Genomic DNA, 447,403 nt, shown 5'->3' with positions numbered 1-447,403 from the left:
GAATGATTTCGATGCTTCAGCAGGCGTTTCCGAACGGCGAAATCCACATCGAGGAGATGATCGCGGAAGGAGATTTGGTCGTCTTCCGCGGACGGGAAAGCGGTACCCACGAAGGGGAGTTCATGGGTCACGAGCCGACGGGAGAGACGTTCGAAATCACCGGCCTCGCGATGCACCGCGTCGAGGATGGCGTCATCAAAGAAACGTGGGCGAACTGGGACATGCTTGGAATGCTCCAGCAACTCGGTATCGTGCCGATGCCGGACGAACTGACCGAGATGGGGGAGTGAAGAGTTCGGGGAACACAGTCGAAATCGGCGCAGTGGATGAGGCCGAATGGCTTCGTCTATATCAGAAAAATCGACGGACTGACCAGTATAGTCCGGTAAACATATTTCGAATACCGGCAATCGGAGTAAAACCCGAATCGGGATTGTCTGCACGCACGAACTCGGCGTCGAGGGTGTGCGGAGAAACGTGGTGTAGTTCCCCGGTTGCGACCCGTCTTCCGTCACCGTCGGTAACACGGAGAAGCGTTATTTCGTTCGGTGCTCCGACGACGCGGTAGACGCCGGGAGTGCGCGTATCGTCCGTTGGACGGTAATGTTCGAGAAGTTCGGCCATAGAGTCACTTCCGTAATCGACAGTCGAGCGTTCGGTGTGGTATCATCCCTGATGAAGACCAGTGACTTGAACGTGCGGGATAGTGTCAAAAAAGACAGGTAGTGTCCAGTCCACGACCACTGTCGGTTGGCCGCAAAACACTGCTTGCTCCCCGTCGTCACTCGGATGGAATGGGAGAGATACCACGGCGAGGGCTACTGCGGGGAACCGCCGGACTCGCGATGGCGTTCGCGGGGCGGGACGTTTTCCGAGGTGCCGAAGGAAACACGCAAACGGGCCGTCTCGCCGACGCCGTCGTCTCGACGGCGTCGGCACTCGAATCCACGTTTGCCGAGCTTTCAGGAGGCGAAACGGTCGTCATCACGGGCGAAAACGCCCCCTACCGAACGACGCGCTGGCTCGACATCGACGTGGACGGCGTCACCGTCATCGGGCCGGATATTCCGACACTTATCAAACCCGAAAACGGGGCGAACGTCGGCGGGTTTCGAATCGGCCACAACGACCACTGCGAGAACGTCACCATTCGCGGCGTGGGCTTCGACGGCAATCCCGAAAATCAGAAGAAGAACGCGAAGCGATGTCACGGAATCGTCGTGCAGGACGCAGAAAACGTCACCCTGTCCGGAAACTACCTGACGCGAACCCATCCGTATCACGAGCACAACACGGGTGGTAGCGGAATCAGCGTGGAAGGTGACGCCAGAAACGTCCGCATTCTCGGCAACCGAATCCACGACATCGGCGACCGGGGGATTCAGGTCGGCGGCGCGCAGGTCGTCGTCTCGGGCAACGTCGTCACCGACGGTCTCGACCGGTCGATTTCCTGTGACGTGTGGCGAGAGTACGACCATACCCAAGCGAGAAACGTCGCCATCGTGGGGAACGTACTGGGGAACAACAGCGAGGGGAGTCTGACCGGAATCGGCGGCAACGACCTACAAGCCGGGGGGTACATCCTCATCTCGAACAACGTCGGATTCGGCGCTCACAAATCCTTCTGTCACATCGGATTCGACGGCAGGGCGCGAAACGTCCGAATCGACGGCAACGTGAGCGTCAAGGAAAAAGAAACCAGAACCGACGACTTTGCCGGAGTCTCACTGAATATCGAGCAGGCAAGCAGTATCACGGTGGTCAACAACGACCTGTACGATTACGGCGGCGCAGGCGTCAACGTCGAACGCGGAATCTCGGATTTCGTCGTCACCGGAAACACCCTCCGCGACACCGGAAGCGACGGGATTCGAATCGTCGGCGCGAACGACGGTGTCGTCGCTCGAAACACGGTTTTCAACGCCGGACGGGCCGGAATCTTGCTCGACGGTGCGACGTTCGTCGGCGTCGAAAACAATCACATCCGAGGAACCCACCGGTCGGGAATCGTTTCCCGCGGTGGAAATAGAACGTATCACGAGATAGCCGACAACCGCGTTCGAGAGTACGGAAAAGCGGACGGCTACTTCCAAGGGGTTTTGCTCCGAACGAAAAAGAACGTGATCTGTGACAACAGAATCCACCAGAGCGGCGGCGGCCTCGCAATCGTCGAGGCAGGAGGTGGCGGCGATAACTGCTACAGCGGAAATTGGGCGAACGGGAGCACTGCGTGGAAAATCGAAAACCCGACTTCGTTCGTCCGCAATCACGTCCCGGCGTTCGACGTACATCGCGGACTCACGGCAGACGAATCCGGGAACGTCCGGATTCGGTTCGACAAACCCTACGCTCTCCGGCCGAAACTGACCTTCGGCCGAATCGCCGGCGGCGTCGAGTCGGTGTCCTACACCGAAACGAACGGCGCGTTCGACGGCGCAAGACTCGTGGTTCGGTCGTCGGGGAAACCAATCGACGTGTTCGTCGAGGCCGTCTAACTCGCCATCGAACTCGTTGGGGGAAATTCTTTTCAACTAACCAGTCCATAAGCTGTCGGGGGGAATGAAAATGAGACAGACACGACGACAAGTGCTTCGACTCGTCGGTGCGAGTGGAGTAGCAGTTCTCGGCGGGGTTTCGAGCGCACAAGACACGACCACGACAGAGGGAGGTGGTGGCGATAGGGAGGCCGCCCGAGTGCGAATCGTTCACGCAATTCCGGGCGCACCGAACGTGGACGTGTTCGTGGACGGAGATCGCGTGCTACAGGACGTCGCCTACACGGACGTGAGCGATTACCTCGAACTCCAACCCGGCGAGTACACCTTCGCAGTCGCGCCTACGGGCGAGGGACAAGGAAATGCGATTATCGAACAGCAAGCGACCCTCGAAGCGGGCACCGCCTACACGGTGGCCGCGGGCGGAACGCCCGACGATGCGCAGGCGTTCCTGTTCCAAGACCAAAACGAACCACCGACAGGAGATCAGGTTCGCCTGCGAGCAGTTCACCTCTCGCCAGATGCACCAGCAGTCGATATTGCAGCGGACGGTGACGTACTCGTCGAAGGTCTCGAATTCGGGAACGCCAGCGACTACGTCGAAGTGCCTGCCGGGCCGTACACCATCGAGGTTCGACCTGCCGGGGAGAACGACGCCGTCGCGACCTTCGACGTGATGCTTGAGGGTGGCATGGCCGTGTCGGCGTTCGCCATCGGCTTGCTAGAAACCGACGACCAAAACCTGTCGTTCGACCTCCTCACTACGGTCGACGCCGGCGGCGAAGAAACGACGACCACGGAAACGACGACGGAGACAACAAGCTAAGCGAACGGCGAGCGAAGCGATCGAACTGAGCGGAAAACAGGCCGAAGCGAGCGACGGTCGTGCCGCCTGCATCGACAGCCAATTTCGGTCTATTTTATTGTAGTTGGATTATACAATTCTCAGTTCATCGCGTTCGTTGCCGTATTCGTGCCAATCTGAGAACACGAGAGAGAAACCGACATGATTTAAGTACCGGGTCGATGTTGAATGTGTCATGGTAAGCCATGGGGAGTGTCAAACAGAGTCGTTGAAAACCGGGACGGATTCGCAACCTTCGACTGGCGGGACGACTCCACCGGTTCACCGATACGGATGCCGACTGAGTTGGCAACTCGGTGACCGCCTCCGACGACTCGACACTGTCACACTCGCCTCGGAACTGGCCGATTCGCGGTCGAAACGAACGCTTTCGGTGTACGACCCCGACGGCGACACGTATCTCGTTCGGCTTCGAACTGCTGTCGGCCGGGAGAAGTATCGCGAGATTCCGAAGACGGAGTTCGACCCGGTTCTCGATACGCTCTCCCGGGAAGGGCGCTGGAACTTCGTCGCGTCTGCGCGACGAAGTTCCAACTAAAAACCCGATTCGAAGTAGGAACACGACCGGTTCTGAGCCGACTGGCAACTGCATCGCTGTATAATCGGTACTACCGACAGCAAATGACCCAGAGTGACCACTGTTTTCGAGTGTAGATATTCGATACTTCGAACCCGACAAAATACAACCGAACCGAAATCGGAGAGATATATAACTCACCTGTGATAACGATTTTATTCGTCCTCGCCGATGGTGTGAGTGATGTCTGTTCACAATCTACACGACTACGATGAAAAACGCGAAACGTTCGATTGGGACGAAATTTTCGGCGACGCGGACTGGGACGCACCGGAGAACCTGAACATCGCACACGAAGTTTGTGACCGACATGCAGACGACCGGGGAAAAGTCGCGCTCTACTACGCCGGGACGAACGGCGAACGCGAGACACTCACGTTCTGGGAACTCTCAGAACAGTCGAATCAGTTTGCGAACGTTCTTTCCGACCTCGTAGACTCAGGCGACCGCGTGTTCTCCTACATGCCGCGGATTCCGGAACATTACGTCGCACTCATCGGGACGCTCAAAGCGGGCGGCGTTTGGGGCGGCGTGAACGAGCGATTCGGACCGGACGGAATCGCGTACCGACTGGACGACTGCGATGCGAAGGTCGTCGTCACCACGCCGAAAAACCGCGGAACGGTCGAAGATGCGCTGGCAGATGCACCCTCGGTCGAACACGTCATCGTGGTCAGCGACGACGTTGTCGAGAACGACTCGACAGCCAGCCGGACTTCGTCCGGCGACGGAACGGGAATCAAACAGGGCGACGTTAGCTATCACGCCGCGATGGAGGAGGCGAGTACGGAGTTCGAAACGGCGGAAACGAGCGGCGAAGACAACGCCCTACTGTACTACACCAGCGGAACGACTGGACTGGCAAAAGGCGTCCTGCACAAACATCGCTGGGTCGCTGGCGTCGCCGCGACCCAAAGATTCGCGGTGGATTTGCAACCCGGCGATTTGTACTGGTCAACTGGTGACCTCGGATGGCTGACCGGGCCAATCAACACCCTCGGAGCGTGGTTCTGGGGGACGAGTCTGTTCACCTACGAAGGCGAGTTCGACCCCGAAACGTGGGCCGATTTGCTCGCCGAATTTCCCATTTCCGTCCTGTTCAGCGTTCCGACGGCTTACCGGATGCTCCGCGAAAACGAGCACGTACTGGAAGATGCGAATCTCGACCTGCGACACGCGCTTTCCATCGGCGAACCGCTTTCGGCAGGCGTGGTGGAGTGGGGCGAAGACACCCTCGGCGTCACCATCCACGACACCTACGGCCAAACCGAGACCGGCAACATGATAATCAACAACTACCCGACGATGGAGATTCGCCCCGGAAGCATGGGCAAACCACTGCCGGGCATCGAGGCCGCGGTGGTTGACCCGGAAACCGGCGAACAGTTAGAACCGGGCGAGACGGGCGAAATCGCCCAACGAGGCGACTATCCCTGCTTCTTCGCGGAATACTGGCAAAAACCAGAAAAGACCGACTCCTGCTTCGTGAACGATTGGTACCTCTCGGGCGATTTGGGTCATCTGGACGAAGACGGCTACTTCTGGTTCGAAGGGCGCGCGGACGACGTTATCATCAGTGCTGGCTACCGAATCGGCCCGTTCGAGGTCGAGAGTTCGCTCGGTGAACACCCCGCCGTCGCGGAATCCGCCGTCGTGCCGAAATCTCACCGGGAACGTGGCAACATCGTGAAAGCTTACGTCGTTCTGAGCGAGAGCGCGGAAGCGAGTTCCGACCTCGCCGAAGACATCAAAACCCACGTCAAAGAAGAGTTGTCCGCCCACGAATATCCCCGCGAAGTCGAGTTCGTGGACGAACTACCGAAAACGGTCACCGGGAAGATTCGTCGAACCGAACTGCGCGACCAGACCGAAGACTGAGTAGCAATCACCAAATTTTTGGCACGAGTCGATACGGCGTTTCTGTGGCGTACTCGCGATAGTCGTTGCCGAGTTCCCCTCGGAGCGCGCGCTCTTCGACGGAAATCCGGTAGCCGTAGCCCACGATACCGGCCAGCAGGATGATGAGAAAACTCAGCCAGTTTCCTACCGCGATACCCAGACCGACCAGCGACAGCAGTCCACCCGTGTAGGATGGATGGCGTACCCACCGATACGGCCCGACATCGACTACGTCGTCCGTGGACTTGACCGTCACAGTAATCGAAAAATATCGTCCGAGCGTCCACACGGCGTAGCGCCGAATCGCAACCCCGAGTAGAACGGTGGTGATTCCGAGCCAGAACACGAGGTGTGGATACGGCATGCGAGCGGTTGGAACGAGTTCCACCGCGAGGCTTGCGAACACGATTCCAACGACAGTTGCACCCGCGAGAATCCACTTTGAACCGTGGTCTTGGATGCTGTCTGAATCCGGGTCGTGTCGAAAACCGATGAGGAAGTCGGAAATGACCCAGACTGCGATGGTGGCGAAAAAGACGGACAGATGAGGTTGCTGAGAAATGACAGTGGGAGAAACAGTGGAGTCAAATAGTTGGGATTTTATAATTATTTCTCTGTTGTCACAGTGACGACACCCTACTGGCGACGAGAACGTCCGAACAGGCGCAAAACGCCTGTTCGGACGTGTGTTCGTTCTCCGTCGAAAACCAAATCCACAATCAGGCCCGGAACGTTTCGTCACGAACTTCGATTCCGACCTGTTCGCGCGCAGCGTCGAAGTCGCTGGTAGACACGACTGTCCCGAGTGCCGCCTCGTACTGATTCACGGAGAGGACGAACTCGTCGGGCATAACGTCCGGATTGTCGGCGGGTGGGCCGTAGTCCGGCATCGGAAGCAGTGTCCCATCGCCGAGGTCGAGGAGGTCGATTTGGTCGAACGGAGCGTCGTCGTGAAACAGTCGATATTTCGCCCGTCGGAGGATGTCACCCGAAGACCTGTCGTTCCACGGGGCGGGCGCGGGCGACCACTCGCCGATTCGTTCCACCGTGATGCCACGGGTCGGATAGGTGAACGAATCGGGTGCACCGTCCGTCTGCCAGTCACTCGGGTTCGAGTCGAGCACCGCCTGCTTGAGGTCGGTGTTACTCATAACTGTTCGTTCCGTCACCGGTAGGAAATAACTATTTGCCGCCGAATTATGTATTTACTTTCGGTGCTTTCAGATGCAAGGTTGGCTGGTGATACCCCCGCGATTCTCGACCCGTCCCCATCGCCGGTAGTTTGATAGCCGAATCGGTTGTTGGTTAGTTCTCATTTCCGACCATGCCACAGAACCGACGCCCCATCTACATCGGCACCGACACCGAAGACGCGGTTTGTGAGCGACACGGCGCGATGAACGAGAAAACGCCGGTCGTCACCTTCGACGGGCACGTCCACGCGCTCAAGGAACCAGTGTCGGTTCGCAGTTGTCCCGATTGCTGTCTCGAACTGGCCCGCGAAAGCGGCGGGCCGACTGCGAGCGAAGAGGACGCTTTCGAAGCCTGTTGGCGGCAGTTAGTCGACGAGGGCTGGCGCAACGGGTTGGAGCGACTGTTCACCGACCTCGGACGCGGCGCGGTCGATGACGGGACGATTTACCTCCACGAAACGGTCGATTCCACCGCAGTGCCAACGTATCTACGGGAAGCCGACGATTGGAACGTCCGACTGCGGGAAAACTGACGGCTACAGTGTCGCTTCGACGTTCCAGTTGGATTTTCAAAACACGATGATACTGTCTCAATTTTGTAGACTTTCCAACATTCTAAAGCATATCGCCGTCCATACCGACTAGAGAGGGTGTGGCAGGGGTGCATCGTTCCGACGACTGACGATTGCAGACAGAGCACGTCCTGAGCGCTACAGCATCAAAACACACCGCATCACGCAGGAAGTCGATTCACATGCCGAACTCGCTACGGTTCCTCTCCACGGTCATTCAGCAACTCCCAGTTCCCGACGCTCGGGTACTGCTATCGACGTTTCTACTCGTGGTTCTCGTCTTCGTCACGTGGATTCTCTGGAAAGTCGCGCCGCGGTTGAAGCGTCGGATGAATCCCCGTCTCGTAGACGTTCTCTTGCTCACCACGAGTGGACTCGCCGCGATTTTCATCGGACAGTACACCCTCGCGCTCTGGACGGACGACGCCGCACCTGCCCCGCAAGTCGATTTGTTCTCACAACTCACCTCGGCGGGCGTCCGACTGGCGATTACCTTCGGCGTCCTCGCGGCGGCCTACGTCGGCGCGGGGATGTTCGTCCGCGTCATCGACCGATTCATCACGCAAAGCGAGCAGATAACCGGTCACCAAGGGGAGGTCATCGCCCGAGTCGGGGAGGTTTGTGTCTACCTCCTCGCCGGACTGCTCCTGTTGGGCGTGTGGCGGGTCGATGTCCGAGCGTTTCTCATCGGGGCCGGATTCCTCGGCATCATCATCGGTTTGGCGGCGAACGAAACTTTGAGTTCGTTGATTGCCGGATTCACGCTCATGTTCTCGCGGCCGTTCGAAATCGGCGACTGGATACGGATTCCAATCGAGGGAAACGAGGACGACGAAGGAATCGTCACGGACATCACGCTGTTTACCACGCGAATCGAGACGTTCTCGGGAGAGTACGTCATCATCCCGAACGACGTGGTTGGCTCTTCCACCATCACGAACTACGGGCGAAAGGGCCGACTTCGACTCGAAGTCGAAGTCGGCATCGACTACTCGACAGACCCCTATCGGGCGATTTCGGTCGCCGAGCGAACGATGACGGACGTTGCGGCCATTCTGGAAGTTCCACGGCCTCGCGCGGTTTTGACGGGGTTCGGCGACTCCGCCATCCTTCTCGAACTCCGATTTTGGATAGACCGACCGAGCAGTCGCCGGAAGTGGCGCGCAATCACCGCGGTCGTCGCCGACGTGAAAACCGCCTACGAGCGGGACGGAATCGAGATTCCCTTCCCACAGCGGGCACTCTCCGCGCGCGAAGAGACTGGTTTTCGCGTCGTAGATGGACGAGAGACGGAGCGAGAGCAAGAACGGCGAGAACACGGGAGAGAGCGACGAATCGAGTAGCACAAGAATAGTGATTCGAGCGAGCGCAGTCAGACAGGAGAATCTGAGATTCGAATAGGCAAATAGTCTCCCTCAGGCGACACCACGATAGTTCGCTTGCCGAATTACGATAGCGACGGAACTCATTCCTCTCCAGCGACGCTGACAGTTAGGACGGATCTACGAAGCCCAAATCGAGCGCGAAGGGAACTAAGCGCTCGAACAGTCATCTGATTCTTTCGAGACAGTTGCCGCAGTAGTCGGCGTAGCTTGGGTTTTCCGCGTCACAGGTTCGACACCGAAGCGAGGTACCGGGGCGATTCGCGGTCAGTGGGTCACGACTGGCTTTCGAAGAACCGGGCAGGCCGGGACGGAGCAAGGAGTTCGGCACCGAACCGAACTCGCCGTTCATGGTGCGATTGACAAGGTCGTCGTCACGGAGGGCCATCAGCCCTCGCCACAATCCGAGGAACAACAACGTCGGCGCAACGGTGAGCACTCCAGCGACGAGTACTCGAAAGAGCGTCTCGGATTTCACGGTATGTCATAGCAACCCAATCAGCTTAATAGTTGAAGTGAACAGTCGCAGCAGTCACACGTCGTTGCTGTTACCTATCCGCCATCACAGAACCTATCCGCTATTCGTCCGGATTCGTCACCGGATTCCGCGTCTCGCAGTACGGACACCGGTTCCGGAACCGCTCCAAATTCGTCCCGCAGTATCGACACACGTATCCTCCCTCGGGCGGTTCTGTGGTCGTTGCGGACGAAGACCCGTTTCTGGAAAACATGCCCGCTCGATACGCGAGAACGCCGCCGATGACGAGGACGCCGACGCCGACACCGACGAGAATCGCGCTGTCGATGCCGGTTCCACCGAGCGGCCCGCCTCGGTCGCCGAAGAACAGTCGTCGTCCGAGCGAGAGGATTAGCAACAACACGAAGATACGGAAAATCCGCCCGCCGCCGAACCTCATCCCCCTCATCGTTCCATCTCTCCGTTCATACATCATCTCAGGAACGAGTCGGTATAAGCACTCGGTGCGCCGATGTTGGCGGAAAACTCACTCGTCGCCGAACAGAACTGGTTCGCTGTCGGCGGTTTGTTCGTCGAGGATGAGCGGAACCGGCGGCCCCCAGAGATACCGATGCTGACCGCCGCAGTGCGAACAGTCGTAGGTCGCGATTCCCTCGCCGTCGTCCACGTCCGAATCCCACTCGTCGGGGTCGGTTTCCTCGGTCGCCAGCAGTTCCATCGTCTCCGGACACCGAATCTCGATGTTGTGGTCGCTCTCTGTCTGCGATTTTTTCTTCGCGTTACTTCGGCTGAAGGGATTGAGTCGGTTGAGCATGGTTACCGTAAGTCCGCGTATCCGGCAACGCTGGTATGTGCTGACCGAACACTAATCCGTCGGTGCAGGTCGAGATATGTCACACGAAACGCGCCTTCGAAACCACGGAGAATATTATCCGTGCTGAGGCTTGAAAATATTGGCGATTCGTCCGACGAACGAGTTGCGTGCTTCTGTCCCCTCCACGATTTCGTACTCGCGTCGGAGCGTATCGTTTCTCGTCAGTCGGAGGACGGACACCCCTTCCTCGGCAACCATCTCGGAGACCTCGTTGCCGACGATTTCACCGGACGTGGTGACGAGCGTCGCGCGGGCGTTCGCGTCGGCCGCCACGGATTGTAGTTCTCGAACGTCCGCTTCGTCCGGTCGCTCGTGGATTGCGCCGATAACGCGGTCGTCGAGCAGGTCGTCGTGCGCGAAGACGTGCACCGGAACCGTCTCCCCCGAGCGGTTTTCGACCGTCGTGTCGATTTCCGTTTCGAGCGTTCGCGTTTCCAGAATCTCGACCAGCAGTTGTCGCGCGGTCAACTGCTTTTCCACCCAGTTCGCACCCTCCTCGCTGATGTAGTAGCGATACAGGATTCGCTCGATGGTTTGGAGTGGTTGTGAGACGAGGAAGCATTCACGACAGCGAAGTCGATGCGCGGGTCTTTCGAACGCCGTTTCGCAGTCCTCGCAGATGTGAACCGCTTCGGATTCGAGTTGGGAGAGCGATTCCACCGTCGTCTCACACTCTGGGCAGGTCACCCCATCCTCGCCGACGAACTGCTCGCGCAGTCCGTCGTAGCCACAGTCGGAGTGGACGTATCGTTCGGTGCGAATCGTCTGCGGCGATTCGCACGTCGGACACGCTGTGGTGTACTGCATCCCCTTCGCCTCACAGCGCGGGCAGATGTACTGTTTTTCCTGAAATTCGCGGTAGAGGAGGTCGCGTTCCGCCAGTGTTTCCAACACGTCGAACGTCTCCCCGTCGCGGTCGTCCAACTGCTGTGTCGCGTCGGGATAGGTGACTTCCCCCGTATCCACGTCCAGCGTCGGTCGAACCTCGTCCAGCGACCCCTCCCAAAGAGCGGTCAACAGCCGTACCGTTCCCGGCGAAGCCATGTTCAATCGAGACGGGAAATGGTTATTTAGTAATGAGTCGGCTACTCGTCGGCGTGTTCGAACTGTGAGCCGTATTTTGTGGTCGGTCGCGCAAACGGTCTTTCGTTGGTTTTTGTCGGGGTTTCGTCGAGGTTGCGGTTCGGGCAGACCGCGCTGTCGATTCGCAGGGAGTGGTTACGGATGCTGTGGGGTAGTTCAGGCATCGGCTGAATTGTCTCGCAAAGTCGTGATTCGTACTGCTGGTTCGAATGTTTTTCAGGGATAGCAAGCTCGAACTACTACGTCACTACATCTCCCTTTTCGTCTGTTTGCCAGAAGCAAGTCACGACTCCAATCAAACCGCTACCACACTCACCCACACCCTCCCCAACCGACTCCCGCACTCGCTTTCGCTCGTTTTGGTCGTCCCTCGCGCGGGCGAACCTCCGCCAGAGGTTCGCCTTCGCGCGCCACCGAACAAATTCGGATTGTACGAATTTTCACAGACTCTCCGGCGCGTGCGCCAGCAGGCCCGAGGATTTCATATCCGAGGGCCTGGTGGCGCACGCGCGAGGGGCGACTGAAACGAGCGAAAGCGAGTTGAAGGAGTCGGTTGGGGAGGCGTGTGGGAAATGAGGTCGCGGAGCGACCTCGACTGCGAGCGGTGGAACCGCGAGCGCGGTGGCGGTTGCGGTTTCAGTGGAGTCGGCAATTGCTGACAACACCACGTGAGGGACAGAATCACAGACCCGCAAGGAAACGCATTGACGCCACACCGAACCAGATTCGGCGCTATCCTGCAAACAAACCATCTTCACCCAAGCGATGTATCTGATTCCGTAGTTTCTTGCCCCTCCTAATTGAACGAACCGACATGTCACGAGCTGTCGTCGTCGGGGCAGGGATGACGGATTTCGGCCCACACGACCAACCGATAGAGGAACTGTTCGCGGATGCCGCGTTCGCGTCTATCGACGACGCTGGCGTCTCGCTGGGCGAAATCGACGCCTTCTATTTCGGCAACGCGCTGGGCGGCCAAGCCGAATCCGACACCCACCTCGCACCGAAACTGGCGACTCACATCGGCCTGCAAGGCATCCCCTGCCAACGATTCGAGGACGCCTGTGCAACCTCCTCGAACGCGTTCAAACACGCCGTGCAGGCAGTCGAAGCAGGCATCCACGACGTTGCACTGGTCGGCGGCGCGGAACGATGTACCCCCGAAACCGGCCTCGGAACCGGCGAGATGACGAAAATCTTCGCCAGCGCGGCCCACCGGCAGTACGAACAACCTGCAGGCTTGACCTTCCCGGGAGTGTTCGCACTGCTCACGAAACGCCACATGCACGAGTACGGGACGACCGAGGCGCAACTCGCCGAGGTCGCCGTGAAGAATCACCACCACGGGCAGTTCAACCCGCACGCCCATTTCGGCAAGGACACGACCGTCGAGGCGGTTCTCGACAGTCCAATCGTCGCAGACCCCTTCCACCTGATGGACTGCTGCCCGTTTTCGGACGGCGCGTCCGCGGTGGTCGTCGTCTCCTCCGACCTCGCGGACAACTTTGCGGGCGAACCGGTTGACGTGACCGGCGTCGGCCACCGAACCGACGCGATTCCGCTGGCGGACAAGACATCGCTTTCCGCAACGCAGTCCGCGCGCAACGCCGCGCAGGAAGCATACGAGCAAGCCGGAATCCGGGCAGAAAACGTCGATTTCGCGGAAGTCCACGACTGCTTCACCGGCGCGGAGGTGCTGGCAATCGAAGCACTGGGGCTGTTCGAAGACGGGAGCGGCGGAGCGGCGACCGCCGAGGGTCGAACCTACATCGACGGGGAACTCCCCGTGAATCCGAGCGGCGGCTTGAAATCGAAGGGCCATCCAATCGGCGCGACCGGAACCGCTCAAATCGTAGAGTTGACGAAGCAACTCCGCGGAACCGCCGACGAGCGGCAAGTCGAGGGTGCGAAAACGGGAATCGCGCACAACCTCGGCGGCGACGCTGGAACTACCGTCGTCACCGTCATGGAGGAACGAGCATGACGAGCGAACGTTCGGACGGCAGAGTCGATTCGGAAGTCGGCCTGACCTACGCGGAGTGGCGAAAGCATCTCGAATCGGGGAACCTCGTCGGCCTCGAATGTTCCTCGTGTGGCCACGTCAGCGCGACCCCAAAGCGGGCGTGTGGCGAGTGCGGCGACCGGAATCTCGAACCGCGCGACCTTCCCGAGACTGGAGAGGTTCACAGCGAAACCACGATTACTGTGCCTCCGGTGGGCGTCGAAGGCCCCTATCAGGTCGCAATCGTTGATTTGGGCGATGCACAGCTTCTCGGCCGAATCGAGGGGAGCGTCGAAATCGCGGACGAGGTGACGTTCACCACGACAATCGAAATCGAGGGGATGCCTGCGCCGGTGTTCTCGCCGCTCGACTGAGTGGTTCGACAATAATCGAGTTGCTCGTCGTCCGAACTATCCACAACAATTTTACGGCAGCAATCTGCGATTATACCAATGTCTGCTGAACGACTATCGACTGGCATCCGTGGCCTCGACACCGTTTTCAATGGTGGATTCACCACAGAACGGTCGTACGTCCTTCGCGGCGACGCTGGTGCGGGAAAGACACTCGTCGGACTTCGTTTTCTCGAAGCGGGCGTCGAGCGAGACGAAACATCCCTGTTCGTTCACTGCTCGCAAACAATGGACGAGCTCCGAGAGAAAGCCGACTCGGTCGGTATCGACACCGACGACATCTCGTTTCTGGATGTGCGTGCCGAAACGAACCCCACCGACGAGCCGCGTGAAACGTTCGTCGCGGACGTTTCCGATGCCGACCTCGTCGGTCGTATCGCCGAGCGCATCTCCGAACTCGACCCCGACCGCGTCGTCGTTGACCCGGTGACGAGGCTTCGTCACCTCTTTTCCGATTCGGAACGGTATCGGGAGGAACTCGTCGGTCTGGCGCGACATCTCAAAGAGCGCGGCGCGACGGTCGTCTTCACGTGTCGTACCGACCGATACAGAGAGGTACTGTCGTTCGTTGACGACGGACGACTCGAACTCCGTCGAGACGAGCGTGCTCGAACGCTCACCGTCCCGAAAGCCCCGAAAAGCGCCCGAGAGGGGGTACACGGCATGCGTATTTCCGACGACGGCATCGCGGTCTTTCCCGCACTCGACCCCGAAGTGCACGAACGGGATTTCCAGCCTGAGAGCCTCTCGTCGGGCATTCCGCAGGTTGACCAACTGCTCGACGGCGGTATCGAGCGCGGAACCACGACCGTAATCAGCGGGGCGACCGGCGTCGGAAAAACCACGTTCGCAACGCAGTTCATGAAAGAGGCCGCGGGTCGCGGTGAACGCTCGGTCATCTACATGTTCGAAGAGAGCACGGAAACGTTCTACGAGCGGAGCGAAGCCATCAACGTGCCGGTAAAACGAATGGTCGATTCCGATTCGCTCCAACTGGAGGAGATAGAACCCGTAAAGCGCTCGTCGGTCGAATTTTCGAACATGGTTCGGCGCGAAGTCGAAACCCACGAGACGGATATCGTGATGATAGACGGTATCGAGGGGTACAACCTCTCGCTCCGCGACGACCGACTGAACCTCGTCGAGACGATGCAGGCACTCTGCCGATATCTCAAAAGTATGGGCGTCACGGTCATTCTCATCACCGAGCACGATTCGATGACCGGACAGGTCAAGGCGACCGGCGAGGGAATCAGCTATCTTGCCGACAATATCATCCTCTTACAGCATCTCGAACTGGAAGGTGAACTGCGCAAGGCAATCGGCGTCCTCAAAAAGCGAACCAGCGATTACGAGCGCTTCCTTCGGGAGTTCAGCATCACGAAAAACGGAATCAAGGTCGGAGAGCCGATGGATAACCTACAAGGAATACTCACTGGAATGCCTCGAATCGACGACGAGGCCGAATAATCCGAACAGGGCGTAGACGCATCGAACACCACGAAGTGTAAATAGATAGGGTAGAGCTTCGACATACAACCGACATTGTTATATGTTACCAGAGTCAGTTTGCACCTAACGGGAGCATGGGAATAACACTCACACTCGCATCATTCTGGGAAACGATTCGCTGGCTTGGGACGACAGTCCCGTTTTTCTCGATACTGCCGACGTTCATCGGGATACTCGTCGTCATGAAGATGTTCATGGCCGACCTTTCGTTCGAACTGCCGGTTCCAGCGCCCCACGACGGCGAATACCAGTTCGACCCGGACGATTTTGAATAACCTCGGCTTGCACTGTCGGGCACAACCGGTTTTACACTCCCATCCGAAGCCCAATCTGAAACGACCGGACGAACATCCCGACACCTCAGCGGCAACTGACGCAATGACAAACTCAGCACTCGACGAACGAACCGGTGACGACGAACCGGAAATCGTCTTCGCAATCGACGAAACGCCTGACGAGCGATGTCCCGACCGGGCGATTATCGCGGACATTACCCGGGACGACGTGTGGCTTGCGGTAGACCTGCCGAACGCACTGACGCTTGCAGACTGGTGGTAGTCGGGAACCGAACGGTCTGCGACCCGGTGCAGCGGGTTGCATCACATTTTGTGAGGTCGCACCACAACGGTTAGGACGAATAGAGTGGTATACGTTCACATGGGTGGGGAACGAATAGCGACGCCAAACCGCGTGCGGTTGCTCTTTTTGCTGACCGCCGTACTGCTCGGATTGGGGTACGTCGCCATAAAGGTCGGACTGTCGTACATTCCGCCACTGCTGTTCGCGGCGTTTCGAATCGACATCGCGGCGATTCTGCTGTTGGCCTACGTGATGCTACGGACGGACGACTGGCGACCGCGCACCCGACAGGACGTGATTGGAATACTGGCGGGCGGGGTGTTTTTCACGTTCGGTAGCTTGGCGTTTCTCTTCATCGGATTACAGGGGACGACCAGCGGCGTGGCGGCCATCATCTACAGTTTAGACCCGGTGCTGACGATTGCGCTCGCGGCGTTCCTCCTCGCGGACGAACGACTCTCCCGATTCGGTCTGGTCGGCGTCCTCGTCGCGCTGGTCGGTGTCGGCATCGTCGTCCAACCGAATCCCAGTCACTTCGTCTCCGGAAACCTACTCGGAGAGGAGTACATCCTCCTCGGCGTCGTGAGCCTCGCCATCGGCGGAATCCTCATTCGCTGGTCGAACCACGAACTCGCAGAGTTAGCAGTGGCCGCGTGGTCGATGGTCGTCGCCGCACCTGCGATGCACATCGTGAGTATCGGAACCGGCGAATCACTGGCGTCGGTCGAACCGACGCTGACCGCCCTCGTCGCCCTCCTGTACGTTGGCGTGTTCATGACCGCCGTCGGATACAGCACGTACTTCATGCTCATCGAGGACATCGGCGCGGTTCGCGCCAGTTTCGTCCAGTATCTCATCCCGGTCGTCGCGTCGGTCGCCGGGTGGTTCGTGCTGAGCGAACGACTGCCGCCCGAGGCGCTTTTTGGCTATCTGGTTATTTTCGTTGGCTTCCTGCTGTTGAATTTCGAAGCTGTAAAAACGGCCGTCGGACGCGTTCGACGGACGGTCGAACCGGCAGAGACGCAGTGAAGATTCGGTAGACCGCATGTAGGTTCGAATCCAGTTCGACGCTACATCAACGTTCGTGTGAGCTAATTTGCCACGCCAAATGGTACAACCCTTACAAAGGTGCACATATCACGAAAGAGTACTGTACAACTGGGAAAAGACAAATCTGTTAGCTTGAAATAACTTTAACACCCTCCTGTGAGTGGCGGGAAACGATGTCTGGAATCAGAAAATCTCCTGAGATTCCCCAATCGGTTCCCAAACTAGAAGCCGAACTCATCCGCGATGCGTATGAGACGGCACAGCGCGGTCGCCGCCCGGGCGACGACCGCGCTGAAGACGGCACAGCTATCGACCTCTCGGATGCAGAGCAGCAGGACTTTTACCGACGAATGCTCGATATTGGCGTCTCGAAGGAGACACTTTCCGAACTCGGTTTCGACAACGCAGAGTAAGTACAGCAGTCTCTATTTCGTACCATATTTTTCCGATTCGAGAGCGACTGGTTTGCATCGACCCGAACGATTAACCCTCGTTCATCCGGGATTCACGCATGGACGTTTCGTTCGAAGACCTCGAAGCATTGGTCGAGACGCCCGGCGCACCCGGAAACGAGTACGCCGTTGCCGACAGATTCGCCGAACTAATCGAACCCCACGTAGACGACGTTTCGTTCGACGCGATGGGCAACGTCACCGCGACGAGCGACGGGAACGAGGACACCGACTTCGAAATCATGCTCGCGGCCCACACCGACGAACTGGGCTTTCTCGTAGACCGGGTGGACCAAAACGGCTTTCTCACGTTCCGAATGCTGGGCGGCCACTACAAAGGAAATTTGTCCGGCCAGCGAGTCCGCGTCGGCCCCGACGGCGTACCCGGCGTCATCGGCCCGCGCTGTCGCCACTACATGAGCAACGAGGAAAAAGAATCACTTCCCGAAAACCTTCGCATCGACATCGGCGCGACGTCACCCGAAGACGTGGCCGAACTCGGCGTCGAACCCGGCGACTACGCGGTATGGGACTGCGGCGTCACCCGACTCGGAAACGACCGAATTGCGGGCCGAGCGCTGGACGACCGAATCGCGCTTGCAATTTTGCTCGCGCTCGCCCGCGAGGAGGACGTGGACGCGACGGTTCACTACGTCGCCACCGTGCAGGAGGAAGTCGGCCTCCGCGGTGCACGCGCGGCGGGATACACTCTCGACCCGGACGTCGGCATCGCGCTCGAAATCTTCCCGGTGGACGACTACCCCGCCGGGAGAACCGACGGCGCGAAATCGACGCTGGACGGCGGCCCGGTGGTGGAATTTGGGGATGGAACGTCGGAATACCTCTTCGGCGGCGTCATCGTTGACCGCCAGACCAGAACGTGGCTACAGGAGGCCGCGAAGGAGGCAGGCGTCGAAATCCAACACGACTTGATGCTGACCGGTTCGACCGACGCGACCGAACTCCAGCAGGTTCGCGGTGGCCGCCACGCCGGAGCAATCGCGGTTCCCTGCCGGTACTCCCATTCACCGGTCGAAACACTCTCGATGGCGGACGCGGCGGAAACTGCCGAGGTTCTGCTGTCTGCACTGAACCGCGAGTTCCCGAGTCGAGACGAGATTCGCAGGCCGCGCTGAACTGAGTTACCAGCAACCGAGAGGGGTTCCCGTAACGTTCACGTCCCTGCTCACCAACCACCGAACATGCGTCTCCGAGGGCCACAGCGCGGGTGGGAGAAGATTACGCTCGGCGTCTCGTTGCTGTTCGCAGTCGTCGTTTTCGTCGCGCTTTCGCTCGCGGGACAACCGTTTCGCGGCGCGGCGGGCGGCGTGCTCGTCATCGTCGCGGGCATCTGGGAGTGGCGACGAAAAGTGAAAGACCAGATTCGCGCCGAGCGATTAGAATCCGAGGCCGAAGAAAGCCAGCGAAAGCGGCGCGGGTAGTCGGTTGGCGGGAGTCGTTCGAAATTTCTACATCCGGATTAGTCGCGCTCCATCGCCCGCTCCAGTTTCGTTATCAGTTCCTCGTTCGAACCCTTTGAATCAGTCGTCGCTCCATCGGATTCACCCGCTGCGCTCGGTTCCGCCGATTCGTCTTCCCGTTCGGATTTGCGTAGGCGGGCACGAACTTCGTCCAACAGCAGTCGAAATCCGTACTCAGCAAGGTGTTCGACTAGACCGCCAACGAGACGTCCGACGAACGCACCCACCCGTGCTCCGACACGTCCGCGGCCGTTTCTCGGAGTCGATTCTCGTACGCCTCGGAGTCGAGAGCCGGATTCCTCGGCGTTCGAATCCCCGGTTTTCGACACGCCGAGTTCTATCGCATCCAAGCCGAGCGTCAATCCGTCGATATCAGCTTCGACGCCGGAAAGGTCGAGCGACAGGCCGCCGAGACGAAAGCGATAGCTGTCCTCAGTGGTGTGGTCTGTGTTTTCGCTCCCGGTGGCTTCAGTACCATCGCCTGTTCCTGCTTCGCCGTTTTTCCCGCCATCTGAAATCAACCGAGCGTCATTGTTGCCGAACATACTGCATCAGTCGGGAGCCTCTCCGACCCTACTCGGCACGACAGCGATGCTACTGTACTCTTCGGCCGAACGCGATATCAGCAACAAAAAGGAACTAACCGTTCAGTCGGCGTCCGCGGACGACTCCGCGACGGTGCCGTGGTCGTCCGGTCTGGTTTCCCCGATTTCGGCGTAGGGGTCGTAGCCCTCCGCGCTCTCATAGAGGTGGCAGGCGACTTCCCGCTCTCCCTCGATGTCGGTTTTTTGTTCGAGCGGTGGGGAAACCTTGTCGCAGACACCGCCGATGTACTTCTCGCACCGGTTTTTGAACCGACAGCCGGTCGGCACGTTAATCGCGTCGCCGACTTCGCCTTCCAGTTCGACTCGTTCCCGACCCGCCGTCGGGTCGGGAACCGGCACTGCGTCGATGAGTGCTCTCGTGTAGGGGTGTTTCGGATTCGTGATTATCTCCTCCGTCGGCCCCTGTTCCACGATTTTCCCCATGTACATGATAGCGAGTCGGTCGCACATGTGGCGCAGGAGCGAGAGGTCGTGGCTGATGTACACCACGGACAGTCCGAACTCGTCCGTCATGCGCTCCAACAGGGAGAGGACGCCCGCCCGAAGGCTCACGTCCAGCATCGACACCGGTTCGTCGGCGACGATGAAATCCGGGTCGATGACCAACGCCCGAGCGATAGCGAGGCGCTGGCGCTGGCCGCCCGACAGTTCGTGCGGATAGCGGTCGAAGTACGACTCCGCCGGTTCGAGTTCGGCGAACTCAAGCGCCCGCTGAACCCGCGACCGCTGGTTCGGAACGTCGTGGATGCGAAGCGGTTCGACCACGGTGTCGTACACCGTCATCCGGGGATTCAGACTCTCGAACGGGTCTTGGAAAATCATCTGGGCGTTCTGCCGGAAGTTCGAGAGGTCGGAACCGCTCTTGTCCGCGATATCCTCGCCGTCGTAGTAGATGCTGCCGCCCGTCGGGTCGTACAGTTTCGTCAGGCACATCCCTGTGGTGGTTTTGCCACAGCCGGATTCGCCCGCAATGCCGAACGTTTCGCCTTCGTGCAGGTCGAAGTCGATACCGTCGATGGCGTGCACCGCGTCCGGTTCCTCGCCGCGGACGGATTTCATGAAACTGCTCACGAGGCCGGTTCCGACCGGGAAGTGTTTTTCCAGCCCTTCGACGCGGACGAGCGTGTCGTCGTCCGCGGGGGAATTCGCGTCAGTCATCGCTCACCCCCATGGACGCCTCGTTTTCCCACGTCTTCGCTTGGCTCGCAACCGGGCGCAACTGCGTGTCGATTTTGTCCGCGTGGTGGCAGTACGACCGCAGTTCGCCGTGTATCACTTCGGGCGGGTCTTCGGTGGTACATTTCTCGGTTGCCAACGGACAGCGTTCCGCGAACCGGCAACCGCTCGGCGGATTGCTCAAATCCGGCGGGTGGCCGCCGATGCTCACGAGGTCTTGACTCGATTGGCGGATGTCCGGAAACGCGCTTTTCAGCCCGAGCGTGTAGGGATGGTACGGTTCGCCGAAGATGAACTCGGCGGGGCCTTCCTCCGCGACTTCCCCAGCGTACATGACGACGACGCGGTCACAGGTTTCCGCGACGACCGCCACGTCGTGCGTGATGACCATCATCGCGGTGGCGCTCTCGCGCTGAATCCCGTTGATTCGCTTGAGAATCTGGTCTTGCATGATAACGTCCAGCGCCGTCGTCGGTTCGTCCGCGAGGATGAGCGACGGTTCCAGCACGAGCGACATGGCAATCATGGCGCGTTGGCGCATCCCGCCGGAGAACTGGTGGGGATAGTCAGTCTGGCGGTCGCGGTCGAGTCCGACGAGGTCGAACGCCTCGTCGATTCGCTCTTGGGCCTCGGTGCGCCCCATCTTCGGGTAGTGGGCGTCGATGGCCTCTATGATCTGCTCGCGGATGGTGTAGACGGGGTCGAGCGCGTTCATCGCGGATTGGGCGATGAGCGAAATCTCGTCCCAGCGCAGTTCGCGGCGGCGCTTTTCGGGCATCTCGGTCAGGTCTTCGCCCTTGAACCGGATGCTCCCGCCGTTGATGTAGCCGTTTTTCGGCAGGATGCCGATGAGTGCCTTTGCGAGTGTACTCTTGCCACAGCCGGATTCCCCGACGATACCGATGGTTTCCCCCGCTTCGATTTCGAAGCTGACGCCGTCAACTGCTTTCACGGGGCCGTCTTCGCTGTCGTAGTACACTTCGAGGTCTTCGACTTCGAGGAGAGCCATGTCAGTGGCCCTCCTCGATTGTGCGTCTGCGATTCGATTGGAGTTGGATACGTAGATTCATCCTTCGACCTGTAGTTCCGGATTGACGATTTCTTCGTAGCCACGGCCAATGAGGAAGCCGCTGATGACCACGAGCGCGATACAGACCCCCGGCGGCACGAACCACCACCACGCGCCTTCAGTCATTGCACTGTAGACGCGCGCACTCTGGAGCATCACACCCCACGAGACGCTTTCCGGGTCGCCGAGTCCGAGGAACGACACCCCGGCCTCGGTGAGGATTGCCCACGCGATGGCGAACGCGCCGTACAGGAACGCCATCGGAAGGACGTTCGGCGCGATGTGGCGCGAGATGATTCGCCAGTTGCTCGCGCCGGACACCTTCGCCGCCTTGACGAACGAGCGTTCGCGGAGCGATAGCACGAGCGCGCGGATGACACGCGCCGAGGTTCGCCACTGAAGCAGGACGAACGCGAGGATGATGTTCTCCAGTCCCGGCCCGAGCACCGTCACGAGGACGATGACCGTAGGCAGGAGCGGAAGTCCGTAGACAAAGTCCACGAGGCGCATCAGCACGTCGTCAACGTAGCCGCCGTAATATCCGGCAGTCAGGCCGACGAGCGTGCCGAGTCCGACCGTCATGAACGCGGCAACCAGTCCGACCATCAGGGCCGGACGCGCGCCGTAGACGAGTTGGCTGAAGATGTCGTACCCCTGCGCGGTCGTCCCCAGAATGAACCCGCCCTCTCCGCCGAGGAACGAGGGCTTTACCCATTTCGCGATGAGCGCGCCGCTGGTGAACACGCGCTCGGTCGGCGGATACTGCGCAATCCACGGCGCGATGACGGCGATGAGACCGAAAAACGCGAGCGTCAGCATGGCGAGGACAACCATCGGGTCTTCTATCAACATCCGGAACTGCTCCGAGATGGTTTCCTTCCAAAGCCGCAGATTTCTCTGCCACGTGCTGAACTGCTCGTCTTCGTCCGTCTCGATATCTTCGAATATCGACCGTTCGTGTTCTTGGCTCATTGATTCAGTCATACGTCACCCGTGGGTCGAGAACGCCGTACAGCAGGTCAGCGACGAAGTTCATCACGATAACCGACATCGCGAGGACGAGGAACGTCCCCTGCGCAACCGGGAAGTCACGCCGGAGGACGGCCCGAATCATCTCCCTGCCGATTCCCGGCCAACCGAACACTGTCTCGATGAGGACGCTCCCGCCGACTGCGTAGCCGACTGCGATTGCCGCCGCGGTCAGCACGGGAAGCAAGGCGTTCCGGGCCGCGTGATTGAACATTATCTTTCGCTCGGTGAGTCCCTTCGCCCGACAGAGGTCGATGAAATCCTCCGAGAGCGTTTCGAGCATGCTGTTGCGCATGATGAGCAGGGGATAGCCCATGTAGTAGAACGCCAGCACGACGACTGGCGCGAGGAGGTGTTTCAGGAAGTCGAGTGAAAACACCATTCCCCAGAAGCTCTGTGGGCCGGAACCGAGGCTCGTCATTCCGCTCATCGGAATCAGGTTCAGTTTTGCACCGAATATCCAGAGGACGAGGATGCCCATCCAGAAACTCGGGATGCTCCGCCCGACGAGTGCGGTCACGACGGCGGTTTTCTCGAACCTGCTTCCGCGATACCAACCGGTGAGGACGCCGAGCGAAATACCGATGATGTACGCGACGACGAACGCGGTCAGCATCAGGACGAGCGTGTTCGGAAGGTACGTCACGAGTACGTCCACGACGCGCTCGTTCGTTTTGAACGAGCGCCCGAGGTCGAGCGTGAGCAGGTTTTCGATGTAGCGAACGTACTGCACCCATAACGGGTCGTTCAACCCGTAGCTCTCAACGAGACGTTGACGCACTTCCGGCGTCATCCCCGGTGAGATGATGTATGAGGTCGGGTCACCCGGCATGAGTCGGAACAGCATGAACAGCGCGGTCGCAACTGCCCACAGCGTCAACCCCAGTTGGAGCGTGCGTCTGACGAAGAAATCTAATTTACCCATTTAATTATTAAAATATTTGTGTTTCCGCTACTCCGACGACCCTTTGGCCTGCACTTTTCCGCCTTCGATGGAGTATCCGGCGTCCTCAAGGACTTTCTGTCCGGCGGCGATGCCGTCCTTTTCCTGGTATTTCTTCACGTCCGGGTTGCTGAATTTCCCGAAGGACTCGCCGATGAGGTTCCAGCCTTCCGTCGCGAAGCCGTACAGGATTTGTTTGTTGATGGCTTCCTTCGGAAGCGCGTGAACGGCGGCCTGTCTGACAGCTTTGTCGTCTAGCCCTTCCTTGCGGGTGTTCTGGCTGAAATGCCACCAGCCGTCACCAGGCGCGGATTTCACGCCGATGTTGCTCTCGCCCTGATTGTCGTTGAGTTGCTTGCCGATACGGGTGTACGGCAGGTAGTTCAAGTCGCCCTTCTTCAACAGCGACCAAACGGTCGAACTCTCCGGGATGATACGCCAGATTCTGCGGTTGAACTTGACGGGACGCCAGTGGCTCTCGTACTTTTTCAACGCGAGTTCGCTTCCCTTTTCCCAGTAATCGAACTGGAGCGGACCGCTTCCGACGGGTTCGTTGACCGACGCTTTTGCCGGGTTGCTCCTGCTTTCCCATTTGTGCTGTGGAATAATCGGAATCTGGTTGGAGAACACCTTGTGAACCGGGCCGACCGGTTCGGCAAAGTTCACCGTAACCCACTGGCCATCCACGGAAACCGAGTCGTACAGTTCCCACTGCGTCGAGTACAGCGGAATCTTGTTTTCTTTGATGTAGTCAAGCGTGAACTTCACGTCCTCGGGCGTCAGGTCTTCGCCGTCGTGCCATTTGTGACCTTCACGAAGTTTGTACCGAACCGTCGTGTCGTCGGGACGTTCCCAGTCCGTCGCCAGACTGAGTTTCGGGTCGGGTTCCAGCTTGGAGTTGATGCGCACGAGTTTGTCGTACAGCATCTCGAACTGGTGGATAAGCTTCGTCTCATTGTTGTAGCCGAGGACGCTCAGCGTTCCGAGCGTTTCGGCCCACGAACCGCGAAGTTCCTTCTTGCTGTTGTTCACCTCGACGTTGGTCATCGGCTCGAAGTGGTAGTACCCCGCGATGTGGTCGGTCCACCCGCTGACCTGCTGATTGTTGAACGCGACGATGTTGGGCATCTGAACGATGGGATGCATCGGCACGTCCTCGTTGATGGTCGCTTGAATCTCGTGGAGCATGTCGATACGCTTCTGCTCGTCGGATTCCTGCAACTGCGCCATCAGCGTCGGGTCGAGGTCTTTGTTGGTGTAGCCGGTGAAATTACCGCCGCCTTTGCCCGTGTTCGACGAGTGGAACTGCTCGGGCATTCTGCGTCCAGGGTCGATACCCAAGCCACGCGACCACGTCGCAAAGGAGTAGTTGAACTCCTCGGTGATTTTGGTGTACAAGGTACCCCATTCGAACACCTGAACCTTCGTGTTGAGTCCGAGGTTGTTGAGTTGGTCACCGATGAGGTTTATCGCGTCGTGGCGAGCGGGGTTGTAGTTCGCAGGATTGTTCAAGTACGAGTACTGTGGAAGCTCGTTTCCACCGCCCGAACCGCCACCGTTGCCATCTCCGTCGGAACCGCTACAACCAGCAAGAGCAGTCATACCACCGACACCAGCAATAGTTGAATATTTTAGAAAGTCACGTCGTCCGACATCCTTGTTATCGTTTACCATTTGCCATTAGTCACCAAGGAGGACTACTATATAAGCAAAATTGAACAGATTTTATAGGATTGTGTGGGAATATAGACAAGTACAAAAGAAAACATTAACCAAAAACACGGCTTTTGGTTACAATTTCTACCAATCCCCTTATCCACTGTCGGGCTTCTACTTGCGTGTTCGTCAGTCGATTCGAACGTGGGCCGTGAACCGAATCGCGGGGGCGGTAACTGCGTAAGGCAACATCGAACGATGCTTCGAACAGGTTCCGGTCACCGTCTCGCGTTGGACGCCGATGCCGGAGATAGAGGGAATATCGGCGAGGGAAACGAACACCGTTCCGTCGGTCAGCAAATCCTCTCTCGTTCCGCCTGCAATCGCGTTCCCGATTCGAATCGGGAACGCGATACGCTGTTCTGCCGCCTCGTCTTCGAAGTCCTGTGGGGTCGCTTCCGCAATATCCTTCGCGTACAGGACGCTCGGCGGCATGGAACTCGCGCGTTTCGTTCTGGTCGCTTCGTTTTCGATTCGCGGCGGTTCGACCGATTGGACGAACAAGTCGGCACCATCCAAGAGGGACGACTCACTCGCGTCACCTGCAGCAACGTCGAGATGACGACTGTGAATCCGGGGTGGGCGTTCGTACCCGATGCTCGGAACGACCGATCCCGCCGGAGTCGCTTCTTCCTCGATGGCTGACACCATGTCGTGAAGCTGGTTTCTCACGATTCCGTCCGAAACCAGCGTGACCGGCGACGTGGGACGACCTTCCGCGTCGTAGGCTAGTCCCGCCCACGACCCAGCGCGAACCGTATCCTCGATTGTGAGGTCGTCTGAGCCGATTCGGTCGCCGACGGAAAACGGACTCGACCCGAAGTAGGCACAGTCGATTTCGAGGTAATGCGAGAGCTGGTGGAACAGTTCGGCGGACGCTCGCGGCCCGAATACGATTTCAGTTTCGTCGCCGAACTCCGCGGACGATTCGACCGCGGTCGAATCGTCCGCCGCCGAACTGTCGTCGTCCATCGAATCGGCCGTCCCTGAGTCGGTTTTCTCCGTGCGCGACCCCCACTCGACAACCTCCCGAACGTCGGTCGCAAATTCCTCGAACCGGCCGGGAAGCGAATCCAAAAACGACGCTCCCGCGGTGCTTCCGAAATGACGCTGGTGTTTCGGCGCGTCGGACGGGGCGAAAAAGACGGTTACTGACGCGCGTTCGAGAGTCGTTCGAACCGTCGTGTCCGTCGTCGTCAACACGACACCGTGGATTCGGTTATCACGGTAGGACGCGGTTGCTCTGTCGAACTCCAATCCACCGACCGACTCGGAAAGCGCGGTTTTCACCAGTTCGAGTTTTTCCTCGGCGTCGAAATCGGAGAGCGACCCACCGACGGCCCATCCGGGATGAACTGCTTGATGAATCGTCCCGCGGTCGTAGCTTGCGGGGAGTCGTTGGTCGAGAACCTTCGCCGACCGAATCGACCGCTCGATGAGATTGTCCAGATGGTCTTCTTCGAAGGCGGTCGTAAATCGGTAGTCCGCGCTCCCCTCCGCGAACAGCCGCCACCAGACGCCGACCTGTGAGAGGTCGGTCGCCGACCGAATTTTCTCGGGGGTCGCCGACCCGTCGGTGCTTTCTCTGCCGACACATCCGACTTCCGCGTAGGCAACGTCCTCCTCGGATTCGAGTCGTGACAACACCCACTCGGCGGTTTCGATTCCTTGCGTCAGTTGCTCCATGGTGTTCGTTCGTCGCGGAGTGGTAAAATTTGTCCCACAATTGCGCGGATTTCTCCCATCCAAACCTACATTGCACCCGACTCCATCTGTATTTCCTACCACGCACAATGAACACAGTACCCACGACAGTCGTTGGCGATGCCTACACGAGTTCTCACCACTGGAATCTCCTTTGCAACCTCGTCGATTTGGACAATCGGATGGCCGGACAGGAGGGTGAAGCAATCGGGGCAGAGTTGGTCAAAGAAGCGTTCGAAAAACACGGCCTTCGTGACGCCTCGATAACCGAGTTCGAAATCCCCGGCTGGTGGCGCGAGTCGAGTTCCTTAACCGTCGAACACGACCGAACGCACGAGTTCGACGCCCAGCACGAAACCGTCTCTTTGCCGGGAACACCGAGCGGCGACGTGAGCGCCGAACTGGTCGATGTCGGTGACGGCCTCCCCGAGGATTTCGAAGAACACGACGTGGAGGGCAAACTCGTGATGGCGTCCAGTCTCACGCCGGACGAGTACGGCCGCTGGATTCACCGCGCGGAGAAATACGGCGCGGCGGTTCGCGGCGGCGCGGTCGGGTTTCTCTTCCGGAACCACTTGGACGGCAACCTCCCGCCGACGGGGAGCATCGGCAACGAAAACGGGCCGGGCGACATTCCCGCGGTCGGCGTCTCGAAGGAGGTCGGACATCGACTCGTTCGCTATTGCGAAGATGGCGAAACGACCGCCAGACTGACCGTTGACTGCCGGAACGAACCGACGAACTCCCGAAACATCGAGGCGGTTATCGGCCCGGACACGGACGAAGAAGTACTCGTCACGGCCCACGTCGATGCACACGACGTGGGCGAAGGCGCGAACGACAACGGCGTCGGAACCGTTCTCGTCGCGGAAATTGGACGATTACTGACCGAAATGGAAGACGAACTGGAAACCAAAGTTCGCTGTCTCGTCTTCGGCGCGGAGGAAGTCGGCCTGTTCGGCGCGTACCACTGGGCCGAAACTCGCGACACGGATTCTGTGAAATGCATCTTCAATATGGACGGCGCGGGCTACTCCCGAACCGCCGACGTCCACACCCACGGATTCGAACCCATCGGCGAGGCGTTCAAAGAAGTGCGAGACGAACTCGGCGTGCCAGTCGAAATCAACACCGGCATCCGCCCGCACAGCGACCACTGGCCGTTCGTTCAGAAGGGTGTCGCGGGCGCACAAGCACGCTCGATTGCCAAGGACAGCGGGCGCGGTTGGGGCCACACCCACGGCGATACGCTCGACAAACTCGACCGCCGTGACCTCCGTGACCTCGCCGTCGTCTTCACCGCCGGAGTCGTCAAACTCGCGGAAGAGAGCCGCGAAATCGAGCCAAAATCGGTCGCCGAAATCCGTGAGGCGACCGTCGAACAGGGCTTCGAGGAGGGGATGCGAAACTCCGGCAGTTGGCCGTTCGATGATGGAGAAATCGACGCAACCCCTGAGGCAACCGCGGAGGGCGACCGATGACGGTTCGACTCGATTACGATTCGTTCGACCTCGGCGGGATGACGTGGGAGGACGCGGAGGAGGCAATTCCGAACGCCGACTTCCTCGTCCTGCCTACCGGGAGCGTCGAACAGCACTCCATCCACCTGCCCGTCACGGTCGATACGCTCCGGGCTGAAGCCCTCTCGCGCGAACTCGTGGAATCCGCGTCGGAACACGACCTGTCGATGGTTCGACTGCCGACGCTTCCCTACGGCTACTCCGAACACCACATGAACTACGCCGGGACGATTACCCTCTCCGCGGAGACGTACATGCACGTCGTCGAGGAAATCGCCCAGTCGATGGCAAAACACGGCGCGAAACGACTCGTTCTGCTCAACTGCCACGGAGGGAATCGCTCCCCGCTGAAACTCGCTGGCGACCGCATCCAGCGCGACCACGGCGTCAAGGTGTTTTTCGTCCACTGGACGGATTTCGCCCGCGACAAGTTGAAAGAGCGATTCGGCGAGGAGTGGGGCCACGCAGGCGACCACGAAACGAGCGTCATCGAACTGTTCTACCCCGACCTCGTGAAATCGGACAAGAAGGAATCACAGACCCGAAAAGCGCGGTTCGAGGCCCGACAGTACACCTACTTCGACGACATCACGGAACAGGGCGGACTCGGCGACCCGACGGAGTCGGACGCCGAGTTCTTGGAGGAAATCGTAGCGGAGACGACCGAAAAGATCCTCTCGGCGCTGAGTGAGGATATGGAACAGGAAGGGTAATTCCCGACGACTACTCCATATTCCAGCGAACGACCTGCTCCGCTCCGGAGTCGGTGTAGGATAGCTGTACCGACGTGCCGAACGACGAAACGACTGCTTCCGGAACTTCGAACGCAACCGTGGTAGTAGCCGACCCGCCGGAGTTCACGGACGACGAGACGAACTGCTGCCAGTTTTCGGCGGCGGCTTCGGCCACGTCGTACTGCTCGCCGTTCGCCTGTACCGACGCCATCGCTCCCTCGGGAAGCGATTTGGCCTCCTGTGCCGTGTTCGTCGTTTCGAACGTCACGAGCAAGAACGTGTTTCCGTCGCTGGATTCTGCGGTCGTTCCGCCGTGGTCGTAGGAATCTGACGCGTCGGCCTCCGTGACGGCAACGTCGAGTCCGTCGGAGACGGACGCAGATTCACCGAATGCAACAGTTCGCGTCTCGCCGGTCGTCGTGGACGAATCCGACGTGGTCGTCTCGTCTGTCGTTTCGTCTGCCGTCGTTTCGCCAGTCGTCGCGTCTCCCGTCGTGGTATCTGTTTGGGTCGTTCCGGTCATCTCACCCGAATTTTGTGTCGTGGTTGATTGCTCCGTTCCGGTCGTGGTCGAACCAGTGTCGTCCCCGTCGGAGGAACACCCCGCGAGAAGAACCGCGCTTGTCGTAGCGATAAACGTGCGACGGTTCATGTCGCTTCGGCGGTTTCCGTTCGAAGTATAATGCACTATTGGCCGCAGGAATAGCATCAATTGTCGATGTGTTTCTAAGAATAAATGTAATTGTTTGGAGCAATTATAGATTTAATCAGACGACAGATATGACAACGTTGTCCGTCGCCACCGAACCCGCGTCGTCGGTCACGCGAAGCGTGACTCGGAACTCCCCGCACTCGGTCGGGGCGAGTTCGGTGGACTCTCCGTCGGTTTCGAACGCGCCATCGCCGTCGGTGTCCCACGCGTATTCCACGATTTCGCCGTCGCCGTCTTCGGATGCGGAGGCGTCGAGCGTCACCGTCTCACCTCGTTCTATCGAACGTCCACCGGCGTCGCTCTGAATCTGCGCGACCGGTGGTTCGTTCTGTTCGTCGCTGCCGTCGTCGCCTTCGTCACCATTTCCGCCGTCCTCGTCGTCTCCGCCGCTTTCATCGTCTTCGCCATCTTCGTCGCCGTCGTTGCCATCTCCCCCCGTAGTCAGCAGTTCCTCTTCCACGAGTTGCTGGACGAGTTTGGTGTGCCACTGCACTCGTTTGCCGATTTCCGTATCCTTGGAGGTGACCTCCACGAGGAACGCGTCGGCACCCGCGTCGCGCGCGGCCTTGTGGCTGAACAGTCCGCTTGGTTCGTTCGACGGTGAGGAGAATGCGCCGACCGAGAACGCGTAGTCGTCGCGCGAGACGTAGTTTCGGTTCAGGTATTGGGCGGCCGCCGCGGCGTCGTCGGACGCCGATTCGTCCCACGAGGTGAAGATGACCTGTCCGACGCCGCCGACCAAGTCACCGTCGTAGATGCCGATGGATTCGTGCAAGTCGATGACCACGTCCGGGTCGTACTCCTCGACGACGCCCCAGATGGCGCGAGCGAGTTCTGTCTCGCGTTCCGAACCCGACGGGAACTGTCGGTTGAGGTCGCTTTCGCCGCTCGCGGTGCGCGCGTCTGCCGCGACCGCTTCCGCGTTTGCCCGTGGAATCGTCACCAACGTTCCGCGTTCGATGTTCCACTGGGCGATTTTCTCGGCGGCTAGATAGCCCGCATTTTCGTTGCCGTGCATCCCACCGACGACCAGTGCGGTCGGGCCGGATTCACTCGCGGTCGTCACGTGTACCTCGGTTGCGTCGGCAGTGCCGCTCATGAGCGTGAACGAATCGCGCGCGAGGTCGTCTTCGCTTTGGCCGTTCGTCTGTGCCACACCGAGTCCGAGGAGTCCTGTGCATCCGACGGCAGTCAGAAACGTGCGTCGTGTCGTGGTCATGTATGCTCACCCCGGATGTAGAAAGCCTATGTTATCTTTTTTGGGGTTTGTTCAAAATTATGTGGAGAAGATGTACAATTAGCAAATAGTAATCCGAATACAGAAACTATTCAGTTATACTATGCAAAAATTCATAATGAACTATCCTGTTGATATTCTCCATCTTCGGCGGTATTTACACTCCTTTGTCACCGAAATTCGTTCGAGAACCTGCGGATAGCTGATTCGATTTCTCACGACAAAAAGTAGGCCGAAAATGCGGAGTCGAGGACAGTTCCACCACCGCACCAAAGAAGCATATTTCCGTTCCCGGCGGCGTTCCCGACGAGTGCGCCGAGCAGGGAACCCATCGAGGCAAATCCAATCGTCGCGGCGTCTCGTGCGTCGATTCTCATCGTCACCGGCCGAATCGGTTTTTCGGTACTGCGGGGTTCGTTCGAATTTCGAATCGTGCGCCACCGGTTTCGCTACCCGCTACCGAAATCGACCATCCATGCGAGTCGATGAGACTCTCGACGATGGCCAACCCGAATCCCGTCCCGTTCTTCTGGGTCGTGTGTCCCATCTCGAACACTTTGCCGCGCATTTCCGCCGGAATACCGGTTCCGTCGTCCTCGACGTGAAATCCGTTCTTCGTCGCACCGACGGTGATGGTTTCCGCCTCGCCGTGTTCGATGGCGTTTCGAAACAGATTCTCGAAGACGTGTGCCAGCAAATCCGGATAGCCGTCGAGGATGCGGTCGTCGGTTCGCGTGAGTTTCACCGACTCGGTTTCGACGTTCGACCACGCGCTTTCGGTCAGGTTGCTTAGACGAACCGGTTCTTTGTCCCGTCCCTCGGTGCCGTACTGCATCAAAGTGAGCGCGTCGTCGATGATAGCCTCCATTCGCAAAAGCGAAGAGAGGATGTCGTCGAGATAATCGTCGTCGGTGTCCATCGCCAGCATCTTCGCCGACCCTTGTGCCACAGCGAGCGGATTGCGAAGGTCGTGGGAGAGCAGTCTGGCGAACTCCTGTAGTTCCTCGGTTCGTTGTTCGGCCTTCAGTTCCGCAACCTTTCTCTGCGTGATGTTCTCGTGTGCGACGACGAGGTAGTCGTTGCCGCGCGTTTCGAATCGACTCGCGTGCATCAGAAACCAACGCTTCACTTCGGGCGAATGGCACGGATATTCGAACGAAAACGATTCCCGTTCTTCGCCGAGTATTTCTCGAAGCCCCGCAATCGCGGTTCGAGCGTACTCGTCGTCCGCTCCCGCACAGATGTCGATGTAGTTGTCACCGACCGTGTCGGCAGGCGGTCGAATATCGTTGGCTCGGCCGAACTCCTGCCACGCCCGGTTCGAAGCGAGTATCGTCGCGTCCGAATCGAGGATGGCGACGTTGAGCGTGAGGGAGTCGAGCGCCGGGCCGAGAAGATTTCCCGGAATCTGCATCTGTTCTTTGGTCACAGTTGTGGTACGTATAGCTTTGCCCTTCAGAAGAAAGCAGTCGCGAACTTAGAACCAGCTAAGAACCTAACTGGTCGTTCAATCCCCACTCCTCGGCGCGACGTTGGGCCTCCTCGCGCGCCTGTTCTCGAATCGCGTCGATTTTTTCGTCGTTTTCGAGAAACGCTTCCACTGCGCTAGGCGGGTCGTCTGTCTCCCTATCCGAAGTGAGACACTTTCGTTCCGGCGGTGCTCGCTCTCGCGTCCGGTCGGCTAATTCCGAGTCACCAGCCAACCGCTTGGCAGGCATTCCCGGCGGAATTTTCCAGTCGTTCGCATTGTTCCCCGTTTCTCCGCCTTCGACCGAAGCGAGTTCGTCAGCGGATACGCGAAACAGGTCGATGCTGTACGGCCCGGGCATGGCGAGGTCAGCGAGTGCGACCGAACCGCCACGGTTCGTTCCCGTGTGATAGACGAGGGTCGGAATACCAGCCTCGAAAGTGATGATACCGTGACCCTCGGCGTCCAACAGGAGCGAATCCTGCGGTTCGAAGACAGCGTATCCGGTCAGTTCGCGCTCCAGCACGGTTTCCAGCATCGCCGCCGGATGGCTGACGACGCGGGAGCGAACGAGTTCGCCGCGCGGGAGATTCATGGCGAGTCGGAGATGACGGCACTCCGGAAGCGTTCCGCGACGCCCGCGGAGTCACCCGAGCGAACGTCGAGGGTGCTGGCCGCGTTCTTGTACGCCCGTGCCGCCGGACTGTCGGGCGCGTGTGCGAGTAGTGGTTTTCCGGCTTGTCGTGCCGCGCGCGCGGCATCGTCGTTGGGAACTGTGGCAAGCGTCGGCCCGCCGAAATAGCGTTCGCTCTTGTCAGCAATCGCGGCCACGTTCTCGTCCTCGTGGACTTTGTTGAACAACACGCCTGCGGTTCCGGTGCCGTAGGAGCGAGCGTACTCCTGAACCTTCAGGCCGTCGCTCAGCGACGGAATCGTCGGTTGGAGGACGACGACGATTCGGTCGGCGAGAACGATGGGGAGAATCGCGTTTTTACTTCCGAGAGCCGCAGGTGAGTCGAGCAGAAGAACGTCCGTTTCGGCAGCGAGCGTGGCCACCACGTCCTGTAATCGATCAGGGTCGGCGCGCTCGAACGCGGAGAGGCTCGTTCCACAAGGAACGACGCGCATCCCGAATCGTTCGTACACGGCATCCTCGACGGATGCGTCGGCATCCTCAACGAGAAGGTCGTGAAGCGTCGTCTCCACGTCGGTTAGTCCCGCGTGAAACAATAGGTTCGCCATTCCCGTATCGGCGTCTACGACCGTCACGTCGTACTCTTCCGACAAGGCCATTCCGAGCGAGAGCGTACTCGTAGTCTTCCCAGTTCCTCCTTTGCCGCTCGCGACCGCAAACGCCTCGACCATTGTTCCATACTCGGTTCGTCATCAGTTAAAAAATCATCCACTTCGATGGCGGGCAAATCGTTGGTTTGGATGTGGGGGGCCAGTAGTGTATCAATCGAATCTGAAACGCGCAGATGACACACCGACCGTCAGCGGGGAAAATTAGAGGGAGGGCGTCGTCGGTACTGGTATCAGTAGCGATACGGTAGGGATGCACGAGCAAGCGACCGACGGCGACGCGAGTGGGGGTGTCGCAGAGTGCATCGAGGTGCTCCTACACTGGTTGAGTGGCGGTGACCAGTTGTGGAGTCGTGCGTTGGAATCGGTCGTTTGTCCGTTTCTCGTCCATCCCAACTTCTTCTACAACCTCCTCTGTCTAAAAATTTACCTTCTAGTTGGACATATGTTAAGATGATTTGCATCCAGGCGAATTTCGATACAGTTTTGAAACGAACATGTAGTAGCATACCATATGAGTCCTCCAAAAGCCGACCTTGCCACGCCGCCTCTCGCGCAGGTGTTCGTCTATCCTGCGCGCGTGAAGTTTCTCGCGGTGCTCGCGGACAATCCCGACGAGAGCTTTAGCGCGACCGAACTGGCGGAGCACGCTGGAACCGCCGCCAGCACGTGGACGAATCACCGGGACGACCTCCTCGAACTCGAACTGGTGGACGAAATCGACACGGACGGGGCGTATCCCGAATATTCGCTCGCTTCGACGGCCCACGCACAGCTTCTCCGCCAACTGTCCGAGGACATCGACGCCGTCCTCTACGAACTCAACGACCCACTTTCTGATGCAATCGGCGGTTTCGCCCAGTGAGACGGCCGAATACGAATTGATGCTATTTTGTAAATACTTACAATAATTAATCTTAATTCTGTATTATTAAAAAAATTATAAGAAAGTGGGGCCACATGTCTTAGTTGCAATGGCGACAAAAAACGCGATTGGGGAATTCGTTGCACAGCATCCACGACTACTTGGCGTCCTGTTCGCACTCAGTACATTGTTGGTGCAGGCAGGAAGCGTGATTGCGGATGGGGCAAATAGCGGCCCGTAGTTAGTTAATATCAGAAATTTGCAATTCGTCACTCCAGTACAATTGGTCCCCAACTTCAATAGGCCTGATTTCGCACGAAATCCACGAGTCGAGTTCGTTTTTAGACAAAGTTACCGTTGTCAGTGGTGCAGAAGCAATATACCGCTCCTGTGACCAATCAGGATGGAAATTGACGTGTGTTCCAAACCCGTGAATATCGTTTGGGAAAGTGTTAACAATCACTTCGAACCGGTCATCGTCACTTCGTGTAATATTGAGATGGAATGGAACCCCGCTCTCACTCTGCACGAGCGATAATCCACCATCTCCGAGCACGGTGTACTGATAGCCGTAGACAGATTGGTGGCGCGCAATCGACAGCGCGGCACGAAGGGGAAACCCACAGTTCAGCAGTCGCGCCAGTATTTTGCCCAGTTTGGTCGCCGACGGATTGCCGATGGGGGAAAGCGTGGCGACACCGCCGCGACTTCCCTTTTTGATGAGTTCGTACCCCTGCTGGTAGGACTCACAGGCGTTCAGGAGGAATGCGGTGGCGTTGACCTCCGTGAGAGTATGCGCGTCGAGCGACCCGTCGGCGCAGAGAAACCCGCGGTCGTCGATGTGGCCGATGTAGTGGACGAAATCGGACTGCTGAGCGAGTAGTTCCCGGAGTTCGTCCTGCGTGAGGTCGTAGTGGGCGGTCACGTCGAAATCGAGGAACTCCCGAACGCCGTACAGTTCCTTCACCACGTCCTCGTCCAGCATTTTGTCGTCGTTACAGACGACGTGAATGTCGATGGTGTCCAAGGTCGGAACGCGGTCGACTCGTCGCTCAAGTGCGGACAAATCGAGTTTGTTGACTTTGAGGGGAAATCCCGGCCCGGCCCACGCTTGTTCGATGACGTTCGGCATAGAATCGACCTGAAACACGTCCCGGTCGTCCACCGCGTCCCAGCCGTCCGACCCGCGAGCTAGCACGCCGGACGGCGGCGCGCGGAAGAACTCGCTCTGGGCGTCCGACATGGGTTTGACCGAGTTGGGATTCGGGCTGTCGGGAATCCGAGTGAGCGCGAGGTTGTCCGCGAGGTACGGCAGGTATTCCGCGTTTTCGACCGTTGGCGTGAGATCAACACCGAGTCGCCAATTCGGGATGTACGGCTCCAGCGTTTCGAACGGAACCGACAGATACGCGGCGAGTTGCTCCGTCAGCGGCGCGTCGTACAGTGCTGAAAAGTCGAGGTCAACGAGCGGTTCGACCTGCTTGCGTTCGTGCAAGTCAACTTGATAGTAGCCCTCGGTTCGAGTGAGACAGTCGAGGAAAAACGTCTGGCGAAGGACGCGGTTGACGGCTTCTTCGTAGCTCTCGGCACCCGTGAGTTCGTGTTCGAACTCGCCCGCGACCAATCGCGGGCGAGTTCCCGTGCCTGAAACGACCGCCGCCCCGAGATAATATGCGAGCGAAGCCAGCGGAAAGACATGTTTTCTGTCGGGTGGAACGACCAATGAAACAGCCGTATCGGGTCGAACCAGCCCATCTGGCGCGTCAAACTTCTCTCCACGCTTGATAAGTGGCGGATGCCCCCGCAGGGTCGGAAACGAGCGCTCCGGACTCGTCGTTTTCAGCGCCGACCCGGAGAGAGAAAGCGCGCGCATCACGTCCTCTACATCGTCGGTAACGGTTATCGTCCCCGCCGGTCGGTCGTGGTAGGAGCGCGCACCGACGCGGACGGACGTTTCTGCTCCGAAGTCGAGGACGACCGCGCCATCGCGCTGTTCGAGACGGAATCCGCTTTCGACGGCGAGATATAATTTCATCGGGGCCGTACTGAGTTCGATGAGATAGGTTCCGGGTTCGACACTCCGATTGTTGCCGTCGGAGGTTTCGGCCACCATTTCCCCGTTCTGCGTTCGAATCGTGACGGGAAGCAGTTTCGGTACGTAAAGCGTCACGGTTTCGACGGCAACCGCCGCATCGACCGGAAAATAGAACTGTTCGGTCGAAACTGCCGTCGGCTGCACGGAACCGGAGGTATAGAGCGCGAATCGGACGTTTTCGATAGGATCGTAGATGTCGAGCCCGTCGCAGTCAGGATGCCGCCGAAACTCCATAGCAAAGGAATATGAGTCGGTTATGATAGTTTTACCCAGTGGGTCGTCTCACCGAGGTCGGGGACGTGCCAGCGCTGTTCTGCCAGACCGGGTCGCTTGCGTAGTTCGATACGGGCGTCGAACAGCGGCGACAGTTCTTCCACGAGCGGGTCGTCGTCTGCCACTCGAAGGTGATAGTGCGCCATGCCGTGGACACCGCGGACGATGGCGGTGAGTCCGCGAAGGAACTGAGAGAAGGAGACGATGCCGTCTCCGCCGGACAGCACTTCGACCGAATCGATACCGAGACGAAGTTCGGCGGGCGAAAAGCCATCGTTTTGATCGTCGTACTGACTGATGACGGAAATCAGCTCGGAACGAAGGGTTTCCCGTGAGACGCCCTGTGCAGAGTCGGTTTTTTCGTCGCTCTTCGTGGCGCGATATTCGGTTCGTCGGTCGATGATTCGGGTGTCCGGGGAGTTCGGTTCGACCGGAAGGTGTGAGTCTGCACCGAGTGCGGTGGGGTTGGTGAGCGCGAGTACGCGCGTTCGTTGTCCCTGTCCGAAGAGCGTCCGACTGAATTCGGCACTCGTTTCTTTCGGCACGTCGCCGGTTACGAGGAGATTGCTGCCACTCGTTTTCAGTCGCGCAAGCCACTCAGTGAACTGCACGTTCTGCGTCGAACCCTCGCCCGACCCGCTTCGAAATTCGAGACGAGAACTCATTAGTGAGGCGAATGTTCCACGCAAAAATAAGGGTTCGGGATAGTGGCTGGCGAACCGCGAAGCGACTTTTTGTCGAGTACCTAATCGACCTCGTTACGAATAGCGTCGTGACCGTGAACCACACGAAGAAACGATGGCTTACCAGAACGCGATAGATGGTCTACCACAGCGCGGCAGATGCTTACCACGTGATGACGTTGCTTTCCAAATCGCGCGGGAAGTAGGTTAGCATTTCCGTGCCGTTCTCCGTGACCGCAACCGTGTCCGAATGGCGATAGCCGTAGGTGTCAGTGTACAGTCCCGGTTCGATAGTGTAGACGTGGCCGGGTTCCATTTCGGCGTCACCGTCGTCCACGTGGTCATCCCACCCGCGGTCGATGTACGGCGGTTCGTGGCCCCCCATGCCGATGTTGTGGCCGACGTGGTGTTGCGCGAGGTCGGTGACACCCTGTTCCTCGAAGTAGTTCCACACCTGTTGGTCAACGTAAGACAGGGAAACACCCGGACCGAGGGCGTCGATTGCGATGGTTTGAGATTCCAGCATCACCTCGAAGTAATGTTCTTGTTCGTCCGTCGGTTCGCCGACGAACATCGTCCGCTCCAGTTCGGAGTGATAGCCATCGACGTTCGCGGCAGCACCCGTGACCAGCACGTCGCCCTCCTCGATTCGGCGGTTCGCGGTGTGGCCGTGCGGAAGGGCAGTCTGTGACCCGGTGATGTATCCCGCGTGTGCAGGCCCACTCCCTCGTGTGCGTGGGACGTACTCGTCGCCGAGAGTATCGAGCATCGCTCGGGAAGCGTCCATTGACGCCCGTTGGCTGACGGTCGCCGGATGTGCGCCGGGTTCCGTGTAATCCGCGAGATACTGGTGTGCGAGATTCCCCCACTTGGCCGATTCGCGGATGAGGTCGATTTCGGCGTCGGTTTTCGCCCATCGCATTCTGTTCACCCAGCTCTGTGATTCGACGTCGACGAACTTCGAGAGTGCCGGACCATCGTAGCCCATCACGCCCGGTGCGCCGTCCGAATCCGCGACAACAGTCTCCGCGCCGAGTCCAGAGAGCATTTCGACAGCAACCTGAATCGGTTTACCACCGGGATAGTCGAAGTAGTGATGCACGGCGTCGATTCGCGGGTTCGGTTCGACGCGCTCTACTTCGAGACGCGGTACCGTGATTTCGATTCGTTCGTCGGTGACGGCGAGAGCGACCGGTCGTTCGGTCTGAATGTGGTCAAAGCCAGTGAGATACTCGATGCTCGTCGCGCCGAACCAGACACCTGCGTCGGCACCCTGTTCGCGTATCTTTTCTCGCACTGCTTCGAGACGATGGTCGAACTCCGAATCCGGAAGACGTGTAGCCATGCCATATCGTCCACTGGTGCGAACTAAAACCTTCACGTGACGGAAACCTACTCCAAATCGCTGTTACTGTCGAAAGGCGTCATTGCTCGTCGGGGATGGCGAGGCTACTCTCGTTTGGGAGCGTACTCTTTACTGCCCGGGTAACGTTGTCCGTTCGAATGCTCGTTCCCGACCTCGCGATGCAAACCGGGTCGGCGGTTCCGGAACTGACGGTGGAGATGGTCGTCGTGTTTGCCATCGCAGCGGCGGCCTTCGTGCTGTTCGCTACGGAAGCCTTTCCGCCGGACATTACCGCTCTCATCGTCATGGTCGTGCTTATCATCCTCGGGCCATGGACGGGAATCTCGCCCGAAGAAGGCATTTCGGGGTTTGCAAACGACGCGACGATTACCGTGCTGGCGATGCTCGTCTTGAGCGCGGGTGTCAGCCAAACCGGCGCGGTACAGCAACTCGGCGAACGGATGGCGTCGTTCGCGGGCGACGACGAGCGAAAGCAACTCGCGGCGACGTTGGCCTTCGCGGGGATTCCCTCGGGCGTTCTCAACAACACGCCAATCGTCGCCATGCTCATCCCTGTCGTCTCCGACCTCGCAAACCGGGGCAACACGTCGCCCTCGAAACTGCTGATTCCGTTGTCTTACGCCTCGATGGTCGGCGGGATGCTCACCCTTATCGGCACCTCGACCAACCTCATCGCCAGCAGTGTCACCGCTCAACTCGCGGGACAGTATCCTTCCCTCCATCGGTTTTCCATGTTCGAGTTCACCGGACTCGGCGTCATCGTCTTCGTCGTCGGCACCGCGTACATCATGACGATTGGACGGCGACTCATTCCGGAACGACTCAGTCCGGAGGAGGATATCCTCGAAGAGTACGAGTTGACGCCGTATCTGACCGAAGTCATCGTGGACGCGGATTCGACGTTCGTCGGTCAGACAGTCGAGGAAGCCTTAGAAGAAACCGACCTCGATGTGGACGTCGTTCAACTGGTACGAGAGGAAGGGACGTTCATGGAACCCCTTGCAGGAAACCGGATCCGACCGGGCGACATCCTCGTGGTTCGCGCTGATTTCGGCACGCTCCGCGAACTAATGTTAACCGAAGGGCTATCGCTCGTCGCGTTTTCGCAGGTGACCGAGGAAGAACTCGGCCCGGAACAAGAAGGCCAGAACCTCGTTGAACTCGTCATTCCCTCGTGGTCGTCGCTGGTCACCGAAACGCTGGAGAGCACGACCTTCCGCGAACGGTACGATGCGAACGTGCTCGCTATCCGCCGCGGGTCGGAGCTCGTGCGCGAACGAATGGATAGGACACAGATTCGTCGAGGAGACACTTTGCTCGTGCAGGCGACGCAGAACAGCATCAACCGACTGACGATGGATAGAGATTTCATCGTCGCACAACTGGCAACCGAACCGGACTACCGCCGCGCGAAAATCCCGCTCGCCATCGCCATCATCCTCGGCGTCGTCGGACTGGCCGCGCTGGGAATCTTCGACATTCTCACCACCGCGCTCGCGGGCGTCGTGGCGATGATTCTGACGGGCATCGTGAAACCGAACGAACTGTACGACTCGGTCGAATGGGACGTCATCTTCCTCCTCGCCGGACTCATCCCCCTCGGTATCGCGTTCGAGGGAACCGGCGCAGCGAACCTCGTCGGGGCGGTGGTCGCATCGAGCGCCGACTTTCTGCCCGCAATCGGCGTCCTCTGGGTGTTTTACGTCATCACGACGCTCGTCACTGCGGTGGTCAGTAACAGCGCGAGCGTTATCCTCATGATTCCCGTCGCCGTGGAGGCGGCGACCCGCGTCGGAGGCGACCCCTTCGCGTTCGTCCTCGCGGTGACCTTCGCTTCCAGCGCGGACTTCATGACGCCAATCGGCTACCAGACGAACCTCCTCGTGTACGGACCGGGTGGATACAAATTCACGGACTACTTTCGCGTCGGTGCGCCACTGCAGTTAGTGTTGTCAATAGCGACTGTTTTCGGAATTGCCGTCATTTGGGGCGTCTAAAATCGTAATACAACCGGTGTCAGTGCAACTACTTGGTTTCACTCGAGCTGGATTGGAGCACCCTAACCATCGAAAGCTAGTGTTTACGAACGAAGTGTCCTCGCTCTCGCATTGTTCGTAGCAAAAATCTGCCCTCCCCGATTTGAACAGAGTCGGACATTCCGGGTATGTGGCCTTCGGCCATTCCGGGCGTGCGGCTGACGAGCTCAAATCTGTTCGGTCGGATTTTCGCAGTAAAAGTCCGCCCTCCCCGATTTGAACGGGGGACAAGTCGATCTACAGTCGACTGCTCTACCAGTCTGAGCTAAGGGCGGGCACGCACTTTCACCTAATCCCGTCCCGGACTTAAGAATTATTATTCGAGACGGCGTGGTGGACACACGGAAAGGTTCAAGTATGATAGGTTGTGTGTATCGGGGTAGAGACAAGATCAGGTGGTCGACATGAGCAAAATCACATTCCGCGCGGACGACGACCTCGTCAAGCGACTCGAACCGCTCGACGCCTCGAAGAGCGAGGTCATGCGCGAAGCACTCCGCGGCTATCTCGACGGCCACGGCGAATCAGCAGAGCAAACAGACGGCAGTCTCGATGCTGTCGTCGCAGAGCGCGTGGACGACCTCATCGACCAGCGACTCAGCCCTCGTGCGAGCGAGAGCGCGCGCGACATCAACGTAAACGTCACCGTCGAAGGTGCTGGCGAGATTCGGGCAACGGAACAAACCCCGGCATCGGGTGAAACGACGAATCGTCCGCGTCGGACAGCCGACGACACGGGTCAGACCGAGAACACCTGCGGTCAGTGCGGAGAGTCGCTCGATTCGGGCCACGTGTACTGTCCGAACTGCGGTGAGAAGGCGACACACCGTGTGTTCTGTGACTGCGGCGACGAGCTTCGGTCGGACTGGGCGTTTTGCCCCGGATGTGGGCGAAGAACGCCGTCAGCGGACGTTTTGGATTCGTCGTAAAACGATTGTTTTACAACCGCCGTTAATTATATATACTGCGGCTTTGTGGATACTTCCACGTAAGACGATTGTCTTACGCCGACTTCGAATCGGCCAAAATATCGCGTGTTGGCCGCTAATACGGCGTAAGACGGGAATTGGAAGCGTACCGCGTGTCGTCTTACCATACAAGGGGAATCCACTATGGAGCGCGTGACACTACGAATACCAAAACAGCAAATCGAAGAAGTCGAACAGATGGTCGAAACCGGCGAGTTCCCGAACCGAAGCGAAGCGATTCGGGCCGCAGTCCGAGATATGCTCAACGAGCACGACGGAAACGGAACCGAGACCACGAACAAGCGCACTTGGGCGAAGGTGTGAACGATGCAGGACATCGTTCAAGAAGCACTGGAAAACGCCGAAAGCGAGCAGCGCGAGATGGACGCCGTTACGACTGGCGACGAGTTCGGTGACCCGCGAATCGTCATCGTCGGCTGTGGTGGTGCCGGAAACAACACCATCAACCGCCTGTACAACATCGGCGTCGATGGCGCAGACACCGTCGCCATCAACACCGACAAACAGCACCTGAAGATGATCGAAGCCGACACGAAAATTCTCGTCGGCAAATCCCTCACCTCGGGTCTCGGCGCTGGCGGCGACCCCTCGATGGGCGAGCGCGCCACCGAGATGGCACAGGGAACGGTCAAAGAGGTTCTCGGCGATGCCGACCTCGTCTTCGTGACTGCAGGCATGGGCGGCGGAACCGGAACCGGTGCCGCACCCGTCGTCTCGAAAATCGCCAAAGAGCAGGGCGCAATCGTCGTCGGCATGGTTTCGACGCCGTTCAACGTCGAACGTGCCCGCACGGTGAAAGCCGAGGAAGGGCTGGAAAAGCTTCGCAACGAAGCGGACTCCATCATCGTCCTCGACAACAACCGCCTGCTCGATTACGTCCCGAACCTCCCGATTGGCAAGGCGTTCTCGGTGATGGACCAAATCATCGCCGAAACGGTGAAAGGTATCTCGGAAACCATCACTCAGCCGAGCCTCATCAATCTCGACTACGCCGACATGACCTCAATCATGAATCAGGGCGGCGTCGCAGTGATGCTCGTCGGGGAGACACAAGACAAGAACAAGACCGAAGAAGTGGTGCGCGATGCGATGAACCACCCACTGCTCGACGTGGACTACCGCGGCGCGTCCGGCGGCCTCGTCCACATTACAGGTGGCCCAGACCTCACACTCAAAGAGGCGGAAGGCATTGCGGCCAACATCACGGAACGCCTCGAAGCGAGCGCTAACGTCATCTGGGGTGCACGCATTCAGGAGAACTACAAGAGCAAAGTCCGAGTCATGGCGATCATGACTGGCGTCAAAAGCGCACAAGTGCTCGGCCCATCGACGCAGAAACAGGCCGACCGCTCCCGACAGAAGATGCGCGACGTGGACGCACAGTCCTACGACGCCAGCAGCAACGTCGAAAAATCTAAAGCTGGCACCTTCGGCACGCAGAGCGACGGCGGCCGGGACGAAGTGGAGCAGAACAACGGTCTCGACGTTATCCGGTAATTCGCTTTTTCTCTCCCTTCTCTTTCGCAAACAGCGGATTATTATTCTTCACTTACCGCTAGTGGCAGAAACCAACAAACTTCGATTACACCGCGTGAATCGACTCCACCAACGCACATTTCCGGCAGATGTCGCCCGTCGTGGAGGCACCGCACCGCTCACACTCGTTGATTTCGCGTTTGCCGTCTCCGATGCCGAATTCGTCCGCAGCGACCGCGGCGAGTTCTTCGTACCCGGCCATAATCGAGTGGCGGGTTCCGGGATGGTTCTCTTCAAGCGAGAGCATCAACTGCTGGATTTCGGCGCGATACGCCTCGCTTGAGTGCGGGCATTCGGTGATGTGTGCCGGGAGATTTTCGAGGTGGGCGTACAGCGCGACCTCCTTTTCCGGAACGTCGCGAAGCGGTTTCGCTCGGGGGACGAACGAATTTTGGTCGTTTCTGGTTCGCGGGCTGTCGTCGTTTTCGTCGTCTTCGTCGCTCTCTGTGGAAGAGACGCCAGAAGGCGTCTCTTCCGCGAACTTCCCGAGGCTGGCGTCGAAATGCTTGGCGATTTGAGCGACATCGCCTTCGAGGAAGTTCATCAGCGCGGTTTCGGCCTCGTCGTCCAGATTGTGTCCCGTGAGCAGTTTGTCGGCCCCGTACTCCTCGGCGTATTTCGAAAGCAAGTCCCTGCGGAACACGCCGCAGTAGGCACAGGCAGCCATGCTCTCGGGGTCTTTTTCGACTACGTCGTCCATTCGCACGTCGAACTCCTCCTCGTAGGTGACGACCTCGTGGCGAATGTCCAACTCGTCGGTGAGTTCGAGACAGGCGTCCAAACTCTTGTCGCGGTAGCCTTCGATACCCTCGTGAATCGTCAGCGCGACGAGTTCGACACGCGGGTCGTTTGCAAACGTGTCGTGGAGAATCTGTGTGAGAACGACGCTGTCTTTCCCGCCGGAAAGGCCGATGAGCCACGTTTGTGGCTCGTCGGGCGTAGCGGATGCGGGAAGGAGGTTGTCGTCGCGAACCCGTCGTCGAAGGCGCTTTTCGACCGACCGACAGAAATGGTCTTCACAGAGATGAAGCCCCGAATAAGCCGCGTGCATCACCGCCTCCCGTTCGCACTTATCGCAGTCCATTACGTGTGGCTTTCGTCGCGGGCCGTTTCACGGTTTCGCTCCGCAGTAAATCGAATATCGCTATACTAAATTCCGATGAGATAATTTTATTTATTATTATGGAAATGTCGAAATCATCCCCCACTTCTGGACCTGAGCGAATAATAGTCGTTTCGTAGTTGAATTTCTTATAATAATTTCTAGATGGCGGTTTCGCCGACACCGATGGTTGAATTGACGATGCGCTGTCGGTTGAAGTGAAAGAATATGGGCAGTAGCGGAATTTTAACGCCAAAATAGGAATCGGTTACTGTTGGCCGGTATCTGCTACTGAACTGCCAGTAGACACCGATTGCAGCCGGTTTAAGGGACGAATAATAAACGTTATACTTCCCGTTCGTTGATTTCATGGTTCGACCCTCCGATGAAACACGGCGAACTTTTCTCAAACTGACCGGCGTCGCGCTCGGCACGGCGGGGCTTTCGGGGACAGTCACGTCCGACGCGCAGAGTTCGGCCCAACAGGACTGGCCGACGTTCCAGTACGACGCCGGAAATACGGGCTACAATCCTGTTGGAGGTGACCCGGGTTCCGGGGCGTGGATAGCGTGGAGCGAACACGTGTGCGACCGACGCCTGTTCGCGCCAACCGTCGTCGATGGAACGGCCTACGTCGTGGACACCTCGGGGGTGCTGACCGCATTCGACACGGAAACGCGGGAAACGCGCTGGACGGCGAACGTCCGCGGATTGGACTACGCACCGACTGTCCTCGGGGACACGGTCTACGTGGCCGGAACCGACATACTCGCGCTCTCAACGAGCAACGGAAGCAAACGGTGGCGATTCGAAATCGGCGTTACGGAAAGCTCTCCGATAACGACCGCCGACGGGACGCTCTTTTTCAAAACCAGCGATGCAAACGGACAGGGTATTTGCTGGGCGATAGACGCGGAGACGGGAACCGAACGCTGGCGAATCCGCATTCCGAGCGGCAAGGAGGGCGAAGTTCCGAGCGCCGAAAACGTCCCGCCAGCGGTCGTGGACGGCGTCGCGTACTTCGTCGATAAATCGGACGTGTACGCCTTCGAGGCCGAAACCGGAAATCCCCGATGGCAGACCAGCGTCGATGGGGCCATCAACCATGCACCGACGGTGGCCAACGGAACCGTCTACGTCTGCGGGGAACGCGTGTTCGCCCTCTCGGCGGACGATGGAGCCACAGACTGGGAAACGAGTGTCGCGGAGTCAGCACTCCTCGCACAGTCTCCTGCGATTCTGGACGATTCGGTCATCATCACGGACGGTCGGGAGGCGCGTGCGTGGTCGCTCCACTGCGAAAACGGGGCGAAACAGTGGTCGTTCGAAGACGGAGGCGACTCCGCCGGGACGCCGGTAATCGCTGACGGAACCGTTTACATCCCAATCTCCGGTGACGACGCACTGGTCGCGGTTGACGTGGCGACCGGTGAACAACGCTGGCGCGTCCCGATTCGAAACCTCGGCAATTCGTGGCTTCCCGCCGCAGTCGGCGACGACATCTACGTTACCGACCGTGAAGGATTCCTATACGCGATACGCGACTCGGCGCGACTCGATTGGCGTGCAGACCGAACCGGAACTCTCGCGGTCGGTGAAAACGTCTATCTCGCGAACGACGAACTGGTCGCCTTCGACTCCGAAACCGGCGAAACACGATGGACGGTAGACGACGGAAGCGCACCGACCGCAGAAAACGAACTGCTGTACGTTGCAGACGGGGAGAACGTCGTCGCGTACACCGCGGACGGAAGCCAACAGTGGCGTGCCGAATGCGACGGGGAAATCGCTACCGAGCTAGCAGTCACGGACGAAGCGGTGTTCGTCGGGGGCGACGGCTGGATTGATGCCTTCGACGCAAAAACTGGTGCAGTGCAGTGGCGGTACAGAGGTGACTGTGGAAACCTCGGTTCCGTTACGCACGTCACGGCGCGCGAAAATCGTGCTTTCGCCGTCATGGATGGCCGGGTCCTCGCGCTCGAATCGGGTGGCGTGCGGTGGGTTGCTGGTGAGAACGTCTGTGTAATCGCATCTGGTGACGCGGTGTACACCGGAACCGACGAAAACGAAGTCGTCGCATACGATTTCGACGGCAACGAACTGTGGCGAGTGACCCCGGAAAACGGGGAGTCTATCAGTCATCTCGTTACGGGCGAAGCACACGAAGATGGCGTCTACGCCGTCACGACCAGCGTGACGAGCATAGGAACCGACAGCAGAGAGTGGCTCACCGCACTCCACGACGGCGAAGAACGATGGTCGTTCCACCCGAAATTCCTCCCGTTCGGGTCGCTCTGTGAACCAGTCGTCGCGGACGACACCGTCTACGTCGGTGCCAGCGACCGACGAGTGTACGCGCTATCGGCGGCAGATGGAAGCGAACTCCGGCGGTTCGAAACCGGCGGTGAAGTTCGAAGCGTTGCGGTTGATGCGGACGAGGCTGGTGACAGGGTGTACGCCGCCAGCGACTTCGTGTATGCGTTCGAATAGCTGACATCGTTTCGCTATTCGATTCTCGCAGACACTCGTCCGACCCACGGCCCGGTGACGTAGATATTGTACTCGTCGGCGATAATTCCCGAACCGACGTCGGAGCGTGGCGACCATCCACACTGGTTTTCGACGTTACTTTCCGCGACGTAGTACCGATGTGTCGTTTCTCCGGTCGCTGTATCGAGGCGATGGACGGTTCCGCGCTGGTCGAGAATCCAAACATCAGTACTGACATCTATAGCCGCAACTGCTTCTTCGGCGGTGTACTGCCACTGTTCGGTTCCGTCCGATTTGGCAACCGCAGTGACTGCCCCCGTCCGGTCGCCAACCAATAACGAATCTCCGGTATCGACGACATCCACGATGGCTCCCGATGCATCGACTTGCCATTCTTTCTGGGCGGATTCAGCGTCGAGTGAAACGATTGCACCCTCCAACGTCGTTACGTACACGACGCCATTTCCAACGATGGGCGTGCTTCGAACCTCGCCGGGGATGGAAGTAGACCAGAGCGATTCACCAGTCACTGCGTCGAACCGATATACGTGTCCGGATTCGGTTCCGGCGACGACCGACGTGCCGAAACGAGCAGGGCCAGCGAATGACGTCCCTGAAACCCGATTTGCCCATCGTTCGGTTCCGTCGCTTGTATCCAAGGCCACGACGCGGTGCGTGTACGTGCTGCTGTCCGTCACATCCGGGGTGGACAGTTCAGAGTGAGAAATACCGACGAAAACCGAGTCGTCGATAACGGCGGGTTGACCCCACGCACCGCCGCCGAATTCTTCGAGGCCACCCGCGTCGTAGTCCCACTTTCGATGGCCGGTTTCGAAATCGAGAGCGTACACGTGGTCGGTGCCCGTGCCGACGTAGACCGTATCGTCGTGGACAAGCGGAATCCCCGCACCGGAGCCTTTGACGGTGTAGACCCACTGTTCTTGTCCATCGTAGCTATCGGCGCAGATGATTCTAGAAAGAATCCTATCGCCCATCCCAGTGTAATGTTCAGAGGCAAGGATTTTACCCCCGTGTTTTACCGGTGGCGACCAATACCGTCCATCTATCGTCCACAGCGACTCGTCCAGAGTCGGACATCCGTCATCGGAGAGAAACCTGTACCCTGCAAACGTCGTAAAACCGGCGGTTCCCGCCGTGAGGAGGGCGCGACGGCGAGTCATCCGAGACATAGCTATTTCCTTTTCTGTTCTCGACAAGAATGTTATTATTTTGGTATGACTCTGCTTGGTCGGTAGAACTCCAAAGTCCACCGCTATCGGGTCGCGCTGTAGACCAAAAATGTGAGTGTGCGGGTCGTGGAGCGTCAGTTACGGCGTTTCGCTTCCGCGACGGCGTCCGGCGCGTAGATGACTCCCGCCCCGATGTCGGCATCGCTCTTGCCGTTGCTGTACCGAGCAGTGTTCTCGATAATGCTTTGAACCTGTTTTGCGCTCATATCGGGGTTGACCTCGCGGATGAGTGCAACGAGTCCAGCAACCTGCGGGGCCGCCATCGACGTTCCCGCGTACCACGCGTATGCGGTGCCGTCGTTCAAATCCGGCGGAACGGTCGAGTAAACCAGGTTAAGTGGATACGGCCATTCCGTGTCGCTTGCGAGCGTCTTTTCGAGCGTTTCGTAGCCGCCGCCGGGGGCGCCGACATCGATGTCGCTGGTGCCGTAGTTCGAGTAGAACGCGAGTCCGTTGTCTGGCCCTGTCGCAGAAACGCTGATGGAACCCGGAACGCTGTTCGGGAGGGTGTAGTAGCCTTCGTGCTGGAGGTCCGAACTGGCGTTTCCGGCACTGGTCGTCACGACGGTTCCGCGCTGAACGGCGGATTGGATGACCTTTTGGTAGGCGACGTGTTCGCCGTTTTTGTGCGCACTGCCTTTGATGACGCCACCGCCGAGACTCATGTTTGCGGAATCCGCGCCGATGTTCGCCGCGTAATCGATTGCGCTCAAAATGTCGAAATCTGTCGTCCAGAGCGTCGTCACGGTGACGCTCTCGTCCTCGCCGTCGCCGTCAACGTCGTACTGGTAGTCGTCCAGTCGTTTCCAGTAGAACACGCGCAGTGGAACAACGTCAGCGTCCGGGGCCATTCCTGCGATACCGAAATCCTCGCCGACGGAGGTGTCGTCGTGTTTCGCCGTTGCGATACCGGCGCAGTGAGTTCCGTGAGAATCGACGTCGTCCGCGGCCATCTGAGAGCGCCTTTCCGGAGCACCGAGATAGGTGTAGGATTCAATTTCCTCGTCGCCCGGCGGCAATCTCGCCTCGATGGTAGTGTCGCCATCGACGGTGGGACTGCCATCCGGACTCGACACCCCGTCGGCCCGGAAGAGTTGCCCTCGTTCGACCCGGTTTCGGAGGTCGGGATGGAACGTATCGATTCCCGTGTCGATGATGGCGACGGTTCGTCCGTCACCCGTCGAACTATCGTGGGCCTCGAACGCACCGGTCGTATCGGCTTGCTTGTCCCACTGAATATCCGCGTACTGTTCGTCGAGGGATTCTTCCGTCGATTGCAGTTTGGGGCCAACCGCGCGATAGCCGATATTCGGTTCGACGTGCTTGACGCCGTTGACTTCTTGAATCGTGGCTTTCGACTCGGCGGCAACGAGCAGGACGCGGCCATCGGCGACACTGCCTTGCACATCCACGCCCGACTGTTCGAGTTTCTTTCGACCGCCCTTTCCCCCGACGGTGACGACGAACTGTGTTCGTCCGTCTGACGCACTCGTGACGCCCATCGCCGTTAGTGCGACGGCCCCGGCACCGACGCTTTTTACGAAACTTCTTCTGTTAAGTTTTGCCATAGCAAACTATGCACTCCATCCTTCACTATATGTTTTATCTATGATTTTAGAATATATCAATTTAATTTATAACGGATTATTATTCTATCTGTCATGGTAACTGATACAACAACCGCGGTATGACATTGAGAACAAACAAGCGGCAATCGACTGGGAACAGCGAATAGGCTATTCGTTCGGCATGAAAGGGTTCGGCTATCCACGACAGATTTGCCCATCGCCGAGCCGAGAGTGTCGTCACGAAGGCGGTACCAATCGTTTGATGTGTAACGACAGATAGTCCCATTTTCTTCCAAGATATCTTCAAAAGAACTGAAATACCGATTCTGCTACCGTCATCTCGGTGAACATCTCTCTTTCTGGTTCTGGGTCGAACACCCAATACAGTCGTTCTTCGTACTTTTCACACGAATGTATTCATCGTAATTTATAATATAGTAGTCTATTGTGAGTGTTTATTGTACTGCATCCCTTCGTAAGATAATACAGTCGGTCAGCAGTTGCCCGGTTGAGGTATCTTCAACAGTGACAACTATGAACTATGACAATGACAACCCGCTGACGCGCAGAGGGATGATGAAAGGTATCGGCGGCCTCGCCGCACTCTCGATGTCCAACGCAACCATCGGAGACGCACAGGCCGCGTTGAACGACCCACTTCCGAGCGACCCACACACGGCGGATACGTATCGGTCAATCGTGGATGCAATCGTCCCCCGAACGCCGGAACTAGAGGACGAACTCGGCCCGGAACACGTTCCCGGTGGACTCGATGCCGAGTTGGAGAAGTTCCTCATCTGGGATTTCAACCACTTCCAAGAGATTCGTACAGAGATGGTCACCGAAAAGACGGATTCTCTCTTGGGCCTCGAAATGCCCGTGACCATGTTCGAAACGGTTCTCGACACGACCGGACTTGGTTCCCCGCTCGATGCGTTACTCGACCTCGCAGACCTCAGTCTGCTCGACCTCCTCGACCTCGATTTGGACGGAGATGCACTCGAAGAACATCTCACGTTCGGTGCCGTGGAACGATTCGAAACCGGTTTCGTAAATCTCGACACGACAGCAGAAGGGGTTGCCGAGTTCGAAATCCGCGTGGAAACTTCGGACGAGGTGTACCACCAAGTGCTTCAAAACTACCCGTATGCACCAGCGTTCACGCTCGTTTTCGACGTGGTCGCGGCGGAGTTCCTCACCAAGGGGAAAAATCAGGAACCCGCGAGTTTCAACGAGAAGTTTCCGGCAGGTGGGACGTTCACCAAACTCGCCCCACGCGACCGACTCCGCTGTCTCTGGACCATCGTGGAAGACGGCGTGATAGACGATTTGGACGAGTTGCTGTCCCCCTTGGTACCCGACGTGGGTATCCTGAAATACGTCGTGATGGCCGTCAACGGACTCCATGGCTTCGGCTACTACACGGAATGGTCTGGCTACGGAAGTACGAGCACCAACACGCCGAACGAGCGGGAGTTGCAGAAACCCGCTGGCGAGGTGCAGAGTCGCAAACAGAGTGACTATCCGGGGCCTGCGCCCGGTTACGCGGCGAACTGGCGACACGCCGTCGATGGCGGGTTTACCGACCCAGATGCGGACGACCTGAACCTTCCGGATGACCTAACCGGCGATGATGTTCTCGACGGAATCGGAGGTGACACCTGATGCAAGACCCTGATGTCGTTATCGTCGGCGCGGGTGCCGACGGCCCGGCCACTGCGTGGAAACTCGCCAACGACCACGGCTTGGACGTTCTCCTGTTGGAGGGCGGGCCGTGGCACGGAAACAAGAAATGGCCGAAACCGCACGCCGACGCGGGGGGAACGGTGAGTACCGACCCGGACGACCTCGACGGAAAACTGCTCGACGAACAGTTTACACACCGCGAAGCCGACGCGAACGACCCGACGTGGGGCTACCTCCGAGTCGGCCCTGCCGACCACTCACGCGCCCCGTGGTTTCGAAATCTCCACCAGAACGCGTTCATCTGGCAGGTCGGGGCGGTCGGTGGCACTTCACTCCACTACTTCGCAAACCATCCGCGAGCCTATCCGCACGCCATCGACGAGCAACCACACTGGCCCATCGACTACGAGGAACTCGTTCCCTACTACCAACTCAACGAGGAGTTGACGAGTACCCAGCAAGCCCCGATGACCGGCAAGGAAGAGGTGTTCATCGAAGGGGCGACGAACGCCGGCTATCCCCTCATCGAAAGCAAGAACGTCACCGAAACCGGGTGGCGGCCACAGGCCAACGCCGTCGAAGTTCCCGGTCGAGAAACCTCGACTGGGGAACCGCTCGATTCCGATTACAGCGGGTCGTTCAGCTACGACGACGGCTTCCGCGGCGACACCCTCGTCGGCGACCATTTTCAGGGGTCGTCAACGCCCGTGGATGCACCAGTGCGCGACAAGGCCCGGAAATCCAGCAACGTGGGCTACGTCCCGCGTGCGCTCGATACAAATACCGACCCCGAAAAGGGGAACGTTGCCCTTCGTCCAAACGCCTACGTCACCGACATCGAGACAGTGGAGGGTGCGGGCAGTCTCGAAGCGACCGGCGTTACCTTCCGCGACAGCTGGTCCGGGCAGACACAGACGGTGAGCGCGGACACCGTCGTTCTCGCCGCAGGCTGTATCGAAACTCCACGGCTCTGGCTCAACTCCGGCCTTCCGGACGACGGATGGGTCGGCAAGGGACTGACGACTCATTGGTTCGACTGGGTCGTCGGCGTGTACGACGACGAGACGGTTGCGGACATCAATCCGGAATCACAGCACATGGATCCGTACATCGGGCAGAACTCCGCCGTCCGCTTCGACAAACCCGGCGTCGGCGGAATGGAGGATATCGGAATGTCCCCCGGTCTCGTCTCCTACGCGGACTATCTGTTCAGCCAAGCAGGATACAGCTTCGACACACCGGTTGACCCCGACGAACCGTGGGATACCCGTGGCTACGTCGTCGGGAAGGAACTCAAGCGCAGGATGTCGGACTACAGGCAGACGAAGGCACTGCTGATACTCACTGATGACCTGCCGCGCCAGAACAACGGTGTGTCGCTCGACACCACGTTCAGCGACGAACACGGTGCGGTTCCGAACGTCAAGTGGGAGCCACATCCGGACGACGACGCGAAGCGCGACGAACTCTCCCGAATCGCGGCCCGAATCCACAAACAGGCCGGGGCCGAACACGTTCATCGGTGCGACTGGCCGCCGCTCCTCCTTCACATGCAGTCGTCGATGCGCATGGGCAAAGTCCTCGATTCGAACGCCGAGGCGAAGAACGTGAATCGCCTCTTCGTCGCCGACCACTCGGCGCTGGCGAACGGTCTCGGCGGCCCGAACCCGACGAACAGCGGGCAGGCACTCGCACTGCGAACTGCCGACAAAATCGCGGACATCTACTTCTAACGGGCGGATTTTTGCGTTTTTGCATTCACGCCCTCGAACCGACTTATTCGTCGTCGAGTCGTTTCTGCCACTCTTGCACTTTCGACATCAACTCGATTGGCGACACGTCGGCGACTTCGACGCCCGACAGTTCCGACAGCACTGCCTCGGTTTCGGGGTTGATTTTCTGCTCGTCGTCCGGTTGGTCACCCTGTTCGTTTTCTTCACCACTCTGCTGGAACTCACCGCTTCCGAGGTCGAAAACGGCCTGCACGGGTTCGCTTGACGCGCCGCCTTTTGCCTCGATTGCCTTCTCCTGTCGGAGTTTGTCCAGCACGTCGCGGGAGCGTTCGACCACCGGAACCGGCACGCCAGCGAGATCTGCAACGTGAATTCCGTAACTGCGGTTGGTCGGGCCGTCGCGGACGGTTCTGAGGAAGGTTACGTCGCCATCTCGCTCATCTGCCGCGACGTGGACGTTGGCAACCCTCGGGAGGTGGTCTGCCAACGTCGTCAGTTCGTGGTAGTGAGTCGCAAAGAGCGTCTTCGCGCGAACCTCGTTGTGCAGATACTCCGTCGCGGCCCACGCAATCGAAATTCCGTCGTAGGTTGCGGTTCCGCGCCCGACTTCGTCAAGAATGACGAGCGAATCTTCGCTCGCGGAGTGGAGGATGTTCGAGAGTTCCTGCATCTCCACCATGAAGGTCGAACGTCCTTGGGCCAACTCGTCCAGCGCGCCGACGCGGGTGAAGATGCCATCGACCAGTCCCACGCGGGCCTCACGCGCTGGGACGAAACTCCCGACTTGCGAGAGGAGGGTAATCAGCGCGACTTGGCGCATGTACGTCGATTTTCCGGACATGTTCGGCCCGGTGACGATGAGGAACTCGCGCTCGTCGTCCATCCGAAGGTCGTTGGGGACGAACTCGGTGGTCTGTTCGACGACGGGGTGGCGACCCTGCTCGATGTCGAATCCCGAATCGGCGAGTTCTGGACGAACCCACCCGTTTTCGACGGCGTGAACCGCGAGGCTTGCGAGAGTGTCGAGTTCGGCTAGCGTGCGCCCCACGTCCTGCATGAGTTCCGCGTGGTCTGCGATTCGCGCTCTGAGTTGCCCGAACAGTTCGTACTCCAATTCGCCGCGGCGTTCTTCGAGACGCAGTATTTCACGCTCTCGCTCCCGCAGTTCGTCGGTGACGTATCGCTCGGAGTTTTTCAGCGTCTTGACCGCTTCGTACTCCTCTGGAACCTTGTCTGTGTCCGACTTGCCGACTTGGAGGTAGTAGCCGTCCGTCTTGTTGCGGTCTACCTGCAAATGCGAGATGCCAGTTCGCGATTTCTCCCGACTCGCGAGGGTGTCGAACCACTCCAAATTCTCCTCGTGCTGGTCGATGATGTCGTCCAGTTCGTCGTCGTAGCCGCGGCGGAACAGGCCGCCCTGCGTGACGGTTTTCGGGGGGTCGTCAGCCAGCGCCTCGGCCAACTCCTCGCGCAGGCGTTCTGCCTGCGCTCGGTCGGCACGAGCCACGAGTTCCGCGAGTGGCGAACTCGATAAGGACGGCGCGTTGGCAATCGAATCCGCGACGGCCGGGAGAACCGCGAGGCTGTCCCGAATCCGAAGCAAATCGTTCGCGTCGGCGCTCCCCGAGACGGCTTTGCTCGCCAACCGTTCGAGGTCGTATGTGTCCCCGAGCGTTTCCCGAATCTCCTCGCGGGCCAGAGCCGATTCGGCAAACGCCGACACGTTTGACTGTCGTTCGCGGAGCAAATCGAGCGAACGACGAGGGCGCTGAAGCCACTCTTTCAACAGGCGACGGCCCGCGCTGGTTTTCGTGTGGTCTACCGTGTCGAACAGCGACCCGTTTCGGTCGCCGTGCATGGTTTCTGTGAGTTCGAGGTTGCGCTGGGTCGTCGCGTCCAGTTCGACGTGGTCGTCTGCGTGATACGACTGGAGGCGCGTCATCGAACCGAGGACACCCGCACCCGTTTCCTCGACGTAGGAGAGAACGGCTCCCGCCGCGCGTACTTCCGCGTTCGGCGCGTTTCCGTCCGAATCCAAGCCGATGCTGGAGAGCGCCTCAGTTCCGAACTGCTCGCGGGTGACGTGTTTCGCCTTTCCGGGCGCGAAAGCGTTCGCGTCGTGAAGCGAGAGGGAGGCGTTTGTTCGTTCGCGCACCGCTTCGAGGAACGAATCGTCGTTTCGAATTTCAGGGCCGGGAAGCACTTCGGCGGGGTCGAATCGGTACAATTCCGTCAGCGCCTTCGAATCGGCGTCCGGGCCAGACACCGAACTGACCAGAAACCGTCCCGTCGTCACGTCCGCGAAGGCCAATCCGTAGCCGTCGTCCACGCGAACGATTCCGGCGAGATACTGGGCGTCGTCGTCGGTCGTTTCGAGCAGCGTCCCCGGCGTCACGACCCGTGAAATCTCGCGGGCGTGACCGTTTGCTGTCTCGTATTGGTCGGCGATTGCGACCCGGTAGCCGCGTTCGACCAGTTGTTTCATGTACGGCGTGAGTTCCGAGAGCGGAACGCCAGCCATCGGATAACTGCTTCCGTGACTCGACTTCTGGGAGACGTTCAAATCCAGCACGTCGCCGACCAGTTCCGCGTCGTCGGCGAAAAATTCGTAGAAGTCGCCGACCTGCATCGTCAGCACGTCCGCGTCTGCCTCCTCTTTCAGCGAGAAAAACTCCCCGACGATGCCGCCCTCGCTCACGGCGGACACCCCCGGAGACGGGCAACCGAAATCATATCCGGAGTGAGTCGGGGCGCGAATAAAACGATGTGGTTTCTTCGCCGGAATCGAGTCCGCTGTGATGATTGTGGTGGGTCACTCGGCCATCAACGCGTCGAGTTCCTCGACGCTCGCCCGCACCGATTCGACTTCGGCGTCGAACTTATCGAGAAACGGCTCCGTTCGGTCGGTCGTCACCGCACCGTCGCCTGTCGGCTGTATCAAACCTTCGTTTTCGAGCATCTGGAACGACGTTCTGACCCGGTGCTCCGGAAGGCCGGTAACCGTGGACGCATGCCGAAGGCCAACCGGCTCTTCCGCACGGATACGCTGGAGAATTTCGACGGTTCGAGCAACGAGTTCGACTTCGTCTTGGAGGGATTCGAGCACTGTCGAAGAAGAGCGGTACGTCAGCTAAAGCGTTACCTCATCGTATCGCTGTGAGATTGAGAGTCATATTATTTTTCGCAAACCAGTCGAAGGCCAGCACGATTTTGATACTCCGCCGCATCTAACAGTACTCGCGTGGTTTCCGTGACTCCCCGTTCGGGTCGCCGACTCGGTGCCGGACTAATGGCCGTTTCCCTCGTCAGCTTCGCGCTCGTGCTGGTCGTGAGCGCCGCCGTCGCGCCGCCGATTTCGAAGACGACGACGAACAACGCCGAAAAAACCGTCGTCGGCGTACAATCAACGGCCACCGAGGGTCGGGTCGTCGTCCTCGACGCCGCGGGCGAACAGGTCTGGGATTTCGGCCACGCCGCTAGCTACCACGACGTGTCCCGTCTCCAGAACGGGTCGATTCTCGCGTCGTTCATGGCGCGGGGCTACGACGACTGTGGTTCCTACGAATCTCCCTGCGCGCACACCGGGGTCAGAATCATCGACCCGGAGCCGAATCCCCGAATCGTCTACGAGTGGTCGTTTCCGGTTCGAACCAGCGGAGACAGCGAGGTTCACGACGCCGAGTTTCTCCCCACCGGAGAACTGCTAATCGCGGATATGGACAGAGAGCGCGTGTTCACCCTCGCGCCGAACGGGACGAAAACGTGGCAGTGGAACGCGAGCGAGTTCTACGATTCGCCACCCGACCCGACCAGAACTGACTGGCTCCACATCAACGACGTGGACAGAATCGGTGAGGACAGATACCTCGTCTCGGTTCGCAACGCACACCAGCTGCTCGTCGTAGAGCGCGGGGAGGGCGTCGTCGAAGTGGTGAACGAAAACCGCGACACGAGCGTTTTGAACTACCAGCACAACCCACAGTGGCTTTCCGAGAACGCGATTCTCGTCGCTGACTCGGAAAACGACCGCATCGTAGAACTCCATCGAAACGAATCCACGGGGCAGTGGGAACCCGCGTGGCAGGTACACGATGCGGGGGGAATCAACTTCGATTGGCCCCGCGACGCCGACCGCCTTCCGAATGGGAACACTCTCGTCACCGACAGTCGGAACAACCGCATCGTGGAACTGAACGAATCCGGAGAGATGGTGTGGAGCGCGCGGGTTCCGACGGTTCCTTACGAAGCCGACCGCGACCCCGGCGAGTATCCTGCTGGAGAGCCTGCCGATTCGGAAGGTGTCGTTGGCAGTGGAACGACGAAACTGCCCGTGTTCAGTTATCTACTCGACAGCGCCCGCCACGTCGTTGCCCTGCCGTACTGGCTAGCGGGATGGCATCTCGCGGTCGGGTTCGTGGCGTTCGTGACGTTCGTCGTCGGATTCTGGCTGGTCGTTCGGGGTCGGAAAAGACAGTGAATGAACGATGTTCGTCACGAACGACCCCGACCAACCGAAAGCGGGCGCACGAGGCGGGAAGCGATTCATTCCCATCGAGACGCTGACGACCGACCGGGAAACGTTTCGGTGTTACAACTGGATGGGAGAAGAGTAAGGAACCTATAACGACGAAAGCACCGCGAACGTCCGGCGTTGCAGTTCCTCCGTGTCCTCCGCGAGGATCTTTACGATGGCCTCCTTACCGACTTCGCCGCGGTCGATGACGGCGACGGGCGTCTCGTCTGCCGACTCGAACGCCCGTCTCGCACCCCACTGCATCGTACTGCCTTCCTGCGTTTTCACGTCTTCCGGTTCGGCTGCGCGGTCGAACTCTGCAACCGCACCGCTGAGCGTCGAGAGCGCGGATTCGACGTCGGCATCGAATCGGCAGTTGACGGCGAAGCGCAAGTCTGGGTCGAACTCCCGCGCCGAGAGCAGAAATCTAGCGACGTGACTCGACGCGCCGAATCGCACGCCGCGATTCGGCTTCACGCCCGCAATCGTTCGCGTGATTCGGCCCTCGACGGCGGCGGTTTCGCCGACCGTCTCGGCGTAGGGGGTCGCACCGACGACGTTCATGCCGACTTCCGGCACGAGGTCGCTCACGTCTCGTTCGACGAACGACTGAACGACGCGCTCCACTGCCTCCGCGGTCGAATCGCGCGCCGCGTCGTTTCGCAGTTCGGCGAGATGGTGAACCGACCCCGGCCCTTCCCCGACGTTCAGATGATAGCGCACGGCGCGTTCCATGAATTCTGTCGCGCCTGCAACCGACTCGCGCAGGCTTTCGCCCTGCGCGAGTCGGGCGGCGATGGCACTGGCGAGCGTGCATCCGGAACCGTGCGTTGCGTCCGTCTCGATTCTATCGTGGGTGAAAATTTCGGCACCGTCTTCGGTCACCAGCACGTCTCGAACCTGCTCGCCCGGAACGTGGCCACCCTTGATGAGCACTGCATCTGCACCCAATTCCAGTAGTTTCTCGCCCGCCGATTTCGCGCTTTCGTCGTCCTCGGGTTTCACGCCGGTCAACACCTCGGCTTCGTCGGCGTTCGGCGTCACGAGCGTCGCGTGTTGGATGAGTTCCTCGTAGGCCGATTCGCCATCCGAATCGAGCAGTCGGTCGCCGGAGGTGGCGACCATCACGGGGTCGATAACGACTGGAACGTCTATCTCCGCCACTTCCTCTGCGACGTTACATACGACCGGCGCTTCCGCGAGCATCCCGGTTTTGACCGCCCGAACGTCGAAATCCGAGAAGACGGCGGAACACTGTTCCTCGATTGCTTCGACCGGAAGCGTGAACGCTCCCTCGACGCCCTGCGTGTTCTGGGCCGTGACGCTCGTGATGACGCTGGTTCCGAACACGCCGTGGGCCTCCATCGTCTTCAAATCGGCCTGAATGCCCGCGCCGCCGCCGGAGTCGCTTCCGGCGATTGTCAGCGCGACCGGCGGTTCGACGGGGGCCGGAATCCGGGTCATTCCAATCGCCCCATGAACTCCTCGAAGGCACCCCAGAACGGGTCAACTTCGGGATGAGAGATTCGTTCGCCATCTATCACGACACCGTCACCTTCGCGGACTTCACCGATTTCGGCGGCGAGAATGTCGGCCTCGTCCAGCGCGGCGAGGACGCTGACGGCGTTCTCGGGCGCGACCGAGAGGAGGAGCGTTCCTTCGCTAATCGATTCCCACGGGTCGATGTCGAAGAAGTCGCACGCCTCCAACACGCCCGGCAGAATCGGAATCGAATCCCGATTCACGTCGAGACGAACCCCGCTCGCGCGAGCCATCTCGACTAGTGCCCCGTGGACGCCGCCCTCGGTCGCATCGTGCATCGCGGTGACGTTCCCCGCCTCCGCGGAAACCAGCGCATCTTCGACCGGACTCATATCGTAAAACCGGTCTTTTGCATCTTCGACCGTATCTTCCCGCAGTTCGTCTTCCATCATCTCCTCGAATTGGATAGAGAGTAAGCCCGTGGCTTCGACCGCTGGCCCTTTCGTGAGCAGGACGCGGTCGCCCGGATTCGCGCCGTTTGGGCGAACGATGTCGTCCGGGTCGCCGACAGCCATCGCGTTCGCGCCGCCGACCATCGGGTAGTTGCATCCTGCGTAGCGCGCGGTGTGGCCCGTGACGACGCTGACGCCCAATTTCTTCGCCTCCCGGTCGAACGTTTTCCAAATCGTCTCGAACTCCTCGTCCGTGATTTCCGGCGGCAGATTGAAATCCACCGCGAGGTGTGTCGGCGTGAGTCCGCTCACCGCCACGTCGCTCATGATGATGTGGAAGGCGAACCACGCCGCGCGCTCGAATCCGAGCGAGGGCATGATAAAAATCGGGTCTGTCGCGGTTGCGACCGCTTTTCCGCCGACCTCGAAGACGCCGAAATCCACGCCGTGCTGTGGTGAGAGTGTCACATCGTCACGCTCCGCACCGAGATGCGGGTAAATGTACTCCTCGAAAAACGCCCTGTCTACTTTGCCGAGGTTGTCCATATGCAGGTGTTATTACTAGGTGGTATTTACCAGTGATGCTTGCTGGCATCCACGATTTCGTTCACTCCCGGTCTGCGTACTCGGCGAACACCTGCCACGAGGGGTCTACGTCGGGATGTTCGATTCGACTGCCATCGACGTACACTCCATCGCCCTCACGCACTGTACCCATTTCGGCCGCCGGAATCCCGGCGTCGGAGAGCGCGGAAAGCACGGCCTCCGTGCTTTTCGGCGCGACGGTCAGGACGAGCGTTCCCTCGGTCGTCGACTCCCACGGATTTACTTCGAAAAAGTCGCAGGCTTCCAGCACGCCCGGCAAAATCGGCACGTCTTCGTGGCTCACGTCGAATCGGACGTTGCCTGCCCGGGCCATCTCGACCAACGCGCCGTGAATCCCGCATTCGGTCGCGTCGTGCATCGCGGTGACGTTGCCTGCATCTGCCGCAACGAGGGCGTCCTCCACGGGACTCATGTCGTAGAATCGTTCTTTTGCCTGCTCGATGGTTTCTTCGGGGAGGTCGATATGTTCCTCGAACAGCGTCACCAGAAAGCCCGCCGTCTCGACGCCCGGCCCTTTCGTGACGAGGACGCTGTCCCCCGGTTTTGCCCCATCCGGTCGCACGAGGTTCTCTTTCTTTCCGACTGCCAGCGTCGTTGCTCCGCCGACCCACGGATATTGGCAACCCGAATATCGCGCGGTGTGGCCCGTGACGACGCTGACGCCCAATTTCTTCGCTTCCCGGTCGAACGTTTTCCAGACGGTTGCGAACTCCTCGTCGGTGATTTCCGGCGGCAGGTTGAAATCCACCGCGAGATGGGTTGGTTTGAGTCCGCTGACCGCCACGTCGCTCATCACGACGTGGAAGGCGAACCACCCGGCACGCTCGAACCCCAGTTCGGGCAGAATCGAAATCGGGTCGGTGGCGAGGGCAACGACCTGTTCGTCAAGTTCGATGACTCCGAAATCGACGCCGTGTCTCGGCCCGAGCAGTTCGTCGTCTCGCTCCGCGCCGAGATAGGGGTAGACGTGTTCGTCGAAGAAGTCGCGGTCTATCTTCCCGAGGTCGGTCATACCGGGAATATCTCCCAGTGGCACAAATCGGTAGTGATTCCGCGGGGTAGTACTGTGCGTCCCGGTATTCGACTGGCCGGGAGTTATACGTCCCATCGTGCCTATCTCGCCGACATGACACGAATCGCAGTGACGGGCGCGGCGGGGAACGTCGGACGCGAAACGCTCGCCGCCCTCGAAGAGTACGACGTAACCCCCATCACGCACAGCGAACACGACGACATCGAAAGCCAAGTGTGCGACGTGACCGACGACCAGCGGGTTTCGGAAGTCCTCGCTGGCCACGACGCAGTGGTTCACCTCGCCGCGAACCCCTCGCCGGAAGCCGATTGGCGGAGCACCGTGGACGTGAACATCGAAGGGACGCGCAACGTCTTCGAGGCCGCCCGCGAACACGACATCGACCGCGTCGTCTTCGCCTCTTCGAACCACGCCGTCGGGATGTACAACGCGGACGACCCGGCGGGGACGGAAACGATGGTTACCGGTCACGCCCATCCCGTCTACCCCGACGACCTGCCACGTCCGGACTCCTACTACGGTGTGAGTAAAGTCACCGGAGAAGCCCTCGGAACGTACTTCGCAGACCGCCACGGCATCGAAGTGGTCAACCTCAGAATCGGCTGGCTTCTCTCGGAAGACGAACTTCGAGAGACGCAAACCGAATCGGACGAACACGCCCGATTCTCGCGTGCGATGTGGCTGAGTCCCCGAGATTGCCGCAACGTGATGCACGCTTCAGTCACCGCGGAACTTCCCGAATCGACGGTTATCGCCCACGCCACATCGCGCAACGACGACCGATTCCTTTCGCTGCTCGAAACCGAGCGCGCGCTCGGCTACCGCCCCCGTGACAACGCCTCGGAAGTGCTGGACTGATTCGCAACGACCCTATCTCTCGCATACCTTTTTATTCGATGACGCGACCACTGCGGGCTACCCGTGGGACACAGAGCACTCGTCGCCTACGAGCGACCGGATGGCAGATACGACCGCCACTACGCACACTGGGGCGCGACCTCTCTCGCGCTTCGACACAAAATCACGGCGAAGACGCCGTTTGCAGGGGAAGGTAAATCCGGAATCCGGTGGAAACCCGCCATTGAGCCGACTCCCCAAGACACTGCACTCTCCTGCGAAGAGACGGCCAAATTCGATTTCCAACAGATAGAGGCGTTCTACGTCGTCTCGCTCGCGTGGGTCGTCACGACGTACATCCCGCTCTGGTTCGGCCCCACGGAGCGCGCCGACCGTCGGGTCGGCGCGCTCGTCGCGGTCTGTGACGACCACGACGCGGTTCACGTTAGAGAGTGGTTTCGGGCGACGCGGGCAGTCGTCCGAGATATGGTCGGTCGCGGTGTGCTCGGAGAGCACGAAGCGACGAACTACCTCGCCAGCAGAACTACCGAGTGGGCGGGGGAGCATCGAGAGGTGATTACGGTGGTTTAACTGAACGCTTCGTTTCGCCTCGATACGCGACAGCGATGCGACGATGGCGGTCGGTTTTTATCCGACCGCCATCTACTCCCAGACAGTGACAACCGAGGGCGAGCGGAGAGGAGAACCCACGACGGTACAGGCACCGACGCACCGCGAGGCACTGCTAGCGGTCGAATCGGCAGTCGAGCAGGGCGACCTCCTCACCCTGTTCGGGCGCTGTACCGTCGAGTATGACGGACGTGCGGAGAGCTATCTGGGTTCGGGCGACCGACTCGTCGTCCTCAAACCCGACGGCACCGCGCTCGTTCACACTGAAGAGGGACAAAAACCGGTCAACTGGCAACCGCCGGGCGGAACCTTCGAGTCCGAACTGGCCGACGAGCGACTGCTGGTGAGAAGCAGACGACCGAACCCGGACGAAACGCTCTCGGTCCACTTCGAATTCGTTACCCAACTCTCGGCGTTCGACGTGACCGATGCGAAAGAAATCTCGCTCGAAGGGAGTGAAGAAGACCTCCGACAGCGTATTTTGGCTGACCCCGACCTCGTGGAGGAGGGCTTTACGCCGTTGGCGACCGAGCGCCAGACCGCCGCCGGAGCCATCGACATCTACGGCAAAGACGCGGACGGAACCACGATGGTCGTCGAACTCAAGCGGCGGCGCGTCGGCCCTGACGCGGTCGGACAACTCCGGAGATACATCGACGCGCTCCGGCGTGACCTCCACGCCGGAGCGGAAGTTAGGGGGGTGCTGGTTGCCCCATCGGTCACGGAACGCGCCCGTAACATGCTGGCGGAAAGCGGATTGGAGTTCGTCTCGTTGGAACCCTAATCCAACTGCCCTTTCAGCCTATCGAGCAGTTGCAGTGCTTCGAGTGGCGTCGTATCCGCGACATTCGTCCGCTTGAGTTCCGCGAGAACGTCCGCTGAAACGGTATCGGTTGACATGGGATTTTCGCTCGTCTCTCTCACGTCCATTTTCTCCGCCTCGCTACCATCACAGTCACCACTGGCCTTTAGCAGTTTCTTCGACCGCCTGATAACCGAATCCGGAACGCCCGCAACCTGTGCGACTTCGATGCCGTAGGATGCCATCGTCGCCCCCGGTGAGATGTCGTGTTCGAATACGACCTCGTCATCGTGTTCGGTCGCACCGAAATGGAGGTTGACGGCGTTCGGCAGTTCGTCGGCGACAGCAGTGAGGTCGTGGTGGTGGGTCGCAAACAGGGTCTTCGCGCCGATTTCGTCGTGGATGTGTTCCGTCACCGACCGCGCGATAGCGAACCCGTCTGTCGTGCTGGTTCCGCGGCCAACTTCGTCTAGCAAGATGAGCGATTTCGGAGTCGCATTCCGGAGGATGTCGGCGACCTCCGTCATCTCGACCATGAACGTCGAGCGCCCGCCCGCGATGTCGTCGCTCGCACCGACACGGGTGAAGATTCGGTCTACCAGTTCGAGACGCGCTTCGTCCGCCGGGACGAAACTCCCGACCTGTGCAAGGAGGGTAATCAGCGCGACTTGGCGCATGTACGTCGATTTTCCGGACATGTTCGGCCCGGTGATGACGGCCGTGGTATCGCGGTCGAGGTTCGTATCGTTCGGGACGAACGAGGTTTCGGTACGCTCGACGACTGGGTGACGACCGTTTCGAATCTCGATTCCCTCGCCGCCGATTTCCGGGCGGGAGTAGCCGTGTTTCGCCGCGACTTCCGCCAGCGAAACGAGAACGTCCAATTCGGCCAGCGTGTCGGCGAGCGCCTGTACTCGCTCGGATTCCCCAGCAATTCGACTTCGAACCTCGCAGAACAAGTCGTACTCTAAATCGTCGGCACGCCCCTCTGCGCGGATGATTTCGTCCTCGCGCTGTTTGAGTTCGGGCGTGTAGAATCGTTCCGAATTTTTCAGGGTTTGTCGGCGGTTGTAATCGTCGGGCACTTTGTCGAGGTTAGGGTTCGTCACTTCGATGTAGTAGCCGTGAACCTGATTGAAGCCGACTTTGAGCGACCCGATGCCGGTTCGCTCGCGCTCGGTTTTTTCGAGGTCGTCTATCCATTCTTTGCCCGACCGCTCCGTCTCTCGTAGTTGGGCGAGTTCGTCGTCGTAGCCGGATTTGATGACGCCGCCCTCCGTGATTTCGATTGGCGGTTCCTCGGTGATTGCGCGACCGATTCGGTCGCGAACGTCGGCCATCTCGTCGAGATTTCCGTGGAGGGTTCGTAGCGTTTCGGATTCGACACCTTCCATCGCGTCTGCTACCTTCGGCACCACGTCCAACGTGGATTTCAGCGAGCGCAGGTCGCGGGCGTTGGCACGCCCGCGAGCGACTCGGGAGATGAGGCGTTCGATGTCGTACACGTCCCGCAGGAGGTCGTGGACTTCCTCGCGCTGTTGCACCCGAGTTGTCAACTCCTCGACTGCGTCGAGTCGTTTTTCGATTCGTTCTTGGTCAAGGAGCGGCCTACGAAGCCAATCCTTCAACCGTCTGCTCCCGAGCGCACAGGCAGTTTCGTCCAGAATCCCGACGAGCGTGGCATCGCTTTTTCCGTGAACCGCCCGCGATTCGAACAGTTCGAGGCTCGAAAGTGCGACGGCGTCCACAAGCATGTACGACCGTGGGTCGTACCGCGTGAGGTGGTTCAGGTAATCGAGATGAGCGGTTTCGGCCTCCTCTTCACTTCCTTCGTCCATCGCACGCTCTCCGCCGCGGACGTACTCCGCGTAGGCGAGAAGTGCACCGCAGGCACGGATTTCGGCGTCAGTCGCAAGCAGGCGCTCCGGCGGGCCGAAATACTCCGTAACGAGTTCGCTCGCGGATTCGATGTCGAAGGCTGATTCTTCGTACCCCGTGACCATGCAGTCGGCGTCGAATGGCGTTTCGGGTGCCTCGGGGGCGACGATTGCCTCCGCAGGTGCGAATCGACTGATTTCGTCCGTCGCCGCGGATTCAGTTTCGACCGTCGTCGCGTAGAAATCGCCCGTCGAAACGTCGAGGACGGCCAATCCGTAGTCGCCGTTTCCGTGGTTGCCCTCTCGGGTGAGACACGCGACGAAATTGTTGTCGGCGCCGTGGAGCAGTTCGTCCTCGGTGAGCGTTCCCGGCGTGACGACCCGCGTGACCGCGCGTTCGACCACGCCGGAGGCATCCGCCGGGTCTTGGACTTGGTCGGCGACGGCGACACGATAGCCTGCCTCCAGAAGCGTCTCGATGTACGGTTCGGCGTTGTCGATGGGAATGCCCGCCATCGGGTACGTTCCCGTGTTGTCCTCGCGTTGCGTCAGCGTGATTTCGAGTATCCGGGCACTTCGTTCCGCGGCCTCGCAGAACGTCTCGTAGAAATCGCCCACCTGAAACAGCACTAACGAGTCCTCATACTGCCCGCACAGGTCGAAGTACTGGCGCATCATCGGCGTCAGTTCCTCGCTGTGTTCGGCCATCTGTTCCGGTGGTCCCAGCGCCGCGTCCATGCGAGAAACCCAATGCCTGCATGCAGATAAGCGTCCGGAATCGAGTGGAATTTTGGGTGGACGAAAGTGTTTCAGTAGAATTAAGTGCAGTCGAAAACTCGGAAATGAAGGTTACCGATGGACATCAGGACTGGACTCTCGTATGGCGATGTGCTGTTACTTCCGCAACGCTCCCCGGTCGATAGCCGGAGCGACGTTTCCCTTTCCACGAATCTCACGCGGAACCTCGAACTCGACGCACCGCTCGTCAGTGCGGCTATGGACACCGTCACCGAGGCGGAGGCCGCAATCGCGCTCTCCGAGATGGGCGGAATCGGAACGCTCCACCGGTTCATGAGCATCGAAGAACAGGCAGAACAAGTTCGCACTGTCAAGGATGCTGGCGAACTCGTCGCTGTCGCGGTCGGCATCAACGAAGAGTTCGAAGACCGCGTCGAGGCCACACTCGAAGCGGGCGCGGACTGCATCATGTTCGACGTCGCCCACGGCCACATGGAACGCTGTCTGGACGCCGTTTCGCGCATCGACGACGAGTTCCCCGACGCGGAACTCGTCGCAGGCAACGTCGTGACGCCCGAGGCAGTCTCCGACCTCTACTCCGCGGGCGCAGACGCAGTAAAAGTCGGCGTTGGCCCCGGGTCGCACTGCACGACCCGAGAAGTGACCGGCGCGGGTTCACCGCAGTTGACCGCAGTCGATGACTGTGCAGAGAAGGCTCACGACCTCGGCATCCACATCGTCGCGGACGGCGGCATCCGAACCTCAGGCGACGCCGTCAAGGCGCTGATGGCCGGGGCGGACACCGTGATGATGGGCAGTTTCTTCGCCGGAACCGAGGAAGCGCCCGGTGAGACGGTTACTATCGACGGCCAGAAGTTCAAACGTTCCCGCGGAATGGCGTCAACCGCGGCGAACGAAAACCGTACCGACAAGGAACTCACGCCCGACGCGGACGAAGGCATCGCAGGGCTGACCGAGTACAAAGGTTCGCTCGCGGAGGAAGTCGAACCGTTCCTCGCCGGAATCCGCTCCGGTCTGAGTTACTGCGGCGGCCACGACATTGCCGCGGCCCGCGAAAACGCCGAGTTCATTCAGGTCGCCCCGAGCGCTCGTGAGCGCGAGGGCGCTCATTCGGTGTTTGCGGGCGTGGAACCGGAAGTCGAAAAGGAACTGACTCCGTTGCAGTAGCGTCCAAATCGGACCTCGTTTTCGATACGAACTACACTCCTTCCATCAACCGCTCCAACTGCTCCGGCGGAACCGCACCACGCGCGGCGTATCCCTCGTATGTGAACGTCGGGACGCCCGTGATTCCTCGCTGTTGTGCCTCCCCGAATTTTTCGTGAACGCGCTCTCGCAGGTCGTCGTCTTCGATTGCTGCTCGAATTTCGTCGCCGTCGAGTTCCTCGTCGTCCGCGATTTTCGCCAGCACGACAGGGTCGCCGATGTCGTCTCCTTCCTGCCAAAGCGCGTCCAAAATGGACTCGTCGAAGTCTCGCCACTGGTCGGGATATTCCTCTTGGACGTAGAAGGAGGCGACCTGTGCGTTCAACGAGTCGATGTCGGTGGCGATTTCCAGTTCCATCTCCACACCGTACTTTTCCTGCAAGCGCCGGACGTTCTCCCGCGCTTGCTCGTAGTAGGCGTCGTCTTTCCCGTCGTCGGCGCCGTGGTCGATACTGCCGTCGGGGTTTCTCTTTCCGCTTCTGAGGTCGAATGGATGCCAGTCGAGGGCAACTTTCTCGCCCCTTTGCTCCTCGTAGCGTTCGAGCGACTTGCGCCCGAGGTAGCAGAACGGACAGACGTAATCAGAGTACACCGTGAGTCGGTCGTCTCTTTGTGAGTCGGCCATGCCGAACCGTTGTGGAGTCGGCCTGTAAAGGGAGAGGAATCGGGAGGGAATTGCCGGATGTGTCGCGAGTCGTCTGAAACGAACTGGTCGAAACCGAACGCCTGACGTAGCTTCGCTCCTAACTAGAGCCGAATGGTTTCCGCGTTCCACCCGCTTCACTCGCTCGCCGGAAGCGGCGAACTGATGCTTCCGACCGTCCTCGCGCTCTCGGCGGTGGGGTCGGTGTTCGTTCTCGCGCTGGCGCTGCTCGCGTTCCGCCAGCGACGGACGCTCCCCTATCTGCTGGTGGCGCTGGCGTTCGGCGCGCTCGCGGGACAGACGCTTATGGGTGGCCTCACGACGGTCAACTACGTGGCCGAGGGGACACATCACCTCGTGGAGCACATCCTCGACGTGGTGATCATCGTCCTTCTTGTCGGTGCGGTGTACTACGCACGCTCGGTGGAAACGAAACAATCGAACCAACGGTGACAGAAACACGCAATGACTGAAACACGAACACAGATAGCGCGATACGTCGAATCACGTCCCGGCGTCCACTTCAACGACCTCGTCCGAGGGTCGGGACTCGCGCCCGGACAGGTGCAGTACCATCTCCGTGAGTTGCTCGGCAAAGAGCAACTCACCAGCGAGCAGTTGTACGGCAAAACGCACTACTATCCGCCGGAGTACGACGAGTGGGAGCGTTCCGCGCTCGCCCTGCTCCGCCGAGAGACGGCCCGAGACGTGCTCGTAACTCTGCTCGAACAAGAAACGGCCCGACCCGCGAGCCTTGCGGACGACCTCGGCATCGCCCGAAGCACCCTCGAATGGCACGTCAACCATCTCGTGGAACAAAATTTGGTCGAAAAGCAACGTGACGCGAGAAATCGGGTAACGCTCGTTCCGGCGCGACCGGAGGAAACTGGAAAACTGCTGGCGACTGTCACGCCATCGTTCCCGGAGCGAATGGTGGACAGGTTTACGCGCCTCGTGGACGATTTGTTGGCGGAATAAGAGCGATTTGTTCGAACGGTTCGTAGTCTGCATCAGTTGTCGAGACGGTACAGTTCGTCACCGGCGGCGACGCTCTGCGTGAATTTTCTCCGACGCATCAGAAATATTACTAATACGATATTTATAGTATGGTTACTGTCGAACGTGAGCTTCGGATGGTTTTCGGCGGTTGATAACAGAAATCCGACTGCGATTGCTACTCGTTCTGCATCCCGAAATACGCCAGATTCCCGGCCAACAGCGCGACGCTGAAGACGAAAAACAGCGCGCCGATTGGCGAGGCGAGGTCAACGAACAGCCAGTAGAGGGGTGCCGCCGCAGATGGGCCGACCGAAACTACGGCGAGTTCCGAGATGAGTGGCCCACAGCAACAGAAAGCAGCGGGAACCGCGACCGTCGCCGTACCGGAGGTGATTTCGCGCGAATCCGTTTTTGTCGCGCCTTGCCAGTGGAACGCGATGACCGCGGCGTTCAGGCCGACGAGGATTGCGACCGTTCCGATTTGAATCACCATTCCGAGCGAGAGCACGCCGGAGAGCGGCACTGACGGGAAGTTGAACTCCACGGCAGTCCAGTACACCAGCGGGTTGGCGACTGGAATGGTCGTAACGAACGCCCCGTCCGGTACCCCGATTCCGTGCTCCGGAATGAAAGAGAGCATCCCCATCGAGAAGGCGAAGAAGAGTCCTGCGAGGACACCATTACCGACGCCGAACCAGCGAGCGGGTCGGTCGCGGAGTGCCAACGAGAGGGACTCACGCGCGTCACGCCAGATGATGTAGCCGAGGGCGACCGGAAGTGCGAAGACGAGGGCGTAGCCGAGCGGGTGCGTTCGCGTGCCGAACGCACCCATCACCGCAGGGTAAGCGACCCACGCGCCGAGCAGGAGTCCGAGTCCGGCGTAGCGCGGTCGGTTAGGCCATTTGATTCGCCCGGCGAGGACGCTTCCGACCGCGATAATCGTCCCGGCGGCGAGCGTCAGCGGGAGATACCATTCCTGCGCGAGCGGGGCTTGCGCTGCACGAACTGTTTCGATTACCGAGAACTGTACCAGTCCGACTGCCCCGACGACGCTGACGAACAATCCGGCGAAAACGCCCCAGAGCGCGACGGTTCGCTGGTGGTTCCACGCAGTGCGCCCGAAGAAAACACTGGTAGCGACGATGCCGATGCCCCCGAACAGGACGACCAGCGGGAGCCACTGCGGATACGCTGGTGTGTGTTCGCCTCCATGAGCAGAAGCGATGGGAAGCGCTCCGAGGGCCGCCAGCACGACGAGTGCTCGAACGCCCCACGCTTCCACCTTCGAGTCCATATTCAAGGCTAACGGCTGCGTTCTCATGTAGGCACTGGATTCGTTTTCGAAGAAATCGGCAGGCAGCGATGTCAATCGGAGTTGGATACGTACTCGTAGAACTCGTCGGCGATTCGCGGGAACATGCCGATGGCAATCGCAGCGAACAGGAACGTGAACAACACGGAAACTACCGGGAGCGAGAGCGTCACGGCTATCGCCCCGCCACCGTATGCAGCGACCGCCAGTACGAGATTGTAGTAACCGAGGCGCAACAGTATCAGCGACGGCGAAAGCGACACCCACCCCGGAACGTCCGTTCCGAGTGGCGTCACCCACCCGCCGCGAATCGCCGCGGCGACGACGACCATCGTCACCCACGCTATCATCGCGGAGTTTTTCACGCCGAAGTGGGTGACGTTCGCGGTTATCGCCACGAAGGCGAGAAGCGGCATGGTGACGAGGGAGACGTCCGCGAAGGTGTAGACGGCGTCGTCGATGAATCGACCGACGCCGTCCTTCTCGACAGTCGTCGTCTGGCCGTGTCCGTACCACGTGCCGCGCCGACTGCTCCGAGCCTTCTTCGTGTCCCTCGCGGGGTGTCGGGACATTGCGGGAGACTACTGGCTACAGTCAAATAGTCATTTGGGACGGAAATCGGTCGAAAGGTTGCTCAATCGGCCTGTACCGCGCAGGATTCGTCGGTGTACTCTACCTCTCCAATCGACTCGATTCCTTCCTCTCCGCACACCGGGCAATCGGGGTTTTTGCGATATTCGACTTCCTCGAAGGACATGTCCATGGCGTCGTAAAACACCATTCGACCTTCCAGTAGTTCGCCCACGCCGATGAGTTGTTTCACCGTTTCGGTGGCCTGCATACAGCCGACGGTTCCGGGGAGCACGCCGAGGACGCCCGTCGTCGCGCAGTCCGCGACCATCCCGTCCGGCGGCGCTTCGGGGAACAGACAGCGATAGCATGGCCCGTCGGTCGTGAACGTCGTCACTTGGCCTTCGAATTTGTAAATCGCGCCGTGGGAGAACGGGATTTCGGCGAGTGTACACACGTCGTTGACGAGGTAGCGCGTCCGAAAATTGTCGGTCGCGTCCACGACGAAATCGTAGCCGGCGACGAGTTCCTCGGCATTTTCCGGTTCAACGCGAACGTGGTGCGTTTCGACGGTCACGTCGGGGTTCAGATTCGTCACGAAATCCTCCGCACTCTCGGCTTTCGGGCGTCCAACGTCGTCGTCGCCGTGGACGACTTGTCGCTGCAGGTTGCTTCGTTCCACCACGTCGTCGTCCGCGATGCCGAGCGTGCCGACGCCCGCGGCGGCGAGATATTCGATGACGGGCGCGCCGAGGCCGCCTGCACCGATGACGAGGACGGCGGCGTCGAGGAGGGCCTGCTGGCCCTCCGGTCCCACTTCGTCCATGATGATGTGTCGGGAGTAGCGGTCGAGTTGTGTCGCACCGAGCGAAAGGCCGCTCATGCTTCCGGATTGGTCGTATCGGCGTATAAACCCGTGGTTCGGCGACATTCGAACCGGCCTGCGTCGGCCGATGCAGGTCGGCGTTGGTCAACGCAGGCTGGCGCGGTCGATTTTACGTACAGTTGGGGCATCGCAAAATCCAATGGGAATAGTTTTTCGCCCTCCACTGCGCGCACTGCGATATGCAAACCACCGTCTCCGGAGAGAAACGGACGAAACGCCGTTCGTTTTTGAAAGGGGTGGTCGCGACGTTCCTGCTCGGCGTTCCGGGAATTGCGGCGGTCGGACTCTCCTCGATAGAGACGCTTCGACAGCTTCCGGAACTCGCCGACCTCCCGGCAGTGACGTTGTTTTTCGTGGCAATCAGCCAACCGCTCGTGCTACTCGCGATTGCCTGTCTCGTCGGCACCACCCTCGCTCCGCGCGTCGATTTACAGTCGCGGCTGTTGGCCCGACTTACCGGTCGGATTCAACCGCCGAGTCTGTTCGCAGAAGAGGTACCAATCGGAATCGGCGTCGGCGTTGCGGCATCGTTTCTCATCCTCGCGCTCGACTTCGCGTTCGCACCGTTTCTCCCGCCGGAACTCTCGGCATACACCGTACTGAACACGAACAGCGCCTCTATCTTCGGCGTCCTCGCGAGCATCCCCGTACGATTTCTGTACGGTGGAATCACCGAAGAGCTACTGCTTCGATACGGATTCATGACACTCGTCGTATGGGCGGTTTGGAAACTGGCCGGAGGTGAACGCCCGTCCGACCGACTGATGTGGTCTGCAATCCTCGTTTCTGCCGTCGTTTTCGGTCTGGGCCACCTTCCCGCGATGTCCATAGACGTTCCGTTGACGCCAATCGTGGTCGTTCGAACGGTTCTTCTCAACGCGATTGCCGGGGTCGGATTCGGCTGGCTCTACTGGCGACAGAGCCTCGAAACCGCGATGGTCGGCCACGCCTCGTTCCACGTGGTTCTCGTTATCGTCTCCCTCCTTCTCGTTCTATAAGCGGCAAAGGCGGCTTCTGCCGAAGTGTTGTTTTGTCTTCCCGTCGTTCGTCCAGCCATGGCAACCAACCGGAAGTACCTCCTTTCACAGCGTCCAGACGGCACGCCGAACCGCGAAACGTTCGAACTGGTCGAAGAAGACGTTCCGGAACCGGGGGCGGGCGAGGCACTCGTCCGAACCCTCTACCTCTCGGTTGACCCGTACATGCGCGGGCGAATGCGCGACGCGGAATCCTACGCCGAACCGTGGGACGTCGGCGACCCGCTTCAGGCCGCCGTGGTCGGCGAAGTCGTGGAATCCAACGGCGCGGGATTCGAAGTGGGGCAACTCGTCGCCGGGAACTTAGAATGGGCGGATTACGCGACTGCCTCCGGCAGTGCGCTCCAGCCCGTCAACCCCGACCACGCCCCGATTTCGACGGCCCTCGGCGTCCTCGGAATGCCCGGGCGAACCGCCTACTTCGGAACGAGAGAAGTGGCCGAACCCAAAGCAGGCGACACCTTCGTCGTCTCCGGGGCGGCGGGCGCGGTCGGTTCCGTCGCGGGTCAGATTGCGAAGCAATCTGGCGCTCGCGTCGTCGGTTTCGCCGGTTCCGACGAGAAAGTCGAATTTCTCGAAGACGAATGTGGTTTCGACGTTGGCATCAACTACAAAGACACGGACGACTACGGCGCGGCGCTCGACAGCGCCGCGCCTGACGGAGTAGACGTGTACTTCGACAACGTCGGCGGCGAGATTACCGACGCCGTCTTTTCGAAACTGAACGTGGACGCGCGAGTCGCCGTGTGCGGGCAGATCGCGCTCTACAACGAAGAATCGGTTCCGATGGGGCCGCGGAAACTCGGGAAACTCATCGAAAGTCGTGCGCAAGTACAGGGCTTCCTCGTCAGCGACTTCTCTCCGCGATTCGAACAGGCAACCCGACAGTTGGCGAAATGGGTTTCGACGGGCGAACTCGCGTATCGAGAGACGGTAACCGAGGGCTTGGAAAACGCTCCCGACGCCTTCTTGGGACTGTTCGAGGGCGAAAACATCGGCAAACAGTTGGTGAAAGTCGGCGAACGAAGCGAGTAAGCAAACGTCGTCAGCGGCACGAAGAAATTTCTGCGTGGCGGGCGTACCTCCGTCGTCTCTATGAAAGTACAGGTGGGGGAAGAAACAGTAAACGAAATGCTGTGGCGAATCGACGCGAAACTGGCCGAGTTCGAACTGGAATGGGGCCCATTCGAAGCCGAAGTCGAACTAGGGGGCGATGTGGCGGTCAGGATGGAGTTGAAATCGGAAGACGAGTGACCCCCTCTTCGCCGGAGTAACTGACGGATGAGATAGCAACACGCTTCAGCGAACGTTTTACAGTACCGCTCCACGGAAGCAGTCGAACTCCACGAATCCTTTTGCACACGTGTCACGAAAGAGAGGAAAATGCCCCGCAAAACGATTCCCAAAATCGGTGTCGGAACCTACGAAAACACCGACCCAGAAGTTTGCAAAGCGAGCGTCGAAACCGCACTGAACCTCGGCTATCGTCACGTCGATACCGCCGAGATGTACGAAAACGAAGCCGCGGTCGGCGAGGGAATCGCTGCGACTGACTGCGACCGGGACGACGTGTTCATTTCGACGAAGATTCACTCGGCTAATCTCGGGTACGAGGACGTGTTGACGCACGCTCGGGAGAGTTGCGACAGATTAGGCGTGGACGTTCTCGACCTGCTGTACGTCCACTGGCCGATACGTGCATACGACCCCGAGGAGACGCTTTCGGCGTTCGACGAACTGTACGACCGCGGCCTGATTCGTCACGTCGGACTCTCGAATTTCACGCCCGCACTGCTCGAAACCGCGCTCGAAGCGTTGGATGCGCCACTGCTTGCACATCAGGTCGAATGTCACCCTCTACTCCAGCAGAAAGAACTGCGAAAATTCGCCCGCGAACACGGCCATCGGTTTGTCGCGTACTCTCCGCTGGCAAAGGGTTCGGTAACCGAAATGCCGGAATTGGTCGATATTGCGGACAAGCACGGAGCGACCCCGGCGCAAGTCAGTCTCGCGTGGTTGTTGTCGAAGGAGTGCGTCGTCATTCCGAAATCGTCCTCGGAATCACACCTCCGCGAGAATTTCGAGGCACGACGAATCTCGCTGGACAAAACAGACATCGAACGAATCGACGGTATCGACCGAACGACCCGACAGGTCGATTTCGAGGCGGCACCGTGGAGCTGATTGTATGTTGATGGGTAGTTTCCGCGTTTGATTTCTCAGAATTTCCCTTTGACGATGTCGCTCACTCTCTGTCGGTCGAACAGTTGCTGGCCGCCGAACTCGTCGGGATAGAGTCCCTGCGCGGTTCGTTCGAGCTGAAATAGGTGAATAATCGGGCCTTGATAGGTCAAGCCGCCGTAGACGATGCGGTCGTTCTGAACCGCCTGAAGGTTGCTTGCGACGTTGTGGCTCTTCAGATGCGACGTGATTTCTCGGTCGATGTACTCCTGTGTAATCTCGCCTTGCAACCGAATCGCGATGACTTCCGGGTCGATTTCCAACAGTGATTCGTAGTCGATGGTTCCACCGCCCGCTTGCGCGTCCGAAATGCCGTGTTGAGCCAGTGCATCCTCCACGTTCAAATCTGCCCAATGTTTGGACTGGGTTCCGGAACCGATGAGATACGGATAGAACGATTCCGGCGGGATGTCGGCGGGATACAGCACCGCGACGGTCGGCGTCTCGTCGGGAAGTCGGGACTGAACGTCGGACAGAATCTCGTCGTGATACTTTTTGAACACCTCGTATCGTTGGCGTTCCTGAAACACCTCGGCGATTTTCTCGAACGCTTCGTACATCGAATAGTCGGCGTACTCGTGCCAGTCGTACACTCTCGTGAATATCGTGTTGCCGAAAAACGGGCCGACGTTGTTCCCGATTTCATCGACGTCGCGCTGGCTCCACTGAAGGCGGTTTATCATGAAATTGGGGTCGATGACGTGAACGTCCGCGTCGAGTTCGTAGAACAGTTCCTTGCCGGTGCCGTCCTGCCACAGTTCCGTGAGGTCGTCTTTGTTGACGGCAACATCCGGCAGTTCCTCGTACAGATGCGAGCCGAAACGGGCGCGAACGCCGATAGCCGAAAGTCCGTCGCTTTGACCGAGTGCAACGCCCATATCGGCGTAGTCACCCGTGTACGGAACCCACGTTTGCGGAGCCTCCTCGAACTCGACGGTTCCCACCGGTTCCATCGTCACCGAATAGGAGCCGTCGTCGCTGGTGCCGGAATCAGTGTCGGTACTCGTGGATGGTTCCCCTGTCGTCTCTTCGGACGATGAGCTATCGTCGGTACAACCGGCAAGCAGCCCACCACCGATGACCGCACCGCCGTACTTCACGTAATCGCGTCGAGTCGGTGCCTGCAAACCATTTGTCTCTTCTGCCATGGTTTTAGGCTCGCCTAAAAAGGCAAAATCGTTTCGATTTTTTGGCTAGCCTAAATCTCGGAGGTTCGACATCGCACAAACACACTCTCGCGTGCAGGTGAACATGTATACGTCAATTCTGATTCGTCTCCACTGACTCCGTTCAACGGATGACAGCATCACCAGACTTACACTGGAAACGGATCATCGCGGGGGGAATCGCACCGCACGCGATTTCGGTCGTGGGAATCATCGTGGCAATCGTTGGGTACACCGTTCTCGTCGCGTTCGGAACCGGCAGCGAACCTGATGCCGGGTCGTTACAACAGTTCAACACGGTTATCTCGATGCAGATTTTCCCGGTTGCGACGATTTTGCTAACCGTCGTAGTTTCGGCGTGGGTCGTCCGTCGGGTCGATTCCGACACGGCGCTACTGCACGGTTTCATCGTCGGCGTGTTTGCAGGACTCCTCGGCGGTGCGTTCGGCGCACTCGACGCGATGATGGCGGTTCGCTTCACTGCAACCGTGCTCGCAGGAGTCCTCGGCGCGAAACTCGAACCGGTACTGTTCGACAAATAACTGTTCTCGGATTTTTTGTACTTACGACCAGCGACAGCTGTCGCTGGCCGTTGTGGCATCGAATTCACTCAGCAATACGACGTCGAATCCACTCATCAGTACGATGTCAACCCCTCGCGTCAACATGTTCATCTGAATACTGATGCGAAAACGAAGCCAGCTATTCGATGATGAAAGAACGCATAAACGGTAGTGACGAACCCGCGACGAAGCGAAAGGCGCTGATAATCGGCTGCGGCGTTGCTGGCCCGGTTCTCGCAATGTACTTGCAACGAACAGGTATCACTCCAGTTATCTACGAGGGACAACCGGAGCCACGTGACGACGCGGGATTTTTCCTCAATTTGGCCGCGAACGGAACGGACGTACTCGATACGCTCGGAATCGGAGACGAGGTGCTGGAACACGGCCACCGAACGAAAAATCTGGTTTTTCAAAACCACAGGCAGAAGCAACTCGGGGAGAACCCACAGGAGACGGTACTCATCAAACGAGGGCGTCTCACCGAGGGACTTCGGGAGGCGGCACTCGACCGTGGCATCGAAGTGAACTTCGGAAAACGACTGACAGACGTACAGATTCCGCACGACGAGATGGCAATCGCGTACTTCGACGACGGCACGGAAGCCCACGGCGATTTCCTCGTCGGGTGTGACGGAATCCACTCGCAGACCCGACGCTCGATTCTACCGAACACACCCGAACCGGAGTACACGGGTATCATCGACTCCGGCGCGTTCGCGCGAACCGAGTCGATTCCGCCGTCAGATGGCGTCATGCGGATGACGTTCGGCGTGGACGGCTTTTTCGGCTATCAGAAAGTTCCGACCGGGGAGATTTACTGGTTCGAAAACCACGAGCGGGCGACGGCACCCGAGCGAACGGAACTGGACGCGATTTCGACCCCGGAGTGGAAGGAAAAACTGCTCCGGCGCCATCGAGATGACCACGACGAAATCACCGAAATAATCCGCTCGACCGAGGGGGAAATCGGCAAATGGCCGGTGTACGACCTGCCGTCGCTCCCGACGTGGTATCGAGAGAGCGTCTGTCTAATCGGCGATGCCGCGCACGCGACATCCCCGCACGTCGGGCAGGGAGCGTCACTTGCGATGGAAGACGCAATCGTGCTGGCGAAATGCGTCCGTGACAGCGAGCACGTTTCTGACGCGTTCGAAACCTTCGAAACCCTGCGGCGGGAGCGAGTCAAGGACATCGTGAAAAAGTCGCGGGAGACGGGCAATCAGAAAGCACCCTCCAACGTCGTGACGCGAAAAATGCGTGACATCGTCCTCCCGTTTTTCCTCAAACGAGGCATGAAAAACTTCGAGCAAATATATTCGTATCGCGTGAACTGGAACGAGTCAGTGTAATCTGTATCGGAAAATCGGGGAGATCGGCCGTATCTATTCGGATTCGTCTACCACGACGGCCCCCTTCATTCCCGACGATTCGTGGGGTTCACAGACGTATTTGTAGATTCCACTATTTTCGAGCGTGTACTCGAACGTATGTCCCTCAGAACCGGTGAACTCCGATTTGAACGTTCCGCCTCGTGCGGCAACGTTGTGTGAACTACCTCGTCCAGTCCATTCCCAGACGATGGTCGTTCCGGAGGATACCATCACACTCGCGGGGGCGAACGCCATGCCGCGACTCCCCGCTCCGACCTGCACAGTTACTTCGTCCTGTTCACGCCTATCGACGGTGCCGTTGTAGTTGTTGGCTCCTTCGAACCACCCGCCGTAGTCCGGTTCGTCTTCCACGTAGGACTCGTCCGGGTCTTTCGTTCCGCCACCATTCGTACCTGTTCCGCCGATACAACCCGCCAGCCCGACGGTTGCGGCCATCGTTCCGACCGTTCGAACGACGGTGCGCCGGGAGTAATTCGTTGCTTTCTCAGTCATTGTTCGATTGCCGACCGCGATTTTTCATAGCCGTTTCGAGTTTCGTCGTTCGTTTTTGTCTTGGTATTGTCATTGTGTGAGACTCGTCAGGGAACCTACTTCGCCCCAGTCCATCGCCATGCGCGCTGTATCGTGACTGTTGACAGCCAGAATATCAACACTGCGTTCACGGGGTGGACTGCTCCCACCAGCGACCCAAATCGGTGCGCAGTGCTGAACTGGACGAAAAACAGGACGAAGATGAGGACGGGAAGTCCCTTGTGGGTTCGTGAAAGCCGACCGAGGAAGGCAAGCACGAACAACAGCGCGAGGAACACCGGGAGAACGTTTCCGAACGCGACGTGTGAACTCCACCGTGCTGGGTCGATGAACACCGCCATTCCCGCGATGTATATCTGAATGAGCACCGCGAGGGTGAGGAGAACTGCCGTTCCGAGGTAGCAGTATCTCGCCCACCGAACTCGTGTCGTCGTGCTTTCGCTTTCGGTCGTCTTCTCCACACGTTCTGAATACGCCACATAGAGAGGATTTGCGGAGATATGAAAGAAAATTTTCGTGAACATGTTGCCCCACGACGGAAGCGAAGCAATCTCGGACTTGTCGATGACGATCCACAGAAAGCCGACACCGAACCAGACGAACACGTAAACATGTTCACCTCCATCTCCATTAGCATTCGATTCCAAGGACTCCCATGCCACGAGTACGTCTCAAAGTCGGCCCGATGCCGGATATGAAAGCCGTGGCGGAACAATTTCCGGACACGATTATCCGATTTTTGGCGAATTACCCGACCGACGAGGGAGTCTGTAGCGTGCTGGAAATTCGGACCGACGACCCAGAGCGATTCGTTCGAGACGCACTGGAGCAATGGGACATGGGGACTGTAGAAGTGTTACACACGGACGACAGCACGGTCGTCGTAACGACAGAGGGTCAACCGCCGGAGGGGTATTTTGTCTCCGAAGACATCGAATATCATCCGACCACTCCTGTCGTCGCTCGGGATGGCTATCTCTTCATCGAATTTGTAATGCCGGAATCGAAGATGGCAGCGATGTGGAAGTCACTCGACGAACGAAACGTCGAGTATCACGTCCAATCCATCACGGACGGATACGATGTCACCGATTCGCTCACTGCTCGCCAACGGGAAATTCTTACAGTCGCTATCGAACGCGGATACTACGACAATCCACGAACGTGCTCGCTTACGACCCTCGCCGAGGAACTCGATGTGAACAAATCGGTGATAAGCGGCGTTCTCCACCGGGCGGAAGGAGAAATCATAAAAGATGCTCTCGGTGACCCGAGGGAGAACAAAATGACGGAAACGCAGTAACGGACGAGTACATCGCCACATCGTATCATTCTCGAAATAGTAGTTTCATATTGCGGAATGTAGTTTATCGGACTGAATCTGCGACTGCAGACTACACAGCGAAAACAGCGACACACTCTCAGAGCACCCCGAAAACGGCCATATTGAGTATCATCGCTAAAAACCAGTCGCTAAGCAATCGCATCGAGTCAAATAAAACCGACGAGGAACTGCGACCGGCGTTACTTACCGCGGCCTTTGCCTTTCGAGTTGCTCGGACGGGTGTGTTCGGTACCCTTTCCGCGCTGTTGCAGGCCACGGTTGCTCTGGCCTGCGCTCGTGAGGCCACGCTGTGCGCGGCCACGGTGCGAATCGTCGCAAATCCAGTTCAGGTCGTCGTCGTTCTGGATGGCGGGGTGTTCGGGGTCAACGAGAATCACTTCGTGCCATTTCTGGCTCCCGTCTTCACCGACCCAGTAGGAGTTGAGCACACGAAGGTTCGGGTGCTTCTTGCTCACGCGCTCCTCGGCGATGCGCTGGATGTTCTTGCGCCGACCGAGGCGATTGACACCCTGCCGTTTGGAACGGCGGCCTGCTTTGTGGCGCTGTTTGCGTGCGCCACCTTTGCGGACGCTTGCGCGCACGACGACGATGCCCTGCTTGGCTTTGTAGCCGAGCGAGCGGGCACGGTCGAGTCGAGTTGGGCGCTCGATGCGCTCGATTGCGCCTTGTTTACGCCAGTCCTGTTTTCGCTGCCACTGGAGTTCGGCGAGCTTGCCGTCGTCCGGGTCTTTCCATGCGTCTCGGATGTGGGAATAGAAACTTTTTGCCATGGTCTATCACCACGGGCGTTGAGTGGTTCAGCGAGCGGGATTCGCAGAATCCCGCTCGCCACATTCCGTCCTGCGATTGCAGGTGCCCACTGGTGCCCGTTGACCAGCGAGTTACTGGAGATTCCCTATTCGCGGGTTTAAGGCCTTCGTCTTTCGCGCGGTTTTACATCCTGAGTCAGCATGTGGCCACAAACCGTATCTGCACCTTGCTATTTCAGCCCACACCGGAAAGCCACTGGGAGGCGTTACTTCACACATGAGCTTCGTGCTCCGATACGAATCCAGTGAGGTGGTGCACTGATGGCAATCCTCGAACTCGCAATCGCCTTTTTCGTCCTCGCAATCGTCGCGGGGGTGATGGGCGCGGGCGGAGTCGCCGGGCTGTCGATGGACATTGCGAAATGGTTGGTCATCATCTTCCTTGTGTTGGCGATAGTTTCGTTCGTGCTGTGACCGCCACTCCGTTTTTTTAGAACACAGAACACCCAGCAGTTGCGACGCTACTGTTCGTCGTCCGAATGGTCGCGCACCGATTCGAACTCACTATCGATAATTGCTTCAGCAACGCTCGGAACGTCCACCTCGCCGATGATTTGAGGGTATTTCCGCCGGAAATACCCGACGACGTTTCGCACGTCGCGCTCCAAGAACTCCGGCGCGTTCTGGTGGTCGGTCGGCACGGCCTGCGGCCAGTCGAACACCGTGACGCCTTCGCTATTGACGAACACGTTGTACTCGCTCATGTCCGCGTGGACGTATCCGCGGTCGTAGGCCTCGGCCATCTCCCCCAGAATGAGGTCTAACACCGGCACGACCTGCGGGTCTTCGAATTTCGCACGAGCGAGTTCGACGCCATCGACTTTCTCCATCACGATTGCGTGGCGGTTGTGGTCGATTGGCCGAGGAACGTTCACGTCCGGGTAGAGCGCTTCGAGGATGTCGTGCTCCCGTTCGGCGGCTTTCCGCGCCGTGTAGAGCCACGAAACGTGCTCTCGGTCGGAGGTGTAATCGCGCTCTTTCATCACTTCGCGGAAGTTCGTGTACCCCTCGCGGTGGTATTTCAGCGCGAGCGGGCGGAACGACTGGACTTCGTACACGTCGCTTTCCTTGCCGACGCCGAGCGGCGAGCCGACGCCCTGAATCGTATCGCGTTGCGAAAACGTTCGGAGCGCCAGCGCGTCGTATCCCTCGAAGGTGAGCGTGTAGCCTTCGTACTGAATCGTTTTGCGCTGGAGCAGTTCGCGGTCGAGACAGCGGTCGATTCGGTAGTCCACTTCCTCGGCGGTCAACCGCGAGAAGTTCGGGATTTTCTCCTTTTGAACCCACTCGCTAAAGCGCATCCCCTGCTCGACGCCGGAGAGCAAGTAGAAATCCGCTTGCTCCAACTCGGCCATCTCTGGCGCGACGTTCCGAACCATCGACTTCGTCTACTCGTCCGTAGCGTAAGGGGCTTGCGCCACGGCTTTCAGTTCGTGATTGGATGTGGTGTGTAGCGCATGTCCACGCCAAATAAACCAAATACTGCGATATGAAATCCGGATACTGCGACAACGGACTGTCAGGTGCGGCCAGATTCTTGTATCTCCCACTCACAGAACGTTCATGGACGCGAAACGGGAACTACTGTCGCTCCTGCTGTCGAACGCCCGCGAGGACACTGCTGACCTCGCGCGTCAAACTGGCCTTTCGGAATCGGAAATCGAATCGCGGATTGCAGCCCTCGAATCCGAGGGCGCCGTCCGAGGTTATCAGGCAGTCGTGGACTGGAGCAACGTCGCTGACGAACACGTTGAGGCGAAAGTCGAGTTGAACGTGGAACTCGACCGCGAAACCGGCTACGAGCAAATCGCACGCCGAATTGCGAAGTTTCCGGAGGTCGCATCGCTGCGGTTGGTTAGCGGAAACTACGATTTCGCCCTCGACGTAGAAGGCGAGTCGATGCACGACGTGTCGAACTTCGTCGCGGAGCAAATCGCGCCGATTCCGGAAGTGACCCAAACGGTCACGCATTTCGTGATGGAGACGTACAAGAAACGCGGCATCGAGTTCGACGACCGCGACGAAGACGACCGCCTGTCCGTCTCACCATGAAACCGGCAGACCGCGTCGAACGGGTTCCGCCGTCGGGGATTCGTCGCTTTTTCGAACTCGCGGAAGAGCGCGACGACATCATCTCGCTGGGCGTCGGCGAACCGGACTTCTCCGCACCGTGGTCGGCGCGCACCGCCGCAATCGACGCACTGGAACGCGGGAAAACGTCCTACACGGCCAACCGCGGGCGAAATGATTTGCGGGAAGCGATTGCTGACCACGTCCAGCGATACGATTTGAACTACGAACCGAACGAGGAAATTCTGGTAACTGCGGGAGCCAGCGAAGCAATAGACCTCGCGATGCGGGCGTTGGTCAATCCCGGCGACGGGGTTGCGATTCCGCAACCGTCGTACATCTCCTACGTCCCCGGCGTCACCTTCGCTGGCGGCGACCCAATTTCGGTACCGACCACCGCGGACGACGAGTTCGTGCTGACCCGCGAAGCTCTCGAAAAAGCAGGTGCAAAAGAGGCCGAAGCACTCGTCCTCTGCTATCCAAACAATCCCACTGGCGCGACGATGAGCCAGGACGAACTCGCGGAGGTGGCGGATTTTGTGCGGGAAAACGACCTGTTCGTCCTCTCGGACGAGATTTACGCCGCACTGACCTACGCCGGGGAACACACGTCGATTGCGACCCTGCCGGGGATGCGCGAACGAACTATCGTCTTCAACGGATTTTCGAAGGCCTACGCGATGACTGGCTTGCGGTTGGGCTACGCCCTCGGCCCCGAAGATGCAATCAACGCGATGAACCGCATCCACCAGTATTCGATGCTGTCGGCACCCGTGACCGCCCAGTACGCCGCGCTAGAAGCACTCCGGAATTGTGAGGACGAAGTCATCGAGATGCGCGACGAGTACAATCGCCGCCGGAGATTCGTCCTCTCGCGGTTCGACGAGATGGGTCTGGACTGCTTCGACGCGAGTGGCGCGTTTTACGCCTTTCCGGCCTGTGACGGCGATGACGAAGCATTCGCTGAAGACCTCCTCCGCGAGCAAGGCGTTGCCGTCGTCCCGGGAAGCGCCTTCGGAAAAGGTGGCAACGGCCACCTTCGCGTCTCCTACGCGACCGGAATGGCTGACCTTCGGGAGGCCATGAACAGAATCGAGACGTTCGTTCGAGAACAGTAGGCGCTATCAGCGCCCACCGTTCCGTCCAATTTGCTGACTTTTCGGCGCGATGAGTTCAACTTTCATTCTTTCGGGGTCTTCGAAATACACCGCGTAGTGGTCCTCCCCACCCGCGAACGGATGGTCATCTTCGTACAGAATCGGCACGTCGCGCTCCCGGAGCTTCGCGGTCAGTTCGTCTACTTGTTCGCGCGATTCCGCGTGAAACGCGAGATGGTTCAGGCCGGGGCGACAGCGATGGTATGGTTCGTCCAGATATTTCTCGTTGGCTTGCACGAGAACGATGTAGGTCGGGCCGCGTTTCCACGACCGACCGCCATCCCAGTCCTGATAGACGGAATAGTCGAGGTCGCCGAGTAGCCACCCCCAAAACGTAGCCGAGGGTTCGAAATCGGAGGCGTACAGTTCGACGTGGTGGAGGAGTCCGGACTGGGAGTCGTTCATAACGGGACACTCTCACGATGCCGAGATACCGCTATCGAATCGTCGGGAACGTGATGTCTTCCGAGAAATCCATCTTACGTGGTCGAAGTCAACCGTCGTGTTCGACCGTAATTTCAAAATCAAAATTATATGTTAATTATAATTTCAGATAAATTATATACTCTGAGATCATATATGGGGCATGCGTCTCGTTCAGGTGCTCATTCCGGAAGGACGCCGGTCTGACGTACTCTCGGTACTCGACGAGGAGGGAATAGATTACGCAGTCTGGGAGGAAACGGGTCGCGGTGACTTCGAGGCACTGGTTTCGTTCCCGGTACCCGAAACCGGCGTCGAACCCGTACTCGACCAGTTGTACGCGGCTGGCATCAAAGAAGACTCCTACACCATCGTCATGTCGACGGAGACGGTCGTCTCCGAGAAACTCGGGAGTTTGAAAGAGAGATACAGCGGCTATCGCATCTCGCGTGACGAACTCATCGCACGGTCCGAAGACCTCGCGCCCGCCGCCTCGACGTTCTTCATCTTCCTCATCGTGAGTACGCTCATTGCGACGACAGGCCTGTTGCTCGATTCGGCGGCAACCATCATCGGTGCGATGGTCATCGCGCCGCTGATGGGGCCCGCCATCTCGGCCAGTGTCGGGGCGGTTCTCGCCGACCGCGAGATGACTTCTCGCGGTGTGACACTACAGGTGACCGGTCTCCTTGCAGCAATCGCCGCCGCCGCTGTGTTCGGACTGTTCCTGAAAGATACCGTCTTTTTACCACCGGTCGATATTCGAACGATTCCACAGGTGCTAGAGCGAACCTCACCGAATTTTCTCTCGCTCTTTCTGGCATTGGGTTCGGGTATCGCCGGTGCCGTGAGCATCATCCGTGGAACCGGGTCGGCACTCGTCGGCGTCGCCATCGCGGTTGCACTCATCCCACCTGCGGCTACCGCAGGACTCGGCCTCGCGTGGGGGTACTCCGGCGTCGTCCTCACTGCGGGCGTCCTCGTGCTAGTGAACCTGCTCGCTATCAACCTCTCGGCGCTCATTTTGTTGTGGATTGCTGGCTACCGGCCCGAAGAAAGCGAGCAGGCAACACAGGCCCGCAGGGCAGTCCGCATTCGCATTGCGACAATCGCCCTCAGTCTCGTGTTCCTCTCAATCGTTCTCGGCACCATTTCGGCGGCGTCCTTCGCAGTCGGAAGCGTCGAAACCGATGCGAACAACGAAATCGAAGCGATGTTCGACAGCGGTCAATTCGGCGATATGGAAGTCGAATCGGTCAGCGTCGACTACGACATCGACGACGTGCTTCTCAACGACCCGGCAGAGGTGACAGTTATCGTGACGCATGGCCCGAACGAGCAACTGCCACCGGACATGGCACAGCGCATTGATAACCGTCTAACACAATCGACGGGACAGGTCAGCGCCGGTCCCTTTCACATTGACCAAGACATCGTCGTTGACGTGGTCTTCGTTCGGGGACAGACGACACGGTAATCGCTCGTCCGCAATCGCTTTGCCCGACCCCTTCTAATCCTCCAGCATGACGCTGGCGGAGAGGGACTGGCGGTTGATTCGAGAGGAGTCGTGGGACGGCCCGCTGAACATGGCGCTGGACGAAATTGCGGCCGAAACCGCGGCAGAAGGCGGCCCGCGAACCCTGCGCGTGTATCGCTGGAAGCCGAGTACGCTGTCGCTGGGCTATCGACAAGACCCAGAAACGGTCGATTGGGAGTTCTGCGAAAACGAGAACATCACCGTCACGCGGCGACCAACCGGCGGCGGCGGCATCTATCACGACAACTACGGCGAGATCTCCTACTCCATCATCGCGCCCGCGGAGGAACTGCCGGGGAATCTGATGGAAACCTACGAACTGCTCTGTGAACCCATCTTCGACGCCTTCGAGCGCATGGGCGTGAACGCGAAGTTCACCGAGGAGAAACTGCCGGTCATCCACCAACCTGCGTGCTACCTGCGCGAACTGCATCCCGCGCACGACGTGGTAGCGGGAGGGCGGAAAATCAGCGGCAACGCCCAGTACCGGCGGAAAGACGCCGTCATCCAACACGGGTCGTTGAAGTTCGCCCTCGACGCAGAACGCCATCTTTCGACGTTTTCGAATCCCGAGACGACACCCGAGACGTTCCACGAGCGCGTGACGACGATAAACGAGCAGGTCAGCATCGACCGCGCTGATGCTGTCAGCGCGGTCGAATCCGCGCTTCAGGAGTGGGGAGACGCGGAGGAAGACGAATGGATGGAGGATGAGTTGGTTCGTGCGCGCGAGCACGCACGAACCAAGTTCGGGAGTGAGTCGTGGACGAAACGCCGCAACGACCCAACTGCGTGAATCGACCCGTTCCGCCTTCCGAATCGAAGGGTTCTGAACCGAACGTATCTCCGATTGCTTCGTGGATTTCCGACAGCGGAGGCGTGTCCATCGTCGGGTCGATAGGATGGTTGCCGACCCAAACGTACCGAATCGTGGGGTCTTGGTCGATGAGGAAGCAGGAGCGTTTCGCGCGGTTGACGACCCTGAACGTGCGGTATTTTACGCCGAACGAGTCGGCGACTTCGAGGTTTTCGTCGGTGTAAAGCGGACACTGCAGACCGAGATGGTCGATGAATCGGCGGTGAGTTTTCGGGCGCGATTTGCTGATACCGACGACTTGCACGTGGTCGCCGCTGGCGAACCAGTCGTAATCGCGGGACGAACACTACTCTTCGATACAGTCGGGGGTGAAATCGTTCGTATAAAACGAAAGCAATACCGGCCCGTCTGTGAGGAGCGAAGAGAGCGACGTGTCTTCTACTTCCCCATCGTTGGTGACGAGTGGCGCGCTAAATTCGGGAGCCTCATCTCCGACCGACAAGTCACTGGAATCAGACATACGCGACAGACATACGCGAGCATCTCGTGCAGTCGATGTAAGCATTCGGAGACGGTTCGAAGTGCATTTGACCCCCGGATTACTAGTCGGAGAATATGCGAGTCGGAGCACACGTTTCCATTTCGAGTTCGAAGGTTTCGAGCGACGAGTCGAAACCGCCACACGACAACATCGCCAACGCGGTTTGCCGACAGGAGACATTCGGCGGCAACTGCGGGCAGATATTCACGACATCCCCGCAAGTGTGGAAAGACCCGGACATTAGCGAGGAAGAAGCGGAACTGTTCAAGCGAGAAACCGAGGAAAAATTGGATGGCCCGTGGGTCATCCACTCCTCGTATCTCGTCAACCTCTGTACGCCGAAAGACGACCTCCGCGAGAAGGCAATCGACAGCATGCAGAAAGAAGTCGATGCGGCGGACAAACTCGGCGTCGAGTACGTGAACGTCCACCTTGGGGCACACACCGGGGCAGGCGTCGAAGGCGGACTCGAAAACGCCGCCAGCGCGCTGGACGAGTTGGACATTCCAGACGGCGTCACGGTTCTCATTGAGAGCGACGCTGGGAGCGGAACGAAACTCGGCGGTGATTTCGAACATCTCGCAGAGGTACTTTCCGCATCCGACCAAGACCTCGATGTCTGTATCGACACGGCTCACGCTTTTGCGGCAGGGTACGACCTCTCCACCCGCGAGGGAGTAGAAGAAACCATCGAGGAGTTCGACGAAGTCGTCGGGCTGGAACACCTGCAGTGTATCCACCTGAACGACTCGAAACACGAGTGCGGCACGAACAAGGACGAACACGCTCACATCGGCAAGGGCCTCATCGGCGACGAAGGGATGAAGACGCTCATCAACCACCCCGAACTCGAAGACGTGCCGCTCGTCCTCGAAACGCCGACGGAAAACGGCAAAGGCTTCGCGTGGAACATAGAGCGCGTCAAAGAACTGCGCGAAGAGTAGGGGACAGTCCCGACAGTCGCAAGCACGGGGTACCCTGACCAATATTTTTGTACCTACGCTAACAACAATCGGCTATGCGCTCGCAGTCAAAAGCCCTCCAACTCGTCGGTTTGCTGGCGTTCGTCGTCGGTTTCGTCGGCTACACTGTCTTCGACTGGCGATTCGACTCGGCGGGAAATCCTATCATCACGGTGGTCGCCGTCGTCTGTGTCGTCGTCGCAATCGTCGTGACGATTCGGCGCTCACTGCAAAGCCAGTAGAGAAAAGTTCGAATCCATTTTTCACGCGAACAGGAAACTCAACAGCCACAGCGCGCCCATTCCGGCGACCAGCGTGGCCAGAATGTCCTCGGTTTTCCACGCGACGAGAACCGCCAATCCGCCCGCGAACAGTCGCAGATTGTCCGGCGAGAGCGCGATTGAACCGTCAGCGTAGACGAACTGCGGAACGACCAGCGCGGAGAGCACCGCCGCGGGAACGAATCTGAGCGCCTGCTCTACTCGCTCCGGAATGTCGTCCAGTCGCCCGAAGAAGGCGATGAACGACAGACGAATCAGGTAGGTTCCGAGACCCGCCACGATGATGATGAGCCACAGCATCTCCGACCCGAAATTCGTCTGTGGCATTCAGGCCACCTCCTCTACCAGCAGGCCAGCGACGATGCCGACGACTGCGGCCGTCACGAGGCCGAGGTTGAACGGCAGTCCGTTCGCGGCGACGGCAGTCACCCCGCCGACGACCGCCGCGACCGTGGTCGCGCGGTCGGTGACGCTCGGGACGAGCACCGCGAGGAAGACGAGGGGCACCGCGAAATCGAGGTGCCACCCCGAGGGGACGCTCGCGCCGAGGAGAATTCCGGCGACGGTGGCGATTTGCCACGTCACCCAGAGCGAGACACCGACGCCGAGGTAGTACCAGCGCCGATTCGTCTCCTCGTCCTGTTCGAACTTCATCAACGAAACCGCGTAGGCTTGGTCGGTGAGGAAGTACGACAACCCCGCCTTCCATCGGGCGGATTGACGTTTGAAATACGGCGCGATTGAGGCGCTGTACATCATCATTCGAAGATTGATGATGAGGACGGTCAGCACGACGACGACGGCGGGCGCACTCCGTCCGATGAGGTCTGCCGCGGCGAGTTGCGACGCTCCAGCGAAGACGAAGACGGACATGGCGAGCGCCAGCGGAGCGGAAAGACCGGCGCTCACCGCGGCGACACCGGCGACCATCCCGAACGGCAGGACGCCTAGCACGATTGGAAGAGAGACTCGGACTCCGGAGAGGAAATCAGCACGTGATGACGACACTACTTCATCGTAGGCCAGTGAGGAGGTATCAACCTTGGTATGGCGGTAAGTGAATTGGTATGGAAGAAGTGAAACGAAACAGTTTCGGACTGCACCCAGACCGTCCCGCTTTTCCCTTCTCTCTCCGAAATCCAAGCGAGGAATTAGCTATGCGAGAGTTCTCCGCCGACTATCTGGAACGAACGCGAGAGGGGATGTGGGAGTCCCGTGAGGCGCTTTCCGACCTCGAACTGGACTCCCGAAAACGCGTGCTCGATGTCGGCTGTGGAACGGGCGAACTCTCCCGCGTTCTGGCCGAAGAAACGGCGGGCGAAGTGGTCGGGACGGACGCAGACCCGCGACTGCTGGCGGTCGCAGGGGAACACGTCCCGGTCGTTGCGGGCGATGCTCATCGACTGCCGTTTCCGGACGACAGTTTCGACCTCGTGGTCTGTCAGGCGTTACTCATCAATCTCCCCGACCCGGAGCGCGCAGTCCGGGAGTTTGCCCGCATTTCGTCCGACCTCGTGGCCGCAGTCGAACCGGACAACTCGGCCGTCTCGGTCGAATCGACCGTTTCCGCGGAGGGCGACCTGTCCCACCGCGCCCGCGAAGCATACGTAGACGGCGTCGATACGAACGTCGCACTCGGCGGAGAAGGAACGCGAAACGCGTTTTCGAACGTCGGTATTTCCGACGTTTCGACCCGGAAGCATCACCACTCGAAGACGGTCGCGCCGCCGTACTCGGCGCGCGACCTCGAAGCCGCGAAAAAGAAAGCGACTGCGGACGCGCTCCGCGAACGACAGGAAACGTTGACCGGTTCGCTCACGGCCGACGAGTACGAGCGATTGCGCGCGGAGTGGCGGGAGATGGGGCGGTCGGTCATCGAGCAGATGCAGAAAAACGAGTATCGGCGGGCAGAGGTCGTTCCGTTTTACGTCACGACAGGGCGGGTGTGAGTGAAGATGGCCCGAATATAATCCGAAAATTGTTATCACGGCGACGGTTCACGCTACGGTATGGACCCACGAATCAGCGAACACGCGGAGATTATCGTTGACCATTCGGTGAGCATCGAAAAAGGGGACTCTGTCCGGGTTGCCGCCCCAACAGTGGCAGAAGACCTCGCCGTCGCCATCTACGAAAAATTGGGCGAGCGAGGTGCAAAGCCGTCGCTCGCCATGCGAAGTTCGCGGGCCGAGCGAGCATTTCATCGGGCATGCGACGAAAACGATTTCGAACTTCCCGAGCAGTCGCTCGCGGAGATGGAGGAAACGGACGCCGTCATCATCATCAAGGGAGCCGAAAACACGGCGGAGATGAGCGACGTTCCGGCTGAGAAAGTCGCGGCCTACAGAACTGCTATCGCGCCCGTGCAACAGGAACGGATGGGCAAGCGATGGGTTGGAACGCAGTTTCCTGCACCCGGCGAGGCACAACTGGCCGAAATGAGTACCGAAGAGTACGAGAAATTCGTCTACGGCGCGGTGAACAAAGATTGGGACGAACAGCGCGAGTTCCAACAGAACATGGTCGAAATCTTAGACCCCGCGGACGAGGTTCGTATCGTCTCGGGAGACACTACCGACATCCGAATGAACGTCGAAGGGATGAAGACGGTCAACGATTACGGTGAGAAAAATCTCCCCGGCGGCGAGGTGTTCACCGCACCAGTACCGGATTCCGTGGACGGCGAAGTGCTGTTCGACAAGCCGCTCATCCGTCAGGGCCGGGAAATCGAAGGCGCATGGCTGAAATTCGAAGACGGCGAAGTAGTCGAGCACAGCGCCGAGAAGAACGAGGAAGTGCTCGCAGGCGTCCTCAACACGGACGAGGGTGCGCGCCGGCTCGGCGAACTCGGCATCGGGATGAACCGCGACATCGACCGATTCACTTATAACATGCTCTTCGACGAGAAGATGGGCGATACCATCCATCTTGCAATCGGAAAGGCCATCCAGCAGACCGTCCCAGAGGGTCAACCGTACAACGAGAGTGCGACCCACCTCGACATGATTGTCGATATGAGCGAGGATTCGTTCATCGAAATTGACGGTGAAATCGTCCAACGGAACGGGACGTTCCGTTTCGAAGATGGATTCGAAGGATGAGTTAGTGAACAAGGTTGTTGCGAGATTTTAAGTACTAAACCGAAGCCAACCCCGACGTGACCTGAAACCGGTCGCGTGGGTGGCCGAGGACGTTGTGTGGCAAAACCCCCGCGCGAACGAAGCGTGCCGCCTGTTCGCCACTCGCTCGCCGAGATTCCAGCGACGATTACACCACGTCACCGCGAACCGTCGCACCATCCTGCCGGCGTCGGTAGGATTCGACCGCTTCGGCGGCCGAATCCGTCTTCTCTTCTTCCATTCCGAGCATCTCCAACGCCGCCGGGAGCGTCGGAAACGCGAACTCACTTTCGCGCAACTTCCGGAACGCTTCCGTGCTCCGCTGGCCATCGACCCACAGACAGACGCCTCTCGGGTCGAGAATCTGTTCGTAGGCATCGCGAGCCATCGCACCCCGCAAACGTTGGGTAACGTTGTCCTCGAAACTCGAATTGCAGACTTCGAGGTGAACCGGTTCGTTCTCGGGCAGGAGGTGCGCCGCCAGACATTTTTCGGGTGCCGCATAGCCGTTGTCATTCGCCCGGATTAGGTCGGGATGGTCGTCCGCCCACTCCGCGCGAACCGTCTTCCCGATACCCTTCACGCCGTGGGTGTCCACGAAGTCGTCTTCGCGGTCGGCGTCGTCACCTCGGAGCAGGATGTCCTTCGTCACGTACACATCGAGTCGGTCGATAGGGTCAAGACCGAGTGCCACGTCGCCGTACACCCAGATTTCGCGGACGGGGACTGGCATGGTGTCGTTCTCGACCGTCTCGACGAGTTCTTCGACGCGCTGGATTGCCACGCTTCGCTCCATCGGGTTCGGATTCGGGTTTGGCGTGGATAAGTCCGCTGGAACGACGAGCAGCGCGTAATCGGCAACGGATTCATGACCGTGCCGACCCTCTCTGCGCGTAGCCACTACTAATGACGAGGGGCACAAACCGACATGATTTCGTTTCCCGATAAACAGACATCGCTCGATGGCGGCGGATTCGGTGCTGTCGCGTCGTGGTTGTGTGACGGAGAGGGTTCGTCTTCCCCACTGTTTTCAGCGATAGACGAAGCACTGTGTGCGTTTGCGTTCAGACGCGACGAACCGCTCACGTGGTGGTCGAATCGCCTGACCGACCTGACCGGGCGCTCCGATTCCAACCTCGTCGAACTATGTGCGTCCGACCTCGTCGTTGCGTCCGACCGAGAGCGGTTCGAAACCGGCGTCCAGACCGCCCTCGACGAAGGAGAGGCATCTTTCGTCGCAGCATTCGATACGGCGGAGCGACACGTCCGATTCGGCGACTGTCGAATCGTTCGGCTCCCGGAGAACGACCTCTATTTCGCCGTCGTCACCGAAACGAGTGAGTTGACAGACCATCGGAAAACGCTGAACCGCGTCGATACCATAATCTACGCGCTCGACACCGAACTACGGTTCGTCTACGTAAACGACCCGTGGTACGAATCGGCGGCCGAGTGGGGCCACGACGGAAGTTCGGTGCTCGGGGAGCACATCTGGACGCTGTTTCCGGCCGCCACCGAAACCCGATTGTACGACGAAATCGACACCGCACTGGAGACACAGCAACCGAACAGGTTCGAAGAATATCTGCCAGAAACAGAGATGTGGATGGAGACGCAGGTCTATCCGTCTGCAGATGGCGTGACGGTGTTTGCGAGGGATATTACCGACGAAAAGAATCGGCAACGGGAACTCGAACGCTACGAAACCATCGTGGAAACGGTCGATGACGGAATTTATGCCTCGGACGATTCGCTCAGATTCCGCTCGGTCAACGAGGCGATGGAGGAGTTGACGGGGTACTGCTGGGACGAACTCGTCGGCGAACACGTATCGTTCATCGCGGACGACGAAGCGGTTGCAGAAGCGATTCGCCAACGAGAACGGCTTCTCGCCGGTGAAATCGACGTTGGAAAGTACGAAATACCGATCAGAACTGCCGACGGCGAAGAAGTTCCGGTCGAAATCAGATTTACCGCATTGCGGGTCGAGGACGGCGAGTTCGAGGGTACTGTTGGCGTCATGCGCGACATTTCGGAACGAGTCGAACGCGACCGGCGACTTCAAATCGAACGTGACCGAGTGACGGCGATGTTCGAAAATTCGGGGGATGCCATCGCGTACTGCGAGTACGACGGCGAAACGCCCATGATTCGGGCGGTAAACGCCGCGTTCGAGGAGAGTTTCGGCGTCTCCGAGGAGGTGGTCGGCAGAGCAATCGACGAGGTGGTCGTCCCATCCGAGTTCCAACCAGAAGCAACCGACATCAACCATCGGACGAAGAGGGGAGAGTATATCGAACGGGAGGTCAGGCGCGAAACGACCGATGGCGTTCGAGATTTCTTCCTGCGGTCGATTCCGATACGCCCGGGTGAGTCGGGCGAGCGGTCGTATGGCGTCTATACGGATATTACCGAGCAAAAAGAGCGGGAACGGGAACTCGAACGCTACGAAACCATCGTGGAAACGGTCAGCGATGGCATCTACACGACCGACGAGCAATTTCGATTTACGTCAGCCAACGATGCGCTCGTTTCGATGACTGGGTACAGCCGTGACGAACTGCTGGGAAGCACGCCGGAACTGATAACGAGCGAAGAAACGCTCGCGGAAACGACGCGGTTGCGCGAACGAATACTGTCCGGGGAAACCGAGACGGAAACGACGACGATAAACTTGCGTTCCGTAGATGGGGACGAGATTCCGGTAGAACTCCGTTTCAGGCCGCTTCCGAGCGACGATGCGTCGGAGGGGAAAGGAACCGTCGGTGTCATCCGCGACATCACGAAGCGAGTCGAGCGCGAGCGGGCGCTTCGCGAGAACGAAGAGCGACTTCGAACCGTAGTCGAGAACGTTCCGGTTATTCTGTTCGCCATAGACGTCGATGGGACGTTTACGCTCTCCGAGGGACGTGGACTGTCGACATTCAATGCGGATTCGGAGGATGCTGTAGGCAACTCCGTTTTCGACTGGTTGGCCGACTATCCCGCCGTCATTGACGACATCGAACGGGCGCTGTCGGGCGAACCGGTCGATACGATTCACGAGATACGCGACGGATATTTCGAAACGTGGTATCAACCGATTTGGGATGGTAACGAGATGACCGGCGTCATCGGCGTTTCGATGGATGTCACTGCACGTATGCGTCATGAACAGGCGCTTACGGCGCTCCATACGGCGACACAGGAGATGCTCGAAGCTGATTCGGCGGAGGCGATCGCCAAAATCGCAGCGGAGGTCGGAGCGTCGGTTCTCGACCTCCCCGGCGTGGCCGTTTTCCTGTTCGACGAGGAGACGAGCGTGCTGCGGCCAGTGGCACACTCCGACGACGTGCCGGAGCTCGTAGGCGAACCTACGTCGTTCGAAGCGGGTGAAAGCATCACGTGGCAGGTGTTCGTCACTGGGGAGACACAGGTGTTCGACGACGTGCGTGAATCAGAACACGTCTACAACCCGGACACGCGTCTCCGAAGCGGTTTGTACGTTCCGCTCGGAAATCACGGCGTGTTCGTTTCGGTTGATGACCGAGCGGCAACCTTCGAAGCGGACGCCATCGAACTGGCGACGATTTTCGCCGCAACGACCCAAGCCGCACTCGACCGCGTGAGTCGGGAGTCAGCCCTCCGCGAGCGAGAACAAGAACTCGAACAGCAGACGGAACGACTCGAACGACTGCACGAAACGACGGAACTGCTTCGCGACATCGAGCATCTGCTCGTCCTCTCGGACTCGCGTTCCAACATGGTCAGCGAGGTGTGTGAACGCCTCGCCGAAACCGACCGATTTGCGATGTCGTGGATCGGACGCCCCGACGAAACCGCATCACAGGTGATTCCAGAAGCGTGGGCCGGAACCGAACGCGGATATTTAGATAGCGTCTCGCTCACGCTGGATGGCGACTCGGAGACGGAGGATAAAGGCGAACCTGCCGCGATGGCAATCCAAAGCGGCGATTTGACCGCCATCGAAAACGTGGCGGACGTCGCCGGTGTCACAGCAGGACTCCAAAGCGATGACTGGCGGCCCGAGGCGCTCATGCGTGGCTATCAGTCAGTCGTCGCCATTCCGCTCGTCTATCGAGACTACTCGTATGGCGTGCTGGCTGTGTACGCAAATCGCCCCGATGCCTTCGATGCACTGTCTCGGGAGGTGTTTGCCGAGCTCGGCGAAACCATCGCCTACGCCATCAACGCTATCGAAACGAAGCGTGGATTACTGACCGACCAAACTGTCGAACTCGACTTGCGCGTCCACGACTCCGACGATTTACTCCAACGACTTGCGGGCAATCTCGACTGTCAGGTCGCGTATGAGGGCGTCGTGGCAGGCAACGAGGATGAAGACCATCTGTTCATCACGGCGTCGATGACGGACATCGAAGCAGTGCAGTCGTATCTCAACGGCGTCGTCGGGGTAACAAACAGTCGGCTCGTCAGCGAACGCGACGAGAACGCGCTGTTCGAGGTGACAGTCACCGAACCGCTGTTTGCCTCGGCGCTAGTCGAACGAGGGGCCGTCCCGGAGTCGATTACGGCGAGCGAAGAGTCGATTCGAGCAGTCGTCAACGTCCCGCACACGACGGAAGTGAGGGAGTTCGTAGAGACACTACGAGCGCGCTATCCGGGACTCGAACTCGCCGCCCGGAGGAACAGAGAACGTCCAGTGCAGACGGTGCAGACGTGCCGTGCCGCGTTCGAGGAGCGATTGACCGACCGACAGCAACAGGTGTTAGAAACTGCGTATCTAAGCGGTTTTTTCGACTCGCCACGGAGTACGACGGGGCAGGAGGTTGCCGCCTCACTCGACATCACGCAACCGACGTTCATCAACCACCTCAGGTCGGCACAGCGGAAACTGTTCGACCAACTGTACGAAGTGGATGTACTAGATAGCTAGCCGTGGGTATTCCATGCTACTGCATAGCTAGCTGGAACCGCTTTGCCGATACTGCACGTGGCCAATGTCGTAGAACGCATGAACGAACGAGCAAACACCGTTACAACGCCGATTACGAACGGCCACGTCAGTGAAGCTGTCGTACAGGCCATCTCGCAGGTAAACGGCGTTGACCCACTCGAACTCGATTCTCCGCTGTACGATACCATCGACCCAGATGCACTCGACCGACTATTTCAGCCGACGCCGACGACCGACCGAGACATCGAATCGAAGATTAGTTTCACCATTGCGGGATGTGAAGTGACCATCACCGATAATCGAGTTGTGGCCGCAAAGCGTTTGTCGCCAGTCGATACATGAACGAGGATACGGACGACAGAGAATCAGAAGACAGCACCACTGCCGCGTCCCCGATGGGAACGCCGGTCTGTTCTCACTGCGGGTCACCCATCGAGACCACGGACTGGTTTCCTATCGTCACGGAAACCACCGAAAACGGATCGGTCGTCCTCCACTCGTTCTGCGACGAGGCGTGTCAAGACGCCTGGAACCGACAGCAATCGGACGAACAACAGCAATCTGAAAGACGGCAATCCGAGAGCAGACAAGAGACGAATGTCGAGTAACTACCGCAGTCCCACCACAGAACCCCACGAGCATTCAACCTAAATGTCTACTGAGCAAGAGAACCAACCAGCAGACGTACAACAGACCGAATACACCGACGGCGCAGGCCGCGTCGTCATGCTGTACGACCCCGACAACGCGGATGCGTGGATTCGCTCCTGCGTGACCTATCCGGTCGAGCCGTAACCGAATCGGATTTTGTGGGAAGCCAGCGTGATGACGAGCGCTACCGCGTAATTTCGATACCGTCGGCTTCCCCCGCGACCACCCAGTCGTCGTCGCCGAGGCTATAGTGGCGAACCTCGGGCGTCTCCCACTTCCCATCGACGCATTCCGAACTGACCTCGCACCGCCGGATTCCCTCGTGTCGTGGTTCGATTTCGAGTCGGAAGCGGTCGTCGGGCATGTAATCGATTGGACTCGCAGGCCCTTCGTAGGCGGTTCCGTCCACGAGTTCGATGCGAACGTGGTTGCCTAATGTAACGATTTCTAACGTTTCGGTGAACGTCTGCATGTCGGTCAGTAACACGCTGCGAACCTGAGTAAGCGTTACGACTTGTATCATTATTTTGAATTTTAATGGTTTGGATACACTTTTCAACCGTATTAAAATTTAGTTGTAAAACCGGTGACAGTGGTCCCCAACTCCGCGCAAACCGCATCTACCAGTATTCAGATTTGACTTCGAACTGCGACACGTGCAGTCAAACATCTCAAGCTTGAAGACGCCTGAACGGAACGGTATCAAAAATGAGCGACGGGGAGCTAACGATTCGAGCGCTGGATGAAAAAACGGTTCAGCGAATCGCGGCGGGAGAGGTCGTAGAGCGACCCGCCTCCGTGGTGAAGGAACTGGTCGAAAACAGCCTCGACGCAGACGCCGGACGGATTTCGGTGCGAATCGACGGCGGCGGAACCGAGAAAATCGTCATCGAGGACGACGGCATCGGCATGAGCGAGGACGACGTACAACTCGCCGTCGAGGAACACACGACGAGCAAGATTCGAGATATAGACGATTTGGAATCCGGAGTCGCCACCCTCGGCTTCCGTGGGGAAGCCCTCTACACCATCGGCGCGGTGGCCCGACTCACAATCAGAACGAAAGCGAGGGGCGGCGAGGCGGGGACGGAACTCCGACTCGTGGGAGGCGACGTAGAGGAAATCAAGCCCGCCGGACGACCGGCAGGGACGACGGTGGAGGTCACCGACCTGTTTTTCAACACTCCGGCGCGGGAGAAGTACCTGAAAACCGACTCGACCGAGTTCTCGCACGTCAATCGAGTCGTCACGCAGTACGCGTTGGCGAATCCCGACGTGGCGTTCTCGCTGGAACACGACGGGCGCGAGGTGTTTTCGACAACAGGGCAGGGCGACCTCCAATCCGCAATTTTGTCCGTCTACGGTCGGGAAGTCGCCACCGCGATGATTGCCGTTGGAGACGAGCGCAGCGAGGGGGACGACGAACGGGACACGGAAGACGCGGAGCGTACCGAACTCGCCGTTTCGGGCTACGTCAGCCACCCCGAAACCACCCGGAGCACGCGAGAGTACGTCGCAACCTACGTCAACGGGCGCTACGTTCGCTCGTCGGTCGTTCGGGAGGCCGTCCTCGACGCCTACGGAAACCAACTCGCACCCGACCGCTATCCGTTCGCCGTCCTCTTCCTCTCCGTGCCGGGCGATTCCGTGGACGTGAACGTCCACCCGCGAAAGATGGAAGTTCGGTTCGGCGACGAGGGGACGGTTCGGAAGGCCGTACGCGATTCGATAGAAAACGCGCTTCTCGACGACGGACTGATTCGGTCGGCCGCACCCCGTGGACGTTCCGCGCCCGACGAAACCGACGTGACACCCGAGGTGCAGTCGGAACTGGGAGCGACCACGGACGAACGCGATTTTGCGGCGGCCGTGGACAAATCGACCGACGAATCGAAATCCGTGAACGCGGAGCCGTCATCAACCAGCAGGACGGTTGCAGAATCGCGCGAACGCGATTCTGCAACTGCAAATACTGCAAATGGTCGGAAGACGACTGCGGAGAACGAAACCGCGGACGCGAACGCATCCGATACGAACACTGACGAACCGGTCGTGGATGCCAACAGAACCGACACGGATGCAAACTCGTCGGCAACTGACGACGAACCCCGAAAATCACGAAACGAATCACGAGACGAACCATCGCAGAGCAAGTCGAATCGAAACACCGCGGAACAGATGAATCGAAACCCGGAACGAAAGTTCCGCGCGACGACCGAAACAGAGACGCTGACCGATGCGCCCGACACGTCCAAACCGGCGGAACGGGAGTTCGACCGACTGCCACGGATGCGCGTCCTCGGGCAACTGCACGACACCTACGTCGTCGCCGAAACGCCGGACGGACTGGTGCTCATCGACCAGCACGCCGCCGACGAGCGCGTGAACTACGAACGACTGCGCGAGAAGTTTGCAGGCGACACGACGACGCAGGTGCTCGCCTCGCCGGTCGAACTCGAATTGACGGCGGCGGAGGCCGCACTGTTCAGTGAGTACGACGAGGCGCTGGCACGGTTGGGGTTCCACGCGGCGCTCACGGGGGAGCGAACGGTCGAAGTGACGACGGTTCCCGCGGTTCTCAGCGAGACGCTGTCTCCGGAACTCCTTCGGGACGTGCTCTCCGAGTTCGTCTCGGCCGACTCGGACGAACACGACCGAAATTCCGCGGCGGCGGTCGCCGACGCGCTCATCTCCGATTTGGCGTGCTATCCCTCGATTACCGGCAATACGTCGCTGCACGAAGGTGACGTGGTGAGTCTGCTGTCCGCGCTGGACGACTGTGACAATCCCTACGCCTGTCCGCACGGGCGGCCGGTCGTCATCGAACTTGGCGAGGCGGAAATCGAAAATCGGTTCGAGCGCGACTATCCGGGCCACGCCGGGCGGCGGGCGGAGTAGTTTAGTCCGATTTCCGACCGTTTCCCCGACCGGTAAGGAGAACCTCATATCGGCTGGCCGAATCAAATTCCGGTATGTCACGCGGGACGAGTCAGGGAGGACTTCTCGATGCGATACGGTACGACTTACACCAGTTACACACCGGATGGATGTCACTGTTCTTTCCACGACAGCGACAGCAGTCCCACTCGGTGCTCGGGCAGTGGACGCCACAGAGTACGGCGGGGAAAGTAGCCTATCGGATATGGGGCGTGGTCGGTACGCTCGTCGTTGCTCTCCTGTACCCGTTCGTCCTGTTCGGCTTTGCGACGCGCTACTACACGAGTCGCATCGACCGAACCGCGGCGAGTCTCGGCGTACTGGGCGTCGTCCTGCTCTCGGTGCTCATCTGGGGCGGACTGGCGGCACTGGCCAGAGTGCGCTTTTCCACTGAAGGATTCTACGCTGTCACCGCCGCGGGAGGCGTCGCGACAGTTGCCGCAGTGCTCGCGTACCTCTCCAGTCGATACGGTGGTCGGATTACAACCGTTCTGTTCGCCTATCCGTTCGGCATGACGGCGCTGTTCCTGCCGCCTGTGGTCGCCGCGCTGTACTCGCCGACGCTCTCGGAGGTCATCTTCCCGAACAGCGAGACGCTGGCGGTGTGGTTGCTGGACAACGTCCTCGATTACCGCGGAATCAACGAGATTCTCCGCGCGCGCTTCGACCTCGAAGGGTTCGCCTACGTCGGTATGTGGTTCGGCATCGCGGTACCGTTGGGTTGGTGTATGGGATTCTTGGTTACGCTGGCGAATCTCATGCGGCCAAAATCGGAGTAACGCTTTTCCTTTGTTCGGCTAACTGTCCGATATGGAGTTCAATTTACCCGTGACCGCCGGAGCACTGCTAGCAATCGTCGCCGTCGGTACGGCGGGCCTCATCGGGATGGATGTCATGGCGATGGGGACAGTACTGATGATGGTGGCCCCTTCGATGCTGGTTTTCGGCCTGATAGCGCTCTTCCTCGGCATCAAACACGGCGAGTATCGCGCGACGAGATAGAACAAAACGGCTCGGCTTTACTCGACTCGCCCGACAGCCAGAATGTGGTTCGACAAATCCGCAATCGTCGGGTCTTCGCGTAGTTTTCGAACGACTTCGGCGACGTTTTCCTGTGCATCTGCATCGATTTCTTCCAGCGCGGTTCCGAAGTTCGAGGCCGGGCCTTCGAGTCCGGCGACGATTTCGAGCGCGAAACCGTGATTTTCCAGCAGGTCGCGCAGTTCCGGGGCGCGGAAGAAGTGGCACTCTACGAACGACGGGTCATCGCCTTCGTATTTTTCCGCGAGTTCGGCCGAATACGTTGCAGTCTCCACGAGGTCCGGAAGTTGGCGAACGCCAGTCTCAAAATGCGGTGCGCTCTTTACGAGGTTCTGGACGACAGCGACGAACCCCATCACGGAGACGAAGATAGGGGCATCCGAGGTGGTCACGCGATGGAGTTCGCAGACTGCTTTGTTCCGTTGGTCGTCCACAACGACGTGCGAGAGTGGCCCGCCGAGACACAGAGTTGCATCGAACTGGTCGGCAGAAAACGGCAGGTCACGGATGTCGCCCTGCTGAACCGTAACCTGCGATTCGAGGTCGCGTTTCGATATGCGCTCTTTGGCGATGGCGACCTGCTCCGCAGACAGGTCGAGCAAAGTTACGTCGTAACCCTGTTCAGCCAACCAAATCGAATACCTCCCGGCGGCCCCGCCAGCGTCGAGGATGTGGCCCGACTTGGGCAAATACTGGTCGAGATAGTCCGTCGTGTTCTCGAACTCCAGTGAGTTTTTGAACGATTCTTCGAGGCGTTCCCACTCGCCCTCGCCGAGGTCGTCGTAATAGTTTGCCGGGTCGATTTTGGCAAGTGGGTCGTCGTCTGCCATCGTGACACGTCTGTTTCAGGAGTTGACCCATAGTTCTTTCTTGTGAAAATTTGGCATGGGGACAATTGGACACAGTTCGGACACTGACCAGCGACCGAGTGAAACGAGGGAGCAATAGGCAATCGACACAACCACCGAAATTCGAGAATTTTCACTGGGAACGAGGTCAGCAGTCGTCACGATCACCGAGGGTTAGTAAGTGTCACAACCACCAAAAATCAGCAACCGCCACCGCCGCCGGAGGGCTAGCTCACTCTCCGGAAAATCTCCGATTTTCCGGGCCGACGACTGAATGGAGCACGGAAGAGCGAAGCTCTTCCAGTGCGAAATGAGGGAGGAGTGCTTTTGGTGAAGCTTTTACAGGGAGACGGTCAGCGGTCGCGCGCTACGGCACGCGACTGCTGACTTTCGACCGTCGTAAAAGGTTCTACATGTAGCCGAGGTCGCGCAGACGCTCCATCAGGTCTTCTTTGTCTTGGGCGCGGCCTGCACGCTCGGTCGTGTTCTCCATGTCCTGCAACCATGCTGGTTCCTGGTCGCTCTTCTGCGTGCTGACTTCGCTGCCGAGCGAGCGGAACCCTTCGAAGTACTTCGGCGAGACGGGGATATCGTCCTGCTCAACGCCCTCCGGCAGGTCGTCGAATCCTTGCGGGACGTAGCCGTCGTCGGGGTACGCCTCAACGGTGTCCGGGACGACGAAGTACCAGAAGGCGTCCCAAACGGCCGGTTCGTCGAAGTGGAGGATGGGCTGAATGCGGTCGTGCGGTGGGTAGATTTCGGGGTCGTGACGCGGGCTGAAGAACGTCTCGTCGGCGCGGGCTTCCTGTTCGTCCCAACGGACGCCGGAGATGACGCCATCAACGTCGTACTGCTCAAGCGCGTCGTTCAGCGCAACGGTCTTCAGCAGGTGGTTGCCGACGTAGGTGTCGAGCAGGAACGGGAAGGTGTCCTCCTCGTATTCCAGCAGGTCGTGAACGTGGTGCTGGTTGTGGTCGGAGAGTTCACCGATTTCGATGTCGTCGCCGGGTTCGAGGCCGTGTTCGTCAACGTAGTCGCCAACGTCCTCGTTGCGGGCGTAAATGACTTCCAAATCCCATTCGTCGGCCCAATGCTCGACGAAGTCGTGAATGTCTTGGAAGTGCTGGAAGTGGTCGATGAAGACCGCCGGTGGAACCTCCAAATCGTAGCGCTCCGCCACTTCTTTGATGAAGTAGAGCGTGAGCGTGGAATCTTTGCCACCCGTCCACATCACGGCGGGGTTTTCGTACTCTTCGAGACCTTTCTTCGTGACCTCGATGGCTTTCTCTACTTTGTGTTCGAGCGAGGGGTAATCCTCGGGGTTTTCGCCTTCACCATCGCCGTAGTCTACGTCGAGATAGTCTGGAAACTCGTCTGCCATGACTCGTAATTAGATATAATTACCTGTCTAAAGTGCTTTTCGGCTCCGCATGAAGAACCATTTAGGTTAGTAAAAGATTGGATTCGAATTTTAATACAAAAGAGAAAACGATAGCACTACCGCTCACCGCTTTCGACCGAATACGAACCCAGAACCGCGCGATTACGAGATGAACTTGTTGTCGCGCCAGTTCACGCCGCTGGACGACGAGCTTTCGTTGCTTGGGCCTTCCACCACTTCGATGGAGGCCGGTCGGTCGTCGCCGTCCACGATGCGGGTCGCTTCCAAATCACCATCGACTTCCGAAATCGCGGTGAGCGTTCCCTTTTCGGCCTGTCGGGCGAGGGTGCATAGCACCTGGAACATCGGATACTGAACCGCGCTGTTCTGAAGCACGGTTTCCCGGTCGCCTTTGAACGCGGCCATCTCGATGAGTTCGCCCGTTGGCTCTTCTTCCTCTTCGTCTTCTGCGTCCGTACCCCACCGCGGCGCGTTGCGTCGTGCCTCCTCCTCTTCGGTGAAGACCCGTGTTTCCGAGACGCTGGCTTTCAGTTGCGCCGTCGGCGTGTATTTGCTGATGGATTCGTCCGTCGAGACAGCACTGATGATAAGCGTGTTGTTCCGGCGGGTGATATCGACGCTGTCGATTCCATCCGGTAGTGGGGGTTCGCTTTCAAAGTGGTCGTAGACGGTTTCAAGCGGCAGTTCGAGCGTCGAATGTAGTCGGTATACCTGGCTCATTTGTAGTCGTGAGTTCCGTCTCCCGTCGGCTGTACGTTTGTCACTACGTGCCCCGAACTTATAGGGGCTACCCTTTCGGTTGCGTATGCAACCATCGAAATGACGTTAGTTGGTTCGAAGCGTTTCGCCGAGTTCGCCTCGTTCTTCCATCTCTGCGAGGATGTCGCTGCCGCCGATGAACTCGCCATCGACGAACGTCTGTGGAATCGTCTCCCAGCCGCTGTGTTCGGACAGTTCTTCGCGGTAGGCGTCTAAGTTGTCGAGCACGTCTACCGTCTCGAACTCGTCGCCACGGTGTTTTCCGATGAGTTCGAGCGCGCGCTGTGAGAAGCCACATTGCGGCATCATCCGCGTTCCCTTCATGAACAGGACGACCTCCTCGTTTTCGAGCGTCGAATCGACCCGTTCTTCCACCTCTTCGGCGGAAAGCTGTTCTCCGGGTGTGAACGTCATACCGTTGCGTAGGCACCCCCGGCGCAAAGAAGTTGCGACCGAGTTATCGTGTGCGCATCACTCGTCGCTTCCAACGCCGATGACCTGCACGAGCGAGTAGACCGGGACGCCGTTCAGTTCCTCGATACCCTGCTTGTCCGCGAGGACGATGCAGGCGACCGGTTCGCCGCCGCGGTCTTCGATGGCCTCGATGGTTTCTCCCATCGTGGTTCCGCTGGTGATGGTGTCGTCCACGATGTAGCACTCGCGGTCGCGAATCTGCGCGAAGTTGCGCGAGAAACTGCCGCCGTACTCGTCGATGTCGCCCTCCTCCCACTGGTGTTTGCGGGGAGCGTAGGTACCGAGGTCGGTGTCGAGTTCGCGCGCGACCACGGTCGCGAGGGGCGCGCCAGCCTTCTCGATGCCGATGGTCAAATCGACCTCTTCGCCGTGTTTCGACAGTAAATCGGCCATCGCCGCGCCGATATGGGTGAGTCGGGCGCTGTCGCGACCGATTGCGCTCCAATCGACGTGGATGTCCTGCGTGCCGCCTTTCGGTTCGGGGCTCGGCGTGCTGCCACTGCGCTCGACCAACCAACTGGCAGTCTCGCGCGACACGTTCAGTTCGTCAGCGATTTCGCCCTTCGAAAGGCCACGTTCCGCCAGCTCCGCCGCACTCTCTATCAAGTCGTCTACGTTCTTCATTGGCTATCAAATTTAACCGCGGTCTTTATTGTCGTTTCGTCGTCCGCAAATGCCGACTCGAAATTCGAGACGTCATAGACGCCTGTCACGAGGTCGTCCAACAGCCACTCGGGCATGTCCGCGAGTGTCTCGACTGCGGATTCGAAATGCCGGTAGTTGGAGTTGACGCTTCCGACGAGCGCCTTGTTGTTCATCACGAGTTCTCGGTGGAGTTTCCCGCCGTCGATTTCGAACGACCACGAATCCGGCACACCGAGCAGTGCCGCCACGCCATTCGGAGCGAGGGCCTCGACGGATTCGAACGCGTGTTTCGCGTAGCCGGTCGCCTCGTAGATGAAGTCCATGGGTTCGTGCGCGTCGGGAATCTGGTCAACCGGCGTCACGCGCGAATCGACATACGCCGCGCCCAACTCTTCGATGACGTCGATTGTCGGGTCTGGTCTATCGCGCCTGCCGAGGCAGTAGACTCGGTCGAACTCCGAATCGAGCATCGCCACGGTGAGCAGTCCGAGACTGCCGTTTCCGAGGACGAGCGCGCTTTCCGGTCGCCAATCGAACGCCGACCGAGAGGCGCGGGCGTGTTCGATTGCTTTTTCGGAGATGCTGATGGGTTCGACCAGAAACCCCCAGTCGGCCAGTTCGTCGGGAACCGGAACGAGGTTCTCTGCGGGACTGGTGAAATACTCACTCATGAAGCCGTGTTCGCCGGAAATACCGCGTTCGGTCGTTTCGTCCGGCGGTGCCATGTCGGGTTCGCCGCGCTCGAAGTACTCCGTCGGGCCGTCGGGAAGCGGTCTTCGGACGGTCGGGACGACGACGTCCCCTTCCGCAAATGCGGTTCCGTTCGGGTCGTCTACGACGCCGACCGCTTCGTGACCGAGGACGAGGTGGTCGTCGTCCGCTGGAAACCCGCCGTGGTGTCCGGCGAGGATTTCGTGGTCGGTGCCATCGACGCCGACCCTGAGGGTTCGCACTAGCGCCTCACCCGGTTCGGGTTCCGGTCGCGGTTTCTCGATGAGTTCGGGGCTGGTTTCCCCGCGTCGGAGTGCGACTGCGTGCATACGTGTCTCTTGTTCCCACGCACTCAAAAGATTTATTCTTTACCGAGTAAATTTGTCTAGAGAAGGTGGGCGCTATCGCCGCGGTGAGAACCACTATCCGATATGCAGTCACTGCATCCGAACACCTGTCGAACGTGCGATACCGGCCGCCTCTTCTGACCAGACACGCGAGCACGAACCAGACCTCGTGCATAACTCCTCGTTCACAACTGATTCGCCACAACGCCTGTGTTCTTTCAGGTCGTCAACGGTTCCATGCAAGCCGCGCGACTGCACGAATACACCGACGAGATGGCCGATGCGCTCTCGATAGACGAGGTAGACCGACCGGAGGTAATCGAGGGTAATCACGTCGTCGTGGAAATCGAAGGCGCTGGCTGGTGTCAAACCGATAACCACGTCATCGAAGGCATGTGGGAAGAACAGATGGGGCAATCACTTCCCATGACGCTCGGCCACGAAAACGCCGGAACCGTGGCCGAGGTGGGCGAAGACGTAACGCTCGTTTCGGAGGGCGACGCCGTGGTTTGCCACCCGGCGCGAACCTGCGGCATCTGTCGCGCCTGTCGACTCGGGCAGGACATGCACTGCGACAATCTCGTCTTTCCCGGCCTCTCCACAGACGGCGGATTCGCGGACTACTTGCTGACGAGTGAACGCGCCGTGATTCCGCTTCCGGACGGCGTCGACCCGGCGGAAATCGCGCCCCACGCGGACGCCGGAATCACGGCCTACCACGCGGTGAAAAAGGCAGTCTGCGAACTGAATCCCGGCGAACACGCCGTTGTCGTTGGCGTCGGCGGACTAGGCCACATCGGCCTGCAAGCACTGCGAACTATGAGCGCAGCGGAGATTACCGCCGTCGAAGTGAAAGACGAGGCGCTCTCGCTCGCGGACGATTTAGGAGCAGACTACACCATCAACTCGCGGGATTCGAACGTTGCGGACGAGATGAACGCGATTACCGACGGCGAGGGCGTCCAGCAAATCCTCGATTTCGTCGGCGACGACGAAACGCTCGATTATGCCCCCTCCCTGCTCTCCGGGGGCGGCGACCACCACGTCGTCGGCTACGGCGGCCACGTCCACGAACCTGCTCAGACACTCGTAAACGGCGATTTCGGCTACCGAGGAACCCTCGTCGGAACCTACCCCGAACTGCAGGAACTCATGGCGCTCGTCGCCCGAGGAGACGTGGAACTGCGAACCTCACGGTACGATTTAGCCGAAATCAACGACGTGGCCGAGAAGCTGGAACACGGCGAAATAGAAGGGCGAGCGGTCATCACGCCGTAATCGGGATTCGCTCGTCGATTTTCGCCGACTCGTAAATCGCCTCGATGGTTCGCATGTCCACCAGCGCGTGCTGGCCGTCCGGTTCCGGGTCGCGCCCCGAGAGCAGACAGTCCGCGAAGTAGTCGAACTCCTCTACCTCTTCGTTTACCGGTTCGACCAAAAAATCGGCTTTCGCCCCGTTTCGCTCCGCCGTCAACTGCGCTTCGCCGAAAAAGGCCGGTTCGAGGGTCAGTCGGCCCTCGGTGCCGATAACTGAGAACTGACTCCGCTGTTGGGCGTACTGACTCGCGACGCAGGCCGCCGTGACGCCGGTTTCGAACTCGACTTCGAACGAAACGTGCTGGTCAACCTCCGAGAAGTGTTCGTGCGGGCTTTTCGTCGTCCCCTGCGCACTCACGGGATTCGAGTCCAGCACGAACCGGGCGGTGTTGAGTGGGTAGATTCCAAGGTCGATGAGCGCCGACCCGCCTGCGAGGTCGGCGTCGAGTCGCCACTGATTCGGGTCTGGCGAAATCATCTCGAAGACGTTCTGGCACATCGCCCCCTCGACGAGTGCGGGGTCGCCAACGAAGCCCTCGCGGACGAGTTCGCGCATCCGCCGAACCGCCGGATTGGTGTGCATCCGATAGCCGACCATCAGCGTTATTCCGGCGTTTTCACAGGTTCGAACGACTTTCTCGGCGCGCGCCGTCGTCGCCTCCAACGGTTTTTCACAGAGGACGGCCTTGCCGAAGTCGGCTGCGCTCTCCACGAAATCGAGGTGTGTCGCGTTCGGTGTAGCGATGTACACCGCGTCGTAGCGCTCGTTTGCTTCCCCGGCGTGGAACTCGTCGTAGCCGAGTCGGTACTCCGCGCCCGCCTCGTCGCCGACTCTGTCAGCTTTTTCAGAGCTGCCGCTAACAACCGTGCTGACCTCACAGAGGTCGCTTTCCGCGATGGCCGGGATGACCCGCTCCGTCGTGAACCAGCCGAGTCCAATCAGTGCAAATCGGATTCGCTCGTCCGGGTCGGAGACGGTCTGCCAGTCGCGCCGGGTGAACTCTGCGAGGTGGTCTGTGAGTTGCATTTGGATATCTGATGACGGGGATTTGGTTATCGTTTTGGGCCTTGAAGACGGCGAGTTGTGAGGTGTTTACTCGGAGTTCGATTTGAGAAAGTAGTTTCAAATCGGGAATGGCGTCGGGAATTTGTGAGTTTGTGGACAAACAAAAAGGTTGTAGGTTTGTCGCTAGGTAGTCACGACTCCAATGAAACAGCAACCGCACTGCCTGCTCGCGGTTGCACCGCTCGCCAGCGAGATTTCTGCGAAATCTCGTTCGCCACACGCCTCCCCAACCGATTCACTCGTTTCACTCGGTCATCCCTCGCACGCTTTCGCTCGCCTTCTCGGAGGTAAACTCCTCGAAGTCTTACAAGCGCGCGCCATGTCGCTTGATTACCCAGCCGAAAGGATGCGCCAGCGCGTTCGCACGAGCGGGACGAGGCGACTTCGTCGCCTCGCTGGCGAACGGCGAAGCCGTGAGCGCCGAACGAAGTGAGGCGCGAGTGCAATCCCGCGCTGGCGGGGAGGAGTGGGGAAACTGCGGTTGCGGTGGCTGACCTCGGCGGATGAAGGGTGAGTGAGCGACGCAGGAGCGAACGAGGGCTTCGTTTGTTGTCGTGATTTGCAAACAAAGCAGTAGAACCATGCTCGACTACTGAGGATATTGAGAATCAGTTCAGTCACAGAACGCCAGAATATCAAATACAGAATCATCGTCGTCGTCCGTCAACTCTTAAGAGTCGCCCCCACGACTGTCAAGACAATGTTCGACGCGGACGACCTCGAAGAAATCCGCCGGGGGAAAGACGACTGGGAAGAAGAGACGCTCTCCCCGACGCTCGACCGATTCGGGGAGCGACAGGAGGAGTTCACGACCGATACGGACGGGCAGTCGGTAGACCGCCTCTACACGCCGAACGACGTAGCCGGGACGGACTACGACGACGACCTCGGTTACCCGGGCGAAGACCCCTACACGCGCGGAGTGTACCCCACGATGTACCGCGGGCGACTGTGGACGATGCGCCAGTACGCCGGGTTCGGGACGGCGGACGAGACCAACGAACGCTATCACTACCTGCTGGACAACGGCCAGAGCGGCCTGTCCATGGCGTTCGACCTGCCGACCCAGATGGGCTACACCTCCGACGACGAAATGTCGGCGGGCGAAGTCGGGAAATCGGGCGTGGCCATCGACACGCTGGCCGACATGGAAACCGTCTTCGACGGGATTCCGCTGGACGAAGTGAGCACGTCGATGACCATCAACGCGCCCGCCTCCGTCCTGCTGGCGATGTACATCGCAGTCGGCGACGAGCAGGGCGTTTCCCGCGAGCAACTCCGGGGAACCATCCAGAACGACCTGCTGAAGGAGTACATCGCACGAAACACGTACATCTACCCGCCGGAGCCGTCGATGCGGGTGATTACGGACATCTTCGAATTCTGTGCGGAAGAGACGCCGAAGTTCAACACCATCTCGATTTCGGGCTATCACGTTCGCGAGGCGGGCGCGACGGCGGCACAGGAACTCGCATTCACGCTCGGCGACGGCATCGCCTACGTCGAGGCCGCACTCGACGCCGGACTGGACGTGGACGAGTTCGCGCCACAACTCTCCTTCTTCTTCAACGCGCACAACAACATTCTGGAGGAGGTTGCCAAATTCCGCGCGGCCCGGCGAATGTGGGCGACCATCATGGAAGAGCGATTCGGCGCGGAGAACCCGAAATCGAAACAGCTCAAGTTCCACACGCAGACCGCAGGTTCCACCCTGACCGCCCAGCAAATCGACAACAACGTCGTTCGGGTGGCGTATCAGGCCCTCGCCGCGGTTCTCGGCGGCACCCAGAGTCTTCACACGAACGGGAAGGACGAGGCGCTCGCGCTTCCGACCGAAAAGAGCGTGCGAACCGCGCTCCGAACTCAGCAAATCCTCGCCCACGAGAGCGGAGCGGCGGACACCATCGACCCTCTCGCGGGGAGTTACTACGTCGAAGCACTCACGGACGATTTGGAGGAAGAAGCGTTCGACCTGCTCGACACCATCGACGAGAAGGGCGGGATGCCCTCGGCAATCGAGAGTCAGTGGGTACAGCGCCAGATTCAGGACGTGGCATACGATCGCCAGCAGGAAGTCGAGGCAGGCGAGCGAACCATCGTCGGCGTCAACGAGTTCGAAGTTGATGAGGAACCCGAAATGGACATCCAAGAGGTTACGGAAGAAGACGAACGCCGCCAAATCGAGAGCCTGAACGAAGTTCGAGAAGAGCGCGACGACGAGGAAGTCGAGGAGACACTCGCCGCTCTCCGCGAGGCCGCAGAGGGCGACGACAACCTGATGCCGTACATCATCGACGCGGTGAAAGCCTACGCCACGGTCGGCGAAATCTGTAACATCCTTCGAGACGTGTTCGGCGAGTACCGCCCCGGAACCGCGGTCTGAGGTTGCGACTGCTCTCCGGACTCGTTTCTCCCGGCGAAAAGCCTCTCCCGTCTCCAGTGTGACGGTTAGGTAATGACCGCTCTCTCCCCCTCCCGCCACGGATTCGTTCCGTTCTATCGGCGGTACACGAAAACGTGGATACACGCGCTGGCGACGGCGGGATTGACCGCGTTCGGAATGCTCACTTTCGTCCATCGCGGTTTCGCCATCGTCGCGGTTGCTGTCTACGTTCTCCCGCCAATCGTCCTCTATTTCCGCGGGACAGACGTGCAACCCGTAGAATCGAGTTCCGATGAGAGTGCGAATCAGGCCGCGTCTGGCGATGCAACCGACGCGGAAAGTTCGCACGAACCGACCAAAGCGACCGAAGCGAGTGAGTCAGCCGAATCGACAGAACCGACAGAATCGAATCACGCGAAAAAGCCACAGTGGACGACAGCCGAAACGCCCACCGAAGACACGCTGTTCGACGCCGTCGTCACAAAAAGCGGTGCCTACGCCGTCGGCGAGGATGGCGTCGTTCTCGCGTGCGGCGAAACGACCGATTCTGAGTGGCAGGTTCGCCTCTCGGACGGGCCGGGTGCAGACGGACGAACACTCCGCGGCGCAGACACGACGGAAGGCGGGGAGAGCGTCTGGTTCGCTGGCGACGGCGGCTCCCTCGGACGTCTCGATACGGAGATGGGCCGACACGTAGATTACTCTGCCCCCTCGGGAATCACCGACAACTGGACTGACATTGCTGTTTCGGGAACGAGCGACAGCACGACGATACTGCTCGTCAACGGCTCGGGGCAGGTGCTCCGCGGCAAGTATCGGGACGGCGACCTCGCGTGGGACGACCCGACCAAACCCGGAAGCGGGTCGAGTCTCTGCGCGGTAACGCTCGTCGATGGGTCGGTCGGCTACTGCTGTGACACGAACGACTCTGTGTTCGAAACGACGGATGGCGGAGAATCGTTTCGGAAGATCGGCGTCGATGGCGTGGACGGGACGTTTACTGCTATTTCAGCGACTGCGCAGGGTGACTGTGCGGTGACTACCGACGATGGTGTCCTGCACCGCTACGCCGATGGAAACTGGACGCCGGAGCGACTGGGCGAGGGGGAACTTCGAGCGCTTGCGCTGGGTCGAGATTTCTCCGTCGTCTGTGGCGAAGGCGGAATCATCTACGAGCGCGCAGGTGAGGATTCGACGACCGACTGGGAACGAATTGTGACCAGTGCGGATGAACTCAGAGGAGCCGCAGTCAGTTCCAATCGCGGGGTTGCCGTCGGGGATGGCGGTTCGATGGTCGAACGTGACCGGCCGTAATTGGGGGAGGAACCAATCGAGGGCGGAGTCACCGCTGTTATATTTCCCCCGGGTGAGTTTCGACCATGCACGTAGATCATCTCGGCATCGCAACCGACGACGCGGGTGAACTGGCGGAACTGTACGCCGACCTCTTCGACGCACCAATCGCCCACGAAGAGGAGTTTGACGGCCTGCGGGTCATTTTCCTCGAACTTGGCGACAGCTACTTCGAACTGCTGGAACCCATCGAAGAGGGAACCATCTCCCGCTATCTGGACAGTCGCGGGTCGGGAATCCACCACGTCGCGCTCGAAACCGACGACGTTGAGGGCGCGCTCGAAACCGCTCGTGGGCACGGCGTCGAGTTGATTGACGACGAACCGCGACCCGGCGCGTGGGGTCACGACGTTGCCTTTTTACATCCAAAATCGACGGGCGGCGTGCTCATCGAGTTCGTGGAACACTAAAACCAGTCTTCTGCGCGCAGTTCGTTCGCCGGCATCATCCGTTCAGGCGGTTCCGCAAACCACGCCGCACCGTTCAGTTCGCCGCCCTGAATCGCAACCGTGCCGCCTCGATACTCGGCGTCGAAAAAGACGTACAGGAGGTGAATTCGCTGGTCGTGATTTCCTTCGGAGATAACTGTCGCCTTTCGAAGTAAAAACGGTTCCGTGAGCGAACAGCGAACGTTGGTCTCTTCTTTTACTTCCCGAATCGCGGTTTCTTCGAACGTCTCACCGTCTTCCCGTCCGCCACCGGCCAGCCCCCATGCATTCATCCCGCGGCCGAGAGCCATCAGCACCCGCGGATGGTCGTCGCTGGCGCTCTCCGGCATCGAGTCGGTCAGCGACGGTGCGTTTTCCTGATTCCGAACGACCCACGCGTAGGCACCACCGAGATAGCCGTCCCGAGCGGAACCGAGAAGTTCCTCGAACGCTTGGGGCGAACGCTCCCACCTTTTGTCTTCAATTGGTACGTCTCCGTACTCGTTTTGGAGTCGCTCCATCCGGTCTTCGATTTCTGTGTGATTTACTTCGGTGGACATAGGTTCCATTCGAACAACACAAAACAGATAAGTTAACCGAAATTAACTCGCTTGACTCTCTTGTGACTTCCTACAAAAGACGGATTGAAGCAGTGGAAACGGCCTCCCTCTTCATAGATATGAAACAGGCGAGCGAGGCGCGTCAGCGCCGAGCGAGCGCGCTCACTTGAAGCGGAACGTTTCCAAATTCTTCGGCGCGAAGGTTCGGATGTTGAACTCGTGGTAGAGCGACGAAGAGAGGTCTTGGGTCGAACTCTCGTCACCGTGAACACAGAGCACCTTCTCGGGACGCGGGTTCATCGTTTTGACGAAGTTCATCAGTCCGGCACGGTCTGCGTGGCCGGAGAACCCGTCCACCGTCTCTACGTCCATTTTCAGGCTGAGCGTCTTGCTCCGATTGCCGCGTCCGTTGAGCGGAATCTCGTCCCATCCGGTCTGGATGCGTCGTCCGAGCGTTCCCTGCGCCTGATAGCCGACGAAGACCATCGTGTTGTCCGGGTCGCCGCCGAGGTGTTCGAGCCACGACATGATTGGGCCACCGGTGACCATCCCTGAAGTCGAGAGGATGATGGCCGGGTCGCCGTCGGCGACGTCCTGTCGTTCGTCCTCGCCGCCGTCGATGTGGTTGAACTGCGGCGCGAGGAACGGATTCTCGTCGTCGTGGAAGATTCTATCCCTGAGGTCGTCACGAAGGTATTCGGGGTACGTAGTGTGGATAGCCGTCGCTTCCCAAATCATCCCGTCGAGGTGAACCGGCATAGTCGGAATGTCGCCGTTTCGCATCGCCTCTTCGATGACGAGCATCATCTCCTGTGAGCGACCCACGGCGAATGCTGGGATGACGACTTTGCCACCCTTGTCATACGTTTCGTTGATGACCTCTTTGAGTCGCTCCTCCGAGTCGGCTTGGTCGGTCTGGTAGTCGTTTCGACCGCCGTAGGTGGATTCGAGAACCAGCGTTTCAACGCGTGGGAAGTCGTTGACTGCGCCGTTGAACAGGCGGGTGTCCTCGTAGTGAATGTCGCCCGAGAATGCGACGTTGTAGAGGCCGTCGCCGATGTGGAAGTGAGAGACGGAAGAACCGAGGATGTGCCCTGCGTTGTGGAACGTGAGTTTCACGTCGGGCGCGATGTCGGTTACGTCGCCGTATTCGAGCGGAATGGTGTGTTTGATCGCTTCTCGTACCATCTCGCTCTCGTATGGTGGGACGCGGCCTTCCTTCGCGGCCACGTCGAGGTAGTCCAGTTGGAGCAGTCCCATCAAATCCCTGCTCGGTTCCGTCGTGTAAATCGGGCCGTCGTAACCGTATTTGAACAGCAACGGAACGAGCGCGCTGTGGTCTAAGTGAGCGTGGGTCAGCACCACTGCGTCGATTGTGCTCGCGCCCGCGCCGAGCGCCTCCTCCACTTGGAGGTACGGCACGTCCTCGGAACCGGGTTTGTCGCCGCAGTCGATGAGAATCCGGGTTTCCGGTGTTGCGAGGATGAAACTCGCGCGACCGACTTCGCGGCAACAGCCGAGTGTGGTGATGCGAACCCACTCTTCGTTGCTCATCTCCTCACGGTGAATCTGCCGACCGACCTTTTCTAAAATATCGCGTCTGTCTTCGCGTTCCTGTTTCAAGAAGTTCCGAACGTTCGACACCGTCGAAGATTCGATTGGCGGCGTGCGAACGACTTCCGGCGTCCAGCCGACTTCCTGCGTAATCTGTCGGAGCGTACTCCCGTGCTTGCCGATAACCATTCCGGGCTTTTCGGCTTCGATGACGACTTCCCCGGTATCGACGTGGAAATCGAGGTCGGTAACGCCCGCTTCGTCCGGAATGACTTCGAGGATGTCCTTTCGCGCCCTATCCGGCCGCGAGAGGACATCTGGGTCGGGACGAACCGTGATTCGCTTTCGAAGTTGACTCGCCAGTTTTCGAATCAGGTCGCCGTTCTGCGCGAACTTCTTTGGGTCGCGCGTGTAGACGACGAGTTCCGGGCCTTCGTATTTGACGTCAGACACCGAAATGTCGCTCGGCAGTTCGCTCGTAATCGTTGCTTTGAGGTCTTCGAGTTGTTGCTCTACTTTACTCATGGTGAAAACAGTCTGCTTCGTCCGTCGAGAGAGCAAATGCTGGTTGTCCGATGTCTCGAATGATGTCGCAAATGGTGTGTTCGAACACCGTAATCACTACGACTTAGACAGCACAGCATAGATTGTCTCGCTTATTTTTTGCGGGATTGTAATGTCGCGCACTGATGCGCATAGTGTGGTCCCGGCCTCCGAAAGCCAACTGCTCATGGGGGACACAGGAAAACCCGCTTATCACATAGTAAATCGCGAGGTTATAAAAGCCTTCTCAATATTCGCGAACTCGTCACATCACCGCCATAGCAGTCCGCTCGAAGGAAAATTACACATCCGACGGTACAACTAAACCGGTTCTCGACAAGATGTGCTCATGCATCTCTCCCCCTCCCGCGTCGCCGCCGAACACGAATGGGTGCGCGACCGAACCGAAGTCGTTGCGCTCATCAACCGCGTCCGCGCCGAACTCGGTGACGCCTTCGAGACGACAGTTGCAGAAATCACGGAATCGGAGTACCGAACCGAAGTGGACGCCGTGTTCGCCGACGGCGACCTCGCGGTGAACGTCGCCGGACTGGTCGCCATTCTTCGCGAGTTGGACGTGGACGGCGACTACCCCGGATTCGTCGTTGACGAACTCCTCGGCCGGGAACTCGCCGGAATGATTGCGGGCAATCAACCGCTTCGACTGCTCGGCGAGGCGACCTTCCACTACACGGACGTACTGCACCACGAGGACGACAAGGCGGCAGGGGTGGACGATTTGGAGGCCGCACTCGCCGCCGGATTTCAGACGCGACTGCCGGGGTGGAAGTGGACGGAATCGGAAAGTCCGTTTTCGGTGGAGTGAGTTACACAAACGGAATCAGGCGTCGAGGTCAATGTTGAAGTGACGCCCGTCGCGCGCGATGTCGAACCCAATGAATCCAATCGAGAGCGCGCCGATGACCGTGATGGCGACCCACCCAATTCCGTCGAAGGCGGGAACGTTGGCGAACAGGTACGACGACGCGAGACAGAGGTAGCCAACGCCCGCCAGTCGGTGTGGCTCGACGTTCCACGGAAGGTCAACGGTCGCACCGATGAGAAGTAGACCGCCGAGGACGCCGAGAGCGACCTGTACGAACCGACTCGGGTCGGTTAGCACGTCGAAGCCAAAGACGAACAGTAAGGCGAGATTGAGGAGGAGGATGAACACTCCGAGCACTCTGAGTCCTCGGCGACCCATTCCGCCGGTCGGTGCCGAGATGGTCGGCGCTTTCATACGTATTTGTTGCCAGACTAACCATAAAAATCTTGTCTCAAAGCTGCGTGCACCGTCACCAACATCGGAACGCTGATACGAAATACACGGAAGCATATCGATATGCAACCCGCGACACTCTGCTATCCTATCCGGAACGAGCGCGTCCTGCTCATCCGCAAGAAACGCGGCCTCGGCGAGGGGAAATACGTCGGGCCCGGTGGGAAGATTGAGGATGGAGAAACACCCCAAGAAACGGTCATTCGGGAGGTCGAAGAGGAGATTCACGTGACGGTGGCCGCCCCGACCAAAGTCGGCGAGTTCGAGTTCGTGTTCGGAAACGAGCCGAAGATGTTCGTCCACGTCTTCCGCGCCGAGGAGTTTTCTGGGGTGCCACAGGAGACGCCGGAAGCCGACCCGCGATGGTTCGACTTCAAAAACGTCCCCTACGACGAGATGTGGGAGGACGACCGCCTTTGGATGCCGCACCTCTTTTCCGGCGTGACGTTTTCAGGTTGTTTCCAATTCGATTCCGAGGGCGAACAGATGGTGGAGCACGAGTTGGTGACCGGCGTGGACTTTTGAGGGTTTTCGTCGTTGTTCACCGTTTACCACTTTGGCGCTAGCTATTTCCGACTCCAATCAAACCGCGCCACATTCTCACCCAGCCGACTTCTTCGCTCTTGTGTCGCTCAGTCGTCCCTCGCGCGTTACTCGCGCGCCATTGACGATTGACCGGTCGAAAACCGCGAAGAATCGACGAGCGACGAACACCGCGGGTTTATTATTCTCGTGGCTGACCTCCGAGTATGAGCAACGACCAGGAACTCGGTATCACCGAGTCGAAATCCCACAGCCCCGGCGACTGGTACGCCGAAGTGGTTCTGAAGGCAGGACTCGCGGATTACGCCCCCATGGGCGGATTCATCGTCACGCGTCCACGCGGCTACGCCCTCTGGGAGGGCCTGCAAAATCATCTCGATTCGTGGTTCAAAGACACAGGCGCACAGAACGCCTACTTCCCCGCGCTCATCCCCGAAAGCTATCTCGAACGGGAAAGCGACATCGTGGAAGGCTTCGACCCGGAAGTTGCGTGGGTCACCCACGGCGGGCACGACGAACTGGAAGAGCGACTCGCCTTCCGTCCGACGAGCGAGAGCATCATCACGCCGTTCATGAGCCAGTGGGTGCGAAGCCACCGCGACCTACCCCTGCGACTCAACCAGTGGTGTAGCGTGATTCGGTGGGAAGCGACCGACACGAAGCCGTTCTTCCGAACCAAGGAGTTCCTCTGGCAGGAGGGCCACACCGCTCACGAAACCGAGGACGAGGCGTGGGACGAGACGATGACTCGCCTCTCGCAGTACGAACGACTGTACGAGGACGTGCTGGGCATTCCGGTCATGCGCGGCCGAAAACCGGAACACGACAAGTTCCCCGGCGCGCACACGACGACCACTGTCGAGGCACTGATGCCCGACGGAAAATCGGTACAGGGTGGCACGAGCCACTATCTCGGGCAGGGCTTCGCGGAGGCCTACGACCTCTTTTTCACCGACGAGAACGAGGACGAGCGCCCGGCACATACGACTTCGTGGGGCCTCTCGTGGCGTGCAATCGGCGCGCTCATCATGACTCACAGCGACGAACAGGGATTCGTCTGCCCACCCGAACTCGCCCCCGAACAGGTCGTCATCGTTCCGATTTGGCAGGAGGAGAACCGCGAAGAGGTTCTTTCCTACGCCGAGGGCATCGCGAACGACCTCGAAGCCGAGGGCGTTCGCGTCGAACTGGACGACCGCGACGAGCGCAACCCTGGTTTCAAATTCAATGAGTGGGAACTGAAAGGCGTCCCCGTCAGATTCGAAATCGGCCCGCACGAGGTCGAAGACGACGAAATCACCGTCGTCCATCGACCCGACGGCGAATCGGTCGTGGAAGACCGCGCCGGAATCGCCGACGCGATGGAAGACCACTTCGATGTCGTGTACGACAAGATGTACGAGGCGGCGGCAGATACCCTCGAAAACAACGTCCGCGAGGCGGATTCGCGCGATGAAATCCTCGGTACCATTGGCCAGCACGGCGGCTACGTGAAAGCGCCGTGGTGTGGCGACGAAGCGTGTGAAGAGGAAATCAAGGAGCCGATTTCGGCGGAAATCGTGATGGTACCCCTCGACCGCGACGAGGAACCGTGCGGCGACGAGTGTGCGATGTGTGGCGACGAGGCCGAGGAGACGGCGTACTTCGCCAAATCGTACTAAGCCGAATTTCTTCTTTTACCGTGTCACACCGAAGTGAATAGCTGTGTGCCGATATTTCGGATATGTTCGTCTCTATATCACTCACCTGCAATACTGACAGAAATTATAAATATTTTATAGCACTCCCCGACTTTCCTGCACCAACGAAGCCGCGTATCCCGCGATAGACGGCTTCAGGACGAACAATGGATTCGAATCCGACATTTGCCGATGGGGTGTCACACCGACGCATCGACGCTGACGAGTGGGAGGACATCTACGTCGTCGGCGACGTTCACGGCTGTTTGACCGAACTCGAATCGCTTCTCGAAACGCTCGCCGTGAGCGACGACGACCTCGTGGTGTTCGTCGGCGACCTGATTCGAAAAGGGCCGGACAGCCTCGGTGTCCTCGAACTGGTGCAGGCCAATGACAACCTTCTCTCGGTTCGAGGGAACAACGAAGAAAAATTGCTCCGCGGAGACGCTGTCCTTTGCGATTTCGGCCCAGCAGAACGAGAGTATGTGGCGTCCCTCCCGGTTGCGATTTCGTGGAAGAACACACTCGTCGTTCACGGCGGTGTTGACCCCCGGAAACCACTATCAGAGCACTCGGTTGACGACCTCCAGACGACGCGCTCCCTGCAACCGGAGGGAAGCTACGACCGTCCGTTCTGGTTCGAGCAGTACGACGAATCTCGTCGGGTGTTCTTCGGTCACACGGTACTCGACCATCCCGTCGAACGGAAGTCAGCAGTCGGTCTGGACACCGGCTGTGTCTACGGCGGAGCGTTGACTGCCTACGACTATCGACGGGACGAGTTCGTGGTTCAGCCCTCGTTCGGCACGGGAAAGGAACGAAGCGACGATTCCATCGTGACGCCCCACTCCTCGTGAGTTCGCCCTTCCAAAGGAACCATGTCAGAGCACGATTTGCCAACAGACGACGAGCATAGCGAGAGTCAACAGGAACGCGACGACGAGAAGCGAACTGCGAACAACGAGAAGCGAACTGCGGACAACGAGAAGGAAACGAAGCCGAAACCCGAGGTTGACCTCTCCGACCCGGAGTACTATCTCAACCGGGAACTCAGCCAACTGGAGTTTCAAAAACGGGTGCTGCACGAGGCACTCGACGAGCGAAATCCGCTGTTGGAACGCGTAAAGTTCCTCTCCATCTTCACGACGAACATGGACGAGTTCTTCCGCAAGCGCGTCGGGGGCCTGAAACAGCAGATGGCCGCGAACGTGACCGAGCGGACGCCGGACGGCAGAACTCCGACCGAACAGTGGGACGCGATTCTCGACACCGCCCGCGAGATGTTCGACCAGCAGTCGGCGTGTTACCACGACGTGATTCACGATGCGCTCGCCGATGCTGGTATTCACATCGTCTCGTACGACGACTGCTCTCCATCGGAACAGCAGGAGCTACGGGAATACTTTCAAGGTTCCATTTTGCCGACGCTTACGCCACTCACGTTCGACCCGGCCCATCCGTTTCCGTTCATTTCCAACCTGAGTCTGTCGCTCGCGGTGTTGACGCGGGAAAACGAGGACGAAGAGCCAACTTTCTCGCGGGTGAAGATTCCTGGCAATCGGCCACGACTGATACAGGTCGAAGACGATTCGACCTTCGTTCTGCTGGAGGACGTCGTCGCGGCAAACCTCGACTTGCTCTTTCCGAACACCGAGATAGTCGATTGTTCGACGTTCCGAGTCACCCGGAACGCGGAAGTCGGGAAAAACGAGGAGGTCGCAGAAGATCTCATCGACATGATAGAGGAAGTGCTTCGCGAGCGTCGGTTCGCCACGGTCGTCCGCCTCGAAGTCGAGGCGGACATGCCCGAGACGGTTCGAAACCTGCTGATTGAACAACTCGGTATCGAGGAGCGGGAGGTGTTCGAGCGACGGGCACCGCTCGATTTCCGCGATTTCATGGATTTAGTCAAGTTGGACTCCCCCGAGTTGAAACTCGATTCGTGGACGCCACAACCGCATCCGCGGTTGACATCGACCGAAGACCACGACATGTTCGAGGAAATTCGTTCACAGGACGCACTCGTCCACCTTCCCTACCACTCCTTCGACGGAACCGTCCAGCAGTTCCTCGACCAAGCCGCAACCGACCCGGACGTGCTGGCGATTAAGCTCTCGCTCTACCGAACCGCGAGCGACTCGAAAGTCGTCCAGAGCCTCATCGAAGCGGCGCGAAACGGCAAGCAGGTCGCCGTGATGGTCGAACTGAAAGCGCGATTCGACGAGCAGAACAACTTGGATTGGGGCAAGCGCCTCGAAGAGGAGGGGATTCACGTCGCCTATGGAACTATCGGCTACAAAACACACAGCAAGACGGCACTCGTCGTCCGCGAAGAGGACGACGGCGTTCGTCTGTACTCGCACATCGCAACCGGAAACTACCACTCCGAAACCGCGAAAACGTACACCGACCTCGGCCTGCTCACCGCAGATCGGGAAATCGGGCAGGATTTGACCGAACTGTTCAACTTCTTCACCGGCCACACGCACCACGAGGAGTACCGAAAACTCCTCATCGCGCCCGGAAACATGCGCGAGCGGTTCACGGAAATGATTCGCACGGAAGCGGAACTCGCTCGCGAGGGAAGAGACGCGAAAATCGTCGCGAAGATGAACGCGCTCGAAGACCCGAAAATGGTCGAAGAACTGTACCGGGCGTCGATGGCTGGCGTCGAAGTCGACCTCATCATACGCGACATCTGCCGACTTCGCCCCGGATTGGAGGGCATAAGCGAAACCGTGACCGTCTACAGCATCGTCGGTCGGTTTCTCGAACATTCGCGTATCTACTACTTCGAAAACGACGGCGACCCACGATATTTCATCGGCTCCGCAGATTGGATGACGCGTAACTTGGACGAGCGCGTCGAAACGGTTGCTCCGGTCACCAGTCCGGAACTACAGTCGGAACTTCGAACGATTTTGGACGTGATGCGGGACGACAACCGGAAGTGTTGGGAGATGAACGCCGACGGGAGCTACCAGCAACGGACACCCGGTGACGAGGACTGTCGGAACACGCATCACGTTCTCATGGAACGTACTCAGCATTTGATTGACGAATAGTCGAACGAGAGTCCGAATCGTCCGACGCCAGTGCTTCCGATAGAATTGAAAAATAAAGATATAAGCCATTCTGTGTATAATTTTCAAACGTATTTGTGGGACAGTTTCGAACAATCTGTTGCTCCGACAGATGTTGAAATCTATAGAGTCCAAATTTATCCAAGCCACGAATTCTTAGCAAAGTTTTAGAAACCCGACTACGATTGGTTAGATATGGCCGACGTCAATCTCGACGAAAAGGACTTCAAAATCCTTCGCTGGCTCGACCGGGAGGGTGACATCGATGTGGACGAGGTAAGCGACGAACTCGGAATCAGCACCTCGACCGTCTACTACCGACTCGACAAGTATCGAAAACAAGGCATTCTTTCGGGAACCGTCTCGAAATTGGACGCCAAAAAGCTCGGACTCGAACTCACCGCGATAACGCAGATCCGAAGCGATTACGGACCGGGATACGAGGAAATCGGCGACGACCTTCGGGACATTTCCGGCGTCCAGACCGTTTACTTCATGTTGGGGGACAAGTCGTTCACCATAATCGCTCATCTGCGCGACCACGACCACCTACAGGAGTACATCGACAACATCATCCACACCGAGGGAGTCGAACATTCCTCGACGCAGGTCGTGTTGGAGACGTTCAAGGACGAATCGAGGCTGTTGATAAATTACGACGACGACGATTTGCAGGAACTCATCGAAGGCGAGTAACGAAGACAGCTATCAGTGCGTGGAACGAACGATATAGAGTGGCCGTTCGTTCGCATTTTTCGTTGATTCGAGAATATACGTTGGATAGCACTCTATTTGAGTCAGTAATATCGAATTATACTCGTAGGAATGCGTTATTCGACCACAATATAAGGCCCATATATTGACAATGATGTACCCTTAGTCTTTCAGGGGAACCCTCTTATGCGTCTTTGCCATGCGGTCGCATATGACGACGCACCTCGCCGACCCAACCGACCAACGGTCGAACTGTGGTGTCGGGGTTGTTCAGAACCTCGACGCCGACGCCAGTGCCGACCACGAAACCGTCTCCGACGGGCTTTCGCTCCTCGCAAACCTCGAACACCGCGGGACGACGGGTGCGGAACCGAACACCGGGGACGGGGCCGGAATCCTCGTCCAGCGACCGGACGATTTTTTCGCGTCGGAACTCGACCGCGAACTCCCCGAATCCTACGCAGTCGGCCAGTTGTTCCTGCCGCAAAACGACGACGCGCGCCACGCGCTCGAAGAACAGGTCGAAACCGTCCTCGAATCGGAAGGGCTGTCCGTGTTCCACTGGCGTGCGGTTCCCACCGACAACGGCGACCTCGGCAAAACCGCGCTCGATTCGGAACCCGCCGTGGTGCAGTGTTTCGTGGAACCGGCTACCGACGAATCGCAGGCGGCGTTCGACCGTACCCTCTACGTTGCTCGGCGCGTTCTCGAACGGGAAATCGGGAGTCCGAAAACCGACGACGGCGAACGATTCTACGTCTGCTCGCTCGACCGCAAAACGCTCGTCTACAAGGGGCTGCTGACAGGCGAACAACTTTCTGCCTACTACCCCGACCTCTCCGACGACCGATTCAAATCGTCCGTCGCGATGGTTCACGCGCGATTCTCGACCAACACGCTCGGTGCGTGGCACCTCGCGCATCCGTACCGAAGAACCATCCACAACGGTGAAATCAACACCATCCAAGGCAACGTCAACTGGATGGCCGCCCGCGAAACCGACCTCGTAAGCGAGCGATTCGGGGGGGATATCTCACAAATCACGCCCGTTACTCGGGCCGACCAGAGCGATACGGCCAGCCTCGACAACGTCCTCGAACTACTCCTGCAGGATGGCCGAAGCCTGCCACACGCCCTCAGAATGCTCGTTCCCGAGGCATGGCGGTCGAGAACCGAGGGTGACCGACAGGCGTGGTACGACTTCCATGCTTCGCTGGTCGAACCGTGGGATGGCCCCGCGCTCGTCGCCGCGACCGACGGGGAGCGCGTCGGCGCGGTGCTCGACCGAAACGGACTGCGACCGTGTCGCTACGACGTGACTGAAGACGGCCGCCTCATCATGGCCAGCGAAGCGGGCGCGCTGGACACGCCAGAATCGAAAATCGTCGAACGCGGCAGACTCCAACCCGGACAGTTGTTCCTCGCCGACCCGGAGGCTGGCGGCGTCGTCTCCGACGAGGAGGTCTTCGAAGATCTGACCGACGAAAAGTACGGCGAGTGGGTCGAAAAAGAGCAAATCCGACTGGCAGACGCCGGTTTCGCGGAAGCCGACTCTACGGAGTCGGCTTCCGCCGATTTAGGGGAGGACACCACCGCACCGCTTCGCGCACAACAGGCGGTCTGGGGATACACCGACGACGAACTGACCGAACTCATCGAACCGATGGCGCGACAGGGGAAAGACCCGGTCGGGTCGATGGGCGACGACACGCCGCTTTCGGTGCTGTCCGATTTCGACCGGCCGCTGTTCTCGTACTTCAAGCAGTTGTTCGCGCAGGTGACGAATCCGCCGATAGATTACATCCGCGAGGAACTGGTGACGAGTCTGGAAACCCGACTCGGTCGCCAGCGAAACCTCCTCGGGGAGTCGCCGGGCCACGCCCGGCAACTCGTTCTCGATTCGCCCGTGTTGACCGATTCGGAACTGTCGGCGGTGACGGAAACCGACCTCGAAACGGAAGTAGTTGACATCACGTTCGACTCCGAAGGCGACCTCCAATCGGCCATCGAGCGCGTGCGTACAGAAGCAGAAGGCGCGGTCGAGTCGGGTGCGGAAATCGTCGTCCTCTCGGACCGCGAAACCGGCGAAAACCGGGTTCCGATTCCGTCGCTGCTGGCGACTGGCGGGGTTCACCACCATCTCGTCCGCGAGGGACTGCGAACCCGAACCGGCCTCGTGGTCGAATCCGGCGACCCACGAACGGTTCACCATCTCGCGACGCTCGTGGGCTACGGCGCGGGCGCGGTCAACCCGTACCTCGCCTACGAGACTATCGCGGAGTTGGTGGCAGGGCCGGAAGGTGCGGACGAATCCGAAGCCATCGATGCTTACGTCTCCGCGCTGGAAACCGGCCTGCTGAAGACGATGGCGAAGATGGGAATCTCCACTGTCGAGAGCTACCGCGGTGCCCAGATTTTCGAAGCCGTCGGCCTGAACGGCGATGTCGTGGACGAATACTTCACGGGAACCGAAAACCGTACCGAGGGAATCGGCATCGAGGAAATCGAGGCCGACATGCTCGAACGCCACGAGACGGCGTTCGAAGGAGACGACGACGCGAAACTCACCCGACAAGGCGAGTACGAACATCGCTCGAACGGGATTCACCACCAGTGGAATCCCAAGAGCGTCGGCGCGCTTCAGCGCGCCGTCAGGCAGGGGGACGAAGCGGAGTACGAAACATTCGCCACCGAAATCAACGACCAGAGCGAACGACTCCAGACGCTTCGCGGCTTGCTCGATTTCGACACAGATGAACGTGAGTCGATTCCAATCGAGGAAGTCGAACCCGTCTCGAAAATCGTGGAGCGATTTTCGACCGCCGCGATGAGTCTCGGGTCGCTGTCCCCCGAAGCGCACGAAAACAACGCGATTGCGATGAACCGAATCGGCGGGAAGTCGAACACAGGCGAAGGCGGCGAACCGCCGGAGCGGTTCGACACGGAACGCGAATGTTCAATCAAGCAGGTCGCAAGCGGTCGGTTCGGCGTGACGAGCAGGTACCTCCAGTCCGCCGACGAACTGCAAATAAAGATGGCACAGGGGTCGAAACCCGGCGAGGGCGGCCACCTCCCCGGCGGCAAGGTGAACGAAGCGATAGCGCACGTTCGCCACGCCACGCCCGGCGTCGGCCTCATCTCGCCCCCACCACAGCACGACATCTACAGCATCGAGGATTTGAAACAGCTAATCTACGACCTGAAGACGGCCAGCGGCGGGTCGGACATCAACGTGAAATTGGTGTCTGAAGCCGGAATCGGAACGATTGCCGCAGGGGTCGCCAAAGCGAATGCCGACGTGGTTCACATTTCCGGGCACTCCGGTGGAACCGGCGCGAGTCCGCGAACGTCAATCAAAAACGCCGGACTGCCGTGGGAACTCGGACTGGCCGAGGCGAACCAGATGCTTCGCCAGACGGGCCTTCGCTCCCGCATCAAAGTCACCGTCGATGGCGGGATGAAAACGGGCCGCGACGTTGCCGTCGCGGCCCTGCTGGGTGCAGAGGAGTTCTCCTTCGGAACCGCCAGTCTCGTCACCAGTGGCTGTGTGATGGCCCGGCAGTGTCACAAGAACACCTGCCCGGTCGGCATCGCCACGCAGGACGAAGACCTCCGCGCGCGCTTCCCTGGCGAACCCGACCACGTAATCAACTACATGACGTTCATCGCCGCGGAACTGCGCGAAATCATGGCCGAACTCGGCGTGAGAACAGTCGGGGAGATGGTCGGGCGCGTCGAACTGCTCCAGCAACGCGAAACGACCCATCCGAAAGCCCGCCGTCTCGACCTTGCTTCCGTGCTTGCCGAACCGGTCGATGGCGGCGAGGACGACGACAACCGAACGAAGACCCGAGAGCAAGACCACGAACTGGACGACCACATAGACCACATCCTGTTGACCGCCGCCCAACCCGCAATCGAGGGCGACGATTCGGTCGAAATCGAAGGTACGATTTCGAATCAAGACCGGGCGGTCGGCGCGATGCTCTCCGGCCGAGTGTCGGCGATTCACGGCGAATCCGGTCTGCCAGACGGAACGATTACATGCAGATTCGAAGGAACCGCTGGGCAGAGTTTCGGCGCGTTCGCTCAATCCGGCGTCGATTTGTTCCTGACCGGGGCCGCGAACGACTACCTGGGCAAGGGACTTTCCGGCGGTCGAATCGCCGTGCAAACCCCTGACGATGCCGGATACGACGCCGAAAACGTCGTCGTCGGAAACGTCGCCCTCTACGGTGCGACGGAGGGCGAAGCCTACGTCAACGGCGTCGCTGGCGAGCGATTCGGCGTCCGCAACAGCGGCGCGAAAGCCGTCGTCGAAGGCGTCGGCGACCATGGCTGTGAGTACATGACCGGCGGCGTCGTGGCGGTGCTGGGCGATGTCGGCGAGAACTTCGCCGCCGGGATGACGGGCGGCGTGGCCTACGTGCACGAGGGAAGCAACCTTTCGAACCGGGTCAACGGCGGCACGGTGTCGCTTTCGACCGAACTGGAAGCCTGCGACGAGGCAGTGCTTCGTCGCTTGGTCGAAAATCACGCCACGGCGACCGACAGCGAGGCGGCGCGGGAATTGCTCGAAGAATGGGAGTCTGCGAAAGAGAACTTCGTGAAGGTCATGCCCGACGCCTACCAGCAGGCCATCGAGGCCGGGCAGGAAGACGTTCGAACGACACCGCCCAGTGCGGTTCCGACGCCCGGAGGGTCGTCGCGGGTGGAAGTCGTTTCGGACGACTAATCACCGATTTTGTATCGGGGGCGATTTGTTTCCAAGATGACCGTCTTCACGGAGCAGTAACTGGCATTACCCTCGGCTGAGACGACTGTTCTATCGGTGAACGAAGGTGGTCGTTTTAGTCATCGTCGGTCTACTTCGTTCGAGTATGACCAGACCAACGCGACGCGATTTTGTGAGTGCTATCGGACTCTTTGGTCTTACCGGAACGACTGCCGCCGCTGGCGCGCAACAGGGTGACGACGGACGAAATCTCATCGTCCTCGGTGGTGAGACAGAGGGTTGGCTTGGTCGTTCACCCCCCCGATATTCGCGGTGAAAGAAATCCCACTATTGAGATGCGAGCAGGCGACCGCTACGAACTAGTGTGGATTAATCGTGACGGGCGAGAGCACGAACTCATTATCGCGGACGAGGCCGGTGAGGACCTCGTCGAAACGCGGGAGGCCGAACGAACCGGGGCCGCCGTTCGAACGACGTTTCGGGCGACGAACGGATGACCGAGTACTACTGTTTCTACCATCCTCAATCCATGCGGGGGGCTGTCGAAATCATGGGGTGACGACTGCTATGACTACTGGATTGACTCGAATCTCGTCAATTCGGTCGGGATTGAACCAAGTTGAGACGGAATCGAGCGATTCCTACGAAACCGCGCTTAGAGATACGCCGCGTCCCACCGCGCCGCCTTCCGCTTGTTGTCGCAGCCGTTGCACTGGATCCGTTCCATGCTGTCCATCGAGTTGTCGAACGATTCGCAGTTCGAACAGAAGTAGCCGTAGCGGTTTTCGGCGTCTTCGTCGGTGAAAACGGCGAAGAACGGCGCTTTCGACCCGCGACTGCTCTCGGCGCGATTGATGTATAGCGTTTCCCCCTCGTACTCTCTAGGCTCCAGTACCACTTGCTCGGTTTCAGCGTACACGTTCTCGGTGTACGTCTGGTCGCCGATTTCTGCGGTGCGTTCGCTAACCTTCGTAAAGCCGTGGTCTTCGTAGAACTGATTTCCTTCCTCGTTGTCGGCGAGCACTAACCCTATCTGGGACTCGACGCCTTTCTCCCTAAGTTCCTCCTGCGTTCTGCCGAAGAGTGCCGTTCCGACGCCCTCTCCACGGTAGTCTGGGTGGACGTGCAACCAGAGGATGTTCCCCTCGGGCACGTCGGGGAGCATATCGCTCTGAGAGAACCCGACTACGTCGCCGCCTTCGAGCGCGACGAGGAACAGCATGCCGCGACTCTGAAACTCGGTTTCGAGAGTTTCGTCGGAGTACCACTCCGAAACCGCGTGTTCGATTGCCTCTTCGTCCACAAAATGCGAGTAGGAGGCTGAAAGCGATCGCTCGGCAACGTCTTGCATTCCGGCGATGTCCTCCGTTCTGGCTTCGCGTACCTGCATACTTGGACTACTGTGGCATGAGAGATAAACATTCTACCGGCCAGCGCAATTTCTTCGTCGGTGAATCCGTGATGATAACCACAGTTCACCGCCTTCGGTAGCGTTTTGCGCCACCACTCGAAACCTCCCCGGCATGGATAGCGCACTCGTCATCGGCGGCACCCGATTCATCGGGCGCCACCTCGTGAACGATTTGCTCGACAACGACTACGACGTGACGATTTTCAACCGTGGCAACCACGACAACCCCTTCTCGGACACCGAGGGCGTCACCCACTTCGAAGGCGACCGAACGAACGATTCCGCGCTCGATGCGGCCAAGGCGGAAGTTTCCCCGGACATCGTCATCGACTGCGTAGCCTACAAACCCCGTGAGGTTCGCGCGGCGACGGAGATCTTCGCGGATGTCGATGGCTACGTCTACATCTCCAGTGGAAGCGCCTACGGCGAGGAAGTCATCCCCAAGCGCGAAAATGAAACCGAACTGTGTGACTGCACGCCCGAGCAGGCCACCGACGACTCCCATGACTCCTACGGCCCGCGGAAAGCGGAGGGCGACCGCGCCATCTTCGAGGCCGCCGAACGCGGCGTGAACGCGATGAGTCTCCGGCCTTGCATCGTCTACGGCCCGCACGACTACACCGAGCGCCTCGATTTTTGGCTCGACCGGGTGAACCACTACGACCGACTGCTCGTGCCGGGCGACGGCCAGAATCTCTGGCACCGCGCCTACGTGGAGGACGTGGCCAGCGCCCTGCGAATCGTGGCCGAGGAGGGCGAACCGGGCGAGTCGTACAACGTCGGCGACGAGCAACTCGTCACGATGGACGAGATGCTGGGGTGTATCGCGGACGCCTTCGAAACCGACGTGGAACTCGTCCACGCCAGCGACCGCGAACTCTCGACCGGCGGCCTCTCGGTGGACGACTACATCCTCTACCGGGAGTACCCGCACATCCTCGATACGAACAAACTCGCACGCCTCGGCTGGGAATCGACGCCCGTGGAAGAGGCCATGGAACGGACGGTTGCGGAACATCTGGAGAGTGAACGGGATGGCAGTGAGTACGACCCCGGTCGTGAGAACGAGGAGAAGGTTCTGGGCGTTCTGGATACGATATAAGCGACGAGACGTGATTTTGGTTTGATTGGCTCAAAACAGATTTTTTGGTTATTTTTCATTCTTTGTCCTAATCGAGTTGGGATAGATTTGCCGTTAGCAACTGCCGATTCCAATGAAACCGCATCCGCCCACACGCCTCCCCAACCGACGCTTGCACTCACTTCGTTCGCGCAAGCGTCCCTCGCGCGGGCGAACCTGTCGGTTCGCCTTCGCGCGCCATCTGACAAAATCGTAGTTCGTGAATTGTCACAAACCACAGTGGCGCGTGCGTCGGCAGACCCGAGGAGAACGTGGTTTCGCAGAAACCGCGACTGCGAGCGGTGCAACCGCGAGCAACCGCCGAGGGTCTGCCCGAGTTTGCGCGAGGGACGACTGAACGAAGTGAAGGAGTCGGTTGGGGAGGGTGTGGCGGACGAGGTCACACCGTGACCTCGATTTCGAGCGGCGGAGCCGCGAGCGCGGGGCGGTTGCGGTTTGATTGGAGTCGTGATTTGCTGACGACATCCATCGAAGATTTGAGAGTGTGCAGTCCGACTTTCGCCGTTGCGATTGAGATGCGTCCAAAAACGTCCGTTCCTGCATCCGCGTCTACGTTCCACGAGAGAGTAAACTGTTTCACAGTCCCATCACGAATGGGTTGTATGTTCGATAAATCGACGTGGATTCGCCTGCCCCGGAACGTGGTGGTAGGCCACGGCGTCCTCTCCGAGACGGTGGACGCCATTTCTGAACTCCACCTCCACGGGGTACCGCTAATCGTCACGAGTCCGACGCCGAACGACGTGGCGGGCAAACGGGTCGTCGCGCAGTTCGAGGAGGAAGGAATCGCCGTCGAAACGGTGGTCATCGAGGAGGCGAGTTTCGCCTCCGTCCAGCACGTCATCGAAATCGCGCGCGAAGTCGATGCGGGCTACCTCGTTGGCGTCGGCGGCGGCAAAGCCATCGACATCGCCAAAATGGCGAGCGACGAAATCAAGCGTGGCTTCGTCTCGATTCCAACGGCGGCGAGTCACGACGGCATCGTCAGCGGGCGAGGGTCGGTTCCCGAGAAGGACACTCGACACAGCGTGGCCGCGGAACCACCACTGGCAGTCGTTGCGGACACGGAAATCCTCGCGGACGCGCCGTGGCAACTCACGACGGCGGGGTGTGCGGACATCATCAGCAACTATACGGCGGTCAAGGATTGGCGGCTGGCTAACCGCCTCCAGAACGTCGAATATTCGGGCTACTCGGCCGCGCTGGCGGAGATGACCGCGGAGATGCTAGTGGACAACGCGGAGTCCATCAAACCCGGCTTGGAGGAATCGGCGTGGGTCGTCACCAAAGCACTGGTTTCCTCCGGCGTGGCGATGAGTATCGCCGGGTCGTCGCGCCCGGCCAGTGGCGCGGAGCATCTCTTTTCGCACCAACTCGACCGCATCGTTCCGGGGGCGGCCCTCCACGGTCATCAGGTCGGCGTCGGTTCCATCATCACCGAATACCTCCACGGCGGAAATTGGCAGGGAATCAGAGACGCGCTGGCGACTATCGGCGCGCCGACAACTGCAGACGACCTCGGAATCGACGGCGAAACGGTCGTCGAAGCACTCACCATGGCCCACGAAATCCGCGACAGATACACGATTCTCGGCAACGGGATGAACGAAGCCGCAGCCATCGAAGCGGTGACTGCGACGAACGTCATATAATATATCATAACTTTACCGCGGCAACAACTTTCAAGGCACTCCCGCGTAAGTGTCCGGATGTGGCGCTAATTATATGAGTACCATCGTGGAGATTTCGATACCCGCCGACGAGTTCGCGCTCGGTCGCGCACTGCAATCCGATTCGCAGTTGCAAATCGAACTGGAGCGCATCGTTCCGACGGGGACTGCCGTGTTTCCCTTCTTCTGGGCGTGGGGAGATACGGTCGGGGAGTTCGAGGCCGCGGTGCGCGCCGAACCAGCGATACAAGACCTCACGAAGCTCGATTCCTTTTCGGATGGGACGTTGTTCCGAGCGGTTTGGAACGAAGAGATTACCGGGTTCGTGCGAGGAATCGAAGAAGCCAACGTGATGGTAATGGAGGCAAACGGCACGGCGGATGGTTGGACGTTCCACCTTCGATTCCCGGCACAAGAGCAGATGTCCGAATTTCAATCTTTCTGCCAGCAGGAGGGCATAACCGTGGAGGTTCATCGCGTCTACTCCTTGCAGGAGATGACGGCCCAGCAGTTGGGAACGCTCACACCTGCACAGCAGGAAACGCTCGTCACCGCCTACGAGGAAGGTTATTTCGAGCGCCCGCGAAACATCACGCTGGAAGAGTTGGCCGACAAACTGAAAATCTCGCCGCAGGCGGTCGGCGGTCGGTTACGGCGCGGCTACGCAAACCTCATCGCGGGGTCGTTTCGTTCAGTTGAATAGTAAACGAATAAATATAAATGTTGAGTAGTACTTAAGCGTGTTTCGTGGGAAACATGTGGCCTCAACTGGTTTCGCCCAGTATCTTTTGTCGTGACTCCCTAGGCGGAGATGGGTGCGCTCCATCCAGTTTCCAAGTGGACATTGTCTCTTTGCTGTGACCGAACGCCTCGTCTTCCGCTCTGAATACGCCCCGACCTGCAAAATCAGCCAACCCAAACCGATGGATACACAACCGACTCAGCGAGGGTACCGCTCGCACGAATACAAATCAACGACCGCCAGACGACAGTCCGGCGGTTGGAGCGTGGTTTCGTGACCGACTACACCGTTCTCGTCGCCGACGATGAGCGTTCGATTGCAGATCTGTACACCCGATGGCTCGGTGAGGAGTACGACGTGTACACCGCATACGACGGCGCAGAAGCGATAGAGTATGCGGACGACAGCATCGACATCGCGCTCCTCGACCGGGACATGCCGCGAGCGAGCGGTGACGACGTTCTTGAGACGATTCGTGAGCGACAACTGGACTGCCGCGTCGGCATGATTACCGCAGCGGAACCCGACTTCGACGTACTCGAACTCGGCTACGACGATTACATCGTCAAACCGATTCGCTCCCCGGAGCAGTTACACAACATCGTTACGACGCTGACACAGCGCGCAACGTACTCCGCCGATATTCAGCGACTACTCACACTGTCTTCGAAGCAGGCCGCACTCGAAACCCGAATGAGTCCGGGCGAACTCGAAAGTCGCGACGAGTATCAGGAACTTATCGAGGAGGTTCAGTCGCTGAAAGCGTCGCTTTCGGACACGTTGGACGGATTAGGAGACGATGATTTGCAAGGGGAACTGATGCAGAGCCACGTCGCTTCGGAATAACCCGGAAGCTCTTTTTGTAGAAATCGCTCAGTAGAGGTCTATGCTCCGGAATCGAAGGTATCCGAGCGTGACGGGGACGACGAGCCAAATTGCGAGAACGACGAATGGGAACCAGCCTTCCAGATAGAACGGTGTCTTCCCCGCGACGAGGGAGGCGTAGATGGTCTGTTCGTTGGGATGCAGAATGTACCTCGCTCCGATTTTATACGCTTCGACCGGATTGAGCACCCACGTGAAAAAGTACCACTTCGGAAACGGTTCCGACGGCATGCTCCCTTCGAGCAGATAGTAACCGGTCAGTGGAATCAGTTTCCACCCGAGTTGGAAGAAGAAAAACAGGCCGAACGCACCGCCGACTGCGCGTGGACGACTCGCGGTTACCGACGAGAAACCGAGGGCGATGCTTACGAAGACGAGCGCAAAGAGGAGTGCGAGTGCTGACTGCGCGAGGAACTCGCCCGCCGGGAACGACCCATAGTACACGAGCAAGACGAGTCCGGACGCGCCGAACGCGGCGATGGTTGCAACCGCGACGACGCCCGACCGTCCCACGAACTTTCCGAACACTACGTCACCGCGACTGTGAGGAAGGCCGAGCAGGAGTTTGATACTTCCTGAATCACGCTCACCGACGATGGCGAGATATGCGATGACGAGTGCGGTGAGAGGAATGACGCTGGTGGACGACCAACTCATGTTGCTCATCGCGGCTTGTGGCGTATAGCTCCCGTCTATCCACCGATGGAGGAAGATGAAACCAGCGGTGACGAACACGAAGAGCGCCGTAATTGCCCACAGCATCTTCGAGCGAATCGCATCTTGGAAATCCTTGCGCGCGACGACGACCCAACTCACGTCAGAATCACCCGGAACCACGCGATAGCTGTCGGGGAATCATTCATACAGGGTGGTTGAACAATATTCTATTTAGTATCTGTTACTGAAACCGATCAAAAATCGCAGGACGTGCGAAATAGCAGTACGTGATTATCCCAAGTCGGCGCGCTCGAACGAGAGATAGCCAATCGCCAGCGGGACGACGAACCACACGGCAAGGATGACCACCGCGAACCACCCTTCGAGGTAGAACGGTGCATCGCCCGCAACCATGGTTTGGTATATCGTCTGCCCGTCCGGATTCGTCAGGAAGTCAGCCACGATTGCGTATGCATTCACTGGGTTGAGCAGTTGGAGCAGGAAGTACCACGCTGGAAGCCCTTCTGCTGGGTTTGGAATACCGCCTTCAAGCAGATAGTAGGCACCCAATGGAACGGCGCTCCAGACGAGTTGGAAGAGGAAATACAGACCAATTGCCCCCGCCATCGCCCGCGACCGCGTGGCGGTCATGGACGAAAAGCCGACGGCGATACCCACGAACACCAGTCCGAAGAGGAGCGTCACGACTCCCTGCACGAGGAACTCGGTTATCGGGAACGAACCGTACTGGACGGCGAGGACGATTGCGCCCGCGATAAACGCGACAACGGTCGCAACCGAAACGACGGCGGTTCGTCCGAGCAGTTTGCCGAACAGGACATCTCGGCGACTGTGAGGCAGGCCGAGCAGGAGTTTGATGCTTCCCGATTCACGTTCTCCCGCGATAGCGAGATACGCGACGACGAGCGCCGCAAGTGGCACGATGAGGGTCGCTGGAGTGCTAAGGAATGCGACTGTCTGATTTGCGGTGAAATCATCGTTGAACGAACCTATTGCGTACATTCCACCGGCAGTCGCCAACACGAACAGGGCCGTGATGGCCCAAAGCATCTTCGAGCGCGCGGCATCTTCGAAGTCCTTCCGGGCGACGACGGTGACACTCATGCTTCCACCTCCGATTCGACTCCGCGGTCATCCGAATCCGTCGTGTATGCTGTGAAGAGGTCTTCGAGCGACGATTCTTTCGTCGCAATGTCGGTGACGGTCGCACCCGCCTCTTCGACCGCGTTGATGACTTTCGCCTTCGCACTCGGTTCGGTGTAGGTCACCGTGATTTTGCTGCCATCGACCGTGGCGTCCGTAACGCCCGCTATCGTCGTCAGGTCAACGTCCGGGATGATGTTGACCGACAGTTCCATCGTCGAACCGGTGTCGCTCGTCTCCCGCAGTCCTTCGATGGTGTCTACGGTGACGAGTTCGCCTTGGTTCATGATGGCGACACGGTCACAGATTGCTTCGACTTGGTCGAGGATATGACTGGAGAAGAACACGGCCGTCCCGCGGTCTGCCTCCGCACGGATGATTTCGCGCATTTCGCGGACGCCGTGGGGGTCGAGTCCGGAGGAGGGTTCGTCCAGAATGAGCAGGTCGGGGTCGCCCACGAGCGCCATTCCGAGGGTAACGCGCTGGCGCATTCCCTTCGAGTAATCGCCCGCGGGGCGGTCCGCGTCCTCTTGGGAGAGTCCGACTCGTTCGAGGATGTCGTCTGCATCTTCGCCGGTTTTCTTCGAGTCGATGGCGAACTGGATGTGCTTTCGACCCGAGAGTCGTCCGTAGAGGTCGAACGCGTCGGGGAGGATGCCGATTTGCTCGTGAATCGTCTGGGTGTCTTCTTGTGCGTCGTAACCGAGGACGTTCGCCGACCCCGTGGTCGGACGAATGTAGTCCATTAGCATGTTGATGGTCGTAGATTTACCCGAACCGTTCGGGCCGAGGAAGCCGAAGATTTCGCCTTCTTCGACAGTCAAGTCGAGGTTGGAAACCGCGACAACCTCGCCGAACTGTTTCGTGAGACCGTTTGTCTGAATGGCGGCCATAGCTAGCGATTGATTTACTGTCCATTTAAACCTTCACTAGCATGATAAATCAAGACACGGGATACCGAGTTTACCGCTCGATTCGTCGAAATCTATTCGTACGCTCGCTTATCCCAAGTCGGCGCGCTCGAAGGCAAGGTAGCCGATTGCCAGTGGCGCGACGAGCCACGCGCCGAGGATGACGAGCATGAACCACTCCTCCAAGTAGAACGGGATGTTCATCTGGGGGGTGATGTACCGAGGGAAGTAGATGCTCTGCTCGGTGAAGACGAGTCCGGCGGCGCGCTGGAACGCGTAGGGCGGACTGATGAGGAAGACGAATTCGTAGATTTCCGGGCCGAGCGTCATTCCGAGTTTGTCGTCCGCGACGTACCGGAGTGCTGCGGCGGGCGAAATCGTCGGAACCGTCCAGAGGACGTTGAACACGAAGAACACGCCGACGGAACTCGCCATCGCCCGCGAACGCGAGACACAGAGCGCCGACAGGCCAACCGCGATGCCGATGTACGTCAGGGTAAAGAACAGCATCAACAGGAAGAACTTCGCGAACACGGCGAAGTCGACGCTGTCGAGCATGACGACTCCCAACGCGCCAGCAACGCCGAATGCCAACAGCAGACCGACCGTGATAACCATCGAGCGACCGACGAACTTCCCGACGACGAGGTCGAACCGCGTGTTCGGCAGCCCGAGCAGATATTTGATGCTCCCCGATTCGCGCTCGCCAGCGATGGAGAGGTAGGCGACGATGAGCGCGCTGAGCGGGATGATGAAGATGCCGACGAGCGACATCAGCGCGAGCACGTCCGTCATCGCGCTCTGGGGGCTGTCGCCCGCGAAGTAGACGATGAGCGCCAACAGCAGGACGTACAGCGAGATGAGGCCCAACAACCCTTTCGAGCGTCGAGAGTCGATGAAGTCCTTTTTCGCCACGGAAAGCCAGCTCATGCCGACACCTCCGCGGGGGGTTCAGCTTTCTGCTCGGTCGATTCCTCGCCCCTCGTGTAGCTGTCGAACAGTTCTTCGAGCGAGGCCTGTTCGGATTCGATGTCCGTAATGTTCGTCGCGGCGTCCACGCGCTTTACCACCTGCGCCTTCTTCCCGGGGTCGGAGAAAGACACGCGAAGCGTGGAGTCATCGGCGGAAACACCGGAGACGCCGTCGATGCTCGACAAGTCGAGTTCGGTCGGGACGCGCGACACTTTGAGAATCAACTGCGAACTCGCACCGGTCAGTTCGCGGAGGCCCTCGACGGTATTTTCAGCGACGAGTTGTCCGTCGTTCATGATTCCGACGCGGTCACAGGCCGCCTCGACTTCCGACAGGATGTGGCTGGAGAAAAACACGGACGTGCCGCGGTCTGCCTCCGCGCGGATGAGTTCGCGCATTTCTCGGATTCCGTGGGGGTCGAGTCCGGAGGAGGGTTCGTCCAGAATGAGTAGGTCGGGGTCGCCGACCAGCGCGGAGGCCAGCGCGAGTCGCTGGGCCATCCCTTTCGAGTAGCCACCGACCTTTCGGTCAGCGTCCTCTTGGGAGAGGCCGACTCGGTCGATGAGTTCCGACGGACTTTCGTTCGCGTTTTTCGCGTCGATGGCGAAGTCGAGATGTTCCCGCGCGGTAAGTCGGTCGTAGAGGTCGTAGCCCTCCGGGAGGATACCGATTCGATTGCGGATGGCTCGCGGTTCGTTCTGTGCGTCGTGTCCAAGAACCTCTGCGGTGCCCTCGCTCGGGCGCATGAAATCCAACAGCATGTTGATCGTCGTGGATTTCCCTGCCCCGTTGGGACCGAGGAAGCCGAAGATTTCGCCCTCTTCGACCGTGAGGTTCACATCGCGGACTGCGACGACGTCGCCGAACCGCTTCGTGAGGGAGTTCGTTCTGATGGCGGCCATGTCGGGGGTTTCACAGGCGACCTACATGTGCTTTCTGCTCATTGACACGTCGTACCAATGTCATAGTTCGAGCAATACTTTTGACAGCACGCCACGAGAACCCTGCATGACTAGCTTTGCTGTCCGACCTGCGGAGTCGGACGACGCACCCGCCATCCGACGCGTCGCCCGAGAGTCGTGGCACGCCGCCTACGACGACATCATCGGGGCCGACACGGTGGACGAAACCATCGACCAGTGGTACGACACTGAACACCTCCGCGAAAGCGCGACCAACCCCGACCACGAATTTTTCGTCGCGGAGCGCGAGGAAATCGTCGGAATCGTTCATGCCGCACCGAGTTCGGACGAAAATGGGGTCTTCCGACTGCTTCGGATTTACGTCGTTTCCGACGAGTGGGGGTTGGGGTTGGGAAGTCGGTTGCTAAGTCGTGTGGAAGAACGACTGCGTGAGCGCGATAGTGAGACGCTTCGATTGACCGTCTTGGCGGACAACGATGTTGGTGTCGGATTCTACGAATCGCGCGATTTCGAGCGCGTGGAAGAGGGTGAGGCGGAGGGATTCGGTGCTGGCGAATACGTGTACGAGAAGACGTTGTAGTGAGGATATGATTGTGACAAATCGGGATAAACGGTTTTGTGAGAGTTCTTTATTGGGTTCTGTCAGCAGGTTACGCCAACATTGAAACCGCACTGACGAACGCAGGACTGCACGGCTTTACTGCTTGGATAAATGACGTTGGCAAGTCACGACACCAATGAAACCGCAACAGCCTCCGCAGGCCACACCCTCCCCAATCGATTTCTCGCCACTCGCTGCGCTCGTTCTGGTCATCCCTCGCGCGAACCCGGACAGACCCTCGGCGGCAAGCGCCTCGGGGCTGTCGGCGCACGCGCCACGGTGGTTCGTGAAAACTTTCGAAATATGGATTTTCACATGGTGCGCGGAGGCGGTCATGTGTTTCGTGACTGTCTGACGACAAATTCGAATTGACCGATACTACAAAAATTCGAACAACAGACTACTCGTGTCATGGCGTCTGTTGAGTGAAACCGAAATCACCGCGTTACACGTATTTTTCCAAGAACTCCGCAGTCTTCGCGTACGCCTCGATTCGGTTCTCCAGTTTCGAGAAGCCGTGCCCTTCGTCGGGGAAAATCAGTTTTTCGACTGGAACACCCTGCGCGCTCGCCTCCTCGACGATTTGTTCGGCTTCGCCCACCGGCACGCGCGGGTCGTTCGCGCCGTGAAGGACGAGCAGTGGGGCTTCGATGTTCCGGATGTTGTTGATGGGGCTGATGGATTCCAAAAATTCCCGGTCGTTTTCGAGCGACCCGTACTCGGCTTCCCGCAGTTCTCGCCGCCAGTCGCCCGTGTTTTCGAGGAACGTGACGAAGTTGGCGATGCCGACGATGTCCACCCCGGCGGCCCAGAGGTCGGGGTACTCCGTCAGCGCGGCGAGTACCATGAACCCGCCGTAAGAACCCCCCATGGCGACGATTCGGTCGGGGTCAACGACGCGCTGGTCGTGGAGCCATTCGACAGCGGATTCGATGTCCGCGACGGAATCCATCCGGTTTTCCACGTCGTCCAGATGGGTGTACTCCTTGCCGTAGCCCGACGACCCGCGGACGTTCGGTTCGAGGTAGGCGTAGCCGCGATTCAGGAAGTACTGCTTCGTCGGACTGAACGAGGGTCGTCGTTGGGATTCCGGCCCGCCGTGGATGTCCACGATAACTGGGGTGTCGCCGTCTTCCGCACCCTTGGGAACCGAGAAGAAGGCCGGAATCTTTCTGCCATCGAAGCTCTCGAAGTGGACGAGTTTCGGCGGAACGAACGTCTCCGGCGGGATTCCGGCGGTGGACGCTTTCGTCCAGCGTTCCGCTTCGCCCGTCTCGGTTTCCACGACGTAGACGTTCGTGTTGTCCGTGCTTTCCGTGACGGTCAGGACGAACCGCTCCGCGTCGGGGTCGAAACTGACGCCGCCTGCGACTCCCCGGGGAAGGTTCGGTGTCGGGAACTCGCGGATGGTCGTCTCATCGGTCAGCCTGCCGACCGTGAGTTCGGTGTAACCGTCCTCGTTGCGCGAGTAGACGAGTCGGCCCGACTCCTCGTCGAGGGCGACGCCATCCACGTTCCAGTCGCCGCCTTCCTCCACGACTTCGAGCTCGACCGAATCGAGGTCGAGACGCGCGAGATACATCGTGTCGCTCCCCTCGTCCGTGACGAAATAGAGCGCGTCGCCGTCCGGGCCCCAGTTGATGCTCCGGTAGCGAACGTGGCCCTCATGTGGCGTTACGTGTTCCAGTTCGCCGGATTCGATGTCGAGGACGTGGAGGTCCTGGTCGAACGAGGAGTGGGCTTCGACGACGACCAATCGGTCGTCGTCGGGACTCCATCCGGCGAGCGACAGCCAGCCATCGCCTTCGTACACCAGTTCGGCATCCTCGCCGACCGCGTCGCGGTCTTGGACGTACACGTCGAAAACGGCGTTTTCACGCCGGTTCGACGTGAACGCGAACTGCGACCCGTCGGAGTTCCACCCGCCCCAGCGGTGCTTCGCGTCCGGCATGTCCGTGAGTGGGGAGATGGTTTCGCCGGTTCCGTCGAGTCGAAACAACTGTTCGCGCTCGTTTCCGCCGTCGTCCATGCCGAAAATCAGCTCGTCGCGTTCGGGCGACCACGAGGCGAACGAAATCGGTTCGTCGTCGAACGTGATCTGTTCGGGCCACGTACCTGGTTCGTCCAGCCGCCATACTTGCGGGACACCCGTCGTGTTCAGCAGAAAGCTCAGTCGTTCGCCGTTCGGGCCGAAGGATGCACTATGTGCGCTTCGAACGTTCAGATACCGCTCGAAATCATACGTCGTCATTGATACTTCGTTTCGATACGGGTGACAAAGTAGTTTGGCAAGCGGTAGCTATTGTGAGACGGTGTTAACATCGGCCGTCGGAAAATGACTCGGTGGAGACTAGTCTAATTCATTACCTCTCACTATACTTAAAGAATGGAGATACAAAGGCACAGATTTTGTAGAATCGGTAGCTTGATTTGATATACGATAAGTGATATAATATGGAGGCGATATCTACGGACGCAGGCAATAACACTGATTTGATACATCAGTTTTCGTTCAACGAGGACGAAACTGATAGTATCGTCGTCACCGTCAGCAAGGCAGTTTCACAGGTGACTGACACACCAATCGAGGAGATGCCACCCCTGCAGGAGACGGTAGATTGCGACGCACTCGAAGTCCTCTTCACATCATTCAGCATCGAAGACGACCCCGGCGTCGGGCAGGTACAGTTCCCGTTCTACGATTGTACGATTCGAATCGACACCACCGGGACGGTACAGGTGTACGACGACGGACAACGATTTTCCCCCGATGACTCTGGGTGCTAGCCAAGTGACTGGTGACGTAGAACTGCTCTCGTTGGACGATTTCGAACAGCAGTTAGGGGAACTGGTCGAGGTCAGCGCGCAAAACGGAATCGGGTTCGACCGCTCGTGGACGTTCCGCAGACAAGAGGAGGACGTTCCGGACGTGATGGTCGAAATCACTCGTTTACAGAAGGGCGACGGGGACGCCGAGAAACGGTAACGACAGCGTTCGGATTCTATCGTCCCGTTACCGGAGCATATCCGGCACATAACAAAAACCCCTGCGTGTGACGGCCAGTCGCCATGCAGGTCACAAAATGCACACGGCGAGCAATCGTGGTCGCCTTCGTCTGCTTGCTCGTCGCCGGAAGCGGCGTCGGTACCGGCGCACAAACCGACACGAACAGCGTCAGCGGAGATTCGAAGACTGCAACCGCGGACACCGCGGCGAACGGCCTCCACGTCGAGTTCGTCAACTGCTCCGCCGTTCGGGTCAACGGGTCGGCGGACCGTGTCGCCGTCGGAACGACGTGGTACGCCCCAGACGGCGTTGCGACATCGTACTTCGAGTACGGCCCGGTCAACGACACGACACTCGTTACGCCACCGAATCAGGGTGAAACCGGAACGGCAGTTGCCTACGTTACGGTGTACGACGACGAGCGGGCCACTCCGGTTTTGACTCGTCAGCACCCCGCTACGACATCCTGTGAAGACCACATCGACCCCGACGACGCGAGTACTGACCAAACGAACACGAGCGACTGATTTCAATCGGTATGAACGGTAGAGTCGGCACGATAACGCCGACGTTTTTCGTCGCGGTGGAGATAGTAATCGGTGGTTGAATCGCCAGGGCAGGCCGTCCTATCGCGTCATCGTCGTATCCTCACGCCGAGGATGTAATTCACGATTTGCCAGTTACGGAATCGTTCACGTGAAACGGACATCGCGGGATACGAACTGAACGGAGTCGCTGATTTATGCGGTTCGTTGGCGTGTGCAGAGTACTACGGGGGAGGTATGACTACGACACGAACCCGAGAGCGAACCGACCGGACACAGTCGGCCACGTTCTCAGAGCAGGAGGTGTACGACGCAGTAAAAAATCTTCGGCGGCGGTACGTGCTGTACTATCTCAATCGGGAGCGAAAGCCGGTCGAATTGGGAGAACTCGCGGAACAAATCGCGGCGTGGGAGAACAACATCGACGTGGAGATGGTGTCGCCCGAGCAGAGGAAATCGGTGTACAGCGCGTTGTATCAGACCCATCTGCCAAAACTGGAAACCATCGGAATCGTCACCTACGACCGTAATTCCAAGCGAGTCTCGTTTACCGAGGGTGCGCAGAATTTCGAACTGTATCTGGCGACTGATTCGCAGACGACGATTCCGTGGCACAAACTGTACATGTCCCTCTCGGGAATCAGTACAGTGTTGGTCGTCTTCGGGTGGATGGGTTTCATCTCGTTTTCCGGGTTTCAACTCGCGGCGTTCGTGCTGTTTCTGTTCGGAATGACCGCCATCGGCCATTTTTACGACCGACACGTCTGGCAACAGCGGTTTCAGGGCACGACGCCCGACCTCGCGTTGGAGTTCGACGAAAACCGTTGGTTCCAGTGAGCGGGTTTCAATGAAAGAAGACTTTTACTTTCTCGTTTCGTGGCCGCAGGTATGCGAGTCGCGTTCGTCGCCGAAGTGACGGCCCAACACGAAGAAACGGGTGCAACCCGTCGGCTTCGTCGCACTGCGGAACTCCTCGCTAGCCGCGGTCACGAAATCACCGTTTTCTGCGCCCAGTGGTGGGACGGGAACCACGAGTCGTTCGAACAAGAAAGCGTGACGTATCACGCTGTGACGACCGAACCACCCGGAGAGACGCCGTCGCGCAGATTTGGCCTCTCGCTTCCCGGCGCGCTCCGGCGCGCGAAACCGGACGTGATTCACGCGACTGCGGTTCCAAAGCACGTTTTGGCCGCGAAAACGGCGAGCAAATTCGCCCGCGCACCGCTCGTCGTAGATTGGTACGAAGCACCGCCCGCCGGGACGGGAACGGCGTCGAAATCGCTTCGGATGGCCGCTCGGGCGCCGGACGAGGTTATCACGCCGTCCGAGACGGTCAAAACGCGCGTTCGAGGACTCGGCGCAAACAGCGACGACGTGCGCGTCGTCCCGAACAGCATCGATATGGACGCCATCCGCGAGGCGCAGGTGGTCGATGGTGCGGACATCGTCTACTCACGGCGACTAGACGAGGACGCGAATCTGGAAAGTCTCCTGCTCGCGCTGGCCGAACTGCGGGACAAGGGCTGGCACGCGGTGGTCATCGGCGACGGCCCCGCCCGCAGACAGTACGAACGACAGACCGCAGACCTCAGAATCGACGACCGAATCGAATTCACGGGGGCACAACCGGCAGAAAAACGGATTCCCGTGTTTCGCGGCGCAAACGTCTACGTCCAGACCGCCAGAAAGGAAGCCTTCCCGACCGACCTCTTGCGTGCACTTGCCTGCGGGTGCGCTGGAGTGGTGGAGTATCACGTCGAATCGAGCGCGCACGAACTGGTCGAACGCGAGGAACGCACGTTCAGAACCACGAGTGAGCAGGAACTCACCGACGCACTTCGGGAGGCCGCAACCCTGCCGGAGATGACGGAAAACGACGCGTTCGAAAAATACGACCACCGACCCGTGTTGGAGCAGTATCTCGATTGCTACCGCGACGTGCAGGATTCGTTCGGATTTTTCTAACGGCGATTTCCCCGTTTTCAGACGCTTCAGTGCCTGAGAGTAGCAGTCAGCGCATATTTATATAGTCATCCTGCGTATAAATTGTATGGTTGCCATTGAGCTAAACAGTGTAACGAAACAGTACGGAGACGTAACGGCGCTCCGTGATGTCAACCTCACCGTGGAGGAGGGCGAAATTTTCGGCTTCCTCGGGCCAAACGGCGCGGGGAAATCCACGACCATCGACATCCTGCTCGATTTCGTTCGACCGACATCGGGGACTGCGACTGTCCTCGGGTTCGACGCCCAGCGCGAGAGTTTCGAGGTTCACAAGCGCGTCGGTGTGCTACCGGATGGCTACCATCTGTACGACCGACTGACGGGCAGACAGCACATGGAGTTCGCCATTCGCTCGAAAGGCGCGGACGACGACCCGGATGCGATTCTGGAACGCGTCGGAATCGCGGACGCTGCCGACCGAAAAACCGGCGGCTACTCCAAAGGAATGAAACAACGACTCGTCCTCGGGATGGCGCTCGTCGGAAAACCGGAGTTGCTCATCTTGGACGAACCCTCGACGGGACTCGACCCGAAGGGTGCCCGCGAAATGCGTACCATTATCGAAGAAGAACGCGCTCGCGGCGCGACCGTGTTCTTCTCCAGCCACATCTTAGAACAGGTCGAGGCGGTCTGTGACCGGGTTGGCATTCTGATGGGCGGCGAGCTGGTCGCCGTCGATACCATCGAGGGACTGCGAAGCGCGGTCAGCACCGAGCAGACGCTCTCGATTACGACCGACCGCCCGGTTGACGAACCGACGCTAAATGCGATTCGAACAGTCGAAGGCGTCTCGCAGGCGACTGCCGCGGAGACGGCAGTCGCCGTGACGTTGGAATCCCGCTCGAAATCGGCAGTGTTGAACGCGCTCGAAGAACGAGGTGTAGTAGTCGAGGATTTCAGCACGGAAGAAGCCTCGCTGGAAGAACTGTTCATGGCCTACACGGCAGATAGCACGCCCGCCGGGACGGAGGTGTCAGCATGAGTTGGGCCGTCGTCGCGCGAAAGGATTTCCAAGACGCACGCCTCTCGAAGACGCTCTGGGCGCTCTCCGCGCTGTTCGTCCTCTTCGCGGCAGGAATGGCGTACATCTACGCCGAACTGCCCGCACTCGGGGGCGAGGCCGGAGAACTCTCGGCGCTCGGATTGATGTTCTTCCTCGCCGCACCCGCGACCCTGTTCGTCTCCATCACGGCGGTCGTCGTCGCGGCGAAGTCCCTCGCTGGCGAACGCGAAAGTGGAAGTATGAAACTCCTGCTCTCGTATCCGCACACCCGCCGAGATGTGGTTCTCGGGAAAGTCGCCGGTCGTGCCGCCGTTCTCGCGCTTCCCATCATCGTCGGCTTTGCCGTGGCGGCAATCGTAGTGCTTGCGAAGTACGCGACCTTCACGCCGGTCGATTACGTGGTCTTCGTCCTGCTGACGGTGCTGTACGCGTTCGCATACATCAGCCTCGTCGTCGGACTTTCGGCGACGACCGGGTCGGGTGCCCGCGCAACCGCGATGGCAATCGGGCTGTTCGTCGTGCTGGAACTCCTCTGGGATGTCGTTCCGCTCGGCGCGCTGTACCTGCTCGAAGGTCGTCTCGTTCCGATTCAGGAGTACCCGAACTGGGCGTTGTTCCTGTCGGGACTGACGCCGAGCGCCGCCTACACCACCGCGATGGGTGCCGTTTTGCCGGAGTCGCCGAACGCCGTCCTCGGCATCGGGTCTGGCGACGTTCCATTCTACCTCGCGGACTGGTTCGGCCTCGTCCTGCTGGTGGCGTGGGCAGTCGTTCCAGTCAGTCTCGGATACCTCAGGTTCCGTGGTGCGGATCTCTAACTGAGCTGTTTTGATTATATTATTTCGATTATTTTTTCTATATTGCAACTATTTATCAGTACTAGAAAAATTTTTTAACAACCGATTCCTTCAGTAAGTTGCGTTCATAAATGACTAAGAAAAACACGCGGCGAAACTTCCTTCGAACCGTCGGAGCGACTGCACTCACGATTCCAGCACTCTCCGCAACTGCGAGCGCGGCATCCGACCAGTTCTACTGGCCAACCACGGGCCAAGTCACGTCCGGGTACTACGACGACCGCGACGGTGGAACGCGAACCCACCGCGGCGTGGACATCGACTGGGAAACCGGCCAGCCGATTTACGCGGCCCAGTCCGGGACGGTCACGGCATCCGGGTACAACGGCGGATACGGCTATCGGGTGAACATCGAACACGACGGCGGCTACCGAACCCGATACGCGCACTGTCAGTCAGACCTCAGAGTGGATGTCGGTGATTACGTCAGTCGCGGTCAGCACATCGCTGACCTCGGTGGCAGCGGCGGCTACGAACCGCACCTTCACTTCGACATCAAACGAAACGGAAGCTACGTCTACGTCCCCGGAAGTCCCGGCGACTGGGTGGACAAGAGCAACCCGATTCCGGAAGACTACCCCGGTCTGGGCGACGGCGGTAGCGGTGGGTACAGTTGGCCGGTGTACTCGCGCGGCGACAACGGCGAAGCAGTGTACTCGATTCAGTTCCTGCTCGAACACCACGGCTACAACCTCGCCCACGACGGAAGCTACGGCCCGGAAACCGAAAGTACGGTCGAGAGCTTCCAGTCCGCACAAGGACTCACCGTTGACGGCGTCGTCGGCCCGAACACGTGGAGCAATCTCATCGTGAACGTCACGAGTTCGAGCAACGACCCGTATTGGCCGACCTACGCCGTTCAGCACCAACTGCGCTACGACGAGGGCTACAGCATCTCCGTGGACGGCTACTACGGCCCAGAGACGGAGGGGGCAATCGAAAGCTTCCAGTCCAGTGCCGGACTCACCGTGGACGGCATGGCTGGCCCGAACACGTGGCAGGCGCTCGTCGACATCGGAACGTAAACGCAGAACGGCCTCCCGGCGTGCGGTCTTTTTATCGTGCTAGCGGTCGAAAGCAATTAGATTCTCGGCGGGTTCTACCCGTGGCAACAGGTCGTATCGCGTAGATTCGCGTGGGTCGCGTCGAATCACCGCTACGAGTCGTCTAGCGTTCTCGACGCTTCCACGGCTTCGACGGCGCGAACCGCGGCGACGTTCGCCTCCACGTCGTGAACGCGGACGATGTCGGCCCCGCGCTCCGCGGCGATGGTCGTTCCGGCAACCGTCGCCGGGCCGCGCTCGCCCGCCTCGCTTCCGATGTGGCCGAACATGGATTTGTGCGAATGGCCGATGAGGACGGGACAGTCGAGTCCGTGGAACTCCCCGGTTCGACCGAGCAGTTCGAAGTTTTCGGCGGCTCGTTTGCCGAAGCCGAGGCCGGGGTCAACGATGATTTTGTTCCGGTCGAGTCCGGCCTTTTCCGCGAGCAGGACGCGCTCTTCCAGTTCCGCGATAACGTCCTCGACCACGTCGTCGTACTCGACGACGTGGTCTGGCACCACGGGTGCGTCGAGGCTATGCATCACCACGAGCGGCGCGTCGTACTCCGCAGCGACGAACCGCATTTCGGGGTCTGACAGTCCGGAAACGTCGTTTACAATGTCCGCGCCTGCGTCGAGCGCGGCGCGGGCGACGTCGGCCTTTCGCGTATCTACGGAAATCATCGCGTCCAAATCGCTGATTTCCTCGATAACCGGAACGATTCGTTCGATTTCCTCCGCGTTCGAGATTTCGTCCGCCCCCGGTCTGGTGCTTTCGCCGCCGACGTCGATGATGTCGGCACCTGATTCGACCATCTCCTTCGCGCGCTCGATTGCGTCCTCGCGTGCTTCGTACTGCCCACCGTCGTGGAAACTGTCCGGCGTAACGTTGAGGATACCCATCACCGCAGTTCTTCCTTCCCACGGGTAGCCGTGTCCGCTCTCCGCTCGCTGAATTCCCAGCGTATTCCGGAGTTCGTCGGCGAACACCGACAGACCGTAGGGTTGTCCGTCCAACTTCTCCGCGAGTCGTTTGTACTGCGCCAAGGTTCCCATCAACAGCACGTCGATGTTCTCGTCGTCGCGGTCGTTCAACCCCGATTGGGCGCATTCGCCGCCGAGACTCAGCATCTCCTCTTTGATATACTGGGCTTGCCGAACCTGCACGCGCGTTTTCAGCACGCGATGAACTGCTTTTCCTCGCATTCTCCAGACTCCGGGTTCCGTGACGTGGGTTCCTTCTAGCGCTTCGCGCGCCTCCTCCAGATTTCCGATTCGTTTCGGAATCTCGGCCCGCGTCCAGCGGGTTCGCGCTTCCGCCACCGCGAACAACGACCCCGTGACGAGGACGAAGTCGTCCTCCTCTGCCGAATCGAGCGCGTTTTCCAACGCGCTCTCGACCGAACTCACTCGCTCTACGTCGCTCGCACCGCGTTCTTCGAACGCGCGTGCGAGCACTTCTTCGTCCTCCGCACGGTCGATGTTCGGATGGCAGGCGACGGCGCGGTCGGGCGTCGGCAGTGCCTCGGTCATCGACTGAATGTCCTTGTCGTGCATCGCGCCGAACACGAGGTGGAACTCGTCATAGTCGAACTCCGAAATCGTTTCCGCGAGTGCTTCGCAAGCCCCGGGGTTGTGTGCTCCATCGAGCACGACCAGCGGGTCCGTTCCCATCACTTCGAACCGACCGGGCCAGAATCCTTTCCGGAGGCCGTTTGCGAGTTCGTCTTCGCTCACGCCAGCGACCTGCCGGGCCAGTACCGCCGCGATTCCGGCGTTTTGGGCCTGATACTCGCCGATCAGTGGTATCGAAGTTTCGACTTTCCAGTCGGAACCGGACAACGAAATCGCGGCCTCGGTGTGATTCGTCCGGCCTTCGTAGGTGGCCTGTACGTCTGCATCGGGCGTCTCGCCGACCAACACGACATCGCCCGCCTGTTCCCGAATCGCGTCGAGGGCGTCCCCGGTCGCACCAGTGACTAACGGCGCGTCGTCAGGCGCGACGTGTGCTTTGTCGGTGGCGATTTCCTCGACCGTCTCTCCGATGATACCCGTGTGTTCGAGCGTCACGCTCGTCACCGCAGAAGCAATCGGGGAGACGACGCTCGTCGCGTCGTAGCGCCCGCCGATGCCGACTTCGAGGATTGCGACATCGACCTCCTCGCGGCCGAAATACCAGAGCGCCATCGCGGTCATCGTCTCGAAGAACGTCGGCGATTCGCCGTCCACCGCCCGGTCGGTGATGTATTCGTGGGCATCGTCCACGAACGTCCCCATCGCGGCTTTCGTGATTTTCCGGCCGTCAACCGTGATTCGCTCGCGCACGTCGTCGAAATGCGGCGACGTGTACAGTCCGACAGTGAGGCCCGATTCGCGGAGCATCTGCTCCGTCATCCGGGCCGTGCTTCCCTTGCCGTTCGACCCCGCTACCTGCACGAACTGCACGCCGTCATGGGGGTCGCCGAGGTGTGCGAGAAGGTCTGCGGTGGAATCCGTCCCCGGTTTGGGGCGGAACCGCCGCAGGTCGAAAAGAAAGTTCGCCGCCTCGTGGTAGTCCATAGCTGAGACGACAGAAGCAGTCCGCTTTAGATTGTCGAAGTCGGAAAACCAGCGATTGCTGTCTTTCAGTACTCGTACTCGCGTTCGGTTCGCCTGCGCTCGCGTCTTACTTCCTCGTCGCTCACGTCGTCGTCCACGAGCCGTTTCATCCGCCGCTCGAACTCGGCTTCGCCGATTTCTCCCGCCACGTACTGTTCTTTCAATTCGTCCATCCTGTCCTGCGTCGTCGGTTCGACGCGCTCCGACAGGCCGAGCGAACTGGCGTGTGGATGCAGTCGCTCCGCCCGTCGGACGAGTCCCGCGAGGCGGTCGTTTCGCGGCATGGACGCATTTCGGACTGCGGCGACGACCAACCCGACGAACAGCAGTCCCGCAAACAGCGCGTCGAGCAGAAACGCCACGATGTAGACGGCGGCGGCGTCGAGGAAGATGATGAGGAGGGGCGTGTTGGCGTACTCCGGATTGCCGAGTGCCGACAGCGCGGCTAACAGTCCGAGTGCGGCGATGCCGACGAGCAGGACTAACGAGAGGATGAACCCGGCAAGCAGGGCCTTGACCTTGGAGTTTCCGAGTAGTCCCATCGTCCGGATGTTGGTCGGGGTCGTACTTTAAGCCATTCTCTGTGTGACCGATTCCACGCAAAGTTACTTGGCCGCGATAGCTTTGCCCGTGCGAGTTGAGTGAGGTTCCGATGCCCGACGAACAGTGCAACGGAGCAACGCTCTATTTCGAAGAACAGGGGGAGGGAACGACAATCGTCTTGCTTCCGGGGGTCACGACCGGGATTCGATTTTTCGTGCCACAGATGGCCAACCTTTCAGACGACTTCCAGACGATTGCGCTCGACTACCGGGGCCACGGTCGGTCGGAGAAGACGGAGACGGGACACACGGTTCCGCAGTACGCCCGCGATTTGCGGGCGTTCCTCGACCAGCGAGAACTGGATGACGTGGTTCTCGTCGGCTGGTCGATGGGCGCGCTGGTTGCGTGGGAGTATATCGACCAGTTCGGGACGGATGGGATTCGCGGCCTCGTCGTCGTGGACATGTCCGCCTCGCCGTTCCAGTGGGACGATTTCGAACACGGAAACACCGACCTCGACAGACTGACCGAGACGCTCGAACTGGTGCAAACCAACCACTTGGCCCTCGTTGATGGCCTCATCCAGCAGACGTTCAAGAAACCGCCGTCGGAAGACGTTCGGCGGTTGGTTTTCGACGAAGTTTCGCGCTCACCCCCGCCGGTCAAGAGCGCGATTCTGTTCGATTACGCGATGCGCGACTACCGAAACGTCCTTCCTGACATCGACGTACCCACCCTCGTCTGCGCTGGCGCAGACGAGAAATGGCGAACCGTCGCCGCCGTGGAGGACGTGGCAGGCCGCATTCCGAACACTGAGTTCGAACTGTTCGAAGAGAGCGGCCACGTTCCCACGTTGGAGCAACCGGACGAGTTCAATCGCGCAGTTGGGGAGTTCGTGGATGGATTGTAGAGGAGAGGACGAAAATCCGTTGTGTCGAACTGCTCATTCCTTTCAATCGGCAACAAAGATTAACCACACTTCGGCCGACGATTGGAACGTAATGCCGGAGTACACGCTACACGTTCCCTCGATTCGCGGTGCGACGAAGGAATCGCCAGACACGCCCTATAGCGAGGGAGATTTCCCGATGGACGACATGGCGGACATTGACGACTACTTCCTCCTCTCGACGTCCGAAATTCCGCCGGAGTCGTTCGAGGACCTCTATCTTCCTGTCGCCCACTTAGACCAGCGACTGAGTCTTCCACTACTTCAGGACGCGTTAGACGAAATCAAAACGCTGGACGACTTGGACGACGAGACGAAGGCCGAAACTATCGACATGATTCACGACCTCGGGGAGTGTTTCCCGAACGACGGTCTCGACAGCTGAAACGTTCCGTTAGCTGGTTTCGAGTTTTTGGGTTCCGATTCGGTACTGACACGAGAAGGCGAGCGAAGCGAGTCTTCGACGTTCCACGACTTCCTCACTAGCGTTCAGTCCTGTCTAAAACCGGGCGAGACGGTCGCCCCCCGGGCGCTGCGACTCGCTGGATTCAGGCACAATTTCACTCCGTTCAATCGTGCCTGAAACACCGACTCCCCGTGAACACCATCGCCATACCGTGTTCGTTAGCGGCCTCGATTACGTCGTCGTCGTTGACCGAGCCGCCGGGTTGGATGACGGCCTCAATTCCGGCCTCCGCGGCCTCCTCGATAGCGTCCGGGAACGGGAAGAATGCATCACTCGCCATCACGGCACCCTCGGCGTCCTTGCCCTCCGCATCGCGCTCGGCTTTCATCTTCGCGATTTCGACTGCATCCACGCGGCTGACTTGTCCTGCACCGACGCCGACGGTTTCCGTGCCCTCGGCGAACAGAATAGCGTTGGATTTGACGTGCTTGATGGTCTGCCACGCAAAGAGCATGGAGTCGAGTTGTTCGTCCGTGGGTTCGCGGTCGGTGACGATTTCGAGGTCGTCCCGAGTTGGGTTCTGCATGTCTCGCTCCTGCACGAGTCGGCCACCGACGAGGTCTTTTTCGGTGTGGGTTTCGGAGATAGTTCCGAGGTCGCCGACTTCGAGGACTCGCAAGTTCTTTTTCTCGCAGAGCGTTTCCAACGCGTCGTCGGTGTAGCCCGGTGCGACGACGACTTCCTTGAACGAGTCCACGATTTGTGTCGCCGTTTCGTCGTCACACTCTCGATTGAGGGCGACGATGCCGCCGAAGGCGCTCTTCGCGTCGGTTCGGAGCGCGCGGTCGTAGGCCTCTGCGAGCGAGTCGGCGGTTGCACAGCCTGCGGGATTGGTGTGTTTGATGACCGCACAGGCGGGGCGGTCGAACTCCTTTACGAGGTTCAGCGCGCCGTCGGCGTCGTTGTAGTTGTTGTACGAAAGCGCCTTCGCGCCCTCGTTCAACTGGTCTGCGTGAACGACGCTGGCCTCCTCGCAGGTCGTGTCGGCGTACAGCGCGGCGTCCTGATGCGGATTTTCTCCGTATCGCAAGTCGGCGGCGCGGTCTGCGGTGTCCACTTTCCGAGCTGGAAGCGCGTCGTCCTCGTCGCCTTCGACGTGAACCGTGTTGGCAGCAAAATCGACTTCCGCATTTCCTTCGGCGAACCAGCGCACTGCGCGGGGGTAGGCTTTGAACTCGCCCTGATAGAGGACGCGCTCTTTCAGTGATTCCTTCGTATCTCCCTCATAAACCGGAATCGGTTCCTGCGTGACGATTGGGCCGCTATCGACCCTTTTCGGGTCTACTTTGCCCTCCTCGTCGGCCGCCTCGGTGACGACGTGAACCGTGCATCCGGTGAGGCTCACGCCCGCGTCGAGGGCGTCTCCCCACGCGTCCATGCCGGGGAAGGAGGGAAGCAAGGATGGATGGACGTTGAGCGTCGTCGGGGTTTCGTCTAAAAACTCCCCGGTCAGGATTCGCATGTAGCCGTCGAGACAGACGAGGTCGAACTCGTAGTCGGTCAGTGCGTCGAGCACTCTCTTCTCGTGTGCTTCGCGGGATTCGCCCTCGTCCAGTTCGACGACCTCTGTCGGGATACCGCGTTTCTCGGCTGCTTCCAAAACCGGCGCGTCCGCGCTGTCGGTCAGCACGACCGCCAGTTCCGCCCCACCCGGTGCGAGGTCGGCGATGTGCAGCAGGTTTCGACCACGGTTCCCGGCCATACCCGCAATCTGTGTCATGGTGGGAAGACCGACCGGTGTGGGCAAAGTAGTTGCGGTCTATTGCCGAAATGTATGCGAGTTTGTGGATATTTTCGGTGCGAAAAATGCGATTACCCCTCGTTGTATGCACATCTGTGTGCCACCGTACCGACACGCTTTTGCCGAACGCCCCGGCAGGCACAGGTATGGATTCCCTGTACGCCGTTTCGCCGTTGGACGGGCGATACGCCGGTCGAACCGCACCGCTCCGCGAGTACGCGAGCGAGGCCGCGCTCATGCGCGCCCGTGTGCAAGTCGAAGTCGAGTATCTCATCGCGCTGGCCGACTTAGAGGCGACGCCGTTCGAAATCGCGGCCGACGACCGCGATTTCCTCCGCGGCCTGTACGAGGACTTCGATGAGGAAGACGCAGGAATCGTCAAAGCCCTCGAAACCGAGGGATACGCCGGATACTCCGCGACCAGACACGACGTGAAGGCGGTCGAGTATTTCGTTCGTCACTCACTTCCCGACGACTTGTCGGGCCTCTCCTCGTGGATTCACTTCGCCCTGACCAGCGAGGACGTGAACAACCTCGCCCACCGCTTGCTGGTCAAACCCGCAGTCGAGGACATTCTCCTCCCGGAACTCGCCACCGTCCGCGACGAACTCTCGGAGATGGCCCGCGAGCATCGGGACGTCCCGATGCTCGCTCGAACTCACGGTCAACCCGCGACTCCGACCACGTTCGGCAAGGAGATGGCCGTCTACGCGGCCCGCCTCGGTCGAGCGATGGGACGAATCGAGGGTGCGACCGACTCGATTTCGGGCAAACTCGCGGGGGCCAGTGGCACCTACGCCGCCCACGTTTCCGCCTATCCCGACGTGGAGTGGCGCGAGTTTTCCCGTGAGTTCGTGGGGAACCTCGGACTCGAACACACCGCACTCGCCACGCAGGTCAACCCCTGCGACGACCTCGCGGAACTGTTCGACGCGCTCCGCGGGGCGAACAACGTCCTGCTCGATTTAGACCGCGACGCGTGGCTCTACGTCAGCGACCGATATCTGGGACAGGTCGCAACCGAGGGCGAAACCGGCAGTTCGACCATGCCGCACAAGGTGAACCCAATCGACTTCGAAAACAGCGAAGGCAACCTCTCGAAGGCCAACTCCGATTTGACCTTCTTGGGCGACTACATCACCACCTCGCGCCTCCAGCGTGACCTCTCGGATTCGACCGTCAAGCGAAACATCGGGGCCTCGTTTGCCTACTGCCTCCTCGGTTACACGAAGGCGCAGGACGGCCTCGACAAGGTCGTCCCCAACGAGGAGGTCATGCGCGAAGAACTCGAATCGACGCCGGAAATTATCGGCGAGGCAGTCCAGACGATTCTGCGCCGGGAGGGCCACGAGGACGCCTACGAGCGCGTCAAAGCCCTGACCCGCGGAAAACGCGTCACGTTGGCCGATTTCCGTGATTTGTTCGACGAGTTAGACGTGAACGAAGATGTGCGAAAGGAACTGCACGCCCTGACGCCAGCAGGCTACACAGGAATCGCCGACGAACTCGTTGACGACCTCGACTGAGCCTGCACCTATCGTTAAGTCGTTTCGTGGCGTGTTCGGTTTCTATGCCGAAGCGAATCCGTCGCCGAATTCTTGCGGCGAGCGCGGCACCCGCCGCGCTCGCGTACTGGTTCCTCGTCCGTCCGTGGCACCTCCGCTGGGGAGCGACCGACGAAGAAGCGGAAGGGCCACTTCCGGGTGACGGAATCATTCGCTCGCCCCGAGTGGAGGCGACCCACGCCATCACCATCGGCGCGTCGGTCGAGGACGTGTGGCCGTGGCTGGTGCAACTCGGACAGGGACGCGGCGGGTTCTACAGCTACGACTGGTTGGAGAACCTCGTCGGAGCGGACATCCACAACGCTGACCGGATTTTGCCCGAACAGCAGACCCTCGAAGTCGGGGATACCGTTCGACTCGCCCCGGAGGAGTACGCGGTACAGTCCCCCAATTCAGTCCCCGAAGTCGCGGTTCTCGACCCCGGTCGGGCAATCGTGCTGTGTCCGCCGACCACCCCGCCGCGATGGACGTGGGCGTTCGTCCTCCATCCTGTTGACGAGACGACGACGCGGTTCGTCGTTCGAATGCGCTCCGGCGAGCGAACCCTCGGCGGCGCGGTGGTTGACCACCTGTTCTGGGAACCGGCACATTTCGTGATGGAGCGAAAGATGCTCTTAGGAGTCAAAGAACGGGCCGAACAATCGAGTTCGTGAAAATTCGAGATTTTCAGCGGTAGTAGTCGCGCTTGCTGTAGACGTAGGCCAGTAGGAGGCCGCTGACCACAATTCCGAAGATGGCTCCGAAGTTTCCGAGGAGCAGGTTGAGACAGGCGACCAGCAGGTCAATGCCGAACACTATCAGCGTCAGCGTCCACGCCCACGGTTTCAGCGTCAAGAGTCCCCACGCAACCACGAGTTGTGCGACCGAAAGGAGAATACTAAACGGACCGAAGATGATTCCGAATGGCGAACTGGCCATCGTCCCGAAACCGCCGAGGATGCCGAAAACCGCAAAAATAGCGGCGAGGATAGCGAGAATTTTGATGCCGAGCGGGGCGGACTGTTTGCGTGAGTAGGAGGAACTCATATCGCCCAGTTCGAAGCGAGCCGTAATAAATCTCGCCCACATGTCGAACACGAAGTATTTACCACTGCGTCACACAGGGCCACATCATGAACCCTGATGACTCCTCCGGATGCCCGAAATGCGGCCACACAGACGCCTCCACGGACTCGATTTCGACGACAGGTGGCGGATTAAGCAAGATGTTCGACATTCAGACGAAAAAGTTCAGCGTCGTTTCCTGCGAAAACTGCGGCTACTCCGAACTGTACAAGAACGTTCGAGATCGCGGAAGCGACGTCGTTGACGTGTTCTTCGGGTGATGACGGAATCAAGTCGGCGCGCGTTTCTCGCCGTCTGCGGTGCGACGGCGTTCACCGGATGTGCCTCGCTCGGCAGTCAGTCGCTTTCGACCCAGAGCGACAGCGCCGACTGGCCACTGTTTGCGCACGATTCGAAGAACACGGGGTACAATTCCCATGCGTCGGGGCCGAAATCGTCACCTACGGAACGCTGGCGGGTTCGCACCCACGACCTCCGAGAGGAGTTTAGAGGCTACGCGCTAACGCCATCTCCCGCCATCATTGGCGACCGTGTGTACGTGGGCGGCGAAACGTTTTCGGCCCACGACCTCAGCGACGGCTCCGTCGTTTGGGAGTCGGTGGGTGAAGATGCCTACTACGGTACCGGATTCGCCGACGAAACCCTGTTCGTCGCAACGTGGGACAAATCGTCCGAGACGAGTTCAATTTCGGCGTTCGATACGGACGGAAATCGGAAATGGAAACAGAAAACGGGAAGCAGACGCGGTCTTGCGCCGACAATCGGCGGTTCGACCGTGTACGCGCCGAGTGACCCAAAACTGGTCGCGCTCGACAGACAGAACGGAAACCGACAGTGGGAGACGAAAACGGTTCAGCCGTATCCCACGCAACCCTCCGTCGCGGATGCAGTCTACATCCCAACGGGTTGGGACGGTTGTATCGCCCGGAGCCGCAAGCAAGACCCGCTTGCATCCGTCTTGAGCCATCCGCCGAAAAAACAGTGGACACACGACCCGGATGGAATCATTAGAACGCCGCCAGCAGTCGGTTCGCGGTACGTGTACGCCGCCATGTCCGGGGAATGGCACCCGGATGTGAATCCAAAGCAACCGCGACTGTTCGCACTCACTTCGGGCGGGAAGGTGGCTTGGTCGCGGCCTGCTGGAACTATCTCCACGACGCCGGTGGTCGGCGATGGTGTCGTCTTCGAGAAAACGGGCGTCTTCGTCGAGAAGGTTCGGGAGGCCGGATACGTCCGTGGTCGGTTCGACGCGAAAATCACCGCCCACGACGCCGAGGACGGAGAAGTTCGCTGGCAGAGAACCGTGGATGGATTCGGCAGTTGGCATATTCAGCCGGTACTCGCTGATAAGGTGCTGTACGTGCCCCTTCACGAGGAAATCGGGAGAGAAAGTAGACTCCTCGCGCTGGATGCAAAGACGGGCGAAACGCTGTGGAATCACATGCTGGACGCCCCGACAACACATCTGGCCGTTGCCGAGTCCACGCTGTACGTCACATCATACGACGGAATTTTGCACGCCTTCGAGTAATCAACCCGTTCAACTCAATTCGTGAATTGGCCACTGGCGATTGCAACCGCCAGGGAGGGGACCTGATTCCAATCAGTCACTTTCATCGGTATTTATCTCCCCTGCCACCCAACAGACAATGTATGGAAAATGATAATACGATGGTCAACGCGCTCATCGGCGCAGTCGTAACCCTCGTCACTTCCTTCATTCCGTTTTCGCCGATTCTCGGCGGGGCCGCCGCGGCCTATCTAAGCGAGGCGGACGCCGATTCCAGCGTCAGAATCGGGGCGATTTCCGGCGTCATCGCGACGATTCCGATGGCACTGTTCGGATTCTTCGTCATGAGCATCCTCTTCCTCGGAAGCGCACCCGGCGGATTCGTGGTGTTCCTCCTACTGTTTGGCGTGCTGTCGCTCGTCTACACGGCCGGACTGAGCGCACTGGGCGGCTTCCTCGTCGTGTACATGACGAATACTAATCGAGGAATCGACGTAACGTCTCAGTGACGGCGTCTTCCGCCGCCGTCACCTCGTTTTCGTTCACGTACTCTCGCGGGCCGTGTGCGACTGCACCCTCGCCGTCCGAGAGGACGCCCGGCCCGAACACGACTGTTGGTGCAATCTGTGCAAAATAGGATGCCTCCGTCGCCGCACCGAACGGCCGCACCTCGCCACCGCTCGCTTTCCGTAGTGTTTCCACGAGGTCGGAATCCGCGGGCGTAGAGAACGCTTCCAGAAACGGCGTGTCTCGCTCCGCGAGCGAAACGTCAACCTCGATTCCCTCAGGCGCAGAATTTCGCAGATGAGTTTCGAGCAACGCTCGAAACTCATCCGCACCTTCCGGGGGAACGCTCCGTCGGTCGATGACGAACGAGGATTCGGCGGGAATCTGATTGGTCGCAGTTCCGCCTTCTATCGTCGTCGGGGTGAGCGTCGGCAGTCCGAGTTCCGGATGCGGGTCGCGCGTGTCGAACGTCGAAAGCGCGGCCAGCACGGGCGACAGGCCTGCGATAGCATTGACACCCGCCTCGGGATGTGCGGCGTGAGCGTTTTCGCCGTGAAGCGTCACCGTGCCCTGAAATCGTCCTCTCCCGGCGTTGCACACGTCGAGTCCGGTCGGTTCGCCGACGATGACGGCATCGGCGTCGATGGAAAGCGCCGCCGCGCCCGCGGAGTCGGTTTCCTCGTCGGGCGTGATTGCGAGAGTTAGTTTTCCGCGGTCGGGTTCCACGGCGAGGAAAGCCGCGAGAAACGCCGCGAGCGGCCCTTTCGCGTCGCAGGAACCGCGACCCAAAATTCGGTCGCCGTCGCGGGAAAATGGGACGTGCGGCGGAACCGTGTCGATGTGCGTATTTAACACGACGTGCGGGCCGCCATTTTCACCACCTTGCTCCGCGAGAACGTTTCCCGCGTCGTCCACGGAGGCCGCCACGCCTGCCGATTCGAGCGTCTTCACGAGCAAGTCGCGCATTTCTCCGACCGATTCGTGCGACGGGGTCTGCACTGCGCGTTCCAGAAACGCGATTGGGTCGAACTCGCTCATGCTTCCAAATCGAGTCGGCCCGCCGTGGAGATTCGAACCCGTCCCTCGAACTCGGTTTCGACCGGGCCGGACAGCGTGGCGTATCGTTCGCCGAGCGCGACTTCGAGGTCACCGCCGGGTGGCGACACCGAAATCAGTTCCTCGTCAGTCATCCCGAGTCGCCGGGCAACCGCCGCGATTGCAACCGCGCCGGTTCCACAGGATTGGGTTTCGCCTTCGACGCCGCGCTCGAAGGTTCGCTGGTCGAATCCGCCCTCGCGGGGGGATGCGAAGGTGACGTTCGCGCCCTCCGGGAACAGTTCGTGGTGGCGAATCGGCGGTGCATCCCGGTCGATGTCGACCGAATCCACGTCGTCCACGAAGACGACGGCGTGGGGGACGCCCGTGTTTACGGCCGTCACGTCGTAGCCGCCGATTTCCGCCTGCACGAGCGGTTCGTCCTGCGCGAGCGAAACGCCATCCGGCGAGAAGTCGGGCGCGCCCATCTCGATGGTCGCCCCGTCGTCGTGGACGCTCGCGTATCGCGTTCCGGCGAGGGTGTCTATCATAACCTCGTCGGCGTCCGCCCGTTCCGCGGCCCACATCGCGGCACAGCGAGCGCCGTTGCCGCACATCTCCGCGGTGCTTCCGTCGGGTTGTACGAGCGTCATGATGACCCTCGGCGGCCGGTAGTTTGGTTCGAGGGCGAGGAAGAGAACGCCGTCTGCACCGATTCCCTCGGCCCGGTCGCAGGCTTCGCGCGCGAAGCCTGCGCGGTCGGGAACGCAGACGCTCGCGTCTACGATGACGAAGTCGTTGCCGGTTCCGTGGTACTTCTCGAACGACACGTTCATCGCCAGTTTACCTCCTGTTCGGTCGCGAGTACATCACTCAGCGTTTCGCGTCGATGCGCGACCGCACTGCGGTCGCCATCGACCACGACGACTGCGGGCCGTGGACGAGAGTTGTACTGGCTCGCCATTTCGTAGCCGTATGCTCCGGCGTTGCCGATTGCCAGCAGGTCGTCGCGTTCCGGGTCGGCAACCGTGTGTTCGCCGAAGGTGTCCGAACTTTCGCAAATCGGCCCGGCGATGGTCGTTTCGATTTCAGGGGCGTCCGAAGAAAGATTCCGGACGTGGTGATAGGCGTCGTACAGTGCAGGCCGGGCGAGCGTCGTCATTCCAGCATCGACGCCGAGAACAGTGATTTCCGGCGTTTCTTTGACCGTGTTGATCCGGGTCAACAGGACACCAGCATCGGCAACGAGATACCGACCGGGTTCCACGACGAGCGTCGCGTCGATGTTCCCGAGTGCATCCCGAGTCGCCGCCGCGACCGAATCGAGGTCGAGCGGCGATTCGTCGGGGCGGTACGGAACGCCGAATCCACCGCCGACATCGACAAATTCGAGTGGGATGTCGAGACTTCGCGCCAGTTCGCCCATCCGCGAGACGAGTTCCCGATGGTTGCTCAAATCATCGCCCGAGATTCCACTTCCCGCGTGGGCGTGAATCCCGACGACATCGAAGTCGTTCGCGGCGGATTCGAGCAGTTCCGCGGCGCGCTTGTAGGGCACACCGAATTTCGCGTCCGCGCCGGTTCGCACCTTCTCGTGGTGTCCGGCACCGACGCCGGGGTTGACCCGAAGACAGAGCCGTCCGTCGTAGCCGCGTTCCGCGAGTCGGTCGATGGTGTCTGCCGCGCCGACGGTAATCGTCAGGCCGGGATGTTCGTCGGCGAGTTCGACCGCCCTATCGAGGTCTTCCGCGGGCGGATTGACCGCCGTGTAGTGAACGCGCTCACCCTCAAATCCCGCGGCAACGGCGCGCTCGGCTTCGCCCGCCGAGGCACATTCGACGCTCGAATCCTCTGCTTCCAGCGTTCTGAGAACCGCCCGTGAGGTGTTCGCTTTCGCGGCGTAGTGAACGTCCGCGTTCGGAAACGCGGCGGAGAATCGTCGGTAGTTCTCGCGCACGCGCCCGAGGTCGGTGACGTACAGCGGCGTTCCATATTCCTGGGCGAGCGATTCGAGTCGCCCTTCAGACCAGTCCGACAATCGCCGTACATCGGGATTGTCAGTGTCGCTTTCAGCCATCATCGCAGGGCCTCCTCCCGTTCGACTTGTTCCAGCGTGTCGTCTTCCACGTCGAGGGCGACGACGGCGGGCTTGAACGCCCCGCCGTCGAACAGGTCGTGGTCGCCGATTCCGGATTCCACGAATCGGGTGAATGCACGCCGGTTTTCGGGAAGGTGACCGTACAGGATTTCTTCGTCCACGAGGTCGTAGACGGGGATTCGCGGCGTGAGAAGCGTGTTCTCGCCGACGATGCTTCCCTCGCCGACGACGAATCCCGAGGTAACTCGACAGCCAGCGCCGAGGGTTACGTCGTCCTCCACGATGACGGGCGTGCTTTCGACGGGTTCGAGGACGCCGCCGATGAGGGTGTTCGCGCCCAACTTCACGTTCGCGCCGATTTGGGCGCAGGAGCCGACCGTGTTGCAGGAATCGACCAGCGTCCCGTCGCCCACGGACGCGCCGATGTTGACGAAACTCGGACTCATCATGATACAACTCGACCCGATATGCGCGCCACGACGGAGCACGGTTCCGTCGGGCGTGTTGCGGGTTCCGCGCTCCGGAAGGTCGTCGGTTTCCTGCAGTGGAAGCACGTCGTAGTAGGTCACGTCGCCGTACTCTCTGCCCTCGGTGTTTCGAAGGCCGAAGTTCAGCAGAATGCCCTGCTTCACCCACTCGTTCGCTTCCCACGCGCCGTCGCGCTTTTCGGCGGCGCGAATCTCGCCCGCCTCCAGCGCGTCGAGGAACGTTTCGAGAGTTTCGTACTCGTCCTCTCCGGCGCTTTCTGCATTCAATTCGTCCGATTCGTACCGCCGCCACAGCTCTCCTATGTCGTTTCTCATTCTGCTACTACCTCGCTGAAATCGTACCGTCCTGCACCTCGTCCGGCAAGCCACACCGCCGCGTCGAGTGCCCCGTCGGCGAACACTGCCCTGCTTCCTGCGCGATGGGTCAGTCGCAGTTCCTCGTGCTCGTTCGCCAGCAGGAGTTCGTGCTCGCCTCTGATTCCGCCTGCACGCCGCGCGTGGACGCCGATTTCGCCCGACTCGCGCAGGGATTCTCCCTCGCGGCCATGCACTCGTCCACCGAACTCCCCTGCGGATTCGATTCGGTCGAGAATCGCGTTCGCGGTTCCGCTCGGCGCATCGCGCTTGTGTCGGTGATGAGACTCCGTAATTTCCACGTCGTATCCGGGTAAATCGCGGACTGCACCCTCGACTGCGCGAAGCAACGCCTGAATCCCCCGCGAGAAGTTGCTCGCGTGGAGGACGGGCACCTGTTCGCTCGCTTCGCGGAGGGCGGCCTCGCCGCCCTCCGCGAACTCGTCTTCTGCAAATTCGTCTGCCTCAAATCCGGTCGTTCCCACGACGCAGGCGACGTTCGCTTCGGCGCAGTCGGCAACGAACTCCCGACTGGCTTCGGGAACCGAAAAATCAACCAGTACATCGGGGTCGTACTCGGCGAGTACGACCCCGAACTCCCCGGCCGGTTCGACGGGGATTCCGGAAATTTCTCCCGACAGGTCACGGCTTACGCCCGCGACGACGCGAACGTCGTCGCGGGCGGCCGCCTCCTCGATGACGCGGCGTCCCATTCGGCCGGTCGCGCCGGAGACGAGGACGCGCGTTTCGGGGGCCGAAACGCGCGTCATGCTGGTTCCTCCAGTCGATTCAGAACCTCGGCTAGCTCTTCACGGTTTTCCTCGGAGAGGGCCGAGAGGGGCGGGCGCAGTTCGCTCGGGCCGTACTCCCGAATCTCCATCGCCGTCTTGACCGGAATCGGATTCGTCTCGGAAAACAGCGTGCGGAACAGCGGCCCGAGTTCGTGCTGGAGTTCCTGCGCGCTGCCGTAATCGCCATCGAGCGCCGATTCGACCAACTCGCATGTTCGCTCCGGTTCGACGTTCGCGGACACGCTGATGGTGCCAGTCGCGCCGAGCGACAGCATCGGAAGCGTCAGCGCGTCGTCGCCCGAAAGTACGGAGAACTCCTCATCGCGGGTTCGCTCGATGATTTCGCCGATTTGCCCGAGGTCGCCGCTCGCGGCCTTGTAGCCCGCGATGTTTTCGTGTTCCGCCAGCGAAACCGTCGTCTCTACGTCGATGTTTCGGCCCGTCCGAGACGGGACGTTGTAGACGATTTGTGGCAGATCCACCTCGTCGGCGATGGTTCGGAAATGGCGCTCCATGCCCGCCGGTTCGGGCTTGTTGTAGTACGGCGAGATGAGAAGGAGTCCGTCGGCCCCGGCGTCTTCTGCTCGCCGGGAGAGTTCGAGTGCTTCGTGCGTAGCGTTGCTTCCGGTTCCGGCGATAACTGGAATATCGACGGCCTCCACCACTGCCTCCACGACTTCCGCGTGTTCGTCGTGGGTCAGGGTCGCGCTCTCGCCGGTCGAACCGACGGGGACGAGGCCGTGGACGCCAGCGCGTTCGAGGCGTTGGGCGTCGCTACGGAGTTGGTCGTAATCGATGCGGTCGTGGTCGCCCGCGAAGGGCGTGGTCATCGCGGGGTAGACCCCGCGGAACGGTGTGTTCGTCATTGTTTTGAGTCGGAAATCGGTGGTCGCGCGGTGCAAAACGAAGGTGGCAAACGACGGGTGTGCCAATCCCGCCGAGAACCGTTCAGTTCACGCGTTTTTTGCGTTTTCCGACTGTGCCGTCGCTTGTCCCATACGCGAACAGGGAGTGAGCGACAGCACATGGCATATACAACAGGGCTGTTTCCGTGGGAACTTATGCCTTACGCCGCAGGCAGATATGTGGTCGCCACTGTTGACAATCAGCCTTTTAAACAAAATCAAAAATCGGAAAATCGGAATGGGAAAATCGAACCCCGAACTCCGATGCTCGGAGTTCGGTGTCAGTCGTCAGCAGGTCTTCTTCGTCGTCTCCGTCGTCGCTTCCATCGTTGTTTCCGTCGTCGGAATCACCGTCGTCGCCGCCACTGTCGTCGTCCGAGTCATCTTCGTCGTCATCGCCACCGCCATTTTCGTCGCGGTCTTTCTCCCTGTCGCCGTCATCCGCGTTTCCGTCGTCACCGTCCGAATCGTCGCCGTCACCGGGATCGCCATCCGAATCATCACCGTTGTCCGAATCCTCTTTTCCGACCGTCAGTGACCCGTCGGTTACTCCGCTCACGTCGTAACTGTCGCCGTCTTCGTCGCCGAGCGCGTTCACCGAGAGCGTCAGGTAGCTCGCGCCGGCGACGTGACCACGGATGGTGACGGTGAGCACCGTGACGCTTCCCGAATCCGCCGTGTCCGCGGTTGCGACCATCGAGCAGCGTCACCGAAACAGGCGTTTCGGCGGCCTGCCACCCGCGACTAGTTCGCCGGAAGATGGTTCCGCCGTTGCCGCCGGCCAGCCCTTCCGAACCCTTGCGGTCGATACCGTAGAGCGAATTGCCGCCCGCGTAGTTTTTCGTCACACCGCGATTATAATCGCAAGCATATACATAGAACAAAAAATAATATACTCGACAGATGCTGTTTCTTTCACTTTTGTATCTATCGACGCCGCTAGACTGTTTCAGCGTCAGTAAAAATAAATCACCCATCTCGGTACGAAGATATATTTATTCACCAGTTAATCAAATAGCAGGACATGAATTGGAACCTCATCGGTCGGTGTGGTGTTCGATATACACTCGTCTACGCCGGTTTGACAGTGGCCCTCACCTACGTCATAACTCAGTCCGGAATGGTTCTCCTCTGTCTGTTCGGCCTCGGATTGGTGGCACTGCTGTTCGCGCTCGGCGGAACCGGAACCGTCCGAATGGGTACTGCGATGACCAACGCCGATTCGATGGGAATTTCGAGTACAATCGTTGACCCCGCCGATACGCAAGCGAAAGCGATGGACGGAGACATCAAAGTCCTGTTTTATGGAATCGGGCTGCTGGCGTTCGCCGCCGTCGCACTCGTTCTTTCCGGGTGAACTGAATCCGGCGGTATTATCATGTCTCCGGAAAAAATCACTGTCGATGCTCGTCCTCGGAGATGCTCACGCCGCCACCCCGGAAAAACGGCGCGCGCTCTTTGCGGCCTACCGCGAAGCGAACCAAGACGTCACTCTGCAACTCGGCGACTTGATGTACTACGACTTGCCGAAACCGACGTGGTTCATCGCGGGCAACAACGAGGACTTCGATACGATTTCTGCGCTCCGGAACGGACTGGTTTCCAACTCGGACGTGCGGAACGCAACCCTGTTGGCCAGCAGCATGGTCGAACTGAATGGGCTTCGAATCGCCGGACTGTCGGGGAATTACGCGCCGACCCAGTACGACCGACCACGGGCGAACCTCGTCGGTGAGCGAAGACGGCATTTCACGCACGAAGACGTGGAGCGCGCAATGGCGCTAGAATCGGTTGACGTGCTGATGACGCACGAAGCACCGCACGGACTGCCCGTGTCCGAGGAGTACGAAGTCGGCTGTCCGTACATCGACGATTTGCTTTCCGCACTCGACCCAGACCTCTGTCTCATCGGCCACCATCACCAGCACACGGAGACGGCCATAGACGGAACTCGTGTCGTTAGCGTGGCACCAACGTGGGAGCGATATTACATACTCGACCCCGACACCCTCTCGCTTACGTGGCACGAAACCCCAGAAAGCTGATGGGGATAAAGCAGGAACCTCTTTATGCGAGTAGTTATCACACCAAAGTATGACCGAGATTCATCCGGCCCAGCGCGTCACGGTGTTGGCCGACGCGCAAAACCTCTACCATACGGCTCAAAGTGTTTACAGCCGGAACATCGACTACTCATCTCTCCTCTCGAAGGCGACGCAGGAACGCGATTTGACACGCGCAATTGCATATGTCATTCAGGCCGATAGCCCCGACGAAGACCGCTTTTTCGATGCTCTCACCGACATTGGATTCGAGACGAAAATAAAGGCGATAAAGACGTTCGGCGACGGGTCGAAGAAGGCCGACTGGGACGTCGGCATCTGTCTCGACGCGATTACCCTCGCGCCGAAAGTGGACACTGTCGTCCTCTGTACCGGAGACGGAGATTTCGCTCGACTCGCAACACACCTTCGCCACGAAGGGGTGCGCGTGGAAGTAATGGGGTTCCAAGAATCATCCGCGGAAGAACTCATCGACGCCGCCGACACGTTCGTCGATTTGAGCGAACGAACCGATACGTTTCTGCTTTAAACCGGGCGACCGTCTTCTGCCGTTCCGTACATCAGCGCGCCCGCCGCGAGCGCAACCGTGGCGATACCGGCGAGGACGTTACCGACGAGCGACCCAGCCATCGACGTAATGGCGAAAATCACGACGCTTCCGATGAAGAGAAGCGCGATTCCCAGCAGTTCTTTCGAGTTCATACGCGCCTTTCGGACTCATTCCTAATAAATCACTCTCAAACCGATAGACTGCTCCATGGTTCCAAACAACAATGATATGCCATGACATGCCAATCAAATTCAATCAGTGGGATGTCGAAGGGCTTTCACCCCGCCACAACAAAGCCGGGGCAATGACCGAAACCGACCCCGAGAGCGCGGAAATCGAGCGAACGGCCGTCACCGAAACCTCAGAAGAAGACGAGAGTAGTGAGGCCGACGACCTACCGTCCCTTCGCATCACGGCGGATTACCAGTTCGGGGCCGGTGCTGGCACCGCGTTGTTCCCGCGGGACGAGGAGTTAGAAATCCGCCGGTCGTCCTCCGGACGCCCACAGCAGGTTCACGCGGATGGAACCAGACTGGTCACCTACGCGACCGACGGTCGGTTTACGCTCGGACTCGCGGGCGGCGCTCGACTGGCGGACGTCCTCGACTCCCCCGCGGGTAGGGTCGTTGTCGGCGACGAAAGCGAACCGTTCGTCCGCGACGGGAAGAACGTCTTCGCGAAGTTCGTGGACGAGGCCGACGGCGACATTCGCGCTGGCGACGAAGTCCTCGTGACCCACGAAAACGGCGACCTGCTCGCGGTCGGCCGCGCCGAACTCGACGCGGACGCCATCCTCGATTTCACGACCGGAATGGCGGTCAAAGTGCGGGACAGCGCGAGCGAGTAGATTCGGCGAGGTCACCCGAATGAAGAAAACGGTCGATTCTGCGCCGCGTTTGCGTCACGTTTTTTGCCCTCCGTTCCGACGATTCGGGTATGTTTGGAGGAGGCGGCGGTGGACTCAACCCCCGAAAGATGCAACAGATGATGAAGCAAATGGGTATCGACGTAGACGACGTCGATGCCGAAGAAGTGGTCATCCGCACCGCTGACGGCGAGGAACTCGTCTTCAGCGACCCGGAAGTCACCCGGATGGATGCCCGCGGTCAGCAGACCTATCAAATCGTCGGCGACGCCGAGTCGCGCGAAGCGACCGGCGGCGCAAGCGGTGCGGTCGAGTCGGGCGATGCAGATTCGTCCGCGGGCGCAATACCGGACGCAGACGTTGAAATCGTCGCCCAGCGAACGGGTGCAAGCGAGGACAAAGCCCGTGAGGCGCTCGAAGCGGTCGATGGCGACCTCGCGGCGGCGGTCGAGCGACTGGAGTGACGATACTGCTCACGCACGGCGACCGGGAATATCTGCGCGACCCCGGCGAGGAGCTACAAACAGACCTCGGTGTCCTCACGGTTCCGGAAGACGTGGAACCGGGAGACACCCTGTTCACGCACTTGGACGAGGAGTTTACAGTTCGCAGACTCCGCGGCCCCGACCTGTTTCACCATTTCGAACGAACCGGCGCGCCAATGCTCCCGCGCGACATCGGCCTCGTCGTCGGCGAAACGGGCGTGTCGGCGGGTGACCGAGTGCTCGACGCCGGAACCGGAACCGGCGTCCTCGCGGGCTATCTCGGTCGAATCGGTGCGGATGTCGTCACGTTCGAGCGCAAAGCCGACTTCGCGGAAGTCGCCCGCGAAAATATCGAGATGGCCGACGTGGCCGACCGAGTCGATGTCAGAACCGGCGACATAACCGAGGAGGTGGACGAACTCGGCGAGTTCGACGTGCTCACGCTGGACACGCCGGACGCCGCAGAAGTCGTCGCGCACACACCGGAGTTGCTCGCAGACGGCGGGTCGCTCGGCGTGTACGCCCCGTTCGTGGAGAGTGCCCGCGATGTCGAGATGGCTGCGAGAGAGGCCAATCTGGATAACATTCGAACCATGGAAACCATCCAGCGCGAGATGGATTTCGACGACAGAGGCACGCGCCCGACGACGACGGGTGTGGGACACACCGGCTATCTGACGTTCGCGCGAAACGTCTAATTCTTCGGTTTCGATTTCTGTTACAGTTTCTCAGCCAGCGAGCGCAGTGAGCGAAGGCAGACGACGCAACCGCGAAAGTCAGCAATCTACACCACCGCCAGTTTCGTGGATATTCACAACCGCCAGAAACAGCAACCTGCACATCCACTAGCGGCCAGCACACTCTCCGCGAACGAGGAGCGCCAGCGACGAGTGAGCGGGCCGACGACTGAGCGGAGTGAAACGAAGCGAAGAAGGAGTGCTTTTGGTCGAGCTTTTACAGGGAGACGGACAGAGCCAGCGCGAATCGCGCTGGCTCTGTCTTTCGACCGTCGTAAAAGGTCGTGGTTAATGATCGTCTTCGCGCCACTTGTGTTCGCACTCGGTACAGACGAAGAATCGGGTTTCGCTCTCGTCGGCGGAGCGAATCTGTTGCATGTACCAGTAGGCTTCGTCGTTATCACAGTTCGGACACTGTGCGCTGGTGGTCGGCAGGCCGTTGGTGCCGCCGCCGCTCTCGATTATCTCGCTAACCTCTTGGTCTTCGGTGATGGTGTAGTCGCTGGCGTCGCCTTTGGGCTTTTCGTAGCCACAGCTTCCGCAGACCCAAAGACCGTCGTCGGCTTTCATCATGGAACCGCACTCGTCACAGAACTCCATTGTTGTCCCGGGATAGCCGACGCGCCCATTTAAACGGCGTGCTTCTTAGCCCTCGCCTTCCGACTGGTACGGTTCGCCCACTGCTTCCCGTGGCAGGACGTTGTTGATTTCTGCATCGATATCTTCTACAGAATCGTACTCCTCTTGCTCCGTCTGTGAAACGAGTTTACCGAGGTTCTCCTCCCCCTCCGCGAACAGAACGGTTACGTCGTCCAGTTTCTCTGTGGCCTCCTCACGCGACACCGGATAGGACAGCCGTTGGAGTTCGGACTCCAGATGACTGAACTTGACGCTACGTGCCATGTGAACAGTGAACAACGTGGACTGTCTTAGCTGTTATTACGGCTACTGTCGGAAACCACGGCCACCACCACAATCGTCTTGCGTGCAGGCCCGGTATTTCGAACCGAATGTTTGGTACCGACAGACGAGTGTTAGCGCTGGCGCTGGCGCGGATGGCGGATGCAGTCGGCAACTCCTTCCTTATCGTCGTCCTCCCGGTGTACATCGCAAGTGGAACCGTCTCCGGTAGTACGTTCGGCCTTGCAGAAGCGATGGTGACGGGCATCGTTCTCTCGCTGTTCGGCTTTCTCAACAGCTTCACGCAACCCTTCGCCGGGCGAATCTCCGACCGAACCGGGAAACGCAAGCTGTTTATTCTGCTCGGACTGGCGATTCTAACGGCAACGAATATCGCCTACGCGTTCGCCGGAAGCTACCTGTCGCTTGTCGCAATTCGGGCACTTCAGGGCGTTGGTGTCGCGTTCACGATACCGTGCACCATCGCGTTGGTCAACGAACTCGCCACGTCCGACAACCGTGGCGGAAACATGGGTATCTTCAACACCTTCCGACTGCTGGGATTCGGTCTCGGCCCGATTGCGGCCGGGTCGGTCGTCGATGGCGGCCCGTACACCCTCGCAGGAATCCAACTGAGCGGCTTCGACGCGGCGTTCTACTTCGCGGCAGTCGGCGCGTTCGTCAGCTATCTGCTCGTCACCCTGCTGGTGAGCGACCCGGAACAAACCCAAGCGAGTGCTGGCGAAGAGTTCGACCTCTCGCTCCGCGATTCGGAGGGTGGCCTCGACCCCGTGTTCACGCTCGGCCTCACGACGCTGTTTTTGGCCATCAGCATCGCGCTGTTGGCGACCATCGAACCGACAATCAACGACCGATTGGACCAAGGAAAAACGTGGTTCGGTCTCCAGTTCGCGGCGTTCGTTCTCGCGCAGGTCGCGCTTCAGGCTCCGGTCGGCCGCGCGAGCGACCGATTCGGACGACGCCCGTTCATCATCGTCGGAATGGTGATTTTAGTTCCGGCAACGTTCGTGCAGGGATTCGTCGATACCTCCATCCAAATGCTCGTCGCCCGCCTTTTGCAGGGTGTCGCAGGCGCGCTGGTGTTCGCGCCCGCGCTGGCACTCGCGGGCGACCTCGCACGGGAAGGTCAGTCCGGAACCCAACTGTCGATTTTGACAATGGCGTTCGGACTGGGAACCGCAATCGGCCCGCTGGCGTCCGGATTTTTGGTTCGATACGGCTTCGAAATGCCGTTCGAGTTCGGGGCGACACTGGCCGCCCTCGGCGCGGTGCTGGTCTATACGCAGGTTGAAGAAACGGTGGCGGTCGGTGCTGACGGAGAGGCGGAAACCGATTCGCGCCTGACGCCCCAGGATTAGTTTTTCTACTCGAAATCCGGTTCTCGGTCATCCAAGAATGCAGACATCCCTTCGCGCTGGTCGTGCGTGCCGAACAGCGAACTCCAGAGGCGGCGCTCGTAGCGCAGGCCTGCGGATTGGGTTCCCTCGTGTGCCTGATTCAGCGCCTCTTTCGCGGCTTGAAGGGCGAAGGCCGGGCGTTCTGCGAGGTCTGCCGCCATCTCCGAAGCGTGGGAGTCGATTTGGTCGTGGGCGACGACTTCGCCGACCAGTCCGATTTCGTGGGCGTCCTGCGCGTCGATTCGCTCGCCGAAGTAGATGAGTCGGCGGGCCAGTTCGTCGCCGACCAATCGGGTGAGTCGCTGGGTGCCGCCCCACCCCGGAATAATGCCGAGGTCGATTTCGGTTTGGCCGATGACTGCGTCCTCGCTGGCGACGCGGAAGTCACAGGCGAGGGCGAGTTCGCATCCGCCGCCGAAGGTGTAGCCGTTCATCGCCGCGATGACGGGCGCGGGGAATAACTCCAGCATGTCCGCGATTTCGTGGCCCAGTTCGGCGTACTCCTGCGCTTCGGCCACCGAGAGGTCTTGCATGTGGCTGATGTCGGCTCCGGCGATGAACGCCTTCTCGCCAGCGCCCGTGAGGACGAGCACGCGGGCGTCCTCAGATTCGGCCTCGGAAATCGCCTCCCGCAGTGCGTGCAGTGTCTCGACGTTCAGGGCGTTGAGTCGGTCGGGGCGGTTAACCGTCAGCGTGGCTACGTCGTCATCGAAGTCGAGTCGTACCGTATCCCATTCAGGCATGCGTGGGATGTCTCGCGGAACTCGGTTAATCGTTCCGGAGATGTGAGGTTTGTGGACAGTGGTCGGATTGATGTCCGGGCACTGTGAACTGCTGGAACGGGGCGAAGTACGTTTTCAGGACAGCCGAAACCGCAGGGCGGGCAGGCCGATGGCCTGCCCAACACAAACTCGACCGGCCAATTTCGGGACGAAAACCCGTCCTGCCGTCACACGATAGCAGTCACGTCCAATCGTTTAGCGAGCGAGTGCGTCGCACTCGCCCGCCCTGCGGTTTTGGCTGGGAACGGGCGAACGACAGCGGGAGCGAATGGCGAAGCCATGAGCGACTGATGGAGTTAGGGCGTCCATTGCGCCTAGCAACCGCAAACACCACACCCGCACAAGCGAGTTCGTCGCACCCGGAATGTCTCCTCGGCGTTCTTCGAAATCTTGTGTCTCCACCGTGATACACCCGACACCATACTCATCGTCTTCGCCGAAACTGCTCCGGAACTGGGAAATAACACGCCCGCATAGCCTCTCCACAATGACGCTGTCCGAGGACGCCCGCGAGCGACTCGCCGACTTGGTCGAACTGCAACCGACGAAAAACAGTGAATTACAGGACAGGTGGGGGCTGGAAAGCGGGAGCGAAGTCCACCAGTATTTGGAAAACGAACTAAAAGAGTACTATTACCGCGACGAAAACAGCTACATCTGCGCGACGACTGAGGCGAACGACCTCGTGGATGTGGAACCCGGAATGGTCGCCGACGAGGACGGCGACACACCGAGCGTGGTTCGCGTACCGAAACTCCAGCAACAGGCATTTTCCGTTCTTCCCGGGCCTGACGAGCGTTCAGAGAGTGTCGTCTCGGTGCTCCACAACCTCCGCGAAGAGTTCGACATCGACCCGGACGTTGACGACGTGCGCTCCGCCCTCCAAAGCCTCAAACGGAAAGGCGTGGTCGAAGTCGTCTACCGAACCGTCCCGACGTTCAAACTCGCCGTTTCGCGCGAGGACATTACGGTCGAAGCGTCCGGCTGAGGACTGCGAAACAGTCAGTCAGGTCGAAATCGCTCCCGACGGGAGTCGAGCAGTCGCTGAATCGCCTTTCCGGGGCCACCCTCGATTGGCCACTCCTTCTGTCGCCACGTGGGAGGTTCGGGTTCGAAGTCGGAACAGCGCCCGGAACATTTGCTCGCGGTTTGTGAACACGATTTCGCCGAGCAGTGCGGAAGCAGCATCTCGTTTTCGTGTCGAAGTTCGAAATATCGGCAGTCAGGCCGCATGGTTCGGGTGTACGACCGCCACCCGCGTTCGTATGCCCGTTCCGCGATTTCCAGTCGCTTTTTCCGTTTTTTCGCTGGTTCGACGTACTCGAATGTGGCGGCAGACTGGTCGTACTTTCCGCCGCTCGGACGCTCCACGATTCGGGTTCCAGGGGCGTCAACGTCGAGCGTTCGGGGGAACCACGCGACGTTCGTTTGGTTTTCGTCGAATCCGCCGTAATCGTCGTTTTCGTCGCCCGAAAACGTCAGAATCCCCGCTTCAACCGGTAGGGATTCGAGCAGTGCGGGTTCGACTCTATCACCTGTTGCGCGTGTTGCAACCCACACCTCGTCGGCCAGTGCGAGGGCAACGTCGCGCTCTATCTGCGGGCGCAGGTTTCGCGCCGCGCTGGCATCCAAATCGGGTTTGTTCTCGATGGCAACGATGCGCCGAACCCAGTCGGGATACTCCCAACGGCGTCTGATTTCGAGCTTTCGTCCACGTTTTCGAACGTCCAAAACTCTCCGGTCGTCCGCCTCGTGAATCGTTTCTCGCACATAGCGCCATGGATAGCCGGGGTCGGGGAGAGCGTCCTGATACCACTCCCACACCTCCGGTGCGTTTCGAACGACGTGCAACAGATTGCCGTCGAGTCGTTTCCGTCCGAACTGGGCGCGTCGGGCGAACGCATCGGCGTCCACCTCCACCACGACCGTATCCCATCGCCTGCGTTTCGTCCCCAATTGTCGAGAGACGAGCACCGGCCGTTCACGACCCTCGGGCGGCCAGCATCGCTCTGCCCACCGACAGGTTCGCAGTTCGAACGTGAACTCCGGTTCGGCCATACGTATCCATCGACCCCCGTGCTGGTAAGCGATTCGACCGACGTATTACGGAAAATATTTGTCTAATGATGTGAAATTTCAAGCACCGCTCGTTACGCGACGGGCAAACGCGGTTTTACCGCAATACTACTTCAGCTATGAACATCCGACACGCTCTGACCTCCTTGGTGGTCGTCTCGCTCCTCGCAGGAACCGCCGTCGCAGGCACTGCCGGAACCGCGACGAACACCGACCAGAATCCCGCAGTACAGTCCCCTCTTTCCCTCCAACAGGAAGGAGATGGTAACGGAACAGTCTCGCTCAATCGCTCCATGTACAGCGTACAACAGGGCGAAACCGCCACGATGAACTTCAGCCTGAGCAACCTCGACGGAATGACCGTCCAACTCGGCGGCGGCCAAGCCGACTACAAACTGAACGCGACCGTCACCGACGGTAACGGCGACGGGAACGTTGTTCTGCTGTTCGACACCTCGGCAGCAGGAAGCGGCGATGGGTCGGCGCTGACGACGCAGTCCGACGCCGACAACCTCTCCGTCAAAAACGAGACGGAGATGGACTCGCTGGAACCCGGAATGTACGGCATCACGGTTTACTCGGGCACTGACGAGAACGTCCCGAAAATCGCCTACGGTGGCGTCAACGTCCAAGGTGACGAAACGACCGAGACGACGGACGGCAACGAAACTGAAGACGGCGATTCGTCCGGCGAAACCACGACGACTGAAGACGGAACCACGGAAGACACCGAATCCGGCGGTCAACCCGGCTTCGGCATCGGTCTTGCACTGACTGCGCTCGCGGGAATCGCACTGCTGGCGCGGCGTCGATAAGTCTGAAAAATCGGTTTCGTTTCCCGTTTTTAGCTGTCCTCGGAATCGTCGAGGAACTCGTGTGCATCTCGAAGGATGTCCCGTGGCCCGTCCTGCGTGATGGTGTTTATCGCCTGTTCGTAATCACGCCATTGCAAGTCGCGGTGTTCGTTCGAGAGTTCCGCGCTGGCCTCGTACGATTTGGCGATGAACAGATGCACCGTCTTGTGAATCGTGGTTCCGTTCGCTTCGAAGACGTAACTGTAGTCGTCGCGAAACCCGTCGAGGAGCCGAAAATCTTCGATTCCAGCCTCCTCTTCCACTTCTCTTATTGCTGTTTGCTGTAGCTCTTCGTCGCCCTCCACGCCGCCCTTGGGGAACTCCCAATCGCCGGGACGGCTTTTAAGGAGGAGGTATTCCCTTCGACCGCGGGTATCCCGAAATAGGATGGCACCCGCGCTCGTAGCTTTGACTGCCATTGTGCCATCGTATGCGGTTGGCCATTAAAGGAATGTCGAACCAACACAGTCGTTTTCGGCCATTTCCCGTTCGGTACGCCAAAGAGGAAGATATATGAGAACTCTGAATAGACAGAACAAACACAGATAGTCGCTACGAAGCAGAAGCAGGAATTTTACGTACTGTGAATCTCTATACTCTACAGAGCCAGCCATGACCTTCATCACAAAAATACTTCTCCAGAGCGGGAACCGGCCTGTACTGGACAAAGTCGTGTCGGAAATTCGCTCGACAGCGGAGCGAAAAGGAGCAGACCTTCGCGGCCCGCACTCCGAACCGCCGGAACGGATTCGGGTACCGCAGTACAAAACGCTCTCCGGCGACGAGGGCCAACAGTTCCGGAGTTGGGATTACACGGTGTACACGCGGAAGATAGAAATCGTCGGCCACAACGGTGTCTCGCGACAGGTTGCCGAGATGGATTTCCCACCCGGAATCCGCGTCGAGGTCGAACTCGAACAGGTTCAGGGCATGGGGAAAGCATAACGTCTTTTTTTCTCTCCGCAACTGATTTCCCGAAAGAGAACGCACGCCTCGAACCTAGTTACTGCCGACGTGACTGATTTCGTAGACCGAGCGCGAGCGCGAAAAATAACTATGACGGACTCAGAACGTCTCGCCGTCTATCGCTTCGACGAACGTCGCTTCCCCGACGTGGTCGTTCACGTCGAACTCATCGACGCGGAGTCGGACGCGCGTATCGAGCGCGTCTGGCGGAGCATCTTCGACGTGGATGATAGTGTCACCGACGCGAGCACGCGCGGTGCCGTTGTTGTAGCCCGTCAGATACACTTCGATTTCTTGGCCGACGTCGAACTCCGGCCTGTTCGTCCGGAACGTCCAGCCTGCGAGATATTTGTCCAAGAGGCTCATACTCGTGCCACCTCCTCGGCTTTGCGGTCGGAAACGTATTCCAGTCCGAACCCGGTCAGCGCGGAGAGGAGGAATACGCCGAACAGGAACCAGCCGTGGAAGACGAACGGCCAGACTTCGGCGGGGTTGACCAGCATCGACTGCGTGAACCAGTCGAACTGGTCAACCAGTCCGACCATCGTCGCATAGCCGACCAGCACGCCGCCGCCCCACGGGAAGATGTAGCCCATCGCGGAGGAGTTCGCGTCGAGGATATTCGCACGGCGGTAGCCGTTGATGTTGAACTTCTGGCCGATGCGGGCGACGTATGGTGCGATTGCGATTTCCGCGGCGGTGTTGATGGTAATCATCGCGTTGACGCCAGCGGTTCCCATGACCATCGTCGTCTCTGCACGGCGGACGCTCGTAGCCACGCGGTTCAGCAACCAGTTCTGAAGCGCTTCGAAGCCGCCCCCGCGAATCATGATTTGCGCACCCGCGACGATGAGCAGAGTCAGCACGATGAGCGGGAAAAAGCCCAGTGCGCCGTTGTACAGGCTACCACTCACCGTCCCGGCGGTCTCGGCGTCCGGCGCAACGACCTGAACCATCGGCAGGAAGGCCAAATCCTGCGCGAACGGCCCGTTTTCCGGCGCGTAGAAGACCAGCATCTGCTGGAGTTGAGCCAGTCCGAACGCCAAGTTCGCGCCGATTGCGAAGATGAGGCCCCACGAGATTGCCTCGACGATGTGTCGCCCCGAAATTGCCGTGACGATGACGATGAGCATCGAAACGAGGTGGATGAGACCAATCGGATTTCCTTCGAAGGCGGCTTGCCCGGAAACGGTTATTCCATCCATCATCGACCCGGCGACGACGTAGCCGGCGAGGGCGAACACCGCCGCGAAGATGGCGTATTTGAATCGTGAGGCGACGACGCCGCCGATGTCGGAATCCTGCGTCACCGCGCTCACGATTGTCGTGTCGCTGACCGGCGCGAGATTGTCGCCGAACACAGCGCCCGAAAGGATTGCGCCGAACATCAACACCGGATTCGCACCGATGAGGATTCCTGCCGGGAAGAACAGCCCGGTAAACGCAATCGTCGTTCCGTAGCCGGTTCCGATACCGGTTGCGAGCAGTGCGGCGAGGACGAACGTCGCTGCGGGAAACAGCGCTGCGCCGATGCTCAATGCCTCTGCGGCCCAAACGAGCCCCTCGACGAAGCCGCCGTCTTGGAGCACCTGCGCGAACATGCCCGCCCAGAGCCACGCAACGATGGCCGTCGCGGCCACGCGCTGTGTCATCCCTTCGAAGATGGTGTTCGCGTAGGTTTTCCAATCGCCTTTGGCGAACAGCATTCCGACGATGAGCGAAACGAGCATCCCGATAACGAGTCCCGTCGTGTCCCCGATTCCGAGGAGTCCACTCTGGAACACTGCCCAGACGATGAACAGCGCGATGGGAATCGTGCTCATCCACTTCCCGCCGTAGAACTCGATTCGCGGCTCGCTCCGCGCCCGCTCCGCTTCCATCAGTTCTTCTTCTACTTCGTCTCCCGGTTCATCCTGCCTATCGCCTGAAGAACCCATCTAACTCACCTCTGTCGTCCTGTGGCAAGACGGCCCGGAATTATAAATTATAGTTAATACAGAATGATACGTTGGCGAAATATGCAACACAGTGTACAAAATATCCGAATGGTTTCGGCATCCGCGACACGATTATTCGATTCCCACTGGAATTACCCGGTTTCCACTGGAAGATGCAACGCCTGCCCACTCGTGAGGGTTTAAGCCCGCACCGGCCGTCAGCCCTGCCATGAGTCAACAGACCCACCGCGACCGATTGGTCGAACTGCGACGGGAACTACACCAGTATCCGGAACCCGCGTGGCGCGAGTTCTACACCACCTCCCGAATCGTGGACGAACTCGAAACCATCGGGGTAGACGAACTGTACGTTGGCCCGGAAGTCCTCGCGGAAGAAGAACGAATGTCAGTTCCCGACGACGACGAACTGGGTCGTTGGTACGAACAGGCCCGGCAGGAGGGTGCTCGCGAGGACATCCTCGAACGGTTGGAGGGCGGCAGAACCGGCGCGATTGCCGTCATCGAACGCGGCGAGGGGCCGACGGTTGCCCTGCGCGTGGACATCGACGGCTTGCTCCGCGAGGAATCCATCGACGACGACCACGTTCCGGCGACGGAAGGGTTCCGCTCCGAGCACGCGGGCGCGATGCACGCCTGCGGGCACGACGCCCACGCGACCATCGGAATCGGCGTGCTGGAAGCCATCAAGGACAGCGACTTCGAGGGCACCCTGAAAGTCCTCTTCCAACCCGGCGAGGAGATGGTCGCCGGAGGAAAGCCGATGGCAAAGAGCGGACATCTGGACGACGTAGACTACCTCCTCGCGGTTCACATCGGACTCGACCACCCGACCGGCGAAGTCGTCGCGGGCGTCGATGGCTTCCTCGCAGTGAGCCATTTCCTCGCCGAGTTCACGGGCGAACCGGCCCACGCGGGCGGGAAACCAAATGCTGGAGAAAACGCAGTGCAGGCGATGGCGACTGCGATTCAGAACCTCTACGCGATTCCACGCCACGAGGACGGCGCAACGCGAATCAACGCCGGGGACGTCGGCGGCGGGTCGGCCACGAACATCATCCCCGAACAGGCCTACATCGAGGGTGAAGTTCGCGGCGAAACGACCCACCTCAAGGATTACATGCAGGAGCGCGCAGACCGCGTTCTCGAAAGCGCCGCGGCCATGCACGGGTGTTCGGTCGAACAGAGCAAAGAGGGCGAAGCCCCGAGTGCAGAAAGCGACGAGGGATTGGTCGAAATCGTTCACGACGTTTCGACGGACACCCGTGGCGTCGAAAATCCGATTCGCAGGGACAGCCTCGGCGGAAGCGAGGACGCGACGTATCTCATGCAGGAAGTTCAGCAAAACGGCGGCCTCGCCGCCTACGTCGGCGTCGGCACCGACCACCCCGGCGGACACCACACCTCGACGTTCGATGTGGACGAAGACAGTCTCCCGATTGCGGTCGATTTGTTGTCCTCCTCGATTCGGGAGATTGCGAGCAAGCGTCCTTGAAGGTGTTTCGAGTATCGTGAGACTGTAATTTGACTGATTTTTCGAGTGAATGGAAGAGGTTGAGACGGTCGGTTGTGGTATTGTTGGTGTAGCGGAGTCGCTTGCAAATCACGCCTGCAAATACGCCCTCGCTCATCATTCGCTCCTTGCAGTCGCTCACTCTTCGCTCGCCCCAAAATCCACCAGGCCGCCGGGGCCGGGCGCGCTCGCGCGCCCGGCCAACCCAAATTTAACAAGCCGTTTTCTCCCAAATTCGGCTTCGGGCGCGTGACGGCAGGCCAACCGGCCACTTGGCGGGCGAGTGCGCCGCACTCGCTCGCCTGCGGCTCCTGGTGGGTTTCGGGCGAGCGAGAAACGAGCGGCGAAGCCACGAGTGACTGCGGGAGCGGGCACGAGTGTAAGTCGTGATTTGCGACGTTCGCACATCACGGATTGTCCCAGTGAAACCAACCATCAGTCAGTTTTCTCGCGACAACGGCCACAACAAATTCACACTCGACAACCCACAACTCTCACAGGCGTAATTGCCTTTGTGGAGAATCCCGACTAGTCCACTATGGGGGGAACTGAAACGACACGGCGGGGGTTCCTTCGGGGACTCTCGGGGGGAACGGTAGTTGCGTCCACGGCGGGGGCGGCGTCTGCACAGGAGCAACAAACGGTCGAGATGACGGATAGTCTCGTGTTCGAACCGGAGTCGGTGACGGTCGCACCGGGGACGACGGTTGTCTGGGACAACGTGGGGTCGGTCGGCCACTCGGTCACGGCCTACGAGGACGAGATTCCGGAAGAAGCGGAGTATTTCGCAAGTGGCGACTTCGACAGTGAACAGGCGGCACGAGACGCCTACCCCGAGGGCGACATCGGCGGGGGAGAACAGTACGAACACACCTTCGACGTGGAAGGCACCTACGAGTATTTCTGCATTCCACACGAGTCGGCCGGGATGGTCGGAACCGTCGAAGTCGGTGCAGGCGGCGGAGGCGGGGGTGGCGGTGGAGGCGGCGGTGCCCTCCCATCGGTTCCGAGCAGCGCGATGACGCTCGGGGTTGCGACGGTGTCCGCGATGGTCACGGTGTTGGTTCTGTCGTACTTTTTCCTGAAGTACGGAGGCGACTACGGTTTGGACTGACTCTCGAACGTCTCCGGGAACAAATGTTGAGAACATAACTATTTCAAAGATAGACGGCAATTTTTATTAGTCTCTATCGCAAGGCTCTGCATACACCGAACAGTATTGCAGTCTCCGAGGTCAACAACATGAACGAGAACATTAACCAGAGTGACGACGGCGGCATTATCGCAAGCACAGCACCGAACAACCAGCACACGTGTTACACGGAGGACGAAAAACTCAGTACCGCAGTAGTGATGGCACTCGCCGAAGTGGCAGGGGACGACCCCGCGGAAATCGGCGTCCCGCTATACGACGCCATCGACCCGGATGCACTAGACAATCTATTTAGCGACAAACACGACGGTTCACCTCGAATGGGTGGCAAAGTTGTTTTCGACATTCTCGACTATCGCGTGACTGTGCACAGTTACGGTCAGATTGTCGTGAAAGAACTCGGTTGACGAAGTTACACGCGAGCGGTTCGCGCTGTTTTTCCATTTTCACGTCGTTTTCTAGTCAGCAAACCCTCATTTTGTAAAACAACACATACCACATAGCAGCGTTTCAAAATTGTCTTGGTTGTACAATACTGTACGATACTACACAAAAGAGAACGAACCCACCGAACTCAGTATTTCGGCGACGCGCCGGTCGTCTCGTACACGCTGTCCATGAGGTCGTCACGTACCTCCTGCCACGCCGGAAGCCCTCGCGGGTCGGTCGGGTAGTGGTCGTAGTGGTCGATGATGTCGTCGGCCAACTTCTTCGTTTTGTACAGGTCGTAGATGAGTCGCCAGTGGTCGCGGGCGTCGATGGCGGTTTGGAACTTGAGTTTCCATCCAATGTTCGCACTGCCCGAGTAGAGCGCCTCGGAGAGCTTTTCGGTCGGGAGCGCGCCGAGCATCCCCATCAGGTCGTCCACTTCCACGGCGGTCGTGAAGATGTTGTAGATATCCAGTCCCGCGTAACGCGCGCCGAAGTGGTCCATGACGCGCTGGTTGTACTGCCATAGGGCTTGCTCGCTCACGTCGCTGGATTCGAAGGCTTCGATGGCCTGCTCACCCGCGTACTTGCCCGCGTAGGCCGCGCCCGCGATGCCGCCGCCGGTCGTCGGGTTGACGTGCCCCGCGGCGTCGCCGACCGCGATGAACCCGGAGGCGACGGCGGAATCGTAGGGTCTGCGGGTCGGCAGGGCCGCGCCGAGTTTGTCCTCGACGGTCGCACCCTTGAACTCGGGTCGGTTGCGCAAGTCCACTTTCAAGTCCTCGACCAACTTCATCGGTTCCTCGTTCATTTGGAAGCCGAGTCCGGCGTTGATTTCCGTGCTGGTGCGCGGGAAGTACCAGAGGTAGCCCGCGGCGCGGTCGGTCGGTTTGAACACCAGCGCGTCGTCCCACTCGACCGGTTCATCGACGTGAATCACTTCGCGGTAGGCCGAACAAAACTGCGAATAAGTGACGTTCGTGTCGAACGTCGCGTTCGAGAAGTCCGTTTTGTCCTGTAGAAGCGAGAGTGCTCCCGCGGCGTCGATGAGCAGTTCGGATTCGTACTCCACGACCTCTCCATTGTGTTTGCCGCGGACGCCCGTGACGCGCCCGCCGTCGTCCTGCGTCACGTCCTGAACGACGGTATCGTAGTGGAATTCGGCTCCGGCGTCTTTCGCGCCTTGGATGATTCGTCGTCCGTACTCCCAGCGGTCGATGACGGCGAGTTCGCCGGGAACCGGGATTTCGAGGACGGTGTCCTCTTTCGGAATCTCGAACCGGCCGTGGTCTACGTCCGTGTTGGTGAACGCTGGCTGAATCTTCTCCTTCGGAATCGCTTCTGGGAAGGCGTCTGCGCCTTTCAGTGCGTCCCCGCAAGCGATGTGTCCCGCTTCTTCCTCCGTCTTCCGCTCCACGATGACGACGTCGTAGCCTTCGCGTGCGACAGTCGCCGCGGCGTAACACCCCGAGGTTCCTGCGCCAACGACGACCATATCGTACTGCTCGGTCATGCGTTTCGCTACGAGAGGGAAGCGAGAAAACTCTTTATCCCCTAATGTGTCGTTTCGGAGACGACAGTAATTCGGAGTGGCGACCTGCGTGGATAAAGAGTTTTGTCAGGGAGTTTCGTATCTCCGGAGTATGACCGATTACACCGTCGAGTTCGTCGGAACCGGAGAGGAAATCGAGGTTTCCGACAAGCAGACCATCCTCAAGGCGTGTATCGAGGAGGGTATCGCACAGGAGTACTCGTGCCGAGTCGGCATGTGTCTCGCGTGCTCCGCCGAAATCGTGGAGGGCGAGGTCACACAACCGGCGGCCCGCGGATTCACCGAAGAAGAAGCCGAAAACTACGCGCTCACCTGCATGGCGCGCCCGCAGAGCGACCTGAAACTCGACCGGGGAAAATATCCGCCGAGCATCGAAGCCGACGCGGAAGCGATGGATTCCGACGCCGCAACCGCGGACGACGACTAACACGACGAATCGGCACGACGAATCGAGGCGACGACTACCGTAACGACTAGCGATTTTCGCTGAACCAGTCGCTGGCGAAATCGACCAGTTCACGCTGGCGCATCGCAACCGTATCAGCGTTCCCGACCGAACCACGAGCGACTGCTTCCGGACGTTCCGTTTCGAAGACCTCACCCACCTGTTCGAAATCGTCGTCCGAAAGTGCCAGTTCCGTCAGTCGAATCCATTCGCGCTCGCCGTCTTCCAACACCGGTGCACCGCCGCTTTCGGTTTCCTTCTGAAATTCGCCGCGGTGTTCCGCGAGGTGGATCGAGGTGTTCGAGTCGTAGCCAGCACCTAGCAGAAGAACCGTTCCATCCCTGTCGTACACGTCTGCGAGCGGGGAGTTCTCACCGAGTCCAAAGTCGTACTCGTGGTCTGCGACGATGGATTCTGCGTCCGTTCCCCACGCCGAGAACGAAACCTGCGGATGTTTGCTTCGAACCACGTCGGGATAGCTTCGGAACGTCTCCGGAATCGCGCCCATCCCGCGCGTCGGCGTCACTTCGGGTCGGTAGGGCGACATCGTCGCCCGAATCGTCTCCTCCCAGTCGTCCGGCACTGGCGGGTTCTGCCACCCGTCCGGGTCGGAAAGTCCGGTGTGGGTCGGCATCACGAGTGTCCCGTCGGTAGTGACGACGGAACGCAAGGCGTCCACGACGGCAGGCGCACCGCCACTGACCCATCCGAGGGCGGAAAGCGACGAGTGAACGAGAAGGGTGTCACCCGCCGAAATTCCGAGGGTTCGCAGGTCGTCCGCGATTCGCTCGCCGGTAATCGGTTCGTCGCTCTGCTCGATGATGTCCTGTTCGCTCATGGAGGGCGCTCCAACGAAAATCGGTCGTCCGTCGTCGCATATAAGCTTCCTGAAAGGCGACCGACAGCATCGATTTTCTCTACGTCCAGTTTGTCGTCGGTGGTCACCGAATCGTCTACGTGCACCCATTCGACCTCGCCGAGAACCATCGTGGACGCACCGATATCGATCATTTCGTACAGTGAGCATTCGAACGCGACCGGCGTTTTTGCAACGCGCGGGGCATCGACCGTCGTCGATTCTGCTCGGTCGAGTCCGGCGTGGTCGAACTCGCTTTCGCCGTGGGGGAGCGTCGCGCTCGTCTGGTTCATCGCCTCGGCCAGCGGTTCGGTGACGACGTTGACGACGAACTCGTCGGTTTCGCGGATGTTGGCCGGCGTGTCCTTCAACCCGTCCTGTCCGTCCACCGGAGCGAACATCACGACCGGTGGCGCGACGCTGACGACGTTGAAAAAGCTGTAAGGAGCGAGATTGTCCACGCCATCTTCGCTTCGGGTGCTGACCCACGCAATCGGCCGGGGGACGACAGCGCCCGCCAGCGTGCGATAGAGTGACTGCACTTCGCTCGGGTCGATTTCCATGTAGAATGGTGGAAACGGAATGGCAAGCCAGTTCCGGGTGCAGTCGATTCTGCCGGAATACAATTCATTGAGATGAGATTATACGCCCAATTATCGCAGACTGCACGACGAACAATTGTATCCCACAGCTAGTAGCTTATCTATCCCTAAAAACAGAACATCTGTGAGCAATAATAATTTAGATATATTTATCCCGCCGATTATGAAATTGTCGACTTTATTTATGTAGATTATAATAAACAATCATGGCATAGTTGGACAAATCGTATCCACTGGGGTAGTCTCCGACGCCGTGTCAGAATCGGATTCCCACGTCTGCTGGAATTTGACTTCCCCTCTGCGGGTACGAACGCGGATGGAGTAAAACTCTACAATGGTACATAAAATCAAAAGTATCCTGCTGACAGCGGTACTACTGATGTCTGCCGTGGCGGGCGTCGCGGTCGCCACGGACCAAGGCGCTAACGTAACCGCAGTCGATGACAACGTCGAGTAGTCGTCCGACGATTCATACGACTGTGACAACGACGGGGACGACGACGACCCCGGCGACTGTGACGGCTCCGGAGACCTCGACCGGCCCGTGACCGACGACGGTAACACTGTCTCGGACTGGGCGTGCATCTGCATCGAGTAAGAACATCCATCCGACCGCAGTTTCCTTTTCTTCGCGAACGGGTTCGAATACGTCATTCAGATAGCCGAACCAAACATTAGGAGGGACGACCATTTTCACCTATGAGCGTAACCACGACGGCCCGGTCGGTCATTGATGTCGTGCAAGAGCGCAACATCACGTTCCTCGCGGCGAGTTTCGCGTACTACGCCTTCGTGTCGGTGTTCCCGCTTGCCCTTCTCGCACTCACGGTCGGGACACTCATCGGCGGACAGGAGTTCGCAAACGCGCTCGTTCAGCAAGCGCAAGGCTTGCTCTCCGAACAAGGCGCGTCCTTCCTCGAACAGGCGGTACAGAACTCCTCGGCGCGAACCAGCGCCTCCCTCCTGAGTGTCGTCGTCCTACTTTGGAGCGCATTGAAACTGTTTCGAGGACTGCTCCTCGCATTCGAGGAAGTGTACCAGCGCGACCCCGACGCAGGAATCGTAGAACAGCTAAAGAAAGGATTCGTGACGCTCGTCGCGGTCGCCGTCGGAATCGCCCTGATGATTGCCGTCGGAGCCGTCATTCGGTCGTCCACTTTCGAGGCGATTCCATTCATCGACTTTGCTGGCACTCTCACCCTGCTCCTCGGCCTCGTTCTGGTCTTCCTGCCGCTTTACTACGTGCTCCCTCCGGTGAGCATGACGGTTCGAGAGGCCATTCCGGGAACGGTCGTCGCCGCGATTGGCTGGCTAATTCTTCAGGCTGGTTTCCAAGCTTACGCTGGTGCTGCGAGCAAAGCACCCGTTTACGGGGCGCTCGCCGGAGTTATCCTCTTTCTCACGTGGCTCTACTTCGCGGGCGTCCTCCTGCTCGTCGGTGCCGTGGTAAACGTCGTCGTCGCCGGGCGAAGCGCGGCGACGGTATAATTCGAAATTGACCGAACGCCGTTGAAATCCTACTGAACCGCGCAGTTGTTCGGCCCGAGTTCGAGTTCGAACGCCGCTTCTTCCTCGACGGATTCCGTTCCGAGATTCACCGCCACGATGTCCTCGTAGTTGGCGGGCCGTGGTGGGAGATCTCCCGCGACTCGTTCGACGAACTCGTCGCGGTCGAGTGAGAGGAGCGAAACCGACTCGGAAACCGTCGCCAGTGGTGCGGTGAAACTTCCGCCTTCTGTCAGCGGCGTTTTGGCGTGGACGTGACCCGGCGCGACGAGTGTTTCGTCCGAAAGCGTCAGGACGCGCTCGTGAAGCGTGTCGTAGAGGTCGTCCGCGAGTTCGCTCGCGCCATCCGAACCGGCTTCGAGGTCTGGCCGCCCAATCCCATCCAGAAACAGCGTATCTGCGCTAAACAGCGTGTTTTCGGCGCGAAACAGCGTCATCTCGCTGGTGTGGCCCGGCGCGTGGATGGCGGTCAGTGTCTCCTCACCAACTGCGAGTTCGTCGCCATCCTCGACGAGTTTCGCGTCGAATGAGAGTCCCCGATTTCGCGCCCCCTCGGACAGAATTGCCTCTGCGTCGGTCGCGTCTGCGACCTCGCGGAGGCCGCTCACGTGGTCTGCGTGGACGTGCGTGTCGATGGCGTATTTCAGCTCTGCGCCGAACTCGCGGGCGTCTTCGGCATAGCGGTCGGCGAACGCCCGAAGCGGGTCGATGACGGCAGCCTCGTTGTCCGAAACGACGAGATAGGACAGACAACCACTGGACGGGCGTTCGTACTGGAGGACTGTTTCGGCGTCCTCGCTTTCCGTGGGGAGTTCGCGGGCGACGTACACTCGCGCCCAACCGTTCATTCCGTCGGCCAAATTCCGCGCGTCGATGCCGGTTTCGCGGAGCATCGCGGCGACTTGCTCGCTCGCTTCGCCACGGGGACAGACCGCGAGGACCGGTTCTTCGAGGTCGAGGGATTCGGCGAGGTCGGAAATCTCATCTTTCACCTTCGCGCTCATGAACTCGGCGTAGGGGGTCTGAACCGTGTTTTCGGCGTCGATGTGCCACGTTTCGTATTCGTCACGGTTGCGAACGTCGAGAACCGTAACCGACTCGCCGCGCTGAAGTCGGTCGTACAGTTCTCGGGCGGAGAGAGCGTCTTCCATACGTACGCTAAGCGATTCGAGGGCAAAAACGGTCGGCCCGAGAATCCCGACCTCTCGCCATCGCCGCCCAAACGTTATGCTCCGTCTCGCCGTTTCGCCGATATGAACGGAGACGATTTCGCCGACTCGGTACGGAACGCCAAAGCGACCGAACTCGACCGTCTCGGCTCCCAACAACTGCTCGTCGCGCTCACGGGTGCCGACCTCGAACCGAAAACGGTTCTCACGGCAGTCGCGGGAAGCGAACACACCGCGGCAGAGACGTTTTCCGAGTGGGCCGAGTCGTCGGAACGGGGACTGTTCGACCGACTGGAAGGACAAGAACGCGACCACTACGAGCGCGTCGTGGCGGAACTGGACGAGTTCGAACCATCCGGCATTGATTCCATGCACGAACGACTCCGCGAACTGGACGGCGACGTTTCACGGGCGGGCGGCCTCGTCGGACGCTCGCTCGTCGGCGACAGAACCTTGCTTCAAGTCGTGAACTTCTTCGTCAACAGGGCGGACGAACACCGGGCGAATCTCTTTCGTGACTTGCGCGATGATACCCAGCAGAACGTCGAAGACGGTGTTTCCTTGCTTTCTGCCTGCTGTGAGGACGATTCGGACTGGGACGAGGCGCGGAAAATCGCGGAAGAAATCGTCCAGATTGCGTACGACGACTACGCCGACACCTTGACTGACATGGGACTCGACCCGAAACCCATCTGTTAATCGCTTCCGGTATCCGCGCCGAAGCGTCGTGTGTCCGCAATCGTCTGGCGCAGTTCGTCCGCGCGCTGTGACCCGACGAGCAGTGGGCGTTTCCCTTCCCGTTCGATCTTGACGCCGTCGTTTCCGCTGACGATGTAGGCGACTCCCTTTTCGTCTAACGAGATTCCCCGACGAGAGAACGAGAGGCCGAACCTGATTCCCCAACCGCCGTAGTCACGCATCGGACTGTAACTGACTCGTTCGACGCGCGTCATCTCCGAAAACGGAATCCGTCGGAAACGGAGGTGGAAGGGGAAGAACTTGCAGTACAGACCGTCTTCGCGAACTTCGGTGACGAGTCCAGCGCGGTAGAAAAGTACCAGCGGCGCGAAAAGTGCGAATAGTACCGCCGCCAACGTTGCGAGTGCATCGGGGGTGAAACCGCCTGCTTCGTCTATCGTCACGGCAAAGACCAGCAGGCCGACTGGAATGGTCGAGAAGATGAGAAATCCCCAGAGCCATCCCTGCCGGAATCGCTGTATCTCGTGGAACCGCGGTTGGCTCATTCGTTTCTGAATTTGTTCGCCATACTATAAAAACCTCTACTTGGCTACACTTATCCGGCGGGCCTACCAACTCGGCGCATGGTTTCCGGTTTTCGTCTCGTGAGCGTCACTCTCGCACTGAATTTAGCCTTGGTCACCCTCGTTGGGCCACTGGCGGATACACTCGGCGTAACTGGCCTGCGATGGTCGGTGGTCGCCATCGCCGTCTCGCTGGCGCTCGGATTCGCCCTCCTTTCGCACAATTCGGAGTTGTACGTCGATGGCGTCTGGCATTTCGGATTTCTCGTCTTCCTGCTCTCGATAGGGGTTCACACTATCGTTGGAACCGGACTAACTTCCGGGGACGCGACAGCCACGGAAATCACCGTGGTGTGGCTGTTCGCGGTCGTCGCGGTGCTGGTCGCGTTCAAGGAGACGGTGAGAGAGCAGTTGCGAGCCTGAAAAGGTTGGGAACGCGTCGTTTTTACTCGTTCCGTTCGATTCGATTTCGGAAATACGCACCGACACCCGCAAGTCCACCGATTGCGGTGAGGAGGCCGAATCCCGGTTGTCCATCCGTTGCAGTTGTAGTGGTTCCCCCTTCGCCACCCGGCAATTCGGACGAAGTCGTTCCTGACGTTCGTGCCGTGGTCGTCGCTGACGTCATCTCTGTCGTCGTTTGCCCTGTGCTCTCCGTGGTCGTCTGCGTCGTTCCCCCGCTTTCGGTTTTTCCACTCGTCGTGGTTTCGGTAGCCGTCCCGTTGTCCGTGGTCGTCCTTCCTTCAGTTGTCGTCTCGCTCTCCGTCCCTTCGGTTGTCGCTGTCGCCTCCTCGCTCGTCGTCGCCGTCTCCTCATCCGTCGTCTCGGGCGATTGGGATGTCGTTTCGTTCGACTCGGCCGCTCCGAGAACGTAAAAATCGGCATACTCGGTGTACATCCAGTCGATGGTTGACCGAAGCGGGAACGTGGCAGTGTACACCTTCTCGTTGGCGATAACGGGTGTTCCGGCAGCAGGGCCGGTGTCATCGAACTCCCACTCTCCGAACGAATGGTGCCACTTCCGTTCGCCGGATGCGGTGTCGATTGCGATGATGAGTGCAATCCCTACGTCCGGTTCGGGGGTCGTCCGCCCACCGACATAGAGTGCATCGTCCGCGACTGTCAGGTCGCTTGCGAGTTCCGCATTCGCTTCGTACGTCCACGCTTCCTCGCCCGTTTTTGCGTCGAGTGCCCGTATGGTATTGTCCACTCGGAAGAAGACGTGTCCGTCAGCGAACGTGAGCTGTGAGCCCCACCAGTATCCATCGATACCAATCGACTGCGACCACATAATCGACCCATCGTCTGCCGACCGCGCTCGAACCTCTGTTCCGGTGTCTCTGTCGGTTTTGACGCTATACACCTGCCCGCCGGAAACAGTCTGGAGACGGTCTTCGTCTCCGGACACATCCCACAAGACGGAGCCATCCTCGGCGGAAAGCGCAACACCGTCGCTATAAAATAGTGTTCCGTCGGCGTAGCACGTCGCACCACCGATATTTTCAGTCTTCCAAACCACGTCGCCAGTTTCGGGGTCGATTTCGCACGCATCTCCGGCCACGGTACAGTACAATCCCCCGCCAGCGACCAATGCATCACCGAACCCGGAAGCCGGGGCTTTGTGCCACTTCGTTTCGCCGGTTTCGCTATCGAGCGCGAAAAACCCAGTCGAGTCGGCGAGCTCGGCACCGAACGTATCAAAGTAGACGGTTCCATCCCCGAGGGTGGGTGTTCCGGGGCGAGAAATCCCCTCCCGTCTCCATATCTCGTTTCCGGCCAAATCGTAGGCGGCGACATATCCCTCACTGGTCGAAGGGGTGTTCGAAGTTGTCACCGCCAGATATACTTTGTCCTTGCCGACGATTGGTTCACTGGCGTACATTCCACCACCCATGTCGAACGACCATTCGGTCGTCACGGACGAACCGGGGCCGCGGTCTGCGGTTGCCCCGGTTCGTCCGGCGTTCCCGCGACGTATCGGCCACGAGCCATCGGATTCGTCGGCCCCCAAAGCAGTGAGTGAGAATCCGATTCCGACCGTGGCCATCGCCCCGAGAGCGCCAGTCGTTTTGAGGAACTTCCGCCGATGTGTTCCGGTCATAGAAAATTTAAACGAATCGTCACAGAATAAGTTTTGTGACTGCTTATTCGAGAAATAGTGTCTAAAAGTTAGTATTATTCAAAATGTCTGCCGTTTGTCGGTGGAAAACAAAAATACAACCGTCGGTCGGTGAGACGCGATTGCAGTCGCAACCACCGTTTGTCACGGTTCAGTCATCTTCCGCATATCTGTTCGCGTTTGGCTGGCCCGACGAAGCTACGCTTCGTCAAATAGGGTTTCGCCTTCGACCATCTTCTCTTCTACGACATCCATATCGAGCGTGATGCCGAGTCCCGGTTTCTCCGGAATCTCGATGTAGCCATCCTCGATAACGTCCTCTTGTACGAGGTCTTCCCACCAGCCGAGTTGGTAGGAGTGATACTCCACCGCCAGCGAGTTCGGAATCGCGGTGCCGACGTGGGCACTGGCCATCGTCGCCACGGGCGATGAGACGTTGTGCATAGCGACCGGAACGTAGTACTGGTTCGCAACGTCGGCGATTTTCCGGGTTTCACGCATGCCACCGACCTTGGGCAGGTCGGGCGCGATGATGTCCACGGCGAGGTTTTCGATGAGGCGGCGTTCCTCCGTAACGCGATAGCGGTTTTCACCGACCGTAATCGGCGTGGAAGTGGATTTCGTCACTTCTTCTTGAACTTCGAGATTCTCCGGCGGAACGGGGTCTTCGAGCCACCACACGTCGTAGTCCTCTATTGACTGTGCGAGTCGCTTCGCGCTTCCGGCGGAGAACGTCCAGTGGCAGTCGAACGCCACGTCCGCGCGGTCTTTGACGCGCTCGGTGACCTTCTCCACGATTTCAGCTTTGTGGCGGATTTCGCCGGGGCGAAGGTGGCGGTTCGCACGGTCTTTTTCGAGTCCGGACGGAACGTCCAAATCGAACTTCAGGGCGTCGTATCCGAGTTCTTCGACCACGCGCTCAGCCTCGTCCGCGCAGGCTTCGGGGTCCGCTTCGTCCGCGGTGTGGCAGTCGCAGTAGACGCGAACTTCGTCGCGGTACTTGCCGCCGAGGAGTTGGTAGGCCGGAATGTCCAAAATCTTGCCCGCGAGGTCGTGCAGGGCGATTTCGATGCCGGAAATCGCGGTTACCGTGACGCCCTCAACGGAACCCTCGCCGGACATCTTCTGAATGAGGTGTTCGAACAGTCGGTCGATGTCGAGCGGATTTTCGCCGACGACGAACGGTTTCATCCGTTCGATGAGTTCGGGGACGCCCGCACCCCAGTAGGCCTCACCCGTGCCGACGATTCCGGCGTCGGTGTAGACGCGAACCAGCGTCCACGGGAAGTTCCCGTCCACCATCGTCGTCTGTACGTCGGTAATCTCGACGTCGCGCGCGCCGCTTCGCGTCGCCGTCGCGCCCATCGTCTCGGCGGAGAGATTTCGCATGGTGTACTCCGCGTTCGGGTCGTGAAGCGTGGAATAATCGCGTCCCATGCCACCGAGTACTCAGGCCAGAGTAAAAGTTTGAATGGTATCGGTCGCTCACTGCAGTACGTCGACCGGTTTTTCCGCGCTTATCCACGCGTGGACGGAATCCTCTGTTCGGAGCTCGTACCGACCGCGGCGATAGTAGCCAACGACCCGTGGGACGGTCTGCTGTTCGGGCATCTCGATTGTTTCTTCTACTCGCGTCGTCCTTACTATTGACCAGTTAACCAGCAGCACGGGGGGATAGGCCGACCGTTCCTGTCTGTTGGTGGACGAACAGAGATTGTGAAAAACCAGCTCTGATCCTGCTCCTGCTGTCGATTAATGAGTCTCTAAGTGGTAATCAGTACGGAGAACTACCACCGAGAACACCGTTTGTGGTCGATTGGGCGATGAATACGCAACTCGAAATCCCGCGAATCCAATTTGACCGAAGATTCGTCAAGCAACACAAATCAAAGATTTGCTAGGTTGACGGCGCTCACGCCCCGTCAAACACCAAATACCCAACCGACTCGGCTCGGTGGGCGACTTCGTCGTCCAAACTTCGTTCTTCTTCGATTTTGACTTCGACGCTCGACCCAGTAAGATTCCGATACCGAATTTCTGCCGTGTCGTAACCGGTGTACGACTGAATGTCGGTGACGAAAGACGGGTCGCTGTACGACCCGTCGAAGGAGATTTCGTACCAATCCTCAGTAACGGCGACTGGCGTTCTTCCTGCTTCAAACGCCGACCCGCCGAGAGTTCCGAATCCTTCTTCGACTGCGAGATAGCCGACCACTTCCTCCATGTGCGCGCCGTAGCTGTCCTGTTCTTTGAGCAGAACGCGCATTCCGGTTCGGGACACGTCGGCGTTCCGCGTCACGACGGCGTCCAGTCCCCTGCGGGACTGCGCTTGACTGAAGACGACTGGACGGGCGGAGAAATCCTGCTGGAACGAAACGGACTGGAACGAATCGTCGATTTCTACCGTCCCCGATTCGGCCTTCACGCCGTCGAGTGAGTGCGTACCGGATTCGAGCACCGCGTAGCCGAACGTCTCGCTGGTGTGCGGGCCACCCGCGTACTCCCACTCCTCGATTCGATACTGAAACCCATCATCGCCGACGTTTCGTAGCCGGATGTGGGCGGGGTCGGCACCGTCGTAGGTCAGCGATTTGGCGATGACCGTCGGCGAATCGTAGGAAGAAGAGAGGCTCTCGCTGAACCAATCATCCCGGTCAGGCTGACTGGTGGTTATCGACCCCGATTCGCCGGCCGACCCGGACGACCCACCCCCACTGCCGCCGTCGTCGGGCAGTCGGTTTTCTATCCAGTTCAGAATATCCTGCGTGTCGTGGTGCGGGGGTGTCGTGTCGCCGTCCAGTTCGAACGTCGGTGTGTATAGGTCACGCCGTCGTCGCCAGCGGCGTATCGCGTCTGATAGACGGTGTCTTCGTACCGGCCGTCTTTCGCCCACGAGATTGCTGTATCCCGCTCTTCGAGGTCGGATTGGTTCATTCGTGCCCGCATGTCGTCGTAAGAGACGTTCCCGGACACCTTGTTCTCGAACATGTCGCGGAAGAACGCCCAGTATTCGTCCGCTTCGGCGTTCCACGCGCCCATCGCGGATTCGGAGATGAGAGGGTCGCTGTCGGAGATGAAGTAGTAAGAAGAGCCGTGAGAAGAGTGTCCCGGCGGTTCGTAGGCCAGCGCGCGGAAGCGGATGTCGAGGCGGCCGGGTTCCACGAACTCCCGAATTACGTCCTCCAAGTTGTTGAGGACGAAATCCTGCGTGTACGGACACTTGAAATTCCCGTACAGGGTCGCGGTTGGATTGCCGCCGTGACCCATCGTCGCGTAGGTGTACTGGCCCGGATTGTTGGGGATTGGTGCGCCGGACACGGGGTCTGCGGTCGTATGGTCTGCACTCGCGGTACCTGCGAACCCGAGGAGGGCGGTTCCGCCGGTGAGTCGCATGAAGGTTCGTCGTGTCGTGTTCCGCGTGTCGGTTCGTGCCGAAGTTGATTTTTCTCGTTCCGCCGTGTTTCGGGTAGGGTTGTGCTGCGTCACGGTTTGCTGCCAAACAGGTCGAGAGTATAAAACGTGAGAATCGTTGAACGTTGCTAAACGCCCCCTAAGACGTTGCAGACTGTTTCAAACCGTTAGAGTGCTGTATTCGGCAGTTTCACTGAAAGGCGGAATATTCTACTCAGACAGGAAACACGTGTCAAGTTTTGACATAGTATCAGTAAACAAACCATCACTTTCAGGTAGAACGCGGTTGTCCGCGAGTGTATGACTCGTCGGTGTACGAGACGGGGGTTCCTCGCTACCAGCGTCGCATCTGCGGTTTCACTCGCGGGATGCGTAGCCGATGCACAAGGACCGCCAGTCGATGTCCGCGGTGCGATGTATCTTCCAGCACGAGCGATGAACTCGTTCCAGATGTGGCACACCTACGAACGCGGTGTCACGGAGCGCGACATGGGGTTTGCCACCCGACTCAATCTGAACGCCCTCAGGACGTGGCTGAGTTACGAAGCGTGGCACAAGGATAGAGAATCGTTCGGCAGGGCGGTAGACCACTTCCTTCGAACCGCGGAATCACACGGAATCCGCGTCATGCTCGGGATTTTCGAGGGAGTCGGACGCCCGCCGGTTCCAAAAAACCTCTACGACACAGACCCGTGGACGGGTACCTCGGTCTGGTCGCCGGGAAAACAGGTGATGAGAAATCCCGACAGATGGAGTGAGCCGACCCGATTCGCGGAGTGGGTGATGAACCGCTATCGCGACGACGAACGTGTCCTCGCCATCGAGGTGATGAACGAACCCGGATGGCGACCGTGGAAAAAGCGGTTCGCGCGCGAGATGTTTCGCGTCGTCCGCGAAGAGCGCGGAGATGTCCCGCTGACGGTCGGTGCGACGAGTTTGGCGAACGTTGCCGACTACTACGATTGGGGTGTAGACGTGATGCAGTTTCACTACAACTATCCGAACACGCAGGCCATCTATCGGGACGTTCTCGAACAAGCCAACAAACTCCAACGAAGCGCCGGAATGCCGGTGTGGCTCACCGAATGGCAACGAATCGCCAACTTCGGCTGGGGGCAGAAAAACGTTCCAGCGACTAAACGTGGCCCGCGCTATGCGTCGCTCGTGCCGCCCATCCGCGAGGCCGGCGTCGGCAACTTCTTCTGGTCGCTCATGCTCAAACCAGCCTACATGCTCAGTCAGCGCAAACGCGGAATTTTGAACGGCGTCTTCCACGAGGACGGTGCAGTGTGGAGCAAGAAGGACGCACGCGCAATCAAGTCGATGTCGGGCGACGACTCCTTCTCGGGAGAACAGAGAAAAGAGTGGCCAGAATGGGCGAACGAAGTGCCAGAGCGGGCAAATTCGGAAGAGTCGTAATCGACATCAGTTACCGAACCACAGTACGGCTGGACTCAGGCCGTCGGCCTGAGTCCAGCATATGCCAGCAGGTCGCCGTGGTCTAAGGTTCCGTCCCCGTCGAAATCGAGGGCTGTTCGCTGTTCCGTCGGAATGTCGGCGAGGCCAATCGCGTCGGCCACGACGACGATGGGGAACGCCACGACATCCAAAATACCAGCATCACCACTTCCGGTCAGGTCTTCGTACCGCCCGTCTCGGTCGGGGTCCAGGGGCGGGCCGAGCGTGAGTTGAACGCCGAAAACGTCCACGACCGCGAGCGGCGCGTAGACGTTCACGACGTGGTTGCCCCGAATATCGTTATTTACGAGGTCGTCGTCCCACGGGTCGTCGAGGACGAGTCCTTTCAAATCCCCGCGAGCGGTGTTTCCGACCAGTCGAGCGTCGGAACCGGCTACGTCGATGCCAATCGCGTTGTTCGACGCGTCCACGTTACGAACCGCCACGTTTTCCGCGTTTCTGACGGCGATACCGCGATTCCAGTCCTGAACGCGGAGATTCCTGACGGTCACGTTCGAAGCGTTTTCGACCAGCACGCCGGTTGTGTCGCTGACCCCGAATCCGTCGAGGACGTGGCCGTTCCCGTCCAGAACGACATTATCCGCTCGAATGTCGATACAACCGGTCGAAATGCGCGTCTTGCCGTTGTTGATGTCCTGCCCGAGGGTGTAGTGACCTGGGCTGGTTATTTTCGTACAGGAACCGATGCGGGAGGCTTGAGTTCCGTCGAGGGACGAATCGAACGGTCGAGCGTCGGCGACACCACCGAGTAAACACAGCACAACTAGTCCAACTGCGAGGACGCGCGAGGGAGCCATAGCCACCCGGACAACGCCCTCCGTGTTATAGCCACTCCCCGAAAGAACGACCTACCCGAAAGAAACGTTAGAGTAAATCCAGCGCGCGGAGGTCGGATTCGAGTTCCGCCCTATCGGAGTCGTCCATCTTCCGAAGCGGACTGCGGAGCGGGCCGGGCGAAAAGTCGAGGTTCCGAACGTCGAGCGCCGTCTTCACACCCGCCATGTACGACCCGCCTTTCAGAGCATCACGAACGGAATAGACCTTGCTTTGAAGTTCGCGCGCGCGAGCCTCGTCGCCGTCGTCGTAGGCGTCGTAGAGGTCTACGACCAGTTCGGGGAAGGCGTTGGCAACTGCGCTGACCATGCCCGAGCAGCCGATTTCGAGGCCGGGGAAGAGCAGGGAGTCGGAGCCTGCGAGGAAGGTAAGCTCGGGATGTGCGTCGATAGCTTGCCCTAACCACGGCACGTCCTTGCTCGAATCCTTGAGTCCCGCGAGGTTGGGAATTTCCGCGAGGTCGGCGACCGTATCGAGCGACAGCGAATTACCGGTTTTACTCGGAATGTGGTAGACGTACACCGGCACATCGACAGCCTCGCAGACGCGGCGATAGTGCGAAACCGCGGCGTCGTGGTCGAGCGGGAAGTAGTACGGCGTGACGACGACGAGGCCGTCCGCGCCGACGGATTCCGCGTGTTCCGCGTGGGACACGGTTTCGTAGGTGCTTGGTGCGCCGACGCCTGCGATAACCGGAACCTCGTCTACGGCATCGACGACGGCCTCGATTACGCCGCGCTTTTCTTCGCCCGTCAGGAGCGGAAACTCGCCGTTCGTTCCGAGCGGGAAAACGCCGTGCGCGCCGCCGTCCACGACGAACTCGGCGTGGGCCGCCGTCGCGTCGTAATCGACCGATTCGTCCTCGTGAAACGCCGTAATCGTGGGCGGGACGACGCCGTGCAGGGAAAGCGGGTCGTCCGACCCCGGTTCGGGTGCGTGCGACATACTCGAAGGCTCATCGCCCGGCCCCATAAGCGGTTTCGTCTCGGCAGGACTTTTTCGAGTATGAGTAAACTTTTTGTTGCAGGGGGACAACAGTGTGAGTATGAACGTCACGGTTAAACTTACCGGCCCGATGGTCGCGCGAACTGGAACCCGCGACGCCCGCGTTGCAGTGCCCGAAGAGGCCACCGTCGAGGATGTCGTGAACCGACTCGGCGAACAGTACGGCCAGCAAGTTAGCGCCGGAATCGTGGACGGTTTCGGCCTCCGTTCGGACACCCGCGTCCTTCGCGAATCGGGACGCGACGCCGAACCCCTCTCGGCCCACAGTTCCGTCGAAGCAGGCGATACAGTGCGCGTTCAAGTGAACGCCTGAGTCGCCTCATTCGGCGCGCGTACCTCGGTTCTTCGGTTCTTTTCGTTTCTATTCATTTGTATTAATCTACTGACGAACAGAAAGCTTACCAGTAGTATTGCTAATACTGTAGCATGCGTATCCGACTGGGGCGATTGCAGTGAACCAGCGACTCATGGGTTTGCTCTGCTTTCTGCTTGCACTCTCGCTTGCACTGAACTCACTCTGGTTGTTGCCCCATGCTGATGAACCGCAGTACGAGTATCGTGCGGTCGAAGTAACCGATGAAAACCGACACGATTACCTGCGACATCATCCGAAAGTGAAAGAATGCTACATCGTCTTCTCGCGCGCCTGTGGATTGGAACATCAAGTGCGTGATGAGCCATTGCGGTTGAATCGCAGTGGGACGAACGTCAGCCAGTATCTCGAACACGATTACCGATTCGTCGTCTTCACCGACGGATTTCGGGAACCGACACACCGCACCGAAAACGGGTCGTTGATTCTGTCTTCGAAGTCCGTCACCGAAGGGGAGGTTGCTGCTGAACTCGCCAGACCATACCGGTTTCTTTCACCCACCACCAGTCGCGTGTTCGACGGCGGCAATGTCACGATGCACGACGAACTGCCACGGAATTCCCTCGTCAGACGAGACAGTTCGATATACGCCATCGACAAAATTAGCCAGTCTCGACCGATGTTGTCCGAGTTCCAACTCTCGGCCCTTCGAGTCCTCCTTTGGGTTCTCGTCATCCCGGTTTCAGTTGCCGGACTGTTCTACTGGTACGACTGATTCGGTTGGGTGGTTGTCACCCGTCTCGCCGATTTCAACCTAGATTCGCCAGCCGATTCATCGCGTAGACGGTTCTCAGCACGTCGCCCGCCTTCCCTTGGTCGTAGACGAGTTCGTCGGTTCTGACGACGTGGTCTAGCACGTCTCGGGAGGAGTGTTCCGGCGCGGCAGCGATGCCGGAGTCGGTTTCGTCCACCCACTGCATGACTCGAAGATCGCTCTTGCTGTCGCCCATGACGAGCGTGAATGGGTCGTCGATGCCCAGCACGTCCAGCGCGCCTTTCACCCCGACCACCTTATTCAACTCCCGACTGCCGATTTCGGCGGCGTCACCTTCGTAGTAGGCCACGTCGATTCGGTCGAAGGTCTCCTGCACGTCCTCCGGTACCGACGAAATGTCGTTTTCCGGGGTTTCGCCCTGTTCTTCCAGCACGCCGCGGATTTCCGGGTCGCTGTCGGCGTAGTACGCCCGCGCCCAGTCGCTTCCGTTTCTATTCCCGCTTTTCGCGTCATCCTTTTCGCCGCCTTCCACCACCGTCCTGCCGAGCAAATCCAGCAGGTAGACCAGCGCGTCGTCGATGATTTCCACGGCCCGCGAACTGCCGGTTTCGAAGTTCGGCTTCATCGTGACGTTGAACTCGTTGCCCTGCAAGTGGGTGCACCGCCGGAGTTCGTCAGGCGCGGCCGAGAGCACCTGTGAGCGAACCGTATCGAAGATGGTCCGAATTTCGTCGTCCAACTCCTCGTACAGCAGGCGTTTCGTCTCCGCGCCGTGGCCCGGCGTGAACACGCCGGTTCCGGCCTCGTACACGATGCTCAGGTTTCCGGAATGGACGATTTCGTTGCCGAGTCCCTGGATAGCGAACCCCTTTACGTTCTCAAGCGTCTGTCCCGTACAGACGACGATTGGCATCCCGTTCTCGTGGAAGTCGGTCAGCAGGTGGAGCGTTTCCCGTGGAATCTCGTTGTCGGTTCCACCGGCAGAGCGCAGGGTTTCGTCCACGTCGAGCACCAGCGCGTTCACCCCTCGCCCGTACTTCGAGTAGAGGTCGAGGGCGGTGAACGACTGGTCACGCGTGGCGTGCGCGGCGATGGTGGCGTAGGTTTCGCCCGCGTCGAACGCCGCCCGGATTTCGTCCTTTCGCTGGTCTAACTCCTCGCTCGCGGACTGCCAGTGTTCCAGTGCAACGCGGGAATCGACTGGTGGAAAGAGGTCGACGAAGTCCTGATAGGCCCGGAGGGTTTTCGCGTCGAACTCGTCGTAGAGGCGATAGAGGGCGTCGTAGCGTTTCATACAGAAGTATGGCTTTTCATGGGCGATAAAGTTCGGGGACGGAGATGGTGTGGATGTGCGAGATGGTTTCGTGCAGTGTGTGGTTTATCGCAGCAAGTTGGCGATGTGTCAACGAGTTCCTGAAGTTTGTTCGGAGATGGTGTTTGCAATTCCCGACTCCATTCAAACACAGACCCTCCGACGTGAAATCCTCGGGCCTGCTGGCGCACGCGCCACTGGGTTTGTGAAAATCCGGAGAACTCGAATTTGACGACATGGCGCGCGAAGTCGAACCTCCACCGGAGGTTCACTCGTGCGAGGGATGACTGAGGAGCAACGCGACGAAGGAATCGGTTGGGGAGGTGTGTGGCGAACGAGATTTCTGCGAAATCTCGGTGGCGAGCGGTGCAACCGCGAGCGAGGGTGCGGTGGCGGTTTCAGTAGAGTCGTGACTTACCAACAACAGTGTCCAAAATTTGAGAGCGTGCAGTTTTGAAGTCGGACTTACAACCAGTATCTCGGATCAACGTCAGAAACTCATCGTTCGCAAATTCACGGGGAAGTTCCCTACAACGGTGGTTTCACCTCCTCTAGATGCCCTTTTGCCCGCGCAACCCGTGTCTTTCTGCGAGCAGAGGGGGAAACCGAGTGCCCACCACCAAAACCACCAAGCGAGAGAAACGAACACGATGAATGACCAAAAAAGGCGAGATTACGTCGTCATCTTCGTCCTCTGGCTGTTGGTGTTCGTCGTCGCCAGTCAAGCCCTGATTATCGCGCCCATCCTCCCGCGAATCGCGGAACAGTTGTCGGCCCCGGAAGCGGTTCTGGGCACGCTCATCACCTCCTACGCGGTGGCGGTCGGAGCGTTCTCGCTCGTCGTCGGCCCGATTTCAGACCACGTGGGTCGTCGCCGGATTCTACTGGTCGGCACTGCCCTCCTCACGGTTTCGCTCGCGGCCCACGGATTGGCGTGGGATTTCGCCTCTTTGCTGGCAGTTCGAGGTCTGGCCGGAATCGCTGGGGGCGTTTTGAACGGTGCGGCAGTCGCCTACGTCGGGGACTACTTCCCCCGCGAACAGCGCGGGTGGGCGAACGGCTGGGTGTTCAGCGGTTTCGCGGCCGGGCAGATCGCCGGGATTCCGCTGGGTGCGATTCTCGCCGAACGACTCGGCTTCCGGATTCCCTTCCTCCTCTTCGCCGTGCTGATGGCCGCGACGTTCGTTCTCGTCTGGACGACGGTGCCGAAACCGGACGTGCAGTTGGCGACCGGAAGGCTCTCCTTCGGGTCGGCGGTCGGAGCCTACGCGACTCTCCTCCGGCGGCCCGAAATCGCCGCCGCGACGGTGGTGTTCATCGTGATGTTCATGGGTAACGCGCTGTACACGACCTACCTCCCGACGTGGCTGGAAGCCACGCTCGGCATGAACGGAACCGCAATCGGCGCGATGTTCTTCGTGGGTGGCATCGCCAACGTTCTGGCAGGGCCGCAGGCCGGAACGCTCTCCGACCGCGTGGGTCGAAAACGCGTCATCGTCGCGGCCTCGATCGGCATCGCGCTGGTCATGTTCGCCACGCCGTTTCTTGCGGTGGGCGTCCTCGCAGTCTACGCCCTCTTCTTCGTCGTCATGGGGTTGTTCGCCACGCGGGCGACTCCCTTCCAGACGATGTTGACCGAACTGGTTTCGGGCGACCAGCGCGGGTCGCTGATGAGCCTCACGGTCGGCATCGGACAGGTCGGTTCCGGCATCGGCGGCGCGCTCGCTGGCGGTGCCTACGTCGCGGTGGGTTACGACGGAACGACGGCGATTGCCGCGGGCGCGATGGTTCTCATCGTCGTTCTCGTCTGGCGGTATCTGCCGGAGACGGCCCAAATCGACGTTCCACCGGGAGCGGGGCGACCCGACAAACACAACCATCTGGCCGCAGACTCCCCCGCAGAAATCGCCTGTGGGCAGACCCACGATGCCTTCTGCGGGCCGACTGCGGAGGGTGGCTACTCGCTGGAAAAGACGGTTGCTTACGAACAGGCGCGGCGGAACGCGGACGGGGAAATTCGTCCGCGCTCTGCGAACGAATTTCCCGGCGACCGCTAATCGGTGAACGGTTGGCGACTATCGAACGCGGTCGAAAACCGTGTTCTGACAGTTCCGGCACTGTCGTCGGTTGCGCCAGTATTTTTTGCCGCACGCATTGCATTTCCAATTCGGCGTGAGAAAGTCGGGTTTCAGCGATTCCAAGTTCATGCCACCATTAAGAAGCGAGCGAATAAACGCCTCACGCCGCACGAAAGAACGTCTCGCGATAAAAACCGAAGTTCGGACTGCGGGAGACAGTCGCTTTCGACTGTCTCCCGCGCCCACAGGTATTACTGATTTCCCGTCGTCCCAAAGGCTATGGTGGGGAACGAGGGAGAAAACGGGGAACCGAACTTCGGGTACGTCACGCCCGGGAATCTGGGACTGTTCACCGACCTCTACGAACTGACGATGTTGCAGGGGTATCACGGTGCGAATCACAATCCGATGGCGACTTTCAGCCTGTTTTTTCGCGAACTACCGGCGGACAGGGGCTACGTGCTCACGGCGGGATTGGAGCAGGCAATCGCCAGCATCGAAACGCTGTCGTTCGGCGAACGAGCCATCTCGTATCTCCGAAACAGAGGATTCGAGGACGACTTCCTCGACAAACTCGCGGAGTTCGAGTTCACGGGCAAACTGCGGGCGCTTCCGGAAGGTACCCCGGTGTTTCCGAACGAGCCGATTCTGGAGGTGACTGCCCCCATCTTCGAAGCCCAACTGCTAGAAACGCTCCTGCTGAATCAAGTCGGCTTCGAGAGCCTCGTGGCGACGAAAGCGGCGCGAATGCGCGAAGCCGTCGAACGCCACGGAAACGGCCAGTCACTCGTCGATTTCGGTTCCCGGCGCGCCCACGGCACCGACGCCGGGATGAAAGCCGCCCGCGCCGCCGTCGTCGGCGGCTTCGACGGAACTTCGCTCGTTTCGGCGGGGGAGGCGTTCGACATCCCCGTCTACGGAACCATGGCCCACTCGTGGGTGCAGAGCTTCGAAGACGAGCGCGAGTCGTTTTCCACGTTCACCGAGCAGTACGGCGACGATTCGATTTTACTGGTCGATACCTACGACACTATCGAAGGGGCACGAATCGCGATGGAGGTGGCCGACGAACACGACGCCGAGGTCGGCGTTCGTCTCGATTCGGGCGACCTCGTCGCGCTCTCGAAGGACGTGTCGGAAATCGTCGGAGAGGCACCGATTTTCGTCTCCTCCGGAATGGACGAGTACAAAATCGCGGATTTCCTCGAACGCGGCGGGGTCGCCACCGGGTTCGGTCCCGGAACCGCGCTCACGACGAGCGAGGACGCGCCCTCGCTCGACCTCGTCTACAAACTGACCGAAATCGAGCGCGACGGCGAGATGGTGCCGAGCATGAAACTCTCCTCAGGCAAAGTCACGTATCCGGGCGCGAAGAGCGTCCGGCGCAAAAAGCACGGGGAAGAAAGCGAGTATCGAAAGGACATCCTCGCCCTGCGGGACGAGGATGTCGGTAGCGAAGATGAGGCTGTCCGGGACGGAAGCGAGGATGATTCTGGAGGAGAAGAACAACTCGTCACGGTGTTCGAAAACGGAACACGGGTGTACGACCCGCCGGGCCTCGACGCGATTGCAGACCGGGCGCGAGAACGACGCCGGAACTTGCCACCTGCATGTCGGGCGCTTCGGAATCCTGCCGAATATGCAGTCGAAATCAGCGAGGGGCTTCGAGAACTGACGAACGAAGTGCAGGCCCAATTGGAAACAAAGAACGAGTAGCGAATCGTCACTGCTGTTGCAGAAGGTCGCTCGCCGCCTGAAGGACATCCCGTTTCCATCGACCGATGTCGTTTGTTTCGACCTGTTCTCGGAGCTGGGCCATTCGGTTTTTCCGCTCCGCCGGTTGCATCTCCCGTGCGTCTTCGATGGTGGCCGCAAACGCTTCCGTGTCGTTCGGATGAACCGTCAGCGCGAGTTCCCCGAGTTCTTCGTGCGCGCCAACGAGTTCGCTCAGAACCAACACGCCCGGGTCGTCAACCTGCGAGGCGACGAACTCTTTCGCCACGAGATTCATCCCGTCTCTGAGCGAACTCACGAGGCAGATGTCGGCTTCCCGGTACAACGCGGCCAGCGCCGACTGCGGGAGGTGGTCGTCGATGGGGACGATGGGTTGCCACGTCTCCGTTGCGAACCGGTCGTTGATTCGTTCGACCCGTTCTTCGACGCTCGCCTGTAGGTGCTGGTACTCGTCGATTTGACTCCGGCTCTCGGTCACTTTCTGGACGTAGGTGAGTCGTTCCCGGCAGTCGGGATACCACTCCCAGAGGTGTGAAAGGGCATCGAGGCGCTGTTCGATTCCCTTCGTATAATCCAACCTATCCACGCCGAGCGCCAGTTGTCCCTCGTCGGGAATCGGATACGTTTCGCGCAGTGATTGCCACTGTTCGTCCGCCTCGCTCGACTCGGCAAGCTGCCGTCGCTCCGCGGTGTCGATGCCGAGCGGGAACGCCTCGACACGGATGGTTCTCCCGTCGTAGTCGATTCGACCGCGGTTCCGGTCTACGTCCGCATCGAGCGCGTGGGAAACGCAATCGAGGAAGTTCAGACAGTACTGGTCGAGATGGAAGCCGAGCAGGTCGTTCGCCAGCAGTCCGGAAAGCAGTTCGTCGTACTGCGGACAGCTTTGAAACACGTCCCACGACGGCCATGGGATGTGCCAAAACTGCATGCAGAAGGCGTCGGGAACCTGCTCGCGTACCATTCGGGGTGCGAGCGCGAAGTGATAGTCTTGAAACCAGACGACGGCATTCGACGGGTCGATTCGGGAGCAAATCGCGTCCGCAAACTGCTGGTTTGTGTTCCGATACTGTCGCCAGTATCTCGCGTTCGGCGTCATCTTCGCGGTGTCGGAGTGACACAACGGCCACAGCACCTCGTTGCTGTAGCCGTAGTAGTAGTCCGACACCTGTTCGTCGCTCAGGAATACGCGTTTCAGTTCGTAAGACGGGGATTCCGGCGGGACACGCACGCAGCCGTTTTCGTCAGTCACTTCGGCATCCGCGTCGCCGCTGCCCCACGCGACCCACGTTCCGCCGGTAGTCGCCATCATCGGGTCGAGCGCGGACGTCAGACCACCCGCCGGTCTGACGACGCTAACCGACCCGTCGTCGCGTTCGTGCGTGTACGGCTCTCGGTTCGAAACCAGCACGAACTCCCGGTTTTCGAACAAATCCGTCGTTGGAGGGTGCCCGCCCGATTCCGCGGGTGCGTTCGGGACGGATTTATCGGTGTTACTCACTTGATTACGTTGGGAACGGCGACCCAATCATCCCGTGCTTGCGCTAGCAAGCTTATTTCTTTCGACAGAACGAACTATTCGTTCACAAACCGCTACTCGAACAGTTCCTCGTGTCGTTCTACGAGGTCGGTGTACGCTCCGGAGGAGTACGCCTCGAAGATTTCCTCGGGGTCGATAGCCGTCTCGGAAAGCGGCGTTATCTGTGCCGGAACCCCACGAACGAACGATTCGGGTGGGATTTCGAAGGCTTCGGGCGTGACAGTTCCGGCCGCGACGATGCTTCGCTCACCAACTCGCACGTCGCTGTTGATGACTGCGTTGAAACCGACGAGCGCGCCGTCCCCGACTTCCGCATCGTTCAGCACCGCGCCGTGACCGACCATCACCCGGTCGCCGACGATTGAGGCGTGGAGAACGGCGTTGTCGCCGATGTGTGACTCTCGACCGATTCGAACTGGTGAAACGTCCCCCCGCAAAACCACGCCGGGCCAAATACTCGCGTCGGCGTCGATTTCTACATCGCCTACCAGTGTCGTCTCCCGACTGACGTGGGCGTCTTCGTGAATCGACGGCTCTTCCCCCTCGAATCCGTAGATACGGGCCATGACAGGGACACGACGTTCTCGCAGTAAAAGCTACCCCCGGCAGAGCTTTGCAGAAGAACGTCGTGTATCCACGGCGATGTTCAAGGCACAACTCTCCGACGGTGAACAGATTCGGTGCGCCGACTACGAGATGGAGGAGGTCGGTGTCAGACTGTTCGACGAGGATGGCGACCTTCTCGCATTTGTCCCATTCACGCACCTGCTCTGGGTCGGGCGCGTAGACGACGCCGGACGAACGCTCTGGTAGTCGGTTTTCCGTTCACTCGCCCCACTCGTGTTCGTGCAGGTACTCCTCGAACAGCGTGAAGGAAACGTCGTGATTCGTCCGTAGTTCCGCCACGTCGATCGGAGCCTCGCTTCGATTGAACCACCGGTACATGTCGGCATAGGCTTCGCCCGCGCGCTCTTCGAATTTCTCGATTGGGACGTGGTCGGCCAGTACGTCGATACCGATGCTCTCTGACAGTCGGGCCGCCATCGCCGACATGGTGAGTTCGTCGCCAGCCAAATCGAACGTCTTTCCGGCGTAGCGGTTTCGGTCGTGGAAGGCCTCAGCGACGAACGCGCCGATGTCGTCCACGTCGATTATGTAGAGCGGAACTCGGGGTTCGAGCGGCATCGAAAGTGTCTCGTTCATGATGTCATCGCGCATACGCTCCAAATTCTGCATGAACGAGACTGGTCGCACGATGGTGAGCGGCAAATCCAGATTGGCCAGTCTGCGCTCGATTGTATGCTTGGACTGGAAAATGAGATTCCGGTGTCCTCGTCCGCACCCCAGACGGAACTGAAGACGAACTGCTCGACGCCGTGTTCCGCGGCGACTTCGCCGAGATTGGTTCCCTGCTCGATTTCGGCGTCAGGCCCCTCTATCGGCGTCGTTACGCAGTACACGGCATCCACGTCACCCTCCCGAACTGCGTCGTGAAGCGACTCCTTGTCGCGCAGGTTTGCTTCCACGATGTGTGCACCTAACTCGTCCAATTCGCGCGACGAATCGCCGTATTCGTCGCGCGTTAACGCGTACACTTCGATACCTCGCTCCATGAGGTGTCGCGCGACTGCCCCACCCTGATTCCCCGTTGCTCCCGCCACGAGCACTCGCTCCGGTAGCATAGTGAGGTGAAAACGACGGGAACGTGCTTAGCTGTTCTCGCCCCTCTTCAACTGACTTCCATCCAAAATCGGCGGTCGGTTTTTTAACCGATGACGATGAAGTATCAGGTTATGCCGGGAATCACATACGAAGACTTCCTGAATTTGGACTACACGCCCGCCGACTCCGAACTCGTCTGCACCTTCCACATCGACCCCGCGGCAGACATGGACATGGAGGACGCGGCGTCCCGCGTCGCAAGCGAGAGCTCCAACGGAACGTGGGCGGAACTACAGGTCGAAGGCGGCATCACCGACCTGAGCGCCACGACGTTCGACATCGACGGAAACACGATTCAAGTCGCCTACCCCGACGAACTGTTCGAGGGCGGCAACATGGCGCAGGTGCTCTCCTGCATCGCGGGCAACATCATGGGCATGAAGGCGGTTGACCGCATTCGCCTCCTCGACTGCGAGTGGCCCGAAGCACTCACGAACTCGTTCCCCGGCCCGCAGTTCGGAAGCGACGTTCGAAACGAGATTTTCGACGCGGGCGACCGCCCGATTACGGCAACGGTTCCGAAACCGAAAGTCGGCCTCTCCACCGACCAGCACGCGAAAATCGGCTACGAGGCGTGGATGGGCGGCTTAGACCTCCTCAAGGACGACGAAAACCTGACCGACCAAGCGTTCAATCCGTTCCACGACCGACTCACGGAGAGTCTCTCCTACCGCGACGACGCGCAGGACGAGACGGGCGAGAAAAAGAGCTACCTCATCAACATCACTGCCGACGCGAACACCATGCTCGAACGCGCCGACGTGGTGGCCGAACAAGGCTGTGAGTACGTGATGGTTGACGTGGTAACGACCGGCTGGGCCGCGGTGCAGGCGGTGCGAGAGCGCTGTGATGAACTCGGCCTCGCAATTCACGCTCACCGCGCGATGCACGCCGCCTTCGACCGCCTCGAAGACCACGGCGTTTCGATGCGCGTCATCGCACAAATCACCCGACTCTGCGGCGCTGACCAACTCCACACCGGAACCGCAGACCTCGGCAAACTCGCAAACGAGGACACGGTAGGCATCAACGAATGGCTCTACTCCGACCTGCACGGCATGACTGACGTGCTCCCCGTTGCCTCCGGCGGACTCCACCCCGGACTCGTCCCCGAACTCATCGAGCGCGAGGGACAGAACATCGCCATTCAGGCCGGTGGCGGCGTCCACGGCCACCCCGACGGAACACGCGCGGGTGCGGCGGCGCTCCGGCAAGCAGTCGATGCATCCGTTGCAGGCACGCCTATCGAGGAGTACGCCGAAGACCATCCCGAACTGAAAACCGCACTCGACAAGTGGGGCACCGAAACGCCGCGGTAACGGCTTCGACGGTGCACGACTAATCCCGCGGCGACGAACCGGGAGCGACTGCGACCCGGGCGCGTCGCAGTCGCGAGCGGTTGCCCAGATGGAGCTGTTCAGGCGAGTGCGAGCGTGGATATGAAATCAGGCGCCGCCTGATTTCACATCGGGCCGCCCATGCCGCCCATTCCACCCATGCCGCCCATACCGCCCATCTCGGGTTCTTCGCCTCCCTCGCTCTTGCCGAGGTCACCTGCCGAAATCACGTCGTCGATACGGAGCAGGAGTTCCGCGGCGTCGGTCGCGCTCTGGATGGCTTGGGTTTTCACGCGGAGCGGTTCGACCACGCCCGCATCGAGCATGTCGGTCACCTCGCCTGTCTCGGCGGCGAGGCCCGCGTCTTCCTCTCCGGCGTCGTGCTGGCTCCGAAGGTCGGTCAAGGCGTCGATTGGCCCGACGCCCGCGTTCTCCGCGAGGGTGCGCGGGATGGCCTCCATCGCGTCGGCGAAGGCTTCGACGGCGAGTTGTTCCCGGCCGCCGACCCCGTCCGCGTAATCGCGGATAGCGAGGGCCAGTTCCGTTTCGGGTGCGCCACCGCCCGGAAGCACCTGTCCGTCGAGCAGGGTGACACGAACCACGCCAAGGCCGTCGTGAACCGCCCGTTCGACTTCTTCTACGACGTGTTCGGTTCCGCCGCGGAGGAGCAGAGTGACGCTTTTGGGATTCTCGCAGTCCTCCACGAAAATCATGGTGTCGCCCGCCACGTCGCGCTCGCCGACGGTTCCCGCCTCGCCGAGGTCTTCGGGGTCGATGTTGTCCAAACTGGAGACGACTTTGCCGCCCGTCGCCCGGGCGAGCTGTTTCATGTCGCTCGCTTTCGTCCGGCGGACGGCGAGGATGCCCTCCTTCGCGAGCAGATTTTGGGCCATGTCGTCGATTCCTTTCTGACAGAAGACGACGTTCGCGCCGCTGTCGGTGATTCTCTCGACCATCTCGCGGAGTTGCGCTTCCTCGCGCTCGATAAACGTCGTCAGTTGGTCGGGGTCGGTGACGCTGACCGAGGTGTCCGTCTCGGTTTCGCGCACCTCGATTGGCGTGTCGATGAGCGCGATTTTCGCGTCATCGACCTGCCACGGCATGTTGTCGTCGGCCCGTTCTTTGTCCACGACGACACCTTCGACGAGTTCGGAATCGGAAATCCCACCTCCGACGACGGTTTCGACGGAGACGTTCGACAGGTCGATTTCCTCCTCGTCTCTAACCGCCCGTACCGCAGTAACGACGAGTTCCGAAAGCGCCTCCTTCGCGGCTTCTGCCCCCTTTCCGGTCATGGCAGTTTGTGCGATTTCGGTCAGCAAACCCGCCTCTTCGACCGGATACGATTTCGATTGGAGAACATCGCGCGCCTCCTCGCTGGCCAGTCGATACCCACGAGCGACGACGGTCGGATGGACACCCTGTTCGAGCAAGTTTTCTGCGCGTTTCAGCAGTTCGCCAGCGAGGATGACCGCGCTGGTCGTTCCATCCCCGGTTTCGTCCTCCTGCGTTTCCGCGACTTCGACCACCATGGTCGCCGCTGGATGCTCGATATCCATCTGCTTCAGGATGGTGACGCCGTCGTTCGTGATGACCACGTCCCCCATCGAATCCACGAGCATCTTGTCCATCCCTCGCGGGCCGAGCGTGGTTCGTACCGCCTCGGCAACGGCCTTCGCCGCCGTGACGTTCATCTCCCGGGCGTCGCGCCCGCTGGTTCGCTGTGCATCCTCTCCGAGTATCAGAATCGGTCCTGTCTGCATTCTGTCTGCCATGGTACCCCCGACCGAGGTACGAGGGCATCCACAAAAGAACTATCCCGACTCGGTTGAAGAGTTTCCGAACCCATTATCGCCGTGTCTCGTGGCGAAACGCACATCTCCCCGCCGTGAGAAATTTCGTCCATGATAGGCAAACTCGACCCCGACGACCTTGCGATGGTCGTCTCGCGCACGGGTGCGCGAGACGACGACGTGCAGGTCGGCCCCGGATACGGCGAGGACGCCGCCGAAATTCGGGTCGGCGACCAGTCGCTCGTCGTGAGTTCCGACCCGCTGTCGCTGGCTCGCGAACGCCTCGGAACCTTGGCCGTCAACGTCGCCTGCAACGACGTGGCCGCCTCCGGCGCAGACCCACGCTGGTTGACCAACGTCGTCTTTTTGTCGGACGACGACCCCGAAACGCTGGACGTGGTAACCCAGCAGATAGACGATGCAGCACGCGATTTGGGCGTGGCCATCGTCGGCGGACACTCCGAATACGCCCCCGACCTCTCGCGCCCGATGGTCACGATGACCTGCATGGGGCTTACCGACGAGTTCGTGCCCACCGCCGGGGCAAAGCCGGGCGACAGACTGATTCTAACCAAAGGGGCCGGAATCGAGGGCACAGCCATCCTCGCCACCGATTTCCGCGACGAGGTCGGCGAGAATGCGAACCGAGGCGAATCCTTCTTCGAGGAAATCAGCGTGGTCGAAGACGCCCGAATTTGCCGCGAGCACGCCACGGCCATGCACGACCCGACCGAGGGCGGGGTGGTAACCGGCCTGCTGGAGATGGCCGAAGCCTCCGGCGTGCGTCTCGAAGTCGCACGCGAGGACGTGCCGGTTCGGGACGTAACGCGGAAATTCTGCGACACGATGGGCGTTGACCCACTACGGATTTTCGGCTCCGGGGCACTGCTCGCCGCGGTTCCGGAAGAGGCGGTTTCGGCGGTGCTTTCAGACCTTCGAGGGGCGGGGATTTCGGCAGACGAGATTGGTCGAGTCGTCGACGGGGATGGCGAACTGGTGGTGGACGAAGAGGTGGTTTCAGAACCGCCTCGGGACGATTTGTACCACCTCTGGGAATAGCGATTTCGGGGTGGTTTTTGTGGATTTTATGCTTACATTGTTTGTTGTCGTTGTCTGACAAACGAGGGTTCACTCGTGATTTCGTTTACTGATGCCGACGCCAATCAAACCGCCACCGCACCGCGACAGCCACACGCCTCCCCAACCGACTGCGCTTCTTGCTCCCTTCGGTCGCTCCGATGCCTGCGGGCTACGGCCGCAGGTCAGCAAGGCGCAAAGCGTCTTGCAAGCCTCATCCCTCGCACGGCTTCGATTCGACTTCTCGGAGGTGAACTCCTTGACGGCTCGCCAGCGCCATATCGCTTGATTGACCTGCCGCATGGTTGCGCCAGCGCACTCGGCGAGTGACGAACGATAGTGAGGCACGAGCCCAAATCTGCGCTGGCGGGGAGGAGTGGGGACACTGCGGTTGTGGTGCGGTGGCGGTTTCATTGGCGTCGTGATTACCTAGAATCCAATAACATTCATTTTCTCACAGTCATCCCCCAATTTCCGAGATTGGAGCAAAGCTAAGGTACCAGAATCAGTCGTCTACGGCACGACTACCTTTTCGAAAAAACAACAACTCCACGAACGATTAGTGACGACCGGTGTCGTACTTGTAGGTTGCTTCGTCGGGGTCGATACCGAACTCTTTGGCCATCCCTTCGGTGTCGTCCCCCGTCGACTCCGAAACTTTCCGCTCCCGAGCTTCTTTGAACCGTTCGCGCAGTCGGTCGGGCATCTCGAACTCGCCGACGGAAAGCACCATCGGGATGGCGTCGGGTTCGGTCTGCTCGCGCTTCGATTCGAGTCTGTCCCGAAGTTTCGGGGGCAGGTCACTCGTGTCGATAGGTTCGAACCCGAACTGCGCGAGGTAGTCGGGAACGCCGACGAGGGCGTACACGTCCTCGAAATCGTTGTCCCCGGCCTTGTCGATGAGGCGCTCGATAACGTGTGCGCCGACACCCTGTTCGCGCCACGCGGAGACGACGCCGATGCTGGTCAGTTCACAGATGTCGGGGGAATCGTCGGGTTTGTGGATTCGAATCCGGCCGAACCCGGCCTTCGTTCCGGAATCCTCGTCGATAGCGATGACGTAATCTCGGGAGCGGAAGGCGGTTTCGTCCAGTCCCATCGCCTCGATATTGTCGAGCAACCAGACCTCCTCTCTGTTTTTGGCATCCCGGACGTACATGGGGAGAGATACGTTCGCAGTCATCAAAAAGTCATCCACCGCAATAGCAAGGGATTCCGAAACAATATTCTGAAGACGTGACAGTGCAAAACTGATGGATGAACCAAACAAGAAATCCCGGTCGGTCGTCGCTCTCATGTTCGTCCTCTTCGCGGTGATGCTCGTCCTCCTTGGATACGGGGAGTTCGCTCCCAACCAAACCGCCACGTTGGGCGGGAAACTGTTGTTCTCTTTCCTCTGGATTCCGTTGGGTGTTGCACTGCTACTCGAATGGAAGATGACTGCGTTTACCGTGGCCACCGCGGGTGCGCTGGCACTGAGCGGTGGTGTCGAACTGTATCTCACGCTCGCCTCGAATCCGTTACTCGGGGAGAACGCCGTAGACGTTACACGGATAGCGGGAGCACTACTTTGGGTGTTCCGCCTAAAAACCGATTAAAGCCCTTCCAGCGACCGCAACTTCTGCTCCACGTCCGGTGGTGCCGCACTCGGCCCGTCACGAATCCGGTGGTCGGGCACCAGCAGGGGCGCGGGGTTCGCGTCCAAGGCAGTCCGGGCGAGTTCCAAATCTGCCTCCTCGGTGTGGTCGAGTCCGGAAGTCATCCGGGTCAGGGTTTCGACGTTCACCTGTTCGCCGTAGGGAACTTTTCGTACCGCTTCGAGGACACTCCGCTGGTCGGTCGGAAGCGTTAGCGCGACCTGTACGTCCTCGAAGTTGTCCTCGACGCCTTCCAAATACGCGATGATTCTGTCGAGCACCGCGTGGTCTTCCTCGGCGTCGTCGTCCGCTTCGCGAGGGAACGTGACGCGCAGAACGCGACCGCTCGCCACCCCGATTTGCACGAATCGGCCCAGATAGGCCGATTCCTGCGCGTAAATTCCGGCATTCTCGTCCATACCGGAGAGAACGCACGTCCGACTCTTCAAGATTGGCGTCCCGTGGACGCAAGTCTTATGTACAAACTAGTCCGTTAATGTACGATAATGAACGCAGAAGGCGAACTCGCACCCGTGGTGCAGTCCATACTTCGGGACGCGAGAAACCGAGACACACCCGACGAGCGCGTGTCGGTAGACGCACGCTCGTTTGCCGACGCGATTGCACGCACAGAGTCGAAAGGAGAGATTCCGGTTATCGCAGAAGTGAAGCCGACGAGTCCGACGACGGACGGCAACCGAACCGACGACCCGGTCGAACTGGCGAAACAGATGGTCGAAGGCGGGGCGACCGCACTGTCGGTGTTGACCGAACCGGAGCATTTCGGCGGGTCGCCCGAGAACCTGCGCCGGGTTCGCGAAGCCGTGGACGTTCCGGTACTCCGCAAGGATTTCGTCGTAGAGGAAGCGCAGTTGGACGTGGTGGAAGCCGACCTCGTCCTGCTCATCGCGCGATTCGTGGGCGACGACCTTTCGCAACTGGTCACAGCAGCGAGAGAGCGTGGCTTTCAGGTTCTCGTCGAAGTCCACACGCGCGGCGAACTGGAAAAAGCGACAGACGCGGGCGCAGACATCGTCGGCGTGAACAACCGCGACCTCGGCAAACTGGAGGTGAGCCTCGACACCTTCGAGTCGGTCGCCCCCGAAGTGCCGGACGAGATGACTTGTATCGCAGAAAGCGGCATCACGACGACGAACGACGCCCGACGAATGCGCGAGGCGGGCGCGGACGCCCTCCTCGTCGGAAGTGCGATTATGGACGGCGATGTTGCGGAGAACACCCAGAGGTTGGTTTCTGCATGAGTGAAACCAGATTCGACGAGGACGGCAAATTCGGCGAGTACGGCGGCCAGTACGTCCCGGAAGTCCTCATGCCCGCCATCGAGGAACTGCAATCTGCTTACGAACGATACGTCTTGGAGAACGAAGACGGGTTCATGGACGAGTTCCGTCGCCACCTCCGCGACTTCGGCGGACGACCGACGCCGCTCCAGCGCGCCGACGCCCTGAGCGAGCGATACGACCGCGACATCTATCTGAAACGGGAAGACCTGCTCCACGGCGGGGCACACAAACTGAACAACGCGCTCGGACAGGTGTTGCTGGCGAAGTACATGGGCAAAGACCGAATCGTCGCGGAAACCGGCGCGGGCCAGCACGGCACGGCGACCGCGATGGCCGCGACCTACCTCGGCATCGACTGCGAAGTGTACATGGGCCGCACCGACATCAACCGCCAGCGCCCGAACGTCTTCCGGATGCGAACCCACGACGCGGAGGTGAATCCAGTGGACGTTGGCTCGGGAACGCTCAAAGAGGCCATCAACGAGACCATGCGCGACTGGGCGACCAACGTGGAGAACACCCACTACGTCATCGGAAGCGTCGTCGGCCCGCATCCCTTCCCGCAGATGGTGCGCGACTTTCAGGCGGTCATCAGCGACGAAGCGAGAAAGCAGATTCAAGAGCAGGCGGGCAGACTGCCGGACAGCGTCGTGGCCTGCGCGGGCGGCGGGTCGAACACGATGGGTGCGTTCCACGAGTTCGTGGGAGATGGGGACGTATCCCTGTTCGCGGTCGAAGCGGGTGGGTCGGGCCTGGCGATTGACGAGGACGAAGGCCTCGCTCCACACTCCGCCTCGCTTTCGACGGGCGAAGACGGCGTGCTCCACGGCGCGCGAACCAAACTGCTCCAGAGCAGAGACGGGCAGATTCTCGAATCCCACAGCGTGAGCGCTGGACTCGACTACTCCGGCGTCGGCCCGGAACTCGCGCATCTCGCGGAAACGGGTCGCGTGACGCCCGTGAGCGTCGGTGACGACGCCGCGCTCGAAGCGTTCCATCGACTGTCGAAACTGGAGGGAATTATCCCCGCGCTGGAGTCAAGCCACGCGATTGCCTATCTGGAAGAGGCAGAAAATTCGGACGAGTCCGACGAATTGGGCGACCTCGTCGTCGTCAACGTCTCCGGACGAGGGGACAAAGACCTCGATACGGTCATCGAGGAGAGCGAAAAGCGCGGCATTGACACTGCACCGAGCATGGAGGTATTTGAATGAGCAATCAGCAATCGACCCTCGAATCCGCCTTTTCCGGCGAACCAGCCCTGATTCCCTACGTCGTCGCTGGCGATCCGAATCCGGAGGCGACGAAGGAGTACGTCCGCGCTCTCGCGAAGGGTGGCGCAGACGTTATCGAACTCGGCCTGCCGTTTTCGGAACCGATTGCCGACGGCCCGACGATTCAGAACGCCATCCAACGCGCGCTTTCCGGCGGGATGACGCCCGACAAATATCTCGACCTCGTCTCCGAACTGGACGTGGACGTGCCAATCGTCTGCATGACCTACTACAACCTCATCTACCAATACGGCGACTCTGAAGGCGTCGAGTCGTTCGTTTCTGCTGCAGGAGAGACCGGGATTTCGGGACTCATCGTTCCCGACCTTCCGGTAGAAGAAAGCGACTCGCTTCGGGAGGCGTGTGACGAACACGGCCTCGACCTCGTGTTCATCGTCGCGCCGACGACCACGGACGAGCGCGAACGACGAATTCTCTCGCAGGCGTCCGGGTTCGTCTACGTGCAAGCCCGAATGGGAACCACCGGGGCGCAGGCCGACGTGAGCGGTGCGACCCACGACAGTCTCTCCCGACTCGCCGAAACCGACCTGCCGAAGGCGGTCGGTTTCGGCGTGAGCGAGGGCGAACACGCCAAAGAGATCGTCTCGGCGGGCGCTGACGGCGTCGTCGTCGGAAGCGCCCTCGTGGACATCATCGCCTCGGGCGAGAACGTCGCAAAGCGTCTCGAATCGAAGGCCGCGGAACTCAAATCCGGGGCACGCGACGGGACACAGGAAGTACCGCAACCGGAATGAATTTCACACTAGCTTGCTACACAGTCACACAATGAACACTGGAATTGCAGCACGACTCGACCGCATCGGACGCGACGGACGCTTCGTCATCGTTCCGATGGACCACGGCATTACACTGGGCGCAGTACGCGGCCTGAAGAACATCGAATCGACAATCGACGCGGTGACACGGGGCGGCGCGGACGCCGTTCTCACGCAGAAGGGAATCGCGCCGCGCGTCCATCCGAACAAAAACGACGCGGGCTACATCGTCCACCTGAACGCCTCCACGACAATCGGCCCGGATGCGAACGATAAACGAATGACCGGCACCGTCGAGGAAGCGATTCGGGCCGGTGCGGACGCCGTCTCTTTTCATATCAACGTCGGAAGCAACTACGAACCCAAACAAATCACCGAACTCTCGGAGGTCACCAGCAAGGCGGATAAGTTCGGCATGCCCGTCCTCGCCATGTCCTACGCTCGCGGCCCGGATGTCGATGAACACGACGCGGAAAATCTCGGCCACGCGGTTCGACTCGCGGAGGAAGTCGGCGCAGATGTCGTGAAGACGGCCTACAGCGGCGACTCGGACAGCTTCGAACACGTCGTCGAATCGACGCGCCTCCCGGTGGTCATCGCGGGCGGCGCACCGGAGGGCGACGAAGCGACCCTCGACGCGGTTCGCGGCGCGATGGACGCGGGCGCGGCGGGCGTCTCGATTGGCCGCTCCGTCTTCCAGCACGACAATCCGAAGGCAATCGCTCGGGCGGTTTCCGGCGTCGTCCACGACGATTTGTCCGCCGAGGACGCGCTTGCGGAAGTTGGGTTACTGGCTAACGCGTAAGCTGTCGAATATACCATCGTGACCGAAACGAACATACTATCAGAAATTCATCCATTCGCAATGGATTCTGTTCGTGAGTCTGATGTTTTCAGCCTTGGGATGATTTTCGCAAGCTCCCTCCTGTTTCTCGCGTACATCTTCCTCGGAACACCGGTTCTCGCGATTCCACCGGTTTTACTGGTGCTCGGCAGTTGTGTCGCGCGATACGCCCCAAAGGCCAGCGGATACGGTTCGCATTTCTCGCGCTGACGAGCGTTGGAATCGCTGGCATCGTCGTTCCAGTTGCAGTGTTCGAATCTGACTGGACGCAGTCATTGGACAGCGTTGCACTGCTGGCCACAGCAGTCACTGGGTCGGTACTCGTTCTCTGGGCCAGTTCGGAAACGACGAACAGATTGTCCTCGGGGGCATAATCCATCAGTTATCGTCCAAGCGGTTTCGAGCGTCGTCTACGAAACCTGTCGGCCGAAAACACAATGAGGCAGAGTTCGGTCGAAATCTGATTTTAGAGGAGACTCGGAAATTCCGCAAGCGAGTGAAGCGTGTACGTCGGCTCGGGGATAGGGTCTGTTATTTGCTCTCGATAGGGAACCCAGACGGAATCGATGCCGAGGGCATTTGCACCGGCCACATCAGCACCCAGCGAATCGCCGACGTGAATCGCATCGGCTGGCGTCGCGTCGAGTTCAGTCAGGGCGTGCTCGAAGGGAGTCGGGTCGGGTTTCGGTGGAACACCACCGGAGGGGTTGACGAAGACGTGCGTGTCGAAGACATCAGTTATTCCGAGTGCTTCTAATTTGACGGTCTGGTTTGCTTCGCCCCCATTCGTTACGAGTCCGAGTTTCGCGTCGCTAGCGGCCTCCAATGCTGCCTCTGCGCCGGGGCGGAACGAGACCGCAGAATGGTCGAGACACTCCTCGTACGCTGTGGCGAGCGCCGATGCGTGAGGCGTCTCGACACCTGCCTCCCGAGCGGCGGCGGCGAAGCAAAATTCGTAAAACTCGTGTGGCGTTTTCGGGGTTGTAATGTCGTCTACCGCGGCAATGATGTCCGTGACCGTACAGTACTGTTCGACTGATGCACGGTCGAACGCCTCAGCGAGAACTGCCTCCTCGTCTTGGTCGGAGACACACAGCGTCGAGTCGAGGTCGAAGAGAACCGCGTCGATATTGGTCATTTGATAGTAATAACCGAGTGGATAGAAAAAAGCTACCGAGTGGGGTGAAGTTCGTGGGAAATGGCGAGAAGTTGCGGATTCCGCCACGTTCAAGCCACGTGCCTACGACCGATTCAGCATGACACGCTCCGTGTGGCTGAAAGCCGATTCCGACGTTGGCGACTGGGACGACCGCCGCAAACGAATTACCGCCGGATTGGAAGCCGGTGTTGACTGGGTGCTGGTGGACGAACGCGACGTAGAGCGCGTGCGAACACTCGGCGAGGTCAACGTCGCGGCGTTCCGCGCCGACAGCGACGTTCACGTCTTCGACGTGGAAGAAAACGAGGAAGTACCCGAACCGGACGCCAGAATCGTCGGCAAGGACGGCGAAGGCGACGGAACGGTTGACCTTCCCTCGGATTTCTCCGGTTCCGCCGACCTGTCCACGCTTCGGCGCGAGGACGCGGCGGAGGGTGCCTTCGTTCGAATCCTGAGCGAAGAGTACGAGGCCTTCGCGGAAGCAGCGGCAGAGGAAGGCGACTACACCATCGTCGTCGGCGAGGATTGGACGATCATCCCGCTCGAAAACCTCATCGCCAGAATCGGCGAGGAAACCGATTTGGTCGCTGGCGTTACGAACGCCGAGGAGGCCCGAACCGCGTTCGAGACGCTGGAACTCGGTGCCGACGCGGTTCTGCTCGACAGCGACAGTCCGGACGAGATTCGAGCGACGGTAGACGTTCGGGACACCGCGGAGCGCGAAACGCTCGATTTGGAGTGGGGCGAAGTGCTGACCATCGAGCAGACCGGAAGTGCAGACCGCGTCTGCGTCGATACGGGGTCGCTGATGGAACACGACGAGGGCATGCTCGTCGGGTCGATGTCGCGGGGCCTCTTTTTCGTCCACGCGGAAACAGCCGAATCGCCCTACGTCGCCTCGCGGCCGTTCCGAGTGAATGCTGGCGCAGTCCACGCCTACGTTCGCGTGCCGGACGGCGGGACGAAATACCTCGCCGAACTCCAGAGCGGCGACGAAGTTCAGTTGGTCGATACCGACGGCAACACCCGCGAGGCAATCGTCGGGCGGGTGAAAATCGAGAAGCGCCCGATGTTCCGCGTCGAAGTCGAAACCGAGGACGGCGACCGAGTCGAGACGCTGCTTCAGAACGCAGAAACCATCAAAGTCGCGACGCAGGACGGCAGAAAAGCGGTGACCGACCTCGAAGTCGGCGACGAACTGAAACTCTATCTGGAGGGCGGTGCGCGCCACTTCGGCGAAAGCGTCGAAGAGAGCATCATCGAGCAGTAGTCCGGAAAAGAGGAGTTCGAACGCGATTTACTGGGCCGCGGTTTCGGTGTCGATTGGGTTCGTACACCAGTGACAGAAGTCGAGGTCGTCGTCCACGTTCCTCCGGCAGTGTGGACAGCGCACCTCGCCTTCGCCGGCCGTCGCCGTCGCGGCGGCCGCACGGTTGTTTCGGAGTGCAGACCAGTAGGCATCAATCACGTTGCACAACTGGACGACGAGAATCGGGAGGGTGACCTCGAAGGGCAGTGAACTCAGTTCTTCGTAGTAGACGGAGAAGCCACCGCTTTCGACCGCCTGAAACGTCTCCTGCGGAATGAACACCATCACAGTGACGAGGGCAAATCCGAACCAAAGAAGCGCGCGAAGCCACTGACGCAGATAAGTGTGACCCAACCCGGGATAGACGAGAGCAAAGACCGCCGCCAGCCACGGGCGCTTTCGTGTCATTTTTCGTGGGTTGTTGTTGGGCGGTGTTAAATCCTTGCAATACGGCTTTCATCGCAGGGACGTTCTTGGTGAGAAGTAATTGACAAAATTCGGCAATCGTGACGAACGTGGTGCTCGTGACGTTTCCTCAGTTACAGAATTGGAGACGATGCCGAGTTGAGTGCGAATAGCGACTCTAGGTCACGCCCTCGCTCATCACCCGCTCGTTCTTCGCTCGCCCGTTGCCGCTGAAAGAGACACGCTCTTTCCTGCCGTTGAAAACGCTCTGCGTTTTCAAGACACCAGGACAGCGGGGCGGGCAGGCCACTGGCCTGCCCGCCCCAAGCCAAATTTGACCAGTCGACTTGCGACGGAAACCCGTCTTGCTGATTCTCCGTGAAAAGTCGAACAATCACTAGCGATAACCTCCAGTGTGGTCTAAAGCAAGCAGTTGAACTCGTCTTTATTCTACCAGAAAATCACGGCTCGTCATCCCTGTAGTTCTCGCACCAACTGCGACAGCGTGGCCAAATCGTACTGCCCCGGTGCCGTTGCGTCCGCCGAATTCAACGGCGCGTAGCCGATTTTCGACCCGTAAATCGGAGCGACGGCGCGGGAATGGCGACCGATTTCGCCCATCGCCATCGTCGCCACGGTTCGTCCGCGCTCGGTCAGTCGATTCGTCACCGAGAGCAGATCGAGAACGTCTGACCGCGAATTCGCAGTGACGGCGAGTTTCCCCACGTCGGCGTAGTCGGTAGCCTGTTCCAGTAGTTCCCGCAGTCGGTTTTCGTCGGGCGTTTCCTCGAAATCGTGAATCGAGGCGACGACCGCCGAATCGTGCTTGCGGGCGTGTTCGGCTACTCGATTTCCCTCCCCCGACAGCAGACACTCCAGTTCGAGGTCGATTGCGGCGACGGTGTCGTACTCCGCGGCGGTTTCGAGCGCGTCCAATCTCGATTCGTCGCCGGTAGCCTCGCCACCCTCCCACGACGCACGATTCGTGGCGAGAATCGGTAGTTCGCCGTCGTAGTCGGCCAGTTGGGAGAGTGGGTCGTCCGCCAAATCCATGCGAAATTCGACCACGTCGGCGTGGTCGCGGGCATGCGGTTCGTCCGCGAGCACCGCGGTGCTCGCCGCGAGGGTGAACGAATCGAAGGTCATACCGGTGTGTCGGTCCGGCGGGACAAAAGGCTACTCGGAAGGGGAAAAGAAGGAAAAATCACTCGGAGTACGGTTCGTGCGTGGCGAAAAACCGATTTCCGTCACGGGTCACGTCGGCCACTTCGTAAAACTGTAGTTCTTTCTCTTGGGCCGTTTTGACTGGGAAATCGTAGTGGTCGGAGTCGTAGGCGAGTTCCCCGTCGTGTTCGGCGACGAACTCGCGGTGGTCGTCGAGTCGTCGCTGGATGACATCGTTCGAAAGGGCCGCAACCTGTTCGGCGCGCTCCTCGAATACCCCGGTAAAGTCGGATTCGAGTTCGTAGCCGACCGAATTTCTCCCCGCGACCATCGCCGCGATGGAGGTGGTTCCGGTTCCCCAAAACGGGTCGAAGACGGTGTCGCCGTAGACCGAAAACATCGAGATGAGGCGGTAAGGGAGTTCGAACGGAAACGCCGCGGAGCGTTCGCGCAGGTCGCCGTGGTCGAGTTCCTGCATCTCGCCGCGAACCGCGGTCCAGAGGTCCGAAAACCAGTCGTTTCGCTCCTCCCAGAAATACGCCGCCTCGTATCGTCGGTCAGCACCGGGTTCGAATCGCCGTGAATCTCCGTTCCGGAAGACGAGCAAGTATTCGTGTTCAAGGGCGGTGTAGGCGTTCGGCGGGAGCATTCCCGACCCCATGAACTTCGTCAGGCGATTCGACGGCTTTCGCCAGAGGATGTCGGGAAGCGGACGAAGGCCCTGATTCCGGAGTTGCTGAAGAATCTGTGAATGGTTCGGAAACAGTTGAAACGTCCCATCCACTTTTCGGGTCGCATCGCCGACGTTGATGACCGCAATGCCACCCGGTTTCAGCACGCGGGCGAGTTCCGACCACACGCCGTCGAGTTCGTCGTGCATCAACTCGAAGGCGGTGTCCCCGTCTTCACGTTCCAGCGCCGACGCGATGTCCGGATTCAGCCCCGAAAACAGGTCGTCCCACATCTCTATCATCGGATACGGCGGAGAGGTGACGACGAGGTCTATCGAATTATCAGGAAGCGCACAGTCGCTCGCGTCCCCGACGTGAATCTCGTGCTCGGTTTCCATTGCAGTTGCTGTGTGAACGTATCGGCGCACCGCAAAAACATCTTTTCAAACCGGTCTGGGAGAAATTACAGCGCGACGGTACCTTCTTCGGCTTCCAGCAGTTCGTGGTAGCGGTTGCGAATCGTGACTTCGCTGATGTCGGCGACTTCGCTCACTTCCGCCTGCGTCGTCTTCTCGTTGGTCAGGAGGGCGGCGGCGTACACCGCCGCGGCGGCGAGTCCGACGGGCGATTTACCGCTGTGGACGCCCTGTTCTTTCGCGTTCTTCAGGAGTTCGCGGGCGCGGTGCTCGGCCTCGTCCGAAAGGTCGAGTCCGGACGCGAACCGCGGGACGTAGCTTTCCGGGTCGGCGGGGCGAACTTCCAGTTTGAGTTCGCGCACGACGTAGCGGTAGGTTCGCGCGACTTCGCTTTTTTCGACTCGGCTCACGTCCGTAATTTCGTCCAGACTGCGCGGGACACCGGCCTGTCGCGCGGCGGCGTACACACAGGCCGTCGAGACGCCCTCGATGGAGCGGCCGGGGAGCAGGTCTTCGTTCAGCGCGCGGCGATAGATGACACTTGCCATCTCGCGGACGTTGTTTGGCAGACCGAGGGCGCTGGCCATACGGTCGATTTCGCCGAGCGCCTGTTTGAGATTGCGCTCTTTACTGTCGCGCGTGCGGAATCGCTCGTTCCACTTGCGCAGGCGTTGCATCTTCTCGCGTTGGCGGGAGCCAAGCGAGTTGCCGTAGGCGTCCTTGTTTCGCCAGTCGATGTTGGTCGAGAGGCCCTTGTCGTGCATCGTGTTCGTCGTCGGCGCGCCGACGCGGGATTTCTCGTTCTTTTCTTTGGCGTCGAACGCGCGCCATTCCGGCCCGCGGTCTACGTTGTCCTCGTCCACGACCAGTCCACAGTCTTCACAGAGGGTTTCGCCGTGGCCGGAATCGGCGACGAGTTTGCCGCCGCATTCGGGACAGCTCTGGCCTTCGTTTCGTTGCTCTTCTACTTCGGTTTCTTGGGTTCTCGTTCGGATTGACGTTTTTGGCATGTGAAACATCCCTCCGGGGGGAGGGAGCGTCGGCTACCGGGCAGGGAATAGCCTGAAAAACCCGGACGCCGCTACTCTTAACTCGTCGTTAGGACGAAACATACTTAAAGGATTCGTTTTGGGGCCATCAAGTGTTCGTGAAACAGTCACACACGCCGTGAAATAGCCGTCCGGCGTCAGACGATCGAAATATTTAAGCCCCCATTTCCATCGGGTAAGGGAACGTTTACTCCCGTTCGAATCGATACCAAACCAATGGCAGAAGACCGCATCGTCTCACTTGCGCCAAGTGCGACGGAAACGCTCCGTGAACTCGACGCGACGAATCGACTCGTCGGGGTAACGCACCATTGCCCGGTCGATACAACCACAGTCGGCGGGTGGTTGAACCCGGATTTCGACGCGGTCGAAGCGTGCGACCCCGACCTCGTCCTCACTGCCGACCCGTTACAGGTGGAAGTGCGCGACGAACTCCGTGACCGCGGGCACCGAGTCGTCCACGTCGAACCGCGGACACTCGGCGACGTGATAGAATCGTTCGCCACGCTCGGACGAGCAATTGGACGGCCACAGGAAGGGCACGACCTCGCGTGGCGCGCACGAAGTCGAGTCGAGCGCGTTCGGCGACTGGTCGCGGATTCTCCGCGACCAGTCGTCTACTGTGAGGAATGGTCTGACCCGCCGACTGCTGCCGGAAATTGGGTTCCCGATGCGGTTCGCGCCGCAGGCGGTCACTATCCATTTTCCGCGCCCGGCGAGCGTTCGACCGCGGTCGAACGCTCACAAATCGAGGACGCCGAACCGGAACACGTCTTTCTCCACGTCTGCGGCCATGGAGAACGGAGTGACCCGGAAGCCGTTTTGAACCGCGAATGGTCGATTCCGGCGATAGAAAACGAGGCGGTTCACGTGTTGGATGATTCACTATTGAACCAGCCGAGTCCGCGACTGATACAGGGAATCGAGGCGATGGCCGCTACGCTCCATCCGGGAGCAGTGAAGTAGAAAACGCCAAATCCGATGACCAGTAGTTAAAATATATGCGAGTCGGAGTCGGCAGTCGAAATCCGGTCAAAATTGCGGCGGTGGACGCCGTTTTCGATAGCCTCGATACTACTCCAGAACCAGTCGTTGTCGAATCGGTACCCGTCGAATCGGGCGTTTCGGAACAGCCGTTCGGCGAAGCGGAAACAGTTGCGGGTGCGGAAAACCGTGCCCGCCGTGCGCAAGGTGGCCAGCGCGACGATTCCGAATACGACCTCGGAATCGGATTGGAAGGCGGCGTTGCGGAAGTGCCCGATTCCGACGGTCTGTACCTCATCATGTGGGCAGCAGTGACCGACGGCGAAACGGTCGGACGGGGTGCAGGGCCGCGCCTGCAACTGCCAGATGCCGTCGCCCGCCGGATTCGGGACGATGAGGAACTCGGGCCAGTGATGGACGACCTGCTCGGTGAATCGAACGTGGCGAAAAAACAAGGCGCGGCAGGCGCACTCACGGCGGGAGTTATCGACCGACAGGAAGCGTTAGAACACGCGGTTGCCGGGGCACTCGCCCCGTTCGTCACGGATTTCTACTGACCGTCAAAAATAGAAATCGACCAGTTCAGTCGTCGAGCGAGGACGTGGGTTCGGATTCGACCGACATCTCGCTTCCTTCTTCGACGGCCTGCGTGAGCGAGACGTTGAGCGAGAACATCGACGCGACGCCGCCGATGAGCGTGACGATGTTCTTCACCGCGTGGTCGAGAATCGCCGCGCCGAGTGCAATCTGCCACGAGATTGGGGTCAGGCCAGCGACGAAGACGGTGAACGCCGCTTCGTACAGGCCGACACCGCCGGGCGAGAGTGGAAGCACTTTTGCGAGGTTGCCCACGCTCACCGCGAAGAAACCGACTGCGACCAGCATGATGGGGTCGAGCGAGACGCCGGGGAAGGCAATCAGCACGAGGATGGCCGTCAGCACGTCGAGTGACCAGATCGTCAGACTGCTCAGGCCGACGCGGACGAACGCCTTCTTGTCGCTCGCGACGGTCTGCACGTCGCCAGTGAATCGTTCGATGAGGCTCGCCACGTAGTCGGCGTAGGAGTCCGAACTGACTTTCGTGACGACTTCGCGGACGAAATTCCGGTCGGAGCGTGCGCTGGCGACGATGACGCCGACAGCAGCGATTGCGGCCCCACCGACGCCCGCCGCGACGAACACTGCTGTTCGTGCGGCCTCTCTCTGTTCCGCACCCGTAATCGCCTGCACGATATCCGCGGCCTGACCGCTGGCGGTCAGGCCGAGCAGCACCGTTCCGGCCAGCACGGTAATCGTGAGCAGGTCGAAGACACGTTCGACGGCCAACGACGCGAATCCCGACGGGTACGGAATCCCCCGGCGTGCCTTCATGACGTAAGCGCGCACGGCGTCACCAGCTCGGGCAGGGAACACGAGGTTCCCGGTCTGACTGATGAATATCGCTCCCGTGAGGAACTGCGTCGTCTCCGTGAAGCCGAGTTCTTCGAGGATGTCTTTGTATCGCGCACCGCGCAGTGGCCACGAAACGACGTAGATGAGTGCCGCAACCCCGACGAGGAGGGGATTCGCCTTGCTCATCTGCGTCAGCACGCTCTCCATCGGGAGATAGAGGCTCATCAGCGCGACGGCGACGACGGTCAGCAGAACCCCGACAGCCATCGACACGCGGCGGGTGATTCGCGGTTCGACGGAGAACTCCCACCAGCAGCGTCCGATTTGACTCCCCATGCCGAACACGTCGCGGACGAGGTCGACCTTCGTATCTCCTTTCGGCGTCCAATCGACCGAGAACTCCTTGATTTTGTAGCCTCTGCGCTGGGCGCGCACGAGTACCTCGGTGTCCCAGAACCAGTGTTTGTCCTCCACGTTCGACAGCACGTCGAACAGCGCCGTTCTGTCGAACGCCTTGAACCCACACTGATGGTCGCGCAGGTCGGAGCGCAGGAAGAGGCGCGTCAGGCCGTTGAATCCCCTGCTCGCGAAGTCGCGTTTCGCCGGGCGGTCGGCTACGTTTTCGGGCATCCACCGCGACCCGGTTGCGAAGTCGTAGTCGCCGGAGCGAACGCTTTCGACCAGTTCTTCCAGATGTGACATATCCGTCGCCAAATCAGTGTCGAAGTAGACCAGCGTCTCCCCGTGTGCGGCCTCGAATGCGTGATTCAGTGCGCCCCCGCGCCCCAGTCGTTCGTCGCTGTGGAAGTGACGAACTCGACTATCCTGTTCTGCCATCCTGTCTGCGATTTCCGGCGTCCGGTCGTCACAGCCGTCTTCTGCGACGATGACCTCGAAGCTATCGGAGGGTAAAAACGATGCAAGCGTGTCGAGGGTCGTCTCGACGGTGTTCTCTATGGTCGCCTCCTCGTTGTACGCTGGAAGGACGACACTCACCTCTACGGAACCACCGCTCATTATTCACTCAGGTCATCCTCTCGCCGTAAGTAGCTTCTGGGCCACGGTTGTCACGAAATGGCCCGTTAACCAACCGTACCAACCCACCCCACGGGGGCAGTTATATTCACCATAAACAGCACCGAAACCACAAGAGGGCGTGGCGTTAACTACTCGTACCAAACCCACTAAGGTCGTCTCCGTCCTCTCCGTAGATATGAGCACTACCACTGCCGGCACGACGACCCTCACCGACAAACAACAGCGCATTCTTCGCTACCTCCGCGAGAACGGCGAGACGAAGACGTATTTCAAATCCCGACTCATCGGAAGCGAACTCGGACTCACCGCGAAGGAAGTCGGAACGAACATGACCGCCATCGCGGACGGCGATTTCGACGTGGAAGTCGAGAAGTGGGGCTACTCCTCCTCGACGACGTGGAAGGTTAGCGCCTAAATTCGGGCAAGTTCGTCGCAGTGGGCTGTCGAACGCGTCGTCGCAGTCAGCGCTCGATCGCGTCGTTCCAGTCGTTTCGCCGTGTTTCGTTTTCGCTGATTTCTGGCAACGTTCGATTTTGGATAATCCGCAGTGGCAATACTGACAAGTAGCGAAGAGCAATGGGATATTTCTCCTGTCGGATAATCATAAAGTGGAACCGGAACCGACATCCGCGTTTACCGATTGCACCAATCGAGCCATTCGAGCGGTTTCAAGAGGCCGAGAAAATCAGCGGAATAGAAGAAATCTCAGGGGTCGAACGAAATCAGTTCCGCCGCCTCGCCTGCGAACTGCTCCGCGTTCGCGTCGAACGAATCGGCGTAGCGAACGAGCAGGGTGATGAGCGTCTCGGGATGCCGAGCGGCGTAGCCATCCTCGCGGGAAAGCAGTCCTTTTTCGTCTAAATCCGCGGCGTATTTGCTCACGGTCGGTCGGGAAACGTCGAGCGCGCTCGCGAGGTCGCTTCCGGTCGCGTCCGGATTTCGAAGCAGTTCGATGAGCATCCCGCGCGGCGTCTCCCGACGGAGATAGCTAAGGGCGACCTGTTCGAACGCGGAAAACTGCCCGGCGGGGAAAAATCGCCGATAATCGCCGTCTCGGTGACTCTCGACGACGCTAGCCTCCACGAGTTGTCTGAGGTGGTGTTGTGTCTCGCCGGTTCCGAGTTGCAGGTCGTCGCGTACCTTCGAAAAGTGAGCGCCCGGCGTGGTGGTGACGTATCCGGCAATCGCATCCCGGGCCTCGCTTCGCTCGCCCGTGCGGTCTGTGTCTGCGAATTTCGCCAGCGGCGTGGCTGCCCCCATAACCGCAAACCGGCGGAGGGTGGCACGTTTATTTTCATCCACGTTACCGGGTTCAACCATCTACACACTCGTAGGCGAGGGGGACGTAAAATAGCTTCGCTTGATAGACAGTTACAAACGAGAAAACGAGAACGGAGGGAGGGTTATTCGACTTCGGTTTCCATCTCGGTTTCGACTTCCTCATCCATCTCGGAGTCCATCTCCTCGATGACTTCGTCGGCGCTTTTGATTTGGGCTTTGTCCTCGCCCTCTTTGATGGCCTGCGCTTCCTTCTCCATCGCTTCCACGTCCATCTCGGCTTCCTCGTCTATTTGGCCGAGGATTTCGTCGATGTCGTCCAGTCCGAGCAGTTCGCGGGTTTCCTCGTCGAAGTCGAGGCTGTTCAACTGCTGGTTGTCCGCTTTCACGTCGCTTCCGGTCAGGTGCTTGCCGTACCGGCCGACCAGCGACGAGAGTTCCTGTGGCAGCACGAACGTCGTGGATTCGCCCTGTCCGATGCTTTCGAGCGTTTCCATTCCCTTCTCGATGACGGCGCGTTCGCCCATGGATTCGGCGGATTTCGCTCGGAGGACGGTCGAAACTGCGTCACCCTGCGCTTCGAGAATCTGGCTCTGTTTTTCACCTTGTGCGCGGATGATGTTGGATTGTTTCTCACCTTCTGCCGTTTCGACGGCACTGCGGCGCTCACCTTGTGCTTCGAGAATCATCGCACGGCGGCGGCGCTCTGCGGAGGTCTGCTGTTCCATCGCCTGCTGAACGTCCTTGGATGGGTTGACCTCACGGACTTCGACGCTTTCGACGCGAATCCCCCACTCGTCGGTGGGTTCGTCCAGTTCGCGGCGGATTTTCGCGTTGATTTCTTGGCGCTTGTTGAGCGTGTCGTCGAGTTCCATGTCACCGAGGACGGCGCGAAGCGTCGTCTGGGCGAGGTTCGAGACGGCGCGTTTGTAATCCTCGACTTCGAGGAACGCCTTCTTCGCGTTCATCACCTTGATGTAGACGACGGCGTCCGCGGTCACGGGCGAGTTGTCGCGCGTGATGGCTTCCTGTCGCGGCACGTCGAGCGTCTGTGTCCGCATATCGAAGCGGTACGTTTTGCTGACGAACGGCGGTACGAAGTTGATACCCGGTTCGAGGAGTTTCCGGTACTCACCGAAGACGGTCAGTGCGCGCTTCTCGGTCGCTTGCACGATTTCGACCGCCGACCAGACTGTGACGATGGCGAGAACCAGAAACAGCAGTGCAACTATCGTTATGAGTCCGCCAGCGGCGACGGATTGTAGAGGTACTAGGGGCAGCATACGTCCGAATGTTGGGATAGCTACCTGTTAAGTATTTTGCTACTTTGTACGTTGAGAATTAATGAGAAAATATCCGGCGAGAGAAGAAGTCTCAGAGTTCTTCCGTCTCTTTCTCGCGTTTCGAGCGTTCTCTAGCCAGCTCGCGGTCGATACTGTCTTCGATGTGGCCGAGCGGTTCGACGGTGACGACGTTGCCGCCACCGGGGTCGATGACCATCACTTCCGTCCCTTCCGGAATTTCGCCGTCCATCGACCGCGCGGCGTAGTGTGGATTGAATCCGCCACCGGACAGTTTCACCTGTCCTTCGGAGGGAGTGACGCGCTCCGTAACACGTCCGGTCGTTCCTTTAAGAGAGTCTGAATCTTTCGTCCGTCCGGTTCCTTTGCCACCGTACAGGTCGAGTTCGCGGTAGGCGTACAGCGATAGACCACCGAACGCGAGGACGAGGAAGGCCAACACGAACGGCGTCGCTAGCGGCGGGAATGCGAGCGCCGCAAGTCCTGCGAGTAGGAGCGCGACGCCGAGGACGATGAAATGCGCTCCGGGGATGAGCGCCTCCGCGAGCGCGAGCCCCGCACCCGCGAGGACGAGCAAAAGCGGGAGCGAATCGAGGGGCGATGCCATGATTGGGGGTTGGTGTCGAACGATTAAGGGTTTGTGGGTTACGCCAGTCCGGTCAGTCGAAGGAACACGAACACCATCGTGAGCGCACCGAGGACGACGAACAGAATGTTTTCCGCCGAGGGAGTTCCCGGTTCGAGGGGTTCGTCCATGGGATACATCTGTGAAGCGTCCTCGTCACCGTTTTCGTCATCGTCCTCCCCAACATCCTCCACATCGAACTTCCAGTCGGACATACGCCGTGATACGAGGCGGTCGGACAAAAGGCTGGCTACGGGACGGACTACGACCGGTCGTGTGACCGAACGTCACCGTGGTAGACGACGCCACGTTCCGCGTCGATGGTCACTTCGTCGCCGCTTTCGACTTCCGGGCCGAGCGGTGCGCCGCTCACCATCGGAATGTCGAGTTCGCGGGCGACCAGTGCCGGATAGCCGGTCATCCCCGGTCGAGCATCGACGATACCGGCGAGATTCGACGTATCTCCTGTGAACTCGCCGTCGAACTCCGGTTCGAGGACGAGTATCGTCCCCTCCGGAACGTCGGCGAGGTCGCCGGTCGAACTGCGGATAATCGGCCCCGCGACCTGTCCGCGAACGACGCCGCGACCGGTTGCGATGGTTTCCGCGGCGACGTGGACTTTGAGCATGTTGGCCGTGTCGGAGCCTTCGAGTTCGCTCATCATGCCGGAGAGGACGACCACGGTGTCACCGCTCTTCGCAACGTCCGCGTCGAGTGCGGCCTGCACGCCGTCCTCGATGATGGTTTCGGCGCTGGGACCGAGATTCGTGTATTGGGCGTTGACGCCCCACGAGAGCGCGAGTTTTCGCCGGACGCGGTCGTTCGGCGTGGTCGCCACGACGGGAACGCCGGGGCGGAACTTCGCCACCTTCAGCGCGGTGTAGCCGGATTCGCTGGCCGCGACCACGGCACTCGCACCAATGTCGCGAGCGAGATACCGCGCGGAACGGGCGATGGCGTCGGTTCTGGTATCGTCGCCTGTCGGAACGCGCTGTTCGAGCGTTTCGTCGTACTCCTCGCTCTCTTCGACTTCGCGGACGATGCTGTCCATCGTTTCGACTACACGAACCGGATGGTCGCCAATTGCCGTTTCGCCCGAAAGCATGACGGCGTCCGTTCCGTCGAGAACCGCGTTCGCCACGTCGGAGGCCTCCGCTCGCGTCGGCCTGCGCGAGTGAACCATCGAATCAAGCATTTCGGTGGCAGTGATGACGGGGACGCCTGCCCGCTGGCAGGTTCGGATGATGCGCTTTTGAATCATCGGTACGTCCTCCATCGGACATTCGACGCCGAGGTCGCCGCGGGCGACCATCACGCCGTAAGCCGCGTCCACGATTTCTTCCAAGTTTTCGACCGCGCCTCTACGTTCGATTTTCGCGATAATCGGGATGTCTGCCCCGTTGTCTTCGAGTACTTTGCTGACCTCGAACACGTCGTCGGCGTCCCGGACGAAACTCGCCGCGACGAAATCGACGTTCGCTTCCGCGGCCAGTTGGAGGTCGCTGCGGTCTTTTTCGGTGACGACATCCAAATCGAGTTCGACGCCGGGGACGTTGACGCCTTTTCGACTGCTAAGTTCGCCGCCGCTTTCGACGTATGCCACGACCGCGTCGTCTTCGACTTCCTCCACAGTCGTTTCGATTCGGCCGTCATCCAAGAGAACCGAGTCGCCGGGTTCGGCATTCGTGATGGCGACCGACAGGCCGACCTCCTCCGGTGTCGCGTCGTTGCCCTCTACGAACCGTACTGTCGAGTCGGTTTCGAGCATGATTGGCTCTTCGACTTCGGCGGTTCGAATTTCCGGACCCTGAAGGTCGAGCATCGCCGCGAGGGGGTTTTCGGTCGCCTCGTCAACCCGCCGAACCGTGTCGATGATGTCCGCTCGGTCGTCACGCGACCCGTGGCTTGCGTTGACCCGAGCGACCGTCATTCCAGCGTCTGCAAGTTCCCGAACCGAACTCTGCGAATCCGAGGCAGGCCCAAGAGTGCAGACGATTTTCGCATTTCTCATACGCCACGATTGGTCGGTGCCTGCCAAAAAACCCCGCAGTTACCGCGGCGGAGAGTCACGATTGGGGGATACCTAGCCATAATCGCTATTTATGTCGCATTCAAAACGGGAAAATATGTCCAAATACGCATCACTGGTCACTATCGAACAGAACTATCAGAACGTACAGGAACTCGCGTCCATCTGGGGAGACATCCGAAACGAACTGGAAACCCACGAGGCGACGTTGGAAGAAACCTACGCCATCCTCGGCGAATACGATTTCCTTCTCGTCATCGACGCCGAGGATAGGGATTCAGCGTATCAGGCCTCACTGTGCATCGAACGCTACGGACTCGACATGCAGACGATGGAAATCATTCCGATGGACGAGTTCGCAAATCTCGTGAACGATTTATAAGAATCAGCTACGAATAGCCGCGAAAATCGGTGGTTCCTACCGATTTTCACACGACTACTTGATTTTCGTTCCCGGTTCCGCGTCTTCGTGCGTCGTCAGTAGGTCTGCTTCTTCGCCTGCCGCGAGCACCATCCCGTTGCTCTCGACGCCGAACAGTTCGGCTTTTTCGAGGTTAGCCACCACGACGATTTTCTTCCCTTCGAGGTCGTCCACGTCGTGAAGCTGTTTCAATCCTGCAACGATTTGGCGCGTCTCACTGCCGATATTGACTTCCAGTCGCAGGAGTGCATCCGCACCCTCGATTGGCTCCGCGGATTCGATGCGCCCGACGCGCAGGTCGAGATTCTGGAACTCGTCGAAACTGATTCGGTCGTTCGAAGTCGATTCGTCTTCCGTCGTGGATTCGTCGTCGGTCATGTCTTCGTCGTCTTCCGCATCGTCGTTCGCCGCGTCGATACTCGCTTGCAGTTTCTCGTTCAGTTCCTCGACACGCTCGTCCTCGATTTTCCCAAACAGTTCGTCAGGTTCGCCGAAGTTGCCATGCGGCGCGGCGAGTGCGTCCTCGATTGTCGTTTCGTGAACGGAACCGTCTTCGTCCAACTGCGACCAGAGAGCTTCGGCCTTGCCGGGCAGGAGCGGTGCGTAGAGCACCGCGAGTGCCTTCGACAACTGAACACAGTCGTAGATGACCTGTTCCGCTTTTTCCGGGTCGTCGTCGGTCAGCTTCCACGGTTCGTTGCGCTGGATGTACTCGTTGCCGAACGCGGCGAGCGAAGTCGCGGCGTCGCCGAGCTTTTTCAGCGAGTAGTCGTTGAGAGCTTCGCCGAAGTCGTCGATGGCCGACTCGATACGGTGACGGACTTCGTCGCTGGCTTCTGCGTCCGGCGCGCCGTCGTAGTTCCGCGCGGCGAACAGCAGGCTTCGGTAGACGAAGTTGCCGAACGTGCCGACGAGTTCGCCGTTGACGCGCTCTTGGAACTGCTCCCACGAGAAGTTCACGTCGCGCTCGAATCCGCCGGTCGTGCTGAGGTAGTACCGCAGGAGGTCGGGGTCGAACCCTTCGTCCAGATAGTCGTCGGCCCAAACGGCGCGATTTCGGCTGGTCGAGAAGCCCTTGTCGTTCAGGTTGACGAAGCCACTGGCCATGACGGCGCGGGGTTCGTTGTACCCGACAGCGTGGAGCATCGCGGGCCAGAAGACGGTGTGATGCTGGATGATGTCGCGGCCGATGATGTGGATGATTTCCCCATTCTCCTTCCACACTTCCTCCCAGTCGTAGGTGTCGTCTCCGACGCGCTCGGTGTACTGCTTGGTCGAGGAGACGTACTCGATTGGGGCGTCCACCCAGACGTAGAGGACGAGGTCGTCGCTCCCGTCGTCGTCTTCGTCTCCGGGATAGTCGATTCCCCAATCCATATCGCGGGAGATACACCAGTCTTGGAGTTCGCCCTCAATCCACTCGCGGGGCTGATTCTGCGCGTTGCTCGTCCCTTCGAGGCGGTCGATGAACCCTTGCAGGTACTCTTGAAGCTCCGAGACGCGGAAGAACTTGTGCGTCCGCTCGCGGTACTCCGCCGGATTGCCGGTCAGGGTGCTCGTCGGGTCTTCGATTTCGCCGGGTTCGAGGTGCCGACCACAGCCCTCGTCGCACTCATCACCGCGGGCGTGTTCGCCACAGTAGGGACAGGTTCCTTCGACGTAGCGGTCGGGGAGCGGGGTTTCTTCCGCTGGGTCCCACGCGACCTTGATGTCCTTTTCGTAGATGTAGCCGCCTTCGTCCAGTTCGCGGACGATTTGGCGGGTGAGTTCGGTGTTCGTCTCGTCGTCGGTGTGGCCGTAGTTGTCGAACTCGATATTGAACTTCGGGAACGTCTCCTCGTACTTCTCGTGGTGGCGAAGCGCGAACTCGCGTGGCGAGACGCCTTCTTTCTCGGCGTTGACGGCGACGGGGGTTCCGTGCATGTCCGACCCGGAAACGAAGGCCGTCTGCTGGCCGAGTTGTTTCAGCGCGCGCGACAGCACGTCGCCGCTGACGTAGGTTCGCAGGTGGCCGATGTGCAAGTCCCCGTTCGCGTAGGGAAGCCCGCAGGTCACCACCGCGGGATTGTCCGTCGGATAGTCGTCGTGGCTCATACTCTCATCTCCTTTGCTGCGGGTGTAAAACCCGCCGGTTTCGGTATTTCGTCATGGCTATTTCGTGCGATTGCTTCGCGGAACGACGCAGTGGCTCCGGAGCGGTACTCGAACTGTCAGGTTTCACCTCCGAAAAACCGACCCCAGAAGGATTCACCCGACGCTATGGCAGGGTTCGCATAGAGGGGGCGTCGGCGGGGGTCGTCCGTCGCATGGTAGTTCATTGGTTCGTGACAGTATATAAACCTACGGCTGTGGAGGGTTCTAGAGGTGAAAGAGGGACTACTCTGTGAGTGTAGTTCGGTTCTTCTTTTTCCTTCCTGGTCAATATCGACAGAGAAGTCACGACTACACATTCCGTCCGAACCAGCAGGCGGGCGCGTGCGGCGCACGCGCCCGCCAAGTGTTAGTCGTGTCCTACGAATACTTGCCTTCCAAGTACCGTATGAAATCGCGTGCAAGAGTCATGAATCGACGACTTCACTCATGCGACATCAGAACGGAATGTTCAACGCAATAACTCCAGCACCCAGTCCGATTGTCACCAACAACCGCCCGACGCTTCCGACAAACGATGCGGCAGCGAACTTCGCGTAATCTTCCTCCAGAATCGAGAAGGCGTAAATCGAAATCGTATCGGGAAAAAACGGGACACAGAGGGCCATCGCCAAGCCGAGATACCCCCATTTCCGTGCGAGTTCGACGGTTTTTTTCTCCGACCACTCCACGATGTCGATTTTCGACCGACGGAGCGCCTTGATGACCGGACCGGACTGCTTTGCTTCCTGCCCGATGTGGAAGGCGAAAACGCTCCCCGCGGCCTTTCCGAGGCCGCTAACCAGAACGATGAGCGAAAGCTGTCCAACCCGTCCCAGTCCGAGGTCGAGGGGTGCGAGGAGGACGACCTCGCTCGGAAGCGGGAGGATAAACGAGATGAGAAAGGAGTAGACGGCGATGATGACGAGTCCCGCCCATCCGGTGGCGTGTTCGACGGCACTCTCCAACCAACCGAATGACACGAGAACGACACCACTGGATAGTAAATCGGCGAACGAAGCGATACTCCCTAACACACGACATAGTCGGTAACCGACCGATGTAAACTTTAACATCGGAGAACCTGTCTGCGCAAATTACTATTGGCAAACAGACTCATACGGAATCGGAACGAAAGAGGGGAACGTGCAATCGGACAGAGAGTATCGCGTCGGTATCCATCCGAACCTCCGAGTTCGGGCAGAGTACACCACTGATTACTCCGCGGTCACGCTCACCGTGGAGTACCGACGCGACGGGGATTGGGAGGAATCGAACGGAACCATAGAACGCCGCGGACACGGGTTTACAATCACGCGGGACGGCGAACCACTGCTGGAACAGGACGTTTCGGCCGAACTGCTCGAACGCTACGGGAAGACCGTCTCGAAGGTCGTGGGTCGTCTCACAGGACAAACCCCATCCGAAACCGCACAATCCGAATCGTGGCCCGTCACGGCTACGCAAGAGGACGGTTCGGTCGTGGAAGCCCTTCGGCCACCCACGCAGGCATCGTTCGAACTGTACGAAGACCACGCCGAAGAGTGGCGCTGGCGACTCGTTCACCGAAATGGAAACATCATCGCAGATAGCGGCGAGGGCTACTCCTCGAAACAGGCCGCAAGAAAAGGAATCACGAGCATCAAACGGAACGCGCTCGGCGCGCCAGTGGAAGAGAATTAGTTACAGCGATTCGAGGTCGGCCGCGAACGACTCCAACATCGACCGAGTGACGTGGGGCATACAGACGATTCTGAGTTCGCCCGACCCAGTCGGTGAGACGCGCCAACCCAGCGATTGGAGCTCTTCGACCGTCTTCCGCGGAACGTCCGCCGCGACCAGCGGAAGAACGGGGTCAACAACGTCGTAGCCACAGGCCTCGAACCGCTCGGCAATCCATTCGGCGTTGGCTTGCGAGCGCTCGTACTGCTCGCGGTAGCCTGCGGGCCAGAGTTCGTCCATCGCGGCCCACGCACTTGCCACACCTGCGCCGCTTCGAGTTCCCGTGAGGGTCGCCTGCGAGGTCGATTCGAGATACGGCGTCTCGACGGCCAGTGCGTCCAACACGCGCTTTTCACGCGCCAAGAATCCACCTGCCGGAACCGCCGCCTGCCCCATTTTGTGTGGGTCGATACCCATCGTATCCACTTCGGCGTGGTCGAAGTTCCACTCGTAGTCCGTAAACGGAAGCACGAATCCACCCCACGCCGCGTCCACGTGAAGCAGTGCCCCCGCGTCGTGGGCGATTTCCGACAACGTTGGAATCGGGTCAACGCGGCCGTACTCGGTGGTTCCTGCGATTCCGACCACCAACACGGTATCGTCATCGACCAGTTCGGCCACCGCATCCGGCTCTGCTCGACGATTCGCATCGACTTCCGCGAGTCGCAGTTCGACGCCGAGCACGTCCGCCGCCTTCTGAAAACTGAAATGCGCGCTTTCGGGTGCGACGATGTTCGGCGAGTCCGTTCTCGCCCCCGACTCCGCTTCCGCGAGATTCCGCGCTGCCCGAACCGCCTGAATGTTAGCCTCGGTGCCGCCGCTGGCGATGTAGCCGTGAGGATTTTCCAGTCCAGTCATCTCACCCAGTATCCCGACCGCTTCGTCTTCCAGCGCGGACACAGTCGGATACGTCGTCGGGTCACCCGGATTCGACGCCAAAAATCGTTCCGCGGCGTCGCGGGCCGCCGGATGCGGTTCAGTACACATCGAAGAAAGAACCCGGCGGAATGATTGGGGCGCGGCCACCTGCATACCCGAAAATTCGGCGCGTCGGGTTTATTGGTTCCGTTCTCGGTTGCAAACGTTGTACGCTACAGCCTGTTGTACTGTTCTATCTCCTCCAACTGTGACTGGAGCTCCTGCATCGCCGCGTCCGGTGCCATCTCTCCGGAGTAGGAGGTATGAACCAGTTCCGCGGTCTTGGTCGATTCCTGTGCCCACGCGACGGTGACCGGCCGTGGCATCGCGTTCTCTCCTGCTCTTCGAAGCGTCTCGACGTGAGAACCCATAATCGGTATCTGTTTCGCCGCCTGCGATTCGAGGACGGAAACCTCCGGCGGAAGCAAGCCAATTTCCTCGAATAACATCAACTGAATCCGGTCGTCGGTCATGGCTTCGAGTACCTGAATCGCGGCGTCTATCTTCGCGGAGTTTGGGTTGATGGCCATGTGCCACCCCCCGAGTGCGGAGGTCGAACCGCCGACGCCGTAGGTGGATTGTTTTTCGGTATGCGCGTACGGAATCGGCATCACGCCCAACCGGTCCCCGAGCGCGCTTTCAGCACCTGCGCTGTTGATGGCGTAGGGCCAGTTTCGATGCATCACCGCGTCACCCGCGCCGAACGGCCCGAAGGAGGTGTCCTCGTTCCACTGGAGAACGCCGGTCGGGGCTATCGACCCCGCGTAGCCGTCGAGTGCGAACGGGTCGTCCTGCCCGCGAAGGAAGGTTCGAATCATCCGAATAGAGTTCACGACGGCGGGGTCTGCGATGGTCACAGGTCGTTCGCCAATCGGGCCGAAGAGGTACTTTCGCCCACCGAAATACGCCCCGCCCCACGTCGAGATGAACTCGTTGAAATCACAGCAGGGCAGGCCCTCGTAGAGACTGGCCTGAAACGTGAATCCGTACGGAACACCGGATTGCTCCATCGCATCCTTCGTCGCCCGGGAGAACTTCTCCCACGTGATGGAGTTTTCCGCCCAGTTCTCACCCTCCGGATCGTATCCGGCCTGCTCGACCAAATCTTTGCGATACAGCATCATCCCGAAGTCCGGATACAGCGGCACCGCGTACAAATTTCCGTCGGGACCAGTTGCCGTCGAAACACTCGCCTCGAAGTAACCGTTTTTTACCCGGTTGCGGACCGATTCGGACAGATGTTGATCGAGCGCGAGCAGTTGGTCGCGGACGACGAAGTTCAGCGTCCACCCGCTGTCAGTGAGCATCATATCCGGTTCCGAGAGGTTCCCGGACAGCCACCGAGTGTACTGCTCTTCGCGGATGTCGGTTTCCTCGGTTCCCGCGATGATGTCGATGCTGATGTTTCGCGGAAGTCCGGCCTCCCACAGCAACTGTTGGAGCGTTCCCGACACCGACGCCAAATCAGCGTCGGCACCCCACTGGACGGAGATTGGTGTGTTTTGTGCGCTGGCGGACTGGCCGATTATCGCCCCGCCACCTATCGCCCCTGTCGTTTTCAGAAAATCACGCCGAGAAACACGTCTAATCGTCTCGTTTTGCATCCCCATTCCCCCAGATAGCAGAGGCTACGGATGCGCTTAAACTGAAAGGTAGAGTATGAAGTTTCGTTCCGAAACGGTAGGGGAGGAACGAAAGAGAACCGATTAGCGAACCGAATCGAGCATCAACTTCTGCTCGACGCGTTTCACTTCGTGTTGTACGTCGCGTACCGCGTCGATGTTGGCCGAGATGGACGAGACACCGCGGTTGACGAGGAAGCGAACCATCTCCGGTTTCGACCCGGCTTGTCCGCAGATGCTGGTGTTGATGTCGTGGTCACGACAGCAGTCGATGGTTTGCCCGATGAGTTCGAGGACGGCGGGGTGGAGTTCGTCGAACCGCCCGGCAACGTTCTCGTTGTTGCGGTCAACCGCCAGCGTGTACTGGGTGAGGTCGTTCGTCCCGAAACTGGCGAAGTCGATACCCGCCTCGGCCATATCGTCTATTTGGAGCGCGCTGGCGGGCGTCTCAATCATCACACCCCACGTGCGCTTGTCGGGGTCGATTCCGGATTCCGCGATGAGGCGCCGGGCGCGAAGCACGTCCTCCGCGTCGTTGACGAGGGGAAGCATGAGTTCGACGTTGTCGTAGCCCATCTCGTACAGTTCGCGGAAGGCGTCGAGTTCGTGCTGGAACACGTCCGGCTTGTCGAGACTGCGGCGGATGCCGCGCCAGCCGAGCATCGGGTTGTGTTCGTCCGGTTCGTGCTCGCCACCTTGCAGTTGGCGGAACTCGTCCGTCGGCGCGTCGAGGGTTCGAACGCGGACTGGACGCGGGTAGAACTCTTCTGCAACGCCGCGGATTCCCTCCACGATTTCCTCGACGTAGGCATCGACGCCGTGGTCTTCGATGTACTTCGCGGGCGTCTTGTTGGTCGAGAGAATCATGTGCTCCATTCGGAGCAGGCCGACGCCGTCGGCACCGGTCGCGGCGGCGCGTTCTGCGGCCTCCGGAATGGACACGTTCACCTTGACCTCCGTCGCAGTCATCGGTTTGACGGGCGTCTTCGGGCGGGCGTCCTCGATTGGTTCGCGCTCCTGTCCCTGTTCTTTCTCGGGTTTGCCCTCGCGGACGGTTCCCTTGTCGCCGTCCAACGTGATGACTTGGCCGTCTTCGAGCGTGTCCGTCGCGTTGCTGGAACCGACGACTGCGGGGACGCCGAGTTCGCGTGAAACGATGGCGGCGTGGCTGGTCATACCGCCTTCGTCCGTGATGATGCCCGCGGCGCGTTTCATCGCGGGCACCATGTCCGGGGTCGTCATCTCCGTGACGATGATGTCGCCCTCGCCCACCTTGTCCAGTTGGTCGAGTTTCGTCACGGTTTGTGCCGGGCCGCTGGCAATACCGGGACTCGCGCCCAGTCCATTCACGAGGACTTCCTGACTGCCGCCTTTCTCGGTCTGCACCGCACCGCTTCCGTCGGCGACGCCTTCGTTCACTTCGGCTTCGATAGACCCGTTGTCGCTAATCGTCGTGATTGGCCGCGATTGGAGCATGAACACGTCGTCGCCGACCATCGCCCACTCCACGTCCTGCGGGGTTCCGTAGTGGTCTTCGACCTCTTCGCCGAGTTCCACGAGGCGATTGATGTCGGCTTCGGAGAGCACACGCGCGTTCCGCTTGTCGTCCGGAACCTTGCGTTCGACCGTCTCGCCGGTTTTCGCGTCCTTCGTGTGCATCATCTTCTTGTCGGCGATGGTGATGTCTTCCGTCGTGTTGGAAGCGCGGTCAACGACGTAGTTGTCCGGGGAAACCGACCCCGAGACGACCGCCTCGCCGAGTCCCCACGCCGCCTCGATGATGATTTTCTTGTCGCCGGTCGAAGGGTGGCTGGTGAACATGACGCCGCTCTTTTCTGCGTCCACCATGCGCTGGATGACAACCGCGATGTCCACGATTTCGTGGTCGAAGCCCTTCTCCTGCCGGTAGTAAATCGCCCGCTGGGTGAACAGCGACGCCCAACACTGTTTCACGCGTTCGATGAGGTCTTCGCGGGTGATGTTGAGGAACGTTTCCTGTTGCCCCGCGAACGAAGCGTCGGGGAGGTCTTCCGCCGTCGCGGAAGACCGAACCGCGACGAACGCTTTGCCGTCGTCTAGATTGTCATATGCGTCGAGGATTCCCTGTCGCATCTCTTCGGGAATCTCGGTGCCGAGAATGAGTTCTTCCGCGCGCGCCTCGGCGTCCGCCAGTGCCGCAGAATCTTCAGTGTCAACGTCTACAGCCTCGAACAACTCCTCCGCGATGCCGGTTTCCTCGATGAACTCCCGGTAGGTTCCGGCAGTCACGACGAATCCCGGTGGGACGGGGAGGTCCGCCCCGGTGAGTTCACCGAGTGACGCACCTTTGCCACCCACCAGTTCGAGGTCGTTTGCGCTGATTTCGTCCAGCCAGAGTACAACCATTGCGTATGGGTGGAGACAAGCAGACACATAAAGAATGTTCCGACCAAAGTTGCCGAGAAAAGTAACTCGGAACCGAATATACTTTAGAATAGCAGTAGAAGCCGTGATTTCGCCGTCGATTATTCACCGAACCGGTCGAGAAATTCGGCGGCGCGTGGCAGCGAACTAACGACACCCCGTTCCGTATCGTACCGAACACAGTCCAAATCCGCCAGTTTGGGCAAGTGCCAATGGTAAAGTAACCGTCGAACGGTCGTTTCGTCTTTCGCCACCTGATTCGAGACGTGTTCGCAGAGTTCGTCTACGTCGATTTTCTCACTGTCCGATTCGTGGAGATACAACAGTACACTCCGGCGTTCCGGTCGTTTCATCGAATCGAACAATTGGGATACCTCACGCGCAGAGCGCGTGGACTGTTCAGCACTCTTCGTTGGATTGCTATCGGTCATGGTGCTCACGACCACTCGAACAGTATCGCGAAGAGAACAGGAAAGGAACCGTCCGATGTGGCGCGTCCTAATAGACGCAGAGGATATTCATATAGTTTTCTTTTCCAATGTATAACTTACAGCATAGTTATGACCCCCGATAGTTTGAGGAACGTCGGAGTCGTGTCCATGATGATGAAAGCACGCATTCACGGCGGCGAACAAGTCGAGTGCGACGACTTCGAGGAAACGAACCGCGGAATCGTGCTCAAAATAGGGAACAGGTGTAGTTGGATACGTTCCGTACGAAAAATTAGAGTGCGTAGTTGAGACGCGAACTCCCGTGGCTTCCTCCAATCTGGCGAGCGTCGGCTACGATACCGACGACGAAACGCTCGAAATCGAGTTTCACAGCGGCGGCGTCTACCGGTACGCGGACGTTCCGCAGGCGGTCTATCAGGAACTGCTCAGCGCCCGGTCGCACGGGTCGTACTTCCACGAGAACATCCGAGGCAAGTACGACTATCGGCGGATTCGATAGAAGTTGTCAACACTCGATGATTCCATCGTCCTCCGATTCGGGAACGACCAACTGGCCATCGAGTGCGGTCGTCGCCCGGCCACCGACCCTTACGCTATCTTCAGTCGCACGCACGCGAACGTACCCGGGTCGGTCGAGAAAATGCCCCTGTTCCAGTCGCAGTTCCTCGGGGAACTCGTCGAAGGCGTCTGTTTCGCGCAGGAAGGCACCGACCGCGCCGCTGGCGGTTCCGGTAACCGGGTCTTCCGGAATCCCGGCTAGCGGGGCAAACATCCGCCCGTGGAGCGTCGATTCGGCGTCGATGGCGTCGAAGGAGAAGGCGTAGATTCCGACCGCGCCGACTTCCTCGCACAGTTGCTCGACCGTCGCTATATCCGGCTCCGCGCCGCCGAGGTGTTCGAGGAAGTTGACTGGAATCACGAGATACGGCAGGCCGGTCGAAGACACAGCCATCGGGATATCCGCGCCAACGTCCTGAAGCGCCGCCGGGTCGATGCCGAGCGCAGTGCCGACTCGGTCGTATTCGAGTTCGACCGGTTCGATTTCCGGTTCGTTTTGGCTCATCCAGACCGTGTGGTTTTCCTCCACCTCGATGTCCAGCACGCCGACTTCCGTTTCGAGGGTGTGCGTCCCCGGCGACAGTTCGCCGTCCTCCAGCAGGTGAACGTGCGATGCGATAGTCGCGTGGCCGCAAAGGTCGATTTCCGTGGACGGGGTGAAGAACCGAACCCTGCGGTCTGCCTCCTCGCTTTCCGAAAAGAAGGCCGTCTCGCTGACAGAAAGTTCACGGGCGATGGCCTGCATCTGGTCGTCGGTTAGGTCGTCCGCGTTCGGGACGACGCCCGCCGCGTTTCCGGCCAGCGGTTCGTCAGTGAAGGCGTCCACGAGGAGGGTTCTGACTGTTTGCATGTCGGAGTGGTTGGTTGCTGGTGGGTTTAATTCTGCGTTCGACAGTTTGGTGGTTCGAGAATGAGGTTAGGAACTGGTGACGACGTACGGACGCCAAGACGAAATCAGCGATACGAACGGGAGATTGGTAGAGGTTTGTCGGTTGCAAGTCACGACACCAACCAACCGCCATGGCGCGAGGTCTTCGTGAGCAACAGAGAAGCGAGCGAATGGCTTGTCAGAACTTGCTCTGACAGCGGATGACCAGAACGACTGAAACGAGTGGCGGGAATCAGTTGGGGAGAGAGTGGCCCGTTGTAGTGCGGAGGCGGTACTTGGAGTCGGCAACAGCTAGCGACTCGGAAACAAACTCTTCCCAATAAAATCCATCCAACCGCTTCCTCGAAACGATCTTCAAAAACCATCGAACTGTGAAAATCCGCAAAAAGACCGAACCCCAACTACTCGCTGTTGAGAACGTAGCCACCGTCTACGTCCACGTCGAACGCATCACCAGCGGAGTCGGGAACAGTGAACGTCAACCGAACGTTTCGGAGATACCGATTGCCGCGGACATGCTCTTCGGCCAATTCAAACGTGGTTCGGTCGCCATCGACGGATAACCATGCCGTTCCTTTCGCACTGCCGGACACTCGCGCGGTCGCCGAAACCTGTTCGCCGGGCGAGGGTGACCCCGAAATCGAGAAGGACACCAGCGAGAGTTGCGGCGTTCCGACCGCGACAGAGACGGTTTCGGAAAGCGTCTCTCGGTAGGTGGCTGAATCGTCCCCGCCACCTCCACCACCGCCGGTGCCGTCATCGCCGCCATTGCCGGGATTGCCTGTCCCATCATCGCCACCACCGCGTCCGCCGTCTCCGCCTCCATTGCCACCATCTCCTCCACCGCCGTCCCCGCCGTTACCATTTCCTCCATCTCCGTCGCCGGGTTCGTCGGTCAACAGTTCGACGCCCAACTCGGCTTCCACGTTGCCGATTTTGTTGAAAATCGTCTGGCGCGACGACCCGGCGAAGAGCAGGCCGACGAGTTCGCCGGACGAATCGAGGAAGACGGGCGACCCGCTGTCGCCGCCCTCCGACATCGCGCCCGCGATGCACTGGTCGCGGAGGGTGAGCGTTCCGGCGTCGCCGAACCGAACCCGGACGCTCGCGCTGGTGGCCTTGACTTGGCTCTGCGTGACACCGGTCGTTCGCCCGGTTTTCGTAACCGTCTTTCCTTTCAGTGAGCGGTAGTCCTCGCGCCGGACGGTGGTCGGCCACGAGTCGTCCAGTTCGTGGTACTCGGCGGAGTCCTGTTCAGGGTCGATAGACCGCGCCGCAACATCGACCACCGCGCCGTCTTCGACGGTAACGTAGCCCAGCAGTTCGCCAGTTTTGTCGTCCGGAAGGCTCCCGCCGTCGGTCGGCGAGGGTTGGATGATGGGCTCGCCGAACTCGGCGTCGTTGATTCGTGCGTAAACGTGGTTGTTGCTCAGTCGGACGAGGTCGCCCTCGGAAACCGCGTCGCTCCAGTTCGCCGTCGAGGTGTCGGTGATTCGGGCGGGGTACGGTCCGGCGGTGGCCGCCGACTCCTTCGCGTTGATTTCGCTGACGCCGCCGCCGACCGGTCGGTGGCGCTCCTGTCGGTCTGCCTGCGCCTCCGGCATGGATTCGACGCGCGAGAGCGCGTCGAATCCATCGCGCTCCTCCTCGAATCCCGCGTCCTCAACTTCGAGGTTCACGTCGGAGACGCGCAGTTTCACGTTGTCCTCGTCGGCGAGTTCGCTATCCGGGAGTTTCTGCGAGACGAACACCGTGAGGGTGTTCGTCTCGTCGTCGTACTCGACGCCGAGGACGTTCTTGCATTCGAGCAGGTCTTCGTAGTCTTCGGTGTGGGACATGGCTATGGTTGCTAGTTCGGCATCGACTTCTAAAGTACTATTCCCTTAAATATTAGTATAAAATTATGGATAGTACGGTTCGTTTGAAAACCGGAGCACATCGGCGATGACGAGCAGGAACCCGAAACCCACCTGTAAACCGTTAAGTGGCACGCGCCGCGACTCTCCGGTAGCATGAGCGACCTGCCGGACGATTTCAAATGCACGATTACCAACTGGGACTACATCTACGGCCTCTGCAGGGACGTGAGTGAGCAGGTGAAAGTCTCCGACTTCGAACCGGATGTCATCGTCGCACTCGCGCGCGGCGGGTGGTTCGCCGGGCGATGCATCTGTGACTTCCTCGGACTGGACGACCTGACGAGCCTCAAGATGGAACATTACGTCGGAACGGCCCAGAAATCGGGCGAACCCGAAGTTCGCTACCCGATGCCGGAAGGGAGCGTCGAAGGCAAGGACGTTCTCATCATCGACGACATCGCGGACACCGGCGGTTCCATCAAACACGCCGAAGAGTACGTCACCGACCGGGACGCCGGAGAGGTCAGAACGGCGACGCTCCAACTGCTCCAGACCAGCGAGTTCGACCCCGACTACGTCGGCGAGAAACTCGAAGAGTGGGCGTGGATAGTGTACCCGTGGAACTTCATCGAGGACATGATAGACGTGACCAGCGGCGCGCTGGACAGGGCAGACCAAGAGGTGTTCACGAACGAGGACGTTCGCCACTACTTGAACGAGTACCACGACGTAGAGCGCATCCAGATGGAAATCGCGCAACCCGACCGACTGGACGAGGTGCTGACCGAGATGGTTCGGCGCGGTCTGTTGTCGCGCAAAGACGGCGAATGGCGACTGTTGGAAAAAGCGACCGGCGGGCAGTAACCGTCAAAGCCGATTTTCCGTTTCGTCCGTTCAATCCCCGAGCGTCGGTTCCGTTTCCGTGTTCACGACGACCGACATCTTCCACGTTCCACGGAGGAACCACGCGACGGCGGCGATTGCGCCGACGATATCGCCCAGCGCGACGGCGACCCAGATTCCGGTCGGCCCCCATCCCTCCACGAAGACGAGGTAGTACGTCGCGGGAACGCGGGCGACCCACAGCGTCAGCATCGAAAACACCAGCGCGGTTCTGGTGTTGCCAGCGCCGCGGAACGCGCCGAGGATGACCTGCAACACGCCCATGAAGACGAACATGGGAGCCATGATGCGGAGGTAGTCGCTCCCATGCTTGATGGTTTCTGCGACCCGCGGTTCGTCGGCGGAGAGGAACACCGAAACGAGCGGTTCCGGGACGAAGAAGGCGACGAGCGCCACTACGAACATGACACCTGCGACCAACCCACCAGCGAGACGAACCGAACGTTCAGCGCGGTCGGGTCGCTTCGCGCCGAGGTTTTGTCCGACCATCGTGTTGGTCGCCTGCCCCAGTCCCATCGCGGGCAGGAAAACGAGCGAGGATAGACGATTGCCCAGTCCATAGGCTGCGACGACGGCGGGCGGGAACGTCGCCACCATACCTGTGAGAATGACCATCGCCATCGAACTCGTAGACTGTTCTGCCGCGGTCGGCACACCGAGTTTGACGATTTCGCGAATTCGGTCGAAATCCGGCTTGAGGTGGTGTAATTCCACCTGTGGCCCGGTGTCTGTGCCGAAGATGACGTACAGTCCCAAAATCGTCGCAAGTCCCCGCGAGAGAACGGTCGCTATCGCTGCACCCTCGATTTCCATCCCCGGAATCGGCCCCAATCCGAAGATGAAAATCGGGTCGAGAACCACATTTATCAGGACGCTAACGGCCATGATTCGCATCGGCGGTTTCGTCTCGCCGTAGCCCTGCATGAGTGCGGAAAAGACGAAAAAGCCGAAGAGAAACGGCGCACCGAGGAAGAAAACACGCATGTAGTCGGCAGCCATCGGAATGATGACCGCAGCGGTTCGCTCGTCCGCGGGCAGAAGCGAAAGCATCGGGTCAACGAGGAAGTAGCCAACGACGGCGATGCCGACCGCCATGATGGAGACGAACGAAAGCGTTTGGCCCGCGACCGCGCTTGCTTCTTCGTCGCCGCCCGCACCAGTGTGTTGTGCGACGAGGATGCTCCCGGCGATTGTGAACCCGCCTCCGACCGAGATGAGGAAGAAGATGAGCGGAAAAGCCAGCGAGAGTGCGCCGACCGCGTCGGAAGACAGCGCACCCAGCCAGAACGTATCGGCGATATTGTACGTAACCTGTAACAGCTGAATAACGACGATGGGCCACGCGAGTTTCACCATCGGGCCGACGAGCGACCCTTCTGTGAGTCCGCTGGCAGAGCGCGTAGAAGGCATGAAACGTAATGAATCAGTAATACTACTTTAACTCTCGTACTGCGTGTTGGCACGTAGCATAACCTGTGTGGATAGCAAAATAAAGTCCTGTTCGGCGAAATCATCTCACGAATCAATCCGAGACGAACCCGTGTCGTTTAGGTGACTGCCGAAACCATCTTCTCCTATGATTGGCTTCATCGGTGGAAGCGGCATCTACGAGGCACTGCCACTCGAAAACACCCGCGAAAAAGAAGTGACCACGCCGTTCGGCGAACCGAGCGCGCCCGTCACCATCGGCGAAATCGCTGGGAAAGAAGTCGCGTTCCTGCCCCGCCACGGTCCGAAACACCAGCGGACACCCACCGAGGCGCCGTACCGGGCGAACATCTACGCGCTGAAAGAACTCGGCGTGGAGCGAATTTTGGCCAGCAACGCAGTCGGAAGTCTGCGCGAGGAACTGCCGCCGCAGACGCTCGTGATTCCCGACCAGATTTTCGACCGGACGAAACACCGAACCCCGACGTTCTTCGGCAGTGGTATGGTCGTTCACATGCCCTTTGCCGACCCGTACTGCCCGCACATGGTGGAACACCTCTCGGAATCGAGCGCGGAGGCGACCGACGCAGACCACCACTCCGGCGGCACCTACGTCTGCATCGAGGGACCGCAGTACTCGACGCGTGCGGAAAGCGAGTTCTACCGCGACCAAGGCTTCGAAATCATCGGCATGACGGCGATTCCGGAGGCCAAACTCGCCCGAGAAGCCGAGATGTGCTACGCGACGGTGGCGGGCGTCACCGACTACGACGTGTGGAAATCGGACAGCGAAGTCACCTTGGAAGAAGTGCTCGAAAACGCCGCGGAGAACGAGGACGCCATCAAGCAAGTCGTGGAACACGCGATTCGGAACCTGCCGGAAGAGCGCGACTGTGACTGTGGCCACGCCTTGGAAGGCACCATCAACACCCCGACGGACGCGATTCCGGAAGAGAAACGCGACGAAGTCGAACTGCTCGCCGGACAGTATCTGGACTGAACTTTGGGACACCGCCGGACGAGCGCGCCGTCTGGCGCGCTCGTCCGAATCACGACGACCGACTGATCGATTTTTGGACTGAAATCGGAGTACTGGAAAGCCGCCAGAACCTGCCTTCCAACCGTTCATTTGGCGGGGCCGAGGGCAGTCGCCCTCGGCCCGCCTGCGGGCCTGGTGGATTTCGGGCGAGCGAGAAACGAACGACTGGAAGGAGTGAGTGACGAGCGAGGGCGTCGTTTGTGACTCGTGATTTCAACCGACGCAATTCACCCCCGGTCACGACTCGCCGAGATTCGAATCCATCACCACCTGCTGAATCGGCCCATCACGCAGTTTAAAACCAATTCAAGCAAACCCTCTAGCATGAACGACGAAACGCTGACGATGACTCCCGGGCCGACTGCAATTCCGGAGGATGTCCGAAACGCGATGGCGCAACCCGCGATGAATCCCGACGTTGACCCCGAATTCGCGTCCTACTACGAAACTCTGCTCGACAAACTGGCGCGGGTGTACCAAACGGACGACGAAATGGTCATTTTGGGTGGTGAAGGAATCCTGGGATTGGAGGCCGCGGTAACTTCCCTCGTCGCGCCCGGTGACGACGTGCTCTGTCTCGGCAACGGCCTCTACGGCGACGGCTTTTCGGACTTCGTGGAGATGGCTGGCGGAAATCCGGTTTCGCACAGCATCGACTACACTGAGGGGTTCGATGCGGACGAAGTCGCTGAATTGGTCGGGGAAAACGATTTTGCTGCCGCGACGATGGTTCACTGCGAGACGCCGACCGGACTGCTCAACGATTTCGACGAAATTCTTTCGACACTGCAAGATGCGGATGTTCTCACCATCGTTGACGCCGTGTCGTCGCTCGGCGGAACCCCGGTTCCGGTCGAGAATATCGACGTGTGCCTCGGCGGGTCACAGAAATGCTTCAGTTCGCCGCCCGGCCTGACCATGATGTCGGTCAGCGATTCGGCGTGGGCAAAAGTCGAGGAGACGGAACAAGATTCCTTTTACACCAGTTTGGAACCGTGGCACGACCCGGATTTTTCCTTCCTGCCGTACACCCATCTCGTCTCGAACTTGTACGCACTTGACGCCTCTCTCGACCGGATTTTGGACGAAGGACTGGATTCGGTGTTCGCCCGTCACGGGGAGATGGCGGAACTGTGCCGAGCGCGTGGGAAAAAACTCGGATTGGAACCGTTCCCCGGAACCGAATCGCTCTGTTCCCCGACCGTGACGGCGTTCGAAATCGAAGGGCAAGCGAAAGAAATTCAGCGGGAACTGCACGACGACCACGATATTCTCGTCGCCACCGGACTGGGCGAGATGGCAGACGACCTGCTTCGAGTGGGTCACATGGGATACAACGCGCAGGAATCACGAGTCGAGGGAACGATGGACGCCCTCGAATCGGTTCTGGAGTAACTCAATTCTCGATTATTTTCAGTGAAATCAGTCCGCGAGCAGTTCTGCGGTTTCTTCGTCTTCGCTTTCGTCTCCGTCCGCATCTCCTGTTTCGTTCTCCGCGCCCCGAGCGTCCTGCACCCAGAGGTCGCCGAACAGGTCGTCCTGTTCGAGCGTGAGAAAACTGCGATGGGCGAGAAACAGCAGTGCGAGATACGTTTCGACCCTGCTCGGGCCGACGCCGTCGATTTCTGCGTACAGAACCTCTGTCCGGCCCGCTTCGTACTGTGAGACGAGCACCGTCTGCACATCGTCGATGACTGATTCGATGTCCTCGTCGTGGGTCGTGCCGGTCACCTCGGATTCGGTCGGCTCGTCGTCGAACCGCATGTCGTCGCCGGAGTGGTAATCGAGGGTTTGCGTTCCTCGTTGGAATCCCTGCGGCGAGCTGCTGGTGTCGTAGGTTCTGGATTCTTTCCACCACGACCCGCGCTCTCGTTCGCGCAGGTCGCGCACGAGTTCGTCCAGCGTTTCCGGATTGCCACGGGCTTGTTTGCGGTCGAGTCGGCGCTCCATCTCGTCTTCGAGCGAGGATACGGGGTCGAAGCCGCCGTCGTCCATGCTGTCCATGGCCATCGGCGCTTCCCACGGTTCGAGTTCCTCTTCCTCGGGTTCGTCGTCCGCGAGAAGTGCGTCGCTCTTCATCCGGAGCAAAACACTGGCGTAAAAGAGCGCCCGCCCGGACGTTCGAAGGTCGGCCTCGTCCAGTCGCGCGAGGAATTTGTCCGTCACCTCGACGATGTCGATGTCCCAGGGTTCTATTTCGCCGTCTTCGGCGAGTTGGACGAGCAGTTCGACGGGTTCGACTTCTTCGTCGTCCGCGGTGCGCTCGTCGGGCAAACTCTCGGAAGCAACTCCATCAATCATCCGCGGGCACCTCCTGTTCCCCGTCAAGCCGGATGCCGGTGACACTGCTCACGTTGTTGCCCTGCATCGTCACACCGATTGCGCGCTCGGAGCGTTCGAGCATCGCCGAGCGATGCGAGACGACGACGAACTGGGCGTCACCGGCGAGTTCGTCAACCATCTCGCCGACGCGCTCCGCGTTGACGGCATCGAGGAAGGCGTCAACCTCGTCCAGCGCGTAGAACGGCGCGGGATTGTACCGCTGGATGGCGAAAATGAACGCGAGCGCGGTGAGCGATTTCTCGCCCCCGCTCATCGCGTCGAGTCGCTGAACCGGCTTGTCGCCGGGTTGCGCTTTCATCGTCAGGCCGCCGTCGAACGGGTCGTCCTCGTTTTCGAGGAACAGTTCGCCCGACCCCGCCGAGAGGCGCGTGAAGATGTCCCGGAACTGGGAATCGATGGCGTCGAAGGCCTCCATGAACGTCTCCTTTTTCTGCGATTCGTAGGAGTCGATTCGTTCGCGGATGCCGTCCCGTTCCTCAACGAGTGTCGCCTTGCGCTCTTTCAGGTCGTCCAAGTCGCTCTCGACCTCGTCGTATTCGTCGATTGCGAGCATGTTGACGGGTTCGAGCGCTTCCATCTGGCGTTCGAGTCGGTCAATGTTCTTCCGAACCTCGTCGTGGTCGGGAACGTCCTCGGGGTCGTACTCGCCGACCTCCTCGCGGAGTTCGGCGACATCCTCTTCGAGACGATTCGCGCTCCGTTTGAGGCTTTCGAGACGATTTTCGACCGCCTCAACTTGCGACTGCTGTTCGTCACGTTTCTCTTTCGCCTCGGCGAGTTCCGATTTCAGTTCGGAACGCTCCTCTTTGAGTTCCGCGAGTTCGGATTCGAGTTCCTCGACCGCTTCGCGCTTCGATTCGAGGGTTTCCTCGCTGTCCTCGATTTTCCCTTCGAGTTCCGAAATGCGCACTTCCTGCTCGGACTTTTTGTTCTGCGCTGATTCGATGTCGTCGTGCAGGCTGTCGATGGCGTCTTCGGCGTACTGCTTTTCCAGTTGCAGTTCGTTCAATTTGCCGTCCAACCCGTCCATCCGGTCTTCCAACTCGTCGATTTCGACTCGGATTTCGTCCGCCTTGCTCGACAACTCGGGAATCTTCGAGTCGGCGAGTTCGGCTTCGAGTTCGGAAATGTCGTCTTCGATGTCCGAGATTTCCGCCTCGTGAGCGGAAATCTCGGTTTCGAGTTCCTGCATTCGGTCGTTGACCGACTCGCGTTCGTCCTGTATCTCCTCGATTTCGGCTTCGAGCGACTCCATCTTGTTCTCGATGGATTCGATTTCACCTTCCTTTCGCTCGATGTCGTTCTCTATCGTGCGGACTTGGTCGGTTGCATCGGTTTGCCGGTCGCGCGCATCGTCCAACCGGTCTTCGACGCCGTGGATGGATTCCCGAACCGACTGGCGCTCTTCCTCCAACTCGTTGATTTGGCGGGCGACACGCTCCAACTGGCCTTTGCCGGAGGCCGAGAACGAGTAGCGCGAACCGCTGGTCGAACCGCCGGTCATCGCCCCGCTCTTTTCGACCAGTTCGCCGGAGAGCGTGACCAGACGGAAGTCACCCATCAGTTCGCGGGCGGTTTCCATGTCTTCCACGACTAGGGTGTCGCCGACGACGTAGGAGAAAATGCCCGAGTACTCCGAATCGAAGTCGATGAGGTTGTAGGCGAAATCGACCACGCCGGGCATGTTCGGCACCGACGGCAGACGACGATTCTGCATCTTCGTAATCGGCAGAAAGGTCGCACGACCAGCATTTCTGCGCTTTAAGTATTCGATACAGCGCTGGCCGACGCTGTCGTCGTCCACGACGACCTGCGACATTCGGCCACCCGCCGCGGTTTCACAGGCGGTGGCGTACTGCTGACCGACGCTTCCGAGTTGTGCAATCGTGCCGTGGACGCCGTCCAGACCGCCGTTCAGAATCGTGGAGACGGCCCGGCCATACGAGGAATCGCCGCTCTCTTGCGCGCGAGCGTCGAGTTCGGCGTACTTCTGCTGTTTCGACTGTAATTTCTTCTCGACCGAATCGAGGTCAGATTGGAGTTCCCGCTTTTCGGCTTTCAGGTCGTCCACCACGTCGCCGATTTGGTCGGCGTTTCGCTCGGCTTTCAGCAGTTCGTCCGCGAGGTCGTCCAGTTCGGTTTCGATGTCCGGGATTCGTTCGTGGGCGGAGTCGAGTTCGGCTTGTTTTTCGTCCACCGCGTCGGCGCGTCGTCTGGCCTCGTCCAGCAGGCGGTCTTTCTCGCGCTGGCGCTCGTTTTTCGCGCTCTTTTCGTCTTCGAGTGCGTCCTTTTTCTCGGCGAGGTCGGCTTTCACCTCGTCGTACTCGGTATCGACGTTGTCTATTTCGTCCTCTATTTCGGCGAGTTCGGATTCTTTCGTGCCGATTTCGCCTTTGACCGAAGCCTTCTCGATTTTGATGTCACGGATGTCGCTGTCCAGTTCATCGACTGTCTCCTGTTTGCGGTCGATTTCGACGAACGACTGTCGCCTGCGGTTTTCCGCGTCCTGAATCTTCTCCTCCGCGGATTCGATTTTGTCTTCGAGGCGCGAAATTTCGCCCTTGACCTCCTCAATTTCGCTCTTGATGGCGAGCTGTTCGTCTTCGCCTTTGCGCTCGATTTCCGTGTTGAGCTCTTCCAGTTGGTCTTCCAGACGGACGACTTTGCCCTGTCGCTCGTCTAGTTCGCGCTGAAGGGAGACGAGCTCGTCTTTCCTGCTCTCGATGTCGTCTTGGGTGTTTTCGAGGTCGGCCCGTTTCTCTTCGAGTTCCGCGGCCTTCAGGTAGCCTTCGTACTCCTCTTTTTCCTCGCGGAGTCCCTTGTATTCGAGCGCAGTTTCTCGCTCGTCACGAAGTTGGTCGAGTCGGTCGTCCTTTTCTTCGATGCGAAGTTCGGCCTCCTCGACGCGGTCTTTGACGACTTCGAGTTCTTCTAACGCGGCGTCCTTCTTCGCGTCGAACTCCGCGACGCCCGCGATTTCGTCGATGATTTCCCGGCGTTCGTAGGGCGTCATGTTGATGATGCCGGTCACGTCGCCCTGCATGACGACGTTGTAGCCCTCCGGCGTCACGCCCGCCTGTGCCAGCAAATCCTGAATGTCGGAGAGATTGACCGACCGCTCGTTCAGATAGTAGTACGAGTAGTAGTTGTCCTCGGTCTGTTTCACTCGGCGCTTGATGGTGATTTCGTCGGTGTCGCCGACGTTGTCCGTTCCGGCGGCGTTGACGACCTGTGTCCGGTCGAGTGTTCCATCGGAGTTGTCCAGAACGACCTCGACGGAGGCTTCGAGCGGGCCGTTGTTCGTGCCCTCACCCTCGTCGTGACCGGGGTTGTAAATCAGGTCGGTCAGTTTCTCGGCGCGGATGCCGCGCGTTCTGGCCAGTCCGAGCGCGAAAAGGACGCTGTCGATGATGTTGCTCTTGCCGGAACCGTTCGGCCCCGTAACCACGGTGAAGTCCTCGTAAAACGGGATTTCGGTCTTCCGGCCGAAGCTCTTGAACTTATCGAGGACGAGCTTTTTGATGTGCATGGGTTGCTCGTAGGAGAGGGTAGCCCCTACGCCACGATGATGTCGTCGCCCAGTCCGGACGTACCCTCGTCGTTATCGTCTGTTTCGTCCTTGGACTCCTCGGTTTTAGCCTCTTCGACCTCGTTCGATTCGTTCGATTCCTGCTCGGCCTCCAACTCGCGGAGTCGCTGATTAGCGTCCACGAGTTCCTCCGTCAGTCCGCGAATCGTCGCATCGAGTTCTTCGACCCGTGATTCCAGATTTGCGATTCGGTCGCGCTGGCTAGTCATATCACGTATGCGTCACGGTTTCCTCATAAAGGTGCGTCAGACACGCGGCAGACACGGGAAAGATTCAGGCCGATGCACTATATTTCTCTTCCCAACTATCGAACTTCGAGAACGGATACACAAAACATATTATTGTGGACGAGTGGAAACGAACGAGATGGGGAGAGACAACTGGACACGACGCTCAGCCCTCCGGTACTGCGGTTTGGGCATCGCCGCGCTCGGCGGTTGTGTCGGCGGAGAGAGCGACCACCAGATAGGAGAAAACAGAAAGTCGGGAGACGAAACAGGAACGACCGAAACCGAGACGGAAACGACTTTCGACGACGCAGGAGATTCGGACGAAACGGAAGAGTCGAACACCGAAGACGGGGCAGATTCGTCCGATACGCACCCGGTGAAACTTGCAATCAACAGTTATGCGAGCAGCGAACACACGGTGACAGTGACGGCGATGAAGGGAGATTCGTCGGTGCTGGACGAAACCGTCACGCTTCCGATAAACGGCATGGTGACATTCGATGACGCGCTAGCCGTTCCGAGTCAAGGTTCGGTGGAGTACGAAATCAGCGTCTCGGTACAAGGCGGCGCGACGGCGACTGAGGCGTTCACGATAAAGAGCAGTCACGACATACACGCAATTTCGGCGGTCGTCATGTCCGCGGACAGCATTCGTTGGGGAACAAACGCCCACTGAACGTCCGCACCGCTGAACGCCGCCTGGTCGACTCATTCCTGCGAGACGACCCATCCCGTAGGTTTTTAACTTGTACCGAACCAACCAGTTAGCAATGACTGCTCAGGCTGTCCAAGAGGGCGAACACGTGGCCGTTATCGGCCTCGAAATCCACGTCCAACTGGAGACGGACACGAAGATTTTCTGCGGCTGTTCGACCAACCAAGACGACCCCGAACCGAACACCTACACCTGCCCGGTCTGTCTCGGCCTTCCGGGTGCCCTCCCGGTGCTGAACGAGGCGGCTGTCGAGTTCGCCGTCAAAGTCGGCAAAGCAATCGACGCCGACATTCCGGAAGAAACCCGCTTCCACCGTAAGAACTACTTCTACCCCGACCTTCCGAAGGGCTTCCAGATTACGCAGTACGACGCGCCGATTTGTCAGGACGGGGAACTCGAATTCCAACACAAGGGCGAAACCCGAACCGTCGGCATTCACCGCGCACACTTAGAAGAAGACCCCGGCAGTCTCCGGCACGTCCGCAACGGCAGTGGAAACATCGACACCCGAACCACCGGCATCGACCGGGCGGATTACACGCTGGTCAACTACAACCGCGCCGGAACGCCGCTGATGGAAATCGTCACCGACCCCGATTTCCGGAAACCGGGCGAGGCTGTCGCCTTCCTCGAAAAACTAGAGGAGGTGCTCGAATATCTCGGCATCTTCGATTCGACCCGCGACGGCAGTCTACGCGTTGACGCAAACCTCTCGCTGGTTCCCGGCGAGGACGTAAACGGCGACGGTTCGATTTCTGACGACGTGCTGGCGGAGGCAAACCGAACCGAAGTGAAGAACATCTCCAGTCACAAGGGCGCAGAAAGCGCGCTGGCATACGAGGAGAGTCGCCAGCGAAACCTCATTCGACGCGGAAAAGCGGTCGAACAGGAGACGCGTCACTTCAACGAAACGCACGGTTCGACCGTCTCGATGCGGTCGAAGGAAGAGGAGAAGGACTACCGCTACTTCGCCGAAGCAGACCTCCCGCCACTGCAAGTGAGCGACTGGAAGGAGCGACTCGAAATCCCGGAACTGCCCGACGCCCGCCGCGAGCGATTCCGCGACGAATACGACCTGAGCAAGGAAGCCGCGAGCAAACTCACCTCCAGCAAACAAGTCGCGGACTTCTACGAGGAGGTGGCCGAGGAGTTCGACCCCGACCTCGCCGCAGCGTGGGTCGCCGACAGCCTCCTCGGCGAACTCAACTACCGCGACATGGAAATCACGGATGTCGAAGAACGACTGGGCGAGTTCAAGACGCTCATCCGCCTCGTCGCCGAGGACGAGATTACTGCGAAGAACGCCGAAGAAACCGTCCTGCGCGAGATGCTGGACGAGGGCGACGACCCCGAAACCGTCATCGACCGGGAGGGACTCGGCAAGGCAGACTCGGGCGAAGTCGAACAAGCTGTCGAGGAAGCCATCGAGGAGAACCCAGACACGGTAGAGGACTACCACGCAGGAGAGGGCGGAGCCATCAACTTCCTCGTCGGACAGGTCATGCAGAAAACCGGTGGGAGTGCCGACCCCGGTTCCGTGAACGGCATGCTCCGCGAGCGACTAGACGAAGAGTAGAAATTGCGGTTGCGGTGGTGGGGCCTCGTTTGGATGTCAGAGAAAACGACTCGCTTCGGTCGGTACGGGAAATACGTTCACAGTCTATCGTAGATTACGAGGCGTTCGCGCCGGTCGTCCATCGTGAGGCAACGGTGTTTGCCACCCACCCACCGACGCGACCGAATCCCAGACCGAATACGGGAGCGATACACAGAATCGTCCCACTGGCGAGGACGAAGAATACGACTCTGGAGAGCGGCCATGCCGCAGTCGTACTACTGGCCGCAGTGCTGACTACTGTCACAATGAACGTGAGCACTCCGAGGACGCCGCCGAGGAAACCAGCACGGAGTCCGGCCCCATCCGGGTCTGTCGAACGGATTACGGCGATGACTCCCGCGATGAACGCTCCGATTGTCATGATGCACCCACCGATGGTCGCCTCCGAGTTCGGCAGCCAGGTTAGAACCGCAGCGACGGGTAGCGAGGCTAATGCGCCGATGAGCGCGACACCCTAAACAGTGGGAAGAGTACGGACGCGGAGAGATAGCACCATATTCGTTTTCGAGAATTATTTGGGGAAAATCATATAGTTTTCGTAGGTTCGGCGGCGGGAGCGTTGCAGAATTGACCGAGGTTCCCAAACTGATTCAGACAAGTATTCTAAAATTAATTCTTTAAATTATAATTTTTTACTTCGAAAAAATATATTTCACTCTATGTGCGTGGAATAAATGCACCATGCCATCCAGACGTGACATACTCAAGAAAGCCGGTACATCAGGAGCAACAGCAATCACGGTCACGGGACTATCCGGGTCAGCATCCGCCGCGCCCGGTTCCATCCCATCGCACTATCTCGACCAGTATCAGGCGACGGGTGCCAACTACGGCATCGACTGGACGTACCTCGCGGGCGTCGGGTGGATAGAAACCCATCACGGCCAGTACGAGGCCGGTTGCGACGAGTCGTCGGCAGGCGCACGTGGCCCGATGCAGTTCATGCCCGCGACGTGGGATGCCTATGGCGTTGACGGCGATGGCGACGGCTACGCGAACATCTGCGACTATCAGGACGCGATTCCAGCCGCCGCAAACTACCTCACGGCCTCTGGCGCGCCGGAGAACTGGGACGACGCGCTGTACGCCTACAACCACAGTTGGAGCTACGTCAACGACGTGAAAGACGCTGCCGCCTACTATCGCGACCAATACGGCGGTGGCGGCGGCGGTGGGTTCGCCGACGGCGACCGAATTACGCCGACAGCCAACCTGAACACGCGCGAACAACCCGGAACCGACCAACCAATCGTCGCCACGATTTCGCCCGGCGAAGTCGGCGAAATCATGAACGGCCCGACCACGAAGGACGGCTACACGTGGTGGGGCGTCCACTGGCTCGACCGCAACGTGTGGGGCTGGTCGGTCGAGCAGTACCTCACCGACGCATAGACGGTCAATTCACCGTTTTTCGGGACAGAGAAAGTTCATTTGTGCATTTTCGTTAGTCCGCGGTGGCCGGTTTTCTCTCATCCTCAAGGACGCCGTGTCGCCAGCGGCCGAGGCTGAACCAGAGGACGCCCATGACGAACGAGACGATGGCCGAAATCGACCACGCCCACCAGAGTCCATCGACGCCCCACGCCAGTCCCGAGAGGGTGAGCGGGCCAAGTTGGAACGTCCAACCGTAGGCGAGGATGAGCGCGATGGGAAGGCGAAACACCCAGCGCGAGAGAAACGAGAGTGCCATCGCAACGCGGGTGTCGCCCGCGCCGCGGAAGCCGCCCTGAATCACCATCAGGCCGCCAAAGAAAGAGAGGAACAACCCGATAATGTGGAGGAAGTTGACGCCTTCCGCAACCACTGCGGGGTCGTCCGTGAACACTCGCATGGCGACGCCGGGGAACGCGACCATCAGGCCGCCCGCGGCGAAGAGAACCGCTAGCGTCCCGGCGGTCGCTTTCCACGTCACCTCCGCGGCTCTCTCGGGAGTTTCCGCGCCGAGGTTTTGTCCGACGCCGGTCGCGGTGGCTTGTCCGACCGCGCCCGAAATCGTCCACGAGACGGACATCAGTCGGACGCCGACGCCGTAGGCGGCGGTCGGAACCGCACCGAATCGGGCGACCAATGCGGCCATCGCCACGGCGGCGAAACTGCGGGCCGCACCGTCGATGGTCGCGGGATAGCCGATTTCCACGAGTCGTTTCAACACCGGCCAGTCCGGCGAGAGGTCTTCGAGTCGAAGCTGAATCCCCCAATTACCGCGGAGAAGCACGTACACGCCGACGACGGCCGCAAACACGCGAGCGATGAACGTGGCGACTGCCGCACCCTGCGTTCCCATTCCGTCAATCGGTCCCCAGCCGAGAATCAGAATCGGGTCGAGAATCACGTTCATCCCGGCAGAGAGCACCATCAACCACATCGCGGTTCGCGTGTCGCCCGCGCCGCGAAGCACGGCGCGGAAGACGAAAAAGAGGAACGTGAACGGAATGGAGAAAAACAGCACCTCGATGTACTGGAGGGCTTCGACGTACACTTGGCCTTCCGCGCCGACGAGGGTGAGCAGTGGGTGACGGAACAGGTAGCCGAGCGTGGCGAGGACAGTGCCAAGTAGAACTCCCAGAATCGTCGTCTGCGCGACGACGTTGTCCGCGGCGCGGTCGTTGCCAGCCCCGACGTGCTGTGAGACGAGGGCGACGGAACCGGCGGTGAGTCCCATGGCGAGGGAGACGAACAGCCACGAAGTCGGAAACATGAGCGAGACGGCGGCGACGGCCTCGGTGCTGACACGACCGACCCAGAACATATCCGCGAGATTGTAGAACGTCTGCAATAGATTCCCGACGACCAGCGGCCACGCCAAACTCGCCAGTTTCGGCGAAATCGAACCGGTGGTCATATCGACGCGACTCTGCGTTCGTCGGGACATGCGTGCGTCGTCACATTGGTCGAATGACCCTTAAACACACGTGTTCAGCCCATCCCCTGCCGGATTGTGCGATGTCACAGGGCGTTTTCGAAACGGTCGCCGAAGCCCGCAGAACAGTTAGTCGAGTTCGCGAAGGAGATGCTGAAATTCGCGGTGGTCGCCGAAATCGACGGCGTTGTCGATTGTGTCGCGAACCGTTTCCAGTTCGGCTTCGAGTGCGACGAACTCCTCGTTTTCTCGGAGTTCGTCCGCTGGATGTTCGGAGACGAGGCTCGCGTGTGTCGAGACGAGCGAAAAATAGCGCGAGAGGTCGTCCGCGTACTGCGCTCGGGAACGAAGTTCGTCCACCGTGGTTCGGAGTTGGTCTCCATCGACGGGTTTCGTGACGTACTCGTCGAACGCCATGTCGATGATGTCGTAGTCGGGCGCAACGGCGGTTATCATGGCGACTGGGCAGTCGTGGCCGCGGTCACGAATTGCTTTGAGGACGGCCTCGCCGTTCAATCCCGGCATCTTTCGGTCGAGAAGTACAACGTCGATTCTGTCGGCATTTTGGTCGAGAAAGGCGATCGCTTCCTCCCCGTCGTGGACTGTGTGCGTTCGATACGCGGAAAGCCACGCTTCGTACAAGTCAGTGACTTCGGTTTCGTCGTCTACAATGAGCACGCCGATTTCCTCTTCTCCAATCATATTTCAGACACTCTTATCGATGAATATCTCTTGGTCAATCATATACCTTTTGTTACAAATACTATTTTTGAAAATATGTTACAGAATTATGCAAAAGAGATTTTCTGACCAACAGGAGAAAACGTAAGGATGGCAACTGACCCGCGCGTTTCGGCGTCTTCGAACCGGATATTTCCGCCGTACTGGGTCATCATTACGTGGACGAAATAGAGGCCGAATCCAATAGAACCCGACGACTCCGAGGTGACGTTTCGGTCGAACACCGCCGATTTCATCTCGTCCGGAATACCGGGGCCGTCGTCCTCGATTTCGACGCGAATCGCGTCCTCGTTACGCCGTGCGCGAACCACAATCGAGGGTGAAGACTGGTCGTTGTGCTCGATGGCGTTCAACAGAACGTTTTCCAGCACTTCACCGAGGAGTTCGTCGCCGGAAACGCACAGTCCGTCTTCGATTTCCGCTTCGACGGTGACGTTCGGATACGTGTTTTGTATTTTCGTAACCTTGCATGAGAGCGTTTTCGAGAGCGAATGGGCAGTCAACGGCATCGACTCGGCGTTAGTAATCGTTTGGCTGGCGGAGCGCACTTTTTGGGTCAATTGGCCGATGTCCTCGCTCCAGTTTTGCACGGTTTCGAGATGTGGACGACCCGATTCGGTGACGTGTTCGGAGAGCAGTTCGAGGTTTCCGTTGATGACCGTGATTCCGTTCAGAATGTCGTGGCGCAAGACGCCGTTGAAAAACTCGATTTGGTCGGTTCGTTCCTCGACCATCGCCTGACTCTCTCGCAGTTCCGTCTCGCGCTGTGCACGGTTGAGTGCGGATTCGGTCGTCGTCGCCAGAATTTGTGCAAACCGCCGGTCGTGGTCGGTGAAAACGCGTTTTTCCGCATCACCTCCGATACCGAGAACGCCGTGTTCTCCCAACGGGAACAGCAGGACAGACCCGACTGGAAAATGTGTGTGCCACGCCGAAGAAAGGACGGCTGAGGACTCGTGAACCGCAGATTCACCGGATTCGAACACGTTCCAAACGGCGCTGTCTGACCGATGGAACACCATCTCTGCGTCGGTGCTGTCCGCCAGCGCGTCCGTCATGGCGACGGCACGAAGTTCAGTTTCACCGTCGTCTGGGAAGGCGATAGCCGAGTGGGGATGGTCTAACACCTCGTCCGCCGTTTCGACCGCGATTCGTGCGATTTCCTCACCGCGTTCCACGTCCATGAATCGCCGGGTCGCAGACTGGAGGGCACGAAGCGTTTCTTCGCGGCGTTTTTGCGCGGTTATCTCTCGAAGGACGAGGATGTCGCCGCGGCGAATCTCGTGATGGTCGTATATCGGCGTCAGTCGCGGGTCGTAGACGGCGGTTTCCACGAGGGTGTTGCCGTCGGCGGAGCTATCATTACTCACCGTTCCACCATCCGCCCGTGCGCGAGATGGAGAAAACGATTTGCCCGTCCAAACGGCATCGAGCAAGCCGGGGAGAGCCGATTCTATCCGTTCACCGACCGCCGTTTCCGAACCCAGCAGCTCCGCCGCCGCCGGATTGTGCTCGGCGATTCGTCCGTCCGTGACGACGATGACGGGGTCTTCCATTTCCGAGAGGACGACTTCGGTGGCGAGGGGTGCCACGTCGAGGAAGTCGTATCGAAACAGAGCGAGGGCGATGAACACGCCGCCGACGCTGAAAAAGACCTGCGTCAGATTGAGGGTCGCGTTCGGAATGAGCAGTGCGGAAGCGCTGGTTCCGAGCAGTGGGAACAATCCCGCGATAACGACGGCGACCGTCTGCTTTCTGTACAACCTGTCCGCCTGGACGAGAAACGCGGTCAGGAAGACGAACCCCGTGAGGACGACGACGAGTAGATAGATAACGTGGAAATAGAACGTCTGCGTGTGAGAAACGGAAAGCGTCGTCAGACCACCCATCGGCACGACGCGAGCAGTTTCGTTCGTAAAGCCGTGGAGAGGGCTGACGAATGAGAGAGCGATGTAGACGACGGGTTCCGCCCAGATGAGTGGCACCGTCGCCGCGGTCAGCCAATCGTTTCGTCCGGTGTATTCGAGCGCGAAGGTCAGCCAGAGTACCGGAACCGCCGTCGCGCAGACGCCGACGAACGACGCCCAAAAAATAGTCTGCGAGCGCGTCGAGCTGGTGAGAAAGAGCAGAGAGAAGGTGCACCATCCAGTGACGGCGACCATAAGCGATGCGAACGAAATCGCACCCGGAACGTCTCGGTTCGACCATGCGTGTCGCGCGAGAAGGAAACCGGTCGCTCCGCCGACCGCCGTTCCGGAGAGCACGACACCGCCGAAGAGAGTAGCCGAGTCGAACATTACAGAATACATTCTTGTACGAATACGTTACACATAGCCGTTTCTTCCATTATCAGACGGGATAATCGGATATCGACGACGCGACGCAAAAGCAGCCTTTGTGCGCAATCTTCGTCTGGCGAAACGTTTACCAGCGCGATAGCCGTAGCCGAGGGCGATGACCGACGCGAAACGGGGTGGTGTGTGAGTGGAACTCATCATCACCGAGAAGGACAATGCCGCGCGCAGGATCGCCGACATCCTATCCGGCGAGAGCGCAGACGCCGAGCGACAAAACGGCGTCAACGTCTACAAATGGGGCGGAAAGCGCTGTATCGGCCTGTCGGGCCACGTCGTCGGGGTCGATTTTCCGCCGGAATACAACGACTGGCGCGACGTGGAGCCGGTCGAACTCATCGACGCCGACATCGAGAAACAACCGACGAAAGAAAACATCGTTCGCACGCTTCGACTGCTGGCACGGGACGCGAGTTGCGTAACGATTGCAACTGACTACGACCGCGAGGGCGAACTCATTGGAAAGGAAGCGTGGGAACTCGTCCGCGAGGTGAACGAGGACGTGCCGATTAATCGGGTTCGGTTCTCCTCGATTACGGAAAACGAAGTCACCTCTGCGTTCGAGAATCCCGACGAACTCGACTTCGACCTCGCCGCGGCGGGCGAAGCACGCCAGATTATCGACCTCATCTGGGGTGCCGCGCTGACCCGCTTCCTCTCGCTTTCGTCCCGTCAACTCGGCAACGACTTCATCAGCGTTGGCAGGGTGCAGAGTCCGACGCTGAAGCTCATCGTTGACCGGGAACGCGAGATTCAGGCGTTCGACCCGGAGGACTACTGGGAGATGTTCGCCGACCTCAAGAAAGCGGAGGAAGAGTTCGAAGCCCAATACTTCTACCGCGACGAGGACGGCAACGAGGCCGAACGTGTCTGGGACGAAGAGACCGCGATGGAGGCGTACGAAACGCTTCGGGAGGCGACCCAAGCGACCGTCGAGCGCGTTTCACGGCGAACCCGAACCGACGACCCGCCAGCGCCGTTCAACACGACGCAATTCATCCGAGCTGCGGGCAGTCTCGGTCACTCGGCCCAGCGCGCGATGAGCATCGCGGAAGACCTCTACACGGCAGGATACATCACCTACCCGCGTACCGACAACACGGTGTATCCGGACGATTTAGACCCCAAAGAACTGCTGGACGAGTTCGTCGGAAACTACCACTTCGGCGACGATGCGGACAGTCTGCTAGAGCGAGACGACATCGAACCCACCGAGGGTGACGAGGAAACCACCGACCACCCGCCGATTCATCCGACCGAGGACATCCCGACCAAGGGAGAACTAAGCGACGACGAGTGGGACATCTACGAACTCGTCGTTCGGCGCTTCTTTGCGACTGTTGCAGAGAGCGCGAAGTGGGAACACCTCAAGGTGGTCGCCGTGGTGTCCGAGTTGTCGCTCAAGGCCAACGGAAAACGACTGCTCGAAGAGGGATACCACGCCGTCTATCCCTACTTCAACACCAGCGAGAATTTCGTGCCGAACGTCGAGGAGGGCGAAGTCCTCGACGTGACCGACACGCGAATCGAGGACAAACAGACCCAACCGCCGCGGAGATACGGCCAATCCAGACTCATCGAGAAGATGGAGAAGATGGGAATCGGGACGAAATCGACCCGCCACAACACCATTCAGAAACTGTACGACCGCGGCTACCTCGAAAACGACCCGCCGCGGCCGACGCGTCTCGCGCAGTCGGTCGTCTCCGCCGCGGAAGATTATGCCGACCTCGTGGTGAGCGAGAGCATGACCCGCGAACTGGAGGAGGACATGACCGCCATCGCAGAAGGCGAAGCCGATTTGGACGACGTGGCGGACTCCTCCCGTGAAATTCTCGCACGTGTGTTCGACGAGTTGGAGGAATCGCGCGAGGAAATCGGCAAGCAACTCCAACAGTCGCTAAAAGCCGACAAAACGCTCGGCCCATGTCCCGACTGTGGCGAAGACCTGCTCGTGCGCCAGAGTCGCAGAGGGTCGCATTTCGTCGGCTGTGACGGCTATCCGGACTGTACGTACACGCTTCCGCTGCCGAACAAGGGCAAGCCCCTCATCTTGGAGGAAACGTGTGACGACCACGACCTGCGCGAGGTGAAGATTCTCGCCGGGCGGGGAACCTTCGTCCACGGCTGTCCGCTGTGTAAAGCGGAAGCGGCCGAAGAAGCGGAAGACCGCGTCATCGGGGAATGTCCCGACTGTGGGGAGGAACACGGTGGCGAACTGGCCATCAAACAGCTTCAAACTGGTTCCCGACTCGTCGGCTGTACGCGCTACCCGGACTGTGACTACTCGCTTCCGCTCCCGCGCCGAGGAGATATCGAGGTGACCGACGAGAAATGCGACGAACACGACCTGCCGGAGCTCGTGGTTCACAACGGCGACGAACCGTGGGAACTCGGCTGTCCAATCTGCAACTACGAGGAGTTCAAACAGCGCGAGGAAAAGAGCGGCCTCGAAGTCATCGACGGTATCGGCGCGAAAACCGCCGAGAAACTCGCGGAGGTCGGCATCGAGAACGTAGACGACCTGAAAAGCGCCGAAGTCGAGTCGGTGGCGGAGCAAGTGAGCGGCGTGAGCGAAGACCGACTTCGTGGCTGGCAGGCGAAAGCGGACTAAGCAACGAACCGCGATTTTTCGATTTTTGTCGGTGACGAGCGGAAACTGGAGAGAATACTCGACAGCAACCGAGGAGACGCTTTGTGTCTCCGAGGGTGCGATAGGCCGGTGACGCAACCGCCGAAAATGGGCAATCGACATAACCGCCGAAAATCAGCAACTGATACAACCGCACGGGCTAGCAACTCACCGGAAGACCTACGGTCTTCCGAGCCATCAAAATCGAACACCGATTTTGAGACACCGCGAGCGAGGAGCGACAGCGACGAGCGAGCGGGCTGACGACTGAGCGGAGCAACGCGAAGCGAGGGAGGAGTGCTTTTGGTCCAGATTTTGCCAGGGAGATAGGCCGAAACCAGCGCCGTGCGGCGCTGGTCTCGGCTCCCGACCGCAGCAAAAAGTGGTGGTGCGTTCCGAAGCAGTTTTAGCCGACAGTTTTGAAAGGAACGCTATGACTGCGCCTTGGGACGACTGGGACCACATAATCAAACTCGACCCGGACAAGACCCTCGCGGGTGACGATACCTTCGAGGATGTCTGTGAGACGGGCACGGACGCCATCGAAATCGGTGGCACTCTCGACATGACGCGGGAAAAGATGCAATCCGTCATCGACGCCTGCGCGAAGTACGACGTGGCGCTGTATCAGGAACCGAGCAATCCGGCGGTCGTCGTGGACGACGAGGCACTCGACGGCTATCTCGTGCCTGTCGTCCTCAACGCGGGCGACATCGCGTGGATGACCGGGTTCCACAAGGAATGGGTGAAGATGAGCGACGTGGACTGGGACAGGACCGCCACGGAAGCGTACATCGTCATGAATCCGGACGCGAGCGTCGCCGAACTCACTGACGCGGACTGCGACCAGTCGGCGGAAGACGTGGCGGCCTACGCCGAAATCGCGGAGCAGATGTACGGCCAAGAAATCGTCTACATCGAATACTCCGGAACCTTTGGCGACCCGGAAGTCGTGGAGGCGGCACAGAAAAAACTGGACGAGACGGCGCTGTTCTACGGCGGCGGCATCCACGATTACGACTCGGCACACACGATGGCGAAACACGCGGACACCATAATCGTCGGCGACCTCGTTCACGATGAAGGTGTGGAGGCAGTCCGCGAAACGGTCGAAGGTGCGAAGGACGCGAAGAAGGCGCACGCGGAATCGGCGTAGGGGAAACGTTTTGACGCGGTTTGATGCGTTGGATGGTTCGAGCCGTAGTTACTTCTTCGCCGCCTCAAATGCCGATTGGAGTCAATAGAGAGCCTGAAAGCCGAGAATGGCCACCTCAAAAATATATGAACGGAATATTCATATATTCATGGAGTCGAGATACAGACGGGAAACAACATGTCCGTACTCGAAACGAGCGGTCTGACGAAATACTACGGCGAAACACGGGGTATCGAAGACCTCAACCTCGCTGTGGAGGAAGGCGAGGTGTTCGGCTTCCTCGGCCCGAACGGGGCCGGGAAGACGACGACGATTCGGACGCTCCTCGGCTTCATCTCCCCGACGGAGGGAACCGCGAGCGTGCTTGGCCGGAACGCCTGCGAGGAACGGGAACTCATCGAGGCAAAACATCACATCGGCTATCTGCCGAGCGACCCGGGATTCGACGAGGAGACGACCGGAACGAGATTTCTCGACTATCAAGCGTCGTTGAAGGGCGACGAACGACGTGACGAGTTAGTCGAACTGTTCGACCCGCCCGTCGAACGGAAAATCGAGGAGTACTCGCGCGGGAACAAACAGAAACTCGCCATCATTTCGGCGTTCATGCACGACCCCGACCTCGTCGTTATGGACGAACCGACTTCCGGCCTCGACCCGTTGATGCAGGACAGATTCTACGAGTTCGTCCAATCGGAACAGGAACGAGGGAAGACGATTTTCTTCTCCAGTCACATTTTGAGCGAAGTCCGCAAGGTGTGTGACAGGGTCGGCATCATCCGTGATGGCCGACTCGTGACGACGGAAGACGTAGAAACATTGCTCGACAGAAGCGGGAAGCGCGTCAGGGTGCGCACCGAAAGCAGCGTGGAACCGAGCGATTTCGACTTCGCAGGTGTCCACGACCTGAGCGTGGATGGCGAAGTTCGATTCACGTTCACCGGAGATTACGACACGCTCATCGACCATCTCGACCAGTACAGTTTGGTCGATTTGGACGTAGAGGAAGCGCCGCTGGACGAAGTATTCATGCGGTTTTACGGCGGTGAGGTCCATGCTTGAAATCGCTCGCTACGAGGGGAGAAAACGAGTGAAAGGGTCACTGGTGCTGGGCGGCCTGCTCGCCGTGATGTCGCTCGCGTTCATCGGGTTTTTCCCCTCGGTGACGAGTTCCGGGGTGGATTTGGACGCCTACATGGAGAGCATGCCGCCCGCACTTCAGGCGGCGTTCGGCGAAGCCTCGTTGACGACGATAGAGGGCTTTCTGGCGATAGAGATTTACCAGTTCTTCTGGCTCCTGCTCCTCGGCGTCTACGTCGCCTACGTCGCAGGAGCGCTCATCGCGGCAGACGAGGAGCGCGACCGGATGGACGTGCTTCTCGCCGCGCCCGTCTCGCGGGTGAGCGTCGTCATCGAAAAGTTCTGTTCGCTCATCACGCCGATTGTCGTGGTGAACATCGCCGTCCCCCTCGCCGTCTTTGCGGGCGTCTTGCTGGTCGGCGAATCCATCGACCTGACCAATCTGGCGATGGTTCACCTCCTGTCGATTCCGTATCTGCTGGCCTGTGCCGCAATCGGACTCCTGCTGTCGGTCGTCGCCGGAAAAGCTGACCTCGCACAGCGCGGCGGATTGGGTGCGGTGTTCGGCCTGTTCTTGCTCGATTCGATTACCGAGGCGGCGGGAATGGGATGGGTCGGCGGACTCAGTCCGACGCACTACTACGACCCGACGGCGATTCTCGTGAGTGGGGAATACGACTGGATGGGTGCGCTCGTTCTACTCGCCGGAACCGTGGCGCTCGTGGCCATCAGTGCAATCGCCTTCAAGCGGAGAGACGTTCGATGAGGGGGTTCGACGAGAACCAGCGCGAACGAATCCGCGACGAGCTAATCGAAGCGGGGCGCGACCTGTTCGCCCAGTACGGCCTGCAGAAGACGACGATTGCCGACCTCACCGACGCCGTCGGCATCGCCAACGGAACGTTCTACCAGTTTTTCGACTCGAAGGAACTGCTGTACTTCGAGGCTATTCAGCGAGAGGGTCACGAAGTCGCCGATGAGATGATTGCCAACTCGCTCGGTGCCGAGGACGACCCGGAGCGTGCGATTCGAAACTTCCTGCATTCGTTGGTGGAGACGACACAGGAAAATCGGTTGTTCAAGCAGTTGTTGGATGGCGAAGAAATGGAGCAGGTAATGCGGAAGGTAAGTGACATCCCCGAAGAAGAAATGGAGGTGCGGCGTGCCGATTCGTTCGCCCACGTCCTGCCCTACGTCGAACAGTGGCAAGCAGAAGGAAAAATCCGTGACGGCGACCCAATCGCCATTATCGGAACGATGGGTGCGGTGAAATATCTTCCACTCTACAGTGAGCAGTTGGGAGAGGACAACTACCCCATCATCCGTGACATGCTCATCGACACCATCGCGGCAGGGCTGATGCCACAGGACTGACAACACCGGCTAGATGCGGTAGAGATTGACGCCGCTCGCGGAGCGAAACGAACGCGTTTAAGGCCGCCCCGGAAGAACTGCGGCGTATGCAGAACCGAACCTACACCGCGGATGCCGAACCCGGCGACACGGTTACCGTGGCCGGCTGGGTACACGAAATCCGAGACCTCGGTGGAATCGCTTTCATCATCGTCCGCGACACGACCGGCAAGATTCAGGTCAAGTTCGAGAAAGACGAGATGGACGATGACCTCGTCGAAACCGGTCTCGGCGTCAACCGTGAGAGTGTCGTCGAAATCACGGGCGACGTGAAAGAAGAACCCCGCGCCCCAACCGACGTGGAAATCGTCCCGACGGAAGTCGAAGTCGTCGCGGCTGCGGAACCCGAACTGCCGCTCGACCCCAGCGGAAAGGTCGATGCAGACCTCTCGACGCGACTGGACAACCGAACCCTCGACGCGCGAAAGGACGACGTGGAAGCCGTCTTCAAGATTCGCGGCGAAGTGCTTCGCGCCGTGCGCGAGCAGTTCCGCGAACTCGGCTGTTCGGAAATCAACACGCCGAAAATCGTAGCGACGGGAACCGAGGGTGGAACTGAACTCTTCCCAATCACCTACTTCGGCGAAGAAGCGTTCATGAACCAGTCGCCGCAGTTGTTCAAACAGTTGATGGTCGGCAGCGGTCTGGAGCGCGTCTTCGAAATCGGCCCGATTTTCCGCGCCGAAGAGCACAACACGCCGCGCCACCTGAACGAGGCGACCAGCATCGACTTCGAGAGTGCGTTCTACACGCACGAAGAGGCGATGGACGCCTGTGAATCGGTCGTCAAAGCGGCCTACGAAGCAGTCGCCGAGAACTGTGAGGACGAACTCGACGCGCTCGGCGTCGAATTCGAAGTGCCAGAAGGCGACTTCCCGCGACTCACCTACGAGGAAGCAATCGAACGAATCAACGCGACCGGCGAACTGGACGAAATGCTCGTCTGGGGCGACGACCTGCCGACCGAGGGCGAGAAAGCGCTCGGCGAGGATGTCGGAACGCACTACTTCATCACGGACTGGCCGAGCGAAATCAAGCCGTTCTACATCAAAGACCACGACGACGACGAGGAACTCTCGACCGGATTCGACATGATGCACCCACGCATGGAACTCGTCTCGGGCGGCCAGCGTGAGCATCGCTACGAGCGACTCGTTGACGGCTTCGAACAGCAGGGCCTCGACCCCGAAGCGTTCGACTACTACACGAAGATGTTCAAATACGGCATGCCGCCACACGCCGGGTGGGGACTCGGCGGCGAGCGTCTCATCATGACGATGCTCGGATTGGACAACATTCGCGAAGCAGTGTTGTTCCCGCGAGACCGACAGCGATTGAGTCCATAGACGAAATCGCTGTCAGCGAGAAATTGACTTTTTGTGGTCTTCGATTCGACGAACGCGATACTGCCAAACGACGAGCGCGAATTTTAAGCGTTATACGCCGTCGCCCGAAAACTGATGTATGAGCGACGAGGCAGGTCGCGCGTTCGTACCCGGACACGTCACGGGGTTTTTCAGCATCCACGAGGCAGACGACCCCAAACAGGCCGGGTCGCGTGGAGCAGGACTGACGCTTTCGGAGGGCGTAACTGTGACCGTCGAACCCGCAGAAGAGGCGAGCATCGAATTGAACGGGGAGTTTGCGGCGGTCGAATCCGGACGGCGAGTTCTCGACGCACTGGACGTAACGGCGCGAGTTTCGGCACGGACCGACCTGCCACTCGGCGCAGGATTCGGCGTTTCCGGCGCGCTCGCACTCGGAACCGCATTCGCCGCGAACGATGCGTTCGACCGCGGACGGTCGGAAAACGAACTCGTAACGCTCGCACACGGTGCGGAAGTCAAAGCCGGTACCGGACTTGGAGACGTGGTAGCACAGGCTCGCGGCGGAATCCCCATTCGCCTCGAACCCGGCGCACCGGAGCACAACCGCCTCGACGGCATTCCGATGCGAACGCGAATCGAATACTGCTCGCTCGGCGAACTTTCGACCGCGGAAGTTCTCTCGGGGAGCACCGACCAACTTTCGAAGGCGGGGGTGGAGTCCCTCGTCGCACTGGTGAACGAACCGACGCTGGACACGTTTATGAACCAGTCACGGATTTTCGCCGAGGAAACCGGCCTGCTTACCGACGAAGTGCGCGAGGTAATCGAAAACGTCCACGACGCCGGGGGACAGGCCTCGATGGCCATGCTCGGCGAAACCGTATTCGCCATCGGAACTGGACTTTCCGACGCGGGATACGACGCTGAGGCCTGCGAAACCCACCACGCCGGAGCGACACTGCTGGACTGAGTTGTTTTCTGCACGCGGATGAAACATTTAGTTCGAAATTTTGATTTTCCACGTGGCGCGCGCTGGCGAGACGGTGAGGACACGATCGTCCGAACCGTCTCAATTAAGCATGTGAGGTCTTCGTGAGCGACAGGGGAGCGAACGAATGGCTCGTCAGAGCGAAGCTCTGGCGGTGGATGACCGAGTGAACAAGCGAATGGGAGTAAAGGAAGGAATCGGTTGGGGAGGGTGTGACGGACGAGATTTCAAAGAAATCTCGATAACGAGCGGTGAAACCGCGAGCGCGGTGGCGGTGCAAAGGCGGTTTGGTTGGAGTCGGCAACTGCTACCGGTGATAAAGAGCCAAAAAGTAGTCAGCGGTTGCCGACTCTAAATACCGCCACAAACTCAGTAGCGAGAAACACGGCTTCGCAACCCTCACGAACAAAAATAAAACCACGCCCGTTTTTAGCGTCCACTTCGCAGAAGAGGGTATGACCGACGAGGTGGAGATTCCCGAAGACCACCCCCGCTACCAGTCGCTTCTCACGCGCCATCGAATCGAAGAGGGTGTCGAGAAAGGAATCACGAGCAAACAGGGACTCATCGCGGAGGGCCGCGGCGAGTCGTTCGATTACCTGCTGGGCGAGGAAACCCTTCCGAGCGCGGACGAGGCAGAGCTGGCGGCCGCGGCACAGTTGCTTCTGGCGGAACACGCTGTTCTCTCCATGAATGGAAACGTCGCGGCGCTGGTTCCCGGCGAAATCGTGGAACTCGCCGAAGCGACGGGCGCGGACATCGAAGTGAATCTGTTCAACCGCACGGAGGAGCGGATGCAGGCCATCGCCGACCACCTGCGAGAGCACGGCGCAGAGAACGTAAAGGGACTCACCGCGGACGCCCGAATCCCCGGCTTGGAGCACGAACGCGGAAAGGTGGACGAAGAAGGCATCTACAGCGCGGACGTGGTGTTGGTTCCGCTTGAGGACGGTGACCGCGCAGAGGCGCTCGCCGAAATGGGGAAGACGGAAATCGTCATCGACCTGAATCCGCTCTCGCGCTCGCCGCGAACCGCCGCGATTCCGATTATCGACAACATCATGCGGGCAGTTCCAAATATGACGGCGCATGCACGCGACCTTGCCGACGCCTCGCGGGAAGAGTTGGAAGCGATTGTCGAAGCTTTCGACCGGGAAAAGACACTGGAGGAAGCGGAACACGCGATTCGAGATGTTTAGCGACTAAGCCGACGATTTTCAGGAGAGCAGAGCGGGCAGGCCACCGGCCTGCCCGCCCAACTTACATTTGGTCAGCCGTCTTCTCAGAAACTCGCCTTCCGACGCACGATGGCAGACGAATAAACCACTTGAGGGCCGAGGGCGACGCCCTCGGCCCTCTGCTGCCCTCAGTGTCTTGAAAACGCAGAGCGTTTTCAACGGTAGGAAAGAGCGTGTCTCTTTCCGTGAACACGGGCGAACGAGAAACGAGCGACTGCGAGGAGCAATGAAGAGTGAGGGCGGTTTGTAGTCGTGATCTGCAGACGCAGTGGTTACATCTTCGTATTCTCAGACACGATAAGCAAAATCAATCGTCGCCATAATCGCTACCTGCGAGCACCAGAACACTCCTTACACGAAAAGCGATTTTCAGACGGGAAGTTGTTCTTTGACGAATCGCTTCAACAGCGGGATGTCCTCCCAGTGGAGCAGTTCCATGACGCCGCGAATTTTTCCGGCGTTCGCTTTGTTCCGCGTATCCGAGCCGATTCGCTTCAGGTCGCGTACCAACGTGTCGTAACGCTCGTTTTCGGCGAGGTAGAGCAGTTGCGTCATCAGCAGACGGGTGCGCATCTGCGGGGCGACATCGCCGTGCCAGAGTTTGTTGTAGATGGACATCTTGTCCGCCGAGGTGTCGGATTCACCGGTCATGAAACAGCGGTCTGCGGTTATCGCCGCGGCGCGGCCGGATTTCATGCCGGTGTGGATTCCTTCGCCCCAGAGGGGGTCTATGGTCGGCACCGTATCCCCGATTGCCATGAAGTTGTCCGTGCTGAGGCCGCCCGGCATCTGGATGTGTGCCGACCCGCGGTGCTGTTTACCGGCGATTCGCTCGGCACTCTCGAATCGTGGGTCGTTGTCGAGCCAATACTGCATGTAATCGTCGATTCCCATGCCCTCCTTCGCGTAATCGTGGTGGCTCTCGTTTTGGATGTAACAGAGGCCGACCTTCGCGGTGTCCTCGCCAGTGTGGAAAATCCACGAGTATCCGCCCGGTGCGAGTTCGTGGTCGAGTCGGAGCATCATCGCGTCCGTGAGGTCCGCGTAGCCATCGCAGTCCATATCGACGCCTTCCAGTTCGTACTCGATACCGATGGCCTGATTCTCCCGTTTGAGGTTGCTCACGCCGAGGCTCTTTGCGAGGGGTGCGCTCGGGCCAGTTGCGTCGATGATGATGTCGCCGTACACTTCCTGATTGCCGCTGTGTCGGACACCGACGATGTCGTTGCCCTCCATGATGGGCTTCGAAACGCGCGAACTGAACCAATATTCGGCCCCCTCTTCCCGACTATCCTCGACCAAGAATCGCTTGAAGTCCGCAAATTCGAGGACTGCTCCGGGCTGTTCCTGCACGAAATGTTCGTTCGGCGATTCGAGAACGACGTTGTCGGTGTAGTTCATCACCACGTCGTCCGGAATCCCGAACGCGGCCATCATCGAGGAAAACGTGCCCGCAGTAGATTTGTTGCTCTGTTTCGGGAACTCGTCTTCGTCTTCGACTTCGAGAACCACCACGTCGTGCCCGCGCTGGGCCAAATCCCGCGCGCACTGCGCACCGGCAGGGCCAGCACCGGCAACGACGACGTCGAAATGCTCGGTCATAGGCGTCCCTCAGTGGCACAGAAAGAGGAGGTTTTCCGTTCTATTCTGGGAACTCGCCCCGGCAAATCGGCACCGACCGACCCGGTAAGGTGGTTCCCCACGCCACCGACGGCGATGTCGCATGTTTCCGCAGTCATCTTGACACGGTGTTACTGTCCATATCATAAAAAACAGACGCAAACGCCCCCGAGAGTGAGCGAATGAGTCGCATGGAAGAGGGCGGCAATCGGTGGGAGATGTCGGAATCAGCAGGATAGATTGCGAATACAATGAGGATAAAAAACTGCGGTCACGAACCGAAAATCGTCGTGACTAAGACGTGAGTCGCAGGCGAAACAAAACGAAAGTGTGCTGTTGTGTTCGCGTCGCTCAGTAGAACTCGCGCACGAGGTCCATCGCGTTCTCCGGCGCACCGTCCGGAATCTCGGACATGTTGCCCTCGATGCCGTGGAGTTCGCTATACGGAACGCTGTCCTCGTCTTGGTAGATGACGCCCTGATATTCCTTGTCAGCGTCGAGGATTTTCTCCTTTGCGGCGTCGTAGTCGTTCGAGTCGTGGTCTTCGTCCGCGAGGTCAACGATGGCGTCGCGGAAGTAGTCGTAGGTGTCCACGTCGTTGAACGTGACACACGGCGAAAAGACGTTCACGAAGCCGAAGCCGTCGTGTTCGATTGCCTTCTGCACGATTTCGGCGTGACGACGCGCGTCAGTCGAGAACGACTGCGCGATGAACGTCGCGCCTGCGGAGAGTGCGAGGGCGAGCGGATTGACCGGCGGCTGTTTCGGCCCTTCCGGCGTCGTGCTCGTCTCGAAGTCCTCGCGGCTGGTCGGGGATGCCTGTCCCTTCGTCAGACCGTAGATGCGGTTGTCCATGACGACGTAGGACATATCCACGTTCCGGCGAACCGCGTGGATGAAGTGGCCAGCACCGATGGAGTAGCCGTCACCGTCGCCACCCGCGACCATCACTTCGAGGTCTGGGTTGGCGAGTTTGACGCCAGTTCCGACTGGGAGCGCACGTCCGTGAACGCCGTGAATGGCGTAGGAGTGCATGAACGTCCCGATTTTCCCGGAACAGCCGATACCGGCGACCACGAACGTGTTGTCCGGGTCGTTGCCGGTTTCGGCGAGCGCTTTCATCATCCCGTTCATCGTCCCGAAGTCCCCGCAACCGGGGCACCACGTAGGTTGCTTGTCCGACTTGAAGTCGGTGAATCGAACGTCTGAACTCATGCTGTTACCTCCTCTCCGAGTTTCGCTTTGATTTCTTCAGCCAGTTCGTCCGCCTTGAACCGGATTCCATTGTATTTGTTGATTCGCTCGACACGGGTAAGGGTGTCGTGCTCGAGGACGTTGGCGAACTGTCCCGTCTCGTTACACTCGACTACGATGACCTCGTCCGCGGCCTCTACGTCCTCGGTCAGGTCGGGGCGCGGGAAGATGTACGGAACCGAAAGGAATCGAACGCTGACATCGTCGTCTTCGAGGAAGTCGAGGGCCTCGCGCATTGGCCCTTCGTTCGACCCCCACGAGATGACGAGCGTGTCCGAATCCGAGTCACCGAACTCGCGGGGACTCAGGTCTTCTTCTTCCTCGGCCGTCTCGACCTTCCGGTTTCGCTTGTCAACCTGCTCGACACGGGTTTCCGTGTCCTCGGTACGGCGGCCGAGCGAGTTGTGTTCCAGACCGGTGGACATGTGTGCGCCACCCGTCGTTCCGGGGAAGGCACGTGGGCTGATTCCGTCCGCGGTCGGGAAGTGCGGTTGGAAGCGACCCTGTTCGTCCGTCCACGCCTCGATGTCGTTCTCGTCCACGATTTTACCGCGGTCGATTTCGACGGCGTCCATGTCGAACTCCTCGGGGGAGAACGTCTGTTCTGTGACCGCCATTGCGAGGTCGGCCAGCAGGAAGACCGGCGTCTGGTACTTCTCGGCGAAGTTGAACGCTTCGACGGTCTTCTGGAAACATTCCGAGACGGTCGTCGGTGCGACGACGAACCGTGGAATCTCGCCGTGACCGCCGTACAGCGTCATGTTCAGGTCGCCCTGCTCTTGCTTGGTCGGCATCCCAGTCGATGGGCCGGAGCGCATCACGTCCACGATGACGAGCGGCGTCTCGCTCTGTGCGACGAGGCCGAACGTCTCGGTCATCAGGTCGATACCGGGGCCGGACGTTGCCGTCATCGAACGTGCGCCTGCGCGTGCCGCGCCGAGCGCCATGTTGATGGCGGACAGTTCGTCCTCGGCCTGCACCACGGTGCCGCCGAAGTGCTGGATGCGGCCCATGAGGTACTCCATCACGTTGGTCGCGGGAGTGATGGGGTAGCCGGAGTAGAATCGGCATCCTGCGGCGATAGCGCCCATACCGATTGCTTCGTCGCCGTTGAGGAGAACGTAGTCGTTGTCCGTCGTCTCGATGTCGTAGGCGAAGTCGTAGTCGTACTCCTCCTGTACGTACTCCTCGCCGAGACGGGCGGCTTCCTTGTTGTTCTCGACGATTGCTTCTCCTTTGGCACCGAACTTCTTATCCAGCGCGCTGTCGAGATTCTCGATTGGGAACTGCGCCACTTCGCAGGCCGCGCCGAGCGCGACCGTGTTCTGCATGATGGCACCGCCAGCATCTTCGGCGAGGCGTTTGAGCGGAACGGACAGCCCGATCATCTCGCCGGGGATGTCCACGTCTTCCATTTCAGTGCGCTCCCCGTCGTAGATGATGACGCTGTCCTCGTGCAGTTCATCGAGGTTCTCGTCTATCGTCCGCTGGGTGAGCGCCACGAGAATGTCCAATCTATCGACGACGCTCTCGACTTGGTCCGTAGACGACCGGATTTTGTACGCGGTGTATCCCCCTCGAATACGGGAGGCGAAGTCCTTCGACGTGAAGACGTGTCGCCCCGCGCGAGAGAGTGCCTGCGCGAAAATTTTCCCGGTCGAATCGATTCCATCGCCGGCTTCGCCGCCGATGGCCCAGTTCAGGTCTTGCATCACTGCTACGCTACCCGGTGACAAATCAAAAACCTTCTGAAGCAGACCCGCCAGCACGCGAAACACTTTGGCCGAAAAGGTCAAACAGCCAGCCATGGAAGGCACCGAAATTGTCGTGCGAGCGGTACGAACGGTCGGCAAAAACACGATTGCGCTCGAACTGGAATCACCGGCGAAGTTCGACGCGCAACCGGGACAGTTCGTGCAAGTTCGCGGCGAAGTAGACGGCGAGGAAATCACACGCCATTACACACTCTCGTCGCCGGATACCGACGGGACGTTCGAAATCACGGTCGGCATCGACCCCGACGGTGATTTGAGTCCGTGGCTCGCGGAACTGGAATCGGGTGACACCATCGAAGTCGATGGCCCATTCGGTCGGTCGTACTACGAAGGAGAGGAAAGCGTCGTCGTCCTCGCGGGCGGGCCGGGCGTCGGACCAGCCGTCGGCATCGCGGAACGCGCGATTGCCGACGGCGGCGAGGCCGTGGTCATCTATCGGGACGACGAACCAGCACACGAAGAGCGCCTTCGCGAACTCGAAACCGCGGGTGCGGCGGTCGTAGTGACCGCTGCACCGCTGGTCGAAGACGAGGACGTGACGGACGCGCTCGAAAGCGCGTCCGGGCAACTGTTCGTCTATGGCTTTGCCGACTTCTTGGAGGAGGCAAATGCAGTGTTAGCGGCGACCGGCCACGAGCCAGACGACGCCAAAAGTGAAAATTTCGGCTAAACCGAAGAAAGCAGTACCCTTTTATTATGGCGTGAAAATAACCCACACCCAATGGGTCTCAGGTGTTCGCTGCTGGGGCACGATTACGGCGAGTCCGAAATCGAGCGCGAGCGAGAAGAACAAGGCAACGAAGTGGTAGTGACGGTCAGAGAGTTCCAAGAGTGCGCTCGCTGTGGCGACCAGCAGGTCGTCAGCGAGAACAAAGAAGTAACCGCAATCGAGGAACCGGAACCGACGCCGGAACCGATAGCGAGTCGGGAACAGGCGGAGTCGGGCAGACAATTCGAACCGAGAGAGCAACCCGAACCCGGAGGGCAGGCCGAATCGGTGAGCATGTCCGAATCGGGAGACGATGGGGCGGAAATCGTCTCCGGGACGGAAGCGCCGAGCGAACCGGAATCTGAGCAGGAACCGGTGAGCTTCAACGACGACGATTTCGAACCGCCACAGAGCGCGGAAGAGGACGACGGCGTCATCCTCGATGACGACGAGGAAGCGGACGACGAAGACACCGGACGCGGCCACGGCGAGTGGCCCGACCCCGAAGACACGAACGTCGATAATGCAGGAAGCGGAGCAACGGACTGGCCGGACACGGGAATGGAAGACGAAGGCTTCAACGCCGAAGTCGGCGACGGCGGCCGCGCCGACGTGGACTTCGGTGGCGGACTGACGCCGGAAAGTGCGCCGGAGGCCGACGACGGGACGGAAGTCGTCGAGGCGGAACCGCGCGAAGACACCGGATTCGTCAGGACGACGCGACCGGAACCGCAGACTGAGACCGGATTCACTCGCGCACGCGAGGCCCCGAAACCCGACCAAGCCTCGGAATCGAATCCGAACGCAGACCTCATCTGTCCCGAATGTGGTGAACTCGGCGGCGCAGCGACCGGGTCGTCGCTCCGCGCAGGGGACATCTGCCCCGAATGTCGGCGCGGTTATCTAAGCGAACAAGAGTAAACGCGACGCGAAAAGAGTAAACATCCACCCATCCAATCACGGAGCAACCCATGAAAAAGTACAAAATGCGACGCGGTGAGCATCTCGAAGACCGAATGCCCGACCTGAAAGCCAGCATCGAGGATTACTTCGGCCCGATTACCGGAACCGAGGAGTTCGACGGACACGAACTCTACGTGGTCGAGGAACCGGACAACCCAGTGTTCAAGCGCATCGTCGCAGGCGCGGCATCGTACAGTGGGAAGAAGGACAAACTCGCAGTTGACTTCCAAGAGCGCCCCGCGGAGGACGTCATCGCAGAAGGGAACGCGGACGCCGCCGCCGACGCGGTCAGCAAGAAAAACGAGTTCCTTCTCGAAGCGACTGGCCGCGACGCGAAAGCGCGTCGTGACTCCCTGAAACGAACCGTCGAAGACAAAGCGGACACGCCCGACAACGTCTAATTACGTCCGAGTTTCTTCCGACTGATGTTGACGCCCGTCGGCGTCACGATGAGTTGGTCGTCGCCTTTCTGGACGATGTCGCCGTTGACTTCACGAGCGACCTGCTGCAGTTCGTCGGTAATTCGCTCGACAGTGGTATCTTCGGTTCGGAGTCGGGTGATGTCCGCGATGACGATGTCGCCGTCGTAGACGGCGTCTTTGATGGCGATAACGTCCTGCTGGCCGCCGATTTCGGCGATGTGAACGCTCACGCGAGTTTCGTCGGGCGCGGCTTCGAAGTCGTCCAAATCGAGTTCGACGTAATCCTCGGTACTTCCGGATGGACCCTCGCCGAGAATCTTATTCATGAATCCCATAGCATGATGGGGCAAGCGAACGAGTATAGTTCTTACGTCAGACGCCGCGAGAACCCGAACAAATGACTACCGGATTCGGGACCCGTGGAATGTGTGTATCGGATGGCCGCGAAGCCATTCCGACAAGCAACTCGTAATTTGATTTGTAGAGTCAATCTTCACTGCAGGAATCGCTAGTTTTCTCGTATTTGAAGTTAGAATAGATTATATTACAATTGAATTTTTAAATCTGAACTATAAAAAATTATATAATATGACGTAGTATTTTATTAATAGAATGGTAGAGAAAGACAAACGTGCGTCACGGCGGGACGTACTCAAGCTAACGGGGACTGCCCTCGTGGCCGCGAGTGGAATTTCAGTGATGGGAAGCGCAAGCGCGGACGTTCCGTGTTACGACTGTGACCCCGGTGGAGGTGGTGGAGGTGGAAGCGGTGGCGGCACCGGCAGTCCTCCATCGGCGCCGAGAACGGGACAGTATCTCGTCGAGAACGGTGAAGTCGAACTCCATGGGTGGGCATACGATGCCGACATCGAAGCGTGGTTCGAATGGGGCGAGGTGGGCGGCGGATTCCCGAACGACACCGAACTTCGTGTGATTGATTACTCGGGCGAGCAGTTCACCGGGAACCCAGTCGGTGAACAGAGCGGTGTGACCTACGAATACCGCGCCGTCGCGTTCAACGCCTACGGACGCTCCGTGGGAGCGACGAGGACGTTCTCCTTCTGACAAGCCATGGAAAAGAAAAACGACCGTACATCACGACGTGACGTGCTCAAACTGTCCGGAACGACTCTCGCGGCGATGAGTGGCCTTTCGGTGATGGGAAGTGCAAGTGCAGACATGCCCTGTTCGGGCTGTGATGACGGTGGTGGCGGCGGTGGCGGCGGAGGCAGTACCGGCAGTCCACCCGCAGCACCGAGAACGGGCCACTACACCGTCACCAATGGTGAGGTAGAACTGGGCGGGTGGTCGAACGGCGATGGCGGAAATGCGTGGTTCGAGTGGGGCGAGCAAGGAGTAGGCTTCCCGCACGACACGGAACTGCGTCAGGTCGGGTCGTACGAAACGTTCACCGGAAATCCAGTCGGCGAAGAAAGCGGCGTGACCTACGAATATCGGGCCGTCCTCACGAACGCCTACGGGAAATCAGAAGGGTTCCCACGAACGTTTAGCTTCTGACCACGAAACGAGCGGTCATTTTTTGTGATGGTAGGAGAGTTCTCCGTTTCGAGCTATTCCAACGAAGTATCCATAGGCGGCGGAATCGGTGGTTCCACGTTTGATTCGTCCCTTGCAGGACAAACGGATGGGTTTATGCCGGAAAACGACGCATTCTCGCGTATGCAGGTCAAATCTCGTCATCACCTTCGAAGCGACGAGGTCAGAGAAATCGAAACGGCACTCGAAAACACGGTCGGCGTCGAACTCGACGCGAACACCTACGAACTCGTTGAGTTGGAAGGAACCGAGTTCGACCTCGTCCTCGTAGATGGCGAGCAGTTCGTCGTGTACGTCGGTGACGAACCGTTCCTGACAGTACAGGGTGCAAACGCGTATCCGCCGACGAACGCAGTCGTCACGGTCGATTCCGGTGCCGTGTCGTTCGTCAGTAGCGGTGCGGACGTGATGCGCCCGGGAATCGTCGAAGCGGACGACGACATCGAATCGGGCGACCTCGTCGCCATCGCGGAGGAAACCCACGGCAAAGTGCTCGCCATCGGGCGCGCGAAGACGACCGGCGACGACATGGTTGGAGACTCCGGAAAAGTAGTCGAGTCGGTTCATTACGTCGGTGACGACCTGTTCGAGTTCTCAGTTTGAGATATTGGCAAAAAGGAGAAGTGGGAGCACGGCGAATGCGGTGGTATGTGGGGTTCCCGGCGGAATCGGGGGAAGACCGTCGTTTGCATCGCGTGTGGTGATGCCGTCGTCCGTAGCGCGGCCCGCGAATACGATAAAGAGGGAAACCGCTGGGAGCGAAACGGGAAATCGTTCGAGCATCTCTGTAAAGCGTGTCACCGCGACCTCTGTCACCAACCGCGAAACGAACTAGAAACCCTTCTCGTCGAAATAGACGCTGGAGTCGTCGAACAGGAGGCGTTTTTTACCCGGTACGAAACCGCTGTCCGAAACCGATACGGCCCGCTGGAAGAGCGGGAAGGCTGACCAGTCGATACGACTAACTGCCCGACTCTCCTAGGCTCAGCCATGACAAGCGACGCGCAGGCCGAGGCGGGAACCGCCGAAGGGCAAGGGCCGGTCGAGATTTCGCCGGAACTCGCCGAGCGACTCGAAGACAAGCGGGAGAAACTGTTCGAAAAGTTCGAAATCCGAGACAAGTTCCCGCAGGCCGTGATGACCGAGGCCGAAAAGCGAACCGAGGGCATCCAACAGGAAATTCAAGACGAAGCCGAAGAGCGCAAAGACCTGCGCGACATGACGACGTGGACGACAGACCCCATCGACGCACAGGACTTCGACGACGCGATTTCCGTCGAAGAGCGCGAGGACGAGTACGTCCTCTGGGTACACATCGCCGACGTAACTCACTACGTCAACCCCGAGACGAACATGTGGGAGGAAGCGGTCAAACGCGGTAACACGGTGTATCTGCCGTCCTACACGATTCACATGCTCCCGCCGATGCTGGCGGAGACTGTCTGTTCGTTGGTTCCCAACGAAGACCGTCTCGCGCACACGGTGGAGATGCACCTCGACAAGGAGAACCTCTCCTACGAAACCATCGACATCTACAAATCCGTCATCCAGAGCGACGAGCGACTCACCTACGCGCAGGCCGAAGAGCGTATCGACGACGAAGACGCCCCGCTCCACGAGGAGTGTAAACTGTCGTTCGAACTCGCAGACCAGATGCACGAACAGCGCAAGGAGGACGGCAGTCTCGTCCTCAACCCACGACGTGACCGCGCACACACCCTCATCGAGGAGTCGATGCTGAAAGCGAACAAGGCCGTCACACACGAACTGATGTGGGGCCGCGGTGTCGAAGCGATGTACCGCGTTCACCCACAACCGACGCCGGACGAATGGAGCAAGGCGCTTCGGGAGATACAGGATTTGGACGGCGTCTCGATTCCGGGAAGTACGTGGGACGACCCACGAAAAGCGGTCAACGCCACACTCGAAGAGGCACCGCGCCGACAACTCGACAAAATTCAGTGGGCCGTGATGAAGGTCATGCCGCGAGCACGATACATGAGCGACCCGTTCGGCGGGCACCACGCGCTCAACTTCGAGATTTACGGTCACTTCACCAGTCCGATTCGCCGCCTCTCCGACCTCATCAACCACTGGATCGTCTACTCGAACGACGTTCCGGAAGACCTCGTCGCGCTCTGTGACCGCGCCAGCGACAAACAGGCCGACGCCGAGGCCTGCGAACGTGAGTACAAACAGTATTTGGAGGAGGTCGGCCTCAACCCGAACGCGGTCAACAACCGCGGCATCGAAGTGGTAGAGGAAGACGACTGATCGACGACAAACGACGACCAATCAAAAATCGAATGCCGCCGTTTCCCGACTCGCGCAACGTTCATTTGCCGAACTGTTCACGATGTCCCGAACTCGTCTCGTGTAGAAATCGGATTTCGTGGGGAACCGGGCCGCTCGATGCTGACGTGATGGTCGTCGGGGAAGCACCCGGTTACGGCGACCCCGACGCAGAGCGATGGCAGGGTGGCAACTGGACGGGGATGGCGTACACCACGCGCCATTCAGGTGGAAAAATTCGCTCGCTGTTCGCCGAACTCGGCTACGACCCGTACTTTACGAATGCAGTCAAATGCTTTCCCGAAGGGGAGGACGGTTCGAATCGGGAACCACGCGAAAGCGAACTGAGAAACTGTTTTGCCCACCTGCGGGCAGAAATCGAACAGGTGAACCCCGATGTCGTCGTTCCGACGGGAAAGCACGCCACGAAAGCCTTGTTCGATTTCGAATCCATCCGGTTGGAGGGTTTTCTCGGCTGTGTTCTCTCCCCGGTCGAATGCGAACGACTCGGAGTAACGACGTTACCACTGCTGCACCCATCGTACGACAATATCTGGATTGGACGACTCGGATACGACCGAGCGGAGTACGTCACCGCCATCGGTGACATACTCGCGGAGTTTTGCTAACTATTCGTCGGCAGGAGTGTGTTCGGTCGTCCCAGAAGCGGCACTCTGATTATCGTGTACGTGTATCCACCCGTCACTCTCGTAGGTGATTCGATAACCCCGGTACGTGAAGACAGCCCTTCCGCCGCGTCTGAGTTCGCCATCGACTCGCGGTTGGAACAGCGAATCCAGTGCGTCCGGGTCTACGGCGTCGTACAGCTGTGGACGGATTTCGTCCGGCGACGAACCTTCGTGGTCTGCAATCGCGTTGATGACGGCAATGCTTGGGCGTTCATCGTCCTCCAAGCGGTAGGAAGTTCGATCCATTCCAGTACTACTGAGGAGGATTCGTCAGCAGATAAGTATGACGGATGAATCTGTCCAAATCCAATTCTAAACATAGTATTTCACTAAATTCGAAATAATTCCGGCAATCAGTCACTCGGAGACTTCGTCTTGGCCGAAATGGTCGAACGGTTGTACACGTTCGTCTTTCACGAGCACTTCGTTCACCACGTCCAATCCGATTTCGTCGAGCGTCTTTCCGACGGCCGTGACTTCCTCACGGGTCGGCGCAACGGCTTCGACATGGACGTTCTCGACACCGGCCATAATTTCCTTGACGTTTACCACGCCGTCCACGGAAAGCGCACGTTCCGAGAGTTCCTCGCGGTGGGGTATCGCCGCGGTACAGATGAAGAGGACACGGAGTGGAAACTCGGCGTTGTGATAGTCGATTTGCGGATGATACCCCTTGATGATGGCTTCGTTTTCGAGTCGTTGAAGCCGATTGCCGACCGTGCTGGCCGAGACACCGACCGCTTCGCCAATTTCCGTCGTGGTCGTGTTACGCGCGTCTTTTTGAAGCAGGTGCAGAATGCCACGGTCAACGTCGTCGAGTGAATCGTTGTTCATACTATTGGGTATTGAAATCGTCGCTCTTCGTTGGTTGCTGTCCGAAAAAGTCGGCATGAGTTCGAGATGACAAACTTTCGTGGGAGGCATGGCCGAAACATGGCGAGAGGCCAGCTCGCCACCAGAGCCTCCGGCGCCGTCGAACACGTGCCGGGTCTGTCACACCCGGGCTCCGGGCGTATTTCATACGAAGACCGCTACCCCCTTCATTATATTCCGGATAACGGGGACGGAACCCGGCCGAACGGTGTGAAACGGTTGGAAATACTGGAATAGGCTGTTTGGTTGGAATCGAGGATCTGGGTGGGCTTTTGGAGGGGTTTTCGGTGTGAAACGGTGGTTCAGATGGGAAAATAGCAGGCTATTCGGAGAATTAATAGTGGTGAATCGAAATGCTAGCGAGCGAAGTGATCGATAGGTGAGTTGACCAACCGCCAATAAAATCCCGCTCGTCCATTCCTCATTGCGCTCGTCATGGACTCGCCGGGACTGAGCGAATGCGGTTTATTCGCGAAGGTCGGCGAGTCCACTGACTGAGCGAACAAAGTGAAGCGAAAGAAGTGGACTCGCCGGGATTTGAACAACGCCAAGACGTACCTGCTCGCTTCACTCCGCGGGCGTGCGTCTTGTCTAATTAAAAACCCGCTCGTCCATTCCTCACTGTGTTCGTCATGGACTCGCCGGGATTTGAACCCGGGGCCTCTTCCTTGCGAAGGAAGCGATCTGCCACTGATCTACGAGCCCTCGAACTATTGTACCGCCCGGTCGTTACTTGTAGCTTGTGTTTCGACGCGGAGGATGTGAAGTCGCCCGGCGATAAGGCCGACCGCAAAGCCGGTGAAGTGGGCGATGAGTGCCACGCCGGGCGAGGCAGTCATCAGGGTGGCGAGCAAGGCGAGGCCGAACACGACCGCGATTTGTGCTCGACGCGAGAGACGTAGTTTGCCGAGGACTGCATCGGCAACCGGATTTCCAGCAATGAGGTAGCCGAACAGACCGAACACGGCACCGCTGGCACCGAGAACCGCAGGGGTAGTCATCGAGAACAGCCCGCCGATCCAAATCTGCGCCACGCCTGCCACGATTCCGACCGTCAGGAAGTAGGCGTGAAATCGGAACCTCGTCGTCACGCGCTCTATCAGCAGACCAGCGAACAGCAAAGCAATCGCATTGGAAAGCAGATGCCCGAAGTTGATGTGGGCATAGACGCTCAGTGGGAGCGTCCACGGGCGCACCGCAACCGGCGGAGACAGCGCGAACAGGCTCACCATCAACGCAGGACTGACGAGCCGAATCACCGACTGGAGGGCGTACACGACACAGAAAACGATGAGCGTCTGTATCGTAGGGGAACGCGAAAGTCGCATGTCGTCTAATTGCGACTCAAACTACAAAAATCGAATCCCTACGGAGATACGTTTTGACAACGCTGTCGCTGGTCGGCGTGAGAAAGTAGAAAATTTAGGTCGAAGAAGCGACCGTGTCGCTTAGTCTTCGAGAACGATTTCGATGCTCACGTCGTTCGGAACCTGAATGCGCATCAACTGTCGAAGCGCGCGTTCATCGGCGTCGAGGTCGATGAGGCGCTTGTGGACGCGCATCTCCCAGTGTTCCCACGTCGCAGTTCCCTCTCCGTCAGGGGACTTGCGAGTTGGGATTTCCAGCGTCTTCGTCGGGAGCGGAATCGGACCGCTCAGAGAGACGCCGGTTTTCTCGGCTATCTCTCGGACATCGTCGCAGATGTCGTCGAGGTCCGAGGGGTTGGCTCCTGCGAGTCGGACTCGTGCCTGTTGCATCGTTTATTTCTCGTTGACTTCGAGGACTTTACCGGCCGCGATGGTCTGACCCATGTCACGGACAGCGAAGGAACCGAGTTCCGGAATCTCGCCGGACGGCTCGATGCTGAGTGGCTTCTGTGGTCGAACCGTTACGACAGCGGCGTCGCCGGACTTGATGAAGTCTGGGTTCTCCTCGGCGACTTCGCCCGTCTTGGGGTCGAGCTTGTGGTTGATTTCCTCGACGGTACAGGCGACCTGTGCCGTGTGGGCGTGGAAGACCGGCGTGTAGCCAGCCGTGATGACGGACGGGTGCTGCATCACAACGAGCTGGGCCTTGAACGTCTCTGCGACCTTTGGCGGGTTGTCGGCTGGGCCACACACGTCACCGCGACGGATGTCGTCCTTGCCGATACCGCGCACGTTGAAACCGACGTTGTCGCCGGGTTCAGCTTTTGGCACCTCTTCGTGGTGCATCTCGACGGTCTTGACTTCGCCGCCGACGTCGCTTGGCTGGAACGAAACGTTGTCGCCCGTGTTCAGGACACCAGTCTCGATACGTCCGACTGGGACTGTACCGATACCGGAAATCGTGTACACGTCCTGAATTGGCAGACGGAGGTCGGCATTCGTTGGCGGTTCCGGTGCTTCGAGGTTGTTGAGGGCCTCGAGCAGGATTTCGCCGTCGTACCACGACGTGTTGTCGCTTTCCTCTGCGATGTTGTCGCCCTCGAACGCCGAAATCGGGATGAACTCGGCGTCGTCGGTGTTGAATCGAACCTGCTTGAGCAGGTCTTTGACTTCGGAGACGACATCGTTGTAGGAGTCTTCCGAGTAGTCGACGACGTCCATCTTGTTGATGGCGATGATGAGCTCGTCGATACCCAGCGTACGGGCGAGGAAGACGTGCTCTTGGGTCTGCGGCGCGACACCGTCGTCTGCCGCGACGACGAGAACCGCGTTGTCTGCCTGCGAGGCACCCGTGATCATGTTCTTCACGAAGTCACGGTGACCCGGACAGTCGACGATGGTGAAGTAGTAGTCGTCGGTGTCGAACTCTTGGTGGGCGATGTCGATGGTGACACCACGTTCTCGCTCTTCTGCGAGGTTGTCCATCACGTAGGCGAACTCGAATCCACCTTTGCCTTTCTCTTCGGCTTCTTCTTTGTGCTGTTCGATGACGTGCTCGGGTACGCTCCCCGTCTCGTAGAGGAGTCGCCCGACCAGCGTGCTCTTACCGTGGTCAACGTGGCCGATAATGGCCAAGTTCTGGTGTGGTTTGTCGCTCATTGGTATCTCACGCGAAGACGCGCTCTGTCGGATTTATTTGGCAGAAGCGGTTAAAACCATTTCGATACGTCTTGCAGGGCATCATCCCGCCGTCTGGCGGTTAGTGAGAACAATTGGCATGGGTGAACTATGAAACAAATCGGACTATTTCGCTCATTCCTCCCGCGCTAACGTCGTCACGTCGGACAGCACAGCCGACGCAGTTTCCGGGCCACCTGCACCCCGTCCACTGATGTTGAGTCGGCCTGCATGCTTCGTCTCGAATTGAACGATGTTGCGCGTGCCGGAAACCGCAAGCGTTCCGTTCTCCGGCACGAGCCGCGGCCCGACCCGAACGCCATCGCGTGCGACTTCACCGACCAATCGAATCGTCCAGCCGTCTTCGCTCGCCAGTTCGAGCGCGCTTCCGGGTAGGTCACGGATACCCGCAATCTCCGCATCGCCGATGGTGTACTGCCCGTCGAAGAGCACGTTCGCGAGAATGACGCATTTCAGTGCGGCGTCGGTTCCATCCACGTCGAACGAGGGGTCTGCCTCCGCGACACCGAGGTCTTGAGCCTCCGCGAGAACGTGTTCGTAACTCAGTCCCTCCGCAGCCATGCGCGAGAGGATGAAGTTGGCCGTTCCGTTCAGCACGCCGCGAACCGCCGTGACGTTGTCCGGGCCGACATCCGCGATAGTCGAGAGGACGGGAATCGCGCCGCCAACGGTTGCTTCGAACAGCACGCGGCCGTCGCTTTCGGCTTCGACTGCTCGGAGGTCGTCGTATCGTTCGGCGACCGGCCCTTTGTTCGCTAGCACGACGTGGTGGTCGGATTCGAGCGCCGCGCGCGCGTGGTTGAACCCTGGTTGCGCGTCGCCGAGCGTCGTCGGCGTGGCTTCGACCAGCACGTCGTATTCCCCCTCGAAAACGGTATTCGGGGCGACTGTTCCAACCGTTTCATCGTCGTTTTTCCGGGCCAAGACTGCTTCTACGTCGATTCCACCGGAATCAACGGCAGCACTGGTCGAATCGGCCAACGCGGTCACAGTGTGGCCGTACTCTTGTGCCAGTTCCGCGACCGAGCGACCGACCGCACCCGCACCGAGCACTGCGAGTTTCATGCCGTCGCCTCCCGTTCCGTCAGCGGAGCGATGACGCGCAGTTCCTTTTCGTCCGCAATCTGTGTCACCGTGTCGAGAACGTCGGCCGTATCCGCGGAATCGGTGGCAAGTCGGAGTCGCGCGCTGGACACGTCGCTGGTTCCTTCGGGCGCGGAAAGGGAGATGTCAACGACCGACGTGTTCGATTCGGTCGTAATCCGCGAAAGGGTGTCCGAAATATCGGTGTCGATGATGTGCCCCGTGAAGACGACGGTTATTTCTTCGTCGTATCGCTCCGCTCCGGCGCGAATGACGTTTACGCTCGCTTCGCGTAGTGCGGAAACGATAGCGTCGAATCGGTCGGGCGGACATTCCAAATCGACTTCGACCGGAATGTGGCCCCGCGGCGTGAGCGAGCCGCGTTCGTGAAAGACGCTTAGTAAGTTACCGCCGTATTCGGCTATCGGTTCGAGCGCGTGAAGCAGTTCGCCCGGTTCGTCGGCGAGTTCCAACCGAACCGTGTACGCTTGCACGTGCCCATCGTGGTCGGCCATGATAGCAGGATTGGGGCGTGGTCGGCAATAAACCTTCAGGCGGTCACAAAATTCTCCAATACGGAGACGGCAACGGGATGAAACGAATGCAAAACTGTGCGCAACCCGAATTAACCAATCCCTATGAGACTCGTTAACGAGCGCGTAGTAATACCCTTGGAACAAAAAGAGGGGAGTGGTGATAGACGATGCGATTCACAGATGCAGTCGGTGCAAGCAATGACAGTATAGCGAAAGACCACGTCTGTGCGTTCTGTCAGACGGCGTTCGACAGCCGCGACCGAATGTGCCCCGTGTGCGATGCCGAAATCGTACACAGAGGGGAACGATAATATCGCTATCGTCGGTAGTGCCACCGGTTCACTTTTCGAGGAGGATTAAGGGGTTGAGAAGTTCGCGGAGCAACAGCTCTCGGTACAGTCGGTCGAAAAAATGCACAAAACAGGAGTCGTTTAGAAGTAATCGACTGCCTGTGGCAGTTCGAGCTTCATGCCTTTGCGCTCTCGGATCTCCATGATGGTTTCGGGTTGGAGGTTGTCCGCCATGACGCGGAACCCGGCGTTCTCCGTGTTCCACGACGCACGACCTTCCGTCGCACTGCGGATGTCCGAGGAGAACCCAATCATTTCGTCGACGGGCGCGATACCCTCGACGACCATGAGGTCGCCCTCTTGGTACATGTCGTCCACGCGGCCACGGCGACCCTGAATCTCGCCGGACGCGGCACCCATGTGTTCGTTCGGCACGTCGATGCGCACGTTCTGAATCGGTTCGAGGAGTTTGACGTGCCCGTGGATGAGCGCGTTGTGGACAGCCTGTCGAACCGCAGGGATGACCTGTGCCGGACCACGGTGGATGGTGTCCTCGTGGAGGCGCGCGTCGTGGAGTTTGATGAGCGTTCCCTCGACGGGTTCGCCAGCGAGTGGGCCGTCGTCAAGCGCCTCTGTGAGGCCCTCGATGACGAGTTCCATCGTCTCGTTCAGGTGCTGGATACCCTTCGTGTCGTCGATGAGGATGTTCGTCCCGTGGATGTGTTCCACGTTCTGGCTGGTGTCCTTGTCCATGCCGGCTTCCTGCAGGACTTCACGGCGTTCCTGCTCGGGCATGTCCATCGAGATATCGCCGAGTTTCAGCTTCCCAACGATTTCGTCCGACAACGGTTCGACCGTGATGTAGAACCGGTTGTGGCGGTTCGGGGAGATACCTTCTACTTCGGTGGTTGCTCCCTGAACCTTCTCGCGGAAGACGACGATAGGCTCACCAGTCGTCACCGGAATACCTTGATTGCGCTCGATACGCTGGGTGATGACTTCGAGGTGGAGTTCACCCTGTCCGCTGATGAGGTGTTCCCCCGTGTCTTCGTTGATGTCGATTTGGATGGTCGGGTCTTCTTTGGAGACCTGTCGAAGCGTCTCGATGAGTTTCGGCAGGTCGTCCATGTTCTTTGCCTCGACGGACTTCGTGATAACGGGCTCACTGATGTGTTCGATGGACTCGAACGGCGTCATCTCCACGCTTGACACCGTCGAACCGGCGATAGCGTCTTTCAGACCGGTGACGGCTGCGATGTTCCCGGCAGGGACGCGCTCCACTTCCTCGCGTTCGCCACCCATGTAGATACCGACGCTCTGGACGCGGTTCGTTCCGACGGTTCCCGAGATGTAGAGGTCTTGGCCTTTCTCCAGCGTTCCGGAGAAGACACGACCGGCGGAGATTTCGCCAGCGTGCGGGTCGATACCGATGTCGGTGACCATCAGGACGACTTCGCCGTCTGGGTCAACGAGTCGCATCTGTTCGGCGAGTTCGGATTCGTCGTCACCACGCCAGACACGCGGGATACGGCGGGGTTGGGCCTCGATTGGGTCTGGGAAGTGTTCACAGACCATGTCGAGGATGACGTCCGACAGCGGCGTCTTCTCGTGAAGCTCTTGGCGGTTGTCGTTGCGTTCGAGTTCCATGATGTCCCCGAAGTCCATGCCCGTCGCTTGCATCGACGGCATGGAGACACCCCACTTGTAGAGTGCCGAACCGAACCCGACAGTTCCCTCTTCGACGGAGACGGTCCAATCGTCCACGTCGTCCATGTCTTTGGTCATGCCGCGAATCAGCTCGTTCACGTCGTCGATGACGTTGAGCAGGCGGCGTTGCATCTCCTCGGGACCCTCTTGGAGTTCCGAGATGAGTCGGTCTACCTTATTGATGAACAGGGTCGGCTTAACGCCCTCGCGGAGTGCCTGTCGGACGACGGTTTCCGTCTGTGGCATTGCGCCTTCGACGGCGTCCACGACGACGAGCGCACCGTCAACGGCACGCATCGCACGAGTCACGTCGCCACCGAAGTCGACGTGGCCCGGCGTGTCGATGAGGTTGATGAGGTGCTCTTTGTCCTCGTACTCGTGAGTCATCGAGACGTTAGCCGCGTCGATAGTAATACCGCGTTCCTGTTCGTCCTCCTCCGTGTCCATCATCAACTGGGTGGCTTCGCCTTGGTCGGCGATCATACCCGCACCGGCGAGAAGGTTGTCCGTCAGTGTTGTTTTACCGTGGTCGACGTGGGCGGCAATCGCAATGTTCCGGATCTGCTCCGGTTTGTCCATGAGCCGCTCGCACTGTTCGACGATTTTCTTTCGTCTACCCATATATGGCTATTCCTACCTGTACGAGGTTGAAAAGCGTAGTGTTTTCGCGTCCGGAAATCTCCCGGAAATGGCCCATTACCCTGTCAAATAGTCTCATACGGCACAAGAGTAATACCCACCCAGGGCGTGTCAACAACACGCATGGATATACGAGTACACGGTTCTACGCCCCCAACCCCGTTTCTCAGCGCCTCCGACCTGTTCGAAACCGAACACGACCTCGATAGGCCAGTCCACGTTCGCGTTCGTGACGACCCAGACGAGCGAACGTGGACGTCTCATCCCGGCGACCACCACATCCTCAACATCTCACGGCAGGCCGCGACGAGTGCGATGGCTCGCGAACTCGCGCTCCACGAATATTCACACATGGCCCGCAACGAGCAGTCCCATCCATCGCACACACAATCGACCGCGGAAGCCCTGTTCCTCGCGTTCGCGGGAAAGTCGGTCGAGCGCCGGAAACTCACCCACTGCTACCAGATTGCGAACCACATGAAAGACATCTACGCCGACGACATCACCCTCCGGGTTGGCCCGAGCGACAAACTCGTCGCGTTCCTCGAATCCGAACTCGCCACGGCAGTTGCAGACCGTCCAACCCACCCACGCGGGAGGCGAATGACCGCGACCACCGACCCCGAGATGACCGCCGTGAACGCCGCCTTCGCCCTCGCACTGGTCGAGCGCCACGGCCTCGTGGGGCGCGACCATCGCCTCTACGACCTCGCCCGCACTGCCTCAGGTGACGCCCCGACCGTGGACGTGCAGGGGTTCAAATATCGGTTCCTCTCGCTCGTAGACGACCCCGACGAGAGCGAATATCGGAAGGCGCTCGTGGACGCCGCCGAAGAGTACGTTCTTGATGGGAACGAAGACGGGCAAGCCGCGGACTGAACTCCAATTTTCAACGTGAATCGGCTATCGACACGACCACTGTGGCGCGCGCTTGCACTGACCCGAGGACACGGCGTCCGAGGGTCTGTGCCGACAACGTGCGAGGTCTTCGTGAGCGACGGAGGAGCGAGCGAATGGCTCGTCGGAGCTTGCCTCTGATGGTGAATGACTATCTGATGGTGGATGACTGAAACGAGCGACAGCGAGTGAAGGAATCGGTTGGGGAGGAACGTGGCCGTCGCGGTGCGGTAGCGGAGGCGGTTAGTTTGGAGTCGTGAATTGCTAGCCATATACCTCTACAATCGTAACAATCACAACTGCCAGCGATACCTCTGCGGTTGTTTGCGCGACCGATTGTCGATTGTACACCGCTAACAAAACGACCTCGTATCAAAAACGCCGTCGCTGAAAGAGCAAAAATAAAACGTGAAAATCGAGTCCAGAGGGAAGGAAACCGAATTTAGCGTGCCGCAGCAGCGACGCGCTCTTTCTCTTCTTTCTGGTTAATCGCGTATGCCTGCACGTCGTAATCCGCGGCACCGATGAGTTGCTGTGCCAGTGCCTCCTCGGCGTCCGTCGCGGTCTTGAACGAGGCACCGTAGGCGCCTTCTGCGATGAATTTGAGCGACTGGTCGACACGGCGCTGGGGCGCAACGTCGACTGCTTTCGGGACGGAGATGCCACCGTATTTGAGGCGGACGGTTTCCTCACGCGGGGCGGCGTTCTCGACTGCGCGGACGAGCACCTGCACCGGGTTCTCCTCGGTGCGCTCGTGTACGATGTCGAACGCGTTGCGGACGATTTTCATCGTTTGCTGTTTCTTGCCCGTGTTCTCTTCGGTCTGCATGAGACGGTTGATGAGACGCTCGACGATGCTGACTTCGCTCTTCTGGAACTGCTTGCCAGCGTGGCGACCCATCGTGTGTGCGACGGGCGTCACCGAGATGTAGCGTTCCGTGCTCGGGTCGCTGAACTCGATGTTCGTCACGTCCCACGTGCCGAACAGTTCCGCGGTGGCACCTTCGCCTTCCGTTCCAACGTGTGCGTCGGGTTCTGGTTGTTCTTCGTCTGCACTCATGATTTATCGCACCGGTTTTTCCGCATTGCCGCGAACCAGTTCTTCCATGCTCACGCCGTTGACTTTCTCCACTTTGTAGTTGACGCCGGAAAGGTCACCCATTGCACGACCTTTCGCACCGCCGATACCCGCGATGGTAACCTCGTCGTGTTCGTCGATGAACGAGATTGCACCGTCGCCGGGGCAGAACGCCGTCACCTGCTTACCGTTCTTGATAAGCTGGACACGGACACATTTTCGAATTGCGGAGTTGGGCTGTTTCGCTTCGATGCCCACTTTCTCCAGCACGATACCTCGGCCTTGCGGCGCACCTTCGAGAGGGTCGGATTTCTCACCGAGACCACGCTCTCGTCGGGCGTAATCGGAGTCAGACCACCGGTGATTCTGGCGGTCTTTCTTCAGCTTCCGAGCCGCGTACTTACCGTTCGCCATTATGCTGTGGACTATTCGATGGAGCTACTTAAACAGTGTCTTTTGGGTTCGGCGTTACGCCCGCAGGTCGCTCGAAAGGGTACGATAGAGCGATTTGAGCGCGTTTCAGTGAGTCTAAGCACAGCCAACGGATTCGTTGGACGATGTCGAGTGTACCGCTCCAGTTACAACGAATCGAAAAACGAGAATCCACAGAAAACAGCAAAAACGATTCGATTCAGGTCAACTGGATGTCGTCCACGTCGAAGTGGCGTTCCGACAGCAATTTCGCCGCCTCGATGTTGCGACCGCCAGCACCGATGGCGACCCCGGTGTCGGCCTGCGCAACTTCTGCGTAGGCCACCGTGTCGTCGTTCTCGCTGATGGTAACGTGGAGAACTTCCGCCGGAGCGAGCGCGTTTGCGACGAAGGTGTCCGCGCTGTCCGCGTCTTCCACCAGTTCCACGTTCGCGTCGAGGCGGTCTTCGACCGCCTGAACGCTCTCGCCGCCGGGGCCGATGGCTTGCGCCATCTCGCCCGGCTTGACGACGAAGATGATGCGATTTACATCCTCGCCATCCGTAGTTTCGTTCTCCTCTGTCAACACGACACAGTCACGGGCCGTCGCGCCCGTTTCGTCCTCGAAGAGGGCGATGTACTGGCGTGCCGTGTCGGAAAGGGTGACCGTCATCAGTCCGAAGGCTCTGCGCCGCGACTGACCGAGCCCATCCGGAGGTCAACGTCACCCGTGCCGAGTTTGATTGGCTTGCCAACGATGACGTTCTCAATGACGCCGTTCAGGTCGTCGATTTCGCCGTGGATGGCGGCATCGAGCAGGTGGTTCACCGTCACCTCGAACGCCGCCCGCGCGAGGACGGATTCCTTGCTGCCGGAGATACCGTGGCGACCGATAGATTCGATGGTACCTCGGTTGGTCATGATGTCCGACACCAGCATCAGGTGTCGAACGTTCACATCGTCGAGACCCTGTTCTTCCAGCGTATCCATCGTCTCCTCGATGATGGCTTCGCGGGCCGCTTCGACGCCGAGATTGCGGTAAATCTCGTGGATGTTGTTCGACGTGGTGCGCGAGGCGTCCACGCCGTCGATTTCGATAACGTCACCGAACGCGGAGCCTTCGGTGTAGAGGACGAACTCCTCGCTGTCGTCGTCCATTTTCTCCTTCCGGATGACGACGCGGGTGATGTCCTCGATTCCCTTGAAGACGATTTCGCGGAGTTCTTCGACCAACTGGAGGAGTTTGCGGTAACTCGGTTGGTCGGGACCGAACTCGATGACCGTCCCCTGCTGGTTCGTCTCGACACCGAGGCTGTCTTCGATGATTCCCGCGACTTCGTCGGGCGTAATCATCCGCTCTTCGAGCGTGTCCTCGTTCAGGTTGATTGAGACGATCATGTCGGCGACGTTTGTCGAGATGTCACCGAGCGCGAGGATTTTCGTCGCCTCGATTTGCCAGACGACTTCGTGAGCGCGTTCGCGGTTGTCGGCGTGTTCGTCGTCCAGATGCACCGTCATCATCGGCGTGTCCGGCGTCTTCCGGGCGTCCACGAGTTCGATGAGTCGCGGAAGCCCTTGGGTCACGTCGATTTCTGCCACACCCGCATAGTGGAACGTGTTCATCGTCATCTGCGTTCCCGGTTCTCCGATGGATTGGGCGCTCACCGTTCCGACCGGGTCGAGCGGGTCAACTCGCGTGTTGAAGTAGCGTGTTTCGACCGCGCGTGCGATTTCGTCTACTTGTTCGACGGAAATCCCGTCGCGCGATTCGATGGTTTCGTACACTTCGTCTTTGAGGCGTCGCGGAAGCTCCGTGTCCTCTACGATTGCCTCCATGTCGTCCGTAACTTCAGTCATCTGATTCCACCTGCCGTGCGTCGGCGTGTTCGGAGAGGTTCGTCGGCGGTTGGCGCTCGCCGAGGAACTCCAGTTTGCGGTTCTCGCTGTCGAACTCCTCGTCTATGATTTTGTCCGCGATGTGTTCCACGTCGATTGGATTCTCCTCGTCGGAGGACACCCGAACCGGCGAGGTGCCGTCCTCACCGAACTCGAACTGAACGATGGTGTCGCTGGTGTCGCGCACCGTACCGTCGTACTGCGTTTCGAGTTCGGACAGCGCGTTAATCAGACGACGCTGGAGGTAGCCGGATTTGGAGGTACGAACTGCCGTGTCCACGAGTCCCTCTCGGCCACCCATCGCGTGGAAGAAGAACTCGAGCGGACTCAGGCCGCCAGTGTAGGAGTTCTCCACGAAGCCGTGGGCGTCCGCGGACAGGTCGTCCGCTTGGAAGTGGCTGAGCGTGCGGTCTTCGTACCCGCGGTTGATTCGCTCGCCCCGAACTGCCTGCTGGCCGACACAGCCAGCCATCTGGGTCAGGTTCAGAAGCGACCCACGCGCACCGGATTCGGCCATGATGACTGCTGGGTTGTCGTCCGCGAAGTGGTCTTCCGCGATGTCACCGGCAGAGTCACGGGCCTTGCCGAGCGTCTGCATGATTTTCATTTCGAGCGTCTCGTCCACCGTTCGACCCGGCAGGGATTCGAGCTCGCCGTTCTCGTAGGTCGTGATGAGGTCTTGGACGCGCTCGTAGGCGTTGTCGATTGCCTCGTCGATCTGCTCTTGGGCCGCCGTCGGAATCGTCTCGTCGTCGATTGCGATGGAGAAACCAAAGTGCATGATGGCACGCATCGCCAGCGTCGCAACTTCGTTGATGAAGTGGCGGGCACGGGTTTCGCCGTACACCTTACAGATGGTGTCAACAATTTCTCCGCCGAACGCGCCGACCGCGTCCTCGTCGATGGTTCCGCTAATGTGTTGACCATTTTCGATGACGACGGTGTCGCCAGCCGAACTCGTAAATTCGAGTTCCAGTCCATCGGGGAGGAGTTCCGAGAACAGCGTCCGGCCAGTCCAGTACGGCGTTCCGTCTTCTTCCTCACCGTCGGGCTCCGGCAGTTCGTCGATTCGAGTCGCACGAAGCAGGTCGAGCGCCTGCGTCTCGTTGAACTGCGGGTTCTCGTGCGTGAGCAGATACGTTCCGGAGATGTGGTCTTGAATCGCGCCGATGATGTTCTCACCGAAGCGCGGGGACAGGATTTGTTCCTGCACGCGCATGAGCACGCGCGCCTCCGCGCGTGCTTCCTCGTTTTGGAGGGCGTGCATGTTCATCTCGTCCCCGTCGAAGTCCGCGTTGTACGGCGGACAGACAACAGTGTTCAGTCGGAACGTCTTGTACGGCATCACGACCACTTCGTGGGCCATGATGGACATCCGGTGGAGGGATGGCTGTCGGTTGAAGATGACGATGTCACCGTCCACAAGGTGGCGGTTGACTTCCCATCCGGGTTCGACCTTCTCCGACAGTTCCTCACAGTTCTTTTCCGTAACTTTGAGTCGTCGTCCGTCGGGTCGTTTGACGTAGTTCGCACCTGGATGACCCTCCGGACCGTTTCGAACGTATCGTTGCGCTTCCTCGATGTTGCGCGGCGTGACGTTCATCGTCTGAGTCATCTCGCGGGCGACACGTTGCGGCACACCGACTTCGTTCAGCGAGAGCGTCGGGTCGGGCGAAATGACGGTACGCGCCGAGAAGTTCACACGCTTTCCGGACAGCGAGCCACGGAAGCGCCCTTCCTTACCCTTCAACCGCTGGGAGAGCGTCTTCAGCGGACGCCCGGAGCGGTGACGGGCGGGTGGCGTTCCCGAAATCTCGTTGTCCATGAACGTCGTGACGTGGTACTGGAGCAGTTCCCACAAGTCCTCGATAATCAGCTGTGGGGCACCAGCCTCACGGTTCTCCATGAATCGCTGGTTGATGCGGATGATGTCCACTAGTTTGTGGGTCAGGTCGTCCTCGGAGCGCTGGCCGTTGTCCAGTGTAATCGACGGACGGGCAGTCACCGGCGGCACGGGCAAGACGGTGAGAATCATCCACTCAGGACGCGAGCGGTCTGCGTCGATACCGAGCACTTCGATGTCCGAATCCGGAATGTCCTCGAACCAGTCGCGGATGTCCGAGGGCATCAACTTGTTCATGTCCTCGGTGGTGAGGTCGATGGAAAGTGCCTTCTCGATGGCTTTCCGGTCTTCCTCTCGTGGGCGGAACTCGCCCGAAATTATCTGGTTGATACGCGAGAGGTCGATGTCCGTCTGCTCCGCGAGTTCCGGCGGCGCGATTGGGTCGCGGTCTTCGTCCTCTTCGCCGTCCTCGTCACGACCTTGCATCGCGGACGCGATGCGCTCCGAATACTCGCTCGTGAGAACCTGTTGTACCTCGTAGTAGGTCGTCGGTTTCTCGTGGTTGATGTCGTACTGAACTTCCCCACAGTGCGGACAGCGGTCTTTCTTACGGGCTTCCCGAATCGCCGCCTTCGTCACGTCGGTGAGGTCGTTACCGAGTTCCCTCGTCCGACTCAGCATGCTGTGATACTTTTCCTGTTCGTCCTCGGTCAAGAGGAGTCGGGAACAGTCGCGACAGGTTCCGCGAAGTAATCTGCGGATGAGTTTCGTGAAGCCGACGTGGATGACCGGCGCGGCGAGTTCGATGTGGCCGAAGTGACCGTTACACGACCCGGAGTGTTGCCCGCAGGTCTTGCATTCCAGACCGGGGTCGATGACGCCCAGTCGTGGGTCCATGAGTCCCATGTCGATTGGGAACCCGTCGTCGTCGTACGTGTCGGCGGTAATAATTTTCGTCGCCGACATCTCGCGGTACTCCTCCGGGTCCATCAGGCCGAAGCTGATAGAGCCGATTTCCTTGGGAGTTTGATTCGTTGCCATGTTAGACTGCGTCCTCCAGTTCGAGTCGCGGGGCGATTCCGAGCGCCTTCATCTCGTCGAGCAGGAGCTTGAACGCGTAGCTCATCTCGATTTCGTGGATGTCCGTCTCCTCCTCACAGTTCGGACAGTACACGCGGTTCTGGTCGATGTTCTCGACTGCGCTCATTCCACACTGACCGCAGACGTAAATCCACTCGCGGTCGGAAGAGTCGAGAAGCCGTTCTTTGAGCGCCAGCGCCGCACCGTGACCGATGAGCACCTCACGCTCCATCTCTCCGACACGAAGACCACCCTCACGGGCACGACCTTCGGTCGGTTGTCGAGTTAGCACCTGCACCGGGCCGCGCGACCGGGCGTGGAGCTTGTTCGACACCATGTGGTACAGCTTGTGGTACAGAATGGTACCGACGAAGATTTCCGCTTCAATCTTCTCGCCCGTCACGCCAGAGTACATGATTTCCTTACCGGAGGATTTGTACCCGCGTTCTTCGAGCGCCGAGCGGAGTTCTTCTTTGTCTTCGCCAGTGAACGCCGTACCATCGACGCGCCGTCCTTCCAGCGCGCCGACTTTGCCGCCAATCATCTCCAGCACGTGCCCGACCGTCATGCGCGACGGGAGCGCGTGTGGGTTGACGATAAGGTCAGGGACGACACCTTCCTGCGTGAAGGGCATGTCTTCCTGCGGCGCGATGTGGCCGACGACACCTTTCTGGCCGTGCCGTGATGCGAACTTGTCACCGAGTTCTGGGATTCGTTCGTCACGAACGGACACTTTCGACAGTTTTGAGCCGTCCTCGCCTTCCATCAGCGTCACCGTGTCAACGACCCCGGATTCGCCCGACCGCATCGTGACACTGGTTTCACGGCGTTTTTGCGGTGACAGGCCGCCCATGTCGTCCGGTTCTTCTAAGAATCGCGGCGGACTCGTCTTCCCCAACAAGACGCTGTTTTCGTCAACGCGCGTCTCGGGGTTGACCAGACCGTCCTCGTCCAGATGCGTGTAGGCGTCCTCGCCGCGAGCGCCGCGCACGTCGTCGCTCGGGATTTCGAATCGGTCTTCCTGACCGCCAGGGTACCGGCGTTCTTCGCCCTCGTAGGTTCGGAAGAAGTGCGAGCGCGCGAGCGCGCGGTCGACCGACCCGCTGTTGAGGACGAGCGCGTCCTCGATGTTGAACCCTTCGTAGCTCATGACCGCGACGGTGAAGTTCTGCGCCGCAGGGCGGTCGTCGAAGCCGATTTGCTCCGTCGTCTGCGTCTTCACCATCGACAACTGCGGATAGTGGAACAGGTGCTGGCGCGTGTCCGGGCGAATCCGGTAGTTCGCCGCAGGCAGACCGAGCGACTGTTTCATCATCCCCGAACCCATCGTAATACGCGGACTGGCGTTGTGTTCCGGGTACGGAATCATCCCGGCACCGATGCCGAAGATGAGTTGTGGGTCGATTTCGAGGTGTGTGTGGTCTTCGTTGAGGTCACCTTCGTCGACCGCGACGTAGATGTCCTCTTCTTCCTCGGCGTCGATGAACTCGATTTTACCGCGCTCGACGAGTTCCTCGAACGAGAAATCGCCCGCTTTGACGGCTTCGATTTCCTCTTCGGTGATGAGGGGTTCGCCGTCCTCGATAACGAGCAGGGGTCGGCGGGCACGCCCCGCGTCGGCGTTGATGATGACTTCGCGGGTTCGGTCTTTGACCGACACGTTCACCATCTCACTGACGTCGCCGCGTCGGCGCGCCTCCCGTACTTGGTTTGCGAGCTGTTCCGGGTCGGGGTGTGTCCCGACCAAACTCCCGTTGACGTACACTTTCGCTTCTCGTCCCTGACTCATGATTTAGTCTGCGCTCCCTTCGATGCTCTCGATTCCGGGGATGCCCTCGACACCCATGGACGAGAGTTCCTGTTTGAGTTCCTGTTCGTCTTCGATGTTCTGACTGAGTTCCATCGCTTGCGCGAAGTTCTTCACCAGCCCACAGTTCGGCCCTTCCGGCGTTTCGGAGGGACAAATGCGACCCCACTGGGTCGCGTGCAGGTCGCGCGCCTCGAAGTGGGGCTGACTCCGCGACAACGGGCTACGCAGACGGCGAAGGTGTGAAAGCACACCCATGAAGTCCGTGCGGTCAACCAACTGGGACACACCGGAGCGGCCGCCGACCCAGTTTCCGGTCGCAATCGGGTGTTCGAGTCGCTCGGTCAGCACGTCGGAACGAACGACGGTGTTCACCGACAACTGTCGGTTTCGCATGTTCGCACGTTCAAGCTGGTACTTCACGTCCCGTGCCAGTTTGTTCAGCGCCGTGCGGAACAGGTCTTTCATCAGGTCGCCGGAGACCTTCAGACGCTTGTTGGCGTAGTGGTCTTTGTCGTCCGAATCGCGTCGGCCCAGCGCGAGTTCGAAACACGCCTCGGCCATTCGAGCGAGGTAGTACGCCTTGTTGATGCGAACTTCCTCCTCCTCGACGCCGTCCTCGTGGAGGTGCGGCAGAAGGTAGCGGTCGATGACGTAGTTCGCTCGTTTCAACTGGTAGTTTTTGCCCTGCCCGGAGGCGACCCGCTTTCCGAGGGACTCGATTGCCTCCTCTTGGGTCTGGACTTCCGCGGCCTCCAGATTTTCGAGCATGAACTTCACGATTTCCGGGTCGTCGGAGACACGGTGGACGATTTCCTCGTCCGATTCGAGTCCTAGCGCGCGAACGAGCGTGACGAAGTTGACGCTTCCCGAAACCGACGGGAACGACACTTCGAGCAGGCCGTCGCGGGTTCGCTCGACCAGCACCAGCGCGCGGTATCCACGGCGCTGGCTGAACGTCTTTGCGACCTGAATTTCGTCGCCGTACTTCGTGTCGTACTCGGCGAGAATCTTGTTGGGTGCGAGGTCTTCCGAGGTCATCAGCACTCGCTCGGAACCGTTGACGATAAAGTAGCCACCGGGGTCGGCCGGGTCTTCACCGATTTCGACCAAGTCCTCTTCCTCGAAGTTGGCGATGTTACATTTCTCGGAGCCGACCATGACCGGCATCCGGCCGACCTTCGTCTCGGTCGTATCGACGACTCGCTTGTCGTCGCCTTCACCTTTGACGATGGTCATCTCCATGAACACCGGCGCGGCGTAGGTGATGTTGCGGAGGCGAGCCTCCTGCGGATAGAGGAGTTCTTCACTCCCGTCCGCCTCACGCACGCGCGGAGTGACGACGCGAACGTCGCCTAGTTCCACGAACACCGGTTCTTCGCCCTCTTTATCGCCGATGTCCGTGTCGATAGTGCCTTTCTCGGTCACAACTTCCTGCATGCCGCGAGTCAGGAAGGAGTTAAACGAGCGGTAGTGATGCTCTGCGAGTCGTTCTTTCGAGAAATACTGCCTCGATAGTGCGCGTCGGTCTTCCCGTTGCATTATTCCACCACGAGTCGGTATACGACTGCCCTGTCAGTCGTCCGAGAGTCACGAACGATTTTGATAACGTCGCCGATTTCCGCATCGTCGGGCAACGCAGGGTCCGTCCGCTTGATTTTTGGTAAGTCTGTACTCTTGATTTCGTATTCCTCAAGCACGTCGTCGAGTTCGCCCTCATCGACGATGGAGTGCTCCGGAACCATCTTGTGTTGGCTTACGTCTACCATGTGTGCGCGATTTTCTGACCAGCGGGAGAAATGGCTATCACGAGATACTACAGGGTATTACTGGCGGCACTCATTTAAGGCTTGCTAAGTAGCGCGCACACGCCCGGCTATCGCACCCCGCACCACCGTGCGGGCAGTTCTCTAACGCCAGTATCTACTCCGTTCTGGTATAAATTATTTTGGCATGTGGGGAGTCGTACCATAGCACGGTTCGCTCCGACACACGGCCTTCGTTTGGAAAGCCTTAAGCGTGCAAGCCAGAAAGGGATAATTGCGTCACAGGCCCGGGTGGTGTAGTGGCCCATCATACAACCCTGTCACGGTTGTGACGCGGGTTCAAATCCCGCCTCGGGCGCTTTTTCAACTTTCAAAACCGTGAGCGGTCAGCTTTGCCGAACGTGACGAAGGAACGAACGAGAGCAGGGAGGAACTTGTTTTTTCCGTGCGAGCAGGAACGTCTTGGCGTAGTTCAAATCCCGAAAGGCGCTCCGCGTCTTTCGACCTTCGCGAATAAACCGCATTCACTCAGTCCCGCTTCGGCGTTTTTGGACGAAGTTACAAGAAGTCGCTTGTTTGATGAGCACTTGATTCTTTCCGAGTACAGTACTAGAAAGCGACTGCTCGGAAGTGACATACTAGGGCTTGTGGAACAACAGTTGACTATTTTATCGTAAAAGACTATTTTTATAATCATACATTCGACAGTAATAGCATAGAGGAGAGCGGCACAGTGAATACGAAAGACAAAGGTGACGAAACTGAGGCGAAGATAATCCACACGCTGATTTCTCACGGATACAGTGTTTCGATTCCGTTTGGAGACAACGACAAATACGATATTATAGTAGACGATGATGGGTCACTCTATCGAGTTCAATGTAAAACAAGTTGGACGAACAAAGAGGGGACGATGCGATTCAATACACATACCCAGACTACGAAAGAGGGAAAATATCACGAAAATACATATCACGGCGAAGTAGATGCCTTCCTCGTTCGGTACCCAAAAAACGAGAAAATCTATTGGATACAAATCGAGGAAGCGACTGAGCAGAAAATGGAACTTCGATTCAACGCTAAAATAAATCACCCCTCGATTAACTGGGCAAAGGATTACGAGTTTGATGGAGAAATATAGATAAGAGGATGGCTCGTATTATGTATGTGCCATAGGTTGACAAAGGAAGAGTAAATCGACACCCCTTAATAACGGCGCGAAAAAGAAATAACTGCGTCACAGGCCCGGGTGGTGTAGTGGCCCATCATACAACCCTGTCACGGTTGTGACGCGGGTTCAAATCCCGCCTCGGGCGTTTTCTAAAATTTGACTTCTAAAAGAGACTTCTGTCTTGCTCGTTTTTACCTAATCGAATACTGAAGCGTTACGAGCGGTCGCCCCAACAAAAAAACCTCGTAGAATTGCCGAACCACGAATCTATCCCGAGCGAGGGCGTCGAAATCCGACAGCATCCCGGTTGCATCGCCGTTTGGTCATTTTGGGCCAGAAAGTCGACACCGACTCGGCCACGGGAAGCGAGTCGAGAAACAGGAGGCGGGGATCAGACGACGGTCGATTCCGGTGTCGTCAGTCGAAACGCGAGCAGTGCGGGAAGCGCGAATCCGAATGCGTTGACGCTCCCGTGCTAGACAATCATCTCGTCGATGGTGACCAACTGGGGCGTTCCGGGATACGCCGAGTAGCCGTAGGCGAGCGCGAGCGCCATCGTCCAGACGACGGCGACGGCCGCCAGCGAGAGCAGGACGCCCCGAACTCGGTCAACTTGCAGGACGACACTGCCCAGAATTGAGAGCGCAAAGACGACGACTGCGACGGTGAAAAACGCGACTGCGACGACTTCTACCAGCGGCGAGAACGTGATTCCGATGGCGATGAGCGCGAGATTCACTACGATGACGAGCGTCGTCGCGGCCATCGCACGACCGGCGAAATCCGACCCGAATCGACCACTGTCGTCCGTGACGAGTCGGCCAGCCATCCCCGCGATGAGCGGGAGCGCGAATCCGGCGTAATGGTAGTGAACCACCGTGAGCAGGATGATAATCGGCTTGAAGTGAAACGAGATGCCGGCGCGGGAGAGAAAGAGTGCGACCGCACCGACCGGAACGTACAGCAAGGCAGCGTCGATTGCGAGTTCCGGAAGCGGCGTGAAACCGCGAGGAAGCAGACGCCACAGTCCGAACAGTGCGACGCAGGCTGTCACTGCGACCCACGGGAGCGTGAGTGCGACTGCACTGACTGAAGCGGTGGGAAACGTGAACGACGCAACGGCCAAAATCGCCGCCGGGGGCTGTCCGAACACCGCGAGTCGATAGACGAGCGGTGTCCTCCCTGAACGACGAGGAGTCATCGCAACGCCGAGTCCGAGCGGAAGAATGACGAGCACCGCGAGCGCGACGAACAGTTCGACCGTCGAAAGAATATCCGCGGCGACCAACATCGACCACAGAATTGCACCGAACACTGTGTTTGCGTCCGTCAATCGAAATCCGACGATGGTCGGATGGGAATTGGTGAAGTGAGGAGCACTGTTTTGTCCGCCTACCGTGGTCATCGACTTGCACCCGGCGAATCGGACGAATCAGACGGATTCGGAAGCCGAATACTGCCGAGACGCCGGTTAGTGAGGCGGTTTTCGTCCGCCTTCTGCCAGTCGTTATCGAAGGTGCCCTGATAGCCGAAGATGTGGCCCGCGAACGGATTCGTCACCGTTGCCGCCACGCGGAACCGCCCCGCGTACTCGTCGTACCAATCCTGAAGCGTCGCGTCGGCGGTGAGTGGTTTCGGAAACGGAACGTACCGGTCACCGACGCGAATCCACTGATCGCCGAGGCGGATAGCGAGGCCGCCGTCCTCGACCGAGAGATGGATGTCGGCCACGATTCTGCCGTCGGTTCCGAAGAAATCGGTGATACAGTTTCGCTCCGGATTCCAGCGCATCGTGTCGTCGAACCGCCGGACGGGGTCAGTTTCAAACCGACGCCGAAGCGTCAGTGCTTCGTATCCCCGGGCGTCGATGAAGGCATCGGAGCGAATTTCGAACGAAACATCGTCGCCGCCTTCGGGGAAAAGGAAGTTTTGGGTCGTCCCGAGCCACAGTACGGGGAGCGCGATTGCGCCGCGGGAGAGGCGAGTCATCCGACCCCGGCCGATTGCCGTTCGGCCGTCGTCGGTCACGAGACCGTATCGTTCACGGATTTCGGGATGGAGTTGCGTCCACTCCTCACCGAGTGCTCGCTCGAACAAACTCGTCACGGTTGTCACGGCCATCCCTCCTCGAAAATGCGGCACTCGGAACCAAGCATACGAAACGCTTCTCGACGATAAATAATCATTCTACCGATACGAACGGTCGGGAAAATACCGGCGAGGAGGCAAATCTATAGGAAGTATCGTGACGTGACACGATAGGAGAGGGGGACAAATGACGCCAGATAGGGGACGGAGCGTTTCGAAACGCTCCGTCCTCACGCGGGACGGGTGGGGAATGGTGCAGTCGAAGCGACGGGTGACCTATCGAAGATGACCCGGAACGCGTTCGTTCCGGTTTTCGTCGTGATTCTTCTCGTCGCGCAGGCGTCAATCGTCGGAGGCGGGATAGCGATGGGCGAAAGCCACTCCAAGGCGGACATCGGACAGCAGACGCAAACGACGGAGGCAGGGAGAACTGCGGACTTCGAACTCGTCTCCGTCACGTCGAACGTTCCAGTGGATGGAACCGGTAACCTCTCACTGACGTTCGAGAACACCGGTGAGGACATCACGAACGCACAAATCGCGGTGCAGTCGCCGAACGAGAGCGTTCGGTTCGGGGAGTCACAGAACGCCAGCCAATCCGTCGGCAACTGGTCTTCGGGCGAACGGCGAACAGTCACGTACAGACTGCTAGCGGAAGAGTTCGCAGAGATACGGAACTATCCGTTCGAGGCCTTCATTTCGTACACCGCGAGAAACGGTTCCCGGGAGCGGGCCGGGCCGTACACGTTCGACGTTCGGCCCACACAGCCGATTCAGTTGGAGCGATTCGAGGTGACGGCCATCTCCTCGAACGTGCAGGCGGGCGATACTGGAACCGTCTCGCTCACGCTCGAAAACACAGGACGAGACGTGAGCGACGCGGTCATCTCTCTGCAATCTCAAAACGACCAACTCCGGCTCGGGGAGTCGCGGAACGCCAGCCAGTTCGTCAGCGAATGGGTGACCGACGAGGACGTGCAGGTCGAATATCAGGTGACGGCGAGCAACGACACCGTCGGCGGCAGCTACCCCTTCAGTATCTCAGTCTCGTATCGGGAAGACGGTTCGCGCAATCAAACGCAGTCACAACTCATTGGCATCATTCCGGCCCCGGAGCAGTCGTTTTCGCTCACCGACGTGAGCAGCACGCTCCGCGTCGGTGACGAGGGAGTCGTTACTGGACAGGTTACCAACGAAGGGCCGCAAACCGCGGAGAACGCGGTGCTCGTTCTTCAGTCGCAGGGCGATAATGCCTTCCCACGGGAAACGGAGTACGCCCTCGGAACGCTCGAATCCGGCGAATCGGTTCCGGTTCGCTATCGAATCGACGTGAGCGAGAGCGCAGACCGCGGGCCGCGACAGTTCTCGTTCGTCGTGCGCTACCAGAATCAGGACGGGGATTCACGCCAGAGCAAACCGCTCGAAACCGCGGTTCGCGTCGGGGCTCAACGGGACGAGTTCATCATCGAACCACAAAGTGCGTCGGTGGAACAGGGGTCGAGTGCGACCATCTCGCTCGTCGTCACGAACAACGACGACAGGACGCTCCGGAACATCGACGCGCGTGCGTTCGTCGATAGCCCGCTCACGCTCGAAGAAGACCAAGCGTTCATCACGCGACTGGAACCGAACGAATCGGCGACGATTGCGTTCAGCCTGAGTGCAGAGGGTGAGGCATTGGCCGGAACGTATCCGATGTCGGTCGATTTCCAGTACGAAATGCCCGACGGAGAGAGCCAACTTTCGGACACCTACGAGGTGCCGGTTCGGGTAACCGAACCGGACGGAAACGGCGTTCTTTCGTTCCTGAGCGGCGGAATATTGCTTCCACTGATTCTCGTCCTCGGAGTCGTTCTCGTTGGCGTCGGCGGATTCGTCGCATTCCGGCGGTGGCGGGCCGCGCGGGGAGGTCGGAGAAGTCGAGGTGGCGGCGGTGGTTGACTACCAAGCAGTCATCGACTGGGCCGACGAGTGGATTGTCGGTCGTTCGAAAACCGTTCTCCTCACCTTTCTCGTTCTGACCGCCGTGTTCGGCGTCGGCCTCACCCGCGTTTCGACCGAGGCAGGGACGAGTCAGTTCACGGAAGACAGCCCCGCGCTGGAGGCGTTCGAAAACGTCAACGAAGAATTTACGCAACCGTTCGAAGCGGAAAACGGAAGCACGCAACTGATTCAAAGCGGACGCAACGTACTGTCGAAACCGGAACTGCTGGCGATGCTGCGGGCGCAGTACCGACTCGAACAGCGCGAAGAACTTCGGGTCGCGTCCACGGCCAGCGCCGCCGGAATCGTCGCACAAACGCTTGACCCGAACGCGACGACGCTCGAAGCCCAGGTTCGCACTCTAGAGCGGGCGACGCCGACGGAAATCGAAGTCGCGGTTCGGCAGGCCGCGGAAAATCCCGAGTTTCGGGCGCTGTTGAGCAGGGATTTCAATCGCCGGTCGGCATCCGCCTCGGCGACCATCGGCATCGTCGAACACGCGATTCCACGCGGCGTTTCACAGGAAGCGGGCGCGGAAGCGTCGCCGGAAACAGACCCCCTCGCGGGGATACAGATTCGGTCGCAGTCGGTCGTCAGTTCCGTCGATAGCGATATCCGAGTGTTCGGAAGCGGCATCCTCACGGACGAGTTGTCGAGCGTCACGTTCGATTCGCTCATCATCGTCATTCCCGCCGCCGGAATACTGATTTTCGTCTTTCTGCTGTTCGCCTATCGCGACCCGGTAGACCTCGTTTTGGGGGTCGTCTCGTTGGTGATGACCATCGTCTGGACGCTTGGGTTCACGGGAATTGTTGGCATCCCGTTCACGCAGTTGTTGGTCGCCGTACCGCCGCTTTTGCTCGCCGTAGGAATCGACTACGGAATCCACGCTATCAACCGCTATCGCGAGGAGCGCGTCGTCGGGGCGGAAGTCAAACCGGCGATGCGGCGCGCGACCGACCAACTGCTCGTCGCGTTTTTCATCGTCACCGGAACCACGGTTCTCGGATTCGCGTCGAACGCGACGAGTCGCCTCCAACCGATTCGGGAGTTCGGAATCGTCGCCGCCATCGGCATCGTCTTCACCTTCCTCATCTTCGGTATCTTCCTTCCGGCCGCGAAGGTCGTCACTGACGACCTCCGCGTTCGGTTCGACCTGCCGACGTTCGGCGAGCGACCGCTGGGCGAGGAAGGCTCGCTGTTGGGTCGAACCTTATCGAGCAGCGTCGTCCTCGCCAGAAAAAGTGCTACTGTCGTCGTCGCGGTTGCAGTCGCCCTGACGCTCGTTTCGGGTGTCTACGCAACCGGCATCGACACGACGTTTTCGAACGAGGATTTCCTTCCGCCGGAGGAGACGCCAGCGTATCTCGAAGTGCTTCCCGAACCGTTCGCGCCGGAGACCTACACCGTGACCGAAGTGACGAATTTCTTGGAAGAGAAGTTCGCGTCCGCCGAGGACGACACGGTGACGATTTACGTCGAAGGGCCGCTACGGGAGGAGTACGCCCTCGAATCGATTCAACACGCCAATCGGAATCCGCCGGATTCGTTTCTCGCAACCGACCGGCAAGCCGATTCGGCGAGCATCATCACGGTCATTCAGGGCTACAGCGACCAGTCGCCGGAGTTCCGGCGACTGGTCGAACGAAACGACATAAACGACGACGGCGTTCCCGACGACAATCTCGAACTGATCTACGACCGACTGCTCGATTCTCCCGCCCGCGAGCAAGCGTTGGAATACATCTCGGACGACCGGCGGAGCGCGCAGGTCGTCTACTCCACGAAAAGCGGTGCGTCGCAGGACGAGATTACGCGGGATGCCCGACTCGTCGCCGACCGATATCGCTTCGATGCGGTTGCGACCGGCGAAATCGTGGTGTTTCAGTCCATCGCCGCGACAATCTTTACCTCCGCGATTCGAAGCCTTGCAACGGCGTTGGTCACGACCGCGGTTTTCCTCGTGCTTCTCTACCGAATCATCGTGGGACGAATCGCTTTCGGCGTCATCAACCTCTTTCCAATCGTCGTTGCGGTGTCCCTGCTCGCGGGAACCATGCGCCTGCTCGGGATTCCGTTCAACGCCCTGACCGCAACCGTTCTCGCAATCGCGTTAGGATTGGGCGTGGACTATTCGGCCCACGTCGTCCACCGGTTTACCGACGAGTACGAAGGTTTGGGCGAAGAAATGGCTGACGTGGAATCGAAAGGTGACGTGTTTGCCGCACTCACCCGAACAGTTCGCGGCACCGGCGGCGCGCTGACTGGGAGCATGCTCACGACGATTTCGGGAACCGGAATTCTCGTCCTCGCAATCACGCCCGTTTTGGGGCAGTTCGGACTCGTGACCGCTCTGAGCATTTTTTACTCCTATTTTGCCGCCATCTTCGTGACACCCTCTGCTATCGTTCTGTGGGATAGATATGTAGCATCGAGTTGAGAGTCAGAGCGAAATCGTGCTGGCCGTGAGGACACCGAATCCGACCGCCACGAGCGCGCCGACAAGGTTAATCGTCGCGTTCGCCACTGCCTTTCTGCGCTTTCCTCGTTCGAACAGCCGAACCGTCTCGAACGCAAAGCTGGAAAACGTCGTAAACGCGCCACAAAATCCGGTTCCGACCAGCGCGAGCAGAGTCGGGTCGCTCGTCAGGCCAGCAGTCAACGCGCCGAGAACGAAACTCCCGAGCACGTTCACCGCGAGGGTTCCGTGGCCCTCACCCGATAATCGCTGCCCGACGAAGTGACGGCTCAACGCGCCGAACATTCCGCCGACACCGACGAGAATAGCGGGATTCACGAGACGACACCTCCGACGACCCGGCGACCGAGAAGCACGGCCAGAAATCCGAGGATGTAGTTCGCGCCGACGTTGAGAACGGCGAACATCGGCGACAACCCCGCGGTTTGCACCGCGAACGTGCTGTACGTCGTGAACGACGAGAGAAAGCCGGTACCGATAACGAGTCTGGTTTCGGGAGAGAGTCTGTCCGCCAGATGCGCTTCGTATAGCAACACACCGAGCGCGAAACTCCCGGCAACGTTGACGAAGAGCGTTCCCCACGGAAATCCGCCGGGAAGCGCGTCGCTCACCGCGTACCGCAGAACTGCGCCGAGGAAGCCGCCGACTGCGATGAGAAGAACTGGTTCGAGACGCTTCAGCGCGTGTGATTGTTGTACCGACATCGTAGCATCGTAGAACCGCTTTCCAACGAGTGGCTATCGAGCGATTTCCGACGTGTCGTCGGAAATCGCGGCCCATCGTTCGTGTTCGACTGCAATCGACAGCGTACCCTATCCTTTTCGAAGTTCGGTCACAGGCGAATTCGTCTCGCCAGAACAGACATTGCTCGCGCTCGGACTTCCGCCGCCGTGTTCGACCCGCCGTTTCCGAATCCGAACCGCGTGAACACTTTCGGTCGCATCGTCCACGACGACTGCGGAGCCGGGGGTTTCCGGCATTCTGTCGGTAAACGACCCCTGCATGTAGGCCGGACGAGCGTTCGCGAGCGCATCCCGGTCGTTGCGCGAGGTCAACCGATGGGCCACGAGCAGGTCGGATTGGGAAACCGCAACCTCGGGTAGCACGGCAGGGCGCTGTGTCGCCGCGACCAAACTGACGCCGGGACGCCGTCCTCTGGTGACGATGGTTCTGAGCGCGGGGGCGGCGACGCCGCCGAAGAAGGCATGGGCTTCGTCCACCACCAACCACGGCAGTTTGCGAACCGATTCGGCAATCCGGACGCGATACAAATCCTCCGCAACCGCCCGAACGACGGCGTTCATCGCCGATTCGTCGTAGCCCGAACAGTCGAGGACGATGCCGGATTCCGGTTCGACACACTGCTCCGCGGTGAGCCCATCCGGCGAAAAAATGTCCCACGACTCCGCAAGCGCGAGATGATTTCGCGCGGCGCGACAGGTCGCCGAGTTTGCCTCAGCATTCGAAACGAAGTCGTTCATTCCAGCCAGCGTATTGGATTCGGTGGCCGCCCGCCACACCAGCGACCCAGTCGGACGTTCGTGGTCGAGACCGAGCAAATCGCACCACGCCCGCGGCGGGAGTGCGTCGGCGGAGACGCGTGGTTCGGAAACGACTTCGAACCCCGAAACCCCGCCAAACGTCGTGAACGCGCCCATCGGGTCGGCGACGACCGGCGCGACCCCCTTCGCATCGGCGAGTTCTTCGACCAGCACGCCGAGCGTGTAGGATTTTCCGTAGCCTCGTTTCCCGACCACCAGCGAGACGTGCGGGCCGTCGAAGTCGATTCGTACTGGTGCACCCGCACTGCCGTCTCTCGCGCGGTAGTGGCCGAGGTGTCCCGAAATCCCCTCGTCGCGAGTTCGTCCCAAAACCTCCGTCATGGCGGGAACTGGTTGCGGTTTTTCGGATAAATCCTCGGACGAAGGTTTATATTCGAAAACGGAACCACTCCAGGCCATGTCCATACGTCAGCGGTTTCGGTCGGACAACCGCGCAATCGAAGGCCTGCCGATTCGACTGGTCATCGCGCTCGTCGTCGGCGTCGCCAGTCTCTCGGTCATGATGAACATGCTGTCCGGACTCAACGGCTTGGCCGTGAGCGAACTCGATGCAAAACCCGAACCCGAAGTCATCGAACCGGGACAGCAGACGGTCGAAATCGCCGTCATCGACGCGGATGGAAATCCCGTGTCGGACGCAACCGTCGTGGTGAAAAGCGATTCGGCGAGGGTAGAGCGAATCGAAACCGCGACGACGGAAAGTGACGGGCAAGCGCGCCTTTCGATAGACCCCGGACTCGGTCCGAATCAGGACGATGGAACGCTCGAAATCGACATCAAACCACCTGCGGGAAGTGAGTTCGCCGACAAGCGCGAAAACACTCGAATACTGGTCATCAGTGATTGAGGCAAACAGAAGCTAGGTTATCAGTAGCCGTCCCAATCGATCCACTCGTGTTCCCACCCGCGCCGCGTCTGGGCGTGACGCTCCGCAAATTCGCGGTCTTCGCGGTTGGTTCGGTTGCGCTCGATAGTGTCGGACTGTTCGCCCTCCACGAGGAGCGGCGCGAAAGCGGTCTTCCCGAACTCCTCTACTGTTTCGGGAGACCCAGAATCCGAATCGGAGGGTTCGACGGCGGCGAGTCGCTGGATTCCACTTCCGAGTGGAATGACGAGTCTGCCATCGTCGGCGAGTTGCGAGACGAGCGTTCGCGGCGGTTCGATGGCCGCCGCCTCCACGAGGATTCGGTCGAACGGCGCGTACTCCGGCAGGCCATCGGCACCATCGCCACAATCGACGAATACGCCGCCGTAGCCCGCGGATTCGAGGTTTTCTCGGGCTTCGTAGACGATGGTTCGAGTAATGTCGATGGCGTGGACGTTACGTTCGCCGACGATTTCCGCCAGTACTGCGGACGTGTAGCCCACACCTGCACCGACGACGAGAACCGAATCGTCTTCCCGCACGTCGAGTGCTTCGAGGAGTCTGGCGACGATGCTCGGGGCGAGGATGCGCGTCCCGCGGTGGTCGAACGACTGGTCTGCGTACGCTCCTTGCTCGGCGTCTATCGGCACGAACTCGTGACGGGGGACGGTTCGAAGCGCCAGACCGACGTTGTCACTCCGCACCAGCCCCTTCATTTCGTGCTCCAAACTGGCGACCATATCGTCGCGCAGTACCGCCGGTTCCATACGCCGCGTTGGATTCGGACGTGCTTCAATTGCGCGGCCTGTGACCGACGATTGCTTGCTGATTCGTGCCCGGAATATCCCGGATGTCGAAGTTTACGAACCCCGCGTCCGCGAACCAGTCTTCGAACTGGTTCGCCGCGTAGGTGTCGCCGTGTTCGGTTTGAGCCAGCATGTGCGCGCCCATGACGGCGGCCCCTTCCGCGCGCCCTCGGAGTTGGTTGATGAAGACCGCAACTCCACCCGGTTCCAGCGCCCCGAACGCGTTTTCGAGGAGATTTCGGTTTTCGTCCGGGCCAAGGGCGTGAACGACGCGCGAGCAGAACGCGAGGTCGAATCCCACAGGAAGGGAGTCGGTCACGTCGCCGGAAACCAGTTCGATGGGTTCGCGTTCGAGAAATCTGCTGTCGATGTCGATAACGTCGGGTTGGTCGATTAACGTCACCTCGAAGCCTCTTCGGGTGAACTCCTTGGCGAAAACGCCCGGGCCGCCGCCGATGTCGAGAACCCGGTTTGCGTCGGGATATTCGTGTATCGCCTCCGTGACGCACGACCGAACCGTGGTTTCGTTTACGGTTGCCATCGCGCCCATGAAATTTTGCGTCCAATTCTCCGACGTTTCGGGGGGTGAACCGGTTCGCATCGTTTCCGGTAGTTCGAACCAGCGAGCGAGACAGTCCATCTGGTGCGGAACACTCCCAATCGAGCGAACGTCGGTTTTCGCAAAGAGGCCGAGCGCGCGGTTCGTTGCTTCGTATTCGGTGCCCAATCGTTTGAGAAAACCCATTTCGACCATCGCTTCGAGCGTGATTCTCGCGGCGCGCTCGGTGACGCCGGTTTCCTGTGCGATTTCCTCGACCGTCCCCGCGTCGAACATGACCGTCTCGATGATGCCCGTTTCGCGGGCCGCCCACAGCAGACAGAGTTCGCGGTAGTCCATACCGACTGCTCGTGTGGGAGCTAAAAAACTACTCTCCCTGCATCGGAACGAACCGCACGAAGCCGTGCGGTTCGCGGGCGAGTGAGCCATCATCTTGCTTTTCCGCGAGGACGAGTTCCTGCGGGTCGTCTCCGAGCGGTGCAAGGAGACGACCGCCGGGACGAACTTGCTCGACCACAGTAGATGGGAAATCCGGTGTAGCACAAGTCAAATAGACGGCGTCGTAGGGCGCGTGTTCGGGCCAGCCATCGTGTCCGTCGGTGACGCGAATCGAAATGTCGTCGTAGTCGAATCGGCCGGATTGTGAAAGCCGTCGGAATCGGTCGCGTGTCGCCTGTGCCAGCGATTCGTGATACTCGATGCTGAAGACGTTTTCAGGCCCGACGATTTCGGCGGTCACGGCGGCGTGATAGCCACACCCGGTTCCGATTTCGGGCACGCGGTCGCCGGGCGACAGTTCCAGCAGGTCGGTCATCACGGCGACCATGTGCGGCACGCTGATGGTCTGGTTGTTCCCAATCGGAAGTGGTCGGTCGTCGTAGGCTTCCCGCTGCCGGTGTCGAGGAACGAACTCGTGACGGGGAACGGAACGAAGTGCGTTCAGTGTCGTCTCGCGCCGAATTCGGTCGCGGTCGGCGAGTTGGGCGACGAGCGATTCTCGCTCGTCTTCGAACCCGCCGTTGCCGCGGTCGAACACGTTACCACGCCGACCAAGCGGTCGAACCTTCGTCCTCGGCGTAGATGCGCTTTACGTCCTTTGCGACGACCGTATCGCCGTCGAAATCCAGTCGGTCGTGATTGTAGCCACTCGCGTCGTCCGTGACGAGGATGCCGTCGATGGTGAACTCCTCGTTCGCCAACTCCTCGGTTTCGCCGACGACGAACTCGTAGTCGCCCGGAATGTTCACCTTGACGCCGCGGGAGTTGTCCCGGCGGCCGTCGTTCGGATGAATCGTCACGTTGACCGAGACGTTGTCCACTGCGCGTGTCCAGATGGTTTCGACATCTTCGGCGACGGATTCCTCGACGCGGCGGTTCTCATCCTGTTCGAGGCTCGTGATTCTGACCACGAAGATGGCTTCGTCGGTTTCGAGGACGAACTCCTCGCCGACCGCCAGCGTTTCCTCGACCGGCACGTCGGCCTTCGCGGAGAACGACTCGCCCTCTTGGGAGACGATGACGTCGATTTCCTCGGTCTGTACGCGCTCGATTTTCGTCTTGTGGACGTGGCTACACTCGGTACAACGAACCGTCGCTTGGCCACCCGGTTTGAGCACCTCGTGGACGGTTTCGACGTTGGGGGAACAGGATGGGCAAACCACTGCCACACGTTCCGCTGTTTCGCTCATATTCCGGTGTAGGGATTCAGGCCGTAAAAGTGCGTGGAGACGAATCAGCCGTCAAAATACAGATGATAATGGTTCGCACACCCCGGATTGAAATCCGTGTCACACTCGGGGCACTGCGATTCACAGCTCAGATACTCCGCAATCGCCAGTTCGGAACCGCAGACTCCGCACAGCACCGCCTCCGCATCGCGCTGATTTTCGGGCCACGTTTCTCGGGGGTGGTCAGCCACTTCGTCGTGACATCGAAAACAGGGATAGTATTCGTTACAGCACGGAAACTGAATTGCGATTACGTCTCGCTCGGTGTCGTAATGCGAGCATCGCGTCTCCGCATCGACTTCGACGCCGTGAACTTCGGTTCCGTGGATAATCGGCATCTATGCTCGATTTCAGGGTCGCGGTAGTTCGACTTCTTCCCCGTCGGCGTAGACTGTCGGGTCGCGGATGATGCCGTCGAGATGGAGTGGGGCGTCAGTGTCGCCGCCGATTCCCGCGTCGTCGCCGATTGCGATGTGAACCGTGCCGCCGGCCTTCTCGTCTAGCAGGACTGAACCGACGAGTTCGGTGACCGCGACGTTCGTGCCGATACCCAATTCGGCGAGGTTGTAGGCGTCTTGGCCGACTTCTTCCGCGGCGGTTTCGACCTGCGAGCGGATTTCGTCGTCGCTGATTTCCGTGACGTAGCCGTCTTCGACCTCGAATTCGAGGGTTTGACCGTCTTCGAGCAGTCCGTGGGGGCGCATCGTACCGTCAACGACGTAGCGACCGTTCACGTTCTCGGGGCTGACGAAGACTTCTCCGGCGGGGAGGTTGGTGAAGTCGCCGGGGTCGTGGCAGAGGCCGGTGTCGTCGTACCATTCGCGGTCGCCGGGTTCGAAGGTGATGTCGGTTCCCATGTCGGTCGTGACGCGGATTTCCTGTGCGCCTTCGACCTGCGCGAGCACGTCCTGACAGTGCTGGTCGATGGTTTCGTAGTCGGCCGAGAGGCCGGTGACCATCACTTCCTCCGTGATGCCGGGGAGGGTGGCCGCTCGCGTACCCGCCTCGTTCGCCTTGCCGCGTGCGCGAGTGTGGCTGAGGCTCTTCGTGGTGGGGGCGAGGAATACGTCCGCGCCAGCCATCGCGGCGGCGACGGGTTCCGGTGGTTCCTCGCCGTGCTGATTGCCGACCGGGTAGCGCGCGATGACGACATCGTCCGTGATTTCGCTGGCCGCGTCGTACAGGGCCTTGCCGATGTCCCACCGTTTGTCGTCGGTGATGACTGCACAGCTTTCGTCCGATTGAAGGGCCATACACTGCTCCACGGCCGTCTTCGCCGCGTCGTCCAGACTCATGTGCCGAGGATTGCCTTCCAAGGTGGTTAGATGTTCCCTTTCTTTTGCTTCCTTCTTACTCGTGTGTGAGTTAGATTCCGAGACGAATGGCTCGAAACGGTTTTAATGGCGGACGTTGGACCTGCGGATGTACATGCTACAGGTCGGCATCAACGGGTACGGGACTATCGGGAAACGAGTCGCTGACGCTGTCCGGGCGCAACCGGATATGGAGGTCGTGGGGGTCGCAAAGACCCGACCCAACTTCGAAGCCGAGGGAGCAGTCGAAAACGGCTATTCGCTTTACGCCGCAATCGAGGAACGCGCGGAACTGTTCGACGAGGCGGGAATCGAACTCGCTGGAATGGTAGAAGAGATGGTCGAAGAGGCAGATGTCGTCGTTGACGCCTGCCCGTCCGGAATCGGCGCGGACAACAAGTCGCTATACGAGGAGTACGACACGCCCGCGCTCTATCAGGGTGGCGAGGACGCGGACGTCGCCGACGTGAGTTTCAACGCGCGCGCCAACTACGAGGAAGCCGTGGACGCACAGCACGTTCGCGTCGTTTCGTGCAACACAACAGGACTGTCGCGCCTCATCGCACCGCTTCGCGAGGAGTACGGCGTGGAGAAGGTTCGTGCAACGCTCGTCCGGCGTGGTGGCGACCCGGCCCAGACCGGCCGCGGCCCAATCAACGACATCGTGCCGAACCCGGTGAAACTGCCGTCGCACCACGGCCCGGACGTGAAGACCATCTTCCCAGACCTCGCAATCGACACGCTCGGTCTGAAGGTTCCGGCGACCCTGATGCACATGCACAGCGTCAACGTCTCGCTCGAATCCGAACCGGATGCGGAGGAAGTTCGTGAACTGCTCGAAGAACAGTCGCGCATCTTCGTCGTTCCGGAGCGAATGGACATCGACGGCGCAGGCAAACTCAAGGAGTACGCCATGGACAGAGGGCGGCCGCGGGCCGACCTCTGGGAGAACTGCCTCTGGGGCGAGTCGGTGTCGATGGAAGGAAACGACCTCTACCTCTTCCAAGCTATCCACCAAGAGAGCGACGTGGTTCCCGAAAACGTCGATGCGATTCGCGCCGTGACGAACAGTGCTGACGCCCGCGAGAGCATCGAGACGACGAACGACGCGCTCGAAATCGGCTTCTAATCGGGCATCCGAGCAGATTTCCTCGAATTCCGTTTTTTCATTCGTTTTTGTCACGCGATTTTCCGGTTCGACGACGTTCTGGCTGAAAATCTGTTACGAAGACGAACCACATTCGACACCGGTATTCGCCGATTTTCAGTACGAGAGACGGTAACACATGTCATTCGTATGTTCCGTTACGGTTCCGCATCGGTCAATTCGGTCGTTCGAAAGGGGAGACAATACGAGCGTTCCGGTAGTCCTATCTGCACTGATGGGAGTGCGTATCCCGATTTTCTGTGTTACTCCCGATTAGGACGAAATTCGGTCGTTTGTGAAACGAGCAAACGGATTCAACGGTGGTGGGCATTCATTTACAACTCCCCCGATGGCGTGAGATGGGTGGGGCGAACAGCACGGTGTCAGCGGTTGACCGACGCCGTGTGGGTTCGACAAGCAGTCTCTCCCGCCCGGAGAGAAAACAATGAAAAAAGCACTTCGTATCACGATTGCGCTGGCCGTCGTGGCAAGCCTGTTCGCTGTCGGTTTCACGGGCATGGCCGCGGCAGACGACGAACAGAAACAGAGCAGCTGGCAGTATGCAGAGTCCGACGTTGACCAGAAGCAGTACGTGAACCAGCAGAACTTCAACAAGCAGGACGACAACTACGCTATCGCTGTGAAAGGTGAAGCGGAAGCCGAGCAAGAGAACGAGCAGAGCAACACCAACGTCCAGTACGCTGACTCCGAAGCCGAGAACGAGAACACGCAGGTTCAGTGGTGGGACTAATTCCCCTATCACGGTACTGAACTAACCAAACACCAACCGACGCGGTTTCATTTTTTAGACGCCGAATCGAAGTTCGTTCAGCACGTTCGATAGCGGCGCGTTCGCGGGGGCGTCCAAAACCTTTTGCCCGGGAGGGGCTTACTGTTCTGCATGCGACGAGACGACCGCGACGACCCCTTCGACGACCTCTTCCGCGAAATCGAGCGCATGATGAACGATATGATGGGCGGAAACGTCGATATGCAGGTCGATACTGGCACGCCCGCCGGATTCGGGGGCGACACCCACGTCGATATTCACGAAGACGACGAACACGTTCGCGTCATCGCAGACCTCCCCGGCGTCGAAAAAGAGGACATCAACCTCAAATGCGACGGCGAAACGATGACCATCAGCGCCGTCAGCGACCACCGCGAATACGACGAACGAATCTCGCTTCCAGCGCGCGTTGACGAACGCTCCGCGAAAGCGACGTACAACAACGGCGTCCTCGAAGTCACACTCGAAAAAACCGACGAATCGGCGAACATCAGCGTCGAGTAATTGGAGAACTGTTACCGCCGAGTCGCTCGGACGAGTTCAGCGAGGCGATCGTAAAATCCGTCTTCGTACTTCGTCTCCGCGTCGATAGTCGGACGGGCGTTCGTCTCGTTCACGACGATTCGGTCGCCCGTGTCGAGTAAATCGACGCCGCAGAACGAAATGTCGAGCGCTTCCGCCGTTTTCTCCGCGATTTCTCTGTGTTCGTCCGGAAGGGTGATTCCCCGTGCTTTCGCGCCGCGATGGACGTTGTGTTTCCAGCGCCCCTCATCCAGCGCGTCGTCCGGCAGTCGGCGCTCGACCGCGCCGACGTACTCGCCATCCACCACCATCGCGCGGTAGTCCGTTGCTTTGGGGAGGTACTCCTGCACGAGAAACGATTTGTCTCCGGTCGCGCGGTAGTCGTGGACGAGGTTCAGGTAGTCCACGACGCCGAGGAAGGAATCGAGGTCATCCACTTTCGCGATGCCCGTTCCGCGCGTCGTCGAGTTGGGTTTGATGACCACCGGGGGGTCGAATCGTGCGAAGATTTCTCGAAGGTCGCGCTCTTCGACCGGGTTCGAAACCATCGCCGTCTTCGGAACTGGAATCCCCGCTTTTCCGAGTCGGGTGATGACCCCGGCTTTGTTCCGCGACGTGAGAACCGCCTCGCACCCGTTCACCCACGGAACCGAGAGGAAGGCATCGACCACGCCACCCTCCATCATCCGGGAGGGGTAGACGAATCCCACGTCGAACTCGTCTGGCGTCCATGGCGGGTCGCCGAGGTCGAACGTCCGCGCCTCGTTCGGGACGTGGTGGGCGTTGATTCCTCGCTCTGCGAGTGGGTCACGCATTCGTTCGAACGTCTGTTTTCGGTACGCAACCGCCAAGTTCAGCATTCGAGTGAGAATTTCGAGTTGAGGGTCAAAAGACTGTTCGCTCCGGTGCGAATCGTAGTGGAATGTGAATTCGTACAAGTTACAGTCGGAGGCAAATTGCAGGAGGAAACAGATTGCAGGTGGTTCTGGCAAGTCACGACTCCAGTGAAACCGCAACCGCCCGCACACCTCCCCAACCGACTCCCTCACTCGCATTCGCTCGTTCACTCATCCCTCGCGTGACAATCGGCAGGCCCTCGGGACGCCCTCGGGCCTGCCGACGCACGCGCCAGAGCGGATGTGTCGATTCTCGAAAGGTGTGTAAACCAGATGGCGCGCTGATGGAACTTCGAGGAGTTCACCTCCGAGAAGTTCTATCGAAGTCGTGCGAGGGATGACTGAGTGAACGAGCGAATGCGAGTGAAGGAAGGAATCGGTTGGGGTGGCGTGTGGCGAACGAGATTTCGTAGAAATCTCGATTGCGAGCGGCGAAGCCGCGAGCGCGGTGGCGGTGCGGTCATTTGTTGTCGTGACTACATAGCTCCAATCTTGAAAAACGGTTCATCACTGGATAGGAATCAGATGGCGTTCGAGTAGAGTCGAAACGAAAAATCAAATCTGTCGCTCAAACCTGTGGCTGACGACGAAACCAGCACGTCGAAAAATGGTCGAGTGTCTGTTTAGCTGATGAGTTCTTTCTCACCGCGCTCGACGACGATGCGGCACGGCGGGGAAACCTTGTTGTAGGCACGGCGGAAGGCGTCTTTGACGGCGTCTGCGTCCTCGACTTCACACCATGCGGTGAAGAGGCGCTCGCCATTCTGGATTCGCGCCGCGGTGCCGACTGGCTTCCCGAACGCTTGTCGCATTCCGTCGGAAACACGGTCTGCACCCGCACCAGTTGCCTGCTTGTTCTCACGCAGGACGTGGTGGGGGAACTTGCGAAGAATCATCTTGTAGCCGGTTTCGCCGATGTTCTTCAGCAGGAAGCGGTTTGCCGAGAGGCGGGAGGCCTCAAGCGCGCCGTGGCGAATCTGGCACTCTTCTTCGAGGACGAGGGAGATTTGGACGGGGTAGTTGTCCTCGTCTTCTCCAACGTCGCCCATCTTGTGCTGTGCAATCTTCGAACCCGGGATACCCGTGATGTATTCGCGTCGCGTGTACGGGGGCTTTCGAATCTCCCGGTACATTGAGGCAGGTTTGTCGGACATAGTTACTACTGAAGTCTGATGGTCAGGCCGTGAATAAACCCTTCGAAGCGAGTTCGACGCTCACTGGACGAAATCCCGAACGAACCGGTCGGGCACGTAGGCCAACATCGACGCTGGAATCCGCCCAACCAGCCACTCCGCCGCGACCACCATTTGCTTTCGGAGCAGGGCGTACACGCCCGAAACGAGCACGAAGAGGATGACGAGGGTCTGAATTGTCCCCTCGTGAATGACGAGACTCGGGAGCGCGACGAAGAAGCCCAACGCGAAATCCTCGGGCGCGCCGTCGTACCGAATCCAGCGACGGGGCGGAATCCACCGGCCGCGGAAGTGGTCGTACACCGCGCGCTCGGACTCGCCGAGCCACGGTTTTAACTCCAATCCGCCGCCGAAGGCGTCCGAAACGGAGTGAACCGCCGCCGACAGGAGGAAGACGGCGACTGCGACAGTCCACATCGTTGGAACGAATATCGCAATCGCGATTGCCGCCGCTCCAGCGACCGAGAAATACACCGGAAAGTGGAGCGTCTTTCGGTGGCCCGAGTAGAGGTCGAAATCCGGAAATACGCCGCCGAAAAGTCCCGCGAAGACCGCGACCGGAGCGAACTCCGGCGCGACCAGAAGGGTGATACTTCCGAGAAGCACGCCAATAAGGGCGTGCGTCGTTGCCATCATCGTGCCCCCGGTAGGCGAGGTTCACGTAAACACCTATCGGGGGATTCGCCTTCGTCACTCCCGCGAATAGTCCCAGCCAGTCACGTCGCTCGGCAGTATTTCGCCGTTGATGTGCCACTCTCGTGGACGATAGGCAACGACGAGGATACCGACGTAAAATACGACGACGGTGGCGAGAACGACGCCGCCGGGCATCCACGCGATTGCCGCAGTGCTGGGCCACTGCCCACCCGAAGCGTAGGCCGTCAGGTGGAACACCCAAGCCGCGAGCAGCACCAAAAAGAGCGGCGCGTACACGCGGCGCAGACGATGTGCGAGCGCCTCCTCAAGTGACACCTTCATCTTCGGGATGCGATAATCCTCGCTCAACTTCTGTCGCCAGTCTTCGTCCACGACGCCCGCCGAATCGTCGAGTCCCAAGGCGAACACGTTCTGCTGAAGCATCCGAACCCGCGAGCGCCAGATGTCGTAGGCGCGATACCGACGTGCCTCGATGAGCAGGAAGATGCTGACCGTGACGATGGCGAGCAGAACGATATAATGGGGGTTGCTCCGACTCGAAAACGCCCACGTGAGGATGGCCGCCATCAACGTAATCGCCCAGTTGCTCGTTCTGTCGAGTCGCTCCCGCCAGAACTTCATGCGATGAATCTCGCCACGATAGAGATGGGCCAACGCCGAACTTGGACCCATGTTCGTTTCGAGCAATCCTGCGCCGACGTCCGGGTCGCACATCTCCGGTGAATCAGGGTTTTTTTGGTCGCTCATAGCAATCCCGGACATTCGTGCCCTGCGTTCATACTGGTAGTATTGTACTGTATAGTCAAAACCGTGGCGGTTTACCGAGACGGTTGATAGGTCACACTACCGAACAATTTCCGAACCGAATCGGTGTGACAAGTGATGTGCAGGTAAAACTGATGGCAGTCGCACCGCTCTCCGTTCACTCGCTCGCTGAAGAAAGTGTGGTACTACTCGATAAACAGCAGTAACCGATTTACAGGCGCGTGACGTTCGTCGCGCGCGGTCCTTTTGGTGCCTGTTCGATGTCGAATTCGATTTCCGTTCCCTCTTCGAGGTCTTCGCCGCCAACGTCTTCCATGTGGAAGAAAACGTCCTCGTCCGCGTCCTCAGTCGAGATGAAACCGTAGCCGCCAGTGTCGTTGAAGAAATCAACTTTGCCTTTCGCCATTGCTTTTGGATAAACTGGCGCCCCACGGATAATACTTCCGAGACAGGTTATACCATGGACGATACCCTACGGAACACTCTCCACAGGACTATTTCAGAATACCACATAAGCGATACGCAGTACCACTGCTACTCGGGCGTAAAATATTCGGCAGTAAAATTTCGATACGCTATGTCGTCCGCGTTAGCGGACACGCATTCCGAAAATTACAGGCGCGTAACGTTCGTCGCGCGTGGTCCTTTTGGTGCCTGTTCGATGTCGAATTCGATTTCCGTTCCCTCTTCGAGGTCCTCGCCGCCAACGTCTTCCATGTGGAAGAAAACGTCGTCGTCCGCGTCCTCAGTCGAAATGAAACCGTAGCCGCCTGTGTCGTTGAAGAAATCAACGTTACCTTTTGCCATTGCTTCTGAACAAAATGCCTTGTACCGGATAAGGCTTGGGAAATCGTTGTCCTCGTTTCGAGTATCAGTTGATGATTTTTCGAAATCATCCGATATTCTGTACAGGTGGCCGCTATTTTGGATTTCAATGCGGTTCGCCGTCGAATCGGTCGGTAATTCGAGGAGGAACTACCGTCATCGACAGTTCCACTTTGATGCATTGGATGGAAAGTTTCAAGAAAGCAATCAATCGTCGGAAGCGGAGACACCCGGGCGGAACTCCCGACTGATTGCCTTCCATTTTCCGGTCGAGAACCGATAGTAGTTGATGGCCGCAGGCACCGTCGTCTCCGCTACGAACGACAGATACAGTCCCAAGAGGCCGAGCGACGTCGTGGCACCGAGGTAGGCAACGGGAATCGCACAGCCGAACATGCCGATTATCTGGCTGTAAAACGGCCAGCGAGTGTCGCCACTCGCATCGAGCGGCCCCGCAGCAGCACCTTTGACACCCTGTGCCATGACCGCGGCGCAGGCCGCGTAGACGAGCGATACGGCGAATGGCACCGATGGGTCGGACGCATCCCCAACGAACGACACGACGATCGGTTCGGCGAACGCGAAGACGATGACCGCCGCGACGGCGTAGGTGGCCACCGCAAAGAGAATCACATCTCGTGCGTACTCTTCCGCGTCAAGTTCGTTGCCCGCGCCGAGTTCCTGTCCTACGAGGCTACTCGACGCCAATCCGAATCCCCAACCGGGCGTGTTCATCAAGCCCCAGATACGTCGGCTGATGACGTATGCGGCAACGACGTTTTGGCCGAACAGCGCGACGATAGCCAACATCGGGAATTTGGCGACAGTCCACACCATGTTACGTCCGACGACCGGCAGGCCGATATGAACCAACTGTCGAATCGTGTCGCCATCGACGTACTTGGCGGCAGGATTCACTTGTACTGGTAGTTCACCAGCAATCGGAAGTCGGCCAGCGACCAACCCCAGAGCGAACGCCGCGGTGACGACCACGTTCGCCAGCACGGTACCCCACGCCGCACCAGCGACACCCCATCCGTGGGGGAAGACGAGCAGACCGCTCAAGACGATGTTCGAAATCGCACCGCCCGAACGAACCAACATCGGCGTCCACGAATCGTCCATCCCGATGTAGATGCGACTGCCGATGAGGTTGAGTCCGGCAAACGGCACGCCGATGGCGAGAATTTGCAAGTACGTTGCACCCATCTCGACTGTCGTTTCGTTGCCCGTCATCAGCGAGATGAGTTCCGTCGGAAACAGCCAGAAGAGACAGGCAACCGGAAACGTCACCGCGAGGACGAGCGCAGCACTCGACCGAATCGCCTGCCCGAGTTCGTCGAACGCCTCCGCGCCGTAGCGTTGCGAAACGAGCGCAATCGTCCCTCCGGCGAATCCGCCCCCGAGCGAAAACGCGATACCCCAGTACGGAGATGCGAATCCGACACCCGCAATCGCCGCCGGGCCGACGGCGATTCCGACAAATGCCACGTCCACCGCATTCTTCGACATCCGAGCAAGTCCCGTGACGATGCGCGGCCACGCCAAATCCGTCGTTCTGCGGACGCGCTTGGGATTGACGAGGCCTGCGCGAGCGAGCGCGAGGCCGATTGTGAGGATGGTTAACCGGACGGGGTTCGGGAAACGGGGCACGACTCTGTGGTATTTCGAATCGAAAGTAAAGTTCTTTTCATATGCGGTAAAGGAGGGTGGTGTTTCCGCGAGAGACAGGAGTCGTTCGCCAGTTGCGAGTTGGTCAGTCAGAGAGTGAGAGCTTCATGAAGTTCCAATTTTCTCGAATCGTTGGCGGTGCTTGCGTTTCGTCGTATGGTTCCTTATATTCGAATCCGAAGTCGGCGTACAGCGACTGTGCCTTCTCGTGAAATGGCGATACACCCAATCGGAGTGTTTCGTACCCATCTGCGTCTGCTTCTCTGCGTATCGTTTCCATGAGTTTTCGGCCGAGTCCTTCGCCTCTGTAAGCCGGTTTGACGTACAGTCGCTTCACTTCGGCAGTCGTTTCGTCTAGTTGTTTTATCTGCACCGAGCCCGCGATTTCGTCGTCGAGAAGCGCGAGAAAGAGTGGTTCAACAATTGTCGCCGATTCGAGTCTGTCGAGGTCGCCCGCTACGATTTCCTCGACGTTCGCACCGAAATCGTCGTCATCGAACCATTCTTGCCCTCGTTCGTTCGCTCTGGTGAAATACTCTCGAAGGAGGTTACGGAGTTCGGTTTCGTGTCCGTGGCTGTCGGTTCGAACGATGGAAATGTTTTGGTTCATGCAGGATGATTGTGTTTCCTTGTTGTGAAGTAGTATTCGTTCAAGCAGTTCAGATCCGAGACAATCTACGAAAGTACGTCTTGAGCGTCCGGATGACCCAGATACGTTTCGAGTTCCGACGGAAGTTCGGAAGTCGGTGTATTGTAAATTCGGTCGCGGATTCGCTGCCATTTTTCGTGTCTACAAAGTACGCACACGGGGATTTCACCGATGTTCAAAATAGACGCGATAGTAAACCGATGGTAGCCTTCAATCCAATAGATATCTCCAGAAGACCCGATAACTACAAGCGGTTCTAAGTGGTGTGCGTAGGCGTCTTCGTGCGGATTGTCGTGTCCTGCTTTTTCGTTGGGTCGATACCCGTCCTGCTTGATGTTCTGGTATAACTCGTCGAGATACTCGCATCTGACGTTCCGATACTCTTCGATACTCTCGTATCCACGAACCGTTCCACCCTCCTCAAACTGCTTCTTTGCCCGTCGATACAATGCTGTTTCTTCCCAATCGTACCCCTCCTCGAAACGCTGTTTGAGCCCTCTGTAAGTAGTCGTTTCGCGCAACAAATTATCTTCACTCTCCCACTCTCCCGCCCGTACTCTCCCAAGACCCCAGATAAGTTGGTGTTTGCTGGTATAATATTCCACATCAGCAGGTGCTACCCGAAGTAGCTTCCATGGGTCGGCTGGTTCATCATATTGTTCCTTATTCACCTCGTGATGCCATGTTGTATAGTAGCGAAACCGTTGAAGGTTCATTTCTCATGATAAGAAAACGGCCCGGATATTTCTTTCGAGCTTTATACTTAAATTCATTCGTTCTCAAATATATTTATCATATGGAATATTTTAATCATTGTTACAGCGCAGAGCCAGTAGTGAAAGTGGACGGGGTCACTCTCCTCGGAAAAGCCGGGTATGCGATGCTAGCACTGATTTTCGTCGGCATGATAGTTTGAGCAGTCATGAGCGCACCCGACATTCAGAGTGCCATCGTCGCTGTCGCTGGCATCGTTCTGCTGTTTCTGGTAGCCGAAGTTTCTAAATTGTATTTATAAGTGTATTCAGCAGGCAGAAATCCAACAGAGAAACACCCGCTCACCGTGATTCGTGGCGTGCCTGATTTCAATCGTGGTCGGGAGGATACTTACCAGTCGGCGTAATAGCTCCGCGGAAAAGGTAGGCTGCCTCCCGGATTTGAACCTCGCCAAGACGTTCCGGGATGCTCGCTTCGCTGCGCTTCCAAGCTGCGACTTATCTGATTCAAATCGCAGTCGGGTCGCAGATTCACGGCCGACGGCTCACTCGCTTCGCTCGTTCGTATTGTCAGCCGTAGAATCATGCCGCCATCCGGATTTGAACAACGCCCGAGAACCTGCGCTTCGCACAGAACCTCGGTCTAATTCAAATCCGCTCGGGTGCATTCGTAATTCTGACGTGGTTCGCTTCGCTCACAGGTCAGAATTACAGAAATGCCGCCTCCCGGATTTGAACCGGGGACAGCTCGATCTTCAGTCGAGTGCTCTCCCAGTCTGAGCTAAGGCGGCGCGTTTGGACGGAGGGGGATGGGACAAAAAAGGATTTCGAAATGCGCCGGAGGGCGGCCGGAAGGCGAAACCACGGCGACAGCGTTCCAGACTGCGGTCGAAAGCCATTTATGCCGTATCGTGTCAGTGTTACACATGGGAGAACGCGCCTGCTATTTGGAGTTCTGTCCCGCGTGCGACGCGCAGGTGACGATGGTGGACGAGGAGTGTCCCGACTGCGGCGCATCGCTGGTCGAAGAGTGACTTCCAGATTGCTTGTTCCGACCGAGACGCCACGGATGTATTATGCTACTTTTTATCATCGTCGCTGTTGACTTCGTGCTTTGGGGGAGCAATGAACGATACAGAGTTTGCCAGCCACGAATGGTGGGAAAACTACAAAGAGACGGTGAACAGCGACCCGGAGATGCAAGTCCGGGGGCACGACAAATTCAGCGACAACTTCTACGTCGAAATCGGTGATGAACGGTTCCTCATCAAGATGCAAGAGGGGACGGTTCGCGAGATACTGCCGAATCCGGCGTTGAACAACCGGTGGTCGTTCGGCGTGGAAGGCGACCGGGAGGCGTGGGAGGAGTTCGTCCAAGAGACGCCGCCTGCGTTCAACCACGAAATCGTCGCGTCGCACTATCGCAGTGCGGTCAGAAACGAGGACGGACATCTCATGATGCGAGGGGACAACAAGAAGATATTCCAAAACCTGCGACCGTTCCAGCGCGCGCTCGATTTGATGCGCGTGGCGAACAACAACGGAGGGAGCTAACATGGCAGAACAAGGAACCATCGAACCGATTACGGGCAAATACGTCCACGTCGAAATCGGCGGGGTAGACCACCGAATCTACTTCGAGGAGAACGGCCCGGAAGACGGAACGCCGATTCTCTGCCAACACACCGCTGGCAACAACTGTCAGGAGTGGCGACACCTCCTCACGGACGAGGAGATAACCGAGGACTATCGCGTCATCGCGCACGACCTCCCGTATCACGGGAAATCGGTTCCACCGACCAGCCAATCGTGGTGGGAGGAAGATTACAAAATGACGGGCAAGCAGTTCACGGAAACGCTGGTTTCGCTGGCCGATGCGCTCGAACTCGAAGACCCGATTTACATGGGGTCGTCGATGGGTGGCAACATCACGCTCGAACTGGCCGACTGGTATCCCGACCGGTTCCAAGCCCTCATCGGATTGGAGTGTGGCGCGCACAGTCCGGGCTTTTACATCGATTGGTTAGACCACCCGCAGGTCAACACGACCGAAGTAAACGCCTACTCCTGTTGGGGATTGATGGCACCGCAGAGTCCGGAAGAAACCCGTCGAGAGACGATGTACCTCTACGAGCAAGGAGCGACGGGCGTGTTCAAGGGCGACCTGTACTACTACTCGGTTGACCACGACTACCGGGACAAACTCGACCAAGTGAAGGCCGACGAATGTCCGCTGTACATCGTTAACGGGGAGTACGATTACCTCACCACGCCCGAAGACGGCAAGGAGACGGCGGAAGGCGTCGGTGACGGTGCGGTTGCGGTCGAGATGGCCCAAATCGGCCACTTCCCGATGAGCGAGCATCCCGAACTGTTCAACGCCTACCTGAAAGAGATTCTCGGGGACATTACGGGTGACCGAGACGGTGACCTTCCGAGCGTTCTCACGCCCGACGACGTTGGAATCGAACTTCATCCGCCAGCCCCAGCGCGGGAAAAGTCGGCGGAGTAATCGGCGATACACCACGAAATATTTCTTTCATCAAAAATCTATCACCGACGCGGTAAGCGGTGAATACCGCGAGCGGGGGAAAGCTTATACCTACACGGTTCTGCACTCCCGATATACCCAATGGTGCAAGAAAACACCGAAGAATGGGGCGATTGTTTGGAACGCGAAATCGACGGCGGCGTCGAGTTCTACGACCCCGAAAACGATGAGGCCTGGATTTGGTCGGATGCCGGTATCGAACTCTCGTGGGAAGCGTAAGGTAATGCGCTCGTTGAACGACCCAACGCATCTGTGAGTTCCTATTCGATTCTCGAACGAGAGTTCTACTGCCGCTAGTCTTGCTGTCCGACAGAGATGGCTCACGCTTCGAATCAACCGAGCTTCCGGCGACAAACCGTTCCCTCGATTCCGTTGAGCGTCGAAAATGTAGGCAGTTCGCGGCAGTCGTGTTACGATCTACCGGTTTCGATTTGCACGTCCGTTCTTTAGAAAATCACGAGAAAGAGGGAGGACCTGAGTCCGATAATTTCGTACCTCCTCGGAATATTTGATGAGAGTGGCAACAAATCCTGTACTTTCTAATTTCCTGTAATCATTTATCGGTTCTATACAAGAAAGTATATGTCCAGTCAATCATACAGAACGTATAGACGACAGTACAGTCATCGACACGTCCAGTACGGATAGCTCGAACAGACACACCCTGTTCTCACTCCAATGCACGTACTTAGCTCGAAACGAGAAACGCTTGAGTCATCTACGTTCATCGTTCCGGTATTCCTCCTGCTCGGCGTTCTCGAAACGATGAATCGGTACATGCGGATTCAGGCCGGTGCACACCAACCACACGTTGACGTGCGCTGTTGTTGGCGTCCGCTCGCGGAGGCGGCACTCGCCGGAAAGCCGATTTACGTCCGGCCAGCGGTGGACAACAAACCACCGCTTTTCGAACTGCTCAACATCGCTGTTGCCGCAACTGGGCAGTATCTGCTCGTATTTTTCGTCTTAGTCGGGTTCGCAAATGCCGCCATCGCAATTCTTCTTTGGCGAATCTGCGCACAGCGTGACGCCTCTCGGGTTGGATTAGTGGCAGGGCTGCTGTTCCTGACGAGTGTCCCCGCCGCCGGTGGAACCGTCGTAAACGTTCGCTCGTTCGCAATCGCGGGCATCCTCCTCTCACTCTCGGTCAGCCATCCAGTGGCACGCGGCGCAACTATCGCGGCCGCGGGGCTCTTCTCCCAACACGCAGTGTTCGCCATTCCGGCGCTGGCGTACGACCGTCTCCGAAAACTCGACCGCGATTCGGGCATTAGATGCTTCGCGTCGTTCAGCCTCGCCGGAATCGGCGTCGTCGCCGTCACGTTCGGCTTCGTGTACGCAGTCTGGGGACAGGCCTCGTTCCACGGCGCGATTTACTGGTCGTTCGGGGCGGCGGAAAAGTACACCACGAATCCGGTCGTTCCGTCGCTCATCGGCGACACGAGTCGGTGGATGAGCGCACTCTATCGTGAAGCCCTCAAACACCTCGTTCTTATCGTCCCCGCGACGATTGTCGCCCAGTTGGCCTTCACTGCACGGGGCGCAGAACGACCCGCGCTCTCGACGAACGCCCCAGTGCTGACGACCGGACTCCTCGCACTCTCCATGACGGCACCACTGTTCGTGCGCGCCTATCGCGCGTACTGGCTCTATCCGCTTCCGTTCCTCGCCCTGCTCGCCTCCGTGGGGTATCAGGAGTTCTTCAAGGTCGCGAAGGAGTGAATAGGGAAGCGAGCAGGTGACTCGCTCCGCTCGTCACATTGCATCGGACAGAATTTCATGGGTTCGGGCGGATTCGAACCACCGACCTCGGCCTTGTAAAGGCCGCGTCATAACCAACTAGACCACGAACCCGTATCCGGGAAAAATCGCTCCGGGGGAATAACTGTTACTTTCTGACTTTCGTAACGACTACCACACCCGGTAGCAAATCGCAGGTATGGACGACTCGCTCTCCGCACTCGGCGAGCAAGACGGCTGGAAAGTAGACGAGTTTGCCGCCCGCGTACACTACCGCGGCGCGGACGACTACTACAGCATCGAATACTACGAACCCAGCCACTGCGTGCTCTACTGGAAAGTCAAAGGCGACGGGGACGTGGCGGTACCGGTCGGAAGGGGGACAGTTCCGGAACCACTCCGCGAGCGAGTCCGACAGGATTTGGTCGCCGCGGGAATCGAACCCGAAGTCGAAGGCCGCGACCTCTAAACGAAGTGAGTCGCCCAGAACAGTTATTCATTCGGCAGTCACACAGTCGAAAGCGGGATTTCGTTCTTCTCCGAAGCAGTGTTTCGGTTCGTAGGAAACTCTTATCAATCCGGTGTCCCATTTATGAGTATCATGAGCATACACACAGACGAAGACGACCCGTTCGAAGAACAACGGGAAAACGCCGACAATCCGATGCGGCGTCTGTTCTTCGAATACGGGGGCGAAAATCGGTTCGCCTTCGTCGTCGGGGTCGTATCGAGCCTCTTTGCTCGGATTCTCAATCTCCTCCCCCCGATAATTCTCGGCGTTGCGCTCGACGCATTATTTCGAGAAGAAGTTCCGTATGCGGAAGCACTCGCCGCATCAGTTCCGTTTCTCTCGGACGCTTTCTCCGCACAAATCACGCCGGGGGCACCAAGAGGACAATTCTGGTTCTCCGTCGGCGTGGTCGCCGTCGCGTTCGGCGTCGGTGCGGCGTTCCACTGGGCACGAAACTGGGGATGGAACTCGTTCGCCCAGAACATTCAGCACTCGGTTCGTACCGACACTTACGACAAGATGCAGAGATTGGACATGGAGTTCTTCTCGGACAAACAGACCGGGGAGATGATGTCCATCCTCTCGAACGACGTGAACCGATTGGAGCGCTTTTTGAACGACGGGATGAACTCCGCATTCCGTCTCGGCGTGATGGTCGTCGCTATCGCGGCAGTCCTGCTCACGATCAACTGGCAACTCGCGCTCGTTGCACTGGTTCCAGTGCCCCTCATCGCACTGTTCACGTACAAGTTCATCCAGATTATTCAACCGAAATATGCCGACGTGCGCTCTTCCGTCGGGAAGGTGAACTCCCGACTGGAAAACAACCTCGGCGGTATTCAGGTCATCAAAACGAGCAACACGGAGTCGTTCGAATCCGACCGCGTGGACGACGTGTCACACGACTATTTCGGTGCAAACTGGGACGCCATCGTTACGCGAATCAAGTTCTTCCCAGCCCTCCAGATTCTCTCCGGACTCGGTTTCGCACTGACGTTCATCGTCGGCGGTCTGTGGGTGTTCAACGGCGAAGGGCCGTGGTTCTTCACGGGCGACCTCGAAGCGGGACAGTTCATCACCTTCATGCTCCTTACCCAGCGGTTCATCTGGCCGATGGCGCAGTTCGGTTCCATCATCAACATGTACCAACGCGCGTACGCGTCCAGCGCCCGCATCTTCGGCCTGATGGACGAACCGAGTCGAATCCGCGAAGAACCGGATGCCGAAGACCTCGTCGTCCGCGACGGCGAGGTCGTCTACGACGACGTGACCTTCGGCTACGACGAGGAAACTATCGTGGAGGACGTTTCGTTCACCGTCGAAGGCGGCGACACTCTCGCACTGGTCGGCCCGACCGGAGCCGGAAAATCGACCGTCCTGAAGCTCCTGCTTCGAATGTACGACGTGGACGATGGTGCGATTCGAATCGACGGCACCGACATCCGCGACGTGAGTCTCCCGAGCATTCGCCAGAACATCGGCTACGTCAGCCAGAACACCTTCCTGTTTTACGGGACGGTGAAAGAGAACATCGAATACGGTACTTTCGACGCGAGCGATGAGGAAATCGAAGAGGCCGCGAAGGCCGCGGAGGCCCACGATTTCATCACCAATCTTCCCGAGGGATACGACACTAAAGTTGGTGAACGCGGAGTCAAACTTTCGGGCGGCCAGCGCCAGCGGATTTCGATTGCCCGTGCAATCCTGAAAGACCCGGAAATCCTCATCTTGGACGAGGCGACCAGCGACGTGGACACCGAGACGGAGATGCTCATCCAGCGCAGTCTCGACAAACTCACGGAAGACCGCACCACGTTCGCCATCGCTCATCGTCTTTCGACCATCAAGGACGCGGAGAAAATCGTCGTCCTCGAAGGCGGGAAAATCGTCGAACGCGGCCCGCACGACGAACTCCTCCAAAAGGACGGCCTCTACGCCCACCTCTGGGGCGTTCAGGCCGGTGAAATCGACGAACTCCCCGAGGAGTTCATCGAACGCGCCGCCCGCAGAACCGCCCGCACCGACGCCGACGACTGACGGTTTACCGCTGCTCGTTTTAGCGTTGATTTCTCCGACCGCGTTGATACCGTTTCTTCGGTCGTCCAGCCCGCTGTTTGCCGAACGCGACGTCCATCGTCCGTTCGTTTCCTCGGCGTTCGGCTTTCTGTAACCGCCGTCGTCGTTTCCAGTTCGAGTCGCGCGGCCCGCCGTACTTTTTCACTTCGGTCGGTTCCGACCCGTGTTGATTTTGCTGCTCTTCGTCCCGGCGCGAACGAGGCTCCTCCGATTTTTCCTCGACCTCGTTCGATTTCGTTTCCGCTTCGCGTTCGCGCACCCTGCTTCCGTATCGACCGCTGTACGATTCCGATTTCTCGGCCGTTCGTTGGTGACGGGGTGGGCGCGACGGCGGGGAAGACTGGCGGGGAGGCTCCTCCGGAGAAGGATGTTCTGGCGCACCCTCTGGTGGGCGTCCTTCCGGTTCCGGAGGGTGCCGTTTTTCCGGTTTCGGGAGATTCCGTTCTTCCGGCTCCGGGGGACGCGGTGTACGAGATTCCGGCGCCCCCGACTCTTCGTGTTTCGGCCGTTTCTCGGAACCGGATTCTCGTTCTTCGCGCTCCGTTCGTCGCTCATCTTGGTTTGTCTGTCCCTCTCGCTGTTCGGTTTCTGTCTCCTCTTCGGTCCGTTCGTCCGACTGTCGGGATTCGTTGTCGTCAGTGTCCATGGTCTGCCGCGTGCTACTCGCAAACGAAGAATAAACCAGCGTGACCGTTCAGACAGTTCGATAGCTTCTGTGGTTGCTTTCGAGACGGGAAACGCGCGGTTTCGTCAGTTCCGAGTTCCGTTCGAAAGCGACTCCATTCCGAGAAATCCGACGCCGTACTCCACCAACCACGCTAGAATCGTCTGCACTGACGACGGGTCGGCGACTCGATAGCTCGCTACAGTTGGCGGTTGCCGACCGACTTTGATACCGAGTCCGGATTTCGGCAACGTTTCGAACGCATCCTCGTCGGTTCGGTCGTCGCCGACGTAGAGAGGAAGCCACGTCTCGTCGTCCGGAACGTGGTGGTCGTACAGCCATCGAAGCGCTCGTCCCTTGTGCCACTCTACGTCGGGCCGCATCTCCACCACCGCTTTGCCGGATGTGATACGAATGTCGTCCGTCCCCTGCACCGTATTCTCGACAGCCTCGCGAACAGTCGCGACTCCCTCTTCGTCCGCGACGAGTCGGTAGTGAACCGACGCCGTGACGCCTTTGTTCTCCACGAATGCGCCGTCAACGGGCGCGAGTTCGTCTTCGAGGTCGTCGCAGAGGGCGGCAATTTGTTTCTTCGAATCTTCGGCGACTGGATGGACGTTCCGCTCGTCGTCGATGTACAGTTCCAATCCGTGGTTGCCAGCGTAAGAGACGCCGTCGATGCCGACTCGTTCCCGAAGGTCGTCGAGGCCGCGACCGCTGACGACACCAACTTCCACGTTCTCCGTTCCGCGGAGTGCTTCGAGTGCCGTGCGAGTCGTTGGCGGAAGTTCCACGTCCTCCGGTCGCTGTTCGATGGGTGCGAGCGACCCGTCGAAATCGAACAGCGCGAGCAGTCCGTCCGTATCTCGGAGTCGGTTCACCAGCACGTACAGATTCGTTCGGAGCGGTTCCGGAACCTCGGTAGTCATTGTCGTTTGATGGATTGTTTCGCAACGTCGCGGCCGCGCTGAATCGATTCGACCGTTCTGAATTGTTTCGTCATCCACGCATATACGTCGTTTGAGTGAACCAGCCGTTCGAGGTCGTTCATCCGACGCGCTCGCTCGGTTTCGGGAAGCGTCAGGGCAGTCTCGATTGCGTCCGCGAATCCCGGCGTATCGTGTGGATGCACCGAAATCGACTCGTCGCCGAGTTCCTCGTGCGCGCCGGTCAGTTCGCTCAAGAGGAGAACGCCGGGGTCGTCAACCTGCGAGGCGACGAACTCCTTCGCCACGAGGTTCATCCCGTCCCGTCGCGGACTGACGATGCCGAGGTCGGCCTCGCGATACAGGGTTGCGAGACCGTCTTTCGAGAGATACTCGTTGAGATAGACGATTGGCGTCCAGTCGTTCGTTCCGAATCGGGTGTTGATGCGCTCGATTTCCGACTCCACGAAGTCCTGTATCGCTTGATACTCCGGAATCTGGGTTCGGCTTTCGCTCGCCTTCTGGACGTAGGTGAGTTCTCCTTGCCACTCGGGGCGCGTCTCCCAGAACTGTTCGAGCGCCGCCAGTCGCTCAGGAATCCCTTTCGTGTAATCGAGTCGCTCGACGCCGAGCGCGACGGTGTCGCCGATGTCGTGTTCGTCGCGGAACTCGTTCCAGAATCCGGTGTCGGCGCTCGACAGTGCGAGTTGCCGCCGGTGCGTGGCGTCGATACCGAGCGGGAACGGCCGGACGAACGTCCGCCGTCCCTTATAGACGACGCTTCGGGTTGCCCGGTCAACCCGGGCGTCGGGAAGCATTGCGGCACAGTCGAGGAAGTTCTGGCAGTACTGGTCGGTGTGAAAGCCGACGAGGTCGTTCGCGAGCAGTCCGTCTAGCAGTTCCGCGTACTGTGGACACGTCTGGAAGGCATCCCACGACGGCCACGTGATGTGCCAGAACTGCATGCAGAACACGTCGGGGTTGGTTTCGCGTATCATCCGCGGAGCCAGTGCGAGGTGGTAATCCTGTAGCCAGACGAGGGAGTCGTCGCTCGCTTCGTCCGCGATGGCGTCCGCGAAGGCTCGGTTCGCGTCGCGGTAGTGCCCCCAGAAATCAGCGCGGGCGTTCATCTTCGACGTGTCGATGTGGCAAATCGGCCAGAGAACTTGGTTGCTGTAGCCGTAGTAGTAGCCTTCGACCTGCTCGTCGGAGAGCGACACGCGTCGCAGGTCGTAAGCCGGATCTTCCGGCGGGACGCCGACTCGCCCGTCTTCGTCGGTCACGTCGTGGTCTGCATCGCCGCTCGCCCACGCGACCCACGTTCCCCCGGCGGATTGCACGACGGGGTCGAGTGCGGACGTGAGGCCACCAGCAGGACGGTTGACGACGATTTCCCCGTCCTCGCGTTCGTGGCTGTACGGTTGGCGGTTCGAGGCGACGACGAGTTCGTGGTCGCCGAGGAGGGACGACACCGTCTCGGCGGTTGGGCGTTCACCTGTCATGGCTTCGGTTGCGAGTTCCGGTGGAAACCTGCAAGTCTGTACTCACCTTTCATCAGGTGTCGTCCCGTGCGAGACTGCGAGGAATAAGGCAGTCGTCCGTTCAACTTCGTTCGATTCCGTGAACGGTGGTAACAACGGCCTACCACTGGAGTAATGACTCCCTATCGAACCAAATATGAGAAACGACGTATTTTCTCCCGCGATAGGATCAGAACGATTCTTGGTCGGGGTCGTCCTCCGGCGACGACTGTTCGGTGCCGCCCCGGTCGGAGTATCGCTGACGGCCGACTGCCTCGCTGTCGGCCATATTGAGTATCGACTGTCGGACGCCATCCGCCGACTCGTAGGTTTCGTTGAGCGGCCCGATTACCTCCTCGAATCGCTCGGAACCGTTCGAATATTCGATTTCGTAGTCGCCGTACTCCTCTACGAGGTCGTCCGACGACGCGGGATAGTCGTGTTCGTCGAGTTTGTCGGCCAGTTCGCCCAATTCCACACCCATTTCGCGGTCTTCGTCGGCCATGGAGGAGCCACACCGGAGAGGCAGTAAGAACTTCTGGCTAGGTCGGCGACAGTTGTGAACGATTATGAAATTCACCGACTGACGTCCGGCGGGTACAAGAGCATTCCCCGGCATGAATGGGATATGAATCTCTCTCGTGCGACGTGGACAGACGCGGACGAAATCGAGACGAACCTCGCGCTTCTTCCCGTCGGAAGCACGGAACAGCACGGCCCGCACGCACCACTCGGAACCGACTGGCTCAACGCCGAAGCAGTCGCGGACGCGACTGCCGAGGCATACGACGGCGACGTCGTCGTCGCCCCGCCGGTTCCAGTTGGCGTGAGCGAAGAGCATCGGCAGTTCACGGGGACGCTCTGGGTCACCGAGGAAACCTTCCGGCGGTACGTCCGCGAGACGGTTGCGAGCCTCGCGGAACACGGTTGGAATCGCGTCGTCATCGTCAACGGTCACGGCGGGAACGTCGCCGCGCTCCGCGAAGTCGCCGGGAAAATCACGCGCCACGACGAGGCCTACGCGGTTCCGTTCACGTGGTTCGAGGCGGTCGGCGACCATCGAAGCGACATGGGTCACGCCGGGCCACTGGAAACCGCGTTTTTGCGCCACACTCGCGGTGAACTCGTCCACGAGGACAGAATCGAACTAGCTAGAGAAGGCGCGAGCGACGGGTGGGGCGAATGGGTGTCCTACACGAATCTCGCCTACGACAGCGCGGAGTTCACGGAAAACGGCGTTGTCGGCGACCCGACGGAAGGGAGCGAAGAACGAGGGGAAGAACTGCTCGAACTGGCGGTGCAATCGCTAGTGAAACTGCTCTCGGCGGTGGCGTCGCGGAACGTTCGGCGGCCCAAACACCGGTAGCGATTTTCTATTCCTCGGTTTCTTCTTCCTCTTCTTCGGCTTCTGCATCCTCCGCGTCCGCTTCAGCCTCGTCCTCGGATTCGTCGCCGTCGTCCATCGCGTGCAGGTCTTCGAGTGCGCCTTTCAAACTCGGAACCGTACTCGCCAGTTCGCCGACTTGCTCGCGGGCGTCCTCGATGTCCGAAATGGCCGAGTCTAGCGTCTCGATTTCGGCCTCCAAATCGTCCGCATCTTCGAAGGCGTCGGCGCGTTTGCCCATCGCGTACCACTTCTTCGCGTCGTGCAGGTGGTCTTCCGCATCCCCGACATCCAGCGCGGAGCGAAGCGCGTTGAGCGCCCCGAGCGTGTTTTCCGCCTCGGTTTCCCAGACGGCTTCGACTGGTGGCAGTTCCTCGCGTGCGGCGGCGAGGTGCTCTTCGACGTCCTCGCGCATTTCGTTCGCCGCTTCACCGAACAGTTCGTCCTCGAACGAAGCTTGGCTCATGGCAGTCGATTCGAGAGGATCACATTTAAAAGATAACCCAAAAGTGAAAGTGAAAAGCCACCACATACCACGGTCAAGCGGCCTTGCCGCGCTGCAAAATCTGGACCAAAACCTCGGTGCTCCTTTCAGTCCGCGCCGAGTCCGCTCGCTCGTCACGGTGTTCCTCGCTCGCGGTAGAACTGCTGGGGTTCGGCGGGAAGTTGGCTGGCCTATCGCTCCTCGTTCCACTCGTCGCTTGCTGTCGGGTTGCTCGTTTGGTCTGAAAATGTTTCTCACCGAAATCCCGCCAAATGACGTCGTGATAAATACAAAGGTTACTGTCAGTAGATGAGTAGCAACGTGATGAGCCAGAGCGGTCTTTATCGAACTCGGTGATCTGAGTGTGACGATGAGCGAAACGAACGCAGAGGAAACAACTGGAAAACTCGTTGCAGGGGCATTCTTGACGCTCGATGGAGTGATGCAAGCACCGGGCGGCCCCGAAGAAGACCGCGACGGTGGCTTCGAACAAGGTGGCTGGTCGGTAAACTACTGGGACGAGCAGATGGGACAGGTCATGGACGACCAGATGACGGAGAGTGACGCACTGCTACTCGGACGGAAAACGTACGAGATTTTCTCTGCACACTGGCCCAACGTTGATGGCGACCCCACGGCAGAAAAACTGAACAGCATGCCCAAGTACGTCGCCTCCCGCACCCTCGACCGTGTAGAATGGGAAAACTCGTCGCTCCTGACGGGCGATATTGCGGAGGCTGTCGCTGACCTCAAAAACGACCGAGAAGATACGATTGTGATGCAGGGGAGCCAAAACTTGATTCAGTCGCTGCTCCCGCACCAACTCATCGACGAGTTCTGGCTCTGGGTATTCCCCGTGGTCGTGGGAGACGGCAAACGATTGTTCGGGGAGGGGACGATTCCTGCGGCCCTCGAACTACAGACGGCGGAAACCTCTAGTACGGGAGTGCAGATGCTTCGATACGAACAGTCAGGAGAAATCGACCTCGGTTCGTTCACGCTGGACGAAACAGAGTAATTTGCAGTGCCGACGCTTACCGCCGGATCATTTCTCCTTCACCGACTCGACTTTCATCAGCGGATAGCCGTCTTCCATTGCCATTCTCGTCACAACCTCAGTTCCCTCCTGTTCCACGACGATTTCGACTTCCAAGAACTTTCCAGTCAACTCGGTATAACCGTGGTCGATTTCCTCGACGAGTTTGTCGGTCAAAATCTCGACTTCGACCGATTCGCAGAAGGGCTGGTTTTCGATGCTTTCCTCGATTGCGGTTTCGAGACTAGCCGCGCTGTCGGGACTGACGGGCGTTCCGGCGAACTGGTGGTACAGCGCGCCGAATTTGATCCCCGCCTCGAAACAGGCCGAATCTCGCGTGGTCGGTTCCATGAATCGTCTGTGGGATTCGGGGGTTAAAGTTCGTGATGACATGGAACACGGAGAACCTTTATGCGTCCAAAACCTGGCACGAGTATGGATTACGATTCAGCCCTCGACAGAGGCATGGACGCGGTTCCAGACCTCGAAACGAGTGACGAGCGGTTTAGTTTCCCGAACCCGGCGGTACAGAAAGACGGGTCGTTCACACGACTGACGAACCTCGGCGACATCGCGGACTCCCTTTCCCGTGACGCAGAACACGTTCACAGCGCGCTCCAGCGCGAACTCGGTACCAGCGGGAAGTTCGAGGACGGACAGGCCCGCTACAGCGGGTCGTTCACCGAATCCGACTTCGACGCCGCGCTGGACGAGTACGTAGAGGAGTTCGTCACTTGTTCCGAATGTGGCCTGCCGGACACCCGCCTCGTTCGCGAAGACCGCAACCTCATGCTTCGCTGTGACGCCTGTGGTGCGTTCCGCCCCGTCACGAAACGAAGCACGTCCAGTCGAACCCACCAGCAGGATGCGGTGGAAGAAGGCCGAACCTACGAAGTCAAAATCACCGGCACCGGCCGCAAAGGCGACGGTGTCGCGGAACGCGGCAAATACACGATTTTCGTTCCGGGTGCACAGGAAGGAGACGTCGTCCAAATTTACGTTGAGAGCGTCCGCGGCAATCTCGCGTTCTCGCGTCTCGCGTAACTGCGTTCTATTTGATCGTCTTTTCTCCGGTCGTTTTTCTATCGGTTTGTCTTTCTATCCGTTCGTCGTTCTCGCTATTCCGTCAGCGGGAGGAACATTCCGAACACGAACGGCGAGAGCAGTGCGAGCAGGATGCCGATGATTTCGAGGTCGGTGAACAGTGCGTTCTCCCATGCGGGAAGCGGGCCATAAAATGCGGTTCCGACGATTTCGCCGAGCGCACCGATTGTGAGCAATGCGACGCCGAGGAAGAACCCTCGCTTCGTCAGTTTCGGATAATCCAAATCTCCGTATCGTCCCATACTGTCGATTTCCGAGGTAATCCCAGAAAAACGTTCCGCCGGGAACCAACGAAACGCTCTTTTACCTCACGTTCCCACAGAGGTGCATGTACGAACCACTCGTTGAAATCGGCGCGGTCTTACTGTACGCCCTCGGCTCTGTACTGCTGACGGCTCTCGGCCTGCTCGCGGAGTACGACGGCCTTCAGACCGCCGCGTCGGGCGACAGTATCACTGCAATCTGGCTCGGCGTCATGGGTGCCGTTGCACTCATCGCAGGCGTCATGCTGGCCCGCGACAAGGTTCTTCGGCGCGTGCTGGCCTGAGTTCAGACAGAACCCATTTTTGGAATTGCGTTGACGTGAGCGAAACCGCATGGTTCTTATCACCGTTGTGCCTCTAGCCGACTGAATGGACGACCCCGTTCTTCTCACGGGTGCTGAGGGTCGCGTCGGGTCGGCGATTCTGAGCGGCCTCGAATCGAAATACGACTGGCGACTCCTCGACCGAGAACCACCGGCAGATGAATCGTCGAACGACTTTTTCGTCGCGGACATCACCGACTACGACGCCGTCTACGAGGCCGTTGATGGCGCGGGCGCAATCATCCATCTCGCGGGTGACCCCCGTCCCGAGGCACCGTGGAACAGCGTCCTGAGCAACAACATCGACGGAACGCACAACATCTTGCAGGCCGCAGTCGATTCGGAAAGCGTCGAGAAATTTATCTTCGCCTCCTCGAACCACGCCGTTGGCAACTACGAAACCGACGATCGAACACCCGATCTCTACCGACCCCACGACGAGTTCCGACTCGATGGGACGGAATTCCCTCGGCCCAGCAACCTCTACGGCGTGAGCAAGGCAACGGGCGAAGTCCTCGGCCGCTACTACCACGACGAGTTCGACCTGAGCGTAGCCAACGTTCGAATCGGTAACCTCACTGAAGGGCACCCGCCGAAAGATTACGAGCGCGGGCAGGCGATGTGGCTTTCCTACCGCGACTGCGCCCACCTCTTCGACTGCTGTCTGCAGGCCGACTACGACTACGAAATCATCTACGGCATCTCCGACAACGACCGGAAATACTACTCCATCGACCGAGCGCGCGAGGTGTTTGGATACGACCCGCAGGACAACTCCGCCCACTTCGACTAGCAGTTCTTTGGGGCTTGCTTCGTTTTCGTTTAGCTTTTCGTGGTCGTCTCGATGTGAATTTTTACCACTAGTTCAGCGCGATGCAGGGTGATGGTGTGGACACGTTGAATAGTCACGGCTCCACTCAGACCGCCACCGCAACCGCAGGCCATACACCTCCCCAACCGACTCCCGCACTCGCTTTCGCTCGTTTTGGTCGCCCACCGTCAGAAACGAGTTCTGACGAGCCGTTCGCTCGCTCCTTCGTCGCTCACGAAGACCTCGCGCGCTTCCAGCGATGAGCCTCCGGGCGGACTGCCCTCGGCTCACGCCAGCGCGCCACATGGCAAATTTAATTTTCGTGAATTGACGCAACCGCTCTAGCACGTGCGCCGACAGACCCGAGGACATGTCGTCCGAGGGCCTGCACGGGTTCGCGCGAGGGATGAGGCTTACAAGACGCTTTGCGTCTTGCTGACCTGCGGCCGTGGCCCGCAGGCACTGGAACGAAGTGAAGCGCGCAACCGGTTGGGGAGGCATGTGACTGGTCGCGGTGCGGTTGCGGTCTGAGTGGAGTCGGGACTATCTAGCGGCACAGAAGTACGAGCAATCATCTAAAAGCAAAAAGTCGATACTCACTCTAAAACCTACAACGCAGAGAATCACTCGAACAGGCCGTCAACGTCGCGTTCACGAGCATCCCGCTTTTCGACGTGCCCCTGGAGCCGCTGGAAGATGAGTCCCCGATTCTCGGCGTCTCGCACGAAATCCATGACGAGGGTGATGAACGAACTTCCCTCGTCGCCAGATTCCAAGTCCGCGCGCGCGAACTCGATACCGTTCTCGACTACCCATTCGTCGTAACCGAACTCGTCGGCGAGAACGAGCGCGGCAACTGTTGAAGCGTCGAAATCGAGGTTGCCGGGGAAGAGAACGACGCCCTCGTGAGTCAGTCGCGGCGGTGCAACTCGTTCGACGTGTTCGGGGTCGTGACGAACTGCGTCGAGATACGAGCGAACAGCGCCGACGTTGACGCCGCGGTAGTCCGCGGGAAGTCCGTCGAGGTAGGAGACGGAACTTTCGGCCAATCCGCGAATCCCGCCCCAGTTCGCATGCTGTGCGTGGTACACGACGGCGGTGAACTGGATGAGGCCGTGCAGAAATCGCTCGTCTTCGGTGTCGTGGTCGAGGGTCAACCACTGGTCTTCCCACGCGTCGTGGGCGGCGTGAAACTCACCTGCGTTGAAAATCGCCAGTCCCGCCCGGAGGAAATCGTCCATACGAAACGTTCCGGACGACCCCGAAAGTCGCTTTGGATTGGTCAATGGTAACACACCACAATGATTATTCATGCCCGTCACGTATTCCAGAGAGGCGATGTTGCAGGGAACTGTTGCTGACGAGAGGTCACTGAATAGAATATTCCGGCTATTGGCGAACGAACAGCGACGGTACGTACTCTACTATCTCCACGAGGCAGACACCGCTACCGAACTCGAAGACATCGCTCTACAAATCACTGCGTGGAGGGGCGAGAAATCGACCGCCGACGTGACGGAAACGGAACTCGAACAGACGATGGCACGTTTGCGGAACGTAGACCTGCCGAAACTGGCAGATTCAGGTGTCGTGGAGTACGATTCGAGAACAGAGATGGCGCGATTTCGCGAACCGGGTCGCCTGTTCGGCCTATTCTTGCTCCTCGCGGCGCGGGTGGAGCGGCCGCTAAGCAAGAACAGCAACTGACAGATACAAGTCGGAACTGGTCGTTCGCCTCGTCGCGCGGAAAAATATCGGGATTACTTCTCGGCTGCCTTCTTCACGGCCCACTTCTTCAAGTCCTGTACGAACAGTCGGTAGTTTTCGATTTTACTCATACACGAGTAAATACTCGTGCAGGGTTGAAAAGTGTCACGGTTGGAGGCATATTTGGCCTGTGAAATCATAGCATACGTTGCAGAACGCGCTTGAGGTTCGTCCGGCCAGAATTGACCGAACAGCAACCATCATACCACCAACAGTTGTAGTTTCGGTATGGACGAGTTCGACCAAAAGCAGGCGACGACGGCCTCTTTCGGCGACGTTGCCGATGCCTATCTCGACAGCGACGTTCACCAGTCCGGCGCGGACTTGGAACTCCTCGTGTCGTGGTGCGACGGCGCGAATCGGGCGCTCGACATCGCCTGCGGCGCGGGACACACCGCCGAGGCGCTCACGGAAAGCGCGGAAACCGTCCTCGCCGCCGACGCAACTCCCGCGATGGTCGAAACGGCAACCGAGGCGTTTTCCCTCCCCGGCATCGTCGCCGACGCGGAACGCCTCCCGTTCGCGGACGGCAGTTTCGACGCCGTCACCTGCCGAATCGCGGCGCATCACTTTCCGAATCCGCAGGCGTTCGTGAACGAAGTTGCTCGTATCCTCGCACCCGGCGGCGTTTTCGCGTTCGAGGACAACATCACGCCCGAGGACGACGAACTGGCCGACTTCTACAACCGATTCGAGCGTCTCCGCGACCCGACCCACGGTGAAGCCTATTCGGTCGCGCAGTGGCAAGATTGGTTCCGCAATGCCGGATTCACCATCGACGAATCGGTCACCATGCGCAAAGAACTCGAGTACGAGTCGTGGGTCGAACGCACAAATTCGGACGAGAAGTCGCGGAAGAAGTTGGCCGACCTCGTGCGAAAACCGGAAGCAGAAGCCGTGTACGATGTTTCAGCCGAGGGAGGAACCGTTCGCGGGTTCAGTAACGAGAAGGTACTGATTCAGGCAAAGAAGTAGCGCCGACTCGTTTCACTCGTCGGAATTGAATTTTCGAAAAACGTCCTGACGGAGTCTCACGCGAACGAAGTGAGTGTGAGGCACGTCAGGTCGCGAACAAAGTGAGCGTCCTGACGGAGATTTGAACCCGTAAAATCGTTCCGGGGTGCTCACTACGTTGCGCTCCCGGGCATACAATTTTTCTGCTCAAATCTCCGCGAGAGTTTTTCGGAGTGCAGACTCCTCGCTTCGCTCGTCGTTTATAGCACTCCGTAAAACGTCCTGACGGAGATTTGAACTCCGGTCCCTGGCTCCGCAAGCCAAGAGGATAGTCCACTACCCTACCAGGACTCATTCATTCATTTCGCGGTTGCCTTAATAGGGGTTACGGTCTGGGGGCACTGTGGGTGTGCCACGCAGTCCCTCGAATATTTGTGAGCCGAAATATGCGGGTAACTCAAATCGCTCTTTTCGCCTACGGGAGTTCTTTTAGGATGGGTGCGGTGGCTATTGATATGCAACGACGAACCATCCTCAAGCAAGCAGGCGCGGCGATGACAGTTGGCGCGTTGGCCGGTTGTCTCAGCGACGGTGGGTCGCCCGGCGGCGCACCCGAGAATACGGAAGACGAATCCACGCCGACCGAAACCTCGACTGAAGAAACGACCGACGAGACGACCACAGAAGAAACCACGAGCGAGGAAACCACGGCAGAATCCAACCCATCTCTCCAGAATCGCTCAGTCGAAATCGTCAACGCCGGATGTGCGGACGGCAAACCCGAAGAGGCGTCCGTCGAGTTCAACGAATCGGAATCCACGGTTCTCGTGACCGGAACCATTCGCACGAGCGACCCCTGCTACGTCCCGAAACTGGGGAACGTGAACTACGACCGAGAGTCGGGGACGCTGAACGTCACCATCCGCGCGAAAAAGAAGGAAGGAGAGGGCGTCAGCACCTGCCAGCAGTGTCTCGGCGCAATCGAATACGAATCGGAGTTCGCGTTCAGTTCCGGCGTTCCGAGTTCCGTGTCGGTTTCCCACGAGAGCCAAGGCGAGACGAAGGAGGTAACCTCGGCAGGACACGGAAGCGGAGAGGCAACCGAGGGAGCGTGAACAGTTGGTTCGACCGCGTGACGATGTCGAACAGCGTCGTGACCACCGACGAGGCGTAGGTTTATTTTAGAAGACGCGACCACTGTCGTTCATGAGTCGAAACGCGAGACAACCGCCCGCCGGACAACCGCCGGACGGCGTCGGTCTGCCGACACAAAGACAACGCTTAAGCGACGGCCAACCCTGCACCACAGTACGATTATGGGCGTTATAGACGAGGTACACGGGGACCTCGACGCCGACATCTCTCTGGACGAGTTCCGGGACGCCGTCGAGGAAAAAGTAGAACAGATGGGCGGGCTTGCGGACGAAGAAACCGCCGCGATGCTCATTGCCCACGAACTAGACGAGGACGAAGTGAACGGGGTCGCCGACATCGAACCCGGCATGGACGAAGTGAAGTTCATCGCCAAGGTCACCAGCGTCGGCGATATTCGCACCTTCGACCGCGACGGGGACGACGAGGACGGCCGCGTCCTGAACGTCGATGTCGCGGACGAAACAGGGTCGATTCGCATCTCGCTCTGGGACGAACAGGCCGAGGCCGCGAAGGAAGAACTCGAAGCGGGGCAGGTGCTCCGAATCAAGGGTCGACCGAAGGACGGCTACAACGGCACGGAGGTCAGCGTCGACCAAGCCGAACAGGACGAGGACACGAAAATCGACGTACAGGTACAGGACACCTACTCGATTTCTGACCTTTCGCTCGGCCTGTCGGACGTGAACCTGCAAGGAAAACTGTTGGACACCAGCGCTGTCCGTACCTTCGACCGCGACGACGGTTCCGAGGGTCAGGTCGCGAACCTGACCCTCGGCGACGAGACGGGCAGACTGCGCGTCACACTCTGGGACGATCAGGCGAACACCGCCGAAGAATTCTCGCCCGGCATCTCGGTCGAGGTGGTCGATGGCTACGTGCGCGAGCGAAACGGGAGTCTGGAACTCCACGTCGGCAACCGTGGTGCAGTCGAAACCATCGAAGCGGACATCGACTACGTCCCCGAAAGCACGCCAATCGCCGACCTCCAAATCGGCGACACGGTGGACATCGCGGGCGTGATCCGTTCTGCCGACCCGAAACGAACCTTCGACCGCGATGACGGCTCGGAAGGGCAGGTCAAAAACGTCCGCGTACAGGACGAGACGGGCGACATCCGAGTCGCCCTCTGGGGCGAGAAAGCGGACATCGAACTCGCACCGGGCGACAAAGCACAGTTCGCGGACGTGGACGTGAAAGACGGCTGGGCCGACGACATCGAAGCCTCCGCCGGATGGCAGTCCACAATCTCCGTCCTCGACAGCGATTCCTCGACGGAATCGACCGAGTCGAGTGAGTCGAGCGACAGCGAGACGACCGGACTCGGCGCGTTCGGTGGTGACGAAGACGGAAGTGAAAACGGGAATGACGATTCAACGGATTCTGCCAGCACGAGTGCGACGAATACGAACGGAACAACGGACAGCACCGCTGGCGAACAAATCGAATTTACCGGCACAGTCGTACAGGACGGGAACCCCGTCGTCCTCGACGACGGCGAAGAAACGGTGAGCGTCGAGACGACCGCGGACGTTCACCTCGGGCAGGAGGTTACCGCCCGGGGAGAACTCCGCGATGGAACGCTCGACGCAGAAGACGTGTTTTAGTTCTCGTTCTCGATTCAGCTCTCGAACGGTTCTTCGTCACGGTGGTTATCGACGTTCTGCTCGTCGGCCGCGGCGTCTTCGCGTGCTTCTTTGTGTTCGACTTCGGTTTCGTCTTCGAGTTCGTCTTCGCGGGCTTGCTCGGCTTCTTCCTTGTCTTCCGCTTCTTCGGTTTCTTCTTTCTCTTTGGCCAGCGTTCGGTCGCGTCCGCGTGGGTTGTCGTCGCTCATTGTAGCCGATGGTTCAACGTCATCGCTCTTATTCGTGCTGGCAGATTCGCCGTTCAACTCGTGCCACTTTGCCCGTGTTATCGTACCCGTCCAGTTTGCCGCGAACGGCTGTAGGGAAAGATTAAGGACGACACACTCCCGCTGTTGGATTATGAGCGTTGAGCTTCCGTTTGCGCCGGTCGATACGATAATCCGACGAAACGCGGGTTCCCTCCGCGTCAGTGCGGGGGCGGCAGAAGAACTCGCCCGTCGGATTCAGACACACGGCGCAGATCTGGCGACGGACGCGGCGAAGGAGGCGACGAAGGATGGACGAAAAACGCTGATGGCGGAGGATTTCGGCGTTCAACAGGTCATCGACAAGGACGACCTCACCCTGCCAGTTGCCCCGGTTGACCGAATCGCGCGCCTCGACATTGACAACGATTACCGTGTCGCAATGGGTGCGCGCGTCGCGTTGGCCGACATTCTCGAAGATTACGCGAACAACGTCGCGTCCGCCGCGTCGATTCTCGCGCATCACGCCGACCGGCGAACGGTTAAGGCCGAGGACATCGAGACTTACTTCAGGCTGTTCGAATGAAATTCGGCTACAGCGAGGCTTGTTTAGCTCACGACACCGGGAAGCGCCATCCAGAAACACCCGACCGCCTGCGGGCGATTCGACAGGCACTCACGCGAAAACACGGTGTCGAGTATATCGACCCCGCACCAGCGACGGAATCCGAGGTAACCGCAGTTCACGACGTGGACTACGTCACCGAGTTCCGTGAGTTCTGTGCGAACGGTGGCGGAAACTGGGACCCCGACACCGTCGCAGTGGAAGCAACGTGGGACGCCGCGCTACAGAGTTCCGGCCTGTCGTGCTGGTCGGCAAAGCGAGCGTTGGCGGGCGACGACGGACGGAATACGCCGTTCGCGCTTGGCCGACCGCCGGGGCACCACGCGGTCGGCGACGACGCCATGGGTTTTTGTTTCTTCAACAACGCCGCGGTCGCGGCCCAGTCGGTCATCGACAGGGGCGAGGCGGAACGAGTGGCCATCTTCGACTGGGACGTTCACCACGGAAACGGGACACAGGACATTTTCTACGACGACGAAAACGTCTTTTACGCCTCGATTCACGAGGAGGGACTGTATCCCGGGACGGGCGAAATCGAAGAGGTTGGCGAAGGAGACGGGGAAGGAACGACCCTCAACGCCCCACTCCCAGCAGGGTCGGGCGACCCGGAATACAGAACGACGTTCGACGAACTGGTCGCACCCACGATTACGACGTTCGACCCCGACCTACTGCTGGTGAGCGCGGGATTCGACGCCCACCGCCACGACCCGATTTCGCGGATGCGCGTCTCGACCGAGGGATACGGCATGCTCACGGCGCGCGTTCGTGCAGTCGCGGACGAAGTCGATGCCGCGCTCGGATTCATTTTAGAAGGCGGCTACGGTCTGGATACGCTTTCGGACGGGGTCGCAATCGTTCACGAAGTGTTCGACGGGATGGAGCCGGTCGTCCCCGAGGAAGAAGCAAACGAGGACGTGCTGGAAACCGTTTCGGCAGTTCGGTCGTCGCACCCGCTTTTGGATTCGGCGTGAATCGGTGCGGTTCCGAAATACGGTTTTGATTCGATAGGGAAAGACGCGCGGAGAGCGACCATTGTTTTCAAATCCGGCATATAATTTATATTCGGCTACGGTGTAGCACTGTCAAACCCGATGGGTGGGCCAATGAAGCAGGAAAAACAGGGTATCTCTTCGGCGGTGTTGCACGACCGGCTTCCCGGGATGGGAGGCGGAGAACGGTTTGCAATCGAGACGGCGCGAGTGCTCGATGCACCTATTTACACGATGTACGTCGCGGAGGGTGTCAGCCTTCCGGAGGACGTGACTGTCATTCCGATTCAGCAAAGGAAGTACACTCGCGGCCTCTCCGGGCGATTCCTCGAATGGAAGAACGAGGGAATGAATCCGTTGGAAACGCTGTCGGTCGCATTCGATTTGACCGATGCACACGACGAACTTGCGGCCTACGACGTGCTGGTGGAGAGCGCGCCGCTCTCGAAATCCTACGTTCCGCCCGTCGAACAGACGGTGCTTCATTATCCGCACAGTCCGCCACGGTGGCTCTACGACCTCTACCGCGAGCGGCTATCCGGGTTCGATTATCCCGGCATCCGGTTCGCGCTGAAGGCGTACGCGAAATGGTGGCGCACGTTGGACAAGGAGGCGAACGATTACGTTGACCAGTTCGTCGCCAACAGCGAACTGGTGCGCGACCGAATCCAGCGATACTACGACAGAGATTCCGTGGTTCTCTATCCGCCGGTAACCGGCGACTGGTACGACGACGGTGACGACGGCTACTTCGTGACGTGGTCGCGGCTTTCGCCCGAAAAACGCATCGACCTCGTGGTCGATGCGTTCGCCGGACTTGACGAACGCCTCGTCGTCGTCGGAGATGGCCAAGAACGCGAAGCGCTCGAACGGAAGGCGCGCGACTGTGACAACATCGAACTGCTCGGCTACGTGGACAACATCGAGGACGTGGTCGCTCGTGCAACTGCAGTCGTCTACGCACCCAAGGACGAGGATTTCGGCCTCGTCGGGGCGGAAGCGCTGTCGGCTGGAAAACCCCTCATCGGAGTGAACGAGGGCTATACCCGCCAGCAGGTCGTGGACGGAGTGACCGGACTCCGGTTCGAATCGACCGTGGCATCACTGCGAGCCGCAGTCGAGCGATTCGACCCGAATGACTTCGACGGCGACGAAATTCGACGGTTTGCGGAACGCTACGACCGAACGACGTTCGCGGACAACCTTCTCGAACTGGTCAACAGAACGCACGCGGAAGCCGCCTCGAAGCGCTCCGCAGTCAACAATGATACGAAAACCGTACACATCCACTGAACCTCGCGTTTCGGTCGTGATTCCAACGCTTCCGGCGAACGACCACGAGGGTGTGGTCGCCGCCCTCCGCAACCAGACGATGACCGATTTCGAGGTTTTGGTAGTCGATGACGCCGAAATGAATATCTGTGAGGCTCGAAACGCCGGTATCGAGGCCGCAACGGCCGACACAATAGCCCTCACAGACGACGACTGCCGACCACCACACGACTGGGTGGCACAGGCGGCGGAAGCACTCTCGGAAGACGAAGAGACGATTTGCGTCGAGGGAGCCGTACAGGGGGGGAGAACCTATCACGGCGAAGGATTGTACGTCGGCTGTAACCTCGTGTTCGACCGCGAAACAGCGCTTTCCGCGGGTGGATTCGACAGCGAGTACGCGGGATGGCGCGACGACACCGAATTTGGCTGGCGAATGGAATCACACGGAATCTGTCGCTACGACCCGAATCTGTTGATGTACCATCCCGACAGGACGCGGGCACGCATCGACGCCGAAAAGGAAGCGCGCCTTCGACGCGAGTATCCCAATCGCTATCGGGAGCGAATCGTCCCGCAGACGGCTGTCGGAAAAGTAAACGACTGGCTCTGGCGACGTGGATTCTGGGACACGGTCGATAGGGTTCGGTACGCCGGAGGAAGGCGATGACGTTCGGCGACTGGGTCGCAGAAAGCACAGGTCGGGTTCGTGAAGACGGGTGGCAGGGCGTGGACAAATCGGCATACGAACTGTACAAGGGCGTCCTCCGAAGAGTCGGCGAGCGCCGAAACTACGGGGAGTCGATATACGACCAACCGTGGGACGCGCTCGTCGTCCTCGATGGTTGTCGGGTCGATTGCATGCGACAGGTCGCGGACGAATTTTCGTTCATCGACCGAATCAACCGATTCCAGTCGGCGGGGACGCGCTCCGACGAATGGATGCGGGCGAACTTTTCGGGGCGGGACTGTACCGACACAGTTCACGTCACGGCAAATCCGAACTCTGACGAGCATCTCGATGCGGAAAACTTCGCCGCGTTGGACGAGGTGTGGCGCGACGCATGGGACGACGAACTCGGGACGGTTCCCGCTCGCGCGGTTACCGACCGAGCGATTTCGGCGGCGCGCGAATACGACCCCGAAAAGCTCGTCGTTCACTACATGCAACCGCATTTTCCCTCGGTTCCCGACCCGATTCCGGGCGACGCGATGAGTCGAGACGAGTTCGGAAACCGGGTCGGCGTCTGGGAACGCCTGCGGAGAGGTGACCTCACGCGAAACCGCGTCTGGGACTCCTACCGGAAAAACCTCACGTACGTCCTCTCCGACGTGAAAGTCCTGCTCGACAACCTCGATGCACGCCGAGTCGTGCTAACCGCAGACCACGGCAACGGGTTCGGCGAATGGTATATTTATGGGCATCCCGACAGGGTTCCGATTCGCGTCCTGCGCGAAGTTCCGTGGGTCATCACCACCGCGAACGATTCCGGGTCGCACGACCCGGAATCGTGGATGGAGAAAACGGAAACGTCGGTTGCCGAGCGACTGTCGGCGTTGGGGTACCGATGAACGTCGCGCTCGTCGTCCTCGACACGCTCCGGAAGGACGCTTTCGACAGGCATTTCGACTGGCTTCCGGGCCAGCGATTCGAGAACGCCTATTCGACCTCACACTGGACAGTCCCGGCCCACGCCTCCCTGTTCGCCGGAAAGTACGCGAGCGAACTCGGGGTGTACGCCGGGGCGCAACTGCTGGATTGTGAAGAACCGGTTCTCGCGGAATCCTTCCGCGATTCGGGATACACCACGCGGGCGTTCAGCGCGAACGTCAACGTCTCCCGACCGTTCGATTTCCACCGAGGATTCGACCAGTTCGAGGGGAGTTGGCGACTCGAAGCCCTCTCGGAGAACGTCTTCGACTGGGACGGGTTCATCGCCGAAACGAGGGAACAAGGCCCGGAACGCTATCTCTACGCTCTACAGGGGGTTCTGACCGGGGACTGTGATACGGTTCCCTCACTCAAGCGCGGTGCACTGCTGAAACTCCGCGATTTAGGGTGGGGCAGAGCGACCCGCGACGACGGCGCGGCAGAAGCCCTCCAGTTCGTCCGCGAAACCGATTTCGCGGACGACGAATTTCTGTTCGTCAACCTGATGGAAGCCCACACTCCCTACGCCCCGCCGGAGGAGTATCGAACCGTGGAACCACCCGAACTGAACGGTCTGCGGGCGACGCTCGAAGGCCCCAAATCGAACCCGGAAACGATTCGGCAGGCGTACGACGACAGCGTTCAGTACCTCTCTGCCATGTATCGCGCCATCTTCGCGGAACTTCGCGAGGAGTTCGACTACATCATCACGCTCTCCGACCACGGCGAAGTTCTCGGCGAGTACGACGCGTGGGAACATCTCTGTGGGCTGTATCCCGAAGTGACGAAGGTTCCCCTCTGTATTTGGGAGAGGAAGCGAGATGAGCGAAGCGAATCTCGAAACAACACCGCACGGAAAGAAACGGTTAGCCTGCTCGACGTTCATCGGACGGTGCTCGACACGGCGGGCATAAGCGGCGAATCGCGAGGGCGCAGTTTACTCGAAGGGACAGAGAACGCCGGAGAAACTGAATTTCTGGCGGAATATCACGGCCTGACCAACCGCCACCGAATCGCACTCGGACGAGACGGGTTCGACACCGAATCACTCGATGAGGAGATGCACGCGCTGATTGCCCCCGATTACTACGGATGGGAAGCGCTCGATGGATTTCACGAACTCAGCGAAATAGACAAGCCACGGGAGCGAATCGAATCCCTCGTGAACGAACTCGACAGAAGGCTCATCGAAAACGACGTGGCCGTCTCGGAGTCGGTCGAAGCCCAACTGCGTGATTTAGGCTATGCATGAGCGAGGCCGACGGAATCAGCCTTAGCAGGGAGACGCTCGGCGGAACCGCCGCCCAGTTCACGATGGCGGCCATCGGTTTCGCCGGAACCGTCATCTTCGCGCGATGGCTCGGTCCCGCGACGTTCGGCGGCGTCTACCTGCTGTTCGCGGTAGCGAAAATCGCGGACAGACCGATGAACGGGTGGTCGCTCGCCGCGAAAAAGCGACTCTCCGAATCCGATTCGCTTCGACCACCTGCATTCGGGGCACAACTGTTGTTCAACGTGCTCTGGGTCGCACTCGCCGTTCTTGCCGTCGTTTTGGCCGGTGACGCTCTGCGAGCGTACACCGGCCTCGCACTCGCGCCCGTTTTGCTCGTCCTCCTGCTGGCGACCGAATCGACGTACGAAACTATCGAGAGCCTCGTCCAAGGACGGGGACGAATCAGCGCCGCGACGTGGAACGACACCCTCCGGTCGATACTGACCCTGCCGCTTCAGCTCTGGTTCGTCGCACTTCCCGGAATCGCTGGGGCTGGGATGGTGTACGGCCTCGCCGTCGCATCGGCACTCACGCTCCCGATAATCGCGCTGTTCGTCTCGGCACGACCCGCGATTCCGTCCCGGGCGTTCCTCCGAAGTCTCGGTGACTACGCACGATACAGCATTCCGACGAGCGTACTCGGGACGACCTACGACCGCCTCGACGTGCTCCTGCTCGGATTTCTGCTCGGTTCGGCATCCGCCGGATTCTACGAAGTGGCGTGGAAACTCACGCTCCCGGCGGTGTTCGTCGCAGACATCGCAGGACGCGGACTGATGGCGACCGTGAGTGCCCGCCACGCCCGCGGCGAGGCTGACAGTGGGAACGAGAGCGGAAACAGAAACGGACGCGGCATCGGACGCGACGTGTCGAACACAATTTCCTACGCCGGAATCCTCGCGGTTCCGATTTTCTTCGGCTCGCTCGCGCTCTCCGAATCGCTCGTGGTGACCGTCTACGGCCCCGACTTCCGGAGCGCCGCACCCTTGCTAATCGGACTCGCCGGATACCGCGTCGTCCGGAGCCAAAGCGGCCCGCTTATGCAAGCGATCAACGGACTCGATAGGCCGGACGTGGCAATGCGACTGTCGGCGGTTGCGGTCGCAGTAAACCTCGTACTGGGCGTTCTGCTGACGCTGCGACTCGGCCCAATTGGCGTCGTGATTGCGACGATTGTCGCGGAAACGCTCGTTTATCTCGGCGGACTCCACGTTCTCCGACAGACGGTTTTGGGACTCGCCCCGATTTCGCGCCCGATGGTCGAACAGGTCGGTGCGGGCCTCGCCATGTTCGCCGTCGTCTCGACGGCACGCGCTTCGGTTTCCGTCCAGTCGTGGGTAGACCTCTCGGTGCTGGTTTCGGTCGGCGGCGTCGTCTACGTTGGCCTCCTTTTGGCCGTCAGTCCGGGCGTCAGACACACGCTCGAAGAAGCGGTTCGCGAGTCGTTTCCGTCACTCTAATTCCTCGACTCGCTTTTTGAGGCGCTCGACGCTTCGTCCCTCGGCGATGAGCGTTTCCACCGCGCCCGATTTCCCGCGCACGGGACGAATCGAAACGTCGAGGACGAGGGTATCCGACTCCGCCGTCCGGTTTTCGGCGCGAAAGTGGACGAACTTCCCATCTCTCGCGTCGGCGATGCGGTCACGGAGTTCGTCCTGAACCGCAGTCGAAACGTTCCACCACGGCGTCTCCCAGAACGGTTTGCCTTCGACCTGTTCCACATCGCCGCCGATAGCGTCGAGGGCGGTTTGGTTCACCTGCATGACCGTCCCGTCAGTTTCGAGGAGTCCGATGAAGGAAAACGGGTCGTTGAAGATGGCTTCGAACCGGCGTTCGCTTCGCCTGAGTTCTTCTTCCCGGCACTTACGTTCGGTTATGTCCCGGCCCACACCGCAGATTCCAACCGTGCCGTCGCTGTCGGTGAACGTCGCGCCACGAAATTCGTAGGGGATGGTGTCCCCGTCGCTGGTTCGCAGACACGTTTCGAACACGCCAGTCCCGTCCGAGAGAATCGAATCCAGATCGGCAGCAACGTCGTCGGCCACCAACTCGGTCAGTCGCATCTGCGCGATGTCGTCGTCGGAATAGCCGGTTACGTCGCCGATCGTGTCGTTCCAGCGGAGAAGTTCGTAGTCGGAATCGACCGCGTAGAAGAGGTCAGAAAGCGAGTTGAGCGCGCTTTCGGTGAACGACTGTTCTTCCCGGAGTGCGCGCTCCGCGCGATACTTCTCTACCGCATTCTCCACGACGTTTGCGAGAACGGCGTACTGGTCGGTGCCCGTTTCCTTTTGGAGATAGCCGGTGACGCCCGCGGAAATCGCCTCACTGGCGATTTCCTCGCTTCCCTTGCCCGTAAAGAGGACGAACGGTAGTTCGGCGTGCGAATTACGGATGGCCGAAAGCAGTTCCAGTCCGTTCATCTGGGGCATGTCGTAGTCGCTGACGACGCAGTCGAATCGCTCCGTTTCGAGGCGTGAGAGTGCATCGACAGGGTTCGTCTCCGTCCGCGTCTCGATTGCGTCACGCTCGCGTTGAAAAAAGAGTGACGTCATGTTCGCGAGGTCTGGTTCGTCGTCAACCAGAAGGACGCGGATGGACACCGTCATACCCACGAATACTCACCCGGACACGTAAATTTGACGTAGTGAGTATTATGAATAATTATATTTAAGCGGAACAAGACGAATTCACGCGACAAGCCAGAAGGTATAACGGTGGTTGGCGACGAACAGGACTGTGATGTCGCTCCTCGAAGTCAACATCGAAAAACCCGCGCTCGTCGAAGAACGAGTGTACCCCGACGAGGACACCGCACCGGCAAGTGCGCGCACGAAGTCCGAATCGTCGGGTCGGTCGGTCGGCTCGCTGGTAAAACCGCTCCTCGGTCTTCTCGTGGTCGCCGGTATCGCACTGTTCGCTCGCAAACTCCGCGCAACGTCCGGCGAGGACGATGCAACGGCGTTCGAAGCGGGCGATTTCGAAACGGACGATTTTGACGCGGAATCCGGACGCGGTAAAAGCGCCGCAGGCGTCGCTGGCGTGCTGGTCAGCCTCCTCGGCGTCGTCGCCCTCGCGCGAAAAGTTCGCGGCGGGTCGGCGGACGAATAGAAGCTCAACTTTTTGATACTGGATTCGAAAATCGCGTCGCACCAAGAGTTAAATAGGTCTAGTGGGTTGTATTCTAAATATCAGAATGACTATCAAACCCGCCGACTACGACCTGCGGGAACTTCGCAGGATGGCGGACGAGGACGAGCCGCCGCTCGACCTCTCCGCGGACGACGGACAAACTGCCGAAGACATCTTTCGGCTGAGCCAGCGCGAAGAGTTGATGAAACTGCAAACGCGGTTTTTCGCGTCGGGGTCACTTCCGGAAAAACCCTATCTGACCCTGCTTCCGAGCAGATACGGTGCCGAGGTCATCGTCTTCGAATGGCTCGATTTCCTCATCGAGAAGGCCGGATTCGAGAACAGTTCCAACGCACTTTCGTATTACGAAGAAATCGGTTGGCTGAGTGAACCGGCCTGTGAAGCCTTGCGGTCGTACATGTACGGCTTTTCGGAGGTAGACCGATTCGGTTCCGACGGCCCTGCCGACCTCGACACGAACGACCACGTGTTGAGTTTGGTGTACATCGCCCGACTCGCCACGCTGTAGGTCGCTACTGACACCGAGTTCGGTCGTCCGGAGTTTGCTTCGTCGCTCGATTACTCCGCGTAGCCGAGATTTCGCAGTCTGTCCTCGATTACGTCGTCGTCTATTGCTTCGCTGGTTTTCGGCGGTTCTGCCGTGATTTTGCGACGTTCCTCCGAGTCGATTTCCGCCCACGGAACTTCGATGAGTTCGCGTTTGTGCAATCCGCCGGGATGGCCGAACGTTCGAATCGGAATCGGATACGTTCGCTCGCCGATGAGATTGCCGTGGTCTGCCGTGATAACCGATTTTCCGGGGAGTTCGTCCACCAGTTTTTCGACGTGCGGGAGCGTCACGTTGAGGTTTTCGACGTAGGCCTCGATTATCTCCGATTCGTTGTCCGTCTCGCCGTAGAGGAGGGCGTTCCACGGATGCGGTTCGTCGCTGTGTTCCTCATCGTCCAACTGCATCTCGATACCGGCGTGGCCGAACTTCCGCCCCTTCTCGCCGATGAAGGGGAAATGTGGTTGCATGAAATGCGTGATGATGCGTTTGTCGGGGTACTGCTCGAACGCGGCGAGCGTCTGTTCGACCATCGTTTCGGGCATGACGGTTCGGAAGGTGTCGTCCCAGTGGTCGTCCAGCAGGTTGATGACCGCGTGAAAGGTTCCGTCAGGGAGTTTGTAGGCGTGCGGGTTCGACGTGACGTACACCGTGTCGTGGAACTCCTTTCCCACGAAACTTTCCTGCATGAACTCCCAACTCTCGCTCCCCGGCGAGAGTTTGCTCGTCACTCTGTCGCCGATGTTCGCCTTCGCCGCAAACATATCGTACCGGCAGGCGTCCAAAATGACGAGATTGTCCCAGTCCTCCGCCATCACGTCCACTCGGTCGTCGTCGTTCAACAACCGCGAGACGTAGGCGTTCGCGTTCAGGGCATCTTTGCGAAGTCGTCGTAGTTCTCCTCGAAGGAGCGACGGATTTTCCAGAACGCGGCGGGCATTCTGGAGAGAGTACCGCCTCCATACAGACATGGTGCTCCCTTCGGGTTCTATTCCCTTATTTATGTTAGTCCTAAAGTCTCAGAGTTCGAAAATCAGCCAGTTTACGCCATTTCGGTTTTATAACAGAACTGTCCGTTTACGACCGTTTTGCCCGTATCAAGAAGTTCAATGCGGCCGGTTTCGGGCTTCAGCGAGAAAGTAAAACGAGAGATTATTCCAGAATGTTGATGGCGGGGCGACCCGGTTCGGCCTTCCGAACCGTTCCTTCGTTGGCCTCTGAACTCGACAGGACGTTCACCGGGGCGTCGAACTCCCGTTCGATGAGCCACGCCGTCTGTTCGAGCACCTCGTACTCGCGTTCCGGCGAGAGTGTCGGAGTCAGCGACTCGCGGGTCGCTTGCAGGTCTTGGCCGTAGGAAGCCGCGGCGTCTCCCTGTTCGCGGATTTCCTGTTCCTGCATCAGTTCGGAGATGAGGTTGGGAGCATCACTGTCCATCGCAAGTTCGAGGGCGCGATACTTCCACTCGGGTGTGACCACCACGTCGATTCGCTCTGGGTCGGAAATACCTGCAACGTCGATGATGTTGCGCACGTCCTCACGCGTGTTCTCGATCAGTTGACGACGCTCAACCGTATCGTCGGTTTTCGTCTCAGAAGTCGGCCAGTCGGCGTCAACGACGAACTCGTCGTAGCCGAGTTCGTCGTACAGTTCCTCCGCGATGTGCGGCGCGACCGGAGCCAGCAGTCGAGTCGCAACCGTCAGGCCGCGCTCGAAGGTCGTCGCGTGGACATCGGTGTAATCCGCGTATGCACGGAGCGTATCCACGAGGTCTTGCACCTCTCGCAGTGCGGTGTTGAACATCAGCGCGTCGTACTGCTCCGTTGCGACGGCAATCGTGGCGTCGATTTCATTGCGAACGTACTCCGCGACGGAGTCGTCTTCGCCGTCTGCGGATTCGAATTCGAAGCTATCGACCGCGTTTTTGAATCGCGCGAGGAAGCGGTTCGTGGAGCGAACACCCTCCTCAGACCAGTCGAAGTCGCGTTCCGGCTGAGCGGCCTGCATCATGAACAGGCGCGCCGTGTCCGCGCCGTACTCCTCGGAAATCCGCTGTGGTGAGACTGTGTTCCCCTTCGACTTGGACATTTTCTCGCCGTCCAGTTGCACCATTCCCTGCGCCAGCAGGTTCGTGAACGGTTCGCGCTGTTCCAGCATTCCCAAATCGGAGATAGCCTTCGTGACGAATCGGGCGTACAGCAGGTGCATCACGGCGTGTTCGATGCCGCCGACGTACTGGTCAACCGGCATCCAGTCGTCCGCCTTTCCGGTTTCGAACGGCGCATCCTCCGCGTCCGGCGAGATGTACCGCAGGAAGTACCACGAGGAGTCGACGAAGGTGTCCATCGTGTCCGTCTCGCGGACGGCGTCCGCGCCACATTCGGGACATTCGACCTGTTTCCACTCCTCGGCGGCGTCCAGCGGGTTCCCGGTCGTGTTGATGAACTCCGGCAGTTCGACCGGGAGGTCTTCCTCGGGAACCATGACCGGGCCACAGTCGTCGCAGTGAATCGCTGGAATCGGGGTTCCCCAGTATCGCTGGCGGGAGATGAGCCAATCGCGCAATCGGTACTGCGTGTGGAACTGTGCGGAGTCGATGTCCGCGGTCAGCGACTCGCGGGCCTCTGCGCTTTCCAGTCCGGAATACTCGCCGCTGTTCACCAAGACGCCGTCTTCGGTGTACGCACCCTCGCTCACGTCGGGCGCTGTGAGTTCGGATTCGCCTGCTTCCGGTTCGGGAGCGATGACGGGTGTAATCTCGACGCCCATCTTCGAGGCGAATGCGTGGTCGCGGTCGTCGTGTCCGGGGACGCCCATCAGCGCGCCTGTCCCGACATCCGAGAGGACGAAGTCCGCGACGAACACTGGGATTTCGTCGCCGGTTGCGGGATTCGTCGCGGTCAGACCGGTTTCGACGCCGTTCGGTTCGTCGCCATCCGGGTCGGCCTCCTCCTCGATGAAGTGGCGAATCTCCTCGTCGTCTTCTGCCACCGCCTGCGAGATTGGGTGGTCGGGAGCCAGCGCGAAGAACGTCGCGCCGAATATCGTGTCCACGCGGGTCGTGAACGCTTCCACGGAACCGTGACCCTCGACGGAGAACTCCAGCGTGGTTCCTTCCTGTCGGCCAATCCAGTTTCGCTGCATCTGGCGAACGCTGTTCGGCCAGCCGTCCAACTCGTCTATCGCTTCGAGCAGTTCGTCGGCGTACTCCGTGATAGCCAGCGTCCACTGGTCTAACTCGCGTTGCTCGACTATCGTCTCGCAACGCCAGCAGTGTTCGTCCTCGCCTTCGACCTGTTCGTCCGCCAGCACCGTCTCGCAGGAGGGACACCAGTTCACTTCGGCGGCGCGTCGGTCAACCAGACCTGCGTCGTGGAACTGCTGGAACAGCCATTGGTTCCACTGGTAGTATTCGGGCGTGCAGGTCGTCACCTCGCGCTCCCAGTCGTAGCCGAACCCCATCGACTTCATCTGGTCACGCATCGTGTCGATGCAGTCCATCGTCCACTCGCGGGGGTTAGTGTCGTGCTCCTTGGCGGCGTTTTCTGCGGGAAGGCCAAAGGAGTCCCACCCCATCGGATGCAGTACGTCGTCCCCCTGCATCCGGCGGTATCGGGCGTAGGAATCAGTTATCGTGTAGTTGCGGACGTGGCCCATGTGGAGCTTTCCGGACGGGTATGGAAACATTCCCAAGACATACGTAGGGTCTTCCGCGTCGTCCGGCGTCCGATAGGCGTTCTCCTCGGCCCACGCTGTCTGCCAGCGCTGTTCGATAGTCGCATGGTCGTATCCCTCCTCAGACATGTGTTCGTCTACTTGATATAGCGTTCAGTGTCTTCTAAGTGTTGCTATCAGACTCATGGACGAGCAGGTGTTATTCGGCAGAGAGACGCCTTCTACGGCACGTTGCGGCCGAGACGGGAAACAGCACGAAACGCCGGATGTTTTTGACACTGCTCTGCGACAGTGGACGTAGCGGATTTCGTATCATGGACGATTCGACACACTCCACCGATTACTTCCTCGGACTCATCGAGCAGAACTGCCACGACGAGGCGACAGAGTATGTAGAACGAGTCGAAACTGCACCGGCCGAAGAGCGAAAAGAGACGGTACGAGCACTGCGTTCGCTCGCGGACGACGACCCGTCCGCACTGAAACCGCTCGTCCCGACGCTTTCGGGGTTTCTCACCGACGACGAGCGGTCGGTTCGCCTGACGATGGCGAAACTGCTCGTCGCTATCGCCGAAACCGACCCGGATACTGTCGTTCCGGCGGTGCCAGCGCTCGGCGAACGACTGGCGGACGACGAGGAATTTTACTACGTTCGCGCTCGCTCCGCGGAGGCGCTCGGATACGTCGCACGCGAGCACCCGGATGCGGTTGCGTCCCCGGAAGTCGTGGCGGATTTGCAGGTCGGACTATCGTTCGACGAACCGGAAGTAAAGGAGAAACTGGCGAAAGCACTCGAACACATCGCACTGGGCGACCCGACTCGACTGAAACATCAGGTATCGACCCTCGCAACCCACCTCGATGACGAAAGCGAACTCGTTCGGTATCACCTCTGTACGACGCTCGTGGTCGTCGGGTGTGAATCGCCCGAATCAGTCGCAGACGCGACTGATTCGCTCACGGCGCGGTTGGACGACGAAAGCGCCCACGTCCGCGGGCGGGCCGCCGAAGCACTCGGAGTACTTGCCAGTGCAAACATCGAGAAAAGTTCGGTTCCAGCGTCGTTTTTTGAGGAGTTTGACGGACGGCAGGAAGACGACGAACCGTTCGCCCGTCGCCGAAAGCGGTTCGTCCTCGAAGCGGTCGACGAGGTGGCTGTAGGGGGCGAAGGAGGTGACGAAATAGGAACGGTCGAAGGAGTTCGTGCGACGACCAGCGAGGCGGTTGCCGAAATCACCGCAACGGACGGTGAGTGCCCGCACTGCGGACTCGCACTGCCAAAACAGTCCCCACCGATGTGTTCACGTTGCGGCGGACCGCACTGAACGAATCATGTTTTAGGAAGGCCTAAAAACCGGAGTAGTTATTATGTTTTAGGCGAGCCTAAACCACATGGTCAGAGACACCATAAAACACGAAGCGCCGACACGCAGACAGTACGTCAAGTACGGCGGTGCGGTACTCGGCGGAACTCTCCTCGCCGGCTGTGCGGGCGATTCGGGGACGGAAGCGTCGTCCACGACAACGGACGCGACGGCCTCGAACGACCACTCTGAAAACACTCAGGACGGTTCACACGCGGCTTCCATGGAACCGGTCGGCCGCGTCACGTTCGATTCGGTTCCCGAACGATGGGTCGCGTACGGTGGCGGCTACGCCGACATGGGTGTCGCGCTCGGCAAAGCGGACGGAATGACCGGTATCGGCGGTGCAGACCGCTATTACACCGCCGTGTACGACGAACTCCCCGGTGTGAGCGTTGACCGCCAGACGCTCGAAAACAACGACTTGGGCGAGGCTGGCATGTCCAAGGAGATATTCTACGAACTCGACAACGACGTTCACGTCATGGACCCGCAGATGCTCGTCAACTGGTTCGATTGGAGCGAAACGGACGTCGAAGAAATCACGGAGAACGTCGGCCCGTTCGTCGGTAATCTGATTTTCCGCCGGGAGGACGACTGGCACGATTACCGATACTACACCCTCTACGAGGCCTTCGAGAAAATCGCACAGTTGTTCGGAGAAGGGGAACGGTATCGAGCGTTCGAAACGCTTCACGACGAGTTTATCGCGGATATTCAGCGTCAGCTTCCGCCAGCAGACGAGCGTCCGAACGTCCTGCTCGTCTACGAAGGAAGCAACGAACCGGAGAAGTTCTCACCGTATCGCCTCAACGACAAAGGAACGAGCAAGAAACAGTGGCGCGACCTCGGCGTCACCGACGCGCTCGGGAGCACCGGTATCGACGGAATCAGCACGACAGACCGCGGACGCATCGATTACGAGACGATGCTGGAAATCGGCCCCGACGTGATACTTCTGCGCGCTCACGAGCGACAGTCCGCGACCGAGTTCCGAAACACGGTTCTCGAATTCATGCGGAGCCATCCCGTTGCGAGTCGGTTGACTGCCGTCAAAAACGGCCGCGTCTACCGCGGCGGCTACCTCTATCAAGGGCCGATTCACAACCTCTTTTTGACCGAACGCGGGGCGAAGCAGTTGTACCCTGACACCTTCGGGAAGGTAACCGAGGACAATCAGCTATTCGACCGCCAACGGGTTGCGGACATCGTCAACGGGGAATTTTAAGCACAGACAGCAGAGACGGTCGCGGTTCGATTCCGGGCCGGAATCGAACCGCGTTTTTGCATCGTGTGTTCGTAGGCAACATCCTCGAATCAGTGGACAGCATCTCGCTGTTGCTCACGAATGTAGTTTGTATCAGCAAATGGGCCCTATCGGATTCGAACCAATGACCACCCGGTTATGAGCCGAGCGCTCTAACCAGACTGAGCTAAGGGCCCTGTCGGCTATCGGTAATCTGTGACACCTCTTTAACGTACCGGGTTTTGTGCGGATACCGGGAGAGAATACAGCACTCGCTCACCAAGCAATGAATAGAGAGAAGCGCCGCCGCCAGGGCTCGAACCTGGGACAACCTGGGTAACAACCAGGTGCTCTACCAACTGAGCTACGGCGGCTTCCGATTGCATTTCCACATAGACGGAGTTCTTTGATAGGGCTTTCGTTTTCTCCCAGCAGCATCGATACGCTTTCACGCATTCGTGGAAAACCATCCCACGATGGAACGCTTCGAGGAGGTCGTCGCGGAAGTCCGTAAGCGAGTCGAGCCGGACGACGACGAGCGCGAACGGCTTCAGCAGGTCGCCCGGTCGCTGGCCGAACGAGCGGAAAATGCGATTGCCGACCTGCCAGTCGAGGCCGACGTGATACAGGTCGGGAGCACCGCCCGCGGAACGTGGACGAGCGGCGACCGGGACATCGACCTGTTCGTTCGATTTCCGCCCGAACTCGACCGCGAGACGCTGGAATCGTATGGATTGAAAATCGGCCACAAAGTCCTGCCGGAGGGCCACGAGGAGTTTGCGGAACATCCCTATGTCAAAGGCGAATTCGAAGGATTCGACGTTGACCTTGTTCCCTGCTATCACGTCGAATCGGCGACGGAAATCCAGTCGGCGGTTGATCGCACGCCGTTCCACACACAATACCTCGAAGCGCGATTGGACGACGAACTGGCGGACGAAGTGCTGCTGTTCAAGCAATTTTTGAAAGGAATCGGAGCATACGGGAGCGACCTCCGCACGGAGGGTTTTTCGGGCTATCTGGCGGAACTGCTCGTCCTCGAATACGGCGGTTTTCGGGCACTGCTCGAAGCGGTCGCGGACTGGCACCCGCCAGTTCGCTTCGACCCGGAAGACCACGGGACGGAAACTTTCAGTGACCCGTTGGTGGTCATCGACCCGACCGACCCGGAGCGAAACGTCGCCGCGGTTCTCTCCCCGGAAAATTTCGCTCGACTCCAACATTACGCTCGCGACCTGCTTTCCGAGCCGCGCGAATCGATCTTTGTTCCCGATGTGCCCGAGCCGCTGACGCCCAACGAGGTGAGCGAGTTCGTTGCTGACCGCGGAACCACGCCGGTCGCGATTCGATTCGACGCGCCGGATGTAGTCGAAGATCAACTGTATCCGCAACTCCAGAAATCGCTTTCCGGGGTTGCCGACGCGCTTTCCCGACGCGGATTCGAAATGCTTCGAGCAGACTTGTTCGCGGACGAAACCGCGGTGCTGTTTTTCGAACTGTCCGTACCCGAGCGTCCGGCAATCGAGCGTCACGACGGGCCGCCGGTGCACGTTCGCGCGCACGCAACCGGATTTTACGAGAAGTACGAAGCCGACGATTCGTATGGCCCGTTCATCGACGGTGACCGCTACGCAGTCGAGCGAAAGCGAGAGTTCACGACGGCAGTCGAGTTTTTAGAGAGCGATTCGATATTCGACGCCGCACTCGGCGTCCACGTCGAGAAGACGATGCGACGAGGATACGAGGTGCTGTCGGGTGACGGAATCGAAGAACTTGCGAAGGAGTTCGGAAGCGAACTCGCGCGGTATTTCGCCCCGAAACCGTAACTGTGCGAAACGAGCCGGGAAATTTCTACAATTTTCGAAGTTCAGACCAGTTTGGCATCTGTTTGACCATCAGGATTATATGGATGGTGTGCATTAGCATAGCATGTATGGCTTCCGCACCGACCGGCAACGACGAGTCCGTTTTCGACCAGTTTCTCACCGACCGTGGTCACGAGACAGAACGAGTAGACTGGGAGCAGGAGTATAACAAAAAGCAGTGCCCGGAGTGCGGCGGACTCCACGAAATGGCCGCAACTGAATGCACAGTTTGCGGGTGGAATTCGTAGACAGTAGAAATAGGAGATAGCAAACGGAAACCGCGCTCACAGCGCGGTGATGATTCCAGCACCGACGACGACCAACAGTGCGCCCGCAACGATTCCGCGGGTCACTCGTTCTACATCCCTGAGCAGAAAGTACGCAAAGAGCGTCGTGAACAGCGGCGCGGTTCCAGTTAGGGGGTCGACGATTGCGACCCGACCTTCGGGGAGCGCCAGCGCGGAAAACAGCGACAGCAGTGCGACTGCGGTGAGCAGACCGCTCGCCGCAAACAACCAGTACGTTCGCTTCGGTGCAGAGAGCACGTCACGACGATTTCGGGCGATGGCGTAGCCTCCCAGTGCGACCAGTGCCGCAGTTTCGTTGAGAGCAACCGCTTCGAGAGCGGTTGCAGGTGTCGTTTCCAGTCCGAACCGTCGAACCACGTTTCCGACCGCGAACGCCGCCGCGGCGATGAGCGGAAACGACAGTTCGTAGGGTTCCCATCCCGAAAGGTCACCACCTTTCGCCAGCGCGAGAACCGCGAGTCCCGCGACGAGCACGAGGATTCCAAGGGCGGTTGCGAGCGAAAGCGGTTCGTCAAGAGCGAACACCGCCAGTGTCGCCGAAAAGAGCGGTCGCGCGCTGACCCCGGCGTTGTTGACGCTCGCGCCGACGCGCCGGACACCACCGAATGCGGCCAGTCGGCCAACCGCGGTGCCGACGAATCCCGCGAAGAGGAAGATGCCGATGGTCGAGTGAGAGAGGTCGGAAAGTGCGTTTCCGCCCTCCAGCGCGACCAGCGCGACCCAGAAAACGGCGGTGTCAACGACGACAACGACCAGTGACGCTTGGAGGGAGTCGCCACCCTCGGCCATCGCTCGCTTGGAGACGATGGGTTCGAACCCCCAGAGGAGGGCCGGGACGAGCGAGAGGAGGTACACCTCGACAGGAATCGCCATTGTAGAAGCGTTTCCATCCGTCGGTATAACTGCCGCGCCCGACCAGACATCGTTAGAAATATAGTATCATATTAAATACTTATATTCGAGGATAAAATGCCAGAGTGTCGGAACTTCGATTCGTTTGTGACGGCGACGTATGCACGAGTGTTCACGCCACCGGGGGTCGAAAAACATCGCGTCTGCCCGAACTGCGAGGACAAAATTCGGGACGGTTCGGAGGTACGTGAGGCACGTTCGCCTCGCGGCACCTGAGACGAGACAACCGCCAGTTCGATTCACGTCGTTTTATACGTCCCCATCACCTGTGGTGGTGTAATGACTATGCCAACGGCAGAGACTGACGCGAAAGTAACTCGGTTGTTCGGTGGTCCGGGAAGCGGTAAAACCACCGAGCTCCTCGACCGAGTCGAGGACATCCTTTCGAAGGATGGGGTCACGGTGAACGACCTTCTCGTCGTCTCATACACCCGTGCGGCGGCAAACGAGGTTCGAGAGCGACTCGCGGAACGACTGGACGTAGACCCCCGCTCGCTCCAAGGAAACGTCTGTACGATGCACGCGAAAGCCTACGAACTACTCAATCTCTCTCGCGGCGACGTCGTCGGTGAGAAGCAGAAAAAGGAGTTCTGCGAGGATTTCGGATTGGAGTACGAAGACGAGTACAGCGGCAAAGGTCGCAGGACGGCACGCTCCACGACGCTCGGAAACAAGATTATCGCAACCTCCCAGTGGCTTCAGCGAACCCGCCGCGACGTTGCCGACTGGTACGACGTTCCGTTCCAGTGGGACGTCGAAACGGTTCGACTGCCGCCCGAAATCGACCCGAACTCACAGGAAGGAAACAAATACACCCCGACGTGGCCGAGCAGCGACGACCGGTTCGACGTTCCAGAGGCCATTCGAGGCTGGCGGAAGTACAAAGGTGACGAAGGACTCGTCGGCTTCGCCGACATGCTCGAACGCGTCAAACAGCGTTCGCTCCTGCCGAGTGTCGATTATCTCGTCATCGACGAATTTCAGGACATCACCCGACTCCAGTTCGACATCTACGAGGAGTGGAAACCCCACATGGAGAACGTCCTCATCGCAGGCGACGACGACCAGGTCGTCTACGCGTGGCAGGGCGCAGACCCGAAACTACTCCTGCAGGAGGGCGGCGAAGACGTCATTCTCGACACCTCCTACCGTCTCCCCTCCCGCGTTCTCAAAGTCGTCCAGCAGGAAGTAGACCACATCGAAGAGCGACAGGAGAAAAACCTCAAGCCACGGAAAGAAGGCGGCACCGTCGAGGCAGTCGAGAGTCCGTCGATGTTAGACCTCGTGCGAAACGTCCGGTATACAATCAGCGAATTCGACGGCACCGCGATGGTGCTGTTCCGCGCCCGCTACCAGATGTTCCGGTTCATCGACGAGTTCATCGACGAGGGGATGCCGTTCCGCACCCTCACCGACCAGCGGATGTGGACGGATAGACTGTGCCAGTACGTCGATGCAGTCGAGCAAATCGACGAGGGCGAACCTATCGACGGTCTGCAAGCCCGCCGACTCGCGGACATGCTCGCGGACTCCACGTTCGGTTCGAACGACCGCGACGAGATGTTCGACGCCATCGACGAGCGCAAGGAAGAGAAAGGCGTGGACGACCTCACCGAACTGGAGTTCGACGGGGATTTCGTCCGGGACTTCGCGCCGTTCATGCCCGGCCCGGAATCGGCGTCCGACATGGTTCGAAAAGTGACCAGCTATCAGAAGCGGTCGATGAACGCCTACTTCATGGGCAAATATCAGGGAATGGAGCGCGACCGCATCCGCATCGGCACCATCCACAGCGCGAAAGGTCGTGAAGCAGACCACGTGTTCGTCGCCACCGACTTGACCGAGAAGGTTGTCGAACAGATGGCGGCGACCGTGGAAAACGAAGGTATCGACCTTCCCGGCGTGGACGAGTTTACGTCGAGCACCGACCCAGTTCCGGTTCTCACCGACAACGAGCGTCGTGTCTTTTACGTCGGCATGAGTCGCGCCCGCGAGCGCCTCGTCCTCATGGAGAACCTCGTCAGTGGCGCGCCGACACTCGAACTGGACGTGCTGTTGTTCAACGAACCGAACGAGAAGTCGGTTGACGACATCCTCGACCAAGAACTCGAAGCGCAGTAGACGAGACCACAGGGTTCTCATTTCGTCTTTTCCGATACCCGTGCATTGATACCGTCAGCCGGTGGAATAGATTTGATGGCAACTTCCGAACAAGAAGCTCACTCCGCCTACGACGAACTCGAAACCAGAATCAAGCGAATTGCCAACATTGGAAACGCGACGGGGATTCTCTATTGGGACCAACAGACCAAGATGCCCGAAGAAGGTACACCGGCGCGCGCAAAACAGCTTTCTGCGCTTCAGTCGATTACACACGAACTGCTGACCGAGGAGCGAACCGGCGAGTTGTTAGACGAACTCGAAAGCGAAGAACTGGACGACGAACAGTCGGCGGTCGTCCGGGAAATCCGGCGACAGTACGACCGGGCAATCGACGTTCCGAGCGACCTCGTCACGGAAATCACCGAGACGAGTAGCGAGGCCCAACCGGCGTGGCAGGAGGCGAAAGCCGAAGACGAGTTCGAGACGTTCGAACCGTATCTCGACCGACTGCGCGAACTCCAAATCGAGCGAGCGGAGCACATCGACCCCGACAAAGACCCCTACGAGGTCATGTTCGAGGACGGCGAACCGTATCTCCAACTTTCCACCGTCGAGCGAATCTTCGACGAACTCCGTGACGGACTCGTTCCGCTCATCGAGGACATTCAGGAGAACGGCGCGGACATCGCGGACGATGCTTTTTCGGGAACCTACGACACCGACACGCAGGAGGAAGTCGCGCGAGCGGCGCTCGACACACTTGACTACGACTGGAGTCGCGGGCGTCTCGACACCGCACCGCATCCGTTCATGTCCGGCACGCAGTTCGACGCCCGAGTGACGACGCGATACAACGAAAACGACCCAATCGGGTCGCTCACGGCGACGATTCACGAGTTCGGCCACGCGAGTTACCAACTCGGTCTGCGCGACGACGAGTACGGAACCCCGCTCGGTGACTCGCGGAGTTCGGGCATCCACGAATCCCAGTCCCGGTTCTGGGAGAACCACGTCGGTCGGACGAGGGCGTTCTGGGAACTGTTCCTCCCGACGTTCAAAGAGCACTTCCCGCAGGCCGAGGGCGTAACAGTGGACGAGGCCTACGAAGCCGTCAATCAGGTGTTCACGGACAACACGATTCGCGTCGAGGCCGACGAACTCACCTACCACATGCACATCATTCTGCGGTCTGAAATCGAACAGGAGTTCGTCGGTGGCGAGTTGGACGTCGAAGAGATTCCGACCCGCTGGAACGAACTCATGGACGACTACCTCGGGGTCGTCCCCGAAACCGACTCGGAGGGCTGTTTGCAGGACATTCACTGGACGAGTCGATTCGGCGGATTCCAAAATTACACCGTCGGGAGCGTCTTTGCGGCCCAACTCTGGGCGACTATCGAGGAAGAAATCGACGAACCGATGGAGCGCATTCGGGAGGGCGACTTCGCCCCAATCCGCGAGTGGTTGACCGAGAACATCCACGAGCAGGGCTGTCTGTACACCACTGACGAACTCATCGAAGAGGCGACCGGCGAACCGCTCACGGCCGACTACTTCTTGGAGTACGTCGAGGAGAAGTACAGCGACATTTACGACTTGGACTAGCAGTAATTCCTTCGGCGTAGATTTTTAGAGTAGGTGTTAGACGATTTCTCTAGCGTGTTCGTAGAACGGTGATTGAGACTGTTCGTTGGGTAGTGATGACTGCAAACGCTACCATCTCATGTTTTACAATTACTACTCCCTTTGACTCACCATCTCAAACTCGCCGCAAAACCACTTCGTGAGTAGCGAACCGAAAACCGACACCGCGAACTCACCGATTTATTCGTCCTTGTCGTCGTCGGTTTTGGCAACAGTGCCGACCACTTTTTTCGCCGCACTGGCCGGGATGTCTTCGGGAGTCGTCAACCATTCGCGGAGGAATATCATCAGCACGGCGATGGCGACGAACGCACCGCCGAGAAGCGTCTGTCCGGCGATGAAGCGTTCGATACCGAGGAGTCCGATGGGGAGCGCGAACACCAGCGTCGCCGCCAGACTCACGGTGTCGAGAATACCGAGTTTCATACCGCTTCTATCCAGCGACCGACTAAAAGTGCGACGCCATGGCGCCGGGTCGGCACCGCGACGACCCTGCACCGACACCGCGTTCCGGAACGGTTTTCAACCGTTCGGCGTCACAGTTCTGTTATGTTTACCGGAATCGTTGCGGAGGCTGGCGAGGTTCGTCGCATCGAGGACGCAGAAGGTGGGCGACGACTGACGATTGCGGGGGACGAAGCCCTCGCGGATGTCGAACACGGCGCGAGTATCAGCGTGAACGGCGCCTGTCTGACCGTCGAGGAGTTCGACGCCGAAACGTTCGAGGTGTTTCTGGCCGAGGAGACGCTTTCGAAAACCTATCTCGGCGAGGTACGAGAGGGAGACGTCGTCAATTTAGAGCGCGCACTGCGGGCCGACGCGCGACTGGATGGCCATTTCGTCCAAGGGCACGTCGATACGACGACCGAGGCCGTTGACGTGCGACAGGTCGGCGAGGATTGGGAGTACGAGTTTGCGATTCCGGAAGGCTTCGGCCAGTACATCGTGAACAAGGGGTCGGTCGCGCTGGACGGCATCAGCCTCACCGTCGCGGAGAAGGGAGAGGACACCTTTTCGGTGGCCATCATCCCGACGACGCGCGACGTGACGAACCTCTCCGAAAAGGAACCGGGCGACCCGGTTCACCTCGAAGTGGACGTGCTGGCGAAGTATGCGGAACAACTACTGGCGGAATAGGCAGGCCAAATAAAGCAGACCGAATAGGGCAGACAGGAGCTATTCTCGGTCGTATCCGAATGGGTCGTCGTCCCAGAGCGAATCCGTTTCGTCCGCCGACTCGTCCGAATCGTTGGTTTCGGCGGTGCTCAGTTCGCCGACTTCCGCACCGTCAACCATTCTCCTCTTTTCGCCCGTTCGTCCAGTTTCTGCAACTTGGCTGCCTTCACCGACGCCGAAGGTCACCGAGTCGTGGCGGTCCGTTCGTTCGTACAGGTCGCGGTAGCGGTCGAGTTTCCGGTAGAGCAGGTAGCCGAAAAAGCCGTCGTAAATGAAGACGAAGACGATGTAGGCCATCACGGGTGTAACTGACGGGTACACCAACGACGCCAAACCGGGAACGAACCCGACCAGCGTATTGTACGTGGCGTGGATGACTGCCGCGATGAACAGGCCTTTAATCACGATTGGCCCGGCGTTTTCGCGGTTGAATTTGGCCAAGCCGAGGTAGTAGCCCGCGAAAGCGGAGTAGATGACGTGGCCCGGCCCGGCAAACAGCCGAAAGACAGCGGTCTGTCCGGCTTGCAGGAGTGGGTCGGTACCCGAGGACTCAAGCACTCCCTGACTGATGTAGAGGGCATTCTCGATGGTCGCAAAGCCCAACCCGGCCATTGCACCGTAAACGGCACCGTCGATGACGGCGTCGAATCGGTCGCTCCGGAAGGCGAACAGGCGCACCGCGAGCAGTTTCACGGTTTCCTCGACCGGCCCGACGACGATGTAGAAAAACAGCGCCGACCCGACGAGCGGAATCCACGAGAACAGCGGTTGCGTGTAGGAGTTGAAAATCGCCGCGAATCCGGCGAACAGCACGCCGAGGAGGAACGTTCCGACGAGGAGCGGGAGCGGTTCCGACATCGTCACGTCGGCGTGCCAGATGTACGCCGCGAGGGCGAACGCGGGGACGACGGAAAGGAGAACGAACACTCCGACCCACGGGTCAGAAAGCGCCGCCAATCCACCAAGTGCGAACTGCACGAGAAGAATCGCAATTGCGAGGAGAATGACAAACGCTCGTGCCGAGACGACGAGTAGTCCGTAAAATTTCGTGGCGAACCAGTCCAGACGCGACCGTTCTTCCCACGTCGCGATGTCGTACAAATCGACCGAGTCGTCGGTGCCGCGAGCGACAGGGTCGCGATTCTCGTCCATGGCGGGGCTTCGCACGGGCAGAGAGTAAATCGTTCGGCAAGCAGACCTTAAACACCTTATATGCAACTATATACCATAAACAAATGTAGGGTTGCGTTTATTAGGGAGGACTGTCGATTCGTGACACACGATGTCACCCACGAGTCACAGCCGAGGAATTATGTACTCGGCACCGCCGAAAGAATCGACACGGAAAGACACACGAGAAGAGAATAGCGAGGCAGTAGATACCGAAGAAGTAGAATCCGAGGACGACAGATGGGTGGATGAACAAATCACCCCCGGCACCGACACGAACTGGACAGGTGCCATCCCCGCAGACGACTGAAGCAGTTCGGAATCAGCAGCTCTCGCGACGACCAACCTCGTCACGCTAAAATCCCCCGCGTACCAACCGGGAGGTATGACTAGCCAGCGCGACACGCTCGCCTCCCGCACGACACGCGGTTGTAGCGCGGCGACGACCGGCAAATTTCCGCCCGCCCGGTCATCTAACTGCCAACCGACGAAAGTTCAACCGCCGACCGCCAGCACACCGACCGCTCCCCGTTTTTCTCTTCACCGCCGATGAGTGCCGACGACAGAATCCGGGTTCGCGGCATCTACACCACAGCACTCACGCGCCTACTCGGCGACGATTTCGACGTAGTGCAAGCTTCGCCGCCAATCCAGCGGCGGTTCGATTCCGAGTTCGAAACCGGCGAGTACGACGCGACAGTCGAAACGACCGACGACCGGCAGGGAGTCGGTCTGTTCGGTGAGCAGGACACAGTGGAAACAGTGGGCGAGCGACTGGCTGAAATCGGCATCGACACCTTCCACTGGGACGACCCGGCCCCTCGCGGCGCGCTGTTCGATGGCGTCGTCAGCGAAACCCTCGGAAGCGGTGCGGTCGTGAATCTCGGCGAACGAGACGGCTTTCTTCCCTTCCGAAAAATCGACCGCAGAATCGACGAGGGTGACTACGTCAGGGTACAGGTTCACACTCCCGCACCGCCGTGGTCGCGCGACAGACCCCTGCTCGGAACCGACGTACAGGTGTTCGGCGGTGTGGCCAGTCTCTCGAAAGACGTGAACCGCGTGGTCGCCAGCGCACCCGACGACGCCAGCAGGCGCGAACTCGCGCGGACAACCGAGATGCTTCCGACCGACGTTCCCGACGAATGGGGCGTTCGCTGGGAGTACGGCGCGAACGACGCCGAAATCGGGGAGATGGATGCCGCGCTTTCGAGTGCTGTCGAACGCGCCGAAGCCATCGACAGCGCGCTCGGAGAATCCGCGGATTCTCCGAGCGCGGCGGACTCCCCACAGACGATTACAAAACCCGATTCTACTGCGTGGCTCTGGTTCGGTCGGGAATCCCGGTTCGAACTGGACGAGTTCCGACGGGAAGTCACCACGACCCTGCCCGGCCACCACCGAATCAAGGCCGCGGACGATTCTGCGAGTGGAGCGGTCGATTTCGCGGAAGACCTCTACGAACCCGGTGACGAGGTTCCCATCGGGGCTACCCTCCGGCAGTTCGGCCCCGAGGAAGACGGCGAGGTGTTCATCGACCACGGCAAACCGGACGGGCGCTGTTTCTCGCTCGGGAAGGGTGACGTGGTCGAACGCGACCCCGAATCCGGCAAATACACCGTCCGCCGAGAGATGCAGGGGTCGGGAACCTACGACGCCATCGGCACCGACCGCGAGGCGGGCGACGTGGCAATCACCAAATTCCGCGAAGGCCGCTGGTGGTACCCCACGGCCTACCGGAGCGAGGACGGCGAATCGAAGGGAACCTACGTCAACGTCTGCACGCCCGTCGAACTGTTCCCGCGTTCCGTGCGCTACGTGGATTTGCACGTCGATGTCGTGAAGCGACCCGACGGAACCGTAGAGCGAGTCGATGACGACGAACTGGGTTCAGCGGTCGAAGCGGGCCACATATCGGAAGAACTGGCCGACAAAGCGCGGAGCGTGGCGGCGAGCGTGGAGAAGGTGCTTCGGTAGTTACTCTGCTGTATTCTGCTCGTCAGGCGAAGGTGCTGATGATTCGTCGGCGTTCAGTAAACTGTCACCGACTTCGAGACCGGCCTGTTCGAACGCTTTCTTCCCCGTTTCGAGGTCACCGATGAGGTTACCAAAGGTGCCCATCGAAATCGGTCGAACGCGAACACCGTCGTCCGTGTCGAAGTAGACGAGGAAGTTCGCCTGCCCCCATTTTCCGCCGTCCGAGTAGACGACTTCCTTTACCGCCGATACTGGGATTTCTGTCGCCCGTGAAAAACGGCTGAAACGAACGCGGAGTTGAAGGAGCAACCAGACGGCGATGGTAATTCCAATCAAGAAGCCAATCAGAGTAAGAATTTCGAAGAACAGTAGATAGAGAACAAAGCTCAGAACCGCGAGAAGCAGTAGAAGGGAGAAATATCGAAAGGGGCTACGTTTAACCATCCGTCGAATCCCGACCGTCATACTCCCCTGAATCCGAATCGCCCCGTCCTCGATTCGACACCGACCCCTCGTCGTCTCAAACTCAGTCATACTAAAACAGACACAAATAGACAATAAATATTCGACGGCCAACACAAACGTTTGGCACTCGAAGCGCTCGGTGCTGAATTAGAAGTGCTCTTGGTCGGACGGCGTATTGAGTTTCCCGCCACGGCCACCCTCGCTTCGGTCGATTCCCATGACACTCTCGGCTTGGTCGTTTTTCCACTGGCTGGTTCCGTCGTCGGCGATTCTGACGGTTACGTCGTCCACTTCCTCGAACTTCTTGAGGAGTTCGACTTCGATGTTCTGGGACGTGATGGGCGTAATCGAACAGCCGCTACAGGCCCCGCCGAGTTCGATGACGACCTCGCCGTCGTCCGGGTCGGCCTTGCGAACCGCGCTCGTTCCGCCGTGCATCTGGATGATGGGCATCTGGGCGGTCAGCCAGCGCTCGACCCGCGATTTGAGGTCCGAATCGGTGGCTTCCGTCTCGCTGGACTTGCTCATTGGATACTCATAGGAACTGGAGGTACGGTAATCTTGGGGTTCTCGGTCGGGGCACGATAAGGGGTGAAACTCACTCCCGATTTCGAAGTCGGTTCCACGCCGCCAGTCCGAGCACCGAAACCCCGGCAACCCCGAACCCGAATCCGGGTTGCTCCGAGGTCGTCCGCGACTCGTCTTTGGCCGTTCCACCCCCGCTGGAAGTCAGGCTTGGCGGATTCTCCTGTTGTCCGGCGCGGTTCGGGAAGGTGTAGAGCGCCCCTTTTCCGTTGCCGTCCATGCCCATGCTTCCGCCGATGAAAAAGTCGTCCGAGACGTGCTGGCTCGTCCAGAACGCGGTTTGTTCGGGGTCGCGCCACCAAACCAGTTCCTCAGGATTCGCGGGGTCGCTGATGTCGAACAGTTTCACGCCGCCTTGATACCACGAGGTGTAGAGGCGGTCGCCGACGATGTCGAAGTTGTGCGAAGTCGTCCACTGTCCCGAAATCGCACTCCCCCCGGTGCAGTCGTGGCATTTTCCGTGGGCCGAGGCGGTTCCGACTGGGGAGAGCGAGGACAGTTTCGGCAGTGACAACTGCTGGAACAGGGATGGCCCTCGCAAATCGTAGGTCGGGTCGGCTGATTCCGGTGCCGAAATTTCGGCCAACTGTTCGGGGTTCTGGGGGTCGGACATATCCCAGAGGGCGATTCCGCCGGGGCCGCCCGAACTACCGTCGCCCGTCGCCCACGCTTCCTTGTTGACGACGACCAGCGACCCGTCTTCGTTGGCGGCGACGTAGTGGTCGTTTCCGGGCAGACCGATGATGGCGTCGTTTTCTTCCTCGTCTGGAATCGAAGCGAGGTCGTCCAGCGGTTCGCCGCCGAAATGCGCGATGTGGGAGGGCTGGTTCGGATTCGACACGTCCACGAGCCACGTTCCGGCGTCCCACTGCGCTAGGTACGCCGTGCCGTCCTGCACCCACACGTCGTGAAGCGACCGAACCCACGAATCGACCTTCGACCAGTCGGAGTTGTAGTCGAGCATCGACCAGCGACCGACTTCCGTCGGCGAGTCGTTCGCCGTATCGACCATGACGAGCGGATTTCCATCCCCGTCGTTGGCCGTGAGGTATGCGATTCCGTCCACGTACATCGCGTTGTGAATCGGATAGTCGGTTTCGTGGAAGGCCACTCGGTTTGGATTCGCGGGGTCGCTCACGTCGTAGAGGAGAATTCCGTGAACGACATCGTCGGAGGTAGGATTTGCGGGCCCGACGACGAGCAGACGGTCGCCGTCGATTTTTGCGTCCCAGACTTGGGTCATCGGGCCGTCGTCCCTCTCTGCGAGCAAACCGCGTCGCTCCGCTAACACCGTCGGATTCGCGGGGTCGCTAATATCCACCGTAGCAAAGCCGTCGGTCGCGGCGACGAACGCGGTCTTGCCGTCGTCAGAAACGACTGCTTCTTTCGCCTGTTCGATGGCCACGGTCCCGAGCGGTCGGTACGGGTCTTGTGAGTCTTGTGCAGTAACGCCCCCGGATGCGAGCAAAGCCGCGGTTCCGCCCCCCACGGCGGCAGTACGGAGGAACTCTCGCCGTCGCATAGCTGAATAGTCGGGTGCGAGAGGAATAAAAGCGCGGGTGACGGAAGTGAACTGAACTGAATCGGGAAAACTGAAACGAACTGGATCAGTTCGGTGCCAGCGATTCGTCGCCCGTTCCTTCGGTCAGCGCGCTTGCAACCGCGCCTTTTAGCACGATTTCGTCGCCGAGCGTGGTCAACTGCACGTCCGGCACGTTGTTGAGCAGACCGTCTTCGATTCGCTCACGAATCGGGTCTAAAACCAGTTCCTCGTTGTTGAGCGCGACTGCGCCGCCGAGATAGACGACGATTGGTGCGTAGGCCTGCACGACGTTCGTCACGCCGACCGTGTTCCAGTGGGCGACCTGTTCGATGACGTGGTCCGCGAAGGCGTCCAGTCCGGCGTTTTCGAACACGTCTTTGGCGGAAAAGTCCGGGTCTTCGAGTGGAAGGGACGTTTCGACGCCACCGTCCTCCTCGGCCAGCATTCGGGCAAATCTCGGAATGTTGTTCCCCGAGCAGTAGGCTTCCCAGTGGCCGTCGTGGCCACAGCCACAGGTTCGTCTCCCCTGCGGGTCAACGACCATGTGCCCGACTTCGCCCGCGTTGCCGTCCCAGCCAGTAAGGACGTTGCCGTCAACCGTGACGCCCGCGCCGATACCGCTCGAAATCGTGATGTACACCATGTCGTCGGGGTTGCGGTCGCTGTAAAATCGCTGTCCGATGACGCCCGCATTGGTGTCGTTGTGGAGGAACACTCGGTCGCTGTGGATGAGGTTGCCGACCGGCCCGGTCAGTGGGATTCGGTCGATAGTGTCCGGCAGATTCGCCGGATTCGTCACCGCACCCTCCGCGAGGTCGAGTGGGCCGATACTGCCGATGCCCGCCGCGCGAATCTCGGCAGGGTCGATGCTCGCGTCGGCACACGCTTTACGTAAACATTCGAGTACCGCTTCGGTGACCGCGATGCCGGTTGAACCCCCCGGCGTGCCGCGGTCGTACGCGCTGATGACGTTGCCATCCTCGTCCGCGACCGCCGCTCTGACGTTCGTCGCCCCGAGGTCTACACCCGCGTAGTAGGCCATTCAGATGAACAGAGGTTGCCCGACCCATTTAACTACAGGCATTTACTCGCGGGTGAGTTTCATCCGACCGACTAACACTAACTCCGTTGAGAACGTTACGTGGTATCATGAGTGACGACCTTCCCAAACTCACCGACGACGAAGAAACTGCTTTGCACGAACTCGAACTAGGTGTCGAGGGACTCAGAAAGGCACACGGCTATCTCGTCCACTTTCATCATGCCACGGGTCGGGCGATGAACCACCTCCAAGTCGCCGAGTCGAACCTCCGCGAGGCAGGACACGACGAGTTTGCCGACCACATTCGTGACGAAATCCTTCCAAGTGGGGTTCTCGGTGACGACAGATGGACCTACGAACTGCTCGAAACGTTCGAAGAAGAGTTTTTCGAGCACGTGGTAACGTTCGAGCAGGCGGTCTGCGAGAACGTCGCGTCCGGCGAACGCCACGTCAAAGAGCGCCGACAGCAGCGCAGATGGCGAGAACGGGCGAGGGACTGATTCGATACTTCGACACTCAGTCGTCTCGCACGAACGTCACCGGACACGGTGCCGACAGCATCACTTCCTGTGCAGTGCTTCCGAACACCGCTTTTCCAGTCGGCGAGCGTTTTCGTCCGCCGACGAAAACGCCGTCCGCGTTCACGTCCTCCGCGAGTTTTACGATGGTTTCGCCGTGTTCGCCGATAGCGCCGCGAACGGAGTAGCCGATGTCTTCTCTGTCCAGCGCGGACGAAAGCGAGCGAATCGTCGCGTGGCGCGCCGCAACTTCGTCGGAGTTCGGTTGCCCGGTCGGGTCGTAATCGAGTTGGTCGATTACGTCGTCGAACTCGTCGTCGGTGAACACGTGTGCGAGGACGACCGTCGCGCCTGTCGGCCCTGCCACGTCAGCGACGGCGGATGCGAGTTTGTCTGTTCTGTCTGCGTCACCCGGCCCGACGGCGAGCAGAATCGTCTCAATTGCCATGGTATTAGCTCTTCGTGCAGAATCTTAAAACTGCGGGGGTTAACTCGGAATCGAAGAAACTGAGACGCCAAGCTAGTTGCTTCTCCTCCACGAAGACGGCACTATGATTTCCCCGGAGTTGGACGGCAGAGTCACACTGGTCACTGGAAGTTCGAAGGGCGTCGGGAAGAAACTCCTGCTGTCACTTGCCGACTGCGGGGCCGACGTGGCGGTTCACTATCGGTCGAGCGAGGAAGAAGCACGCGAAGTCGCCGAGGAAGCCCGAAATCGCGGTGGCACCGCGATTTCGGTGCAGGGAGACGTGACCGACCCCGAGAGCGTGGACGACCTCTTTTCGACCATTGAAGACGAACTCGGAACCGTTGACGTGCTGGTGAACAACGTCGGCCCGTTCGCGCCCGACCATTGGGAAGACATCTCGTTCGAAACGTGGAATCTGGTGTTACAGGGGAACATCAACGGCACCTACCTCTGTTCGAAGCGGGCGCTTCCCGGCATGCGCGAGGAGAATTTCGGCCGAATCGTCAACGTGGGCTACGCCAGTGCGGAAAAGGGCCTCATCAATCCGAAAAACGCGCCCTATTTCATGGCCAAGGCGGGCGTCCTGATGTTCACCCGAATGTTGGCCAGCGACACCAAAGACGACGGTATCACGGTCAACGCGGTTTCCCCCTACGTCGTGGAGAACTCGGACGTGTTTCCCGACGACTTGCCCCGCGGCCGCCCCGCGAAATTCGAGGACATGGCCCAGGCGGTGCGCTTTTTCTTGGACGAAGACAGCGACTACTTGAGCGGCGTGAACGTCGAAGTCGATGGCGGCTGGTTGCCGGAAACGGTCTGATTCCGACTTCGTTTCCTGCTTCTTCCGTCTAATTCCCTTCCAGCGCGTCGATGGCGATTGCACCGACGACGAGCGCGGTCTTCGGCACCGACCCCGTATCGTGGATTCGAATGTCGTACCTATCGCGGAGCGAGAAGTGTCCCTCGATTTCGCCTATCGAATCGCCATCGGGCGTCGTAATCGAGTATTTATGCGGGAGGAACGAGAGGAAATCGATGAGCGAGCGCAGTGCTTCGAGAATCGCACTTCGAGAGGCGACTTCCGCGATTTCGGTTCCGTCCGGTCGCTTGATTGTCCAGCGGTGGTGGAAGAACGTGAAGTTCTTGTTGAGGATTAGAAGCGGTTCGTCGGAACCCTCTTCCGTGAGAACGTAATCCCCCGCCACGTCGAGAATGTTCTTCGCTTTTACGCGAAAGACGACGTTCCCGTCCGCGTCGTAAAATGGGAACTCCTCTTTCATTTTGAGCATCTTCTGTTTCGACTTCAGGACGAGGTCACCGGCGGAATCGTACACTTTGTACTTGTTTCGGAAGTAGCTCTGCTCGACCGTGTACTCGTCGTCATCAAGGACGATGCCGCCGATGCTTCGCTCCTGAAAGGGATCTTCCATTGTCAATCGCTTGTAACTGTCTGCTATTTAAATTTGAGGTTGAAGGTTCTATTTTAGTCCGAGAATTACTCGCCGCCGTCTGCCTGTGCATCCGCGCTTTTCGCCCCCGCATCAGCATCTTCGACCCCTTCGACCTCAGCACGTCGCCGAATCGCGCGCTCGATGAACTCCCGCGGGAGCGATTCGATTTCTCCGGCTTGCACCCGCCAGAGGTTGGCGTACAGTCCGTCGAGGGCGAGCAGTTCGTCGTGGGTGCCGCGCTCGACGATTCGACCATCGTCTAACACTGCGATTTCGTCGGCGTCCTTGATGGTCGAAAGTCGGTGAGCGATGGCGAAGGTCGTTTTTTCCTGAACCAGACGTGCCAGACTGCGCTGGATGAGTGCCTCGGTTTCGGTATCGACGTGGCTCGTGGCTTCGTCCAGCACGAGAATGGCGGGGTTCTTGAGAATCGTCCGCGCGATGGAAAGTCGCTGGCGCTGGCCGCCCGAGAGTTTCATCCCGCGCTCGCCGACCTTAGTGTCGTAGCCCTCCGGTAGATTCGTAATAAATTCGTGGGCCTCGGCGGCTTTCGCAGCTTCCTCGATTTCGTCGTCGGAGGCGTCGAAGGTGCCGTAAGCGATGTTCTCTTTCACCGACCCGTAGAACAGGAAGGGGTCTTGACTGACGTAGCCGATAGACCGGCGGAGGCTTCTGAGGTTCACGTCGTGAATGTCGGTGTCGTCGATACGGATTGCGCCCGAATCAACGTCGTACATCCGGAGGAGGAGTTTGAGAACGGTGGATTTTCCTGCACCTGTTGGCCCGACGAGTGCAATCGTGTCGCCACGTTCTGCCCGCAAATCGACGTTCGAGACCACGGTTTCGTCGCCGTAGCCGAAACTCACGTCGTCGTACTCGACGCGGCCCTCCACCACGTTCAAGTCCGGTGCATCCGCGCTCTCGTCCAGCGTGCCGCGCTCGTTCATCAGGTCGAAAACGCGGACGCTCGACGCCTTCGCGCGCTGGTAGATGTTGATGATTTGCCCGAACTGGGCCATCGGCCAGATGAACTGCTGGCTTAGCACGATAAAGGTGACGAACTCACCGGGGCCGAGAGTTCCCGAAAACGGGCCGGGCGGCCCGGAGAGAAGCCAAAAGCCGCCGACCGAGAACGTGATTGCGAAGCCGATTCCGGTGAGCAGGCTCAGTCCGGGGAAGAACGTAATCCGGGTTCTGATGGCGTCCCAGTTGGCGTCGTAGTAGTCCCGCGAGGCGTCCTCGACGCGGTCGGATTCGTACTCCTCCGCGGTTTCGGTTTTGATGACGCGAACCCCGCCGAGGTTGTTTTCCAGTCGGGAGTTGAGCGCGCCGACGCTGGCCCGCATGACGGCGTATTTCGGCTGGATGATTCTGACGAATAGATAGGTGAACAGCGCCAACAGCGGCACGGGCAGGAGCGCGACCAGCGCGAGTGCCGGGTTCAGCCAGAAGAGAAGCAGACCGATTCCGGCCACCATCACGACGATTCGGAGCGCGGAACTCATTCCGTCGTTCAGGAACGTCTCCAACTGATTCACGTCGTTGTTCAGAATCGACATCAACTCGCCCGTCTGCTTGTCGTCGAAAAAGCCCATGTCGAGCAACTGCATTCTGTCGTAGGTGTCCACCCGAAGCGCGTGCTGGACACCTTGAGCGAACCGATTCCAGCCCCAGCCCTCCAGCCACGAGAAGGTTGCTCCGACGAAGAACGACAGCGCGATGATGGCGATGGAGAGCCACAACTGCCCGGTCGAAGTTTGCGGTATCCACTCCGTGGGGAACAGTGGCAGTTGGAACTCTCGCCGATTCAGGAATATCGCGTCGATGGCCAGACCGAGGATGAACGGCGGGAGCAGGCCCGACAAGCGCGAGAGCATCGTGGCGACGATGCCGAGCGCGAACTCGTAGGCGTGGCCTTTGCCGTACTCGGCGTACAGTCGCCACATGGCGTTGTCCGTGGTCAGTTTCGAGGAGTGAGGGAGTTTACTGGAGAGGCTGAATGGAATCACCTAAGTCGAAGGTTCTAGGTGTTCAGTGGGTTTGTGTGTTTCAGTGGATGCAATCGAAGTTTTCATGATTTTTCTCGCCTTCTTCCCAGATATGGCTCGCATCAAACGCTCGCTGGCAATCCTGCTCGCACTCGTCGGCGTCTCGTTCGTCGTCCACTACGCCCTATTTGGGTCGCTCCCGCTTGGCAAACCGCAACTAATGGAAGCGGAGGCGGACGAGGCAGAGGCGACTGTTCAGTAGAACAGCTATTCGAGAATCGTGTTCTGTGGGCGGCATAGCGTATAAAAGGCTGGTTGACAAATTTTGTACTGTCGAGCAGGGTTGCTCGGCATCCGGAATCAAAACAATTGCAAAATTTCGGTCGAGTGGTGTTGTTCAGACCCTCACTCAACCGACTTCCTTCGCGCCCACAACGCGCCGACAGCGACGAGTATCCAGCCAGCGGACTTCCCGCTCGCAAGTACTGTGCCGCCTGCGGTGATGAGCGCGACGGAAGGACCGAACTTCGATGCTCCCCTCGACATTTTTCACCCCCGTCTTTTCGGACGGGAAAGTGAATGAGTATCGCCCTCGTATTTAAAATCAGCCTTAAGCGGAGTGAAAGTGAACGACCACGGCCGATCAATACTGCGTCTCACGGCCCTCCACTTTCACTTTCACTCCGCTTTCATCTGCAACCGACAGGCATACCCTCATTCAGTCGCTGTCTGTGGATAGATGAGCAAGGACTACATCGAAGTGCGGGGGGCCGAGGAGCACAACCTCAAAGACCTCGACGTACGGATTCCGCGCGAGGAGTTCAACGTCGTGACCGGCCTATCTGGGTCGGGCAAGTCCTCGCTCGCCTTCGAAACGGTGTACGCTGAGGGACAGCGACGGTACATCGAGAGCCTGTCGGCCTACGCCCGGAACTTCCTCGGGCAGATGGACAAACCGCAGGTCGAGAACGTCGAAGGCTTGTCGCCCGCCATCTCAATCGACCAGAAGAACGCGGCGAACAACCCGCGTTCGACTGTTGGTACCGTGACCGAACTGCACGACTACCTGCGACTACTCTACGCCCGCGTGGGGACGCCCCACTGTCCGCAGTGTGGACAGGAAGTCGGCGAGCAGAGCGCCCAGAACATGGTTCGACGGGTACTGGACTTGCCAGAGGGCACGAAAGCGAAAATCGCCGCGCCGGTCGTCCGCGACCAGAAAGGTGCGTTCGCAGATTTGTTCGACAACCTCGTTTCGGACGGCTACTCCCGCGTGGAAGTCGATGGCGAGGAGTTCGACCTGACGCTCGACAAACCCGAACTCGACAAGAACTACGACCACACTATCGACGTTATCGTAGACCGAGTGAAGGTCAGCGAAGAGGCACGCTCGCGCATCACCGACAGCGTGGAAACCGCGCTGGAGGAAGCCGAAGGCATGATGAAACTCATCGTGCCGAATCCGCCGGAAGACGTGGATTTGGGTTCGGAGTCGCGCTCGACTGGCGACTTGGCCGGGGAGGGCGATTCTCGACTCGCGGTGGAGTTCTCCGAAGACCTCGCCTGTACGAACTGCGGCATCGACTTCCGCGAAATCGAGACGCGCAGTTTCTCGTTCAACAGTCCACATGGCGCATGTCCCGAGTGTGAGGGAATCGGCGAGACGAAGGAGGTTGACGAGGGCCTCGTCGTCCAAGACCCGAGCAAGCAGTTGAAACACGTCTTCGAACCGTGGGGCTACCAGCGAACGTACTACCGCCGGCAGCTCGATTCCGTGGCTCGGCATTTCGACGTGGAGTTGACGACACCGTTCGAGGAACTCGACGAGGACATTCGGGACGCATTCCTCTACGGGACTGACGAGGACGTGCTGTTCAAATGGAACACGAAGAACGGCATTCGTCGGAAGGAAGAACCGTTCGAGGGCGTGATGAACAACCTCGAACGCCGCTACGTCGAAACCGACAGCGACCGGGCGCGGAAGCACATCGAGGACTACATGGCGGTGACGGAGTGTCCCGCCTGTGACGGCACTCGACTCAGACCACAGAGTCGTTCGGTGTACGTCGATGGCACCTCGATTTCGCAAGTCAACCGGATGTCCATCGGGGATGCACTGGTTCATTTCGAGAACCTCGAAGCGAATCTGACCGACCGTCAGAACCGAATCGCCGAGGAGATTCTGAAGGAGATTCGCGCACGACTCGGCTTCATGGAGGAAGTCGGCCTGCAGTACCTCACCCTCGACCGCGAGGCCTCCACGCTTTCGGGCGGGGAAAGCCAGCGGATTCGGCTTGCGACGCAAATCGGGTCCGGACTGGTCGGCGTGCTGTACGTGCTGGACGAACCGTCGATTGGGCTCCACCAGCGCGACAACGACCGCCTGCTGAACACGCTCTGTGAACTGCGCGATTTGGGCAACACCCTCATCGTCGTGGAACACGACGAGGAGACGATGCGCCGGGCGGACAACGTCATCGACATGGGTCCCGGACCCGGTCGGCGTGGCGGCGAAGTCGTCGTGCAGGGCGACGTAGACGAAGTGATGGCTCACGACGAGAGCATCACGGGCGACTATCTGGCCGGGCGTGAAGAGATACCAGTGCCTGACGAGCGTCGAGAGCACGACACGCACGTCACGGTTCGCGGTGCCCGCCAACACAACCTGAAAAATCTCGACGTGGACATTCCAGTCGGGACGTTCACGGCCATCACGGGCGTCTCCGGGTCGGGCAAATCTACGCTGATGCATGACATCCTGTACAAAGGGTTGGCCCGCGAGATGAACGACAACACGTCCGTCGACCCCGGCGAACACGACGCAATCGACGGAATGGGCGAAATCGAGAAGGTGCGACTCATCGACCAGTCGCCAATCGGTCGAACCCCGCGGTCGAATCCGGCGACCTACACCGGCGTCTTCGACTACGTCCGCGAAGCCTTCGCGGAAACGAAACTCGCCAAACAGCGCGGCTACGAGAAGGGTCGCTTCTCGTTCAACGTGAAAGGAGGGCGCTGTGAGGAGTGTGGCGGGCAGGGAACCGTCAAAATCGAGATGAACTTCCTGTCGGACGTGTACGTCCCGTGTGAGGAGTGCGAAGGCGCGCGCTACAACGACGAGACACTGGACGTGACCTACCGGGGCAAGACGATTGCAGAGGTTCTCGATATGTCCGTCGAGGACGCTCACGACTTCTTCGAACACGATTCGCGGGTTCGGCGCAGGCTGAAACTGCTGAAGGACGTGGGACTCGACTACATGAAACTCGGTCAACCGTCTACGACGCTGTCCGGCGGGGAAGCCCAGCGCGTCAAACTCGCCGAGGAACTCGGCAAGAAATCGACCGGCGACACGCTCTACCTACTGGACGAACCGACGACTGGCCTCCACCACGAAGACGAGCGAAAACTCATCTCGGTGCTTCAGCGACTCACCGAGAAGGGCAACAGCATCGTCGTCATCGAACACGAATTAGACCTCGTGAAGAACGCAGACCACGTCATCGACCTCGGGCCGGAGGGTGGCGAGAAGGGCGGCGAAATCGTCGCCACGGGAACGCCCGAGGAAGTCGCACGGAACGACGATTCGTACACCGGGCAGTATCTCCGCGATAAACTTCCCGCGGTGGAACTCGATGGTCCGCGTGCCGACAGACCCGCACCTGCCGCGATGGACGATTGAGAACCGTTGGAGAGGCGTTCTCTCCGGGAGAATGCCGGGCTTACCGCGAAGAATCGCACGCCTAAACCCAGTTATTCTAATTAATTTGAAAATTACCACCAGCTAAGCACTGGATAACAAAGTGTCGTCCGCGGTAATCTCGCACCTGTGTTACGTCCGGGTGGCAATGGTATAACGAAACAACGGATTGCGGGTCACTGGTGGCATGAGTTCGACTGATGGAACCCCACAAGAACTGTCCGAAGACCTCATCTTCGACGTTCTTAAAAATCGACGGCGACGGTACACGCTTCACTACCTCAAGCAGCAGGGCCGCCCCGTGGAACTCAGCGAACTCGCTGAACAGGTGGCGGCGTGGGAGAACGACACCACCGTCGAGGGGCTTTCGGCGAACGAACGAAAATCGGTGTACACCTCGCTCTACCAGACCCATCTGCCAAAGCTCTCGGACGCGGGAATCGTGGAGTACAACCAAAGCAGGGGCGTGGTCGAACTGTCGGCCAACGCCGCCCAGTTGGAAGGCTATCTCCGCCCGCAGGACGAATTTCCGTGGATTCGGTACTACCTCGGACTCGCCATCGTCAGCGCAGTTCTCGTCCTCGCAGACTTTCTCGGTATTCCGCCGTTTACCGCCATTCCGGACGAAATCTGGGGCGTCATCATCGTCGCCGCGTTCGCGCTCTCGGCACTGGTTCATTATTTGCGGCGGCGGCAACTCGGAACCGGGGAACGGCCGCCATCTGCCCGGTAACGATGGCCACTCGTTTTGAGCCACCGCGACTTCTCGGCCTGAAACGAGAAAGAAGGTATTTGAATCGGCAGACAGTAAGCGGGTATAATGTACGATTTCGTGGTGGTCGGTGCAGGTCCCGCCGGGTCGCGGTTCGCGCGACAGGCAGTCCGTGCGGGACACGATGTCCTCGTCCTCGAACGAGGACAGGTGGGCACGCCACTTGCCTGCTCCGGCCACGTAAGCACCGACATCTGGGAGTTTACCCCGGACGGTGCGCGTGACCATCTCCTCCAGAACGAAGTTTACGGTGCGCGATTCCACGTCGATGGCCCCCGCTCTCCGGAACATCCCTTTTACAAGGACGAAGTCATCTCGAACGTTATCGACCGGGTCGGACTCGACAAAACCCTCGCCCGCGCCGCGGAGGATGCGGGTGCCGACCTGCGCGAAAATCATAGCGTCACCGACCTGGACGAACACGGAAAGCACGTGGACGTGACGGCGAACACTCCCGACGGAACCGAAACCTTCCGCGGAAAGATGGTCGTCGGCTGTGACGGCCCGGTTTCGCGCGTTCGGCGGGAACTCGGCCTCCCGGAACCCAAAGAAAAGCTACAGGGCGTCCTCGGATTCGCACCGAAGGCGCACAGCGGCAATTTCGTGGACGTGCATCTCACCGCGCCGAAATTCTTCGCGTGGCGCATCCCCCGCGGCGACGCTGGCGTGGAGTTCGGACTGGCCGCGCCGACGGGTTCGACTCCCAGCGCCCGCGCTCTGTTCGACCGGTTCACCGCCGAATACAGCGTCGAAACGAACGAGTTCTGCGCAGGGATGATTCCCATCGGCCCGGCAGCGAGGGTTTCGGCCCATCGTGGATTCCTCATCGGAGACGCCGCCGCGCAGACGAAACCGTTCACCGGGGGCGGTATCCTCTACGGCATGACCTCGGCAGACCACGCGGTTCGAACCATCGACCCGGATGACCCCGGAACCCTGGCCGACTATGAGCGCGCGTGGCGCAACGAGTTGAAAAACGAGATTCGACTGGGCCACTGGATCCGTCGGGCGTACTCCCTACCGAAGTCGGTGCAGACCGCCGGACTCAAGTCGATGGCTGGCGAGATCGGCGTCCACATGGACAGGCCGAGTTCGTTCTTCTCGACTGAACATCTCAAGACGCTCCTCAAGAAAACGTAGGGTCGAAAGCCCGACTGAATCAGGAGTGGAGCGTGCTGTGCATCTCCTCGATGAGGGTGTTGCTAGGGTCTTGGGAGAGTTCCCAACACATCGCCCCGCCGAATCCGTTGTTTTTGACGTAGTTCGATTTGTTCGAGATGGATGCGGCGTTGTCGTAGGAGACGAACGTGTTCTCTGCGGCAGAGTACAGCCACGGAACCTGTGCGTCGGGGTGCCAGAAGTACTCGTAATCCGACTGTGGTTTGATGTTCTGCTGGATGTCGCCGTACGTTACCGACGTGGACGAACTGAACGAGTTGAACAGTCCATCGTTTGTCGATGACACACCCGAATAAGAGCGTCCGTAGAAGGGCATCCCCATGACGAGTTTGTCCCGGGCAATCGGCTTACTGGCCCAGTTTTCCATGTGATTGGTCGTGTTCCAACTCCCCATGTCCGTCCGGGTCTCCGGACGGGGAATCGAACGGCGCGTTGAAGTTGGTGTCGTTGCTCCAGTCGCCGTGATAGTCGTAGGTCATCACGTTGACGTGGTCGAGATAGTCGCTGATGGCTCCGACCTCGTAGGCGTCGGCCACGATGTTGGGATTGGGCGACCCGGCCATCGTCAGGTGCGTCCACGAACCGAACCGAGAATCGAGTTCGTTGCGACACGCTTCCAAGAGAAGCGTAAAGTTGTGCGGGTCGTCGGCACGAACCGTCCCGTCCGGAAACTCCCAGTCCAAATCGAGGCCGTCGAAGTTGTACCGTTCCATGATATCGACGGCGGTTTTTGCGAACCGCTGACGGCGGGCGGCGGTCGATGCGGCATCCGAGAACCTGCCCGAGTACCACCCGGAACTGATGGAGAGGATGAACACGGTATCCGTGTCGTCGTAGGTAGAGAGTTCGGCGAGCAGGCTTTCTTCCGACGAGTCGCCGACGACCACCGTTCCGTCCGACTGCGGTTCGAGGAACGCGTAGTTCAGGTGCGTCAGTTTGTCGTAGGGGACGTCTGCGGGCGTGTACTCTCCCGCCCAACCGGGATAATAGCCAACGACGCGATTGCCGTAGTCGCCGTGTGCGCTCACTTCACGGGTACTGAGTGTTCCCGCCGCGAGCGCCCCGGTGCCGAGAAGGAATTTCCGTCGTGATGGCGACGTGAAATTACGCTCGGCACGACTCGGTGAGGGTTTATATCCATTGGACATATTTATGAAATATGTATTCTTCGCTTCGGGATAAATTTTTTGAGGTTGAGTGAAATGAATACTCCCATACACTATCTTCGAATCAGTGTTCACGAAGCCATTCAGGTCAAAAATAGGACGAAAACGACCGTTCGAGTCGAACTCGGAGTTACTCCAAGTCGTACAGTTCAGAGTACTTTTCGTTCGCGTAGTTGAGGAAGTAGTCGGCAGTGAACTCCTCACCGGTTGCGACTTCGATGAGTTCGTCAGTGGTGTACAGACAGCCGTGCTGGTGAACGTTGCTCGTCAACCAGTCGTGGAACTCGTCGAACTCGCCGTTTCGAATCTGGTCTTCCAAGTCCGGAATGTCCTCCTCGGCTTTCGCGTACAGTTGCGCCGCGAGGACACTTCCGAGCGAGTAGGTCGGGAAGTAACCGAAACTGCCGTGGCTCCAGTGGATGTCTTGGAGACAGCCCTCCGAGTCGGTGTCGGGACGGATTCCGAGGTACTCTTCGTACTTGTCGTTCCAGAGTTCCGGCACGTCTTCGACTTCGATTTCGCCGCGGATGAGCGCCTTCTCGATTTCGAACCGAACCACGATGTGCATGTGGTAGGTGAGTTCGTCGGCTTCGACGCGAATCAGGTTGTCCTCGTAAACTCGGTTGACCGCCTTGTAGATGTCCTCGACGGAGGCGTCTTCCACGTCCGGGAATCGCTCTTTGAGGGCGGGCAGGAATCGCTCCCAGAACGCACGCGACCGACCGACGTGGTTCTCCCAGATTCGGGATTGGGATTCGTGGGCGGTCAGGTCACGGGACTGGCCGAGCGGCGTTCCGTATTCTTCGTCCGGCAGGCCCTGCGTGTACGTCGCGTGACCGAACTCGTGGATGGTGCTCATCATCGCGCCGAGGGGGTCACTCTCGTCGAATCGCGTCGTCACGCGGGCGTCGAACTGCGTCCCGCTGGAGAAGGGGTGTGGCGCAGTGTCGAGGCGTCCACGATTCCAGTCGTAACCGAGCGTGTCGAGGATGTCCCGCGAAAGCTGTTCCTGCGTGTCCGTGTCGTAGGTGCCGTCGAACGGTGCGGCGAGTTCCACGTCGCTCTCCCGAATCGAGTCGATGAGGGGAACAAGTTCGTCGCGGAGGCGCGTCAGCATCTCCTCGGCGGTTTCGATGCCGAGGTAGGGTTCGTAATCCGCGAACAGCACTTCGTAGGGGTCTTTGTCGGGGTCGATATGTTCCGCGTACTCGCGTTTCTGCTCGACCAACTTTTCGAGCGTCGGGGCGAAAATCGAGAAGTCGTCCTCCGCCTTCGCCTCTTTCCACTGCGGAAGTGCCTCGGACGTGGTTCGGGAAATCTCTTCGACCAGTTCACCGGGGACGCGGGTTGCTCGCTCGTACTCGCGTCGAACTTCGCGCACGACTGCTGTCTGTTCGTCGTCCAAATCCTGCGATTCGAGTTCGTCCAACAACTCGCCCATCTCGTCGTCGGTGAGCAGTTCGTGGGCGATTGCGGAGAGGGCGGAACGCTGCTGTGACCGGGCGGGCGTACCGCCTTCGGGCATCACGACCTCTTGGTCCCAACCGAGGATTCCTGCGGCGTTTTTGACGTTGGAGATTCGTTTTACGTTGTCGAGAAGCTCCTCATACGCGGCGTTTTCTGCGGCGGCTTCGGTTGCCATCACCGAGTGTTTGCTGTCACCGATTATCAATGACCGGGTTTCGGAACGAAATAGGACCAAATATCAAATTGTTTCTCAGAATCAAGTGATACGTTTCGATGTGAATCGAAGAGCCTTCCTCTGCAGTGCGACCGTTTTGACACCACTCCTCGCCGGTTGCACGTCCGATAACGAATCGGACACACCCACCGAAACGCCGACTGAAGATACAGCAACGAGTACGCCCGAATCAACTACGACAATGACAGCAAGCGCGACACGGAGTACGGAGACGACTCAAGAAACGACAACGACGGCTGGCGAAACATACGACGGAGCGAACGTTATCGATGCGTCCGAGTCGTTGGCGATGAACGGTTCCGGTCTGCTCTCGTACAGTTCGAAACACACGAAATTCCAAATCGCGGGTGACCACGAGGAGTTCTCCAACGAGCGGATTCGGATTCACCTCTTCGTGCAGAGCCAATCGAGCGACGAGACAGTCGGCCAGACGGCGACTGATTCCTTCGAGTTTGCCGAATCGCAAACGAAGACGCTGGAATACGATTTGAACGCGAACGACGCGCCGACCGACGTTCGTTTACGGTACGCGGTCGCATTCGGCCTCGCCGACGAAAACAGCGAACCGTCGCTCGATTCGGACGAGATAACCGTCTTCGACAGGTCGGAACCGTTCGTACTGAAATCTGACCGGAAAACGATTCGACCGTTTTCAGAAGAGTGAGGAACGATTCTACAGTCGTTCCGCAGTGTTCCGATAAATCCGATAACAGCGCTCTAACACAGCAATACCCACACTCTCGTTTTTGGTGTGTGCCTCGCCGGGTTCGGAGGCTCCGCAGACGACACACGTAACTCCGGCCTGCGAAAGCCATCCCGCGTCGGTCGCGTGGGGTTTCGTGACGTGTTCGGGTTCGCTTTCCTGTGCATCACGCGCGGATTCCAGTACTGCATCCGCGAACTCGGCGTCGTCGCACTCCATCGGCGGCAAGTCCTGTTCGACAGTCCACGTGACGCCTTCGATTTCCTCGACTGCTTCGAGGTCGGCGCGTTCGCCGGGGACGGTTCGCTCGTCTATCGTTATGTCACAGTTCGCGGGGATGACGTTCCACGCGCTTCCACCTTCGATTTCGGTGGCGACGACGCTCCCCGAGATCTCGTGGCCGAGGACGGAAACCGTCGGCACCGAACAGTCACGAACGATGTCCACCGCGTCACAGGCGCGATAGATTGCGTTTTTACCTGCCTCCGGTTCGCTGGCGTGCGCCGCGGAGCCACTGGCCGTGATGGTACTCGCGCGTCGGCCTCGGTGCGCGATGACCACGTCCGTGACGCCGTCTTTGGAGTAGTTCGTGGAACCCTCGGCGACGATGGCGTAGTCAGGCGAGAAGCCGTTCTCGACGGCATGGCGCGCGCCGTCGCCGCCCAGTTCCTCCGCGACGAAACTGGCGAAAACGAGTTCGCAGGCCGGGTCTACGTCGCGGAACGCGAGCATGGACGCAACCACGGAGCCTTTCATGTCCGCGGTTCCGCGCCCGTAGAGTCTGCCGTCGCTTTCTTCGACGACGTACTCGCCGTCTTCGATCTGCGATTCGTCCGGTGGAACGACGTCGTGGTGGCCGACGAGCGCCAGTTCGGTGTCCGTTTCGACTCCCGTGCCTTTGCGGGCAATCACGTTGCCGATTTCGTCCCTCGTTACCTCCGCGTCGGTTTCGGTGCGGAGCCATTGTTCGATGAAATCGCCCGCTTCCGTCTCGTCCTCGTGGCTCGAAATCGACACGAGGTCACGGGTTACTTCGACCAGTTCGTCCATATCACTTCATTCAACCCGGTGGTTTAGTACTCTGTGTCCTCGGCAATCGGTCGGTGTCTTCTGGTTCGTTTGGATTCGTTACAATGCCGGGTCGCTTTCGAGGCAGCAGTCGAGTATATTTTCCAAAAGAGGACTGTCGTGGTACCGAATCGTTTCGGTTCGGGCGTCGTACTCGATGAGTTTTGCCGCATCGAGACGCGGGAGATGAATGTGGCGGAGACGAACCTCACTCCCGGCAGAGTCGTTGCCGAGAGTCGCAAGTTCTTCGAGCGTCGCAGTTCCGTCCGATGCGTTCGTGAGATGATTCATTACACGACGACGCTCTCCATCCGAAAGTATGTTGAACACTGCGTCGAGTCGTATAGACTCGGATTGTACCATCGACTTCCAATTTCTTCGTCATCCATCTAACAATGACGCTTGCAGTAGCAAGTATGGTTATATCGAACAGTCGTCAACAAACTCATATTCTTCGTAGCGGTCGAGTTTCCGGTCGATGGCGTCCAGCAACCACTCGTCGATGGTTTCGTCGGTACAGTCTGCTTCGATTCGTTCGCGCGTTTCGGTGTCGATGGTGAGAACGAGATGGTTATGTCGCATCGACCGTGGTACGTCATGGAATGGCAAAAGCGTGACTCCGGACGCTGAAACCCTTATGAATCCCCCACACGAATTTGTAGGCATGAACGTAGTGCCGGATACGAGCGCCGTCGTCGATGGTCGCATCTCCGCAAAAATCGATGACGGCGAGTTTGCAGGGGCGACGGTACTCATCCCCGAGGCCGTCGTCAGCGAACTGGAATCGCAGGCGAACAACGGCGAGGAAAACGGCTGGAACGGACTGTCGGAACTCCAACGACTCGCGGCTCTCGCGGATACGGGGGACATCGAACTGGAATACGTCGGTGTCCGACCCGAACCTGAACAGCAGGGCTACGCCCACCGGGGCGAAATCGACGCGCTGATTCGAGAGCTCGCGGACGAATACGACGCCACGTTCGTCACCAGCGACCTCGTCCAGAGCGAGGTTGCGCAGGCAAAAGGACTAGACGTAGAGTACATCTCGCCCAAAACCCGGGACGTAGGCCGACTGAGCATCGAGGATTACTTCGATGAACAGACCATGAGCGTCCACCTCCGAGTCGATATGCCGCCGATGGCGAAACGGGGAGAAGTCGGCGAGATGCATTACCAACAGATTCGCGACGAGGTTTCGACCGAGGAAGACCTCAAAGAGTACACGCAGGAAATTATCGAGAGCGCGAAACAGAGTACGGAAGGGTTCATCGAAATCGACGAACCGGGTATGACCATCGTCCAGTTCCGCGATTACCGAATCGCAATCGCGGAACCACCCTTTGCCGACGCGTGGGAAATCACGGCGGTTCGGCCAATCGTCAAAACCTCGATGGAGGATTACGAGCACGCAGACGAACTCAAAGGCCGACTGCTGGAACGCCAGCGCGGTGTCCTGATTTCCGGCGCGCCGGGTGCCGGGAAATCGACCTTCGCGCAGGCCGTCGCGGAGTTCCTCGCGAACAACGACTTCGCCGTGAAGACGATGGAGAAACCGCGCGACTTGCAGGTCGGGCCGGAAATCACGCAGTACACCGAACTCGCCGGGCAGATGGAGAAAACCGCGGACTCCCTGCTGATGGTGCGTCCCGACTACACCATCTACGACGAGGTGCGGAAAACGAACGACTTCGAAGTGTTCGCGGACATGCGCCTCGCGGGCGTCGGCATGGTCGGCGTCGTCCACGCGACGCGGCCAATCGACGCGCTTCAGCGTCTCATCGGCCGGGTCGAACTCGGCATGATTCCGCAAATCGTAGACACCGTCGTCTACATCGAGGCTGGACAAATCGAGAAGGTGTACGACGTGACGACGCAAGTCAAGGTTCCCGAGGGGATGATGGAAGAAGACCTCGCCCGCCCGGTCATCGTGGTCGAGGAGTTCGAAACCCAAACGCCGGAGTACGAAATCTACACCTTCAACCGACAGGTCGTCACGGTTCCACTGCAAGAGGGTGACCGCGACGAGGGCGGCGTCTCCCAACTCGCCAAGCAGGAAATCGAGCGCGAAATCCAATCGGTCACGCGTGGCCGGGTTGACGTGGAAATTCAAGGCCAAAACAACGCCGTCGTCTACGTGGACGAAAACGACATCTCCTACGTCATCGGCAAGGGTGGCGGCCGAATCGACGACATCGAAAACCGACTGGGAATGAGCATCGACGTGCGAACGCACGAAGACAAACCCTCATCGGTCGGCGGCAGTTCGACACAGACCGAACCCCGCGGCGACGTCGTGATTCCGGAAATCACGTCCAGACACGTCATCATCCCACTGGACGGCCACGCCGGGGAGACTGTCGAAGTGCAGGCGGACGGCGACTATCTGTTCACCGCGACGGTCGGACGAGGCGGCGACATTCAAGTTTCTCGCGGAAGCGCGATTGCGGAGGAGTTGGAACACGCAATCGACCGGGAGCGCCAGATTACGGTCGTAACTGCCTGAGACGGTAAAGGAGAAGAGAGAAGAAAAGAAGAGAGCGAAATTTAGCTATTCAGCGCACTGGGCGTCGGCGGACTGTTCCGTATCCGTTTCTGTCGGAAAGTCGATGTCGTAGAGATTCTGTCGTGCGTCGGCAAAGTAGATGTCTTCCGTGACCACGCCGATATCTTCGAGTCGTTCGAGAGCGTAGCGAACCGTTCGTGCGGACAGCATCGACTCATCGACGATCTGTTTCTGTGTGAGCGACCCCTGATATTCGAGAACCTTGAACACGAGTTTTGCACTCGGTGGCAGGTCGTCGATTTGCTCCCGTTCTGTCTGGCTCATCATCGTTACGAATCGAAACACCCCACCGGCATAAAACTATTGAGACACGGTGACATGGGAAACGGTTAGTGGTGACTCACCAAACGCGATTGTGGGAGTTACGTCCCAAAAACGACGCACCAACCGTCCGCCTGCCAACCGTTCGTTGGCGACGCAGATTATTGTTACCAATAGGCACGTAAATACACACTCCCGTCTCTATTCGGCTAGCGCGAATGAGACGAGTAGTCACAATAACAGCAGCGATAACAAACTAGTCCCAAATACACAAAACAACTCACAGAAGATGCGGAGACGACGAGTTCAAACAAATACTCACTACACACCAACCACCCAACACCCATCCTCGAAGAGCGCGAACGGAGATACACGCAAACGAACACCTTTTGAGGCCGGGTACCCGATTGCCACACATGGCGACTGAACAGGCAACAGAGCGACGGGCGGCCCATCTACGGAGTATCACCGTTACGGCGCTCGCTTCGCTGGCCGGAATTGCCGCCGGATTCGCCTCTGCCATGGTGGTAGGGACGAGCGGTGCGGCAGCGACAGATCAGTTAGGGCTGGCCATCATGCTGGGATCCGTCGTGGTACAACTACCACTGCTCCGCGTGATTGGCTACGAACTCAATGGAGTCAAAGACCACCTCTTCGTGGCGTTCATGACGTTTTCTCTCTGGTTCATCACGTGGGGAATCCTGCTCACGAATCAGGTGCAGGTGTAAACCATGGCAGAAGACAGTATCGCCGTCGTGGATTTGGAGCGCTGTTCGCCCGACAGGTGCAACTACGAGTGTAAAAACTACTGCCCGCCGAACCGAACCGGAAAGGAGTGCATCACGCTCCGCGGCGAGGACACGGAGGAGGGCCAACCGGACCAGATTCACATCAGCGAGGAAATCTGCCTCGGCGAGACGTGTGGTATCTGTGTCGAAAAGTGTCCTTTCGACGCAATCGAAATCATCAACCTGCCCCAAGAGCTACAGGACGACCCGACCCACCGTTACGGCGAAAACGCATTCTCGCTGTACGGTCTGCCGGTTCCACAGGAAGGCCAAGTGACGGGGATTCTCGGGCCGAACGGGAGCGGGAAAACGACCGCAGTGAAAATTTTGGCTGGCGAACTCGCGCCGAACCTCGGTCAGTTCGAAGAGCCGCCGGGATGGGACGCGGTGCTCGACCGCTACCGCGGGACGGAACTCCAGAACTATCTCGAAGACGTGCGAGACGGCGACGTGACGGTCGCGCGAAAACCACAGTACGTCGATAAGATTCCGGACAGGTTCGACGGCAGTACCGCAGACCTGCTCTCCCGAACCGACGAACGCGGCGTTTTGGACGACCTGCTGGAACGACTCGAAATCGAGCACGTAATGGAACAGGGCATCGACAGCCTCTCCGGCGGGGAACTCCAGCGCGTCGCCCTGGTGGCCGCACTCGCCCGCGACGCGGATTTCTACTTCCTCGACGAAATCACGCCGTACCTCGACATCAGCCAGCGCGTCAAAGTCGCGCGCCTGATTCAGGAGATGGCGAACGAGCAAGGTCGCTCCATGCTCGTGGTCGAACACGACCTCGCCATCCTCGATTTGGTCGCGGACAACCTTCACGTGGCCTACGGTGAACCCGGTGCGTACGGTGTCATCACGACGCCGAAATCGGTGCGCAACGGCATCAACGAATATCTCGCAGGCTACCTCAACAACGAGAACATGCGGATTCGTCCGAACGCCATCGAGTTCGACGAACACGCACCGCGCGAGACGACGGCCGCGGACGCACTCGTGGAGTATCCCGACCTCTCGAAATCCTACGGCGAGGGCGAGTTCTCGCTCGACGTCGAGGGCGGCACGATTTACGAGAACGAAGTCCTCGGCATCGTCGGCCCGAACGGAATCGGGAAATCGACGTTCGCCAAACTGCTCGCCGGGCGACTCCAACCCGACGAGGGCGACGTTGACCTCGAACTCGAAATCTCGTACAAACCTCAGTACATCGAAATCGACCAACCGATGCGCGTGGACGTGTTCCTCTCGTCGCTGTCGGACGATTTCGGTTCTTCCTACTGGAACACCGAAATCGCCCAACCGCTCCTGCTCGACCGCATCATGGAGCAGAACCTGACCGACCTCTCCGGCGGCGAGCGCCAGCGAGTCGCCATCGCGGCCTGTTTGTCGAAAGAGGCCGACCTCTACCTGCTGGACGAACCCTCGGCGTACCTCGACGTCGAACAGCGCGTTCGGGCAACGCGCGCGATTCGACGCTACGCCGAGATGCAGGACGCCACGGTGTTGGTAATCGACCACGACACGTACATGATCGACCTGCTCTCCGACCGCCTGATGGTGTTCGACGGCGAACCCGCAGAACACGGTCACGCCGGACGCCCCAAGGGAATGCGCGAGGGCATGAACGACTTCCTCGCCAACCTCGACATCACCTTCCGCCGGGACGAGAACGTGGGTCGCCCGCGCATCAACAAACCCGGCAGTCAACTCGACCGCAAGCAGAAAAGCGAAGGCGAATACTACTACAGCTAACGAGCGAACGACGGACAATGGGCGAGGAACGCACGACGGTATTTTTCTTCGGTTCGAACGACGTTCGTTACAATCGTCGCGAACGTTTAGCGTCGCGCTGACGTACTAGCGTCGCTATGAACTACGAACTTCTCGGAAACAGCGGCCTCAGGGTCAGCGAACTTGCGCTGGGAACGATGACGTTCGGTGAAGAGTGGGGATGGGGTGCCGGACGGGACGCCTGCGAGGAGATGTTCGACCGATACGTCGAGGCGGGTGGAAATTTCATTGACACCGCGAACAACTACACCAACGGAACGAGCGAGCGAATCGTCGGCGAACTCGTCGGCGACGAACGGGATAGCTTCGTCGTCGCCACGAAGTACACTCTGAACACGCGACCGACCGACCCGAACGCGGGCGGGAATCACCGCAAGAACGTATTTCAGTCGGTCGAAGCGAGCCTCGGCCGCCTCGAAACGGAGTACATCGACCTCCTATGGGTTCACGCGTGGGACGGAATCACACCAGTCGAGGAGGTGATGCGCGCGCTGAACGACCTCGTTTCGAGCGGAACGGTTCATTACATCGGCTTCTCCGACACGCCCGCGTGGGTCGTGTCGCGGGCGCAAACGCTCGCCAAGGAGCGAGATTGGGCACCGGTTTCGGCGCTTCAGTTGAAGTACAACCTGCTCGAACGAACGCCGGAGCGGGAACTGCTTCCGATGGCGCTCGAACTGGATTTGGGCGTCACCGTCTGGGGACCGCTGGAAAGCGGGATTCTCACCGGAAAGTACAATCGTGCGGCGGATAAAAACGGACGAGTGACGGAGCTAGAACAGGACGTGACCGACCACCAGAAGGAAGTCGCGCAGGTCGTCATGGACGTAGCGACGGAAACCGACGCAACTCCGGCGCAGGTCGCCCTCGCGTGGATTCGCCAGCAACCGGGGCAACTCCTCCCGATTGTGGGTGCGCGAACGCCGAAACAGTTGGACGACAATCTCACCAGCCTCGGCGTTGAACTCGACGAGGCACAACTCGGACGACTGGACGAGATGAGTGCTATCGAACTCGGATTCCCGCACGACTTTCTTCAACAACCGTTCGTCCAGACGCTCATCTTCGGCGAGGCGGGGGGCAAAGTCCAACGCTAAAACGGGAACCGAATCATCTTTTTTCCAACCCGACAAACCCCCCGAACAGTGATTTCGACGCTCACCGCGTGGCTCTCTCGCTCCGACAACCGCGCGAACCTGTTCGCCCTCCTCGCAGTCGTTCTGTTCGCTACTGCCGGCGTCGGCGCGTTTACCGCCCCCGACAGGCCGCACCTCACGGAAAACGAAGAGCGCCCCGAGAACAACACGCTCATCGCGCTTCAAGGGTACGACGACGAGGGGCGAGCCATCGAGGTGAATCCTGCGGGCGAAATCGTCTGGGAGTACGACCGAGCGCACGACGTGTTCGACGTGGAAGCCCTCGGCCCAAACCGGGTTCAAATCGCGGTAGCCGACGAAATCAGCGACGAGAAATGTCCGCCACAGTTCCTCGACGACGGGTACGAAAACTGCGTTCGCAACTCGCTCAGGATAGTCGAGAAGGACACGAACGAGACGACGTGGGAGTATTCGTGGTTCGACGCGAAACTCCACGCCCACGAATTGCACGACGCAGACCACTACACGGTCAACGGTGAAGACCGCTGGGTGCTCGTGGATATGGGCAACGACCGCGTGTTTGCGGTGAACCGCGACAAAGAGACCGTCTGGGAGTGGAACGCGACCGACCGCTACGAACGCCCGGACGATCTGGGGCCTGAAGGCGACTGGACGCACGCCAACGACGTTGACAGGGTCGAACCCGGCGTTTTCCGGGTCAGTATCCGCAACTTCGACACGGTGGTCGATTTGCACGTGAACGATTCGGCCGGGGAGCAAAACGACTCGATTCGCGTCGAACCCGTGGTCGGCCCGGATTCGTTTTCGGAGCGCGGTGACATCCTCCACGAACAGCACAACCCCGACACGCTCGGCGACACCCTGCTCGTGGCGGACAGCGAAAACGACCGTGTACTGGAAATCGAGGACGGCGAAATCGTCTGGGAGTACGGCGGAAGTGCGGTGTTCGACTGGCCGCGGGACGCAGACCGCATGGAAAACGGCCATACGCTCGTCACGGATTCGTACAACGACCGGGTCGTGGAAGTGAACGAGAACGGCGACATCGTCTGGGCGGTCGAAACCGGGTCGCTCCCCTACGAGGCCGACAGACTGCCCGGAGAAGGGAGCGATGGCCCGGCAGCAAGCGAGGAAGAAATCCCATCCGAAACCGAGGATGCTTCGGTCGTCCGCGAACGCGGGTCGTGGGCGATTTCCATGGTGAAGTACGTCGCGCCGGAGCGACTGGCGGAACAGGCCTTTTTCCTCCTGTTCGGTCTGCTCGCGCTGGTCGGCACGGGAATCGAGCGGCGACGTTAGCGTTTTTTCACAGTCATCTCGATGCCGTTCGTCGGTTCGAGCGTCGTTCCCATTCGCAAATCGAGGTCGGAAGTGTGGCAGTCGAACTCGACGTGCTGTGCAATCGTCGCCAGCACGAGACGAATTTCGGTGTTGGCAAACCGCATTCCGATGCAGTGGCGCGGGCCGCCACCGAACGGGAAGTAGGCGTAATCGGGAAGGGAGTCCTCGAACTCCGTCGTCCAGCGCTCCGGTCGGAACTGCTCGGGGTCATCGTACCAGCGGTCGTCCGTGTGAATCACGAACAGTGGGAGCGTCAACGTGGTTCCGGCGGGAACTCTGTAGCCACCGATTTCCACGTCTTCTTTCGTTTGTCGGAAGACGACGTAGGCGGGCGGATACAGTCGAAGCGCTTCCCTGACGACCTCGTCCGTGTATTCCAATTTCTCGATGTCGGCCATCGTCGGCGTGTCGCCGTCCAGCACGGAATCGAGTTCGTGGTTCAGTTTCTCCCGAACCTCGGAATGTTCCGAGAGCAGGTACCAGCAGTAGGTGAGTGCGAGGACAGTCGTTTCGTGCCCCGCGAACAGGAACGTGGCCATCTCGTCGCGGAGCGCCTCGTCCGACATTCCCTCGCCGTGTTCGTCCGTGGCGTGCATGAGAATCGAGAGGAAATCGTCGCCCGGCGGTTCGCCGCGGCGCTTCTGGATGAGCGTTTCGATTACGTCATCGAAATCGTCGGTCGCGCGTCGAAACCGCCGATTGGTCGCCGTCGGTACCCAGTCGGGGAGAAACGCATCGACCGAACTTGCGTCACCTTTGTCGTTGATTGCCTGCACGGCATCGCGAATCGCGGACTGTTGGTTTCGAATGTCGAGGTCAAACAGAGTTTTCGAGAGGATTCGGAGGGTGAGTCGTTTCATCGCCTCGTCTATCCGAATCGTCTCGCCGTCGTTCCACGATTTCGCGGCAGAGGCCGCGAAATCGACCATCGGTTCCGTGTAGGACGTGATTCGCTCGCGGTAGAACGCCGGCTGGATAAGGGTTCGCTGGCGTCGCCAGAACTCGCCTTCGCTCGCGAACAGTCCGTTACCGATGAATCGCTCGCCAGCGTCCTGCACGAACTCGCTCTTACCGAATTTCGATTCCTCCGTGACCAACACCTGTTCGACGTAATCGGGGTGCAAAAGCGTACAAAAATCCTCGCCAGCAACGGAGTACGACACAACATCCCCGTAGTCGCCGAGGGAGTCGTAAAATTCGAACGGGTCACGCAGAAAGCCGAGCGTGTTTCCGACGACGGGGTACGAGTTCGGCCCCGGCGGAAGCGGGAGGTCGTCCAATTGGTCACTCGTGGTGGCTTCGGACGTGGTCATACACGGAAATGAGCGCGCGAGTCCGAAGCCACTTCCCACGAATCCACTAGAGCATTTATAAACGAAGCCGTATGTTCGCGTATGAAATACGTTCGGCTCACGCTTCGTCATCCGGTCGAAATGCGCAACCCGATGCGAACGTTCATCATGGAGCACGAGGAGATGGAGCGTGCGGAACTGTTAAACTGGAACCTCTCGCACGAGGACCGCGACTACGTTCTCTTTCGAATCGTCGGCGACGAAGAGGCGTACGAAGATGCAGTTGCGGAGCAACCGTTGATTCTCGATTACGAACTCACGCCGCTTGCGGACAGTTCGTTTTACGCCTACATCGAACACGCGAAACGCGACGTGGACGACGAGTTCAGAACCGCGTTCGAAGGGACGAGCATTCTCGTCGTGCCGCCCATCACGTACACCAGCGACGGGGCGATGCGGATGGAACTCGTCGGTAGAGCTGACGATATGAACGCGGTAATGGAGGGACTGGACACCGACATCGACGTGGTAGTCGAGCAAATCGGCGAGTACGACACGCCGCAGGCGCAACTCTGGTCTACATTGACGGAGCGCCAGCAAGAGACGTTGGAAATCGCTGTTGCGGTCGGCTACTACGAGGTGCCGCGCGAGTCCGGCGTGGAGGCCATCGCGGAAAAACTAGACTGTGCCGCAAGCACGGCCTCAACACACCTCAGAAACGCAGAATCGAAAGTCGTTCGGGAACTGGTTTACAACACCTGACGCTGGCAGGTGCCACAGAGGTTCTCTTCTTTCACGTCAACTTCGCGGACTGTCGGCGAGAAGTTCATGACACAGCGGCTGTTGTCGCAGTGTTCGAGTCCCATCGTGTGCCCGATTTCGTGGACGACTTCCTTTCGAACGCGGTCTGAAAACACTTCGTCCGCGGGTTTCGTCGTGATGCCGCCGTCGGAAGAAAAGCCGTCGGAGGCGGGTTGCAGTCGATAGGTGGAGATGACGCTTCCTCGGCCGTCGAGATAGGCGAGTCCGAAAACGTAGTTCCGTCTGCGGTAGAAGAGGTCTTGCGGCGTGATGGCGATGTTCTTCTCCCCCGTGCCGATGCGACTCGCCAGTTCGATAAAATCCTCCGCACGGTGTTGGTTCCGGTTCGGGTCGTGTGACCCGGATGGAATCTCCTGTCGCTCGTGAACCATCACATCGCAGTCGTAGATCCGCCGCAGTGCCGAAGAGGCCTCCCGTTTGACCCGTCCCGTCACGTCCCCCACGGGGACGATGTCAATCAACATAGCAACTCCTATGGGGGGACGCCCCATAAACATCCCGCCGTGAACCCGGAAACCCGCGACGAAATGGTTGCCCGCCTCGCCGACTATCAGTCCGCCGTCGAAATCGGAATCGGCAATCGTCCGGACGTTGCGGGTGCGCTCGCCAACGCGGGAATCGTCGTTACCGCGACTGACATTCGACCGCGCGAGGTTCCTGCGGATGTTCAGTTCGTGCTGGACGACGTGACGAATCCAGACGCCAGCGTGTACGAAAATTGTGATGTGCTCTACGCGCTGAACATTCCGCCGGAACTCCACCGCCCCGCGCTTGCCGTGGCGAAGGAGTGCGATTCAGTCTTCGTGTTTACCACCTTGGGCGGCGACCAGCCGTCGGTTCCGGTTCGTCGGGAGACGATTTCCGGGGAGACGCTGTTTTGGGCGCGGGAGTGATTAACGACAGTATCAAAACCACATCCGAATGTTGAACGAATTATCGGCGGAAAAAGACCTGTGGGGGAGTGAAATTCGTGTCCTCGGTGTTTCGTCGAAGCCTGTTTCGGCTTACGCCTCGTAGCCGAGTTCGTCAATTGCTTGACAAACGCGGTTGGCGGTTCCGGATTCGCCTCGGACGGTGACCTCGCCGGATTGGGCGTCGGGGTCTACGCTACTGACGCCGCGGAGGGCAGTCACCGCGTCTCGAACCATACTTTCACAGCTTTTGCAACTCGTGCCAGTGACTTGGACGGTGTACTCTTTCATCTGCACTCGAACAGAGGGCCGCTATTCAGTTAATACCACAATATTGGACAGATTGTTTGACTATTGTTCCGATATGAACTGCGTCGAGAAGCAGGTGGGAATCTACGCTTCCGGCTTCCGGGCGACCAGCGTTTCCGCCGCGTGCTGGTGCGGTTCGCCGCCGGAATCGTCGTCGAAGACGAACTCGTCTTCCTCTACGACCTCCCAATCGTCGTAGTACTCTCGGAGTTCGCCCGGTTCGTAGAAATGCTCGTTGTCGCCCCAGTCGGGCGCGGTGGGAACGTCGGGGTGGTTCACGAACGCAAAGAGGACGTGAATCCCGCCGTCTGTCGTGGAGGTTTTGAACTGTTCGAACTGCTCGGTTCGGTTCTCAGGGCGGAGATACTGGAGCACGCCGCAAGAGTACACCACGTCCATCGCCGGGAAGTCGAGGTCGTTTACGTCCGCTTCTCGCGTTTGGATGACGACATCGTGTTTTTCCGCGAGTCGCTCGGCTTTTTCCAGCCCATTGTGAATCGGATCGACCGCGAGGACGCCGTAGCCGTGTTTGGCGAGGTAGACCGCATCTCGGCCCTCTCCAGCACCGATGTCAACTGCGGCGGGGGCAGTCCGTTCCGGTGCGAACTCCAGTACCGTCTCTGCCAACCCGTTCGGCTCCGTGCCCCAGTAATATTCGTCGTGGCCGTAGAGTTGCTGGAGTTCGTCGTACTGCATGGACTAACCATCACGCGCGATGAGCATAGTCGATTCGGTAGACCCATACTTTCGGAACCCCCAGCCGAGAACATGAATGCGGACGCTGTCGTGCTTGACATCGACGGGGTACTGGTGGACGTGGCGGATTCCTACCGGAGAGCGATTATCGAATCCGTCTCGCGCGTTTACGACGACACAATCCCGAAACCCGACATACAGGCGTTCAAGGACGCCGGTGGATTCAACAACGACTGGGAACTCACCTACGCGGTGGCGCTGTACGTCCTCGCTGAACGCGAGGGACTCGACCAGACGATCGGAGAGTTCACCGACCGAATCGCGGAGACAGGCGGCGGACTCGACGGCGCGGAGCGAGTCGTTGCCGACGCTCTGCCGGAAGACGAGAGAAAGCGTGTTTTCGACCAGTGGAACCGAGAAGAACTGCACGCGGTGTTTCAGCAACTCTACCTCGGGGCGGAACTGTACGCCGAACTCGAAGGCGCGGAACCGACCCTCGACACGCGAGGCTACATCAACGACGAACCCGTGCTGGTCGAACCGGAAACGATTGCGAACCTCACGGAAAACTACCCGGTGGGAATCGTAACCGGCAGACCGTCCGCAGAGGCCGACATCGCGCTCTCCCGCGCCGAACTCGACGTGGCGGACGACCACCGATTTACGATGGACGACTGGAAAGAGGGCAAACCGCATCCGCACGCCCTGCTGACGCTCGCGGAGCGATTCGACGCGGAGCGAGTCGTCTTCGTCGGCGACACGCTGGACGACGTTCGAACCGCGACGAATGCGGCGGACGCCGATTCGTCGCGGGAGTATTTCGGAATCGGTGTTTTGACCGGGGGTTTGACCGGGGAGGAAGGGAAGCGAAAATACGAAGAAAACGGTTCAGAGGCGGTCATCGACTCGATTAACGATTTGCCCGAACTGCTCGCAGAACGCTAATTATTTTCGGAAAAATAATATTTTCCGAGCGGGATTGGCAGGTATGGTTTCCGTAGAACGCGCCGTTTCGGCGCTCAAATATGGAGCAGTTCTGGCGTTCGTCGCCGGTGCGACGTTCTCGCCGCCAGACCCGTTCACGCAGGTTTTCTTCGCGGTACCCCTTCTCGTCATCAGCGTTCCGCTCGTCTACCTTATTCTGGGGCGTGAGACGACCCAAAATCAGCATATGTCCTTCGCTGTCGGGGCAGTACTGCTCATCTACGGTGGACTACAGGTGGTAGACCTATTGTCAAGCGTGAGCCTCGACTTTCGCGTCCGTCTCGCGTGGGTTACCATCATGCTCCCGATTATCGCGTGGGTCGTGTACTTTCGTGAATCGGGGCGCGCGCTCGAAGAAAGCGGTGCCTGAAAGGAGAGCGAAAATCACAGGCGGGCCATAACAAAGGTTCAAGCGAACGCTTGCAGAACGATGAGTAATCGTACTGCACTGACCGCCCTCCTCCTCGTTACACTCGTCGTTTCCACGTTCGGTATCGCCACCGCACTCCCGCCGCCAGGACTGCCCGGTGACACACTTCCAGACACGCCTGCGTCGGAACACGACACCTATTCCGTTCAACAAGGCGACACCTGTGTCGCAGTGAATCCAATTCAGGGCGACGAAAACGTGGTTTCGTTCTACGATTATCGAAATCCCTACACCGAACCGAGCGACTGGTCGTACAGTTCGTTCGCACCGGGGAATGTCACCCGAGAGAACGGAAGTACGATGTTCTTGTACGAGGCTCCGAACGGCGTGGTCAGCCTCGTCGTGCTTCACGACCAACTGCGAAAGGAACGAACCGGCGACAAACTCCCGATGAGCGCAGTGTCGTTCAGTTTCGACAGCCTGCCCGAATCAGGAGCGTGGATACTGATGGACGACACCTACGATGGCCGTGACGACCAGTGGTCACGAAATCAAATCGACTGGACGTGGACGGGGTCGCGCGTTGACGGGGCCGTCTTCCGCGGACTGTCCGGCGAGTACGGACTAACCGTCTCCCCGTCGTGGAACGAGGGAGCAACGCTCTACGATTCGAGGTTCGAATCCGAACCGGTCACCTCGTGGGCGTTCCTGTCGGGGAGCGCGAGCGACCCGAACGAAACGCAACTCGACATGGGCCAGTCCGTGACCATTCGTCCCGGCGGATGCGGGTCACCGCCAGCGGCGACCCTCACGGCGAGCGATTCGGTGGAAACGGGCCAGCAAGTGACTTTCGACGCGAGCGAATCGAGCGACCCCGACGGGGACATTTCCGAATATCGCTGGGATTTCGACGGCGATGGAGAAGTTGACGAAACGACCACGAAACCGACCGCGACGCACACCTACGAGAGTGCTGGAAAACAGACAGCGAACGTGACGGCCGTGGATAGCGAAAACGCCACCGACAGCGCGACTGCGACGGTACAGGTGGTGGATTCCGCTCACGACGGCGAAAACGATTCATCGCCCAATAAAGGCTCGTCGAGTGAGGGGACAGAGAACCAGCAATCAGAAGAATCGAACGCTCTACCGGGGTCTGATTCGCCGTTCGGTACCTACGGACTGGGCGTCGTGGCGCTCGCGGCTATTCTGCTCGTGGGCGGAGCGATAGCGAAGCGATAGTGACTCGGGAGATTGGTAGCGTAATCACTCCGTGGCAAAAACGCGGCGGTGACGAGGTGCTTTTATTCGTGCCCTCCATATCGCCCGCCAATGACGAAAATATTCGTCGTGGACAACCACGGCCAGTTCACCCACCTCGAACACCGCGCACTTCGAGACATGGGCATCGAAACCGAACTCATCGACAACGACACGCCGCCCGAAGAAATCGACGCCGACGGCCTCGTGCTCTCGGGCGGCCCGTCGATGGACGACATCGGCAACTGTGCGGAGTACCTCGAACTCGACGTTCCAGTTCTCGGTATCTGCCTCGGCATGCAGGTGATGGCACACGTTCTCGACGGCAAAGTTGGCGGCGGCGAGTACGGCGGCTACGCGGACGTGACCGTCGAAGTGACGGAAGAGGGTGACCCGCTTATCGGTTCGCTGGCACCCGAAACGCGCGTCTGGGCGAGCCACGCCGACGAAGTGAAGCAAGTACCGTCCGGATTCGAGCGAACCGGGACGAGCGACGTCTGTGGCATCGAAGCCATGAGTGACACCGACCGCGACCTGTACGGCGTCCAGTGGCATCCGGAAGTCGCCCACACCGCGGAGGGCGAGGAAGTGTTCGAAAACTTCCGAGAAATCTGCGAGTAGTATCTTTTAACTCTCCGCGGCGTAGCTTTTCTGCCAATGACAGCGACCCAGAGCGACCTGGCGAGCCTGTCCCGCTACATCTTCCGCGCGCCGCAGTGGTACGCGAGCGTCACGTTCGCTCTGCTTATCGCGGCCCTCGCGGGTATCGGGGCGTTCGACTCCCAGTACATCCTCCAAGACGCGTGGGAGGGTGTATTTTTCATCGGAATTCCGACGGTCGTGGCGAGCGTTTTGACGACGCCGGTTGACCGTCTTCTCGGCGGCCAGTTGACCTACAATCGCTCGTCGCTGCTCGCGCTAACGTGTGAAGTTCTCGTCGTCATAGTGATGACGATTGCCGGAATCTTCGCCGCGTTCACGGGAATCGGCCAGCAGTTCGTCTTCGACGTGCTTCTCGTCAGCCTCGCCGCCATCTTCGCTCTGCGGCTGTTCGTCGTGATGGCAGTTTCGCGCACCTCGTTTCTCGTCTCGTCCGTCTCCGCGGGTATTCAAACCGGAACCGCTGCACTCCTGTTTTTCATCTACAGCGAGACGATTCGCGTCCTCGAAGTCGGCGGCCCGCTCGTGCAGAACGTCCTCGCGCGAGGGAGCCATGCACCACCGGAATTGGGCGTCATCGCACCGCGCGATTTTATCCTGCTCGCCCTCGTCTGCGGCGTGTACGCGCTCGGCGTGTACGTTTTCCTCGTCGTCATCGACCGCCCGTGGCGGCGCAGTCTCGGCGTCAGCGTCCTCGATTTCGTCCGGGGATTCATCGGCCACATCGCAGAAGGCACCCGCGAGTTGGAGGACTTTTTCGAAAAGATGGGACAGAAGGCGGTCGTTCCCGTCACCGTCCTCTCGTTTCGAACCGATGAGGGCGAGAAAGCCCGGTTTGTCCTGCCGATGATTCATCCCGGCCCGATGGGTGAAATCGGCGGCGGCAACCTCCCGCGGCGTGTGGCCAGTCAGGCCGACGGGCTCGCATTTCCGCCCCACGCAACCGCCGGGCACGATTTCAATCTCGTCACCGAGCGTGAAGTGGACACGATTCTCAAAACCGCGGAGACCGCCTTCCAGCGAATCGAATACAGTGACACTGCGACACAAAGCGTTCGAGCGCAAAACGGGGACGCGAAAATCGTCGGACAGGGCTTCGGCAACGATGCACTGCTCGCCGCGACGTACTCCCCCGAATTTGCCGACGACGTAGAATACTCGGTCGGCCTCGCCGCCGCCGCGGAAGCCCGGTCGAACGGACTGGACGACGTGATGCTCGTGGACGCGCACAACTGCAACAACGGACTCCAAGGCGAAGACCTCGGTCACGTCTATCCCGGGAGCGAACGCTCGTTCCAAATGATTCAGGCGGCGAAGGCAGTCTCGGCAGACCTCGAAAGCGCGAAGCGCGGCACACCGAAACTCGGCGTCGCGTGGGACGAAACGGAGTGGACGCCCACGGAGGGAATCGGCCCCCTCGGTATCCGGGTGTCCGTATTCGAAGTCGAAGGCCAGCGCACTGCGTACATCCTCGTGGACGGAAACAACATGGAACCCGGACTGCGGGACAGAATCGTCTCGGCGGTCGATGCCGACGAAGTCGAGGTGATGACCACCGACACACACATCGTGAACATGGTCGAATCCTCGAATCAGGTCGGCGGGGCCATCGACCACGACGAACTCATCTCGCTCGTGAATCGACTGGTCGAGGAGGCGACAGCCGACCTCGAACCAGTCGAAGGCGGCATGGCGAGCGAATACGCGGAAGTCACCGTCTTCGGCAACGACCGCACCGAAACGCTTGCGAGTCACGCGAACGCGGTTATCGCAATGGGCGGCGCGTTGGCAGGGGCGGTTATCCTCGCCGTGATGGCCATCAGCGTTCTCATCTTTTTCCTCGCCTAAACCTGTCCGCCGATTTTACAAACCTGTTTATCGACTCACACGACCAACGTTCTTTTGGTGGGGAATATGGCGATAGAGACAGTAGACTCGACAGTCGAGACGCTCGAATCCGAACTGAAAGGCGACCTCATCACGCCAGAAGACGAGGAGAAATACGACGAGGCACGCCGGGTGTGGAACGGAATGATAAATCGACGACCCGCGCTGGTCGCACAGTGCGAGGGCGTTGCGGACGTGCAAGCCGCACTGCGCTACGCCCGCGAACACGACTTGCCAATCGCGGTGCGGGGCGGTGGCCACGGTGTCGCAGGACGGGCCACCGTGGACGACGGACTGGTCATCGACCTCGAACCGATGCACTGGGTACAGGTTGACCCCGATTCTCGCCGCGCCCGGGCCGGTGCTGGCGCGACGTGGGGCGACGTAGACCGCGAGACACAGCAGTTCGGGTTGGCAGTTCCCGGCGGCGTCGTCTCCGTCACCGGCATCGCGGGACTCACACTGGGTGGCGGCATGGGACACGTCCGCCGGAAGTACGGCTTGTCCTGTGACAATCTCGTTTCGGCCGACGTGGTGACAGCGGACGGCGAGTTCATCAGAGCCAGCGAAGACGACCACGAAGACCTCTTTTGGGCGCTCCGCGGCGGCGGCGGCAACTTCGGCATCGTCACCGCATTCGAATACGAATGCCATCCGGTCGGCCCGGAAGTCGCCATGTGTTTCGTCTGGTACGATGGAAAGCAGGCGGAAGACGCCCTCAAATTCTTCAGGGAATACACTGAGGACGCGCCGGACGAGGTGAGTCTCCTGCCGTTCTACGCGTGGGTGCCGGAACTGGAGGAGTTCCCCGAATCGTCGTGGGGCGACTCGGCTATCGCCTTCCTCGGGTGCCACGCTGGCGACCCGGAGGTAGGTGAAGAGGCACTGCGCCCGATTCGGGAGTTCGCCGACCCAGTCGCGGACTTCAGCGGCACGATACCATACGTCGAACTCCAGTCGATGCTGGACGAGGATTACCCCGACGGGCGATACTACTACTGGAAATCGCTCTATCTGGACGAGTTGAACGACGAGGTCATCGACAGCATCGTCGCCTGCTCGGAACGCTGTCCGGTGCCGCTTTCGACCGTGGACGTGTGGCAGGGCGGCGGCGAAATAGCCCGCGTCGATGCCGACGAAACCGCGTTCCCGTATCGGGGTGTTCCCTACGGACTCAACTTCGAGGCGAACTGGGACGACCCCAGAGAAACCGACGCCGCCGTGGAGTGGGTGCGAGAAAGCATCGCGGAAATGCGTGAACATTCGGAAGCGCGCGGCCAGTACGTCAACTTCCCCGGACTCGAAGAGGATTCTTCGGAGATTCCGTTCGGCGACCACGCAGAACGACTCGCCGAAGTCAAAGCGAAATACGACCCGGAGGGCGTGTTCCGGGCGCACGGAAATCTGAAGGCTGAGGAATAACGACACCCGACACAGGTAATCGATTACCCAAATTTGGGTTGGGCGGGCAGGCCGACGGCCTGCCCGCCCTGCGGATTTGGCCGAGACGGGCGAATGCAAGAGAGAGCGTGGCTCTGCTACGAGCGACTGACGGCGTTCGGGCGTTGCCTAAAAGCCAGCAGTTGGAATCTTTCTTGCGTAACCGGAGCCACCACCCACACCATCAAAATTTCGCTACTGTGGTATCAGCGACTGTAAAACGGCATACATTGAAAACCGTCCTGAAACCCACCGGAAACCCCCGTTTCCCCCGACCTATCCAAACCCTGACCGCCCCGGAAACCGTTTTGCCCAGATGTGACAGACCAGCGGACGGATGTAACGCCCGCTCACAGACCTACTCTCCCCCGCTGTCTCCATCGAGGGGTTTCGGGCCACCATGTTCGGCCTGTTCCGGGACGCAGTGAGTATGCACAGATTCCCGCGTTCTCCGCAGTGGGAAAGCGTTTCACTGCTCAGTGCGTTCCGGTTCGCCCGTGGAAAGATGCCCGGCCATCGGTCGTCCAGATGGGTATCGGGTGGGCGGGTCAGCCAGCGGGACGCTGTCTCACGACGCGAGGAAAGCGCGTCGATTCCGCCGTTTGGCGGCCGTCCCCCGAGCGGGCCAGTGACTGATGGCGCGTCACGATTAAATTCAAGCAACTAAACGAACGTAGTGTTTGTCCTTGCTAATTCAAGGACGGGATGAAAAGACGAGGACGACGGTTACGCCGATTCCTCGGCGAACAACTCGTCCACCGCCGCTCGGGCCGCCAGCGCCGCATCGTTCGCGATTTTCTCTTCGTCCCGTTCCGAGTTCGGAGCGTTGACGTACACGTCTACGTCGAGGACGCCCTCCTCGAACGTGACCGTCACGTCGAAATCCTTCACTTGGGACTGTTTGATACGCGAGAAAATCACGTCTTCTGCCGCCGCTGCGGCAGTCTGAACGACTTCTTCGTCGCTAACCATCGCTTACGCGCCGCCAGCGCCGCCGGGACCGGTCGGGCCGGACGGGCCTCCTGCGCCGCCGAGCATGTTCTGCAGTTCGCTCTGGAGCGATTCGAACTGCTCCTGCACTCGACTCTCCTGTTTTTCGAGCGTCTCGACGCGGATTTCGAGCGTGTCAACCTTGTCGTCGAGGTTTTCCTGTGCGTCGTCGTAGTCGGTCTTGACGAACAGTTCGCCGACTTCGCGGAACATCGTCGCGTCCTCGTCGATGTCGTCCAGTTCGTCGAGCGCGTTTTGCGCTTCGGTCAGCTCTGTTTCGGCCTGATTCTTCTGGACGGCGACCTGCTGTGCCGTGTCCTGAAGGTCTTGCAGTTGTTCGAGCTTCTCCTGTGCTTCTGGTGGAAGATTACCCTGCATAGTGAGAACGTCGTGGTCGGGACGGAAAAAGCCACTCTTTGCGACTCGTGAGAGAGGACTCAAAATCCTGATGGCGTTTCACGGGAAAGAGGAGCTAAAAACCTTGTATTCCGCCTTTCGAAGGTGTTCCGCGGCGGTACTGGGCGCGCACTCCAGTGCGTCTGCAACGTCCTCGTGGCTCGCCCGTCTCGGCACGTCGTAGTATCCCAGTTCGACAGCGATTTCCGCGGCCTCTCGCTGACGCTCGCTCAGTCCTGCGGTGACGGCGCGCTCCGGCGCACCGTCACCGATTCGTTCGACGCGCAGGTCGATTCCGGACGGTGCGTCGGCCATCGCGTCTTGGAGTTCGACGGACGGCCCGACTACCGCAAACGTGGCTCGCCCGTCGTCGTGATACTCGACGGGCGAGATTTGCACGACACTTTCGCGCGTGAACGCGGCGAACAGCGCGCCATCCACGGCGGTCGTCTCGTTGTGGATGTAACAGTAAAATTCGTCGTCAGAAAGCGACGTTACGTCGTAGTCCAGCACCTGTTCGATGTCGTCTAGAATCGTCGTGAATCGCTCCACATCCCCCCGGATGTGAAACAGAAGTGTGGCGATGTTCCCGGAAACGTTTCCGTGAAGACCGCGCGCTCGTTCGATGCAGTCGGCCCCTGTGAGAACGTCGTACACGGGATGTACCGTCGTTTGACCGGGGTCGAGCGACAGGCGAAGATATTTCATACGCGACTGTCAGCTTTCGAACCCTTATAAATCATCCAGAGGACTTCGGCAGAACGCCTATCGAGAATTCGGACGAAGAGACAATTATGAACGTGTTCGTCGCTGGAGCAACTGGCGTCCTCGGACGCCGACTCGTCGGGCAACTCACGGAACGAAACCACAGCGTCGTCGGACTCACACGCGATGCGCGAGGCGACGAACTCGTCGCCGAGCGCGGCGGTGAACCCCGTCGCGGCGATATTCTCGACCGCGAATCGCTCGCCGAGGCGGCAGAGGGGTGCGACGTTCTCGTCCACGCCGCAACCGCGATTCCGACGAGCAGGAAACCGACAGAGAAGGAGTGGGTGCTGAACGACAAGGTGCGCGCGGAAGGTGCGCGAAACCTCGTCTCCGTCACCGACGAAATCGGTGCTGACCGCCTCCTGCAACAGAGCATCACGTGGCTCGCCCGCAAACCCGACGGTTCGCCGTTCGACGAAGATACGCCGCCGAACCCCGACCGAGTGACTCGCTCCGCGCTGGATGCGGAGCGAATCGTCCGACAGGGAGGCGAAGACCACGGCTTCGAAGTCGGTATCCTTCGCTGTGGGTGGTTTTACGACCCGGAATCAGCACATACCCGTCAGATGGGTTCTGGGCTGCTGGACGGGAAATACCCGATTCTCGGCGGCGGCCTCCTCGGCAGACAGGATGCGACGCTCTCGATAGTCCACGTCGAAGACGCCGCGCGAGCGTTCGTGGCGGCGGCGGAATCCGACGCAACCGGACACTGGCACGTCACCGACAATCGACCGGTGACGCTTTCGACCTTTCTCCGGCGTTTTGCCGAGCGACTCGACGCACCCGAACCGCGACGGATTCCGGGATGAGTCGCACGGCCACTCGTCGGCAAATCGTCGGTACGCCTGCTGACGAACTCGGCCCCGACCTCGAACGTGCGATTTCACGAGACGTTCGACTGGGAGCCTTCGTATCCGACCTATCGGGAAGGCATTCAGAACGTAGTCGAAGCGTGGCGCGAAGCGGGGACGCTCGTCGAGCGTCCGGATGGTTACGAATGGCGTGAAAACTGATAATCGGTGGCGTCAGGATGCGACTCGTCTGAAAGTCGGCTTCGTCACCGACCGATAGACGGTGAAGACTCGTCGAGCCCGGAAACCCGCTCCGCGACGCCCACGAGCGTTTGCCACGTATTCATCGCGGCACGGAGCGCCACGAGGTCGTCCGCGGAGACACGAATGACGACACAGTTTTCCTCCCGTTCGACTGTCGTTTGCGAGCGGTCGTCGTCTATTTCCCCGATTTCCTGATCAACGCTTCTGAAAATCAGCAGTGCACGCTCGTCGGATTCGTACTCGAATTGGAAAAGCGCGTCGTGAGACACGGGCGCTATCGGACGTGTACTTCCTTTATGTCCCTGCTCCGCTCTTTCAGCAAGACGCGGTGGCCACAGTACGGACAGCGGACGCCGCCGTACTCGTCCAGTTCGACGTCTCGCTTACAACGCGAGCATTTGTAACTCATTATTCTTCGTCGGCGAGCGCGGCGCGGATGGAACGTTTGACAGTCTTACCGGCGGGCGTCTCCGGACGGTACGTACCGCCAGCGAATTTGTAGTCACAGCGGCCGCACGCCCAGATACCCGTCCCCTTACGGTCGACAGAACTGCTTCCACAGTCCGGGCAGGTGTGGTTCTCGTTCATGTCCGCTTCGATTTCGGAGACGCGTTTGCGGGCGACGCGACCGTATCGCGCGCCGAACCGACCGGCACTGCCGGTTCGTGATTTGGAGTTTTCGGCCATAGTACCGGAGATTTACCCGAGAGGACAAATAAAGCCTTTGAGTCAGACCGGCGGGCGAGCCAGTGCATATCCGATGACCAACACCGCCCCGAGCAGTCCGAATACTGTCAGCGGAAACGCCGTAAACTGCCCTGCCACGTATCCACCGCCCGATAGCGTCGGAATCGCCGCGAGCACCGCGTCGTAGCGAGAGGTCATGTAATTACATCTAATTAGCCACCCTCAAAAGCGCTACGGCGGTCACTAAGTGGGGAATGAAGTAGTGTCGACCAGTAGAAACTACTCACCGAAATCCGGTTTCCGCGAGCGCTTCGTTCAAATCCTCGCGAATTCGTTCGCCGAGTTCTCTGTCCATCGCGGTGGTCACGACGCGATTTTCTTGGACGCTTGAGCCATCTCGGAGCAGCAGTCGGACGTTTCCGTTTTCGTCCGCGCGAGTGGCTTTGGCCCGGACGCCGGAATCCGAACTCGCGCCGCCCGCGCTGATTGGGCCGGGAATGATTTTCTTGACGTGTGGGTGACCCGCGATTTCCCGAATTACGCGCATCCCGTTGCGGTTTCCGATGAGCGTGGTGTGTGACCCACCGAGTTTGTCCGCTGGAGCGGTTTCCACGACTTCCAGCGAACGGTCACCTCTGCGGGAAAGCACGTCTTCGACTGGGTTTTCTTTCCCGACGCGATAGAAATCGTAGTGGAGATGTGCGCGAACCGCCCGTACCACGGTGCGGTCGCCCGCCGCGAACACTTCTTCCGGGCGTTTTCGCTGTACTTCGTCCGCGATTCGACCGGCAAAATTGCGGAGTTCGACGACCTCCGCGTCGCCGTCTTCGGGCGTCGTGCGCACGTCGGTTTTCCCGACGACTGCGTCTTCCACCAGCATCGTCAATTCTGCGTGGTCGCGGTCGAGAGAGAGAACCACGGCATCGGCGTTGTGCGTCCGGCAGACGAGACAGTAGTCGCCGGGACGTTCGAGCGGGGACGCACACTGCCGACAGTCCATGTCGTCCTTTGCGAATCGTGGCGTTTAATCTCGGCGTTTCGCAGTCACGATACAGTAAAATCCGAGGGCAAGAAACATACCTGATTAGGAATGATTTGGAATATGGAACGTTTTCGTCTCCGGACGATTTCCCTCCTCGCTCTCGTCTTTCTCGTGGCGATTCCAGCAATGGCTGGCCATCCTCCACAGTCCGTCTGCGAACCGTGCGGCGAAGGATTCGGAGAATCTGCGACGTGGTACGGTGAACGGAACAAACTCGAAAACGAAACGGCGACTGGTGTCGAACACAGCACCGTTACGGTTCGCGTCTACGAGAACGAAACCGCCATCTGGACGGTGCGGAATCGGTTGACGAGCGAGCGGACGGTTCGATACTTCCGGAACAACCACGACGCCTTCACCGAAATCGCCGAAAGCGCCGAAGGCTACAGCGATATACACTTTCTCTCTGCGAAAATCGTCGGCAGTGACACGGCCGTCCTCCGCTACCGGAGCGACGAGCAGGTCACCGAAACGCGCGGCGACACCCTCCGATTCGATGGCTTCCGCGAAATAGGGACGAAGAGGATTTCCGACTTAGGTGCCGACGAAATGACCGTTATCGGGCCGTCAGGAACCCACATCACGCGCGCACCGAGCGAAGCGACGGTTCGCGGGAACGAACTGGAACTCACCACATACGACGGTGACAGGGGCAACGGCCCGTTCGTCACCTTCACGCAGTCGGGTGGCGTGGTCGGAGAGTTTTGGAGTTTCGTCTCGGTTTCGGAAACGCTCGCTGACGACGTAATTCGAAACCTGCTCCTCAACGTTCTTCTCCCTGCGATTTCCCTACTGGCGTTTCTCGTTGGGTTCGTGTGGTTCAGCGGAAAAACGGTGAAGCGCGACGAACGAACAGCGAAATGGCTCGCGGGCATCGTCACCGCACTCGGCGTCCTCACGCTTTGCTTCGGATTCCTCGGAATCGCGGACGGCGGCGGTGGCTTCGCCGCAGGAACCGTTATCGGTGGCAGTGCATACACCGTGTTGGCACTCCTGACTTTCGCGGACGTTCGTCCGACGCTTCCCCGTATTGCAGGCGGCGTCCTTTTAGCGTGGGGAGCAGGCGTAGTGATACTGTTTGCCAGCGCCATCGCCGTCAATAGCTTCCTCGTGTCCCGACTGCTCGCGCTAAACTACTACGCCGTCAACAACTTCATGTTCGCCGCGTTTTCCAGCCTCTTTCTGCTCTCGATGGCCGTCGTGGGCTATGCGGTCAGCGACCCGCGCTACCGACGGATTGCCATCGCCCTCCCGCCGACGATGCTGGCGGTTTCGCTTGCGGTGGCCAGACCGATTACGTACGTCGGAACGTCGTTGGATATTTTCTATTCGCTCGTGTTCGTCGGCGTGATTCTGGTCGCCGTCACCTTCATCGGGATTCCAGCATTCTTGCTCGGCAGGATGGTTCCGGTCGAAAAATCGTAGCAACAACTCTGTCGAATCTACCCCATATCGAGCGGGTCGGATTTCAGAAACTCCCGCAGGAAGACGGTCGCATACGAACCTGAGGGAAGCGAAAAGTCGAACGACAGCGGGTCGTGACCCACACTGCAGTCGGTTCGAACCAGAATCGCCCGTCGGGTGCCGGTCGAGTGGAACTCGCCCGGCGAGTTGAAATCGGTCGGTTCGAGGGCTAAATCGGCCAGCACTTCGCGTTCGATTTCTCCTTGTTCCCCCTCGGCGAGTTCGGTTTCCGTGCCGACGAGGGGTGCGGTGACGAACGCCCGCCCACGCTTGCAGTGGCGTTCGATGGTTTTCACGCGTTTTTCGGTGACCTGCTGTTCCCGGTTCATGTCGGGCAGCAAGAGGCCGTCAACCTCCTCGGCGAAACAGACCACGTCGCCAGCGACCGGTTTGTCGAAAGGCAATCCTCGTTCCAGTCGTTCGCTCAGGATTCGATTGAAGATATACGACTGGGCCGCGTTCACGAGCAATCGCTGGAGATTCGTCGGGAGAGATTCCAACGCATCGCGGAAGTCCTCGGGTTCACTGCCGCCGTTTTCCACGAGTCGGTGGGCCATCGAGCGTTCGAATCCGAGTCGTCTCGGGAGCGCGTCGAGAACAGCGTCCCAGTCGGGCGCGACCTCCTCGACGCGCTCTCGGGCGGTTTGGGTATCCTCGGGTTCCGTCTCGAACGGATTGCCCACGTAGGCCATCACGGCGTCTTCCCACTCGCCGCGAACGATGTGCAAACCGACTTCGTGAGTGATGGGCCGCAAACTGCCGAAGCGTTGCTGGCCGAAGAAGTTCGGCACCGCGACGCCGTCCGCGGAACCTGCGAAATCTTCGAGTTCGTCCGCGATTGTGTCTGCGTTTTCCGGACGTTCGGGATCGGAGACGACGATTTCGAACTCGTTGCCCGCGAGGTCACCGAACTGGAGTGCTCGCCCTGCTCGTCCGAGCGGTTCGATTTCGGCGTTTCGAATCTCAGGCAAGTTTTCCGGGTCTACTTTTCGAAGGCTGAACAGTTGGGTTGTGACGGCGTACTTGTCTTTCGTCCCGGCCCACGAGACGCGCTCCCTACTGATGGCCAACTCGCTGGACAGGCGCTTGGCGAAGTCGTTCGTATCCCACCCGCGTAGTGTGGCCCGAACGACGAGATGAGGATACGAACCGGTGTCCGAATCGAGCGGTTCGACCTCAAACTGCTCGATTTCCCGGACGCGAAAATCCTCGTCAGTGGCGCGGAGGTGGCCGCCCACTCCCGCGGTGTCACTGACGTAATACTCCATACCGACCGCAGTTTCGATGGGGTGTGCCTCGCGCATTCGTCCGGAGAATAAACCGGACGGGACTAAAGTTCCGCGAGTTCGAGGTAGCCCTGTGTCCCGTCGATTGCGTCACCGGGTTCGACGGTTCCTGCCGAGGAGTCGTATTTCACCAGACCCACATCCTCCATTTTCGGTAGATGGACGTGATACAGGAGAATCTCGATTTCGTCCGTCATCTCCGGGGATGGGTCGGTATCCGCCGTCCCTTCTTCCGCGGTGGCGATGTACTCCGCGAGGTCGTCGATTTTTACTGGTGGTAGCGACTCCGAGAGGTGCGAGAGGACGAATCGCCGGTGGGAACTCTCCAGCACGTCGAAGAGCGTTTCAACCGACAGGTTCACCTCGTCATCTGGGTGTCGCTCTTTCGTGTCTACTGTTGCCTGTCTCTCGCTCATCAGTCTTGTAGTGGAACGTTGTAACCAAGTACTGTGTACCTACGTGCGTTGGTAGTGTGAAAGACGGCAAAAAGCGTCGTCTTACTCCCTGTTGTCAGTGAAGAACGCGGACGCGAGTTTCCCCTCCGCTTTTCGTAGATGCTGATGAAGCGTCGCGGGCGCGATACCCATCGTGTCGGCGATGTCCTCGGCCGTGCTTTTTCGCGGCCAGTCGTAGTAGCCAGCGAGATAGGCGGCGCGGAAGGCGGCCCGTTGGCGGGACGTGAGGTCGGACGCGAACGATTGGCGAAAATCGCTTCGTGTCTCGACCGGTCTATCGACTTCCCGCTTTGCGATGAGTTCCACGTCGGGATGTGACGACCGAACGGAGTCCAACAGCGTGCGAATGTCGGCGTCCGGCGACACCTCCACGACGAGGTGTTTCTCGCCGTGTTCGGCTCTGGCGGTCCGAACCTTCGCACCGATTTCGACGAGCAGATTCACCAGCGAGTCCGAGACGGTCAACACCAATAACCCCGCGTCGGAATGGGAGGAAACGACGTGCGACTCGTCCACGGCAGACAGCGTTTCTGCAACCTCCACGACTTCTTCCGGCGTGACCCCCTCGGTGCGTACATAGTAGAGAAACTGTCCACCGGACAGTGGAACGGTTCCTTTGAGCACGAGCGCCCCACCGGTTTGACGCGAAAGGGAAACCAGTACGGCGTCCTCGTCCGCCACGTCGAACTCCAGTTCCACGAATGAGCCAGCAGTTAGGAGTTTCTTGCTCTCGGTCGCGTTGATGGCGAACCCCACGAGTTTCCCGAGGGCTTTGAATCCGTCCGCTTCGCGCTCGCTGAAGGCATCGGTGCGATTCGCATAGACGACGAGGACGCCGTACATCGTCGGGCCGTGCGAGAGCGGAACCGCGATTCCCGAACGAATCCCTCGCTCGACTCCATCGTTCCTGAGGTCTGCTGTGAGCGCGGGTTCCTTGGAGATGTCGCGAACAACGACGCTCTCACCGGTTCGGTAGACGGTTTCCGCGGGGCGCTCCCACTCGTCGTTCACTCGCTCCCCTACCACTTCGTGGTATCCCTCGTCGTCACCAGCGGTCGCTCGCGGGACGATAGCATTCTCGACAACGTCGTAGTCGCCGACCCACGCGAACCGATAGAGGTCGGAACCCACCAGATGGTCACAGACAGTTTGCTCGACTTCCTCGCGTACCGCCGCCGAGACGAGTGCGTGAATGACTTCGCGAACGAGTTCGTTGATTCGGTTGAACGTCTTCAGTTCGTCGTGCTGTCGGCGGAGTTCACGCTCGCGTTCGCGGCGCTTGGAGAGATTTCTACCGGTTCCGACGAATCCACGAACGGTGCCATCCGCGTCGGTGACCCGCCGTGCGTTAAATTCGAACGGGATTTTTTCGCCGTCCTTCGTCAACAGCGCGGACTGTCGTGTTTCGGTTTGGTTGTCTGCAAGGACGGCGTCGATAGCCTCGAATATCGTTTCTTGGTCTTCTTCTGGGATGAAGTCTCCTGGAGTCATTCCCTCAATTTCCGAATCGTCGTAGCCCGTAAGCGTCGTCAAGCGGTCATTCCACTGTACTAGTGACCCATCGGCATCGAAGGCGTAGAATACGTCCGGGAGCGTATCGAGAACTGCTCGAACGGTTCGTTCGTCCATTACCGTTTTCATGAGTCAATCGCTAACATGGGTCGTAGCGTATCGGAAGAACAGCAACCGAGCCGCTAAAGTGTTTCTACACTGGTAATTTTTCGGAGAGAATGAGTTGTTAGTACAAAGAAAGATTACCGGTGACCCGGTCAACGAGGTCATCGTCCGCCGGGCCGACGGCGAGTGCGGTCACCGTGCCGGGGTCGAGTTGGGTGTGTCCAGCATCGCGGATGATAGCGTGTGGAAGGCCCTCCGCGCGTGCTTTTTCCGCGAGTCGGAAAATTTCCTCTTCGCCGCTCGCTTTTACGACAACTTTCTTCTGTCCGCCTCCTTTCCATTCCTTCCGTGCTTTGCGCCCCGTATCCTCGTATGCGGAAAGTGACGCGTGTGCGACCTGTGCCGCGAGTTTTCCGCGGCCCATCCCGATGTCGGTTCGCGCGACGATGGTCTGTTTCATGGGCAGTGGTGGAAGTGGTGGAGTAAAACGCTGGCTACTCAGGTCGGGATGCGTCGTTTCGACAAACAAAACATTTCCAATTTCAATTCTGTTGACTGTTTTTCGACGCCGACTAACGACCGAATCTTCTTTACTCACCCCCGCCCGTTCTACCGACATGATACTCTCCGATGTCGATATTCGCAACCGTTTGGAATCGGGGTCGCTGGTCGTCGAACCGATAGACGAACCCGACTTGCAGATTCAACCGGCGAGCATCGACCTCCGTCTCGGCGAGGAGTTCCTCGAATTTCAGCGCACGAACATCCCGTGTATCCACCCCGACAGCGAAGACGAAGTCGATAGCTACGTGGACAAAACCATCGTGGAGGATGGCGACGAGTTCATCCTCCACCCCGGCGACTTCGTTCTCGGGACGACGAAAGAGCGCGTCGAGATTCCGGCCGATTTGCTGGCGCACGTCGAAGGCAGGTCGTCGCTCGGCCGACTGGCGGTAGTCGTCCACGCGACTGCGGGCGTCGTTGACCCCGGCTATCGCGGCCAAATCACGCTCGAACTGTCGAATCTCGGTACGGCGCCCGTCGCGCTGAAACCGGACACGCGAATCTCACAGCTCATTTTCACAGAACTCAAAAACTCGGCAGAGCGACCGTACGGGTCGGAACGCGGGTCGAAGTATCAAGACCAAGACGGGCCACAGGCGTCCCGCATCGGCAGCGACCACGAGTTCGGCGGCGAGCAGAATTTCGGGGAAGACGACTCATGAAGTTCGCCGAGGAAATCGTCGTCGAGGAGTTTTTGCCCACGTTTCGCTCGATGCTCGCGGAAGATTTGCGCGAACGCGGATTGACACAGAGCGAGGTGGCCGACGCGCTCGGCATCAGCCAGAGTGCGGTGTCGAAATACGCCCACGGAGAGGTTGCACAGAACGACCGTATTCGTGACGACGAGCGCGTGAGTCGCCTCGTGGACGAAATCAGCGAGGGATTGGCGACGGGAAGCATGAGTCAGGTGCAGGCCCTCGTGGAAGTCGAAGTTCTCATTCGGCGACTGGAAGACCACGACCTCATCGCGCAGTTGCACGAAGAATCGATGCCGGAGCTGAAAGGCCACGGCGGAGATTTCAACATCCACGACCCCGAAGACGAACTTCGAGCGACGGAGCGCGTTCTCACCTCGATGCGCCGGGCGATTCGAATCGTAGAACAGACGAGCGGGTTTTCGTCGCTCATCCCCGCCGTCGGGTCGAATCTCTGTGAATGTCTCCCTGATGCAGATGCGATTGACGACGTTGCGGGGATTCCGGGCAGAATTTTCGACGTGAAAGGCCGGGCGACGATTCCGGCGGAACCCGAGTTCGGTGTCAGCGAACACGTCGCCTCCATCCTGCTCTCGGCGCGCGAAAACGGCGCTAACGCTCGCGCCGCGCTCAACATTCGGTACGACCCCGACATCATCAGCAGATTGGATGCGTTGGGCTACGAAACCGCAGAGTTCGACGCAACCTACGAGAATCTCGGCGAAACGCTCGGAGACGCGTTCGCGGAGAATCCCGATGCGGCGATTCTGTACCACACCGGAAGCTACGGCATCGAACCGATTACGTACATCCTGGGCGAGACTGCCGAAGAAACGGCGGAAATAGCGCGGAAAATCGTCTGAGTTTCGTGTTGGCCGTCTGGTGAATCGAGTCCCCCGGCTCGATTCGACTCAACTCGACTCAACTCGATTCGACTTAACTACACCGGCACTCGCTGTCCGCGTTTCACTTCCCGAACGATGTCGTGGGGAAGCATGTCGTCGCGCTCGTTTCGAAGGTCGGAAACCGCCTCGGCAAGCGCCACGAGCGCCGAAACGGCTTGAGTTTTTGTGTCGGCTTGTCCCACGGGTCGAACCGTGGTATATCGGTTGCCGATGCTGTCCTCCATTTCGAGCTTCCACTCGTCCGCACTCGTCGCACGAACCGCCTTCACTGCGATATCTCCGTTCTGATGCCGGAGTTCGATTTCGTCGCCCCGGATGGGCGACTGCTCCCATCCGGCGGGAATATCACTAGCCTTAGGCAGTGGTTGCATGCTGTATTGTTTCTGTATCGTTCTCATTTCGTTTAGTTCTTGTCTACTTACGCAGGCAGTTTATATCGTCCAACGGAACTGGCACACACAAAGTATATACCAGTCCGGTCTTACTGTTCAGTTACCTCGGGTAGGGGTACACGAGGTTATTTTTTAAGACACAGACAGCGTAGCTGTGGGTCTGTGAACCGATTCTCGTGTCCTCGTTGTTCTCGACAGGTGCTTCGAGGACGGGATATGTATTTTCGTCGCTTCCAGTCGTACTGATGACACGGTGCTCGCCCTGACGACGCATTTTCGTCGTTTCGGGAGAGCACATGTATCATATAGTAATGGAAATAATACTTTCATGTATTGAATACTCTGGCCGTTTTAGAGTAGTTTTGTCGGGAATGCTGTCTGAACGATACCGCCATAAATACCGTGTTCGGACGGTCGTTCGTTAAATTTCTAATATACCTCGCCCACAAGTTATAATACGACCGTGCATATCCAGCCCCGTCTCTTTTATCGAAACCGGTCGTAGCTGTATCCATGTCCCAGAGCAGAACCACCGCCGCCCAACAGTTCTACGGGCGGTGGGCGCGGCTCTACGACTTCCTCGCGTCGGCGACACCCGGCCTCTCCCAACTGCGTGGCCGGGTCACCGACGAACTCGGCCTCGAACCGGGCGATACGGTCGTCGAGATGGGCTGTGGCACGGGGGCGAACTTTCCGCACCTGCGGGAGCGTGTCGGCCCGGACGGAACTGTCGTCGGCGTCGATTTCACCCGCGGAATGCTCGAACAGGCCCAGTGGCGAATCGAACGCGAAGGCTGGGACAACGTCCACCTCGTGCAGGCCGACGCCGCCGCGTTCGAACTCCGCGAGGAGGTTGACGCCGTCCTCGCCACGTTCGTCGTGGGGATGCTGGACGACCCGTACACCACGGTCGATTACTGGCTGGACGGCATCAGTCCGGGTGGCGGACTCGCACTACTCGATGCGGGCCAGAGCACGCATCCCTACTCGTGGGCCGTGAATCAGGCCTTCCGCGGGTTGGTCGTCGCCTCGACGCCAGGGAGAGGGAAGAACTTCGAGGAACCCCCGTGGAACGTGCTCGACGACCGAGTCGCGGAAGCACGGCGCGCGCTGTCGGAGCGCGCCGTCGAGACGAACGACAGCGAACACGCCTTAGGTGTGGTTCGGATTACCGGCGGGCGACTGCCGGTATGAAAAAAGAGCGAAGATGTAGCGGTTAATCTATTCAGTCGTCCGCAGTCAACGAGCTTCCCTCCATTTCGACAGTCCCACCAACCTCCAACTCGTCCAGTGCGACCTGCGCCGCACGTTTACCTGATAGGAGCATCGCGCCGAAAGTCGGCCCCATTCGGGTCAGACCGTAGGTCGTCGCGGTTGCGAGGCCGGTAGCAACGAGTCCGTCGTGGACTTTTCCGGCGTGTTCGACCACCTCGTCCTCGCTCTTTGCGACCCACATCGAATCGTGACCGGGCGAGTCGTGACCCGGTGCGCCGTACTGCCCTTCCTCGGTTTTGTCCATCCCGGTGTTGTACTCCTTTGCGTGGGAAAGTCCCGGAGCATCCAGCACACCGCGCTCTTGGAGTTTCGAGACGACCACGGCGTCGTGTCCGGTTGCGTCGATAACGAGGTCGGATTCGACTGCAATTGGGTCAACACACGTGAGTTCGCGCGGGAGGGCGTGAACCGGCGTCCAGTTCATCACGACGCCGCCGACACGGTGGCCCTCGCGGACGACCACGTCAGTGAATTCGGTCATGTTCTGCATCTTCGCGCCCGCGGCGCAGGCCGATTCGATGAGGGCGGAACAGGCGTGCGGGCCGTTTGCGACGTACAATCCCTCTGCCTCGTCCGATTCCTCGTAGGGGACGCCCAACTCGTCCAAGACGGCCTGCGAAGGGTCACGAACCGTGACCTTGTTCATCAGAAATCCGCCGAGCCAGAACCCGCCGCCGAGGTAGTTGTTCTTCTCCACGACCATCGTCTGGACACCGCGTTCCGCGAGTTCCTTCGCGGCGACCAGTCCGGACGGGCCGCCGCCGACGATGATGACCTCGCTCTCGGAAAACTCGGTGAACTCCTCACTCCACGCTGTGCCGATTGCTCGGGTAACTTCCGCCTCGCTAACGTCCGCGAATCCGTCGAAGTCGTGCATACCACCTAGTAATATTACTAAGTTATTGAAAACCGTTTCCCTCTGTTGATGGGACGAAGACGGCGAACGAAACTAGGCTGTTCGACATTTTTTACCTCGCAGCTACAGTTCGATAGAGAACCTCCAAACACTGACAGGACGGAGTATTTATTTGCGTCAACGTCCATCCTCCCCGAAATGACGACTACGAGACGGTGTCCTGACTGTGGTGTAGGAATGGAAGAGATGAAGATGCGGACGACCGATGGATTCAAGCTTCAGCTCGTGACGGACGAACCAAAGTCGGGGATATTCGGAGGACTCGGAGCGAAAGAGAAAATCAAGCCAACCGTGGTTGTCTGTCCAGAGTGCGGACTCATCCGTCAGTATGCAGACCGATAGCCGGCTAAAGACATCTCGCAGAAAATAATGGCTGTTTCAACAGCATATACTTTCAGTCGTACTGCGGCACGCGCCCCGACGAATCACTACCCTCTACGAAGGGAAGCGACAGCAGTTCAGCGGAAGCGTCTTTGCCGTCGATGCGGACTGTCAGTTCGGAATCCATCGCTACGTCGTAGTTTACGAGTGCCATCGCAATCGGTTCGTCGCGGGACGGACTGTCGATTGCGCGGGTGACTTCGCCGACGACTTCGTCGCCGTCGAAGACCGCCGCGCCCTGTTCGGGAACCGATTCGGGGAGCAGTCCGGCGAGTTTACGACTCGGTTGTCCGCGGTTTTCGACGCGCGAGACGACTTCCTGTCCGACGAAACAGCCCTTCTCGAAGTCGAGCGCGTTGCGAATCCCGAGAACGTTCGGAATTTCGCCCTCCAATTCGAACTCGAACAGCGGCGTCCCGGCCTCCAACGTCAGCGATTCCCACGTCTTCCTGCCGAACGGCGCGGCGTTCATGCCGTGCGTAATCAGCGCGTCGAAAACGAGTTCGACGTTCGGGCGCGGGCGACCGATTTCGTCCTCGGTTTCGCCGGTCGTGCAGATGACTTCGTACCCCTCTTCTCCAGTCGGCGCGTCGGTTCGGATAACTGTCACACCCACGTCGGCCATCTTCCCGCGAACGAACGTCAGTTGTTCGTCAGGGGTGCTGACGTTGTTCAGCACGCTGGCGACTTTTTCAGTGGCATGGGGGCCGTGGACGCCGAAGACGGCAAACTGGTCGGTCGCAACCGTGATTTCCACGTCCTGAATGAACACCTTCTCGCGCCACTCCTCGGCCAGTGGAGTTGCCTTGCCGGGCGGGGTAAAGAGGAGGAGTTTGTCGTCCGTCGTGTAGACGTACATGTCCATCTCGATTTTCCCCTGCGGGTCGAGGAGCAGGGCGTAGGTTCCTTCGCCGTCTTCCCTCGGAATCCGGTTCGAAACGACGTTATCGACGTATTCGATTCGGTCGTCACCCGTGACGACCACGACGCCATACGGCATTTCCGTGAGTCCGACGCCGTTTCTGACCGCTTTGTGCGTGCGCTCCGGTCGTCCGTAATCGCGCGGCACCCGTCGGTTGCCAACCGAGCAGAACGTCGCCCCGTGGTCGGCGTGCAGGTCTTCTACGTGCATGGTCGTAGTCGTCGCCGTGGCCGGGTAAAAACGTCGGATGTGTTCGGATTAGAGCGGTAGTCGGTCGATGATGCGGTCAACGATGGTCGGTTCGTCGCCTTCTTCCTCCGGGTCGGGAATGACGCGCTCGTCGGGTTTGATGAGGGTTCTCCTGTCTTCTTTCTCGGCGTCGATGAGGCCGTCCTCTTTGAGGTTGCCCAGTGCGTCCTCCAAATCGTCAATATCGACATCAACCTGCGTCCGAAGTTCGAACACCGTCATCCCTTCCTCGTGCCGGTCTACGAGGGCGTCGAGTACCCGGACTTCGATGTCCGTGCGGCGTCGATACTCCCGCTTGGCCTTCATATCTGTCTCTATGTCACCCCGGGTTTTAGCCTTACCTGCGATTCGAGTCGATGGCAAATTGTATCGTTATTTCTCACCGACTTCCGCACTGGCGTCACGCAGCAACCCATCCAAAATTTCGGGCGTCGTCGGATGATACGCGCGGTCTGGAACGTCGCGAACGTCCATTTTCGATTCGACGATTACCTGCATCGTTTTCGCCATCACGTCGGCGTGATAGTGGAGTCCCTGATAGCCCAGAACCGTGCCGTCGTCCGCGTCCACGACGAGTTTTGCGAGTCCTTCGACGGCCTGTTTCGTTTTGAACACGCCGTCGTCGCTAGCCTGCCGTGAGACCGCAACGTAGTTGCGTCCTTCTTCCTGTGCCGCCTCCTCAGAAAGTCCAACGCGGGCGAACGGATACACGCCAGTTGCCGAGAAGATGACGTGGTGATGAACGTTTTCGTAGGTTTCGAGTTCCGCTCCGCGAGCGTGCGCGAGGATGTTTTCGGCGGCTTTGAAGCCCTGCTCTTTGGCGATGTGGAGAATCGGTTCCTTGCCGTTTACGTCCCCGACGACGAACGTTCTGGGGTCGTCGCAGGACTGCATCGTGTCCCCGACCCACTCTGCTTTGGGTTCGAGATTCGTGTTCTCCAAGCCGAGTCCGTCGAGGTTGGGTCGTCGGCCCGTGAACAAAAACAACTGGTCGGCCTCGATAGCCCGCTCGTCGCCGTCCTGTTCGACATGAAGCCGAAGTCCGTTTTCCGCGGATTCGACTCGTTTCTCGTCCGTCTTGGTCAGAATTTCGACGCCGAAATGGTCGCGGTAGATGTCGAGCAGTTCGTCGCCGAACGCCGGGTCGGCCTCGTCCAGCGGTCGCTCGTCGTGTTCGATGACGGTGATGTCCATCCCCGCCGCCTCAGTGAGGTAGGGTACGAGTTCCAGACCGACGTAGCCGAACCCCATCACGACGCCCGAGTCGGGGAACTGAGTCGTGTCCAGCACGTCCGCGCTGGTCATGAACTCCACGTCCTCGATTCCGGGCAATTCGGGCACGTTCACGACCGACCCGGTGGCGATGACGACGTAGTCCGCTTCGATTTGTTCGTTCCCGATTCGAATCGTGTGGTCGTCCACGAACCGGGCGGAGTCGTGGTAAAATTCGACGTTTTCGCGTTCCGCGAGATCGTGAACCGCGGCGCGGCGGTGTTCCGCAAAGCTGTAGATGTGTTCGTCCTTGATGTTCACGACCGATTGCAAATCCACCTCCGGCGTTTCGGACAGTCGCTGGTCGTGCCGAGCGTGAAACTTGTGTGCCGAGGCCGACAGCACCTCTTTGGAGGGCATGCATCCCCGGAGGATACACAAGCCGCCGCCGGGTTCGCCGTCGTCTATGAGGGTGAGTTCGACATTTGGGTCGTCCGCAAGGTCGTTTGCGACTGCGACCCCCGCGCTTCCATACGCGCCGATTATTGCGACATGAATGGTCATATGGGAGTATCGAAGATTGCCGAGGCATTATGATTTGAGGTGCCGGTCTCGATGGTGGGTAGATTCTCTCGATTGGTTCGTTGAAGTGGAGCAAAAGGATAAGTGAAGACTTGGTGCTGAAGAGTTTGCGGAAGTTTAGTGCTAGGCAGTCACGACTCCACTGAAAACCGCCACAGCACCGTAACCGTCCACGAACCTCCCCAACCGATTCGCTTACTCGCTGTCGCTCGTTCACTCATCCACCGTCGGAGACGAGCTCCGACGAGCCGTTCGCTCGCTCCTTCGACACTCACGAAGACCTCGCGCGCTAATCGGCAGACCCTCGGAAGTGAACTCCTCGGGCCTGCCGACGCACGTGCCACGAGGTTTGCGGCGAATGGAGAACTGTGACCAACCATATGGCGCGCGCTGGTACGAGGCAGAGGACCTCACGTCCGAAGGCTCGTGCTGACAGCGTGCGAGGGATGAGCATCGGAGCGACCGAAGGGAGCGAGAAGCGCAGTCGGTTGGGGAGGCGTGTGGGTGGATGCGGTGCGGAGGCGGTCATTTGTTGTCGTGATTACCTAGGACAAAATCGACAACTCGTCAAAGCACAGGCTACGCAAACACACGAAAACCCCGCCAAAAACGCTATCTCGAAATTTCGCTCACGTCGGAAGCAACAACCCGCTCGACCTCCTCTCGCGTCACCACGGCCACGTCGCCGGGAATCGTGCGTTTGAGCGCCGCAGTGGCGGAACCGTATTCGAGTGCAGTTTGTACGTCCTCCTCGTCCAGTCGGCAGGCGAGAAACGCGCCGACGAAGGCATCCCCGGTGCCAATCGGGTCAACCGTCTCGGTGTCGAAGGCGGACTGCTCGAAAATCTCGCCGTCGTGGAACGCCAGCGCGCCCGCGGAACCTCGGGTGACGACGACGGTTTCGAAGTCCCAGTCGGCGGCGAGTCCGCGCGCGATTTCCTCGGCGTCGCCGGAGCGTCCGAGCACGTCGCGCGCGTCGCGCTCCGCCGTCACGAGCAGGTCGATTGCCGGGAAGAGGTCGGTCAGGCTCTCGCGAGCCTCGGCGGGCGACCAGAGTTTCGAACGATAGTTCACGTCGAAAGCTGTCGTCGTTCCGGTAGCCTGTGCATCCCGGAGCACCTCGCCGACGGTCGATTCGAGGGTCGAAGAGAGGGCGGGCGTGATACCGGAGGTGTAGAAGAGTTTCGCGTCTCGAATCGAACCCAGTGGGAGGTCGTCGAGTTCGGTCGTGGTCACCGCAGCGTCTGCCCGGTCGTAAATGACGTTGGTTCCGCGCGGGTCGGTGCCGTGTTCGAGGTAGTAGGTTCCCTGTCGGCCGTCGTCAGTCCACGCAATTTCGGTGTCGATGCCGTACTGTCTGAGTCCGGCGACGACCCGCCGACCGAGAGGCGAATCGGGGAGTTTCGACGCCCACATCGTTTCCGCACCGAGGCGATGTGCTGCGATGGCGACGTTGCTTTCCGCGCCCGCGGCCCGGAGTTCGAGGGTCGAAGTACTCTCGATTCGCTCACTGTTCGGTGGTGAGAGGCGCAGCATCGTCTCGCCAAACGTCACGAGGTCGGTCATGTGCGCGACAAGGTTGGCGGAACGCATAGTTCACCCGGTAAGTCGATAGTAGTGGAGCGCGTGGAGAGAGGATGGCAAGTAAAGGAGAGAAGACTGCAGGTAAAATGAGAAGTGTCAAAAAGAATAATGTTTGTTAGCTAACTACATACAAGCGGCGAAGAGGGGAATGACAAAGCGAGAATCGAAACGACCACAAAATTCGAAATCCGAAGTGTTCGAGAGCGACCTCTGTGACGCTCTTCCCGACGTTTTCTACGCAATCGACAGCGATTTTCGGCTCCAGAAGTGGAACGACCGGTTGCCGAAGCGAACCGGCTACACCGACGACGAACTCGCCGAGATGAGTCCGCGAGCGCTCGTCCCTGAGGACGAGCGCCCGATTTTAGAGAAAGCGACCCGGGCAGTGCTGGAACGCGGCGAAACCCAAACCGTCGAATCGCATCTGTTGACCGAGGACGGCCAGCGGATTCCACACGAGTTCAACGGGTCACCCATCACGGACGAGAGCGGAACCGTCGTCGGACTCGCGGGAACGGCCCGAAACATCGCGGAGCGAAAGCGACGAGAAAACGAACGCAAGCAGTACGAAACCCTGTTCGAGACGATTAACGACGGCGTGTTCGTTCTGGATGCAGACCTTCGATACACCGCGGTCAACGACGCGTTCGCGGCGATGGCTGGGTACGAGCGCGACCAGTTGCTCGACCTGCACGCTTCGGTTCTGAGCACCGAGGAGGATTTCGAACGAGGCGAACAGTTGGCGCTCGAAATAGCGAACGGCGAGCGAGACGTGGCGGCGCTAGAATCAGAATTAGTCAGAAAAGATGGGACACTGCTGCCAGTCGAAACGCGGTTTACGTTCCTGCAAGCCGACGACGCCGAAACCGTCGTCGGCGTCGTTCGTGACGTTAGCAAGCGAAAGCGCCGCGAGCGAACGCTCCGCAAGCACCGTGACGAACTGGAGACATTAAACCACATCAACGTCGTCATCCGCGAACTCGTCTGGGCGCTCGTTTCGGCGGCGACGCGGGAAGAAGTCGAACGAACAGTGTGCGACTACCTCGCCGACTCCGACCTCTACCGGTTCGCGTGGATTGGCGAACGGGACAGAGATACCGGTGGTGTCACCGTTAGAACGGAGGCCGGAATCGACGACGGTGCGCGGGAACTGTTCGAAACGGTGGACACGAAAAACGACTGGGAACGCCCGGCCAGCGAAGTGCTCCACTCCGGGGAGCTAACCGTCATCAACGACATCGAATCCGACGAGCGATTTCCGGCGTCGATACGGCAAAACATCACCGACAGCGCGGTTCGCTCCGGAATCGCGCTTCCGTTCTCGCACGGCCAAACGGTCTACGGCGTCCTCGTCGTCTACGCCACCCGCACCAACGCCTTCAGCGAGCGCGAGGCGAAAGGGTTCGAAGCCCTCGGCGAACTCGTCGGGTTCGTCATCGACGCCGTCGAGAGCAAACGACTGCTCTTTGCGGACAGAGTCGTGGAATTGGAGTTTCGCGTGACGGATGACACGTCATTTTTTGTCGGGGTATCGAAAGACGAGGCGACTATCACGCTCGAAGAGGTGATTCCGGGAAAAAACGGCGCGCTTCTCGAATACGTTCGTATCGACGGGATTCCGGCGGAAGACGTACTCAAGCGTGCAACCGAATCCGACGCGATTCGTCGGATTCGGCAGGTAGACGGAACCCTGTTCGAACTGGTGATAACCGAAGCCTCGCCGGTTCTCACGCTGGCCGAACGAGGTGCGTCGGTTTCAGAGGCGATTGCCGAAAACGGTACCGCGCGAATCGTGACTGAACTCCCTGCCGATGCGGACGTGCGGAGTGTCGTCGAAACGCTCGAAACGGCGTTTCCAGCAACCGAGTTGGTCGGAAAACACGAGCGAAAGCAGCCCGCGAGGGCGGTTCACGACTTTCGGGAGGAACTCGAAGACGACCTCACGGAGCGCCAGTTAGCCATCCTCCGGGCGGCGTACACGGCGGGCTACTTCGATTGGCCGCGCGCCAGCACCGCCGAGGACGTTGCAGAGGCACTCGGCATCTCGGCGCCAACGCTTCATCAACATCTGCGAAAAGCGGAAGCGAAGGTGTTCAGTTCGTTTTTGGCGGAGTGATTACCACGGGGCGAAATCCGGGTCGACTTCACGACTCGTGCGGTCGATGCCGTCGATTTTCGCCACGTCCTCGTCGTCCAGTTCGAGGTCGAGGGCGGCGAAGTTGTCCTCGATGTGGTCTTCGCCCGTTGCCTTCGGAATGACTGCGACGTTCTCTTTCTGCGTCAACCACGCGAGGCTGACCTGCGCTTCGCTGGCGCCGTGCTTTTCGGCGATTTCGTTCAGTTCCGGCACGTCGAACACCTCGCCGCGGGCGAGCGGCGAGTAGGCGACGAGTTGGACATCGTTTTCGACCGCGTACTCGTGGAGTTCGTCCTGCTGAAGCAGGGGATGCATCTCGACTTGATTGGCGAAGACGGGCGCGTCGAGAATCTCCTGTGCTTCGTCCAGATGCTCGGGTTCGAAGTTGCTCACGCCGACGTGTTCGATTTTCCCCTCGTCGTACAACTGGTCGAAGGCCGCGAGGGTTTCTTCGGGGTCGTACTCGCGGGCGGGCCAGTGGACGTAAAGCAGGTCTACGTAGTCCGTCCCGAGTTTGTCGAGGCTGTTTTGGGTCGTTTCCAGTACGTCGTCGTGCTCTAAGTTGTCAATCCAGACCTTCGTGGCGAGGAAGAAATCTTCGCGGTCTACGGACGACTCTTCGATTCCTTCGCCGACGTACTCCTCGTTGTCGTAGGCTTGCGCCGTGTCGATATGCTCGTAACCGAGGTCGAGGGCGTATTTCACGCTGTGTGCGCAGTCCTCGCCGTCGGTGTTCTGCCACGTTCCGAGTCCGAGTTTCGGAATGCCGTCGCTAACGTCGTATGACATCGTGTTTACAGCAAGGACGAGCAATACAAAAGCGGTTGTGGCGGCGGAAATTTCGGCAGGGTTCGAAACCAATAGCCTGAAGCTGAGTTTGTGGAATCGGGAGATATTGTCAACCGAATCAGAGTAGGTTTGGAGATAGCAAGTCACGACTATTCACGCTAAGAGGGAACAAGAAGTGAAGATTGTTAGTGACAAGTCACGACAACACATGACCGCACCCGCCCACACCCTCCCCAACCGATTCCTTCACTCGCTGTCGCTCGTTTCAGTCATCCACCATCAGAGGCAAGCGCTGATGAGCCATTCGCTCGCTCCTCCGTCGCTCACGAAGACCTCGCGCGGCTTCAGTGCAGAGCCTCGGACGTGAAGTCCTCGGCCCCGCACCAGCGCGCGCCATATCGCTTGACTGGCCAGTTGAAAGGTAGCGCCAGCGCGAATCGCGCGAGAGGTGAGCGAAGCGAACACCGAGCGCACTCCCGCGCTGGCGGGGAGGAGTGGGGAGACTGCGGTGGCGGGCCTTGGTGTCCTCGTGAGCGACGGAGGAGCGAACGAGGGCTTGTCAGAGCTTACTCTGACAGTGGATGAAGGGCGAGCGACCGGAGGGAGAGAGGGCCGGAGAAAATCATAGATTTTCACGGGTGAGCAAACGCAAAGTGTTTGCGAGCCACGGAAAGCCGGCGGTTTTCCGGTGCCTCGGAAGATCAAAGCTCTTCCGGTGGCTTCGTTTGTTGTCGGCAACTGTTTTTCACCACCTCACCCACAGTCGTTCTCTGCGAATCGGTTCAAACTCTTACAGTCGCCAAACTACACCACAACGAAACCGTCCCTTTCGCAGTACTTAACCCGATACCAACAGACACCTCGGGTATGCGAATCGCACTCTTGGGCGGGACTGGCGACATCGGACAGGGACTGGCGCTCCGCTGGGCGTTCGACACCGACCACGAGGTCGTTATCGGGTCGCGCGACCCGGAAAAGGCACGGACGAAGGCCGACGAGTACGAAACCGAACTCGAAAGCATGAGCGTCTCGCGCTCGATTAACGGCTTCGCCAACGAGATGGCCGCCGAACGCGCGGACGTCGTAGTGCTGGCGGTACCGCCGTTCCACATCCGCGACACGATTGAGTCGGTGGCAGACCGACTGGGCGACGTGGATGTGTTGGTGACGCCTGCAGTCGGGATGAACCGCGAGGAGGACGGATTCCACTACAAACCGCCGAAAGCGGGGAGCGTGACGGAACTGGTGGCGGAAACTGCACCCGAGGATGTCCCGGTCGTTGGCGCGTTCCACGGCCTGTCGGCGGGGCGACTGGCCGACCTCGAAGCCGAACTGTCACAGGACACGCTCCTCGTGGGCGACGACGAGGACGCGAAGGAGACGGTCAAACTGCTCGCCGACGGAATCGAGGGACTTCGCCCGCTGGACGCCGGTGGTCTGGCAAACAGCGCGGAAGTCGAGAGCATGACGCCGCTGCTCATCAACCTCGCGATGAACAACGAAGGACTGCACGACGTGGGCGTCAGGTTCGAATAGCGCACCGTCGCCGATTCAACTGACGCAGTCGCTCGGGAAGTAGCGAACCGAAAAACGTTGGTTGTTGGTTGTCGGGTGCCGATTTTCGACTTACGCGCCTGCTTCTTCGAGGACTCGCTCCAAGTCGTCGCGCTGGGTGACGCCGACGAATCGTTCGACGACGCCCTCATCGTCTTCGATGACGATGGTCGGAATCGAACGCACTTGATATTCGTTGGCAACGTCCTGATGCTCGTCTACGTCCACTTTCTCGAACTCGACGTCTCCCCAGTCTTCTTCGAGGTCGTCGAGAATCGGGTCTTGCGTCTTACACGGGCCACACCAATCTGCGTAGAAGTCGAGTAACTTGACGGTCATCGTTTCTCTGTCGAGATTCCGTCGCCGCGTGCATAAGGGTTTCTCACTCTGCCAACTCTGCCGACTGTTTTCACGGTGGCCACGCACATCGACGGTGCGACTCGTACCGATTCTATCGACCGATTGTGACACAGTTATTCGTCCAGTAGCGCCGCCACATCATGGAGCGTCTTCACCTCGTAAGTCGGGTCTGTCGAGAGGCTCACATCGCGGCAGTGTGCGCGGCGGACGAACACGGAATCCATATCCGCACGGTGGGCCGCGACCACGTCACTTTCGCTGTCGCCGACGTAGAGGGCGGATTCGGCTCCGAGGTCAGCGAGTGCTTTATCGAGATAATGCGGGTTCGGTTTCTTCAATCGGAGGCTTTCGATGGTTTTGGGGCGGCCGTAGTAGGTGTCGAACAGAGAGTGCAGTTCGAAGAACTCCAAGACGAACTCGATAGTGCTGTGGTGGTTGTTGCTGACGAGACCACAGGAGCTTGTGAGGTCGGAAAGCCCCGAAAGTGCCGAAACGTCGTCGTAGCAGGTTCGAGCGCCTGCCCTGAATTTTTCCAGTTGTGATTGCTCGTCGTGGTGTTCGCGCGCCGCCCAGAACGATTCCGGGTCGAGGTCGTAGGCCGTACAGAGTTCGTAAAGTCCATCGACGGTGACGCCGCCGACGACTGCATCGAGATGGGTTCGGTCTGCGTCCGCAACCCCTACCGCTTCAAACGCGGTTCGCGTGGCCTCGGATTGCGTGTCGTATGCGGGTGGTTCGACGAGGACGCCGTCATTGTCGAAGATGACTGCGTCGTATTCGGTCATTTGCTATCATCTCGGTTCGTCCAGTCAAATTTCGACATCCAGAGTGGCCGATTAGTTGTCTCAATTGATAGTCCTTGGTGGTATTTGCCGAAGCGGAGAGCAGAGGGAACAACAAATCACTCAGTCGATTTCGGCGAGTCGTCGCTCCATCTCCCCTTCCATCCACGCCGCGAGTTCCTCGGGCGACTCATCGAGGAAGTCCGCCCATTTGTCGAAGACGCCGGAATGACCGAGGAACCGAACCGCCGCATACACCGGACGGCGGGCTTCGAATCCCGGCGGAAATTCGCCTGCTCGCTCGCGATAGCCGTCGTAGAACGCGGAGACGAGTTCTTCGGGAGCGTCGGCGCGGAGCGACCCGAACTGTAAATTTTGGGTGCGATAGATTTCCCGAACCGGGTCGCCGACGTGCGCAATTTCCCAGTCGAGGAAGCCAATTCCAGCGTCGGTGCCGAAGCAGTTTGGCTGAGCAGGGTCGCCGTGAAGGAGTGCGGCGGGTGCCTCGTCCAACAGTTCACGATTCGCTTCGACGGCTGAAACCACCGCATCGAAATGGTGGTCGAACCGGTTCGAGGAGGCAAGTTCCCGTAGTTCGTGAACCGTGTCGATGAGAACGTCCGTCCATAGCCCGGTTTCGAGTTCGAGGGTGGTCGCATTGCCACCGACGACGTGGCCGTGGTTTTTCGAAGCGAAGCGAGTGAACTGTCGCGAGCGATTTCCCGACTTGACGAGCGAGCGCGGCCCGGCGGGTCGCGCTCGCATCCGACCACAGGTGGATGAAGTTTTGCCCGGATACCGGTGCAGTAGCGAGATACGGTACGTCGCCGCCGGTATCGGCGGCGACAACTTTCGGCACTGACACCGAGCAGTTTTCCCGAACGTAGTCGATGACCGCTCGCTCGCGGGCGATTCGGCTTCCGTCACCCTCGTTCGACATCTTCAGGAAGATGCTCGCACCGTCGGCGAAGTCGATGCCGACGGTTCGATTCTGGTCGTTCCACGACGGACCGGAAGACTTCACCTCGGCAACCTCGCGGTCGGGGAACGCGCGGGAGAGCACCGACGCGATTTGCTCGTCCATGGAACGATGTCGTGCGTCCCCGATAAAGAAATACCGATGACATTTTAGCGAGGCCGAACGGGAGCGGAGGCCGGTTTCGTCCGCAGTCCACCGAACGACAACCGTTGCGAAAGGTTTACCCGGGACGCTATCGGAACCGAACGTATGAGCAGTGGTCAAAACTCCGGCGGACTGATGTCCAGCGCCGGACTCGTGCGATATTTCGATGCGGAAGACCGAAACGCGGTTCGAATCAACCCGAAAAGCGTCTTCGCGTTCGGCATCCTCTTCGGCATCCTCATCATGGTGCTGAACGTCCTCGCAATCTAAACGAGTCCCTTTTGCCGACGTGTTTCTAACTCCCGGTATGAGTCTCAACGCTGGCGTTATCGCCGTCCAAGGCGACGTGAGCGAACACGCCGATGCGATTCGGCAGGCTGCCACTGCTCACGGCGAGACGGCCGACGTCACCGAAATCCGCCAGTCCGGCATCGTCCCGGATTGTGACCTACTCTGCATGCCCGGTGGCGAATCCACCGCCATCTCGCGCTTGCTCCAGTCGGAGGAAATCGCCCCCGAAATACAGGTGCACGTCGAGGCTGGAAAACCGGTTCTCGCAACCTGTGCCGGGCTTATCGTGGCCGCCGCAGACGCCGGAGACGACCGCGTGGAAAACCTCGGTCTGCTGGACGTGACGGTCGAACGCAACGCCTTCGGACGCCAGAAGGACAGTTTCGAGGCCCCGCTTTCCGTGACCGGTCTCTCAGAACCATTCCCGTCCGTGTTCATCCGGGCACCGCTCATCAGCGAAGTTGGGGATGCCGAAGTGCTTGCAGAATGGGACGGCAGACCCGTCGCGGTGCGGGACGGTCCCGTCGTCGGAACCTCTTTCCATCCGGAACTGACGCCGGACAGTCGGATTCACGGGCTTGCATTTTTCGGCGACTGACGGCCGACCCTGCACCCCAGTGAGCAAGAGTTTTTGGCGCTGGGTCGCTTCGGTTGGGCCATGGACGTTTCAATCGACGCGGTGCGCGTCGCCGCGACCGGGGATGGACCGCTCCCGGTCGTCGTGCTCGCGCCGAACGACGGCGACGACGTACTTCCTATTTTCATTCGATTCGAAGAGGGTATCAGCATCGCCCGGGGGATGGAAGCCGAGGACATCGGGCGACCGCTGACCCACGACCTCTTGCTCGACGTGATGGAGGAACTCGGCGGCCGCGTGGAACGCGTCGTCGTCAGCGAACTCGACGACAGCACCTACATCGCCGAACTTCACATTCAGACCCCACGAGGGCACGAAGTCGTCGACGCCCGACCGAGCGATTCGCTGGCGCTCGCATCGCGCACCAACGCGCCCATCGAAGTCGCGGACGAGGTGTTCCACCACGGCCAGCAGGAGCGCGAGCAGTTCGACGAACTGCAGGACATCAGAGAAGTTGCGCAGATGGGAGCGCAATAGAGCCATGGACGACGTACTAGGCGACCTTTTCGACGTTATCGAGGACAGAAAGGAAACGCTCCCCGAGGACTCCTACACCGCATCGCTGTTCACCCACGAGAAGGGCCAGAACGCCGTCCTCGAAAAACTCGGCGAGGAGACGACGGAACTCGTCCTCGCCGCGAAGGACGACGATTACCAAGAAATCGCACACGAGAGCGCCGACATCGTGTATCACCTGTTGGTGTTGCTGGCCATGAAGGACATGGATTTGGACGATTTGCGGTCTGAGTTGGCAGAGCGGCGATAAGGGTAGGAGTGGGGGAGTTCTGGGGTTTGCTGTTTTTGTAGGAGTGCAGTCATTCATCGGGTTTAAACGAGGAGTGGTATCTGATGGTTTTCAGACAACGATGTCGGGTTATCACGACTCCAATGAAACCGCAACCGCCCACACTCTCCCCAACCGACTGCGCTTCTCGGCCAGAGGCCTGCGATGCCTGCGGGCCACGGTCGCAGGTCAGCGAGTCGCTTTGCGTCTCGCAAGCCTCATCCCTCGCGCGAAAATTGGCAGGCCCTCGGACTCTTCGTCCGAGGGCCTGCCGACGCACGCGCCACAGTGTTTGTGTCGAATAGAAAGCCCGAATATTCCATTTGGCGCGTGAAGGCGAACCTGCCGGTTCGCCCGCGCGAGGTCTTCCAAGCAGAGTTCTCGTGAGCGAAGCGAACGAGAGCAGGGAAGAGTTTGCCTCTTTCCGTGTGAGTAGGAACGTCTTCCGGTGGACGACCGTAGGGAGTCAGCTGGGGAGGGTGTGGGCGGAGGCGGTTGCGGTCACATGTTGTCGTAACTTGCTCACAGCACAGACACACAAATAGTTCAATCTGCCTACGACACCAATACAAAATCAACTCATTCCACCTATCACACAGATACAAAATCAGCACATAAACCCCGTTTTCACTCCTGTCGCTCGAACCGATGCCGGTAGACCGTCGCGTCGTCGTCCCATTCGAAGTGGTCGTGGGCGTGATTCAGACGCTCCCGGTAGGCGTCCAAATCCTCCGACCCCTCGGCCTGCGCATCTTCGTCGGTCAAATCGCCGAGTTTTCGCTCAGTCACTTCGACCACTTCGAACGTCTCGCCGGAAATGTCGAACGTATCGCCCTCGTCTGCGTACTGGTCGCCGCGGTGCAACTGCGAGACGCGTCCGGAGGCGACTGCCTGTTGGATGTGCTCTGCGGGAAGAACGGTGTCGGCGTCGATTTCGGCCATACCGGCTATTCGTCCTGCGGACAAAAATACTCTAACTTTTCAACAGCGACCCGACCATTCCGCCGAGCGCGCTGTCGAGCGCCATGATGAACGCCACGAGGAGCGCGGCGGCGAAGATACCGATGCCGCCGAACAGCGACCCGACGGGGCCGCCCGCCAGTCCGCCGACGACGGTTCCTGCGAGGCCCAAAAAGAGGGCGACGACGATTCCGCCGAGCGCCCCTGCGAGCAGGCCGTGCCAGAAGCCACTGCCCAACCCACCGCCTGCAACGTAGCCCGCAGCGAATCCGCCGATGAGTCCGGCACCGATGTGGCCGATTCCGGGGACAGCGAACGCGACGACGCCCGCGATAACCGAGACGACGAAGCCGACGAAAACTGCGTACCAATTAGTCATACCGTATTCAGTACGCATCGGGAGCGCAAAAGCCTCCCGCCGGAATGAATCGAACGCGAAGTGGAGTTGAACGAGAATCGAAGTCGAACACAAAACGGAGTCGAACGACGCTATGGACGCCCTTTTAAGCAGGGAGTCCATACGACTGACTATGATTTTCGAGACCCTGCCGACGACGCCCACGTCGGAGGAACTCATCGACAAGGCATTTTCGCGGGCGGCACGGGCGGGGCGGGCCAAAAGCGGCATCCAAGCCCAGCAGTCCATGCTCCAGACCGCCTCGAACGTGCTTTCGGATAACCTGCAGAACGTCGTCACCGAATGGCCGGACTTCCGCGAGGTAGACCCCTTCTACTACGAACTCGCGGACGCCGTGGTAGAGGTGGACGAGATTCGAAAGAGCCTGTCGGAAATCCAGTGGGCCTCACGAAAGACGAAAGAAATCGGCCGCGAGTACCAAGGCAAACTCCGCGGCGACATCAACTACACGCGAAAAGTTCGCAAGCAAGGGTTCGCCCGCCTCGCGGACATCGTGGAGGAAGTCGAGGACGATTTAGACCGCGTCGGTGCCGCACGGAACGACCTGCGGAAACTTCCCGACATCAACCCGGACGACCCGACCGTGGTCGTTGCGGGCTACCCCAACGTGGGGAAATCCTCGTTCGTCAACGACGTGACTCACGCGCGGAACGAAATCGCGAAGTATCCCTTCACGACGAAAAGCGTTCGCGTCGGCCACTTCGAGCGCGACCACATCCGCTACCAAATCGTGGACACGCCCGGCCTCCTTGACCGACCGGAGGACGAACGAAACGCCATCGAAAAACAGGCGGTGTCGGCGCTGACCCACGTCGCTGACTGCATCCTGTTCATGGTGGACGCCAGCGCGTACTGTGGCTACCCGCTGGACGCACAGCTCGAACTCCGCGATTCGGTGGAAGCACAGTTCGGCGACGTGCCGGTGCTCACGGTGTGCAACAAAGCAGACCTCTCGACCGACGTGGAGGCAGACCTGTACATGAGCATCGAGGAAGACGACAACGTCACCGAAACCCTCGATGCCGCTGTGGAGGCCATCGCCTACGAACCTGAACTGCCGTTCGACGGCTAATCTGGCGCAAGTCGAGAGTTGGGAGAAGCGACCTGATACTCCTGAAACCGAACCCGAACTTCCGGCTTTTCTCCCGTTCGACTGGCAACCTGCCGTTGAATATCGGCTGCGACGGCCGGATACGTTCTGTTCGATGATTTGCTAAGCGTGACCGAAACGGTTCGAGCAGAATCAAGCGGCCGACCGTCGTACTGGGTTCTGACTGCGACGACTTCCAACCCGTCGTACGCCGGTCGGTCGATGACCTCCTCGACGCTCGTCGTCGCCTCGCGTTCGAACGAGAGTTGGACGAACGTTCCTGCCAGAACACCTGTCACCACGAGGACAAGCAGAGCCAACGCGATGAACCGCGGAAGCGTCCACGACGGATGGTTCTCACCCGCATCCGACCCTGAATCGTGGTCGTCCGACTGGTAGCCGAGATACCGAAGCGTGACGATGACGGCAACGTTGATGAAAATGAGCGTCATCGTCAACAGGACGGCCGAACCAAGGGCGACGATGAGCGCACCCCAGACGAGGGCGATGCCGACCGTCGCGGCGGCGGGAAGCAGTGCCGCGGCAATCATCACACCGACGAGCGCTGTCGGCCCTTTCGTCGTGAGCGCGAAGGCGGCGGCAGACCCCGCGCCAAGACCGATGGCGACCGTAATCAGCGTCGGTGCGAGGCGGACGCTCACCAACTCTATCGAGGAGATTGCAAGCCCTGCCGGGGCGAATCCGGTCACGCGAAGAAATAAACTGAACATTGCCGCCGTGACGATGGCAACGACGAGGCCGACGACCTGCAGTTGAACGCTGTCAGAGATCATTTTTCGGTCGTCGGTGACGACGCCGACGCCGGTCGTGAGAACCGGCCCGACCAGCGGGGCGATGACCATCGACCCGACGATGACGGCGGGCGAATCGACGAGCAATCCTCCGGCGGCGATAACCGCGGATAGGGCCACCAGCCAGACGAACGAGTACAAATCGTAGGACATGTCCCGCGATTTCGACCGGAGTTCGGACGTCGCAAGCGGGGAGAAGTCGCTCGCGTATCGGTTTTGCAGTCGCTCCATCGTCCCCGTCCTCGCGGTTTCCGCGGAACCGACGACGACGTACGACTCCTCGTCCAGTCCCACCTCGCGGAGCGAGTCGAGAACGTCGTTGACGCCGTCAGTAGGGAGTGGAAATTCCACCAGCGTTCCGCCGGTTGCGGCGCTCGATGCGGTGGTGGTGACGTAATCGACCTCGCGGTCTTGGAGCACCTCGAAAACCGCTTCTTTCTGTTCCTCCGAGACGAAAACGTGAACCAGACGCACGAACGCACAACAAGACGGCGAAGCAAAAGCGTTCAGGCCGTCTGTCGAGTTGTATCGCTCTCCCGCGCCTCGTAGGTCACGACCACCTGCACGGACACCGTCACCGGCCCGGATTCGACCTCCGTTTCTCCGCCAGCGTCCGCCACCGTGGTCGTCTGTGCTTCGACCGGAACGAACGAGGGTTCGACGGTCGAAACGTTTCGCACGCCGACGACGGACAGGTTCTCCGCGCCGGCAATCGTTTCCGCGTCAGTTCTGGCGGACTGCATCGCGGTTTCGAGGGCAGTCGCCCGAAGTTCTCGGGTTCGATTGTCCGACAGGGTGAATTCGACGCCGCTCACTTCGCTCGCGCCGTTCTGCACCGCCGTGTCGATGATTTCCCCGACGCGGGATGTGTCGTTCACCGTTATTTCGAACGTGTGAATCCCGCGGAATTCGGTTTGGCTTCCGTCTTCGGACCGGTCTTCCGCGATGTCGAAGGAAACGGTTCGAATGTGGTCGTCACTAACGCTGCTTTCTCTGAGTGCGGTTCGCATTCTGGACGAGTTCTGCGCGAGTCGCTCCCGAACGGTTTCGGCGTCACTCGCGGACTGAACGACCGAAAGCAGTACGATTGCCTGATTCGGTTCCGATTCGGCTTCGCCGACCGCGGATACACGAATCGTCGTGTTCGATTCGGTACTCTCCCCTTGTGTCGCACCACTGGCTCCGCCCCCTATGGAACCGAAAAAGAGGAGAACCACCAGTGCTGTCGTGACTGCGCGTCGCATGGCGAACGAGAGACGAGGGCGAGAACCAAATAGTTCGGGCAGGAAGTGCAACGTTCGGACAGACTGCAGGCAGAGTTCAGGCCGACGTTTCGTCTATTTCGACGTACCGAACCTGCACCGCCACTTCACGCCCGGTTTCGCGCTCGATTCGATTTTGGAGTTGGGTGGTCAGATTCGGATAGCGTTCACCCTGCGGTCGTCCGACCGTGACGATAACTCGACTCGGTTCCCGAAACGGCAACTCGCTCGTGTACGTGTTTTCTCCCATCGAGAACCTCTGCTGGTACTGTATCTGCATGTCCAACCGTTCCGCCTGCTGGAACTGGGATGCAGAAAATACATCCACTACCGCCGTATCCGCTCCCTCTTCGAACTGCGCGTCCTGATAGGTCGAGTAGGTCACACCGCCGAGAAAAATCGAGAGGACGGCGAGCGAGAAAACCAAAAATCCGATTCGACGGATGGTTTCCTCCCGCGAACGCTCCAATCTGAACCAACTTCGGGGCTGGTAGCCCATGTACTGGAGCGTCGCAATCGCGGACAGATTGATGGAGAGAACGTTCACCAGCACGAGGACGCCCGCCGCGAGCGCGACCATCGGTTCGCCCCACGCGATGCCGACGCCGACGGCGGCGGCGGGCGGGATGAGTGCCGCGGCAATCATCACGCCGACGAGTGCGACCGACACACCTGCGGCGAGGCTGACGATACCCGCCGCACCGGCACCGAGCGCGACGATGAGCGAGAGGAAATCGGGGGACAGTCGTCCACTAATCTGGGAGATAGTGGTAACGTCCGTGTTCGGGGGAAAGAGAAACAGATTTCGGACGAGTATCGCGAACACGGTCGCGCTGACGATTGCCGTAACGACGCCCAACAGTTGGAGTTTGACACCGCGAACGAACAGGTCGCGATCGTCCAAGACGGTGCCAACCCCCGCACCCAACGCCGGGCCGACCAGCGGGGCGATGACCATCGACCCGACGACAACGGCGGGCGAATCGAGCAGGAGACCCGCCGTCGCAACCACGGCACTCACCACGGTCATGAAAACGAAGGTTCGGAATCGAGGCGACATCTCGCGAGCTTTCGTGAGAATTTCGTCGCGGGCGATTCTGTCGCCGCCGTTTTCGGCGTCGTACCGCTTTTCTAGCTGCTCGAACTGCCGCGAGGTGTCGGTTTCGGCGTCGATGATGACCGTATGTGCCTCGTCGCTCAGCCCCGCGTCGTGGAGTTTGTCGAGAACCGGTTGCACGGCGTTCGGCGGGAGCGGAAACGTAGCGATTGCGGTGTATTTGCGCCCACTCGTTTCGTCGGTGAGAAAGAAGTCGATTCCCTCGGCTTCGAGCACCTGCACGACCGCCTCGCGCTCGCCCGTCGGGATAGAAACCTGTAGGAGTCGCATAGTTCCCGGTGAGGTTCGCAGATTGATATAATCGCTGGCTCGAACGCGAAAACACGGCCGTTAAGCCCCATCGGAAAAAAAGGACAGTATGTTCGACAACCGACCCGACCGAGATGCAGAAATCGTTTTCGTCGGGCGCTCGAACGTCGGGAAATCCACCCTCATGCGCGAACTGACGGGACACAAGTTCGAAACCGGTGGCAAACCCGGCGTCACTCGCAAACCGAACCATTTCGACTGGGCCAGTGAGGACTTCATGCTCACCGACCTGCCGGGATTCGGATTCATGTCCGGTGTCGGCGACGAGCACAGAGAGCAGATAAAAACCGACATCGTCCACTACATCGAGGACAACGCCGAGAAGATTCTGCTCGGCGTCCTCGTCGTGGACGGCAAGAGCGTCATCGACATCATCGACCGCCACTCCGGCGAGGACGAAATCCCACACGACGTGGAGATGTTCTACTTCCTCCAAGACGTGGGCATCCCGGTCGTCGTCGCGGTGAACAAGATGGACAAAGTGGATGACAAAGACGACCGCCTGAACGACCTCTGTGACCGTCTCGGACTGCATCCGCCGTGGAAGCAGTGGCAGGACACCATCGCGCCCATCACCGCCAAGCGCGGGAGTATCGACTCGTTGAACGAGTCGGTGAAGGAGCATCTGCACGACCAGAAGCGCGACGACCTGTTGAAATTCTTCTCGTAAGTGGTGGTTTGGAGAGGTTATTTTCGTCTTTCGAGTTTGGACACTGATGGGCTTGGTTGCTTTTTGATTTATAAAGGTACGTGTGAGAGGCCGGTGCTGGCTGTTGGGAAATCGGTCTACTCTCTGTCACAGCATTGCGAGCGATTTCCGACCCCACTGAAACCGCCACCGTAACCGCAGTTTCCCCATCTCTCCCCGCCAGCACAGGATTGGACTCGCGCCTCACTGTCGTTCGTGCTCACGGCTTCGCCGTTCGCAATCGAGGCGACACAGTCGCCTCGTACCCCTCGCCCGAATACGCTGGCGCACCCTTGCAGTTGTGTCGTCAAGCGATGTGGCGCGCGCTGGCGAGCCTTCGAGGATACGGTCGTCCGAGAAGGTAAGTAAAAGCGCGCGAGGGGCGATCGAAGCGAGTCGGGTGGGGAGGCGTGTGGGCGGGTGCGGCGGCGGTTATTTGTTGTCGGCAATTGCTACCTGCACCTGAAAAACAAATCAGTTACTCGGTGGCGATTTTAGAACGGTCTGGTTGGGATTGGTACCTTCCTACGAAGCCTGTCGAATAGGTCAAAACCAGTGTCAAACACTCAAAATAGCAAATCGAAAAAATCGCCTCAAACTCGTTATCTACTGATTTGTCGAAACGATTTCCACGACAGAGCGATGGTCTAACTCCGTACTCGAACCGATTTGGCGCTTACTGCGACAGTTGATTCCGTGCAGGAACCCGTCGCCGATGTCGCTGTGCAGGTGGTACGCGAAGTCCTCCGCGGTCGAACCGCCGGGGAGGAGGAAGCAGTCGCGAAAGACGCCTTTCTCGCTGGCACTGCCGTTTGCCGAACCAGGGAAGATGGCCATCAGGTTCAGTTCGTCGAACAG

At 59.3% G+C, this 447,403-nt stretch carries 472 protein-coding genes, 9 tRNA genes and 2 pseudogenes (2 of these 483 cut by a window edge); 239 read left to right on the top strand and 244 right to left on the bottom strand.

Annotation, left to right across the window (positions count from 1 at the left end; genetic code table 11):
* Window positions 1-290: the 3' portion of an ester cyclase gene (locus BW974_RS02890; protein ID WP_076427808.1), read on the top strand. It extends 160 nt beyond the left edge of the window; the window shows 290 of its 450 coding nt (coding positions 161-450); the start codon falls outside the window, past its left edge; the stop codon is at window positions 288-290.
* 61 nt (window positions 291-351) lie between these two features.
* Here the strand turns inward: BW974_RS02890 and BW974_RS02885 are convergent, their stop codons facing one another.
* A complete protein-coding gene (locus BW974_RS02885; RefSeq protein WP_076427806.1) occupies window positions 352-624 on the bottom strand; it encodes a hypothetical protein in 273 nt (90 codons plus the stop codon).
* Window positions 625-794: 170 nt separating this feature from the next.
* Between BW974_RS02885 and BW974_RS02880 the strand changes: the two genes are divergently transcribed.
* The 4 genes from BW974_RS02880 (at window position 795) to BW974_RS02865 (ending at window position 5,815) form a co-directional block, all read left to right on the top strand.
* On the top strand, window positions 795-2,495 hold the full coding sequence (locus BW974_RS02880; RefSeq protein WP_076427804.1) for a right-handed parallel beta-helix repeat-containing protein: 1,701 nt from the start codon (window positions 795-797) through the stop codon (window positions 2,493-2,495).
* Window positions 2,496-2,565: 70 nt separating this feature from the next.
* Window positions 2,566-3,321, top strand: coding sequence for a DUF4397 domain-containing protein (locus tag BW974_RS02875; protein WP_084186242.1), 756 nt, complete (start codon window positions 2,566-2,568; stop codon window positions 3,319-3,321).
* 214 nt (window positions 3,322-3,535) lie between these two features.
* Entirely contained in the window at window positions 3,536-3,898 is a 363-nt protein-coding gene (locus tag BW974_RS02870) for a hypothetical protein (RefSeq protein ID WP_076427800.1), read from the top strand.
* A 222-nt stretch (window positions 3,899-4,120) separates the two neighbouring features.
* Complete coding sequence (locus tag BW974_RS02865; protein ID WP_084186186.1) at window positions 4,121-5,815, top strand: acetate--CoA ligase; 1,695 nt, start codon at window positions 4,121-4,123, stop codon at window positions 5,813-5,815.
* Window positions 5,816-5,822: 7 nt separating this feature from the next.
* Here BW974_RS02865 and BW974_RS02860 read toward each other — a convergent pair whose 3' ends face one another.
* Window positions 5,823-6,242 (bottom strand): methyltransferase family protein, encoded by a 420-nt coding sequence (locus BW974_RS02860; protein WP_217694299.1) that lies wholly within the window; start codon window positions 6,240-6,242, stop codon window positions 5,823-5,825.
* Window positions 6,243-6,555: 313 nt separating this feature from the next.
* Window positions 6,556-6,987, bottom strand: a complete 432-nt coding sequence (locus BW974_RS02855) for a hypothetical protein (RefSeq protein ID WP_076427796.1) — start codon at window positions 6,985-6,987, stop codon at window positions 6,556-6,558.
* Between the two features lie 173 nt (window positions 6,988-7,160).
* Between BW974_RS02855 and BW974_RS02850 the strand changes: the two genes are divergently transcribed.
* Both BW974_RS02850 and BW974_RS02845 read left to right on the top strand, forming a co-directional pair.
* Complete coding sequence (locus BW974_RS02850) at window positions 7,161-7,562, top strand: hypothetical protein (protein WP_076427794.1); 402 nt, start codon at window positions 7,161-7,163, stop codon at window positions 7,560-7,562.
* A 221-nt stretch (window positions 7,563-7,783) separates the two neighbouring features.
* Entirely contained in the window at window positions 7,784-8,944 is a 1,161-nt protein-coding gene (locus tag BW974_RS02845; protein WP_076427793.1) for a mechanosensitive ion channel family protein, read from the top strand.
* Between the two features lie 205 nt (window positions 8,945-9,149).
* Here the strand turns inward: BW974_RS02845 and BW974_RS02840 are convergent, their stop codons facing one another.
* From BW974_RS02840 to BW974_RS24540, 6 genes are all read right to left on the bottom strand, one after another.
* Window positions 9,150-9,461, bottom strand: coding sequence for a hypothetical protein (locus BW974_RS02840; RefSeq protein ID WP_076427791.1), 312 nt, complete (start codon window positions 9,459-9,461; stop codon window positions 9,150-9,152).
* Between the two features lie 100 nt (window positions 9,462-9,561).
* A complete protein-coding gene (locus BW974_RS02835; RefSeq protein ID WP_245799882.1) occupies window positions 9,562-9,909 on the bottom strand; it encodes a hypothetical protein in 348 nt (115 codons plus the stop codon).
* A gap of 78 nt (window positions 9,910-9,987) precedes the next feature.
* Window positions 9,988-10,275: a hypothetical protein gene (locus BW974_RS02830; RefSeq protein WP_076427787.1), complete on the bottom strand. Its 288-nt coding sequence runs from the start codon at window positions 10,273-10,275 to the stop codon at window positions 9,988-9,990.
* A gap of 114 nt (window positions 10,276-10,389) precedes the next feature.
* Window positions 10,390-11,379 carry a TackOD1 domain-containing metal-binding protein gene (locus BW974_RS02825; RefSeq protein WP_076427785.1) on the bottom strand — a complete coding sequence of 330 codons (990 nt, stop codon included), beginning with the start codon at window positions 11,377-11,379 and terminating at the stop codon, window positions 10,390-10,392.
* A 41-nt stretch (window positions 11,380-11,420) separates the two neighbouring features.
* Complete coding sequence (locus BW974_RS25330) at window positions 11,421-11,582, bottom strand: hypothetical protein (RefSeq protein WP_175609615.1); 162 nt, start codon at window positions 11,580-11,582, stop codon at window positions 11,421-11,423.
* A 276-nt stretch (window positions 11,583-11,858) separates the two neighbouring features.
* Window positions 11,859-12,086: a hypothetical protein gene (locus BW974_RS24540; RefSeq protein ID WP_139328808.1), complete on the bottom strand. Its 228-nt coding sequence runs from the start codon at window positions 12,084-12,086 to the stop codon at window positions 11,859-11,861.
* Between the two features lie 146 nt (window positions 12,087-12,232).
* Here BW974_RS24540 and BW974_RS02820 point away from each other — a divergent pair, with 146 nt between their 5' ends.
* The 9 genes from BW974_RS02820 to BW974_RS02780 all read left to right on the top strand — a co-directional run bounded on the left by BW974_RS02820 (window position 12,233) and on the right by BW974_RS02780 (window position 18,868).
* Window positions 12,233-13,402, top strand: a complete 1,170-nt coding sequence (locus BW974_RS02820; RefSeq protein ID WP_076427783.1) for a thiolase domain-containing protein — start codon at window positions 12,233-12,235, stop codon at window positions 13,400-13,402.
* Window positions 13,399-13,794: a Zn-ribbon domain-containing OB-fold protein gene (locus tag BW974_RS02815; protein WP_076427781.1), complete on the top strand. Its 396-nt coding sequence runs from the start codon at window positions 13,399-13,401 to the stop codon at window positions 13,792-13,794. Before BW974_RS02820 ends, BW974_RS02815 begins: the two co-directional genes overlap by 4 nt.
* A 78-nt stretch (window positions 13,795-13,872) precedes the next feature.
* Window positions 13,873-15,303 carry a DUF7125 family protein gene (locus BW974_RS02810; protein ID WP_076427780.1) on the top strand — a complete coding sequence of 477 codons (1,431 nt, stop codon included), beginning with the start codon at window positions 13,873-13,875 and terminating at the stop codon, window positions 15,301-15,303.
* Between the two features lie 116 nt (window positions 15,304-15,419).
* Window positions 15,420-15,620, top strand: coding sequence for a hypothetical protein (locus tag BW974_RS02805; RefSeq protein ID WP_076427778.1), 201 nt, complete (start codon window positions 15,420-15,422; stop codon window positions 15,618-15,620).
* 103 nt (window positions 15,621-15,723) lie between these two features.
* Window positions 15,724-15,903, top strand: a complete 180-nt coding sequence (locus BW974_RS02800; protein ID WP_076427777.1) for a DUF7556 family protein — start codon at window positions 15,724-15,726, stop codon at window positions 15,901-15,903.
* Between the two features lie 99 nt (window positions 15,904-16,002).
* The gene (locus BW974_RS02795; RefSeq protein ID WP_076427775.1) at window positions 16,003-16,953 is read left to right on the top strand and encodes a DMT family transporter; all 951 of its coding nucleotides are present in this window, start codon (window positions 16,003-16,005) and stop codon (window positions 16,951-16,953) included.
* A 194-nt stretch (window positions 16,954-17,147) separates the two neighbouring features.
* Window positions 17,148-17,387, top strand: coding sequence for a hypothetical protein (locus tag BW974_RS02790; RefSeq protein ID WP_076427773.1), 240 nt, complete (start codon window positions 17,148-17,150; stop codon window positions 17,385-17,387).
* A gap of 98 nt (window positions 17,388-17,485) precedes the next feature.
* The gene (locus tag BW974_RS02785; protein ID WP_076427771.1) at window positions 17,486-18,562 is read left to right on the top strand and encodes a M42 family metallopeptidase; all 1,077 of its coding nucleotides are present in this window, start codon (window positions 17,486-17,488) and stop codon (window positions 18,560-18,562) included.
* Between the two features lie 66 nt (window positions 18,563-18,628).
* Complete coding sequence (locus BW974_RS02780) at window positions 18,629-18,868, top strand: hypothetical protein (RefSeq protein ID WP_076427769.1); 240 nt, start codon at window positions 18,629-18,631, stop codon at window positions 18,866-18,868.
* Between the two features lie 38 nt (window positions 18,869-18,906).
* On the opposite strand, the gene BW974_RS02775 is transcribed toward BW974_RS02780, so the two are convergent.
* The 7 genes from BW974_RS02775 to BW974_RS02745 form a co-directional block, all read right to left on the bottom strand.
* Window positions 18,907-19,452, bottom strand: coding sequence for a hypothetical protein (locus BW974_RS02775; protein ID WP_076427767.1), 546 nt, complete (start codon window positions 19,450-19,452; stop codon window positions 18,907-18,909).
* Window positions 19,453-19,554: 102 nt separating this feature from the next.
* Window positions 19,555-20,670, bottom strand: a complete 1,116-nt coding sequence (locus tag BW974_RS02770; protein ID WP_076427765.1) for an ABC transporter ATP-binding protein — start codon at window positions 20,668-20,670, stop codon at window positions 19,555-19,557.
* Complete coding sequence (locus tag BW974_RS02765; RefSeq protein WP_076427763.1) at window positions 20,663-21,697, bottom strand: ABC transporter ATP-binding protein; 1,035 nt, start codon at window positions 21,695-21,697, stop codon at window positions 20,663-20,665. The genes BW974_RS02770 and BW974_RS02765 overlap by 8 nt, the downstream gene beginning before the upstream one ends.
* A gap of 57 nt (window positions 21,698-21,754) precedes the next feature.
* Window positions 21,755-22,729 (bottom strand): ABC transporter permease, encoded by a 975-nt coding sequence (locus tag BW974_RS02760; protein WP_175609670.1) that lies wholly within the window; start codon window positions 22,727-22,729, stop codon window positions 21,755-21,757.
* A 4-nt stretch (window positions 22,730-22,733) separates the two neighbouring features.
* A complete protein-coding gene (locus BW974_RS02755) occupies window positions 22,734-23,711 on the bottom strand; it encodes an ABC transporter permease (protein ID WP_076427759.1) in 978 nt (325 codons plus the stop codon).
* A gap of 27 nt (window positions 23,712-23,738) precedes the next feature.
* Complete coding sequence (locus BW974_RS02750) at window positions 23,739-25,331, bottom strand: ABC transporter substrate-binding protein (RefSeq protein WP_245799881.1); 1,593 nt, start codon at window positions 25,329-25,331, stop codon at window positions 23,739-23,741.
* Window positions 25,332-25,574: 243 nt separating this feature from the next.
* Entirely contained in the window at window positions 25,575-27,131 is a 1,557-nt protein-coding gene (locus BW974_RS02745; protein WP_076427755.1) for a metallopeptidase TldD-related protein, read from the bottom strand.
* A 107-nt stretch (window positions 27,132-27,238) separates the two neighbouring features.
* On the opposite strand from BW974_RS02745, the gene BW974_RS02740 reads away from it, so the two are divergent.
* Together BW974_RS02740 and BW974_RS02735 are read left to right on the top strand one after the other, a co-directional pair.
* Entirely contained in the window at window positions 27,239-28,630 is a 1,392-nt protein-coding gene (locus tag BW974_RS02740; protein WP_076427753.1) for a M28 family peptidase, read from the top strand.
* Window positions 28,627-29,382 carry a creatininase family protein gene (locus tag BW974_RS02735; RefSeq protein ID WP_076427751.1) on the top strand — a complete coding sequence of 252 codons (756 nt, stop codon included), beginning with the start codon at window positions 28,627-28,629 and terminating at the stop codon, window positions 29,380-29,382. The genes BW974_RS02740 and BW974_RS02735 overlap by 4 nt, the downstream gene beginning before the upstream one ends.
* A gap of 10 nt (window positions 29,383-29,392) precedes the next feature.
* On the opposite strand, the gene BW974_RS02730 is transcribed toward BW974_RS02735, so the two are convergent.
* The 6 genes from BW974_RS02730 to BW974_RS02710 form a co-directional block, all read right to left on the bottom strand.
* Window positions 29,393-30,055, bottom strand: coding sequence for a DUF4352 domain-containing protein (locus BW974_RS02730; RefSeq protein WP_076427749.1), 663 nt, complete (start codon window positions 30,053-30,055; stop codon window positions 29,393-29,395).
* 115 nt (window positions 30,056-30,170) lie between these two features.
* A complete protein-coding gene (locus BW974_RS02725; RefSeq protein ID WP_076427747.1) occupies window positions 30,171-31,334 on the bottom strand; it encodes a PKD domain-containing protein in 1,164 nt (387 codons plus the stop codon).
* 233 nt (window positions 31,335-31,567) lie between these two features.
* Window positions 31,568-31,729 carry a hypothetical protein gene (locus tag BW974_RS25325; RefSeq protein WP_175609614.1) on the bottom strand — a complete coding sequence of 54 codons (162 nt, stop codon included), beginning with the start codon at window positions 31,727-31,729 and terminating at the stop codon, window positions 31,568-31,570.
* A gap of 2 nt (window positions 31,730-31,731) precedes the next feature.
* Complete coding sequence (locus BW974_RS02720; protein ID WP_076430207.1) at window positions 31,732-32,766, bottom strand: PAS domain-containing sensor histidine kinase; 1,035 nt, start codon at window positions 32,764-32,766, stop codon at window positions 31,732-31,734.
* Between the two features lie 73 nt (window positions 32,767-32,839).
* Window positions 32,840-33,415, bottom strand: a complete 576-nt coding sequence (locus tag BW974_RS02715) for a DUF8054 family protein (RefSeq protein WP_076427746.1) — start codon at window positions 33,413-33,415, stop codon at window positions 32,840-32,842.
* Window positions 33,412-34,185, bottom strand: coding sequence for a nucleotide-binding protein (locus BW974_RS02710; protein ID WP_076427744.1), 774 nt, complete (start codon window positions 34,183-34,185; stop codon window positions 33,412-33,414). The genes BW974_RS02715 and BW974_RS02710 overlap by 4 nt, the downstream gene beginning before the upstream one ends.
* 451 nt (window positions 34,186-34,636) lie before the next feature.
* On the opposite strand from BW974_RS02710, the gene BW974_RS02700 reads away from it, so the two are divergent.
* Together BW974_RS02700 and BW974_RS26910 are read left to right on the top strand one after the other, a co-directional pair.
* Entirely contained in the window at window positions 34,637-34,987 is a 351-nt protein-coding gene (locus BW974_RS02700; RefSeq protein WP_076427740.1) for a helix-turn-helix domain-containing protein, read from the top strand.
* A gap of 109 nt (window positions 34,988-35,096) precedes the next feature.
* Entirely contained in the window at window positions 35,097-35,228 is a 132-nt protein-coding gene (locus BW974_RS26910) for a DUF7503 family protein (protein WP_281247654.1), read from the top strand.
* Here the strand turns inward: BW974_RS26910 and BW974_RS02695 are convergent, their stop codons facing one another.
* The 3 genes from BW974_RS02695 to BW974_RS02685 all read right to left on the bottom strand — a co-directional run bounded on the left by BW974_RS02695 (window position 35,229) and on the right by BW974_RS02685 (window position 39,383).
* On the bottom strand, window positions 35,229-37,316 hold the full coding sequence (locus BW974_RS02695) for a CHAT domain-containing protein (RefSeq protein ID WP_076427738.1): 2,088 nt from the start codon (window positions 37,314-37,316) through the stop codon (window positions 35,229-35,231).
* A gap of 20 nt (window positions 37,317-37,336) precedes the next feature.
* Window positions 37,337-38,020, bottom strand: coding sequence for a DUF7504 family protein (locus BW974_RS02690; protein WP_076427737.1), 684 nt, complete (start codon window positions 38,018-38,020; stop codon window positions 37,337-37,339).
* Between the two features lie 181 nt (window positions 38,021-38,201).
* On the bottom strand, window positions 38,202-39,383 hold the full coding sequence (locus tag BW974_RS02685; RefSeq protein WP_076427735.1) for a M24 family metallopeptidase: 1,182 nt from the start codon (window positions 39,381-39,383) through the stop codon (window positions 38,202-38,204).
* A 158-nt stretch (window positions 39,384-39,541) separates the two neighbouring features.
* On the opposite strand from BW974_RS02685, the gene BW974_RS02680 reads away from it, so the two are divergent.
* Window positions 39,542-41,401, top strand: coding sequence for an SLC13 family permease (locus tag BW974_RS02680; protein ID WP_368274997.1), 1,860 nt, complete (start codon window positions 39,542-39,544; stop codon window positions 41,399-41,401).
* Window positions 41,402-41,641: 240 nt separating this feature from the next.
* On the opposite strand, the gene BW974_RS02675 is transcribed toward BW974_RS02680, so the two are convergent.
* Window positions 41,642-41,715: transfer RNA gene (locus BW974_RS02675), tRNA-Tyr, on the bottom strand.
* 129 nt (window positions 41,716-41,844) lie between these two features.
* Here BW974_RS02675 and BW974_RS02670 point away from each other — a divergent pair.
* From BW974_RS02670 to ftsZ, 3 genes are all read left to right on the top strand, one after another.
* Window positions 41,845-42,369 carry a double zinc ribbon domain-containing protein gene (locus BW974_RS02670; protein ID WP_076430205.1) on the top strand — a complete coding sequence of 175 codons (525 nt, stop codon included), beginning with the start codon at window positions 41,845-41,847 and terminating at the stop codon, window positions 42,367-42,369.
* A 183-nt stretch (window positions 42,370-42,552) separates the two neighbouring features.
* The gene (locus tag BW974_RS02665; protein WP_049971443.1) at window positions 42,553-42,732 is read left to right on the top strand and encodes a ribbon-helix-helix domain-containing protein; all 180 of its coding nucleotides are present in this window, start codon (window positions 42,553-42,555) and stop codon (window positions 42,730-42,732) included.
* 3 nt (window positions 42,733-42,735) lie between these two features.
* Window positions 42,736-43,926 carry a cell division protein FtsZ gene (gene ftsZ, locus BW974_RS02660; protein ID WP_076427734.1) on the top strand — a complete coding sequence of 397 codons (1,191 nt, stop codon included), beginning with the start codon at window positions 42,736-42,738 and terminating at the stop codon, window positions 43,924-43,926.
* A gap of 85 nt (window positions 43,927-44,011) precedes the next feature.
* Here the strand turns inward: ftsZ and ncsA are convergent, their stop codons facing one another.
* Together ncsA and BW974_RS02650 are read right to left on the bottom strand one after the other, a co-directional pair.
* Window positions 44,012-45,049 carry a tRNA 2-thiolation protein NcsA gene (gene ncsA / locus BW974_RS02655; RefSeq protein WP_076427732.1) on the bottom strand — a complete coding sequence of 346 codons (1,038 nt, stop codon included), beginning with the start codon at window positions 45,047-45,049 and terminating at the stop codon, window positions 44,012-44,014.
* 179 nt (window positions 45,050-45,228) lie between these two features.
* Window positions 45,229-45,438 (bottom strand): hypothetical protein, encoded by a 210-nt coding sequence (locus tag BW974_RS02650; protein ID WP_076427730.1) that lies wholly within the window; start codon window positions 45,436-45,438, stop codon window positions 45,229-45,231.
* Between BW974_RS02650 and BW974_RS02645 the strand changes: the two genes are divergently transcribed.
* Complete coding sequence (locus tag BW974_RS02645) at window positions 45,437-47,557, top strand: PQQ-binding-like beta-propeller repeat protein (protein WP_076427728.1); 2,121 nt, start codon at window positions 45,437-45,439, stop codon at window positions 47,555-47,557. The two genes, BW974_RS02650 and BW974_RS02645, sit on opposite strands and share 2 nt — an antisense overlap.
* A 14-nt stretch (window positions 47,558-47,571) precedes the next feature.
* On the opposite strand, the gene BW974_RS02640 is transcribed toward BW974_RS02645, so the two are convergent.
* Together BW974_RS02640 and BW974_RS02635 are read right to left on the bottom strand one after the other, a co-directional pair.
* Window positions 47,572-48,747, bottom strand: a complete 1,176-nt coding sequence (locus BW974_RS02640; RefSeq protein ID WP_084186184.1) for an outer membrane protein assembly factor BamB family protein — start codon at window positions 48,745-48,747, stop codon at window positions 47,572-47,574.
* Between the two features lie 134 nt (window positions 48,748-48,881).
* Window positions 48,882-50,375: a S8 family peptidase gene (locus tag BW974_RS02635; protein WP_217694298.1), complete on the bottom strand. Its 1,494-nt coding sequence runs from the start codon at window positions 50,373-50,375 to the stop codon at window positions 48,882-48,884.
* Window positions 50,376-50,909: 534 nt separating this feature from the next.
* Between BW974_RS02635 and BW974_RS02630 the strand changes: the two genes are divergently transcribed.
* Both BW974_RS02630 and BW974_RS02625 read left to right on the top strand, forming a co-directional pair.
* Window positions 50,910-52,040, top strand: a complete 1,131-nt coding sequence (locus tag BW974_RS02630; RefSeq protein WP_076427725.1) for a hypothetical protein — start codon at window positions 50,910-50,912, stop codon at window positions 52,038-52,040.
* A complete protein-coding gene (locus BW974_RS02625) occupies window positions 52,040-53,794 on the top strand; it encodes a GMC family oxidoreductase N-terminal domain-containing protein (RefSeq protein WP_076427724.1) in 1,755 nt (584 codons plus the stop codon). Before BW974_RS02630 ends, BW974_RS02625 begins: the two co-directional genes overlap by 1 nt.
* Before the next feature lie 43 nt (window positions 53,795-53,837).
* Here the strand turns inward: BW974_RS02625 and mutS (BW974_RS02620) are convergent, their stop codons facing one another.
* Both mutS (BW974_RS02620) and BW974_RS02615 read right to left on the bottom strand, forming a co-directional pair.
* The gene (gene mutS, locus BW974_RS02620; protein ID WP_076427722.1) at window positions 53,838-56,501 is read right to left on the bottom strand and encodes a DNA mismatch repair protein MutS; all 2,664 of its coding nucleotides are present in this window, start codon (window positions 56,499-56,501) and stop codon (window positions 53,838-53,840) included.
* A 105-nt stretch (window positions 56,502-56,606) separates the two neighbouring features.
* On the bottom strand, window positions 56,607-56,900 hold the full coding sequence (locus BW974_RS02615; protein WP_076427720.1) for a hypothetical protein: 294 nt from the start codon (window positions 56,898-56,900) through the stop codon (window positions 56,607-56,609).
* Window positions 56,901-57,044: 144 nt separating this feature from the next.
* Between BW974_RS02615 and BW974_RS02610 the strand changes: the two genes are divergently transcribed.
* The gene (locus BW974_RS02610) at window positions 57,045-58,271 is read left to right on the top strand and encodes an aryl-sulfate sulfotransferase (protein WP_245799879.1); all 1,227 of its coding nucleotides are present in this window, start codon (window positions 57,045-57,047) and stop codon (window positions 58,269-58,271) included.
* 7 nt (window positions 58,272-58,278) lie between these two features.
* Entirely contained in the window at window positions 58,279-58,407 is a 129-nt protein-coding gene (locus tag BW974_RS26905; RefSeq protein ID WP_281247653.1) for a hypothetical protein, read from the top strand.
* 5 nt (window positions 58,408-58,412) lie between these two features.
* On the opposite strand, the gene thiD is transcribed toward BW974_RS26905, so the two are convergent.
* The 3 genes from thiD to BW974_RS02595 all read right to left on the bottom strand — a co-directional run bounded on the left by thiD (window position 58,413) and on the right by BW974_RS02595 (window position 61,859).
* Window positions 58,413-59,771 (bottom strand): bifunctional hydroxymethylpyrimidine kinase/phosphomethylpyrimidine kinase, encoded by a 1,359-nt coding sequence (gene thiD, locus BW974_RS02605; RefSeq protein WP_076427718.1) that lies wholly within the window; start codon window positions 59,769-59,771, stop codon window positions 58,413-58,415.
* Window positions 59,768-60,787, bottom strand: coding sequence for an AIR synthase family protein (locus tag BW974_RS02600; protein WP_076427716.1), 1,020 nt, complete (start codon window positions 60,785-60,787; stop codon window positions 59,768-59,770). Before BW974_RS02600 ends, thiD begins: the two co-directional genes overlap by 4 nt.
* A 61-nt stretch (window positions 60,788-60,848) precedes the next feature.
* Entirely contained in the window at window positions 60,849-61,859 is a 1,011-nt protein-coding gene (locus BW974_RS02595) for an AIR synthase family protein (protein ID WP_076427714.1), read from the bottom strand.
* A gap of 114 nt (window positions 61,860-61,973) precedes the next feature.
* On the opposite strand from BW974_RS02595, the gene BW974_RS02590 reads away from it, so the two are divergent.
* The 3 genes from BW974_RS02590 (at window position 61,974) to nucS (ending at window position 64,131) form a co-directional block, all read left to right on the top strand.
* Window positions 61,974-62,738, top strand: coding sequence for an NAD-dependent epimerase/dehydratase family protein (locus BW974_RS02590; RefSeq protein WP_076427712.1), 765 nt, complete (start codon window positions 61,974-61,976; stop codon window positions 62,736-62,738).
* A 63-nt stretch (window positions 62,739-62,801) separates the two neighbouring features.
* Window positions 62,802-63,308 carry a DUF6735 family protein gene (locus tag BW974_RS02585; protein WP_245799878.1) on the top strand — a complete coding sequence of 169 codons (507 nt, stop codon included), beginning with the start codon at window positions 62,802-62,804 and terminating at the stop codon, window positions 63,306-63,308.
* Window positions 63,309-63,351: 43 nt separating this feature from the next.
* Entirely contained in the window at window positions 63,352-64,131 is a 780-nt protein-coding gene (nucS, locus tag BW974_RS02580) for an endonuclease NucS (RefSeq protein WP_084186183.1), read from the top strand.
* Here nucS and mutS (BW974_RS02575) read toward each other — a convergent pair.
* Complete coding sequence (mutS, locus tag BW974_RS02575; RefSeq protein WP_076427709.1) at window positions 64,128-66,764, bottom strand: DNA mismatch repair protein MutS; 2,637 nt, start codon at window positions 66,762-66,764, stop codon at window positions 64,128-64,130. The genes nucS and mutS (BW974_RS02575) overlap by 4 nt on opposite strands.
* A 117-nt stretch (window positions 66,765-66,881) precedes the next feature.
* On the opposite strand from mutS (BW974_RS02575), the gene BW974_RS02570 reads away from it, so the two are divergent.
* Window positions 66,882-67,952: a guanosine monophosphate reductase gene (locus BW974_RS02570; RefSeq protein ID WP_076427707.1), complete on the top strand. Its 1,071-nt coding sequence runs from the start codon at window positions 66,882-66,884 to the stop codon at window positions 67,950-67,952.
* A gap of 31 nt (window positions 67,953-67,983) precedes the next feature.
* Here the strand turns inward: BW974_RS02570 and BW974_RS02565 are convergent, their stop codons facing one another.
* Window positions 67,984-68,616, bottom strand: a complete 633-nt coding sequence (locus BW974_RS02565) for a DsbA family oxidoreductase (RefSeq protein WP_076427705.1) — start codon at window positions 68,614-68,616, stop codon at window positions 67,984-67,986.
* Window positions 68,617-68,748: 132 nt separating this feature from the next.
* Here BW974_RS02565 and BW974_RS02560 point away from each other — a divergent pair, with 132 nt between their 5' ends.
* Entirely contained in the window at window positions 68,749-69,087 is a 339-nt protein-coding gene (locus tag BW974_RS02560; protein WP_076427703.1) for a DUF7471 family protein, read from the top strand.
* A 12-nt stretch (window positions 69,088-69,099) separates the two neighbouring features.
* Complete coding sequence (locus BW974_RS02555; RefSeq protein ID WP_076427701.1) at window positions 69,100-69,612, top strand: winged helix-turn-helix transcriptional regulator; 513 nt, start codon at window positions 69,100-69,102, stop codon at window positions 69,610-69,612.
* 196 nt (window positions 69,613-69,808) lie between these two features.
* Here BW974_RS02555 and BW974_RS02550 read toward each other — a convergent pair whose 3' ends face one another.
* The 3 genes from BW974_RS02550 to ubaA form a co-directional block, all read right to left on the bottom strand.
* Window positions 69,809-70,927 carry a hypothetical protein gene (locus tag BW974_RS02550; protein ID WP_076430201.1) on the bottom strand — a complete coding sequence of 373 codons (1,119 nt, stop codon included), beginning with the start codon at window positions 70,925-70,927 and terminating at the stop codon, window positions 69,809-69,811.
* 71 nt (window positions 70,928-70,998) lie between these two features.
* The gene (locus BW974_RS02545; RefSeq protein WP_076427699.1) at window positions 70,999-71,517 is read right to left on the bottom strand and encodes a DUF8215 family protein; all 519 of its coding nucleotides are present in this window, start codon (window positions 71,515-71,517) and stop codon (window positions 70,999-71,001) included.
* Between the two features lie 62 nt (window positions 71,518-71,579).
* A complete protein-coding gene (gene ubaA / locus BW974_RS02540) occupies window positions 71,580-72,398 on the bottom strand; it encodes an SAMP-activating enzyme E1 (protein ID WP_076427697.1) in 819 nt (272 codons plus the stop codon).
* 182 nt (window positions 72,399-72,580) lie between these two features.
* Between ubaA and BW974_RS02535 the strand changes: the two genes are divergently transcribed.
* The 4 genes from BW974_RS02535 (at window position 72,581) to BW974_RS02525 (ending at window position 75,622) form a co-directional block, all read left to right on the top strand.
* Window positions 72,581-73,399, top strand: a complete 819-nt coding sequence (locus BW974_RS02535) for a CPBP family intramembrane glutamic endopeptidase (RefSeq protein ID WP_076427695.1) — start codon at window positions 72,581-72,583, stop codon at window positions 73,397-73,399.
* 57 nt (window positions 73,400-73,456) lie between these two features.
* Window positions 73,457-74,473 carry an NADP-dependent oxidoreductase gene (locus BW974_RS02530; RefSeq protein ID WP_076427693.1) on the top strand — a complete coding sequence of 339 codons (1,017 nt, stop codon included), beginning with the start codon at window positions 73,457-73,459 and terminating at the stop codon, window positions 74,471-74,473.
* A gap of 60 nt (window positions 74,474-74,533) precedes the next feature.
* Window positions 74,534-74,692 (top strand): hypothetical protein, encoded by a 159-nt coding sequence (locus BW974_RS25320; RefSeq protein WP_175609613.1) that lies wholly within the window; start codon window positions 74,534-74,536, stop codon window positions 74,690-74,692.
* Window positions 74,693-74,821: 129 nt separating this feature from the next.
* Window positions 74,822-75,622, top strand: a complete 801-nt coding sequence (locus tag BW974_RS02525) for an aldo/keto reductase (protein WP_076427691.1) — start codon at window positions 74,822-74,824, stop codon at window positions 75,620-75,622.
* A 35-nt stretch (window positions 75,623-75,657) separates the two neighbouring features.
* On the opposite strand, the gene BW974_RS02520 is transcribed toward BW974_RS02525, so the two are convergent.
* On the bottom strand, window positions 75,658-76,827 hold the full coding sequence (locus BW974_RS02520; RefSeq protein WP_076427690.1) for an ABC transporter substrate-binding protein: 1,170 nt from the start codon (window positions 76,825-76,827) through the stop codon (window positions 75,658-75,660).
* Window positions 76,828-76,976: 149 nt separating this feature from the next.
* Here BW974_RS02520 and BW974_RS02515 point away from each other — a divergent pair, with 149 nt between their 5' ends.
* Window positions 76,977-77,387, top strand: coding sequence for a hypothetical protein (locus BW974_RS02515; RefSeq protein WP_076427688.1), 411 nt, complete (start codon window positions 76,977-76,979; stop codon window positions 77,385-77,387).
* 170 nt (window positions 77,388-77,557) lie between these two features.
* Window positions 77,558-78,760, top strand: coding sequence for an FAD-dependent oxidoreductase (locus tag BW974_RS02510; RefSeq protein ID WP_076430200.1), 1,203 nt, complete (start codon window positions 77,558-77,560; stop codon window positions 78,758-78,760).
* Between the two features lie 33 nt (window positions 78,761-78,793).
* On the opposite strand, the gene BW974_RS02505 is transcribed toward BW974_RS02510, so the two are convergent.
* Together BW974_RS02505 and BW974_RS24195 are read right to left on the bottom strand one after the other, a co-directional pair.
* A complete protein-coding gene (locus BW974_RS02505; RefSeq protein ID WP_076427687.1) occupies window positions 78,794-79,294 on the bottom strand; it encodes a halocyanin domain-containing protein in 501 nt (166 codons plus the stop codon).
* Between the two features lie 95 nt (window positions 79,295-79,389).
* A complete protein-coding gene (locus tag BW974_RS24195) occupies window positions 79,390-79,938 on the bottom strand; it encodes a DUF6220 domain-containing protein (protein WP_084186181.1) in 549 nt (182 codons plus the stop codon).
* Between the two features lie 50 nt (window positions 79,939-79,988).
* Here BW974_RS24195 and BW974_RS02495 point away from each other — a divergent pair, with 50 nt between their 5' ends.
* Window positions 79,989-80,636, top strand: coding sequence for a helix-turn-helix domain-containing protein (locus BW974_RS02495; protein ID WP_084186180.1), 648 nt, complete (start codon window positions 79,989-79,991; stop codon window positions 80,634-80,636).
* A gap of 221 nt (window positions 80,637-80,857) precedes the next feature.
* Here the strand turns inward: BW974_RS02495 and BW974_RS02490 are convergent, their stop codons facing one another.
* Window positions 80,858-81,448 (bottom strand): 50S ribosomal protein L15e, encoded by a 591-nt coding sequence (locus BW974_RS02490; RefSeq protein WP_049971470.1) that lies wholly within the window; start codon window positions 81,446-81,448, stop codon window positions 80,858-80,860.
* Window positions 81,449-81,754: 306 nt separating this feature from the next.
* On the opposite strand from BW974_RS02490, the gene BW974_RS02485 reads away from it, so the two are divergent.
* On the top strand, window positions 81,755-81,901 hold the full coding sequence (locus tag BW974_RS02485; protein ID WP_076430199.1) for a DUF1328 family protein: 147 nt from the start codon (window positions 81,755-81,757) through the stop codon (window positions 81,899-81,901).
* Between the two features lie 47 nt (window positions 81,902-81,948).
* On the opposite strand, the gene BW974_RS02480 is transcribed toward BW974_RS02485, so the two are convergent.
* On the bottom strand, window positions 81,949-82,866 hold the full coding sequence (locus BW974_RS02480; protein WP_076427683.1) for a serine/threonine-protein kinase RIO2: 918 nt from the start codon (window positions 82,864-82,866) through the stop codon (window positions 81,949-81,951).
* 184 nt (window positions 82,867-83,050) lie between these two features.
* Between BW974_RS02480 and BW974_RS02475 the strand changes: the two genes are divergently transcribed.
* Together BW974_RS02475 and BW974_RS02470 are read left to right on the top strand one after the other, a co-directional pair.
* A complete protein-coding gene (locus BW974_RS02475) occupies window positions 83,051-83,539 on the top strand; it encodes an Lrp/AsnC family transcriptional regulator (protein WP_076427681.1) in 489 nt (162 codons plus the stop codon).
* Window positions 83,536-84,675, top strand: a complete 1,140-nt coding sequence (locus tag BW974_RS02470) for a pyridoxal phosphate-dependent aminotransferase (RefSeq protein WP_076427679.1) — start codon at window positions 83,536-83,538, stop codon at window positions 84,673-84,675. The genes BW974_RS02475 and BW974_RS02470 overlap by 4 nt, the downstream gene beginning before the upstream one ends.
* Window positions 84,676-84,681: 6 nt before the next feature.
* Here the strand turns inward: BW974_RS02470 and BW974_RS02465 are convergent, their stop codons facing one another.
* Window positions 84,682-85,119: a VOC family protein gene (locus BW974_RS02465; protein WP_076427677.1), complete on the bottom strand. Its 438-nt coding sequence runs from the start codon at window positions 85,117-85,119 to the stop codon at window positions 84,682-84,684.
* Between the two features lie 181 nt (window positions 85,120-85,300).
* Here BW974_RS02465 and BW974_RS02460 point away from each other — a divergent pair, with 181 nt between their 5' ends.
* Window positions 85,301-86,614, top strand: a complete 1,314-nt coding sequence (locus BW974_RS02460) for a TIGR00341 family protein (protein WP_076427675.1) — start codon at window positions 85,301-85,303, stop codon at window positions 86,612-86,614.
* Window positions 86,615-86,660: 46 nt separating this feature from the next.
* Complete coding sequence (locus BW974_RS02455; RefSeq protein WP_076427673.1) at window positions 86,661-87,470, top strand: lipoate--protein ligase family protein; 810 nt, start codon at window positions 86,661-86,663, stop codon at window positions 87,468-87,470.
* A gap of 133 nt (window positions 87,471-87,603) precedes the next feature.
* Here the strand turns inward: BW974_RS02455 and BW974_RS26355 are convergent.
* Window positions 87,604-88,011 (bottom strand): annotated as a pseudogene (locus tag BW974_RS26355) (redoxin domain-containing protein); the annotation flags it as partial.
* Between the two features lie 95 nt (window positions 88,012-88,106).
* Between BW974_RS26355 and BW974_RS02440 the strand changes: the two are divergent.
* Both BW974_RS02440 and BW974_RS02435 read left to right on the top strand, forming a co-directional pair.
* Window positions 88,107-88,976, top strand: a complete 870-nt coding sequence (locus tag BW974_RS02440; RefSeq protein ID WP_076427670.1) for a deoxyribonuclease IV — start codon at window positions 88,107-88,109, stop codon at window positions 88,974-88,976.
* 74 nt (window positions 88,977-89,050) lie between these two features.
* Entirely contained in the window at window positions 89,051-89,236 is a 186-nt protein-coding gene (locus BW974_RS02435) for a hypothetical protein (protein ID WP_076427668.1), read from the top strand.
* A gap of 21 nt (window positions 89,237-89,257) precedes the next feature.
* Here the strand turns inward: BW974_RS02435 and BW974_RS02430 are convergent, their stop codons facing one another.
* Window positions 89,258-89,602 (bottom strand): AzlD domain-containing protein, encoded by a 345-nt coding sequence (locus BW974_RS02430; RefSeq protein ID WP_076427666.1) that lies wholly within the window; start codon window positions 89,600-89,602, stop codon window positions 89,258-89,260.
* Window positions 89,603-90,283 (bottom strand): AzlC family ABC transporter permease, encoded by a 681-nt coding sequence (locus BW974_RS02425; RefSeq protein ID WP_076427664.1) that lies wholly within the window; start codon window positions 90,281-90,283, stop codon window positions 89,603-89,605.
* Between the two features lie 149 nt (window positions 90,284-90,432).
* Between BW974_RS02425 and BW974_RS02420 the strand changes: the two genes are divergently transcribed.
* Together BW974_RS02420 and BW974_RS02415 are read left to right on the top strand one after the other, a co-directional pair.
* The gene (locus BW974_RS02420; protein ID WP_076430198.1) at window positions 90,433-91,224 is read left to right on the top strand and encodes a class I SAM-dependent methyltransferase; all 792 of its coding nucleotides are present in this window, start codon (window positions 90,433-90,435) and stop codon (window positions 91,222-91,224) included.
* 60 nt (window positions 91,225-91,284) lie between these two features.
* Window positions 91,285-92,376, top strand: coding sequence for an aminopeptidase (locus tag BW974_RS02415; protein WP_076427662.1), 1,092 nt, complete (start codon window positions 91,285-91,287; stop codon window positions 92,374-92,376).
* 166 nt (window positions 92,377-92,542) lie between these two features.
* Here BW974_RS02415 and BW974_RS02410 read toward each other — a convergent pair whose 3' ends face one another.
* A complete protein-coding gene (locus BW974_RS02410) occupies window positions 92,543-93,190 on the bottom strand; it encodes a DUF7095 family protein (protein ID WP_076427660.1) in 648 nt (215 codons plus the stop codon).
* Window positions 93,191-93,322: 132 nt separating this feature from the next.
* On the opposite strand from BW974_RS02410, the gene BW974_RS02405 reads away from it, so the two are divergent.
* The 4 genes from BW974_RS02405 to BW974_RS25310 all read left to right on the top strand — a co-directional run bounded on the left by BW974_RS02405 (window position 93,323) and on the right by BW974_RS25310 (window position 98,107).
* Complete coding sequence (locus BW974_RS02405) at window positions 93,323-97,291, top strand: PAS domain S-box protein (protein WP_076427657.1); 3,969 nt, start codon at window positions 93,323-93,325, stop codon at window positions 97,289-97,291.
* A 78-nt stretch (window positions 97,292-97,369) separates the two neighbouring features.
* Complete coding sequence (locus BW974_RS02400; RefSeq protein WP_076427655.1) at window positions 97,370-97,654, top strand: HalOD1 output domain-containing protein; 285 nt, start codon at window positions 97,370-97,372, stop codon at window positions 97,652-97,654.
* Window positions 97,651-97,920: a DUF7576 family protein gene (locus BW974_RS02395; RefSeq protein WP_076427654.1), complete on the top strand. Its 270-nt coding sequence runs from the start codon at window positions 97,651-97,653 to the stop codon at window positions 97,918-97,920. The genes BW974_RS02400 and BW974_RS02395 overlap by 4 nt, the downstream gene beginning before the upstream one ends.
* A 43-nt stretch (window positions 97,921-97,963) precedes the next feature.
* Window positions 97,964-98,107: a hypothetical protein gene (locus tag BW974_RS25310; RefSeq protein ID WP_175609612.1), complete on the top strand. Its 144-nt coding sequence runs from the start codon at window positions 97,964-97,966 to the stop codon at window positions 98,105-98,107.
* Window positions 98,108-98,147: 40 nt separating this feature from the next.
* On the opposite strand, the gene BW974_RS02390 is transcribed toward BW974_RS25310, so the two are convergent.
* On the bottom strand, window positions 98,148-98,486 hold the full coding sequence (locus BW974_RS02390) for a hypothetical protein (RefSeq protein WP_245799877.1): 339 nt from the start codon (window positions 98,484-98,486) through the stop codon (window positions 98,148-98,150).
* A gap of 185 nt (window positions 98,487-98,671) precedes the next feature.
* Here BW974_RS02390 and mutL point away from each other — a divergent pair, with 185 nt between their 5' ends.
* From mutL to BW974_RS02375, 3 genes are all read left to right on the top strand, one after another.
* The gene (mutL, locus tag BW974_RS02385; RefSeq protein ID WP_076427652.1) at window positions 98,672-100,861 is read left to right on the top strand and encodes a DNA mismatch repair endonuclease MutL; all 2,190 of its coding nucleotides are present in this window, start codon (window positions 98,672-98,674) and stop codon (window positions 100,859-100,861) included.
* A gap of 74 nt (window positions 100,862-100,935) precedes the next feature.
* Window positions 100,936-101,679, top strand: a complete 744-nt coding sequence (locus tag BW974_RS02380) for a hypothetical protein (protein WP_076427650.1) — start codon at window positions 100,936-100,938, stop codon at window positions 101,677-101,679.
* Between the two features lie 31 nt (window positions 101,680-101,710).
* Window positions 101,711-101,902, top strand: coding sequence for a DUF7333 family protein (locus BW974_RS02375; protein ID WP_049971495.1), 192 nt, complete (start codon window positions 101,711-101,713; stop codon window positions 101,900-101,902).
* A 17-nt stretch (window positions 101,903-101,919) separates the two neighbouring features.
* Here BW974_RS02375 and BW974_RS02370 read toward each other — a convergent pair whose 3' ends face one another.
* The 6 genes from BW974_RS02370 to BW974_RS02345 all read right to left on the bottom strand — a co-directional run bounded on the left by BW974_RS02370 (window position 101,920) and on the right by BW974_RS02345 (window position 107,109).
* Window positions 101,920-102,771, bottom strand: coding sequence for a class I SAM-dependent methyltransferase (locus tag BW974_RS02370; RefSeq protein WP_076427648.1), 852 nt, complete (start codon window positions 102,769-102,771; stop codon window positions 101,920-101,922).
* 427 nt (window positions 102,772-103,198) lie between these two features.
* Window positions 103,199-104,170, bottom strand: a complete 972-nt coding sequence (locus BW974_RS02365; protein WP_076427647.1) for a phosphoadenosine phosphosulfate reductase family protein — start codon at window positions 104,168-104,170, stop codon at window positions 103,199-103,201.
* Window positions 104,171-104,332: 162 nt separating this feature from the next.
* Complete coding sequence (locus tag BW974_RS02360) at window positions 104,333-104,911, bottom strand: DUF7110 family protein (RefSeq protein ID WP_076427645.1); 579 nt, start codon at window positions 104,909-104,911, stop codon at window positions 104,333-104,335.
* A 105-nt stretch (window positions 104,912-105,016) separates the two neighbouring features.
* Complete coding sequence (locus BW974_RS02355; RefSeq protein WP_076427643.1) at window positions 105,017-105,364, bottom strand: glutaredoxin family protein; 348 nt, start codon at window positions 105,362-105,364, stop codon at window positions 105,017-105,019.
* 57 nt (window positions 105,365-105,421) lie between these two features.
* The gene (gfcR, locus tag BW974_RS02350; RefSeq protein WP_076427641.1) at window positions 105,422-106,048 is read right to left on the bottom strand and encodes a transcriptional regulator GfcR; all 627 of its coding nucleotides are present in this window, start codon (window positions 106,046-106,048) and stop codon (window positions 105,422-105,424) included.
* On the bottom strand, window positions 106,045-107,109 hold the full coding sequence (locus BW974_RS02345) for a glucose 1-dehydrogenase (protein ID WP_076427639.1): 1,065 nt from the start codon (window positions 107,107-107,109) through the stop codon (window positions 106,045-106,047). The genes gfcR and BW974_RS02345 overlap by 4 nt, the downstream gene beginning before the upstream one ends.
* Window positions 107,110-107,364: 255 nt before the next feature.
* Here BW974_RS02345 and BW974_RS02340 point away from each other — a divergent pair, with 255 nt between their 5' ends.
* Window positions 107,365-108,405 carry an NAD(P)-dependent alcohol dehydrogenase gene (locus BW974_RS02340; RefSeq protein ID WP_076430196.1) on the top strand — a complete coding sequence of 347 codons (1,041 nt, stop codon included), beginning with the start codon at window positions 107,365-107,367 and terminating at the stop codon, window positions 108,403-108,405.
* Here BW974_RS02340 and gfo6 read toward each other — a convergent pair.
* Entirely contained in the window at window positions 108,395-109,471 is a 1,077-nt protein-coding gene (gfo6, locus tag BW974_RS02335; RefSeq protein ID WP_076427638.1) for a D-xylose 1-dehydrogenase Gfo6, read from the bottom strand. The two genes, BW974_RS02340 and gfo6, sit on opposite strands and share 11 nt — an antisense overlap.
* A gap of 181 nt (window positions 109,472-109,652) precedes the next feature.
* Here gfo6 and BW974_RS02330 point away from each other — a divergent pair, with 181 nt between their 5' ends.
* The 4 genes from BW974_RS02330 to mce all read left to right on the top strand — a co-directional run bounded on the left by BW974_RS02330 (window position 109,653) and on the right by mce (window position 113,656).
* A complete protein-coding gene (locus BW974_RS02330) occupies window positions 109,653-109,943 on the top strand; it encodes a hypothetical protein (protein ID WP_076427636.1) in 291 nt (96 codons plus the stop codon).
* A gap of 267 nt (window positions 109,944-110,210) precedes the next feature.
* Entirely contained in the window at window positions 110,211-111,893 is a 1,683-nt protein-coding gene (locus BW974_RS02325) for an acyl-CoA mutase large subunit family protein (RefSeq protein WP_076427634.1), read from the top strand.
* 72 nt (window positions 111,894-111,965) lie between these two features.
* Window positions 111,966-113,207 carry a WD40/YVTN/BNR-like repeat-containing protein gene (locus BW974_RS02320; protein ID WP_076427632.1) on the top strand — a complete coding sequence of 414 codons (1,242 nt, stop codon included), beginning with the start codon at window positions 111,966-111,968 and terminating at the stop codon, window positions 113,205-113,207.
* A 65-nt stretch (window positions 113,208-113,272) separates the two neighbouring features.
* Window positions 113,273-113,656, top strand: a complete 384-nt coding sequence (gene mce / locus BW974_RS02315) for a methylmalonyl-CoA epimerase (RefSeq protein ID WP_076427630.1) — start codon at window positions 113,273-113,275, stop codon at window positions 113,654-113,656.
* Here mce and BW974_RS02310 read toward each other — a convergent pair.
* Both BW974_RS02310 and BW974_RS02305 read right to left on the bottom strand, forming a co-directional pair.
* The gene (locus tag BW974_RS02310) at window positions 113,653-114,234 is read right to left on the bottom strand and encodes an NUDIX hydrolase (RefSeq protein WP_076427628.1); all 582 of its coding nucleotides are present in this window, start codon (window positions 114,232-114,234) and stop codon (window positions 113,653-113,655) included. The two genes, mce and BW974_RS02310, sit on opposite strands and share 4 nt — an antisense overlap.
* Window positions 114,235-114,396: 162 nt before the next feature.
* Window positions 114,397-116,313 (bottom strand): beta-CASP ribonuclease aCPSF1, encoded by a 1,917-nt coding sequence (locus BW974_RS02305; protein WP_076427626.1) that lies wholly within the window; start codon window positions 116,311-116,313, stop codon window positions 114,397-114,399.
* A 367-nt stretch (window positions 116,314-116,680) separates the two neighbouring features.
* Here BW974_RS02305 and BW974_RS02300 point away from each other — a divergent pair, with 367 nt between their 5' ends.
* Entirely contained in the window at window positions 116,681-117,157 is a 477-nt protein-coding gene (locus BW974_RS02300) for a DUF7984 family protein (protein WP_076427624.1), read from the top strand.
* Window positions 117,158-117,172: 15 nt separating this feature from the next.
* Here the strand turns inward: BW974_RS02300 and BW974_RS02295 are convergent, their stop codons facing one another.
* Window positions 117,173-117,571, bottom strand: a complete 399-nt coding sequence (locus tag BW974_RS02295) for a DUF7994 family protein (protein ID WP_076427622.1) — start codon at window positions 117,569-117,571, stop codon at window positions 117,173-117,175.
* Between the two features lie 102 nt (window positions 117,572-117,673).
* On the opposite strand from BW974_RS02295, the gene BW974_RS02290 reads away from it, so the two are divergent.
* From BW974_RS02290 to BW974_RS25300, 8 genes are all read left to right on the top strand, one after another.
* On the top strand, window positions 117,674-118,135 hold the full coding sequence (locus BW974_RS02290; protein WP_076427620.1) for an 8-oxo-dGTP diphosphatase: 462 nt from the start codon (window positions 117,674-117,676) through the stop codon (window positions 118,133-118,135).
* A 224-nt stretch (window positions 118,136-118,359) separates the two neighbouring features.
* The gene (gene proS, locus BW974_RS02285) at window positions 118,360-119,814 is read left to right on the top strand and encodes a proline--tRNA ligase (RefSeq protein WP_076427618.1); all 1,455 of its coding nucleotides are present in this window, start codon (window positions 118,360-118,362) and stop codon (window positions 119,812-119,814) included.
* A 185-nt stretch (window positions 119,815-119,999) separates the two neighbouring features.
* Window positions 120,000-120,689 (top strand): metallophosphoesterase family protein, encoded by a 690-nt coding sequence (locus tag BW974_RS02280; RefSeq protein WP_076427616.1) that lies wholly within the window; start codon window positions 120,000-120,002, stop codon window positions 120,687-120,689.
* Window positions 120,690-120,710: 21 nt separating this feature from the next.
* Window positions 120,711-122,897, top strand: coding sequence for a polyphosphate kinase 1 (gene ppk1 / locus BW974_RS02275; RefSeq protein WP_084186177.1), 2,187 nt, complete (start codon window positions 120,711-120,713; stop codon window positions 122,895-122,897).
* A gap of 213 nt (window positions 122,898-123,110) precedes the next feature.
* Window positions 123,111-123,611: an Lrp/AsnC family transcriptional regulator gene (locus BW974_RS02270; protein WP_076427614.1), complete on the top strand. Its 501-nt coding sequence runs from the start codon at window positions 123,111-123,113 to the stop codon at window positions 123,609-123,611.
* Window positions 123,612-123,840: 229 nt separating this feature from the next.
* Entirely contained in the window at window positions 123,841-128,364 is a 4,524-nt protein-coding gene (gene gltB, locus BW974_RS02265; RefSeq protein ID WP_245799876.1) for a glutamate synthase large subunit, read from the top strand.
* A 145-nt stretch (window positions 128,365-128,509) separates the two neighbouring features.
* Window positions 128,510-128,680 carry a hypothetical protein gene (locus tag BW974_RS25305; RefSeq protein WP_175609611.1) on the top strand — a complete coding sequence of 57 codons (171 nt, stop codon included), beginning with the start codon at window positions 128,510-128,512 and terminating at the stop codon, window positions 128,678-128,680.
* Between the two features lie 19 nt (window positions 128,681-128,699).
* The gene (locus tag BW974_RS25300) at window positions 128,700-128,861 is read left to right on the top strand and encodes a hypothetical protein (RefSeq protein ID WP_175609610.1); all 162 of its coding nucleotides are present in this window, start codon (window positions 128,700-128,702) and stop codon (window positions 128,859-128,861) included.
* 158 nt (window positions 128,862-129,019) lie between these two features.
* Here BW974_RS25300 and BW974_RS02260 read toward each other — a convergent pair whose 3' ends face one another.
* Window positions 129,020-129,754: a GNAT family N-acetyltransferase gene (locus tag BW974_RS02260; RefSeq protein ID WP_076427611.1), complete on the bottom strand. Its 735-nt coding sequence runs from the start codon at window positions 129,752-129,754 to the stop codon at window positions 129,020-129,022.
* 133 nt (window positions 129,755-129,887) lie between these two features.
* Between BW974_RS02260 and BW974_RS02255 the strand changes: the two genes are divergently transcribed.
* Both BW974_RS02255 and BW974_RS24525 read left to right on the top strand, forming a co-directional pair.
* Window positions 129,888-130,877, top strand: coding sequence for an NAD-dependent epimerase/dehydratase family protein (locus BW974_RS02255; protein ID WP_076427609.1), 990 nt, complete (start codon window positions 129,888-129,890; stop codon window positions 130,875-130,877).
* Window positions 130,878-130,964: 87 nt separating this feature from the next.
* The gene (locus tag BW974_RS24525; protein ID WP_139328805.1) at window positions 130,965-131,306 is read left to right on the top strand and encodes a hypothetical protein; all 342 of its coding nucleotides are present in this window, start codon (window positions 130,965-130,967) and stop codon (window positions 131,304-131,306) included.
* Here the strand turns inward: BW974_RS24525 and BW974_RS02250 are convergent.
* The gene (locus tag BW974_RS02250; RefSeq protein WP_076427607.1) at window positions 131,296-131,496 is read right to left on the bottom strand and encodes a hypothetical protein; all 201 of its coding nucleotides are present in this window, start codon (window positions 131,494-131,496) and stop codon (window positions 131,296-131,298) included. The two genes, BW974_RS24525 and BW974_RS02250, sit on opposite strands and share 11 nt — an antisense overlap.
* Window positions 131,497-131,518: 22 nt before the next feature.
* On the opposite strand from BW974_RS02250, the gene BW974_RS02245 reads away from it, so the two are divergent.
* From BW974_RS02245 to BW974_RS02235, 3 genes are all read left to right on the top strand, one after another.
* Entirely contained in the window at window positions 131,519-132,568 is a 1,050-nt protein-coding gene (locus tag BW974_RS02245) for an NAD(P)-dependent glycerol-1-phosphate dehydrogenase (protein ID WP_076427606.1), read from the top strand.
* A gap of 73 nt (window positions 132,569-132,641) precedes the next feature.
* The gene (locus tag BW974_RS02240; RefSeq protein ID WP_076427604.1) at window positions 132,642-133,289 is read left to right on the top strand and encodes a helix-turn-helix domain-containing protein; all 648 of its coding nucleotides are present in this window, start codon (window positions 132,642-132,644) and stop codon (window positions 133,287-133,289) included.
* Between the two features lie 312 nt (window positions 133,290-133,601).
* Window positions 133,602-134,174 carry a response regulator gene (locus tag BW974_RS02235; RefSeq protein WP_076430195.1) on the top strand — a complete coding sequence of 191 codons (573 nt, stop codon included), beginning with the start codon at window positions 133,602-133,604 and terminating at the stop codon, window positions 134,172-134,174.
* A 27-nt stretch (window positions 134,175-134,201) separates the two neighbouring features.
* On the opposite strand, the gene BW974_RS02230 is transcribed toward BW974_RS02235, so the two are convergent.
* The 5 genes from BW974_RS02230 to BW974_RS02210 form a co-directional block, all read right to left on the bottom strand.
* Window positions 134,202-135,029: an ABC transporter permease gene (locus tag BW974_RS02230; protein WP_076430194.1), complete on the bottom strand. Its 828-nt coding sequence runs from the start codon at window positions 135,027-135,029 to the stop codon at window positions 134,202-134,204.
* Between the two features lie 132 nt (window positions 135,030-135,161).
* Window positions 135,162-135,995: an ABC transporter permease gene (locus tag BW974_RS02225; RefSeq protein WP_076427602.1), complete on the bottom strand. Its 834-nt coding sequence runs from the start codon at window positions 135,993-135,995 to the stop codon at window positions 135,162-135,164.
* Entirely contained in the window at window positions 135,992-136,927 is a 936-nt protein-coding gene (locus BW974_RS02220; RefSeq protein ID WP_076427601.1) for an ABC transporter ATP-binding protein, read from the bottom strand. The genes BW974_RS02225 and BW974_RS02220 overlap by 4 nt, the downstream gene beginning before the upstream one ends.
* A gap of 108 nt (window positions 136,928-137,035) precedes the next feature.
* Complete coding sequence (locus BW974_RS02215) at window positions 137,036-137,875, bottom strand: ABC transporter permease subunit (protein ID WP_076427599.1); 840 nt, start codon at window positions 137,873-137,875, stop codon at window positions 137,036-137,038.
* Window positions 137,872-138,819, bottom strand: a complete 948-nt coding sequence (locus tag BW974_RS02210) for an ABC transporter ATP-binding protein (RefSeq protein WP_076427597.1) — start codon at window positions 138,817-138,819, stop codon at window positions 137,872-137,874. The genes BW974_RS02215 and BW974_RS02210 overlap by 4 nt, the downstream gene beginning before the upstream one ends.
* 106 nt (window positions 138,820-138,925) lie before the next feature.
* On the opposite strand from BW974_RS02210, the gene BW974_RS02205 reads away from it, so the two are divergent.
* A complete protein-coding gene (locus tag BW974_RS02205; RefSeq protein WP_076427595.1) occupies window positions 138,926-139,420 on the top strand; it encodes a GNAT family N-acetyltransferase in 495 nt (164 codons plus the stop codon).
* A gap of 466 nt (window positions 139,421-139,886) precedes the next feature.
* Here the strand turns inward: BW974_RS02205 and BW974_RS02195 are convergent, their stop codons facing one another.
* Window positions 139,887-141,692, bottom strand: a complete 1,806-nt coding sequence (locus BW974_RS02195) for a S9 family peptidase (RefSeq protein WP_076427592.1) — start codon at window positions 141,690-141,692, stop codon at window positions 139,887-139,889.
* A gap of 203 nt (window positions 141,693-141,895) precedes the next feature.
* Between BW974_RS02195 and BW974_RS02190 the strand changes: the two genes are divergently transcribed.
* From BW974_RS02190 to BW974_RS02155, 8 genes are all read left to right on the top strand, one after another.
* Window positions 141,896-142,228, top strand: a complete 333-nt coding sequence (locus BW974_RS02190; protein WP_076427590.1) for a HalOD1 output domain-containing protein — start codon at window positions 141,896-141,898, stop codon at window positions 142,226-142,228.
* Window positions 142,229-142,232: 4 nt separating this feature from the next.
* Window positions 142,233-142,427, top strand: a complete 195-nt coding sequence (locus tag BW974_RS02185; protein ID WP_076427588.1) for a hypothetical protein — start codon at window positions 142,233-142,235, stop codon at window positions 142,425-142,427.
* Window positions 142,428-142,510: 83 nt separating this feature from the next.
* Window positions 142,511-142,975, top strand: coding sequence for a hypothetical protein (locus BW974_RS02180; RefSeq protein WP_076427586.1), 465 nt, complete (start codon window positions 142,511-142,513; stop codon window positions 142,973-142,975).
* 255 nt (window positions 142,976-143,230) lie between these two features.
* Window positions 143,231-143,830 carry a DUF7344 domain-containing protein gene (locus BW974_RS02175; RefSeq protein WP_076427585.1) on the top strand — a complete coding sequence of 200 codons (600 nt, stop codon included), beginning with the start codon at window positions 143,231-143,233 and terminating at the stop codon, window positions 143,828-143,830.
* 51 nt (window positions 143,831-143,881) lie between these two features.
* Complete coding sequence (locus BW974_RS02170) at window positions 143,882-144,958, top strand: glycosyltransferase family 4 protein (protein WP_076427584.1); 1,077 nt, start codon at window positions 143,882-143,884, stop codon at window positions 144,956-144,958.
* A gap of 85 nt (window positions 144,959-145,043) precedes the next feature.
* Window positions 145,044-145,979 carry an ABC transporter ATP-binding protein gene (locus BW974_RS02165; protein ID WP_076427582.1) on the top strand — a complete coding sequence of 312 codons (936 nt, stop codon included), beginning with the start codon at window positions 145,044-145,046 and terminating at the stop codon, window positions 145,977-145,979.
* The gene (locus BW974_RS02160) at window positions 145,976-146,818 is read left to right on the top strand and encodes an ABC transporter permease (RefSeq protein ID WP_076427580.1); all 843 of its coding nucleotides are present in this window, start codon (window positions 145,976-145,978) and stop codon (window positions 146,816-146,818) included. The genes BW974_RS02165 and BW974_RS02160 overlap by 4 nt, the downstream gene beginning before the upstream one ends.
* A 110-nt stretch (window positions 146,819-146,928) precedes the next feature.
* Window positions 146,929-147,882 carry a peptidoglycan hydrolase gene (locus tag BW974_RS02155; RefSeq protein WP_076427578.1) on the top strand — a complete coding sequence of 318 codons (954 nt, stop codon included), beginning with the start codon at window positions 146,929-146,931 and terminating at the stop codon, window positions 147,880-147,882.
* A gap of 131 nt (window positions 147,883-148,013) precedes the next feature.
* On the opposite strand, the gene folP is transcribed toward BW974_RS02155, so the two are convergent.
* Entirely contained in the window at window positions 148,014-150,458 is a 2,445-nt protein-coding gene (gene folP / locus BW974_RS02150; RefSeq protein ID WP_076427576.1) for a dihydropteroate synthase, read from the bottom strand.
* Between the two features lie 65 nt (window positions 150,459-150,523).
* Window positions 150,524-151,039 carry an SHOCT domain-containing protein gene (locus tag BW974_RS02145; protein ID WP_076427574.1) on the bottom strand — a complete coding sequence of 172 codons (516 nt, stop codon included), beginning with the start codon at window positions 151,037-151,039 and terminating at the stop codon, window positions 150,524-150,526.
* Between the two features lie 110 nt (window positions 151,040-151,149).
* On the opposite strand from BW974_RS02145, the gene BW974_RS02140 reads away from it, so the two are divergent.
* Together BW974_RS02140 and BW974_RS02135 are read left to right on the top strand one after the other, a co-directional pair.
* Window positions 151,150-151,950, top strand: a complete 801-nt coding sequence (locus BW974_RS02140; RefSeq protein ID WP_076427572.1) for an alpha/beta fold hydrolase — start codon at window positions 151,150-151,152, stop codon at window positions 151,948-151,950.
* Window positions 151,951-152,041: 91 nt separating this feature from the next.
* Window positions 152,042-152,374: a hypothetical protein gene (locus BW974_RS02135; RefSeq protein WP_076427570.1), complete on the top strand. Its 333-nt coding sequence runs from the start codon at window positions 152,042-152,044 to the stop codon at window positions 152,372-152,374.
* 184 nt (window positions 152,375-152,558) lie between these two features.
* Here BW974_RS02135 and purH read toward each other — a convergent pair whose 3' ends face one another.
* Window positions 152,559-154,175, bottom strand: coding sequence for a bifunctional phosphoribosylaminoimidazolecarboxamide formyltransferase/IMP cyclohydrolase (gene purH / locus BW974_RS02130; protein ID WP_076427568.1), 1,617 nt, complete (start codon window positions 154,173-154,175; stop codon window positions 152,559-152,561).
* A gap of 167 nt (window positions 154,176-154,342) precedes the next feature.
* On the opposite strand from purH, the gene purB reads away from it, so the two are divergent.
* A complete protein-coding gene (gene purB, locus BW974_RS02125) occupies window positions 154,343-155,722 on the top strand; it encodes an adenylosuccinate lyase (RefSeq protein ID WP_076427566.1) in 1,380 nt (459 codons plus the stop codon).
* A gap of 44 nt (window positions 155,723-155,766) precedes the next feature.
* Entirely contained in the window at window positions 155,767-156,414 is a 648-nt protein-coding gene (locus tag BW974_RS02120) for a hypothetical protein (RefSeq protein ID WP_076427564.1), read from the top strand.
* A gap of 13 nt (window positions 156,415-156,427) precedes the next feature.
* On the opposite strand, the gene BW974_RS02115 is transcribed toward BW974_RS02120, so the two are convergent.
* Window positions 156,428-156,787: a hypothetical protein gene (locus BW974_RS02115; protein WP_076427562.1), complete on the bottom strand. Its 360-nt coding sequence runs from the start codon at window positions 156,785-156,787 to the stop codon at window positions 156,428-156,430.
* Window positions 156,788-156,873: 86 nt separating this feature from the next.
* On the opposite strand from BW974_RS02115, the gene BW974_RS02110 reads away from it, so the two are divergent.
* The 3 genes from BW974_RS02110 (at window position 156,874) to BW974_RS02100 (ending at window position 158,848) form a co-directional block, all read left to right on the top strand.
* A complete protein-coding gene (locus tag BW974_RS02110) occupies window positions 156,874-157,086 on the top strand; it encodes a zinc ribbon domain-containing protein (protein ID WP_076427560.1) in 213 nt (70 codons plus the stop codon).
* Window positions 157,086-158,360: an outer membrane protein assembly factor BamB family protein gene (locus BW974_RS02105; protein WP_076427558.1), complete on the top strand. Its 1,275-nt coding sequence runs from the start codon at window positions 157,086-157,088 to the stop codon at window positions 158,358-158,360. The genes BW974_RS02110 and BW974_RS02105 overlap by 1 nt, the downstream gene beginning before the upstream one ends.
* A 122-nt stretch (window positions 158,361-158,482) precedes the next feature.
* Complete coding sequence (locus tag BW974_RS02100; RefSeq protein WP_076427556.1) at window positions 158,483-158,848, top strand: DUF5518 domain-containing protein; 366 nt, start codon at window positions 158,483-158,485, stop codon at window positions 158,846-158,848.
* Here the strand turns inward: BW974_RS02100 and BW974_RS02095 are convergent.
* The 7 genes from BW974_RS02095 to BW974_RS02065 form a co-directional block, all read right to left on the bottom strand.
* Window positions 158,817-159,884, bottom strand: coding sequence for a M20 family metallopeptidase (locus tag BW974_RS02095; protein WP_076427554.1), 1,068 nt, complete (start codon window positions 159,882-159,884; stop codon window positions 158,817-158,819). The genes BW974_RS02100 and BW974_RS02095 overlap by 32 nt on opposite strands.
* Window positions 159,881-160,717, bottom strand: coding sequence for a diaminopimelate epimerase (dapF, locus tag BW974_RS02090; protein ID WP_076427552.1), 837 nt, complete (start codon window positions 160,715-160,717; stop codon window positions 159,881-159,883). Before dapF ends, BW974_RS02095 begins: the two co-directional genes overlap by 4 nt.
* A complete protein-coding gene (gene lysA, locus BW974_RS02085; protein WP_076427550.1) occupies window positions 160,714-161,961 on the bottom strand; it encodes a diaminopimelate decarboxylase in 1,248 nt (415 codons plus the stop codon). Before lysA ends, dapF begins: the two co-directional genes overlap by 4 nt.
* Entirely contained in the window at window positions 161,958-162,782 is an 825-nt protein-coding gene (locus BW974_RS02080; protein ID WP_076427547.1) for a 2,3,4,5-tetrahydropyridine-2,6-dicarboxylate N-succinyltransferase, read from the bottom strand. Before BW974_RS02080 ends, lysA begins: the two co-directional genes overlap by 4 nt.
* Window positions 162,779-163,591, bottom strand: coding sequence for a 4-hydroxy-tetrahydrodipicolinate reductase (dapB, locus tag BW974_RS02075; RefSeq protein ID WP_076427545.1), 813 nt, complete (start codon window positions 163,589-163,591; stop codon window positions 162,779-162,781). Before dapB ends, BW974_RS02080 begins: the two co-directional genes overlap by 4 nt.
* The gene (gene dapA, locus BW974_RS02070; protein ID WP_076430193.1) at window positions 163,588-164,478 is read right to left on the bottom strand and encodes a 4-hydroxy-tetrahydrodipicolinate synthase; all 891 of its coding nucleotides are present in this window, start codon (window positions 164,476-164,478) and stop codon (window positions 163,588-163,590) included. The genes dapB and dapA overlap by 4 nt, the downstream gene beginning before the upstream one ends.
* 247 nt (window positions 164,479-164,725) lie before the next feature.
* The gene (locus BW974_RS02065) at window positions 164,726-165,214 is read right to left on the bottom strand and encodes a hypothetical protein (protein WP_076427543.1); all 489 of its coding nucleotides are present in this window, start codon (window positions 165,212-165,214) and stop codon (window positions 164,726-164,728) included.
* Window positions 165,215-165,541: 327 nt separating this feature from the next.
* Here BW974_RS02065 and BW974_RS02060 point away from each other — a divergent pair, with 327 nt between their 5' ends.
* The 3 genes from BW974_RS02060 to BW974_RS02050 are packed head-to-tail and all read left to right on the top strand — an operon-like array spanning window position 165,542 to window position 167,109.
* Window positions 165,542-165,874: a DUF8070 family membrane protein gene (locus tag BW974_RS02060; protein WP_076427541.1), complete on the top strand. Its 333-nt coding sequence runs from the start codon at window positions 165,542-165,544 to the stop codon at window positions 165,872-165,874.
* Window positions 165,875-165,920: 46 nt separating this feature from the next.
* Entirely contained in the window at window positions 165,921-166,562 is a 642-nt protein-coding gene (locus tag BW974_RS02055) for a metallophosphoesterase family protein (protein WP_076427539.1), read from the top strand.
* A 49-nt stretch (window positions 166,563-166,611) separates the two neighbouring features.
* Window positions 166,612-167,109, top strand: a complete 498-nt coding sequence (locus tag BW974_RS02050; RefSeq protein ID WP_049971545.1) for a LabA-like NYN domain-containing protein — start codon at window positions 166,612-166,614, stop codon at window positions 167,107-167,109.
* Here BW974_RS02050 and BW974_RS25295 read toward each other — a convergent pair.
* Window positions 167,106-167,282 (bottom strand): hypothetical protein, encoded by a 177-nt coding sequence (locus tag BW974_RS25295; RefSeq protein ID WP_175609609.1) that lies wholly within the window; start codon window positions 167,280-167,282, stop codon window positions 167,106-167,108. The two genes, BW974_RS02050 and BW974_RS25295, sit on opposite strands and share 4 nt — an antisense overlap.
* A gap of 152 nt (window positions 167,283-167,434) precedes the next feature.
* Between BW974_RS25295 and BW974_RS02045 the strand changes: the two genes are divergently transcribed.
* The 3 genes from BW974_RS02045 (at window position 167,435) to BW974_RS02035 (ending at window position 169,178) form a co-directional block, all read left to right on the top strand.
* Complete coding sequence (locus BW974_RS02045; RefSeq protein WP_084186176.1) at window positions 167,435-167,977, top strand: PUA domain-containing protein; 543 nt, start codon at window positions 167,435-167,437, stop codon at window positions 167,975-167,977.
* Window positions 167,978-168,066: 89 nt separating this feature from the next.
* Window positions 168,067-168,459, top strand: a complete 393-nt coding sequence (locus BW974_RS02040; RefSeq protein ID WP_076427537.1) for a nascent polypeptide-associated complex protein — start codon at window positions 168,067-168,069, stop codon at window positions 168,457-168,459.
* Window positions 168,456-169,178: a methyltransferase domain-containing protein gene (locus BW974_RS02035; RefSeq protein ID WP_139328804.1), complete on the top strand. Its 723-nt coding sequence runs from the start codon at window positions 168,456-168,458 to the stop codon at window positions 169,176-169,178. Before BW974_RS02040 ends, BW974_RS02035 begins: the two co-directional genes overlap by 4 nt.
* Before the next feature lie 327 nt (window positions 169,179-169,505).
* Here BW974_RS02035 and BW974_RS02030 read toward each other — a convergent pair whose 3' ends face one another.
* Together BW974_RS02030 and BW974_RS02025 are read right to left on the bottom strand one after the other, a co-directional pair.
* Window positions 169,506-169,817, bottom strand: coding sequence for a transcription factor S (locus BW974_RS02030; protein WP_076427536.1), 312 nt, complete (start codon window positions 169,815-169,817; stop codon window positions 169,506-169,508).
* 45 nt (window positions 169,818-169,862) lie between these two features.
* Window positions 169,863-170,120, bottom strand: coding sequence for a DUF5789 family protein (locus BW974_RS02025; RefSeq protein ID WP_076427534.1), 258 nt, complete (start codon window positions 170,118-170,120; stop codon window positions 169,863-169,865).
* Between the two features lie 107 nt (window positions 170,121-170,227).
* Between BW974_RS02025 and BW974_RS02020 the strand changes: the two genes are divergently transcribed.
* Window positions 170,228-171,496, top strand: coding sequence for an MFS transporter (locus tag BW974_RS02020; protein WP_076427533.1), 1,269 nt, complete (start codon window positions 170,228-170,230; stop codon window positions 171,494-171,496).
* Between the two features lie 5 nt (window positions 171,497-171,501).
* Here the strand turns inward: BW974_RS02020 and BW974_RS02015 are convergent, their stop codons facing one another.
* A complete protein-coding gene (locus BW974_RS02015; protein WP_076427531.1) occupies window positions 171,502-172,278 on the bottom strand; it encodes an enoyl-CoA hydratase/isomerase family protein in 777 nt (258 codons plus the stop codon).
* 526 nt (window positions 172,279-172,804) lie between these two features.
* Between BW974_RS02015 and BW974_RS02010 the strand changes: the two genes are divergently transcribed.
* Window positions 172,805-173,305 (top strand): DUF5797 family protein, encoded by a 501-nt coding sequence (locus tag BW974_RS02010; protein WP_076427530.1) that lies wholly within the window; start codon window positions 172,805-172,807, stop codon window positions 173,303-173,305.
* A 14-nt stretch (window positions 173,306-173,319) separates the two neighbouring features.
* Here the strand turns inward: BW974_RS02010 and BW974_RS02005 are convergent, their stop codons facing one another.
* On the bottom strand, window positions 173,320-174,375 hold the full coding sequence (locus BW974_RS02005; RefSeq protein ID WP_076427528.1) for a DUF5787 family protein: 1,056 nt from the start codon (window positions 174,373-174,375) through the stop codon (window positions 173,320-173,322).
* Between the two features lie 137 nt (window positions 174,376-174,512).
* On the opposite strand from BW974_RS02005, the gene BW974_RS02000 reads away from it, so the two are divergent.
* The gene (locus BW974_RS02000) at window positions 174,513-175,208 is read left to right on the top strand and encodes a DUF7827 domain-containing protein (RefSeq protein WP_076427526.1); all 696 of its coding nucleotides are present in this window, start codon (window positions 174,513-174,515) and stop codon (window positions 175,206-175,208) included.
* A 29-nt stretch (window positions 175,209-175,237) separates the two neighbouring features.
* Here the strand turns inward: BW974_RS02000 and BW974_RS01995 are convergent, their stop codons facing one another.
* On the bottom strand, window positions 175,238-175,666 hold the full coding sequence (locus tag BW974_RS01995; RefSeq protein WP_076427525.1) for a bis(5'-nucleosyl)-tetraphosphatase: 429 nt from the start codon (window positions 175,664-175,666) through the stop codon (window positions 175,238-175,240).
* A gap of 193 nt (window positions 175,667-175,859) precedes the next feature.
* Here BW974_RS01995 and BW974_RS01990 point away from each other — a divergent pair, with 193 nt between their 5' ends.
* A complete protein-coding gene (locus BW974_RS01990; protein ID WP_076427523.1) occupies window positions 175,860-176,192 on the top strand; it encodes an uS10/mL48 family ribosomal protein in 333 nt (110 codons plus the stop codon).
* 120 nt (window positions 176,193-176,312) lie between these two features.
* Here the strand turns inward: BW974_RS01990 and BW974_RS01985 are convergent, their stop codons facing one another.
* Together BW974_RS01985 and BW974_RS01980 are read right to left on the bottom strand one after the other, a co-directional pair.
* Window positions 176,313-176,579: a DUF7513 family protein gene (locus tag BW974_RS01985; RefSeq protein ID WP_076427522.1), complete on the bottom strand. Its 267-nt coding sequence runs from the start codon at window positions 176,577-176,579 to the stop codon at window positions 176,313-176,315.
* A complete protein-coding gene (locus tag BW974_RS01980) occupies window positions 176,576-178,093 on the bottom strand; it encodes a Na+/H+ antiporter NhaC family protein (protein WP_245800005.1) in 1,518 nt (505 codons plus the stop codon). The genes BW974_RS01985 and BW974_RS01980 overlap by 4 nt, the downstream gene beginning before the upstream one ends.
* 286 nt (window positions 178,094-178,379) lie before the next feature.
* Here BW974_RS01980 and BW974_RS01975 point away from each other — a divergent pair, with 286 nt between their 5' ends.
* Window positions 178,380-179,663, top strand: coding sequence for an amidohydrolase (locus BW974_RS01975; protein ID WP_076427518.1), 1,284 nt, complete (start codon window positions 178,380-178,382; stop codon window positions 179,661-179,663).
* A 156-nt stretch (window positions 179,664-179,819) separates the two neighbouring features.
* Here BW974_RS01975 and BW974_RS24520 read toward each other — a convergent pair whose 3' ends face one another.
* Complete coding sequence (locus BW974_RS24520; protein WP_175609608.1) at window positions 179,820-180,056, bottom strand: hypothetical protein; 237 nt, start codon at window positions 180,054-180,056, stop codon at window positions 179,820-179,822.
* 163 nt (window positions 180,057-180,219) lie between these two features.
* Between BW974_RS24520 and BW974_RS27425 the strand changes: the two genes are divergently transcribed.
* Together BW974_RS27425 and BW974_RS01965 are read left to right on the top strand one after the other, a co-directional pair.
* The gene (locus BW974_RS27425) at window positions 180,220-180,795 is read left to right on the top strand and encodes a plastocyanin/azurin family copper-binding protein (protein WP_076427517.1); all 576 of its coding nucleotides are present in this window, start codon (window positions 180,220-180,222) and stop codon (window positions 180,793-180,795) included.
* A gap of 128 nt (window positions 180,796-180,923) precedes the next feature.
* Entirely contained in the window at window positions 180,924-181,241 is a 318-nt protein-coding gene (locus BW974_RS01965; RefSeq protein WP_076427515.1) for a HalOD1 output domain-containing protein, read from the top strand.
* 167 nt (window positions 181,242-181,408) lie between these two features.
* On the opposite strand, the gene BW974_RS01960 is transcribed toward BW974_RS01965, so the two are convergent.
* Window positions 181,409-182,776: a geranylgeranyl reductase family protein gene (locus BW974_RS01960; protein WP_076427514.1), complete on the bottom strand. Its 1,368-nt coding sequence runs from the start codon at window positions 182,774-182,776 to the stop codon at window positions 181,409-181,411.
* A gap of 130 nt (window positions 182,777-182,906) precedes the next feature.
* On the opposite strand from BW974_RS01960, the gene BW974_RS01955 reads away from it, so the two are divergent.
* Window positions 182,907-183,242 carry a 2Fe-2S iron-sulfur cluster-binding protein gene (locus BW974_RS01955; protein WP_076427512.1) on the top strand — a complete coding sequence of 112 codons (336 nt, stop codon included), beginning with the start codon at window positions 182,907-182,909 and terminating at the stop codon, window positions 183,240-183,242.
* 46 nt (window positions 183,243-183,288) lie between these two features.
* On the opposite strand, the gene BW974_RS01950 is transcribed toward BW974_RS01955, so the two are convergent.
* On the bottom strand, window positions 183,289-184,098 hold the full coding sequence (locus BW974_RS01950) for an AAC(3) family N-acetyltransferase (RefSeq protein WP_076427510.1): 810 nt from the start codon (window positions 184,096-184,098) through the stop codon (window positions 183,289-183,291).
* Window positions 184,095-184,679, bottom strand: coding sequence for a flavin reductase family protein (locus BW974_RS01945; protein WP_076427508.1), 585 nt, complete (start codon window positions 184,677-184,679; stop codon window positions 184,095-184,097). The genes BW974_RS01950 and BW974_RS01945 overlap by 4 nt, the downstream gene beginning before the upstream one ends.
* Window positions 184,680-185,052: 373 nt before the next feature.
* Between BW974_RS01945 and BW974_RS26900 the strand changes: the two genes are divergently transcribed.
* Window positions 185,053-185,175, top strand: a complete 123-nt coding sequence (locus BW974_RS26900; protein ID WP_281247648.1) for a hypothetical protein — start codon at window positions 185,053-185,055, stop codon at window positions 185,173-185,175.
* Window positions 185,176-185,187: 12 nt separating this feature from the next.
* Here the strand turns inward: BW974_RS26900 and BW974_RS01940 are convergent, their stop codons facing one another.
* The gene (locus BW974_RS01940) at window positions 185,188-185,415 is read right to left on the bottom strand and encodes a hypothetical protein (protein ID WP_076427506.1); all 228 of its coding nucleotides are present in this window, start codon (window positions 185,413-185,415) and stop codon (window positions 185,188-185,190) included.
* 2 nt (window positions 185,416-185,417) lie between these two features.
* Here BW974_RS01940 and BW974_RS01935 point away from each other — a divergent pair, with 2 nt between their 5' ends.
* Window positions 185,418-186,206 carry a YihY/virulence factor BrkB family protein gene (locus BW974_RS01935; RefSeq protein WP_076427504.1) on the top strand — a complete coding sequence of 263 codons (789 nt, stop codon included), beginning with the start codon at window positions 185,418-185,420 and terminating at the stop codon, window positions 186,204-186,206.
* 29 nt (window positions 186,207-186,235) lie between these two features.
* Here the strand turns inward: BW974_RS01935 and BW974_RS01930 are convergent, their stop codons facing one another.
* Window positions 186,236-187,375, bottom strand: coding sequence for an MBL fold metallo-hydrolase (locus tag BW974_RS01930; RefSeq protein WP_076427502.1), 1,140 nt, complete (start codon window positions 187,373-187,375; stop codon window positions 186,236-186,238).
* 102 nt (window positions 187,376-187,477) lie between these two features.
* Between BW974_RS01930 and BW974_RS01925 the strand changes: the two genes are divergently transcribed.
* Complete coding sequence (locus tag BW974_RS01925; protein WP_076427500.1) at window positions 187,478-188,092, top strand: hypothetical protein; 615 nt, start codon at window positions 187,478-187,480, stop codon at window positions 188,090-188,092.
* Here BW974_RS01925 and BW974_RS01920 read toward each other — a convergent pair.
* Window positions 188,089-188,637 (bottom strand): hypothetical protein, encoded by a 549-nt coding sequence (locus BW974_RS01920; RefSeq protein WP_076427498.1) that lies wholly within the window; start codon window positions 188,635-188,637, stop codon window positions 188,089-188,091. The genes BW974_RS01925 and BW974_RS01920 overlap by 4 nt on opposite strands.
* 78 nt (window positions 188,638-188,715) lie before the next feature.
* On the opposite strand from BW974_RS01920, the gene BW974_RS01915 reads away from it, so the two are divergent.
* A complete protein-coding gene (locus BW974_RS01915; RefSeq protein WP_076427496.1) occupies window positions 188,716-189,078 on the top strand; it encodes a hypothetical protein in 363 nt (120 codons plus the stop codon).
* Between the two features lie 22 nt (window positions 189,079-189,100).
* Here BW974_RS01915 and BW974_RS01910 read toward each other — a convergent pair whose 3' ends face one another.
* The 4 genes from BW974_RS01910 to BW974_RS24515 form a co-directional block, all read right to left on the bottom strand.
* Window positions 189,101-190,756, bottom strand: a complete 1,656-nt coding sequence (locus BW974_RS01910) for an outer membrane protein assembly factor BamB family protein (protein WP_076427494.1) — start codon at window positions 190,754-190,756, stop codon at window positions 189,101-189,103.
* Between the two features lie 216 nt (window positions 190,757-190,972).
* Window positions 190,973-192,211: a mandelate racemase/muconate lactonizing enzyme family protein gene (locus BW974_RS01905; protein WP_076427492.1), complete on the bottom strand. Its 1,239-nt coding sequence runs from the start codon at window positions 192,209-192,211 to the stop codon at window positions 190,973-190,975.
* A gap of 48 nt (window positions 192,212-192,259) precedes the next feature.
* A complete protein-coding gene (locus BW974_RS26895) occupies window positions 192,260-192,385 on the bottom strand; it encodes a hypothetical protein (RefSeq protein ID WP_267879593.1) in 126 nt (41 codons plus the stop codon).
* A gap of 301 nt (window positions 192,386-192,686) precedes the next feature.
* On the bottom strand, window positions 192,687-193,667 hold the full coding sequence (locus BW974_RS24515; protein ID WP_139328802.1) for a hypothetical protein: 981 nt from the start codon (window positions 193,665-193,667) through the stop codon (window positions 192,687-192,689).
* An 818-nt stretch (window positions 193,668-194,485) separates the two neighbouring features.
* On the opposite strand from BW974_RS24515, the gene BW974_RS01890 reads away from it, so the two are divergent.
* A complete protein-coding gene (locus BW974_RS01890; RefSeq protein ID WP_245799875.1) occupies window positions 194,486-195,604 on the top strand; it encodes a cellulase family glycosylhydrolase in 1,119 nt (372 codons plus the stop codon).
* Between the two features lie 35 nt (window positions 195,605-195,639).
* Here the strand turns inward: BW974_RS01890 and BW974_RS01885 are convergent, their stop codons facing one another.
* On the bottom strand, window positions 195,640-196,461 hold the full coding sequence (locus BW974_RS01885; protein ID WP_076427484.1) for a NosD domain-containing protein: 822 nt from the start codon (window positions 196,459-196,461) through the stop codon (window positions 195,640-195,642).
* Window positions 196,462-196,528: 67 nt separating this feature from the next.
* Window positions 196,529-197,443, bottom strand: coding sequence for a dihydrodipicolinate synthase family protein (locus BW974_RS01880; protein ID WP_076427482.1), 915 nt, complete (start codon window positions 197,441-197,443; stop codon window positions 196,529-196,531).
* 100 nt (window positions 197,444-197,543) lie between these two features.
* Between BW974_RS01880 and BW974_RS01875 the strand changes: the two genes are divergently transcribed.
* Together BW974_RS01875 and BW974_RS01870 are read left to right on the top strand one after the other, a co-directional pair.
* Window positions 197,544-197,816, top strand: a complete 273-nt coding sequence (locus tag BW974_RS01875) for a MoaD/ThiS family protein (RefSeq protein ID WP_076427480.1) — start codon at window positions 197,544-197,546, stop codon at window positions 197,814-197,816.
* 139 nt (window positions 197,817-197,955) lie between these two features.
* Window positions 197,956-198,591: a hypothetical protein gene (locus tag BW974_RS01870; protein WP_139328801.1), complete on the top strand. Its 636-nt coding sequence runs from the start codon at window positions 197,956-197,958 to the stop codon at window positions 198,589-198,591.
* 34 nt (window positions 198,592-198,625) lie between these two features.
* Here BW974_RS01870 and BW974_RS01865 read toward each other — a convergent pair whose 3' ends face one another.
* Complete coding sequence (locus tag BW974_RS01865) at window positions 198,626-199,885, bottom strand: HAD hydrolase family protein (protein ID WP_076427476.1); 1,260 nt, start codon at window positions 199,883-199,885, stop codon at window positions 198,626-198,628.
* A gap of 668 nt (window positions 199,886-200,553) precedes the next feature.
* On the opposite strand from BW974_RS01865, the gene BW974_RS01860 reads away from it, so the two are divergent.
* Entirely contained in the window at window positions 200,554-201,960 is a 1,407-nt protein-coding gene (locus tag BW974_RS01860; RefSeq protein WP_076427474.1) for an MFS transporter, read from the top strand.
* 300 nt (window positions 201,961-202,260) lie between these two features.
* Window positions 202,261-203,697 (top strand): nicotinate phosphoribosyltransferase, encoded by a 1,437-nt coding sequence (locus BW974_RS01855; protein WP_076427472.1) that lies wholly within the window; start codon window positions 202,261-202,263, stop codon window positions 203,695-203,697.
* A 7-nt stretch (window positions 203,698-203,704) separates the two neighbouring features.
* Here BW974_RS01855 and BW974_RS01850 read toward each other — a convergent pair whose 3' ends face one another.
* Both BW974_RS01850 and BW974_RS01845 read right to left on the bottom strand, forming a co-directional pair.
* Window positions 203,705-205,216: an alpha,alpha-trehalose-phosphate synthase (UDP-forming) gene (locus BW974_RS01850; protein ID WP_245799874.1), complete on the bottom strand. Its 1,512-nt coding sequence runs from the start codon at window positions 205,214-205,216 to the stop codon at window positions 203,705-203,707.
* Between the two features lie 92 nt (window positions 205,217-205,308).
* Window positions 205,309-205,821, bottom strand: coding sequence for a gamma carbonic anhydrase family protein (locus tag BW974_RS01845; RefSeq protein ID WP_076427470.1), 513 nt, complete (start codon window positions 205,819-205,821; stop codon window positions 205,309-205,311).
* Between BW974_RS01845 and BW974_RS24510 the strand changes: the two genes are divergently transcribed.
* Window positions 205,820-206,068, top strand: a complete 249-nt coding sequence (locus BW974_RS24510; protein WP_139328800.1) for a hypothetical protein — start codon at window positions 205,820-205,822, stop codon at window positions 206,066-206,068. The genes BW974_RS01845 and BW974_RS24510 overlap by 2 nt on opposite strands.
* A gap of 12 nt (window positions 206,069-206,080) precedes the next feature.
* On the opposite strand, the pseudogene BW974_RS26350 reads toward BW974_RS24510, so the two are convergent.
* A pseudogene (locus tag BW974_RS26350) lies at window positions 206,081-206,937 on the bottom strand (NmrA/HSCARG family protein).
* Window positions 206,938-207,048: 111 nt separating this feature from the next.
* Here BW974_RS26350 and rbcL point away from each other — a divergent pair.
* Window positions 207,049-208,296: a type III ribulose-bisphosphate carboxylase gene (rbcL, locus tag BW974_RS01835; protein ID WP_076430189.1), complete on the top strand. Its 1,248-nt coding sequence runs from the start codon at window positions 207,049-207,051 to the stop codon at window positions 208,294-208,296.
* Window positions 208,297-208,439: 143 nt separating this feature from the next.
* Here the strand turns inward: rbcL and thsA are convergent, their stop codons facing one another.
* Window positions 208,440-210,077, bottom strand: coding sequence for a thermosome subunit alpha (gene thsA / locus BW974_RS01830; protein WP_076430188.1), 1,638 nt, complete (start codon window positions 210,075-210,077; stop codon window positions 208,440-208,442).
* A gap of 141 nt (window positions 210,078-210,218) precedes the next feature.
* Between thsA and BW974_RS01825 the strand changes: the two genes are divergently transcribed.
* Entirely contained in the window at window positions 210,219-211,166 is a 948-nt protein-coding gene (locus BW974_RS01825) for an AIR synthase family protein (RefSeq protein WP_076427468.1), read from the top strand.
* 91 nt (window positions 211,167-211,257) lie between these two features.
* Complete coding sequence (locus BW974_RS24505; RefSeq protein WP_139328798.1) at window positions 211,258-211,473, top strand: hypothetical protein; 216 nt, start codon at window positions 211,258-211,260, stop codon at window positions 211,471-211,473.
* 270 nt (window positions 211,474-211,743) lie between these two features.
* Here BW974_RS24505 and BW974_RS01820 read toward each other — a convergent pair whose 3' ends face one another.
* Complete coding sequence (locus BW974_RS01820) at window positions 211,744-212,343, bottom strand: GNAT family N-acetyltransferase (RefSeq protein WP_076427466.1); 600 nt, start codon at window positions 212,341-212,343, stop codon at window positions 211,744-211,746.
* Between the two features lie 94 nt (window positions 212,344-212,437).
* Between BW974_RS01820 and BW974_RS01815 the strand changes: the two genes are divergently transcribed.
* Complete coding sequence (locus BW974_RS01815) at window positions 212,438-212,782, top strand: hypothetical protein (RefSeq protein ID WP_076427464.1); 345 nt, start codon at window positions 212,438-212,440, stop codon at window positions 212,780-212,782.
* Here BW974_RS01815 and BW974_RS01810 read toward each other — a convergent pair.
* Window positions 212,779-213,240, bottom strand: coding sequence for a methylated-DNA--[protein]-cysteine S-methyltransferase (locus tag BW974_RS01810; protein WP_076427462.1), 462 nt, complete (start codon window positions 213,238-213,240; stop codon window positions 212,779-212,781). The genes BW974_RS01815 and BW974_RS01810 overlap by 4 nt on opposite strands.
* An 87-nt stretch (window positions 213,241-213,327) precedes the next feature.
* Here BW974_RS01810 and trpC point away from each other — a divergent pair, with 87 nt between their 5' ends.
* The 5 genes from trpC (at window position 213,328) to BW974_RS24500 (ending at window position 217,393) form a co-directional block, all read left to right on the top strand.
* On the top strand, window positions 213,328-214,083 hold the full coding sequence (gene trpC, locus BW974_RS01805; protein ID WP_076427460.1) for an indole-3-glycerol phosphate synthase: 756 nt from the start codon (window positions 213,328-213,330) through the stop codon (window positions 214,081-214,083).
* Window positions 214,080-215,339 carry a tryptophan synthase subunit beta gene (trpB, locus tag BW974_RS01800; RefSeq protein WP_076427458.1) on the top strand — a complete coding sequence of 420 codons (1,260 nt, stop codon included), beginning with the start codon at window positions 214,080-214,082 and terminating at the stop codon, window positions 215,337-215,339. Before trpC ends, trpB begins: the two co-directional genes overlap by 4 nt.
* Complete coding sequence (gene trpA, locus BW974_RS01795; protein WP_076427456.1) at window positions 215,336-216,154, top strand: tryptophan synthase subunit alpha; 819 nt, start codon at window positions 215,336-215,338, stop codon at window positions 216,152-216,154. Before trpB ends, trpA begins: the two co-directional genes overlap by 4 nt.
* Window positions 216,155-216,185: 31 nt before the next feature.
* Window positions 216,186-216,980, top strand: a complete 795-nt coding sequence (locus BW974_RS01790; RefSeq protein ID WP_076427454.1) for a 2-amino-3,7-dideoxy-D-threo-hept-6-ulosonate synthase — start codon at window positions 216,186-216,188, stop codon at window positions 216,978-216,980.
* 191 nt (window positions 216,981-217,171) lie between these two features.
* Window positions 217,172-217,393, top strand: coding sequence for a hypothetical protein (locus BW974_RS24500; RefSeq protein WP_139328797.1), 222 nt, complete (start codon window positions 217,172-217,174; stop codon window positions 217,391-217,393).
* 92 nt (window positions 217,394-217,485) lie between these two features.
* Here BW974_RS24500 and BW974_RS01785 read toward each other — a convergent pair whose 3' ends face one another.
* Window positions 217,486-218,157 carry an HAD family hydrolase gene (locus tag BW974_RS01785; protein ID WP_076427452.1) on the bottom strand — a complete coding sequence of 224 codons (672 nt, stop codon included), beginning with the start codon at window positions 218,155-218,157 and terminating at the stop codon, window positions 217,486-217,488.
* Window positions 218,158-218,275: 118 nt separating this feature from the next.
* Between BW974_RS01785 and BW974_RS01780 the strand changes: the two genes are divergently transcribed.
* Window positions 218,276-219,448 (top strand): 3-dehydroquinate synthase II, encoded by a 1,173-nt coding sequence (locus BW974_RS01780; protein WP_076427450.1) that lies wholly within the window; start codon window positions 218,276-218,278, stop codon window positions 219,446-219,448.
* A 27-nt stretch (window positions 219,449-219,475) separates the two neighbouring features.
* On the opposite strand, the gene BW974_RS01775 is transcribed toward BW974_RS01780, so the two are convergent.
* The 4 genes from BW974_RS01775 to BW974_RS01760 all read right to left on the bottom strand — a co-directional run bounded on the left by BW974_RS01775 (window position 219,476) and on the right by BW974_RS01760 (window position 223,153).
* Window positions 219,476-219,895: a DUF7575 domain-containing protein gene (locus BW974_RS01775; protein WP_076427448.1), complete on the bottom strand. Its 420-nt coding sequence runs from the start codon at window positions 219,893-219,895 to the stop codon at window positions 219,476-219,478.
* 468 nt (window positions 219,896-220,363) lie between these two features.
* On the bottom strand, window positions 220,364-221,038 hold the full coding sequence (locus BW974_RS01770) for a type I 3-dehydroquinate dehydratase (protein WP_076427446.1): 675 nt from the start codon (window positions 221,036-221,038) through the stop codon (window positions 220,364-220,366).
* A 58-nt stretch (window positions 221,039-221,096) separates the two neighbouring features.
* Entirely contained in the window at window positions 221,097-222,125 is a 1,029-nt protein-coding gene (locus BW974_RS01765) for a DNA-methyltransferase (protein ID WP_076427444.1), read from the bottom strand.
* Between the two features lie 65 nt (window positions 222,126-222,190).
* Window positions 222,191-223,153 carry a transcription initiation factor IIB gene (locus BW974_RS01760; protein WP_139328796.1) on the bottom strand — a complete coding sequence of 321 codons (963 nt, stop codon included), beginning with the start codon at window positions 223,151-223,153 and terminating at the stop codon, window positions 222,191-222,193.
* A gap of 255 nt (window positions 223,154-223,408) precedes the next feature.
* On the opposite strand from BW974_RS01760, the gene BW974_RS01755 reads away from it, so the two are divergent.
* Both BW974_RS01755 and yjjX read left to right on the top strand, forming a co-directional pair.
* Entirely contained in the window at window positions 223,409-224,158 is a 750-nt protein-coding gene (locus tag BW974_RS01755) for a cobalamin-binding protein (RefSeq protein ID WP_076427441.1), read from the top strand.
* Window positions 224,159-224,193: 35 nt separating this feature from the next.
* A complete protein-coding gene (gene yjjX, locus BW974_RS01750) occupies window positions 224,194-224,733 on the top strand; it encodes an inosine/xanthosine triphosphatase (protein ID WP_076427439.1) in 540 nt (179 codons plus the stop codon).
* Between the two features lie 25 nt (window positions 224,734-224,758).
* On the opposite strand, the gene BW974_RS01745 is transcribed toward yjjX, so the two are convergent.
* The gene (locus BW974_RS01745) at window positions 224,759-226,585 is read right to left on the bottom strand and encodes a flippase-like domain-containing protein (RefSeq protein WP_076427437.1); all 1,827 of its coding nucleotides are present in this window, start codon (window positions 226,583-226,585) and stop codon (window positions 224,759-224,761) included.
* A gap of 196 nt (window positions 226,586-226,781) precedes the next feature.
* On the opposite strand from BW974_RS01745, the gene BW974_RS01740 reads away from it, so the two are divergent.
* Window positions 226,782-227,021 (top strand): DUF7123 family protein, encoded by a 240-nt coding sequence (locus BW974_RS01740; protein ID WP_049971601.1) that lies wholly within the window; start codon window positions 226,782-226,784, stop codon window positions 227,019-227,021.
* A 290-nt stretch (window positions 227,022-227,311) separates the two neighbouring features.
* On the opposite strand, the gene BW974_RS01735 is transcribed toward BW974_RS01740, so the two are convergent.
* From BW974_RS01735 to pyk, 5 genes are all read right to left on the bottom strand, one after another.
* Complete coding sequence (locus BW974_RS01735) at window positions 227,312-227,926, bottom strand: winged helix-turn-helix transcriptional regulator (protein WP_076427435.1); 615 nt, start codon at window positions 227,924-227,926, stop codon at window positions 227,312-227,314.
* A gap of 83 nt (window positions 227,927-228,009) precedes the next feature.
* Window positions 228,010-229,167, bottom strand: coding sequence for an SPFH domain-containing protein (locus BW974_RS01730; protein ID WP_076427433.1), 1,158 nt, complete (start codon window positions 229,165-229,167; stop codon window positions 228,010-228,012).
* A gap of 91 nt (window positions 229,168-229,258) precedes the next feature.
* Window positions 229,259-229,792 carry an NfeD family protein gene (locus BW974_RS01725; protein WP_076427431.1) on the bottom strand — a complete coding sequence of 178 codons (534 nt, stop codon included), beginning with the start codon at window positions 229,790-229,792 and terminating at the stop codon, window positions 229,259-229,261.
* Window positions 229,793-229,830: 38 nt separating this feature from the next.
* Entirely contained in the window at window positions 229,831-230,025 is a 195-nt protein-coding gene (locus BW974_RS01720; RefSeq protein WP_076427429.1) for a DUF7312 domain-containing protein, read from the bottom strand.
* A 47-nt stretch (window positions 230,026-230,072) separates the two neighbouring features.
* Window positions 230,073-231,821, bottom strand: a complete 1,749-nt coding sequence (gene pyk / locus BW974_RS01715) for a pyruvate kinase (protein ID WP_076427427.1) — start codon at window positions 231,819-231,821, stop codon at window positions 230,073-230,075.
* A gap of 115 nt (window positions 231,822-231,936) precedes the next feature.
* Between pyk and BW974_RS01710 the strand changes: the two genes are divergently transcribed.
* On the top strand, window positions 231,937-232,221 hold the full coding sequence (locus BW974_RS01710) for a GYD domain-containing protein (RefSeq protein ID WP_076427425.1): 285 nt from the start codon (window positions 231,937-231,939) through the stop codon (window positions 232,219-232,221).
* A 54-nt stretch (window positions 232,222-232,275) separates the two neighbouring features.
* Here BW974_RS01710 and metG read toward each other — a convergent pair whose 3' ends face one another.
* Entirely contained in the window at window positions 232,276-234,354 is a 2,079-nt protein-coding gene (gene metG, locus BW974_RS01705) for a methionine--tRNA ligase (protein ID WP_076427424.1), read from the bottom strand.
* Window positions 234,355-234,848: 494 nt separating this feature from the next.
* On the bottom strand, window positions 234,849-235,427 hold the full coding sequence (locus tag BW974_RS01700; RefSeq protein WP_076427422.1) for a YqaA family protein: 579 nt from the start codon (window positions 235,425-235,427) through the stop codon (window positions 234,849-234,851).
* A gap of 109 nt (window positions 235,428-235,536) precedes the next feature.
* On the opposite strand from BW974_RS01700, the gene BW974_RS01695 reads away from it, so the two are divergent.
* Entirely contained in the window at window positions 235,537-236,073 is a 537-nt protein-coding gene (locus BW974_RS01695) for an HVO_2922 family protein (RefSeq protein ID WP_245799873.1), read from the top strand.
* On the opposite strand, the gene mfnA is transcribed toward BW974_RS01695, so the two are convergent.
* From mfnA to BW974_RS01675, 4 genes are all read right to left on the bottom strand, one after another.
* Window positions 236,074-237,144, bottom strand: coding sequence for a tyrosine decarboxylase MfnA (gene mfnA, locus BW974_RS01690; protein ID WP_076427420.1), 1,071 nt, complete (start codon window positions 237,142-237,144; stop codon window positions 236,074-236,076).
* 59 nt (window positions 237,145-237,203) lie between these two features.
* The gene (locus BW974_RS01685) at window positions 237,204-238,634 is read right to left on the bottom strand and encodes an extracellular solute-binding protein (RefSeq protein ID WP_084186239.1); all 1,431 of its coding nucleotides are present in this window, start codon (window positions 238,632-238,634) and stop codon (window positions 237,204-237,206) included.
* A 102-nt stretch (window positions 238,635-238,736) separates the two neighbouring features.
* The gene (gene ppsA / locus BW974_RS01680) at window positions 238,737-241,037 is read right to left on the bottom strand and encodes a pyruvate, water dikinase (RefSeq protein WP_076427416.1); all 2,301 of its coding nucleotides are present in this window, start codon (window positions 241,035-241,037) and stop codon (window positions 238,737-238,739) included.
* Between the two features lie 119 nt (window positions 241,038-241,156).
* Window positions 241,157-241,486 carry a DUF7344 domain-containing protein gene (locus BW974_RS01675; RefSeq protein ID WP_076427414.1) on the bottom strand — a complete coding sequence of 110 codons (330 nt, stop codon included), beginning with the start codon at window positions 241,484-241,486 and terminating at the stop codon, window positions 241,157-241,159.
* A 322-nt stretch (window positions 241,487-241,808) separates the two neighbouring features.
* Here BW974_RS01675 and BW974_RS26345 point away from each other — a divergent pair, with 322 nt between their 5' ends.
* The gene (locus BW974_RS26345; RefSeq protein ID WP_076427412.1) at window positions 241,809-242,006 is read left to right on the top strand and encodes a KTSC domain-containing protein; all 198 of its coding nucleotides are present in this window, start codon (window positions 241,809-241,811) and stop codon (window positions 242,004-242,006) included.
* Window positions 242,007-242,012: 6 nt separating this feature from the next.
* Here BW974_RS26345 and BW974_RS01665 read toward each other — a convergent pair whose 3' ends face one another.
* Together BW974_RS01665 and BW974_RS01660 are read right to left on the bottom strand one after the other, a co-directional pair.
* Window positions 242,013-242,915, bottom strand: a complete 903-nt coding sequence (locus BW974_RS01665; RefSeq protein ID WP_076427410.1) for a PhzF family phenazine biosynthesis protein — start codon at window positions 242,913-242,915, stop codon at window positions 242,013-242,015.
* A 440-nt stretch (window positions 242,916-243,355) separates the two neighbouring features.
* Window positions 243,356-244,792, bottom strand: coding sequence for a chymotrypsin family serine protease (locus BW974_RS01660; RefSeq protein ID WP_076427408.1), 1,437 nt, complete (start codon window positions 244,790-244,792; stop codon window positions 243,356-243,358).
* A gap of 174 nt (window positions 244,793-244,966) precedes the next feature.
* Between BW974_RS01660 and BW974_RS01655 the strand changes: the two genes are divergently transcribed.
* Complete coding sequence (locus BW974_RS01655) at window positions 244,967-245,677, top strand: phosphoribosyltransferase (RefSeq protein ID WP_076427406.1); 711 nt, start codon at window positions 244,967-244,969, stop codon at window positions 245,675-245,677.
* A gap of 30 nt (window positions 245,678-245,707) precedes the next feature.
* Here BW974_RS01655 and BW974_RS01650 read toward each other — a convergent pair whose 3' ends face one another.
* Complete coding sequence (locus BW974_RS01650) at window positions 245,708-247,126, bottom strand: MATE family efflux transporter (protein WP_076427404.1); 1,419 nt, start codon at window positions 247,124-247,126, stop codon at window positions 245,708-245,710.
* 166 nt (window positions 247,127-247,292) lie between these two features.
* On the opposite strand from BW974_RS01650, the gene mtnP reads away from it, so the two are divergent.
* Complete coding sequence (gene mtnP / locus BW974_RS01645; protein WP_076427402.1) at window positions 247,293-248,144, top strand: S-methyl-5'-thioadenosine phosphorylase; 852 nt, start codon at window positions 247,293-247,295, stop codon at window positions 248,142-248,144.
* Between the two features lie 363 nt (window positions 248,145-248,507).
* Window positions 248,508-249,578, top strand: a complete 1,071-nt coding sequence (locus BW974_RS01640) for a pyridoxal-phosphate-dependent aminotransferase family protein (protein WP_076427400.1) — start codon at window positions 248,508-248,510, stop codon at window positions 249,576-249,578.
* A gap of 27 nt (window positions 249,579-249,605) precedes the next feature.
* Here the strand turns inward: BW974_RS01640 and BW974_RS01635 are convergent, their stop codons facing one another.
* Genes BW974_RS01635 through BW974_RS01625 form a run of 3 tightly spaced genes read right to left on the bottom strand, consistent with a single transcriptional unit; the run spans window position 249,606 to window position 254,324 of the window.
* Window positions 249,606-250,511 carry a segregation/condensation protein A gene (locus BW974_RS01635; protein ID WP_394329564.1) on the bottom strand — a complete coding sequence of 302 codons (906 nt, stop codon included), beginning with the start codon at window positions 250,509-250,511 and terminating at the stop codon, window positions 249,606-249,608.
* Window positions 250,477-254,055 carry a chromosome segregation protein SMC gene (smc, locus tag BW974_RS01630; protein ID WP_076427396.1) on the bottom strand — a complete coding sequence of 1,193 codons (3,579 nt, stop codon included), beginning with the start codon at window positions 254,053-254,055 and terminating at the stop codon, window positions 250,477-250,479. Before smc ends, BW974_RS01635 begins: the two co-directional genes overlap by 35 nt.
* 26 nt (window positions 254,056-254,081) lie before the next feature.
* Complete coding sequence (locus BW974_RS01625) at window positions 254,082-254,324, bottom strand: DUF7518 family protein (protein WP_076427394.1); 243 nt, start codon at window positions 254,322-254,324, stop codon at window positions 254,082-254,084.
* 157 nt (window positions 254,325-254,481) lie between these two features.
* Between BW974_RS01625 and BW974_RS01620 the strand changes: the two genes are divergently transcribed.
* A complete protein-coding gene (locus BW974_RS01620; protein ID WP_139328795.1) occupies window positions 254,482-255,021 on the top strand; it encodes an Ig-like domain-containing protein in 540 nt (179 codons plus the stop codon).
* Between the two features lie 94 nt (window positions 255,022-255,115).
* Window positions 255,116-256,636, top strand: a complete 1,521-nt coding sequence (gatB, locus tag BW974_RS01615; RefSeq protein WP_076427390.1) for an Asp-tRNA(Asn)/Glu-tRNA(Gln) amidotransferase subunit GatB — start codon at window positions 255,116-255,118, stop codon at window positions 256,634-256,636.
* 94 nt (window positions 256,637-256,730) lie between these two features.
* Here the strand turns inward: gatB and BW974_RS01610 are convergent, their stop codons facing one another.
* Complete coding sequence (locus BW974_RS01610; RefSeq protein ID WP_076427388.1) at window positions 256,731-257,120, bottom strand: DUF5518 domain-containing protein; 390 nt, start codon at window positions 257,118-257,120, stop codon at window positions 256,731-256,733.
* 239 nt (window positions 257,121-257,359) lie between these two features.
* On the opposite strand from BW974_RS01610, the gene BW974_RS01605 reads away from it, so the two are divergent.
* Window positions 257,360-258,070: a lytic transglycosylase domain-containing protein gene (locus BW974_RS01605; RefSeq protein WP_076427386.1), complete on the top strand. Its 711-nt coding sequence runs from the start codon at window positions 257,360-257,362 to the stop codon at window positions 258,068-258,070.
* Window positions 258,071-258,122: 52 nt separating this feature from the next.
* On the opposite strand, the gene BW974_RS01600 is transcribed toward BW974_RS01605, so the two are convergent.
* The 3 genes from BW974_RS01600 to BW974_RS01590 all read right to left on the bottom strand — a co-directional run bounded on the left by BW974_RS01600 (window position 258,123) and on the right by BW974_RS01590 (window position 262,576).
* The gene (locus BW974_RS01600) at window positions 258,123-259,550 is read right to left on the bottom strand and encodes an MATE family efflux transporter (protein WP_245799872.1); all 1,428 of its coding nucleotides are present in this window, start codon (window positions 259,548-259,550) and stop codon (window positions 258,123-258,125) included.
* Window positions 259,551-259,667: 117 nt separating this feature from the next.
* Window positions 259,668-260,240, bottom strand: a complete 573-nt coding sequence (locus tag BW974_RS01595; RefSeq protein ID WP_076427385.1) for a response regulator — start codon at window positions 260,238-260,240, stop codon at window positions 259,668-259,670.
* An 86-nt stretch (window positions 260,241-260,326) separates the two neighbouring features.
* A complete protein-coding gene (locus BW974_RS01590; protein WP_076427384.1) occupies window positions 260,327-262,576 on the bottom strand; it encodes a histidine kinase N-terminal 7TM domain-containing protein in 2,250 nt (749 codons plus the stop codon).
* 187 nt (window positions 262,577-262,763) lie between these two features.
* Between BW974_RS01590 and BW974_RS01585 the strand changes: the two genes are divergently transcribed.
* The 8 genes from BW974_RS01585 to BW974_RS01545 all read left to right on the top strand — a co-directional run bounded on the left by BW974_RS01585 (window position 262,764) and on the right by BW974_RS01545 (window position 272,429).
* A complete protein-coding gene (locus BW974_RS01585; protein WP_076427383.1) occupies window positions 262,764-265,247 on the top strand; it encodes a DNA topoisomerase I in 2,484 nt (827 codons plus the stop codon).
* A gap of 451 nt (window positions 265,248-265,698) precedes the next feature.
* Window positions 265,699-266,421, top strand: a complete 723-nt coding sequence (locus BW974_RS01580; RefSeq protein ID WP_076427381.1) for a phosphoglycerol geranylgeranyltransferase — start codon at window positions 265,699-265,701, stop codon at window positions 266,419-266,421.
* Between the two features lie 177 nt (window positions 266,422-266,598).
* Window positions 266,599-267,483 carry an ABC transporter ATP-binding protein gene (locus BW974_RS01575; RefSeq protein WP_076427379.1) on the top strand — a complete coding sequence of 295 codons (885 nt, stop codon included), beginning with the start codon at window positions 266,599-266,601 and terminating at the stop codon, window positions 267,481-267,483.
* On the top strand, window positions 267,476-268,267 hold the full coding sequence (locus tag BW974_RS01570) for an ABC transporter permease subunit (RefSeq protein WP_076427377.1): 792 nt from the start codon (window positions 267,476-267,478) through the stop codon (window positions 268,265-268,267). The genes BW974_RS01575 and BW974_RS01570 overlap by 8 nt, the downstream gene beginning before the upstream one ends.
* Entirely contained in the window at window positions 268,264-268,875 is a 612-nt protein-coding gene (locus tag BW974_RS01565) for a TetR/AcrR family transcriptional regulator (protein ID WP_084186173.1), read from the top strand. The genes BW974_RS01570 and BW974_RS01565 overlap by 4 nt, the downstream gene beginning before the upstream one ends.
* A gap of 86 nt (window positions 268,876-268,961) precedes the next feature.
* Window positions 268,962-270,260: an aspartate--tRNA(Asn) ligase gene (gene aspS, locus BW974_RS01560; protein WP_076427375.1), complete on the top strand. Its 1,299-nt coding sequence runs from the start codon at window positions 268,962-268,964 to the stop codon at window positions 270,258-270,260.
* A 118-nt stretch (window positions 270,261-270,378) separates the two neighbouring features.
* Entirely contained in the window at window positions 270,379-271,212 is an 834-nt protein-coding gene (locus BW974_RS01555) for a pantoate kinase (RefSeq protein WP_076427373.1), read from the top strand.
* 473 nt (window positions 271,213-271,685) lie between these two features.
* Window positions 271,686-272,429 carry a 4-phosphopantoate--beta-alanine ligase gene (locus BW974_RS01545; protein ID WP_076427369.1) on the top strand — a complete coding sequence of 248 codons (744 nt, stop codon included), beginning with the start codon at window positions 271,686-271,688 and terminating at the stop codon, window positions 272,427-272,429.
* Between the two features lie 408 nt (window positions 272,430-272,837).
* On the opposite strand, the gene BW974_RS01540 is transcribed toward BW974_RS01545, so the two are convergent.
* From BW974_RS01540 to BW974_RS01530, 3 genes are all read right to left on the bottom strand, one after another.
* Window positions 272,838-274,070, bottom strand: coding sequence for a digeranylgeranylglycerophospholipid reductase (locus tag BW974_RS01540; protein WP_076427367.1), 1,233 nt, complete (start codon window positions 274,068-274,070; stop codon window positions 272,838-272,840).
* Between the two features lie 369 nt (window positions 274,071-274,439).
* On the bottom strand, window positions 274,440-275,303 hold the full coding sequence (locus BW974_RS01535) for a 2-oxoacid:ferredoxin oxidoreductase subunit beta (protein ID WP_076427365.1): 864 nt from the start codon (window positions 275,301-275,303) through the stop codon (window positions 274,440-274,442).
* A complete protein-coding gene (locus BW974_RS01530; protein WP_139328794.1) occupies window positions 275,300-277,057 on the bottom strand; it encodes a 2-oxoacid:acceptor oxidoreductase subunit alpha in 1,758 nt (585 codons plus the stop codon). Before BW974_RS01530 ends, BW974_RS01535 begins: the two co-directional genes overlap by 4 nt.
* A gap of 91 nt (window positions 277,058-277,148) precedes the next feature.
* On the opposite strand from BW974_RS01530, the gene BW974_RS01525 reads away from it, so the two are divergent.
* Genes BW974_RS01525 through BW974_RS01515 form a run of 3 tightly spaced genes read left to right on the top strand, consistent with a single transcriptional unit; the run spans window position 277,149 to window position 279,190 of the window.
* The gene (locus tag BW974_RS01525) at window positions 277,149-277,787 is read left to right on the top strand and encodes an FAD-dependent oxidoreductase (protein ID WP_076427362.1); all 639 of its coding nucleotides are present in this window, start codon (window positions 277,149-277,151) and stop codon (window positions 277,785-277,787) included.
* Window positions 277,788-277,838: 51 nt separating this feature from the next.
* Window positions 277,839-278,747 (top strand): DUF7093 family protein, encoded by a 909-nt coding sequence (locus BW974_RS01520; protein ID WP_076427360.1) that lies wholly within the window; start codon window positions 277,839-277,841, stop codon window positions 278,745-278,747.
* Between the two features lie 50 nt (window positions 278,748-278,797).
* Entirely contained in the window at window positions 278,798-279,190 is a 393-nt protein-coding gene (locus BW974_RS01515; RefSeq protein ID WP_076427358.1) for a DUF5611 family protein, read from the top strand.
* Here the strand turns inward: BW974_RS01515 and BW974_RS01510 are convergent.
* Window positions 279,187-279,546 carry a cell division protein SepF gene (locus tag BW974_RS01510; protein WP_049971641.1) on the bottom strand — a complete coding sequence of 120 codons (360 nt, stop codon included), beginning with the start codon at window positions 279,544-279,546 and terminating at the stop codon, window positions 279,187-279,189. The genes BW974_RS01515 and BW974_RS01510 overlap by 4 nt on opposite strands.
* A gap of 277 nt (window positions 279,547-279,823) precedes the next feature.
* On the opposite strand from BW974_RS01510, the gene BW974_RS01505 reads away from it, so the two are divergent.
* The 6 genes from BW974_RS01505 to BW974_RS01480 all read left to right on the top strand — a co-directional run bounded on the left by BW974_RS01505 (window position 279,824) and on the right by BW974_RS01480 (window position 283,689).
* Entirely contained in the window at window positions 279,824-280,276 is a 453-nt protein-coding gene (locus tag BW974_RS01505; RefSeq protein ID WP_076427356.1) for a hypothetical protein, read from the top strand.
* A gap of 6 nt (window positions 280,277-280,282) precedes the next feature.
* On the top strand, window positions 280,283-280,729 hold the full coding sequence (locus BW974_RS01500; RefSeq protein WP_076427354.1) for a hypothetical protein: 447 nt from the start codon (window positions 280,283-280,285) through the stop codon (window positions 280,727-280,729).
* 162 nt (window positions 280,730-280,891) lie between these two features.
* Window positions 280,892-281,371, top strand: a complete 480-nt coding sequence (locus tag BW974_RS01495) for an RNA-binding protein (RefSeq protein WP_076430184.1) — start codon at window positions 280,892-280,894, stop codon at window positions 281,369-281,371.
* 45 nt (window positions 281,372-281,416) lie between these two features.
* Window positions 281,417-281,716, top strand: coding sequence for a DUF7562 family protein (locus BW974_RS01490; protein ID WP_076427352.1), 300 nt, complete (start codon window positions 281,417-281,419; stop codon window positions 281,714-281,716).
* A 42-nt stretch (window positions 281,717-281,758) separates the two neighbouring features.
* Complete coding sequence (locus BW974_RS01485; protein WP_076427350.1) at window positions 281,759-283,042, top strand: ribonuclease catalytic domain-containing protein; 1,284 nt, start codon at window positions 281,759-281,761, stop codon at window positions 283,040-283,042.
* 32 nt (window positions 283,043-283,074) lie between these two features.
* On the top strand, window positions 283,075-283,689 hold the full coding sequence (locus tag BW974_RS01480) for a uracil-DNA glycosylase (RefSeq protein WP_076427348.1): 615 nt from the start codon (window positions 283,075-283,077) through the stop codon (window positions 283,687-283,689).
* Here BW974_RS01480 and BW974_RS01475 read toward each other — a convergent pair whose 3' ends face one another.
* From BW974_RS01475 to BW974_RS01435, 9 genes are all read right to left on the bottom strand, one after another.
* A complete protein-coding gene (locus tag BW974_RS01475) occupies window positions 283,690-283,995 on the bottom strand; it encodes a HalOD1 output domain-containing protein (RefSeq protein WP_076427346.1) in 306 nt (101 codons plus the stop codon).
* 111 nt (window positions 283,996-284,106) lie between these two features.
* Complete coding sequence (locus tag BW974_RS01470; protein ID WP_076427344.1) at window positions 284,107-284,583, bottom strand: Lrp/AsnC family transcriptional regulator; 477 nt, start codon at window positions 284,581-284,583, stop codon at window positions 284,107-284,109.
* 672 nt (window positions 284,584-285,255) lie between these two features.
* Window positions 285,256-285,327 (bottom strand) — tRNA-Ala (locus BW974_RS01465).
* Between the two features lie 5 nt (window positions 285,328-285,332).
* Window positions 285,333-285,950, bottom strand: a complete 618-nt coding sequence (locus tag BW974_RS01460; protein ID WP_076427342.1) for a rhomboid family intramembrane serine protease — start codon at window positions 285,948-285,950, stop codon at window positions 285,333-285,335.
* Window positions 285,951-286,070: 120 nt separating this feature from the next.
* Window positions 286,071-286,379, bottom strand: coding sequence for a 30S ribosomal protein S10 (gene rpsJ, locus BW974_RS01455; RefSeq protein WP_007979652.1), 309 nt, complete (start codon window positions 286,377-286,379; stop codon window positions 286,071-286,073).
* Between the two features lie 3 nt (window positions 286,380-286,382).
* Entirely contained in the window at window positions 286,383-287,648 is a 1,266-nt protein-coding gene (gene tuf / locus BW974_RS01450; protein ID WP_076427340.1) for a translation elongation factor EF-1 subunit alpha, read from the bottom strand.
* A 153-nt stretch (window positions 287,649-287,801) separates the two neighbouring features.
* Window positions 287,802-288,752, bottom strand: a complete 951-nt coding sequence (locus BW974_RS01445; RefSeq protein WP_076427338.1) for a homoserine dehydrogenase — start codon at window positions 288,750-288,752, stop codon at window positions 287,802-287,804.
* The gene (locus BW974_RS01440) at window positions 288,749-289,285 is read right to left on the bottom strand and encodes an amino acid-binding protein (protein WP_076427336.1); all 537 of its coding nucleotides are present in this window, start codon (window positions 289,283-289,285) and stop codon (window positions 288,749-288,751) included. The genes BW974_RS01445 and BW974_RS01440 overlap by 4 nt, the downstream gene beginning before the upstream one ends.
* A gap of 452 nt (window positions 289,286-289,737) precedes the next feature.
* The gene (locus BW974_RS01435; protein WP_076427334.1) at window positions 289,738-291,924 is read right to left on the bottom strand and encodes an elongation factor EF-2; all 2,187 of its coding nucleotides are present in this window, start codon (window positions 291,922-291,924) and stop codon (window positions 289,738-289,740) included.
* A 141-nt stretch (window positions 291,925-292,065) separates the two neighbouring features.
* Between BW974_RS01435 and BW974_RS01430 the strand changes: the two genes are divergently transcribed.
* Complete coding sequence (locus BW974_RS01430; RefSeq protein ID WP_076427332.1) at window positions 292,066-292,821, top strand: DUF5781 family protein; 756 nt, start codon at window positions 292,066-292,068, stop codon at window positions 292,819-292,821.
* Window positions 292,822-293,281: 460 nt separating this feature from the next.
* Here BW974_RS01430 and BW974_RS01425 read toward each other — a convergent pair whose 3' ends face one another.
* The 8 genes from BW974_RS01425 to BW974_RS01390 all read right to left on the bottom strand — a co-directional run bounded on the left by BW974_RS01425 (window position 293,282) and on the right by BW974_RS01390 (window position 302,723).
* Window positions 293,282-293,899, bottom strand: a complete 618-nt coding sequence (locus BW974_RS01425) for a 30S ribosomal protein S7 (RefSeq protein WP_076427331.1) — start codon at window positions 293,897-293,899, stop codon at window positions 293,282-293,284.
* A 3-nt stretch (window positions 293,900-293,902) separates the two neighbouring features.
* Entirely contained in the window at window positions 293,903-294,331 is a 429-nt protein-coding gene (locus tag BW974_RS01420) for a 30S ribosomal protein S12 (RefSeq protein ID WP_049971655.1), read from the bottom strand.
* Between the two features lie 217 nt (window positions 294,332-294,548).
* Window positions 294,549-295,001 carry a NusA-like transcription termination signal-binding factor gene (locus BW974_RS01415; protein WP_076427329.1) on the bottom strand — a complete coding sequence of 151 codons (453 nt, stop codon included), beginning with the start codon at window positions 294,999-295,001 and terminating at the stop codon, window positions 294,549-294,551.
* On the bottom strand, window positions 295,001-296,185 hold the full coding sequence (gene rpoA2, locus BW974_RS01410; protein ID WP_076427327.1) for a DNA-directed RNA polymerase subunit A'': 1,185 nt from the start codon (window positions 296,183-296,185) through the stop codon (window positions 295,001-295,003). Before rpoA2 ends, BW974_RS01415 begins: the two co-directional genes overlap by 1 nt.
* Window positions 296,178-299,108 (bottom strand): DNA-directed RNA polymerase subunit A', encoded by a 2,931-nt coding sequence (locus BW974_RS01405; RefSeq protein WP_076427326.1) that lies wholly within the window; start codon window positions 299,106-299,108, stop codon window positions 296,178-296,180. Before BW974_RS01405 ends, rpoA2 begins: the two co-directional genes overlap by 8 nt.
* Window position 299,109: 1 nt before the next feature.
* Window positions 299,110-300,936, bottom strand: a complete 1,827-nt coding sequence (rpoB, locus tag BW974_RS01400; protein WP_076427324.1) for a DNA-directed RNA polymerase subunit B — start codon at window positions 300,934-300,936, stop codon at window positions 299,110-299,112.
* 3 nt (window positions 300,937-300,939) lie between these two features.
* Window positions 300,940-302,496: a DNA-directed RNA polymerase subunit B'' gene (locus tag BW974_RS01395; RefSeq protein WP_076427323.1), complete on the bottom strand. Its 1,557-nt coding sequence runs from the start codon at window positions 302,494-302,496 to the stop codon at window positions 300,940-300,942.
* A complete protein-coding gene (locus tag BW974_RS01390) occupies window positions 302,496-302,723 on the bottom strand; it encodes a DNA-directed RNA polymerase subunit H (protein ID WP_076427321.1) in 228 nt (75 codons plus the stop codon). Before BW974_RS01390 ends, BW974_RS01395 begins: the two co-directional genes overlap by 1 nt.
* A gap of 282 nt (window positions 302,724-303,005) precedes the next feature.
* On the opposite strand from BW974_RS01390, the gene BW974_RS01385 reads away from it, so the two are divergent.
* The 4 genes from BW974_RS01385 to BW974_RS24495 all read left to right on the top strand — a co-directional run bounded on the left by BW974_RS01385 (window position 303,006) and on the right by BW974_RS24495 (window position 304,370).
* Window positions 303,006-303,078: transfer RNA gene (locus BW974_RS01385), tRNA-Asp, on the top strand.
* Window positions 303,079-303,453: 375 nt separating this feature from the next.
* Window positions 303,454-303,861: a group I intron-associated PD-(D/E)XK endonuclease gene (locus tag BW974_RS01380; RefSeq protein WP_076427319.1), complete on the top strand. Its 408-nt coding sequence runs from the start codon at window positions 303,454-303,456 to the stop codon at window positions 303,859-303,861.
* A gap of 102 nt (window positions 303,862-303,963) precedes the next feature.
* A tRNA-Asp gene (locus BW974_RS01375) sits at window positions 303,964-304,036 on the top strand.
* 106 nt (window positions 304,037-304,142) lie between these two features.
* Window positions 304,143-304,370: a hypothetical protein gene (locus BW974_RS24495; protein ID WP_139328793.1), complete on the top strand. Its 228-nt coding sequence runs from the start codon at window positions 304,143-304,145 to the stop codon at window positions 304,368-304,370.
* Here the strand turns inward: BW974_RS24495 and BW974_RS01370 are convergent.
* Window positions 304,367-305,296, bottom strand: a complete 930-nt coding sequence (locus BW974_RS01370) for a YndJ family transporter (protein ID WP_084186172.1) — start codon at window positions 305,294-305,296, stop codon at window positions 304,367-304,369. The genes BW974_RS24495 and BW974_RS01370 overlap by 4 nt on opposite strands.
* Window positions 305,293-306,006: a DUF4166 domain-containing protein gene (locus tag BW974_RS01365; RefSeq protein WP_217694295.1), complete on the bottom strand. Its 714-nt coding sequence runs from the start codon at window positions 306,004-306,006 to the stop codon at window positions 305,293-305,295. The genes BW974_RS01370 and BW974_RS01365 overlap by 4 nt, the downstream gene beginning before the upstream one ends.
* A gap of 216 nt (window positions 306,007-306,222) precedes the next feature.
* On the opposite strand from BW974_RS01365, the gene BW974_RS01360 reads away from it, so the two are divergent.
* Both BW974_RS01360 and BW974_RS01355 read left to right on the top strand, forming a co-directional pair.
* Window positions 306,223-307,920, top strand: coding sequence for a COG1361 S-layer family protein (locus BW974_RS01360; protein WP_245799871.1), 1,698 nt, complete (start codon window positions 306,223-306,225; stop codon window positions 307,918-307,920).
* Window positions 307,913-310,402, top strand: coding sequence for an efflux RND transporter permease subunit (locus tag BW974_RS01355; protein WP_076430181.1), 2,490 nt, complete (start codon window positions 307,913-307,915; stop codon window positions 310,400-310,402). The genes BW974_RS01360 and BW974_RS01355 overlap by 8 nt, the downstream gene beginning before the upstream one ends.
* Window positions 310,403-310,405: 3 nt before the next feature.
* On the opposite strand, the gene crcB (BW974_RS01350) is transcribed toward BW974_RS01355, so the two are convergent.
* From crcB (BW974_RS01350) to BW974_RS01340, 3 genes are all read right to left on the bottom strand, one after another.
* Window positions 310,406-310,759 (bottom strand): fluoride efflux transporter CrcB, encoded by a 354-nt coding sequence (gene crcB / locus BW974_RS01350; protein ID WP_076427316.1) that lies wholly within the window; start codon window positions 310,757-310,759, stop codon window positions 310,406-310,408.
* The gene (gene crcB, locus BW974_RS01345) at window positions 310,756-311,145 is read right to left on the bottom strand and encodes a fluoride efflux transporter CrcB (RefSeq protein WP_076427314.1); all 390 of its coding nucleotides are present in this window, start codon (window positions 311,143-311,145) and stop codon (window positions 310,756-310,758) included. Before crcB (BW974_RS01345) ends, crcB (BW974_RS01350) begins: the two co-directional genes overlap by 4 nt.
* 108 nt (window positions 311,146-311,253) lie before the next feature.
* Window positions 311,254-312,324: an ATP-binding protein gene (locus tag BW974_RS01340; RefSeq protein WP_076430180.1), complete on the bottom strand. Its 1,071-nt coding sequence runs from the start codon at window positions 312,322-312,324 to the stop codon at window positions 311,254-311,256.
* A gap of 76 nt (window positions 312,325-312,400) precedes the next feature.
* Here BW974_RS01340 and BW974_RS01335 point away from each other — a divergent pair, with 76 nt between their 5' ends.
* Window positions 312,401-312,850 (top strand): Ig-like domain-containing protein, encoded by a 450-nt coding sequence (locus BW974_RS01335; protein WP_076427312.1) that lies wholly within the window; start codon window positions 312,401-312,403, stop codon window positions 312,848-312,850.
* Window positions 312,851-312,870: 20 nt separating this feature from the next.
* Here the strand turns inward: BW974_RS01335 and BW974_RS01330 are convergent, their stop codons facing one another.
* Genes BW974_RS01330 through BW974_RS01305 form a run of 6 tightly spaced genes read right to left on the bottom strand, consistent with a single transcriptional unit; the run spans window position 312,871 to window position 317,255 of the window.
* Complete coding sequence (locus tag BW974_RS01330) at window positions 312,871-313,635, bottom strand: protein-L-isoaspartate O-methyltransferase family protein (RefSeq protein WP_076427310.1); 765 nt, start codon at window positions 313,633-313,635, stop codon at window positions 312,871-312,873.
* Window positions 313,636-313,660: 25 nt separating this feature from the next.
* Complete coding sequence (locus BW974_RS01325; protein WP_076427308.1) at window positions 313,661-314,572, bottom strand: class I SAM-dependent methyltransferase; 912 nt, start codon at window positions 314,570-314,572, stop codon at window positions 313,661-313,663.
* Between the two features lie 28 nt (window positions 314,573-314,600).
* Window positions 314,601-315,269, bottom strand: a complete 669-nt coding sequence (locus tag BW974_RS01320) for a protein-L-isoaspartate(D-aspartate) O-methyltransferase (protein ID WP_076427306.1) — start codon at window positions 315,267-315,269, stop codon at window positions 314,601-314,603.
* Window position 315,270: 1 nt separating this feature from the next.
* Window positions 315,271-315,921, bottom strand: coding sequence for an HVO_0476 family zinc finger protein (locus BW974_RS01315; RefSeq protein WP_076427304.1), 651 nt, complete (start codon window positions 315,919-315,921; stop codon window positions 315,271-315,273).
* A gap of 44 nt (window positions 315,922-315,965) precedes the next feature.
* Window positions 315,966-316,298 carry a CHY zinc finger protein gene (locus BW974_RS01310; protein WP_076427302.1) on the bottom strand — a complete coding sequence of 111 codons (333 nt, stop codon included), beginning with the start codon at window positions 316,296-316,298 and terminating at the stop codon, window positions 315,966-315,968.
* Between the two features lie 12 nt (window positions 316,299-316,310).
* Window positions 316,311-317,255 carry an aminopeptidase gene (locus BW974_RS01305; RefSeq protein ID WP_076427300.1) on the bottom strand — a complete coding sequence of 315 codons (945 nt, stop codon included), beginning with the start codon at window positions 317,253-317,255 and terminating at the stop codon, window positions 316,311-316,313.
* A 133-nt stretch (window positions 317,256-317,388) separates the two neighbouring features.
* Between BW974_RS01305 and BW974_RS01300 the strand changes: the two genes are divergently transcribed.
* From BW974_RS01300 to BW974_RS01290, 3 genes are all read left to right on the top strand, one after another.
* Window positions 317,389-318,402 carry a type II glyceraldehyde-3-phosphate dehydrogenase gene (locus BW974_RS01300; RefSeq protein WP_076430179.1) on the top strand — a complete coding sequence of 338 codons (1,014 nt, stop codon included), beginning with the start codon at window positions 317,389-317,391 and terminating at the stop codon, window positions 318,400-318,402.
* A gap of 463 nt (window positions 318,403-318,865) precedes the next feature.
* Window positions 318,866-319,171 carry a hypothetical protein gene (locus tag BW974_RS01295; protein WP_076427298.1) on the top strand — a complete coding sequence of 102 codons (306 nt, stop codon included), beginning with the start codon at window positions 318,866-318,868 and terminating at the stop codon, window positions 319,169-319,171.
* Between the two features lie 150 nt (window positions 319,172-319,321).
* Complete coding sequence (locus BW974_RS01290; RefSeq protein ID WP_076427296.1) at window positions 319,322-319,714, top strand: Hsp20/alpha crystallin family protein; 393 nt, start codon at window positions 319,322-319,324, stop codon at window positions 319,712-319,714.
* 11 nt (window positions 319,715-319,725) lie between these two features.
* Here the strand turns inward: BW974_RS01290 and BW974_RS01285 are convergent, their stop codons facing one another.
* The 10 genes from BW974_RS01285 to BW974_RS01240 form a co-directional block, all read right to left on the bottom strand.
* A complete protein-coding gene (locus tag BW974_RS01285; protein WP_076430178.1) occupies window positions 319,726-320,592 on the bottom strand; it encodes an ATP-grasp domain-containing protein in 867 nt (288 codons plus the stop codon).
* Window positions 320,593-321,251: 659 nt separating this feature from the next.
* Window positions 321,252-321,782, bottom strand: coding sequence for a 50S ribosomal protein L16 (locus tag BW974_RS01280; protein ID WP_076427294.1), 531 nt, complete (start codon window positions 321,780-321,782; stop codon window positions 321,252-321,254).
* Window positions 321,783-321,842: 60 nt separating this feature from the next.
* On the bottom strand, window positions 321,843-322,457 hold the full coding sequence (locus tag BW974_RS01275) for a hypothetical protein (protein WP_076427292.1): 615 nt from the start codon (window positions 322,455-322,457) through the stop codon (window positions 321,843-321,845).
* A gap of 54 nt (window positions 322,458-322,511) precedes the next feature.
* Entirely contained in the window at window positions 322,512-323,225 is a 714-nt protein-coding gene (locus tag BW974_RS01270; protein WP_076427290.1) for a DUF2270 domain-containing protein, read from the bottom strand.
* Between the two features lie 229 nt (window positions 323,226-323,454).
* Window positions 323,455-323,649: a cold-shock protein gene (locus tag BW974_RS01265; protein WP_049971678.1), complete on the bottom strand. Its 195-nt coding sequence runs from the start codon at window positions 323,647-323,649 to the stop codon at window positions 323,455-323,457.
* 206 nt (window positions 323,650-323,855) lie between these two features.
* Window positions 323,856-324,050, bottom strand: coding sequence for a cold-shock protein (locus tag BW974_RS01260; RefSeq protein WP_049971680.1), 195 nt, complete (start codon window positions 324,048-324,050; stop codon window positions 323,856-323,858).
* Window positions 324,051-324,275: 225 nt separating this feature from the next.
* Complete coding sequence (locus BW974_RS01255; protein ID WP_076427288.1) at window positions 324,276-325,721, bottom strand: MATE family efflux transporter; 1,446 nt, start codon at window positions 325,719-325,721, stop codon at window positions 324,276-324,278.
* Window positions 325,722-325,824: 103 nt separating this feature from the next.
* Window positions 325,825-326,349 (bottom strand): GNAT family N-acetyltransferase, encoded by a 525-nt coding sequence (locus BW974_RS01250; protein ID WP_076427286.1) that lies wholly within the window; start codon window positions 326,347-326,349, stop codon window positions 325,825-325,827.
* 65 nt (window positions 326,350-326,414) lie between these two features.
* Window positions 326,415-326,909, bottom strand: coding sequence for a hypothetical protein (locus BW974_RS24490; RefSeq protein ID WP_245799870.1), 495 nt, complete (start codon window positions 326,907-326,909; stop codon window positions 326,415-326,417).
* Window positions 326,910-327,818: 909 nt separating this feature from the next.
* Window positions 327,819-327,892: transfer RNA gene (locus BW974_RS01240), tRNA-Phe, on the bottom strand.
* Window positions 327,893-328,226: 334 nt separating this feature from the next.
* On the opposite strand from BW974_RS01240, the gene BW974_RS01235 reads away from it, so the two are divergent.
* From BW974_RS01235 to BW974_RS01225, 4 genes are all read left to right on the top strand, one after another.
* Entirely contained in the window at window positions 328,227-328,655 is a 429-nt protein-coding gene (locus BW974_RS01235) for a hypothetical protein (RefSeq protein ID WP_076427282.1), read from the top strand.
* Window position 328,656: 1 nt separating this feature from the next.
* Window positions 328,657-329,613, top strand: a complete 957-nt coding sequence (locus BW974_RS01230) for an alpha/beta fold hydrolase (protein WP_076427280.1) — start codon at window positions 328,657-328,659, stop codon at window positions 329,611-329,613.
* A gap of 120 nt (window positions 329,614-329,733) precedes the next feature.
* Window positions 329,734-329,871 (top strand): DUF7331 family protein, encoded by a 138-nt coding sequence (locus BW974_RS25290; RefSeq protein ID WP_158413703.1) that lies wholly within the window; start codon window positions 329,734-329,736, stop codon window positions 329,869-329,871.
* 459 nt (window positions 329,872-330,330) lie between these two features.
* Complete coding sequence (locus BW974_RS01225; RefSeq protein ID WP_245799869.1) at window positions 330,331-331,374, top strand: hypothetical protein; 1,044 nt, start codon at window positions 330,331-330,333, stop codon at window positions 331,372-331,374.
* Window positions 331,375-331,432: 58 nt separating this feature from the next.
* Here the strand turns inward: BW974_RS01225 and BW974_RS01220 are convergent.
* Window positions 331,433-331,506 (bottom strand) — tRNA-Val (locus BW974_RS01220).
* A gap of 85 nt (window positions 331,507-331,591) precedes the next feature.
* On the opposite strand from BW974_RS01220, the gene BW974_RS01215 reads away from it, so the two are divergent.
* Together BW974_RS01215 and BW974_RS01210 are read left to right on the top strand one after the other, a co-directional pair.
* Entirely contained in the window at window positions 331,592-331,861 is a 270-nt protein-coding gene (locus tag BW974_RS01215) for a DUF7538 family protein (protein WP_076427279.1), read from the top strand.
* 132 nt (window positions 331,862-331,993) lie between these two features.
* Window positions 331,994-333,940, top strand: coding sequence for an ABC transporter ATP-binding protein (locus BW974_RS01210; RefSeq protein ID WP_076427277.1), 1,947 nt, complete (start codon window positions 331,994-331,996; stop codon window positions 333,938-333,940).
* Between the two features lie 19 nt (window positions 333,941-333,959).
* Here BW974_RS01210 and BW974_RS01205 read toward each other — a convergent pair whose 3' ends face one another.
* The 4 genes from BW974_RS01205 to BW974_RS01190 form a co-directional block, all read right to left on the bottom strand.
* Complete coding sequence (locus BW974_RS01205; RefSeq protein ID WP_076427275.1) at window positions 333,960-334,625, bottom strand: hypothetical protein; 666 nt, start codon at window positions 334,623-334,625, stop codon at window positions 333,960-333,962.
* Between the two features lie 104 nt (window positions 334,626-334,729).
* Complete coding sequence (otsB, locus tag BW974_RS01200) at window positions 334,730-335,572, bottom strand: trehalose-phosphatase (protein ID WP_076427273.1); 843 nt, start codon at window positions 335,570-335,572, stop codon at window positions 334,730-334,732.
* A complete protein-coding gene (locus BW974_RS01195) occupies window positions 335,569-337,071 on the bottom strand; it encodes an alpha,alpha-trehalose-phosphate synthase (UDP-forming) (RefSeq protein ID WP_076427271.1) in 1,503 nt (500 codons plus the stop codon). Before BW974_RS01195 ends, otsB begins: the two co-directional genes overlap by 4 nt.
* A gap of 208 nt (window positions 337,072-337,279) precedes the next feature.
* Window positions 337,280-337,594 carry a DUF5789 family protein gene (locus BW974_RS01190; protein ID WP_076427269.1) on the bottom strand — a complete coding sequence of 105 codons (315 nt, stop codon included), beginning with the start codon at window positions 337,592-337,594 and terminating at the stop codon, window positions 337,280-337,282.
* 123 nt (window positions 337,595-337,717) lie between these two features.
* On the opposite strand from BW974_RS01190, the gene BW974_RS01185 reads away from it, so the two are divergent.
* Window positions 337,718-338,455 (top strand): creatininase family protein, encoded by a 738-nt coding sequence (locus BW974_RS01185; protein WP_076430177.1) that lies wholly within the window; start codon window positions 337,718-337,720, stop codon window positions 338,453-338,455.
* Window positions 338,456-338,462: 7 nt separating this feature from the next.
* On the opposite strand, the gene BW974_RS01180 is transcribed toward BW974_RS01185, so the two are convergent.
* Window positions 338,463-338,939, bottom strand: a complete 477-nt coding sequence (locus BW974_RS01180; protein ID WP_076427267.1) for a DUF5790 family protein — start codon at window positions 338,937-338,939, stop codon at window positions 338,463-338,465.
* Between the two features lie 388 nt (window positions 338,940-339,327).
* Here BW974_RS01180 and BW974_RS01175 point away from each other — a divergent pair, with 388 nt between their 5' ends.
* Window positions 339,328-339,975, top strand: coding sequence for a dihydrofolate reductase family protein (locus BW974_RS01175; RefSeq protein WP_076427265.1), 648 nt, complete (start codon window positions 339,328-339,330; stop codon window positions 339,973-339,975).
* Window positions 339,976-340,002: 27 nt separating this feature from the next.
* Here the strand turns inward: BW974_RS01175 and BW974_RS01170 are convergent, their stop codons facing one another.
* On the bottom strand, window positions 340,003-340,344 hold the full coding sequence (locus BW974_RS01170; protein ID WP_076427263.1) for a dihydroneopterin aldolase family protein: 342 nt from the start codon (window positions 340,342-340,344) through the stop codon (window positions 340,003-340,005).
* 84 nt (window positions 340,345-340,428) lie between these two features.
* Between BW974_RS01170 and BW974_RS01165 the strand changes: the two genes are divergently transcribed.
* Window positions 340,429-341,037: a translation initiation factor IF-2 subunit beta gene (locus BW974_RS01165; RefSeq protein WP_049971694.1), complete on the top strand. Its 609-nt coding sequence runs from the start codon at window positions 340,429-340,431 to the stop codon at window positions 341,035-341,037.
* A 74-nt stretch (window positions 341,038-341,111) separates the two neighbouring features.
* On the opposite strand, the gene BW974_RS01160 is transcribed toward BW974_RS01165, so the two are convergent.
* On the bottom strand, window positions 341,112-341,339 hold the full coding sequence (locus BW974_RS01160; RefSeq protein WP_076427261.1) for a DUF7860 family protein: 228 nt from the start codon (window positions 341,337-341,339) through the stop codon (window positions 341,112-341,114).
* An 86-nt stretch (window positions 341,340-341,425) separates the two neighbouring features.
* Between BW974_RS01160 and BW974_RS01155 the strand changes: the two genes are divergently transcribed.
* Window positions 341,426-341,644: a DUF8151 family protein gene (locus BW974_RS01155; protein ID WP_076427259.1), complete on the top strand. Its 219-nt coding sequence runs from the start codon at window positions 341,426-341,428 to the stop codon at window positions 341,642-341,644.
* Between the two features lie 85 nt (window positions 341,645-341,729).
* The gene (azf, locus tag BW974_RS01150) at window positions 341,730-342,476 is read left to right on the top strand and encodes an NAD-dependent glucose-6-phosphate dehydrogenase Azf (protein ID WP_076427257.1); all 747 of its coding nucleotides are present in this window, start codon (window positions 341,730-341,732) and stop codon (window positions 342,474-342,476) included.
* A 641-nt stretch (window positions 342,477-343,117) separates the two neighbouring features.
* On the opposite strand, the gene BW974_RS01145 is transcribed toward azf, so the two are convergent.
* Window positions 343,118-343,735: a DUF309 domain-containing protein gene (locus BW974_RS01145; protein WP_076427255.1), complete on the bottom strand. Its 618-nt coding sequence runs from the start codon at window positions 343,733-343,735 to the stop codon at window positions 343,118-343,120.
* Window positions 343,736-343,805: 70 nt separating this feature from the next.
* Here BW974_RS01145 and BW974_RS01140 point away from each other — a divergent pair, with 70 nt between their 5' ends.
* On the top strand, window positions 343,806-344,201 hold the full coding sequence (locus BW974_RS01140; protein WP_076427253.1) for a DUF7344 domain-containing protein: 396 nt from the start codon (window positions 343,806-343,808) through the stop codon (window positions 344,199-344,201).
* A gap of 288 nt (window positions 344,202-344,489) precedes the next feature.
* Window positions 344,490-345,236: a class I SAM-dependent methyltransferase gene (locus BW974_RS01135; protein ID WP_076427251.1), complete on the top strand. Its 747-nt coding sequence runs from the start codon at window positions 344,490-344,492 to the stop codon at window positions 345,234-345,236.
* 257 nt (window positions 345,237-345,493) lie between these two features.
* Here the strand turns inward: BW974_RS01135 and BW974_RS01130 are convergent.
* Window positions 345,494-345,566 (bottom strand) — tRNA-Arg (locus BW974_RS01130).
* Window positions 345,567-345,730: 164 nt separating this feature from the next.
* On the opposite strand from BW974_RS01130, the gene BW974_RS01125 reads away from it, so the two are divergent.
* Window positions 345,731-346,330 carry a hypothetical protein gene (locus BW974_RS01125; protein WP_076427249.1) on the top strand — a complete coding sequence of 200 codons (600 nt, stop codon included), beginning with the start codon at window positions 345,731-345,733 and terminating at the stop codon, window positions 346,328-346,330.
* A 201-nt stretch (window positions 346,331-346,531) separates the two neighbouring features.
* Window positions 346,532-347,974: a single-stranded DNA binding protein gene (locus tag BW974_RS01120; protein WP_076427247.1), complete on the top strand. Its 1,443-nt coding sequence runs from the start codon at window positions 346,532-346,534 to the stop codon at window positions 347,972-347,974.
* A 14-nt stretch (window positions 347,975-347,988) separates the two neighbouring features.
* Here the strand turns inward: BW974_RS01120 and BW974_RS01115 are convergent, their stop codons facing one another.
* Window positions 347,989-348,201, bottom strand: a complete 213-nt coding sequence (locus tag BW974_RS01115) for a hypothetical protein (protein ID WP_076427244.1) — start codon at window positions 348,199-348,201, stop codon at window positions 347,989-347,991.
* Between the two features lie 151 nt (window positions 348,202-348,352).
* Here BW974_RS01115 and BW974_RS01110 point away from each other — a divergent pair, with 151 nt between their 5' ends.
* From BW974_RS01110 to BW974_RS01080, 7 genes are all read left to right on the top strand, one after another.
* Window positions 348,353-348,784: a histone gene (locus tag BW974_RS01110; RefSeq protein WP_076427241.1), complete on the top strand. Its 432-nt coding sequence runs from the start codon at window positions 348,353-348,355 to the stop codon at window positions 348,782-348,784.
* On the top strand, window positions 348,781-349,797 hold the full coding sequence (locus tag BW974_RS01105) for a histone deacetylase family protein (protein ID WP_076427239.1): 1,017 nt from the start codon (window positions 348,781-348,783) through the stop codon (window positions 349,795-349,797). Before BW974_RS01110 ends, BW974_RS01105 begins: the two co-directional genes overlap by 4 nt.
* A gap of 132 nt (window positions 349,798-349,929) precedes the next feature.
* Window positions 349,930-351,108, top strand: coding sequence for a glycosyltransferase (locus BW974_RS01100; protein WP_245799868.1), 1,179 nt, complete (start codon window positions 349,930-349,932; stop codon window positions 351,106-351,108).
* Window positions 351,080-351,757, top strand: coding sequence for a glycosyltransferase family 2 protein (locus tag BW974_RS01095; RefSeq protein WP_076427237.1), 678 nt, complete (start codon window positions 351,080-351,082; stop codon window positions 351,755-351,757). Before BW974_RS01100 ends, BW974_RS01095 begins: the two co-directional genes overlap by 29 nt.
* The gene (locus tag BW974_RS01090) at window positions 351,754-352,659 is read left to right on the top strand and encodes a PH domain-containing protein (RefSeq protein WP_076427235.1); all 906 of its coding nucleotides are present in this window, start codon (window positions 351,754-351,756) and stop codon (window positions 352,657-352,659) included. The genes BW974_RS01095 and BW974_RS01090 overlap by 4 nt, the downstream gene beginning before the upstream one ends.
* The gene (locus BW974_RS01085) at window positions 352,656-353,990 is read left to right on the top strand and encodes a sulfatase-like hydrolase/transferase (RefSeq protein WP_076427233.1); all 1,335 of its coding nucleotides are present in this window, start codon (window positions 352,656-352,658) and stop codon (window positions 353,988-353,990) included. The genes BW974_RS01090 and BW974_RS01085 overlap by 4 nt, the downstream gene beginning before the upstream one ends.
* Window positions 353,987-355,471, top strand: a complete 1,485-nt coding sequence (locus BW974_RS01080) for a lipopolysaccharide biosynthesis protein (protein ID WP_076427231.1) — start codon at window positions 353,987-353,989, stop codon at window positions 355,469-355,471. Before BW974_RS01085 ends, BW974_RS01080 begins: the two co-directional genes overlap by 4 nt.
* Here BW974_RS01080 and BW974_RS24165 read toward each other — a convergent pair.
* A complete protein-coding gene (locus BW974_RS24165) occupies window positions 355,463-356,617 on the bottom strand; it encodes a PAS domain-containing response regulator (protein ID WP_084186169.1) in 1,155 nt (384 codons plus the stop codon). The two genes, BW974_RS01080 and BW974_RS24165, sit on opposite strands and share 9 nt — an antisense overlap.
* Before the next feature lie 133 nt (window positions 356,618-356,750).
* Between BW974_RS24165 and BW974_RS01065 the strand changes: the two genes are divergently transcribed.
* Both BW974_RS01065 and BW974_RS01060 read left to right on the top strand, forming a co-directional pair.
* Complete coding sequence (locus BW974_RS01065) at window positions 356,751-357,119, top strand: hypothetical protein (RefSeq protein ID WP_076427229.1); 369 nt, start codon at window positions 356,751-356,753, stop codon at window positions 357,117-357,119.
* Window positions 357,120-357,204: 85 nt separating this feature from the next.
* On the top strand, window positions 357,205-357,669 hold the full coding sequence (locus BW974_RS01060; protein ID WP_076427227.1) for a FlaD/FlaE family flagellar protein: 465 nt from the start codon (window positions 357,205-357,207) through the stop codon (window positions 357,667-357,669).
* A 50-nt stretch (window positions 357,670-357,719) separates the two neighbouring features.
* Here the strand turns inward: BW974_RS01060 and BW974_RS01055 are convergent, their stop codons facing one another.
* A complete protein-coding gene (locus BW974_RS01055) occupies window positions 357,720-358,679 on the bottom strand; it encodes an alkaline phosphatase family protein (RefSeq protein ID WP_076427225.1) in 960 nt (319 codons plus the stop codon).
* Between the two features lie 181 nt (window positions 358,680-358,860).
* Window positions 358,861-361,512: a leucine--tRNA ligase gene (gene leuS, locus BW974_RS01050; RefSeq protein WP_076427222.1), complete on the bottom strand. Its 2,652-nt coding sequence runs from the start codon at window positions 361,510-361,512 to the stop codon at window positions 358,861-358,863.
* A gap of 185 nt (window positions 361,513-361,697) precedes the next feature.
* Here leuS and BW974_RS01045 point away from each other — a divergent pair, with 185 nt between their 5' ends.
* Window positions 361,698-362,708 (top strand): HEAT repeat domain-containing protein, encoded by a 1,011-nt coding sequence (locus BW974_RS01045; protein WP_076427219.1) that lies wholly within the window; start codon window positions 361,698-361,700, stop codon window positions 362,706-362,708.
* A gap of 67 nt (window positions 362,709-362,775) precedes the next feature.
* Window positions 362,776-363,975: an ABC transporter substrate-binding protein gene (locus tag BW974_RS01040; RefSeq protein ID WP_076427217.1), complete on the top strand. Its 1,200-nt coding sequence runs from the start codon at window positions 362,776-362,778 to the stop codon at window positions 363,973-363,975.
* A 140-nt stretch (window positions 363,976-364,115) separates the two neighbouring features.
* On the opposite strand, the gene BW974_RS01035 is transcribed toward BW974_RS01040, so the two are convergent.
* A tRNA-Ile gene (locus BW974_RS01035) sits at window positions 364,116-364,190 on the bottom strand.
* A 104-nt stretch (window positions 364,191-364,294) separates the two neighbouring features.
* Window positions 364,295-364,367 (bottom strand) — tRNA-Asn (locus BW974_RS01030).
* 102 nt (window positions 364,368-364,469) lie between these two features.
* Here BW974_RS01030 and cca point away from each other — a divergent pair.
* On the top strand, window positions 364,470-365,819 hold the full coding sequence (gene cca / locus BW974_RS01025) for a CCA tRNA nucleotidyltransferase (RefSeq protein WP_076427215.1): 1,350 nt from the start codon (window positions 364,470-364,472) through the stop codon (window positions 365,817-365,819).
* Window positions 365,820-365,926: 107 nt separating this feature from the next.
* The gene (locus tag BW974_RS01020) at window positions 365,927-366,106 is read left to right on the top strand and encodes an HVO_0416 family zinc finger protein (RefSeq protein WP_049971719.1); all 180 of its coding nucleotides are present in this window, start codon (window positions 365,927-365,929) and stop codon (window positions 366,104-366,106) included.
* Window positions 366,107-366,142: 36 nt separating this feature from the next.
* Here BW974_RS01020 and BW974_RS01015 read toward each other — a convergent pair whose 3' ends face one another.
* The gene (locus tag BW974_RS01015; RefSeq protein ID WP_076427213.1) at window positions 366,143-367,039 is read right to left on the bottom strand and encodes a DMT family transporter; all 897 of its coding nucleotides are present in this window, start codon (window positions 367,037-367,039) and stop codon (window positions 366,143-366,145) included.
* Window positions 367,040-367,135: 96 nt separating this feature from the next.
* Here BW974_RS01015 and BW974_RS25285 point away from each other — a divergent pair, with 96 nt between their 5' ends.
* The 3 genes from BW974_RS25285 (at window position 367,136) to BW974_RS01005 (ending at window position 370,786) form a co-directional block, all read left to right on the top strand.
* Window positions 367,136-367,294 carry a DUF7563 family protein gene (locus tag BW974_RS25285; RefSeq protein WP_175609606.1) on the top strand — a complete coding sequence of 53 codons (159 nt, stop codon included), beginning with the start codon at window positions 367,136-367,138 and terminating at the stop codon, window positions 367,292-367,294.
* Window positions 367,295-367,357: 63 nt separating this feature from the next.
* Entirely contained in the window at window positions 367,358-369,199 is a 1,842-nt protein-coding gene (locus BW974_RS01010) for a UvrD-helicase domain-containing protein (RefSeq protein WP_076427211.1), read from the top strand.
* A gap of 75 nt (window positions 369,200-369,274) precedes the next feature.
* Window positions 369,275-370,786 carry a carboxypeptidase M32 gene (locus tag BW974_RS01005; protein ID WP_076427209.1) on the top strand — a complete coding sequence of 504 codons (1,512 nt, stop codon included), beginning with the start codon at window positions 369,275-369,277 and terminating at the stop codon, window positions 370,784-370,786.
* 219 nt (window positions 370,787-371,005) lie between these two features.
* On the opposite strand, the gene BW974_RS01000 is transcribed toward BW974_RS01005, so the two are convergent.
* On the bottom strand, window positions 371,006-371,251 hold the full coding sequence (locus tag BW974_RS01000) for a DUF7533 family protein (protein WP_076427207.1): 246 nt from the start codon (window positions 371,249-371,251) through the stop codon (window positions 371,006-371,008).
* Between the two features lie 123 nt (window positions 371,252-371,374).
* On the opposite strand from BW974_RS01000, the gene BW974_RS00995 reads away from it, so the two are divergent.
* On the top strand, window positions 371,375-371,962 hold the full coding sequence (locus BW974_RS00995) for a riboflavin synthase (RefSeq protein WP_076427205.1): 588 nt from the start codon (window positions 371,375-371,377) through the stop codon (window positions 371,960-371,962).
* Between the two features lie 39 nt (window positions 371,963-372,001).
* Here the strand turns inward: BW974_RS00995 and BW974_RS00990 are convergent, their stop codons facing one another.
* Window positions 372,002-373,153, bottom strand: coding sequence for a PrsW family intramembrane metalloprotease (locus tag BW974_RS00990; protein WP_076427203.1), 1,152 nt, complete (start codon window positions 373,151-373,153; stop codon window positions 372,002-372,004).
* A 160-nt stretch (window positions 373,154-373,313) separates the two neighbouring features.
* On the opposite strand from BW974_RS00990, the gene BW974_RS25280 reads away from it, so the two are divergent.
* The 3 genes from BW974_RS25280 to BW974_RS00985 all read left to right on the top strand — a co-directional run bounded on the left by BW974_RS25280 (window position 373,314) and on the right by BW974_RS00985 (window position 375,148).
* Window positions 373,314-373,481, top strand: a complete 168-nt coding sequence (locus BW974_RS25280) for a hypothetical protein (RefSeq protein ID WP_175609605.1) — start codon at window positions 373,314-373,316, stop codon at window positions 373,479-373,481.
* Between the two features lie 75 nt (window positions 373,482-373,556).
* Complete coding sequence (locus BW974_RS25275) at window positions 373,557-373,724, top strand: hypothetical protein (protein WP_175609604.1); 168 nt, start codon at window positions 373,557-373,559, stop codon at window positions 373,722-373,724.
* Window positions 373,721-375,148, top strand: coding sequence for a ribonuclease FAU-1 family protein (locus tag BW974_RS00985; RefSeq protein ID WP_076427201.1), 1,428 nt, complete (start codon window positions 373,721-373,723; stop codon window positions 375,146-375,148). The genes BW974_RS25275 and BW974_RS00985 overlap by 4 nt, the downstream gene beginning before the upstream one ends.
* Here BW974_RS00985 and BW974_RS00980 read toward each other — a convergent pair whose 3' ends face one another.
* From BW974_RS00980 to BW974_RS00965, 4 genes are all read right to left on the bottom strand, one after another.
* Window positions 375,149-375,682, bottom strand: a complete 534-nt coding sequence (locus BW974_RS00980) for a hypothetical protein (RefSeq protein WP_076427199.1) — start codon at window positions 375,680-375,682, stop codon at window positions 375,149-375,151.
* Window positions 375,683-375,760: 78 nt separating this feature from the next.
* Window positions 375,761-376,141 carry a NifU family protein gene (locus BW974_RS00975; protein ID WP_076427197.1) on the bottom strand — a complete coding sequence of 127 codons (381 nt, stop codon included), beginning with the start codon at window positions 376,139-376,141 and terminating at the stop codon, window positions 375,761-375,763.
* Window positions 376,142-376,211: 70 nt separating this feature from the next.
* On the bottom strand, window positions 376,212-377,720 hold the full coding sequence (locus BW974_RS00970) for an LVIVD repeat-containing protein (protein ID WP_076427195.1): 1,509 nt from the start codon (window positions 377,718-377,720) through the stop codon (window positions 376,212-376,214).
* Window positions 377,721-377,805: 85 nt separating this feature from the next.
* Window positions 377,806-378,783, bottom strand: a complete 978-nt coding sequence (locus BW974_RS00965) for an ROK family protein (RefSeq protein WP_076427193.1) — start codon at window positions 378,781-378,783, stop codon at window positions 377,806-377,808.
* Window positions 378,784-378,890: 107 nt separating this feature from the next.
* Between BW974_RS00965 and BW974_RS00960 the strand changes: the two genes are divergently transcribed.
* Window positions 378,891-379,283, top strand: coding sequence for a hypothetical protein (locus BW974_RS00960; RefSeq protein ID WP_076427191.1), 393 nt, complete (start codon window positions 378,891-378,893; stop codon window positions 379,281-379,283).
* A 16-nt stretch (window positions 379,284-379,299) separates the two neighbouring features.
* Here the strand turns inward: BW974_RS00960 and BW974_RS00955 are convergent, their stop codons facing one another.
* Complete coding sequence (locus tag BW974_RS00955) at window positions 379,300-379,749, bottom strand: universal stress protein (RefSeq protein WP_076427189.1); 450 nt, start codon at window positions 379,747-379,749, stop codon at window positions 379,300-379,302.
* Window positions 379,750-379,852: 103 nt separating this feature from the next.
* Here BW974_RS00955 and BW974_RS00950 point away from each other — a divergent pair, with 103 nt between their 5' ends.
* Window positions 379,853-380,590 (top strand): SDR family NAD(P)-dependent oxidoreductase, encoded by a 738-nt coding sequence (locus BW974_RS00950; protein ID WP_076427187.1) that lies wholly within the window; start codon window positions 379,853-379,855, stop codon window positions 380,588-380,590.
* Between the two features lie 28 nt (window positions 380,591-380,618).
* Here the strand turns inward: BW974_RS00950 and BW974_RS00945 are convergent, their stop codons facing one another.
* Window positions 380,619-381,200, bottom strand: coding sequence for an LURP-one-related/scramblase family protein (locus tag BW974_RS00945; protein WP_076427186.1), 582 nt, complete (start codon window positions 381,198-381,200; stop codon window positions 380,619-380,621).
* A 65-nt stretch (window positions 381,201-381,265) separates the two neighbouring features.
* On the bottom strand, window positions 381,266-383,167 hold the full coding sequence (locus BW974_RS00940) for an ABC transporter ATP-binding protein (RefSeq protein WP_084186236.1): 1,902 nt from the start codon (window positions 383,165-383,167) through the stop codon (window positions 381,266-381,268).
* Window positions 383,168-383,273: 106 nt separating this feature from the next.
* Here BW974_RS00940 and BW974_RS00935 point away from each other — a divergent pair, with 106 nt between their 5' ends.
* A complete protein-coding gene (locus tag BW974_RS00935; RefSeq protein WP_076427182.1) occupies window positions 383,274-383,471 on the top strand; it encodes a hypothetical protein in 198 nt (65 codons plus the stop codon).
* Window positions 383,472-383,614: 143 nt separating this feature from the next.
* Here the strand turns inward: BW974_RS00935 and BW974_RS25270 are convergent, their stop codons facing one another.
* Window positions 383,615-383,755 carry a hypothetical protein gene (locus tag BW974_RS25270; protein WP_175609603.1) on the bottom strand — a complete coding sequence of 47 codons (141 nt, stop codon included), beginning with the start codon at window positions 383,753-383,755 and terminating at the stop codon, window positions 383,615-383,617.
* Between the two features lie 193 nt (window positions 383,756-383,948).
* Between BW974_RS25270 and uvrA the strand changes: the two genes are divergently transcribed.
* From uvrA to BW974_RS00920, 3 genes are all read left to right on the top strand, one after another.
* A complete protein-coding gene (uvrA, locus tag BW974_RS00930) occupies window positions 383,949-386,891 on the top strand; it encodes an excinuclease ABC subunit UvrA (protein ID WP_076427180.1) in 2,943 nt (980 codons plus the stop codon).
* 205 nt (window positions 386,892-387,096) lie between these two features.
* On the top strand, window positions 387,097-387,642 hold the full coding sequence (locus BW974_RS00925; protein ID WP_049971738.1) for a DUF7344 domain-containing protein: 546 nt from the start codon (window positions 387,097-387,099) through the stop codon (window positions 387,640-387,642).
* Window positions 387,643-387,729: 87 nt separating this feature from the next.
* Window positions 387,730-388,821 (top strand): geranylgeranyl reductase family protein, encoded by a 1,092-nt coding sequence (locus tag BW974_RS00920; protein WP_076427178.1) that lies wholly within the window; start codon window positions 387,730-387,732, stop codon window positions 388,819-388,821.
* 19 nt (window positions 388,822-388,840) lie between these two features.
* Here the strand turns inward: BW974_RS00920 and BW974_RS27420 are convergent, their stop codons facing one another.
* The 3 genes from BW974_RS27420 to BW974_RS00910 form a co-directional block, all read right to left on the bottom strand.
* Complete coding sequence (locus BW974_RS27420; protein ID WP_394329560.1) at window positions 388,841-389,227, bottom strand: glycosyl hydrolase family 18 protein; 387 nt, start codon at window positions 389,225-389,227, stop codon at window positions 388,841-388,843.
* Window positions 389,208-390,008: a glycoside hydrolase family 18 protein gene (locus tag BW974_RS00915; RefSeq protein WP_394329559.1), complete on the bottom strand. Its 801-nt coding sequence runs from the start codon at window positions 390,006-390,008 to the stop codon at window positions 389,208-389,210. Before BW974_RS00915 ends, BW974_RS27420 begins: the two co-directional genes overlap by 20 nt.
* Window positions 390,009-390,156: 148 nt before the next feature.
* A complete protein-coding gene (locus BW974_RS00910; protein ID WP_076427176.1) occupies window positions 390,157-391,668 on the bottom strand; it encodes a carboxypeptidase M32 in 1,512 nt (503 codons plus the stop codon).
* A gap of 100 nt (window positions 391,669-391,768) precedes the next feature.
* Here BW974_RS00910 and BW974_RS00905 point away from each other — a divergent pair, with 100 nt between their 5' ends.
* Window positions 391,769-392,392 carry a hypothetical protein gene (locus BW974_RS00905; RefSeq protein WP_076427175.1) on the top strand — a complete coding sequence of 208 codons (624 nt, stop codon included), beginning with the start codon at window positions 391,769-391,771 and terminating at the stop codon, window positions 392,390-392,392.
* A 9-nt stretch (window positions 392,393-392,401) separates the two neighbouring features.
* On the opposite strand, the gene BW974_RS00900 is transcribed toward BW974_RS00905, so the two are convergent.
* The 3 genes from BW974_RS00900 to BW974_RS25265 all read right to left on the bottom strand — a co-directional run bounded on the left by BW974_RS00900 (window position 392,402) and on the right by BW974_RS25265 (window position 394,081).
* Window positions 392,402-393,481, bottom strand: coding sequence for a M20 family metallopeptidase (locus BW974_RS00900; protein ID WP_076427173.1), 1,080 nt, complete (start codon window positions 393,479-393,481; stop codon window positions 392,402-392,404).
* Window positions 393,482-393,559: 78 nt separating this feature from the next.
* Entirely contained in the window at window positions 393,560-393,790 is a 231-nt protein-coding gene (locus BW974_RS00895; protein ID WP_245799866.1) for a DUF7344 domain-containing protein, read from the bottom strand.
* A gap of 129 nt (window positions 393,791-393,919) precedes the next feature.
* A complete protein-coding gene (locus BW974_RS25265) occupies window positions 393,920-394,081 on the bottom strand; it encodes a hypothetical protein (RefSeq protein WP_175609602.1) in 162 nt (53 codons plus the stop codon).
* Between the two features lie 82 nt (window positions 394,082-394,163).
* On the opposite strand from BW974_RS25265, the gene BW974_RS00890 reads away from it, so the two are divergent.
* The gene (locus tag BW974_RS00890; protein ID WP_076427170.1) at window positions 394,164-396,002 is read left to right on the top strand and encodes a PINc/VapC family ATPase; all 1,839 of its coding nucleotides are present in this window, start codon (window positions 394,164-394,166) and stop codon (window positions 396,000-396,002) included.
* Between the two features lie 45 nt (window positions 396,003-396,047).
* Here the strand turns inward: BW974_RS00890 and BW974_RS00885 are convergent, their stop codons facing one another.
* Window positions 396,048-396,326 carry a MarR family transcriptional regulator gene (locus BW974_RS00885; protein ID WP_049972060.1) on the bottom strand — a complete coding sequence of 93 codons (279 nt, stop codon included), beginning with the start codon at window positions 396,324-396,326 and terminating at the stop codon, window positions 396,048-396,050.
* 413 nt (window positions 396,327-396,739) lie between these two features.
* Here BW974_RS00885 and BW974_RS00880 point away from each other — a divergent pair, with 413 nt between their 5' ends.
* The 4 genes from BW974_RS00880 to BW974_RS00865 all read left to right on the top strand — a co-directional run bounded on the left by BW974_RS00880 (window position 396,740) and on the right by BW974_RS00865 (window position 401,322).
* A complete protein-coding gene (locus BW974_RS00880; RefSeq protein WP_076427168.1) occupies window positions 396,740-397,051 on the top strand; it encodes an EMC6-like membrane protein in 312 nt (103 codons plus the stop codon).
* A gap of 3 nt (window positions 397,052-397,054) precedes the next feature.
* Window positions 397,055-398,866, top strand: a complete 1,812-nt coding sequence (locus tag BW974_RS00875; protein ID WP_076427166.1) for a ribosome biogenesis/translation initiation ATPase RLI — start codon at window positions 397,055-397,057, stop codon at window positions 398,864-398,866.
* Between the two features lie 116 nt (window positions 398,867-398,982).
* Entirely contained in the window at window positions 398,983-400,002 is a 1,020-nt protein-coding gene (locus tag BW974_RS00870; RefSeq protein WP_076427164.1) for an aldo/keto reductase, read from the top strand.
* A gap of 48 nt (window positions 400,003-400,050) precedes the next feature.
* Window positions 400,051-401,322: an NHL repeat-containing protein gene (locus BW974_RS00865; protein WP_076427163.1), complete on the top strand. Its 1,272-nt coding sequence runs from the start codon at window positions 400,051-400,053 to the stop codon at window positions 401,320-401,322.
* On the opposite strand, the gene BW974_RS00860 is transcribed toward BW974_RS00865, so the two are convergent.
* Entirely contained in the window at window positions 401,319-402,677 is a 1,359-nt protein-coding gene (locus BW974_RS00860; RefSeq protein ID WP_076430175.1) for a cytochrome P450, read from the bottom strand. The genes BW974_RS00865 and BW974_RS00860 overlap by 4 nt on opposite strands.
* A gap of 81 nt (window positions 402,678-402,758) precedes the next feature.
* On the opposite strand from BW974_RS00860, the gene BW974_RS00855 reads away from it, so the two are divergent.
* Complete coding sequence (locus BW974_RS00855) at window positions 402,759-403,418, top strand: helix-turn-helix domain-containing protein (protein WP_076427161.1); 660 nt, start codon at window positions 402,759-402,761, stop codon at window positions 403,416-403,418.
* Here the strand turns inward: BW974_RS00855 and BW974_RS00850 are convergent.
* Window positions 403,406-403,942, bottom strand: a complete 537-nt coding sequence (locus tag BW974_RS00850; protein ID WP_049971752.1) for an archaemetzincin family Zn-dependent metalloprotease — start codon at window positions 403,940-403,942, stop codon at window positions 403,406-403,408. The genes BW974_RS00855 and BW974_RS00850 overlap by 13 nt on opposite strands.
* A 63-nt stretch (window positions 403,943-404,005) precedes the next feature.
* Here BW974_RS00850 and BW974_RS00845 point away from each other — a divergent pair, with 63 nt between their 5' ends.
* Complete coding sequence (locus BW974_RS00845) at window positions 404,006-404,371, top strand: UPF0146 family protein (RefSeq protein ID WP_076430174.1); 366 nt, start codon at window positions 404,006-404,008, stop codon at window positions 404,369-404,371.
* A 111-nt stretch (window positions 404,372-404,482) separates the two neighbouring features.
* Here BW974_RS00845 and BW974_RS00840 read toward each other — a convergent pair whose 3' ends face one another.
* Both BW974_RS00840 and BW974_RS00835 read right to left on the bottom strand, forming a co-directional pair.
* Complete coding sequence (locus BW974_RS00840) at window positions 404,483-404,680, bottom strand: heavy-metal-associated domain-containing protein (RefSeq protein ID WP_076427159.1); 198 nt, start codon at window positions 404,678-404,680, stop codon at window positions 404,483-404,485.
* A gap of 102 nt (window positions 404,681-404,782) precedes the next feature.
* A complete protein-coding gene (locus BW974_RS00835) occupies window positions 404,783-405,394 on the bottom strand; it encodes a methyltransferase domain-containing protein (RefSeq protein ID WP_076427157.1) in 612 nt (203 codons plus the stop codon).
* Between the two features lie 72 nt (window positions 405,395-405,466).
* Between BW974_RS00835 and BW974_RS00830 the strand changes: the two genes are divergently transcribed.
* The 7 genes from BW974_RS00830 (at window position 405,467) to BW974_RS24480 (ending at window position 412,631) form a co-directional block, all read left to right on the top strand.
* Complete coding sequence (locus BW974_RS00830; RefSeq protein WP_076427155.1) at window positions 405,467-406,339, top strand: TIGR01548 family HAD-type hydrolase; 873 nt, start codon at window positions 405,467-405,469, stop codon at window positions 406,337-406,339.
* A 43-nt stretch (window positions 406,340-406,382) separates the two neighbouring features.
* Window positions 406,383-406,748: a hypothetical protein gene (locus BW974_RS25260; RefSeq protein ID WP_076427153.1), complete on the top strand. Its 366-nt coding sequence runs from the start codon at window positions 406,383-406,385 to the stop codon at window positions 406,746-406,748.
* 60 nt (window positions 406,749-406,808) lie between these two features.
* The gene (locus tag BW974_RS00820) at window positions 406,809-407,990 is read left to right on the top strand and encodes a PKD domain-containing protein (protein ID WP_076427151.1); all 1,182 of its coding nucleotides are present in this window, start codon (window positions 406,809-406,811) and stop codon (window positions 407,988-407,990) included.
* Window positions 407,991-408,080: 90 nt separating this feature from the next.
* The gene (locus BW974_RS00815; RefSeq protein WP_076427149.1) at window positions 408,081-408,629 is read left to right on the top strand and encodes a GMP synthase subunit A; all 549 of its coding nucleotides are present in this window, start codon (window positions 408,081-408,083) and stop codon (window positions 408,627-408,629) included.
* Between the two features lie 36 nt (window positions 408,630-408,665).
* The gene (locus BW974_RS00810; protein WP_076427147.1) at window positions 408,666-410,516 is read left to right on the top strand and encodes a DUF2070 family protein; all 1,851 of its coding nucleotides are present in this window, start codon (window positions 408,666-408,668) and stop codon (window positions 410,514-410,516) included.
* 66 nt (window positions 410,517-410,582) lie between these two features.
* On the top strand, window positions 410,583-411,977 hold the full coding sequence (locus tag BW974_RS00805) for an FAD-binding oxidoreductase (protein WP_076427144.1): 1,395 nt from the start codon (window positions 410,583-410,585) through the stop codon (window positions 411,975-411,977).
* Between the two features lie 474 nt (window positions 411,978-412,451).
* On the top strand, window positions 412,452-412,631 hold the full coding sequence (locus BW974_RS24480) for a hypothetical protein (protein WP_139328792.1): 180 nt from the start codon (window positions 412,452-412,454) through the stop codon (window positions 412,629-412,631).
* 90 nt (window positions 412,632-412,721) lie between these two features.
* On the opposite strand, the gene BW974_RS00800 is transcribed toward BW974_RS24480, so the two are convergent.
* From BW974_RS00800 to BW974_RS00790, 3 genes are all read right to left on the bottom strand, one after another.
* The gene (locus BW974_RS00800) at window positions 412,722-412,967 is read right to left on the bottom strand and encodes a DUF3194 domain-containing protein (protein WP_076427141.1); all 246 of its coding nucleotides are present in this window, start codon (window positions 412,965-412,967) and stop codon (window positions 412,722-412,724) included.
* Window positions 412,968-412,970: 3 nt separating this feature from the next.
* Window positions 412,971-413,363 (bottom strand): prefoldin subunit beta, encoded by a 393-nt coding sequence (locus BW974_RS00795; RefSeq protein ID WP_076427139.1) that lies wholly within the window; start codon window positions 413,361-413,363, stop codon window positions 412,971-412,973.
* A 78-nt stretch (window positions 413,364-413,441) separates the two neighbouring features.
* Entirely contained in the window at window positions 413,442-414,089 is a 648-nt protein-coding gene (locus BW974_RS00790; protein WP_076427137.1) for a helix-turn-helix domain-containing protein, read from the bottom strand.
* Window positions 414,090-414,175: 86 nt separating this feature from the next.
* Between BW974_RS00790 and BW974_RS00785 the strand changes: the two genes are divergently transcribed.
* The gene (locus BW974_RS00785; RefSeq protein WP_076427135.1) at window positions 414,176-414,958 is read left to right on the top strand and encodes an NAD-dependent epimerase/dehydratase family protein; all 783 of its coding nucleotides are present in this window, start codon (window positions 414,176-414,178) and stop codon (window positions 414,956-414,958) included.
* Between the two features lie 66 nt (window positions 414,959-415,024).
* The gene (locus BW974_RS26340; protein ID WP_245799865.1) at window positions 415,025-415,162 is read left to right on the top strand and encodes a hypothetical protein; all 138 of its coding nucleotides are present in this window, start codon (window positions 415,025-415,027) and stop codon (window positions 415,160-415,162) included.
* 44 nt (window positions 415,163-415,206) lie between these two features.
* Here BW974_RS26340 and BW974_RS00780 read toward each other — a convergent pair whose 3' ends face one another.
* The 5 genes from BW974_RS00780 to BW974_RS00765 all read right to left on the bottom strand — a co-directional run bounded on the left by BW974_RS00780 (window position 415,207) and on the right by BW974_RS00765 (window position 416,891).
* Window positions 415,207-415,473, bottom strand: a complete 267-nt coding sequence (locus BW974_RS00780) for a KEOPS complex subunit Pcc1 (protein ID WP_076427133.1) — start codon at window positions 415,471-415,473, stop codon at window positions 415,207-415,209.
* A gap of 5 nt (window positions 415,474-415,478) precedes the next feature.
* Window positions 415,479-415,613: a DNA-directed RNA polymerase subunit P gene (locus BW974_RS00775; RefSeq protein ID WP_076427131.1), complete on the bottom strand. Its 135-nt coding sequence runs from the start codon at window positions 415,611-415,613 to the stop codon at window positions 415,479-415,481.
* Window positions 415,613-415,891 carry a 50S ribosomal protein L37ae gene (locus tag BW974_RS00770; RefSeq protein WP_076427130.1) on the bottom strand — a complete coding sequence of 93 codons (279 nt, stop codon included), beginning with the start codon at window positions 415,889-415,891 and terminating at the stop codon, window positions 415,613-415,615. The genes BW974_RS00775 and BW974_RS00770 overlap by 1 nt, the downstream gene beginning before the upstream one ends.
* Window positions 415,892-415,933: 42 nt before the next feature.
* Window positions 415,934-416,089, bottom strand: coding sequence for a DUF8015 family protein (locus tag BW974_RS25255; RefSeq protein ID WP_175609601.1), 156 nt, complete (start codon window positions 416,087-416,089; stop codon window positions 415,934-415,936).
* An 85-nt stretch (window positions 416,090-416,174) separates the two neighbouring features.
* Window positions 416,175-416,891 carry a DUF2103 domain-containing protein gene (locus tag BW974_RS00765; RefSeq protein WP_076427129.1) on the bottom strand — a complete coding sequence of 239 codons (717 nt, stop codon included), beginning with the start codon at window positions 416,889-416,891 and terminating at the stop codon, window positions 416,175-416,177.
* 102 nt (window positions 416,892-416,993) lie between these two features.
* Between BW974_RS00765 and BW974_RS00760 the strand changes: the two genes are divergently transcribed.
* Complete coding sequence (locus BW974_RS00760; RefSeq protein ID WP_076427128.1) at window positions 416,994-418,358, top strand: hypothetical protein; 1,365 nt, start codon at window positions 416,994-416,996, stop codon at window positions 418,356-418,358.
* A gap of 17 nt (window positions 418,359-418,375) precedes the next feature.
* Here BW974_RS00760 and truD read toward each other — a convergent pair whose 3' ends face one another.
* The 4 genes from truD to pth2 all read right to left on the bottom strand — a co-directional run bounded on the left by truD (window position 418,376) and on the right by pth2 (window position 422,215).
* Window positions 418,376-419,701, bottom strand: a complete 1,326-nt coding sequence (gene truD / locus BW974_RS00755) for a tRNA pseudouridine(13) synthase TruD (RefSeq protein WP_076427126.1) — start codon at window positions 419,699-419,701, stop codon at window positions 418,376-418,378.
* A gap of 26 nt (window positions 419,702-419,727) precedes the next feature.
* Entirely contained in the window at window positions 419,728-420,099 is a 372-nt protein-coding gene (locus tag BW974_RS00750; RefSeq protein WP_076427124.1) for a DUF7344 domain-containing protein, read from the bottom strand.
* A gap of 81 nt (window positions 420,100-420,180) precedes the next feature.
* A complete protein-coding gene (locus BW974_RS00745) occupies window positions 420,181-421,767 on the bottom strand; it encodes a bacterio-opsin activator domain-containing protein (RefSeq protein ID WP_076430173.1) in 1,587 nt (528 codons plus the stop codon).
* A 109-nt stretch (window positions 421,768-421,876) separates the two neighbouring features.
* Window positions 421,877-422,215, bottom strand: a complete 339-nt coding sequence (gene pth2, locus BW974_RS00740; protein ID WP_076427122.1) for a peptidyl-tRNA hydrolase Pth2 — start codon at window positions 422,213-422,215, stop codon at window positions 421,877-421,879.
* Window positions 422,216-422,372: 157 nt separating this feature from the next.
* On the opposite strand from pth2, the gene dcd reads away from it, so the two are divergent.
* Window positions 422,373-422,981, top strand: a complete 609-nt coding sequence (dcd, locus tag BW974_RS00735) for a dCTP deaminase (protein ID WP_076427120.1) — start codon at window positions 422,373-422,375, stop codon at window positions 422,979-422,981.
* Complete coding sequence (locus BW974_RS00730; RefSeq protein ID WP_076427118.1) at window positions 422,978-423,877, top strand: thiamine-phosphate synthase family protein; 900 nt, start codon at window positions 422,978-422,980, stop codon at window positions 423,875-423,877. The genes dcd and BW974_RS00730 overlap by 4 nt, the downstream gene beginning before the upstream one ends.
* Before the next feature lie 77 nt (window positions 423,878-423,954).
* On the opposite strand, the gene BW974_RS00725 is transcribed toward BW974_RS00730, so the two are convergent.
* Window positions 423,955-424,290, bottom strand: coding sequence for a hypothetical protein (locus BW974_RS00725; protein ID WP_076430172.1), 336 nt, complete (start codon window positions 424,288-424,290; stop codon window positions 423,955-423,957).
* 534 nt (window positions 424,291-424,824) lie between these two features.
* Here BW974_RS00725 and BW974_RS00715 point away from each other — a divergent pair.
* Window positions 424,825-425,505, top strand: coding sequence for a class I SAM-dependent methyltransferase (locus tag BW974_RS00715; RefSeq protein ID WP_076427113.1), 681 nt, complete (start codon window positions 424,825-424,827; stop codon window positions 425,503-425,505).
* Between the two features lie 31 nt (window positions 425,506-425,536).
* Here the strand turns inward: BW974_RS00715 and BW974_RS00710 are convergent, their stop codons facing one another.
* A complete protein-coding gene (locus BW974_RS00710) occupies window positions 425,537-426,463 on the bottom strand; it encodes a sulfide-dependent adenosine diphosphate thiazole synthase (RefSeq protein WP_076427111.1) in 927 nt (308 codons plus the stop codon).
* Window positions 426,464-426,640: 177 nt separating this feature from the next.
* Between BW974_RS00710 and BW974_RS24475 the strand changes: the two genes are divergently transcribed.
* Window positions 426,641-426,844 carry a hypothetical protein gene (locus tag BW974_RS24475; RefSeq protein WP_076427109.1) on the top strand — a complete coding sequence of 68 codons (204 nt, stop codon included), beginning with the start codon at window positions 426,641-426,643 and terminating at the stop codon, window positions 426,842-426,844.
* Window positions 426,845-426,896: 52 nt separating this feature from the next.
* On the opposite strand, the gene ygfZ is transcribed toward BW974_RS24475, so the two are convergent.
* From ygfZ to kdgK1, 4 genes are all read right to left on the bottom strand, one after another.
* Window positions 426,897-428,015, bottom strand: a complete 1,119-nt coding sequence (gene ygfZ / locus BW974_RS00700; RefSeq protein WP_076427106.1) for a CAF17-like 4Fe-4S cluster assembly/insertion protein YgfZ — start codon at window positions 428,013-428,015, stop codon at window positions 426,897-426,899.
* A gap of 48 nt (window positions 428,016-428,063) precedes the next feature.
* Window positions 428,064-428,360 carry a DUF6432 family protein gene (locus tag BW974_RS00695; protein ID WP_076427104.1) on the bottom strand — a complete coding sequence of 99 codons (297 nt, stop codon included), beginning with the start codon at window positions 428,358-428,360 and terminating at the stop codon, window positions 428,064-428,066.
* 66 nt (window positions 428,361-428,426) lie between these two features.
* Window positions 428,427-429,830, bottom strand: a complete 1,404-nt coding sequence (locus BW974_RS00690) for a dihydrolipoyl dehydrogenase family protein (protein ID WP_076427103.1) — start codon at window positions 429,828-429,830, stop codon at window positions 428,427-428,429.
* A gap of 630 nt (window positions 429,831-430,460) precedes the next feature.
* Window positions 430,461-431,414, bottom strand: a complete 954-nt coding sequence (gene kdgK1, locus BW974_RS00685) for a bifunctional 2-dehydro-3-deoxygluconokinase/2-dehydro-3-deoxygalactonokinase (RefSeq protein ID WP_076427101.1) — start codon at window positions 431,412-431,414, stop codon at window positions 430,461-430,463.
* Window positions 431,415-431,580: 166 nt separating this feature from the next.
* On the opposite strand from kdgK1, the gene BW974_RS00680 reads away from it, so the two are divergent.
* Entirely contained in the window at window positions 431,581-433,548 is a 1,968-nt protein-coding gene (locus BW974_RS00680) for a PAS domain S-box protein (RefSeq protein ID WP_076427099.1), read from the top strand.
* Here the strand turns inward: BW974_RS00680 and BW974_RS00675 are convergent, their stop codons facing one another.
* Window positions 433,549-434,358, bottom strand: a complete 810-nt coding sequence (locus BW974_RS00675; RefSeq protein WP_076427097.1) for an aldo/keto reductase — start codon at window positions 434,356-434,358, stop codon at window positions 433,549-433,551.
* A gap of 867 nt (window positions 434,359-435,225) precedes the next feature.
* Here BW974_RS00675 and npdG point away from each other — a divergent pair.
* A complete protein-coding gene (npdG, locus tag BW974_RS00670) occupies window positions 435,226-435,894 on the top strand; it encodes an NADPH-dependent F420 reductase (RefSeq protein WP_076427096.1) in 669 nt (222 codons plus the stop codon).
* A gap of 90 nt (window positions 435,895-435,984) precedes the next feature.
* On the opposite strand, the gene BW974_RS00665 is transcribed toward npdG, so the two are convergent.
* The 4 genes from BW974_RS00665 to BW974_RS26885 form a co-directional block, all read right to left on the bottom strand.
* Window positions 435,985-436,338: a thioredoxin family protein gene (locus BW974_RS00665; protein WP_281247681.1), complete on the bottom strand. Its 354-nt coding sequence runs from the start codon at window positions 436,336-436,338 to the stop codon at window positions 435,985-435,987.
* A 47-nt stretch (window positions 436,339-436,385) separates the two neighbouring features.
* Window positions 436,386-437,057 (bottom strand): HAD family hydrolase, encoded by a 672-nt coding sequence (locus BW974_RS00660; RefSeq protein WP_076427093.1) that lies wholly within the window; start codon window positions 437,055-437,057, stop codon window positions 436,386-436,388.
* Window positions 437,058-437,177: 120 nt separating this feature from the next.
* Complete coding sequence (locus BW974_RS26890; RefSeq protein ID WP_281247641.1) at window positions 437,178-437,600, bottom strand: phosphotransferase; 423 nt, start codon at window positions 437,598-437,600, stop codon at window positions 437,178-437,180.
* Window positions 437,572-437,994, bottom strand: a complete 423-nt coding sequence (locus BW974_RS26885) for a phosphotransferase family protein (RefSeq protein WP_281247680.1) — start codon at window positions 437,992-437,994, stop codon at window positions 437,572-437,574. Before BW974_RS26885 ends, BW974_RS26890 begins: the two co-directional genes overlap by 29 nt.
* On the opposite strand from BW974_RS26885, the gene BW974_RS26335 reads away from it, so the two are divergent.
* The 5 genes from BW974_RS26335 to hisE all read left to right on the top strand — a co-directional run bounded on the left by BW974_RS26335 (window position 437,945) and on the right by hisE (window position 439,871).
* The gene (locus tag BW974_RS26335; protein WP_245800016.1) at window positions 437,945-438,178 is read left to right on the top strand and encodes a hypothetical protein; all 234 of its coding nucleotides are present in this window, start codon (window positions 437,945-437,947) and stop codon (window positions 438,176-438,178) included. The two genes, BW974_RS26885 and BW974_RS26335, sit on opposite strands and share 50 nt — an antisense overlap.
* A gap of 104 nt (window positions 438,179-438,282) precedes the next feature.
* Window positions 438,283-438,447 (top strand): preprotein translocase subunit Sec61beta, encoded by a 165-nt coding sequence (locus BW974_RS00650; RefSeq protein WP_076427091.1) that lies wholly within the window; start codon window positions 438,283-438,285, stop codon window positions 438,445-438,447.
* 37 nt (window positions 438,448-438,484) lie between these two features.
* Window positions 438,485-439,066, top strand: coding sequence for a pyridoxal 5'-phosphate synthase glutaminase subunit PdxT (pdxT, locus tag BW974_RS00645; RefSeq protein ID WP_076427089.1), 582 nt, complete (start codon window positions 438,485-438,487; stop codon window positions 439,064-439,066).
* 60 nt (window positions 439,067-439,126) lie between these two features.
* Window positions 439,127-439,582, top strand: coding sequence for a bifunctional nuclease family protein (locus BW974_RS00640; RefSeq protein WP_076427087.1), 456 nt, complete (start codon window positions 439,127-439,129; stop codon window positions 439,580-439,582).
* Window positions 439,583-439,586: 4 nt separating this feature from the next.
* Window positions 439,587-439,871 (top strand): phosphoribosyl-ATP diphosphatase, encoded by a 285-nt coding sequence (hisE, locus tag BW974_RS00635; RefSeq protein ID WP_076427085.1) that lies wholly within the window; start codon window positions 439,587-439,589, stop codon window positions 439,869-439,871.
* 645 nt (window positions 439,872-440,516) lie between these two features.
* Here hisE and BW974_RS00625 read toward each other — a convergent pair.
* Window positions 440,517-440,831 (bottom strand): ASCH domain-containing protein, encoded by a 315-nt coding sequence (locus BW974_RS00625; RefSeq protein WP_076427081.1) that lies wholly within the window; start codon window positions 440,829-440,831, stop codon window positions 440,517-440,519.
* Window positions 440,832-440,862: 31 nt separating this feature from the next.
* Complete coding sequence (locus BW974_RS00620; protein ID WP_049971792.1) at window positions 440,863-441,228, bottom strand: DUF5518 domain-containing protein; 366 nt, start codon at window positions 441,226-441,228, stop codon at window positions 440,863-440,865.
* 151 nt (window positions 441,229-441,379) lie between these two features.
* On the opposite strand from BW974_RS00620, the gene BW974_RS00615 reads away from it, so the two are divergent.
* Window positions 441,380-442,339, top strand: a complete 960-nt coding sequence (locus BW974_RS00615) for an NOG1 family protein (RefSeq protein ID WP_076427079.1) — start codon at window positions 441,380-441,382, stop codon at window positions 442,337-442,339.
* Here the strand turns inward: BW974_RS00615 and BW974_RS00610 are convergent.
* The 3 genes from BW974_RS00610 to BW974_RS00600 all read right to left on the bottom strand — a co-directional run bounded on the left by BW974_RS00610 (window position 442,336) and on the right by BW974_RS00600 (window position 445,818).
* On the bottom strand, window positions 442,336-443,643 hold the full coding sequence (locus BW974_RS00610) for a DUF389 domain-containing protein (RefSeq protein ID WP_076427078.1): 1,308 nt from the start codon (window positions 443,641-443,643) through the stop codon (window positions 442,336-442,338). The genes BW974_RS00615 and BW974_RS00610 overlap by 4 nt on opposite strands.
* 32 nt (window positions 443,644-443,675) lie before the next feature.
* Window positions 443,676-444,413, bottom strand: coding sequence for an SIMPL domain-containing protein (locus BW974_RS00605; RefSeq protein WP_076427076.1), 738 nt, complete (start codon window positions 444,411-444,413; stop codon window positions 443,676-443,678).
* Window positions 444,414-444,489: 76 nt separating this feature from the next.
* The gene (locus tag BW974_RS00600) at window positions 444,490-445,818 is read right to left on the bottom strand and encodes a TIGR00341 family protein (RefSeq protein WP_076427074.1); all 1,329 of its coding nucleotides are present in this window, start codon (window positions 445,816-445,818) and stop codon (window positions 444,490-444,492) included.
* Between the two features lie 88 nt (window positions 445,819-445,906).
* On the opposite strand from BW974_RS00600, the gene engB reads away from it, so the two are divergent.
* Window positions 445,907-446,527 (top strand): GTP-binding protein EngB, encoded by a 621-nt coding sequence (gene engB, locus BW974_RS00595; RefSeq protein ID WP_076427072.1) that lies wholly within the window; start codon window positions 445,907-445,909, stop codon window positions 446,525-446,527.
* A gap of 624 nt (window positions 446,528-447,151) precedes the next feature.
* Here the strand turns inward: engB and BW974_RS00590 are convergent.
* Window positions 447,152-447,403: the end of a redox-regulated ATPase YchF gene (locus BW974_RS00590; RefSeq protein ID WP_076427070.1), read on the bottom strand. It continues 942 nt past the right edge of the window; only the last 252 of its 1,194 coding nucleotides appear in the window; the start codon falls outside the window, past its right edge; its stop codon occupies window positions 447,152-447,154.

The organism is Haladaptatus litoreus, assembly GCF_900156425.1.
Taxonomy (GTDB): domain Archaea; phylum Halobacteriota; class Halobacteria; order Halobacteriales; family Haladaptataceae; genus Haladaptatus; species Haladaptatus litoreus.
The sequence above is the reverse complement of the archived record's forward strand: the minus strand, read 5'-3'. Positions and strand labels throughout refer to the sequence as shown.

Coding starts and splice junctions, on each gene's coding strand:
- BW974_RS00775 (WP_076427131.1), bottom strand. CDS start 415,613: ATGAGTTACAAATGCTCGCGTTGTAAGCGAGACGTCGAACTGGACGAG.
- uvrA (WP_076427180.1), top strand. CDS start 383,949: ATGAGCAAGGACTACATCGAAGTGCGGGGGGCCGAGGAGCACAACCTC.
- BW974_RS01080 (WP_076427231.1), top strand. CDS start 353,987: ATGAGCGAGGCCGACGGAATCAGCCTTAGCAGGGAGACGCTCGGCGGA.
- BW974_RS02755 (WP_076427759.1), bottom strand. CDS start 23,711: ATGGGTAAATTAGATTTCTTCGTCAGACGCACGCTCCAACTGGGGTTG.
- BW974_RS01090 (WP_076427235.1), top strand. CDS start 351,754: ATGACGTTCGGCGACTGGGTCGCAGAAAGCACAGGTCGGGTTCGTGAA.
- engB (WP_076427072.1), top strand. CDS start 445,907: ATGTTCGACAACCGACCCGACCGAGATGCAGAAATCGTTTTCGTCGGG.
- BW974_RS02650 (WP_076427730.1), bottom strand. CDS start 45,438: ATGAAATCAACGAACGGGAAGTATAACGTTTATTATTCGTCCCTTAAA.
- dapF (WP_076427552.1), bottom strand. CDS start 160,717: ATGAACGTGTCGTTCGAGAAGTACCACGGAACCGGCAACGACTTCGTC.
- BW974_RS01980 (WP_245800005.1), bottom strand. CDS start 178,093: ATGGAAGCGGAGCGGGCGCGGAGCGAGCCGCGAATCGAGTTCTACGGC.
- BW974_RS02215 (WP_076427599.1), bottom strand. CDS start 137,875: ATGAGCTGGCTTTCCGTGGCGAAAAAGGACTTCATCGACTCTCGACGC.
- BW974_RS02555 (WP_076427701.1), top strand. CDS start 69,100: ATGACTGAAACACGAACACAGATAGCGCGATACGTCGAATCACGTCCC.
- BW974_RS01295 (WP_076427298.1), top strand. CDS start 318,866: ATGAAAAAAGCACTTCGTATCACGATTGCGCTGGCCGTCGTGGCAAGC.
- BW974_RS01930 (WP_076427502.1), bottom strand. CDS start 187,375: ATGGAAGACGCTCTCTCCGCCCGAGAACTGTACGACCGACTTCAGCGC.
- BW974_RS01060 (WP_076427227.1), top strand. CDS start 357,205: ATGACTATCAAACCCGCCGACTACGACCTGCGGGAACTTCGCAGGATG.
- BW974_RS01095 (WP_076427237.1), top strand. CDS start 351,080: ATGATACGAAAACCGTACACATCCACTGAACCTCGCGTTTCGGTCGTG.
- BW974_RS02060 (WP_076427541.1), top strand. CDS start 165,542: ATGAATTGGAACCTCATCGGTCGGTGTGGTGTTCGATATACACTCGTC.
- BW974_RS00835 (WP_076427157.1), bottom strand. CDS start 405,394: ATGCAGTACGACGAACTCCAGCAACTCTACGGCCACGACGAATATTAC.
- BW974_RS01655 (WP_076427406.1), top strand. CDS start 244,967: ATGAGCGACCTGCCGGACGATTTCAAATGCACGATTACCAACTGGGAC.
- BW974_RS01305 (WP_076427300.1), bottom strand. CDS start 317,255: ATGAGTCTGGACGACGCGGCGAAGACGGCCGTGGAGCAGTGTATGGCC.
- BW974_RS00840 (WP_076427159.1), bottom strand. CDS start 404,680: ATGAAAGAGTACACCGTCCAAGTCACTGGCACGAGTTGCAAAAGCTGT.
- BW974_RS01140 (WP_076427253.1), top strand. CDS start 343,806: ATGCCCGTCACGTATTCCAGAGAGGCGATGTTGCAGGGAACTGTTGCT.
- BW974_RS00785 (WP_076427135.1), top strand. CDS start 414,176: ATGAACGTGTTCGTCGCTGGAGCAACTGGCGTCCTCGGACGCCGACTC.
- BW974_RS02300 (WP_076427624.1), top strand. CDS start 116,681: ATGCATCTCTCCCCCTCCCGCGTCGCCGCCGAACACGAATGGGTGCGC.
- hisE (WP_076427085.1), top strand. CDS start 439,587: ATGGACGACGTACTAGGCGACCTTTTCGACGTTATCGAGGACAGAAAG.
- BW974_RS02600 (WP_076427716.1), bottom strand. CDS start 60,787: ATGGACAACCTCGGCAAAGTAGACAGGGCGTTTTTCGAGGAGTACATT.
- npdG (WP_076427096.1), top strand. CDS start 435,226: ATGCGAATCGCACTCTTGGGCGGGACTGGCGACATCGGACAGGGACTG.
- BW974_RS02080 (WP_076427547.1), bottom strand. CDS start 162,782: ATGAGAAACGACATAGGAGAGCTGTGGCGGCGGTACGAATCGGACGAA.
- BW974_RS02685 (WP_076427735.1), bottom strand. CDS start 39,383: ATGGCTACACGTCTTCCGGATTCGGAGTTCGACCATCGTCTCGAAGCA.
- BW974_RS01395 (WP_076427323.1), bottom strand. CDS start 302,496: ATGCAACGGGAAGACCGACGCGCACTATCGAGGCAGTATTTCTCGAAA.
- BW974_RS01960 (WP_076427514.1), bottom strand. CDS start 182,776: ATGACCGAGCAGTACGATATGGTCGTCGTTGGCGCAGGAACCTCGGGG.
- BW974_RS01845 (WP_076427470.1), bottom strand. CDS start 205,821: ATGGCCCGTATCTACGGATTCGAGGGGGAAGAGCCGTCGATTCACGAA.
- BW974_RS27425 (WP_076427517.1), top strand. CDS start 180,220: ATGGGGGGAACTGAAACGACACGGCGGGGGTTCCTTCGGGGACTCTCG.
- BW974_RS02240 (WP_076427604.1), top strand. CDS start 132,642: ATGAGTACCATCGTGGAGATTTCGATACCCGCCGACGAGTTCGCGCTC.
- BW974_RS02695 (WP_076427738.1), bottom strand. CDS start 37,316: ATGGAGTTTCGGCGGCATCCTGACTGCGACGGGCTCGACATCTACGAT.
- BW974_RS01875 (WP_076427480.1), top strand. CDS start 197,544: ATGAACGTCACGGTTAAACTTACCGGCCCGATGGTCGCGCGAACTGGA.
- BW974_RS01965 (WP_076427515.1), top strand. CDS start 180,924: ATGAACGAGAACATTAACCAGAGTGACGACGGCGGCATTATCGCAAGC.
- BW974_RS01390 (WP_076427321.1), bottom strand. CDS start 302,723: ATGGTAGACGTAAGCCAACACAAGATGGTTCCGGAGCACTCCATCGTC.
- BW974_RS26905 (WP_281247653.1), top strand. CDS start 58,279: ATGTTCGTCACGAACGACCCCGACCAACCGAAAGCGGGCGCACGAGGC.
- BW974_RS01250 (WP_076427286.1), bottom strand. CDS start 326,349: ATGAACCAAAACATTTCCATCGTTCGAACCGACAGCCACGGACACGAA.
- BW974_RS01370 (WP_084186172.1), bottom strand. CDS start 305,296: ATGACCACGGTAGGCGGACAAAACAGTGCTCCTCACTTCACCAATTCC.
- BW974_RS01730 (WP_076427433.1), bottom strand. CDS start 229,167: ATGCTGCCCCTAGTACCTCTACAATCCGTCGCCGCTGGCGGACTCATA.
- BW974_RS00730 (WP_076427118.1), top strand. CDS start 422,978: ATGAAGTTCGCCGAGGAAATCGTCGTCGAGGAGTTTTTGCCCACGTTT.
- BW974_RS02010 (WP_076427530.1), top strand. CDS start 172,805: ATGACGCTGTCCGAGGACGCCCGCGAGCGACTCGCCGACTTGGTCGAA.
- BW974_RS25260 (WP_076427153.1), top strand. CDS start 406,383: ATGGTTTCCGTAGAACGCGCCGTTTCGGCGCTCAAATATGGAGCAGTT.
- BW974_RS01145 (WP_076427255.1), bottom strand. CDS start 343,735: ATGGACGATTTCCTCCGGGCGGGACTGGCGATTTTCAACGCAGGTGAG.
- purB (WP_076427566.1), top strand. CDS start 154,343: ATGGATTCCCTGTACGCCGTTTCGCCGTTGGACGGGCGATACGCCGGT.
- BW974_RS00745 (WP_076430173.1), bottom strand. CDS start 421,767: ATGGACGAACGAACCGTTCGAGCAGTTCTCGATACGCTCCCGGACGTA.
- BW974_RS01415 (WP_076427329.1), bottom strand. CDS start 295,001: ATGACGGTCACCCTTTCCGACACGGCACGCCAGTACATCGCCCTCTTC.
- otsB (WP_076427273.1), bottom strand. CDS start 335,572: ATGACTACCGAGGTTCCGGAACCGCTCCGAACGAATCTGTACGTGCTG.
- BW974_RS02390 (WP_245799877.1), bottom strand. CDS start 98,486: ATGATACAAGTCGTAACGCTTACTCAGGTTCGCAGCGTGTTACTGACC.
- BW974_RS00900 (WP_076427173.1), bottom strand. CDS start 393,481: ATGGACGAACTGGTCGAAGTAACCCGTGACCTCGTGTCGATTTCGAGC.
- BW974_RS02800 (WP_076427777.1), top strand. CDS start 15,724: ATGACAAACTCAGCACTCGACGAACGAACCGGTGACGACGAACCGGAA.
- BW974_RS02065 (WP_076427543.1), bottom strand. CDS start 165,214: ATGGTCGCAACCGCGGACACGGCGGATTCGGGAAGCGTCACGGTGCTC.
- BW974_RS01525 (WP_076427362.1), top strand. CDS start 277,149: ATGGAAGGCACCGAAATTGTCGTGCGAGCGGTACGAACGGTCGGCAAA.
- BW974_RS02255 (WP_076427609.1), top strand. CDS start 129,888: ATGGATAGCGCACTCGTCATCGGCGGCACCCGATTCATCGGGCGCCAC.
- BW974_RS02310 (WP_076427628.1), bottom strand. CDS start 114,234: ATGTCCACCGAAGTAAATCACACAGAAATCGAAGACCGGATGGAGCGA.
- BW974_RS00990 (WP_076427203.1), bottom strand. CDS start 373,153: ATGGACGAGAATCGCGACCCTGTCGCTCGCGGCACCGACGACTCGGTC.
- lysA (WP_076427550.1), bottom strand. CDS start 161,961: ATGATGGCTGAAAGCGACACTGACAATCCCGATGTACGGCGATTGTCG.
- BW974_RS25275 (WP_175609604.1), top strand. CDS start 373,557: ATGACTAGCCAGCGCGACACGCTCGCCTCCCGCACGACACGCGGTTGT.
- BW974_RS02850 (WP_076427794.1), top strand. CDS start 7,161: ATGCCACAGAACCGACGCCCCATCTACATCGGCACCGACACCGAAGAC.
- BW974_RS02565 (WP_076427705.1), bottom strand. CDS start 68,616: ATGGCCGACTCACAAAGAGACGACCGACTCACGGTGTACTCTGATTAC.
- BW974_RS01440 (WP_076427336.1), bottom strand. CDS start 289,285: ATGGCCGACCACGATGGGCACGTGCAAGCGTACACGGTTCGGTTGGAA.
- leuS (WP_076427222.1), bottom strand. CDS start 361,512: ATGTCTGAGGAGGGATACGACCATGCGACTATCGAACAGCGCTGGCAG.
- BW974_RS01545 (WP_076427369.1), top strand. CDS start 271,686: ATGACCGACGAGGTGGAGATTCCCGAAGACCACCCCCGCTACCAGTCG.
- BW974_RS25330 (WP_175609615.1), bottom strand. CDS start 11,582: ATGCCTGAACTACCCCACAGCATCCGTAACCACTCCCTGCGAATCGAC.
- BW974_RS01775 (WP_076427448.1), bottom strand. CDS start 219,895: ATGACACGAAAGCGCCCGTGGCTGGCGGCGGTCTTTGCTCTCGTCTAT.
- BW974_RS01590 (WP_076427384.1), bottom strand. CDS start 262,576: ATGTTCGACTCGGCTACTCTCTTCGGCGGTGTCGTGCTCTCCGGAACG.
- BW974_RS02360 (WP_076427645.1), bottom strand. CDS start 104,911: ATGAGCCAGGTATACCGACTACATTCGACGCTCGAACTGCCGCTTGAA.
- BW974_RS02855 (WP_076427796.1), bottom strand. CDS start 6,987: ATGAGTAACACCGACCTCAAGCAGGCGGTGCTCGACTCGAACCCGAGT.
- BW974_RS25270 (WP_175609603.1), bottom strand. CDS start 383,755: ATGTCGAGGGGAGCATCGAAGTTCGGTCCTTCCGTCGCGCTCATCACC.
- BW974_RS02680 (WP_368274997.1), top strand. CDS start 39,542: ATGCTCGTTCCCGACCTCGCGATGCAAACCGGGTCGGCGGTTCCGGAA.
- BW974_RS02345 (WP_076427639.1), bottom strand. CDS start 107,109: ATGCACGCAGTCGCACTCCGACGCGGGGAAACCAGCCCCGAACTCATC.
- BW974_RS01555 (WP_076427373.1), top strand. CDS start 270,379: ATGAGCGACGAGGCAGGTCGCGCGTTCGTACCCGGACACGTCACGGGG.
- BW974_RS01595 (WP_076427385.1), bottom strand. CDS start 260,240: ATGATTGGAGAAGAGGAAATCGGCGTGCTCATTGTAGACGACGAAACC.
- BW974_RS02795 (WP_076427775.1), top strand. CDS start 16,003: ATGGGTGGGGAACGAATAGCGACGCCAAACCGCGTGCGGTTGCTCTTT.
- BW974_RS01065 (WP_076427229.1), top strand. CDS start 356,751: ATGTCGCTCCTCGAAGTCAACATCGAAAAACCCGCGCTCGTCGAAGAA.
- BW974_RS02420 (WP_076430198.1), top strand. CDS start 90,433: ATGCGAGAGTTCTCCGCCGACTATCTGGAACGAACGCGAGAGGGGATG.
- BW974_RS02340 (WP_076430196.1), top strand. CDS start 107,365: ATGCAAGCCGCGCGACTGCACGAATACACCGACGAGATGGCCGATGCG.
- BW974_RS01335 (WP_076427312.1), top strand. CDS start 312,401: ATGTCCATACGTCAGCGGTTTCGGTCGGACAACCGCGCAATCGAAGGC.
- BW974_RS00650 (WP_076427091.1), top strand. CDS start 438,283: ATGAGCAGTGGTCAAAACTCCGGCGGACTGATGTCCAGCGCCGGACTC.
- BW974_RS01760 (WP_139328796.1), bottom strand. CDS start 223,153: ATGCCAAAAACGTCAATCCGAACGAGAACCCAAGAAACCGAAGTAGAA.
- BW974_RS02050 (WP_049971545.1), top strand. CDS start 166,612: ATGACCGAGATTCATCCGGCCCAGCGCGTCACGGTGTTGGCCGACGCG.
- BW974_RS02465 (WP_076427677.1), bottom strand. CDS start 85,119: ATGAACGACTCCCAGTCCGGACTCCTCCACCACGTCGAACTGTACGCC.
- BW974_RS02645 (WP_076427728.1), top strand. CDS start 45,437: ATGGTTCGACCCTCCGATGAAACACGGCGAACTTTTCTCAAACTGACC.
- BW974_RS01285 (WP_076430178.1), bottom strand. CDS start 320,592: ATGCTGAACTTGGCGGTTGCGTACCGAAAACAGACGTTCGAACGAATG.
- nucS (WP_084186183.1), top strand. CDS start 63,352: ATGGCGGTCGGTTTTTATCCGACCGCCATCTACTCCCAGACAGTGACA.
- BW974_RS01430 (WP_076427332.1), top strand. CDS start 292,066: ATGGATATACGAGTACACGGTTCTACGCCCCCAACCCCGTTTCTCAGC.
- BW974_RS02410 (WP_076427660.1), bottom strand. CDS start 93,190: ATGGAGCGAAGCGTGGCAATCCAGCGCGTCGAAGAACTCGTCGAGACG.
- BW974_RS01660 (WP_076427408.1), bottom strand. CDS start 244,792: ATGTCCCACACCGAAGACTACGAAGACCTGCTCGAATGCAAGAACGTC.
- BW974_RS02095 (WP_076427554.1), bottom strand. CDS start 159,884: ATGAGCGAGTTCGACCCAATCGCGTTTCTGGAACGCGCAGTGCAGACC.
- BW974_RS00805 (WP_076427144.1), top strand. CDS start 410,583: ATGGCGATAGAGACAGTAGACTCGACAGTCGAGACGCTCGAATCCGAA.
- BW974_RS02770 (WP_076427765.1), bottom strand. CDS start 20,670: ATGACTGACGCGAATTCCCCCGCGGACGACGACACGCTCGTCCGCGTC.
- BW974_RS00945 (WP_076427186.1), bottom strand. CDS start 381,200: ATGGAAGATCCCTTTCAGGAGCGAAGCATCGGCGGCATCGTCCTTGAT.
- BW974_RS01015 (WP_076427213.1), bottom strand. CDS start 367,039: ATGGCGATTCCTGTCGAGGTGTACCTCCTCTCGCTCGTCCCGGCCCTC.
- BW974_RS02625 (WP_076427724.1), top strand. CDS start 52,040: ATGCAAGACCCTGATGTCGTTATCGTCGGCGCGGGTGCCGACGGCCCG.
- BW974_RS02405 (WP_076427657.1), top strand. CDS start 93,323: ATGATTTCGTTTCCCGATAAACAGACATCGCTCGATGGCGGCGGATTC.
- mtnP (WP_076427402.1), top strand. CDS start 247,293: ATGATTGGCTTCATCGGTGGAAGCGGCATCTACGAGGCACTGCCACTC.
- BW974_RS01905 (WP_076427492.1), bottom strand. CDS start 192,211: ATGGGACGCGATTATTCCACGCTTCACGACCCGAACGCGGAGTACACC.
- BW974_RS02560 (WP_076427703.1), top strand. CDS start 68,749: ATGGTTTCCGCGTTCCACCCGCTTCACTCGCTCGCCGGAAGCGGCGAA.
- BW974_RS02475 (WP_076427681.1), top strand. CDS start 83,051: ATGGACGCGAAACGGGAACTACTGTCGCTCCTGCTGTCGAACGCCCGC.
- BW974_RS01155 (WP_076427259.1), top strand. CDS start 341,426: ATGTACGAACCACTCGTTGAAATCGGCGCGGTCTTACTGTACGCCCTC.
- BW974_RS02430 (WP_076427666.1), bottom strand. CDS start 89,602: ATGCCACAGACGAATTTCGGGTCGGAGATGCTGTGGCTCATCATCATC.
- BW974_RS01625 (WP_076427394.1), bottom strand. CDS start 254,324: ATGACTAGCCAGCGCGACCGAATCGCAAATCTGGAATCACGGGTCGAA.
- BW974_RS01000 (WP_076427207.1), bottom strand. CDS start 371,251: ATGAAACTCGGTATTCTCGACACCGTGAGTCTGGCGGCGACGCTGGTG.
- aspS (WP_076427375.1), top strand. CDS start 268,962: ATGCAGAACCGAACCTACACCGCGGATGCCGAACCCGGCGACACGGTT.
- BW974_RS01040 (WP_076427217.1), top strand. CDS start 362,776: ATGGTCAGAGACACCATAAAACACGAAGCGCCGACACGCAGACAGTAC.
- BW974_RS02690 (WP_076427737.1), bottom strand. CDS start 38,020: ATGAGTTCTCGTCTCGAATTTCGAAGCGGGTCGGGCGAGGGTTCGACG.
- BW974_RS01195 (WP_076427271.1), bottom strand. CDS start 337,071: ATGACAGGTGAACGCCCAACCGCCGAGACGGTGTCGTCCCTCCTCGGC.
- pth2 (WP_076427122.1), bottom strand. CDS start 422,215: ATGAAACAGACCATCGTCGCGCGAACCGACATCGGGATGGGCCGCGGA.
- BW974_RS02120 (WP_076427564.1), top strand. CDS start 155,767: ATGCCGAAGCGAATCCGTCGCCGAATTCTTGCGGCGAGCGCGGCACCC.
- BW974_RS26910 (WP_281247654.1), top strand. CDS start 35,097: ATGGCGACAAAAAACGCGATTGGGGAATTCGTTGCACAGCATCCACGA.
- BW974_RS01235 (WP_076427282.1), top strand. CDS start 328,227: ATGAACGATACAGAGTTTGCCAGCCACGAATGGTGGGAAAACTACAAA.
- BW974_RS01215 (WP_076427279.1), top strand. CDS start 331,592: ATGGACGACTCGCTCTCCGCACTCGGCGAGCAAGACGGCTGGAAAGTA.
- BW974_RS01815 (WP_076427464.1), top strand. CDS start 212,438: ATGGATGAACCAAACAAGAAATCCCGGTCGGTCGTCGCTCTCATGTTC.
- BW974_RS02245 (WP_076427606.1), top strand. CDS start 131,519: ATGTTCGATAAATCGACGTGGATTCGCCTGCCCCGGAACGTGGTGGTA.
- BW974_RS02785 (WP_076427771.1), top strand. CDS start 17,486: ATGGACGTTTCGTTCGAAGACCTCGAAGCATTGGTCGAGACGCCCGGC.
- BW974_RS01435 (WP_076427334.1), bottom strand. CDS start 291,924: ATGGGTAGACGAAAGAAAATCGTCGAACAGTGCGAGCGGCTCATGGAC.
- BW974_RS02190 (WP_076427590.1), top strand. CDS start 141,896: ATGGAGGCGATATCTACGGACGCAGGCAATAACACTGATTTGATACAT.
- BW974_RS00915 (WP_394329559.1), bottom strand. CDS start 390,008: ATGTCCAATGGATATAAACCCTCACCGAGTCGTGCCGAGCGTAATTTC.
- BW974_RS02885 (WP_076427806.1), bottom strand. CDS start 624: ATGGCCGAACTTCTCGAACATTACCGTCCAACGGACGATACGCGCACT.
- BW974_RS02720 (WP_076430207.1), bottom strand. CDS start 32,766: ATGCAGATTCCGGGAAATCTTCTCGGCCCGGCGCTCGACTCCCTCACG.
- BW974_RS01650 (WP_076427404.1), bottom strand. CDS start 247,126: ATGCCTTCTACGCGCTCTGCCAGCGGACTCACAGAAGGGTCGCTCGTC.
- BW974_RS02155 (WP_076427578.1), top strand. CDS start 146,929: ATGACTAAGAAAAACACGCGGCGAAACTTCCTTCGAACCGTCGGAGCG.
- BW974_RS01765 (WP_076427444.1), bottom strand. CDS start 222,125: ATGGAAACCGAGCACGAGATTCACGTCGGGGACGCGAGCGACTGTGCG.
- BW974_RS00800 (WP_076427141.1), bottom strand. CDS start 412,967: ATGGTTAGCGACGAAGAAGTCGTTCAGACTGCCGCAGCGGCGGCAGAA.
- BW974_RS01915 (WP_076427496.1), top strand. CDS start 188,716: ATGGTTTCCGGTTTTCGTCTCGTGAGCGTCACTCTCGCACTGAATTTA.
- BW974_RS02370 (WP_076427648.1), bottom strand. CDS start 102,771: ATGGCAGACGACGACCCACTTGCCAAAATCGACCCGGCAAACTATTAC.
- BW974_RS02760 (WP_175609670.1), bottom strand. CDS start 22,729: ATGAGCCAAGAACACGAACGGTCGATATTCGAAGATATCGAGACGGAC.
- BW974_RS01340 (WP_076430180.1), bottom strand. CDS start 312,324: ATGACGGAGGTTTTGGGACGAACTCGCGACGAGGGGATTTCGGGACAC.
- BW974_RS02030 (WP_076427536.1), bottom strand. CDS start 169,817: ATGGAGTTCTGTGACGAGTGCGGTTCCATGATGAAAGCCGACGACGGT.
- BW974_RS02100 (WP_076427556.1), top strand. CDS start 158,483: ATGGAAAATGATAATACGATGGTCAACGCGCTCATCGGCGCAGTCGTA.
- BW974_RS02440 (WP_076427670.1), top strand. CDS start 88,107: ATGCGAGTCGGAGCACACGTTTCCATTTCGAGTTCGAAGGTTTCGAGC.
- BW974_RS02270 (WP_076427614.1), top strand. CDS start 123,111: ATGGCCGACGTCAATCTCGACGAAAAGGACTTCAAAATCCTTCGCTGG.
- BW974_RS01605 (WP_076427386.1), top strand. CDS start 257,360: ATGCCATCCAGACGTGACATACTCAAGAAAGCCGGTACATCAGGAGCA.
- BW974_RS01165 (WP_049971694.1), top strand. CDS start 340,429: ATGGATTACGATTCAGCCCTCGACAGAGGCATGGACGCGGTTCCAGAC.
- BW974_RS01225 (WP_245799869.1), top strand. CDS start 330,331: ATGCACGTACTTAGCTCGAAACGAGAAACGCTTGAGTCATCTACGTTC.
- trpB (WP_076427458.1), top strand. CDS start 214,080: ATGAGTGAAACCAGATTCGACGAGGACGGCAAATTCGGCGAGTACGGC.
- BW974_RS02535 (WP_076427695.1), top strand. CDS start 72,581: ATGCAAACCACCGTCTCCGGAGAGAAACGGACGAAACGCCGTTCGTTT.
- BW974_RS02395 (WP_076427654.1), top strand. CDS start 97,651: ATGAACGAGGATACGGACGACAGAGAATCAGAAGACAGCACCACTGCC.
- BW974_RS01910 (WP_076427494.1), bottom strand. CDS start 190,756: ATGACCGGAACACATCGGCGGAAGTTCCTCAAAACGACTGGCGCTCTC.
- BW974_RS26885 (WP_281247680.1), bottom strand. CDS start 437,994: ATGTCGAACGAGGGTGACGGAAGCCGAATCGCCCGCGAGCGAGCGGTC.
- BW974_RS00620 (WP_049971792.1), bottom strand. CDS start 441,228: ATGACTAATTGGTACGCAGTTTTCGTCGGCTTCGTCGTCTCGGTTATC.
- BW974_RS02495 (WP_084186180.1), top strand. CDS start 79,989: ATGCCACGAGTACGTCTCAAAGTCGGCCCGATGCCGGATATGAAAGCC.
- BW974_RS25285 (WP_175609606.1), top strand. CDS start 367,136: ATGCCAGAGTGTCGGAACTTCGATTCGTTTGTGACGGCGACGTATGCA.
- BW974_RS02740 (WP_076427753.1), top strand. CDS start 27,239: ATGAACACAGTACCCACGACAGTCGTTGGCGATGCCTACACGAGTTCT.
- BW974_RS00995 (WP_076427205.1), top strand. CDS start 371,375: ATGTTTACCGGAATCGTTGCGGAGGCTGGCGAGGTTCGTCGCATCGAG.
- BW974_RS02780 (WP_076427769.1), top strand. CDS start 18,629: ATGCGTCTCCGAGGGCCACAGCGCGGGTGGGAGAAGATTACGCTCGGC.
- azf (WP_076427257.1), top strand. CDS start 341,730: ATGGACGACCCCGTTCTTCTCACGGGTGCTGAGGGTCGCGTCGGGTCG.
- BW974_RS02845 (WP_076427793.1), top strand. CDS start 7,784: ATGCCGAACTCGCTACGGTTCCTCTCCACGGTCATTCAGCAACTCCCA.
- BW974_RS01110 (WP_076427241.1), top strand. CDS start 348,353: ATGAGCGTTGAGCTTCCGTTTGCGCCGGTCGATACGATAATCCGACGA.
- BW974_RS02365 (WP_076427647.1), bottom strand. CDS start 104,170: ATGGCAGACGAGTTTCCAGACTATCTCGACGTAGACTACGGCGATGGT.
- BW974_RS02435 (WP_076427668.1), top strand. CDS start 89,051: ATGCGCTCGCAGTCAAAAGCCCTCCAACTCGTCGGTTTGCTGGCGTTC.
- BW974_RS00890 (WP_076427170.1), top strand. CDS start 394,164: ATGAACGTAGTGCCGGATACGAGCGCCGTCGTCGATGGTCGCATCTCC.
- BW974_RS25295 (WP_175609609.1), bottom strand. CDS start 167,282: ATGAACTCGAAAGAACTGCTGGGAATCGCGCTTCTCTTCATCGGAAGC.
- BW974_RS00790 (WP_076427137.1), bottom strand. CDS start 414,089: ATGAAATATCTTCGCCTGTCGCTCGACCCCGGTCAAACGACGGTACAT.
- BW974_RS02820 (WP_076427783.1), top strand. CDS start 12,233: ATGTCACGAGCTGTCGTCGTCGGGGCAGGGATGACGGATTTCGGCCCA.
- BW974_RS01735 (WP_076427435.1), bottom strand. CDS start 227,926: ATGGTTGAACCCGGTAACGTGGATGAAAATAAACGTGCCACCCTCCGC.
- BW974_RS00975 (WP_076427197.1), bottom strand. CDS start 376,141: ATGAGCAAGTCCAGCGAGACGGAAGCCACCGATTCGGACCTCAAATCG.
- rbcL (WP_076430189.1), top strand. CDS start 207,049: ATGCCGGGAATCACATACGAAGACTTCCTGAATTTGGACTACACGCCC.
- BW974_RS02745 (WP_076427755.1), bottom strand. CDS start 27,131: ATGGAGCAACTGACGCAAGGAATCGAAACCGCCGAGTGGGTGTTGTCA.
- mce (WP_076427630.1), top strand. CDS start 113,273: ATGCACGTAGATCATCTCGGCATCGCAACCGACGACGCGGGTGAACTG.
- BW974_RS02865 (WP_084186186.1), top strand. CDS start 4,121: ATGTCTGTTCACAATCTACACGACTACGATGAAAAACGCGAAACGTTC.
- BW974_RS01885 (WP_076427484.1), bottom strand. CDS start 196,461: ATGGCTCCCTCGCGCGTCCTCGCAGTTGGACTAGTTGTGCTGTGTTTA.
- BW974_RS02290 (WP_076427620.1), top strand. CDS start 117,674: ATGCAACCCGCGACACTCTGCTATCCTATCCGGAACGAGCGCGTCCTG.
- BW974_RS00615 (WP_076427079.1), top strand. CDS start 441,380: ATGATTTTCGAGACCCTGCCGACGACGCCCACGTCGGAGGAACTCATC.
- BW974_RS01710 (WP_076427425.1), top strand. CDS start 231,937: ATGTCCAAATACGCATCACTGGTCACTATCGAACAGAACTATCAGAAC.
- BW974_RS01265 (WP_049971678.1), bottom strand. CDS start 323,649: ATGGCGAAAGGCAAAGTTGATTTCTTCAACGACACTGGCGGCTACGGT.
- BW974_RS01055 (WP_076427225.1), bottom strand. CDS start 358,679: ATGTCTGTATGGAGGCGGTACTCTCTCCAGAATGCCCGCCGCGTTCTG.
- BW974_RS00690 (WP_076427103.1), bottom strand. CDS start 429,830: ATGACCATTCATGTCGCAATAATCGGCGCGTATGGAAGCGCGGGGGTC.
- BW974_RS00680 (WP_076427099.1), top strand. CDS start 431,581: ATGACAAAGCGAGAATCGAAACGACCACAAAATTCGAAATCCGAAGTG.
- BW974_RS01640 (WP_076427400.1), top strand. CDS start 248,508: ATGAACGACGAAACGCTGACGATGACTCCCGGGCCGACTGCAATTCCG.
- BW974_RS02160 (WP_076427580.1), top strand. CDS start 145,976: ATGAGTTGGGCCGTCGTCGCGCGAAAGGATTTCCAAGACGCACGCCTC.
- BW974_RS01865 (WP_076427476.1), bottom strand. CDS start 199,885: ATGAAACGCTACGACGCCCTCTATCGCCTCTACGACGAGTTCGACGCG.
- BW974_RS01675 (WP_076427414.1), bottom strand. CDS start 241,486: ATGACCGATAGCAATCCAACGAAGAGTGCTGAACAGTCCACGCGCTCT.
- BW974_RS01135 (WP_076427251.1), top strand. CDS start 344,490: ATGGACGAGTTCGACCAAAAGCAGGCGACGACGGCCTCTTTCGGCGAC.
- BW974_RS00765 (WP_076427129.1), bottom strand. CDS start 416,891: ATGGACTGTCGGCAGTGTGCGTCCCCGCTCGAACGTCCCGGCGACTAC.
- BW974_RS00960 (WP_076427191.1), top strand. CDS start 378,891: ATGAGTGACGACCTTCCCAAACTCACCGACGACGAAGAAACTGCTTTG.
- BW974_RS01975 (WP_076427518.1), top strand. CDS start 178,380: ATGAGTCAACAGACCCACCGCGACCGATTGGTCGAACTGCGACGGGAA.
- BW974_RS01785 (WP_076427452.1), bottom strand. CDS start 218,157: ATGACCAATATCGACGCGGTTCTCTTCGACCTCGACTCGACGCTGTGT.
- BW974_RS02725 (WP_076427747.1), bottom strand. CDS start 31,334: ATGACCACGACACGACGCACGTTTCTGACTGCCGTCGGATGCACAGGA.
- BW974_RS01020 (WP_049971719.1), top strand. CDS start 365,927: ATGGCTTCCGCACCGACCGGCAACGACGAGTCCGTTTTCGACCAGTTT.
- BW974_RS01160 (WP_076427261.1), bottom strand. CDS start 341,339: ATGGGACGATACGGAGATTTGGATTATCCGAAACTGACGAAGCGAGGG.
- BW974_RS01665 (WP_076427410.1), bottom strand. CDS start 242,915: ATGCAAACAGTCAGAACCCTCCTCGTGGACGCCTTCACTGACGAACCG.
- BW974_RS01425 (WP_076427331.1), bottom strand. CDS start 293,899: ATGAGTGCAGACGAAGAACAACCAGAACCCGACGCACACGTTGGAACG.
- BW974_RS01540 (WP_076427367.1), bottom strand. CDS start 274,070: ATGACCGAGCATTTCGACGTCGTCGTTGCCGGTGCTGGCCCTGCCGGT.
- BW974_RS02805 (WP_076427778.1), top strand. CDS start 15,420: ATGGGAATAACACTCACACTCGCATCATTCTGGGAAACGATTCGCTGG.
- BW974_RS01770 (WP_076427446.1), bottom strand. CDS start 221,038: ATGACCTTCGATTCGTTCACCCTCGCGGCGAGCACCGCGGTGCTCGCG.
- BW974_RS00605 (WP_076427076.1), bottom strand. CDS start 444,413: ATGCGACGCGCAGTCACGACAGCACTGGTGGTTCTCCTCTTTTTCGGT.
- BW974_RS01085 (WP_076427233.1), top strand. CDS start 352,656: ATGAACGTCGCGCTCGTCGTCCTCGACACGCTCCGGAAGGACGCTTTC.
- BW974_RS01445 (WP_076427338.1), bottom strand. CDS start 288,752: ATGAAACTCGCAGTGCTCGGTGCGGGTGCGGTCGGTCGCTCGGTCGCG.
- rpoB (WP_076427324.1), bottom strand. CDS start 300,936: ATGAGTCAGGGACGAGAAGCGAAAGTGTACGTCAACGGGAGTTTGGTC.
- BW974_RS02710 (WP_076427744.1), bottom strand. CDS start 34,185: ATGGTCGAGGCGTTTGCGGTCGCGAGCGGCAAAGGAGGAACTGGGAAG.
- ncsA (WP_076427732.1), bottom strand. CDS start 45,049: ATGGACTGCGATAAGTGCGAACGGGAGGCGGTGATGCACGCGGCTTAT.
- BW974_RS00640 (WP_076427087.1), top strand. CDS start 439,127: ATGGACGTTTCAATCGACGCGGTGCGCGTCGCCGCGACCGGGGATGGA.
- trpC (WP_076427460.1), top strand. CDS start 213,328: ATGAACGCAGAAGGCGAACTCGCACCCGTGGTGCAGTCCATACTTCGG.
- BW974_RS02460 (WP_076427675.1), top strand. CDS start 85,301: ATGCGTCTCGTTCAGGTGCTCATTCCGGAAGGACGCCGGTCTGACGTA.
- BW974_RS01010 (WP_076427211.1), top strand. CDS start 367,358: ATGACTATGCCAACGGCAGAGACTGACGCGAAAGTAACTCGGTTGTTC.
- BW974_RS00760 (WP_076427128.1), top strand. CDS start 416,994: ATGGAACGTTTTCGTCTCCGGACGATTTCCCTCCTCGCTCTCGTCTTT.
- BW974_RS02135 (WP_076427570.1), top strand. CDS start 152,042: ATGCCGGAGTACACGCTACACGTTCCCTCGATTCGCGGTGCGACGAAG.
- BW974_RS02020 (WP_076427533.1), top strand. CDS start 170,228: ATGTTTGGTACCGACAGACGAGTGTTAGCGCTGGCGCTGGCGCGGATG.
- folP (WP_076427576.1), bottom strand. CDS start 150,458: ATGGACTACCACGAGGCGGCGAACTTTCTTTTCGACCTGCGGCGGTTC.
- BW974_RS02210 (WP_076427597.1), bottom strand. CDS start 138,819: ATGGCCGCCATCAGAACGAACTCCCTCACGAAGCGGTTCGGCGACGTC.
- rpsJ (WP_007979652.1), bottom strand. CDS start 286,379: ATGCAACAGGCACGAGTCCGACTCGCAGGAGCCAACCCCTCGGACCTC.
- BW974_RS02025 (WP_076427534.1), bottom strand. CDS start 170,120: ATGGCACGTAGCGTCAAGTTCAGTCATCTGGAGTCCGAACTCCAACGG.
- BW974_RS01480 (WP_076427348.1), top strand. CDS start 283,075: ATGCCGCCGTTTCCCGACTCGCGCAACGTTCATTTGCCGAACTGTTCA.
- BW974_RS01510 (WP_049971641.1), bottom strand. CDS start 279,546: ATGGGATTCATGAATAAGATTCTCGGCGAGGGTCCATCCGGAAGTACC.
- BW974_RS02525 (WP_076427691.1), top strand. CDS start 74,822: ATGCCCCGCAAAACGATTCCCAAAATCGGTGTCGGAACCTACGAAAAC.
- crcB (WP_076427314.1), bottom strand. CDS start 311,145: ATGTCGGTACAACAATCACACGCGCTGAAGCGTCTCGAACCAGTTCTT.
- BW974_RS01100 (WP_245799868.1), top strand. CDS start 349,930: ATGAAGCAGGAAAAACAGGGTATCTCTTCGGCGGTGTTGCACGACCGG.
- BW974_RS01190 (WP_076427269.1), bottom strand. CDS start 337,594: ATGGCCGACGAAGACCGCGAAATGGGTGTGGAATTGGGCGAACTGGCC.
- BW974_RS00845 (WP_076430174.1), top strand. CDS start 404,006: ATGGTTGCCCGCCTCGCCGACTATCAGTCCGCCGTCGAAATCGGAATC.
- BW974_RS02305 (WP_076427626.1), bottom strand. CDS start 116,313: ATGAGTAAAGTAGAGCAACAACTCGAAGACCTCAAAGCAACGATTACG.
- BW974_RS01820 (WP_076427466.1), bottom strand. CDS start 212,343: ATGTACGTCCGGGATGCCAAAAACAGAGAGGAGGTCTGGTTGCTCGAC.
- BW974_RS01520 (WP_076427360.1), top strand. CDS start 277,839: ATGGGTCTCAGGTGTTCGCTGCTGGGGCACGATTACGGCGAGTCCGAA.
- BW974_RS00970 (WP_076427195.1), bottom strand. CDS start 377,720: ATGCGACGGCGAGAGTTCCTCCGTACTGCCGCCGTGGGGGGCGGAACC.
- BW974_RS02570 (WP_076427707.1), top strand. CDS start 66,882: ATGGACATCAGGACTGGACTCTCGTATGGCGATGTGCTGTTACTTCCG.
- BW974_RS02205 (WP_076427595.1), top strand. CDS start 138,926: ATGACTAGCTTTGCTGTCCGACCTGCGGAGTCGGACGACGCACCCGCC.
- BW974_RS00660 (WP_076427093.1), bottom strand. CDS start 437,057: ATGACCGAATACGACGCAGTCATCTTCGACAATGACGGCGTCCTCGTC.
- BW974_RS27420 (WP_394329560.1), bottom strand. CDS start 389,227: ATGGAAAACTGGGCCAGTAAGCCGATTGCCCGGGACAAACTCGTCATG.
- BW974_RS01995 (WP_076427525.1), bottom strand. CDS start 175,666: ATGGCAGTCAAAGCTACGAGCGCGGGTGCCATCCTATTTCGGGATACC.
- BW974_RS01990 (WP_076427523.1), top strand. CDS start 175,860: ATGACCTTCATCACAAAAATACTTCTCCAGAGCGGGAACCGGCCTGTA.
- BW974_RS02595 (WP_076427714.1), bottom strand. CDS start 61,859: ATGACCGACCTCGGGAAGATAGACCGCGACTTCTTCGACGAACACGTC.
- BW974_RS02505 (WP_076427687.1), bottom strand. CDS start 79,294: ATGACTGAGAAAGCAACGAATTACTCCCGGCGCACCGTCGTTCGAACG.
- BW974_RS00750 (WP_076427124.1), bottom strand. CDS start 420,099: ATGAGCGAGAGACAGGCAACAGTAGACACGAAAGAGCGACACCCAGAT.
- BW974_RS00675 (WP_076427097.1), bottom strand. CDS start 434,358: ATGTCATACGACGTTAGCGACGGCATTCCGAAACTCGGACTCGGAACG.
- BW974_RS02735 (WP_076427751.1), top strand. CDS start 28,627: ATGACGGTTCGACTCGATTACGATTCGTTCGACCTCGGCGGGATGACG.
- BW974_RS24475 (WP_076427109.1), top strand. CDS start 426,641: ATGACGACTACGAGACGGTGTCCTGACTGTGGTGTAGGAATGGAAGAG.
- BW974_RS02165 (WP_076427582.1), top strand. CDS start 145,044: ATGGTTGCCATTGAGCTAAACAGTGTAACGAAACAGTACGGAGACGTA.
- proS (WP_076427618.1), top strand. CDS start 118,360: ATGAGCAACGACCAGGAACTCGGTATCACCGAGTCGAAATCCCACAGC.
- ftsZ (WP_076427734.1), top strand. CDS start 42,736: ATGCAGGACATCGTTCAAGAAGCACTGGAAAACGCCGAAAGCGAGCAG.
- cca (WP_076427215.1), top strand. CDS start 364,470: ATGGAACGCTTCGAGGAGGTCGTCGCGGAAGTCCGTAAGCGAGTCGAG.
- BW974_RS01115 (WP_076427244.1), bottom strand. CDS start 348,201: ATGAGCGACGACAACCCACGCGGACGCGACCGAACGCTGGCCAAAGAG.
- BW974_RS00980 (WP_076427199.1), bottom strand. CDS start 375,682: ATGACTGAGTTTGAGACGACGAGGGGTCGGTGTCGAATCGAGGACGGG.
- dapB (WP_076427545.1), bottom strand. CDS start 163,591: ATGACGCGCGTTTCGGCCCCCGAAACGCGCGTCCTCGTCTCCGGCGCG.
- BW974_RS02510 (WP_076430200.1), top strand. CDS start 77,558: ATGAAAGAACGCATAAACGGTAGTGACGAACCCGCGACGAAGCGAAAG.
- BW974_RS02195 (WP_076427592.1), bottom strand. CDS start 141,692: ATGACGACGTATGATTTCGAGCGGTATCTGAACGTTCGAAGCGCACAT.
- BW974_RS25325 (WP_175609614.1), bottom strand. CDS start 31,729: ATGAGAATCGACGCACGAGACGCCGCGACGATTGGATTTGCCTCGATG.
- BW974_RS02000 (WP_076427526.1), top strand. CDS start 174,513: ATGAACATCCGACACGCTCTGACCTCCTTGGTGGTCGTCTCGCTCCTC.
- BW974_RS01570 (WP_076427377.1), top strand. CDS start 267,476: ATGCTTGAAATCGCTCGCTACGAGGGGAGAAAACGAGTGAAAGGGTCA.
- BW974_RS01315 (WP_076427304.1), bottom strand. CDS start 315,921: ATGAGCGAAACAGCGGAACGTGTGGCAGTGGTTTGCCCATCCTGTTCC.
- BW974_RS01515 (WP_076427358.1), top strand. CDS start 278,798: ATGAAAAAGTACAAAATGCGACGCGGTGAGCATCTCGAAGACCGAATG.
- BW974_RS01045 (WP_076427219.1), top strand. CDS start 361,698: ATGGACGATTCGACACACTCCACCGATTACTTCCTCGGACTCATCGAG.
- BW974_RS26900 (WP_281247648.1), top strand. CDS start 185,053: ATGGTACATAAAATCAAAAGTATCCTGCTGACAGCGGTACTACTGATG.
- gfcR (WP_076427641.1), bottom strand. CDS start 106,048: ATGAAGAACGTAGACGACTTGATAGAGAGTGCGGCGGAGCTGGCGGAA.
- purH (WP_076427568.1), bottom strand. CDS start 154,175: ATGACACAGATTGCGGGTATGGCCGGGAACCGTGGTCGAAACCTGCTG.
- BW974_RS02815 (WP_076427781.1), top strand. CDS start 13,399: ATGACGAGCGAACGTTCGGACGGCAGAGTCGATTCGGAAGTCGGCCTG.
- BW974_RS25310 (WP_175609612.1), top strand. CDS start 97,964: ATGTCTACTGAGCAAGAGAACCAACCAGCAGACGTACAACAGACCGAA.
- rpoA2 (WP_076427327.1), bottom strand. CDS start 296,185: ATGACTGAAGTTACGGACGACATGGAGGCAATCGTAGAGGACACGGAG.
- BW974_RS02635 (WP_217694298.1), bottom strand. CDS start 50,375: ATGGCAAAACTTAACAGAAGAAGTTTCGTAAAAAGCGTCGGTGCCGGG.
- BW974_RS24165 (WP_084186169.1), bottom strand. CDS start 356,617: ATGACGGTGTCCATCCGCGTCCTTCTGGTTGACGACGAACCAGACCTC.
- BW974_RS00600 (WP_076427074.1), bottom strand. CDS start 445,818: ATGCGACTCCTACAGGTTTCTATCCCGACGGGCGAGCGCGAGGCGGTC.
- BW974_RS02730 (WP_076427749.1), bottom strand. CDS start 30,055: ATGAACCGTCGCACGTTTATCGCTACGACAAGCGCGGTTCTTCTCGCG.
- BW974_RS01505 (WP_076427356.1), top strand. CDS start 279,824: ATGGTAGAGAAAGACAAACGTGCGTCACGGCGGGACGTACTCAAGCTA.
- BW974_RS02375 (WP_049971495.1), top strand. CDS start 101,711: ATGGAGTTCAATTTACCCGTGACCGCCGGAGCACTGCTAGCAATCGTC.
- BW974_RS01290 (WP_076427296.1), top strand. CDS start 319,322: ATGCGACGAGACGACCGCGACGACCCCTTCGACGACCTCTTCCGCGAA.
- BW974_RS00955 (WP_076427189.1), bottom strand. CDS start 379,749: ATGGCAATTGAGACGATTCTGCTCGCCGTCGGGCCGGGTGACGCAGAC.
- BW974_RS01180 (WP_076427267.1), bottom strand. CDS start 338,939: ATGAGCCAAGCTTCGTTCGAGGACGAACTGTTCGGTGAAGCGGCGAAC.
- pdxT (WP_076427089.1), top strand. CDS start 438,485: ATGAGTCTCAACGCTGGCGTTATCGCCGTCCAAGGCGACGTGAGCGAA.
- pyk (WP_076427427.1), bottom strand. CDS start 231,821: ATGAGAAATGCGAAAATCGTCTGCACTCTTGGGCCTGCCTCGGATTCG.
- BW974_RS26895 (WP_267879593.1), bottom strand. CDS start 192,385: ATGCCCGAACAGCAGACCGTCCCACGGGTCGTTGGCTACTATCGCCGC.
- BW974_RS01600 (WP_245799872.1), bottom strand. CDS start 259,550: ATGTCCCGACGAACGCAGAGTCGCGTCGATATGACCACCGGTTCGATT.
- BW974_RS01790 (WP_076427454.1), top strand. CDS start 216,186: ATGAACACTGGAATTGCAGCACGACTCGACCGCATCGGACGCGACGGA.
- BW974_RS02480 (WP_076427683.1), bottom strand. CDS start 82,866: ATGGTTCGGAACGTCGCGCCAGAGATGGCCGAGTTGGAGCAAGCGGAT.
- smc (WP_076427396.1), bottom strand. CDS start 254,055: ATGCACATCAAAAAGCTCGTCCTCGATAAGTTCAAGAGCTTCGGCCGG.
- BW974_RS25305 (WP_175609611.1), top strand. CDS start 128,510: ATGACCAGACCAACGCGACGCGATTTTGTGAGTGCTATCGGACTCTTT.
- BW974_RS02140 (WP_076427572.1), top strand. CDS start 151,150: ATGCCCGACGAACAGTGCAACGGAGCAACGCTCTATTTCGAAGAACAG.
- BW974_RS01275 (WP_076427292.1), bottom strand. CDS start 322,457: ATGATGGCAACGACGCACGCCCTTATTGGCGTGCTTCTCGGAAGTATC.
- mutL (WP_076427652.1), top strand. CDS start 98,672: ATGAGCGACGGGGAGCTAACGATTCGAGCGCTGGATGAAAAAACGGTT.
- BW974_RS00875 (WP_076427166.1), top strand. CDS start 397,055: ATGGCAGAAGACAGTATCGCCGTCGTGGATTTGGAGCGCTGTTCGCCC.
- BW974_RS02490 (WP_049971470.1), bottom strand. CDS start 81,448: ATGGCAAAAAGTTTCTATTCCCACATCCGAGACGCATGGAAAGACCCG.
- gfo6 (WP_076427638.1), bottom strand. CDS start 109,471: ATGCAACTCACAGACCACCTCGCAGAGTTCACCCGGCGCGACTGGCAG.
- BW974_RS02380 (WP_076427650.1), top strand. CDS start 100,936: ATGTCACGCGGGACGAGTCAGGGAGGACTTCTCGATGCGATACGGTAC.
- BW974_RS00810 (WP_076427147.1), top strand. CDS start 408,666: ATGACAGCGACCCAGAGCGACCTGGCGAGCCTGTCCCGCTACATCTTC.
- BW974_RS01475 (WP_076427346.1), bottom strand. CDS start 283,995: ATGGATCGAACTTCCTACCGCTTGGAGGACGATGAACGCCCAAGCATT.
- BW974_RS02055 (WP_076427539.1), top strand. CDS start 165,921: ATGCTCGTCCTCGGAGATGCTCACGCCGCCACCCCGGAAAAACGGCGC.
- dapA (WP_076430193.1), bottom strand. CDS start 164,478: ATGACGAACACACCGTTCCGCGGGGTCTACCCCGCGATGACCACGCCC.
- BW974_RS01460 (WP_076427342.1), bottom strand. CDS start 285,950: ATGCGACTTTCGCGTTCCCCTACGATACAGACGCTCATCGTTTTCTGT.
- BW974_RS00880 (WP_076427168.1), top strand. CDS start 396,740: ATGGCGACTGAACAGGCAACAGAGCGACGGGCGGCCCATCTACGGAGT.
- BW974_RS01205 (WP_076427275.1), bottom strand. CDS start 334,625: ATGGACACTGACGACAACGAATCCCGACAGTCGGACGAACGGACCGAA.
- BW974_RS00985 (WP_076427201.1), top strand. CDS start 373,721: ATGAGTGCCGACGACAGAATCCGGGTTCGCGGCATCTACACCACAGCA.
- BW974_RS02400 (WP_076427655.1), top strand. CDS start 97,370: ATGAACGAACGAGCAAACACCGTTACAACGCCGATTACGAACGGCCAC.
- gltB (WP_245799876.1), top strand. CDS start 123,841: ATGACGACGCACCTCGCCGACCCAACCGACCAACGGTCGAACTGTGGT.
- BW974_RS02530 (WP_076427693.1), top strand. CDS start 73,457: ATGGCAACCAACCGGAAGTACCTCCTTTCACAGCGTCCAGACGGCACG.
- BW974_RS00770 (WP_076427130.1), bottom strand. CDS start 415,891: ATGGCCGAAAACTCCAAATCACGAACCGGCAGTGCCGGTCGGTTCGGC.
- BW974_RS01685 (WP_084186239.1), bottom strand. CDS start 238,634: ATGCAAAACGAGACGATTAGACGTGTTTCTCGGCGTGATTTTCTGAAA.
- BW974_RS01565 (WP_084186173.1), top strand. CDS start 268,264: ATGAGGGGGTTCGACGAGAACCAGCGCGAACGAATCCGCGACGAGCTA.
- BW974_RS01280 (WP_076427294.1), bottom strand. CDS start 321,782: ATGTCCGACAAACCTGCCTCAATGTACCGGGAGATTCGAAAGCCCCCG.
- BW974_RS02330 (WP_076427636.1), top strand. CDS start 109,653: ATGAAACAGCAACCGCACTGCCTGCTCGCGGTTGCACCGCTCGCCAGC.
- BW974_RS01920 (WP_076427498.1), bottom strand. CDS start 188,637: ATGAGCCAACCGCGGTTCCACGAGATACAGCGATTCCGGCAGGGATGG.
- BW974_RS02225 (WP_076427602.1), bottom strand. CDS start 135,995: ATGAGTGTCACCGTCGTCGCCCGGAAGGACTTCGAAGATGCCGCGCGC.
- BW974_RS01185 (WP_076430177.1), top strand. CDS start 337,718: ATGAATCTCTCTCGTGCGACGTGGACAGACGCGGACGAAATCGAGACG.
- BW974_RS01125 (WP_076427249.1), top strand. CDS start 345,731: ATGCAACGACGAACCATCCTCAAGCAAGCAGGCGCGGCGATGACAGTT.
- BW974_RS00910 (WP_076427176.1), bottom strand. CDS start 391,668: ATGGCAACCGAAGCCGCCGCAGAAAACGCCGCGTATGAGGAGCTTCTC.
- BW974_RS00715 (WP_076427113.1), top strand. CDS start 424,825: ATGTCCCAGAGCAGAACCACCGCCGCCCAACAGTTCTACGGGCGGTGG.
- BW974_RS02355 (WP_076427643.1), bottom strand. CDS start 105,364: ATGACGTTCACACCCGGAGAACAGCTTTCCGCCGAAGAGGTGGAAGAA.
- BW974_RS00695 (WP_076427104.1), bottom strand. CDS start 428,360: ATGAAGGCCAAGCGGGAGTATCGACGCCGCACGGACATCGAAGTCCGG.
- BW974_RS01985 (WP_076427522.1), bottom strand. CDS start 176,579: ATGAGCCTCTTGGACAAATATCTCGCAGGCTGGACGTTCCGGACGAAC.
- ppsA (WP_076427416.1), bottom strand. CDS start 241,037: ATGGTTGTACTCTGGCTGGACGAAATCAGCGCAAACGACCTCGAACTG.
- BW974_RS02040 (WP_076427537.1), top strand. CDS start 168,067: ATGTTTGGAGGAGGCGGCGGTGGACTCAACCCCCGAAAGATGCAACAG.
- BW974_RS01825 (WP_076427468.1), top strand. CDS start 210,219: ATGATAGGCAAACTCGACCCCGACGACCTTGCGATGGTCGTCTCGCGC.
- BW974_RS01880 (WP_076427482.1), bottom strand. CDS start 197,443: ATGTCGCACGCACCCGAACCGGGGTCGGACGACCCGCTTTCCCTGCAC.
- BW974_RS02875 (WP_084186242.1), top strand. CDS start 2,566: ATGAGACAGACACGACGACAAGTGCTTCGACTCGTCGGTGCGAGTGGA.
- BW974_RS02180 (WP_076427586.1), top strand. CDS start 142,511: ATGCAGGTCACAAAATGCACACGGCGAGCAATCGTGGTCGCCTTCGTC.
- BW974_RS02115 (WP_076427562.1), bottom strand. CDS start 156,787: ATGAGTTCCTCCTACTCACGCAAACAGTCCGCCCCGCTCGGCATCAAA.
- metG (WP_076427424.1), bottom strand. CDS start 234,354: ATGAGCCACGACGACTATCCGACGGACAATCCCGCGGTGGTGACCTGC.
- BW974_RS01935 (WP_076427504.1), top strand. CDS start 185,418: ATGAGCGTAACCACGACGGCCCGGTCGGTCATTGATGTCGTGCAAGAG.
- BW974_RS01470 (WP_076427344.1), bottom strand. CDS start 284,583: ATGAACAACGATTCACTCGACGACGTTGACCGTGGCATTCTGCACCTG.
- tuf (WP_076427340.1), bottom strand. CDS start 287,648: ATGAGCGACAAACCACACCAGAACTTGGCCATTATCGGCCACGTTGAC.
- BW974_RS02700 (WP_076427740.1), top strand. CDS start 34,637: ATGAGTCCTCCAAAAGCCGACCTTGCCACGCCGCCTCTCGCGCAGGTG.
- BW974_RS00625 (WP_076427081.1), bottom strand. CDS start 440,831: ATGGCCGAAATCGACGCCGACACCGTTCTTCCCGCAGAGCACATCCAA.
- BW974_RS02415 (WP_076427662.1), top strand. CDS start 91,285: ATGGACCCACGAATCAGCGAACACGCGGAGATTATCGTTGACCATTCG.
- BW974_RS02455 (WP_076427673.1), top strand. CDS start 86,661: ATGACGCTGGCGGAGAGGGACTGGCGGTTGATTCGAGAGGAGTCGTGG.
- BW974_RS24510 (WP_139328800.1), top strand. CDS start 205,820: ATGACAGGGACACGACGTTCTCGCAGTAAAAGCTACCCCCGGCAGAGC.
- BW974_RS02825 (WP_076427785.1), bottom strand. CDS start 11,379: ATGGCTTCGCCGGGAACGGTACGGCTGTTGACCGCTCTTTGGGAGGGG.
- BW974_RS02015 (WP_076427531.1), bottom strand. CDS start 172,278: ATGCCTGAATGGGATACGGTACGACTCGACTTCGATGACGACGTAGCC.
- BW974_RS02110 (WP_076427560.1), top strand. CDS start 156,874: ATGAACCCTGATGACTCCTCCGGATGCCCGAAATGCGGCCACACAGAC.
- BW974_RS02810 (WP_076427780.1), top strand. CDS start 13,873: ATGTCTGCTGAACGACTATCGACTGGCATCCGTGGCCTCGACACCGTT.
- BW974_RS25255 (WP_175609601.1), bottom strand. CDS start 416,089: ATGACCTCTCGCTACGACGCGGTGCTCGCGGCGATTCCGACGCTATCG.
- BW974_RS01535 (WP_076427365.1), bottom strand. CDS start 275,303: ATGAGTTCAGACGTTCGATTCACCGACTTCAAGTCGGACAAGCAACCT.
- BW974_RS02715 (WP_076427746.1), bottom strand. CDS start 33,415: ATGAATCTCCCGCGCGGCGAACTCGTTCGCTCCCGCGTCGTCAGCCAT.
- BW974_RS01855 (WP_076427472.1), top strand. CDS start 202,261: ATGGTGGGGAACGAGGGAGAAAACGGGGAACCGAACTTCGGGTACGTC.
- BW974_RS01860 (WP_076427474.1), top strand. CDS start 200,554: ATGAATGACCAAAAAAGGCGAGATTACGTCGTCATCTTCGTCCTCTGG.
- ygfZ (WP_076427106.1), bottom strand. CDS start 428,015: ATGCACGTAGAAGACCTGCACGCCGACCACGGGGCGACGTTCTGCTCG.
- BW974_RS01120 (WP_076427247.1), top strand. CDS start 346,532: ATGGGCGTTATAGACGAGGTACACGGGGACCTCGACGCCGACATCTCT.
- BW974_RS01925 (WP_076427500.1), top strand. CDS start 187,478: ATGAACGGAGACGATTTCGCCGACTCGGTACGGAACGCCAAAGCGACC.
- BW974_RS00940 (WP_084186236.1), bottom strand. CDS start 383,167: ATGTGGCGACTGTACGCCGAGTACGGCAAAGGCCACGCCTACGAGTTC.
- BW974_RS02640 (WP_084186184.1), bottom strand. CDS start 48,747: ATGTCTCGGATGACTCGCCGTCGCGCCCTCCTCACGGCGGGAACCGCC.
- BW974_RS01005 (WP_076427209.1), top strand. CDS start 369,275: ATGGCAACTTCCGAACAAGAAGCTCACTCCGCCTACGACGAACTCGAA.
- BW974_RS02750 (WP_245799881.1), bottom strand. CDS start 25,331: ATGACTGCTCTTGCTGGTTGTAGCGGTTCCGACGGAGATGGCAACGGT.
- dcd (WP_076427120.1), top strand. CDS start 422,373: ATGATACTCTCCGATGTCGATATTCGCAACCGTTTGGAATCGGGGTCG.
- BW974_RS01325 (WP_076427308.1), bottom strand. CDS start 314,572: ATGGACTACCGCGAACTCTGTCTGCTGTGGGCGGCCCGCGAAACGGGC.
- BW974_RS00965 (WP_076427193.1), bottom strand. CDS start 378,783: ATGGCCTACTACGCGGGTGTAGACCTCGGGGCGACGAACGTCAGAGCG.
- BW974_RS25265 (WP_175609602.1), bottom strand. CDS start 394,081: ATGCGACATAACCATCTCGTTCTCACCATCGACACCGAAACGCGCGAA.
- gatB (WP_076427390.1), top strand. CDS start 255,116: ATGACTGCTCAGGCTGTCCAAGAGGGCGAACACGTGGCCGTTATCGGC.
- BW974_RS00710 (WP_076427111.1), bottom strand. CDS start 426,463: ATGCACGACTTCGACGGATTCGCGGACGTTAGCGAGGCGGAAGTTACC.
- BW974_RS02175 (WP_076427585.1), top strand. CDS start 143,231: ATGACTACGACACGAACCCGAGAGCGAACCGACCGGACACAGTCGGCC.
- BW974_RS00860 (WP_076430175.1), bottom strand. CDS start 402,677: ATGACCACGTCCGAAGCCACCACGAGTGACCAATTGGACGACCTCCCG.
- BW974_RS25290 (WP_158413703.1), top strand. CDS start 329,734: ATGGTGCAAGAAAACACCGAAGAATGGGGCGATTGTTTGGAACGCGAA.
- BW974_RS01720 (WP_076427429.1), bottom strand. CDS start 230,025: ATGTCCGACTGGAAGTTCGATGTGGAGGATGTTGGGGAGGACGATGAC.
- BW974_RS02765 (WP_076427763.1), bottom strand. CDS start 21,697: ATGGCTCTCCTCGAAGTCGAAGACCTCGAAGTGTACTACGACAGCGAA.
- BW974_RS00895 (WP_245799866.1), bottom strand. CDS start 393,790: ATGAATCATCTCACGAACGCATCGGACGGAACTGCGACGCTCGAAGAA.
- BW974_RS02520 (WP_076427690.1), bottom strand. CDS start 76,827: ATGGCAGAAGAGACAAATGGTTTGCAGGCACCGACTCGACGCGATTAC.
- BW974_RS02870 (WP_076427800.1), top strand. CDS start 3,536: ATGGTAAGCCATGGGGAGTGTCAAACAGAGTCGTTGAAAACCGGGACG.
- mfnA (WP_076427420.1), bottom strand. CDS start 237,144: ATGCAGGTGGCCGCGCCCCAATCATTCCGCCGGGTTCTTTCTTCGATG.
- BW974_RS02670 (WP_076430205.1), top strand. CDS start 41,845: ATGAGCAAAATCACATTCCGCGCGGACGACGACCTCGTCAAGCGACTC.
- BW974_RS01740 (WP_049971601.1), top strand. CDS start 226,782: ATGAGCACTACCACTGCCGGCACGACGACCCTCACCGACAAACAACAG.
- BW974_RS25300 (WP_175609610.1), top strand. CDS start 128,700: ATGCGAGCAGGCGACCGCTACGAACTAGTGTGGATTAATCGTGACGGG.
- BW974_RS01620 (WP_139328795.1), top strand. CDS start 254,482: ATGGGGAGAGACAACTGGACACGACGCTCAGCCCTCCGGTACTGCGGT.
- BW974_RS01485 (WP_076427350.1), top strand. CDS start 281,759: ATGACAAGCGACGCGCAGGCCGAGGCGGGAACCGCCGAAGGGCAAGGG.
- BW974_RS02105 (WP_076427558.1), top strand. CDS start 157,086: ATGACGGAATCAAGTCGGCGCGCGTTTCTCGCCGTCTGCGGTGCGACG.
- BW974_RS01945 (WP_076427508.1), bottom strand. CDS start 184,679: ATGGAAATCGACCCGAGCGAAGTGCAGTCACTCTATCGCACGCTGGCG.
- yjjX (WP_076427439.1), top strand. CDS start 224,194: ATGCGAGTCGGAGTCGGCAGTCGAAATCCGGTCAAAATTGCGGCGGTG.
- BW974_RS01500 (WP_076427354.1), top strand. CDS start 280,283: ATGGAAAAGAAAAACGACCGTACATCACGACGTGACGTGCTCAAACTG.
- BW974_RS00870 (WP_076427164.1), top strand. CDS start 398,983: ATGAACTACGAACTTCTCGGAAACAGCGGCCTCAGGGTCAGCGAACTT.
- ppk1 (WP_084186177.1), top strand. CDS start 120,711: ATGTCAGAGCACGATTTGCCAACAGACGACGAGCATAGCGAGAGTCAA.
- BW974_RS02545 (WP_076427699.1), bottom strand. CDS start 71,517: ATGTCCCGACACCCCGCGAGGGACACGAAGAAGGCTCGGAGCAGTCGG.
- BW974_RS01420 (WP_049971655.1), bottom strand. CDS start 294,331: ATGGCGAACGGTAAGTACGCGGCTCGGAAGCTGAAGAAAGACCGCCAG.
- BW974_RS00795 (WP_076427139.1), bottom strand. CDS start 413,363: ATGCAGGGTAATCTTCCACCAGAAGCACAGGAGAAGCTCGAACAACTG.
- BW974_RS01270 (WP_076427290.1), bottom strand. CDS start 323,225: ATGAGCGACCAAAAAAACCCTGATTCACCGGAGATGTGCGACCCGGAC.
- BW974_RS00820 (WP_076427151.1), top strand. CDS start 406,809: ATGAGTAATCGTACTGCACTGACCGCCCTCCTCCTCGTTACACTCGTC.
- BW974_RS01490 (WP_076427352.1), top strand. CDS start 281,417: ATGTGGGGTTCCCGGCGGAATCGGGGGAAGACCGTCGTTTGCATCGCG.
- BW974_RS02260 (WP_076427611.1), bottom strand. CDS start 129,754: ATGCAGGTACGCGAAGCCAGAACGGAGGACATCGCCGGAATGCAAGAC.
- BW974_RS02145 (WP_076427574.1), bottom strand. CDS start 151,039: ATGGGACTACTCGGAAACTCCAAGGTCAAGGCCCTGCTTGCCGGGTTC.
- BW974_RS02045 (WP_084186176.1), top strand. CDS start 167,435: ATGACCGAAACCGACCCCGAGAGCGCGGAAATCGAGCGAACGGCCGTC.
- thiD (WP_076427718.1), bottom strand. CDS start 59,771: ATGACCCGGATTCCGGCCCCCGTCGAACCGCCGGTCGCGCTGACAATC.
- BW974_RS02005 (WP_076427528.1), bottom strand. CDS start 174,375: ATGGCCGAACCGGAGTTCACGTTCGAACTGCGAACCTGTCGGTGGGCA.
- BW974_RS01330 (WP_076427310.1), bottom strand. CDS start 313,635: ATGGAACCGGCGGTACTGCGCGACGATATGGTCGCCAGTTTGGAGCAC.
- BW974_RS01810 (WP_076427462.1), bottom strand. CDS start 213,240: ATGGACGAGAATGCCGGAATTTACGCGCAGGAATCGGCCTATCTGGGC.
- BW974_RS01210 (WP_076427277.1), top strand. CDS start 331,994: ATGAGCATACACACAGACGAAGACGACCCGTTCGAAGAACAACGGGAA.
- BW974_RS02550 (WP_076430201.1), bottom strand. CDS start 70,927: ATGGACTCGAAGGTGGAAGCGTGGGGCGTTCGAGCACTCGTCGTGCTG.
- BW974_RS00925 (WP_049971738.1), top strand. CDS start 387,097: ATGAGTTCGACTGATGGAACCCCACAAGAACTGTCCGAAGACCTCATC.
- BW974_RS01230 (WP_076427280.1), top strand. CDS start 328,657: ATGGCAGAACAAGGAACCATCGAACCGATTACGGGCAAATACGTCCAC.
- BW974_RS01950 (WP_076427510.1), bottom strand. CDS start 184,098: ATGAGCGAACAGGACATCATCGAGCAGAGCGACGAACCGATTACCGGC.
- BW974_RS02880 (WP_076427804.1), top strand. CDS start 795: ATGGGAGAGATACCACGGCGAGGGCTACTGCGGGGAACCGCCGGACTC.
- BW974_RS01170 (WP_076427263.1), bottom strand. CDS start 340,344: ATGGAACCGACCACGCGAGATTCGGCCTGTTTCGAGGCGGGGATCAAA.
- BW974_RS01175 (WP_076427265.1), top strand. CDS start 339,328: ATGAGCGAAACGAACGCAGAGGAAACAACTGGAAAACTCGTTGCAGGG.
- ubaA (WP_076427697.1), bottom strand. CDS start 72,398: ATGAGCGGCCTTTCGCTCGGTGCGACACAACTCGACCGCTACTCCCGA.
- truD (WP_076427126.1), bottom strand. CDS start 419,701: ATGCGCGAGGCACACCCCATCGAAACTGCGGTCGGTATGGAGTATTAC.
- BW974_RS01890 (WP_245799875.1), top strand. CDS start 194,486: ATGACTCGTCGGTGTACGAGACGGGGGTTCCTCGCTACCAGCGTCGCA.
- BW974_RS01745 (WP_076427437.1), bottom strand. CDS start 226,585: ATGAGCGGTGGTTCCGTAGAGGTGAGTGTCGTCCTTCCAGCGTACAAC.
- BW974_RS02630 (WP_076427725.1), top strand. CDS start 50,910: ATGAACTATGACAATGACAACCCGCTGACGCGCAGAGGGATGATGAAA.
- BW974_RS02325 (WP_076427634.1), top strand. CDS start 110,211: ATGTTCGACGCGGACGACCTCGAAGAAATCCGCCGGGGGAAAGACGAC.
- BW974_RS02830 (WP_076427787.1), bottom strand. CDS start 10,275: ATGCTCAACCGACTCAATCCCTTCAGCCGAAGTAACGCGAAGAAAAAA.
- BW974_RS01310 (WP_076427302.1), bottom strand. CDS start 316,298: ATGCCGATTATCCACGGAACCGAAGTTCACGGCGTCGAAGTCGATGCG.
- BW974_RS02320 (WP_076427632.1), top strand. CDS start 111,966: ATGACCGCTCTCTCCCCCTCCCGCCACGGATTCGTTCCGTTCTATCGG.
- BW974_RS00850 (WP_049971752.1), bottom strand. CDS start 403,942: ATGTTGATTGACATCGTCCCCGTGGGGGACGTGACGGGACGGGTCAAA.
- BW974_RS02790 (WP_076427773.1), top strand. CDS start 17,148: ATGTCTGGAATCAGAAAATCTCCTGAGATTCCCCAATCGGTTCCCAAA.
- BW974_RS01725 (WP_076427431.1), bottom strand. CDS start 229,792: ATGGCATCGCCCCTCGATTCGCTCCCGCTTTTGCTCGTCCTCGCGGGT.
- BW974_RS00725 (WP_076430172.1), bottom strand. CDS start 424,290: ATGCAACCACTGCCTAAGGCTAGTGATATTCCCGCCGGATGGGAGCAG.
- thsA (WP_076430188.1), bottom strand. CDS start 210,077: ATGCAGACAGGACCGATTCTGATACTCGGAGAGGATGCACAGCGAACC.
- BW974_RS01260 (WP_049971680.1), bottom strand. CDS start 324,050: ATGGCAAAAGGTAACGTTGATTTCTTCAACGACACAGGCGGCTACGGT.
- BW974_RS00815 (WP_076427149.1), top strand. CDS start 408,081: ATGACGAAAATATTCGTCGTGGACAACCACGGCCAGTTCACCCACCTC.
- BW974_RS02775 (WP_076427767.1), bottom strand. CDS start 19,452: ATGTTCGGCAACAATGACGCTCGGTTGATTTCAGATGGCGGGAAAAAC.
- BW974_RS01780 (WP_076427450.1), top strand. CDS start 218,276: ATGACACGCTCCGTGTGGCTGAAAGCCGATTCCGACGTTGGCGACTGG.
- BW974_RS25280 (WP_175609605.1), top strand. CDS start 373,314: ATGTACTCGGCACCGCCGAAAGAATCGACACGGAAAGACACACGAGAA.
- BW974_RS26335 (WP_245800016.1), top strand. CDS start 437,945: ATGACCGCTCGCTCGCGGGCGATTCGGCTTCCGTCACCCTCGTTCGAC.
- BW974_RS00920 (WP_076427178.1), top strand. CDS start 387,730: ATGTACGATTTCGTGGTGGTCGGTGCAGGTCCCGCCGGGTCGCGGTTC.
- kdgK1 (WP_076427101.1), bottom strand. CDS start 431,414: ATGACCGACCTCGTGACGTTTGGCGAGACGATGCTGCGCCTCTCACCA.
- BW974_RS02220 (WP_076427601.1), bottom strand. CDS start 136,927: ATGGCCGCCATTCAGACAAACGGTCTCACGAAACAGTTCGGCGAGGTT.
- BW974_RS02665 (WP_049971443.1), top strand. CDS start 42,553: ATGGAGCGCGTGACACTACGAATACCAAAACAGCAAATCGAAGAAGTC.
- BW974_RS00885 (WP_049972060.1), bottom strand. CDS start 396,326: ATGAGCCAGACAGAACGGGAGCAAATCGACGACCTGCCACCGAGTGCA.
- BW974_RS02295 (WP_076427622.1), bottom strand. CDS start 117,571: ATGAAAGCGCCGACCATCTCGGCACCGACCGGCGGAATGGGTCGCCGA.
- BW974_RS00950 (WP_076427187.1), top strand. CDS start 379,853: ATGATTTCCCCGGAGTTGGACGGCAGAGTCACACTGGTCACTGGAAGT.
- mutS (WP_076427709.1), bottom strand. CDS start 66,764: ATGGACGCGGCGCTGGGACCACCGGAACAGATGGCCGAACACAGCGAG.
- BW974_RS02590 (WP_076427712.1), top strand. CDS start 61,974: ATGACACGAATCGCAGTGACGGGCGCGGCGGGGAACGTCGGACGCGAA.
- BW974_RS00855 (WP_076427161.1), top strand. CDS start 402,759: ATGAAATACGTTCGGCTCACGCTTCGTCATCCGGTCGAAATGCGCAAC.
- BW974_RS02280 (WP_076427616.1), top strand. CDS start 120,000: ATGGATTCGAATCCGACATTTGCCGATGGGGTGTCACACCGACGCATC.
- BW974_RS02470 (WP_076427679.1), top strand. CDS start 83,536: ATGAAACCGGCAGACCGCGTCGAACGGGTTCCGCCGTCGGGGATTCGT.
- BW974_RS02170 (WP_076427584.1), top strand. CDS start 143,882: ATGCGAGTCGCGTTCGTCGCCGAAGTGACGGCCCAACACGAAGAAACG.
- BW974_RS25320 (WP_175609613.1), top strand. CDS start 74,534: ATGAAAGTACAGGTGGGGGAAGAAACAGTAAACGAAATGCTGTGGCGA.
- BW974_RS00830 (WP_076427155.1), top strand. CDS start 405,467: ATGAATGCGGACGCTGTCGTGCTTGACATCGACGGGGTACTGGTGGAC.
- BW974_RS01955 (WP_076427512.1), top strand. CDS start 182,907: ATGACCGATTACACCGTCGAGTTCGTCGGAACCGGAGAGGAAATCGAG.
- BW974_RS24505 (WP_139328798.1), top strand. CDS start 211,258: ATGCCGACGCCAATCAAACCGCCACCGCACCGCGACAGCCACACGCCT.
- BW974_RS02515 (WP_076427688.1), top strand. CDS start 76,977: ATGACAGCATCACCAGACTTACACTGGAAACGGATCATCGCGGGGGGA.
- trpA (WP_076427456.1), top strand. CDS start 215,336: ATGAGCAATCAGCAATCGACCCTCGAATCCGCCTTTTCCGGCGAACCA.
- BW974_RS01495 (WP_076430184.1), top strand. CDS start 280,892: ATGCAGGTCAAATCTCGTCATCACCTTCGAAGCGACGAGGTCAGAGAA.
- BW974_RS01300 (WP_076430179.1), top strand. CDS start 317,389: ATGCTACAGGTCGGCATCAACGGGTACGGGACTATCGGGAAACGAGTC.
- BW974_RS02835 (WP_245799882.1), bottom strand. CDS start 9,909: ATGAGGGGGATGAGGTTCGGCGGCGGGCGGATTTTCCGTATCTTCGTG.
- BW974_RS01575 (WP_076427379.1), top strand. CDS start 266,599: ATGTCCGTACTCGAAACGAGCGGTCTGACGAAATACTACGGCGAAACA.
- BW974_RS01580 (WP_076427381.1), top strand. CDS start 265,699: ATGACTGCGCCTTGGGACGACTGGGACCACATAATCAAACTCGACCCG.
- BW974_RS01405 (WP_076427326.1), bottom strand. CDS start 299,108: ATGGCAACGAATCAAACTCCCAAGGAAATCGGCTCTATCAGCTTCGGC.
- BW974_RS01755 (WP_076427441.1), top strand. CDS start 223,409: ATGGCAGAAGACCGCATCGTCTCACTTGCGCCAAGTGCGACGGAAACG.
- BW974_RS01105 (WP_076427239.1), top strand. CDS start 348,781: ATGAAATTCGGCTACAGCGAGGCTTGTTTAGCTCACGACACCGGGAAG.